The sequence below is a fragment of the Arthrobacter sp. NPDC058127 genome (assembly GCF_042884555.1).
GTDB lineage: Bacteria > Actinomycetota > Actinomycetes > Actinomycetales > Micrococcaceae > Arthrobacter.
Genome location: NZ_JBHVTT010000002.1, coordinates 112456 through 567960 on the forward strand (window position 1 = coordinate 112456; position 455505 = coordinate 567960).

The window sequence follows — 455505 nt, forward strand, 5'->3', positions numbered from 1 at the left end:
CCCTACTCGGATTGTGCGGTGCGCTCTTTGGTTGGCTCATCAGCGCCAACAGCTCAAGCGGAATCCTAAAGCTTGTGGGGATATTTGTTGTATTGCTTGGATACTTTATCCCGGACCTAATGCTGTACAGCAAAGGACAAGAGCGCCAAAAAGCCATGCAATTGGAACTCGCAAATACTATGGACCAAATGCTTATATCGGTCGAGGCGGGCCTCGGTTTTGAAGGAGCAATGGCTCGCGCGGGCGAAAATGGCAAAGGACCCTTGGCTGAGGAGTTGGTGCGGACGTTGCAGGACATGCAGGTTGGACGGAGCCGCCGCGAGTCCTATCTGGCACTCGCCGAACGTACCAACGTGCCGGAGCTCCGAAGCTTCGTGCAGGCCGTGATCCAAGCGGATACTTACGGCATTGCCATCAGCCGGGTCTTGAGGGTCCAAGCGAAGGTGATGCGGGTGAAGCGTCGCCAACGGGCCGAGGAGAAGGCCATGAAGCTTCCCGTGATGGTCCTCTTCCCGCTTCTGCTCTTTATCTTCCCAGTGCTGTTCATCGCCATCCTGGGGCCGGCTGTGATCAACGCTATAGCCACCTTCAGCGGAGGCTGAGCGCGATATCACATTCTCCGAATTGGGTGCACCGCATGAAAAGGGGTTAAATCAAGAAAGGCCTAAGATTTCCTTAAGATGGGCAAAAGTTCGGTTTTTCCGGAATTCAGAAAGTAGCATTGGGCTATGTTCAGTTCAGGTTCTAGCGAGGTCAACGAGGGTTCGGATCCGAGCCATCCGGGCTCGGATGACGATTCCGTTGGGCTGCCCATCGTCCCGCTTGCCGAACATCCCATACTGGACCTCGCGGAATTCCAACTCCTGGAAGACCAAGTAGACAATCCGCTGATCGCACGAACGTTTGCCGGCGACTTCGCAAAACTCTGGGCGAAGCGATACGAAATCCTGGCGTCCGCCGTCGAGCGTGGTGACGTGGCCGCGGCCCTGAACGCGGTCCTCAGCCTCAGGACCTCCTCCATCATGGTTGGCGGCGTCCGCCTTGCGGTACTTGCAGCGCAACTGGAGGAACGCATTCGAAAAAGTGAATTGCGTGAGGCCCGGCCCCTCCTCAAGGAAGTTGCGGAATGCGGGCACCTAACGGTCCAGGAACTAAAGGACAGCTACGTACTCAGGAACGATTAACGTGCCCGCCTAGTCCGGTCTTTTCGGTGTGAGTCGATACCCGACTCCTCGAACAGTCTCTAGAAAGCGCGGCGATTGTGGATCTTCACGGAGCTTTCGGCGGAGGTTCCCAATGTGGGTCTCAACAGCCCGTTCGTCGGCGTCGCTGATGTACGCATCGTCGTCGTAGTAGTCACCGCGCGCCGCCCGCACGAGGTCCGCGCGCGTCCGCACTTCGCCTTTGGCCCGAAGCAAGTCGTAGAGCAGATCGAACTCGCTCCGCGTCAAGGTCAGGACTGAACCTTGAAGCGTCACCATGCGTGATTTGTAGTTCAGGGCCAAGCCATTGTGCCGGACCACCGCTTGCTCGGCGCCGTCTGAACGGGCCCCGCCTGAACCCCCGGCCGAACCGGTGACGGCCAAACCGGCCCCGGCCAAACCGCCGTCGGGCCCGTAAGTACCGCCGTCGGGCCCGTCTGAACGGGCGGGACCCCCGTAAGCACCTTCCGTGCGTGGCCGCCTCATCATGGCTGTGACCCGGGCCCTCAATTCACGCGGCAAGAACGGTTTCTTGACGTAGTCGTCGGCGCCGGTCAGGAAAGCCGTCAAGGTGTCCGGCTCGTCGCGCCTGGCCGTCAGCATCAACACATATGCGTCGCTGAATTGCCGAATTCGCCGCAGGACCTCGTGGCCGTCCATATCCGGAAGCCCGACGTCGAGAGTTACTACGGAGGCGTGGTGATCCCGCACGACTTCGACGCCTTCGCGTCCCGTGGCGGCAGAATGCACCACGAATCCAGCTTCTTTGAGGATGGCGTCAACCAAATTCCGCACATCTTCGTCATCCTCAATGACAACAGCTACCCCAGGCTCGCTCATTGGACATCCTCGTGGGCACAGACCGCCGCACAGCCCAGCGCAATGCGGGAAGTTTCACCCAAATACTCACGATACAAGCATTGAAGGCATCTGGCATCTAATATGTGGATTAAGTGCCGCTCGGAACTTATAAGTCGCGCGGGACCGTCGTATTGTTGTTCCTTGGGGGGAATAGTGGACTCCGGGCGCTTCCTTCTGGAAACGCGTGGAGTAGTAATTGGTTCGCGAATCTCCAACGAAGGGTCTCGACTTGAGTGAGCAGCCATTTTTCCGTGCAGCCGCCCGTTTGTTCAGAAAACTCACACCTCGAGCCCGGTTGGCTGTCTGTGAATTACCACTGACGCTCATCATCGCGGGCCTGGCGATCGCGGCACCTACCGTTTGGCCGGGCCTGGTCCAAAATTGGTTGTTCGTCACTGGAGTCCTCCTCCATGGCATCCTGTTCGTGAGCTGCCTGCTGGTTCCTTGGGAGCGATTGGCGCCGAGCGCAGGCCTTGCCATTCCTATTTTGGATTTTGTTGCCCTCTGGTTCACGCGAAACGGCGCTTTCACCGCGATACCAGGCCTAATCACCTTGGCTATCTTTCCCGTGATCTGGTTGTCTGCCTCGGGCATGCTTTCCAAGGCAAGCCTGATCCTCAGCTTTGTGGGTCCTTTCTTCATCGCGTTGCCGCCCGTGGTTTCGCACTTGCCCCGTCCCACCGCGTCGGACATTTCGTCGGTGCTGCTTTTGCCTCTCATGATGTTCGCAATGGCAGTTTCCATTCGTTTGGCTGGCTCCAATGCCCGGCTGCAGCAGCGGCGGGTAAAACAGCGGGATCAGGTCCTGCGGCAATTGTTGGCCGCCAGCCGGGAGCGGGAGACGCTGCTCAAGACAATCCTTGACACGATCGACGTCGGAATTGTCGCCGTCGATTCGAAGGGCGAAACTCTCCTGATCAACAACCAACAAAAGGCATTCCTACGGATGGCTGAAGGCTCGCCGGGGCCCGGGGAACAAGACCGGCTGGTTTTCGGCCAGGACCGGCGGACGCCGCTTCCCCCGGAAAAAGGCCCTATTCGAAGGGCAGTTCAAGGGGAAACATTTTCCGACTATCTCCTTTGGTTCGGCGCGGGTACCGAACAACGGGCCATCTCCACCGCTGCGCGGGGCATGAAAAGCGACGTCGATGACGGGTTCGGCGGAGCGGTCATCGTCTTCAGGGACGTGACGGATGTTGTCGATGCCCTTGCGGCCAAGGATGAATTGGTTGCCAACGTTTCGCACGAATTCGGTTCGCCGCTGACATCGATCTTGGGCAACATCGATCTTGTGCTCCGCGGCGCCCAAGAACTCCAACCAGCAACGAGGATCGGATTGGAAGTCGCGGAACGCAACGCCGAGCGGCTCCGTGTCCTGGTCGAAGACCTCCTTTTGTCAGCCGTCGCCGTCGAGAGCGTGAATCCACGGCGCACTGATTTGGCTGGGCTGGTGGAAAACAGCTTGGTTTCTGCACGGGCGCAGGCCGACGCCGCTCATGTGGGCCTTGTCGCCGACGTCCCCGCACCCCTGTGGGCGAATGCGGATCCTTTGAGGCTGGGACAGGCCCTGGACAATCTGGTTTCCAATGCCATCAAGTATTCGCCCGACGGCGGACTGGTGACGATAAAGGCGGAGCGGAGCGACGGCTGGGTCCAGCTCGAAGTGAAGGACACGGGTATGGGCATGACCATGGACGAGTCGACCAGGATTTTCACCCGGTTCTTCCGGACAAACGCTGCCCGTCAGGCCGCGATTCCTGGCGTCGGCCTCGGGCTGTCCATCACCAAGTCCATCGTGGAACGCCACGGAGGCAGCATCTCCTGCAGCAGCGAGCCCGGCAGTGGAAGCACCTTCACTGTGGCGTTGCCGGCTGGTCCGCTCCGGGAGCATTCGCGGACGGACACACCGGCACTGTATTAGGCCCGGCACTGTATTGAGGCGGCACCTCGAGTCGGACGCTCGCTCACATATATAGCCAAATCCCAGGACGCTCGCTCAGATATCTGTGAGCGAGCGCCCGGTGAAGGCTGGCCGCTTACGCCGACGCCGACGCCGGGGCGAAGGCAGGTCGCGGTGCCAGTTGCTTCCGCGCCCAGCGGGCCAGCTTCTTGCCTTTGCCCTTCCACCAGTTGTCCTCGTCCTTGTCGTGGTGCCAGCGGAAGATGATCATCACCATCACGAAAACGCCCATGGCCACATCCGCCCAAGACAATTGGATTGCCTTAGCCAGCACGCTGATGCCCATTACGAGAATCGACGGCACCGCCAGGGTCCTGAAGATGGTGCTGGCGACATAGCGCCGATGCGATCGTGGCACGGACATGGCACGGACCATGTCGAAACACATGCATACCACCACCATTGCCTGGCCCAAGTCCATCAGGATCAGCGCGGGCAACGACCCCGCGAACATGGCAGCGGATTCCATCCCGGCGCTCAACGGACTGCCTCCGTCGCAGCGGAACGCGAAAATGACACAACAAGACTGCAGGAAACACACATACGGATAACCCCCAGAGAGACCAGGAACTGCGTTTGAGACCAACTGAGTTCCATTGAATCGGCTGGCTCTAGGGCCGGTCACGAGTAGTGGGTACTCTACTTTACGCGGCCGGCTACCTGCTCGGCGGTCCGCTACCCGGTCCGCTACCCGGTCCGGGAACCGGCCTCGCCGGTCCTCTAATCCCCGACGGCGGCAATCCCGTTGGGCTGTCGTCCCGCCTTTGCGTTGTGCTCACCCCGGACGCTCGCTCACCTTTGAGGCGCTTCCGGCGGACGCTAGCTCAGATCATGTGAGCGAGCGTGCGGCCGTATGGCCATGTATGTGAGCGAGCGTCCCTGTGGAGGTGCCGGGAACAGTGTCGTTTGTGCCCGACGGCGGCAGTCCCGTTGGGCTGTGGTCACGCCTTTGCGTTGTGCTCACCCCGGACGCTCGCTCACCTTTGGGGTGCTTCCGGCGGACGCTCGCTCAGATCATGTGAGCGAGCGTGCGGCCGTATGGCCATATATGTGAGCGAGCGTCGGGCCGTGCGGCCGTATATGTGAGCGAGCGTGCGGCCGCCTGGCCATATATGTGAGCGAGCGTCGCCGCCCGACGGCTGCCCGAGACCCAACCAACCCGAACGCTTGACGCATCTCGCGCCTTCCGCATATTCTGAACGAACGGTCGGTAAATATTTAGGAGCAACCATGGCATCGCAGAATCTGCAGTCTGTGCCCGCTGAGCTGTCCCCCGAAGAGCTTGAGCGGGAGCAGGCCGGTCAGGCGTACTTTGACCGCATCATTTCCGAGGACTCGCGCATCGAACCCCGTGACTGGATGCCGGAGGCCTACCGCAAGACCCTGCTCCGCCAGATCTCGCAGCACGCGCACTCGGAGATCATCGGCATGCAGCCGGAAGCCAACTGGATCACCAGGGCTCCGAGCCTCAAGCGCAAGGCCATCCTCATGGCCAAGGTGCAGGACGAGGCAGGCCACGGCTTGTACCTCTACTCAGCCGCGGAAACCCTCGGCCAGAGCAGGGACAAGATGACCAGCGACTTGATCGCCGGTAAGGCCCGCTATTCGTCCATCTTCAACTACCCCGCGATTTCCTGGGCGGACATGGGAGCGATCGGCTGGCTGGTGGACGGTGCCGCGATCTGCAACCAGGTTCCCCTGTGCCGCGCTTCCTACGGCCCCTACGGACGTGCAATGGTGCGCATCTGTAAGGAAGAGTCGTTCCACCAGCGCCAGGGTTTCGAGATCCTCCTTGAACTGTCCAATGGCACGCCCGCCCAGAAGGCGATGGCCCAGGACGCCGTCAACCGCTGGTACGCGCCGGCGCTGATGATGTTCGGCCCGCCCGACGACGATTCACCCAACTCCAAGCAGTCCATGGCCTGGAACATCAAGCGGTTCAGCAACGATGAGCTCCGCAGCCGCTTCGTCGGCATGATGGTGGAGCAGGTCAAGGTCCTGGGCCTCACGCTCCCGGACAAGGACATCCGTTTCAACGAAGAAACCAAGAAATGGGAGCACGGCCCCCTGGACTGGAACGAGTTCAAAGACGTTCTCGCCGGGAAGGGTCCCTGCAACGCGCAGCGGCTTGAGCGCCGCCGTGAAGCGCACGACGACGGCGCCTGGGTCCGCGAAGCGGCCGCCGAGTACGCCCGCAAGCAAGCAGAGAAGGAATACGCAGCATGACCACCCCAGCCACGCCAAAGGCGAACCAAGCCAACGAACCCCACGAGACCCCCTGGAGCCTCTGGGAAGTCTTCGTCCGCTCCAGCCGCGGCCTCTCCCACGTCCACGCCGGATCCTTGCACGCTCCTGACGCGGCGATGGCGCTGCGCAACGCCCGTGACCTGTACACCCGCCGCAACGAAGGGGTGTCCATCTGGGTGGTCCCGGCCGATGCTATTTCCTCAAGCGACCCGGATTCCAAGGGTTCCTTCTTCGAATCCCCGCAGGGCAAGGACTACCGCCACGCGACGTACTACACCAAGAGCGAAGGCGTGAAGCACCTGTGACCACGCCCGCAAACGAACAAAAGACAAACAACCCAGACTTCGCCATCGAGGGCCACGGCGATATCTCCGTCGGCGTCAAAGGTGCGGGTGCTTCCGGCGACGGTTCCGCAAGCGCCACTCGCATCACCCCCGGGAACGCCCTGCGCCCGGAGGACATCGCCCTCGAGGTCCGCAAGGGACAAGTCAAGCCCACAAACGACGTCGCGGAATACGCCCTGCGCATCGGCGACGACGGCCTGATCCTCGCCCAGCGCCTGGGCCACTGGATCTCCCGCGCCCCTGAGCTTGAAGAAGACGTCGCCCTGGGCAACATCGCGCTCGACCAGCTCGGCCACGCCCGTTCCTTCCTCACCTACGCGGGTGCGGCATGGGACAAGTCCGAGGACGACCTGGCGTACTTCCGCCGGGAGCACGAGTTCCGTTCCGCCCACCTGTTCGAGCAGCCGAACGGGGACTTCGCCGTCACCATCGCGAGGCAGTTCATCGTGAGCTACTACCAATTCGAGCTCTACAAACGGCTAACTGGCTCGAGCGACAAAACCATCGCGGCCATCGCGGCGAAGGCACTCAAAGAGGTCGACTACCACCGCGACCACAGCGCACAATGGGTCCTCAGGCTTGCGGGTGGTACGGAAGAGTCCCGCCGTCGTATCGTCCAGGCTTTCAAGCTCGTCTGGCCGTACGTGGAGGAACTCTTCGAAGACGACGAGCTCACGGCCCGCCTCGCTGAAAGCGGAGCAGGCGTGCAGCCCTCCAGCCTCCGCGCGGACTTTGACCAGCTCACGGGCGAAATCCTGAGCGAAGCCGGCCTCGACGCCGCTTCGGGAGGGGAGCTCAATCTCGAACGCATCCCGCAATCCTTGGGTGGCGGCCGTCAAGGCAAGCATTCCGAGCATTTGGGTTACCTGCTCGCCGAGATGCAGGTGCTTGCCCGCGAACATCCCGGTGCAAGCTGGTGACGGTGGACATGTTCGTTCAGGACACCAGCGCAAGAGCCAAGCAAACCGCCGAACAGAAGGCCTGGGGGATTGCGGCCACCGTCTGCGACCCCGAGATTCCCGTCCTCACCATTGAGGATCTGGGGATTCTCCGCAACGTCCAGCTGTTCGACGACGGCGGGCTGGTCCCCGCGGTCCAGGTCACCATTACGCCGACGTACTCGGGCTGCCCCGCGATGGACGCGATCCGCGACGACCTCAAGACCGCGTTCACGGAAGCCGGCTACCCAAGCGTCTACGTCGAACTGGTCCTAGCCCCGGCGTGGACCACGGACTGGATGACCGAGCACGGCAAGGCCAAGCTGCAGGAATACGGCATCGCACCGCCCAGCGGACGTGCCGCCGCCGGTGGACATGCCGGCAAAGTGCGCCTCAGCCTCGCAGTGAAATGCCCCCAGTGTTCTTCGCTGAACACCAAGGAACTCACCCGCTTTGGTTCCACGTCCTGCAAGGCGCTTTTCGTCTGCCAGGACTGCAAGGAACCGTTCGACTACTTCAAAGTCCTGTAAGGAATTCGACATGCCCGTTGTCCGCCAAACCGCAGCCGAACAAGCGCAGGCCACCGGCCGCCGTCGTGCGTCCTTCCATTCCCTCAGCGTTTCGGAAGTCCGCCGCCTGACTGAAGACGCCATCGAGGTCACGTTCGATGTTCCGGCAGAGCTCGCCGGCCACTACGACTACCTTCCCGGCCAGTACGTGGCCCTGCGGACCACGCTTCCTGATGAGAGCGGTGAGCCGCACGAGGTCCGCCGCAGCTACTCCATCTGCGCAGAGCCGCGCAGCTTCGCGGACGGCAGCAGCGAGATCCGCGTGGCCATCAAGAAGGACCTGGGCGGCATCTTCTCCACGTGGGCGAATGCGGAACTCAAGGCCGGCGACACCCTGGACGTCATGAGCCCCATGGGCGCGTTCATCTCCAAGCATGGCAAGGACGGCAAGACTGTCCAACAGAATGTCATGAACTCGATGAACAATCCGGAGAACATGGCAGGCGAGTTCGGCGACGCCGGTTCTTTCGTGGCCATCGCTGCCGGCTCGGGCATCACCCCCGTGATCGCTATCGCCCGCACCCTGCTGGCCGCCAACCCGGAGACGCGCTTCGACCTGATCTACGCCAACAAGGCCGCGATGGACGTCATGTTCCTTGAGGAATTGGCGGACTTGAAGGACAAGTACCCGTCGCGACTGGCGCTGCACCATGTGTTGTCGCGCGAGCAGCGTATCGCGCCGCTCATGACGGGACGTATCGACGCCGAGAAGCTCCAGCAGCTGCTGGGCACCGCCATCCACGCGCAGGACGTGGACGAATGGTTCCTGTGCGGTCCGTTCGAGCTGGTCCAGCTGTGCCGGGACACCCTCGCTGCCCGTGGCGTGGAGCCCGAGCACGTTCGCTTCGAGCTGTTCACCACGGGCCGCCCGGACCGCCCCGAGGGCAACGCCGGCCGGCCCGTTGTGGAGGACGAGTCGCAGGACACGTACAAGATCACCTTCAAGCTGGATGGATTGACCGGCGATGTCGCCAGCCCCACCCACGCTCGGGAATCCATCCTCAACGCGGCTTTGCGCGTCCGCCCGGACGTTCCGTTCGCGTGCGCCGGTGGCGTGTGCGGCACGTGCCGCGCCAAACTGGTCACCGGGACGGTCAGCATGGACGAGAACTACGCCCTGGAACAGGATGAACTGGACAAGGGCTACGTGCTTACGTGCCAAGCCCACCCCACCAGTGAATCCGTCACGGTCGATTTCGACGTCTAAGGAATAAACGAATGATCGAGCTCTCCATCGCCAACGGCATCGCCGAAATTGTCCTCAACGCCCCGGAAAAGCTGAACTCGCTTGACGAGGCAGCGCTCGCGGAACTGGATAGGGCGTACGACGACGCCGCTGCCGCCGCCTCGCGCGGCATGGTGCGGGCGCTGCTCCTTCGCGGAGAGGGCCGCGCCTTTTGCGCGGGACGCGACATTGCCGGCGTAACGCCCGAGAGCGACGATGCCAAGGCTTACCTCAGCGGACTCGTGGAACCGTTGTTGAAGAAGATGGCAGCCTTCCCCGCCCCGACGTTCGCGGCAGCGCACGGCGCGTGCCTCGGCGTCGGGCTAGGCCTGTTGCTGGCGACCGACGTGGTGTACGTGGCGGAGAACGCCAAGTTCGGTTCGCCGTTCGCCAAGCTGGGCGCCACCCTGGACTCGGGCGGGCACTGGTACTTCACGGAACGCCTGGGCACGCACCGGACCTTGGACCTCATTTACACCGCGGACCTGATCAGCGGTGCCGAGGCCGTGGCGCTGGGAATGTTCAGCCGGGTCATGCTTGACGATGATTTGCTGCCTGGCACCCGGGCCATCGTCGAGCGAGTGGCGGCGGGCGCGACCGGAGCTTTCCTTGCGAGCAAGCAGTTGGTGGCCGATATCCGGGATCAGCGCCTTGGCCTGTGGGCCTCCATGTCCGAGGAGAACAAGGAACAAGCGCGGCTGTGCAAGACCGAGGACTACGCCGAAGGCTTCCGGGCGTTCCAGGAAAAGCGGGCACCGGTCTTCAAGGGGTAGGGAGACTGGTTCGTGTACCTAAGGGGTGCACGATGCTCTCTGGGCAAGCCAACGGCGTGATGGCGTCGTGTTCGTCCCAGAGTTTCGTTCCGGAGGCGGTCATTGCCTGGACAGCCATGGCGCTGATGAGCTCTCCTGCGTGGCATTGGTCGTTTTCGGTGACGACATATGTGAAGACCAGCTCGGTCTCGGCTCCTGCTGGCATGGGGCCGATGCTCAAGATGGACGGGCCGGTCGCGTACTGCAAATCCTCCATGCCCGCGTTGGTGAAGGACCTCAGAACGAGCGTGACTTCGGACAGCTCTTCCCCTGATTCATTGATGATCCAGGCGGAATAGGACAAAGTTTCGTGCGAAGAAGCGGTGGCTTTATCTGCGTAGTGAACCAGACGAACCGCGGGTATCTGCCGCATCAGGTCCTCCGGTGCCACACAGCCAAGGCCACGCCGATAGCAGCGAGCAGTCCGCCCAGGCCCAGCCAGGAGAGCGGATTAAACCCGCCCGTGAACGCAAGGGGAGACCGACCGCCCGCGCCCGCGGTGGCGGTCCCGGTCGGCATCGGGGTGGCGGTCCCGGTCGCCGTCGGGGTGGCGGTCCCGGTTGCCGTCGGGGTGGGCGTGGCCGTCGGGGTCGGCGTCACCGTCGGCGTGGGCGTCGGTGTCGGCCCGGAATCCGCCACCGTGAGGGAAATGCCCATGCATCCTTCGCAGGCCGTCAGCTCGGCCCCCTGCGCCAGGCCGTCGACCGCCACCGAGACCCGGCCCGGAACAGGCGTCTCGCCAGCCGCCGACAAGGCGTCGGATTTGGAACTGGCAGTGTTGATCCGCGCCGAAACCGTCAGGGTCGCGCTCTTACCGGCGGGCAGATCCGTCTTCCACACTGTTGCCCCGCCAAATTGCTGGGTCGTACCGGTCGACGTCGTGATGCTTTCGATTGTCGCGTCGTCAACGAGGTCCGCGAGATCAACAGCCACATGCGCTCCCGGCACGTCGACGGGCCCGGCGGTCGCCGACACCGTCCACGCGACCGTGTCACCTGGAACCACTTTGCTCGCGTGCGCCGGCGTGGAGGCTACCGCGAGCGACCAGGTCCCCTTGGGCACGACGCCCGCGGCCGCGTCCTGTACCGCGGAGAGGTTCTTCATCCAAGAGAACGTGGTGGGCGTGATGGTGTCATCGCCCCAGACTTTTCCATCGCGGTCAACGGCGTATGCGAAGAACCCGCCCTTCTTGGACGTGCCCTCGGGCTGCCAGGTCGCATACTTGTATGCCGTGCTCTGCGGTGCCGTGGCGGGATCGTAGATGCCTTCGGCGTCACCCCAGCGCGTCCAATCCTGCTCCTCGGGGAAGGAGAAACCGGGCAGGAACTGGCAGGAGGCGATCTTGTCCGCGAACGTGTTCCAGGTGTCCTGCATCCCCCACGTGCCCCGGCCGTAGGCCTGCAGGAGCACGAAGGAGACATTCTCGTGCACGGCCTTGAACAGCGGGGTGTTGCCGCTCTGGTTGGTGTCGTAGATGAAGATCTTGTCGGTGCCGGATTTCGGGCCGATCAGTTTGCCGAGGGCGTTATACACGCCGATCGCGCGGGTGAGTTGGTCGCCCTGCGGATAGGACTCGACGTCGATGTCGATCCCGTCGAGGCCGTACGGGGTGACGTAGGTGTCAACGAGGTGCTGCGCATAGGTGCGGTAGGCGTCCTCCGTCAGCGGAATGTCGGCCTTGGCGAGCTGTTCGATCCACAGGGTGTAGACCACTTTCGTGCCCTGCGCATGCAGCGCGGGCACGTAGGTATCGCGCAGAGTTTTCCAGTAGTCGGTGTTGGCCGTGTCGCCGGCGTCGAAGACCATCGCGACGTCAATCTCCGGAGGGAGGTCGCTCATGCGCGTGACATTCGGGTGGGGCAAATTCGAATTGGCGTTGTGCGGCACGGTGACGTCGCGCCACGTCCGGTAGTAAGCCATCGTGAGTGGCTCGGCCTCGCAGTGCGTTGTGTTCCCCACTGATGCCTTGGGGGTCTCAGCGGCCACGGCAGACTGCGGGCCGAAGGCGGCGAGTCCGGCGAGTAGTAACCCTGCACCGAATGCTGTTGTTCGTCTCATTGCTCTCTCTTCTTTGAAGAGGCATCTTCAAAATCCCCGTGAAGATACCGGGATGGGTGCAACTATAGCGATTTAGTAAAACGGTAGCAGGTGGAGGCTGCCATGCACAGAAAAAATTTTGGGATGACCCTGTATCGCTACAGTTGAAGCATGAACAAAGCGAAGCGTGTGACCATCACGGACATCGCCCGGCTCGCCGGGGTGTCGCCCGGGGCGGTGTCGTTCGCATTGAACGGACGGCCGGGCGTCAGTGCGCAGACGCGACAGCGGATCCTCGACATCGCCGAGGAGAGCCAATGGCTTCCGAACTCGGCGGCCCGGGCGCTTGTCGGTTCGCACGCCGGGGTCATCGGCTTCGCCGTCAACCGCTCGGCAGGCACCCTCGGTGCCGAGGCGTTCTTCACCGACCTCATTGCCGGCGTCCAGTCGGCCCTTGCGGGGAAACGCATCGCGATGCAGATGGTGCTCGTCTCCTCGGTCGAGGAGGAAGTGGCCACCTACCGCCGCTGGCACAGCGCCAAGCAGGTCGATGGGGTCATCGTGATCGATCCTCGTGACGACGACCCGCGCCTCCCTGTCCTGCGCGATCTCGCCCTCCCCGCGGTCGTTCTGGGCAGCCACGCGTCCCCCGAGGGCCACCCGGCGACGATTTGGCTCGACGACAGTCAGGTGGCGCACTCTCTCTTCGACTATCTCGGCGCCCTCGGTCATCGCTCGATCGCCTACGTCGCAGGTCCTGCGGAGTTCCAACACACGCGCCTGCGCACCGAGGTGCTCGCCGGCCTCGGCGAGCGCGGGGTGCGCGGAGAGGTGATCGCCACCGACTTCTCGCCAGCCGCGGCATCCACTGCCATGCGCCGCCTCCTGAGCCGGCTGGAGCGGCCAACGGCCGTGGTCTTCGACAACGACGTGATGGCGATCGCCGGCCTGCGCGTCGCACAGGAGATGGGGGTGCCGGTGCCGAAGGATCTCTCGGTCGCCTCCTTCGACGACTCGGTTGTCGCGGGGCTCGTGCACCCCTCGATCACCTGCATCACCCGCGATACGTTCGGGCTCGGAGCGGAGGCGGCAAAGTTCCTGCTCGAGCAGATCGACGCCCCGGACGTGCTGGCTGACCGTATCGGCGCCATGCCGCAGCTCACCGTCCGAGAGAGCACCGCCGTCCCGCGTTGACGTCAATGCCTGCGACGGCAGGTGGGTAGCTGCTCAGACGACCGTGTTCCTGGAGGCGTAAGCGGTCCGGCTGACTGCGGGGCGGATGAGCTCGGTGATGCCGCGCGCGGCGAGAACCTCGGGCTTCGCGGCGTCGATCGACGTGACGATGGCCGGGTCAGCGCCTGTTGTGCAGGCGTCCACCCAGGCCTGGAAGATCGCTCCGCCCGGACTCATCGCGCCGCGGCTGACCGGCGTCGCGTTCTCGTCGACCTCGACGACGATGCCGAGGGTGCGTGCGGGGGCGGGCTGCCGCTTGCGAAGCTCCGGAATGAGTTCGGCGAAGCGGCGTCCGATCGGCTTCGCCGCGCCGTTTTGGTCGACCAGGCCGAGCGTGTACTCCAGCTCGGGGAAGTCCGCGAGGCCGCGGCTTACGTCGTGCGAGCACCACCAGGTAACACCCCAGAGGTTCTCGGTACGCGCCACGGAGCGCAGTGTCGCCTCCAGGAAGCCCGGGGCCTGCGCAGGAGTCAGGCAGTTCGATGGGGCGCCGACTTCTTGCAGCCAGATCGCACGGGTGGGGTCGGTGGCGAACCCGCGGGCGAGTTCGATCATGTACTCGGCGTGGCGGTCGGATGCCACGGAGCGGCCGCCATACTGCTGCGCCGTGCCGTTGAAGATCCATGAGTGCACGGTGGTCATATCGCCGAGGCGGGAGGCGAGGACGGGCGTGAAGCCGTGCCCGTCCATGTACCACGCGGCGTCGTACTCGCTGTGGACATGCTGCTGCGCGGGGGCGGAAGTGTGCGCGGCATCCAGGAGCGTCGTGATCCAGTTCGCGGCCTCGGCCTCGGTGACCGGCCAGGGGGATGGGTGGCTCGGGGCGGAGAACTGGTTGGTCTCATTGCCGAGGGTGAAGCCGAGGAAGTTGGCGGCATCGCCGAGCCGCTCGCCGAGACGGGTAACCAGCTCGGCCTGTCCGCTGAGCGCATCGGGGTGCGTGAACATGTTCTTGTCGTGCCAGGTGAACAGCCAGGAGGGGATGAAGTCGAAGCTCGACAGGTGCCCCTGGATGACGTCGACGCTGACATCCAGTCCGAATTCCGCCGCCGTGTCAACCACAGTGCGGACGTCGTCCACGGCCTTCTCGCGAATCAGCGTGCGGTTGGGCTGGAGCAGCGTCCACAGCGGGAAGATCCGCACATGGTCGAGGCCGATCGCTGCCAGCGAGGCGAAATCCCGGCGCACCTCGTCGAGATCCAGCGACATCCACGCGTGCATCCACTCTGATGACGGGGTGTAGTTAGCGCCGAAGCGCAGCGGGGCGACGGAGCGGGGCATCGCGGTCCTTTCCTCGGAATAAACGTCCGGCCGGTGTTGGCCGGCACTGGACTATTCGACGTTCTGTGTGGCAAGCTATGGCAACTATATCGCTTTAGTAGCAGGTTGTGACCGCGATACATTCCAAGGCGTAGCAGCCTGGACCCCTCGAAGGAGAACGTCCATGAAGATCCGCACGACTGTCGCCGCAGGCATCGCGGTGGCCACAGCACTCGCCCTCACCGCCTGCACCGGCGGAACCTCCTCGCCCGGCGCTTCCGGCGCTTCCGCCAGCGACGGAAAGATCAGCGGGAACATCTCGTTCCAGACCTGGTCGCTGAAAAACGACAAATTCACCCCCTACTTCGAGGGCGTCGTCAAGGCGTTCGAGAAGGAGCACCCGGGCGTCACGGTCAAGTGGATTGACCAGCCCGGCGATGGCTACGAGGACAAGATCCTGCAGCAGGCCGGGTCCGGTGAACTCCCGGACGTGGTCAACCTTCCGCCGGAGTACGCGTACTCCCTCGCTTCGGCTGGGCAACTCGTCGATTTGAAGAAGGACTCGAAGATCCTTGGCGACTACGTCGACGGCGGAGTCGGAGCGTACAAGTTCGACGGCATCGATGGCTCGTTCGGATTCCCTTGGTACCTGGGCACCGAGCTGAACTACTGGAACAAGGACCTGCTCGCCAAAGGCGGAGTGACCGCGCCGCCGAAGACGCATGCCGCGACCTTGGACGCCGCGGCCAAGCTCGCGGCAGCCGGCGTGCAGACGATCTCGGATGTGCCCAGCCCCAAGTCGCTGCAAATCATGGTGTCCGACCGGGGCGGGAAGCTCGACGTCTACAAGGACGGCAAGTTCGTCTTCAACACCCCCGAGGCTGCGGCGATCATCCAAAGCTACGCCGAGCTTTACAAGGCGGGGGCGATCACGCCCGAGGCGTTGCAGAACGCCGGAACCGCGAATGCCAACGTCAACAATTTCAACAAGGGCACCGTAGCCTGGACCACCTCGGGTCCGAACTACATCGACAAGGATGTCTCCGTGAATGCGCCGTCGATCCTGCCCAGCGTCGAGGCGACCAACGGCTTCGGCAACCCGCCGCTGTTCGTGCAGGGCATCAGCGTTTCGGCGAAGTCGAAGAACTCCGCCGCGGCGCTTGCCTTCGCCGAGTTCCTCACGAACACGAAGAACCAGATCGCGTTCGTCAAGCTCGCCCCTGGCTTCTTCCCGGGTACCAAGTCCGCCAACGCAGACCCCGCCGCTTTCACTGAGACGGCGAAGAACAAGATGCAGGGCGTCGCCACCGACCTGGCCGCTTCGCAAATGAACAAGGCCCGGATGGTGGGCGCCCCGAAGTTCACCGAGGCGATGGAGACGTATGCCAAACAGCAGATCGCCCTCGCGGTCAAGGGGGAAATCTCTGCCCAGGCTGCACTGGATAAGGCCGTCGAGTACGCGAAGCAGAACGTCGCCGGCTGAGCCGGCGACGACGAGACGAAGGGGGCGTTCGCCATGAGACTACAGCGCTGGTACACACCGTACCTGCTGGTGCTGCCTGGTGTGATCTGGATGGCCGTGTTCGCGCTCTGGCCATTCCTGAACACGATCGCACTCGCGTTCACTGATGCCCGCCCCCTTCGTCCCGCGGAGTTCGTCGGCTTCGCGAATTTCGACAAGATGCTCGAGGACGACCGCTTCGGCTACGCCCTGACAACCTCGCTGATCTATGTTGTCGTGTGCGTGCCGTTGCTGACGTTCCTCCCGCTGCTGCTCGCGCTGCTTGTGCACAACAAGGTCCCCGCGATCGGATTCTTCCGCACCACGTTCTACTTCCCGGTGATCGCTTCCGCCGTGGTCGTCGCGATCGTCTGGGAATTCCTCTTCTCAGGCAGTGGCACGATCAACTCCGCACTGAACTTCTTCGGCCTCATCGACCGCCCCGTCGAATTCCTCTCCGACCGCTGGTTGCTGATCGGATGTGCCATCGGGTTGACGGTGTGGAAGGGGCTCGGCTACTACATGGTCGTCTACCTGGCGGCCCTCGGGAACGTCGGCCGCGAGCTGCACGAGGCGGCGGCGATGGACGGCGCCGGCCGCTGGCGCCGATTCTGGTCGGTGACCGTTCCCGGAGTGCGCGGACCCATGATGCTCGTCTCGGTGCTCGTGTGCGTGGGGGCGACGCGCGTCTTCACCGAGCTCTACGTGCTTTCCAACGGTTCGGGGGGACCTGGCGGGCGGGCAATGAGCATGGTGATGCTCATCCAGTCGATGGGCAAGGGACTGAACGGTCAGATCGGCTACGCATCCGCGATCTCGCTGGTGCTGTTCCTGCTGACCCTTGTTCCGCTGCTGATCGTCGGGATCGCGAACAACGGTGACACCATCCGCGAAGCGTTGGCCAGCAGGCGCGCGGTCAGGGCAGCGAAGATCAAGCGCGAGGCGACGGTTCAGGAGGCCCGGAGATGACTGCGACGCAGACGAGTAGAACGGTGAAGCCACCGCGGGAGAATCCCTACCGTACCAGCGGTTCGGCGGACATCATGAAGCCATCGCTCGGCGGCCTGATCGGCAAGTACGCGCTGCTTCTCGGCGTGCTGGCGCTCATGGTGTTCCCCTTCCTCTGGCAGATGTCGACCTCGCTCAAGGGGGCGTCGGAGAACATCTACGACTTCCCGCCCTCGCTGATCCCGACGGCGCCCACCCTCGACAATTACGCCGAGGTGTTCCGCACGATTCCGGTGGTCGACTATGCCTGGCACTCCCTGCTCGTCGGCGTCGGTACAGTGATCACCAACGTCGTGTTCGCGACACTCGGCGGCTACGCGTTGGGCACGATGAAGTTCCGCTTCAAATGGGTCGTGTTGGCGATCTTCTTCTCCACGCTGCTGATCCCGGCCGAGGTCACCCTGACCAGCCAGTACCTCACGGTGAAGTCATTGGGGCTCGCGAACACGCTCTGGGGTGTCTTCCTCCCCGGGGCGATCGGGGCGATCAACGTGCTGCTGATGACGGCCGCGTGCCGCATGATCCCGGCAGATACGCTGGATGCGGCAACCATCGACGGCGCGAACACGATGCAGCGCCTGCGCCACATCGTCTGGCCGAACGTGCGGGGCATGGTCTCGGTGGTCGCGCTCTTCGCGTTCATCGGCGCGTGGGACGACTTCCTCTGGCCGCTCGTCGTGCTTTCAGATCCCGCGAACTACACGCTTACCGTCGGGATGCAATATCTCAGCTCCAACTTCGCCGCGAATCCACGCGTGATCGCCGCGGGAACGATGATCGCGCTCGTGCCGATCATCCTGCTCTTCGCGGTCTTGCAGAAGTGGTTCTTCAAGGGCGTCGAGGAGGGAAGCGTCAAGGGATGAGAACAGTCCATGCATGATGACACCTCGCTCACCATCGGACGCGTCAAGCGCGTCCTCGAGGAGCGCATCCTCCCGGCGATCCACTCTGCATCCGTGCCTCTGGCCGTCGAGATCCACGAGCTCGACGGCGAGCCGATCAGCCCCGCTGACGGGCTAGCGCTCGACTACGCGCCGTGGTGCGTCGGAGCGCCATGGGGTCCCGCCTGGGGCACCACCTGGTTCCGGCTCACCGGCCGCGTGCCGGCCGAATGGGCAGGGCGCACGGTCGAAGCCGTCGTCGACCTTGGGTTCGACGTCAACATGACGGGCTTCCAATGCGAGGGACTCGTGTATCGTGCCGACGGCACCCCGGTGAAGAGCATCAACCCGCGCAACCAGTGGGTGCCGGTCACCGAGGCGGCCGACGGCGACGAGCCGGTGGAGCTGTACCTCGAAGCGGCATCCAACCCCGTGCTGCTCGACTACCATCCCTTCCTCCCGACGCAGGAGGGCGACATCCTCACTTCGTCTGCGGAGCCGCTCTACCGCGCACGACGGATGGATCTCGCGGTTTTCGAGCAGGAGGTCTTCGAGCTCTCCCTCGACCTCGACGTGCTGTTCGAGCTGCAGGCCGAACTTCCGCACACCTCGCCGCGGCGCATGCGCATTCTGCAGGCCATGGATGATGCCCTCGATGCGCTCGACCTCCAGCGCATCGCCGCGACCGCTGCGGACGCCCGCGCGAAGCTCGCCGTCGTGCTCGCGGCTCCCGCCGAGGCGAGCGCCCATCGCATCTCGGCCATCGGCCATGCCCATATCGACTCCGCCTGGCTGTGGCCCGTGCGCGAGACGATCCGCAAGGTCGCCCGTACCTCGTCGTCGATGGTGGCGCTGCTGGAAGAGCAGCCGGAGTTCCAGTTCGGTATGTCCAGCGCGCAGCAGTACGCGTGGCTCAAGGAGCACCGCCCCGAGGTGTTCGAACGGGTGAAGGCCGCTGTGGCCGAGGGTCGCTTTCTGCCTCTCGGCGGCATGTGGGTCGAGTCCGACACGGTGATGCCGACGGGTGAGTCGCTGGTGCGGCAGTTCTCGCACGGTCAGCGGTTCTTCGAGCGGGAGTTCGGTTTCCGCTCGAAGGGCGTCTGGTTGCCCGATAGCTTCGGCTACTCGTCCGCGCTGCCGCAGCTCATGCGCCGCGCCGGCTTCGAGTGGTTCTTCACGCAGAAGATCTCCTGGAACCAGCAGAACGTCTTCCCGCACCACACGTTCCTGTGGGAGGGCATCGACGCCTCGCAGATGTTCACGCACTTTCCGTCGATGGACACTTACAACTCGCAGCTGAGCGGGACGGAGGTCGCCAAGGCGTCGCGCCAGTTCAAAGAGAACCGGGTCAGCTCCCGGTCGATCGCGCCCGTGGGCTGGGGCGACGGCGGGGGCGGCACCACCCGCGAGATGACGGGCCGCGCCCGACGCTTGCAGAACCTTGAGGGAAGCGCCCAAGTGGTCTGGGAACACCCCGACGTTTTCTTCGACGCCGCCAAGGCCGAGCTGCCGCACCCGGCCGTCTGGGTTGGCGAGCTGTACCTCGAGTTGCACCGCGGCACCCTCACCAGCCAGCACGGCACCAAGTCGCGTCACCGCCGCGCTGAGCACGCACTCGTCGAGGCCGAGCTGTGGGCGGCAACGGATGCAGTCCGTGCCGGGAACGCGTACCCGCAGGCTGAACTCGACGAGCTGTGGCAGCAGGTTCTGCTGCACGAGTTCCACGACATCCTTCCCGGTACGTCCATCGCCTGGGTGCACCGCGAGGCGGTCGCCGTCCTCGAAGACGTGATCGACAGGGCTCGGGCGATCTCGGATGCCGCGCGCCGCTCGCTCGCCGGCGACGGAGACCGTGAGCTCGTGTTCTCGCCGACGTCGGTCGCCGGTCCGCTGCCGCTCGGCGCCAGCTTGGCCGTCGCCCCGGATGACCGGGTCACGCTAGACGATTCAGGTGACGGCATCGTGCTGGAGAATGCGCTCGTGCGTGTGCGCATCTCCGATGAGGGACTCATCGTCTCTGCGGTCGACCTCGGGACCGGGCGCGACGCCGTCGCCGATGGTCGCGCGGCGAACTTGCTGCAGCTGCACCAGGACTTCCCGAACATGTGGGACGCCTGGGATATTGACCGCTATTACCGCAACAGCGTCACCGAGCTGCGCGATGTCACCAGAATCTGCTCCCGGCTGACCGAGGCAGGCGCCGAAGTGGTCATCGATCGCACGTTCTCCAAGTCGACCATCACCCAGACGATCACCCTGGCGCCCGGCTCGCGGACGCTGCATATCGTCAACGACATCGACTGGAACGAGACCGAGAAGCTGCTCAAGCTCGCGTTCCCGCTCGACGTGCAGGCGGCACACTCTGAGGCCGAGACCCAGTTCGGCTATCAGTCGCGCGTCACGCACACGAACACGAGCTGGGAGGCGGCGAAGTTCGAGACGTCGATGCACCGCTTCGTGCTGGTGCGCGAGGCCGACTTCGGCGTCGCCCTGGTGAACGACTCGATCTACGGCTACGACACCTCCCGCGAAGTGGCGGACGATTCCGTGACGACCACCGTGCGGCTCTCGCTGCTTCGGGCACCGCGCTTCCCTGACCCCGAGGCCGACCACGGACGGCACGTCATCACGATCGGCATGGTGATCGGTGCTGGTCCTGCCGAGGCCACCCGCGCGGGCATCGAGCTGAACGCTCCGGGTACCGTAGTCCGCGGCGGTCACGACGTCGCGCCACTGGTTTCGGTGCAGGGCGAAGGGATCGTCGTTTCCGGCGTGAAGCTCGCCGACGATGGCTCGGGCGACCTTATCGTGCGCGTCTACGAGTCGCTTGGTCGTCGCACGAACGGCGAGCTGTCGGTCGACTTCCCGCACCGCGAGGTGCGTGAGGTGAGCCTCATCGAGGACGCCCTTGACGAGGCGCGCCTCGGTGGCGAGCTGCGCCTGCGGCCATTCGAGGTGCGCACCCTGCGGGTCGTGCGGTGAGGGGGTAGCGCACGATTCAGCCAGGTGAGGATCGTCCCCAAGGGGTAGGGCATCCCCGCGAAGCTGGCGAGGACCATCTCGGCCCCGCCGGGGACACCCGCGGATCGAAGGGTTAATTGGGACAGCAACACCGTTTGTATAGTCTGGCCGGGTGGTGCAGCGACTCGGCGAGGACCCCGACGGTCGCTATCAACTCGTCCAGATGGGACTGCATACTGACCGTCCCGACGAGCTTCGTGACGTCGTCCATCACGTGTGGGCCGGACGCCCTCTTGTCATAGCGCAGCGATGCGATACTGGCGCTAGCGAACGCCTCGGCGAAAAGCCGGCCGCTGCTGTTGTTCCCGGGAAGCAGGGGCGAACACCAATTCCGGTCAGTCGGGCCGGACCACCGTACCCTTTCGCGATTCAGGCGGCCTGGAGTTCCGTGAGATGGGCGTATTTCAGCGCCTTGGCTTGGTGGCGTAGTTTGCGCCGATGGTGTCTGGAATGCGGTGGCGCCGTATTGGGTGGGTCGGTTCCTGGTGGATTGCTGCCGGGCAAGGGCGGGGCTGTTGATTGATAGTGGTGTCCTGTGGGGGTGCGGATGTCCAGGACATGCCGGATCCCGGGGCCGGTTCGTGCTGTCCAGCCGGGGAGTTCCTTGGTGTGGTTGCAGGCTTCGCACAGGCCTGCCCCGTTCGCCAGGCTGGTGGGTCCTCCGGCCTGCCACGCAACGACATGGTCAAAGTGCCTGATGGGCGCGTCGCAGTATGGTGTCCGGCAGGTGTCGTCACGAGCCTGGATGAAGCAGCGCAGCCCGGCGGGGAAGAGCCGTGCCCGGGAGTCGGCGGCAAGGAGCTGTCCCGTTCCGGGGGCGGTGTAGAGGCGCCGGAGCCAGAGCTTCAGCTCCTGGTCCTGGCCGGACCCGCCATCCTTGGTGTTGCCAGTGTTGCTGAGGAGTTCCCTCGCCCAGCCGGCGGGGACGATGCCGTAGCCGGGGAGCCTGGCGGGTTCGCTGTCGCCCTGGAAGAGGGTGCGGTCGGTCATGACGAGCTGGATGTCAACCCCGCTGATGCCACCGGCGGTGCCGGTGGTGCGTTCGACCAGCGCATCGGCCATGATCTGTCCCCGGGTGCGTGTGTCCCCTGTATTGCGGAGGGTGTCTGCGTGCCGGGTCAGGGCCGCGTGAACGGCCACGCCCTGGGCGACGGGAAGCAGTGCGGTCAGGTAGGTCATGGTGTCCGGTGCCGGGCGCAGGCTCACGTGCCGTTCGGTGGCGGCGTGGCTGGCGCGTTGCGTGACCGAGCGGGGGTCCCGACGGTAGGCCGCGGCCCGGGCGATGGAGATGATCGTCCGGTCTCCGGCGCCGTCGAAGGTTCCGGTGTCGGCGGCGAGTTCCTCATCCACCGCGCAGCGGTTCTCGGCGGACAGGCAGGCTGTTTCCTTGACCAAAAGGGTTGCGCGCCATTCGTTGAGCCGGCCGGTTTCCAGGGCGGCGAGGGTGTGCGGCATTTCGGCGACGAGCGCTTTGGCGAGGCCGTGGAGCCGGGATCCGCGGGCGGGGGATTCCCGCCGGGCCAAGGCAATCTGGGCTGCGACGCCGCGTCCCTGCTCCTCGGCCGGGACGCCCAGGTCTTTCTCGGCGCTGCGCTGGACGGCGTCGAACGCGACAGCGATCCTCGCCTGCGCGGCAGCGGCCGCGGACTTCAAGTCCTCAAGCCCACGCAACTGGTCGATCAGCAAGGCACAGTCCCGCAGTTTGCTGTCGGCCAGTGCCCCGCCGTCGACTGACCCGGAACCGCCGGAGGCTGGCCGAATCGATTTCACGGCAGCGATCAGATCCTCCACTGCCGGGGTTCTCCGAATGCCGTCCATAACCAAAGCATTTCAGGAGGGTCTGACAATTTAGGCCGAACGAACCCCTTCATGCAGAAAAGTAGGAAACTAGAAGAACATTTCGGCTGAGGGTTGGTTGCTAAGATGCAGCAATTGGCTTGAGTCATTTGGGGGAGACCATGCGCTTGTTGTTTTCTTTTCGTCATGTCTGGCGCAATCTGAGCGCCTTCATCCTTGTAGCGGCGCTCGTTGCAGTCGGGATCCCTGCCCAAGCGGCGACCACCGACACTGGCTCGATCACCGGCACCATTTCGGGTGCTCCTGGTGTTGACGTCAAACGTCTCTCGGTCTCGGCCATCGGTCTTGTCGACGGCTCCGAATGGGGCCACGCCTGGACCGCAGCAGATGGAACCTACACGATGGTCAACGTGCCGACGGGCACTTACAAGATCAGGGTCGGCGGTGGAAGAAGCGGGGGGTACGACACCTGGTATGGCGGGGCAGTGTCAGAGAATGCAAAGACGGTGACTGTGCCCTCTAACCAAGTTCTCACCGGAATCGATGTCGTCGTGCCCTTGGGAGCTACGGTTTCGGGAAGGGTGTCCGTTCCTGAAGGATTCTTGGTCAGCAAGGTCTTGGCAGAAGCCTTCTGGGGCTACACCCCGGCCACTCAGCTGTTTTCACACGCCGATGCCCAGGGGAACTACGAGATCAGGGGTTTGGCTCCCGGAACATACATCATAAACTTCCGTACGAATGAGGCCCTTGAACAAACCTCCTACCATTTGGGTGGAGGATCCACGGGTTTCACGCTGGTTAACATTGCCGGGTCGGAAAAGCTCACCGGGATCGATGTCACCATGCTCAAGTCATCCAGCATTTCCGGCAAGGTGACACTGCCGCCTGGCGTCAGCACCGACGGTCTCAAGGTTTCGGCACGGAGGGAAGACAACAACGTCGAAGGCAGGGGATCGATATCACCCGACGGGTCATTTCAGATTACGGGCCTGTACGAAGGGAAGTATCGGATCAGGTTCGAAGCCGGCACCACTGGGCTCGTTGACCAGTGGTACAGCGACGGGACCGGCACCGGTTCAGCCACGAGCATTGATGTGCCTCAGTCGACCGATGTCGGCGGGGTCAATCTGACGTTGGTCCAGACTCCGTCCTTTGGTGATGTTGCACCTGGCACTGCGTTCTTCGACGAAATTTCGTGGCTCGCTGCAAGAGGTGTCACGGGCGGATTTCCTGATGGTACCTTCCGCCCACTAGACGTGATCCATCGAGATGCCATGGCAGCGTTTATTTACCGGGCAGCCGGCAGGCCAGAGTTCACGCCACCAGCGGTGTCGCCATTCCGTGATCTAGCCACTTCGGACCCGTTCTATAAGGAGATCACCTGGCTGAAGTCGAAGGGAATCACCAACGGTTATCCGGACGGCACGTACCAGCCACTGGGTGCCATCAATCGGGATGCCATGGCCGCTTTTCTGTACCGCATGGCCGGCGGTGTCGGCTGCGCTTTTCCGCTGGCGGAGGCGCCGGCCGAAATCCCCGTTTTCACCGACAACCCCGTCGGCGGTTCATTCCACAACGAGATCCAGTGGATGGCCTCGTGCCGCATTTCAACCGGCTATGCCGACGGATCCTTCAAACCGAGCGAGCCTGTCCACCGGGATGCGATGGCGGCGTTCATCAAGAGGCTGAGTGTGCAACCAGGGTATCTGGGTCTAAATTGACGAGTCTTTCCGAGGGTTTCCGGGCGTTCCAGGAGAAGCGGGCACCGGTCTTCAGGGGGTAGGGAGGCGCTAGAATTCTGTACATGACAACCCTTCCAGTTGCAGAGGCTCGATCACACTTCTCGCGGATCGTGGAACAGGCATCGTCCACGCATGAACGATTCGAAATCACTCGAAACGGCGCACGTGCCGCGGTCCTCCTGGGCGCCGACGATTATGACGCCATGATCGAAACGGTGGCGGTATTGTCCGACGCGAAACTCGTCAGGGATATTGGAAAGGGGCTGAGAGAACTGGCTGGCGGACAAACCTTCAGCATCGACGAGGTCAAGGCGGACATGCGCACGACCAAGCACGGGGCATGAGCCCTCGTTATGAGGTCAGATTCTCCAAGTCGGCGAAACGGGCTCTAACCGATGACCTGCCGGAGAAGGTTGCAGCTGCTGCCTTTGAGTTCATCACCCGCGCCCTGAGTGAGAACCCTCAACGTGTGGGCGCTCAGTTGCAGGAGCCGCTATTCCCCTTGTATTCGGCCAGACGGGGAGAGTACCGCGTCATCTACCGGATCGTGGAGGACGTCGTCCTGATCGAGATCGTCTCGATCGCGCATCGCCGCGACGCCTACCGCTAAGACGGACTTGCGGCTTCGAGGCAGGCGGAATGGCAAGCACATCCGCCTCGTGGCTCGCCACGATCGGTGGGTTGCTTGGTGTGGTGGGCTGGCTGCCATTCTCGGCTTTGGCCGCCTTGGACGATCTCGCCAGCGCGATGGCCCAGGTACCGGGCGGAGGCTGTTCCCCGACGCACGGCCAGGGTGTAAGCGGACTGAGGTGTATCCGGGCTCCCTGCCCGGGAAGCCGTGGCCCATACTAAGCCGTGGCCCGTACTAAGCCGTGCAGCCGAACCTAAGTGATGTACGGGCCGAATTCCGCCTCAGGGTCGCGCCTTCTCCCTGGGAATAGGGCGCGTCTTGCTTCGTCAATGGCAATTGCCGGGATCAGGACGAGGCCCACTGTGATGGACAACATGGTCCATGCCGCGTCTTGCAGAACATCTTTCGGTGGCCGCTTTGGTTGCTCTGGCCGCCATGGGCCTCCATGCATCAGGGTGATCATGGTTTGAGGGTAGGGACCGGGACCGCGCAGCGCCTGAGTGGTAACTACTTGTCTAGTCCCGGGTCCGTACTCGTTTCAGCTCGCTGGCCGGGATGTGGGGGAGGCCTGTTGATTCCGCGCCCGGTGGATGCGGTACTCACGCCCGGTGATCCAGACGATGAAAATGTCGAAGGCTGTCAGGAGGACAAGGCCCCAGGAGAATACGACGGCGATCCGGTAACCCTGGTAAAGGATGAAGACCAGCAGGAACGCGATCATCCACGGGTAGGCCCAGAGCTTGTCCTTCAGGACGGCCCAGACCAGGAGGATTTTCACCAGGCCGTGTAGCAATAGGTAGATCGCGCCGAACAACGACGCCGATACCGAGAGGTTGGAGCTCAGGTGCACCAAGCTGTTCGCCAGGAAGTCGTGCGGGTCTTCGGCGAGCTCGTGCTGGGTGAGGAACCGGACCAGATCACCGATTTGCCGGGGCGTCACCAATAAGAGAAGGACGCCGCCGATCAGCTCGAGGACGCCGTCGAGGCCCTTCAGGAGGAGGCTCACGCGAAATGTCCGGTCGAGCAGGGTTGTTCCAGCCGGTTTCGTTTCCATGACACATCCCTTCGGTACCTCAAGATACATTCTTTCTTATGCCCCTCTCTTCTGATCCCGCAGGAGTTTTCGCAATTGAAACACGCGGCCTGAGCAAGCATTTTGGCAGGCATACCGCCGTCGATGGCCTGACCATGCGCGTGCCCGCGGGAGCCATCGCAGGTTTTATCGGTCCCAATGGGGCAGGCAAGACGACCACCATTCGCCTGCTCTTGGGGCTGGTGCGACCGGATGCGGGCAGCGCCACGGTTCTGGGCCACTCCCTCACTGAATTCGAGCGCTACCTGCCGCGCGTCGGAGCCCTGGTCGAAGCGCCGGCGTTCTATCCGGGCTTCTCCGGGCGGACCAATCTGGAGGTGCTCGCCCGCCTTGGAGGACATCCCGGTTCCCGCGTGAGCGAACTGTTGGAAGTTGGGGGACTCTCCAAGCGGGCGCGTGATCGGGTCGGGACGTATTCGCTGGGCATGAAGCAGCGCCTTGGGGTGGCGATGGCCCTGCTGCCCGATCCTGATCTGCTCATTCTCGACGAGCCAGCCAATGGCCTTGATCCCCTCGGCATCATCGAGATACGCGAGATGCTGCGCCGTTTGGCCGGCCAGGGGAAAACCATCCTGCTCATCCTGGTGGTCGAAGGCATCATCGCGGTGGTTTTGCCGCAGGTCACCCAGTGGTTCCCAGGCCGGGTGTTCAACACCATCGTGGGGACCACCGTGCCCCTGGTCGGCCCGACCCCTCCCCAAGGCTATCCGGCGGCACTGGGAGCAGCACTCCTGTGGATTGTCGGCTTCGTCGTGGTGAGCGCCGTCGTGTTCCCACGCCAGGACGTGAAAGCGTGACAGAAAGAGCGCGAGGTGAGTCCTCCGGCGTCGTCGGCAATGAGCGCCTGACCGCACTGATAGGGGCCGTGGTGCTGGTTCTGTCGGTGGCGGAGATCGCCACCGTTCCGACCCTGGGCAGCCTGATCGTGGCGCACTTCTTCGTCGGCGTGCTCCTGGCGGGCCCGGTCGTTGCCAAGACGGCCAGCACCGGCTGGCGGTTCATTCGCTACTACTCACGGGATCCCGCGTACCGCCGCAAGGGCCCTCCCCGGCTGCTGCTGCGCGTGATCGCTCCGGTGCTCGTCGTCTCGACGATCGCGCTAATCGGCAGCGGCATCGCCTTGGCCATCACCGGCCCTGCCCCCGAGATCCTGATCCGGGTCCACGTAGTCAGCTTCCTGGTCTGGCTTGCCACCCTCGCAGTGCACGTCTTCGCGTACGTGAGGCGGGTAGCCCGGTTAATTGCCGAGGACTGGCGCCGCCCCCTCCCGCGGACGCGAGAGAACGGGGCCGCACCGGAGCCTTCGGGACGCCGGATGCGGCTCGCGGTCAACATTGCGGCGCTCGTGCTGGCCGCGATCGCTGCGGTCCTGCTTCTGCCGACTGCAGCACCATGGGAGGGGTGGCGTGGTCAGGCCGTGACCGGACCCGGGGTCCTCGCCGTCGCAGTGTGTATCGGGACCGCGGTCGCGGTCATGCTCAAGCGCCGCTAGAGGAGGAAGCAAAGCCCCGCGTCGTCGGGATCATTGCGCGGATGGCCGATTACAATCTGCTTACGCTCTGGTGGCGCCGCGAGTCCAGCCACCACGCCAACGCCGGCGGGGACAGGAGAACTTCATGAATGATGGGCCCCACACAAGGTCTCAAGGCCCTCGCCATATGCGCCGCAAATCCCGGCGCAAATCCATCATCCTGTTCTCGGCCACGGCGGTTGCTGCCGCCGTGGCCGTGACCGTCGCCACCGCGGTCACCTATGTGGGCGCGACAGCGGTTGCGGTCAATAACAACGTCCACCGCTCGGACGTCCTCAAGGATCTGAAAACGCTTCCCGCGGCAGTGCCAAAGCTGAGCCAGGACACGAACATCCTGATCATGGGACTGGACACGAGGGTCGACGAGAAGGGCAAGCCTCTTCCTCCGGAGATGTATGACGCCTTGCACGCGGGGGATGAGAATATCGGCGGTTACAACTCCAATGTGCTGATGCTCATCCATATCCCCGCGAACGGTTCCAAGGCCGCGGGGATCTCCATTCCCCGGGATGATTACGTCCAGGTGGACGGCATACCTGGAAGCGGCCCGTTCAAGGCCAAAATCAAGGAGGCGTACGGCTACGGCTTCGCGGCTGAGAAGACCTCCTTAATCAACGCGGGAAAGCCCGACGACGACGCGACGTACCAGGCGGCCCGCGACGCCGGGCGCAAGGCCGAAATAGCCACCGTGACCAAGTTCCTGGGCAGCGTCCACATCGACCACTTCCTCGAAGTCACCATGGCCGCGTTCTACGAGACGGCCCAGGCCATCGCACCCATCACGGTCTGCGTCAACAAGGCCACCCAGGACACCTTCTCCGGGGCCGACTTCAAAGCGGGCATGCAGCAGATCAACGCCAAACAGGCCATGGCGTTCGTGCGGCAGCGCCGGGACACGTCCGATCCGACGTACCTCTTCTCAGACTTGGACCGCGAGCGCCGTCAGCAGGCCTTCATCGCTTCGGTCTCCCACCAGCTCAAGGACGCCGGGACCTTCACCGATATCGGGAAAATGCAGGGTGTCCTGGATGCGGTGAGCAAGAACATCGTGGTGGATTCGGAGTTGAACCTGATCCAGCTTGCCCAGCAGGCCACGTCCCTGACCGGGGGCAACATCTCCTTCTCCACCCTGCCGATCACCGGCTTCGGAACGTCCCCGGATGGCGCCTCCATCAACACCGTGGACATCAACCAAGTTCAGGCCACCGTCAAGGAACTTCTCACTCCGGTCCCGCCGGTTCCTGCAACGACGACGACGGCGACCGCGACGGCGGCGGCCACCTCGCCTGCGGCAGCCGCACCCCCAGCGGCACCCGCCCCAGGGGCTGCAGCACCAGCCACACCCTCAGCACCTGCAAGCAACGTCTACGCGGATTCCACCGGCGCCCTCCAAGGCGGCGCCATTCCCTGCGTCAAATAGCGGCTTTTCGTTCCGCCGGGTTGTAACGTTTTCGTTTTTGCTTGCGCTCCGGAGACCTCCCGTTCATACTAAATGAATCCCGTTCATTTTGTGATATCCGTCTCCTTCGAGCTCTTGCCAACGGAGGCATCCCCTTCATCACGCGCAGGAATCTGCTTCCCACGAAAGGCCCTATCGTGAGTCAAACTGCAAACCAAGATCCACCGGCCGGCGCTCCGGTCCCTGTGAAGTCACAGCCGGGCACTGCCACGCCCATGCCTGAGACCACGTCGACAGCTCCCCGCGCTGCGAGGGCAATGGAGAAGAGATCGATTGATTGGGTCCCGAACAACGAGCGGCACGGTAAGCTGCGCGGCGTCGGGGCGATCTGGTTTGTCGGAAACGTCAACCTGACGGCGATGGCGACCGGAACGGCCGCGCTTGCCGCGGGAGCCGGATTGATGTGGACGATCGTAGCAACCGTGCTTGGCTCTCTCTTCGGCACTTTTTTCATGGCTTTCCACAGTGCGCAGGGCCCCCAGCTCGGGCTTCCGCAACTGGTGCAATCGCGTCCTCAGTTCGGATACATCGGTGCAGCCATCACTGTCTTCATCGCCGCCTTGGTCAACTATGTCGCCTTCAACACGAGCGACGCGCTGCTGTCCGGCTCTGCGACGAATCTGCTCTTCGCGGTGCCGCCTCGAATCGGTTTTACGATCGCTGCCGTCCTCGCCGCCGTGCTGGCCCTCTTCGGCTACGACTGGATCCACAAGGTCAACAAGTGGCTGACCTTTCCGCTGCTCGGCCTCATGGGAATCCTCACCGTAGCGGCCCTGACCAATGGGGCGCTCCCGGCGGGAGCCTTCGACCTCGGGGAATTCAACGGCCCGGCCTTCTTGACCGTCTTCGTTATCATGGCCGGATTCCAACTCGGCTGGGCGCCCTACGTGTCTGATTACTCCCGCTACCTTCCCGCGTCGATCGGCGTCAAGGCGGCCTTCTGGTGGACCTACCTGCCGAGCGCGATCTCCGGGATCTGGGTATTTGTGCTCGGTGCGATCATGGCGGCTGCGTCGCCAGGCGCCGACCCGGTGACCGGGTTCCTTGCCGCCGCGGTGAACTTCGGCGGGCCCGTCTTTGGCTGGATCGTGATCGCGGCCCTGCTGGTCGGGGTGCTCTCGGTCATGGGCATCAACCAGTACGGCGGCAGCCTCACGATGATCTCGATCCTGGACTCGTTCCGGCCCGTCAAACCGACCCTGAAGCTCCGGGCCATCACGATTGGGCTGATGTTCGTGCTGGTGTTCGGCATCTCGCAAGTGGTCGGGATCGACAGTTTCAACGCCTTCTACGGCAATGTGTTGATCTTCATCGCGTATGTCTTCACGCCGTGGACCGCCATTAACCTGGTCGACTTCTTCTTCGTGCGCAAGGGCAAGTACGTCATCGGCGAAATCTTCAACCCCGACGGGATCTACGGTCGATGGGGCTGGCGCGGCACCACGGCATACCTCGTCGGCATCGCGGCCATGATCCCGTTCATGGTCACGGCCCCGTTCGTGGGCTCGATCGCCCAAGGGCTGGGAAGCGTCGACTACTCAATCTTCGTCGGACTCCCCGTTGCCGGGATCCTTTACCTCGTCCTCTGCCGTAGCCTCGACCTCGACAAGGAGCAGCGGATGGTGGACGCCGAAGGACTGCTCCTGCATGACAAGCACTGACTGCGGGTCCGCCCTGCACAGCGGCTCGGACACAATCCGACAGCGCACCCCGGACGCTTATGTGAGGCGGATTTGGCGATTTGCGTCGGTGTAGAGCAGGTAACGGAACTTGCCCGGGCCGCCTGCGTAGCAGACCTGCGGGCAGAATGCGCGCAGCCACATGAAGTCGCCGGCCTCGACCTTCACCCAGTCGTCGTTGAGCAGATAGACGCCGTTGCCTTCGAGGACGAACAACCCATGTTCCATGGCTGGCGTCCCGGCGAACGGGATGGAAGTGCCAGGCTCGAAGGTCACGATGTTCACGTGCATGTCATGCGCGAGGTCGTCGGGATCCACGAATCGAGTCGTGGCCCAGCTGCCGTTGGTACCTTGCATCTGGCTGGGCTCCACATCCTGATCGCGGGTCACAAAGGACGTGGCCGTATAGCCATCCGCCGGTTCGTAGGCTTTGCGGATCCAGTGGAAATTTGTGATGCCGTCCGAATCGTTCCTTAAGGACCAGGCGGCCCCGGCGGCGATATACGCGTAGCTGCCTTCCTCCAAGATATGCAGTTCTCCGTCGAGCGCCAGGGTAAGCCATCCCCTTGTCAGGAAGAGGACCCCCTCGACGGCGGCCTCCGGCTCGGGCTTCCGCGAACCGCCGCCGGGTCCCACCTCGACGATCAACTGGGAGAACCTTGTCGCGAAACCTTCGATGGGGCGTGCGATGATCCAGGACCGTGTGTTCTCCCAGCCGGGGAGATTGCTGGTGACTGTGTCTTTAAGGACGCCCTTAGGTATGACGGTATATGCGTCCTTGACCATGGCCCGGTCTTTTGGGAGCTGGGCTTGTGGAATGGCTACTTCGGGGTGAAATGAACCGGCCATCTAACCGCGGGTCCCTGCAGCCTGCACGGCAAGGTTCCCGGCAGTGATCGGGCCGCCTTCAGCTACGGTTTTCTCTCCGCTGAAAGCACGCAGCATGGCTTCGCGGTCGAACTGCCCCTCCCATTTGGCGACGACGAACGTCGCAACGCAGTTGCCGAGCAGGTTCACCACGACGCGCATGGAGTCCATGAGGCGGTCAGCTCCCAGCAGGAGTGCGACGCCGGCAACAGGGAAGATGCCCAAGGCGCCTGCGGTGGCGGAGAGTGCGAGAAAGGCCGAACCGGGGACGCCTGCCATGCCCTTTGAGGTGAGCATCAGGATGCCCAGGGCGGCCAGTTGCTGCCCGAGATCCAGGTGGTGGCCGAAGGCCTGTGCAAGGAACAATAGCGAGATCGACAAGTAGATGGCCGCACCGTCCAGATTGAAGGAGTAGCCGGTGGGGACCACCAGGCCGGCGGTAGAACGGGAGCAGCCGGCGTCCGTCAGCTTGGTCATGATCCGCGGCAGGACCGACTCAGTGGACGCGGTGCCCAGAGCCAGGAGGAACTCCTCGCGCGTGTATTTGATGAACTGCCACAGCGGGACCCGGACCAAGCCCCAGGCGATCAGGAACAGCAGGCCAATGAACACGATCGCCGCACCGTAGCAGGCCACGATGAGCAGGGCATAGGTGCCCAACGTGCTCAGTCCATACTGGCCAATGATGAACGCCATGGCACCGAAGGCGCCGATCGGTGCCAGGCGCATGACCCAGCCCATGATCTTGAAGAAGACCTCCAGGATGGTGTCCAGGACCTTCATGACAGGGGCACAGCGGTCCTTGCCGATCACCACAATTGCGGCGCCGAAGAAGACAGAGAAGCACAGGACCTGGAGGAGGTTGTTGCTGGCGAAGGCGCCGATCACGCTCGTCGGGATGATGCCCAGGATGAATTGTCCGGCGTCGCTGGGCGGAGCCGTGCCGGTCTTAGCCTTCAGGGCGTCCTGGCTCAGGGTGCTCGGATCGATGTTCAGCCCCGCACCGGGCTGGACGATGTTCGCGACCACGAGGCCGAAGGCCAGGGCAAACAACGTGGCCCCGGTGAAGTACAAGAGCGCCTTGACTCCCACTCGGCCCACGGCTTTGACATCGCCAACGGCCGCGATCCCTGTGACGATCACCAGGAAGATCAGCGGCGCGATGATCATCTTGATGAGCTGGATGAACCCGTCACCGAGCGGGCGTAGTCCTGCCCCGATCGACGGCCAGAGATATCCGATCAGGATCCCGGCGACGACGGCGACAAAGATCTGGAAGAACAGGGATTTGTACAGCGGTTTCTTGATGGCGACTGCCTGCGCAGCGTTGATGTCGAGTTTCATGGCGAAGCCAATCCTCATGCGGAACCAGAAGTCCGCGGCCGAAATTCAAGGGACCCTACCAACGTAGGGGAGCATTGTTTCCGGCCTGAAACGAATGTATTAAACTGTCGAAACTTTGAAACATCTGTTTCAATGTTGGCGCACTCGTGGTCTGAGGATGGTTTCTGGCCGTCCGAGAGTCGGATCTACCGAAGCTTTTCGACCTCTCCGAGCGAGTCGAAAAGGCCTGTGATTTCACTGATTCGTTTGGTCCCTGGTCTTCCGGTGGCCGCAAGTACCGCGTTGGCAAGGACACTCAGGAGGCTCATGGGCGCAGCATAACTGTCGAAGGCTCCAGTGCCTTCCACGGGACACTCGATCCACACCTTGGCGTCGCCGGCCATCCGGCGCCCGGTGGCGTCGCCAATCAGGATGGTGGCCGCACCTGTTCCGGCAGCAGCTTTGAGGACGTTTGAGAAGGCTTCTGGACGGCGGCGGAATCCCAGCAGCACCACAGCATCGGCGGGACCGAGCCCTGCGAGTTCCTCGCCCACGCTTTGGCCCGGCTGCGGAGCTAGCCCGACGCCGTCTCGGCATTGGAGGAGCTGTTGCCGCAAATGGAGCGCGAGGGGAAAGCTGTTTCGGAAGCCGATGAGCAATACCTTCCGGGCTCCCGCAAGCAGATTGGCCACTTCGCCCAGCCGTGTTTCGTCAATGGACTCGAACAGACGCTGAAGGTTCCGCTGTTCCAGTGCCGCGTGGGTCGGCAGACCGCCGTCGGAATCCTTGGTGGCGAGCGGCACACCGCTGGACCGCAGTGCTCTGGTGTGCTCCTTGACCTCATTGAAATCGGCAAAGCCGAGCCGGCGAAACAAGCGGCTCACGGTTGCCTTGGAGACTCCGCTCAGGCGCGCCAGTTCGGCCGCGTTGTAGACGGCGAGATCACCCAAGTGGTTCAGGATGGTATCTGCCGCGAGCTGTTCCTGCGGGCCAAGCGCCGGATAGTGCTGTTCGATTCGCTCATCGATCCTCATGAAACAACCGTCTCACGCCCCTGCGCTGTTCCCGCAGCCGCTTCTCTTCTTTGTCCGGTCTTTGCCGGGTTTATCTCTCCGATAGGCTCGACGAATGAGTGAAAACACCCCAAAGCTCGCAGGATATCTGGACAAGCAACAGCCCGGACTTTATCAGGCACTGTCCGCCTACGCGGGGCAGGTCACTGCGGAGGCGGACAGGACCGGGATCCCGCGCCGAACCCTGGAGCTGGTGAACTACCGGGCTTCGCAGATCAACGGCTGCGCCTTCTGCCTGGACCTGCATCATCGCCGCGCCATCGGCTATGGCGAGACCGAGCAGCGGCTTTCCCTCGTGTCGGTGCACGGCGAAGTGGGGCTCTTCGACGAGGCCGAACAGGTTGCGCTTGAGCTTTCCGAACAGATCACGCGAATGTGCACAGCTCGTCCCACGGCCGAGCTGTTTTCCCGCGCGCGGAAGGTCTACACCGAGGAACAGATCAGCGTTCTGTGCATGGCGTGCATCGGCATCAACGCTTTCAATCGCCTGTCCATCCTGAGCGAGCACCCGGTGCGCAAGGCGCGTAGCTCCATCTGACTTGTCGGGGCAGGCGACCCTCTTAGCCTCGTGGAGGCTCGGTGCTTGAATTCTTCCGCCTACTGTGCCACCACAGGTAAAGGCCCCAGCATCCGAGGCCCAGGAACAGAACTGATGCGACAGCCCGCCACCAGACAAAGGGTTGCGAAGACGCGAAAAGGATTGCATAGGCAAAGAACGAAGCGCTTATCCAAGGATTCGGAATCTTGTTGGCCACGCGGCCGCCTTTCGGATGCGGAGTGCTTGGAGGGGAGCAGGCTACCAGCCGCGACAAGTGGCGAGGGTGAGTCCGATGCCCGAGAGCGTGCCGACGAGAGACCAGCCAACCACGGCTCCACCTGGGGCAAATACGGTGACGATGTTCAGGCCCACACCCACCGCGCACGTCCAAGTGATGCTCGCAGTGCTTCCGCCGATGTTCAGGTTTGCGACCTGCTTGCCTCCGATGTAGACATGAAGGTACCCGGGACAAGTGCTCGGGTTGTTGTTGGTCCAATTGTGGGATACCCCCATGCTGATGCAGAAGGAGTAGTACTTTCCTGCCGGTTCTCGCAGTTCCGGTCTGGCGGCTCCTGCTGGCGACTGTGAGATAGATGGTGATGTGACCGGGGGTTCCGCGGCGCTGGCAGGGGCTAGCCCGGCGAACACCAAGCCTGCGCTGGCTGCCAGGATTAGTGCAATCTTTTTGATGTTTTTCATGGCGCGAAGGGCTTGCCGCGCTACTCGGTGGGTGGCGCCAAGCCAAACTTGAGAGCTGCGCACGATTTTCATTTGAGTCATCCTGTCTTTCCGATTTCCACTCACGGGTACGTAGGAACAGGGCTGCCCCAAGCATCAGTAGTCCGCCTATCCAGCCGACAACCGCGAAGCTCCCTCCGACTGCTGCGAAAGCGAAGCACGCAGGAGCCGCCAACAGCGGTAGCATGAAGATTTTGTTTGCTGCCATGAATTGACCCCTACTCTCACTCGGCGATTGACCAAGGCGCGCGAACACGACCCGCTGTGAGCCATCGATGCTTTGCCTGACGTAGCATCCAAATGTTCCGGAATATCTGCGACGAGGCGATGAGTTGCATGTTCCTCTTTGAATTAGGATCGGCGCCGGTCCTGTGCTGATCCTAAGCAGCCGTTTCACCTTTAGATACGGATTTCCGCAGAATTGAGTGCCAATCTGACTAAATTGAGTGCCAAACCTGAGCAAATTGAGTGGTGCGCAGCATGCTCACTGTGAGTAAGCATGCTGCGCCTGGGAGCATAGGTAAGCAGCTGGCAAGACGAGGAGCAGATCAGCATGGCGTGCATCGGCATCAACGCCTTAACCGCCTGTCCATCCTGAGCGAGCACCGGGTGCACAAGGCCCGTGCGTCGAGATGAAGCTGCGCAACTAGCCCCACCCCAGCTATCGGCTGAGCACTACCTCAAGTTCCTCAGGCAGCTCCATCGCCAGACCGCTGTCTGTCGCGACCGTGATTGGCTGCACATAGCTTCCGTTCCACCAGTAGATGTGCGGGCTGAGCGGGTGTGGCATTCTTTCATGTTGGGCTGCCGTCAACGTGGCCATGAATATAAGGTCCGCAATGCTCGTACCTTCGTTCACGACGTGCAGGTTCAGTGCCGTCGCCGCTGGGACGGTCATGAAGACTCCCAAGGGCCCGGCTTTGAATCCCAGCGCGTCAAGAAGTTCCTGGGGGTAGGCGAGCCAGGTTGCCTGGAAGTTGGACTCGGACATGATGGCGAACAGGGATCCGCCGTCCTCGGACGTGGCTTGCTCCGGGGTTCCGCAGCCTTCGATCATTAGGTTTTTTCGTGCAGCATCCCAGGCCTGTTCGTGCCCTATGCGATCGACGTGCTCGTCCCTCAGATAGGTGATGCTTTCTTCTCCGTCGAATGCCATCAACAGGGGCAGTCGCGCTACCCACTGGGTGTAATTGAAGTGCGCCTCCGCGTGTTCCTGGGTGATGGTCGCCGGGTCAATGATCTTTGCCCGCGTCCGTTCCAGAAGCTGCTCAGCTGGCAACTCGTCAATATCGACCCGCTCACCTTCTGCTACCAGTCGGGCGAAATACTCCGCGATGGCGTTCTTCCACTCCCGCTCAGGCGCTTCTGCCGCGATTCGGGCAACAGTCTCGAGCCCGTAGCCACGTGTACTGTCAACAACGAGGACGCGGTCGGAGAGTACGTTGACGGAGATGCCCAGTTTGACGAACGCGTCCTCACAGAGCTTGCGCATTTTTTCGCCCTGTTTCAGCGTCAATTGCGGAAATTCCCCGTCGCGCTCCTGATCCTTCTTAGCAAAAAATCCCATACGGCGCTCTCCTCACATCGTTCAAAACTTGGCGGCGTCCCCCATGCGTCGCCGGTGATGGGAAGACGCAAGAATTACCCTAGGCCATTAAGAACCCGGCTTTGGCGCCAAGTGTCGAACGTCCGTGATGGGTCCGGAGCGAGAGACTTCTTGACCCGAGAGCCAGAAATCTTGCCTCAGGGATTAGCGCTTTTCAAAATCCGTTCGTAGGATTTGCCTATGTCTATGGGGAGATTAGTTCGTAAAGCAGTTATTCCGGCCGCTGGATTGGGCACGCGCTTCTTGCCTGCCACCAAGGCGATGCCGAAGGAAATGTTGCCGGTAGTGGATCAACCGGCCATCCAATATGTGGTCGAGGAAGCCGTGAAGGCGGGCCTCAGCGACTTGCTCATGATCACAGGCCGCAACAAGCGCGCTCTTGAGAACCATTTCGACCGAGCACCTGATCTCGAACGCACGTTGGAGCTGAAGGGCGACGAAACCCGACTGGACGCAGTGAGGCATGCCTCCGAGCTTGGGCCAATCCACTACGTGCGGCAGGGCGAACCGAAGGGTTTGGGCCATGCCGTGCTGTGCGCCAAGCAGCACGTGGGTGACGAAGCGTTTGCCGTGCTTTTGGGGGACGACCTTATTGACGAGAACGATGAGCTCCTGTCAACCATGATCGACGTCCATGCGAAGACCGGCGGTTCGGTTATCGCCCTCATCGAAGTGGACCCGTCACAGATCAGCGCGTATGGCTGCGCTGACATTACGCCCATCGCGGGCGAGGACTACGTCCGGGTCAACAGCCTTGTGGAGAAGCCTTCTGTCGAGGAGGCGCCATCAAACTTGGCTGTCATTGGACGCTATGTACTGCACCCGGCCGTGTTCGATGTCCTTGAGGAGACCGGGCCCGGACGCGGTGGCGAGATCCAGTTGACCGACGCCCTCCAAACTCTCGCTGAGGGAGATGGTGAAGGCGCGGGCGTTTACGGGGTCGTCTTCCGAGGCCGTCGCTACGACACAGGGGACAAGCTCAGCTACTTGAAAGCCGTCATCACCTTAGCGTCCGAGCGGGCCGAATTCGGTGAAGACCTCAAGTCCTGGATGAAGGGATTCCTCGGCTAGGACGGCTGCATGACCCCGGCAAGTACGAATGCCTTGAGGCACCAGGCCGCAGGAACGCCTCGGTGCTCGGCTCGTGGCGTGTCGAGCACCGAGGCTTCCATTACCCGACTGGCAGCGCGAATGCGGCGGCACCGATAAGCGGAGCGTCCTCAGGAAGCTCGGCGACCTGCAGGTCCATTTGCGACAATTCCGGGCATGCGGCAATCAAGCCGGCCCGGAAAGGACGCTCAAGGATATCCCAGGAGCCGGAGATGGAGCCGCCGACGACAATGACATTGGCCTTGAAGGAGACAGCCCAGGGCGCCACCGCATCGCCAAGTGCCAGCATTGCGGCGTCAATCACCGAGGTCGCCTCGGCCTCGCCAAACCGGGCCAGCTGGGCGATCTCGCGGACGTCCAACTGCTTCCCAGTCAGCTGCCGATACCGCCCACGGATCGCTCGACGGGACACGGTTTCTTCCAAGGGTCGGCCGCGCCAAATGATCAGGTGCGCGCTCCCGTCAGGGGGCACCTCTGGGCCCTCGTTCACGGGCACTCCCTGATCTATGAACGCCGATCCGACCCCGGTGCCGAGCGTCAGGCAAAGGACCCGGTCATGACGGCGTCCGGCGCCAGCAGCACACTCTCCCATCCCAAAAGCATCGGCGTCGTTGAGAAACCGGACCGATGAGGGGCGAGGCAGGATCGACTCGCTGAGGGCAAAACCCAGATCGAAATCGTTCAGTCCGTCGAACTTGCCGACCTTTTCAAAGCGTCCGATGCCTCTTTCGTAGTTGAAGGGACCGGGAACGGCCACCCCCCATGGCAGGGATGCTGTCACTTTCAGCTTCGCGGCCGTGGCTGCCAAGACTGTCACCAACTCCTCGGCTGGGGCATGCGCATCAAGGTGTGACCTGTATTGTTCAACAACGAACGGAGCTTTTTGGCCGATTGCGATCAGAGCCGCGGTTACGTGTGTGCCGCCGATCTCCAGAACCGGGATTTGCTCGATGGGACGGGTCATAGGATGCGTCCATCGTGCGCCGCCCGGGCCAGTCCGCATGACGAGTCGGCCCGAGCGTACAGGGTTGCCTGTAGCGCGTGATAGAGATCCGGCTTACCGGACCACGTCTCGAATGCGGGCTTTCCAGACGAATCCAGCTCGTGCCACCAGCTTCCGGACTTGCGGTCTATGACGCTCAGGCTAATGTACGACCAAAACCTCCGGTACCACGCTTCATATGTTGGATCTGACGTGGCCCGGTAAAGGTATACGGCGGCTCCGACTGCTTCGGCCATGGCCCAGTGCATGGTGTTGATATTGACTGGGTTTCCTTCCAAATCGACCGTGTAGACGACGCCGCCCGTTTTGACGTTCCAGCCGTCGCGCGTTGCGGCAGCGAACAATTGGCGAGCAGCCTCCGGAGCCCATTTCAGCTTGGACCCAGGGAGCGCATTAAGCTGGAGGAGGAGCCTGGCCCATTCGAACCAGTGACCGACGAGGGAGCCATACGGGCGAAATGGATCGGCCCGCCCGTCGATGTTGTAGGCGGGATCCGCCACCCAGTTGTCATCGAAATGTTCAGGGATTCGCCATTTTGAGGTCTCACCGTTTCGCACGATGATGAGCGTGCTGATGCGTTCGGCGCGGCGCTGGAACTTGGAATCCCCGGTGGCTTCGAACGCCGCAATATAGGCCTCGGTCAGGTGCATGTTGGCGTTTTGGCCGCGGTAGCCCGGTTCCAGGAGGGTCCAGTCTGCCGTGAGGGCGTCCACCGCAGCACCCTCGTCTTCCCTCCAGAAATGCTTGTCCAGAACTGCATCGACGTGGCCAAGGAGGTCGGCCGCGCCGTCCAGGCCGGCTTGCGTGGCCCCTGCTGCTGCCAGCAGGACGAATGCGTGGGCGTAGGCGTTCTTGGTGGTGTCCAGTGGAGTGCCCGTTCTGGAAATGGAGTTGAACCACCCGCCGTTGTCGGTGTCTAGGAACGCCTCGGACAAAGCTTCCAGCCCGTGCCGGGCAATGGTGGCGGCGCCCGGTCGACCCATGAGATGTGCCAAGGCGAAGCAGTACACGAGACGCGCGGTGGCATAGAGTTCGCGGGGGCCGTCAAGCAAAGGCTTGCCTTCGCGATCCAGTGGGGCGTAGCCGATGTCGCCGGCCAGAGCGTGCCGCTCGTGGAATTGAAGGAGACGCTCCTGTTCCCTCTTCAGCCATCTGTGATGGGCATCGAGGTCCATCCAAACGGGACCTTGTACGTTCATTGTCATGGATTTGTCTTCCTCAGGCTCGTTGAAGCCGCATGAGGTTGCGGTCGTGCCGATGCGCGGTGGCGTTGGGAACTGTTGCAATTGATTCAGATGTTGTGCGCGTGTCACCCGACGGCCTTGAGGCTGGAAACAAAGAACCGTTGGCAGGCTATGAAGAGCACAACCGTCGGGAGCGAGGCCACAATTGCCGCGGCGAGGGTGACGGGTGGGCCGAGACTTGCGAATCCGCCGCTGACTTCCGCTAGTGCAGCCATCACCGGGCGGCGATCTGGGCTGGTGGTTAGCGTGATGCCAAAGAGCAGGTCGTTCCAGACCCACGTGAACTGGAAGATGAAAGCTGCCAAGAGGGAGGAACGGATGAGGGGGAAATGAATGCGCCAGAAGACCCTTGCCCAGCTCGCCCCGTCCAATTGAGCCGCTTCAGTTATTTCAGTGGGTAACGTACTGAGGTAGTTGCGGACGATGAAGAAGGCGAACGGCACACAGATCGCGGCGTAGATCAAGATCATGCCGAGGTTAGTGTCGTAGAGACCAACGGCGACGTAGGCCTTGAACAGCGGGGCAAGGAAGATCTGTAGAGGGAGGAGCGTCCCGAGATAGATCAGCCAGAACCAAAGTGTGGGTCGCTTTAAGGGCATGATGACGACCGCATATCCCGCCAGCGCGGCAGCTAGCACTGCGAGGGCGGCGGCCGACAGCGAGTACATCAGGCTGTTGATCAGGCCGTCACCGAATCCAGACTCGGTCCAGGCGGCGGACAGGTTCTGGAAGAAGCCGAGACCGGTGGGCATCCAGGCAGGATTGCCGGAATATTGCTTTGCCGGTGTCATCGAATTGACGACCATCAGGTAAATGGGCATCAGCCATAGCAGGGCCAGGGCCCAGACGAGGGCGCTCCTGAGAGCACGGACGATCATGGTCAGCCTTTCTTAAGTTGCCGTTGCAGGTACAACCAGGAGGAGGCCACAACGATGATTGCTAGGACGACCGCCACGGCGGCGCCTGCGCCGTAGTCGCTGAGGATGAATGTTTGGCGGTACATGGTCACGGCCAGTGTTTCTGAAACACTCCCCGGGCCGCCCTTTGTCAGGAGCCAGATGAGGTCGAAGACTCTGAGGCTGTTGGCAATGGACATTCCGATCACGACGATCATGACGGGGCGTAGTTGAGGGAAGACGATGTGCCAGAACAGTCTCGCTCCGGAGGCTCCGTCCAGCGACCCTGCTTCGAGAGTTTCCGCTGGAATGGCCTGAAGTCCGACTAGGAAGAGAATGACGCACACTCCGGTTGCTTGCCAGGTGTTGGCGACGATCATCACCAGCGTGTTGTTCGGCCATTCGAGCAGCCAGCCGGATGAGGGCGGAGTCAAGCCGAAGAAGCGGATGGCCTGGTTGAGGGCTCCGTCAGATCGGAGAATGAACCCCCAGATGACTGCCGTGGACGCCCCGGAGATCGCGTAGGGAAGGACGAACGCAAAACGGAGCCAGCGGCCGCCAGGTATGGAGTTTGTCAGGATGGCTACAAGAAGACCCACTCCCACTGGCAGGATCAGTGTTCCTATGGTCCACATGAACGTATTCGCCAAGGACCGTACGAACGAGGGGTCATTGATCAGGTCACCGTAGTTTTTCAGGCCTATGAAGCTCGCGGTGATCCCGTTGTCGCTTGTGAAGCTCTGATACACGGTTACAGCAAAGGGGACCAGCAACATGATCGCGACGAGTCCCAACGCTGGGAGCAGGAAGGGGACGGCCTGGGCCCGTGCGCGCGAATGGTTTGCCGCCCGGCGGCGGGAGATGGTCGCATCTCCCGCCGTGGACTTTGGAACTGTGGCGAGAGCCATCTAGTTTCCTGCTTTCCACTTGGCCCATTCGCTGTCCGCGAGGGACTGCAGCTTATCCAAAGTGGGCGCTATGTTGGATTGGCTCGGGTTGACCATGAAGCTTGCCAGGATCTGCACGCCGCCCTCGATGAGGGCAGGGGGGCTGGCTTCCCAGTAGCGGTTCAGCTCGGTCGGCTTGGTGTTGGCGACCTGGTCGGTCACAGACTTGAGGGTGGGATCATCGGTAATTACCTTCGGGTTCGCCGATGTGTCCTTGATCTTGTTGACCCACGGGGTCTGGACATCAGGATTGAGCCATTCATCAATGGTCTTAAGGGCTTGGTCTTTGTGCGGTGCTTTCGCTGCCACCGAGATCACTCCGGACTCCACGATGACGGACTGTTTGGCTCCGGGGTCAACCATCGGAAGGACGTAGGCCCCGTAATCCTGGGAGGTCATTCCGTTGCTTGTGAAGGTGCCGTTGCGCCATGTGCCCATCGGAACCTGTGCGACGGTACCCTTCTGGAAGAGCGAGGGCTCGCTGTCCCACGCGGTGTCAGCGGGGGTGAAGTATCCCTTGGCGGACATATCGCTCCAGATGGCCATGGCCTTCTGGGCGGTAGGGTCTGTGTACTTGGCATCACCCTTCATGAGTTTGGCGTAGAAGTCGGGGTCCAACTTTGAGAGAATTTCCTCGAACCAGATGAATGACGTCCAGCCCGCTTCCTGAGTCGAGAACAGCGGGGCTACTCCAGCCGCCTTGATCTTGTCGTTGTTCGACATGAATTCGGCCCACGTGGTTGGCGGTTTGATCCCGACCTTGTCGAAGACCTTCTTGTTGTAGAACATGACCCAGTAGCTCTTGTAGAGGGGCAAGCCGTAAACCTTGCCGTTGTAGGAGAAGCTATCCTTCGTCTCAGGAGAGACCCACCCCTTTTGGACGGCGTCGTTCCACTGGGTGGTCAGATCTTCAAGGCCGCCGGATCGGGCCAGGTCCTGGAGCCGGTAGCCGTTCCACCATTTGACCAGGTCGGTCGTGCTGTTCGTCTGCAGTGATGAGCGGATGACCTGCTGGTAGTTCTCAGTGGACGGAACGTTGCGCGGATCGATTGTGCTTCCGCCGACCTTGGAAAGGGCATCGCCTGCGATCTTGTAGGCCGCAACGAAATCCGATCGGTCGCCATTCAGTGTGATGGAGCCAGAACCGGCGTCCTTGGTGCTGGACGAGCCAGGGGTACAAGCCCCCAAAGCGAGGCTGAGGGTGACCGCAGCAGCGGTCACTCCTGCCCACTTGAGACTGATCCTCATAGGGTTCAAAACATCCTCCTTGATGTGGACAAGTGCCGGCGCTGATGGCCGGAAACTTGGGGGTTGTTAACGTTATCTAAACGCTTTTGGTAACGATACCATTATTGGTTTTGGGTGACTAGAGGTGAAACAAAGACGATTCGGCAAATCGGGCCTATTTTGAGGTCGGAACTGTCAGACTCTGACCCGCGGCAACAAAAAGCTCGGCATCCCCGGTAACCGAAGCCGGGGATTCCTGATCGGAGAGATATGCGGCCTGACCTTGCTGCAGGACGTGACCGTTCAGGACGGCTATTCCACGGGTGCAAACAGCGATTGCCGGCCCACGGAAGGAGACCGCCGAGTTGAGGGCAGGACCGTCGAATCTGGCCAGGGCATATTCAGTCACGGGCGGACGGAAGACCTCGATCCCGGCGGCGGCCGTTTCAGGTGTGAGCCTGAGCGAAACGGTTGGGACGAATGTTGCAGTGGCCAGGAGAGCATCCACGTCCACATGCTTCGGCGTCAGACCGGCACGGAGCACATTGTCGGAGGCAGCCATGAGTTCGACGCCGAAGCCTTTCAAATAGGCGTGCACTACCCTGGCGCCGACGAACAGTGCCTCGCCGCGGTTGAGCGAGATCCGGTTCATGAGGAACGCCACTGCAATTCCGGGATCGTTTGGATAGGCAACGGCCAGGTCGCGCACCGTTTGCCAATCTGACCCGGTTCGTTGCTGCGCCACTTCAACAAGTTCATCGATCGCGGACGCGGCTTGTCGATCGTTGCTTAAGAGCCATCGCACTGTCTCTCCGAGGTGCTCTCCGGAACTGACGCTTTCGAGCAAGGCCTGTAGGCCTTTGCCCCGTGAAGCCGCGGCCGCGAGTGATTCTGCCGATCGCTCTGCCGTGCGGAACCCCGCGACGACGTCGAAACGATCGCTTAACGCCACGATCATTTCGGGCTTGTGCATGCGGTCCTTGAAATTCCGCTCTGGCGCATGCAGGGCGATCGCGGCACGGTCTTCGCGGTCGAAGCCCTCCCTCGCTTGCTCCGAGGAGGGGTGGACCTGGAGCGAAAGCGGCGAATCTGCAGCCAGAAGCTTCAGCATGAAGGGCAAACGGCCTACTTGGTCGAGCGATTTCCAGGCGGTATCTGGTGTGTCGATCCGCGAGGGACCGCCCGGGTGGGTGCCAAGCCAAAGTTCGGCTTCGGGCTGATCAGTGGAGGGTCGGCCTTGTAGCCTGGCGATTGCTGACCGCGAGCCCCAGGCATAGGGGTGCGGGGTGTTCGAGATATCGAGATACATGATGCTCCAAGAGACGTAGGGTACTCGGAACCCTCAACGCGGTAGCGGAGCCCGGTCCCGGCTGTGGCCACTTGTTGGGGCTGTTGGCGCCACCGGTGAGGGAGGGAAACTTGGACTCGACCTTTGGGACCCGGCGGGTTGCGGTATTCACTCGCCAGTTTCGTTCCCGGCCGGCGGGTGTCGCCGGTGGTGCCCTACTTGCCGAAGCCGGGGCGCTCTGTTCCCCGGACGCTGGCTTTGAGGGTTCCGAGCTTTTGGCCTTCACCCTGACCGTGAGGTCGGATGATGTATTGGCCGACTCGGGCGGGAACGATGAAGGTCTCAGCGTAATGGACGATGAACGGTTCAAACGCGCCGGTCGGGCTCTCGACAATGGCTTCGGATCCCTCCACCAAATTGATCACATTGACGGTGCCCTGCGTGTCATGAAGGACCGGCTTTGTAAACCAGTGACGACGCGTTTCGATGAACTCAAACTCGTGCAGCCCGGTGCGCTCTTCGACCCATCCGTCGCCTTCTTCGATCACCTGGACCTGGTCAACTAAGTTCTCGGTGGTCCATTTCGTGCCGCGGTCCCACTGGATGTTCTTCTTGGCGTGTTCAAGGTGGATTGGCCGTGGAATGCCGTCCAGGCCCACGCGGTCCCAGTCCCACATCTTGAAGGTGAAGATGTACGGCGTTGCCGAGATCTCGAGCACCATGGAGTCGGCGCCGGAGCAGTGGACCGTACCTGCGGGGATCAAGAAGTGGTCGTGCTTTTTCGCCGGATACATGTTGACGTACTTCTCAGCGTCGAAGGACTCGGAACCCGTGGAGGCGGTTTCGAGCGCCGAAACCATCTCATCAGGATCGGTACTGTCCTTGACGCCCAGGTAGACAACCGCATCCTTGGCCGCATCCAGCAGGTAGTAGCTTTCGTCCTGAGTGTAGTTCATCCCGAACGTGTCTTTGATGTACTCGGTCAGCGGATGGACCTGCAGTGAGAGGTTCCCGCCTTGCATGGTGTCGAGGAAGTCGAAACGGATAGGGAATTCGGCGCCAAACCGAGCAAAAGTCAGTTCGCCGAGCAGTTCCCGCGGATGCCGGAAAACGAGGTCGATGGAGGGCAGCTCGAAGTGTTCGCCTTCGACCTCCAGCAAAAGGCTGTTCTCCTCGGGGACGCAGTCGAAGCACCATGCATAGTTCTCTTGGTCATCGTTCAGAGCGCAAACATCCTTCATCCATTGTCCGCCCCAGACGCCGGGGTCGAAAAACGGAACCACCCGGAACGGCTTGGCAGCGGTAATCGCAAGGCCTTCGCGGAATGTATCACCAGTGATTACTTTGGCTTCCGTTGTCGACGCGTTGGTGTCGATCACGAAATCGAGTTTCGAGAACAGACGCTGCTTGTGCCGGTCGGCGACACGCCATTCGATGAAGAAGCCCCGCTTGTACTTGCGCAGATTGTCTTCATCGAAGTTCGTGCTGCGCCAGTTTGGGAGGCCTTTGCGCTGCCTTTGCTGAATTTCCCAGCGGGCCAGGTCAGCCAAAGCCAGGACATCGGGGCTGGGTGCTGCCAGTGCTGCCCCCCACCCAACGATAACGGTCGGGCCCTGAGCTGCTATGCAGGCGATTTCCTTGAGCCGGTCCTCTCTATAGAAGCTCGCGAGGCGAAGGTGGCTCATGACACCGAAAACACGGTCGTCGGTCAAATTCTGGTCGATCATCGCGTCGATCTCAGCAGTCGGCCTTGCTGCCTCTTCTTCGACATCGATGACCGTGTAGCCTGCGAAGGCAATGCCCAATTCCTTGTGCAAGGTATGGATGTCTGTGCCGGGGTAGCAGTCGACGACGACTGTGGGAGCAGCTGAGCGGGATTCGGCTACTCGCCGGATCTCTGCCCAAGCCGCTTGACCGCTCCAGAGCCGATGCGAAGTTCCCATTCGTGTGGCTGGCCATTTGTCGTACTTAGACGCTGGCATTCAGGTCTCCGTTCTTCTTTCAAATATTGATAACGTTATCAATATTGTCGAAACCGACATGCCAGAGCATGTGGTCGCAATCGTTGGTCTTGGTGTACCGCGCTAGCCGAGAAGGCGAGTCGGGAGCTGAATGTGGCGCGCTTCGCTGTCGCCGTCCTCGTGTTCCAAACGGCGCAATAGTAGCTTCCCGGCCTGGCGCCCGAGCTCACGGGCGTCATGGTCAATGATCGTCAGATCAAAGGGCATCATGTCTGACAGTTCGAAGTTGTCGAATCCAACCACCCGCACGTTCTTCGAGGAAGTGGTTGCTGCGGCGCCGCGGAGGATACCGATTGTGCTGCGGTTGTTTGCGCTGAAAAAAGCGGTCGGTGCTTCCTTCATACGGAGCAGTTCCTCCATGGCTTGCTGCGCAGTTGTCGTGTTGTGCTGGCCGGACTTCACTAGATCCGTGGCGACTTCCAGTCCCGCCTCCCGGTGGGCCTTGACAAATCCTTCGAAACGGCGCTTTCCCGTGAAGAGAGATGTGTTGCCCACGAATGCGATGCGTTTGTGGCCTTCCGCAATGAGCTTCTTGGTTCCGATGTATGCGCCGTTGACGTCGTCGATGAGTACCGTATCCGCTTCGAAACCCTCAAGTTCGCGGGTTGCCAAGACCAGTGGTGTGGATCCGAGGAACTTTTCCATGAGGTGTTCGGTGGCTCCGCCAGAGGGAACAACGATAAGACCGTCGACTTGCCGGCCGACAAAATCCGCCGTCAACTGTCGTTCGCGTTGCTCATCTTCACCGCTGTTCCCGACAAGAAGCCGCAGGTTGTGCGCGGCTAAGGTCTCTTCGATCCCGAGCTGGACCTCCGCGTAGTAGGGGTTCGAGACGTTCGTTATGATGACGCCGATCAATCCGGTCCGCTGGCCTGGTCGGAGGCTCCGTGCGTTTTCGTTCTTGCGGTATCCAAGTGCCTCAATGGAGGCCAGGACGCTCTCCATCTTGGCGGGCCGAACGTTCTTCCCCCCACCCAGCACGCGTGAGACCGTCATGGTGCTGACCCCTGCATGTGCGGCGACATCGTGGAGCGTCGGAACGGCTGATGAGCGACCTTGGCGGTTCGCCTGGGCGTTCGCTGCCATGCGCCTCTACCTGCTCTTCCCCCGGAGACCTGCCGGACACTGATGTCTAGATTCCCCAATGGCCGTTGTTCGGCTCCTAGGGTCACTGAATACATTCACGATCATGGCACATCTTGGGATCGTTATCAAACGAACTTGTTAATCGTTATCAAAATTGCCCCGACGGGTACCGGTCTTTCAGTCCTCATCCGGCGGGGCTGGCAGGGCGTCCACCATGTTGTGCCTTTTGCCGCACACCTTTGAGGAATTCTGTGGCGAAGTTGCGATAGTACTCGGCGATAACGTGCGCGGCTCGCTGGAGCAACGTGCCAAGTTCGTCCATCCGTTCGTGCCGAGCCCACATGCTCGGCGACCAATCAGAACGCATCACCGCAGGTCTGAGGCCTGGTCGACCGCGATACCGCAACCCATGAGCCAAGACCTTAAGTCCTGGATGAAGGGATTCCTCGGCTAGGACTAGGAGTGCTGCATGCTTAGCCGCGCGTAGCGCAGAATCCTAAGGATGGCCGGAGCCAGCTCGTCTTCCATCCGCAGGTATGCTTCAGCACCCTGCTTGTAGGGGTCAGCGACGTCGTTGTCCGAGGATTCTGCCGGGAGGACGAGGTGACGCACTGAGGATGCCCGTGCCGGCAGTTCTCTCCATAGTTGGGTGTAATCAGACCCCGACGGCGGTGCGTCGCCTCGTTCTTCAAGGGCTGTCACCATCCGTGCGAACTCGCGGATGGTGAACGTCCGCTTGAGCAGTGAGGCATCCAGTTGAAGCACTTCGCCGCGGTGGTGGGACGCCATGGTGAGCACCAGATCCGCCTGCCTGAGGATTTTTTGGGTGAGCTGCCGGGCGGCAAAGTCATCAGGTGTGCCGCCGTACGTGCGGATGATGTCGGCAGACAGCGGTTGGATGGGACTTCCCACCATCGCGCGGGTGCCGGCGCTGCGCACTTCGAAGCCGCCGGGGAGGACTTGGTCCAGGCCTGCCTGAAGCAAGCGTTCGGCTACGGGGGAGCGGCAGATGTTGCCGGTGCAAACGGTCAGTATCCGGATGGGTTGGGGCGATTCCAAAGATGTAGCTCTTTCACTAGCTGGCAGGCGCGCGTGACACCTGTGATTTACAACTTAACACGGCAGACATCGGGGCTCATTCAAGGCCTGGCAGCGCTCAGCGGCAACCGTTTCGACACTGTCGCAAGCAACAGTCCGAGGCCGACTCCAAGGGTGTTCATGAGGATGTCCTGGGGGCTTGAAAAGCGCTGTGGCAGGAACAGTAACTGGCCGAGCTCCACCGTCCCTGATACTGCCGTACCGAGCGCCAGGAGCTGCCACCATCGCTTGCGCCGAAGCGTGAGCGCAAGAAGAAGCCCTGCAGGTGCAAAGAGGAGTACGTTGGACGAGGCCTCGACAAATCCGTAGTCGATCCATTCGGGTATGCCGTTTCGGTGGAGCAAATCCAAGAGGACTGAAAGGTCGCCTGCCGCCGGCTTGTCCACTGGGGTTGGCCAAAAAGCGATGAGGGCCAGTACTACGAAATAGCCCAGAAGAATCCAGCGGAGTAGTCCAATGCGGGCAGGTGATTTCTGGTAAGAGTCCGATTTCACGAGTGCCGCATCAGGGCGAAAGCCGCCACGCCGAAAGAAGTCACGGCCAGCAGGATCAGAAATATCGTCGGCCAGGCCCGCCGCGGGACGGCCGGAATTCGTGGAATCGCAGGCAACTCCACTCTGAAGCTCAGCCTCTTGCCGCGTCGCCAATGTCTCCCCATGTTCATAAATTACAGTACCCACAAACAGGGAGGGGTTGTTTCCGGATCACCGGAAACAACCCCTCCCTTTATTTTGCGTTTAGGCTGCGGCTACGGTTTCGTTCTTTGCGCGGCGGCGAACCACCACTACGGAGGCCGTGCCGGCTACGAGAGCGCCAGCGCCAACCAGACCCCAAAGGATCAGGCTGGAGTCAACGCCGGTGTTAGCCAATCCGGTACCGCCGGTGTTGGCCAAGCCGGTACCGCCGGTGTTTGCGAGTCCCGCACCGCTGACTCCTGCTGCCACCACAGTTGACGTGACGGTGTGTCCGGAGGTCGCGCCGACGGCGGTCAGCTGGTAGGTGCCTGCGGCGGTCAGCGTGACGTCGGTGGAGAAAGCGCCGGAGCTGTTTGCAACGGCGGTCACCGTGGTGGGTGCCAGGTGAAGGGCGCCGGGTACGGCCAGGGCGAGGCCGCCACTGGTGCCGGGTGCTGCTGCGCCCTGAGGAGCGGCAGTAAATGTGATTGTGATGGTGATGGTTTCGCCGGGCGTGAAGCCGCCTCCGGAGAATACGACGGTTCCGCCTACCGTTACAGTTGCGCTAGAAACCGTGCCCGGAACCGGTGCCGGGTAATCGACGGCCATTGCTGGAGCCGAGGCGGCAAGTGCGATGGTGCCCGCAAGCGCGAGCGCTGAAAGAGTTTTCTTCATTTTGTCCCCCTGAGACCTTGGTACGTACTTGAGACCTGATACGTAATTCATTGTGATGACGTGATTTCATCCACCACGAACACGTGAACTGAAATCTGAGACCCACCCAACAGAGAAGCTATCATCCTAAGGGTGCTTACAGCAAAGTAAATCCAAACCCGTTACAAAGGGTTAACACCCCGTCTATCTTGCGGCTCCACAGGTTTCCGATTGAGTCGGGAGTATTACGTTGTCCACGGATTGGACGGTAGGAGTCACCACCACTTCGGGCTGGCTGTGCTGGACGATTTTCCCGAAAGTGAATTCCACGGTGCTGCTCTGCCCAGGCGCCAGACGAACCGAGAGAGTGCCAACTGGCCGGTCGTCGTGGCGTTGCGCGCCGAATGGGACGTTTTTCCCATCCTGGGTTGCAGTTTCAACATTGGCCTGCGCTGGCCCGTAGGTGATCACATTCGTTTGAACCGAGCCGGCGGGGATGCCGTAGGCTCCTCCGGCGGTTACGTAATTCGGCAAGGAGGTCGCGGCATCAGTCGGTGCAGTGTTGGTGCTGGTGATCCGGACCTTGAAGGTTCCGTAACCATCGGCAGCCGTGCACTGCTGGATAAGCTGAACGGTTCGTTTCACGTAGTAATCCATTTTCGCGCCCGTGCCGTCGTTGAAGTAGGCGCCAAACTGCGCGGCCGGAACGCTGGGTCCGGAGATGGAGCCACTGAGCGCGTATTTGCCAAGGACGGTTTGTTCCCCGCTGTCCGCTGACCAGAGGAGCACTCGGCGCTCTTCTACGCCTTTTCCGATGCCTGCCAGGAGGCTTTTGGCTTCGCCTTTGCCGGAGGAAAAGGCACCGAAGATTTCCCTGGCGACCGCCGCAAAGTACACGTCTTGCATCTTCGGTTCCTGGATTTGGGCGTACACATCAGAGAGCAGGGTTTTCACGACGTTCTTGCCGGAGAGCTGGGTGGGTAGTTTCCCTGCGGTCATAGCCTGTATCTGTGGATCTTGAAGCGTAACGGGTCCCGTGGCGTCCAAGATGTAGCCCAAAGCTACGGGGTCGATCGAAATCGCTCCGTCCAGACGTTCACCCTTTTTTTGTTCCCACATCTGCAACGCAGTGGTGGCAGCGGTCGGGAAGTCAGGTGTGAAGTTGACGTCCTGCATGAAGGTGCCCATGCGGTCCGTGTAGATGCGTTGCTGCTCGGCATCAACGGGTACCGCAGGCTTGAACGCTCCAAGCTCAGTGGCGCTGCTCTCACCGGAGAGACTGACCTTGCCTTTGTCCGCGGTGAGTACGGCCAAGGCGCCGGGAATTCCTCCAGTGGCGCGAACTTCGGCGTTGTTCTGGATAAGCAGCAAATAGTGCCGCGGCTTATCGGAGCCCAACATGCCCGGGGCCAAGCCTGCTGCGTCGGACGCCGTGTCCAACTCGTCCACAATGGAGCTAAGTTGCTGCCTGGCTTGTGTTAGTGGTCCGGCAATTTGTGGCAACAGGCTGCTTGCGTCGATCCCGTTCAGCCGCTCGGCCGACGCGCGCACGGCGTGCGCGGCGGAAATGACGGAGGGCGCGGCCTTTCGAATCGGTTCAAGGTCGGTGCCGCTGCCGCTGGGCATCAGTTTGTCCCAGTTGAGAGAGTCATACACATTCACCAGGGGAGTGACGCCCAGCGTGGCCACGTCGTCAGCTGAGCGGGCTATCTCGGAAGTGGCGGAGAAATTCGCGCCGAGCCATGGGGTGGCCGAGGCTAGGGACCAGAGGGGATCGGAAGTGGCGTCCCGCGCGGCGGCAGTGTGGCGCCGCAGATCGTTCGCTGTTGAGGTTGCATCTGCCGGACGATTCTCAAGGAGGCTCTCCTTGAGCCTGGGTACCAATTGAGTTGATGCTTCCAGCTCGGATTTGATGGTTGAAGCCTTAGCGCCTAGCCATAGGACGGCTGCCCCAGCGACCACCAAAAGCACCGCGAGACTTATTCCGACTTTCATAAGGCGGCGGCGGCGCCTGGTTGGGACGGCTTTCCTTGTGTCCCTACGCAGCTCGTTTTCGTCCGGGATACTTTCGGATTGTTTAGTGTCGGTCACGCTTTATGGCCTTCCGAGTCCGCGATAGTGCCAACCGGCGGCACGCCATTTGGCGGAATCCAGAACGTTTCGTCCGTCGAGAATCCGGAGCCCGGCGACGCCGTTGCTCACTTCAAAGGGATCGAGTTCTTTGTATTGCTGCCATTCGGTGAGCAAGAGCAGTGTATCGGCTCCGGCGATAGCTTTGTCCAGATGCGGTTCGTATTGCAGCTCAGGGAAACGTTTGGCCGCGTTTTGCAGGGCTTTCGGGTCAGTGACCGTAACGACGGCACCTTGGAGCTGGAGTTGGGCGGCGATGCTAAGCGCCGGCGAGTCCCGAACGTCGTCGCTTTCGGGCTTGAAGGCGGCCCCGAGAACCGTGATGCGGTGTCCTAGGAGGCTTCCTCCGCAGAGTTCGCGCGTGAGCTCAACAACCCGGGTACGGCGGCGCATATTGATGGAATCCACTTCCCGGAGGAAGGTCAAGGCTTGATCGGCGCCAAGTTCGCCGGCTCTGGCCATGAAGGCCCGTATGTCCTTGGGGAGGCATCCTCCGCCAAACCCAATTCCGGCATTGAGGAATTTGCGGCCGATCCTGTCATCCATGCCAATGGCGTCTGCGAGACGCGTGACGTCTGCTCCGGACGCCTCACAGAGTTCTGCCATAGCGTTGATAAAGGAGATTTTGGTAGCCAGGAAGGAGTTTGCCGCAGTCTTAACCAGCTCGGCGGTCGGCTGGTCGGTGACCAATCGAGGTGTGCCAGCCGAGAGGGCATTAGCGTAGACCTCGTCCAAGACTGAGACCGCCACGTGATCCTCTGAACCATCTGCTACGCCGTACACCAAGCGGTCCGGGGACAAGGTGTCCTTGATGGCGTGGCCCTCGCGCAAAAATTCGGGGTTCCACACGAGGTGGGCGCTGGGTTCACTTTGGGCCAAAACATCAGCCAGACGGGCAGCTGTTCCGACCGGAACCGTGGACTTGCCCACCACAATGTCACCGGCACGGACGTGGGGGAGGAGCGCCTCTATTGCTGCATCCACAAAGCGGAGATCCGCGCCGTTTTCCCCCTTTTTCTGGGGAGTTCCAACGCAGATGAAGTGGACGCTGCTCCCCGCGGCGTTGGACATGTCGGTTGTGAATGACAAGCGTCCTGTTTCTTGGACCTCGTTTAGCAGTTCATCCAAACCGGGTTCGAAGAACGGGGCACGCGCGGCGGAGAGTTCACTGATTTTCCGCTCATCCACGTCGATTCCAACCACTTCGTGGCCAAGCTTGGCCATGCAAGCTGCATGTACGGCACCAAGGTAGCCGCAGCCGATCACTGAAATGCGCATTGTGTTGCCTTCCCCGAGAGGTCGTTTTCTACGTTAGGTAGTTAGTAGGCGCCATGGCTGCCGAAGACGGCCTGGGCAGTGCGGAGTAGGATGACCAGATCTCCGGCCAGTGACCAATTTTCCACATAGTAGAGGTCCAAACGGATGGAGTCCTGCCACGAAAGGTTGGACCTTCCACTCACCTGCCAGAGCCCCGTCACCCCTGGCTTGACCAGCAATCGACGGCGAACGTCATGTTCGTAAGCATCGACCTCTTTTGGCAGGGGAGGCCGTGGGCCCACCAGGCTCATGGAGCCGGAAAGGACATTGAACAGCTGAGGAAGTTCATCCAAGCTGTATCTGCGGAGGAAGCCACCAGTCCGGGTGATGCGTGGATCGTTTTTGATCTTGAAGAGTAGCCCGTTCCCTTCGTTTCGGTCGGCGAGTTCGGAGAGCCTCGCCTCTGCATCGACCACCATGGATCGAAACTTGAGCATTTTGAAGCGGTTGCCCTCGAAACCCACCCGTTCTTGCCGGAAAAGAATTGGGCCAGGGCTGTCGAGCTTCACGAGCAGGGCGAGGACCGCCAACAGGGGTGAGGACAGCACTATCAGCCCGGCTGAGACAGCGACGTCGAAGAGCCGTTTAGCGACGCGCTGGCCAGCCTCAAGTGTAGGTGTGGTCACGTGGATAAGAGGCAGTCCCGCCACTTGTCGGGTGTGGATGCGGGGCCCGGCGATGTCCGTGAGAGCGGGGGCCATGATGAGTCCGACGTTTCGATCGGCTAGTTCCCACCCTAGGTGACGCAGCGTTTGCGGGTGAAGCTGGACGCCAGCCGAAACCGCGATAGCATCTGCGTCGCATTGTCCGATTGCCGCAAGAATCGCGTCGGTATCCGGTATATGGCCGAGCACGGGCAGTCCAACGCTCGCAAGCTCAGCAGACGGGTCGTGAGACCCTGGGGTATAGAGGGCAACGGGCATGTAGCCCGCATGTTTTTCGCGCCTCAAGGTGGCCGCCAAGTGGGCGACTGCGCCTGGACCTCCCAAGAGCAATAGCCGGGACATGCGCCGTCCCTTTTGACGGTGGATGCTTAGGTGTTGGCGAAGAAGCCAGCGTGCTAGCAGCAGTCCAACAAGGCCAGCCGGCAGAGCGATTCCGACGTATCCGCGGGCTGTTTCTACACGGAAAACATACGAGAAGATCGCAACAAAACCGAACAACCAAAGAGACGCGGCCGCTACTCGCTTGTACTCGTCGGGGCCCGAGCCGAGAATTCGGCTTTGCCGAGTCCCCCAGGCTCCAAGCATGAGCCACCATGTGACGGCCAGGAGTATAGATAGCCAGACGTAGCTGGAATCTTGTCCGGAAACTGCAAAGCCAGAGTCCAACCCGAACCTGATGCTGTAGGCACCAGCCACGGCCCAAACGATGACGAAAGCGTCAACCACTCTTAGAGTGCGGGCTGTTCGCACCCGCCAATCAGAAACCGCCCCCACTAGCATCCCCAGTATCTAGTCGTTTTCAGTTTTCGGGAATCCCCGGGCTCAGGATACAGCCACCGAAGGGGGCAGCTCTAATGTTGCGAATTAGAGGCGCGATTGCTCTCGGCAATACGTGAAGATTCTTAACCTGTCCCACGACCGCAGGGTTCGAACTCGATCCGTCAAAAGCGGCCGGATGCGGCGTAGCGGCCAACACCACGGACCTGAACAAGAATGATAGAGGGCGCGAAACACTACCGGCTAGTTAGTTCCGGCCAACGGTTTCACATGCCCCATTCAGTTCCTGTCACGTCCTCCGGCAGGTTAGCATCGACCGTGGGACCGCGCTGCGGAATCCGAACGGACTCATCGCCGTTGGCGAGATTTACTTGCCTGAAACACAAAGTTTGAGACAACAGAGGTAGGGACCCTCCACCGTTGCGCCGGGCAACACGGATCCTGCAAAGCTGTGTGATGAATCGTCCCCGGCAGGTGAATCGGAATCAGCCGGAAACATCGATGTATCAGGACATAAAATGGGGTGTTTGTATGACCAAATCGGTAGCAATAATCGGCACTCGAGGCTATCCGAGTTACTACGGGGGCTTTGAGACGGCGGTGAGAAAACTGGCCCCGTTCCTTGCGGACTCCGGCTGGGATGTCAACGTATACGGCCGCGCAGGGGCGACAAACGAGAAGGATCCCACCAGGGACCATCGTGTTCGCACGACAGAAACATTTGGACTCGAGAGCAAGTCCTTAAGCACGCTTACGTTTGGCTTCAGTTCCGTTGTTCATGCGTTGTTCAAGAAACCGGACATAGCTCTGGTAATGAACGTGGCCAATGGATTCTGGCTTCCGCTTCTAAAAATGCGAGGCATACCCTCGGTTGTGAACGTAGATGGAATCGAGTGGGAAAGAGCCAAATGGGGGCGGCTCGCTAAGCTTGTGTTCAAGCTCGGTGCAAAATTTACGGCTCGCTTTGGCACGATTTTGGTCAGCGATTCGCTGGAGATTCAGCGTCGCTGGCGGGCTGAATTTGGGCGCGATAGTGTATTCATTCCGTATGGAGGCGAGCCTTATCATCACCTTGACGTCGTCGAGGGACTGACCTCCGGGGGATATGTACTGATCGTGGCCCGATTTGTTCCTGAAAATACTGTCTTGGAATTTTTTGAAGCTGCCGAACGAATCGCCCAAGACCATCCGGTGGTAATTGTCGGATCCTCTGGATACGGCGGGGACCTGGACAACGCAGCCGCCGCACTCAGCACTGGCAATCCAAACGTTACGTGGATGGGTCACGTCAGTGACGATCTGAAGCTTATGTCTTTATGGCAGCATTCAGGGGCCTACTTCCACGGGCACAGCGTAGGGGGAACAAATCCGGCGCTTGTGCAGGCAATGGCGTGCGGCGCTCCCGTTATAGCGCGCCGAACCCCATACAATGAAGAAGTTTTAGGTTCAGAAGAGTTCTTGGTACTTCCGGAGCCTTCCGCCATTGAGGAAGCAATTCGGGACCTCTTGGCAGATCCTGCAAAACGAACCAGAGCTGGGCTGGCCAACAGGGAGCGCGCTGAGAGGTACTACAATTGGCCCGACGTTTGCTCCGCCTATGAGCGGAGCTTGGTTGAAGGCCAAAACCCACGGGCGGCGTCCGCTGGGTTCAAGAGCCTGGAGGAATCAGCGGCGAACTCTCTGGTTGGCGTTCAGAAACCGTCAGCAGACTGATGTGCTGCAATGAAATCAAGAGTTGATAGAGAGCTGATGTCTCGGCTGGCCACGAGCAAGTACGACAGCATTCGAATTCGCCCTGAGTTGCGAGCCGCGCAAGTAAAAAGATCAAGTTTGATGACACCGGCCCTCACTCTCTACTTCGATGAGAAGTATGACTTGGGCGCGACTTCGCTCCGAGAGTCGTTCGTCAAGGTGAATTTTCTTACATGCGCAATGATTCTGGCGATTTCGAAAGCGACGATTCTGGAGGTTCCCGAACCGCTTTGGCTTCGATTTGCCGCAAAGAATCTCATCCTGATATTTGTTTGGAAGTTATTCGGGCTTTTCCGGAGGAATCGCAGAATCACCGTAACCTACGCAATAGAAAATAATGATCTCGCTGCTTTGACGTCCATTCGAGATCGACCCGTTTTTGTATTGCAGCGTCTGTTTCGATTACTGGCCGGAGCGGCTATTCGCGCTTCGATTGATCGAATAGTATTTGGCAGTTACGCATCGCAGGAGCTCTATTATTCTCTTAGGGGAGTTCGCTCCATTCCCAATAAACTTATAGAGGAACTGCCTGCAAAAGCGCTTTCGGGGCACGATGGCGGTTATTTGCGACGGGGCGCCAACGAAGCGATTTTCGTTGGCGAGCTGGATGACAGAAAGGGTATCAGGGACCTCATGGAGGCATGGCCTTCTGTGGAATCCGACCTGCCTGACGCGATTATCACTGTGGTTGGCCGTGGGGAGCTTGAAAGCATAGTTAGGCAGTGGTGTGAGGATCGTCCGACGAGCCGAGTGTATCTTGGGCTTGTTCCGCACGAAGATACCCTTTCCCATCTCGGCCGGGCATCGATTCTCATTGCCCCGTCGCGACGTGCAGGACGGTGGAGAGAACAAATCGGACTGCCGATTGTGGAAGCACTTTCCCTTGGGACCACAGTCGTTACCACGGACGAGACGGGGCTGGCGACCTGGCTGCTAGAGCACGGCCATGTCGTGATTCCCGAGCCGAGGCTTGGAGAAATTTTGCCTCGCGCGATCACAGCTGCGTTAAAGTCTCCGCTCGATCGACAAGCTGTTGTAGATGTTCTTCCATCCTTACCAGGACGAATTATGGCTGATTCTTGGCTCCATGCGGCCAAGACCCCTGGCTCCGCGGAGGTTAATTGAAATGACACTTTCTAATGTTGCAGCCGTCGTTGTTCATCATCGAAGCTATGACACCGTGGGGGAAACCACGGAACGCCTAATAGCTGAAGGCGTCGAACCCTCAAGGATAGTTGTGGTTGACAACAGTGAAGAGGACCATCAGAGGGAAAAGGTGAAATCCCTGTTGCCGGATGGCGTCCACGTAGTCTTTTGTTCGAATCACGGCTACGGAGCCGCGGTTAATTTTGGTGTCTCCTGGCACACCCGTAATACGGGCGCGACCGAGTATCTCTTGGTTTCGACCCACGAAGCCCGACCGGAGCCTGGCGCCGTTCGTAGGCTTGAAGCCGCGCTCGGTGGGGATGAACGAATCGCCGTCGTTGGTCCGGCTTTGGTCACGGGAGATGACTCTGAAATCGTTTGGTCGCTTGGTGGGACATTGTCCCGGGTTCTCGGCCTTCCACGTCACCTTGCCCACAAGGCATCAAGGACTCAATTGAGTGATGCCAAATCCGGTCCTGTTTCCTGGCTCGATGGCGCCTTCTTGATGTTCCGTAGGGACGTCATTGAGAAGCGCCCGATCGATGAAGAATACTTCTTGTATATGGAGGAAACAGATCACCAGTTGGCTCTCCGGCGAGAAGGCTGGCGGATTTTCATAGAGCCGACCGCAGTAGTCTGGCAGAGCTCAGGAGGCGTTCCGCCTTACTACCAGACAAGAAACATTCAGCTTTTTCATGCCAAGAACGGAACGTCGATTAGGCGTCAAATTTCTGCGCCATTCATAATCGCCAGATCGATTGCAAGAGACATCATCCGGCGTCGAGGGACTTCAGAATGGGGCCAACTGATTTCCGGCTGGAGAGCCGGGATCAAACTAGCAGAGGGTCGGTCCGCAGGCGAAGTGACGAGGGTTGTGATAGTGAATCCACTTGGAGGAGCTCTCGCTCACTACACGGATGCGCTCGCGAAAACACTGGAGGAAACCGGGGCAGCGGTGGAGACATTTTCCATCGAGGAACCATCAGTCTCGGGGCGCAGTCGCTTTCAGTGGTTGGTCGGATATTTGAGACTTTTGAATGCTGCGGCTCGGCGCCAAAACGCTGCACCCGGTTCAAAGATGCTGGTCACGTGGCCCGTTCTGGGCTTCCTCGATCTCCTGTTGGTTGGCGCAATTTGTGGTAAGGCTTCCGCGATTGTGTATCACGATCCAAAGCCGCTAGTTAGGGCTATTGGAACTGGCCGCGCGATTGCGACCGTAGTGCAAAAGGTTTCGAAGCTTCCCGAAATCATTGTCCACAGCCAAGCTGCCCATGAAAGTATGCTTGATTTCGGCTTTGCGAGCAGGTTGCAGGTGCTTGCTCATCCGATGATGCGCCCGGCAAATCGAAATTTCGGGGAGGATGCCGGCGTAGTAGGCCGCCGCAAGGTTCGCGTCTTGGGCCAGTACAAGCGTGACAGGGACCTGGATGTCTTGGGAGTTCTGGCCCGTCATCTTCATACAGAATTCGATCTTGAAATTGTCGGCCGAGGATGGCCATCTGTCGACGGCTGGGACGTGGACCCGCGCTTTGTATCTGAGTCAGAGCTGGATACCTTGATTGAAACCAGCGCCGCGATTGTCATTCCTTACAGACGGTTTTACCAAAGCGGAATCGCCATTCGGGCGCTGGAACGTGGTACCCCTGTTGTTGGCCGTTCGGAAACCAGCTTGTCGTCTTTGTATGGTGCGGATTCCGAGCTCCTGGTAAGAGACTCTTCAGACGGGAAAGATTTCGACGAAACTTCCTGGCCAACGGCCGTTCGGCACGCAGCGGGACAAGGGCAGTCGGAGGTGGAGAAGGCAGCCAACGAGCTGTTCTTTGCTACCGTTTCGGAGTGGAAAAGCTGGATATACCCAGTAGTGGATTCGGCGAGGGGTGTCTAGAACCATGGCAACCTATACGCTGCTTGCACTCGGTCCAGCTCACCCAGACACTGACCGCGAATGGCTTGAAAGTCCCCACATAGGTCGTATATTTCGACAGCATTCAACAGCGCCTATGGGCAAACGGCTCGGATCTCGGGTACTGGGAATCGGTCTGGACTCTCTCCTGCTTGCGATAAGGACACTTCGCCCAACCATGAGGGGGCCATACTTGGCCAACAACCCGTGGATCGGTGCGGCACTCCGACTCACTGGTCGACGCGATTTCGTGGTCACTGGTATTTACGCCGAGCCAGCGAGCCGAAGCTGGAGGGTATTGCGGCGATTGATAGGCAGTGCTCCGGTAATCACGCTGTCGCAATCAGAAGTTGGTCCGTGGAACGAAGCCGGTGGAACAGCAACTGCCATTCTCTATGGAAATACATTCCGATATCCACCGAAGCGGGCAGCTGAAGACAAACTTCAGATATTCGTGGGCGGATCGTCAGATCGGGATCCACAAACAATTCGCGCGCTGGAGGAGGAAGTCCTACAGAGTGAGGAACCAGTGGAACTAGTGTTAGCCACAGGAGAAGGCCCCAGTGAGACTATCTCGGGTGAAAGCGTTGTGAAAAGACCCGGGCCCTTAAGCCAGTCCGATTTCGGCGCGTTATTGAGCACTGCCTCCGTGACATTTCTGCCGTTGCGGGACGGAACAAGGGCTGCTGGGCACATGGTCATGGTTGGATCTCTTGAGAGCGGGATCCCCATTGCCGTAACTTCCAGTCGCGGGATGTCGGAATATGTATTTGGGCAGGCTGTCGTCGCGTGCGATCGAGATCAGCCAATCCTGCCTCAGTTGCGGTTACTGGCCCACAGTATGCTTGGGGAAGAGGAATCAATACGTGACTTTTGGCGTGAAACCTTTAGCTTGAACGCTTATATCGCACGAGTTGGGAGCATTTTGGAGTCTTTTTCGAACGCGATGGAGCGCTGATAGCCCGGGTTGATGCATAGTTGCTCGGATGTGCCTGGATTGGCCGATCATACAAGGGCCGCAGCCCAGATGACACCCAGCCTCACACCACTGCTCCGAGCATGTTGCCATTAGTTTGTCCCTGGGAGACATGAGAAGCGCGGTTGACCTCAGTTAGGTCATTTGGCTAGTGCGTGAGTGAACACGTCTCCGTGCCAGCGGAAGTGCGGGGTTGTTCGGGGCCTTCGTCATCGGGAGCCGACGATTCAGGGCGGGCCCCTGTCCAGTTCGCCCAGGCTGAACGCCGAAAGAATGCCGGCATCGGCCAGGTCGGCCAGGCCGTGGCGGTCCTGGAACTGCTTGACGATCGGGATGATGGTCGCTGCACTCGGCCTTGTTGCCTTCGAAGCAGCCGATCTCCAGCTATGGGTCGACGTGACCCGTGAACCAAGTCAGGTGGTGCGAAACCTTTAGCTTGAACACTTATATCGCGCGGGTTGGGAGCATTTTGGAGTCTCTTCCGAATGAGATGGAGCGCTGATAGTCGCGCTTTGATCCCACGGTTGCTCGCATGCGCATGGACTGTCGCTTATGCAAGAGTCGAAACCCAGATTACAGCCAGCCCTATCAACACGGATCCGAGCACGGTTGCCATTAGTTTGTCCTTAAGGGATATGAGGAGCAATGTTGACGTCGCAGCGTCAACACCCGCGTAGGCGCAGAGAAGAACCACTAGTTGGAACGCAGGCATGTGGACCGACCACAGAGCGAACGCGACGACAACCGGAACGGCAATAATAGTCACTCGAGATGCGCTCGGCTTGAGAAAGCGAAAGGACATACGCTGTGCCGCGCCAGCGGCTGCCGACGAAAGAGACCACAGCCCGAGACAAATCGCTGGAACTGTCAGGTCTGGAAGGAAGAGGGCAACTCCACCGATTCCGAATGCGGAAATTACAGTGAGCCCCGCAACAAGCACACGAAGAAACCTGCGTCCTGCTGACGGTGAGTTGATGTTCTGATGAACCAAGATCGGCATTACGGAGTTTACGAGCGTAGCGCTCGCTGACCCGACCACCTTGACTGCCAGGTTAAGGAGAGTGACCGCAGATGGCGGAAGCAAGACTGCCAGGGACTGCAGCACCACCAGACCAATGTATCCAATGCCGGCTTTGCCCAGGAACCAGTAAGGTGCGGTCGACTTTCCAGACTTTGATCGAGGCGCCCTTCTTAGAACTTCATCCCCGACGTGAAGCCTGCTCATCACGACGAGCAGCGTCCCATTTCCGAGAACCAGACCAATCAACATCAGCACGACTGCAGTAGTGGCGTCAGCTATCGGTAAAAGAAGGGTCATCATCGCGAGCCCATTGGCAGGCAAGGCAACACCTGATATCCAGCGAGGGTTCCCCTCAGCTTCGGCTGTTACGGCGCGAAACCAGACACGAGCCTGAAGGCCGGCGTTCAAGAACGATCCGATCGCAATCGGCAGGAGCGCAAAACCGGACCGTCCGCTTGCGTACAGCCAGGCGGCGCCCGCAATTATGAGCGAGCAGCACAGCAAGGGCGTTAGCCAACGTACCCTCTTCATGGCAGTTCGAGTGATCTTTTCCTCGTTGAGAAGGAGAGGATACATCATGCCTACGACGACAATCTGGATGGGCAGCATTCCCATGTTGAAGAGGTAGAAGTAGGCATCTGTCGCCTCGTTTGCCCCTACCCGCCACAACAGCAGTGCGAGTTGTGCTAAACCGATGGCCTGAGAACCGAGCGAAAGCGCCGGTCCCCGCGCAAAGGTCCTTAGGACTGATGAAACCTTCTGCTGACTCTGTAAGAGCTCGGTACCGACGTTCATTTCCCCCCCTACCGGCTCCGGAGTACACGCCCCAGTGCGGGCGGACTTCAGATGACTACTAGACAGTTCGAATGGGCTGTCTAATGACGTTCAGTCTTCGCCAACGGGAAGCTTTGTGCCTGGCGTTTGTCGTCCGCCATCACGGTGGCATCGAAATCCGCCTCCGGGACGGGTGCGCTTCCACGATCCGGACTGGACTGTGTCTTCCCGCGTTGGCGACTGCTCGAGGACCGTTCGGGCTTCGGTTTCTCGTCGTGACTGTAATATCCGTAGGCGTACGCATCGGGACCCTTGGAAGGCAATCTGTTTAGTACGACACCAAGAATGTTGGATCCAACCATTTCGAGGGCGCTAAGTGCTTTTTGCAGGTCGTTCTGGCGAAGTTTTTGTGACCCGACGACGACCACAACACCACCGACATGCTGGGACAGGACTGTTGCATCCGTGACCGGAAGCAATGGCGGAGCGTCGATAATGACATGATCGAATGCCTGCTCTAGGCGATGAATTAGCTGACGCATTTCTTGGGACCCAAGTAATTCGCTCGGGTTCGGAGGAATCTGACCTGATGACAGGACATACAGATCGTCGTCCCCCCAGGGCTGGAGCAGGTCGTTCACATCGGCGTCACCAACCAATGCTGTTGTCAAACCGGCGTTACGGTCTAGACCAAGGTATTCATTGACCATGGGGCGGCGAAGATCCGCGTCGACGAGACACACCAAGTGCCCCGCCTGTGAGAGAGCGATCGCGAGATTTGTCGCGGTCGTGCTTTTGCCCTCACCGGGAAGGGCCGACGTCATTAGGACAGTCTTTGCCTGGCCGGAGACGTTCGCGAACTGCAAGTTCGTCCTGAGCTGCCGGAAAGACTCGGCCCGTGGACCCTGCGGACCGGACTGCGTGAGCAGGGGCTTCTTCACGGCGTCCTGATCGAAGGTTATCCCCCCAAGAAGCGGTGCGCTTGTCACATGTCGGAGGTCAGCTTCGCCTCTAATCCGGTTGTCAAGAGCCTTCCTCAGGACGGCTGCCGCGACCCCTAAGACGAGCCCACCGACCAATCCGAGGAGCAGGTAAAGTCGTGTGTTTGGCGCCGATGGTGATTCCGGGGCGACGGCTGGTTTGATGATCGAGAGGCTGACCGGAGACGTACCGCCAGTTTTGGGCTTTTCAAGTGTGTCTACGGCCTTGATCAGACTGTTCGAGACTGCCTGGGCGATGGCTGCGGCTTGAACCGCCGAGCCGTCTTTTACGGAGATGTTAATCAGAACCGTGTTCACATCTGTGGAAGCGGTAACTTCGTTTGCCAATTCCTGAGATGACATTCCTAGACCCAAGGCATCGATTGCCGGCTGGAGAACTATCGGCGAGTCTACCGTTTTTACATACGATTGAACTCGCGCTTGGCTGAATGTGTTACCCTGCTGCAGCTCTTGAACTGTGCCTGAATTTTGAATCGCCACGAACAATTGGGTATCAGCGGTATATACCGGTTTGGATAAAGCCGAAAAAACTCCGCTTCCCAAAAGACCAACAAGCGTAACGGCGGCGATGACCATCCAGTCATGGCGAATAATGCGTAAATAGTCGCGTAGATCCAAACCGAGGTCTCCCCTGTGTCCTTGACTGGGACCTGCACGTAGCATCCCCCAGAACGGCAGTATTCGTGCGGTCCACGCCAGTGTACCGTCTGCGGCGGCTATTGACATTGTGTGAACATGTTTTGCGAGCTCATGCTTAGGGTTGCCGCCGCCTGGGTGACCTGTGCGTCGCTATGGTTGAGAGGGTGTTGATTTCGACAAATGCACCGAAGGCTCCTTGGTTGACGGAGCCGGTATCGGTGCTGCGCCAGTCTGCTCGCCACCGAAAGAATGCTTCTATGACTCACCAGACCCCAACAACGGTTGGTATTGGAGCCTACTACTCAGGCAGGTCGGTTCGTTCTGAGCAGGCACCTTCGGTGAAAGTCCAGAAAGATTCCTTACCGGATTAGACGAGTGGTCGATACTAATTGCCGGGGAGAGTTCGGCAACATCAAATGGAGGACGCTTTGCCCGGCTACGTGGACATCAACCCTCATCGGAAGACTACTCCGAACCCATTCAAGTACGGGGGGCTCCTCTTGTTGATGTGCCTCACCGCAGTGGTGGTTTACCTAGTGCTATCCAGGTAGCCCTCAGTGTCCTTTGAACACTATCTCTTGGGCTTGGCGACCATGCTGGGCGCGCTGGGCGTCGCCGGAGCGCTTTGTTTTCTTATACTCGCCCATCGGATCCGGGAAAAGGCCAAGGGGAGCCGTCCTAGTTGTTGCGCTCCTGCGGCGACTTGTGTCTGTTCCACGACGTAGGTGAATGCCGCGGCCCTCGCACGAAAATGTCCCAGCAGCCGCGTTAGCCACTCTGCTTCCTAGCGCGTATCCAGGTCCTCGAACACTAGGAACGTTTGCGTGTCCTGCACGCCGGGCATCGACTGCAGTCGATCGAAAATGACCCTGCGCAGGTGAATGTTGTCGGTGGCCCGCACCAGCAGGATGACGTCGAAATCGCCCCCGACCAGCGCAATGTGCTGCACCTCCGGAATGAGCCGAAGCTCTTCGCGGAGCTCGCGCCACGAGTGCTGCTGCACCTTGAGCGTGACGTAGGCCGATGACTTCAAGCCGGCCTTGATGGGGTTCACAAGCGCGGTGAACTTGGTCAGCACGCCTTCGCCCGTCAGCCGGGAAATTCTCGAGTACGCATGCGCCCGGCTGATGTGCACGTTCTCCGCCACCTGGGTCACCGACATCCGGCCGTCCCGAGTCAGCTCGGCAATGATGTCCCTGTCCACTTGGTCAAGAGGAACCTCTGCCTGATCCGCTTCCGCCTCGGCCATCGCATCTCCAATTCGTCTTCGGCGTGGGCCCGTTAGCCAGCTCACATTTGCAATTTGTCTTCCAGACTAGATGTTTCCTGCAAGCTTTTCCATGATTCTGCCCAGAGCTGGATACGAAACTTCTCCAAGGAACATACTGGTGACAAATAGTGGATACAGAAGGACGGACCAATGACGATCTCCGCAGACCATGAGGCCCAAGGTCTGGCTGACGCTCGGCCGGACGATACCCAAGCAAACGACCAAGCGTCCGAAGTGCGGCGCAAGTTCGGCATCAGCGTGGAAGACTACATGCTGCCTGCCCGCCATCAGATCCAGATGGTCGATCTTTCAGGCGTGCTCAAGCCCGAAGCCGAACAGGGCACGGAACCGGGCCACGAATATCCCATCCCCGGTGACGCCGAACTCATGGCAGCCTACGAACAACTCGTCGTCGGACGCCGCGTCAATGACCAGAACTCCGCCCTCGTCCGGCAGGGCCGCATGGCCGTCTACCCGTCCAGCCACGGACAGGAAGCGTGCCAGGTAGCGGCCGCCCTGTGCCTTCGCGAAGGCGACTGGCTGTTCCCCACTTACCGCGACGCCGTGGCGGTCATGTCCCGCGGAGTGGACCCGGTGGAGACCATGACCATCTTCCGCGGCGACTGGCACGGCGGCTACGACCCCACCAAACACAAGGTCGGCATCCAGTGCACACCACTCACAACGCAGCTGCTGCACGCCGTTGGAGTTGCCCATGCCGCCAAACTGCGCGGCGAGGACACCGTGGTGTTGGCAATGTGCGGCGACGGCGCCACCAGTGAGGGGGACTTCCACGAAGCCCTCAACTTCGCGGCCGTCTTCCATCTGCCCGTGATCTTCTTCGTGCAGAACAACAAGTACGCCATCTCGGTGCCCCTGAGCCACCAGTCCGTGGCGCCCTCACTGGCACACAAGGCCGTTGGCTATGGCATGGCCGGTGAACGCGTTGACGGCAACGACCTGGTCGCGCTCCTCGCCGTCCTCGACCGAGCCGTGAAACTCGCGCGCGAAGGCTCCGGCCCGCTCCTAATCGAGGCCCACACCTACCGCATGCAGGCCCACACCAACGCTGACGACGCCACCCGCTACCGGGAGGACAGCGAAGTGGCCGAATGGACCGCCAAGGATCCCATCAGCCGCATGACGGCGTATCTCACCGGCCGTGGACTGCTCGATAATGACGGTTCCGCCCGGATAGCTGCGAAGGCCGAATCCGTTGCCTCGCAGCTTCGCGAAGGCCTGGGGGAGGACGTCCCGGTGGACCCGCAGAATCTCTTCCGCTACGTCTTCTCCACGCCCACCCCGCAACTGAAGGAGCAGTCCGCCCTGCTCGCCGATGAACTCGCCCGTGAGGCATCCGGCCAGAAGGAGGCAGGCAAATGAGCCCCGCCGTCACCACATCCTCTGACGCCACCGAGCGCGCCGCAACAGGCGACGTCAGTTCTGCTACCGCAAGCGCTGCAGCCAGCGCGGCAGCAGTAGCCGAAGCCTCCGGTCCCCAGACCATCACCATGGCCAAAGCCCTCAACACCGCGATGGGGGACGCCATGGAGGCCGACGCTTCGGTTCTGGTGTTCGGTGAAGACGTTGGCCGTTTGGGTGGCGTCTTCCGGATCACCGACGGCCTGATGGCCACTTTCGGAGAACAGCGATGCTTCGACACCCCGCTGGCAGAGTCAGGCATCGTTGGCATGGCCGTGGGTATGGCGATGAACGGAATGCGTCCCGTGATTGAGATGCAGTTCGATGCCTTCGCTTACCCGGCCTTCGAACAGATCGTCAGCCATGTGGCCAAGATGCACAATCGCACCAAGGGCGCCGTGAAGCTGCCCATGGTCATCCGCGTGCCCTATGCAGGTGGCATCGGCGGCGTGGAGCACCACTGTGACTCGTCCGAGTCCTACTACGCCCACACCGCGGGTCTGAAGGTCTACACGCCCGCGACCGTGGCCGACGGCTACCGCATGCTCCGCGAGGCCATCGATTCCGACGATCCCGTCATGTTCATGGAACCGAAAAAGCTGTACTGGTCCAAAGACCAGGTGGACCTGGGCGCACTGCGGGGCGAACACGCCACGAACACCGCGAAGGGATCCAGCAGCGAGGGGCGCGCTGCCGTCGCGCGTCCCGGCACCGATGCGACGCTCATCGCCTACGGACCCTCGGTCCCGACCGCACTTGCCGCCGCGGCCGCAGCAGCTGAAGAGGGCCGCTCCCTTGAAGTGATCGATGTCCGCTCAATCGTGCCCTTCGATGACGAAACCGTGTGCGCGTCGGTGCGCAAGACCGGCCGCGCTGTGGTCATCGCCGAGGCTCACGGCTTCGCGTCCGTGTCCTCCGAAATTGTCGCCCGGGTGCAGGAGCGCTGCTTCCACTACCTGGCCGCGCCCATCCGCCGGGTCACCGGCTTCGATGTCCCATACCCGGCTCCGAAGCTGGAGCACTACTACTTGCCAAGCGTCGACCGCATCCTCGACGCCGTAGACGACCTTCAATGGGAGAACTGACCATGAGCGCAGACATGCAAGTGTTCCTGCTTCCGGACCTGGGCGAAGGCCTCACCGAGGCTGAACTCGTCAACTGGCTTGTGGCCGTGGGCGACGAGATTCGCGTGGACCAGCCGATCGCCGAGGTTGAGACCGCCAAGTCCATGGTGGAGGTGCCCTCGCCGTACGCAGGGATCGTCGCCGTGCTGCATGGCGAAGCCGGCCAGACGCTCGATGTCGGGAAGCCACTGATCTCGGTGGCTCCTGTTGGTGCTTCGGTCGCGGCTGAGCCTGCGGTTGCGGAAGAGGCCGGACCCGAGGAAGTTGTTTCCGAGGCACCCGTTGCGTCCGCAGCTGCCGAGGCTTACCGGATCGAAGAGAAAGCCGGATCCGGGAACGTCCTCATTGGCTACGGAACATCCGGAGGTGGTGAGGCTCGGCGCACTCGGCCGCGGAAGGCTCCGGCTTCCGCTGCACCCGTAGCGCCAGGGCCTGACTTTGCCGAACTTGCGTTGTCCCGTACGCGGATTCCGGGGAAGCTTTCTGCGGTGATTTCCCCATTGGTGCGGAAGATGGCCCGGGACCATGGGGTCTCTTTGGATGCTGTGCCTGGTTCGGGGGAGAGCGGGCTCATCCTGCGTCGCGACATTGAGGCCGCGATCGGAGGGGCTTCGCGCGAGACGACGCCCGTTGAGGCGCCCGCCGTTGTCCAGCCTTCCACCGGTGTCCAGGATGCCCGTACCGGCTTGTCAGTCACTTCGCGCACTCCGGTCCGTGGGATACGAAAGGCTGTAGCGGCGAACATGACCCGCAGCCGGTCCGAGATCCCTGAGGCAACCGTCTGGGTCGACGTTGACGCCACTGCGCTGCTTGAGATGCGAGCCGAACTCAAGAAGCGCGATCCGCACGGAGCTCCCGGACTACTCGCGTTCATCGCTCGTTTTGTCACCGCTGGGCTAAAAAAATTCCCCGAGCTGAACACCCGGTTTGTTACGGCGGAGGATTCGGCCGGCGGCGAAATGCAAGAGATTATCGCATTCGACGGCATCAACCTTGGCTTCGCCGCGCAGACGGACCGCGGACTCGTGGTTCCGTCCGTCCGCAACGCCCACCTGTTGAACGCCCGCGAACTCGATGCCGAAATCCGCCGGCTCACCACGGTCGCCCGTGAGGGCAAGGCAACACCGACGGAGTTGGGCAGTGGCACCTTCACTCTGAACAACTACGGTGTGTTCGGCGTGGACGGTTCCGCCGCGATCATCAACTATCCCGAGGTAGCGATGCTCGGCGTGGGCCGCATCATTGACAAGCCCTGGGTGGTGGACGGCCAGTTGGCTGTCCGCAAGGTCACCGAGCTGACGTTGGCGTTCGATCACCGGGTTTGCGATGGGGAAACGGCTGCGGGGTTCCTGAGGTACGTCGCGGACGCGATCGAGAACCCGGGGACGGTACTTGCGGATTTGTAGACGATGGCTATGTCGGTTTGCTACCCGAGCGATTGGAATGTTCACATTGGGCCTGCCCGCCTACTTGGCGAGCAGATGCGTGTCAAGGCAGTGGCGACGTAATCATTGTTCCTTGAATGTCGGGCCTGCGTTCAAGACCCAACATGAGCATGGACGGCCAAGGCTTCAGCGCGTTAATATGTGGCCCGACGACATATTGGTCACCTATCGATTCTTATCGACCCCTTATACTCATCTGCATCTGGGTCACCAACTTGGGGGTAAAAATGGCCGGCAATCAGCGTGATCGTTTTTATGGACTGGATGCGCTTCGTGGCGTCGCCATCCTTTTAGTCCTCTTGCGCCACTCGTGGCCAGAGACATTCGGGGGTGCCGGGATAGTTGGTGTTGTCGTGTTCTTCGCCCTGAGCGGGTATCTGATCACCCAGTTACTCATGCGGGATATCGATGAGTTTGGTCGCGTCAGGTATGGGCGCTTCTACCGGCACCGCGCATTCCGTCTGATCCCGGCCCTGGTGTTCATGCTCGCAGGGTTCGCTGTCATCGAGGGCGTGTGGAATATTCTCGGTGACCGCGTGGAGATTGTTCGCTCGGTGATCGTTGGAATGACGTACACCATGAACATTCCCGGGTTCGGGCACGGCAGTGACGCGCTGAGCCACTTATGGACACTGGCAACTGAGGAGCAGTTCTACCTCGTATGGCCTGCACTGCTTCTGCTTGGCATGAAGCGTTGGGGGCCCCGCAAAACAGTGGCGATTGCCACGGCTGGCGTCCTTGCACTTTGCGCCGCCACGATATGGGTGGCCCATGCGGAAGTCATCAAGGTCTACACCTTGCCAACGTCATGGGCCTCGGCGATGCTAATAGGCGCTTGGGCGCGCATAGAGCACGAGAAACTTTCACAATGGTTCTCGGCGATTAGCTATAGTCGGGTGCTGGCTGCCGTTTCCGCCACTGCCCTCGGTGCGCTTTGCTTCGTCCCAGAGCCGAAATCATGGCCTGTGACGTATCTTGTTGGTGGTCCGCTGATCGCATTGTGCACAGTGGTGCTGGTGTTCGCGTTTGCAGGGAAGAGCGGCCCGCCCCCACTGGCCGTGAAGCCTCTTGTTGGGCTGGGTGCTATCTCCTATGCGGCTTACCTTTGGAACTATCCGATCTCCAAGTGGGTCGAGAACGACTGGCTTGTAATCGTCTTGACGCTGGTTGCTGCGGTGGTTAGCTGGCTTCTTATTGAAAGGCCCGCCCAAAACTTTCGTAGGCATCTTGAGAAGCGTCTTGCCCGGAAGGAGTCAGTTCTTTTCTGAAGCCTCGTCGAGTTTCTTCCGAAGTTCATGGTTCGCTTGTGTGAGCAAGTTAACCTGAGTGTAAAGCTCGCTGATGAGAGCGAGGATTGCGTCCGGGTTCATTAGATCGCCCTCCAGTTGGTTCCGTTTGAGATGAACATTTTTCCTGTCCCGGCGGCCATAGCAAGAGTGGCAGAGCCGTCGATGTTGTTGGATGCCGTTGCAACGGTGACCACGCCAGTGCTGGCGTTCTTGACCCAGTAGGTACGCCCGGACATTGAGGGAGCCGACGGGCTCGGAAGCGTGACTTTGGATACGGCAGTGGTGCAGACCACTGAATCGCTGGCTGTGACGGTGGTATCGGCGGATACTTCGCGGAACTTTGTTTTGGTGCCGCCAGTGATGAACCAGTTTCCGGACTGATCAAGTGTCGCGTACTGGGCAATGCCTACTTTTGTGAAGGCGATGATGCCGTTTTCATTCGCGATGGCGAAGTTTGTCCCGTTCTGCGACATTTCAATACCCACGGTGCCGTTGGAGCGCTTGCCGGCATACACTCCATCGGCGACGCCGGCGCCGCTGATTCCGGGCGTGAGGCCGGCGAAGAACGCCGGTCCGTCGAACTGCGCGAGGCCTTTGAATCGGGCCGACCATTTGTTGACGCCGCCCGTTGGGGCTTCGAAGTAGGCCGCGTAGGCGTTGATGATTGCGCCGCCGACGTTGTCCACGGGGCCTCGGGCGTAGTGGCCGTAGGCATTCGTGACAGTCGCGCCTATGGCTGATGCCTCCACGTTGGCCACCGTTTCAAGGCCCATGAACGTTCCGAGAGTTGCGCCTGGAGTGTAGAGGTGCGCCTCAGAGGTCTGCGCGTAGACGGCAGTTACCCCTGCTAGGTCGCCGACTTGGTTGCCGGTCTTCATGAAAACGACTTCACCGAAAATCACCGTGGGGTCGGCGACACCGTAGCCGGCTTCGTTCGCGAACCCGCCCTTGAAGATGATGTTGTTGACGAAGCCGACCTTGTTGCCGCCGTAGGTGGTGTTATCCAGGGTCCTGCCGTCGATCACAACATTGAACTGTGTCGGCTGACGAGGGTCCGCGGCAAGGCCTGTGTTGTTACCGAACACGTTGAGGCCCTGAAACCACTTATTGCCCGTGACCTGCTGGACCGGGCGGCCACCGATGGTCTTGTCATTTGAACTGGCAGTGCGGGTCACCGTTATGGCGGAAAGGTCAGGAAGCTGCGAAGTGGGGATTTTTGCCGCGGCGTCCAAAGCTGCCACACCTGAAGGGGCACCAATTTCAGCCACGGGAACGTAAATATCCGCGGTGGCGGCCTGGGCGCTACTGGCACCAAGAGCCGCGACGGCGGAAGCGCCAGTGAACGCAGCCATCAGGGTCCCAAAGCTGAGCAGCCCACGCCGCTTCACTCCGGCATCCAAGGGGGACACCCGCTGATCTTTCTCGCCATTCTCGTTAGCCATGCCTAGAAGTTAATTCGTTGGAACGACCCAGAACACCGTGGACGTTACGTGCTTTTGGTTAACTAGTACTCGGGTGGTTCGCAAGACTACTCGTGGGGACAGAGTTCCCGGACCGGTGGGTGGTGGCTGGCAGGTCTTGAGTGCCCTTTATGATGGGGGCATGAAACGTTGGGGAACCCGCACACTTACGGTGAGCTTTTACATCTTTGCGGGAGCCGCGGTTCTGCTGGTGGGAGCGTGTGCCAGTATCGCTTACAACCCGATGCTCACTCTTGGTGTCATTGGTGCCGTACTCGCAACAATGGTCTTCTGGATGGTGCCAACAGACAGAATCGCCGGTTTTTCCGGTTCTGCAGCCGTCGTGATTCTTGTGCTGATCCCGGTACAAAACATTGCCGCCTACGGGAACCTGAAGTACATAACCCTTGGAGCCGTTGCGGCCCTGGTTGTTATTACTTGGGCGCGGCGGTTCAGATCACTGGCTGGCAGGCCCAAAGGACTTTGGTTATTCCTCGTATATTTTGGCCTATTGGCCGCAGCCACCCCCAGATCCATCGAGCCAAGTTCATTTTCGCTTCTGCTGGGAGTCGTGATTGCCGGGCTAGGGCCGGCACTCCTGTTCGCGATGATGAATCGCGCTGAACGCAAGGGCTCGATAAATTTCGTTGTGGCCCTAGCCGCGCTCGAAGCGGCGTACTCCCTTTTTGAATTGGCAACCCACCCGAGCCCCATATGGGGTTATGCGAGCGTCACGGCCTCGGGTGACCCTAGCATCATGTACAACCAGATCGTGAGCGGTCTGATCCGCTCGCAGGGAACGTTGGCACATCCCCTCCCGTTGGCGCTCCTGTTGCTAGTTGCACTTGCTCTGCTAGTCAGGGGCGCTGGCCCTAAAAATGGTTTACTGAAAGTTTGTACCGGAGTCCTGTTATTTGCTGGGTGCTTCGCTGCCGGTAGTAGGTCCGCCCTAGCGGTGGCGACAGTTTTGGTCTTCTTGGGAGTTGGGAAGCGTTTGTGGAAGGCTCTCGTTGTTGGCATTCCCCTGCTCACCATCGTGGTCCTCATAGCGATTTGCGCGGGATTCTTGGAGTCGGACGTCTATCGTCGTTTCATCGAATCTTCATCCCTCAGCCACCGCGGCGGGGCCGTCGACGCGGTCCCTGGCCTCCTGCACAATCAAGACCTTCTAGCAACGGTTTTTGGCAACGGATATTTTTCCGCATACCAGTTGTTCCGGGCCGGTTTGTTGCAGGTCGGCGACTTCTTCGCTGTTGACAACCAGTTCGTCATGACGTTAGCCGAGGGAGGCCTAATCACCCTTGCCGTATTGGTGACTCTCATCCTGCTTGCGCTCAAGAGGATCCATCGGTCCTACCGGCTTGGACTCTTGTCGGTCGTTGTCTTCTTCGTCAGCTTTGATGTTCTATCTTGGCCGTCTGGGATTGCGCTCTTCGGTGTGTTTTTGGGTTTGGCATTCTCAGCCCCCGCCGTTAGTTCGCCTGTGCTTGCTGCGGCTGAGACCTCCGATCTTGTGCCGGCTAAATTCGGCAGTCCCACTGAGGACGGCTCCGGATATCCGGCCGAGGTACCCGTTCGTACAACTTAGGGTAACAACCAGCGAGTACAGGCCAGAACCGCGCACATTGATGCCCGCATATGAGTCTTCTTCGATGATGGCGACGGAGGATACATAACCTGAGTTCCTCCAACGCTGAATGCCGCCCAGTGATTGCTCGGAAGTGATGGCGTAGCCATTCCCCCGTCAGTACCTGTGAGCCCGATCAGATCAAGATCCCAAGTGCCCGTATCGAGCAACATTCAATGGGAGAGGGGCCGGCGCTTGGCAGCCGAACTTTCTGAGTACCAAAGCAAAATCGCCACAAGACTCACGTGCGACAACCCAAACGGGCATGCATCCCTTCAAAAGCGTTCAGCACCGCCGTTGTGGACGAGCAGTTAATTCGCGGGCGCTGAGCTGCTTGGAAAACTCGATCGACATCGTCTATTGGCCCTGTTCCTTGTACTTGGCCTCGGTTTCGGCCTTCTGCGGACGCCACCATGCTTCGTTGTCGCGGTACCACTTGATGGTGTCTTCGATGCCGGCCTCGAAGTTGGAAAACTCCGGCTTCCAGTCCAGCTCGGTGCGCAGCTTCGTGGAGTCGATCGCGTAGCGCAGGTCATGGCCCGGGCGGTCCACGACGTGGTCGTAGGCGTCGTTGTCCTGGCCCATGTGCGAGAGGATCAGCTCCACGACGTCCTTGTTGTTCTTCTCGCCGTCCGCGCCGATCAGGTAGGTTTCCCCGATCCGCCCCTTGTCGATGATCGCCAGCACGGCGGAGGAGTGGTCGTTCGCGTGGATCCAGTCGCGGACGTTCTCGCCCTTGCCGTAGAGCTTCGGGCGGATCCCGTCGATCACGTTGGTGATCTGGCGCGGGATGAACTTTTCCACGTGCTGGTACGGGCCGTAGTTGTTCGAGCAGTTGCTGATCGTGGCCTGCAGCCCGAAGGAGCGCACCCACGCCCGGACCAGCAGGTCCGAACCGGCCTTCGTCGAAGAGTACGGGCTGGAGGGGTTGTAGGGGGTGTTCTCGGTGAACCGTTCCGGGTCATCGAGCTCCAGGTCGCCGTAGACCTCGTCCGTGGAGATGTGGTGGAAACGCTTGCCGTGCTTCCGGGCGGCCTCGATCAACGTGTACGTGCCGATGATGTTGGTGTCCAGGAACGGGCGCGGGTCATGCAGGGAGTTGTCATTATGCGACTCCGCGGCGTAATGGACCAAGACGTCGCTCGCCGCGACAAGGGGCTCGACAACGGACGGGTCCGCAATGTCCCCCTGCACGAAGGTGAGCCGCTCGCCCGGCAGGTGCGTGATCGACTCCACGTTCCCGGCATAGGTGAGCTTGTCCAGCACCGTGACATGGTGGTCCGTGTTGGCGATGACGTAGTGGACAAAGTTTGAACCGATGAAGCCGGCGCCGCCGGTGACAAGTATTTTCCCCATGACGCATAACCTTACTGGTTTGCACAAATGCATACGAACCGGAATGATGCGCAGTATGCGAGGAATCATCTTGGCTGGGGGAACTGGTTCGCGTCTGCATCCGATTACCCACGGCATTAGCAAACAACTTGTCCCTGTCTACGACAAACCGATGATCTATTACCCACTGTCGACTTTGATCTTGGCCGGCATTCGGGACATCCTGATTATTACGACACCCCATGATGCCGAGCAGTTCCAGCGTCTGCTTGGAGACGGATCCCAGTTCGGTGTCAATCTCAGCTACGTTCAGCAGCCCTCTCCGGATGGCTTGGCTCAGGCCTTCACCCTTGGTGCGGAACACATTGGAGATGACAACGTCGCCCTGGTTCTGGGAGACAACATCTTTTATGGCCCTGGCATGGGCGCGCAACTGCGCCGATATTCCGAAATCGAGGGCGGTGCGGTGTTCGGCTACTGGGTGAAGGATCCCAAAGCCTATGGGGTTGTGGAATTCGACCTCGACGGCCGCGCTATCACGCTTGAGGAAAAGCCGCAGCAGCCGAAGAGCAACTACGCCGTTCCTGGCCTCTACTTTTATGACAACGAAGTGGTAAACATTGCGCGGAACCTAAAACCTTCGGCGCGCGGAGAACTTGAAATCACCGACGTCAACCGAACATATCTCGATCGTGGCAAGCTCCAAGTCGAGGTTCTGCCGCGGGGGACTGCGTGGCTTGATACCGGAACGTTTGATGACCTCAGCGACGCGTCGAACTTCATCAGGACCGTGGAGCACCGCCAAGGATTGAAAGTAGGAGCTCCGGAAGAAGTCGCTTGGCGCCAGGGTTTCCTTAGCGATGACGAGCTGCGCCAGCGGGCAGAACCACTCGTTAAGAGCGGCTATGGTGCCTACCTCCTTGGTCTATTGGAATCAAGGCAGCCTGACCCCAATGTGGGAGCTCTCCTCTAGCTCCTTAGCTCCCTGCTATTTGACCTGCCGCCCGTCCCGGCACTTCAACAATCCGGGTGGATCGCAACCTTGACGAAGGCCGCGGTTTGATAGAGGTACTGGTAGGCCCAGGAATAGGTGGGGTCGGTTGAGGAGATCAGCGGCAAACCCATCCGGTCTGCGACCATATGCAGGTTTCCTGTGTAGCAGCGGCTGACAATCACCCGTGCCCGAGTCACATGGAACTGAGCGGTGAGGACGTCCGCGCTCTTCCAGCCGTATTGGGCCGACAGGTCCTTTAGTGCCCTTGCTTCGCCCTGTGTGGTGAACGGATCGGGGTTGAAGCAGATAATCCGGTACGGGCGCAGAGCGCCACAAATGGCCGCTTCGAATTTGCCGTATTTATCTATAGGGCTCGAAACCGCGAGGGTGGGTGCATACCCCTGCCGCATCAGCTTTTCAGCGTAGCTGATCCGGTTATCAGGGGGCCCGAGTACGAACAGCACGTCTGAACGTTTGGGCTGGTCAGCAGTGGGAGCGACGTACAAAAAGATCCCAGCAACGGCCCAGACCACCGCCACGGCTGCGATGGCGGCAGATAGCCGCAGTAGCAGCCGCTTTTTTCTAGCGGGCCGTGTCGCCTGAGTTTCGGGAGTGCGAGTAAGAGTGGTCATACCGTCCTCGAGCCAATGCGGGATATGGGCGGCAGCGCTGCACTGGATCCAAGACTACTATCCGCTGACGTGCCGTAGCCCCGGGGCTCACGCAAGAACAACCCGAAGGACCACGTTGTCGCCATCCTCGCTGAGTGTTACGTCCTTGGACAGTGCCTGAAGCGTCGTCATCCCGAGGCTGGGACGGATCCGGCCTCGGATCCGGCCGGGGGAGCTGATGGATATGTGGATGGCTCCGGTGTCCGCCGCAGCTTGTGACTGGCCCGGCTCGGGGGCCGACATTGTGACGCGGACATGGTTTCGTTCGCCGTGTCGGATGGCGTTGGTGAAGCCTTCTGAAAGTACCTCGATGACGGCCTCGGCCCTGGCGGGGGCCTCGTCGCATAGGGCCCACACTTCAGGGCCAATGTCGCATGCCAGCTTCAGGACGCGCCCCCAGGTACTCAGCAGGTCCTGGATGCTGGATGCCCCGCGCATCTCCTGCCCGGGCGACTCCTCCAGGATCTCACTCTGCGCAGTGGCCACGGCTCGCGTCAGGATGTCTCTCACACGCTGCGGGGCAAGATCCTCTTCTGGGCCGTTCCCTCCGGAGCCAGCCAAGGCGAGGGCGCTAGAGACCAGGCTTCCCTGAAGGCTGTTGTGCAGAACCCTGGCGACCCGTCGTCGGGTGTGGAGCAGCTTTTGGTGCGCGCGGTCGGCAAGCTTGAGTTGCTCGTTCAGTGAGCCTGCCAGCCTGACTTCATACCGCCGTCGTTGGCGTTCGGCAGCTCGAAGAACCGCCACAGTGAGCGCAGTCAGCGGATAGGCCCAGACGGCGGACCAGTAGAAGAACGGGGCATAGCCGAACGCGTCCTGCAGTAGGCATGTCACCGACGCGGAAACTGCGGCCGCGCCCGCGTAGCAGAGGGTCATGGCGGAAATTCGCCGCAAGGGACCGGTGATCCTCCGTACCGTCCGGGCAGCCACGGCGTTCCCGACGAGCAGGATGGCCCCGCCCACAACCCACTGAACCAGCAGGAAGAGTACGCCGTACTCCGTCAGCAGACGCACTGCAATGAGTGATGCGAACAGCAGCACAGGCAATGCGACCGGTGCGGCCTGAACCAAATGCGCCAGGCTCAGCGCGCGCTCCGCACGGGACGGCGGCCGCGGAGGGGCCGTCTCATGCGGCCAAGGTGTGTGGTCGTGAAAGAGTTGGTGGCTCATCGGGCGGACGACGTCGTCGGAGATTGTCCGCAGCAGGCGCGAGGCCTCGGACCTGTCGAGGGTTGTGGTCGTCCCGGCAGCGAGGGCCGCGTCAAGGCGCGTGGAGAGTTCGGTGACATAGTCGGAACGGATCGAGCGCAGCCGGTCTTCATCGAATCCGAGCTGTGCCTCGATCGCTGCCTGCGCGGCGCGGAGCCTGCGTTCAAGCACGGCGTGCCCGCGGATGGAGTCTGTCAGGATCGCGATCGCCGAGAGGAGGACCAACGCCATCCCGATGTTGATGAGGATGCGGGCCCAGAGGCCTTCACTGAGGTCTGCGATATTCAGGACCTGTGCGGACCAAGCCACCAGGAGGGGGCGGCAGGCGCCGATGAACGCGAAGGTGCCGAACGCCGTCGTGATTCTGCCTTTGAGGCTCGGGCATGCCGTGATCAAAGGGCGGAGGATCATCCCCAAAAGACCTAGCATGACGTGCGCAAGTAGCAGGATCCCAGCGCCGGCTCGTTCCCCAACCAGCATGACCGATCCGGCCGCGGCCAGCGTGTTAGATCCGGCGAACATGTTCATGACCGTCAGCGCCAAAGGCAGGGTCAGGAGCCACGACCAGAAGCTCAGGGCATTGTTACCGCCGATACCCCGGGCCCAGAGTGCAGGGGTGCGGCCGCTCATTTATCGCTATCGGGGTCCGGCCACCCGAACGTGCGCGCGTACAGCGTTGCCGCGGCAACCCGCGGATTGACGCTCGGGCTTCGGTTCAGGCCAAGGGCCTCGAACGTGCGGGAAACGGCCTTCTCCACGGAGCGCACGCTGCTTCCCCGTTGCTTGGCGATTTCAGCGTTAGACCAGCCCTCCGCGATCATGCGCAGGATATCCAGCTGTACGCGGGTCAACACGCCGATCTTCGTTGCGTTCGACGGCAAGGGGGGAGCGACGGTGACCGGAAGCTCCACCAGGGTCGAGTTCACTGCACTGATGAGGCCGTCCACGGAGTCAAGGGACGACTTATTGACGAAGGTAGATCCCGCCGGTAACTCGGAAAAGGAAGCCTCCGACGGATAGTTGGTCAGGAAAACGATGGCGCACCCCGGGGAGAGCGACTTCACGACATGCGCCAGTTCGACGCCGTTGGGCCGGGAACCCAAATCGATGTCGGTCACAAGAACATCAGGATCGACAGTGGCGAGCATGGATACGGCCTCGGGCGAGGACGCACACGCGTGCACTTCGAATTCCGCGCCCCTTAAGGCCTCTGCGACAAGCGCTCGCATGAATGGTTGATCTTCGACAACCAGCACCCGCCGAACCCACCTCGTGTCCCCCATGGTTGAAGGCTATCCGAGCACCCCCTTTGATCCATCAGCAGCGTCCGTTGGTTACGACTCAGGATGGATTACGACGGCGGCGCGCTGGCGGTGTGTTTCGCGACGCCGTCTGCCGGAGGTGACTGCCTCAGTGGCGCCTGCCTCAGTGGCGGAGGGCAATCGTGACGACGAGGATCGTGGCGGCAGCCAACACTGCTAATCCAACGTAGGAAAGTTTCCGCTGAAACCTTTTCCGACGCTCGCGTCGTTCGTCCCTCGCGAGATATCCCGTGCTGAAGTTCCCCATGTGGGGAGGATATCGTCGCTGGATCAGGATGCCTCCCGGGGTTCGGGTATTGCGACCGTTCGCTGCCGCTTACTCGTCCTTGCTTGGGTCGTTGAGAAGGTCTGGGATTTGGTTCCGGAGGATGTGTACGGCGATGCCGAGAGCTACGAGTGATGCGCCGAGTGGGGCAAGCCCGAGGCGTACGACTGAAACGATGAAGCCCGTCAGCCATAAGCCGACACCCCCGCTGCCCCCTCCTTGGAGAGAGAAAAGCAACGAAAGTAAGTTTGTGGCCAACGTTTCGAAGATAACTCCACCCGCGCAGACCACCACGCCAATAATGAGTAGCCGGTTTCTTACCTGGGCAAAAGTATGTGCTCTTAGCAATTGAAGCTCCTATTCAGATTTAGCCCCGACGGGCTTGAGGGAGCGCCCCACCCAGGGGTGAGACGCCCCCTCCGCGCCATAATTGCGCGTCGTCGATGGAGGGACTAGGAAGGCGGCTCCCGGTAAGCGTGCCCCAACGGGTGGCGATCGAGCTCGGCTGCGCGCGCACGTGCAGCCTTCTTCCTCCGGTGAAGAACTACTTCATTGATCACGTAGGAAACCAGGACCACCGATGGCAAGAGGATTCGAAGCCACAGGTCCCAATTGGTCATAAAAAGGGGCGCCAGAGAAGCCGTAAAGATCGGCGGGTGCGCGCAACTGTACCATTTCACGATTGCCTTCTCTCAGAGGCCACAGTCTCGGGCCGGCATATCCCGGAGCGGAGCGGACGGTCTAGAAAGATTGATGCCGTAGCACTTTGTGGCAACCAGGCTGGCATTTCTGAACGCGCCACTGATGGTAGCGATGACAGATGCAACTCCGGTAACGCCGCTCAACCCGCAAATCTGGCTCACGACGGTTGCTATCCATCCGCTCAGCTTGTTGAACTTACATCCTGTCCATACTCCGCCCACGAACACCGCGGCCGTGAGGCCGGCCAGTACCTGCAACTCGGCGCCGGTGATAGCGAGGACTGGCCACGGTACCCACTGAACGCTCGGATCGGCCGTTAGGGGAAATGCGTTCGAGGAATTGAAGTCGATGCGCTGAACCAAGGCGCCATCCTCAAACCTGAATGTCGTCGGCACCGGCTTCCCCGCGGCATCGAATGCCCATGGGGCGACAATGGCGCTTGTAACTCTTCCCTCGATGTCTCGAATGAGGACGGAACCGTCAGCTTCCACCTTCGCCGTGGATCCAGCCGAGAGAGCCAGCGGGAATCGGTAATCGCGAGGTGACTTATCCGATTCGACGGTGATGAGCGTCTGCGAGCCGTGTGGAGTGCTGTAGGTAGTCGTTGTCGCGCCGGACAGTGCAGTGGTCAAAAGTGGTGCGCCTTCGCCAATAAAGTGTCCGACCGGGACGCCCTTAAGCTGGGCTGGTCTCGTCTGTGACTTTTTGCCGGGAACGGTAATCCGTATCGCACCCGAGGGGGTTTGCGTTTGGACTGTCGCGGTTCCGGGGGCGTTCCCGTCCGTCACATACACGCCGTCGTACTTCTTGGCGATTCCATGCGGAGGACTGGCACTTCGCCCGGGCGGCAGCCCCTGATCCCAAGCGACAGGCTCGACTCCACGACTGGTACCGGCTCGGATCCGTTGATCTTCCCATTCCTGGGGTGCCGTGTTCCTTTGAGCAGTACCCGCCTGTGCCGGCGCGGCAATAAAGATGGTCGCAATCAAAGAAAGACATGCAGTAGCTGAGGCAAAAATATGTAGACGTCGCAATTGAAGCTCCTTTTCATATAGGTGCCCCCGCGACCCGCAGCTTCCATGAAATCTTACGACATTATCGACTTTGTTGGAAGGGATTTGCGAGCAAATTCGTCCTACTTGAGTTTTTAAATTTGCATTTTAAAAGGAGGATTAGCTTAGTCGGCTGTGGCACGTTTTCCAATTCCACCAGGGACCCTTTTCGCGTTCATATTCCGCTTCAACCGCCCGGGCGAGCTGGCGGCTTCATCACGATTGACCCCCACGGACATCCCCCGACTCCCCGTAAGGTCCGTACTTGCGTGCCCATCCGAAACAACCGATGAAAAGGGCCACGGCAAGGACCGGAACGAGGTACCAGCCGAGTTCGCTCCCCCGGAGCAAAAGCGCAACGTTGAATGTGATGATGGCGCTGAACACAGGGACCGGTGCGGCCATCGCCCCAGACTGAATCACGTCGCGTCGCCATTGACCGTATAGGGTCGCGGTCGCAAGAAACCCCGCCATGAGGCAACCGCCCAGAACGAGAAGGAGCGGAACGGGAGCGAACCCAATCACAATTACCGTCGCGCCGAGCAACGCACTCAAAGTCAACCAGTATCTAGATCGCGCGGTCATTAGTCTCTTGCCCACCATTTCAACATGAACAAAGACTATGACCGCAGATGGCCATTCGGTAGCCGTTCGGCCGAGATTGAGTATGTATTCGGCCGAAATTGAGTATGCATTTCATGCGAATTGAGTATGTGATCGAGATCGCGAAAACCCTACTGCAGCTTGAACAAATTGTGCGTCGCCGGCCCCTCCAGCAGCTTGCCCGCGGCCGTGTACCGCGAGCCGTGCAGGGGGCAGTCCCAGGACTTTTCGGCGTCGTTCCAGTGCAGGATCCCACCCAGGTGGGCGCATTCCGCGGACACCCTGCACACCACGCCGTCCACCGTGCAGATTGCCGCGGGCTTCCCGTGGAAAAGCCCGGTGACGCCCGTGCCCTCGGCGGGGCTGGTTTCCTCCGTGATGGCGGGCTTCTCCTTCAGGGCTGCCTTGTCCCGGAAATTCTGCTGCTGTGTCTCTATGTTGAGCGAAATCGTCGACGCTGCTCCGCGGGGACCCGTGACCCGGCGATGGATCGTGTGGGCCCACTCCAGCTTTTCGCCACGGATATCAGCGGTGATGTCCAGCGCCGCCGCAACACCATTTGTCATGCCCCACTTGTTGTAGCCGGTGCCGAAGAAGATCTTCCCGTGGCCCCGGGGGAACCTGCCAAAGAACGGCATGAGATTACCGGCCTGGTAGTCCTGGGCAGCCCACGTGTGCGTGACCTCGGCACCCGGGTAATGCTGTTGGGCCCAGCCGAGCAGCTCGTTCACATGGACCTGCGTCGACGGCGCCCGGCCACCCGCATGACCGAACCCGCCCACCAAAAGCAACCTCCCGCCGTCGGGCATTGGATAGTCCCTCAGTGAGCGGGTGGGCGGCTCGGCGGAAAGGTACATTCCCGGCGGCGGGTTCACGCCATCCGGCAGCCGCAGCGCGGCAGCGTACGAACGATTCGGCCGCAGCTTCGCGAAGTAGAGCCCCCGGTTCAGGATCGGTGTCCCGGTGGCGAGCACCACGTAGCGCGCGGTGACCTCGCCCTTCCTGGTGACCACCGTCAGGGGATCGCCGTTGCGGACGTTCATGACGCGGATGCCCTCCACGATGCTGCCGCCGGCGGCCCGAACATCCACAGCCAGCGCATCCAGGACGTCCATGGGGTTGAATTGGGCCTGTTTCGCAAGCCGCAAGGCGGCGTCGACGTCGAAAGGTAGCCCCGTCTCGAGGGTGGACTTGACGTTGAGTCCGGCAGCCCGGCAAACGTTGGCTTCGGCGACGAGGTGTTCCGCGCCGGTGGGCGTGGTGGCGAAGGTGTAGGCATCCCGGTACTGGAAAGGCACGCCGCGGCCCTCGAGGTATTCGAGCAACCACCTCTGGCCGGCCCTGTTCGCGTCAACATAGGCACGGACCACGTTCACCGAATACTGGTTCCGGAGCCTGGACAGCGTGGTGCCCTGGAGAAGGCTCAACTTGGCGGTGGTGTTACCGGTGTTGACCGCGCCGATATGGCGGGCCTCGAGGACCAGCACGTTGCTCCCGGTCCGCGCCAGCATGAGGGCCGTTGCCAGGCCAGTGAGTCCAGCGCCGACCACGACGGCGTCGTAACTGGTCCCGGGCGTGAATTCATCGGGGCTCGCAGCTGCGGAAGCATCGCGCGCGTCCAGCCACAGAGAAGTCATAGCGGTCTCACGTCCCTTCAGCCGGGCGTGGTCCACACCGGAATTAGCGCGGCGGCGGCCCGGTAGTGCCAGAGAAGCAGAAGGCCGCAAGAGAAGCAATAGGGGAGCGCGGAGCATATCCAAGGGGTCCCGAAATCGAGGAAGATGGGCCGCCCCAAAACGCCCTGCCCCCTTCTTGGGGGCGGGTCTGTCAGCTCCGGTTCAGCCAGGTACGCAGGTTCCTGCCGCGACCGCCAAGGGAGGCGAGATGCCGGGCGCGCCCGCCCCACTTTGCCCAATCGCTAGGCTGGACCGAGGGCCGCCCAAGGTGATACCCCTGTCCGACGGTCACTCCCAGGCCCGCGAGAGTGGCGAGTTCGTCCTTGGTTTCGATGCGTTGGGCGGTCAAAGCCGCCCCGATCTCCCGCGCGAACCGGACCTCCGCTTGGACCAGTTCCTGCCGAAGGGGATCCTGGTTGAGGCCTGCGGTCAGCTTCCGGTCCAGCTTGATCATCTCCGGCTTGAGCCGAAGAATATGGCCGGCACCGGCGAAGAATGAACCGGAGTCTTCGATGGACAGGCGTACGCCGGCACTGCGCAGCGGAGCCACCACGGCGTCGAGCGAATCGGCCTGGTGCCGGGGGAACTCTCCGGAGATTTCGAGGATCACCCGGGATGCCGCCACCGGAGTCTGATCGAAAAGCACAGGAAGCCGCGGATCCAGGCATACCTCGTGGGAAAGCTTCAATGCCACGAAAAGTTGCTGCGGCAGTTCCAGTGCGGCTTTGAGCCCAGACTCCAAGGCTGCGAATTCAAGATCCGTTCGGAGCCCCGTGTCCTCGGCTTCTGCGAACCAGTAATCGGCAGGGTCACCACTGTCCGTGACGAAGCGGGTCAAAGCCTCGGCGCCGACCACCGTGGACGTGGTGAGGTCGAAAACGGGCTGGAAGGCGGTCATCAACATCCCGTCCCTGAGGACCGCCTCAAGCCGGGGGCTGCTTGGGTGCTGGAACAAATCCACGTCCGGGTCGACTTGAGGTTCCGGCTCGCCTTGCGGGGCCGGCTGTTCCGACCTGAGCGAAGACAAGTGTTCCAGCAGCGCCTCTTCCGGACGCCCGGGGTGGGCAGCAATGTGCTGGCGAAGTTGCTCGCGCACAGCCTCCGTCGCCTGCGAAGAGTCAGACAAGACTTCCTCGATGATCTCCAGGACCTGGAGGCGCAGCCCACGCAACTGCTCGATGGGCGCCTCCACGTTCTCCGGGCCGGCCCGCATCCCGGCGTTGGTCAATGCAAGAAAAGACGGTTTCCGCGTCGACATGAAATCATTCCTTTGCCTTTAGCTCCGGCTGAGCCCGGACCTGCAAACTAAAGGGAATACTACAGCCGAACAAACCGGTCGTCCCGGATTGAAATGAAATCTTCATGGGGATGTAACGTGCTCCCGATCCTCCCAGCTCCCCGTGGGTAGAATCAAGGCCTGAACACTGCCGGAACGCATCTGAAGACGGAGAAACAATGTCAGCATGGCTCGAAGTCGGCCCTAACAACTATGTGTTGGAGACCGAAGGGTGCCTGCTCAACACGGGCCTCGTTGTAGGTACCGAACGAGCCATGGTGATCGACACCGGTTGCGGCCCCCGCCAAGGCCGGCAGATCCTCGCCGCAGTCCGCGAAAAGACCCAGCTGCCGCTGGTCGTCGTGAACACCCACGCCCACTACGACCACTACTTCGGCAACGCCGTTTTTGCCGACGACGGCGTCACCGAGTTTTGGGGGCACGTCAACTGTGCGGCCACAATCGACGACGACGGCGACCATCAGCGCCGCTTCGTCGCCGCCGCGGAACCGGAGATGGCCGCGGGCCAGGGTGACGCCGTCGAGATCGTCATTCCCAACGCGATCGTCAAGGACCAGCCCGTCCTGGTGGACCTCGGAGGCCTCACCGCCACGCTGTTCTACTTGGGCCGCGGCCACACCGACGGCGACCTCCTGGTAGGCACGCCCAGCACCCTCTACGCCGGTGACCTCGTGGAACAAGGTGCGCACCCCTCGTTCGAGGACGCCTACCCGGAGGACTGGGCCGACGCCCTCCGGCACATCTCGGCCCTGCGCCACCGTTACGAGTTCCTCATCCCCGGCCACGGGAAGCCCTGCAGCGACCAGTTCGTGAAGACGATGGCCGACACCATGTCCACAGCGGTAAGGCAAGCGAGGCAGTCGATCCGGGACACGCCGTCGGACGCTACCAAAGCGATCCCGGTGCTTCCCTACGGACCCGAGCAGTCACGCTGGTTCATCAAGCGGCTCCAGGAGACGCAAGCGCACCACTAAGGGGTGTGTTTGAAAGCATGGCGGGCCTCGCGGGCGGCGTAGTAGATGATCACGACGCCGGCCAGGGGATCCGCCCACCACCAGCCGAACAGGGCGTTAAAGGCGAGCCCGGCCAGCACCGCGCCGGCCAGGTAGGCGTCCACGAGGGTCACTTTTCCTTCCGCGCGGAGTACCGGATTGCCCAAGCGGTGCCCGGTGCGGATCTTGCCCCACGCCAAGGCGAGCATGACCACGAAAGTAAGGGACGTCCAGACGATGCCCGGAGCTGAGGTGGCGGGGCGGACGCCGGTGGCAAACACGACCGCCACCTGGATGAGCAGGTAGGCGCCTAGGACCGCGAAGGCCGTCCCTATCAACCGCATCGCGGGGGCTTCGCGCTCCTTGTGGGCGCCTTTGAGCTGCCACACCACCACGATCGACGCGAAGATCTCGATCAGGGAATCCAAGCCGAAACCGGCCAGTGCCGGGGAGCCGGCTTGAATGGCCGCGGCTGCCAGGACGCCGAGGCCCACCACGTTCCAGCCCAGGGTCGCGTATTCCAGCCGCAGCCCGCGGCGCAACAGCCTTCCAGAGACTGAGGTTGGGGTTTCAATGCTGGCCATGGGGTGTCCGTTTCCTTGAGTGCGCTAGCAGCAGTCTTCACCCTTCCACGCTTCGCGGCCTTCTTTGACGGCGACGGCGGCGATGATGAGGCCGATGACCGGGTCAAGCCACCACGCGCCGAAGACCGCATTGCCGGCCAGGCCGATCAGGACAGCGGCAGCCGTGGCGGCGCAGAGCAGGTTCTGGGTTCCTTCCCCGGCGGTGGCTCCGGAGTTCAGCCTCGCACCGAGGCGCTGCTTGGCGATACCGAGGACAGGCATGATCACCAAGCTTGCCGCGGTGAGCACGATGCCCAGGATGCTGTTCTCGGCCCGGTGTCCCGTGGCCAGGTCGATGACCGACTGGATTCCGATGTAGGGGGCGAGGAGCCAGAAACTGATCGCGACGGCCTTTTGTGCGCGGCCTTCGGCGGTCTCGGACAGGGTGCGGGATCCGGTGAACCGCCAGATGACGATGATGCTCGCCAGGCCCTCGACGGCGGAGCTGAGCGCCCAGCCGATCAGGGACACGGAGCCTGCGGTGCCGCCGGCAACAAGGCCGAGGGCTCCCTCCAGGACCATCCAGATGAGGCTGAACCAGGACAGCAACCGGACGGTGCGGGCGTCCTTGATCCAGGAAAGGGGCGGGGCAGTTGTCATCAGTGGGTTCCGGTTTCGTGGATGGCGTGTCCGGCGGGTTCGAGCTGGAAGGTGGAGTGTTCGACGTCGAAATGCCCGGTCAGGCAGTTCTGCAGCTGGTCAAGGATGAGCGGGGCGTGCCCGTCGTGGAAGCAGCTCTCATCGAGGACGACGTGCGCGGAGAGGGCCGGAAGGTCCGAGGTGACGGTCCAGACGTGCAGGTCGTGGACGTCGTGCACGTGCCCGGTTTCGAGGAGGTGTTCCCTGACCTGGTCCAGGTCAACACCTTCCGGCGCGCCTTCCAGGAGGATCCTCCCGGAGTCCCGCAGAAGCCCCCATGCGGCGTGCAGCATCAGGCCCACCACGATGAGGGAAGCGATCGCGTCCGCACGGGCAAAACCGGTGGTCAGGACGACGAGCCCGGCGATCGCCGTCGCAATGAATCCGTACAGGTCGGTCAGGATGTGCTGGAAGGACCCTTCCACGTTCAGGCTGGACCGGTTGGCTTTGGCCAGCACCCACACCGCAACCAGGTTCACGATGACCCCGAGGATCGCGACCACCAGTACAGGGCCGCCCTCGACCGGTGGCGGATCGATGAGGCGATGGATGGCCTCCACGGCCACGAGGGCGCTGATGACCAGCAAGGTGATTCCATTGGCGGCCGCGGACAGGATTTCCGCGCGCTTGAATCCGAACGTCCAGATTCCCCGCGCCGGGCGGGCCGCGAGGCTGATCGCCCACAGCGAGGCGGCGATCGCCCCGGCGTCGGTAAGCATATGCCCGGCGTCCGAAAGCAGCGCCAGCGAGCCGGAAACGACGGCGACAATCACCTCGACGATCATGAACCCGACAATCAGCGCCAACGCGATAACCAGATAGCGCCGGTCCGCGTTCGCTGCTATTGCGTGGCTGTGGGCATGGTGTTTGGCTGGGTTGCCGGCAGTGTCGTGGGGATGGTGGTGGGCTTCGTGGGGGCTCATTGGCCACCGTCCTTCTTGGCTGTGCGCTCGGGATGGACGGCGACGGTGTGTCCGGTGTGGGTCAAGCCCAAGTCCAGGAGCATCCGCACGTGCGCATCATCCAGCCGGTAATAGGCCATCCGGCCGCGCCTCGAAACGGAAACCACCCGGTGGGCGCGCAGCAGCCGCAACGCATGGCTGACAGCGCTCTCGGTCATCGCCGTCGTCGCTGCGAGGTCGCAGACGCACAGTTCCCCGCCTTCCAGCAACGATGTCAACAGCCGCAAACGCCCCGGATCGCCGAGAAGCGAGAACACATCCGCCAGCTCGGCAATGTCATGATCCGAGGGCAGGGCTGCCCGGACGAGTTCGACCTTGTCGGGGTCGACAAGTTTCACACCGCATTCATCGACGGCTTCACGAACAGCCACGGGACCTCCAACATCTGAACAACTATTCAGACGTCAGTATAAGCGGAAGGGACACGATACCCAGCCAGCGGCTGCCAGCTGGGAACTTCCTAACAGTTATCCCCCTTGTTGCCTGAGCGAAACAATCGCGGCGTACGCTGCCCATATGGGGAACAAAATGATGATTGGGCTGTCGGCTCGTGAGTCGAAGCGGGAAATTCGGAAGCAGCGCCTTCAGATGCTTGCGTACGTGGGGCTGGCGATCCTCGCTGTGGCGACCGTGGCCGTCGTCGTCATAGCGCTACGACGCTAGTGGGCTGGGCTGCGGCCAATACGAAAGTTTCGCCGATGGTGGACTCAATCTTCGCTATTTGGAGGTACTCAGAGGCCATCGGGGCTGATATTTTCCTGTGTACTCATTCGGTGCAAACCCAAAGAAAAGGATGAGAGCTGCACAATAATTGGGGGAAATATGAAGCTATATAGAACGATTTCATCCCTGACTACCGGAATCGCGGTCCTTGCTCTATTGCTCGAACAGCCAGGACCTGCATCGGCTTCGACAGCCGGACAAGGCTCCGACGCGTTCGCGGTTATCGCGGCTGCCTCGCCCAGCATAAAGTCACTGACACAAAACCGTAATGGTCCACATTCAGTCAAAATTCCTGCCAACTCCTCCGGTTTGGTCGAAGTGACCGGCCGAAGCGGGAAGTCTCTTTCGTTCGGACTTCCTTTTCCAGAGAGGGCAGCTGAGGCACGATCGATTGGGAAGGGCCTGGTTGCCTTTGACAACGGGAATGGTTCGACCACTGTTCCTGTCCCGCAGTCCGACGATTCACTTGCTGTCCACACGATCATTGAGTCCGCTGATGCACCTTCCCGGTACGCCTACGACATTGGGCTTCAGAGTGCGGGCAAGATGAAGGTCAACGAAGATGGAAGTGTTTCGATTATTGGCTCGGACGGCGCCTTTCTGGGTGGTTTCGCGAAACCTTGGGCCACCGATGCTGCCGGAGTATCAGTTCCCACTCGATACGAAGTACATGGCCGAAAGCTCATTCAGGTGGTGGCTCACTCAGACCCAAAGATTCAGTATCCGGTCGTGGCAGATCCCTGGCTCGGGATTGACTTGATCTCTGGCCTCCCTTGGATTACCTACACCCCAAGGGGTGGTGTTGTGAATCTCAATCCCACCCCTTGGGGAAGGCAGTTCAACGGCTTACCAACCCACAACGCGCACGTCGACGAGTTACGTACCAAGTTGAACAGGGTTGGCTGGAACCTGACCCCGACCATCCAAGAGCAATACCTGTGCCACGTCGTTGGAAACGTTTTCGAGGGCGGCACCTATAACCTCGAATCCTGGCGCCCGGTGATGTACTGGGGCGCCCAATTGAACCTAACCTATAGGTGCAATCCCTGATGGTCTTGAGGTTGGGAACGTGAATATGTCCAAAGCGATGAAACTACTCTTCATAGTCGCCGTAGTGCTAGGAGCTGTCGCCATCCTGGTTGTTGGTTACATCTGGATCGGTTCGGCGGTATTTGGCCTCAACACTTCACGGCTCGACCCCACGCAAGGGCCATCCTGGCCAATGGACGTGATTGTCTGGTCAATGGGCGGCGCGCTTTTTGCCCTGATGGGGGGAATCGTCCTGGCGGTGATCAGCGCGCATCGGACGCCCCATCCTCCGGACCGCCGGTAACTCCATCATGAACACTCACGCTGGTTCATCGACCTAGCGCGAACTGGCAGTACATGCCCTCTGGGGGCGATGTTGAGGGCATCAGCTGCCAGTTCGCGCTCGGGGAAGAGGATGGCAACCGCGAGTCTTGCTAAGCGGATCCCTTACGGTCGTGCACCGTTTTGCCGGTCCTGGTCCCGGTCCTGGCTCTTGTCGTCGGATTCCAGGAGGGCCGCGAGGGCGGCCAGTGCAGGGACGGCGTTTTCTATTGCATTCCGGTAGGCCTTCGGGAGCCGTTCGAGGGCTTGCCCGAGTCGCCTGTCGTTGGCGGCCTGCCATGCTGCCAATATTTCCGTGCCGCTCTGTGTCAGGCTCAGGTTCGCGGCCCTCCGGTCACCAGGCCGGGGGGTGCGCTCCACCAGGCCTGTGGTCACCATTTGCTGAACCAGGTTGCTGACCGTGTTGGTGGCAAGCCGTTGACGGTCAGCGAGGCCGCTGACGCCTATCCCGGGCTCCTCGGCGAGGCGTTGCATTACCTCTACTTGGGCCATGGGAAGGGACTCCCAAGGGAACTCCTGCCGCACGCTGGAGCGCAGGACCCGTCGCAGGCGCGCTATCACGCCGGTCAGCGACCAGGCATCGGCGCCCGTGTAGTCACGGACCGGGGGTTCGGTGGCGTTGACGGTTTTCATTGCATTTAGCCTAGCCCGATAGTCCCCTTATAGAATAGTTCTGTAACCGAACAACTTACTTCAAGCGCAGCCCCGTCCCGCCGTCGCCCGTACCTTCCAGACAGGAGTCCATGGCCTCCATGACTTCCAGCGATTCATTCCTTCCGTCGCCGACCGTGAGCGCCTTTCACGTGGGTCCCTTGACCATCCATTTCTACGCCCTGTGTATCCTGGCCGGGATCGCTGTGGCCGTCTGGCTCACTTCCCGACGTTGGACCGCCCGGGGCGGCCAGGACGGGCAGGTTCTGGACATTTGCCTCTGGGCGGTGCCCGCAGGAATCATCGGGGGGCGGATCTACCACGTCATCACCGACCCTGAGCTCTACTTCCTTCCAGGGAAGAATCCGTGGAATGCCTTTGCCATCTGGGATGGCGGCCTGGGGATCTGGGGCGCCGTGGCCTTGGGCGTAGCGGGGGCGTGGATCGGCTGCCGGAGAGCGAAGGTCTCCTTGCTTGCGTTCCTGGACGCCGTGGCGCCGGGGGTGGTTTTTGCCCAGGCCCTGGGCCGGTGGGGTAACTGGTTCAACAACGAGCTCTACGGGGATCCGACGACCCTTCCGTGGAAACTCCAGATCCATCAGATGGACCCTGCCACCGGGTCAGCGGTGACCGATCCCTCGGGTGCCCCGGTGGTCCTTGGCTATTTCCAGCCCACGTTCCTCTACGAATCGCTGTGGTGCGTCGTCGTCGGGCTTCTTCTTTTGTATGTGGACCGGCGCTTTACCCTCGGGGCGGGAAGCGTGTTCTCCCTGTACGTTGCCGGGTACACGGCGGGACGCTTCGCTTTTGAACTGATGCGCTCCGACTATGCCAACCTGATTCTGGGGCTCCGGGTGAACACCTGGGTTGCCGGCCTGATCTTCCTCGCGGGTGCCGTCGCGTTTGCCCTGCTGTTCCGGCGCAGACGCTCGATGGCCGTGCCGGGGGACTCCGCCCGCACTCCTCTGAACCGCTGACGACAGGCAGCTGAACTGCCGGGGCCGGCGGGCTCACCTGTTACTGAGCCGGTGCGGGCTACTCGTTTCCGCTACCTGGTGTCTTGGGGGCTTTTGTCTGTCACCACTCGAAGACTACTTGATGGAATCTTTAAGCAATCTTGAACCGAAGCTTGGGGAATCCTTGCGGCTTCCTGAAAAACCTGCCGGAAAGTAGTGGTCATCGGACAGCAAAGGTCCCGGTCTCACGGGCTTCAAGAAACGGAAATTTCATCATGGGTCTCAACCTGAAAACCACCACCGGTAAAGTCATTGCTTCCCTGGCCCTGGTCGGCACAGCTGCCGGCGTGGCGGGACTGGGAACCTACGGTGCCTTCACCTCCAGCACCTCGGCCAGCAACACCGTGGCCTCGGGCATCGTGAACATCGCCCTGGGCACCACAGGCACCGCAGCGAACCGGCTCAACGTCGCCGCGTCCGGCCTGGTCCCGGGCGACACCGTGCAGCGCGTGGCGACCCTGGCCAACGCCGCCGGGAACCAGAACCTCTCCGCGATCACCCTGACCACCGCGGCCGCCCCGTCCTCCCTGCTGGACACCAACACCACCATGGGCCTGCAGCTCACCGTCGATGACTGCTCCGTGCCCTGGACCGAGGCCGGCACCGCCCCCGCCTACACCTACACCTGCACCGGCACCACCACCACGGTCCTGGCCTCCCGTCCCGTGATCGGCGCGAACGTGGCCCTGGCCAACCTGACCTCGGTCACCGCCGGACACACCGACAACCTGCGCGTCACCCTGACCCTGCCCTCCACCGCGGACAACACCCTGCAGAACCAGAGCAGCACCATCGGCTTCACCTTCACCGGCACCCAGCGCACCGCCACCAACCAGTAACACCCCCGGCAACCCCGGCCGGTAACCCCAGCCCCGAGCCAGCCCTCCGCCGTCGAGCCCCCCCTTGAAAACGACGGCGGAGGGCCTCCCCCCAGAAACGGAGAGCCCAGCCATGACCGCAGCACCGGTCCGCCACCGGCGGGTCCCCCCGACCACGACGACGGCACCCGGCACCGATCGGCCTGGCACTGAAAACGCCGGCACCGAAGCCGCGGGTGAGGGCCGGGGTGCGGGGCCGGGGGTTGCCCGGGCCCTGGTCGGTGTCGTCACGACCGCGGTGATGGTGGCCGCGGTCGCGGCGTTCCTGTTCCTCGCCGTCGGGCCGCGCGTGCTGGGTTACCAGACGTCCACGATGCTCACCGGGTCGATGTCGCCGCTGATCAACCCCGGGGACGTCGTGGTCACCGTCCCCGTCGCGGTCCAGGAGCTGAAGGTCGGGGACATCATCACCTACCACATCCCGGTGGAGGACCAGCGGGTGGAAACCCACCGGATCATCGAGCTGGCAGTCAACAGCCAGGGCACCGCGACGGTCCGGACCAAGGGCGACGCGAACAACGGCCCCGACCCCTGGACCGCGGCCCTGGCCGGCGGGCAGGTGGACCGGCAGGTGTTCACCGTCCCGTACCTGGGCAACGCGATCCGCGCCCTGCGCGATCCCGTGGTCTTGAAGGTCCTGATGTACGGCGCCCCGGCCGCCCTGGTGCTCCTGCTCCTCGCCTCCATCTGGCGCAAAAACCCCGACGCCGGCACCGCCGCTGAAGACAACGCCGCCGGTACCGCCGGCGGCGTGGGCGACGCGGTTACCGGCGCCGCGGCTGGGCGGCCGTTGCCGGCTTTTGACCGCCGCCCCCTCAGGCGCCTGGCCCGGGAGATGAAGAGCAAGGAAGCGGCCCGGAAGTTCGCCGCCGCCTACGCCAGGCTGCTGCCCGCCCGGGTGGAGCGGATCAGCCACGCCCTGAGCACCGGCAACACCGAGCTCGCCATGGACGCGGTGCTCAGCCTGAAAACCAGCTCCTCGATGGTCGGGGCGCTCCGGATGGAACAACACTGCCTCCGCCTCGAACACGCCCTGGCCACGACCGACCACACCGCCGCGGCCCGGGCCGGGGACGCCGTCCGCGAGCACCAGGCCCAGCTGGAAAAAGCCCTGGGCGGTCACACCGCCCGGCGCGCCGCATGAAATCCTCCAAGAACCGGACCCGGTGCCCTGCCCTTACCGCCTGAAAACGGTGAGAATGGAACCGACCACCGGGCCTGACAGAAAGCCGCCGACCTTGCGAAGAAGCCGGAGCACCGCCGACACCGCCCGGACGCCCGCGCCCGGGCGCCTCGCCTCGGTCCTGGCAGCCGCCGCGGTCCTGGTCTTCGCCCCCGGCATCGCCCAAGCCGCGTTCAACACCACCGCCGGCGCCGCGCTCCCCGTCTCCTCCGCCACCCTGGCATCGACCGCCACCGTCAGCGCGTCCTGCCAGGGATCGAGCCTCACCATCACCGTCACCGACTGGGCCCTGACCGATCCCCGCTTCCAAGGCCAGTTCACCGTCACCACCGTCCTCGGGATCGTCGTCTTCACCGGCACCAGCAACCAAAGCGGCGGCGGAACCTACACCGCGAAAATCGTCCCCCACCTCGGAACCTGGAACTGGACCGTCCAAAACCAATACCCCGTCCCCGGCACCAGCAACACCTGGACCGGCACACCCAAGACCGGCCAATTCACCTGCACCTAAGAGCCCTGGGCTGCGGCAGTATGGCTCGCCCCGGTGTGAGCTGGCTTGGGCTAATCTTTGACTGAGCACGCATCGTGCTGCCGTGGGCGGCGGCGCAACTCAGGGGGATGGTTTGAAGGCTTACATTCGTATCGGCAGCTTCCATGTACGGACGATAGGATCGCTCTCTTTGCTGGCCGCGTCGGCAATGTTGCTGGCATCCTGTGCCTATTCGGAGCCCGCACCTTCCCCCAGTATTTCCCCGTCACCTCAAGCCGCGGTGGCTAGTGCATCCAGTTCCAGTGCGCCCTTGCCTGAGGCGGCCGGCAAGGTGAGTCTGAGTTCCTACAAGCTGCCGGCGAAGTACACGACGGTCGCCGGGGATACCTGGGCGTCTATTGCGAAAGCATTCGAGCTCAAGGAAGAAAGCCTCAAAGCATTTCAGGCGAAGGCCATAGACGCCGAGCCGGCACCAGGGACTGTCGTTGATCTGCGGGGAGTCGACTATCAGCGGCCGGGAGCCAGTGGCGAATACGAGAAGGACGCGTCGGGCCAACCGGATGTCTATATTGTGCAGGCCGGCGATAACCCCGGTGCCGTCGCAGCTCGTTTTGGGATACCAGTCAGGCAGTTGGTGACTGACAACAAGCTCCCTGGGATGTTTTCGATGTCCCCCGAGGACACTGCCTCCTTCAAGCCCGGGATGAAACTCAAGTTGCAAAACCCGACGTAGGAATTGCCCTTCGCCCAGGCTAAGGCTGCGCAGCTCACTCAACGTCAAGCGGTTAGTTACACTTTCGGGGCTGCCGGACATTAACGGGGTATGAGCTTGCAAACGCATTTGGGGGACGGCGTCTGCCGCTTCGTCCCAACCCCACCCCGAACAGGCAGCTGATGCCCTCACGAAGCGATTTTGAGGGCATCAGCTGCCAGTTCGCGCCTAATCTCAGGGAGCTGGCGTGGTGGGCGACGGGGTCAGGATCTGGGCTGGGGTCAATTTTGCCCACGGGGAGTCCGGGGCACCCTGGATTGCGGCTTCCGGGCTATCTCCTTGAGTCCACCACTTGGCCTCGAACGCGGAGCCTTCGAAGAGAATGCGGTCGCCCTTGTGATAGATCGTCTCCGGCGCCCACGCCGGGAAGGTTCCCGCGGGCACCGTCGCCTTGGGGCTTGGCCTGTCTCCGGGCAGCACCGGACCCACGAGTTTCCATGGGGTGGCGCCGCCCTGCAGAACCGGGTTGTCCGGGACGTCGGCGCGGGTCCACCATTTTGCCTCGTAGACGCTGCCGTGCCAGACCACCCTGTCCGCCGCGGTGTATGCGGCATAGGTGCTCCATATCGGATAAGGGCTGGTCGCCGGGTCATCGATGGTGGGCGTCGCACTGGTTGAGGCAGTGGCTGTAGGGGATGGAACCACAGCCGGAGTAGGCAACGCCACATCATTGGCAAGGGTGGCCGAGAACAGTTGGGAACCCTGGACCACCCCGCTGCAGCTGTCCGAGACCTTGCTCAAATCGGGGTAGTTGGGGCTGCACGTCCTGTCCCTGTTCATGGACCACATCGACAACCTGCCGAGGCCTTTGTCTTTGACGAAGCTGTTCATGGTGGCTGCGTCATCGAGGGTGAATATTTCGCCGGCGATATCGTTCTGGCCCACCATGACGGTCAGGCCAAGCTTGCGCCAGAGGGTTTCGCTGCCAAAGTCGGTTCCTGCGTTGCGGTAGAGGGCGGCGAGCTGTCCGTGGGCCGCATCCGCAGCTGATTCTGCGGCACGGGACATGCTCCAAGCTGCAGGCTTACTGGCACCGAAATCCATCGTCATGATGTTCACGCCCTCCAGTTCTACGCCGCCCGCGAGGGTGTGCGCCACGATGACCTGGCCTTGGCTCGTGAGGCCGTCCGGGTCGGCTGCAAGGGTCAGCCAGACGGCGAGGGGCTTGCCGCTGGCTTTGCGCTCCTTCTGAAGGGCGGCAATGGCCTGCGCCCGTCGGTCGGCTGCGGCTATGTCGCCCAAGGCGACGCCTTCGACGTCGAGATCTACCGTCGCGACGTCGTAGCGATCCACAATCTGCCGGTAGGCGTCTGTCAGGGCCTTCGTGTCTTTGCAGGAAACCGCGAGTTCGTTGTTGTTCATCCCGCCGAAGGAAACCGCTGTGGCCCCTCCAAGCTGACGGAGACGGGCGATCCTCCGGTCCAAGTCGAGGTCGGAAGCTGCCTGGTCCGGGCTATATGCCGCACCCCAGGACGGGGCGCAGCCCTGCTTCGGATCGGCGACGACGAAGGACAGCACCACGGCTTTCGCGCTGGGGACGGCTGGATCTTCGAACGCGAAGCGCGGCGTCGCCGTCACGTCCACATAGCCGGAAAACACCGAAGGCATGGATGCGGCGGCACTGACATCCTGGACGTTGCGGAGGCCGAGGTAGCCCGCCGTGACCGCCGCGACCACGATGACGCAAAGGATGCCCAAACGCAGGACGGACAGCCGCCGGCCGGGAAAGCGCTTCGACACAGAGATACCCCCAGAGCATTCGAATAGGACTTCGCGGATGTCCGGGAAAGAGCTCACTCCGGTGGTAGCTGCGCAGCTTGGCGTAGCATTTCCACGAGTCTTGTCCCAACTACGCGTCGTTCGCCTATCATAGGGGCGCACTGTAGTGCGGGCCGTCACATTACGCCTGCATTGTGCCGCGCGTCCGCTGGGGGCGCACGGACGGCGAATGGGGATTCATGTCGGATCAGATCGTGCTGCTACGCCCCGATGACCAAGGAACGGCTGACGGGCAGTCATCAAAAGCCCGAAAGCGTCAGTGGGGAGCAGAGAAACGCTCTGAACCGCTCTCGATCGTCCACCCGGCACCATCGCGGCGCAAAATCGTCCTCGGCCGGATCGGCGTCCTCACCACCGTGCTCGCCTGGCTCGGCTATGTGGTCACGACCGTCCTCAAACAGCTGGTGGACAACCCCGGCGCCGGATTCCGCTTCGGCGCCGAATCCCTCTCCTACTTGGTGGTGGTGTCCTTCCTGACGTTCTCGGCCCTGATGTACCTCACCGCCCGCCAAGGCGCCCTGACCCGCTTCCGGACCCACCGACGGGTTCCCCGAGGGGAGCTGGACCGGCACTTCTTCGACTACTCCGAGGGCATCACGGTGCTGATTCCTTCCTACGCGGAAGAACCGGAAGTAGTCCGCGGCACCATGTGGTCCGCGGTCCTGCAGGAATTCCCGGACCTGAGCGTCGTGCTGCTTCTCGATGATCCCCCCTTCCCGGAAGACCCCGACGTGCTCCGGCGCCTCGAAGCCACCCGCGCGCTCGCCGGCCAGATCACGGATACCCTCAAGGAACCAGCGGCCAGGGTCAACGCCGCCTACGCGAGGTACCGCCGTCGTCGTCGTGATCAAGAACCTGAACCGGGGGCCGGCACTAACGCCGGCACCGAAGTTGAGCGGCTGATCGCCGAATACCAATACGCTGCGGAATGGCTCGAAGCTATGGCCGAGACCGAGTCCGTCGAGGACCACGTGGATGAGTTCTTCGTGGACCTGGTCCTCATGGGCCTGGCCCGGGAACTACGCCTCGTGATCCTGGCCCTGACGGCCGCCAACGCACAGCGGACCTCGCCCGGCCCGGAACGCATCGCTGAGCTGTACGCGCGGCTGACCTGGATCTTCAACGCCCGGGTGTCCACGTTCGAGCGGAAGCGGTTCGCGAGCCTCTCCCACGAGGCCAACAAGGCAATGAACCTGAACGCCTACCTTTCGCTCATGGGCGGGACCTGGCACCCGGAACAGACAGCCGACGGCACCGTCTTGCGGCCCGCAGGGGTCGACGACGGCGATGTGCTGTCGGTCCCGGACACCACTTACGTCCTGACGCTGGACGCGGACTCGATGCTGCTGCGCGACTACTGCCTCCGCCTGGTTCATCTCCTCGAATCCCCGGGCAATGAGCAGGTAGCCGTCACCCAGACCCCGTACTCCTCCTTCCGCGGTGCCCCGACCCGGATCGAACGCATCGCCGGGGCCACCACGGACATCCAGCACATCCAGCACCAAGGGATGACCCAATACGGCGCGACGTTCTGGGTGGGGGCGAACGCCGTGATCCGCAAACGCGCCCTGGAAGACATCGTCGAGATCTCGACGGTGGGCGGCTTCGAGGTCAGAACGTACATCCAGGACCGCACTGTCATCGAAGACACCGAGTCCAGCGTGGACCTTGGCAAGCACGGCTGGACCCTGGCCAATTACCCGGAGCGGCTCAGCTACAGCGCCACCCCGCCGGACTTTGGATCGCTCGTGGTGCAGCGACGGCGATGGGCCAACGGCGGACTGCTGATCCTGCCCAAACTCTGGGAACAGATCCGCAACCGCACCCGCCAAGCACGGCCACTGCTCTTCCGTGAAATCCTGTTGCGGGTCAACTACATGGCCTCCATCACCTGGGCGAGCTTCGGGCTGCTGTTCCTCCTCGCGTACCCCTACGACAGCCGTCTCCTCAGCCCCTTGGTCTTCCTCGCGGCCCTGCCCTACTTCCTGGCGATGGGCAGCGACCTGCGGGACTGCGGGCACCGGTTCAGCGACATCTTCCGGATCTACGGCTTCAACCTTGTGCTCCTGCCGGTCAATCTTGCCGGTGTCCTGAAGTCCCTCCAGCAAGCGCTCACGGGAGACAAGATCCCGTTCGTCCGCACCCCGAAGGTCAAGGACCGCACGGCGGCCCCGGCCCTCTACGTCCTCGCTCCGTACTTGATCGTCGCGTTCTCCTTGTTGACCGTCTGGCGCAACTGGCAACTCGGAAACTGGGGCAATGCGGCATTCGCTGCCTTCAACGCCGTCATGGCCGCCGGAGCGATCCGGGCCTACATCGGACTGGCCAACTCCGGAGTGGACATGTACCTTGGCGTGCTGAACTGGCTGTACGTCGAGCCCAAAATGCCGAAAGCGCAGCCGCCGGCCATCATCCCCAAAACCCCGGAACAGGTCGACTGGGAGTCGCTGCTCTACCACGGTGACCGCCGCCTGAACCGCGACCTCCGCGGCAAGAACGACCGCCGGAAACGGGCCGGATCGGCGTGAGGCTACGCCGGCGTTGGACGTCGGTGTTTAGCGTCCAGAACCGTTCGCTGCCGCGACGTGCACTGTAACGCCCAATTCCTGGATGTTATCCCGGGTGTCCTGTGCCAGTTCATCGTCGGTGACAACGGCGTCGAGTTGCTCGATCGGCGCGACCCGGAACTTCGCAAAGGTTCCGAACTTGGTGCTGTCCGCCAGCAGGAAGCAGCGCGACGCTGACTCGAGCGCGGCCAGTTTCATTTCCACTTTGTCCATGGACGGCGTCGTGACGCCGCGGGACAGGCTCCATGCGCCCGTGCTCATGAAGAACAGATCGATGTTGATGTGCTTGATGGCGTCGGCCGCCATGCGGCCTGAGCTTGAGGCGCTGGAAGCATCCACCACGCCGCCGGTATGGATGGTCTCAACGTTCGGGTATGCGAATAGGGACGTGACCACGTAAAAATCGTTGGTGACCACGGTGATGTTCTTCCGGGCGCCCAGATAGGGGACTACGGACTGGCAGGTTGTACCGGCGTCGAGGAACAGGACCATGTCGTCTTCGACGAACTGGGACGCAAGCTCGGCGATTGCTTTTTTCCGCGGCAGCTCCAGCTGCGCTCGGGATTCCCTCTCCCGGGGAGGTTCCTGGCTGGTCCCCTCCGCCAAACGCACGCCTCCTTGGACCGACAACACATGCCCGGCATCTTCGAGGGCTGTAATGTCGCGCCGGATGGTCATGTGGGAGACGTTCATGGATTCCGTGAGGCTGCGGATGCTCAGCACCCCCTCGCGGCGAAGCAAGCGAAGAATCTCCTGATGGCGCTGCTCCGGGATCAGGGGAGGTGATGTTGACGAACTCAAAGTTGCTCCTTCGCGATGGACAACCCCATCTTAACAAGTTTTCACACAGTGTTCCGATTTGTGCTTGCCGGAGAGCCGGAAGACTTCGTTGTCGCCGCGGCCTTGCCTTAAACATCGACAGATGTGAATATTTACGAGTGTCTATGTCATTGCAGTTAACGCCCGTCCAAACGGTGGAGTGTTGTTCGCCGCTAGCCAGGGAACCGCTCTCGGAATCGGAAGCCGCGGGGATCGTGCCCCTGCTGAAGGCGCTGGGCGATCCGGTGCGGCTCCGGCTAATGTCGCTCGTTGCATCCCACGAGGGCGGCGAAGCCTGCGTATGCGATTTGAACGACGCCTTTGAGCTGTCACAGCCGACCATCAGCCACCACCTGAAGGTCCTGCACGAAGCGGGGCTGTTGGAGCGCGAAAAGCGCGGCGTGTGGGTCTACTACCGCGCACGCACCGATGCCTTGTCCGGCCTGGCGGCCTTGATCGGGGGACAGGGCCAGTGAGCGTGCTGACGCGGCGGTCCGTGGCGGAGTTCGCAGGCACCGCTTTCCTCGTGATGGCCGTGGTGGGGTCCGGCGTCATGGCCTCGCGACTGTCCCCGAACGACGTCGGACTGCAGCTCCTGCAGAACAGCGTCGCCACCGGCGCCGCTCTCGTGGCGTTGATCCTGGCGCTGCAGCCGGTCTCGGCATCCTTCAACCCAGTGGTCACTTTGGTGGAGCGCGCCCTGGGGATCCTGGATACGCCCACCGCCTTGGCGCTGATCGCTGCCCAGTTCGTCGGAGGCCTGGCAGGGACCGCGCTCGCCAACCTGATGTTCGGCCTCGACGCCGTGACACTCTCCACGCATGAACGCGCCGGGGGAGGGCTGTGGCTCGGCGAAGTCATCGCCACTATCGGGCTGCTCCTGGTCATCTTCGGCACCATCCGCTCCGGGCGGGCCGACCGCGTGGCGTTCGCCGTCGGCGGCTACATCACCGCCGCCTACTGGTTCACCAGCTCCACCAGCTTCGCAAACCCTGCCGTAACCGTGGCCCGGACCATCACAGACACCTTCGCCGGGATTGCCCCGGCCTCCGCCCCGGCGTTCATCCTCGCCCAGCTGCTGGGCGGCGCGGGCGGGTTCTTCCTGATCCGCGCGCTGTACCCAGCCATTGTGGCGTTGCCTGCGCCTTTACCCTTGGCTTTGCCGGCTTCTGCACCCGATCGAAAGGTCCTCTCATGAGCACTGAAACTGTCAAGAAACCCTCCGTTCTCTTCGTCTGTGTCCACAACGCCGGGCGTTCCCAGATGGCTGCCGCTTTCCTCACCGCCCTTGCTGATGGGCGGATTGAGGTCCGTTCCGCCGGGTCCCAGCCCGCTGACAAAGTCAACCCCGCCGCCGTCGAGGCCATGGCCGAGCTTGGCATCGACATGTCCGCCGAAATCCCAAAGATCCTCACCACCGAAGCCGTGAAGGAATCCGACGTCGTCATCACCATGGGCTGCGGCGACGAATGCCCGTACTTCCCCGGTAAACGCTACGAGGACTGGGTCCTCGAAGACCCGGCCGGCCAGGGCATCGAAGCCGTCCGTCCGATCCGGGACGAGATCAGGACCCGCATCGAGGGCCTGATCGAGTCCCTCACCCCTGCCGCAAAGTAGCGCAGCACCGTAGTAAGTCCATGGATGAAACAGAGGAGCCTGGATTCAATGAACGAGCTTCCCATTGCCGTGATCGGAGCCGGGCCCATCGGCCTGGCCGCAGCCGCGCACCTCTTGGAGCGTGGACTGGAACCGGTGATCTTCGAAGCGGGCCCGACCGCGGGCGCCGCGATCGAACACTGGCGGCACATCCGCCTGTTCTCACCTTGGCGTTTCAACCTCGACGCCGCGGCCGTGAGATTGTTGGAGGCGTCCGGCTGGGAGACGCCGCGCCTGACCGCACTGCCTTACGGCGGGGAACTCGTCGACAACTACCTGGCACCTTTGTCCGCCCTTCCTGCCATCCGCTCCCGGCTCCAGACCGGTGCGCGGGTTGGCGCGGTCACCCGCGTAGGGCTGGACAAGACGCACGTCTGTGAACGCGACTCCACACCATTCCTTGTGCGGGTTGAGCACGACGGCGGTGGGACCCGCCACTACCGGGTGTCAGGTGTGATCGATGCCTCCGGAACGTGGTCCACCCGCAACCCCTTGGGCACCTCAGGGCTGCCTGCCATCGGTGAACACGCTGCAGCTGCCTGGATCTCCTCACCTCTGCCGGACGTGACAGGTCGCGATCGCGAGTCCTTCGCCGGACGCCGTGTCCTGGTAGTCGGTGCCGGACACTCTGCCGCCAACACCCTCATAAACCTGACGGAGCTCACTAGGGACGAGCCCGGAACCCGAATCCTGTGGGCAGTCCGGGGCGCTTCCGCCGAAAAGGTCTATGGCGGCGAGGACGCCGATGGGCTACCTGCCCGCGGTCAGCTTGGCGGAAGGCTTCGGCGCCTTGTGGAGTCTGGAAAGATCGAATTGCACACCGGATTCGGCATCAGCTCGCTGAAATCCTTGGACTCCCACCTGACCGTCACCGCAGGCGACGGCCGCACGCTACAGGTTGACGTCGTCGTGCCCTGCACCGGCTTCCGCCCCGATCTGGACATGCTCCGCGAACTCCGACTCAACCTTGACCCCGCCGTCGAAGCACCTGTGGGGCTCGGCCCGCTGATCGATCCCGAATTCCATTCTTGTGGCACGGTGCCTCCGCACGGCGCGAGGCTTCTGGCGCACCCTGAGAAGGACTTCTACATCGTGGGCATGAAATCCTATGGCCGTGCCCCGACCTTCCTGCTGGCCACCGGTTACGAACAGGTCCGCTCCATCGCTGCCGCCCTCGCCGGAGACCAGGCAGCCGCTGACACCGTCCAGCTTGAACTGCCCGAAACAGGAGTCTGCTCCACCGATGCCGGCACCAGCTGCGACGTCCCCGCCACGAACACCAGGGCATCGTCCGAAGACGCCGGCTGCTGCGCCGCTCCCGAGCCGGTCCTCGTCGGGTTCCCCACCGGCCTGACCCACGGACGCTCCGGCGAACTCTGAGCACCCACCATGCGCTGCTGAGCGCATCCGAACAGCAGGAAGAATGACATTCATGACCGAAAACCGTAAGACCCCACATATCCTGTTCGTCTGCAGCAAGAACGGCGGCAAATCCCAACTCGCTGCGGCACTCATGCGAGACCTTGCCGGCGACGCCGTCGCTGTCTACTCGGCCGGCACAAATCCCGGAAGCTCTTTGAATCTAGAATCCGTGGAGTCCTTGAAGGAGCTCGGTATCGGGATCGCCGGCGAGCACCCCAAACCCATCACGGACGACGTGCTGGACGCCGCCGACGTCGTCGTTGTCTTGGGCACCGAAGCCAAACTCGAACGCCACGGCACGGCCCGCGTCCTGACGTGGGAAACCGACGAACCCTCCGCTCGTGGCATCGAAGGCATGGACCGCATGCGCCTGGTCCGCGACGACATCAATGCCCGCGTCCAAAAGCTCTACGCCGAACTCGTGGAAAACTAAGCCGTCGGCGTTTTGACTGTGACAGGTTGAGATGCCCCTGGTAGGGCGGTTATTTCTAGCCCCACTTCGCCCGGGTCGAGGGCCTCTCGATCCGTCCGGTGGCGGTCCGGCACGGGGGTAACCGGAGGAGGGTGAGGCATGGGCCATAGGCTCGGAGGCAAGCCTTCGCCTTATGCTGGCAGAATGGCACGTACCGCAAGAGAACGCATTGATGGCGATCCCGTTTCCTCGGGCGTTTACGGTGCCCTCCTCGATCAGATTTCTGCGCTTGACGGGTGTGAGTTGCAGGAGAACGCCTCGTCGTTCCATGTCGCTCACGGGCGCGCGTTTCTGGGGATCCATCCCCGCCGAGGCGGGATTCTGGTCAACATTGTTTTGGACAGGCAACTCGAATCTGATCGTGTGCACCGCGCCGAGCGGGTATCTGCTAACCGGTGGCATAACGAAGTCATCCTGAAGGACCCTTCAGAGATTGACGCCGAGATGCTGGCCTGGATCCGCGAAGGATATGCGCTCACCGCCTGAAACAGGATGAACGCAGGTTCGTTTCCGAGGGCATGAAGCTTTTAACGGGCCCTGCCGCACCGGACCAGATTTGACCGACCCGCCGGGGCCGGAAAACACTTGACACGATCAGCGCTTCTTCCGCCGCCGATTGCGGGACACTGGAGCCATGGATCCGGCCCGGGAAGAATGCCTCGCAGGATACCGACGGGCCCTTCGGGAGCTGAACAGTTGGCTGGCGAGCGCGACGCCGTCGGATCTGCAACGCAAGAGTAACGGTACCCGCTGGACCAATGAGGAACTGCTCTTCCACATGGTCTTCGGGTACATGATCGTCAGGTCCCTCTTGCCTTTGGTCCGCGTCATGAGTCGCCTGCCCCGATCCTGGGGCAGGGGATTCGCCGCCGGTTTGAACGCGGCTACCGGCCCGTTCGACGTCGTGAACTATTGGGGATCGGTTGCAGCCGCCATGGTCTACGACCGGCACCGGATGGGCCGGAAACTCGAAAAGACGATCGCGGCGCTGGCCCGCCGACTCGAACGCGAAACCCCGGACTCCCTGGCCAGGTCGATGCCCTTCCCGACCCGGTGGGACCCCTTCTTCACAGCTGACATGACCCTCGCGGACACCTACGCGTATGCCACGCAGCATTTCGACTTCCACGCGAAGCAGCTGAGCCTCCGGTCACTGGAGCCTTAACAAGTTTTCACAGACTGTTCCGATTTGTGAATATTTGGGGTAATCTCTTAATCAATGTTAACCAAATTTGAAGTACTAGAGACCATCGTCCGCACCGGCGCCTTGCTGATTGCCCGCCTGGACAGTGCCGACGAGGCCTACCGCGTATCTGAAGCTGCCATCGAGGGCGGCATCCGTGCAGTGGAGGTCCCGTTGACTGTTCCCGGCGCCCTGGGAGTCATCGAGCGGCTTGCCGACAAATACGGGGACCAAGGCATCGTGATCGGTGCCGGTACCGTGCTTGACGCAGAGGCTGCCTTTGCCAGCATCTCTGCGGGCGCGCGGTTGCTGGTCAGCCCGCAGTTCAATCCGAAGATGATCGCCGCAGGAAACCGCTACCAAGCCGTCACTGCCAGCGGAGCGTTCACCCCCACGGAGGTCGTCAACACCCTGGAAGCCGGGGCGGACATCATCAAGCTGTTCCCCGCTGAACTGGGCGGGCCTTCATACGTCAAGACCATCCTTGCGCCCCTGCCGCAGGCGCCCATCATGCCTTCCGGCGGAGTTACCCCCGCGAATGTCGGCGCCTGGTTCGACGCGGGTGTGACCGCCGTCGGCGTGGGAAGTTTTGTGACAAAGGCGGCCCAGAACGACGGCGACTACGGACTCGTTGCCCGCGCTGCACAGACCTTCCTCGCAGCGATCGACGAAGCCCGGCGCTAGCCGAAAACCCGGCGCAGCCGGAGTCCGGCACCGGCCGGCAAACAAATCCGGCAGTAGCCGGCGAAAGCACAACCCGACAAAGACCGTCGGTCAGAACACAAAGGAGTGAGCTGCATGAGCCAAGCATCAGCAGATATAGACACCACGGACACCAATCCCCTGAGGCGCGTCAGAATCAGGTGGTACCTGGTAGCCCTGCTGGTCATCGGCGGGATCGTGAATTACCTGGACCGAAACAACCTCAGCATCGCCAACACCACGATCGCCAAGGAATTCGGCCTCAACGCGCTTCAGATGGGGTTGCTGCTTTCGGCGTTCTCGTGGCCGTACGCTATTGCCAACCTGCCGGCCGGCTACCTTGTGGACAAATATGGTCCCAAGCGCATGTTCGCCTGGGCGGCCGGACTCTGGTCCATCATCTCGATGCTCTCAGCCCTCGCCAACTCCTTCGGCTTCCTGTACGCCGCCCGTGTGGCCTTGGGTATCTCCGAATCCCCATTCTTCACGTCGGGTCTGAAGGTTGCCGATCGCTGGTTCAACAAGACCGAGCGCGCCCTGCCTGTCTCGATCGTCAACACCGGCTCGCAGATTGCCAACGCCATTGCCCCACCGCTGCTGACCTTCCTGTTGCTGACCATGAGCTGGCGTGGCATGTTCGTCGTCATCGGCGCACTCGGCGTGATCGTCGCCCTCGTGTGGCTGCGCGTCTACCGTGACCCCACCCTCAAGGAACAGTTCCTCATCAAGGGTGCCGAGTTCGAAGAGCAGTCCAAGCCCAAGGAAAAGCAAGCCGGCTGGGGCGAACTGCTCAAGCAGAAGAACACCTGGTTCATGGTTCTGGGCGCGTTCGGCATCTTCTACACGGTGTGGGTCTACCTCACCTGGCTCCCGAGCTACCTGCAGACCGCCCGTGGCTTCAGCCTCAGCCAGAGTGGATGGCTCGCAGCCCTTCCGTTTCTCTGCGGCATCATCGGTGTGCTGACCGGCGGCGTGATCTCCAGCAGGGCCATCCGCCGCGGCATTCCTACCGTCACCGCCCGCAAGCTCCCGATCGTCGGAGGCGCGCTCCTCGCCGCCGCAGCCGTCCTGCCCGTTGCCTACGTTGACAACTCCGCACTGGCTATCGTCCTGCTCTCCGTCGGTTACTTCGCCGCCCAGGTGCCGATCGGTGTCCTCTGGACGCTGGCCGCGGACATCGCAGAACCCACGCAGGTTGCATCCCTGGGCGCCATCCAGAACTTCGGCGGCTTCCTCGGTGCGGCACTCGCCCCGATCGTCACAGGGTTCATCCTCACCCAGACCGCCGGCAACTACACCCTGGTCTTCCTGATCGGCGGAGTCCTGCTGGTGGTGGGCGCACTCTCCTACGGTTTCTTCGTCAAGGACCGCCGGGCCACAGTTACGGCCTAGCCTCGGCGCTGTGGCGGGGACGGCAGCAATGCCTACCCGCCACAGCCCTTTGTTGAAAGAATTTGATCCAGAGTTCAATGCAGAACAGACAGTTGAAGATAACCATGCCGCAGGTATTTTTCGTGATCGGGCCGGCGGGCTCCGGCAAGTCGAGCGTCAGCAAGCTCCTCGCCGAACACTACGGTGCCGCTTACATCGACAAAGACACCGCCACCAAGCGATTCACGGAGCTGCTGCTGACACTCAACGGCTCCGATCCGAACGAGCGCGACAATAATGAGTTCTACCAGCGGTCCATCCTGCCGCTGGAATACGCGTCCATTTTGGACCTCACCCGTGACAACCTGGGCATCGGCCGCTCCGTGGTGCTGGACGCGCCCTTTGGCAAGTTCTTCGCCGATCCGGACTACCTCATCAACGCCCGGCGGGAGCACCATTGGGCCGAGGCCGAGCTGATCGTGGTGCATGTTCGAACAAATGGGGAGGCCGTGAGGGCGCGCCTTGTAGCCCGTGGATATGAGCGCGACGAGTGGAAGCTAAATAACTGGGAACAATTCTGGACCGCGTCCCAGGCCAATGCCTGCGAGTGGAAAGGCGCCCGCCACGTCGACCTCGACAACAGCGGCGACGCGATCGACGTCGGGCTTCTCGACATTGCCTTCGGCGCCGGCGGGGTTCCGTCGTCTGGCCCGGCGGCTTGAGCGCAAGCCCAAAACTGCTGTCCAAACTGCGCGGCACGCCTGCTATGACGGGTTTGTGACGGTCTCCACCTAGAATTGCTGGTTGAAGCAATTCAAACGAGAGCCGCGGCGCACAACGCTGCGAATCCTAGGGGACAAGACCATGCCGGATTCTGTGGACAACGAAGCCAGCGCCGCTGCATCTAACGAAGGGCAGCCCGAACTTCGTCGACGCCGCGATCGCCGCCGCGAAGAGGGTGACCCCTGGACAGGAACCATGCCGATCATTACGCCGAACGATTCCGACGCGTCCGCATCCACTCCTGCCCCGCTCCAAAGCAGATCGTGGGCTGAAGCGGCAGCAGCCGCCGACGCGTCCGCCGGGACCGTAACCGACCCGGTCAGCGGCGACGCGAGCCCTGAGGAACCACGCCGCGAGATCCCGACGGCGGCAGCACCGGCGTCGGGCGCTGTCCCCCCGGCTGCCGCACGGGCCGGACGCGCCGCAGCCGCCAGCGCTCCGATTTCCGACTTCATTTCTTCGCCGGGTTCCTTCGTGCGGGAACAGAAGCCGCGTCCCATCGGTGGCTTCCGCGGCATGCTGTACAAGCTGAGCGGCGGCGCCTGGAACCTCGGCCCGAGCGCCAAGCAGCGCGAAGAGGACGAGTTGGCGCGGCGCATTTCCCGGCAGCTCCAAGGCAGCTACAACACGGCCATCCTGAGCCTCAAGGGCGGCATCGGCAAGACCTCCACCACGGTGGGCGTGGGCCTCACCTTGGCGGAATTCCGCGGCGACCCGCCCTGCGCCATCGACGCCAACCCGGATTCCGGCGACCTCGTGGAGCGCGCCCTGGGTGAGGGCATCTACCAGAAGGCCACGCCGCGCACCATCACGGACCTGCTCAAGAACGTCGAAAACGTCGATTCGCTCACAGCGCTGGCCCGGTACATGCACCATGCCGGCCGACTGCACCTCATCGCCGGCGAACAGGACCCGGAAGTTTCGGACTCACTGACCGCCGAGGAATACCTGCGCATCAGGGAGCTGATCTCGGGCTACTACTCCGTGGCGCTGACGGACTGCGGCACTGGCGTCACGCACAATGCGATGAGCGGCATCCTGCAATCGGCCGACAACCTCATCATCGCCGCCGGCTATGCCGTGAGCGGTGCCAAGCGTGCCCGCAGCACCCTGCAGTGGCTTGCGAGCCATGGCTACGAGGACCTGGCCCGCAACGCGATCGTGGTCATCACGGACAAGGACGAGGTGTCGTCCCGCGTGGACAAGGACGCCATCGAGGAGCACCTCTCCGGGATCTGCCGCCAGTTGATCGCCGTACCGCATGACAGGGGAGTGGCCGACGGCGACCTGGTTACCCTGGACGTCCTGCGCCCCGATACCCGCCGTGCATACAAAGAGATCGCGGCCGCGATCGTGGACGGGTACGTGTAGCGGCCCCCCTTTTCGGCCGCCCCGCCCAACTAGCTCGCATTTGTTGTCGTTTAGAAGGCTCAAAACGACATTAAGTGCTAGTCAGTTGGGTGGGGCTACTTAGTTATTGCTTAGGGTGACGCCGCCGACACTCTATTTACTACTTGGTTTTCGCGGGAGTCAGCGGGTTCTTACTCGACTACTACGTGGATTGCAAATTGTCGCTGCCGCCGGGATTTCCCTAGAGTTGCACCTGGACGTCATTCGCTTTTGCGGGGCGTCCTCGCCATGACCGGGAACTGGGCCCGGGCATGGTGCGCCAATCCCGTGCCTTCATGACACCCTGCTGCGCCCGTTTCTGAACCCGAGGCCAGCACCCAGGAGCCTCATTTGATTCCCAAAAAACTTGCCTTCTTGTTCGCTGCCGTGCTTCTTCTCGGACTGACGGGCGCCAGTGGCACTCGACCTTCCACCAACACAGCGCCCGACGCCGGCGCCTCACCAATCGCGAACGCCGCACCCGCCGCTGAGGTGGCCCCGCTCGCCGCGCCAACTCCAGCACTGCCCGCCGCACCGCAGCCGGCCGCCGCACCCGCCCCCGCCGTCGTCGTGCCCGCCGCGCCGCAGCCGGCCGCCGCACCCGCCCCCGCCGTCGTCGTGCCCGCCGCGCCGCAGCCTGCCGCCGCACCCGCGTCCGCCGTCGTCGTGCCCAAAGATGGCTCCGTGAAGGTGCTTGACACCACCGCGGCCATCACCGACCCCAACTGGTTCCGCCAGGCCTACGCCGAGGGCTTCCGTCTCTACGTCATGCACTCTACGGTTTGGGGCACGTGCACCCCGTGGCAACAGACCCAGGCCCAATTGAAGATGGCGCTCGACGCCGGCCTCAAGATCGCGGTCTACACACGTGACGCTTCGTGCTGGGAGAACGGGATCAAGGCCGCCGGCCCGTACTTGTCCCAACTGCAGTTTTTCGCCCTGGACATCGAACCCGGTGGATCCTTGGTCACGCGGGCCATGGTGGATGGCGTGCGGAGCCTGGGCGTGCGGCCCGTGATCTACAGTGGCAGCGGCATGTGGCCCGGACTGATGGGCAACAGCACCGCATTCTCGGACGTGCCCCTGTGGGATACCGACACGAGCAACCTCAACTACGCCGGCTGGACCGCGGACTACCTGGCACCGGCCCCTGTGCAGTACGGCGGCTGGAACACGGCTGGCACTATGCGCGTGGGGATCCAGCAGAAGTTCGAACACACCCTGAACGGCATCAACGTCGACCTGAACTCGTTCGACGCCGGCTTCCTGAAGTAGGCGCTGCGCTTCTTGCCCTGCGCTGCGCTGAATTCCTGACGCAACGGGAATTCCGGGGGCGTCAGGAATTCCGGGGGCGTCAGGCACGGGACGCGTCGGGATTGTTTCCTTGGAGTTGTCCACATGGGGGAATTCGGTGCTGTCGTGGGCCTCGATCCACGTGGCAGGTTCGTAGGCATGACCCAGTTGCCCCGCCTGATCCTCAGCCGAGATCACCTTTTTCACGGAACGACTCTCAAGGAACTCGCTCGGAGTGCCAAGGCGGGCGCCTTGCATCGCGTCCGCCAAGGAGTGTACGTTGACGGCGCTGCGTGGGACGCACTGAAACCGTGGGAACAATATCGTGTCCGGGTCAACGCTGCGGCCGAAACCTCCAGCTCACGAACCATTTTCGCCAGACACTCGGCGGCGTCTGTATGGGGTATCCCCACTATCGGACTGCATCATCCGGTGCAGGCCGTGACCCTCAGGAACGACGGCGGCCGCTCCCGGGCCGGAATATCCCGCCACTACGCGGACCCCGCCAGCCTCAAGGTGTATCGCCGAGAGGGACTTCTGGTGACTGACAGGGTGCGCACGGTGCTGGATCTGGCCGCTTTCACCCCGTTCGTCGAATCCATCGCTCCATTGGATCACGTCCTCAAATCCGACCGGAAAAGGGGGTTGCCCGCCATCACGAAAGAGGCACTTCTGGCGGGAGTGGATGGAATTTACACGGCGGCGGCCAACCGGAGAATCCAAGCGGCGATCGATTTCGCAGATCCCCTGTCCGGATCTGCGGGGGAATCCTACAGCCGCGCTTTGATGCATGTCGCCGGATTCGAGGCCCCGGTTCTTCAACGTGAATTCCGCGACGAAGCGGGCCTGGTGGGCTATTCGGACTTCTATTGGAAGGGCGTGCGGCTGGCCGGGGAGTTCGACGGCATCGATAAGTACCTGAAACCGGAATTCCTCAAGGGACGCACCCCCGCTCAAGCCGTCGTCGAGGAGAAGCTGCGCGAGGACCGGATCCGTGCCACGGGGTGCGGCGTCGTCCGTTGGATGTGGGCAGAACTCATGGCTCCCGGCGTGTTCGAACGGAAGCTGGCAGCGGCAGGGGTGCCCCGGCGTCGTCCGCGTGGATCCCGGTGAGGCGCGGCCTGCCTGGCGCTGCGCTGAATGCCTGGCGCTGCCGGAATTCCCTGTGCGACAGGTATTTGGCGCGTCGCAAAGGAGGTGGCGTCCTAGGATGAAAGGGATGACGACAACCAGCACCGTTCAACCCTTCAATCTCCGCAGCATCGCGTTGCCCGCTTTTGGGCCCGCCTTGCTGTTCTGTATCGGCGAAGGCGCGGTAATTCCGGTGGTGGCGCTGTCCGCCCGCGACCTTGGCGCTTCCGTGGCCGTGTCCGCGTTGGTGGTCACCCTGATCGGGCTGGGATCCTGGTTCTTCAACCTGCCCGCGTCACTCATCACCATCAAGTTCGGTGAACGATGGGCCATCGTAGCCGCAGGCGCCGCCGGAGCATTGGCCTTGTTGGCCGCCGGATTCGCGCCGCTCCTTGCGCACAACGGCATCTGGCTGCTCGCCGCGGCGATGACCGTCGTCGGGATGTGCACGAGCGTCTTCAACCTCGCGCGCCAGAAGTACCTCACGGAAGCCGTCCCGGTCATCTACCGGGCACGCGCGCTCTCGACGTTGGGCGGCGTCACCCGGATCGGCGTGTTCATCGGTCCGTTCGTCGGCGCGGCCGTGATGCAGTTCGCCGGCATCAGCGGCGCGTATTGGGTTGGCGTGGTGGGCATGGCTGCCGCCGCGGTGCTGTCCCTCACCATCCCGGATCTTGTGTTGCCGGACGACGTCGACGGCGGCCGCAAGGGCCCCGAGCCCACCCTCCGGGGCGTCGCGGTTTCCCACGCGGGCGTGTTCCTGACGGTCGGGACCGGGATCCTGCTGCTCAGCGCACTGCGGGCCTCCCGCCAGGTGGTCATTCCCTTGTGGGCGGACCACCTGGGAATGGACGCAACACATGCGTCGCTGATCTACGGCTTGTCCGGCGCGATCGACATGCTCGTGTTCTATCCGGCCGGCAAGCTCATGGACCGCAAGGGGCGCATGTGGGTCGCAGTGCCGTCCACCCTCATCATGGGCACGGCGTTGTTCCTGATACCGTCGTCCGCCGAGTTCGTGGGCCTGCTGCTGGCCTCGCTCCTGATCGGCTTCGGCAACGGCATCAGCTCGGGACTCATCATGACGCTCGGGGCCGACTTTTCCCCGGAGAAGGGCCGCGGGCAATTCCTCGGCTTGTGGAGGTTCATCTCCGACGCGGGTGCCACAGGCGGGCCCGTGCTGCTCTCGGCCCTGACTGCGGCCGTGTCGCTCGCGGCGGGCGTCTGGGCCACAGGCGTTCTGGGCGTGGCCGCGGCGGCGGTGTTCGCCGTCGTGCTCCCGAAACTCAAGCACCGCAGGAACTACTAGTCCCCACCGAAGGCGTTGGCCCAGCCCCCAGGCTTTGCAGGTCACCAGCGGCGGTGTGGGCCCAACTGGCTCGCAATAGATGTCGTTTTGAGGGCTCAGAACGACATTAACTGCGAGTCAGTTGGGTAGGCAGTTCCCAGACTCCGGTCAGGTGCCTCCGGTATGGTGGATTGGATGTTCTCAGTCATCTCGCCTCCGCATCGTGCCCCCACTGCGAATCCGACCTCTGGGAAACCCGACACGCACGGCGCCCAGCCGCTTGGTTCCGGGGCGGGGAATCGCCTGCCGAAGAGCGAAGCAAAGCAGTCCCGGCCGGATCTCGCGACACTCACCGCACTTCGTTTTGTTGCCGCGCTGTGGGTGGTGTTTTTCCATCTTCAAGCGATGCAGCACACCTTCCTCGCCCCCGTCTACGAGCTGTTCCGTCCCGTCATTGCCAACGGCGACCTTGGCGTGGACGTGTTCTTTGTGCTCAGCGGCTTCATCATCACCTACACCTACCTGGACCGGCTCGGCCCACGGTTCCGCTGGCGAGCCGCAGCGGACTTTGTCTGGGCCCGGTTCGCCCGGATGTGGCCTGCGTTCGCCCTGGTGGTGGGCGTCCTGGGCCTATGGTTCGTGTACGGGACCGCGCAGGAATCCGTGCGCGAGTGGTCACTCCAGACCCAGGCTCCGGACCTGTCGCCGTGGGGGCTGGCCAAGCAGCTCTTGATGATGCATCTCTGGTTCCAACCGGGTACCGACGGCGCCAGTTGGTTCGGCCCGGGCTGGACAGTCAGTGCCGAGTGGCTGGCCTACTTGGCGTTTCCGCTACTGGCCCTGGTCCTGTTCCGGCTGCGCGGGCTGCATCCGTTGGCGGCGCTGGCAGCTTCTGTCCTGGTCCTCCTGCCGACGGCCGTCTGGGGTCCGGACCTGCCAGTCGCCACGGACGGGCATCAGCCGTACGAATGGCTGTTGCGGATCGTATGCTGCTTCATTGCCGGCGCATTCGCTTGCATCGCCGCCCGGAACGTAGACCGCATGAAGTTCAACCTCGCACTGGCCGGTCCCGGCGCCCTGCTGACCGGAACCGCCGTCGTCATCTTCCTGGCCATGGCCGGAAAACCGGGCCCCGGACGCCTGGCTGTGCTTGCCTTCCCGCTGCTCATCGCCCTGCTTAGCCTGACCCGGGGACGGCTCCGCTCGGCGTTGTCCGCGCGGTGGCTGCAGTACGGCGGGCGGAGCTCTTACAGCCTGTACTTGGTCCACATGTTCTTCATCTACCTCTTCTACTGGCTCATCCGGGACTGGCCGCACGGTGCCGGACCGCTGGTGGAGAACCTGCTCGCGGCGACGTGTCTGCTCGGGATTGCCTTGGCCACCCACCTGCTGTTCAAGTACGTCGAGGAACCGGCCCGGCTCCGGCTGCGCGCACTCGTGCCGAGGGTGGCTGCCGCGAGGGTGTGACCGGATCTGGGCGACGCCCGCCCGTTTGCGCGGCGAGAGCCCGTTAGTCGAGGGGATTGAGGAACGCGGCCGTGTCCGCTGCCACCTGGTCCGGACACTCCCACAAGACCAGGTGCCCGACCCCCGGATAAACCTTCAACACGGCGCCTGGTATTCGAGCCGCCAGGGCCTCCTGGTGCCTTCGAGGCAGCACGGCGTCATGCGCGCCCCACAAGATCAGGGTGGGCGCGAGAATGGTTCCGGACTCGGTGGGCGGAGTTGCCGTGCGCAAACCATCGAGGATGCGCTTCCACGCATGGGCGGGCATCCTGACTCCGTCGCGTACCCGGTCCTCGATAAACCAGGCAGGAATTGCGTGCAGCAACGGGAACCAAGCCAAGGAATTCCTTACCCAGTCCTCGTCGATGGGGTCCTGGAGAGTTGCGACTTGGTCAGCGAAAGCAGGCCGACCCCGCAGGCTTAGGGGAGTGCCCAACAGCACGAGCGCCGCGACGCGATCGGGGTACCCGATGGCCAATTGCTGGGCCACGTAACCGCCGCTGGAGGAACCAAGGACGAACGCCCTGTGCACGCCGAGCGCATCCAGGATGGCTGCGGCGTCCTCGGCTTGTTCTATCAGCGAATACCCGTGCTCGGGCTTCTCGGCGTCGCCCTGCCCACGGAGGTCGGGCGCATAGACCCTGAAGTCCGTCAGCAGAGGTAAGAGGCGGTCAAAACTACGGCGGGATTCACCCCAAGCGTGCAATAGCAACAGCGGCTTCGCATCGGCGTCGCCGTGGAAAAGACACGGAATCCGGATGCCCGTGGTGAGCCTGAGATCCAGGACTTCGGGGCCCATAGCATCAGGGTACGCCGGAATCGTTGACACCTGGGAAGCATTGGCGTTCGATGATCGCAGGGGGAGCTGCCTCGGCGCGTGGAGGGACAGTTCATGCGCGTAATCCGGAATGCGAAAGCAATATCCATCGTGGCAGGCAGCGCCCTGGTGCTTGAGGGCTGTGCCGGGATGTGGCTGGCCGCCGCAGCGCCGCCTGGACCGGAGAACGGCAGGATTGTTCTGCTTTCCTTCTTGTATGCCGTCGGTGCCCTGATCTTGGGTGTCGTGATGCTGACCTGGCGCTACTGGTCCAAGCCGATGGTCCTGGTGCGGGCGCAGGTGGCCGACGCCTTTCCCTTGATCTTGCCCATCGCTGTGCTCGTGCCCGGGCTTCTTTCCGTGCCAGAGATCGCAGATCCCGCCCGTCCATACCTGTGGTTGGGTGGCCTGCTATTGGCGTCCACTGTCATTTCGATAGCGACTCCGGAGAACGCGACGCTCCGGGAGATTCCTCCGCTGCGCACGGGGCACTTCCTCGATTGGCTCAGATGGCAGAATTTCGGTGCCGGCTCGCTCGGGGCTTCGTTCTTGTTCACCGCGGCGTTCTTTTTCGATTCACACCAACATGGTGACTTCACACCGTTGATCATCGTGCTGGCACTCGCCCAAGCGACCGTGAGCGTTTGGCGCATCATCGAGCACCGGCAATTTTCCAAGATCGGGGTGCGCCTTTCCGGCCTGCAGATCAATTGGCTACGCGTCATCCATGTCAGCCGAGGACACGAGGCGGCTGTCAAGGAACTCCGCACGATGTACCCCAAAATCGGCCCGACGCTTGCCGACACCACCATCGAAAACCTCTATCGGGCGGACGCGCCCAGCGGGTCGAGCCTCTAGATCCCACCACCTTTGGCCGGCTCAGCAGTCCGGGATCCCCGAATATACGGGGATCCCGGACTGGAAAGCTGTTCAAAAGTGGTCGAAATGTTGAACCCGGGGCCGTGAGCCCCGGGTTCTCCTTACGTCAGACCCTCGGGAACTTGGCGTTGAGGCGGAACAGGAACGCAGCGGTCGCGTCGCGGTGTACGGGTTGAAGGGGCTGGAATATCGCTCCTCCCGGTACCGCCCAGCCGGTGGTGATGCCGTTGGCAGCGAGCCAGCTGATCTCCTTATAGAACGGGTAGCTGGCGGGAACGTCGAGGAACGTCACGGTCGGGGTTACCGCCGGGCTGCCGCTCAATCGGTAGAGGAACGCGGCCATCGCATCCCGGTTCACCGAATCCAGCGGGTGGAAGGATCTCGTGTTGTTCGGCCCTGGGTACCCGGTGGTGATGCCGGTGGAGGCCAGCCAGGTGATTTCCTTGTAGAACTGGTCCGTGGTGGGAACGTCAGTGAACGGGGACGCAGCAGGTGCGGTAAACGCCGGGCTGCCCTTGTACCGGTAGATGAACGCTGCCATCGCTTCCCGGCTGATCGACTGCAGCGGTTCAAACAGCGTGGTGCCGTTGGGCTGCGGGAACCCGGTAGTGATTCCGTTGGCGGCGAGCCAGGTGATCTCGTTGTAGAACGGATATGTTGGCGGGATGTCGGCGAACGAGGCGCCGTTGTCGTACATCTCGTAGTCGTCCGTGGTGATGGTGCCGTTGGTTTGGATGTTCAGGCCCCAACTGATGCCTGAAGCGCCGGCCGGCAGGGGTGGCGTAGTCCAGGTGATCTGGGTCCAGTTCGCCGCGGCGAGGACCAGGGGACTTGCGGTCCAGTATGCCCAGAACCCGTTACCGACACGGTAATAGACTTCGAATTGGGTCGCCGCGGTGGATTTGTACCAGGCTTTCAGCTGATACGTATGTCCTGGTGTTCCTGACGGCGAGCATCCGCCGAGGTCCAGGGCGGGCAGGAGTTTCGCGTCCCCGGACACCCAGCCTGTGACGGTGAGCTGTTCAGCGTTCGTACCGGTGTGCCCGGGTGTGACGATGGAGAAGGCCGGGGTGTTTGTGCCGTACCCGCCGGCTGCCCAGCACTGAGGGATGGTGTTGACCAGGGTTTCCAGGCTGGCGTTTTGGATCATGTTTACTCCGGGCCCTGGCGGCGGAGGTAGAGCGGGGCCCGCGACCGCAGGCTGCTGGGTGCCGCCGACCACCTGGTCCACGGTCTGCACAGCGACGGTACCGGCGGCCTTTTGCTGTGCCAGCCAAGTGGCGAACTGGGTGAACAGGGTCGGGGTGATGGTCAGCGTCGGGTCCGTGCCGACGGCGATGTGGTGGAAGGTCAGTTGGACCCACCCGCCGGTGGTTGTCTGGGCGTGGGTCACCTGGTTCTGCAGATTCGCCAGGGTCCACGTGCTGTCTACCTCATCCGGCGCCTTCGTGTCGTAGGCGTTGACCGGGGGAATGGTGTCGGCCGCGGGAAGCGTCGCCGATGCGGGGTCCTTGCTGGCGGCGTCGCCCAGGCCACGGGCACTGTTGTAGCCGCACCCTTTCACCAAGGCCTCGGTGGCCGGGTCTTCGGAAGCGAAGGGGTAGGCGAAACTCGTGACTTTGAAGCCCATGTTCATCAGGGCCACGCGGCCGTCGCAGATCTGCCGGCTCGACTCGGCGGGGATCAGGGACACAAGATCCGGGTGGGTCACGGTGTGTCCGCCGATCTCATTGCCGTCGGCGGCAATTTGCTGCAGGTTGGCGGTGGTCAAGTAGGTAGGCTGGTCGATCCACCCGGTGGTGATGAAAAACGTGCCAACCAAGCCCAGGCTCTTCATTGTGGCTTCAGCCGTCAACTGGTCCGCGTTACCGTCATCGAACGTCAGCGACACTACCGTGTTCGGGGCAGCATGAGCCGGAGCGGCGAATCCCACCCCGGCCAGCAGGCCGGCAATCATCAGCGCCGTGCTGCCGAAGGCGGTCCAGCGTTTGCGAAAGTGCTTACCGATCCGTATCCCGTTCGCATTGGGCCGTGCGCGGCCCTCGCGTGGCGATTCCGTCGCCCCTCGCTGCTCATTCGTGGTACTCATGGTCAACTCCTCCCCAGGCTAGGTAATGCACTAGCAGCCGGGTGATCCCTCGTTGGTGGGCCAAGAAGGTGCCGCTCGAAAGGGGAGTCCGATCTGGGTTTCCAGCGGTGACACTCGGTGCCGGCTTTTTATTCACACTCGCGTAATTGCGAGGCTACGACCCCAAGCGGCCGTTGAAACGAGTGGTCAGTACTTGTTCTTCCGACGCTTCCTTAGGTGCAGCTTCTGATGTGCCTAGGTAGCTTCCCGATCGTCCACTCGGAACGGTTCCCGGGCACTTCCGAGGGGTAGTCGCGCAAGCACCCCGCGTGTACAGTCGACTTCGCCAGCCCCTTCCGGTCAGGCGCGCCCGGCCGGCTCCGTGGAGGAAGGAGTGCCCGTGACGCTGCCTGCAGTCGACAAACGTAAACAGCCGGAACACGGGCACAGAAGCCCGGCCCGTGCTTTCACGTCGAAGTCTGCTGCCGGCCTCGCCATCGGCCTCGCGATCGTTGCTTTGTTCGCGGTCGTGCGGGTCCTGGCGCCGTCCACGCCGGAGACTCTTGGGCTTCCCAACGCCGCCCGAGACTTTGCCACGCTGTCCATCAGCGTCGTCGTCGAGTCCTTGCCCTTCGTTTTCCTAGGGATTGTCCTCTCGATCGCTGTCCAGGTCTGGCTGCCGGAGGGCATGCTGCTTCGTCGCCTGCCGCGGAGCCCGGTGCTGCGGAGGCTGGTCCTGTCGCTTCTGGGAATGTTGCTGCCGGTCTGCGAATGCGGGAATGTTCCACTGGCCCGGGGCCTGGTGGTCAAGGGCCTTACGGTTGCGGAATCGATGACTTTCCTGTTCGCGGCGCCCATCCTGAACCCCGTCACCATCGTCACCACGGCACAGGCTTTTGGCTGGAACAACGGCATCCTGGTGTCCCGTGTCCTGGGCGGCTTCTTCATCGCGAATCTGGTCGGCTGGATCTACAGCCGGCATCCGCGGCCCGGGGAGCTGCTGACCGCCCGGTTCCAGGAAACGTGCAACGTGGCAGACCACGACGGCGGTGCTGCCGGCAAGGTAAGGCGCAGCGTGCAGATGTTCTCGCAGGAGACGCGCGCCATGATGCCTGCCTTGTTTATTGGCGCAGGCATGGCGGGGCTGATCCAGGTTGCCGTATCCCGCGAAGTGCTGGTCGCCCTGGGCAGCAATCCCGTCTGGTCTGTCCTGGCATTGATGCTGCTGGCCTTCGTTGTCGCGATCTGCTCAAACGTGGATGCCTTCTTTATCCTGTCGTTCGGCGCGACCTTCATGCCGGGAGGCATCGTTGCCTTCCTCGTTTTCGGGCCCATGATCGACGTGAAAATGCTCGCCCTGATGCGCACCACGTTCACCGCGAAAACCCTCCTTCAGCTCAGCCTGCTGGTGGCGCTTTGCGCAGCGGTCCTCGGATTGGCGGTCAACTATGGTCATTAGGCGGCTCGTGGTCCGGTGGCAGGGCGTGGTCCTCAGCCTGATCGGCCTCATCGCGACGATCTGGCTGGGCCTGACAGGGCAGCTTGCCTTGTATATCCATCCACGGTATTTCGTGTTCACCGTCATCATGGCCGTGATCGCCGGCGTGCTTGCCCTTGCGGCCTTCGCCCTGGCCCCCACCGCCAAAGACGAGCACGGCCACGAGCGCGACGGCGACGCCCACGCCCGCAATGACGGGCACGGTTCGCGATGGGGCTGGCTGTGGCCGCTCGGAAGCGTGCTGACCATCGTCGCCGCCGTCGTCGCCTTGCTGATCCTGCCGCCGTCGACCCTTACCACCGCAACCGTCGCACAGCGGGACCTCAACGGCTCAGCGTCCGCCCTCACCCTGAAAGCGCCCGCGCTGCCCGGCAAGGGAGACTATTCCGCCTTCACGGTGAGGGACTGGGCATCGTTGCTTCGATCAGGCGCGGGGCAGGACTTTTTTGCCGACAAGACCGCCACGGTGACCGGGTTCATCAGTGCGGACAAGACTGATTCCAACGTCTTCTTCGTGACCCGTTTTGTGGTGACCTGCTGCGCTGTCGACGCCCAGCCGATTGGCGTTCCCGTCTATCACCCCGGCTGGCAAAACGAATTCAAAACCGACAGCTGGGTTACGCTCACCAGCAGCTTCCGCGCCAACCCCAACCCGGCCAGTCGCGAGGCAATCGTCCTGATACCGGACACCATCAACCCCACCGCACAGCCGGCGCAGCCCTATGTCTACTAAGCGCCGCCCCGTCTCGGCCAAACGGGCTGCAGCGATTGCCGCCGCGGCCGAGCTCCTGGCCGGACGGCGTTTCGCCCGCCGCCTCTACGGCACCATCGCGATCCTCGCCCTCCTTGCCGGCGGATTGACGGTAGCGAACCTTTCGAAGCTGCCGCACCCCAACTCCACCTCGGCCCTGGCCCGCTCCGCCACACCTGCGGCCTTCGGCCTGTACAGCCTGCAGAGGGACACCGGCAAAGACAACAAAGGGCTGAAGAAGCCGGACACCATCCTCGGCACGAGCCTGTCCGGCAACGATCAGGGCACGGTCATTGTCAGCGCCCCCCGCATCCAGGAGTATGCCGCCCTTCCGTCCGCGCTCGCCGTCGTCACCCTCAACGATGACAACACCAGCTCCCTCGAGATCGTCCCGCTCACCGGCGGCCCGCCAACGCTCGTTCCGTTGCCAAGCCTGGGGACAGTCGCAAACCTCCATGCGGCAGGATCCAAGCACCTCATAGGGTTCACCTTCACCGCTTCTTCGGGCACTGAGCAGTACTGGAAAGCACTCTTCGTGTACGACGTCGACAATCCGTCTTCGGCTCCGCGGGCCGTCCAGGGAATCAACGGTCCGGTCTCGGCCGCGGACTGGCGCTTTGTCCCGGGTGCGGCCACCTTGGTGGCGCAGACCGACGACCAGTCCATGTTCCTCATTGACGCGCTGGAAACGGGCAAAGTGTCGCCCCTGGGCGCGCATGCCGGGATCCTCGGATTCGTTCCTGGCACCAACGAACTCGCCGTCGCCGACGCAGGGCTGAAAAAGGGCATAGACCCGCCACGCTATTCGACCATCAACCTCACCACCGGGACATCCACGCCGCTCACGCTCGCGGGCGCTTTCGTTCCCGATGCCGTGAACGGGGTCACCACCACCGCGAGCCAGCCCATGGTCCTCGATGCCTCCGGCCAGTACGCGCAGGTAGTGAGAAAGTACGACGCCGGACAGGAAGCCTCCGTCGTCAACCTCACCGACAAGAACGGCTCGCGCCAGCTCTACCGGCCTGCCGACGCATGGTCGCGCATCCTGGACACCTGCATTTCCCCGGCCAGCGACTACCTCGCCGTCGAAACAGCGGCACCCCAATACACGGGCGACCAATACCCCGTCCGCCCCGAGCCGACCCCCATCCGGACCGACCTCGTCGATTTGAAATCAGGCACCGTCCTCAAAAGCGTTCCTGGATTTCTCCCCAGCTGGTGCGGTTGATTAGGAAACCACGGCGGCGGCCAGCGCTCGGCGCTAAGGCGACTGCCGCCGTCGGGCACTCAAGTCGAAAAGCCAGGTGGCAGCGACCGTCGCCAGGTAACCGGTGATGACAATCAGGGAGACACCGGCCCAGAAATAGTTGGTGGTGCTGCTTTCGTGACCGAAACCGGGCGCAATTTTGATCAGCGAATACACCGAAACCGCCGCAGCGGCCACGCCCGCCAGCGCCGACAACAAAAGCCACAAACGCGACGACGCCCAGTGCCCACCACGGCCGTCCTGGACGTTCCAGCGCTTCCCCGTGCGAAGCACCAACCAGCCGGCCGGCAGCATGACCGCTCCCACCACGAGGAACGCGGCGACGACGTCGGCGGGCCGGTGCCACTGGTTGATCAGCGTGGAAACCCCGGCCGCCACCGCGAAAGAGCCGCCGAGGAACCCCGCCAAAGGCCGCCAACGCGGAGACACCACCAGGAAGACCGCGGCAGCCGCAGACGCCGCCAGCGTGGTGTGTCCGGAGGGGAGCGAGTTCAGTTCGATGGTCTGGACGCCTCGGAACGGCCTGTTCGGAAACCAGTCCTTGAGGAGCTGGGTGGCCAGGTTTGCCGCGACACAAGCGGCCAGCGCGATCCCGGCGGACTTCCAGCGGCGGCGCATTATCGTGACGAAAAGAACGACGACGGCGGCGATCGCCACCGAGATGACCGGCAACCAATCGAGGAACTGGGTTGTTGCACGCTCGGTGGGACCGTTGATGGTCGCGGCTTCCACCAGGGCGGATTCGTCGATGTACTGTCCCGTTGTGGTGCGTACGAAAAAATAGTACGTGGCAACGAATGCGGCCATGCATGCCAGGGTTGCGAGCACAAAAAGGAAGCCCATCCCGGCGCCCGCCCGGCGCCCGGTGGCGGTCCCACGTGTGGCCGGCAGCCGGCCCGTCTTAGGAAAACTCATTGCTTTCAGGGTGTCATATCTGGCTGGGAGGATCACTTTTGCTCTGCGAGGAGTTCCTCATAGAGCGCCAAGTGTTCGGCAACCATCCTCTCGGCGCTGAAGTAGTTTTCCGCGGCGCGGCGGCACTCGCCGCGATCCAGCGAGGCGGCGGCAACGACCGCCTCGGCCAGCTCCGGGGGACTGGAACGGAGGTAGCCCGTGACGCCCTCGGAAACGATCTCCGGGGCGGATCCCCGGAATGTTGCCACCACCGGTGTTCCCGCGGCGAGGGACTCGATCATGGCCATCCCGAAAGGTTCATCCCACTGGAGCGGATTCAGCAGGGCCACCGACCCGCCCAGGAGGGCGAACTTGTCCGCAGCGTTCAGCTCGCCGAGGTATTCGACGTCGGGCCCAAGCAGCGGTGCGATGACCGCGCCGTAGTACTCATGCTCTTCCGCGCTGTACATCTTGGCGGCAATCCGCAGCGGTACCTGGGCCAGGCGGGCCGTCTCTATCGCCTCCGGCAGGCCCTTGCCGGGATGCATCCGGCCGAGGAAGCTGGCATAGCCGCCGTCGCCGGCTCCGAGCGGGACGGATTGCGTGTCTATCCCGTGGTGGATGACCCTCCGTATCTTGATTCCTGGGGCAGTGTCCGCTTGATGATGCGAGATGGCAATGATCGCTGTGTCTATGGCCATGGCGTGGTAGATGTCATGGTTTTCTTCTGAAAACGGAAGGTGCGCCGTTGCGACGATGGGCGTTCCTTTCGGCCGATGCCGGTACAGCGGCCCAGCCAGGGTGTTGTCGTGGATGAGGTCGACGTCTTTCATGGCCGCGAATGCGTACACACTGTGGCGGAGTTCGTCCGTCCCGTTCCCTATCCTCGAGCCGTCGGCAAGCGGCGGGCCGGGGACTTTGGCCACTGGACATGTGCTTCCGGACGCAGCCGCAAGAAGCACATCGTGGCCCGCGGCAACCAGGCCGCGAGCCAGGATATCGATGATCGACTCGGTGCCGCCGTATGCGGGCGGCGGGACCGGAAGCCAAGGCGGGGCAACGAGGCCGATGCGCACCTAGTGCCCCCGCTGCGGTCCGGCGGTGACGGGATGGACATCCAAGAGATCGGAAAGCGGCTTGCGGGCTTCGAGGTGAAGCGCGACATTCTCGGGCAGGTCCGTGACCCGTGTTTGTCCATTGGTTACCTCAACGGAGATCCGGGAGCCGGCCAGCGGGATGTTCCGCATTTTGATCTCGCCGAAGCCTTCAGGGACGACGGGTGCCAGCCAGAGGCCGCCGTGGGTGAGGCACGGATCGAAACGGAGAAGGACTCGGAGCAGATGCACCGGTGTGGCAGCGGCCCACGCTTGCGGCGAACATGACGAAGGGTATGGGACGGGCGTCCCATAGGTCTTCCTGTCCAGTCCGCAGAACAACTCCGGGAGCCGCCCACCGAACGCTTCGGCCGCATCGAGGAGGCCCGTGACAAGGCGTTGCGACTCCTCAATGAAGCCGTAGCGCATCAATCCGCCGGCAATGAGGGCATTGTCATGCGGCCACACCGAACCGTTGTGGTAGCTCGCCGGATTGTAGGCCGCCATGTCCGAAGCCAAGGTCCGGACGCCCCAGCCCGTGAACATGGTGTCCGACATGAGCCGCTCCGCGACCAACGGAGCCTTGTCGTCGTCGACGATTCCACTCCACAGGCAATGGCCCATATTGGACGCGCAGGCGTCTACCGGCTGCTTGTCGCGATCCAGGGCGATCGCGAAATAGCCGCGTTCGGGAAGCCAGAATTGCTCGTTGAATTTTCGCTTGAGTTCGGCCGCCCGCGTGCCCCACACCGCGGCCAGCTTCAGGTCGCCGTCCTCCTGGGCCATCAAGGCCCTGCTGAGATAGGCGGTGTACACATAGCCCTGGACTTCGCACAAAGCGATCGGCGGCTCTGCCAAGGTGCCGTCGGCGAAGTTGATGCCGTCCCCGGAATCCTTCCAGCCTTGATTGAGGAGACCATGGTCCGTGGCCCGCGAATACTCAACGAAGCCGTCGCCGTCGGCGTCTCCGTAGTCGCGGATCCAGTCCAGGGCCCGGTCCACCGCGGGCAGCAGGGACTCCGAGACCTCGGAATGGAATCCCCAACGGGTGAGTTCCCCGGCGAGGGTGACGAACAACGGCGTGGCGTCCACCGAGCCGTAGTAGGCACTGCCGCCGCCAAGCGCGAGGCCCGTGGTGGCACCGAGACGCACCTCGTGCAGGATCCGGCCCGGCTCCTCCTCGCTGAGCGGGTTGACGGCTCGGCCTTGATGGTCAGCCAGGGTTTTCAGCGTTCCGAGCGCCAGCGATGGGTCTAAAGGAAGAGTCATGAACGAGGTCAGGAGCGAGTCCCGGCCGAAGAGGGCCATGAACCAAGGTGATCCTGCAGCCACCACGGTCCGCCCGGGATGGTCAGGGTCGAAGATCCTGAGGGAGCCGAGATCCGCCCTGCTCTGGGCCAACGCTTTTTCGAAGGCCTTGTTGGAAAGTTCCGTTGTGGGAACCTTGCCGTGCCACTCCTGCAGCCTCTCTTCGGGGATATCGGCGGGGCGTTGGTTCCCCCAAACCTGGGCATCCGCCTCGGGACCAACCCCGTCGATGCGGGGGGTAGCTGTCACGCCTGTGGACCAATGGCCTTGGGGTTCCAAGGTGATTTCATAGCTGATGACATCTCCGTCAACCGCGCCATTCGGGGCGTCAACGGCGACCAGGACATGCCGCCCTTGCCGTTGCGACTCCAGGACCAACGAGCCGTTGCTATCCCGAGTCAAATGCACGCTCTCGTGGCGTGCCCGGCCCTCCTTGACCTCGAAAATGTCGGCAAAGTCCGTGCTGACCGTGAGGGAAACCGTGGCGTGGGTGGGCTTGTTGGAGAAATTCCTGACCGTGATATCTTCGCGGACTCCGCCGAACAAGCTCCGCCTGCGTTCAATCAACAGATGGCTGTCAGCCAAGCCGTCGGTGCGTGCCGCGCGGCCGACAAAATCAGCGCGGAACGGCTCCGGGATAGGAGAACCCAGGGCTTCGATGGGGTGGCCGTTCACCGCGAGCACCCAGTTCGAAACGAAACGCGTGTCGCGGAAGAACATCCCGTGCGGTCGCAGTTGGTCCATGTCGCCGTTGGCCGCAGAGACGCAAAACGATGTTCCTGCCAACAATGTCACGGCACCTGCGCCGGCCGAACCTGCGAGGTTCTCGGCATTCCAACCTGTCATTAATGGGCTCCAAAGCTAAGGGACGGGGGAATGGGGCAGCTTGCTTCAGCGTATTCGCCGCGTCTTCGGAAGTGAACCCTCCTGCAGATATGGGGGCTTTTCTCCCGACGCTCGCTCGGGTATGGCGGGTTTTGGGCGGACGCTCGCTCGGGTGTGGGGGGTTTTGGGTGGACGCTCGCTCGGGTGTGGGGGTGGGCCCAGGGGTTTGGGTGGACGCTCGCTCGGGTGTGGGGGGGTTTTGGGTGGACGCTCGCTCGGGTATGGGGGGGTTTTGGGTGGCTGCTCGCTCGGGTGTGGGGGGTTTTGGGTGGATGCTCGCTCGGGTGTGGGGGGTTTTGGGTGGACGCTCGCTCGGGTGTGGGGGTGGGCCCAGGGGTTTTGGGTGGATGCTCGCTCGGGTATGGCGGGTTTTGGGTGGACGCTCGCTCGGGTGTCGGGGTGGGCCCAGGGGTTTGGGGGCGATACGTGAGCGAGGGTTTGCCGTTTGGGGGCGATACGTGAGCGAGGGTTTGCCGTTTGGGCCACATACGTGAGCGAGCGTCGGACCAAAAGGCCATAAAGGTGAGCGGGCGTCGGGATAGGTGAGCGGGCGTCGGGGAGGGGTGAGGGGCGCGTAACACGAATGTGATGCTTGACACGTGTTAGGTGATGGATTTACGCTACCTAACACGTGTTAGGAAGGAATAGACATGCCAGGAAGCAATGGGAAGCTGCGGGAGATCTCACGCAGGACAGCCCTTGGTGCCTTGGGTGCGGGAATTGTCGGAGCAACAGTGGCGTCGTGGCCGCGGTTGACCGGCATGGACATCCCGGGCCGCGGCGACAACAGTCTCAGCATCGCCATCTTGGGAACCGCAGCGGACGCAGCCGCCCGCCAGCGGGTCATCGATGCGTTCGCGAAGGTGCACCCGGAAATCAAGGTGAAGGTCCAGGCCATCCAGGCCGCGGACTGGAAGGACTTCTTCACCAAGATCCTCACCATGGTGGCAGCTGGAACGCCACCGGATGTGGTCTACGTGGCCACCGAAGGTGCCCAGCTCTTCGCCGAGAAGCTGGCGCACCCCTTGGACGAGTACCTTCGCCGCGACGCCGCGGACATGAAGGAGTACTTCGCAGACGTCCACCCGAGCCTCGTGGAAGCGTTTATGTACAAGGGCAGCCTGTTCCAGCTTCCCATCGACTGGAACGCCGCCAACATGTACTACAACACCTCGGCATTGCAGCAAGCCGGACTTGAACGTCCTGCAGACAACTGGACCCAGGTGGACTTCCGGAACAACCTGGCAGCGATGCGGAAAGCGAGGCCGCAGGACTTCACCCCGTACTACTGGACCAACAGGCTCTTCGGCGGTGTGGTGCCCTGGCTCTATGCCAACGACACCAGCTTCCTCAAGGAATCCAAGTCCACGGGCGGCGAATGGCTCTGGGACAGCTTCTATGCCCAGGATCCTTCCCGCGGATTGCGTTCGGGCGGCTACCAGTGGCTTGAACCCAATGCCGACGACCCCCGGGTTTACGAATCCTTCGACTACCTCCGCGGCCTCGTCAAGGATGGTCTCGGTGTCCGTCCCGAGGAAGGCGGCGGAAATTCACTCGTCGGCCTGTTCGCCTCCAACAGGATCGGCATGACACCGGCCGGCGGATATTGGGTGGAAGGCCTCCACGAAGCCGGAATGAAGGAGGACGACTTCGACGTCCAGTTCTTCCCGCGCTGGCGCACCCAGCGGCACCAGTTCGGCACCGCCGGCTACGCCATCATGAAGACCGCCAAGGACAAGGATGCTGCCTGGGAGTGGCTCAAGTTCGCTTCCAGCCTGGAGGCAATGCGCCTGGTCTTCCCGACGCCGAACACCACCCCGGCGCGCCGCTCCATGGTCAACGAGCAGCTGTACGCAGGACGCGGGCCGAAACACTGGAAAGTCTTCTACGACACCCTCGACAAATTCCCCACCACAGGTCCCATCCCGGCACCACCCCAGCAGGCCGCCGTCGAGACCGCATTGATGAAAAACGTATCCCTGGCCGTCAGCGGTGACGAGAACCAGCTCAAGCAAGCCCTCGCCTCCATGCAGCGCGACCTTGAGATTGCCTTGAGGAGGCAGGCATGAGCACGGCAACAACGGGCATGTCCACCAAACGCCGAAACGGCGCGGGGTCCAAACGCCGGAACGGCGGCGGAACGGGGAGCGAATCATTCGGAAGGCAGCGTCAGCGCTGGCTGCCCTGGGCGTTCCTGGCTCCCACCATCCTTGGCATGGGGCTGTTCACACTCGTGCCGATCGTCGCTTCCGTGGTCCTCGCGTTCTTCCGCTGGGACATCATTTCGGCGCCAAGCTTCGTCGGGTTCGACAACTTCGCCGAAGTGGTCCAGGACCCCACCGTGCGTGTCTCGTTCCTGAACACGATCATGTTCGTAGTGGTCGCCGTGGCATTGCAGCTCGGCCTCGCCTTGGCGCTGGCCATCATGGTGCAGGAGAAGCTCCCGGCCTGGCTTCGCGTCTTCTTCCGCAGCGCCTTCTTCTTCCCGCTGATCCTGTCCGCCGCGTCGGTGTCCATCTTCATGCGTTACCTGTTCAACGAACAATTCGGCGTGGTCAACTGGCTTTTGTCCTTCGTCGGCATCCCCGCCGTCCCGTGGCTGACGACGCCGGCCGGTTCTGCCGCCGTCGTGATCCTCGTGTACGTATGGCAGAATTTCGGGTTCTCGTTCCTGCTGTTCATCGGCGGGCTGGCCTCCATCCCCACCGAAACCTACGAGGCCGCGTCGATCGACGGCGCCACGGGCTGGCGCAAACACCTCCACGTAACGCTGCCGCTCCTGAGCCCCACCACGCTAGTGGCGTCGGTCATGGCGATCATCAACGCCCTGCAAGTGTTCGACCAGCCCTACGTCCTCACCCGCGGCGGCCCCGGCGACTCGACGCGCACCGCGGTGATGGTGATCTTCGAGTCCGCGTTCCAGCGCCTCGAGTTCGGCCAGGCATCGGCGATCGGCGTCATCCTCACCCTGATCATCATGGCCATCACCGCCGCCCAGTTCCGGCTCAGCAAACGATTCGTCTTCTACCAGTGAGGCCCGCCATGACTACAACCTCAACCCAGCGCGCCGACGTCGATCGCTTGGCTCCCCAGCGGCCCGCGCCCCGCAAGAAGCGGAACTGGAGCATGGCGGGACGAATCGTGCTGCTCCTGATCGCGTCCGTCTTCATCCTCGGCCCGGTGCTGTGGACCCTGTCCACCTCGCTGCGGCCACCGGCGGAATCGTTCCAGCTACCGCCGTCGTTCCTTCCGCTCAACCCCGATTTCTCGTCGTATGACCAGGTCTTCAAGCAGCTCAACATCATGCTTCTGGTCCTCAACAGCGCCCTCGTGACGGGACTGATCGCCGTCGGGCAGATGTTCACGGCGGCGCTGGCCGGCTACGCGTTCGCGAACCTCAAGTTCCGGGGCCGCGGGGCGCTGTTCTCGATCGTGCTGGCCACCATGATGGTCCCGGCGCAGGTGACGATCGTTCCGGTCTTCATGCTGATCCGCGGTATCGGTTTGTCCGACACGCTCCTCGCGCTGATCCTTCCGGCGATCCCGACGGCGTTCGGCACCTTCCTGATGCGCCAGTACTTCCTGGGGCTGCCAAGTGATTTGGGCGAGGCCGCCGCGATCGACGGCGCCTCGCCGTGGCGCACGTTCCGTTCCGTGTATGCGCCGCTGGCGATGCCGGGCATGGCGATCGTCGGCATCCTGGCATTCAACTACCACTGGAACGAGTTCTTCCGCCCGCTCATCCTGACCATCTCCGAGCAGAACTTCACGCTCCCGCTGGGCCTGGTGTCGCTACAGGGCAACCTGGGCACGGGCAGCATCTCCGTGGTGTTGGCAGGCGTGATCCTCTCCATGATTCCCGCCCTGGTGGTGTTCATGTTCGGCCAGCGCGCCTTGCGTGACGGACTCACCGCCGGCACCGGCAAATAGCCTCTACTTCCTGAAAGGACTTCGATGACGGACCTCATATCCACCGCCCCTGCACTCGCCGCGGCGGCCACCCACCCGGACCCGGCTTTCCCACGCTTCCACCCCCGGCCGGCGCAAGGCTGGATCAACGACCCCAACGGCATCAGCTACATCAACGGCCGCTACCACGTGTTCTTCCAGTTCAACCCGGAATCGGCCCGGCACCACCGGATCCAGTGGGGCCACGTCAGCTCCCCGGACCTGGTCCACTGGGATGAGCACCCCGTCGCGCTGCGCCCGCAGGACGGCGGCCCGGACGAGTTCGGCTGCTGGACCGGTGTGGTGACCGACGACGGCGGTGTCCCCACCGCTGCGTATTCGGGCGTGCGGGGCGACGGCGGGCACTCGCAAGTGGTGATTTCCCGGGGCTCAGCGGACCTGGTGAGCTGGGAACAGGATGGCCACATCGCCGCTTCCATGCCGGACGACGGCTTGGTCACGGCCGTGCGGGACCCCTTCATCTTCCACTTCAACGGCAAGCGCTACGCCATGCAGGGCGCCGGGCTGGCCGATGGACATGCTGCTTTGCTGCTGTACACGGTGGAGGACATGTCCGACTGGAAGTACCAAGGCATTTGGCTCACCACCGAGAACCCCGTTGCCGCTACGCACACTCCGGCTGAGATCTGGGAGTGCCCGCAACTGGTTCAGGTTCCTTCCGACGGGGTGGGTCCCGACGGGGTTCCTTCCGACGGGGCCGACACCTGGGTCATGATGTTTTCCCTTTGGCTCTCCGGTGACGACCATGAGCACGCCAACGGAGTGGGCCACCTGATCGGCTCGCTTGTTGAGGACCCGTCGACCGGGCTGCCGGTGTTCGTCCCGCGTTCCGGGGGCAGGTCCGACCTTGGCCGGGACTTCTACGCCCCGCAGATCGTTCAGCTGGATACTGCGTCGTCGTCAGGGGCGCGGTCGACGTCTGTGGCGACGCCGTCGTCTGGTGCGACGCCGGAGCCGCGCGCCCTGTTGTGGGGATGGGCCAACGAAGGCCCGGGCCGTGATGGCCGGCGTGGCCGTTCGCAAGACGAGATCGACGCCGCAGGCTGGGCAGGCGTGTTAACCCACCCGCGCTTCCTCTCGGTTGAGGATGGTGCATTGGTGGTTGCTCCTGCGCCTGAGGTGGACGCGTACCGGGGTCCTGTCCTCGCGGCCGGGGCTTCCGGGGCCGTTGACTTGCCGCCGTTTGCCGAGGCAGTTGTGACGGCTGGGACTGTTGCTGGAGCCGGTGAGGTTCGGCTGGTCCTGGCCTCCGGCGCGGAACGGCAAGTTGTGTTTGCAGGGCCGTTGTCCGAGGGCGAGGAACTCCGCATCTTCGTGGATGCTTCCTTGGTGGAGGTGTATCGGACAGGTTCTGTCGCCACGACCCTCCGCGCCTACCCTGCGGCCGGGGAAGCATGGATCCTTGAGCTTCCCGAAGGTGCGGCCGCGGACGTCTGGGAACTGAAGCTGCCGGAATAGGCGGCAGGCCGCCGTCGTAGTTTCCCCACATTTGACCACTTTTGACCGGTGCTGCAGTCCGGGATCCCCGTATTTCCGCGGGTTCCCGGACGACGGCCCGGCCAAAAGTGGTCGGATCTAGAGAGTGGGTACAGGCCCGGTGGACTCACGGACCACCAAACGGCAGGGAACCATGGTTTCCAGATGGCCGCTGCCGTCCGATGTCGACCGCTTGGCCGGGTCCTCGATCTGCTCGAGCAACATGCTCATCGCGGCCGCGCCCATTTCCCGAAGCGGAAGCGCCATGGTGGTGAGCGCGGGGACCATGGTGGCCGCGATGCGGGACTCGTCGTCGTAACCCATGATCGAGAGGTCGCGCGGTACGGAAAGGCCCAGCCGCGCCGCAGCCAGGGCGACGCCGATGGCGAGTCGATCGTTGGCGCACACAATCGCCGTCGGCCGCTCGGTGGCGGAGAGCAGCCCCATAGCGCCATGGAAACCGTCGTTGATGTCCCAACCGGCCATGAATACGCGGTCTTCGCGGACGGGGATGGCGGCCTTGGCCATTGCCTCCCGATGCCCCACGATGCGCAGGGGCACAGCCGGGGAGGTGGCGGCGCCGGCGAGGAATGCGATATCGCGATGGCCCAGCTGTAAGAGGTGCTCGGTGGCTTCCCGGCCGCCGGAAACCTCGTCCGGGATCACGTGGTGCAGCCGTGGGGCGGGGCTGCTGTCGTAGCAATTGGCGAGCACGGAGGGGATCCGCAACATGCCCTGGGGCACGTCGAGCGGCTTCAAGCCGACCGTGACATACATCAGCCCGTCCACTTGCCGGTCCAACAGGGTCTCGACGGCGCTCTCGTCACGGGAGGCGTCGCGCTCGGTGTCCATCACCACGGTGACAAATCCGTGGGCGCGGGCGACGTCGTCGGCGCCACCGATGATGTTGCCGTCGAACGGGCTCACCACCACCTCGTCCGACACGATGCCGATCACGCGCGTTCGTTGGTTTCGCAGGCTCAGCGCGATGGGGTTGGGGGAGTAGTTGAGATCCGCTGCTGCCTGGCGGATACGGTCCTGGCTTTCCTTGGCCACGTTGCCGTCGCCACGGCCGTTGAGCACCAGCGACACCGCACTCCGCGAGACGCCCGCCCGTTTGGCGACGTCGAGTGCTGTGGCCTTGCGCTGCATGCGGGCTCCTCCGGCTGTGGTTCCGTTTCTTGCTGCATTCTACCTAACGCGTGTGAGGGCCGGTTCCGGTCCCCGTTCCCCAGCCTCCAGCCTCCAGCCCGACGCTCGCTCACCTATGGGGCCAAAAGCCCGGACCCTCGCTCACATCATGTGAGCGAGCGTCGCTGGAAAACACCCCAAAGGTGAGCGAGCGTCTGTGGGGGCCCTGTGTGTGTCAACCAAACGCTCGCTCAGATATACGCCCTTCGAGCCGAACGCTCGCTCAGATATACGCCCTTCGAGCCGAACGCAAAGAGGTATCGTTGGGCGTGCCGGGTAGAACCGGTGTTCTGATCTATGGGGGTGGGTCCGATTTTTTCTTCGCGCCGAATGGCTACGATCGTGCTGGCGGCGGCAATGGCGTTGAGTCTCAACGCCTGCGTGTTCGATCTGACTGCCGCCAGACCGTTGGCCCATGGAGGGACGCCCTCCGCCCCTGCGACCAAGCCATCCGCAATACCCACCGCAAGCAGTGGTATCCAAACGCGGGTCCGTTCGTCGCAGGAGCTGCAGGCGTTGCTCGGCAGCCTCCGTGCTCCCGACGGCGTGATGTCAACACCCATTGGTGAGGCAGCGATTCAGGACTTGCAGGATTCGATGGCAGTCGGGCCCGCCGACATGACCACCGATCCCGCTGGATGCCGGGACCTCCTGAAAGCAGGAGAACTGGTCGACTACAGAATCCCGACGGCGGCCGCGGTGCTGGGGCCCCAGGAGAACATGTCCGTCATCATGGCTTCGTCCGACGATTCCGGCTATTTCTGGCAGGGCATGTACAGCATCGGTCGGGCTCTTGGATATTGCCCCGAGGTGACTATCAGTTCGGGGAACCAACAGGTGCACTCGTCCCTGAAACGGTTGAGTATGGACCTTCACGGGTCGAAGTCGTTCACATACGTCACCAGCATCACGGGCTCCGGAGCGCCGATCCATGTGCTGCGCATGGTCACCATGAGCGGAAGCCTGTTCGTCACGGGGGTCCACCCGCTGCCGGACGCGCAGCCCACCGATGCTGTCATCCAGGAGCTCAGCAGCTATGTCAACGCGATCGTTGACCATGCCGGCGATCAATTGCCGGGGGCTCCCGGCGCAAAGCAGCCCACCGGGCCGGCCACGGCGCCAGCTGACCCGGCCACGCCGCCAGCTAACCCGACCCCGCCGCCGGGCACCCCGGCCTAACCGCGCCCCAAGCTACAGTGAAACCATGCCTCCATTCCCCGCCCTCGATGAGCTCCTTGCCACCGCGAAAGTGGTCAGCCTGCCGATGCGGGTCAAGTTCCGGGGCATCACCGAGCGCGAGACCCTCCTGTTCCGCGGACCGGCCGGGTGGGGCGAATTTTGTCCCTTCCCCGAGTACGGCGACGCCGAGGCTTCCCGCTGGCTCGCCGCCGCCGTCGAAGCCGCATGGCAGGGTTTTCCGCGGCAGCTAAGGGACACCATTCCCGTCAACGCGACCGTCCCCGCCGTGCCTGCCGCCCGGGTGCCCGAGGTCCTGGAACGCTTCGGCCGCGTGGACGCCGTCAAGGTCAAGGTCGCCGAGCGCGGTCAGGAACTGGCCGACGACGTCGCGCGCGTCGCCGCAGTCAGGGACGCCCTGCCGGATGCCGCGATCCGTGTGGATGCGAACGCGGGCTGGGACGTGCCGCAGGCGGTCGAGGCACTCGGGCGGCTCTCCGCCGTCGGGCTCGAATACGCCGAGCAGCCCGTGCCGCACATCGAGGGCCTCGCCGAAGTCCGCCGGCTGCTCGCGCAGCAGGGAACGCCCGTGCTCATCGCCGCCGACGAATCCGTGCGCAAGGAAGACGATCCCCTCAAGGTGGCCCGGGCGGGAGCGGCGGACCTGATCGTGGTCAAGGTGGCGCCGCTTGGGGGAGTGCGGCGTGCGCTGGACATTGTGGCGCAAGCCGGGCTTCCCGCCGTCGTGAGCTCGGCGCTGGACACCTCGGTGGGGATCCGCGCGGGGCTCGCGCTCGCGGCCGCGTTGCCGGAGCTGCCCTACGCGTGCGGGCTGGGGACGGTGCGGCTGTTCGCCTCGGACATCACGCGGAATCCGTTAGTGCCCGACGACGGCGCCATCCGCGTCCGCGATGCCGTCGCCGATGAGGGGCTGCTGGAGCGGTATGCGGCTCCCGCCGAGCGTCGCGATTGGTGGCTGGACCGGCTCCGCAGGGTGCACGCACTCCTTGATGCATAGATTGCTGGGAAAAGTCTGGGAATTCACCGGAACTTTACCGGAGCGTCCTCTCGGATTCCGTTAGCGCTGTAAGGGTGGGGAAATCACTCAATCCCCGGAGGTATTCCCATGTCTGAATCAACCAAGCGCAAGTTTGACTTGCTCCCCATGCTCGGCCATACGAAGGGCAAGCGCAGTCCCGTCACGTGCGCCCTGAAGTGCGACAACGCCTGCTCGGGCGAGGTGTGCAACACGAGCTCCAACGCCTACTTCCGCGACATCGCTTCCGCAGCAGTGTCCCGCCGCGCCGCCCTGGGCTTCGGCGCCGTGGGTGCGCTCGCCGTCGTACTGGGCGGCAGCCTGTCTGGCAACCTTCCCGAAGCCGGCGGTGTTGGCCTGTCCGAGGCCGCAAAGACGGGCTTCGACAAGGCCAAGCTCAAGTTCGCGCCGATCAAGCCGGTCGACTACACCGTTGATGCCTTCACGGTGCCGGATGGTTTCGCGTGGCAGCCGATCATCCGTTGGGGCGATCCGCTCTTTGCCGACTCGCCGGCCTTCGAGCTGAACAGCCAGACCGCCGCCGCGCAGGCCCGCCAGTTCGGCTACAACAACGACTACACGGACATCCTGCCCATCGCGGATTCCAAGGACCGCCGTGCCGTGCTCTTCACCAACCACGAGTACACCAACGAGAACATCATGTTCCCGGCGTCTTTGGCGGCTGCGGAGGCGCGCGCGATCGGGCGTGCCGCGCACGGGCTCACGGTTGTTGAACTCGAGCGCAAGAACAAGAACAAGCCGTGGAACTACGTCAAGGGTGCGCCGCTCAACCGCCGTTTCCTGACCGATACCACCTACGAGCTCACCGGCCCTGCCGCTGGCACGGACTTGGTCAAGACCATCGACGACCCCTCAGGCCGGAAGATCAAGGGCACCTTGGGAAACTGCTCGGGCGGGACCACCCCGTGGGGAACCATTCTCTCCGGCGAGGAAAACTTCAACGGCTACTTCGTGGCTCCCGGCACCTCGGCGGGCGACAAGCGCTACGGCCTCTCGAACAAGCCCACGGCCCGCAAATGGGAACTGGATGAGCCGCGTTTCAACACCAACAACGCCGGTTACGCCAACGAAACCAACCGCTTCGGCTGGATCGTGGAAGTCGATCCGTTCGACCCCTCCTCCACACCTAAGAAGCACTCCGCGATGGGCCGCTTCAAGCACGAGGGCGCCAACGTGATTGTTGCCGCCTCCGGCCGTGTGGTGGCCTATATGGGCGACGACGAGCGCTTCGACTACCTCTACAAGTTCGTCTCCAAGGGCAAGTACATGCCCGGCGACTCGGCCGCGGCCCGCCGGAACAACATGAACCTTCTCTCCGAAGGCGACCTCTACGTGGCCAAGTTCACGGGTGACTCACCGGCGTCGGAGATCACCGGCAACGGTGCGCTTCCCTCCGACGGCGCGTTCGACGGTTCCGGCGAGTGGCTTCCTTTGGTGGTCGACGGCGCCTCCGCAGTTCCGGGCATGTCCGTCCCCGAGGTCTTGGTCTACACCCGCATCGCCGCGGACAAGGTTGGCCCCACGAAGATGGACCGCTGCGAAGACGTCGAGCCGAACCTGGCAACCGGCAAGGTCTACGTGGTCTGCACCAACAACTCGGACCGCGGCAAGCCCGGCAAGGAAGGCGCCACCGAGGTCAACCCGCGCACCCTCAACCGGGACGGCCACATCGTGGAAATCACAGAAACCGGCGACCAGGCGTCCACGCGCTTCAATTGGACGCTCCTGATGGTTTGTGGAGACCCGGCCAAGAACTCCTCCACCTACTTCTCCGGCTTCCCGGCCGACAAGGTCTCGCCCATTTCCTGCCCAGACAACGTTGCCTTCGACTCCGCAGGCAACATGTGGATCGCCACGGATGGCGCGCCGTCGTCGATCGGGTATGCGGACGGCCTCTTCAAGGTCACGCTGGACGGCAGCGACCGCGGCAAGGTTGAGCAGTTCCTCGCCGTGCCGCGCGACGCCGAGACGTGCGGACCGATCGTGCACGACGACGAGCGGACAGTATTCGTTGCCGTGCAGCACCCGGGCGAGGAAGGGACGTTCGACGCCCCGCACTCCTTCTTCCCGGATTACGTGGGCGCCGGAGCCACCCCGGCCGCCGGCCAGGTCCGCGCCCCGCGACCGTCGATCGTGCAGGTGTTCCGCAAGGACGGCTAAGGCTGCTCCCTGCCTCACACTTTCCTCCCCTTTCCCGACGCTCCTTTCCCGACGCTCGCTCACGTATGTGGGTCTTTCGGTGAACGCTCGCTCACCTATGTCCCCATGGGTGAGCGAGCGTTTGGGATTTTGGCCCCATAGGTGAGCGAGCGTTTGGAGGGAGGCGCCGCTAATAGACTGGTGCGGTGACTTCGCAAGGCTCCCTGAGCTCCCTCGCCGCTGCCCGGATCGCTGTTAAGGCGCTGCTCGACGGCGGTGTGCGGCACGTGGTGGTCTCTCCCGGTTCGCGCTCGGCACCCATGGCGTACGCGCTGGCCGAGGCCGAAGCGGCCGGGAACGTCCGGCTCCTGGTCCGGATCGACGAACGCTCTGCCGGTTTCACGGCCCTCGGCTTGGCGTTGTCGACGGGCGCCCCGGCGGCTGTCCTGACCACCTCGGGCACCGCCGTCGGGAATCTTTTGCCTGCGGTCATGGAGGCCAACCACGCCGCCGTGCCGCTAGTGGTCCTTTCGGCTGATCGCCCTGCCGAACTACACGGGACCGGCGCCAACCAAACCACCATCCAACTGGACCTCTTCGGCGAACACGTTCGCTTCGCCGTCGATATTGCCGCGGGCAGCAACCCGAAGAGGGCCGTCGAGACTGCCATCTATGCGGCAACCGGCGCCCTCGAGGACACGCCTCCCGGGCCGGTGCAGCTCAACCTGGCGTTCCGCGAGCCGCTGGTTCCGGAGCCGGGCGAGGCGCTGCCCGCCACCAAGGGCCACGGAGTTTTCCACTTCGACTCCGGTCCCCAACCATTGAGCATGCCCCCCGCTTCTGCTGAACTGACGGAACGGCGCACGGTGGTTTTGGCAGGGCACGACGCCGGTCCGGTCGCCGAGGCGTTCGCCCGCGCCCACGGCCTTCCGCTGCTCGCCGAGCCCTCCTCCAACGCGCGCTTCGGTCCCAACGCCGTCGGGCCGTATCGCCTCATGCTGGACAACTTCGGGCCCGGGTCCGCACTGCCGATCGAGCGGGTGGTGGTCTTCGGACGGCCGACCCTTTCCAGGCCCGTCGCCGCCCTGCTGGCCCGCAACGACCTTCCCGCCGCCATGTACGAGCCCGTACCGGTGGCCTGGTACGAGCACGGCCGGCGTCGCGAGGAACGCTTCGAGTCTTTGACTGAACTGGCCGGTTTTGCGGGCCGTGGCTCGGATGAGTGGCTCGACGCCTGGCTGCTGGCCGGTGCCGCGGCCCAACACGCGCTCGACGGCGTCCTCGAGGCAGAACGCGCAGCCAACGGACCCGCAGTGGGAGCCGCCGTCTGGAAACATGCGCGAGGGCAGCTGGTCCTGGGCTCCTCCAACGGCATCCGCGACGTAGACCTCGCCGGACAGCCAGGGCCCGAGCCCCTCGTCACAGTATTCGCGAACCGCGGCCTCGCCGGCATTGACGGCACCATCTCCACGGCAACGGGAATCGCCCTCGGCGCTGGCCGCGAAACCACCCTCCTCCTGGGCGACGTCACCTTCCTGCACGACGCCGGCGGCCTGTTCCTCGGAGCCGGCGAACCCGGACCGGACTTGCGCATCGTGGTCCTCAACGACGCCGGCGGTGGCATCTTCGGCCTCCTTGAGCACGGCAAGGTGGAGGACGACGGCGGCTACGGCACCGCCGTCGAGCGCCTCTTCGGCACCCCGCACAGCGTGGACATTTCAGCGCTGGCCGCGGCATACGGCGTCGGGCACACTTTGGTGCGTACGACGGCGGAGCTCGCCACCGTGCTTGCCTCGCCTTTGAAGGGGCGCAGCATTGTCGAGGTACGCACGGACCGTTCCGACTTGCGTCCGCTGCACGCGCGCATCAAGGTTGCAGTGGCCGCGGCAGTGTCCCAGGTGCTGCTCGGGGCGTAGGTGTTGGCTGGCGACGCGCAAACTGGCCGGCGACGCGCAATCTGGCTGGCGACGCGCAAATGCCCTGACGCGGCTGGATTTCCAGCCGCGTCAGGGCATTTCCGCGTCGCAGGCAGCGCAGGAACTACAGCACCCGGCTGAGGAATTCCTTCGTGCGGGCGTGCTGCGGGTTGGCGATGATTTCGCGGGGGTCACCGGATTCCACAACCACACCTCCGTCCATGAAGGTCAGGCGGTCGCCGACTTCGCGGGCAAAGCCGATCTCGTGGGTCACCACGATCATGGTCATGCCGGACTTGGCCAGGTCCTTCATCACGTTGAGCACATCGCCTACGAGTTCGGGGTCAAGTGCGGAAGTCGGCTCGTCGAAGAGCATCAGCTCCGGTTCCATGGCCAGGGCCCGGGCGATCGCGACACGTTGCTGCTGGCCGCCGGAAAGCTGAGCCGGGTAGTGGTTGGCGCGGTCCGCCAGGCCCACCCGGTCCAACAATTCGAGGGCGGCCTTCTTGGCGTCGCCCTTGGATTTGCCCTTGACCTGAACGGGCGCTTCCATGACGTTGTACAGGGCGGTCTTGTGCGGGAACAGGTTGAAGCGTTGGAATACCATGCCGATTTCCCGGCGCTGCGCGGCGATTTCCTTGACCTTCAGGTCGTGGAGGCGGCCTTTGACTTCGCGGTAGCCGATCAGTTGGTCGCCCACGGAGATGCGGCCGGCGCTGATGGTTTCGAGAAGGTTCACGCAGCGGAGCATCGTTGACTTGCCCGAACCTGACGGGCCGATGACAACGGACACTTCGCCCTGGTTGACCGTCAGGTCGATGCCGCGAAGCACATGGTGGGGGCCGAAGTACTTGTGGAGGCCTTCGATCCGCACCAGCGGTTTCTGGGTGGTGATCGTCATTTTGCCTCATCCTCCGGGAAGTCCATCTTCAAGGACGGCTCTGCTTCGGCACTCGGTGCCACGGCTGCGGCAGCCTTGGCGGCTGCGGGGTTGATGACCGCCGGCGCGAGGTTGGTGTCCACGCCCTTGCCGTAGTACGCCTCGATGTAATGCTGGCCGACCATGAGAAGACTGGTAATGACCAGGTACCAGATGGCTGCGACGATCAGTAGCGGCACGGGAAGGTAGATCCGGTTGGCCAAGGCGTTGGTCGCGAAGGTCAGGTCCAAGGTGAACGGGACTGCCAAAACCAGGGAGGTGGTCTTCAGCATGCCGATGGTTTCATTGCCGGTGGGCGGGACGATGATGCGCATGGCCTGCGGCAGGATGATCCGCCACATGATCTTGCCCTTGCCCATGCCCAGGGCTTCGGCGGCTTCCGTCTGGCCCTTGTCCACGGACTTCAGGCCGGCGCGGAAGATCTCGGCCAAGTAGGCCGATTCGTTGAGACCCAGGCCTAGGATCGCCGCAACAAGAGCCGTAATGACTGTGCTCGTGTCCACGCTGAACAATTCCGGGCCGAATGGCACTCCGGCGCTGATCTTTGGATAGAGGACGGCGATCAGGCCCCAGAAGACCAACTGGGTGTAGACCGGGGTGCCGCGGAAGAACCACACCCAGACCCAGCTTGTGTAGCGAAGAACCGGGTTGTCCGACTGGCGCATCACGGCAAGCAGGATGGCCAGGACAATCGCAATGGCCATTGAAGCGACAGTCAGGAGCAACGTCCAGCCAACACCCTGGACCACCTTTACGTCCAGGATGTAGGTGCCCACAACGTCCCAACGGAAGTTGTGGTTCGTGATCACGCTCTGCACCATCAGCGCTAGTACGCCAACGATGACGATGGCGCTGATCCAGCGGCCGGGGTGCCTGACCGGCACCGCATCGTTCAGCACGGGCGCTGCGTGGCCTGGTTGATGATGATCCATCTGTGCACCTGATTTGTTATCGGTGGCGGGAATACTCAAGACTTGACCGCCGGGTTGACCTCGGACTTGGTGATGGCGCCTTCGGCGTTGCCCCAGCCGGTGAGGATCTTCTTGTAGGAACCGTCAGACATGAGCTTGGTCAGCGTCTTCTGGATGACATCGGCGAGGGCAGTGTCCGACTTGGCAACGGCGATGCCCTGGGGAGCGGCGTCGTAAACGTCGCCGAGCCTCTCAAGCTGGCCGTTGGTCTGGGTCAGGGCGTAACCGATGATGGGGGAGTCGGCTGCCATGGCGTCGATGCTGCCATTGACGAGCCGGGTGGTGACGTCGGTCTGGTTCTTCAGAGTCACGATGTTGATCGGCTGCTTGCCGTCAGCTGCGCACTTCTTGTTGCGGCCGGAGAGGTCCGGGTCTTCCTGGACGGTGCCGGTCTGCACGCCGATGGACTTGCCGCAGACGTCATCCAGGGAGAACTTCTTCGGGTTGCCCTTCTGCACGGCCCAAGCGGTACCGGCGTTGAAGTAGCTGACCATATTAACGGCGCCGAGACGCTCGGGGTTGATGGTGAACGACGAGATGCCCAGATCGTACTTGGGGCCGAGGGCGGGAAGGATGCCCGTGAATTCGGCGGTCTGCACCTGGACCTTCAGGCCAAGTGTTGCGCCGATCGCCTTGGCGATGTCGACGTCGTAACCGACCGGGGTCTGGCCGTCGGTTCCGAGGAATTCCGCAGGAGCGTACGTCGTGTCCGAGCCGACGGTCAGCGTGCCCTTGGACTTGATGGCCGCGGGGACCATTGCAGCGAGGGTGTCGTCCTTGGTGATGGTGCTGGGGTCAAAGCTTGCATTGGCACTGCCAGAAGGCGAGGCGGCACTCGACGGGCCCGCCTCTGAGGCGTTGGTGCAGGCAGTCAGTGCCAAGGCGCCGATTGCGATGATGGTTGCAGCCTTGAGCGTCGAACTGACCGGAAGCGAACGGAATTTCTGCATTTTCTTACCTTTTGTTGCAGTGGATGCGAAACTAATCGGTTCATAGTGTAGCGCCGAACATGAGATGTGCGTCACAGAAAACTAAGTTTTACTATTGGATAACCTACCAAGTAAAAAATCAAGACCCCCAACGTGGCTATTGTCTCGCACCCCAGACAGTTGGGAGGGTAGGTTTCGATCGGAATCTGTGGGTTTGGGGCTTAGTTGCTGATCCCCAGCGACTCGAGCATCGGCCGGAATTTTGCCCAGGTCTCGGCCAGTTCGGCGTCGGGAACGGAGCCTTCCACGATCCCGCAGCCCGCGTAGAGGCGCACCGTCGTAGGACTCTCGATGATCGCGCCGCGCAGTGCGATGCCCCACTCACCGTTCCCCGCGGCGTCGAGCCACCCGACCGGTCCGGCGTATGGCCCCCGATCCATGTGCTCAAGCTCCCGGATCAGTTCCCCGGCAACCAAAGTAGGTGTGCCACACACGGCGGCCGTGGGGTGGAGCGCGTTGATCAGGGCCAAACACGTAGGGACATGTCCCTCTATATCGGCGAGCTCGGCCTTCACATCCGATGCCAGGTGCCACACATTGGGCAGTTCGAGGATGAACGGTTCGCTGTGGGCGTTCATGGCCTCGGAGAAGGGCGCGAGCTGGGTGGTCAGCGATTGGATGGCGATCTCGTGCTCGTGCCGTTGTTTCTCCGAACCGGCCAGCACGCGTTCGGCGTATTCCAAGGGGGAGCCGTCCACGCCCTCGGCGTCGCGACGGTCCAGCGTCCCGGCCAGGACCCGCGCCTGTGCTGTGCGGCCCTCCACCTGGATGAGCATTTCCGGCGTCGCGCCCACCAAGCCGTCGACGCCGTAGGTCCAGCATTCGCGGTAACGGCTGGCCAGCTGCTGCAGCACTTTGGCGGCGTTGACGCCGTCGGGCAGCGTCGCTACGACGTCGCGCGCCAGGACCAGCTTCTCGAGCTTTCCGGTCCGGATTTCCGCGACGCCGTCGGCCACGGCCTGCTTCCACGCGGTTTCGCTCAGCGAGCCGCTCTCCAGCGTGACCTTCCCGTCCCCCAACTGGCTCGCAGTTGTTGTCGTTATGGGCCCTCTAAACGACAACAACTGCGAGTTAGTTGGGTGCCCGACGCCGGAGCCTCCTGCCGCCGTAAGCTCACCGGCCGCTGACTCGCGTTCCTCCGGCTCGGGGCTAAGCCAGCCCGCCAGGGCGGCAAGGGCGCCCGCCTCGGTGAGTTCGACGTCGTCGAGCGTCAACTGGGTGAGCCAGGACTGCCCATCCCGGATCCCGACAACGATTTCCGGAAGGATCAAGCGGGATTCAAAATCGGACGTCTTGGAGAAGGCAAAGGAGCCAAATGCAACAGGGCCGGTGCCGGGGATCTCCAAGGGATCCGTGACGTCGGCCTCGATGACGAGGTGGCGCCACCAAATGTCGGCCTCGAGAAAGCGATCGGGCCCGGAAGCGGTGAAGCGCGCGAGTTCGCCGAAGCCCACCAGTCCGTTCTCTCGGCGGGACCAGCACAGGACGTCGTCCCGGACCAGAAACGACGGCAGCCCCCCGGAGGATGAATCAACATCGAGGGGGACTGTCAAGGTGCGGAGCGTACTCGTCATGATGGAACAACATTACTCCCGCGGGCAACGGTAGCCGCGCTGGCCGGAACGGGAACCCGGAGCGCGAACCCGGGCCGGACCGGAGCGCCCCGAAAGTTCTTCCCAAATTTGTCTGAGACAATTGCAGGGTGAACCGAGCATCCTTGGAAAAGCGTCCGGACGAAGTTGCGACGATGTTTGACGATGTCGCCCCCAAATACGACGTCGTCAACGATGTCCTGTCTATGGGGCAGACCCGGCGTTGGCGCCGCGTCGTCGTGGATGCGATGGATGTTCGGGTAGGCCAAAAAGTCCTGGATCTGGCTGCCGGTACCGGCACGTCCAGCGAACCGTACGCAGACGCCGGAGTGGACGTCGTGGCCTGCGACTTCTCGCTGGGGATGCTGAAGGTCGGCAAACGCCGCCGCCCGGACATCAACTTCGTTGCCGGGGACGCCACCAAGCTGCCGTTCGCGGACAACTCCTTCGACGCGTGCACCATTTCCTTCGGCCTCCGCAATGTCAACGAACCACACAAGGCCCTCGCGGAGATGTTCCGCGTCACCAAGCCGGGCGGACGCCTGGTCATCGCAGAATTCTCGGCCCCCGTGGTCCCCCTCTGGCGGACCATGTACACCGAGTACCTCATGCGCGCACTGCCTGCCATCGCCACCAAGGTCTCCTCCAACCCGGACGCCTACGTGTACCTCGCCGAGTCCATCCGCGCCTGGCCGGACCAGGACCACCTGGCCGCGTGGCTGCAGGAAGCCGGCTGGACCGACGTCAACTACCGCAACCTGAGCGGCGGCATCGTGGCGGTGCACCGCGCACAGAAGCCCGGTGCCGAACATCGGGAAAGCGTTCCCGTGGCCAAGCTGCGTCGGCAGATCAAGCCGCGCCGCCAAGCCGGCGATCAGTCCCGCTAACCGGCCTATTAACAAGGACGCTGTGAACGTACTGATAGTCGGCGCAGGGCCAGCCGGGTCCACCGCCGCGTACTACCTTGCCCAGGCGGGCATTTCCGTGACGGTGCTGGAAAAGACCAGCTTCCCGCGTGAGAAGGTCTGTGGCGACGGCCTCACTCCCCGCGCGGTCCGCGAAATCCAGAAGCTCGGCCTCCCGCACGCCGAGGACGAGGGGTGGCGCCGCAACAGGGGGCTCAGGCTCATCGCCGGAGGCCGCACCATTGAATTGCCGTGGCCCGAGGTCGCCGATTTTCCCACGTACGGACTCATCCGTACCCGCCTCGGATTCGACGAGGAGCTGGCCCGGCACGCCCAGTCGGCGGGCGCCGTCGTGCTTGAACGCCACAGCGTCACCGAAGCACTGCGCGACGACGCCGGGCGCGTGATCGGCGCGCGCGCCGCTTTGCTCGACGACTCCGGACGGAAGACAGGCGAAACGCGCGACTTCCATGCCGACGTCGTGCTCGCCGCGGACGGCAACTCGACCCGCACCGCCGTTTCGCTCGGCATGCACAAGCGCGACGACCGCCCGCTCGGCGTCGCCGTCCGCACCTACTTCACCTCGCCCCGCCACGACGACGACTGGATGGAAGGCTGGCTGGAGCTCCATTCGCCGGCTTCCCACGCCTCGCAAGCTCGGCGCGGTACCCGCGCCGGCTCTCTTGGCAAGTCCGGCAAGCCGCTGCCCGGTTACGGATGGGTTTTCGGCGTCGGGGACGGCACGTCGAACGTGGGCCTCGGAATCCTGAACTCCTCCAAGGAATTCGGCAAGCTCGACTACAAGCAGGTCCTGCGCGAATGGACCGCCGGCATGCCGTCCGAGTGGGGCTTCACGCCCGAAAACCAGGTGGGGGAGATCCGCGGTGCTGCCCTGCCGATGGGCTTCAACCGCACCCCGCACTACGCGCCCGGCCTCATGCTCCTGGGCGACGCCGGCGGCATGGTTTCACCGTTCAACGGCGAGGGCATTTCCTATGCCATGGAGTCGGCCCGCTTTGCGGCCGAGTTCATTATCGACGCATCATCGCGTTCGCGTTCAGCCGGATGGACAGCCGACGACGGCGACGCTCACCTTTCGCGCTACGCGGACTACGTGCGGGACCAGTGGGGTTCGCACTTCACCCTCGGCCGGATGTTTGCCACGCTGATCGGCAAGCCCGCCGTCATGAAACTCGCGCTACGGACCGGCATGCCCATTCCGGTGCTCATGCGCTTTGTGGTGAGGATGCTCGCCAACCTCACGGATGCGTCCGCCAAGGGTTTCGAGGACCGCGTGATCCGCGTCCTCGAGATGATGGTCCCGGCCACATCCAACACCACGTCCCCCGCCGCTTCCACCCGTGCCGGCACCGAATCAACGCTTTCCACCGCGAAAAGTTAGGGTTAACCCGTGACTCACTCTGCCGAACACAGTTGGACGCACGCCGGGCACGGCCTGCCGGACACTGTCGAACCCGCTCCCACTACCACCGCGATCGCCACCGGCCTGCAGCTTCCCGCCGGTTTCGCAGCTATCGCCAAGGACGTGGAGCTGGGTCCTGCCATCACCACGAACCTTGCCCGTGTGGAAAAGAAGCTCCGCGAAGCAATTGCCAACTCGGACCCCCTGGCTGACGCAACGTCGCGTCACCTGGTGGAAGCCGGCGGCAAGCGCATCCGCCCGCTGCTGACCCTCCTGTGTGCCCACCTCGGTGACGCATCCCGTCCCGAAGTGGTCCAGGCCGCCGTCGTGGTTGAACTGACCCACCTCGCAACCCTCTATCACGACGACGTGATGGACTCCGCGCCCTACCGCCGCGGCGCCCCCACGGCCCACGAAGTCTGGGGCAACTCGGTGGCCATCCTCACCGGTGACCTGATCTTCGCCCGCGCCTCGATCCTGGTGTCCGAACTCGGTTCGCGTGCCCTGGGAATCCAGGCCCGCACCTTCGAACGCCTGTGCCTCGGCCAGCTGCACGAAACGGTGGGCCCGCGTGAAGGCGAGGACGCCGTGGAGCACTACCTGTCCGTCATCGCCGACAAGACCGGTTCCCTGGTTGCGGCCTCGGGCCAGCTCGGTGCCATCTTCGCCGGCGCCGACGAAGCCTTCGAAGATGTGCTCGTGGAGTATGGCGAGAAGGTGGGCGTGGCGTTCCAACTTGCCGACGACGTCATCGACGTCACTGGTGTCAAGGTCAAGTCCGGCAAGTCCCCGGGGACAGACCTCCGCGAAGGCGTTCCCACGCTGCCCGTCCTCCTGCTCCGCAGGGCCGCCGACAACGGTGACCAGTCCGCCGTCGAACTCTTGAAACTGGTGGACGGCGACCTGTCGTCCGATGAGGCGTTGGCCCTGGCAGTCGCCGGGCTGCGCGAGCATCCCGTCACCGCCGAATCCTGGGTCATTGCGCGTCAGTGGTCCGCGGAAGCCATCGAGGCCTTGAAGCCGTTGCCCGAAGGCGTGGTCAAGGAGTCGCTGACGAACTTCGCACACGCTGTGGTGGAGCGCGCCAGCTAGGTTTGGCGGCCCCGCAGACCCAACTGACTCGCAGTTGTTGTCGTTTTGACCCGTCATAACGACAACAACTGCGAGCTAGTTGGGTGGGGCGCGCGAAGGCCGGGCTTAAATGCAATGGCCCCGGTTCCTTGCAACGCTACGAGTCACGCGCTGCAACGAACCGGGACCATAATCTCCGTTCGCATCAGACCCACCGGAGGCATTTAGTGAATCCGGTTACAGCATATGACAACTTTGTCACGGGTGCAACTTTCCCGGTCAAAGGGTTTTCCGGAGTTTTCGGGGAATTCTGCGCGCCGTCCTGACCTTCTTTGAATTCAAAATGGCCCCGACACGCCTGAGAAGGGGTGTGTCCGGCAGTTTATGGACCCAAAGAAGGTCAGGAAGGGCCAGCAAAGTTGTCCACATAGGGGAACCCGGAGCTACTGTCGCCTGAGCGATGCTGCTGGAGTGGCCACATGGATATAGTGCAATTCCTCCAGAGGCGGGGCGGTGCGGCCCGGACTGCGCAACTGCTTCGAGCGGGCTTTCCCAAGTCGGCGTTGGCCCAAGGGCTCCGCAACGGAACGCTCAACCTGTTGCGCCGCGGGATCTACACGATTGAGGGCGCGGATCCAGGCATCGTTGCTGCGTTAGCGGCGAATGGCGTCTTGACCTGCGTTTCGGCTGTTCGTTTCTACAATTTGTGGCAGCTGCAGGAGCCAGGAGGCGTCCAAGGACTGGGGAGTTCCCGGAGACCCGAGGCCATCCATCTCAGCTGCGGTAGCGGCCTAGTCCGGGACGGTGTGGTGGACCATGCCCGATGTAGGCACCCGGGGCATCCGTACCTTCCTGTGGCCGGCCTAGCTGATGTCCTTATCCACGCCCTGAGATGCCGACCCGAACTGGAATCCTTGGTAATTGTCCAGTCCGCAGTTAGCCGCGGGTTGATCACCACAGACTTCCTTAAGACGAAACTGCAAGGCAACCGCAACGGAGCAGCGAGGGCTGCGCTGGATCTTGTGCTGCCCAGGGCTGATTCCTTGCTGGAAGTGCTCGCACACACGCACTTTGTCCGGGCGGGCCTCCGGGTCCGGATGCATGTGGAACTGGCGGGGGTGGGGGAGGTGGACTGCTTGATCAACGAGTGCCTTGTAGTGGAACTCGACGGCCATACGCATCTGGAGCCGCGGCAGGTCAAGAAGGACCGGTACCGGGACAACGCCAGTGTGAAGGGTGGGCTCTTGTCGTTGCACTACTTCTACAAGGACGTGGTCCACCGTCCTAAAGAGATGGTCAACGAGGTCTTGACCGTGTTGCGGCACCGGGAAGTCGGCCGCTTCGCCCCCGCAAGATACGCGCCCGGGTGGGTGCCGCCGTCGTAATCCAGCAGCAGACTCCACCAAAGCGCGCGCCGTCCTGACCCTCTTTGGCACGAAAAAAGCCGCGACACACCCTGATCCAGGCGTGTCGCGGCTCCTCGAAATTCAAAGAGGGTCAGGAAGGCGTGGCGCCCACTGAAAAACCCCCAAGCAAACCCTAGTCTTCGTCGCTGAAAGCCCAGTCGAACATGTCGAACACGAACTCGGAGAACGTGCCTTCTTCGGATTTCCATTGGCCGCGGGCGTTGTTGCGGCGCCACACGATGGGATCGGGGACGCCGAGGTCGCCTACGCGGAAGCCCCAGGTGAACTGCTCTTCCTCGTCCTCCAGGAACATGAGGAAACCTTCGTCGTCCACTTCGAGCTCTTCGGGGTCCCAGAAGTAGTGGTACGCCTCCATGAGGTCCTCGCAGCCACCGATCGCGAGGTAGAACTCCCGCAGGACCATGGGAATGGTGAACGAGTGGGCGGATAGGGCCTCGTCCAGCTCAGCGGCGGACAGCCCGTCTTCTTCCTGCCATTCGTCCTCGAGATACTTCGGTACAAGCGCGCGGAACTTCTCGAGGAACATGTCAGTCATGCTCCCATCCTAGCTAATCGCGGCCACGTGAATCGGCGCCCGAGGACACCCCGGCGCGGTGCCATCCCCGGACCGCGAGGGGCACCCGCCAACCGCGCCGCCAAGCCACCACCCGGAAGGCGAAAACCCAGGCGGCAATGACCCCGGCTGTAACCCCGTTGAAGGCGCCGATGTTCCAGAGCAAGGCCGTCAGGGCGGCCCCCGTGAGGGCCGGCAGGGCGTAGAGATCCCGTGCGTTGAAGAGGGTGGGAATTTCGTTGGCCGTGATGTCGCGGAGCAAGCCGCCACCCACAGCCGTGGTGACTCCCAACAAGATTGCAGCCACCGGATTCATCCCAGCGGCCAGTGCCTTGAGCGTCCCGGTGATGCAGAACAAGGCCAACCCGCCGGCGTCGAACAGTGTCAAGAGGGACGTGAAGCGCTGGATGCTCGAAAACAGGAAGTACACCAGCACCGCGGCCAACAAGGGTGGTAGCAGGTACACCGGGTTGGTGAACGCCGCGGGCGGGCCGGCGTTGATGACGATGTCTCGGATGACACCGCCGCCCAGGCCGACCAGCGAAGCCAAGAGGAGCGAGCCGATGATGTCGAACTGCTTCTTGGCCGCGAGCAAGGATCCGGACACGGCGAAAAAGAAGACGCCGGCCAGATCCAGCCATACCAGCGCAAGGTCAAAAGTGAACAAATGCAGCTCCATTCTTCGTTCACAGACGGGCGATCATGCTCGCCCAACGTTACGCTTGCACGCATGAACAGCCCCGTCTTGATCGCGTGCGCCCACGGAACCCGGAACGTCGAAGGGCAAGCCGCTATCCGCCAGGTCATGGCCGAAATCGAGGCTTTGCGCCCCGGCCTGACCGTCGTGGAGGCCTACGTCGACGTCCAGGAGCCCGAGTTGGGCGGCGTGGTGGCCGGCCTCCCGGAAGGCACGCCCGCCGTCGTCGTTCCCTTGCTGCTCAGCACCGGCTACCACGTCAAGGTGGACATCCCCAAGGCGATCAAGTCCCGTCCGGAGGTGTCCGCGGCGCCGCCGCTGGGGCCGGATCCGCGGCTCGCGGAGCTGCTCGCCGCACGGCTGCGCGACTCGGGCCTGGGCGACGACGACGGCGTCCTGCTCGCCGCCGCGGGCTCGTCGCTGCCGGACGGTTCCGTCGATTCGGAAGAGCAGGCGCGCCAGCTCGCCGAGCTGCTGCCCAACAAGGTGCGCGTCGCCTATGGCGCGAGTGCCGAGCCGAACGTGCCCGACGGCGTCGCGGCCCTACGCGCCGAACTCACCGACGACGGCGGCCGGGTGGTGGTGTCCTCGTATCTGCTGGCCACGGGCTACTTCCACGACCAATTGTCCAAGGCCGCAGCCGACATCGTGACGGCGCCGCTGCTGCCCTCTCCGGTCCTCGCGGAGATCGCCTTGGAACGCTACGACGCGGTGGTTGCTGCGCGCTCCTGAACTGTTCTTTTGGATGCATAGCCGAGCCGGTCCCACAAGGCCCGACGGCGGTTCGTGACGAAATGTTTCCCTAGGTGACTTTCCGTTTCCCGGACCTTTGTTACGCCTCTCTGGCCAGCCCTACAGTCGATGCATGACTGATACAGCTCTAGCCGGAGCGTCTGCGGACGAGGCTGCACCCAAGCGCCCGGCCCGCACCGCCCGTCCTGCCGCGAAACCCCACGGCCAGTGGAAGGTCGACGGCACCGCGCCGCTCAACGCCAACGAAACCTGGAAGCAGGAAGACAACGGGCTCAACGTCCGCGAGCGTATCGAGTCTGTCTACTCCAAGCACGGCTTCGACTCGATCGATGGCACGGACCTGCATGGCCGCTTCCGCTGGTGGGGCCTCTACACCCAGCGCAAGCCCGGGATCGACGGCGGCAAGACCGCCACGCTCGAGCCGCACGAGCTCGAGGACAAGTACTTCATGCTCCGCGTGAGGATCGACGGCGGTGCGCTCACCACCGAGCAGTTGCGCGTCATCGGCCAGATCTCCGTGGACTTCGCCCGTGGCAGCGCCGACCTGACCGACCGCCAGAACATCCAGCTGCACTGGATCCGCGTGGAGGACGTGCCGGAGATCTGGCGCCGCCTCGAATCCGTTGGCCTGTCCACCACCGAGGCCTGCGGCGACGTCCCGCGTGTCATCCTGGGCTCCCCGGTTGCCGGCATCGCCAAGGACGAGATCATCGATCCCACGCCGCTGATCCACGAACTCGCGGAACGCTTCATCGGCGACCCCGAGCTCGCCAACCTGCCGCGCAAATACAAGACCGCCATCACCGGCCACCCCTCGCAGGACGTGGTCCACGAGATCAACGACTTCGGCCTGGTCGGCATGGTCCACCCGGAACTCGGCGTCGGCTATGACCTCTGGGTGGGCGGCGCGCTTTCCACCAACCCCATGCTTGCCAAGCGGCTCGGCGCATTCGTGAAGCCCGAGGAAGCCGCCGAAGTGTGGCTCGGCGTCACCAGCATCTTCCGCGATTACGGTTACCGCCGGATGCGCACCAAGGCACGCCTGAAGTTCCTCATGGCCGATTGGGGCCCCGAGAAGTTCCGCCAGATCCTTGAAGACGAATACCTCGGCTTCAAGCTTTCCGACGGCCCCGCGGCACCCAAGCCCTCGACGCCGGGCGACCACGTAGGCATCCACGAGCAGAAGGACGGCAAGTTCTTCATCGGCGCCACGCCCTTGGCCGGTCGTCTCTCAGGCAGCCAGCTCGTGAAGCTCGCGGACACCCTCGAAGCCCGCGGCTCCTTCCGCCTGCGCACCACGCCGCACCAGAAGATCGTTGTGCTGGACGTCGCCAAGGAGCAGGTGGAACCGCTCGTCGCCGAACTGGACACCCTCGGCCTCTCCGCCCGCCCGTCCGTGTTCCGCCGCGGCACCATCGCCTGCACCGGCATCGAATTCTGCAAGCTCGCCATCGTGGAAACCAAGGTCACGGCAGCCACCGCGGTCGCCGAACTGGAACGCCGCCTGGCCGACCTCGCGGACAGCGGCCAGTTGCCCCAGGCGCTGTCCCTGCACATCAACGGCTGCCCCAACTCCTGCGCCCGCATCCAGACCGCGGACATCGGGCTCAAGGGCATGATGCTGCCAACGCCCGACGGCGACCCCACCCCGGGCTTCCAGGTTCACTTGGGCGGCGGGCTGGCTTCGTCCAACCGCGAAGAAGCAGGCCTCGGACGCACCGTGCGCGGCCTCAAGGTTTACGTCGAGGACCTGCCCGACTACGTAGAGCGGGTAGTCCGGAAGTTCGTGGCCGACCGTGCCGAAGGCCAGACCTTCGCCGAATGGGCACACTCCGCAGATGAAGGAGATCTCCAGTGACCACCAGCACCCAGCTCCGTTCCCACGACGAACTCAAAGCACTCGCCGAAGCCGGTGCCGCCGAGCTCGGTTGGAACGCGCCCGCCCGCGACGTTATCGCCTGGGTTACCCGCAACTTCGAACTGCCCGCCGTCGCCGTGGCCTGCTCCATGGCTGACGCCGTGCTGCCGGCCCTCGTGGCTGACCAGCTCCCCGGCGTCGACGTCCTCTTCCTGGAGACCGGCTACCACTTCCCGGAAACCTACGCCACACGCGACGAGGTCGCCGCGAACCTGCGCGTGAACATCGTGGACGTGCTCCCAGAGAACACTGTGGAGCAGCAGGACCGCCTTCTCGGCAAGGACTTGTTCGCCCGCGACGCCGCCCAATGCTGCGCGCTCCGCAAGGTCCAGCCGCTGCGCCGGACCCTGGCTGGCTACGAAGTATGGTTCACCGGTGTCCGCCGCGACGAGGCCCCCACCCGGACCAACACGCCGCTGATCACCTGGGACGAGGCCAACGGCCTGGTCAAGGTCAACCCGATGGCCGACTGGAGCTTTGACCAGTTGGTCCAGTACTCCGAAGACAACATCCTTCCCGTCAACCCCCTCCTGAGCCAGGGCTACCCGTCCATCGGATGCCAGCCCTGCACCCGCAAAGTGGCCCCGGGAGCGGACCCCCGCTCCGGCCGCTGGGCAGGAACCGACAAGACAGAATGCGGACTACACGTATGAGTACCCAAATCACCAACGAGGACCTGGAGTTGTCTGTGCTGGAAACCGACGCTGCTGAGACGCCGACTGCCGCCCAGGCTCTGCGGTCGGCCCGCCTCTCGTCTTTGGACACGTTGGAATCCGAGGCCATCCACATCATCCGCGAGGTTGTTGCCGAGTTCGAGAAGCCTGCGCTGCTGTTCTCCGGTGGCAAGGATTCCGTGGTCATGCTGCACCTGGCCACCAAGGCGTTTTGGCCTGGCAAGGTTCCGTTCCCCGTGCTGCACGTGGACACCGGCCACAACTTCCCCGAGGTCATTGACTTCCGTGACCGCACGGTGGAGCGCCTGGGTCTTAAGCTCGTGGTTGGCTCCGTTCAGGAGTTCATCGACCGCGGCGAGCTCGCCGAGCGTGCCGATGGCACCCGCAACCCGCTGCAGACCGTGCCGCTCCTGGATGCCATCCAGCGCAACAAGTTCGACGCCGTCTTCGGAGGCGGCCGTCGCGACGAGGACAAGGCCCGTGCCAAGGAGCGCATCCTGAGCCTGCGGGACGAATTCGGCCAGTGGGATCCCCGCAACCAGCGCCCCGAATTGTGGAACCTGTACAACGGCCGCCACACGGTGGGCCAGCACGTCCGTGCGTTCCCGATCAGCAACTGGACCGAGCTGGACGTGTGGCGCTACATCGAGCGCGAAGGCATTGAACTGCCCGGCTTGTACTACGCCCACGAGCGCGAGGTCTACGAACGCGACGGCATGTGGCGTGCGGTGGGCGAGGTTTCCATGCCGAAGCCCCACGAGGAAGTCGTCACCAAGCTCGTCCGCTACCGCACCGTGGGCGACATGTCCTGCACCGGCGCGGTCGTTTCCGACGCCCGCACGGTTGCCGACGTGGTTGTCGAAGTTGCCGCATCCACACTCACCGAACGTGGCGCCACCCGCGCAGATGACCGCATCTCCGAGGCAGCCATGGAAGACCGCAAGAAGGACGGCTACTTCTAATGAGCACCGAAACCGCACTCCTCGAGACTGGCCTGCGCGAATCCACGTTGTTCCGCTTTGCCACCGCTGGATCCGTCGACGACGGCAAGTCCACCCTGGTGGGCCGCCTGCTGCACGATTCCAAGGCGATCCTTGCCGACCAGCTCGACGCCGTCGCCCGCACCTCGGCGGACCGTGGCTTCGGCGGAGCAGGCGCCACCGGTAGCCAGGCGATCGACCTCGCCCTCCTGACCGACGGCCTTCGCGCCGAGCGGGAACAGGGCATCACCATCGATGTCGCCTACCGCTACTTCGCCACCGACCGCCGCAGCTTCATCCTCGCGGACTGCCCCGGCCACGTGCAGTACACCAAGAACACGGTGACGGGCGCGTCCACTGCGGATGCCGTCGTCGTACTCATTGACGCCCGCAAGGGAGTCCTGGAGCAGACCCGCCGGCACCTGTCCGTGCTGCAGCTGCTGCGCGTTGCGCACGTGATCGTCGCTGTGAACAAGATCGACCTTGTGGACTTCAGCGAGTCGGTCTTCCGCGAAATCGAGACGGACGTGCAGAAGGTCGCCCGCGAGCTTGGCTTGGGCAGCGATGGCATTGCCGACGTCGCGGTCATCCCGGTGTCAGCACTCGACGGCGACAACGTGGTGGACCGCTCGGACCGTACCCCGTGGTACAGCGGCCCGGCCCTGCTCGAGGTCCTGGAAACCCTTCCGGCCGCCGATGAGCTTGAGAGCCACCTGGAGAGCTTCCGCTTCCCGGTCCAGCTGGTCATCCGGCCGCAGGGCGCGCTGGCTCGCGACGCCGTCGCCGCAGGGCTCGACGTCGGGGCGTACCGCGACTACCGTGCCTACGCCGGCCAGATCACGGAAGGAACCGTGAAGCTCGGCGACAAGGTCACCGTCCTGAGCCCGGGCCACGAGCCACGGATCACCACCGTGACGGGGATCGACTTCGCCGGCAGCGAGTTGGCTGAGGCCACTGCTCCGCAATCCGTGGCGATCCGCCTGGCCGATGAAATCGACATCGCCCGCGGTGACACCATTGCCGCGGCAGGGACGGTGCGCGAAAGCTCTGCTGACCTGTACGCAGCGCTGTGCTGGCTCTCACCCAAGCCGTTGCGTGAAGGTGCCAAGGTGCTCGTGAAGCACGGGACCCGGACTGTGCAGGCTTTGGTGCGCAATGTGACGGGCAAGCTGGACCTGGCCACGTTCAACGTCGAGGCCGCCTCCAGCCTTGAGCTGAACGACATCGGCAACGCCCAGCTTCGACTGGCCGCGCCGCTGCCCTTGGAGAACTACCTGCACCACCGCCGCACGGGCGCGTTCCTGGTGATCGATCCCGTGGACGGCAACACCTTGGCCGCCGGTTTGGTGAAGGACCATCCGGGCGACCATGAGGACGAACGTTACGTCATCTGACCCTCCTGTGACTGGAACCGCAGCTTGTTTCCCAAACCCCCGCCTTCAAGGCCCGGGATGGGAAACAAGCTGCGGTTTTTTGCATTGGGACCAGCCGAATTGTGACGCCGCATGAACGTGCGTGACCCCGGGTTTCCGGATCATTGAACGGCAAATATGACAGTCCCTATGGTGAATCCATGACCTCATCGGATTGGTCCTTGGCTGCCCTTTCGGGGCGATGTCGCAGGGCCTGATACACGCCCTGCCCGTTCCGCAACACATCCCAAGGATTCCCAACATGTCAAACACCCCAGAACCCACGCCGCCCGGCTCGAACCCGGGAACCACGCGCATCGTCGCGGGCGAGAGCAGCAAGCCCAAGCGCCGCCGCACGCTCGAGATCGGCATCGCCGTCGGGCTCGTCCTGCTGATCGGTGCCGGCGCCGCCGTCGCATCGGTCGTCGCGAAGAACAACGAAACCCAGGCCGCGGCCTCGACGTCGCCTGCCGCGGAGCTGCGGCTCGGCTACTTCGGCAACGTCACCCACGCCCCGGCGCTGGTGGGCGTGAGCAAGGGCATCATCGCGGGCAAGCTGGGCGGCACCAAGCTGAGCACCCAGATCTTCAACGCCGGACCGGCCGCGGTCGAGGCCCTGAACGCCGGCGCGATCGACGCCGCGTACCTTGGCCCCAACCCGGCCATCAACTCCTTCGTCCAGAGCAAGGGAGCGTCCATCAGCATCATCGCCGGCGCTGCCTCGGGCGGTGCGCAGCTGGTGGTCAAGCCCGGCATCAACACCGCGGCGGACCTCAAGGGCAAGACCCTCGCCTCGCCGCAGCTCGGCGGCACCCAGGACGTGGCGCTGCGGGCCTGGCTGGGCAAGCAGGGCCTGAAGACCAACCCGAACGGCGGGGGCGACGTCGCGATCAACCCGACGGACAACGCCCAGACCCTCAAGCTCTTCCAGGACGGAAAGCTCGACGGCGCGTGGCTGCCCGAGCCCTGGGCCTCGCGCCTGGTGCTCCAGGCCGGAGGCAAGGTGCTCGTGGACGAGAAGGACCTGTGGGACAAGGGACAGTTCCCCACCACGATCCTGATCGTGAGCAAGAAGTTCGCCGCCGACCACCCGCAGACCGTGACCGCCCTGCTCCAGGGCCACGAAGCCTCCGTCAACTGGCTCAACACCGCCTCGGCCGCGGACAAGGCCGCCGCGATCAACGCCGCACTGAAGGCGACCGCGGGCAGCACCCTGCCGGCCGACGTGATCGACCGCTCCCTGAAGAACATCACCTTCACCGTGGACCCGCTCGCGGGAACCTACAAGAAGCTCCTCCAGGACGGCGTCGACGCGGGCATCACCAAACCGGCCGACATCAACGGCATCTTCGACCTCCGCGCCCTCAACAGCGTGACCGGGCAGAAGACCTCCGCAGCCGGTCTCGGGCAGGAATAGCCCGCCAAGTCCCAACTGGCTCGCAATAGTTGTCGTTTTGAAGCCTCATAACGACAACAACTGCGAGTTAGTTGGGCGCACATTCACCAACGAAGCAATAAACGAAGGACGGGACCATGCCAGTCGTACTGGAACACCTGGGTAAACGCTTCGGCGACGGCGCCCCGGTGCTGGACGACGTCAACGCCACCATCCAGCAAGGCGAGTTCGTCGCCCTGCTCGGTGCGTCCGGCTGCGGCAAATCCACGCTGCTGAACATCCTCGCGGGGCTGGACCAGCCGACGTCGGGCGCCCTGGAGGTGCCCAGCGACGGCGCCGCCTTCATGTTCCAGGATTCGGCGCTGTTCCCGTGGCTCACTGCCCGCGGCAACATCGAACTCGCGCTGAAGCTCGCGGACAAGTCCGGCAGCCAGAGCAAAGCGTCCCGTGCTGCCCGTGCGGGCGAGTTGTTGGACCTCGTCCACTTGGGTGGCGCGGGGGACAAGCGCCCGCACGAGCTCTCCGGCGGCATGCGGCAACGCGTTGCCCTGGCCCGCGCCTTGGCCCAGGACCGGCAGCTGTTGCTCATGGACGAACCGTTCGCTGCCCTCGACGCCATCACCCGCGACCTTCTGCACGACGAGCTCGAGCGGATCTGGAAGGAAACCGGCCGCACCATCGTGTTCGTGACGCACAACGTGCGCGAAGCAGTCAGGCTCGGCCAGCGGGTCCTGCTGCTGTCCTCCCGTCCGGGACGGGTCGTGGCCGAGTGGGACGTCACCGAGGAACACCGGACCGACGCCGGCCGTGCCGGGGAACTGACTGGAACCATTACCCGCCGCCTGCGCGAGGAGATCCGCCGCCATGCCAATTGAACAAGAGACCCGGCTTGCAGGGGAAAGCACCGAAGGGGAGACTGCCGAGCAAGCTCCACAGTCCCGCCACATCACCTCGCCGTCACTGAAGGGAAACCCGGACGAGCTCCGGGACCTCGAAGCCGGCCTGGATAAGTTGCAGTCGGATGCCCACCGCAAGGCGCGCATCGACTGGGCCCGGATCATCCTCCCGATTGCGGCACTCCTGGTCCTCATCCTCGCGTGGCAGTTCTATGTCTCCCTCGGTTTCAAGCGCCGCGACCAAGTTCCCGGACCGCTTGATGTCCTGAGCCAGTTTGGTGCCCTCTGGGCCGAAGGCAGAGCCCAGGAAGCCATCTGGACCTCACTTCAGCGAGGAGTGATCGGTTTCCTCATCAGCGTCGCCGTGGCCACCCCGGTGGGCCTGCTCCTCGCTCAGGTACAGCCGCTGCGCCGTGCCTTCGGACCGCTCATTTCCGGTCTCCAGGTTCTGCCGTCCGTGGCCTGGGTTCCCGCTGCGATCATCTGGTTCGGGCTCTCGGACGGCACCGTGTACTTCGTCGTCCTGATGGGTGCCATCCCGTCCATCATCAACGGCCTGATCTCCGGCGTGGACCAGATCCCGCCGCAATACCGGAGCGTAGGCAAGGTCCTCGGGGCCTCGCGACTACAGATGGCCCTGCAGATCGTCCTGCCGGCGGCCCTCCCCGGGTACCTCGGCGGGCTCAAGCAGGGCTGGGCTTTCTCCTGGCGTTCCCTCATGGCCGCCGAAATCATCGCGGTGGGCGGCACCATCGGCTTCGGACTCGGTTCGCTCCTGGACCAGGGCCGCACCTTGTCCGACATGGCCACTGTCATGTCCGCGATCCTCGCGATCCTGTTTGTCGGCATCCTGATCGAGCTCCTGGTCTTCGCCCCGATTGAGCGCCGCCTCCTGCTGCGCCGCGGCCTGCTGGCGGGGAGCACGCGCTAAGCGCACCCCAACCTAACGCAAGGGCCCGACGGCGACTCCCGCCGTCGGGCCCTTCTCCTTTCGTCAGATCACAGCCGGGCAGGCGCTACCGGGCGGCGTCGATGGCGGGACGTTCAGCCACCACCGGGAACGGGCCGGTGTAGCCGGAGCGCTCCAGCGCAGCGCGGTAGATGCCCTTGCGCGCCGCGAACCAGCCGCCCACCAAAGCAGGAACAAGCACCACCAGGGATGCAAGTACCCAGCGCCCGGTGTCTGAGAAGCCCATGGTGACCAAGACGAAGAGCAGGAATGCGAGCGTCAGGTACGAGGTGAAGGGTGCGCCGAAGAGCCTGAAGGTCGGCCGTTCGAGCTTTCCTTCCTTCGCCCATTTCTGCAGTTTCATCTGGCAAAGCACAATGGTGGCCCAACCGCCGATGATGCCAAGGGCGGACACTTCCAGCACGATTTCGAAAGCTTCGGACGGGAACGCCGCGTTAAGTCCGACTCCGAGCAGGGTGATGACCGCGGTGAGAAGGATCCCGCCATACGGAACGCCATGGCTGCTCATCTTGGCCGTGAAGCCCGGGGCAGAGCCGTTGACGGCCATTGAACGCAAGATGCGACCCGTCGAGTAGAGGCCCGCGTTGAGGCTCGATAGCGCGGCGGTAAGGACCACGAAGTTCATGATCGAAGCGGACGTCGCGCCGGCATCCGGAGATCCAATGTGTGAGAAGAACGTGACGAAAGGCGATTCTCCGGCCTTGTAGGCGGTGAAAGGCAGGAGGAGCGAAAGCAAGAGCACCGATCCCACGTAGAAGATGCCGATGCGGAAGACCACCGTGTTTACGGCCTTGGGCATGACCTCCTTGGGCTTCTCCGTCTCGCCCGCGGCCGTACCCACGAGTTCGATCGCGGCATAGGCGAACACCACGCCGCTCACGGCCAGCAAGGGGGCAACGGCGCCCATGGGGAACATCCCGCCGCTATCCGCCATGACGCTGAAGCCCGTGGGGCCGATGTCCGTGTGGCCTCCGAACACGAGGAAGCACACGCCGATGATGAGGAACAGGACCAGCGCCGAAACTTTGATCAGCGCGAACCAGAATTCCATTTCGCCGAAAAGCTTGACGGACACGAGGTTCAGCGACAGGACCACGACGAGCGCCACAAGGGCGATCGCCCATTGCGGCACGGATTGCAGCGGCGTCCAGTAGGGCGCCCAGAACTTGACGTAAAGCGCGACGGCGGTGACATCCACCACCGAGGTCATGGCCCAGTTGAGGAAATACAACCAGCCCGCGGCGAAGGCCATCTTTTCGCCGTAGAACTCGCGGGCATAGGAAATGAAGGATCCCGACGATGGCCGGTGAAGGACGAGCTCACCGAGCGCCCGGAGAATGAGGAAGGCGAAAAAGCCACAGACCGCATAAACGAGGATCAGCGCCGGACCTGATCCATGGAGGCGGCCACCGGCTCCCATGAATAGTCCGGTTCCGATTGCGCCCCCGATGGCGATCATCTGGATTTGCCGCGGCTTGAGGGTTTTGTGGTACCCCGCGTCTTCGTTGGAAAAATCCTGGGTCGCAAGTGCAAGGTCGCCCGTGCGTTCCCGTTCGTTTTCAAAGTCTTCGGCTGGATCGTGATCCGGCCGAGGTATTCCGTTGGACATTATGGTCCCCCCGATTGATGGCTAATGCCGGGTCCGTTTGTTTGAAATGGTGCTTGGTGCCCGGCGCCCAACCCACGCTAGGTGCGGTGAGTTTCCCCGTTATTTCACGGCGGTTAAGTTACAAACGGCCAGATGCAGCGCTGTCCCCGCCTGCCGCAAAGCCTGTCGGACAGCCGGGTGTCTGGCTGTCCGACAGGCTTTTCAAGGCCTGGAAATCATTGAGTTTGCGCGGATTATTGCCGGGCAATTCCTGCGAGGAATGCTTTGAATCGCGCTAAACCCTTGCTTCACTGCCCTTTTCAGCCTCCGTTAAGTTGCTTTCTGGACTATGAATGATGTTTCACGACACGAAATGTATCCGCAATAAACAACCGCTTGACTCGGTAGCACCTATTGAGAGGGTGAGGGGAATGTCAGACCTGTTTGAAGATTACGGCCCCGCGGTCGAGCGCACCGGCGCGTACGACGAGATGTTCGCACCGGGTATGTTGGCGCGCGGCTCGTACAGTCACATCGCCGAGTCGCTGGGCCAGTTGACCCTTGCCGATGTAAGTGCGCGTGCGGAGTCGATGGCGCGGACGTTCCTGGACCGGGGTGTGACCTTCGATTATGCGGGGGAGGAGCGTCCCTTTCCGTTGGATATCGTGCCGCGGGTGATTCCGGCTGATGAGTGGGATGTCCTGGAGCGGGGTGTGGCGCAGCGGGTGCGGGCGCTGGAGGCGTTCCTGGACGATGTCTACGGGCGGATGGCGGTGGTCGCTGACGGCGTGGTGCCGCGGGCATTGGTGACGACGAGCGCGCATTTCCACCGTGCCGTGCACGGTTTCGAACCGGCCGGTGGCGTGCGGGTGCACGTGTCCGGTATCGATGTGGTCCGTGATGCGGCGGGCACCTTCCGGGTGCTGGAGGACAACGTCCGTGTGCCTTCCGGGGTGTCCTACGTGCTGGAGAACCGGCGGGCGATGGCGAAGGGTTTGCCGGAGGCGTTCGGGCAGCAGCACATCCGTCCGGTCGAGGAATACCCGCGCCGTCTGCTCTCGGCGTTGCGGAAGACGGCGCCGTCGGGGGTCGATGATCCCACCGTGGTGGTGTTGACCCCCGGTGTGTTCAACAGCGCCTACTTCGAGCACACGCTGCTGGCCGGGTTGATGGGTGTTGAGCTGGTTGAGGGCAGGGACCTGATCTGCCGGGGGAACCGGGTGTACATGCGGACCACGGCCGGTGAACAGCGGGTGGACGTGATTTACAAGCGGATCGACGACGAATTCCTGGATCCGCTGCAGTTCCGCTCCGATTCCATGCTCGGTTGTCCGGGGCTGGTGAACGCGGCCCGGGCGGGCGGGGTGACGATCGCGAACGCGGTGGGAAACGGGGTGGCCGATGACAAGCTGGTCTATTCCTACGTGCCGGACCTGATCAGGTACTACCTGCATGAGGAGCCGGTGATCGCGAACGTGGAGACGTTCCGGCTGGAGGAGAAGGAGGCCCGGGAGCAGGTCCTGGACCGGCTCGGGGAGCTGGTGGTCAAGCCGGTGGACGGGTCCGGGGGCAAGGGCCTGGTGATCGGTCCTGATGCGTCGGCCGAGGAGTTGGAGGCGTTGCGGAAGCGGGTGTTGGCGGATCCGCGGGGCTGGATCGCGCAGCCGGTGCTGCAGCTTTCCACCGTGCCCACGCTTTCGGGGGAGAAGTTCGGGCCCCGGCACGTGGACTTGCGTCCGTTCGCGGTCAACGACGGCGACGACGTGTGGGTGCTGCCGGGCGGGCTGACCCGGGTGGCCTTGAAGGAGGGCTCGCTGATCGTGAATTCCTCCCAGGGCGGCGGGTCCAAGGACACCTGGGTGCTTTCGGACTCCCCGCGGCTGCCCGCCGTCGAGCTGCCGCGGTCCGCGATCACGGTCCGGGAACAGGTCTCGGTCTGGCCCGTCGAAAGCAACTGGCGGGACGGGGCTGACCAGTGAATGAAGGTACCACCACATCAATCCGTAGCCACAGGAGGTAGAAACATGCTCAGCCGTATCGCTGAATCGCTGTTCTGGATCGGCCGCTATGTGGAGCGGGCCGACGGAACGGCCAGAATCCTGGACGTCCACCTCGAACGCCTCAATGGCCTGGGCGAAGACGAGCAGAACCGCGTCTCGAGGAACCTTCTGGCCCTGATGGGCTCTGACCCCGGGACGGAGGCCGTGACGCTGGATCGGCTCCTCAAATGCCTGGCCCATGACAAGGCGAACCCCACGTCCATCGCGGGATCGCTCTCCGCGGCCCGGGAGAACGCGAGGCGCGCCAGGGAAACGGTGTCGTCAAGCCTCTGGGAAGGACTGAACACCACCCACAACGGACTCAAGAAACAACGCAAGGACCTGGTGGGAACATACCGCTTCTGCCATTGGGTGCTTGAACGCACCGCCATGGTCTCCGGCTCTGCCGACTCGACCGTCAGCCACGATGACAGTTGGCTCTTCATGGTGTTGGGGCGTTCCCTGGAACGCGCCGATATGACGGCGCGTATGCTCTCCACAAGGGACTTGCTCTCCGGCAGCCTCTCATGGGTGAACATGCTCCACTGCGCCGGGGCCTACGAATCATTCCTGCGGAACCGGGGTGGATCCTCGGGAGACCAGGACGCTGCCGAATTCCTTCTCCTGGACAGGCTTTTCCCCCGCTCCATCGTGTACGCGCTGCGGGACGCCGAAGAGTGCCTTTCCAAGCTGGACCCCTCCGCGCAACGGGTGGGTTTCATCGACGACGCCCGGCGGGTGGTGGGGCAGGCCCGCACCTTCCTGGAGTTCCATCGCACGGACAATCTCCTTGAGGAACTGCCCGAGCACATGGACCGCGTGCAGAGGGCGGTCAGTCAAGCCTCCGAGGCCGTCTCCCGCAAATACTTCAACCAGGCCTCTGAACTCGAATGGATAGGGGAAGTCTCATGACCCGGCTCAGCATCGTGCACACCACGGCATACAAATACAAGAAGAGCGTGACCCGGTCCTACAACGAAGCGAGGTTGACGCCGTTGAGCGATGCCCAGCAGGTGGTGCTGGAATCCAGGCTGAAAGTGTCGCCGTCGCAGGCCGCCGTCGGGAGCTATCGGGATTACTGGGGTTCCCGGGTGAGCACGTTCGACATGCAGCACCGGCATGGCGAGATGAAAGTGACTGCGGTGTCCACCGTCGAGGTGGACCGCGGCGCCGGGCCGCCGTCGTCGGGACTTGGCTGGGACGAGATCAGATCCAGCACCACCACCGACGCCTTCAGCGAGTGGCTTGCGCCTTCTCAGCTCACGGCGATCGGCAAGGAGATCCGCAAGGCGGTGGCTGGTGTGGCGGCGGGCTTGGAACCGGCGGAAGCGGCCCCCGCCGTCATGGAATGGATGCGGGCCAACATGGAGTATGTCAAGGGAGTCACTAGCGTCACCACCAATGCCGAGCAGGTCTGGCAACAGCGCAAGGGGGTTTGCCAAGACCTGGCCCACCTCGGCATTGCGGCTTTGCGCAGCCTGGGCATTCCGGCGCGGTACGTGTCGGGCTACATCCACCCGGTCCCCGATGCGGCTGTGGGGGAGACCGTTGCGGGACAGTCCCACGCGTGGCTCGAGTGGTGGGACGGCGAATGGCGCAGCTGGGACCCCACCAACCACAAACCGGCCGGCAACCTCCACGTGACTGTCGCTCGCGGCCGGGACTACCGTGACGTTGCGCCGGTTCGGGGGATTCTTTCCGGCGGCGGAGGATCGGTCTTGAGCGTGCAGGTCCAGATCACCAGGCTCACCTGAGCGGGGCGCCAGCTGTCGAACGGGCCCGACGGTGACTCCCGCCGTCGGGCGCTTCTTCTTTCGGCAGGCGCGCCTCACCGTGAAAGCGCCCAAGGAATTCCCCGGCCCGCCCCGTGGTTGACGCGGGCATGAAACGAATCGGCTTTCTTTCCTTCGGCCACTGGGGACCCGTCCAAGGCTCGCGCACTCCTTCGGCCGGCGACGCCTTGCTCCAAGGGATCGACCTTGCGGTTGCGGCGGAGGAACTCGGCATCAACGGGGCCTTCTTCCGCGTGCACCACTTTGCGCGCCAGCAAGCCTCGCCGTTCCCCTTGCTGGCGGCCATCGCGGCCCGGACCAGCCGGATCGAAATGGGCACGGGCGTGATCGACATGCGCTACGAAAACCCGCTCTACATGGCAGAAGAGGCAGCAGCGACCGACCTCATCAGCCAAGGCAGGCTCCAGTTGGGCGTTAGCCGTGGTTCACCCGAGCCGGCCCTGCACGGCTCGCGATACTTCGGCTACGCACCCGCCGAGGGCGAGGACGACGCCGCGATGGCCCGACGCCACACTGCCGTCTTCCGGCATGCCATCGCAGGCCATGGAGTGGCCGAAGCTGATCCCTCCTTCATGGGCGGCGGACGCGGCCTCCTGCCGATCCAGCCGTCGTCGCCTGGGCTGCCACGGCGCATCTGGTGGGGCGCAGGCACCCGCAAGACGGCCGTCTGGGCCGCGGAACAAGGCATGAACCTCATGAGCTCCACCCTCCTCACCGAGGACACAGGGGTTCCCTTCGACCAGCTCCAGGCCGAACAGATCAGCATGTTCCGGGAGGCTTGGGCGGCAGCCGGACACGGTTTCGAGCCCCGTGTTTCGGTCAGCCGCAGCATCATTCCCGTGGTGGACGACGAGGACGAACACTATTTCGGGCTCCGTGCGCAGGTGGAAAACCGGGACCAGGTGGGCATGCTCGACGGTGCCCTGTCACGTTTCGGCAAGAGTTACGTCGGCGCGCCCGATGACTTGGCCGAGGACCTCGCGCAGGACGCCGCGGTCCAGGCTGCGGACACCGTGCTGATTACCGTGCCCAACCAACTCGGGGTGGAATACAACGCCAAGCTGCTGGGCAACATCGCCAAATACGTCGCCCCGGCGATCGGCTGGGAGGCCCCCGCCGAGCAAGCGTAATGTGACGCCGGGTTACCTAGCGTGAACTGGTGTTTCCGGACCTTTGAAGCATGTTACGGCCCGGCCCTACAGTTTTTTCATGGCAATACAGGACATCTACCCCACAGCCCTGCGGCTGCTCGGCCGCCCGGTGCTGGTGGTGGGCGGCGGACCAGTGGCTGCCCGACGCGCCAAAGGACTGCTCGACGCCGGCGCCCGGGTGACCGTGGTGGCCCCCGTTGCCTCTGACGCGCTCCGCGAACTCGCCGCCTCCGGCCTGCTCACGTGGGAGCCGCGCACTTACCTTTCCTCCGACGTCGACGGCGTCTGGTTCGTCCAGACGGCCACTGGCGTTGCCGCTGTGGACGCCCAGGTAGCAGCCGACGCCGCGGCGCAGCGCATCTGGTGCGTCAACGCCTCGGACCACGAATCCTCGGCAGCCTGGACGCCCGCCGTCGCCGTAGTCGACGACGTGAAGATCGCCATCAACGCCGGGGGAGACCCACGCCGTGCCATGGCCTTGCGCGACGCAGTTGCCACCGCACTTGAGACGGGAGACCTCCCGCTGCGCCGTCGTCGTGCCTCCACCGGAAGCGTCGCCCTCGTGGGTGGCGGCCCTGGTGACTCCGGACTCATCACCGTCCGCGGCCGTCGCCTCCTGGGCCAGGCCGACGTCGTCGTCGCGGACCGCCTCGGACCGCGCGGCTTGCTGCAGGAACTCGCTCCGGACGTCCGCGTGATCGAGGTCGGAAAGACCCCCGGCCACCACCCCGTTCCGCAACTGGAGATCAACCGGATCCTCGTGGAGGAAGCCCTGGCCGGCCACCGTGTGGTCCGGCTCAAAGGCGGCGACCCCTACGTCCTGGGCCGCGGCGGCGAGGAAGCCGAATTCTGCCGGCAGAACGGCGTCGAGGTTGAAGTGGTTCCCGGTGTGACCTCGGCGATTTCCGTGCCGGCGGCAGCGGGCATTCCCGTGACGCACCGCGGACTCGCAAAGGGCTTCAGCGTGGTGACAGGCCACGAGGAACTGTCCGAAGTCCCGGCCCGGCCCGACCACACCGTGATCCTGCTCATGGGAGTTGCCAAACTTCGCGAATCCGCCGCTGCCCTCGCGGAATCCGGAATGCCCTTGGACACGCCAGTAGGTATCGTAGAGAACGGCTACATGCCCGAACAGCGCGTCACGATCGGCACTCTGGCGACGATTGCCGATCAAGCCGAGGCCGCCGGCGTCGCAAACCCCGCAGTCATTGTGATCGGCGATGTGGTGCGTGTCAGCCCGTTTGCCCCCGAACATTTCAAGACCGCTGACTACAGCACCCTGAGCCCCAACAAGCCCCGCGTCGTTACCCCCTAGCCCCTCACCCAACTAGCTCGCAGTTGTTGTCGTTATGAGCCCTCAAAACGACAACGAATGCGAGCTAGTTGGGAAGCACACTGAAAAGGAACACAGCCGTGTCATCTAGCACCACCGTAGGAACCGCCGCACGTCCGCTGCGCGTCGCCGTCGTCGGCTCCGGCCCGGCCGGCGTCTACGCAGCTGACATCCTGACCAAGAGCGAGGCCGTCAAGAGCGGCGAGCTGACGGTCAGCATCGACCTCTTCGACCGCTACCCGGCCCCCTACGGCCTGATCCGCTATGGCGTTGCCCCGGACCACCCCCGCATCAAGGGCATCGTGAACGCCCTGCACAAGGTCCTGGACCGCGGCGACATCCGCTTCTTCGGCAACGTCGACTACGGCACGGACATCTCCATCGAAGACCTGCGCACGCACTACGACGCCGTCATCTTCGCCACCGGCGCCATCAAGGACGCGGACCTGAACATCCCCGGCATCGAACTGGAGGGCTCCTTCGGCGGCGCCGACTTCGTCTCGTGGTACGACGGCCACCCCGACGTTTCCCGCGAGTGGCCGTTGGAAGCCACCTCCGTGGCGGTCCTCGGCAACGGCAATGTGGCACTGGACGTTGCCCGCGTCCTCTCCAAGCACGCCGACGACCTCCTGGTGACCGAAATCCCGGACAACGTCTACGCCGGCCTCAAGGCTTCCCCGGTTACCGATGTTCACGTCTTCGGCCGCCGCGGTCCGGCGCAGGTGAAGTTCACCCCGCTGGAACTCCGCGAGCTGTCCCACTCCAAGGACGTGGACATCATCCTCTACGCCGAGGACTTCGAGTTCGACGAAGAGTCGGACCGCCAGATCCAGACGAACAATCAGACCAAGACCATGGTGGGCACCCTCACTAACTGGATCGCCGAGCAGCCGGAGGACCTCTCCGAGCTCAAGGCCTCCCGCCGCCTGCACCTGCACTTCCTGCACAGCCCGGTGGAGATCGTCGACTCGGCAGAGAACCCGGGCAAGGTTGCCGCGATCAAGTTCGAGCGCACCGAACTGGACGGCACGGGCAACGCACGCGGTACCGGCGAGATCGTCGACTACCCTGTCCAGGCCGTATACCGCGCCATCGGCTACTTCGGCTCCGCCCTGCCGGATGTCGAGTTCGATCACCGGCGCGGGGTCGTCCAGAACGACGGCGGCCGCGTGCTGGACGCTTCCGGCGAGCACGTTCCGGGCTTGTACGCAACGGGTTGGATCAAGCGGGGCCCCATCGGCCTCATCGGCCACACCAAGGGTGACGCACTGGAGACGGTCACGTACCTCCTGGAAGACCGCGAAAACCTGCCGCTCGCCTCCGTTCCCGAGGCGGACGCCGTCGTCGAACTTCTGGACGCCCGCGGCGTGAAGTTCACCAGCTGGGAAGGCTGGCTGGCCCTGGACGCCCACGAGCTCGCTTTGGGTGCCGCCGCTTCCGACGCCGGCACCTCGCACGGCGTCGAGGTCCAGCGCGAACGCATCAAGGTTGTGCCGCGTGAGGACATGGTGGACATCTCGCGCGACGGCGTAGCCGCACAGGTCTAGTTCTACAACGCGGGGTCACTTAGCGCCCATCCGGAGCATCGGAATGGGCGCTAAGTGACCCCGCGTTGCGCGTTTTCGGGGCTAAACTCTCCGCATGGACGTCGTGGTCATTGAAACCACCCCGCTGGGGGACCGCAGCTACCTCGTTCATGACGGCACGGTGGCGCTCGTGATCGACCCCCAGCGTGACACCGACCGCGTCGAAACAGCAGCTCGTGCTGCGGAAGTGGCCATCACGCACGTCGCTGAGACCCACCTCCACAACGACTACCTCACGGGTGGCCTCATCCTCGCCCGTGACCACGGCGCCCGCTACTTGGTGAATGCCGCGGACAACGTGGCGTTTGAGCGTGAGCCGATTGTTCCGGGGCAGGCGTTCAAGGTAGGCCGGCTTTCAGTCAAACCGGTGGCCACTCCGGGCCATACGCACACGCACCTGGCCTATGTCGTTTCGGACCTCGACCCCGGGGCGGGCGTCCGGCAAGCGGTGTTCTCCGGTGGCAGCCTGCTCTACGGTTCGGTGGGCCGGACGGATTTGATTGGCCCGGACGATACTGCTGGACTGGCTCGTGACCAATACGCCTCGGTTCGGAGGCTCGTAGCTGAGTCAGCACCGGACGCGATCCTGTATCCCACCCATGGCTTCGGTTCGTTCTGCTCCATCGGTCCCGCGAGCAGGATCCCCGCATCGACGATCGGGGAGCAGGTCGCCACCAATCATGCGCTCACCGACCCGGACGAAGACCACTTTGTCAGGCACCTCCTGGCGAATATCACGGCCTACCCGAGCTACTACGCCCACATGAGTCCGCTCAACGCCCTGGGCCCGGGGCCCGCGTTGCTGGAAGTCCCGGAATCGGTGGAATCCGCTGAGCTGGAGCGCAGGCTCGAGGCCGGGGAATGGGTGGTGGACCTGCGCAACCGGGTCGCATTCGCTGCGAGCCACCTGCGCGGCAGTGTGGCCTTTGAATACGGGTCGGGATCGAGCTTCACGAGCTACCTTGGTTGGGTCCTGCCATGGAACCAGCCGCTGACCCTGCTCGGCGCCCATGACGACGTCGAAAAGGCCATTCGCGACCTCGCGAGGATCGGGATCGACTCCCCGGATACCGCCGTCGGCGAGGATCCCGGGGCTCTGGCACCAGGCGCATCCGTGGTGCAGTATCCGATCAGCGGCTGGGCGGGGCTGGTGCGGGACCGGGCCCCGGGTGAAACGGTCCTGGACGTACGCCGAACCGAAGAATTTGGCGCCTCCCATGTGTCCGGGGCAGTGAATGTTCCGCTTCACGAGCTTCTGCTCCGGCTGGACGAGTTGCCGATGGCGAGGATCTGGGTGCATTGCACTTCCGGCTACCGGGCCAGCGTCGCCGCAAGCCTGCTGCATCGTGCCGGCCGCAGCGTAGTGCTCATCGACGCACTCTTCCGCGAGGCGGCTAATGCCGGCGTCGAGCTGACAAGCTCCGCTCCGGCCTAAACCGCCCGGCCCACTGCAGACGCTCGCTCACCTATGGGGTGTTTCCGGCGGACGGTCGCTCACATGATGTGAGCGGGCGTCGGGGAAAGCCGGTCAGATGTGAGCGAGGGTCGGTCAAAACCGCGATAGATGTGAGCGAGCGTCGGGGGAAAGCCGGTCGGATGTGAGCGAGCGTCAGTTGTTGAGCCATTCCGCGGCGAAGTCCAGGTTGCGGTACACGCTCGCGACAGCGGCGGCCTCGTCGCGTGCCTCGATGGCGTCCGCGAGCTCGTCGTGGCCCTCGTGGGGGATGCCGTTGAAGCCGGCCTTGCGTTGTTGGCGCAGGAGATCGTCGTGGAAGACCCCGCCGAAAGACACATACAACTGGTGCAGCAACGGGTTGCCCGAAGCCAGGGCCACTCGCTCGTGGAAATCCCAGTCCGCTCGGGCCCAGGCGGGGTAGTCGGCCGCGAGCCAGGCGTCGTGGCGTACTTGGAGAAGGGCCCGCATGGCGGCGATGTCCTCGGCGGTGGCATGCTTCGTTGCCAGTCGGGCGGCTTGGGTGTCGAGCCCCACCCGGACCTCGACGACATGCTCCTGCGTATGTTCCTTGTACATTCGTTGGGCCGCGCCGGAGATCTCGCTCGTGGCCCGGACATAGGTGCCGTCACCGCGGCGAACCTCCAACATGCCGCTGTGCGCCAACGCTTTGATGGCTTCGCGGAGCGTCCCTCGCGAGACTCCGAGCGAGGCCATGAGTTCCGGCTCGGCCGGAATCTTCTCCTGCAGGGGCCACTCCCCGGACTGGATCATGCCGCGCAGCTGGCGGGTGACCTCATCGGCCAGGACGGGACGGTGCGAGGGGACCAGGCTCATGCCACGGGCCTTGGTCCGGCCTTGATCGGCGTCCGCTTGCTGGTCAACTGGTGGCAGGTGACCATGAGGGCCAGGGCAACCGCGGCAAGGAGCGCCAAGGGGAGCGTCCAAGCACCGGTGGCACTATGGAGCAGGCCCATGCCGAACGGACCCAACGCCGCAATCAAGTACCCCACGGACTGGGCGACGGTGGACATGGCGGTGGTCTCCGCCGTCGTACGCCCGCTGCGGCTGATGATCACCAGGACCAGGGGGAAGATGCCCAGCCCGAAACCGAACATCACGGCGGGAACCGCCGCTAGCGACGTCGGCAGCAACAGCATCGCCGGGATTGCCAGAAGGGTGGTTCCGCTTCCCAGGTACAGGGCGGGCCGCATCATGCCGGGCCGCGAGCCGATGACCAGGAGGATCATGCCCGCTGCCACCGAAACCAGCTGCATGAGCCCGAACTGAAGGCCGCTCTCTGAAGCGCTGAGTCCTTGGCTCGTCAGGATGTAGGCGAACCAGCTCATCACGGCATACGCAAGGAGGGCCTGCAACGTGAAGATGGAAGTGATGAGGAATCCCAGCCGGGTGCGCAGGAGGGGCCACATGGACACGCGCTCCTGGCTGGCCTTGCGTGAACGGCGATGGGTGTGGAGGACCATCGGGAGGAAGCCGAGAAGTGCTGCGACTCCGAGGATGCCCCACGCGGCCAGGCCCATCGACGGTGAGCCCAGTTGCTGGGCCAAGGGCACGCTGACTGCCGCAGCGAAGGTGGCACCGCCGGACATCGTGAAGGTGTAGAGGCCGGTCATCATGGATGTCTTGCTCGCATAGTGCTCCCGGATGTACGACGGCATGGCCACGTTGCACACCGCGAGGCCGGACATCGCCAGCACTGTTCCGGCGAGGAGGGCGCCGGTCGCGGGGACGCTCCGCACCAGGAGACCGGCGGCCAGCATGGCCAGCGCCACGAAGATCGACTTCTCGACGCCGATCCGGCGCGACAGCCACGAGGTGCCCAATCCTGCGACGGCGAAGCACAGCAAGGGGATGGACGGAAGAATCGACGCGACGAGCGCCCCGTAGCCGAGGAATGCCTGCAAATCGTGGAACAGTGCCGCCGCGCTGGTGATGCCGGCGCGCAGGTTCAGACCGATCAGGATGACGGCGATGATCCCGACGACGGCGACCACCCGGGATTTCGGCGCCACCGTACCGCCGGTGGTGGGCACAGTTGTTGCTTGCGTTGCTTGCGTTGCGTGGGGAGTCGGGTGAGTCGAGGCCATGCTTAAAGGTTAGACGTTTGACGTTTGCTGCGCGAACTTTTGTGGTGAATCTCTCCACGCTGCGCGGGGAGCCCAACTGACTCGCACTTAATGTCGTTTTCAGCCCCGAAAACGACAACAAATGCGAGCTAGTTGGGCCGGCGGCGAAGAATCCTCAGCGCGGGTTGCGCGCTCCCAGCCGTTGCACGGCGAGGGCAAGCCACAGCTGCACCCGGTCCGGCGTCTGGGCGGGGTCGTAGCCGGTGAGGTCGGTGATTTGGGCCAAGCGGTAGCGCACGGTGTTGCGGTGCAAGGTCAGGGCTTCGGCGACGGCGGCCACAGAACCGTTGTGGTTGAGGTAGCTTTCCAGGGTCGAAACGAGCTCGGAACCGTGGGTGGCGTCGAACTTGCGCAGGGGAGTGAGGGCCTCGCTGGCCATGTCGGCCAACGGCACATCCTCGCTTGCCAGCAACAGCGACGTCAGGCTGAGCCGCTCAGGTTCGTTGACCGGCAGGCCGTGCGCCACGGCGTCGCGCGCTTCGAAGTAGCTCCAGCGCACGCCGTTCGGCTTGGTGTACGCGCCGCCGATCCCGATCACCGCATGGATCCCCGCTTCCAAAAGGTGGTCGCTGAGGTCCTTGGCGAGCGCGCTCGCGGAACTGCCGTCGTCGGGCACTACCGTCACCAGGTCCTTCCCGACGACGGCGGTCACCCCGCCGTCGAGCGACTGCGGTAGCGATGTGCTGCTGAGTTGTTTGTGGTGGGCGGCAGAGACCACCAGAAGCACCACGTTCTTGCGCGTGCTGTTGATTCCGACGCCGGCCAGGCGGCGGGCGCCCTCCACGCTGTCCAGGGTTCCGTGGATGACATCGTCCAGCACCTGGCCCGCCAACGCCCGCTGGCTCTGGCGCTGCTTGACCATGTTGTTGAGTTCCACGCTGATCAGGTTCTGGGCGTAACTGACAATTCCGGTGTCGCCGAAGGGTTGCTTGATCCAGAGGGTGCACGCGTCGCGGCGGCCTGTCGGGATGGGGAAGGACGCCCATTCGTCAGCCGTCGGCGCGGGGCTGCCGGCCACACTGTTGTAGAGCTGGGCGCTGAACTGCGTGAGCGCGATGTCGGACCGGAGCATGCTGCCCAACTGTTTGAGCAATTCGCCAAGCCCGCCGCCGGTCAGCAGGGCCCGGGCCAGGATCTGGTGGCCGGCGATGAGGCGCTCCAGCTTGGAGTAGTGGTCTGCTGATTGGGAGTCGGCCACGAGTTTGCCGATGGCGATGAAGGGGGTCTCGTAGGGGACTTCCACGAGGGGAAGGCCCCAGCGGTTCGCCTCCGCGATGAGGGCCGGGGGCACGGACTCGTGGGTCAGTCCGGTGCCGAAGCCGATGCCAACGGCTCCCGCGCGCTGGACCTGGCGCACGAAGCGGCGTTGTTCAGCTGCCCCGTTGAGCCTGAGCCCGGTGGTCAGGATCAACTCGCCGCCATTGAGGAAGCGTTGGGGATCCTCCTGCTCGGTCACGGCCACCCAGCGGATATCTTCGTTCCAGGTGGTTTCCGCGAGGCCGGCTTTGCGGAGCCGAAGGGAGGGGACGGCGACGAGCGCGGCGAGTGACATTGCCATGCCAAAAAGGATATCCCCGCACTGGTCATTCGCACTAAGTCGGGGTGGTCGGGGTGTGCACCTGACTATTCCGCGTCGCGGGGTGCTGGCATAGGCTCGGAGCAGCTGCAACCAATGCCTAGACACCGAAAGAGGTTGTACACCGTGGTCCAAACCTTGCAGAACTTCATCAACGGCGAGTTCGTCACGCCGGCAGGCACCGAACTGCTCGACATCGTGAACCCCACCAACGGGGAGATTGTGGCCCATGCGCCCATCTCCACGGCGGCCGACGTCGATGATGCCATGAACGCGGCGAAGGAAGCCTTCAAGTCTTGGAAGCATGTCACGCCGGGCCAGCGCCAGCTCATGCTGCTCAAGCTCGCTGATGCCATCGAGGCCAACAGCGACGAGCTCGTTGAGGCGCAGCACCGCAACACCGGCCAGGTCCGCGCCCTCATCGCGTCCGAGGAAGTTGCCGCTGGCGCAGACCAGCTTCGCTTCTTCGCGGGCGCGGCGCGCATCATGGAAGGCAAGTCCGCCGGCGAGTACTTCGAGGGCCACACCTCGTACGTCCGCCGCGAACCGATCGGCGTCGTGGCCCAGGTTGCACCGTGGAACTACCCGTTCCTCATGGGCATCTGGAAGATCGGGCCCGCCCTCGCCGCAGGCAACACCGTTGTCCTTAAGCCCTCCGACACCACTCCGGAATCCACCTTGGTCCTGGCACGTCTTGCGGGGGAGATCTTCCCGGCCGGCGTCCTCAACGTGGTCCTCGGCAACGGGGCCACAGGCTCCATGATGGTCGAGCACAAGGTCCCGGGCCTCGTCTCGATCACCGGTTCCGTCCGTGCCGGCATCGCAGTGGCGAGCGGAGCGGCCAAGGGCCTCAAACGTGCCCACCTGGAGCTCGGCGGCAAGGCCCCGGCGATCGTCTTCAAGGATGCCGACATCAAGAAGAGCGCAGCGGCCATCGCCGAATTCGCCTTCTTCAACGCCGGCCAGGACTGCACGGCCATCACCCGCGTGCTGATCGAGGACTCCATCCACGACGACATGGTTGCCGCCATGGTGGAGCACACCAAGACGCTGCACACCGGTTCGCAGAACGACGACGAGAACTACTTCGGCCCGCTCAACAACGTGAACCACTTCAACGCCGTGAACTCGGTGGTCGAGCACCTGCCGGCCAACTGCAAGATCGAAACCGGCGGCCACCGTGCGGGTGACAAGGGCTTCTTCTTCGAGCCCACCATCATCACCGGCGCCAAGCAGACTGACGACGTCGTGCAGAAGGAAACCTTCGGCCCCGTCATCACCGTCCAGAAGTTCACCACCGAGGCCGAGGCACTCGAGCTGGCCAACGACGTCGAATACGCCCTGGCCTCCAGCGTCTGGACCACGGACCACGGCACCGCCATGCGGATGAGCCGCGACCTGGACTTCGGCGCGGTCTGGATCAACACCCACATCCTGCTGACCGCTGAAATGCCGCACGGCGGCTTCAAGCAGTCCGGTTACGGCAAGGACCTATCCATGTACGGCGTCGAGGACTACACGCGCATCAAGCACGTGATGAGTGCGCTGGACTCCTAATCCCCACCGGCACCCTAACCTCGCTCCGCTTCGGCCAGGGAACCCTGCCGGCGTGGCCCCTTAGCCGGCACACGGCACGCATTAGTTAGAAAGAAAGAACCATCATGACCGCAACAGCACATGAAATCACTTACCGCCTGGACCAGAAGCGCAGCATCAACGGCGCCTTCCCCGGTCCCAAGTCCCAGGCCCTGAACGAGCGCCGCGCGGCCGTCGTCGCCGCCGGTGTGTCCTCGGGCGTGCCGGTTTACGTTGAGGACGCCGACGGCGGCATCATCCGCGACGTCGACGGCAACTCCTTCATCGACCTCGGCTCCGGCATCGCCGTGACCAGCGTGGGCGCCTCGGATCCGGCCGTCGTCGCCGCTGTCCAGGACGCCGCAGCGCACTTCACCCACACGTGCTTCATGGTCACCCCGTACGAGGGCTACGTCGCCGTGGCCGAGCAGCTGAACCGCCTCACTCCGGGCGACCACGAGAAGCGCACCGTGCTTTTCAACTCCGGCGCCGAGGCAGTGGAGAACGCCGTCAAGGTGGCTCGCCTGGCAACCGGCCGTGACGCCGTCGTCGCTTTCGACCACGCCTACCACGGCCGCACCAACCTGACCATGGCACTCACCGCCAAGGCCATGCCGTACAAGACCAACTTCGGCCCGTTCGCGCCCGAGGTCTACCGCATGCCGATGAGCTACCCGTTCCGCGAGGAAAACCCGGAGATCACCGGTGCCGAGGCCGCCAAGCGCGCCATCACCATGATCGAGAAGCAGATCGGCGGCGACCAGGTTGCCGCGATCATCATCGAGCCGATCCAGGGCGAGGGCGGCTTCATTGTCCCGGCCGAAGGCTTCCTGCCGGCACTGTCCGCATGGGCCAAGGAAAAAGGCATCGTCTTCATTGCCGACGAGGTCCAGTCCGGTTTCTGCCGCACGGGTGAATGGTTCGCCGTCAACCACGAGGGTGTTGTCCCGGACATCATCACCATGGCCAAGGGCATCGCCGGCGGCCTCCCGCTGTCCGCGATCACCGGCCGCGCGGACCTGCTCGACGCCGTCCACCCGGGCGGCCTGGGCGGCACCTACGGTGGCAACCCGGTTGCTTGTGCCGCAGCCCTTGCTGCGATCGGCACCATGGAGCAGCACGACCTCAACGCCCGCGCCCGCCATATCGAGGAAGTCGCACTTGGCCGCTTGCGTGAGCTCGCGGCTGATCCTTCTGCAGGCGGGGTCATCGGCGACGTCCGTGGACGCGGTGCCATGCTCGCGATCGAACTGGTCCAGGCCGGCTCCAAGGAACCGAACGCGGAACTGACCAAGGCCGTTGCGGCCGCGTGCCTCCAGGAAGGCGTGATCATCCTGACCTGCGGTACCTACGGCAACGTGATCCGTCTGCTGCCGCCCCTGGTCATCAGCGACGAACTGCTCCTGGACGGCCTCGAGGTCCTGGCAGCGGCCATCAAGGCCAACGCTTAGCCACAACCTTCAGGTGGACATGCCCACCTCTACGCACCAAGGATGGACATAGTGCGACTATGTCCATCCTTGGCGTTTAACGGGGGGCATGTCCCCTCGTGGGAGGGGGGCGAAGGGGACGTTGTTTAGGCCGCGCTGAGCCGTGCGCTTTTCCTGATGACCGAGTTCTTGCGTGCCGTGCGCAGCATGTCGAGGGTCAGGAGCAGCAGCGCCAGCCACACGATGCCGAAGCCCACCCAGCGGTCCGGCGTCATGGCCTCGTGGAAGACGGCAAGGGCCACGATGAACTGGAGGACCGGCGCGAAATACTGCAGCAGGCCGATGGTGGTCATGGGCAGTCGGCGCGCGGAGGCACCGAAGAACAGGAGCGGCACGGCCGTGATGATGCCTGAAGCCGCCAGCAGCCAGAAGTGGCCCGGGCCGTTGCTTCCCAAAGTTCCGGCTCCCGTGAGGCCGAGGACAATCATGGTGGCGCCGGCGATCGGAGCGAGGACCACGGTCTCCACCGTGAGGCTCGTGATGGCGTTGACCTTCGGCCCGACGCGCTTCTTCACGAAACCGTAGAGTCCAAAGCTGAACGCCAGGACGAGGGCGATCCACGGCAGCTTGCCATAGGAGACCGTCAGGACCCCGACGGCGATGAAGCCGATCCCGACGGCGGCCCACTGGAGCGGGCGGAGCTTTTCCTTCAGGACGAACACCCCAAGGAGCACCGACACGAGCGGGTTGATGAAGTAGCCGAGCGAGGCTTCGACCGCGTGTCCGGTGGTAACGCCGAAAGTGTAGGTCAGCCAGTTGATGGCGATCAGCCCGGCAGCTATGGCGAGCGGGCCGAGGACCGCCCGGTCCCTGAAGGCGTTGCCGAGGAGCCGCCATGCCCGGGTGATGGTAATGAGCAGGGCGCAGAAAATGAGGGACCACACCACCCGGTTGGCAACGATTTCCACCGCTCCTGCGGGGTGCAGCACCAGGAAGTAGAGCGGAAGCAGCCCCCACAAGCCGTACGCTCCGATACCGAAGACGACGCCCGCCGTCGTCTCCTTCTTTGCTTTGGCAGCAGCGGCGGAGGCTGCAGTTGAAGCGGCGGTGGCGGACGGGGCGGGCGCGGTTTGCTCGGGCGTAGACACAAAGTCAAGAACATCACATATTGCGAGGGTATTCCTGACCGTACGGCCGGAAAGTTATTGTGAATTTCCTCGCCCAGTTGTGTCACCTCCCGCCACGTACTGACACTCCGGCCACAACTGAGAACTAGAATTGGAAACTGCGCGCCCCACCACGCGGGGCGGATTCCCGTCTCAGAAGGGTTCACGGTGTCCAACTCGGCCGAAACCACCTCAAAACGTCCATTGCGCGTCGCCATTGTCGGCGCAGGACCGGCCGGCGTGTACGCCGCGGATATCCTGACCAAATCGAACGAGGTCAAGGATGGCGACGTCGAGGTCAGCATCGACCTTTTCGAGGCATACCCCGCGCCGTACGGCCTGATCCGCTATGGCGTGGCCCCGGACCACCCCCGCATCAAGGGCATCGTCAACGCGCTTCACAAGGTCCTGGACCGCGGAGACATCCGCTTCCTCGGCAACGTGACGTATGGCCGCGACCTCACCCTGCACGACTTCCGCTCCTTCTACGACGCGGTGATCTTCTCCACGGGGGCCATCAAGGACGCGGACCTGAACATCCCGGGAATCGAACTCGAAGGCTCCTTCGGCGGCGCCGACTTCGTCTCCTGGTACGACGGCCACCCCGACGTGCCCCGCGAATGGCCGCTGGATGCCAAGGAAGTAGCAGTCATCGGCAACGGCAACGTCGCGCTGGACGTGGCCCGCATGCTCTCCAAGCACGCCGACGACCTTCTGGTGACCGAAATCCCGGACAACGTCTATGCCGCCCTCAAGGCCTCCCCGGTCACGGATGTGCACGTTTTCGGCCGCCGCGGTCCGGCGCAAATCAAGTTCACTCCGCTGGAACTGCGCGAGCTCTCGCACTCCAACGACGTGGACATTGTGCTGTACCCCGAAGATTTCGAGTTTGACGAAGCCTCAGACGAAGCCATCCGCAGCAACAACCAGATCAAGACCATGGTCAACACGCTGACCAACTGGCTCGTCGAGGAACACGCGGAAGCTGAGCAGCCCTCGTCCCGCCGCTTGCACCTGCACTTCCTGCACAGCCCGGTGGAGATCATTTCGGAAGACGGTTCCGGGAAAGTCTCCAGCATCAAGTTCGAGCGCATGAAACTGGACGGCACGGGCAACGTCAAGGGCACCGGCGAGTTCGTGGACTATCCGATCCAGGCCGTCTACCGCGCCATCGGCTACCACGGTTCGCCGCTGGACGAGCTTGAGTACGACGCCCGCCGCGGTGTCATCCCGAACGACGGCGGGCGGGTGCTGGACGCCGACGGCAAGCCGGTACCCGGCATCTACGCCACGGGCTGGATCAAGCGCGGACCCGTCGGCCTGATCGGGCACACCAAGGGTGACGCGCTGGAGACCATCGGCTGCCTCCTGGAGGACCGCCTTACCCTGCCCCCGGCCGAAAACCCGGACCCGCAGGCCATCATCAACCTCCTGGAAGAGCGGGGCATCGAGTACACCACCTGGGAAGGCTGGAACAAGCTCGATGCGCACGAACTAGCCCTCGGCGCCGAATGGACCGCCGAAAACCCGGAGGCCGGCGTCGTACGCGAACGCATCAAGGTGGTTCCGCGCGAGGACATGATTGAGGTCTCCCGCGGCTAGCGGCACGTGACGCCCGGTCCTAAAATGAGCCATGGACGAGGAGCTCCGCTGGGCTGACGCCGTCGGGCAGGCAGAACTGGTGCGGAGCGGCGCGATCTCGCCGAACGAACTGCTCGACGCCGGCCGCGACCGTATCCGGCAGATCGATCCGGTCCTGCATTGCATCGTCGCGCACTTGGAACCCGGGACAGAAGGCCCGGCTCCTGACGCACCGTTTCCCGGGGTTCCCTTCCTCGTGAAGGACCTGTCCCTCGAGATCGCCGGAGCGCCCTTCAACGAAGGCTCCCGCTGGTTGAAGGACAACGTCTCACACCAGGACCAGGAGCTTGCGCGCCGGTACCGCAAAGCCGGACTTGCGATCCTCGGGAAGACCAACACTCCGGAATTCGGGCTCAGCCCGCATTGCGAGCCGGCCTTGCATGGTGCCACCCGAAACCCTTGGGACCTGGCGCTTTCCACGAGCGGCTCCAGCGGCGGGTCCGCCGCCGCCGTCGCCTCCGGAATGGTCCCCATGGCGCACGGAAACGATCTTGGCGGATCCCTGCGCTACCCGGCTGCTTGGTGCGGGGTTTTCGGGTTCAAGCCGACCCGCGGACGGGTTCCCATGGGTCCAGAGTATGGCGACGTGGCCGGGGGCTTCGCCGTGGAACACGCGCTGACCCGGAGCGTGCGCGATTCGGCGGCACTCCTCGACGCGACGGCCGGTCAGTCGCTCGGCGATCCCTATTGGGCGCCGCCCCAGGCCCGGCCCTTCCTGCTTGAGGCCGGCACTGTCCCCGGAAAGCTCCGCATCGCCGCAACCGCGACGCCCAACTCGGGGCAACAAGTGCATCCGGACTACGTTCGGGTGTTCGAGGAAACCGTGGAATTGCTCGCCGGGCTGGGCCACAGTGTCACCGAAGCGCACCCCGAGGGCCTAGGCAGGGCCGGGCACCGGGCGGTCAGGGCTGTCTACGGTGGCGCAATCGCGTGGATAGAGGCGTACTGGACGCAGCGGACGGGCAGGCCGCCGGAAGCCGGCGAGATCGAGCCGTTCACCGCGGCCGACTTCGAGCGCTCGCGGGCTGTGACGGGTGGCCAGTACCTCCTCGGCATGGAGGAATTGCAGCGTTTCAGCCGCCGCCTGGCTGGATTCTTCGAGGAATTCGACGTCTGGATGACACCCACCGTCGGCTGGCCACCGTTGCCTCTCGGAACGCTGAATGGAACCGAGGAAGAACCGCTGCGGGGCGAGCGCGAAGCCGGCCGCTTCCTCATGTTCGACGGCGAGTATGCCAACATCTCGGGCAACCCCGCCATGTCGGTGCCACTCGGAGCCGACTCGGCCGGCCTACCGGTGGGCATGTCCTTCCTTGGCCGTTTCGGGGACGAGGCCACGCTCTTTCGCTTGGCTGGCCAGCTCGAGAAGGCCGCACCCTGGGCGGACCGCAAACCCGACGCCCTCGCGCGGGCGTTGGCGGCCCCGCACTGAAGCTGAAGCAAGACAGGAGAGAAGCAATGTTCATGGGCGTCTACCATTTCGACGGGGATTCCGCTCAACTGCTGGAAGGCCACAAGCGCATGGTTGGCCTCCTGCCACCCGGCGCGTTGAAGATCCATGTATGTCTTTCCACCGAGGGCGGCATCTCGGTCTACGACACTTGCCCGGATAGGGCAACATTCGATCGCTTCAGCAGCGGCCACAGTTTCGCGGAACTCGTCGCGGAAGTTGGACTGCCCGAACCCCGGATCGAAGCGTTGGGCGAGGTCGAGTCGTACGAATTCCATCCGGAGTGAGCGGGTACACAAAGCCTCGCGTCGCAACTAGACTGGCCCGTACTGTGCTGCGCCCGGTTTTGGGAGTTCGATGAAGAATCCGATCCATCCGGCAGCCTCGGTCAATGACCCCGCCGAGCTGCTGCAGCATCATGCCCGGGCCGGGCACGAGCAACTGGAATCGTGGCGTTTCGGGCTTCCCGAGGCCACGGAGCTTCCGGGTCTACGCAGCCTGATCAAGGAATCCTGGCAGCGATCCGTGCAGCTCAAGGCGAACCCGGACCAACCCGAGGCGCCGCTGGTCATAGACCTCGACGAGCTCGAGGAATACCGGCGCCAACACCCGCTGGCCACCATCATGCCCGTCATCCAGAAGCTCCTCATCCAGCCCAGCTATGAGAGCGGGCTTCTGGTCGCCGTGGGGGATGAGCTGGGCCGCTTGCTGTGGGTGGACGGAAACCCCGCGATGCGACGCCGCGCCGAAGGCATGATGTTCGTGGCAGGCGCGGACTGGTCCGAAGGCGCGGTCGGCACGAGCGCGCCCGGCACGGCGCTCGCCTTGGGCCGCGGCATCCAGATTTCCGGCGCCGAGCACTACAAACGCTCCGTCCACCCGTGGAGTTGCACCGCCGTGCCTTTCCATGACCCTGACTCCGGGGCCCTGCTCGGCGTCGTCGACATCACAGGCACGGAAGCCGCCGTCGCACCCCACACGCTTTCCCTCGTTGAAGCAACTGTGGCGGCTGCGCAGGCGCAATTGCGCGTGGAGAGGCTCCAGCTCGCGGCAACTAAGCACTCTGCGCCTGCCCGACGTCGGAACTCGCCCTCCGCGGTCGGCTCACGCCAGGGGACCGGACTGTATCGGAACAGCCTCCAGTTGCTCGGCCGGGACCAGGCCTTGTTGAGCATGGGAGGGCGCAGCATTCCGCTGTCCGCGAGGCACAGCGAGATCCTGGCCTTGCTGGGGACCCGTCCCGAGGGGCTCAGCGCCGAGGAACTCGCCCTGGCCCTGTATCCGGGGGACGGCTCAAGCGTGACATTGCGGGCCGAAATGGTGCGCCTGCGGAAGGTACTCCACGAGCTCGACCCAGCTGCGGTCCCGGAATCCCGCCCGTACCGGCTCCCGATCGACCTCGGCCAGGATGCGGCCCAGGTTCTCTCCTGCCTGCAGCGGGGAGCCCACCGCATCGCGCTGGAGATCTACAAAGGCGCCGTCCTTCCGCATTCGGAAGCGCCCGGCATTGTGGAGCTCCGCGAAAAGGTCTCGGCGCTCTTGCGCGAGGCGGTCCTCAACGACGGCAGTGCCGAGGCGCTGCTCAAGTATGCCGGGCTGCCTGAGGCGAAGAACGACGTCGACGTCCGGCTTGCCGCGCTCAGGCTCCTGCCGCCGCGTTCGCCCAAGCGGGCCGCCGTCGTCGCCGAGCTTGAACGCTTGGAAAGCGAACTGTCGGCCTGAGGTTGGCCTCTCGTGTGGCACTCGGGAAATACGGAGTTTCGGCCCGTATCGTAGAACCGAGCCAAACGAAAGAAGCTTCCTCCGTGTTGAACAAACGCCTCGCCGTTGCCCTGACCGTGTCCGGACTCCTTGCCGGAGTCACAGCCTGCGGGGCACCCGCACAGACAGCACCCGTATCGGCGACGCCTTCGACCTCGGCCACCACGGCTGCCGCCGCCGCGTGGGAACTCGATCCCGCGGCGGGCGCCCAGAGAATCAAGGCCGCGGGCCTGGATATCCTGACCGCCGAAGGCACAGCCGAGCACTATCACGCCCATCTGGATGTCTTGGTGGACGGCAAAGCCGTCACCGTCCCGGCCGAAATTGGCTTCAGTTTCGGGGCCGACGGGCAGCCCAACGGAATCTCGGCACTCCACACCCACGACACGTCCGGCGTCATCCACATCGAAGCGCCCACGGCCGGCCAGAAGTACACGCTCGGCCAGGTCCTCAGCGAATGGGGAGTTCTCGACGGCAAGGACGCCACGGGAGCACCGCATGGCGGAACCGGCGGCTGGACCGCCTACGTGAACGGCGCAAAGCAGAATGCGCCGGTGTCAGACGTGGTTCTCAAGGCCCACGACGAAGTCGTGCTCTCCTACGGTGCCGCGCCCTCGCCGGTTCCGAGCTCTTACGCTTTCCCTGCGGGTCTATAGCTTCCTGGGCACGGCAGGGGAGTCCTGCCCCGAAGTGATCTGAACCACATGGTTGCAACCTGCTTGCAACCTTCCCGCTCCTACGCTGATGGCACAGCAAAGCCACCATCATGCGCAGCAAAGGAGCTACAGATGACTGTTTATGCACAGCCGGGTGCCGAGGGTTCGAAGGTCACTTTCAAGGACCGCTACGAGAACTGGATCGGCGGAGAGTGGGTTGCCCCGGTCAAGGGGCAGTACTTCGAGAACATCACCCCGGTGACCGGGAAGGCCTTCTGCGAGGTTGCCCGGGGCACGGCCGAGGACATCGAGCTGGCCTTGGACGCTGCGCACAAGGTGGCACCGTCCTGGGGCAAGACTTCGGCCACCGAACGCGCCGCGATCTTGAACAAGATCGCCGACCGGATCGATGAGAACGTCGAGTTGCTGGCCGTCGCCGAGACCTGGGACAACGGCAAACCGGTCCGCGAAACCCTGAACGCGGACATCCCCCTCGCGGCGGACCACTTCCGCTACTTCGCCTCCGCGATCCGCGCCCAGGAAGGCCACCTGTCCCAGCTGGACGAGGACACCACCGCATACCACTTCCACGAGCCGCTGGGCGTGGTGGGCCAGATCATCCCGTGGAACTTCCCGATCCTCATGGCCGTGTGGAAGCTCGCGCCGGCACTGGCCGCGGGCAACGCCGTCGTGCTCAAGCCCGCCGAGCAGACCCCGTCCTCGATCCTGGTCCTGATGGAACTGATCTCCGATCTGCTGCCCGCCGGCGTCGTGAACGTCGTCAACGGTTTCGGTGTCGAGGCTGGCAAGCCGCTGGCGTCCAGCCCGCGGATCCGCAAGATCGCCTTCACCGGCGAGACCACCACGGGCCGGCTGATCAGCCAGTACGCGTCCCAGAACCTGATCCCCGTGACCCTGGAGCTGGGCGGCAAGAGCCCGAACATTTTCTTCGACGACGTCGCCGCGCAGAACGATGCGTTCTACGACAAGGCCCAGGAAGGCTTCACGCTCTTCGCCTTCAACCAGGGCGAAGTCTGCACCTGCCCCTCCCGCGCCCTGGTCCAGGAAGGCATCTACGACTCCTTCATCGCCGACGCCGTGGCCCGCACCAACAAGATCATCCAGGGCAACCCGCTGGACACCGACACCCAGATCGGCGCCCAGGCTTCCAACGACCAGCTCGAGAAGATCCTCTCCTACATCGACATCGGAAAGCAGGAAGGCGCCAAGGTCCTCACCGGCGGCGCCCGCGCCCAGCTCGACGGCGACCTCGCCGGGGGCTACTACGTCCAGCCGACCATCTTCGAAGGCCACAACCGGATGCGGATCTTCCAGGAAGAGATCTTCGGCCCCGTGGTGTCCGTGACGAAGTTCAGCGACTACGACGACGCCATCGGTATCGCCAACGACACCCTCTACGGACTCGGCGCCGGGGTCTGGTCCCGCAACGGCAACGTCGCCTACCGGGCAGGCCGGGAGATCCAGGCCGGCCGCGTCTGGGTCAACAACTACCACGCCTACCCCGCCGGCGCCGCATTCGGCGGCTACAAGTCCTCCGGCATCGGACGTGAGAACCACGCCATGATGCTCGACCACTACCAGCAGACCAAAAACCTCCTGGTCAGCTACAACGAAAACAAACTCGGCTTCTTCTAAGCCGCACTTGACCCGGCGGGGAGGGATCAGCACAGACCCCTCCCCGCCGACCCACCCTGGCCACCCCTCAGGAAGCAGCACCCCGCCTCAAACAACGCTTTAACGACGCAAGGATTTCGCCAATGACGACGACAATGCAAGCAGCCGTAGTAACAGAATTCGGAAAAGACCTTCAAATCCAGTCCCTTCCCCTTCCCACGCCTGGCCGAGGAGAAGCGCTGGTCAAGGTCATCACCAGCGGCGTCTGCCATACAGACCTGCACGCCGCCGAGGGGGACTGGCCGGTCAAGCCTTCCCCGCCGTTCGTGCCCGGCCACGAAGGCGTGGGTGAAGTGGTTGCCCTCGGCGAGGGCGTCACCGACCTGGCCGTCGGGGACCTGGTGGGCAACGCCTGGCTCTGGTCCGCTTGTGGCGATTGCCAGTTCTGCCGGACCGGTTGGGAGACGCTGTGCGAAGCCCAGAAGAACGCCGGCTACAGCGTGGACGGTTCGTTCGGGGAGTACATGCTGGTGGACAGCCGGTTCGCCGCGAGGATTCCGGCAGGTTCGGACCCCGTGGAGGTCGCCCCGGTGCTGTGCGCCGGAGTCACGGTCTACAAGGGATTGAAGATGACCGAGGCCAGGCCGGGCCAATGGGTCACCATTTCCGGCATCGGCGGCCTGGGTCACATCGCCGTCCAGTACGCGGTGGCCATGGGCCTGCGGGTTGCCGCAGTGGACATCGCCGACGACAAGCTCGCCCTCGCCAAGAAACACGGCGCCGAACTGACGGTCAACGCGCTGCACGAAGATCCGGCGGAAGTCATCCAGCGGGAAACCGGAGGCTGCCACGGCGTCTTGGTCACGGCGGTGCACCCCTCGGCTTTCGGGCAGGCGATCGGCATGGCCCGCCGTGGCGGGACCATCGTCTTCAACGGACTCCCGCCGGGAGATTTCCCTGCGCCGATCTTCGAGATTGTGCTCAAGGGCCTGACCGTCCGTGGTTCGATCGTGGGGACTCGCCAGGACCTGGAGGAAGCGCTGGACTTCTACGCGCAGGGCAAGATCCACCCGACCGTGTCCACGCGGGAGCTCTCCGAGGTCAACGCGGTCTTTGACGAAATGAAGCATGCCAAGATCGACGGCCGCGTGGTGCTGAGGTTCTAATGCCCCACAACAGGCTTGACGCCGCAGTGACGCTGCCCGGGGAAGACTTTTCCCGGGTGGCGCTCACCGCCGTTTCCATCGAACTCCTCCGGAAGTTGTGGGAGCAGCACGGTCCGCTCATGTTCCACCAGTCAGGCGGTTGCTGCGACGGTTCCTCCCCGATGTGCTACCCGGCCGGCGAATTCATTACCGGTGATTCGGACGTTCTGCTCGGGCTTTTCGACATCGGCGAGCCCGAACGGCCGCAGCCTTTGGAGTTCTGGATGTCCCGGGAGCAGTTCAATTACTGGTCCCACACCCATCTGACGGTGGATGTGGTGGACGGCCGCGGGAGTGGATTCTCGGTCGAATCGCCTGAGGGGAAACGCTTCCTTATCCGCTCGACCTTGATGGATTGGAACGTCCCCGCGCTCTGAAGATGGGCCATGCATGTGTCTCACGATTCGGGACAAATGTGGGGGTCCATTGGCTGGACACTACTCTTGATGAGTCTGTTTCTACCACCTCATCAAGATTGTGGACTCTTCTATGAACCTCTTCCGGACCAAATCGATCGAGCAGTCCATTGCGGACGCCGATGAGCCCGGACGCAAGCTCAAGCGTTCCCTCAGCACCTGGGATCTGATGATCATGGGCGTCGCCGTTGCCGTCGGTGCCGGGATCTTCTCTGTCGGCGCCAAGGCCGCTGCGAACTTCGCCGGGCCCGCCGTGACCATCTCCTTCGCCGTTGCAGCCGTCACGTGTGCCTTGGCAATCATGTGCTACGCCGAATTCGCTACCGCGATCCCGGTCGCTGGGTCCGCCTACGTCTTCACCTACGCCACCATGGGCGAAGTCCTCGCTTGGATCATTGGTTGGAACCTCATCCTTGAACTCTTTACCGCTGCTGCGGTGATCGCCAAGTACTGGGGAATCTACTTGAGCAAAGTGTTTGCGCTCATGGGTGTGGATATGCCGCCGGCCGTGAACATCGCCGGTGTGGATCTCTATTGGGGCGCTTTCCTGATTGTTGCCATCTTCACGGTGCTCCTGGTGCTCGGCACCAAGCTCTCTGCCCGCGTGGGCAACGTTTTCACGCTGATCAAGATCGCCGTGGTGCTGTTCGTGATTGTTGTCGGCTTCACCTACGTGAAATTCTCCAACTACACGCCCTTCGTCCCGGCATCGCAGCCTACCGGGGGCAACGACGGCGCGGATGTCATGAAGCAGTCCTTCTTCGGCTTCCTCACAGGTGCGGTTCCGGCCCAGTACGGAACGCTGGGCATCTTTGCCGGCGCAGCCTTGGTGTTCTTTGCCTTCATCGGCTTCGACGTGGTTGCCACCTCCGCGGAAGAGGTCAAGAACCCGCAGAAGACCTTGCCCCGGGGCATCTTCGGCGGCCTGGCGCTCGTGACGCTGCTGTACATCCTGGTCTCCCTCGCCCTGACCGGCATGGTCTCGTACACGCAACTGGCCGAAGCGAAGAACCCCACGCTGACTACGGCTTTCGAAGCGGTTGGAAACACCGACGCGGCCAAGGTCATTGCCTTTGGCTCGCTCATCGGTTTGACCACCGTCATCATGGTGCTGCTCATGGGCCTGGCCCGGGTGGTCCTTGCCATGAGTCGCGACGGACTGCTTCCGCGCGCGCTGTCCAAGACCAGTGCCAAGCGTTCGACGCCGGTCCGTCTCCAGATCATCTGTGGCGCTGCCGTGGCAATCGTTGCCGGACTGACCAACGTGGATCTTCTCGAAGAAATGATCAACATCGGTACCCTCTCGGCCTTCGTCATGGTGAGCCTGGGCATCCTGGTGCTGCGTAAGAAGCGCCCGGATCTCAAGCCGGCTTTCCGGGTTCCGTTCGGCAAGGTCCTTCCGGTGGTCTCGGCCGTCCTGTGCGTCTACCTGATGACAAACCTCGCCGTGGAGACCTGGGTCTTCTTCGCCATCTGGCTGGCAATCGGACTCGCCATCTACTTTGCCTACGGGCAGCGCCACTCCCGCTTGAACGAGAAGTTCGCTTCGGCAAAGGCCGCGGTGTCCGGGAACGCGGCTGTTTCCGACAAGAGCGACGACGAAGACAACCTCACTAGGGTCTAGCCAGCGACCGGGCTCATGCCCCCGGCTAGACTCACGGCCACGATTACGGCGACGCGTGCTCGTTGACCCACTCCACGAGCGGGCGCAGTACCTCCCAACGCTTGGCGATCTCTTCCTTGGCTGAGGGCTGGGACATCCATTCCGGTTCGCCCAAGGTCACTCCGGCAGACAACGATTTGTGCTTCAGGAGCTCGGCCCGTGGATGGTCTTTGTCGAAACCGCGCGGCACGGTCTTGAGCTTCTCGCCTTCCACCGCGAAGCCCGCGGCGGCGATGGCATCGACGATTTTCTGCAGTTCCTCCCCGCTGGCCGGCGAATCGGTGGCGGCGCGGAACCGGGCAATCTGCTCGGGGGTGCGCGAGTGGCATCCACCGCCGACTAACAAGCCGTCTGCACTGAGCTGGAGGTAGAAGCCCACACCCTCGTTATCCGCTGCAAAGGCTCCCTGTGCCGTCTTGTAGGGGGACTTGTCTTGGGAGAACCGGATGTCGCGGTTGGGACGGAAAACCTTGCCCGGCCCGAATCGCGGCTCAAGCTCTTCCAGCAACAGCGTCAATGGCTCCTTCACGGCGGAGTCGTAGATGTCTTTATGCGCCAACCACCATTCGCGGTTGTTGTTCTCTTCAAGTTCGGCATAGAAGGCGATGGCCTCTGCGGGGATCCCGGTAAATGTGCTCATGCAAGGATCCTATGGATGACAATGCCGGGCTAGCCAGAGCCATTGTCGGCTATGTGGAAAACCCGCCGCGGAACCTCGCCGCTGGGTCGGTACCTTGTTTCGCATTCCACGAGATATAAGCTCAGGAATCGCAAACAAGTCCAGGCATTCATGCGCATTAAACAGCAACCCCGCCGCGGAGAATCCGCAGCGGGGTTGCTTCGTTGGTGGACGTTGTTACAGCTTGTTGGCTGCTTCCGCAGCCGACTCGCCTTCGCCCGCGCCGAGGTTGGCGCGCAGCTTGGCACCGAGTTCAGCGTCGACGTTGGTCCAGTACTGGATGGCGCGTTCCTTGATGTCGGCGCTCTTGACGCCACCCACGGCGCCGGTGATGGTGTCCAGCAGACGGGCCTTGGCGCCGTCGTCGTAAACCTCGCGGTACAGCGCGCCGGCCTGGACGAAGTCGCCGTCCTCGGCGTGCAGGGAGTGTGCGGAAAGCGTCAGCTCGCCGTCGTTCTCCCAGCCGCCGGCCGGGTTCTGCGGCTCAACAGCAGCCGGGCCACCCACGGAGTTCGGTGCATAGACCGGAACCGAAGGAGCGTTGAACAGGAAGCGTCCCGCGCCGTCCTGGCTGTAGTTGTTGACCTGGTTCTTCGGCTGGTTCACCGGGATCTGGGCGTGGTTGGTGCCCACGCGGTAGCGGTGCGCGTCAGCGTAGGAGAAGATGCGGGCCTGCAGCATCTTGTCCGGGGAGGCGGCGATACCCGGAACGAAGTTCGACGGCGCGAAGGTGGCCTGCTCGATCTGCGCGAAGTAGTTCTCCGGGTTCTTGTTGAGCTCCATGGTGCCCACGTGGATCAGCGGGTAGTCCGCGTGCGGCCACACCTTGGTGAGGTCGAACGGGTTGAAGCGGTAGGTCTTGGCGTCCTCGTAAGGCATGACCTGGACGTGCAGTTCCCAAGACGGGAAGTTGCCGGCGGCAATGTTCTCCTGGAGATCGCGGATGTAGAAGTCCGCGTCCGAGCCGGCCAACTCGGCGGCTTCGTCGCCGGTGATCGACTTGACGCCCTGGTTGGACTTGAAGTGGTACTTGACCCAGAAGCGCTCGCCCTCGGCGTTGATCCACTGGTAGGTGTGCGAGCCGTAGCCTTGCATTTCGCGCCAGGAAGCCGGCAGGCCACGGTCGCCCATGAGCCAAGTGACCTGGTGTGCGGACTCGGGGGAGAGGGTCCAGAAATCCCACTGCATGTCGGCGTCACGCAGGTGGGTGCCCGGGAGGCGCTTCTGGGAGTGGATGAAGTCCGGGAACTTGATGCCGTCGCGGATGAAGAACACCGGGGTGTTGTTTCCCACGAGGTCGTAGTTGCCCTCGGAGGTGTAGAACTTGACGGCGAAGCCGCGGGGGTCGCGCCAGGTGTCCGGGGAGCCGTTCTCGCCCGCAACGGAGGAGAAACGGATGAGCATGTCCGTCTCGACGCCGGGCTGGAGGAAAGCTGCCTTGGTGTACTTGGAAACGTCCGAGGACGTCTTGAAGGTACCGAAAGCGCCGCCGCCCTTGGCGTGGACAACGCGCTCCGGGACGCGCTCGCGGTTGAACTGTGCGAGCTTTTCCACCAAGTAGTGGTCGGTCAGGATGATGGCACCGTCGGCGCCAACGGACTTGGAATGCGCGTCCGAGGTGACGGGGGCGCCCGACTGGGTGGTCGAGATGTTCGCGGTCATCGTTCTCCTATTTCGTGGGTTACTTGCGTTTGAGTAGGAAGCTGTTGTTTGGCCTGGCAGTCCTGGCAGATGCCTTGGTACAGGACGTCTGCGATCTGGATGGTCATGGGTTTGGAATGCTCATCCCAGTGCGGGGTGAGGCAAGGGGCATGGCCTACGGCGCAGTCGACATCCTCCACCCGGCCGCAACTGATGCACACGGCGTGGTGGTGGTTGTCGCCGACCCGCGTCTCGTACAGCGCGGGAGAGTGGGGCGGTTCGAACCGCCGCAGCATCTGTAGGTCCGTGAGGTCGCTCAGCACCACATAAACAGACTGCGCTGTCAGTTCGGGAAGATCCTTGCGTGCGGCAGCCAGGATGCCTTCGGCCGGGGAATGCGGATTGTGCTGAACGGCCGCGAGGACCGCAAGACGCTGCTTGGTCACGCGGCGTCCGTGGGAATGCAGGGCGGAAGCCCACGCTTCCTGGTCTGCCGTGTGATCTGCCATACGCCCATTGAAGCACTTATTATGAGTACTTCACAATAAGGTGAGGCTAACTTCGGATGAACCCGCCGACGGCGGCCTGGGACTCGCGCGCGCGACGGCGGCCACCGCAGCAGCGGACGCCGGCGGCCCGGCGGCCTGGGACTCGGGCGCGACGGCGGCGGCCGCAGCAGCGGACGAGCGCTCACGCGGCGCTACGGGAGGGCGGGCGCGTGGGTGGGTAGGGTTGGACGGTGGCAAAACTCCTGGCTGATATGACCCCGCTTCGCGAAAGCCCCGCATTCCGCCGCCTGTGGCTCGGGTCTTCGGTGTCGATGGTCGGATCCCAGCTGACCCTGGTTGCCGTGAGCCTCGAGGTCTACAGCATCACCCAACAGAGCCTCTATGTGGGCCTGCTCAGCATCTTTGCCCTAGTTCCGCTGGTGATCGCGGGCTTGTTTGGCGGCGCCCTTTCGGATGCCTATGACCGGCGGAAAGTCGCTATTGTTGCGTCCCTCGTTTTGTGGGGCTGTAGCGTGGCCTTGGCACTCCAAGCGTGGTTCCAGCTGAACAATGTCTGGATCCTGTTCGTCCTCGTCGCGATCCAGAGCGGCGCGCAGGGCATCAACGGGCCGGCACGCAGCGCCATTATTCCCTTGCTGGTCCGGAAGGAACTGCTGCCCGCAGCCAACGCGTTGAGCATGCTGAACATGGGCATTTCGATGACGGCCGGCCCCTTGCTGGCCGGTGTGTTGGTTGCTTCGAGCGGTTTCGGCTGGACCTACACGATCGATGCCCTGAGCTTCGCCTTCGCACTGTGGAGCCTGTTCAAGCTACCGGCCCTTCCCGCGGCCGAGAACGCGTCGGCACCTGGCCTGCGCTCCGTCGTCGAGGGCTTCCGTTTCCTGGGCACCCGGCCCAACCTCCGCATGACGTTCATCATCGACCTCATCGCGATGATCTGCGCCCAGCCGCGCGCCCTCATGCCCGCGATCGGAGCCACGATGATCGGAGGTGGCGACACCACCGTGGGTGTGTTGCTCGCTTCTGTAGCTGTCGGTGCCTTCCTGGCGGGACTATTCTCCGGGCCTCTGGGGAGGGTGCGGCGCCAAGGCAGCGCGGTGGTATGGTCCGTGGCCGGATGGGGTTTCTCGATCGCAGCTTTCGGCCTGGTGGTGGTCCTGGCCGGGGACAGCGGGCGCGACGGCGTGACGCCTTGGATCATCCCGGCGGCCATGTGTTGTGCCTTTGCCGGGATCTCGGACTCAATCAGCGCGGTCTTCCGGACCACCATCCTGCAATCGGCCACCCCGGACCACATGCGGGGACGGTTGCAAGGCGTGTTCATCGTGGTGGTTGCGGGCGGTCCACGAGTGGGGGACATGCTCGCCGGTGGCGTCACCAAGGTTCTCAGCGAAGGCTGGGTGCTGCTCCTTGGCGGCGTGCTGTGCGCGGTACTGGCGTGGCTCGTGGCGCGCGGGCAACGTGGATTCCTCCAGTACGATTCGCTCCACCCGGTGCCCTAGCCCAGACCCAGCCCCACGCCCAACTAACTGACAGTTGTTGTCGTTATAGCGGCTCAGAACGACATTAAATGCGAGTCAGTTGGGTGGGCAGAGCAGGAACGTCCGGGCCGCCGTCGGCGTTAATCGGAACAGAACCAGCATGCAATGCAAGACAAAAGCCGTACTGCAAGAAAGTAGTGAAGTGCATAATCATCACAATGGCCTGAAGACCGCAGCGCTCTTCGGTGTGCTCTGGGCGGTGCTGCTGGGGCTTGGAGCAGTGATCGGTGTGGGCACCCGCAGCGCGTCGCCCATCTGGATCATGGCAGTGATCGGCGTCGCGACAACGGCTTATGGGTATTGGAACAGCGACAAGATCGCCATCCGTTCCATGGCCGCGTACCCGGTTTCGGAAGCGGAGGCTCCGCAGCTGTACCAGATCGTCCGGGAACTCTCCGTGCGGGCGAACCAACCCATGCCGCGGATCTACGTTTCGCCGACCATGACACCCAATGCCTTCGCCACGGGACGCAACCCGAAGAATGCCGCCGTGTGCTGCACCGCGGGCATCCTGAACTTGCTCGACGCCCGCGAGCTCCGCGGCGTGCTCGGGCATGAACTCATGCACGTCTACAACCGCGACATCCTCACCTCGTCCATTGCGGCCGCCGTCGCCGGCGTCATTACTTCGGTGGGCCAGATGCTGCTCTTCTTCGGTGGCGGGGACCGGCGGAACGCCAATCCGATTGCCATGATCGCCATGGCGCTCCTGGCGCCGTTTGCCGCCTCGCTAATCCAGCTCGCCATTTCCCGGACCAGGGAGTACGACGCCGACCACGACGGCGCGGAGCTCACCGGCGATCCGCTGGCGCTCGCCTCGGCCCTCCGCAGGATCGAGGCCGACGTGAAGCAGGTGCCACTGCCACAGGATCAGCGCCTCGTGAACACTTCGCACCTCATGATCGCCAACCCGTTCCGCGGCGGTGCCATGACCAAGCTGTTCGCCACCCACCCGCCCATGCGCGAGCGCATCGAGCGGCTCGAGCGGATGGCCGGACGGCCGCTTTCCTAGCCAGCGGTCCCGTAGGTCACCCTACCGGCCGCGTCCGACGACGGGCGGCTTCATGCGAACAAGCCCTCACCAATGAAGCCGCCCGCCTTAGTGCCCGGAGGCACCGCGAACAAGCCAGAGCGCTTCGACGGGAGCTAATCGCCCGCCCAGCGCCGCAGGGTGCTGTTTACCAGCCCCACCAGCGCCGCCGTCCACCAGCAGCCTTGGGAAATGCACAAGGCCACGAGCAGCCGCGCACGCAGTCGGCCCGCCACGGACTTGAAATGCGTTCCAAGCGGGAGCGCATGGAGCCGGCGCATTACCGGAGCCAAGGCGATCCCATTCAGCATGAGCAGCAAAACACACAGCAGCTTGACCTGGGTGACGTGGCCGGTGATGTCCGGCCTGATCATGGCGCCGGAGACAAGCAACACGGCCAATCCACCCCAGATCAGCGGCTGGGCGGCGGCCGCGAGGCGTCGGGTGTCGTGGATGTCCCGCTTGCCGACGAGCCACAGGAAGCCCACCCAATCGACAACCAGGATGGCGCCGAAGGACAGCACCAGCGCAATGATGTGGCATGCCAGGCCGACACGGTGAAGGTCCGGACCGCAGTCCACCAAGGCCCCAGCCGACACCGATCCCGCCCAAGCAGCAGTGCAGGCGCCTCCTAGGACGACGGTCTTCCTGCGGCCCGGATGCGGGGAAGATTTGGGGGACGGCATCATGCCGTCCCCCTCTGCAATGCTGGCCGTGTCTTCTGTCTTGCTGATGCCGTCGCCGGATTCGACGACGGCACTGCTCATGCGAACAAGCCCTCGCCGATGAAGCCGCCCGGCTTGATGCCCGGAGGCACTGCGAACAGGCCGGAGCCCGTGTGCTTGAGGTATTCCAAAGCCAGCTTGTCGCTCTTTGCCATGGCCATCTGCATCGGCACATAGTGCGTCCGCGGGTCCTTGACGAAAGCTATGAAGAACAGCCCGGCGTCGAGGTGGCCGAGTCCGTCCGAACCATCCGTGTAGTTGTACCCTCGGCGGAGCATCTTCACGCCGTTGTTCTGGTCCGCGTGGGCGAGGCGGACGTGGGAATCCAGGGCGATCAACGGCTCGCCGTCGCGCCCCTTGATTGAAAAGTCCGGCGCCGTGAATTCCTCTCCTCCGGACAAGGGCGCTCCCGACCCTTTGGTGCGACCGATCAGCCCTTCCTGTTCCCGCAGTGACGTCCGGTCCCAGATCTCGATGTGCATTCGGATCCGTCGGGAGACAAGGTAGCTGCCGCCGGCCATCCACGCTTCACCCTGGCGGGTTCCAGCGGTGGCCCAGACGTGCTCGTTGAGGAGTGCCGCGTCTTCCGACTTCAGGTTGGCAGTGCCGTCCTTGAAACCGAAGAGGTTGCGCGCGGTCGTCTGTGCCCGGGACGTGGAGGAGGTGCGGCCGAAGCCCAGCTGGGACCAGCGGACACGCACTTTCCCAAAGCCGATGCGTGCGAGATTCCGGATCGCATGGACGGCTACCTGGGGATCGTCGGCGCACGCCTGGACCACAAGGTCGCCGCCCGTACGCGCAGCCTCAAGGGCGTCGCCGGGGAAATGCGGCAGGTCAATCAGTGCGTCAGGCCTGCGGCCCTCCAAGCCGAAGCGGGGCTTGCCGTCCTTTTCGAAGAGGCCCGGGCCAAAGCCGAACGTCAAGGTCAGCTTGCCCGCCGCGAGATCCAGCGCCTCGCCGGTGTCTTCCGGGGGCGCGTCGTAGGATCCGTCGACGGCGCCGGTCGCGCCCGTTGTACGGCCGGCGGTCATTGCTTCGGCCGCGGCAGTCCAGTCCTTCAGGAGCTGGATCACCGCGGCACGGTCCTCAACCGTCACGTCGAAGGCGGCCATGTGGAGGCGGTCCTGGGCGGGAGTGATGATGCCGGCTTGGCGTTCGCCGTAGAAGGGAACCACATCGCCTGCAGGGGTGGCCGCCTGAGCTGCCACCGCATCATGGCTAAGGTATCCGGCGGCAAGGCCTGCCACGGCACCGGCGCCGCCTATGCCGGCGAGGGAGAACAGTCCACGACGGGACATGCCCCGCTTGCCGCCCTTGGGGGATTCGGCGGCGGACGCGGCGCCGGCCATCCCGCCGTCGGGCGCCAGGGTGCCAGGCGCGTTTGCCGCCCCGACGGCGGCAGCCTGGGTGCCGCCGTCGGGCGCCTCAGCGGGCTCGTGGTTGAAGGGGCAGCCGCTCACAGGACTACTGCCGAGGTGAGCTTGGACAGCGGCTCGCCCAAGGCGTCGACCAGTGCGGCGAGCTGCTGGACCTCGGCGGGGCTGAGTTCGTTGTAGTACGCGAAACCGTCGCCCTTGGCGTGCTTCTTGAGCTCGGCCTGCAGGGCAGCGAACTTCCCGTCGAGGCTCGTGGCCAGGGCGGGGTCCTTCTGCGCGAGCGCGGGCTTGAGGTTCTCGAATGCGATCCGGGCGCCGTCGACATTGGCCTGGAAGTCCCAGAGGTCCGTGTGGGACCAGATTTCTTCTTCGCCGGTGACCTTACCGCGCGCAACTTCGTCCAGGAGCTCCTTGGCGCCGTTGCCGAGCTTGTCCGCGGAGAGCTCAACGGTGCGGGTGCGTTTGCCGAGTTCCTCGGTATCGCCAACGAGCTGTGTGGCAATCTTGGCTCGTTCAGCGGCCGTCAGCGCCGTGTATCCGGCGGGTGGGAAGAGGTCCTTCTCCGTGCGATGCCAGCCGGTCCATTCCTGGCCGGGCTCAAGGTCGGCTTCGCGGGCGTCGAGCTTGGGGTCGAGGTCGCCGAAGGATTCCGCGACCGGTTCGATCCGCTCCCAGTGCATGCGCGTTGCCGAGTAGAGTTCGCGGGCCTTTGTTGTGTCGCCCGCCGCGTAGGCGTCAGCGAAGGCCTTGGTGCCGGTCACGAGTTGTTCGGTCTGGTCCTTGACGTACGCCGTGTACTGCTGGACGCCGGTGTCCGCAAGCTTCTGGAAATCGGCGTCGACGCCGGTCTTGTTTCCGGAATCCGTGACCTCAAAGGCGGCACGGATACCGTCGCCCTGCATGCCGGGCTTGCACGCGGTGGTGTACTTGCCTGCGGGAGCCGTGACCACCAGGTTGCGGGTCAGGCCCGGACCGATGTTCTCCACTTCGCCGACGATCCGCAAGCCGTCCTCGGCGAGGAGGTAGAACTCGGTGATTTCAGTGCCATCGTTCTTGACCGCGAAGCTCAGGTTGCCGCTGGGGACGCTTCCGGTGGAAAGCTTGCACTCGGTTTTGGTGCTGGTGACCTGGATAGGTCCGGCGGAGGCGCTGGAGCCGGGCGTCTTTGCATTGTCCGTGCATCCGGTGAGTACCAGCGGAACGGCTGCGGCAGCGGCGACGAGGGCAAAGGACTTCCGGTGGCGGGAGTCCTTTTTGGGCAGGGTCTTTTTGGGCAGGGCAATTTTGGGCAGGGGAGTGCCAGGCATTGGAGTTTCCTTCTGTTGGGGGTGCGGGAAGCGTTAGGCGGCGTTGGCGGCCTGGGAAGCGGCGGCGTTTTCTGCGGCGGCGTTGCCGGGAGATTTCGCCGGTGCGGAACCGTTGGCGCGAATGTAGAAGTAGAGCACCGGTATCACGTACAGCAGCCAGGCCCCGGCTTCGAGCCAGGTGGTGGCCGGGGACAGGTTGAGGGTGCCCTTCAGCAGGGTGCCGTACCAGGACGACGGCGGGATTGCTGCGGAGACGTCGAACGCGAGGGTGTGGAGCCCGGGCAGGATCCCGGCTTCCTGGAGGTCATGGATGCCATAGGCCAGCACGCCGCCCGCGATCACGATGAGGCCGACTCCCGTCCAGGTGAAGAACCGCGAGAGATTGACCTTGAGGACTCCGCGGTGCAGTAAGTATCCGAGTCCGGCAGCGACGGCCAGCCCGAGCAGCGCACCGAGCAGCGGCTGCGACGATTCCCCGGCGGCCTGGGCAGCAGCCCAAAGGAACAGCGCCGTCTCAAGCCCTTCGCGGCCCACCGCGAGTGCAGCCACGACCACGAGGCCCCACGCGGCGCCGTCGGCCATCTTGTCCACTTGGGACTTCAACTCGCCGCCGAGGCTGCGGGCAGTGCGCGCCATCCAGAAGACCATCCAGGTGACGAGTGCGACGGCGACAATGGACAATCCGCCCCCGATCGCCTCCTGCGCAGCGAAAGTCAGTCCCTGCGGACCGAAGGTGAGCAGTGCCCCGAAGGCGATGGAAACGGCCACAGCGATGCCGACGCCGGCCCAAAGCCTGGGGAGCAGCGAGCGGCGTCCGGTTTTGACCAGGTAGGCCATGAGCAGGACCACAACGAGGGTGGCTTCAAGGCCTTCGCGCAGGCCGATCAGGAAGTTCGCGGTCATCTGGAATCTTTCGTTAGGGGAGCCACACTTAGGCTCGCCTAAGGAAGTACAGTACCCGTTTGATCCGATTACGCAAACAGAACGTGTCGTAATTGCCGGAGGTTACGCGGGCGTGCCTGTCACGCGCTGCAGTCTTTGACCTCCGTGGATCGGTGCACCCGCGGAATCCCGGGGACTTCGCCAGGCTTCGACCCCAAAAAGTTGCGTGGCGTGGCGCGCCTGTCTCCATTAACGACGACGGCGCGTTGCCCGCTCAGGGGGCAACGCGCCGTCGTCGTACTTCTGGATGGCGGCCGGGGCCGCAGCGAACTCCTAGCTGCGGAAGTTCACGAACTGGAGGTCGGCCTCTTCGAACTTCTTCAGGATGTTCATGGTTTCCTGCAGGTCATCTCGGGACTTCGAGGTTACGCGGAGTTCGTCGCCCTGGATCTGGGACTTGACGGACTTCGGGGCTTCGTCTCGGATGATCTTGTTGATCTTCTTCGCGATGTCCTGTGCAATGCCCTCCTTGATGGAGCACTCCAGGCGGAATTCCTTGCCGGAGGGGTAAGGCTCGCCCTGGTCGAGGGACTTCAGGGAGATACCGCGCTTGATGAGTTTGGACTGGAATACGTCCAGGACAGCGAGGATGCGGTCCTCGGAGTTGGCCTTCATGAGGATCTTCTCGCCGCTGAAGTCGATCTCCGCGCCGACGCCCTTGAAGTCGTATCGCTGGGCGATTTCCTTCTGGGACTGGTGGAGCGCGTTGGCGACTTCCTGCTTGTCTACCTTGCTGACGACGTCGAATGTGGATTCGCCTGCCATGACTCTCCTTGTAATCGTTGGGGGTGGCCCGGAAACGGGCGGTTTTGTCTGCCAACCAGCCTAGTACGGAAGCGCCCGGCGTGTGCTGAACGTTCACAGTTCGCTCACAGCACACGCATGGCCGGAACTGAGACTGCCCCGACAGAGTTGTATCAGTTTGAAGAGCCCGTCCTGAAAGGGAGCACCATGAGCAACCAGGCCGTCCGATACGTCACCAAGTCAGCCGCTGCCGCCGCCGGTTCAATCGGAGTCGCTGCCGCCACCGCCGCAAGCGCGGTTGCAGCCGCAGCGCTCGCGGCTTCCGTGGTCCTGAGCCCGGTCCCGGATGCGGCGTCGCGGATGGACGGCGTTCACGCGGACTTGCTGCGGGCCGTGCAGCTCAACCAGATCACCCTTGAACAGGCGGCGAGTTTCGAGGCCAAACTGGCCGGCCGGATACTTGGCGATGCTTGAGATTTCCGCTGATTTTGTAGCTCTGAGGGCTCGATTCGATTCTTCGGCGGAAGTTCTGTAAGGTTGTCTTGCTCGCGCTTACCGGATCGGAAACGAAACGATGAACGGGAGTGACTTCTTTTGAAGTTCGGCAGATTACCCGAGCGGCCAAAGGGGGCTGACTGTAAATCAGCTGGCAACGCCTACGGGGGTTCGAATCCCTCATCTGCCACATCCCCGGATTTCCGGGAAATTTAGACCCGCCGGGATCTCTTCGGAGGTTCCGGTGGGTCTTTTTTATTGCCCGGTGATCACAGTTGTGAGCACACTCTTGCGCGCTGGTAGCAAAGATGCCGCTCCTTCGACTGCGTTGCGGGCCGCGTCACCCACCAGGTGCGCGTAGAGATCCCGGGTGATCTGGCTGTTTGAGTGGCCCATGGACTTGGACACGATGGCCAGGTCCTGGCCGCTGGCGAGCATCAGGGACGCGTGCAGGTGCCGCAGGTCGTGAAGCCTCATCTTTGGCAGTCCGGCCTTGGTCACCATCGTTTCGAACAGCTTGGACACGTAGCCTGGGCGGAACTCGCGCCCATCCTCGTACGTGAACACCCGGCCGCTCTCCGTGTACGCGTCACCCCATGTCTGGCGTTCGTGCTGTTGCTGGAACTGCCAAGCGATCAGCGCTGCCACGGCACGGTCTGAGAGGGCCACGACGCGGTCTTGCCCGGCGTCGGTCTTGATGGTGCCCTCCAGGACGACCTTGCCGACCTGGACGAGCTGCACCCGGACGACCAGCTTCCGGCCGGGAAGGTCCACATCCTGCCAGCGGAGCCCGCACAGCTCGCCGCGGCGCATGCCTGCCAGGATGGCCACCTCGAACAGCGCGGCGAGGCGATTCCCGACCTTGCCGTTGGGACGGCCGTGGCTATCCACGTTCTCGTAGCCCGCGATGAAGTCAAGGAACTTTCCAGCGTCGCCGGGCTCCCACACCTTGACCTTGCTCTTTTCGACCTTGGGCAGGCGAGCGCCGGCGGCCACGTTCTCGGCAATCAGCCCGTCCTGCACGGCATCTGTCAGGGCGCTGGAGAGGGTCGCGTGAATGCGCTTGATCGTCACGGCGCCGCGGCCCGAGTCTTGCAGTCCCTTGATCAGGCCGGCCACGTGCGCCCGTCGCAGATCCCGCAGGAGTAGCTTGGTCCCGAAGGCCGGGACGATGTCCTTGGCCACGTAGCTCTTGTACATGCGCAGCGTGGACGGCTTGAGCTGCTCGTGCCGCTCCTGGGCCTCAAGCCATTCGGTGACATACGCGGCGGCCGTCGTCTTCTTGAAGTCGTAGACCTGCCCGCGGAGCTGCTTCTCTGCCTCCCGCATGGCCTCCTCAGCGTCCCCGGAGGAGGAGTAGCTGTAATCAGTCAGGTAGCGGCGTTTGCCGCTGACGGGGTCGAAGCCGGCCGAGAGGCGGAAACCCCAGGTGCCGTGCCGGTAGTTCTTGAGCTTGGGGCAGTTGGCCCCGTATTGCTTGCCGTTCTCGTCGCGGCAACCACACCGCCTAGTTACCTTTGCCATCGGTCCACCTCTCAAATCTTGCTGAGTGTTTCGGTAATGCGTTTGTCCATGTCCTCCAGCGGCAGCCTGACGCTGTTCTCCAGCTGACGCTGGGCGATTCCGACTGCCGCGTAGGCGTCCCGCACCTCGTCCATGAGTTGGAGTAGGAGTCCGGCAAATTCGCCCTCCATCGAGCCTGACATGAGGGCGCGTGGTTCGAGCTTGAGGCTTCCAACTTGGATGTCATCGGCCTCCAGCGGGGGAACCAGGAGCATCGCGGGCGTCTTCTCCAGGACGTGCGCGATAGCCACCAGGTCGTTGGCCGTCATTGCCCTGTCACCGTTCTCCATGGCGGAAACGGTCTGACGCTTCCATGGCTTTTCCAGGACCTCTTCCATCCGAGCGCCGAATGTAGGGACATCCATCCCTAGTTCCAAGCGTCGCGCCCTTGCGTTGTGGCCCACGATCCTCGACATATCCCAGCTCATAGCACTCCCTCATTGGCTTCTCGTCAAGAATTATCTTGCCACACAAGAAAGCACTTGCAAAGACCGTAGGGCATGTGTAATGTCGATTGTGCAAGGAAAAACTTGCTAGGTAACTAAATGCTAGACAGGAGGCAGATGTGGAAGCTCAGTACTCGAAAGAGGTTCAGGCGATCCTCGCCAAGCCGACAGCATCCGTCGATGAGTTCAGGCTCGTCATGGGGTGCGGCCGCAGCCAGGCATACCAGTTTGTCCGCGAAGGCGGGATCAAGACATTGCGAATCGGCAGCCGGATCTTCATCCCTACGAGCGCGATCCGCTCAATGCTCGACGGCACCGCGCCACAGGACGCCGCCTAGCCCAGCCAGGCAAGGCGGTCACCGCCCCATTTCAGGGCAAAGAAAAGGGAGCCAGCACCACCTGGCTCCCAAAAAATCCAACCACCGTCAGGAAGTAAAGATCATGACCACGATAGCACTCCACCGCAATGGTGAAGTCCGAGTGAAGCTGAACGATTCAGACAGCGTTGAGCCGAAGGCGGCAAAGGATCCGTTCGCCGGCATCCCACGGCACGTGTGGCAGTCCCTGTTCGTCCTCGTCTCGTCGATCCGCCCGGAGTGGGCGATTGGCGAAATCGCAGAAGCGGTATTCCGGTACCGGCGGGCCCTCCCGTTCCCGGAACTTTCAGCCGCTGCCATTCGGGCCGCACAGGATTCCGGCACCAAGAACACTTCCGCGCTGGAGCTCGCCATGCTGGACGCCGCTGACAAGTGGCTTGAGGCGGCTGATAAGTGATCACTGAATCCGACCTCGCCGCCGCCTGGGAATCCGGCTACTGGCACGGAACCAGCCACGAAGGGCCCTTGAACGATGCCGCCGTGGCCGCCAAGAACCCTTATCGATCCAAGGGTGTCACTCCGGCGAAATCCTGCAAGGTTGCCCTCAAGCAAGCTGCTGACACCGATAGAGAAGACGGGGCTGGAGAGGCTGAAACCAACGCATGACGATCACCACCGCAGAGTTCGGAGAGGAGACCTAGATGGGATACAAGCTCGCAGGGCAAGTACAGCAGCAGTGGTCGCACCTTGACCATGGACCCTACCGGCTCCTCATCGGCATCGCCCTGGCACTCCCAGAGGACTCTACGCGGTGCTGGTTCGGCCGCGATCGATTCGCCCAGCTCCTTGGTAAGACGCCGGTCACTGAAGCCGAGAAGGAGAACGCGTACAAGAGCGTTCAGCGCACCATCAAGGCACTCATCACCGCGGAAGCCCTGAGGCTGGTGTCAGCGGCGAAGCCGGGAAAGTCTGCCGTTTACCAACTGCTGTTCGGGGCAAATGGGGGACACTCAGCGTCCACCCTTACCGAAGGAATGGGGGACGTTCAGTGTCCACCATTGGAACGCGAATGGGGGACACTCAGCGTCCCGAATGGGGGACGTTCAGCGACCCCAATGGTGGACGTTCAGGGTCCTGAATGGGGGACACCAGACGTCCACCCGAAGAAGAAGGAAGAAGAAGTACAAGAAGAAGTTAAGAAACCCCGGGCATCCAAAGCAGCTCTCGAGAAGCAGATGACCGAGGACTTCGAGGCCTGGTACGCGATCTACCCGAAGCACGAAGGCAAGAAGCCTGCCAGGACCGCATACGCCAAGGCCCGAAAAAACGGGGCAACACTCGAGGAACTCATCTCCGGGGCACAACGCTTCGCCGCAAAACGCAAAGGGCAGGATCCGGGATTCACGGCAATGCCGGCCACTTGGCTCAATCAAGAGCGCTGGACAGACGAGGCTGGCTCTTCCACCGTCCAGGACGGCCCATGGAGCAAGACATATCACTCGCAATCTAACATCCCGCCGCAGTATGCATGGGCGAACCGACCCGACCATGGCGACCGGGCGCTGGCCAAAGGCGCGGCGATGATCGCCGCCCTGGAAGCGAAAGAACAACAACCCCGAGAAATTCAGGAGCGAACAGCATGACCGCCGAATCGGACCAGCAAGAGAACCCGAACTACGACATCCACAGCATCAGCTTCATCGACAACCCAAAAGGGGTTGGACTGCCCAACGAGTTCCTCGGCATGGGCATGCTCCTGATCACCCAGCAAGGATCCGACCAGCGCGGCACGGTGCTTGTTGATCACGACTACGCCGTCACAGCCCTGACCGCCCGCAAAGAGCTGGAGGGAATGATCTCGCTGGCAGCCACGGCGGCCCGGTGGCTGCGCCTCGGCTGGCCCGAAGACTGGGGTCCTGACCTGCCCTCCACTTGGGCGCCCCTCTACCTGGAAGGCATCCAAGCATGAGCAAGTACGTACGCCCCAGCGAATGCGACCGCTGCGTGACCGTCGAGAAACTCACCAGCGACTCCGGGCTCAGCTGGAGCATCGAAACAGCCCACGAACCCACCTGCCCCAACAACCTCCGGAAAGGCCAGCGCCCATGAACGCGTATGGTACGCAATCACATCGCGCACAGGCGCACATTGGGCCAGAAGGTTCAGACACCAATGCACACGGTGTGCATTCAGCCCGCGCCACACACATTGGGCCAACATACCAAACGCGTCCGGACGGTCCGGATGCTGTACGGGTGAACGCGCATGTTGGGCCAACGGTTGATGGTGAACGAAACGGTTCCGATGCTTCCCGCGCACATGCGCACGTTGGGCTTGCCAATGACTCGAACGGTTCGGAAACCGTTCGCACACCTGTGCTGAACGGCAACACGGACACACGCGGTCTGGTTGGCAGTGAGGAACGGGAACGTCTGGCGGCGGGGTTCGGGGCGAAGCTGCGGGAGATGCGGAAGGCGTCCGGGCTTTCCCAGGCGCGTCTGGGGGAGCTTGCCGGGATCGGGGTAACCCATCTGAGCCGATTGGAGCAGGGCCGCCGGCGCCCGTCTGTAGACGCCATCAAGGCCTTGGCCCGGATCATCTGCGGGAAGGTCAGCCCGGAGGCTGCAGAGCAGAAGCTGGCCGCCTTGGCAGGGGATTCCCTACGTGAGGGAGCGGCACGCAGGAAGCGGCAGCGGGACAACAAGCACCGGCGTGCAGCTGCGGCCGCGTTGAGCAAGACAACGAGGCAGCTCAGAAAGCACATTGCCGACCAGGAGCGCCTTGGCCTTCCCGTGCCCGAGTCGATGCGCAGGCTTGTGGACTCAGGCATGGCCGAGCGTCTGGAGGACTTCAAGGACGAGCCCGGGATCAAGGGCGTCAGGGCGCGGGACGCCCGTAGACCCAGGTTTGACCGGCCGCGGAGCCGCAGCCTCAAGGACCTTCAGGCATGGCTGGATTCCCACGAGTCCGAACGGTCCGAGGACGATGATGACGATGAGCTTTGACCGGTCAAACACCAAGGCGTGCGCGGGCCCGTTGGGGCATGAAACCCACTCGTCCGAACCCTTCGGAAAGGGCAGGTGAGCTGATTGGGGAACAGTTCACCTGCCGGTAGGCCGCCTGAATGCAAGGAACTTTCGCCGCGTGATCACAGGGTGAGCACCGCATGCCAGCCCGCGAACAGCGTCCCGCAGCCGGCCTCCCTGGATGCCCTGTTGCGGGGTCCGATCGCACAGGGTGTGCTGCGCTCTCTGATGCGGGACGTGGAAAGGCAAATGCGCGAGCAGGGCGCGAGCGTTCCGGTCTGGGCACTGCCCGTCTACAAGGCGCTACAGGAGGCGTCAGGGGCGGATCTCGACCGCACCGTCGTCGCGTCCGTTATCGGACCTCGTCTTGCCAAAGTGGAATCAACCAATTGGGTTGGTGTCATGGATGCGGCGACCCGGACCGGACGAAGCGAACGGCAGGTACGTCGGCTTGCATCGTCCGGCCGGGTCATCGCGAAGCGCATAGGACACCGGAGCTGGTTGGTTGACATCGACTCATTGGAAAACGTCCTAAGGAATCAGGCAGCATGACCAGCACCACAGACACCGACCCTGACCGGATCATCGCCGACGCGGAGCAGGAAGCGAAAGAGGCAGAGAACCTCGTCCACACGCTTGAGGAGAAGGTCCGCTCAGGTGACGATTCGGTGACGTTCGAGGAAGTTGAGAAGGCCCGCGGCCTGCTGAGCTTTGTACGTCTCCGCAAGGAGGCAGCCAAGCGGAAGGCGGCCGCCGCCACAGAAGCCGCCCGACTAGCCGCCTGTGCGGCACTGAATGCTGAGATCACCGCGCTGATCAAGGGCGACGGGCAGCGCTTCAGCGACCAGCTCAAGGCCGCTGTGGAAGCGTTCCGGGTGTTCCGTGACAGCGTGGACGAACGCAATGAGAAGGTCCGTGAGTTCCGGAAGCGCGCCGAGAATCTTGGTATCCCGGAGCACAAGCACGCGGGCCCTGTCCCGGCTACACATGGCGGCGTACGGCTCGCAACCGGCGGCAGCCCTGGGCTGTTGGCCGGTGTCGTTGTCGGCCGCTCACGGGTGGAAAGCCTGGACGCAGACGTCTTCATGAACCGGGCGCTTGACCTACTCGTGCGGGAAGGAAAGCTGAAGCTCATGGACTTCATCGGCGCCGGTGAAGACCTCTTCGGGGATATGGCCGCCATCGACGCGGAAGCCCCGGAGTCATCGGCCAAGCACTTCTACCGCGGCCCGAACGGCGGCGTGTTCCGCAAGGATGAGCCGTTCACCGACGAGGAAATCCAGCTCCACAACCTTCGGGTGATCACCAAGGCCGAGGCGGATGCAGAATGAGCGGCCCGCAGAAGACTTTGGCAGATCTGCAAGCAATGACAGCGGAGCAGATCGTGGAAGCCCACAATGCAGGCCTTCTGGGCGACCTACTGCGGGGCGGCACCCCTGAGGCAGTCGCGGCCCGGAAAGAGCAAGAGCGTGCCCGCCAGGCCGAGGCCATCAGCAATGCCGAAGCTGCCCGGATTGACGGCGCCAACGAACCAGGCGCCCGCAAACTACAACAGGAAAGTCTGAGGCCATGGGAAGCGCCGGTTTTGAGGCAATGATCGACGCCGTCGTGGACCGGGTTGAGGAAGCAGTCCCTGCCGCGGCGTTCAAGGCCATGGAGCACGTCCGGGAGGTTGCCGTAAGCCGTGCCCCGATAGAGACCGGGAACCTGCGCGGCAGCGCCTCTACCGAAATCACACCCGAGGGTGCCAAGGTCACATTTCCCGGCCCGTACGCCCGGTATCAAGAATTCGAGCTCGGCCTGCGGCATGAGCAGGGCCAGGCCCTGTACCTGACATCCACGGTCATCTCGGAAGAAGAGAAGGTTCTGGAGATCGTTGACGAAGAGTTGCGGAAGGCCATGGAATGACGGACACAACGACCACCGGCTCTATTGACGCGAAGCTTGGCATCGACCTTAGTGCGTTCAAGCGGGGCGCGGACGAGGTCAAAGCCGACGCCAGGGAGCTCGGAGCCCTCGACCCGACGATCAAGGTAGACGCGAACGTCGCAAGCGCCGTAGCGAAACTCGATTCGGTCTCCCTCGCGGAGCGGAACCTCGACAACGCCTACCAACGCTCGGCCATCTCCCAGGAGAAACTCGACGCGGTCACAAAGAAGTACGGCGAGGACTCCGTCCAGGCCGCCAGTGCACGCCTCACCCATAAGCGGGCCATGGACGCGGAGTACGACTCCGAAGCGAAACTGTCCGCTGCCCGCGCCAAGGCTATTACCGAGCAGGACAAAGAAACCGAGTCCACCAACCGGGCCATCAAGGCGGACAAGCAGCGCGTCTCTGGCCTGCAAGTCCTGATTGCACTTGCACCCGCCCTGCTCGGGCCGGTGACCGCGATCTCCTCCGCGGCTGTCGGTCTCGGCGTGGCCTTCGGCGGCATGGCCCTGGGCGGTATCGCCGCGATCGCCGGAATCAAGCACGAAATGCAGGACGGCACCGACGTCGGTAACGCATACTCGGCCGGCCTGGGTGCCATCAAAGGCAACCTCGCGGAGCTCGGGACGTCATCGGCGAACGGCATGCTCGGGGCGTTCAACGACGTGGTCGCGGAGACCAACATCCGGATGCCGTTCCTGAACCAGTTCCTCGCCGAAGGGTCCGCGGAGCTCGGGCACATGGGCGGCACCGCCCTAAGGGGTGTGCTGGATGGTCTCCAGCAGATGAACCCGCTGATCCAGTTCGGCGCCGTCCAGCTTGAGAAGTTCGTGACCTGGTTGTTTTCCTTCAACGGGACCAACGGGTTCACGGAGTTCATCCAGTACGCCATGGACAACCTGCCCGGGACCATGACCCTCATCGAGAATCTTGTCACTCTGGCCGGGCACATCCTCGCCGCCTATGCCCCGCTCGGGCCGGTGGTCCTCGGCTTCCTCAACGGGCTTACCGGGCTGCTGAACGACCTGCCGTTACCGGTCCTGGCCGGGCTGGTAACCACGGCAACCACGATCGCTCCGGCCTTCAACCTCGCCAAGACTGCCGTGAACACCTTCGGCGATACAGCCATCCTCTCGGCGCTGAAAGTGGACATGCTCGGGGTGTCCGTGAATCTTGCCGTACCGGTGGTCGGCATCCTCACCGCGATCCTCGCCGGCGCAGCCATGGCCATGGCCACCAGCGCCGCAGGAACCGCGAACGCCTCGGCTGCTGTCCAGGACTACACACAGGCACTCAAGGACGACAACGAGGAACTTGGCAAGCACGTCAGGCTCCAGGCCGCCAAGGCACTCTCCGACGCCGGGGCGTACGACGCTGCCCGGACCCTAGGCGTGTCCCAGACGGTCCTGACAGATGCTCTCATGGGTGTTGCCGGAGCGCAGGACATCGTCAACGACGCCGTCAAGAAGGGCAAGGCATTCCAGGAGGACAACACTCAGAACGTGATCTCCTCGACCAGCCACGCCATGGTGCAGTCCGAAGCCCAGAGGAACACGGCCAAGGCCATCGACGTCGTTACCGGGGCGTTGAACAGCCAGTCAGGGGCCATATCGAAGTCCAAACAGGACAACCTCGACCAAGCCGCCGCAATGAACACAACGACGGGGGCGCTGACAGCCCAGCAGATCGCCCTGCAAGGCCAAGCATCCATCTATGGCGAGTCCGTGCCGGTGTACCAGGCAGCGGTCAAGTCACAGCAGGACCTGGCGGACAAGGCAGCCCAGACCACCGCGAACATGGTTCAGCAGAATGATGCAGCCGGGCTGCTGAAAATGACCCTCGACGGACTCAACGGCAAAGCGATCTCCGCCGCACAGGCACAGAACGCTTTCGACTCCCAGCTCGCCAACATGGGCACCCACGTGGACAAGACCGGCAAGACCATCAAGTTCACCACGGCCAACATCGGCGACATGTCAGCAGCCTCGGTAGCGCTCCGGGGACAGCTCAACTCACAGGTGTCCGGACTCATGGCCGTGGTAGAGGCCAACGGCGGTCTGAACGATTCCACGGGCCAGGCCAAGGCCGAGATGGAAAAGATGCGGACGCAGATCATCGACAACGCCGTGGCCCATGGTGTCGACAAAGATGCGGTCACCGCCTACGTGGACAAGCTTCTGACGATCCCGGCGTCGGTGCCACCTACGAAACTCGAGATCGACAAGGCCAAGGCCGAGGCGGACATTGCGACGTTCCAAGCCCACGTGGACGCGGTCCACGGGAAAACCATTGACCTGATCACCCGCGAGTCCACCCAGAAAACGGCGGACACGATGGGAACCCGCACCAACCCGGTGACCGGCGAGCAGGAGACCTACGTTTCCACACCGGGCGGGGCGGAAGCGCCCGGTAACGGTGGCGTCGGGACTGCTACGGGTGGTTCGATGTGGATTGCCCGCGCAAGCGGCGGCCCAGTCAATTACCTCGCAGCAGGCGGTCACCCGGGCCAGCCCCAGGGTACGGATACCGTTCCGGCGTGGCTCACCCCGGAAGAGTTCGTGTTCAAGAGGGCATCGGCTCAGTCCATCGGGCTCCCGGCACTGAATTACATGAACCAGACGGGCCAGCTCCCACCTGGCGGTGGACAGCAAGGGCCGATGACGATGACCGGGACACTCGTCATGGACTCGGGAGAAATCCTCGGCACGTTCCGCGGTATCGCACGGCAGGAAGCTTCCAGCGCGATAGGGGCGGCGAACCGGGACGCTTCACGGCGCCCAAGCCGCTGATTGTGCTCACGCTGTGATCACCTGCCGAAAGTGCCCAGTAATAGCAAGGAATCCGGGCCTGTGAGTTGATACGGAATCAGCTCGCAGACAGCCCAGCCCAACACACACACCGAGAGTAGGAGAACCCAATGGGAATCTTGGACGTACCAGGCGTCACCCTGTATCACTTTGATGGCGTCATGGCAGGCAAAATCGCCGACCACACCAGTGCTACGGCAGCGCTACTAAATTCCACCTTTGTGAAGACTTTGGGGCCGTCCAACGGCACCGATGACTCCACCTGGATCAATACCACGCTTGCCGCCGGGGGAGCATTCCGCGGCCTGCCCGGCCAGACGTACATGGCAAAGATAGTGCTCCCCTCAAACACCTCGCTGGACCTGACCGGTTGCCGTGTCATCCACCCGAGCGGGGCCACCAGCGGGAATCTCATCACCAATGCCGCGAAGACCCCGGTTGCGACCGCTAGCGATGCGGCGATCACTAGCGGCGCGTTCACGGTCACGACCGCCCTTTCTTCACAGGCGGTTGCGGGGCAGACCGTTGTTATCGCGGGTGCGCTCGGAAACGGTCCTCTGGTGGCCAACGTGGTCTCAGTCGCCGGGTCAGTCATCACGCTGACGCTGGCAGCCAAGGCCACCGTCAGCGCCGCAGCAATCAGCCTCTTCACCCGCGACAAGAGCATCAAGGTCAAGGGCGGTGACTGGGACAGGCAGGCCGTGGCCGGTTCCGGCGTCGAGCTGCACGGCCTCATGTTCCGGCACGTCGATGACCTCACTGTGGACATCGATTCCTACCGCTCGACGGCAGGCAAATACGGTCTCAACATCGGGGACGTCACCAACGCCAAATTGGGAATCGGCTACGTCGATTCGGCCTCGGACGGCATCCACGTCAATGGGCCTGCCTCGAACATCGAGATCACCCGGATTGCCGGGTCCTCAGGCGATGATTCCGTGGCGCTCACCGGCAACGACTACGCGGCCTACGCAGACGTGGCAGGCGACATAACCGACGTGCGTGTCCGCTCCTTCAACACCTCTTCCAAGACGGCGAACCTCTTCAAAGTCCTGGCCGGTTCGGGCTGCACGGTGGACAAGATCAAGGCAGGCTCCATCAGCGGCGCACCCACAATCAACGCGGTGTGGATAGGCGACGACTCGGGACAAGCAGCAACCACGGGCGGAACCTACGGGTCTGTGGAAATCGGCCTGATCGATGCTGTCATATCGAATACCAACAATAACCAGCTACGCCTCATCTCCCCGAACGCCTCCACCATCAGGGCCAGTGTCCGCTTCTCCGCCGCGGGTGGCTACGCGGTCGGGACGTCCGGCTCCACCACCGCGACTATCGGTTCACTGGTCATCAATGCCGACATAGCGGGTGCCGGCGGGGTGTTTTTCGCCAACTCGTCCACCACCACCATCAAGTCACTGGTCATCGACGGATATGTGAGCCTCACGGGCGCTGGACAGGCGGTGCGCTCCGAGCTGGGCACCATCGTGGACCTGGACATGCGGGGCAAGTTCGAAGGAGCGTCAACGTCATTCGGGGTGCGGCAGGTTTCGACCTCGGCCCGGACCATCACAAACCTTCGCCTGTCCGGATCCTTCTCGGGATTTGACTCGGTGTACCGCAGTTCGCCCAACGCCCAAGGCGCAGCAGTCACCCTCTCCGGGAAAGTCACCTCCACTAACAGGGCGTGCGCCTTCTACAACGGAAGCAACACCGTCGTCCTGGCAGGATGCACGCTGGACTCCCTGGCCCTGGAAGCGTTCTACGTCTCCAGCGGCTCGGTCTCCGTTTCCGGGTCGCTGGGCCTGCTGCTGACACCGTACTCAGGTGGGCTGTTCGGGCGTGCCGCATCCGAATCCATCAAAGCCAATGGTGCGTCCATCCCGGCCGACTTCGCTAAGCTCACACCCTCTGATCAGGACGAAGCGAACAACACAAACGCTGCTGTTGGCTGCGGAGTTGGAAAGGCGATCTACTCGACTGCGGCGGGTCACTGGAAAAACCTCTACAGCGGGGCACTGTCCTAACCGTGGGGCTCCCTTCGCCGGCTGCCCCCAGTTTGTTTGCGGGAATCTTGGGAGGTAGTCTGAAGCCTCATTCATTCGCTTGAATGGCATGGCCTTGTAGCTCAGGGGATAGAGCGGCCCTTTGCCTAAGGGTTGGTCGCGGGTTCGATTCCCGCCAAGGATTAGACGAGGGACGCTGTGTGGCACGAGCCCGGCGTCCCTCTTTCTTTGAATCATCCCCCGGTAGTATCAGTCAATGCAGATTCAGTGGGGTGACATCGCTACTTGGACAGCGTCGATAGCTGCCCTGGTCTTTGGGATACTCGGATTTTGGCGTGCCGGGAAGGCGAACAAAACAGCGGCAGACGCTCTCGTGGCGGCCAAACGCCAGGCAGCCAGCGCCGAGAAAGCCAACCAGACTGCCGATGAGGCTCTGGCAGTTGCTCGCCGAGCCACGAAGGCCGCAGAGGAATCGGCAGCCGAAGCGAAACGCACAGCCGATCTTGCCGAGCTCAGCAATGCGCGTTCGGTGGAACGAAATGATGTTGTCTGGACCGTGTATGACGGCCAAGGTGGCGGGCCGTGGAAAGCGACCAATTCCGGCGCCGACGTTGCGTACAGCGTAATTGTGATGCTGCGCGGAGATGGCGTTCGAGAGGACACTAAACCTGTTGACCTTCCGCATGGCGGGGCTGTGGAGATTGATCTCGGGACGCGATGGGTCGAAGCGGAAGCGGCTGCGGCGGAAAAATGGGAACGGAACCTCGCGGCCGGATTCTTGGGCTCGCCCGGGGCTACCTTGAATCTCACATACCGGATCCTGTGGAAAACCCAGACCGGCGCGGAACACGTCTGGACGACGGAGATGGCCTTGCAAAAAGCGCAGGCCGCCGTGAATCGGAAGTAGTTTGGTAGTGCTCCACGAGCCCGCCCAGGGAGTCTGAGATGGTCTTGGCGGCTTCCTACTCGCCCCGCAGACCACGGCCGGGGGCTGCTTTCGTGCCTACCGGATCCCGCTACGAGGCTTCGGTGGAGGCATCTTCCGTGGGCGCATCTACCGTAGGTGCATCTACCGGGGCTTTGGCTACGAGATAGTCGACGCCGGCCGCGAGACTGTAGAGGCCGATGACCAGCATGACGGCGCCGAGGACAAGCAAGATCCCACCCAAGACCAGCAGGGCCATGCCAGGGTACTTAGGGTCTGCGTATTTGACGACCACTTCAGTTGCGTTCATGACGGCCCCGATTGGGGTCATGGTTCCGCCTGCGATGACCGCGAGCGTTCCAAAGGCGACGTATACGGCTGACGGGCTCGGTTTTTCACTCATGACCGGCTACCCCCAATATTGGTTTCATGAGCATGATCATAGGGGCAGGAGCGCCTATTTAATAGCTGGAGCGTGCAATTCATTTTCGGCAAGACCAACTTGAGGTAACTCGAAATGGGAACTTGCGGAAACTAGCCCCAAGAACCCGCGGAAACTTGAACCAATAACTGGGGCTGGCTGCATTCCGTTGTAGCTTCGGGAGCATGGCAATTCTCACGGGGCGCCCAGACGCAAAGATAAAGCACGTGGCCGAGTTTCTGAATCTCCACCCGGAGACAGTTCGCCTCCTCGCCAGGCAAGGCGCATTCCCGAACGCATACAAGACCGGTAAGGGCGGGCGCACTTCCCCGACGCGGATCCCATGGTCTGACGTGGAGGACTTCAGGAAGAAGGCGGCGCCAGCGTCCATGTGAGGCGGAAACCGGAGGCAAGCCGGTGAGACGGTGCAGGCGGGACGGCCGGCGATTATGTAGTCTTCAACCATGGCTGAACTGGACTACGCATTCCTGGCTGAATTTGCCAAGGTGGAAAACAACCAACTCACGGTGGTCGGTGCTAGCTACACGCATGTTCTGGCGCAAACACTTCCGGTCAATCACCTGCTTTACGTGGCCGGAAGGGTGCGCATTGCAGAGTCGGAACCGGCACCCACACTGTCGATCAAGTTCCGCTCGCCAGCTGAAGGCCTGGAAATAGGCGTGGACTCAACATTGTCGACCCAGCCAGCTCGCCCTTATGACGGCAAGATCGGCCTGACATTTGCCGTAGGTCTCGGCGTTCCTCTGATGGCTGAGGGGCTGTATGAAGTGGTAATCGAGTTGGATGGCGTTCAGGTCAGACGGCTTGCCTTCGACCTAGCGTCGGGCAGCGAAGGCTCGTGAAGCTCAACTTCTCATCCCACGCTCGTAACCAGATGCGGCGGCGTGGGATTACTGAAGAAGACGTGCGCGCCGCTCTTGAGCATTGGAATACTTCAGTGCCGGGTAAATCGGCGCCAGTTTGTTATATCGGTACCGTGCCAGACGGTCGTACCTTGCAGGTATGTTTGTCAGATACTGTGGGAAGCCAAGCTACAATCGACGTAGTGACAGCCTACTGGAAATCGTAGATGGCCTGAAAGGAGTCGAGATCATGAACGACTACAGCATCCGCGTGGAAGTGGACTACAAGGCAGACGCGGCGTACATCGCTTTGCTGGACGCTCCGGTTAAGGAAACCGTTGAGATAGCTGAGCACGTGCTTGTGGATCTAGATGAGTTCCGCGTGGTTATCGGGATTGAAGTTCTGAGACTGACGGCAAAAATTCCGTTTGACGAACTGAACAAGACCTACCATGTTCGCTCGGAACTTGTTGAGAGGCTCCGCAAGATTCAACCGAGCATCAGTGGGTTCTTGTCGGTAACCGTAGGAACGGACAGCAGTATCCGTTCTTCGGCTCGTGAGCTAACTCCTGCATAGGGCAGCGTTTCGATCACTGAGGTGATCACCCTGTGAGCACGCACCCCCACGCACTAGCGGATATGACCCACCACACCGGTAAGCCCGGAGGTGGGAAAATTGCCTAGATTCCGCACCAAAAGCAACCGGCGATGCCAGCCGATCACAGCGGTGAAATCACTGTAAATCAGCTGGCAACGCCTACGGGGGTTCGAATCCCTCATCTGCCACAAAATTAAATCCCCGGAACCATATGGTTCCGGGGATTTTTTGTATGTCCGTGTCTTCTTGGGTGGGCCGTTCGACGCGGAAAATCGCCTGCGAGGCGCTCGTGGATTCTCGACGCCTGGATTCGGGTGTCGACAGGGATTTCGGGTGTCCCGCGGAATTTTCCGTGTCGCTGGCCTCTCGGAGGCGCACGACGGCGCGTGCTCACCGGCGGCGCCACGCCAGGCCCGGCTTAGCTCGCGCTGCCCGGCTCCAGCCAGTATCCGTCCTGGTGGTGCACGAGTTGCCGGCCCAGGCCTCCGGACAACTGGATCCAGAGCGTGCTGCGATCGTCCGTCATGCCGTCCAAGGTGCCTACGATCCTGTTGCCGCGGGTGTCCTGCAACACCAGCTCCTGGTGGAGCGGAAGTTCCGGCCACACATCTGCGTGTGCCCTGATGGTTTGGGTGGTGCTCACGGGATCTCCTTGGTGCTTCCTGCAATTTGTTTTCAGACATTCTTCCCGCGGCATGTGAACCGGCGGTAAACGACATGCCATGTAGCGACACACAAAACGAAGCTGTCCCAGGATGTTACTGCGGAGTAACATGGCGGTTATGCATTTGCTTCTCCGAACCCTCTTGCTCTTGTTCACCTCGTCCAGGCGGAGCCGGCTCAACGTTTGGGGCACGTCCTCCTTGCCCATGCGTGTACTGCCCACGGACATCGACATTGCAATGCATGTCAACAACGGCATGTATTTCTCGCTGATGGACCTTGGGCGCTTCGACCTCATGGTGCGCGCGGGGATCTGGCAAAAGATGCGCAGACGCCGCTGGAGCCCCGTGGCCGCCGGCGAGACGATCGCGTTCCGGAAGTCGTTGCAGCTCTGGCAGCAGTACACCATCGAGTCTAGGATCATCGGGCTCGATTCCAAAGCGATCTACTTTGAACAACGAATGGTGGTGGACGGCGAGATCTACGCCCGCGCGCACATTGCCACCCGGCTTGTCGCCAACGGCCGGCCGGTGAGCCAGGAGGAAATCCTGGCCGAGTTCGGCGAGCCGCCCGCAGACCTCGAGCTTCCGGAATGGATCCACGAGTGGCGTGAGAACAACGCCCTCCCCGGCGCCCGGAAGGCCGCCCCTCACCTCTGGCACTAGCCGAAGGTGCCGGTCGGGCCCAAGCCAGCCGGCCGCCGTCGTGCTTTATTCCCGGTTTGCCGGGTAGCGAACAAGGGCGACTTAGGCGGCGCCGTCGCGTACCGTGGAAGCATGGCTACAGTTGACATCACCGGCGAGCAGTTCGCATCGACCATCGAGGGCAATGACATTGTCCTCGTGGACTTCTGGGCTGCGTGGTGCGGCCCTTGCAGGCAGTTTGCCCCCACATACCAAGCCGCTTCCGAGAAGCATGACGATGTCTTCTTCGCCAAGGTGGACACCGAGGCCGAGCAGCAGCTCGCCGCCGAAGCCGGCATCTCCTCGATCCCCACGCTCATGGCCTTCCGCGAAAAGGTCCTCGTGTTCTCCCAGCCGGGCGCACTGAACGGACCCCAGCTCGAGCAGGTCATCGAGGCCGTCAAGGGGCTCGACATGGACGAGGTTCACGCGCACATCGCAAAGCAGCGCGCCGAAAACTCCTAGCAAACGCCATCGGCTGTTGCCCACTTTCCAGTGGGCAACAGCCGATGCTAGTTAGAGGCGCTCGAGCTTCACCGGCTCCGCCAGCAGCGCACTGAGGGATTCGTTGAGGTCCTGAACGGCGATGCCCTTGGAATGGATGTCGAGGTGTTCCTCCGAGGCCCACTGTTCAGTCAGGACCAGCTTGTCCTCGTTGGCTTCGGTGAGCTCGTAGCGGATGCAGCCGGGTTCGTTCACTACTTCGTCGATCGCGATTTCCAACGCGAGTTTCACGCGGAAGAATTCGCCGTCGTTGGGAATGAACGTGGCCTGCAGGTCAATGGGTGCACTCATGGGATTCACATTACCGGCTGGCCCGGCAAGCCCCTGAAATATTTTGTAGGACTTCCAAGCAAAAGTCTTCTCTTGGACCGGCGGAGTTGGTAGCGTGCGTTCATGCTTTCCTACACAGCCGGGGACACTGACGTCCCGCTGCTTGAAGAGACCATCGGCGCCAACTTTGAACGCGTCGCGGCGCGGTTTCCGTTGCGGGACGCGCTCATCGAAGCCGCCGTGGTGCCCGGCGATGAGGCCCGGCGCTGGAGCTACGAAAAACTGAACGACGACGTCGATCGCCTCGCGCGTGCGCTCCTCGCCGTGGGCGTCGCCAAGGGTGACAGGGTGGGCATCTGGAGCCCGAACTGCGCCGAGTGGACCATCCTGCAATACGCGACGGCTAAGGTGGGGGCGATCCTGGTCAACGTTAACCCGGCGTATCGCAGCCACGAACTCCAATTCGTGGTCCGCCAGAACGGCATGCGGATGCTGGTGGCGGCGCCATCGGATAAGAACAGCGACTATGTGGCCATTGCCCGGGAGGCCTTGGCCGGCTGCCCGGAGCTTCGGGAGCTCGTGTTCCTTCCCGATCTGGGACTGGACATGCTCAACGCAGGCGAGCCGCAAACTGACGCCGAGCTGACGTTCGCCGAGCTGCTCAAGCGGGCGGACGACGTCGCGCCCTCAGCGCTCAAGGCGCGCATGGCGGAACTGGACCCGCACGATCCCATCAATCTGCAATACACTTCCGGCACCACGGGATTCCCCAAGGGCGCCACGTTGACCCACCACAACATCCTCAACAACGGCAACCAGATCGGCAGGCTGTTGGGGTACACGGAACGCGACCGTGTGGTCTTGCCGGTGCCGTTCTACCACTGTTTCGGCATGGTGATCGGGAACCTGAACGCGTTGAGCTTCGGTGCTGCCACGATCATTCCGGGCCGCGGATTCACCCCGGCCGCCGCCCTGGAAGCGGTTCAGGATTTTGGCGGAACCTCGCTGTACGGAGTACCCACTATGTTCATCGCCGAGTTGGCTTTGCCCGATTTCGCGTCCTATGACCTCTCCACGCTGCGTACCGGCGTCATGGCCGGCTCACTGTGCCCCATCGAGGTCATGGAGCGTGTCATCGGGGAGATGAACATGCGGGACGTGGCCATTTGCTACGGAATGACCGAGACTTCGCCCGTGTCCACCATGACCCTCGCGGCGGACACCATTGAGCAGAGGACCACGACTGTAGGGCGCACGATGCCCCGGCTCGAGTCCAAGATCGTGGATCCGGGCACCGGCGAAACCCTGGAACGCGGAGGAATCGGCGAGCTGTGCACGCGCGGCTACGCCGTGATGGACGGGTATTGGGGCCAGCCGGAGAAGACAGCCGAGGCAATCGACGACGACGGCTGGATGCACACGGGGGACCTCGCCCGGATGGACCCCGACGGCTTTATCGTGATCGAAGGCCGCATGAAGGACATGGTCATCCGCGGAGGAGAGAACATCTATCCCCGCGAAATCGAGGAGTTCCTGTACCGGCATCCCGCGATCCAGGATGTCCAGGTCATCGGGGTGCCTGACGCCAAGTACGGCGAGGAACTGATGGCCTGCATCATCCTCAAACCGGGAGCAGCGTTGGACTTGGACGGAGTGCAGGAGTTCTGCCGCGGGAAATTGGCCCACTACAAGATCCCCCGCTACGTGGACATCCGGGAGAGCTTCCCCATGACAGTCTCCGGCAAAGTGCGCAAGATCGACATGCGCGAAGAAGCGATCGCCCGCCTCGGACTCTAATTCCAACGCGGGGTCACTTACGGCCCATGTTGCTGCCCGACATGGGCCGTAAGTGACCCCGCGTTGGCTTGCTTGGAAGTCAGCCTGTGGATAACTCCTTGCCGGGGTCAAATTGCGGACAAACTGGATCCCATGGTCCGCATCAATCCGCTGCCGAAGGAAATCAGTAGCCGTCCTTTCACCGTCTATGAATCCCGTGTGCTTGGCGTCGCTCCGAAGCGGCTCCGGGCCAGGGACGTGTCCGACGGCGGCCGGCTGATCTATTTGCCCGCGGGTCGTGAGTTTGCGTTTGCCGAACGGGCGCGGGTCCTTGCCGCGGCAACACCGGGTGCCTGGGTCTCCCACGAGAGCGCCGCGGTATTGACCCGGCTCGGCCTTCCTCCGTGGCTGGGCGGCGAAGAGACGGTCCACCTCAGCAAGCCCCATGAGCTTCCCCGGGTCCGCCGGACCGGAGTGACGGGGCACCGAGTCCGTGTCCTCCAGGGCGAAGTCACGGAGATAGACGGTATCCCGGTGTCCTCCCCGTCCCGGACGTGGCTTGACCTGGCGCATCAGTTGCCGCTGCGGTACGTGATTGCCATGGGCGACCAGTTGATCCGCATGCCCCGGCCGGGCCTTGAAGGAAGGACGGAGCCCTACGCGAACAAGGAAGGGCTGCGCCTCCTGATCCGCCAGCATCCGAATATGAAGGGCGTGGAGAAGGCCCGGCTTGCCCTCGAAGACATGAGGGTCGGAGCAGACTCGTTTCCGGAGACATTCCTGCGGCTCGCAATGTTGGATGCGCGATTGCCTGAACCGGAATTGCAGCTCCGCTTCGATCCGGACGATCCGTGGTCGCCGTCCGCGGACCTGGGGTACCGGCGGTTCCGGATCGCCGTGCAGTACGACGGCGCACCGCATCTCACGCGGGAACAGCAGACACGGGACAACCGGAGGGACGAAGCTTTCACGAGCGCCGGCTGGTCCTACTTCAAGGCCAACGCCCATGACCTGGCCGAAGGGTTCGCCGGCCTTATTGTCCGGATCAAGCGGGCGAAACTCCCAACGCGGGGTCACTTACGGCCCATGTCGGGCAGCAACATGGGCCGTAAGTGACCCCGCGTTGGTGGCGTTAGTGCCCTCGGTGGTCCTGGATGGTCATCCGCGGACCGAATGTCGGTTTGCGGAAGCCGCTGAGCCCCAGCATCCGGACTACCCGCTGCCGGTGCCCACTCCACGGTTCCAGGAGAGCGATCATTCCGGCGTCGTCCGTTTTCCTGCCGGTGAGCGCATAGCCGACGTACGAGGCCAAATGGTAGTCGCCCACCGCGATCGAATCCGGGCAGCCATGAGTCCGCTGGACCACCTCGGCGGCCGTCCAGACACCAATGCCCGGGATGGTCTGCATCTTGGCCCCGGCTTCCGCTGCGCTGAGCGATGCGAGCCGTTCAAGCGCGACGGCGGATCGCAGCGCCCGCATGACGGTCGCCGAACGCTGGGGACCCACGCCGGCCTTGTGCCATTCCCATGAAGGAACGGCCAACCATTGGGAGGCGGTTGGCGGGACGAGGAGGCCCGACGGCAGGCCCGACGTCGAAAGGCGGCCCGCGCTTGGCGCTGCGGTCCCGTAACGGTACATCAGGTAGCGGTAGCCCCGACGGGCCTCGATAGTGGTGACCTTTTGCTCAAGAATCGTGGGCACGAGGGAGTCCACCACACGGCCGGTGGTAGGCAAACGGACGGCGAGGTTCCGGCGTCGGGCTTCCCTGACCATGCGCGGAAGGGTGGCGTGAAAGGCAGCCTCGTCGAAGCCGGACCAGTCGTCCCCGCTCCCCAACAGCGCAGGCACGGAGGCGATGGCGGAGCCGGCACCGACGCCCCAAGCCTGGGTATCGACGTGCCTGTCCTGGCCGTTTCCCGCGGCGGTGAGTCGCAATGTGACCGGGCCATCCGGCGTCGTGAAGGCCATCCACACGCCGTCCTGCCGCGCCGCGAAGGAGGGGTCGCCATTGCCGCGCATGAGGATCCCCAGGGTCTGGAGAAGGTCGAAGGGGCCGCCGGCGTGCCATCGCACGGACGCGTCGGCCGCAGCCGCTGCTGCTGGCGGGACATCGACGATGGTCATTCATTCATGGTCGCACGCTCACCTGACAACACTCGAAAAGAGCCGCGTTCAAGCCCTTACGCCGCGAAACCCACCCGACTAGACTCCACGTGTGGCGCGGGGCGTCTGCGCCTTCCATGACAATCTCAGGAGAACCAATGGCCGGTGTAGTGCATTTTGAAATCCCCGCGGACGACAAGGAGCGGGCCAACACTTTCTACCAGGGTGCCTTCGGCTGGATGCTCAACCCCATGCAGGAGATGGACTACACGATCGCAATCACCACGCCTTCGGACCCGCAGACGGGTATGCCGAGCGCGCCCGGGGCCATCAATGGTGCATTGTTCCCGCGCACAGAGGAGCTGAAGACGCCCATCATCACGGTGGATGTCGAAGACATCGAGGCTTCGCTTGGCCAAATCGAGAGTGCGGGCGGTTCAGTGGTCAAAGGCAAGGATGCTGTTCCGGGCATGGGATACTACGCCTATTTCAAGGACACCGAAGGCAACATCCTGGGCCTCTGGCAGACCGACTCTTCGGCGGCAGGCACTGCACCGGCTGAGTGAGTGGGTTGCCCGGGCCGGCCCTTTACGCGGGGCCGGCCCTTTCCCCGAAACTACTCCCCGAAGCGCCCGCGGGCCTCCGCTGGAATCAGCGGCTTCTCAGCGCGGACCTTGAGTTCCTGCACCGCCCACGTGTTGCCGTCCGGATCGCTGAAGCCGAAGAACGTGCCGCCGTCGCGCTCGTCGAAGACGGTGATTTCGCTGGCCTCGACGCCGCGGCCCAGCAATTCCTCGCGTGCGGCGCGCGCATCCGCGACCACAAGTTGAAGGCCCCGCATGGAACCCGGCGCCATCTCATTCTGCGCCGGCAGGTCTCCGACGACGATCGAACATCCGGAGCCCGGAGGGGTCAGCTGCGCCACATGCATGTGCTCGTTGGTGGTGTTGTGGTCAAGGTTGAAGCCCACCTTGTCGCGGTAGAACTCGATGGCACGGTCAATGTCACTCACAGGGAGCACAACCACTTCGAGGGTCCAATCCATGGTGCATGTCCTTTCCTTGGAGGGTGTCACGGCTAGCTTGCCCCGCGAGGCCATCCTTTGGCTAGAAGCGAAGCAGATGCGGCCCGCCACCGGTCTGAGCGTCCGCTGCACCGGAGCAGTCCCGACCAAGCGGTAACTTGGTACCTATGAAGTACGCCCAGTCCGTCCTGGACCTCATTGGCAATACACCGCTCATCAAGCTCAACCACGTGACCGGGGACATCAAAGCCACCATTCTGGTGAAGCTCGAATATGTGAATCCCGGCGGCTCCATCAAGGACCGCATCGCGGTGAAGATGATCGAGGAAGCAGAACGGGACGGGAAGCTCAAGCCGGGCGGAACCATAGTGGAACCCACCTCGGGCAACACGGGCGTAGGACTCGCCCTCGTGGCCCAGCAAAAGGGCTACAAGTGCATCTTCGTTGTCCCGGACAAAGTGGGCGAGGACAAGCGTGCCGTACTCCAGGCGTATGGCGCCGAAGTTGTGGTGACTCCCACCTCCGTGGCCCCGGACAGCCCGCAAAGCTACTACAGCGTCTCCGACCGGCTCGTGTCCGAGATCCCGGGAGCCTTCAAGCCGGACCAGTTCTCCAATCCCGCAGCCCCCGGCAGCCATTACGAAACCACCGGGCCCGAAATATGGCGCGACACCGACGGGAAAATCACCCATGTCGTGATCGGCGCCGGTACGGGCGGCACCATCACCGGCACGGGCAGGTACCTCAAGGATGTGTCCGCCAACCGGTCAGAGTCCGACGGCGGCCGCGTCAAGGTCATCGGCGCGGACCCGGCAGGCTCGGTCTACTCTGGCGGCACGGGGCGGCCCTACTTCGTGGAGGGCGTTGGCGAGGACATGTGGCCGGCCAACTACGACAAGACCGTGCCGGACGACGTCATTGCCGTCAGCGACGCAGACTCCTTCGAGATGACCCGGCGCCTGGCCCGCGAGGAAGGCCTCCTGGTGGGTGGCTCCTCCGGCATGGCAGTGGTTGCCGCGTTGCAAGTGGCCAAAGACCTTGGCGAGGAAGCCGTCGTCGTCGTAATCCTGCCGGACTCCGGCCGCGGGTACCTGGCGAAGATCTTCAACGACAAGTGGATGCGCTCCTACGGCTTCCTCTCAGGTGGCGAGGAAGCCTCCGTGGGCGAGGTATTGAAGTCCAAGACCGGTGAGATGCCGGACCTCGTCCACATCCATCCCAACGAGACCGTGCGCGATGTCATCAACATCATGAACGAATTCGGGGTCTCGCACATCCCGGTCCTGTCGCAGGAACCGCCCGTGGTCATGGGCGAGGTCCTTGGCGCAGTCGACGAGCGCACGCTGACCACCAAGCTGTTCCGTGGCGAGGCCAAATTGACCGACAAGATCTCCGAGCACATGGGGGAGCGCCTGCCGGTGATCGGATCCCTGGAGACCATCTCCGCCGCACGAGAGCTGCTGTCCGACGTCGACACCGTCATGGTGACGTTCGTCGGAGCCCCCGTGGGCATCCTCACCCGCCACGACCTTCTCGCCTACCTGAGCAACTGACACTAGGAGTTCATATGTCTGCAAACGAAGCAGGATTCAACACGCGCGCTGTCCACGCCGGCCAGGCCTTCGAACCGCGCACCGGCGCCGTGGTTCCGCCGCTGCACTTCAGCTCGACGTATGCCCAGGACGGCATAGGCGGTTTGCGCGACGGTTACGAATATGGACGCGGCGGAAACCCCACCCGCGATGCGCTGCAGGAGCAGCTCGCCGCGCTCGAGGGCGGAACCCACGCCTACAGCTTCAGCTCGGGGCTTGCCGCGGAGGACTCCCTGATCCGCGCCGTTGCCCGCCCCGGCGACCATATCGTCCTCGGGAACGACGCCTACGGCGGAACGTACCGGCTCATCAACCGCGTGCTCGGCGAGTGGGGCATCGGCAACACACCAGTGGACATGTCCAACCTTGACGCCGTTGCCGCAGCCGTCGGGGCGAACAAGACCCGCATCGTCTGGGTGGAGACTCCGTCCAACCCGATGATGAAGATCACCGATATCGAGGCGCTCGCCAAAGTAGCGCACGACGCCGGTGCCCTCCTCGTGGTCGACAACACCTTTGCGTCTCCCTACTTGCAGACCCCGCTCGCCCTGGGTGCCGACGTCGTGGTCCACTCGACCACCAAGTACATCGGTGGCCACTCGGATGTGGTGGGCGGCGCGATCGTGGTCAAGGACGCCGAACTGGCAGAGAAGATCGGCTTCGTGCAGTTCGCTGTCGGCGCCGTGTCCGGACCCATGGATGCGTTCCTGACCACGCGTGGCCTCAAGACGCTCGGCGTGCGCATGGACCGCCACAGCGAGAACGCCCAGGCCGTGGCCGAGTGGCTGCTGGAGCGTCCCGAAGTTGAAGCCGTGCTGTATCCGGGACTGCCTTCCCACCCGGGCCACGAACTCGCGGCCAAGCAAATGAAGAAGTTCGGCGGCATGATTTCCGTGCAGTTCAAGGGCGGCGAAGCTGCGGCCCGCAAAGTCGCCGAATCCACCCAAGTCTTCACGCTGGCCGAGTCCCTGGGCGGCATCGAGTCCCTCATGAACTACCCCTCGGAGATGACGCACGCTTCGGTCAAGGGCACCGAGCTGGCCGTGCCGGTCAACCTGATCCGGCTTTCCTGCGGCATCGAGGACGTCGAGGACTTGATCGCGGACCTCGAGCAGGCGATCGGCAACATCACCGACTGAAAGCCCATCCATTCCTGACCTTCTTTGGTGAACGGATCGGCCGGGACACGCCATCACAGCGGCGTGTCCCGGCCGATCCTCGTTCAAACATGGTCAGGAGTGGAGTTTCCCTAGCCGGAGATGCCCACCTGGCCATCTTCTTCGCGCCCAGTGAGGCGGCGACGGAAGGAGGGATCGTCCGGCGAGGTGATTTCGACGTCGTACCAGCCCTGGAGGGTCTGCCACCCGATCTTCTTCTTCTGGCCCGGCTTCAAGACCTGCTGGTCCGCATCCCCGACATACTGCAGCGCTGCGATGTTCAGCTGAACGGTCTTGCTTCCGTTGTTGCGCAATTCGATTTCCACGGCCTTCTGGCCGCGCGGGCCGTTGACGGTGACGTCGACGCCGGCCGCGGCACCCGCCGTCGTGCCCTTCAGCTCATACTGGTAGCGGTTGGGGCCGGTGACGATCAGGTCGAAAGAGCCTCCGGCAAGTGGCAATTGCAGGCCGACAGGGCCTTTCACGTCAACGTGCCGCGGTTCGGTGACCTCGCCCGCGTAGCCGTAAACGGTGAAGTGGGCAGACTGCGTGCCGTTGTTGTCCAGCGACAGTGTGAGGCCGCTGGCCGTCACCGCAGCGGATGTTCGTGGCCGGTAGGGGAGCGGGCGGGCCGGGCGGCTTCCGGATTCCTGGATGGGTGCCACCTGCACGGCCGGCGGGTTCGGCCGCCAGCGGGAAATCTTGGCGGGAACCGGACCCGGGTGGTCCAAGACCGGCGGCGTGCCCGCGGCGTCGAAATTGAAGACGCCGGTCAAGTCACCGCACACCTGGCGGCGCCACGGCGAAATGTTCGGTTCCTGGACTCCGGTCCAGCGTTCCAGGAAGCGGATCACGGAAGTGTGGTCGAAGACCTCGGAGCTGACGTAGCCGCCGATGGTCCACGGTGAGACGACGGTCATGGGGACGCGGGGGCCGAGGCCAACGGGCAGGGCCGTGGTCCAGTCCGTGGATTCGCCGGATTCCGGGCGCGGCTGCACGGGCGGGGGAACGTGGTCGAAGTAGCCGTCGTTCTCGTCGAAATTCAGGAAGATGGCGGTGCTTGCCCAGAGGTCCGGGTTGCTGGCAACAGTGTCCAGGAGCCGGTAGACGAAGTTGGCGCTTCCCACGGGCGTGGAGGAACTGGGGTGCTCGGAATCGGCGGCGGAGGGCACGAGCCAGCTGACCTGCGGCAGGGAACCGGCGCTGATGTCCGCACTGAGGCGCTGCAAGAGGGTGTCCGGGCGGCCGCGGCGCATGCCCTTGTCGAAGAGGGCCTTCTCGGCGTCGCTCAGGAGCCGCCGGGCTTGTTCCAACTGGGCGAGGAGGCGGTCCTGTTCGGCGGGCGTCTTTCCCGCGAGTTTGTCGTAGAACTCCTCCGTGGTGCGTAGGTTTCCGTCCACGGACGCGAGCATTTTGTGGCCGATCGCCTTGAATGTCTGGAAGTATTCGACCGCGTTGTCCGTGAAGTTGTCCCAGTCCTGGTAGATCTGCCACGAAACGCCGGCCTGTTCCAGGCGTTCCGGGTAAGTGGTCCAGTTGTAGCCGCCATGGTCGTAGCTGTAGGCGGCGTTCGTCACAGCACGCTTGGTGCTGCCGGGTTCGGTCCCGGTGGTGCCGCTCCAGAGGTAGTTGCGGTTGGGGTTGGTGGAGCCGTTCACGGAGCAGTGGTACGCATCGCAGATCGTGAAGGTGTCAGCGAGCTCGTACTGCAAGGGGATGTCCGAGCGCTCGTAGAACGTCATGGTGGAGGCGCTTTTGGCCGGAACCCACTTGTCGCACCAGCCGTGGTTCCACGCGGCGGTCGTACCCGAGAAAGAGTGATCCAGCGCGTTCAGGTACTGGATATCCGAATCCGGCCGCCCTGCGAGCTCCGCAGCTTTGCGAAGCGAGAATGGCAAGACGCTTTCGCCGGTGGCGCGGGGCTGTTCGAACATTGAACGGCCGTTGGGCAGCCGGGTGATGGACTTGTCTGCGTAGCCGCGTACGCCGCGCAGCGAACCGAAGTAGTGGTCGAAGGAGCGGTTCTCCTGCATGAGCACAATGACGTGCTTGATGGACTGGAGGCTTCCAGGTGCCGCCGGTTTGGCCATGGCTGCCTGGACCGAAGGCGGCAGGAGCGAACCCGTGGCTGCGAGGGCTGTGGCTGCGGCGGCGGTGCCGAGGAAGCCTCGTCGGGAGATTCCAGGGTTGGAATGGTTCTTCGTTTGCGGGGTGTCCGTTGACATCGAAGAGGGTGCCTTTCATAAGCGGGGTTGACCCTGCGAATCTAGGCTCCCTGGATAAACCCTCGGTAAAATTCCAAGACACCATCCGGCCACCGTGCGGTCTCTTGATGGCCACGGACAGAGGCCACTGGCGATAAAGCCTAGCTTTCTTTAGAAAAGCCAGATAATCTCGAACCATGCCTTTACGATCCGATTGGTCCGAGCGGACGTGCAGCCTTGCGCGCGGCCTCGATATCCTCGGAGACCCCTGGGGAAGCCTGGTGCTACGGGAGGTCTTCTTCGGCAACGGCCGCTTCGATGCCATCAAGACCCGTCTCCAGATCGCAGACAACGTCCTCAGCAAGCGATTGACTTGGCTCGTTGAGGCGGGCCTCCTCGCCCAACGGCCCTACCTGGACGGCGCCCGAACGCGCCAAGAGTACGTCCTTACCCCCAAGGGCGAAGATGCTTTGCCTGTCTTGAACGCCATCATCATCTGGTCCGAAAAGCATCTCGACGCGCCGACGGACAATGCCCACATGCGCGTGATCCACAACGGTTGTGGACTGCCGACGGCGTCTGCGGATACTTGCTCCCATTGCGGGTCCCGCCTGACGGCAGCCAACACCAGCTGGCATAGCCTCACGCGATCGGAACACCCGTTGGCCTTGGCCACAGCTCCCGCCACACGCGACCTCCCGAACGAATCGGAGCCCTCCGCATGACCGCACCCAATCCCACCGAACTTTCCGCCGGCAAACCAGCCGGTAAGGCTCCGCGGAAGCGGCGCCTCCACCCCGCCTGGATGGTGGCCGCCGTCGCGTTCCTGGCACTTGTGGGCGCAGCCGGATTCCGTGCAGCCCCCGGCGTCCTCATGGTGCCGCTACAGCAGGAATTCGGTTGGTCAACCACCGTGCTGTCGCTCGCCGTCAGCATCAACCTGGTGTTGTTCGGCCTCACGGCGCCCTTCGCTGCCGCGCTCATGGAACGCTTCGGCATCCGCACTGTGACCTCGATCGCCCTCTGCCTGATCGGCCTCGGCTCCGCCTTGACGGTGTTCGTGAACCAGTCCTGGCAAATCCTGTTGACCTGGGGTGTGCTGATCGGACTCGGTACCGGCTCCATGGCCCTGGTTTTCGCAGCCACCATCGCCAACACGTGGTTCTCCAAGAACCGCGGACTGGTGATCGGCATCCTGACAGCGGGCAGCGCCGCCGGGCAGCTCGTGTTCCTGCCCTTCATCGCGGTGCTCGCGCAGAGCCCGGGCTGGCGCGGCGCCTCGCTGCTGATCGCAGCCGGTGCGCTTGCCGTAGTGCCGCTCGTGCTGCGCTGGCTCAAGAACTCACCGGCCGACGTCGGGGTCCAACCTTACGGTGCCGAAGAGGAGCAGCCGACGACGGCGGGAGCCGCCCCGGTTGCGGAATCCGCCAACGCTGAAGGTGCCAAGACGCCCAACGCAGCCGTGCGGGCACTGCAGGTCCTCAAGCGCGCCAGCAAAGTGCGCACCTTCTGGGCCCTGGTTGCCGGTTTCGCCATCTGCGGTGCCACCACCAACGGCTTGATCGGCACCCACTTCATTCCCTCGGCGCACGACCACGGCATGCCGGAAACCACGGCGGCGGGCTTGCTGGCCGTCGTCGGGATCTTCGACATCGTGGGCACCATCGCTTCCGGTTGGTTGACGGACCGCTTCAATCCCAAGGTGCTCCTGGCCGTGTATTACCAGTTCCGTGGGGTCGGGCTGCTGGTGCTGCCCGTGCTTTTGGGCTCCACCGTGCAACCCAGCATGATCCTGTTCGTGGTGGTGTACGGCCTGGACTGGGTAGCCACTGTGCCCCCGACGGCGGCCATCTGCCGCAAGGTGTTCGGGGCGGACGGTTCGGTGGTTTTCGGCTGGGTCTTCGCTGCGCACCAGCTCGGAGCCGCGGCCGCCGCGTTGCTGGCGGGTTACATCCGCGACGCCACGGGCCACTACACCTATGCATGGATCGGGGCCGCCGCGATGTGCACAGTGGCCGCCGTCATCAGCGCGACCATCCGCAAAGATGCGGGGAAGAAGGAACCCGTCCCGGTCGGAGCCTGACCCCGCGCCCAGGAAGCTATCGGAAAGCCGGGATGCCCGTGATGTGCTGGCCCAGGATCAGGGTGTGTACCTCGTCCGTCCCTTCATAGGTGCGCACGGATTCCAGGTTGTTGGCATGGCGCAAGGGCGGGTAGTCCAGCGTGATGCCGTTGCCACCCAGAATGGTACGGGCGTCGCGGGCGATCTCGATTGCCTCCCGCACATTGTTGAGCTTGCCCAGCGAGATCTGTTCCGGGCGCAGTTTGCCTGCATCCTTGAGCCGTCCAAGATGCAGCGCGAGCAGGGTTCCCTTCTCAATCTCCAGGAGCATGTTCACGAGCTTCTCCTGGGTCAGCTGGTAGCCGGCCAAGGGTTTGCCGAATTGCATGCGGCTTCCGGCATATTCGCGCGCCGCCTCGTAGGAGTCTCGGGCGGCGCCCATGGCACCCCAGACAATCCCGTAGCGTGCCTCGTTGAGGCAAGAGAACGGGCCGCGGAGGCCCAGTGCGCCCGGGAGGAGGGCCTCCGGACCCAGCCGGACGGCGTCGAACACTAGATTGCACTGGATCGAGGCACGCATGGAGAGCTTCGCGTCGATGGGAGTCACGGTGACTCCCGGGGTGCCAGCCGGAACCAGGAAGCCCCGGATGCCGTCGTCTGTGTTTGCCCACACCACCATGACGTCGGCGATCGAGGCCATCCCGATCCAACGCTTCGAACCGTTCAGGACCCAGCCTTCGCCGTCACGGCGGGCAAAGCTGGCCATCGACGACGGGTCCGAACCCGCCGTCGGCTCCGTCAAGGCAAAGCAGCCGACCAGTTCGCCGGCAGCCATGCGCGGGAGCCATTGTTCCTTCTGCTCTTCGCTGCCCCACTTGTGGATCGCCGTCATGGCCAGGGAACCTTGGACGGACACGAAGGTGCGGATGCCGGAATCGCCGGCCTCGAGTTCCATCGCGGCGAGGCCGTATTCGACGGCGGTGCGGCCCGGGCAGCCGTAGCCCTCCAGATGCATGCCAAGGACGCCGAGTTCGCCGAGTTCCGCCGGTAGTTCCCGCGGGAACACTGCGTCCTCGTACCAGCGGGCGATGTTCGGCCGGATCCGCTGGTCCGTAAAATCGCGTACCTTCTCGCGAAGCTCCAGTTCCTCGGAGCTCAAGAGGGAATCGAGGGCTAGGACATCGGAGGTATTCGTCGTTGAATGGCTCATGCCAGCATCCTAAGGCCGGACATGTTGCCCGCAGCGGCCTGAAGGAACAAGCGACGCAGGTAGCGGCACCTGCTCCGTGCCAGAATTGAGCCATGGCCGCGGCGGACGTGAACGCAATAGGACTGCCGCTACCGGCAGTCAAGGGGATTGGACGACGCCGAATTCTGGCGGGCCTGGTCCTGGCACTGCTGCTGCCCGTCGCCATCGAAGTCCTGGTATCGGTGCTGCAGTACCGGAACTTCGCCATGATCATGCTCTTCCAGTTGGCCGTCTCGGCAGCGGTTGCCGCAATCGGGGGTTTGTGGCCGGCTGTGGTGTCGGCCGTCCTGGGCAGCATGCTCTTGAACTACTTTTCGGCCGATCCGGTGGGCTCCCTGTCCATCGCGGATCCCGCCACGCTTTTCACCCTGGTCATCTTCCTCGCTGTGGCGTGCGGCGTGGCGCTCGCCGTCGGTTTGGCGACCCGACGGGCCCAGGAAGCCGCGCATTCCGGCGCCGAGGCAAAAGCCCTCAGCGAATTGGCCCTCCGTATCCTGAGCTCGGACGGCAGCCTCGAGTCTTTCCTGGACAAGATCCGTGTCAACCTCGGGATGGACGCAGTGACGCTGCTCTCCACGTTTGACTCTCCCGACGCCCCCGTCCCCGGCTGGCAGGTCCTTGCAAGCTCCGGGATTCAACCGCCGGTGACCCATGCGGCCGCCGACCATGCCGCCGTCGTCGATCGCAACTACACCCTCCTGCTCCGCGGCGGGCCCCTTTCCGAACAGCATCGCCGCATGCTCGCCGCGTTCGGTGCCTTCGTGGTGGCAGTGCGGGAGCGGCAGCAGTTGGTCAAGAGCAGGCGGGACAACGCGCGGTTGGCGGAAGGCAACAAAATGCGGACCTCCATCCTGCGCGCCGTCTCCCATGATCTCCGCACTCCTCTGGCGGGCATCAAGCTTGCCGTCAGCAGCCTGCGCCAGGAAGACGTGACCTTCGCCCCCGAAGACGAGCGCGAACTATTGGCCACCATCGAGGACTACGCGGACCGCTTGGATCACTTGGTGGATAACTTGCTGGACATGTCGCGTATCACCGCGGATGCCGTGAACCCGCTGTTGCGCGGACTGGGCTGGCACCAGATCCTGCCGGAGGCTTTGCGCGGCGTGCCGGAGGAGCGCATCCGCAACGAGCTGCCGGCCAACCTCCCGTATATAGAGGCCGACGCCGGGATGCTGGAACGCGTCGTCGCGAACCTCGTGGAGAACGCAGTGAAATACGCGCCCGATTCCGATGTTGTGCTCGTGGCGCGGACCGGTGCGGGTATCACGGTGGAAGGTCGGCCGGCGAGCGAACTGCGGGTGATGGACCATGGTTCGGGGATCGCACCCGCGGCCGTACTGGAGCTTTTCCAGCCTTTCCAACGACTCGATGATTCTCCATCCAGCCGGGACGGGCGCAGTGGAATCGGCCTGGGACTCGCTGTCGCCAAGGGATTCACCGAAGCCATGGGCGGTACGCTCATGGCTGAGGCGACGCCGGGAGGCGGGCTGACCATGGTGGTCACACTCCCTCTGTGGACAGGAGGGCGGCCATGAGCCTCGTGCTGATCGTGGAGGACGAAGCCCAGATCGCCCGGGCAATGCAGATCAACCTCCATGCCCACGGCTACCGCGCTATCAGCGTCGGCAACGGCGCAGACGCCCTCAAGGCGGCGGCCCAGCAGCCCGTGGACATCGTGGTGCTCGATCTCGGACTGCCGGACATGGATGGCGTGGATGTGATCAAGGGAATCCGCGGCTGGAGCAGCATGCCGATTATCGTGTTGTCCGCCCGGCACGGTTCGGAAGACAAAGTAGAGGCCCTCGACGCCGGAGCGGACGACTACGTGACCAAGCCTTTCGGCTTGGACGAACTCCTGGCCAGGCTCCGTGCAGCCTCGCGGCGGGCAGCGCCCCGGCATGAAGCGCCGACGCTCCAGACCGCCGACTTCCTGGTTGACTTGGCCGGAAAGAAGATCACCAAAGAAGGCGCGGAAGTGCGGCTGACGCCCACGGAATGGAACATCCTGGAATTGCTGGTGCGCAACGCCGGACGGCTGGTCAGCCAGCAGCAGATCCTCACCCAGGTCTGGGGACAGGCCTACGCCAAGGAGACCCAGTACCTGCGTGTCTATATTGCCCAGCTCCGGCGCAAGCTCGAACGCGACCCCGCACAGCCGCGCCACCTTCACACCGAGGCCGGCATGGGATATCGCTTCGATCCGTAGCTGCGTACGTAGACTGTAGTCATGGATACCGCATCGTTGCTTGCTGTTTGCCGGGTACACGAGCTCCTGCCCGATCCCGAAGGGTCGGTAGGAGTGACGGCCATTGACAAGCGCCCCGTTGACGGGCCGGTGAAGGTCCACAAGCTCGGAATCCACGGAGACATCCAGGCTAGCCGGATCCACCACGGCGGCGAGGACCAAGCGCTCTACGCGTACTCCCAGGCCGATGCCGATTTCTGGGCGAATGAACTCCAGCGGGACATGCCCGCCGGGATCTTCGGGGAGAACCTCCGCGTTGCCGGCATCGAGACCAGCGGCGCCGTGATCGGAGAACGGTGGAAGATCGGCCTGGACGTCGAAGTCGAAGTCACATCCCCGCGCGTGCCGTGCGCAACGTTCCAGCGCCGGATGAATGAACCACAGTGGGTCAAGCGCTTCACGGAAGCAGGGCGGGTCGGCACCTACCTGCGCGTGGTGAAGACCGGCTCCATTTCGGCCGGTGACTACATCCACAAACTGTTTGTGCCGAAACACGGCATTACGGTGGGGCAGTGGTTCAGCAACCCCAACCTCGATGACATGCAATTGCTGCTCGACGCCGAGGCGGACGGAGAAGTTCTCCTGCAGTCCGACTACCACGACACCTTCGAAAAGCTCATGCGCCGCAACGGGGTGGACGCCTGAAGGCCGCCTTCGAACGGCCGTCCTGGTGGCGGTCTTGAGGGCGCTCAGGGCGCGTTTGTGCGCAAGCTCACCGCCGCCGTCGACAGTAATGTCGCGAGGGGACTAATCTGTGCCCTACAATTGAAATATCCCCCACTCCGGAAATCCCTTTTTCCTGCCCAATTCTTGAGGCAGGACTGGTCAGTGTTGGGGCCCGCAAATGTGTGTGGGCAGTTTCATAGGGAGAGCCGGGCGAAGAAAACGCTGTACAGACTGCTGAGATAGCAGCCAAGAGATGCAGCGGGAAGTCCTGCCATGGGATTGCGACAGCGCCGGACTTCTTGCGAGCACCAGAGCCTCCTGGTTCTTCTGCCCGCAACGTGTACTGCGGCCAAGCCCAACCGGGCCGCGCCGACTGGCCCCCTATGGATGAGGAAACTTTCCCCTATGCCCGAAAACCTGAACGACCCTTTCGCCGCCGAGTCTGCCGAAGCAGCAGAGACCGCCGTCGAGGTCGCCGAAACCGCACCCGCCGCTGAGTTCATCGAGGCTGCGGCGCCCGCCGAGGTTCCTGCCTCTGTTGAGGCACCCGCTGAGACTTCCGTTGAGGCCCCGGCCCCGGCTGCGGCTCAGGCCGAATCACCCGTCGAAGACGAGGAAGAGGGCATCCGCTTCGTCGACCTCGGAATCGACCCCCGCGTCCTTGCGGCCCTGCAGGACGTCGGCTACGAGAAGCCGTCTCCCATCCAGGCAGCAACCATTCCGCTGTTGCTCGAAGGCCGCGACGTCGTAGGCCTGGCCCAGACCGGTACCGGTAAGACTGCAGCATTCGCAGTACCGGCACTGTCCCGCCTGGCCGAACTCCACGACCTCAACGGCCCGTCCCGCAAGACCCAGGCCCTGGTTCTTGCTCCGACCCGCGAGCTTGCACTCCAGGTTGCCGAGGCCTTCACCTCGTACGCCAAGCACATCGATGACTTCACGGTCCTCCCCGTTTACGGTGGCTCCGCCTACGGCCCGCAGCTTGCTGGCCTGCGCCGCGGTGCACAGGTTGTTGTCGGTACCCCGGGCCGCGTCATCGACCACATCTCCAAGGGATCCCTGGACCTGTCCGAGCTGCAGTACCTCGTCCTGGACGAAGCCGACGAGATGCTCCGCATGGGCTTCGCCGAGGACGTTGAGCAGATTTTCCAGCAGACCCCGGAAGACCGCCAGGTTGCGCTGTTCTCTGCCACGATGCCGGGCCAGATCCGCCGCATGTCCAAGCAGTACCTCAACAACCCTGCCGAGATCTCGGTCAAGTCCAAGACCACCACCGGCGCCAACACCCGCCAGCGGTACCTGCAGGTCATGGGCCCGCACAAGCTCGACGCGCTGACCCGCATCCTCGAGGTGGAAGAGTTCGACGGCGTTATCGCCTTCGTGCGCACCAAGATGGCAACCGAGGACCTCGCTGACAAGCTGAAGTCCCGCGGCTTCCAGGCTGCCGCCATCAACGGTGACATTCCGCAGCAGCAGCGCGAACGGACTGTCGACGCGCTGAAGGAAGGCCGCATCGACATCCTGGTCGCCACCGACGTCGCGGCCCGTGGCCTTGACGTTGAGCGCATCAGCCACGTGGTCAACTACGACATCCCGCACGACACCGAGTCCTACGTCCACCGCATCGGCCGTACCGGCCGTGCAGGCCGCAGCGGCGACGCCATCCTCTTCATGACGCCGCGGGAGAAGTACCTGCTGCGTTCGATCGAGAAGGCCACCCGCCAGCCGGTTGAGCAGATGCACCTGCCCACCGCCGAGACGGTCAACACCTTGCGCTTGGGCAAGTTCGCGGACAAGATCACGGAGACCCTCGAGTCCGAGGATGTTGCAGCGTTCCGTGACTTGATCTCCTCCTACGAAGAAGAGCACAACGTTCCGGCTTCGGAGATCGCAGCTGCACTGGCAGTCATGGCACAGGGCGGCCAGCCGCTCCTGGTCAAGGAACTGCCGGCCGCACCGGAATTCCAGAAGCGCGAGCGCTCCAAGGACGGCTTCGGTTCCCGTGGCCCGACCCGCGCCCTGACCGAGGGCAACGCCACCTACCGGATCGCCGTCGGACGCCGTCAGCGCGTCATGCCGGGTTCGATCGTTGGCGCCATTGCCAACGAAGGCGGCATCTCCTCGGCACAGATCGGCGGCATCGACATCCGCTCGGACCACTCCCTGGTGGAGCTCCCGGCGGACCTGAGCCCCGAGCAACTGCGTGCCCTTTCCCGCACCCGGATCGGCGGCGAGCTGATTCACCTTGAGCTGGACAACGGTCGCAAGCCGGCCTCTGACCGCGGCGGCGAGCGTGGCGGTTACTCCGGTGGCAGCCGCGGCGGGGATCGCGGTGGCTACTCCGGTGGAGACCGTGGCGGAAACTTCAAGGGCAACGGTGGCTTCAAAAAGGAGTTCCGTAAGACGGAAGGCGACCGTGGCGGTTACTCCGGTGGCGAGCGTTCTTCCGCTGACCGCGGCGGCCGTTCCTACAGCGAGCGCAGCAGTGCCGGTACCGGGACGGGCAGCTACGGCGACCGCGGCGCTCGCAAGCCGCGCACTGGCGGCGACGCAGGCAACCGCGATTTCAACCGCAAGGGCAAGTGGTAAACAGGACTAGTTCCTGGGATTCTCGTCAGAGGCCGGCTTTCGAGCCGGCCTCTGGCTGTTTAACGGTGACCCGGGTCTAACGCCGGCCCACCTTCGGAGCACGCTCGGCTGTACCGTTTTCCCCATGTTTGCCGGCCCGGAGGTTCAAGAATGACCGACCCGCCGTGTCGTAAACGCTTTCCCAGACCAAACATGGGGAGGACGATGCAGGCACGGCTGTGGAAAGCTAGGTTCATGGGATTCCTCGATGGGTTGAAGAAGAACCTCGGCTTCGACAAGGCCGGGCAGAAGGCGGCTGAACGGGCTTCGGAGACCCCGCAGGAGGCCGTTGAAGCGTCAACGGGGGAGACGGTCCAAAGGTCCGGGCCGGAGCCTTCAGCGGAAGCGGGAGCTCTCGCAGCGTCTGGCCCCGCAGCGTCTGGCCCCGTAGCCTCCGACGCCGGTGCTGCCGCCGCCAGCGCAGGGCAGGTCACCGAAGTCGTCGTGGAGGCAGACGATACCCTGAGCGGCATCGCCATGCAGTTCGGCGTGGACTTGGATGCCCTGATCGCCGTGAACACAGATACCGTACCCAACCCGGACCACATCTACCCGGGCCAAGTACTCCGTCTGCCCTAGTTTCAGCCCCTTTTTGGATCAAGGATCGGGTGCGGGTGCAAATTGTGTCGGCGCGGTTTTTCCCTGTCCCGCAGCCGATTTGTTGCCTGAGAAATCGTCCGGTAGAGTATTTACTCGTTGCCCCCCTAGCTCAGTGGTAGAGCGCGTTCTTGGTAAGAACGAGGTCACCGGATCGATTCCGGTGGGGGGCTCTGAATGAGGGCCTGTGTCAAGGCGGTTTTTGACCGGCTTGACGCAGGTTTTTCTCATTCGTGGCGGTGTAGCTCAGTTGGTTAGAGCGCACGACTCATAATCGTGAGGTCGGGAGATCGAGCCTCCCCACCGCTACCAAGAAAATCCCCGCTACGGCGGGGATTTTTTCGTTTCCGGGAATGGCCGCGGCGATCCGGATGCCGATCGAAGAAGCCGCCCTTCCGCCGGCAAGCCAAGTCTTCCCCTGGTCCTGATCGCCACCCGCAAGCCTGCTGTGCACTTTCCGTAAAGATTTCGTAAAGATCCTCCCGAAAAGCTGAGAGCGCCCGCGAGCTGCCGATAGTTTTTAGAGGCGCCGCCACTTGGGTGTCCCCCAATCCTCGGGTGGCGGCGCTTCTCGGAGTCTTAAGCGAATCTTGATCTTTTCTTGGTGTTTCCTTGAGGTTCACCCTGTATCGGGACCGTTTCGTCTGCGGGCTATCTCCAGTTACGATCAGGTGGTTGTCCGGACCGAAAGGCATCCCTGCTCGTGGATTTTGGCCGCTATCTCTTTGACCTTGTGGTCTTCGTTGGCATCACCGTTGTGCTGATGTGTTCATTCCACCTGCTCGTGCTGTGGCACAAGAAGCGGAAGTACACGAAGTTGTTGCGCCCCGAGCTGTCACAACCGAGCCGCGATGCCGGTGCGCCTGTCCAGAAGGGCCAGGTCCGGGACGCGTTTGCGATCAACCGGTGACTGTCACCGGCGTCCAAAGGCCATGACCATGGCTACTATCGCGGCGACGACCAGCACCGTCGCAACCCAGATCCATTGTTGTCCGTCCAAGTTCGCCCCGTTCTCAGGTCTTGATCCAGTCTCCCAAAGTCGAGGTTATTGGGCGAGGCCTGGTGGGGAGCCCGGTGGCCTCCCGTCCTGACCTTCTTTGAAAAGCGATGCCGTGCAACACGCCGGCGACACGCCGCGGGGGAGGCCTCCTCGGATTCAAAGAGGGTCGGGATGGACGTGCCCACAAGCCTCGCCGCCGGGACCGGCCTTAGTTCAGTGCGATCACCAGCATCTGGTTGGTGCCCGGGATGCACGTCTGCAGTATCGCCCGTGGAAAGCCGCCGAAGACCGCTGCGACGTTGTTGGTGGTCCCGCCTTGGGGCACCTGGCCGCGTGCTGTCACGGTGTACGTGCCGTAACCGGGGATGCTTACCGTCTCGCCGACGCCGATGCCCGAGAACCGTGCCCATCCACCGCAGAAATCATGTTCGGTAATGAACAGCGAGTAGGCGTCCGTGGGGGTGAAGTGGATCGGGCCGATGCAACTGTCCACAGCGGCCTGGCCGCCTGAACCCGCAACGTAGATTGTCCGCACCGCCGAAGCCGGGGCGGGAGCAGGCGCAGGAGCCGGGGCTGGTGCGGGAGCCGGGGGGTCTGCCGGGGCTGCGGGTGCGGCAACAGGCGGTCCTGTCAGCTTCAGCACCTGGCCGGGCACGATGACGGAATATGCGCTGAGCCCGTTGGCTGCCAGCATTGCGTTGACGTCGACGCCGAACCTGGCGGCTATCGATCCAACAGTGTCGCCGCTGACCACCGTGTAGGCGTTGGTGTCAGGCGCAGGAGCCGGAGCGGGTGGAGCTGCGACTGCGGCCGGCGCCGCAGCGGGCGCTGGCGGGACGACGGCGGCCGGTGGCTGTGCCTGTGCTGGCGCATGCGTGGCTGACGGGGCGGGACTTTCAACCGGCGTCGGACTGGCAGCGGCCGGCGAAGGTGCGGAGATCCCGGCTCCCGAGCCGACGCGCGGGGCGATTGCGGTGCTCGTCCCTGCCGGCGCGAGCACTTGTGCGTAGTTGTGCATCGTCACCGCCGAAACGGCGACCATGGCCACAATTGCCCAGGTGGCTATTGATGCCTTGTACCTGGTGAGTGTCCTTCCCCCCGCGGAGATCAGGGCGAAGACGCTGCCTCCACCGATCCCGCTGTGCCTGTACTCCTGCTGATACATGTCAGATCCCCGTAATTCATCGTTCTGGGACCGGTCGGTTGGCTGGTCCTGGAAGTGATACGCAGGCGCAGGGGATGGCGCGTGTTGAGACCCTTTTGCTTAAATGCGCAGCACTGAGGAAGGCCTCAATTCCGCCCATTTCGGATAAAATCCTTCACCGGGTTGAAACCCGGCTATTTGGATAAATCCATCAATGAGATTTATGAACGAGGCATTCCTTTTCCTGCTGCAGGTGATTTGAGTGTAGAAATATGGAAATCACTCCACACGAGTGGGTGCCACTTGCTTTTGTTTCCAGCCGTCCGCCAAACACTCGCACGTCTCCTTCGCTGGCGGGAGGGTGCCCGCAGAACCGGGACCGCCAGCCCGCGGGCGGGAACATGATTGTCCATAAACTAAGCCTGCTTAGTAATTACAAGTCATATTTATCCGAAGAATTGCCGAATTCGCCAACGCGTTCCGGAAATGCTGAGGGATTACTTTTCGAAATGTATCCACCGTCGTGGGGAGGGCTTGACCACTGCGACAGAATGGGTCCATGAGTCGAATCGCAATCATCGGCGGCCACGGCAAGGTGGCCTTGCAACTGTCCCGCATTCTGAGCAACGAGGGCCACGCGGTCACTTCGTTCATCCGCAATCCGGAACACGCGCCCGACGTCACAGTGACGGGCGCGGCCCCAGTAGTACTCGACGTCGAGAATTCGACGACGGCGGAGATCGCCTCTGCGCTCGACGGCCACAACGCTGTGGTGTGGTCCGCCGGCGCAGGCGGAGGCAATCCGCAACGTACGTATGCCGTGGACAGGGACGCTGCCATCCGCTCGATGGATGCAGCGGCGCAAACGGGCGTTGCCCGCTATGTGATGGTGTCCTACTTCGGTGCCGGACCCAGCCACGGCGTTCCCGAAGGCAACAGCTTCTACGCCTACGCGGAAGCCAAAGCCGCGGCGGACGAGTACCTGCGTGCAACCGATCTCGACTGGACGATTCTCGGCCCGGGCGCACTGACCAGCAATCCGGGGTCTGCGCTCATTGAGGTAAGCCCCGCGGACCCGGGTACCGGGACGGAAACTTCGCGGGCCAATGTTGCCTTGGTGGCTGCCGCCGTCCTGGAACTGCCCGAGACTATCCGCCGCACCATCGAGTTCAGGGACGGGTCGGTGCCTGTGGTGGAGGCCCTCACGGCGTCATAGCTGCATCAAACCGGGCCGGGGCCGCGCCCGGCCGGGATATGTTGGTAGGGCTAGTCCCGGCGGTATATGCCCGGGACGCTGCCGCTACTAGTCCCCACCGCCACCCTCGCCTCGCGAGCTCGGCCAGGGAACCCTGGCGGCGTGGGCCCACGGGAGTATGGGGAATTCGGGAACATGGACCAGTTGGCACTCATTGTTGGATTGCTGCTTGCAACGGTCTTGGCCGTGGGTTTGGGGGATCGCTTGCGGCTCCCGTACCCGGTGCTGATGCTGTTGCTGGCTGCGGCGATGACCTTCATCCCGGGGTTCCCGGACTTTGAGCTCGCGCCTGAACTGATCCTGCCGATCTTCCTCCCGCCGTTGCTCTTTGCGACCGCCCAGAAGAGTTCCTGGGCGGTGTTCCGGGTCCGGTGGCGGACGCTTGTGCTCATGGCTGTAGCGCTCGTTGTGGTCTCAACGGCGGCCGTTGCCGGAGCCGCGTGGCTCATGATTCCAGGAATCGGCATTCCGGCGGCAATTGCACTGGGTGCCATGGTGGCTCCGCCGGACCCCGTGGCGGTTGAATCCGTCGCGGGCCGCGTCCACATGCCCCGCAGGCTCATCACTGTGCTGCAGAGCGAAGGCTTGTTCAACGATGCCGCCGCGATCGTGATCTTCCAGGCCGCGGTGGCGGCCACGGTCGCCGGCACCAAGCTGGGCGCAGGCGTCGTGCTCCAATTCGTCATCGGCGCGGCCCTCGCCGTCATTGTCGGCATCGCGATGGGCTGGTTGACAAGGCTGATCACCAAGCTCGTCACCTCCATGGTGGCCCGAAGTGCCGTGACCCTGGTGATTCCCTTCGCTGCATACATCCTGGCCGAAGAACTGCACGCTTCGGGGGTGATCGCCGTCGTCGTCACCGCGCTTGAGACACAGCGGCACGCGCGGTCCCAGGACGCCGCCGAGCGCGTGACCCGCACGGCCTTCTGGGACGTGGTGGAACTCCTCGCCACGGGCCTGGCGTTCGGGTTGGTGGGGCTGGAGATCCGGCATGTGATCCGGGACGAAGGTGCAGCCATTTTTGGCATGATCGGCACGGCGGCGGTGGTCTGCGTGCTGGTATTTGTTGTCCGCTTCGCTTGGCTCGGGCTTTTGGCGATCTCGGCCCGCAAGCGGAAGAACCTGCTGCAGCCGACCTCTCCCAAGGAAGTCCTGATCCTGACCTGGTGCGGCATGCGCGGCCTCGCGACTCTCGCACTCGCCTTGGCCCTTCCGCTTACTATTGCGGACGGCAGCGACTTCCCTGCCCGGCACGAGATCCTGGTCACCGCCTGCGCCGTACTGCTCGCCACCCTGGTGCTGCCGGGGCTGACCCTTCCCTGGCTCATGCGCGTGCTCAAGGCATCCGAAGACGGCTCGCACGAAAAGGACGCTGCGCGGCTCTTGGCCAAGCGTGCCCAGACCGCCGCTATCTCCGCGCTCAAGGAACACGATCTGATGAAGGAGTTGCCGGCGGACAAGGTGGCCCTCGTCAAGGAAAAGATGACCCGCCTGCATGCCGAGCTGCTTGACGGGACCTTGAAGAACGAGTCGGACGCCGAAAAGCGCCAGCGCGGCCGGGAGTTGGCGATCGCGGTCCAGACCATCGCCCTCGACGCCGCCCGCCAGGAAGTGGTCGCTGCGCGGAGCGAGCCTGGCACTGATCCTGAGGTCGCCGACCGGGTCCTGCGCCAGTTGGACCTCCGCACGATGGCGATGCCGGAATAGCCGCCGGCACCGGTAGGAACCGGCCGGACGAGACACCGAAGGCCTAGGCGCGCCGCAACACCAGATCCAAGGAGTTCTTCTCCACGTGGTCCAGTGCGTGGCGCACCGCGCCGATGCCCACAATCGCATCGCCCAGCGGTGACGCTGCCAGCCGCGGGGGAGTGGCGGTGTAGGCAGCCAGCTTCCGCGCGGTCGGCTCAAGGAGGGCCGACGCCGAATCTGCCACCGCCCCGCCGATCACCACAAGCTCCGGGTTGAGCAGGATGGCCAACGTGGAGACCACCCGGGCCAGCCGGTCCGAAAGCCGGTCCAGGATACCCAGCGCCACCTTGTCACCCTGGGCAGCAGCGGCGAAGACGTGTTGCGCGGAGACCTCGCGGCCCGGCGCCGCCGCCGTGCGCAGCGTCGTTTTCGACTCTCCCGCCAGGGCCTCCGCTGCCCACAACCTGGCGAGCGCGGCGAGGCCGTCGGGAGAGCCCACACCTTCCACCATGTCCAGGTAGGCCATTTCGCCCGCGCCCCCGGCAGCGCCGTGCAGCAGCCTGCCGGATTCCACCAGGCCCGCACCGAAACGCTCACCGGCCAGGAGTACGGCTAGGTCCTGGACGCCGCCGCCGGCGCCGCGCCAACATTCGCCCAACGCCGCCAAGTTGGCATCGTTCTCCAGCATTACCGCCCATCCGTGCAGATCGTGCAGGGCCTTCTTCAGCCCGACGTCGAACAGGCTCCAAAACGGCTGGCTGACGAGGATGTTTCCGTCGCGGCCCACCGGGGCGGCAAGCCCGGTCGTCACCGCAAGGACTTTGTCCGGTACCACTCCGGCAGCATCGAGGGCGAGCAGCGCGGTTTGGCTGATAACACGGATCCGTTCCTCCGCTTCGATCTCCCTGCCGCGGAATGGCTCGCTGGCCCGTCCAATGGTTGAACCGCGCAGATCGGCCACCACCACGGTGGTCTTGAGGACGCCGACGTCGATCCCCAAGACGCAGCCGGCGCTTTCGTCGAGCTCGAAGCGCCGGGCGGGACGGCCCTTCTGGTACGTGCCGAAGTCGCGCTGGTTTTCCAGTTCGCGGATCCAGCCCCGGGCCATGAGGTCTTCGCACACCGAAATGGTGGTGGCACGGGTCAGTCCAGTGGCTTCCATCAGCTCCGAGACGGTCACTGCGTCGGAGGAACGGATGACTGCGAGCACGCTGGCCGCATTGACCCGGCGCAGCATCTGTGGAGTGGCAGTCGCGATTTCGGGCATCCCTGTTGACCTCCTGTAGGTATGCGTCACATAATACTTGAGGTACTAAATTTAGATTCTAAATAAAAGTCCCATCCATCGAAGCGTCGACACAGAACAGGATTCCCTTTGTCCTCCACCGCCACCATGGCAACTCACACCGACTCCGAGCGCATGGCCGATCCCAACTGGTGGCGCCAAGCGGCTGTCTACCAGATCTACCCGCGCAGCTTCTCCGATGCGAACGGCGACGGACTGGGCGACATCAAGGGCATTACCGCCAAGGTTCCGTACTTGAAGTCCCTCGGCATTGACGCCGTCTGGTTGAGCCCGTTCTACCCCTCGGCCCTTGCTGACGGTGGCTACGACGTCGATGACTACCGCAACGTGGACCCCAAACTGGGCACCCTTGCAGACTTCGATGAGATGGCGGCTGCCCTGCACGCTGCAGGCATCAAGTTGATCGCGGACATTGTCCCGAACCACTCCTCGGACCGGCACGAATGGTTCAAGGAGGCGCTGGCTTCCCCGAAGGGCTCGGCTGCCCGTGAACGCTACATCTTCCGCGACGGCCTGGGCGAGAACGGCGAACTGCCCCCGGCCGACTGGGACTCGATCTTCGGTGGCCCGGCCTGGGAGCGGATCACCGAACCGGACGGCACCCCCGGGCAGTGGTACATGCACATCTTCACCAAGGAGCAGCCGGACTTCAACTGGGACAACCCCGAGGTCCGCGAAGACTTCCTGAAGACCCTGCGCTTCTGGTCCGATCGCGGCGTGGACGGCTTCCGCATCGACGTCGCCCATGCCCTCACGAAGGACCTGCCGGAGGTTCTGCCCTCCAAGACCGAGTTGCCCAAGGAAGGCGAAAACGCTTTGGGCGCGCACCCGTTCTGGGACCGCGACGAGGTGCACGAGATCTACGCCGAGTGGCGCAAGGTCTTCAACGAGTACAACCCGCCCCGGACGGCCGTCGCCGAAGCCTGGGTCCACGCGGACCGCCGCGCCCGCTACGCCAGCCCCGAAGGACTGGGCCAGGCCTTCAACTTCGACCTCCTCCAGGCCGATTTCGACGCCGGGCAGTTCCGCACGATCATCACCAAGAACCTCGGCGAGGCTGCGGCCTCCGGTGCTTCGTCCACGTGGGTCTTCTCCAACCACGACGTCGTTCGGCACGCCACCCGCTACGGCTTGCCCGCGGGCGGCGGCCGGGACGGCTTGGGCCAGGACGGCAAGCAATGGCTGCTCGACGGCGGTTCGGCCGCCGACGTCGACGCCGAGCTCGGCTTGGGCCGTGCCCGCGCCGCGTCGCTGCTGATGTTCGCCCTGCCCGGTTCTGCATACCTGTACCAAGGCGAAGAACTTGGCCTGCAGGAAGTCGGCGACATCGTGGACGGCCAGCGCCAGGACCCGGCGTTCTTCCGCAACCCGGGAGTCGACGTCGGCCGTGACGGTTGCCGTGTCCCGCTGCCGTGGACCAGCGAAGGTTCGTCGTTCGGCTTCGGCGATGGACATGCCCACTTGCCGCAGCCTGAATGGTTCGCGGGCTACGCAGTGGAGGCACAGGACAACGTTCCCGGTTCCACTCTGGAGCTGTACCGCAAGGCCCTGGAACTGCGCTCGGAACTGCGGGCGGCCGAGGATCTTGAGTGGATCCCCTCCAGCAACGAGTCGGTGCTGCACTTCGCGCGGCCCAACGGCTGGCAATCGGTGACGAACTTCGGCACCGAGCCGGTGGCACTTCCGGAAGGCACCGTCGTCGTGAGCAGCGCACCGCTCGACGGCGGCAAGCTCCCGGCGAACACGACGGCCTGGATCGTCTAGGCCCCTCCCCCTGCCCTACCCCTGACCCAACTGGTCCCCACCGCCTCCCTCGCCTCGCAAGTCCCCACCGGCTCCCAGCCTTCGCAAGCTCAGGCAGGGACCCTCGCCGGTGGGGGCCCACGGCCAGGGAACCCTGGCGGCGTGGGCCCACGCAGTTAATGTCGTTTTGAAGGCCGTAAACGACAACAACTGCGGGCCAGTTTCATGTGAAAGAGTTGGAAAATGACAGCAAAGAGTGAAACAGCCGCGGGCCGGCTCATCTATGGATGCATGGGCCTCGGAGGCCCGTGGGAGGGCAGCGAATACGGGGCTGTGGAGATCGAACAGGCCGCGGCTGCGATCGAGGCCGCCATGGGTATCGGCGTTACCTTGTTCGACCACGCCGACATCTACCGCAACGGCAAGTCCGAGGCTGTGTTCGGCGAAGTCCTCGCCGGGACGCCAGAGCTGCGGGAAAAGATCCAGCTCCAGACCAAGTGCGGAATCCGGCTCGGCCAGCCCGGAGTCGACGGACACTACGACCTCAGCAAGGACGCCATCCTGGACCGGGTCAATGGAAGCCTGGAACGGCTGAAGACCGACTACGTCGACGTGCTGCTGCTCCACCGCCCCGACCCCCTGATGGAACCCGCCGAGGTGGCGACCGCCGTCGGGCAGCTCATGGCGGAAGGCAAGGTGCGGCAATTGGGCGTGTCCAACATGTCCGGCGCGCAGATCGCCTTCCTGCAGGACCAGCTGGAGGTGCCGATCGTGGCCAACCAGCTGGAGATGAGCCTGCACCGCCGGGCTTGGCTTGAGAGCACTGTGCTGGTCAACCATGACGATGCCCTCGGCTACAGCTTCCCGCACGGCACCTTGGAACACTGCGTCAGCCAGGGGATTGAGTTGCAGGCCTACGGCTCCCTCGCGCAGGGCCGGTACACGGGCTCGACGCCGGATGCACCCACTGCCGCGGACACTGCGACTGCCGCTCTGGTCGCACAGCTCGCGGAAGCAAAAGGTGTCACTCCCGAGGCCGTGTTGTTGGGGTGGCTCATGAAGCATCCCGCGCGTATTTCCCCGGTGCTCGGCAGTTCCAACCCCGCGCGGATCGCTGCCTGCGCGGATGCGGCCGCCATTGCCGCAGCCATGACGCGGGCCGAGTGGTATGGCCTGTGGGTGGCTGCGCGGGGCAGCAAGCTCCCCTAAGGCGCGTTAAGCCCAACTGACTCGCAGTTGTTGTCGTTTTGAGGGCTCAGAACGACATTAACTGCGAGTCAGTTGGGCTAAGGCAGCTACAGCAACACATGCGTGCTACTACAGCGGCGCGACAACTGAATAGGTGCTTGAATCACCCTGGATCGATTGGCTCGGCTTGCCGTCCACGCCCACCGGGATGTCGCCGGCGATAGTTACTCGGTTGAGCTTGCGCGGCTGGCCGTCGTAGTTGTCCGGGGCGTAGTGCTGGGTGATGCGGTTGTCGAAGAGCACCAACTGGTTCGGCTCCCAGTTCACGCGCACCACGTTTTCCGGTCGGGTGACATAGGCCTGCAGCAAACGGATGATGTCCTTCGACTCGGTGTTGGACAGCCCCACGATCCGAAGGCGCTGCGCGAAGCCCCCAATGAACAATCCGCGCTCGCCGGTCAGGGGATGGACACGCACCACGGGGTGGGCGGTTTCGAACTTGATGCGGGTGAATTCCTTGCGCCGCTCGTCGGCGTTCTCATGTTCCAGGTTCTTCGGCACCGAGTAGTCGTAGTCGTTGGTGTGGATCGCCCAGAGCGTGTCCGCGAAGTTCCGGAGCTCGTCCGGCAAGTCTGCGTACGCTCCCGCCGAAGAAGCAATCAGGGTTTCGCCTCCATAGGACGGCAGATCGATGCTGCGCAGGGTGGAAGCCTGCGGCGGGTTGACCACGAACGTGACGTCGGTGTGCCAATTGTTGGCGGAACCGTTCTCGCTGTCCACGGGCAGGACGTTCTCTTCGCCCTCCACGGAGGCCACGGTCGGGTGCGCAGTGGTGAGCGGGCCGAAATGGCTGGCGAATTTCACCTGGGCCTCGTCGCTGAGAATGTTGGCCTCCCTGAAAACGAGGGCCTTGTGTTCGTTGAGCGCGGCCCGGATCTGCCCCACGGTTTCCGCGGAGAGATCGCCGCTGAGGTCGAAGCCGCGGATTTCGGCGCCGATCCTGGATCCGAGCTTGGCGAATTCGAGTTTGGTTTCGGTAATGATGGACATTTTTGTTCCTTTTCTGTTGTGACTTACTGGATGGATGGATTGACGGTCAGGACCCGGACCCGACGGCGGTCCGCCAGCGGGAGAAATGCCGCTCCAAGGCGACGAGGAGGAAATTCACGGCCAAGCCCAGAAGGGACACCGTGAGGATGCCGGCGTACATGTCCGGGATGAGGAAACTGCTCTGGGCATTCACGATCAAATAACCGAGCCCCGCCTTCGCACCCACCATCTCCGCGGCGATCAACACCAGGATGGACGCTGTGCCGGCCATGCGGATTCCCGTGAAGATGGTGGGCACCGCGGAAGGCAGGATCACTTTGCGGAACAGCGAAAGGCTCGAGAGGCCGAGCGACTTCGCGGCCCGGATGAGCAGCGGGTCCACCGTCTTCACACCGGCGATCGTGTTGAGCAGGACCGGAAAGAACGCCGCGTAGGCCACGATGCTGATCTTGGACTCCTCTCCGATCCCGAGCAGCAGCGTGAAGACAGGCAGCAGGGCAAGCGCGGCTGTGTTGCGGAACAGTTCCAGGAGCGGGTTCAGCACCGAATTGAGCCGTTGGTACCACGCGATTAGCAATCCGAGGGTTACGCCAGCTACGAGGGCCGCGCCGAATCCCGACACCGAACGGGTGAGGCTCGCGGCCAAATTTGCCTGGATGGTGCCGGATTCGAACAGCTTCCCCCACGCTGCCAGGACCACGTGCAAAGGCGGCAGGAATACCCGGGTTGAGGGGCTGGCCAGATAGGTCGGCCCGAGTTCCCAAAGAGCCAGGAAGGCGATGATCCCTGCGGCCTTCCACAGGCCGGAACCGGCGCGGGCGGCTGCTGTCCGCACGAAGGCGAGTGTCGCCGTCGTGCTCCGACGCCCCGTCTCGACGGGACTGGAGTGCCCGACGGCGGGAGCTGGCTTGGGCGCGGCGCTCGCCGCGGTCTGTTGCGCGAGTGTTGTGGTCATCAGGCTGCGCTCCTTTCGAGAGTTGCCCCCGGGACTTCATCCGGGGCGGTGCCGTCCGGCAGGATCTTGCGGTGCCCGGCGTCCTGGGCCAGGCGGACTTCGTCGTGCAGCAAGGTCCAGACCTTGTGCCGTTGTTCGACGAAGGCGGGGTGCGAACGGATGTCGTCCTCGCCGTCGCGGTCCGGGATGTCCACGTCCACGATTTCCTTGAGGCGACCCGGGCGCGCGCTCAAGACGGCGACGCGCTGCCCCAGGTACACGGCCTCGTCGATCCCGTGCGTGATGAACACGATCGTCTTGCCCGTCGCCCGCCAGATCCGCAGGAGTTCGTCCTGGAGTTGTTCACGCGTCTGGGCGTCCAATGCGGCGAAGGGTTCGTCCATGAGGAGCACATCGGGCTCGTAGGCGAGGCTCCGGGCAATGGCCACTCGCTGTTTCATGCCGCCCGAAAGCTCATGCGGGAAACGGTCCTCGAAGCCAGCCAAGCCCACCAGTTTGAGGTATTCGCTTGCCTTGGCGGCGCGTTCGCGGCGGTTGAGCTTGCGCCCGTCGGTGCCCCTGCCTTCGAGCCCGATCGACACGTTGGCCGATGCCGTGCGCCAGGGGAAGAGCGCGTACTGCTGGAAAACCACGGCACGGTCCTTTCCAGGTCCCGTCACTGGCTGGCCGTCCACCAATACCTCGCCGGAGGTGGGCGTGGACAGGCCAGCCAGGAGGTCCAGCAAGGTGGTCTTGCCGGAACCGCTGGGCCCCACCAAGGTGAGGAACTCGCCGTCGCGCACGTCGAGGTTCAAGGAGTCAAGGGCGGTCAGTGTGGTGGGCTCTTTCGGGCCTGGCTGGGATGCCTGGAAGCGCCTGGCGCCCTTGGAGGCCTTGCCGGGGCGGACGGTGAATTGCTTGGTGACATTGCGGAGGCTGATTTTGGCGGTCATCACTATCCCTTCGCGGTGCTTGGGGTTGGGGTGCTTGATGCGAGATCGTTGAATTTGTTCGTGTAGTACTTCGACGGTGTGAGATCGCTCTTGACGATCCCCGAGTTCTTCAGCCACGCGGACCAGCGGGTGAAGTCCTCGTCCTTGATCACGCCGTTGTCGGGGACGCCGGGGCTCTTCCAGTACTGCAGGTTCGCGGTGCTCTCATTGCGTCCGCGGGCGTCGATGATCTTCTTGAAGCGGGCGATCACCTGGTCGCGCGGCGTCTCGGTCTCCCACTTGATGGCCTTGGCCACGCCGGTAGCGAAGATCCGGGCCGTGTTGGGGTTCTTTTCGATAAAGTCATTGCGGAGCACGTATTGTCCACCGGCAAAGGTGCCGAAGAGTTCATAGTCGTTGAAGAGCGAGCGCAGTCCACCGGTCGCAACGGCATGGTCCTGCAGGACCCCGCCCAGGCTTCCGACATCCACCTGGCCCCGGCGCACGGCTTCTTCGGTGTCGTTGGGCGCGAGCACTACCAGCTGTACTTGCTTGATTTCGTCCTGGCTGAGGCCGTTCTTGCTGAGGTACGTGTTGATGACGGCTTCGGAATGGGCCCCCAGGGTGTTGACTGCGATCTTCTTGCCGATGAGGTCTCTCGCGGTTTTGATGGGGCTGTCCGCCTTGACGTAGAAGCCGTTGAAAGTCTTGGCGTCTTCGCCGTAGTAATTCACGACGGCGGTCACCGGAGCCCCTGCCTCAATCAGCTTCACGACTGCCCCGGCGAACGCACCGCCGAAGTCGGTCTGGTTGGTGGCCGCCGACTGGATGTCCTGGGGGCCGCTGGTGGTGTTGCCTACCCAGTTGAGTTTGATGTCACCCAGGTAACCGAGGTCCGCCGCCAGTTCCGGGAGGCCGACGTTGTTGGCCGAGCCTTGGTAGCGGAGTTCCTTGACCTCCGGTTGACCGGCTGGCTGGTCTCCCGCTTGGGCATTGCCGCCGCAGCCGGTCACCGTCAGCGCAAGTACGACGGCGGCCGCGACGCCTAGCAGGGGCTGGTGCAGTTTCATGGGAGCTACTTTCTGGGGGTGTGGAATTCGTTGGTCCGGCTCTGTTCCGGGGTAGACCGAACTGCCGTGGGAACGATGTAAGCGCATGTCCACTGGTCAGGGGAAGCCCGGCAGTAACCCCCGGAAATGCCGGGAAACCGGGGGAAATCCGGCGAAATCCCAGCGCAACTCCGGGCAATGCAAGGACACAATTCGCTCCGTGTCGCAGGGTTTCGCCCGGCGTCGCTGGGTTGAGTTGGGTTGCGCTCTGGGCTCCCCAAAGCGCGCGAAACCCAACTGACTCGCAGTTGTTGTCGTTTTGACGGCTCATAACGGCAACTACTGCGAGTTAGTTGCTGTGGGGTCCCTGTCACAATCGTTTTGTTCGTATTGATGCTCACACCGGCGCCGGATTCTTAGCGTTCCTGGCGGCTGGGCGGATACGGTAGATACATGACGTCTAGCACCGCCGCCGAGTCGATTCGGTCCACCCGCAGAATTCCCGCAGACATTGCCCGCTCCTGGCTCCTCGTGAACGCCATGAAGACGGAACTTTTCGACCAGTCGGCCTCATCGCGCGCGGACGCCATCATCCTTGACATCGAAGACGCCGTGGACCCGTCCCAGAAGGACATCGCCCGCGACAACGTCATCAACTGGCTGACCGCTGGTGGCCAGGCCTGGGTCCGCATCAACGATGCAACAAGCCCGTTCTGGGCCGATGACCTCGCCGGTCTTCGTGGCACGCAGGGCCTGTTGGGCGTCATGCTGGCCAAGACTGAGTCCGCTGACCAGGTCACCGAATCGTTCCACCGCATGGACGGCAAGACCCCGGTGGTCGCACTCGTGGAGTCGGCCCTCGGCATCGAGGAAGCCAACCACATTGCCCGCGCCCAGGGCGCCTTCCGCCTGGCCTTCGGCTCGGGCGACTTCCGCCGGGACACCGGCATGGCCGCTACCCCTGAAGCGATGGCCTACCCGCGTGCCAAGCTTGTCGTCGCCAGCCGCGTGGGCAACCTGCCGGGCCCCATCGACGGCCCAACCGTCGGCACCAACCACCCGATCCTGCGCGAGCAGACCGGCATCACGGTGACCATGGGAATGACAGGCAAGCTCTGCCTGGCCATTGACCAGACCACAGTCATCAACGAGGTCATCAGCCCCACGCCGTCCGACGTCGCCTGGGCCACCGACTTCATGAACGACTTCGAAGCCAACGGCAGGGTCATCCGCGACGGCTCCGATCTCCCGCGCCTCGGCCGCGCCGAAAAGATCATGAAGCTCGCGGTGGCCTTCGGGGTCCAGCCCTCCCTCTAAGGGCACCCACCGACGCTCGCTCACATATGTCCGGCTTTTTCAGGACGCTCGCTCACATATGTCCGGCTTTCTCCGATACCCTCCTGCAGATGATCTGAGCGAGCGTCGGCCTGCAACCGTTGATAGGTGAGCGAGCGTTGGCCCGCAACCGTTGATAGGTGAGCGAGCGTTGGTGGATTGGCCGTGATAGGTGAGCGAGGGTCCGTTGGAGGCCGGTCCTGAACCGACGCTCGCTCACTTTTGTCGGGTTTCCGGCCCTGCAGGACTCGCCGTTCTGACAAGTGTCCTAAACTTGGGTGGTGCTGAACGAATTCTGGGCCACGGCCTCTATCCCCTACAAGACGCTGGTTTTCAGCGCGATGGGGCTTATCGCCGTCGGGATCATCCTGACGATCATCGGCAACACCTCCCATAACCAGGGCCTAGCGGTGACGTCCTTGTTCGTGATCGGGCTCGGTCTGGTCCTGCATGTCGTGGGCATGGTGGTCCGCGGACAGCAGGTCCGCAAGGGCTTGAAGAAGTAGCCTGCAGGAGCATGGCGATGACCAAGCATGCAGTGGTGATCGCCGGTGGAGGTCCCACAGGGCTGATGTTGGCGGGCGAGCTGGCGTTGGCGGGCGTCGACGTCGCGATTGTCGAACGGCGCGCAAACCAGGATCTCGCCGGTTCACGCGCGGGCGGTTTGCACTCACGCACGATCGAGGTCCTGGATCAGCGCGGAATCGCTGACAGGTTCCTGTCCGAGGGGCAGGTGGCCCAGGTCGCCGGGTTCGGCGGCGTCCGTTTCGACATCAGCGACTTTCCCACCCGGCACAACTACGGGCTTGGTCTGTGGCAGAACCACATCGAGCGCATCCTGGCCGGCTGGGTCGCCGAGCTGGCCGTGCCCATCTATTACGGACGCGAGGTGACCGGTTTCGCGCAGGACGAGACCGGCGTCGACGTCGAGCTGTCCGACGGTGAGGCGATGCGCGCGGAGTACCTCGTCGGGTGCGACGGCGGCCGCAGCCTGATCCGTAAAGCAGCCGGCATCGGGTTCCCCGGGTGGGATCCGACCATCAGCGCCTTGATCGCCCAGGTCGAAATGTCCGAGCAGCCGCCATTGGGCGTCCACCCCAATGCCTTTGGCATCCATTCCTTCGGCAAGCTGGAATACAAGATCATCGACGGCAAGGTGGTTTACGCGGATGGCGGGCCAGTGGGGGTCATGGTGACCGAAGAGCACGTCGGACCCGCGACCGAACCCACCCTCCAAGACCTGAGCGCGGCGCTCATCGCCGTATGCGGGACGGATTACGGGATCCACAGTCCCATCTGGATCTCCAGGTTCACCGATATGACCCGGCAGGCCGCAAGCTACCGGGACGGACGGATCCTGCTCGCCGGCGACGCCGCACATGTGCATGCCCCCGACGGCGGACAGGGCCTCAACACCGGTGTGCAGGATGCCGTGAACCTGGGATGGAAGCTAGCCCAGGTGGTCAAGGGGACATCGCCGGAAAGCCTCCTCGACAGCTACCACGCCGAGCGCCACCCGGTGGCTGCCCGCGTGCTGCGAAACACGATGGCGAGTGTCGCGCTTCGCCGCCCGGACGAACGCACGAAGGCCGTGGGCGAGGTCATGGCCGAGCTCCTCGGCATGGAGGAACCGCGCAAGACCTTCGCCGCGATGCAATCCGGCCTCGATGTACATTACGACGCCGGCGAGGGGCACCCGCTGCTCGGACGCCGCATGCCCGATCTCGACCTCGTCACTCCGGACGGCCCGTTGCGCGTCTTCAGCTTGCTGCACGATGCCCGGCCGGTGCTCCTCAACCTCGGCGAACCCGGCAGCATCGATATCACACCGTGGGCGGACCGCGTTCAATTGATCGAAGCGACATACCTTGGTGCCTGGAAGCTTCCGGCACTCGGCGAGGTCACGCCTCCGGCCGCCGTGTTGATCCGGCCCGACGGATACGTGGCCTGGGTGGGAGAACGGACCCAAGCGGGCCTTGTCGATGCGCTCAACACATGGTTCGGACCGCCTGCCGCGCGGTAGCTGTCCGGCTCTTCTTACCGGCTCCCGGGCCGATAGGGTTGGACCATGACTATTAACCCGGACTTGCAGGGCCGCAGCTACCCTGCCGCAGAGGTGTACGACGTCGGCCGCGAAAAGATCCGGGAGTTCGCCCGGGCCGTGAAGGCCACCCATCCCGCCCACTTCGACGTCGAAGCCGCCAAGGCCCTTGGCCACAGCGACCTCGTCGCCCCGCCGACCTTCGCAATCATCGTCGCCCAGCGGGCCGATGCCCAGCTGATCGAGGACCCCGATTCAGGGATTGACTTCAGCCGCGTGGTGCACGCCGACCAGCGCTTCACCCACCACCGCCCGATCATTGCCGGGGATCAGTTGCGGGCCGAACTGCACGTCGACGGCGTCCGCGCCATGGGCGGCGGGGCCATGATCACGACGCGTTCGGAAATCACAACGGTGGACGGCGAACGGGTCTCCACCACCACCTCGTCCATCCTGGTCCGCGGAGAGGGACAGTAACCATGAGCTTGAAACTTGAAGAACTCACCGTCGGGCAGGAAATCGGCACCCGCAGCATCGAGGTCACGCGCCAGGACCTGGTCAAGTACGCCGGCGCGTCCGGCGACTTCAACCCGATCCACTGGAACGAATCCTTCGCCACCGGCGTCGAACTTCCCGGAGTCATCGCCCACGGTATGTTCACCATGGGCTCCGCCGTGCAACTGGTGAGCGACTGGGTCGGCGACCCCGCCGCCGTCGTCGACTACCAGACGCGCTTTACCAAACCGGTGCTGGTCGCCGATACCACCGGTAGCAGCGAGCCTGGTGCCGTGATCGAGGTCGCCGGAGTGGTGGGAGCGCTCGACGCCGAAGCCGGCACCGCGCGCATCGACCTGACCGTCACCTTCGCCGGCCAGAAGGTCCTCATGAAGTCCCAGGCCGTTGTGAAGCTCGCTTGAGCCGGCTGCAACAATCTGCACCTCGCGCCACCGCGGCGGAATTGTCGCGGTGGCGTACTGCTGTGGTGACCGCGTACGGCGCCAGTGGCCTGGCCTTCTCGTCGTGGGTGTCCCGCTTGCCGGCGATCCGCGATGGCCTGAACCTGACGCCCGGCACGGTAGGCCTCCTGCTGATGTGCATGACGGTGGCATCGTTCCTCTCCGTGTCCGCATCCGGGGTGATCGTGATCCGGCTCGGATCACGACTGACCACGCGGATCGGCGGCGCCATGGTGGGCCTCGGCCTGGCGGTCGCCGGTTTTGGCACGTCCGTGCTGGCAAACCCGGTGGTCGTGGCCCTTGGACTCATGGTGATCGGCCTCGGCACGGCCAGCTGGAACACGGCGTCCAATGTAGAGGGAGCGTCACTGGAACGCGCCCTTGAACGGCACATCATGCCCCGCCTCCACGGATCCTTCAGCCTCGGCACCGTTGCGGGCGCAGGGCTTGGCGCTTGGGCCGCTGCCGCCGGACTGCCGGTCTTCTGGCATCTGGCAGCGGCCGGCCTGGTGGTCGCCATCTCGGTGGTGACAGCGGCCGCCTGGTTCCGTGCGGATATCACCCGCCATTCCGCTGCAGGAGGTACCGCAAAGGCCTTCAAGCCCGAAAAGCCGGACACCTTCGAAGATCCTTCAACCGGCCCCTTGCCCGTCATCCAGCCCGGCCAGCAGGGACCGGCCGAACCCTTGGACAGCAAGCGCATGGTGGCCCGCGCGTGGCGCGAACGCCGGACCCTCCTGCTTGGATTGCTCGTCCTGGGGCTCGCCCTGGCTGAGGGCGCGGCGGGTGACTGGGTGGCCTTGGCGTTGGCCGATGGCCACGGTCAATCCGACGCTGCCGGAGCCATCGGTTATGGAATCTTCGTGACCTTCATGACTGTGGGCCGCTTTGCCGGGACCGTGGTCCTGGATCGCTTCGGGCGGGTGCCCGTGATGCGTTGGTGCTCGGCCACGGCTGTGGTGGGGTTGGCACTCTTTGTCTTCGCTCCGGTGCCGTGGCTCGCCTTCGCGGCCCTGGCCATCTGGGGCCTGGGTGCCTCTTTGGGGTTCCCGGTTGGAATGTCCGCTGCCGCGGACGATCCAGCACACGCAGCGGCCCGAGTATCGGTCGTCTCCACGATCGGCTATGGGGCTTTCCTTTGTGGTCCGCCGCTCTTGGGGTTGCTGGCTGAGCACTTCGGCATCCTGCACTCCTTGCTCGCCGTCCTGGTCCTGCTCGTCGCGAGCTTCTTCCTGGCGCCCGTCTCGCGGAAGCGCGCGCCTGAATCCGCGCATCCCTGAACCCGCGCACCTGAATCCGCGAATCCCTGAGTCGGCCATGGCAGGCAATCCCCGCTAGGCTTGTTCGGTGACCCAGACGATGCTTTCCGAACTGACCACGGCCGCCGTTGGCGGCCCTGCCGGCACCTTTGTGGAGGCCCGCACTGAAGGGGAAATCATCGACGCCGTCCGCTCGGCTGACGCCGCGGGCGAGAAACTGCTCATCATCGGCGGGGGATCCAACCTGCTGATCTCCGACGCCGGATACCCGGGCATCGTGCTCAAAATCGCTTCGCAAGGCTTCACCGTCAACTCGGAAGATAGTTGCGGAGGCGTTTCCGTGGTGGTCCAGTCCGGGCACAACTGGGACGCCCTCGTGGAGCACTCCGTGCTGCACGCGTGGTCCGGACTGGAAGCCCTTTCAGGGATCCCCGGAGCCACGGGCGCCACTCCTGTGCAGAATGTGGGCGCCTACGGTGCCGACGTGTCCCAGACCATCGCCGCGGTCCGTACTTGGGACCGGGAACGCAACGCCGTGCAGACCTTCACCAACTCCGAGCTCAAGTTCGGCTACCGGGACTCCCTCCTCAAACAGACCACCACCGAAGGCTCGCCCCGTTACGTGGTGCTGACGGTTGAATTCCAGCTGCCGCTCGGACGCATGAGCGCACCCATCCGGTACGCGGAGCTTGCGCGGTCCCTCGGGGTTGAGGCCGGGAAGCGCGCGTACTCCAACGACGTCCGGCGTGAAGTCCTGCGGCTGCGCGCTTCCAAGGGGATGGTCTTGGATGCTTCGGACAGGGACACGTATTCCACGGGTTCCTTCTTCACCAACCCGATTGTCCCGGCCGCAGCGGCTGCATCGCTGCCCGAGGGAGCGCCGCAGTACCCGGCTGGAAACGATGGCCTCGTCAAGCTGTCGGCCGCCTGGCTGATCGACCAGGCCGGCTTCGGAAAGGGCTTCGGACTCGACCCCTCCAGCGTCTCAGGCGGTCGCGCCTCGCTGTCCACCAAACACACCCTGGCCATCACCAACAGGGGAGGAGCCAGCGCGGAGGACCTGGTGGCGATCGCGCGCGAGGTGCGCCGCGGCGTCGTCGAGCGCTTTGGCATTGAACTGCATCCCGAGCCGCTATTGATCGGGTTGGCCCTGTAGGGGCCCGCGAGGAACCCGCCTAGGAACCCGCGCGGAATGCGCTTCAGCGCTTTCCGGTCGGGAGCACCTTGTTGAGCAAAAGGAACGTTAGCCCGCAGCTGGCGGCCCCCAGAAGGAAGATCTGGCTGAAGGCTATGCTTTGCGGCGACGGACCGCCAGGCGAAATCCAGCCGGCTGCCGCGAAGCCTGCCACGCCAAGTAGCATGACGATGGCGGCGAGCAGGAAGCTGCGGACTTGATCGCTCGCGCTTGTCTGGAACCCGGATTCGGGATCGTCAACGTGCCGATCGGACGGTGGCTGGCTCGCGGCGGCAAGGCCCAGGAGGAGGGCTGCGGCGCCAGTGGCGGCAAGTCCCACCTCTTGGACAGTCTGCATCGACGGGGACAATCGCACCCCCGCACCAACAGCTATTGCCAAACCGCAGACAAGCCCGACGGCGGCGGCGCACCAACCAGCGGCCGCTAACCGCCGGCTGAGCGGCCGCAGCAGCGGACCTAACTCACCGAACAGCATTCCCCTAGCGTAGGAGGGCCCGCTGGAAGGCCCCTGTGAGCGGCATGGGAGTTCCTTCTGGGTGCTAATGAGGACCGAAGCTGTCCGCCGTGCGTCCTATGATGGGGCCATGGCAGCTTCGGCGAAGATCCGCGTCACTCCCAAAGTCATGGGCAGGCTGCGCCTCGCCAGCCAAGGATTGCTCGGGGGATTCAGCAGCCCGGAGGAATGCGTCTCCAGGATGGGCGCGATGCAGGCTCAAGATCTCGCCTCGGCGTTCTGGGCGGTGGGGCAGCGGGTTCCCGGTTCCGGCCTCTCGCAAGTGTTGGAAGCGCTGGAGAACGGCACAGTGGTCCGGTCCTGGCCCATGCGGGGCACGCTCCACCTGGTTCCACCGCAGGACTTGCGCTGGATCCTGGGCATCACCACGGAGCGATCCATGCGTTCGGTTGCAACACGGCACCGGGAGCTCGGCATCGAAGCGGCAGACGTCGCCACGTGCCGGGACCTTGCCCTTGAACGCGTCGCCGGCAGCCCAGGCGCCACACGCGAGGAACTTTTCAAGATCTTCGAATCCGCGGGCCAAGTGACCGCGGCCCAGCGCGGGATCCATTTGCTCTGGATTCTGTGCCAGAACGCTTGGCTGGTCCAAGGACCTCCGGCGGGCACGGCAGGCAAAGCCCTTGGACAGCAACTGTTCGTGGCCTTCGACGAGTGGATTCCGGAATCCAAGGTATTGGGCAGGGAAGAAGGGATTGCCGAATTCCTGCTCAGGTATATGCGCAGCCACGGACCGGCCACGCTCGACGACTTCGCGTGGTGGACCCAGATCCCCAAAGCCGAGGTCCGGGCAGCCCACGAGGCTGTTCGCAGCCAACTCGTTGAGCTCGTCTTCCGGGGAACGTCCTATTGGCTGTCACCCGAGACGGCGGCACTGCTCGACGACGGCGTTCCCGGCTCGCGGACCGTCCTCGCCTTGCCGGGATTCGATGAATTCCTGCTCGGGTATACGGACCGCAACCTTGTCCTGCCACCTGAGCATTTCCAGAAGGTCGTTCCAGGCGGCAACGGCGTCTTCAAGCGGATGATTGTGTCTGGCGGCGAAGTAGTAGGCACCTGGTCCCGCAGCGGCACCGGCCGGACCGCCGTCGTCGTGCCCGAACCGTTCGGCCCGGAAAGCCTGACTCCGGCGGCCAAGCGCTCCTTCGAGCTCCAGGCGGCGAAGTACGTGCGGTTCATGGAGCGCTGAGCGCACCCAACTAGCTCGCAGTTGTTGTCGTTATGAGCGCCCAAAACGACAACAACTGCGAGTCAGTTGATGCCAGCAGGAGTCCTAGAGGGTGCCGGTAGCGATCTTCAGCATGCGGCGCAGCGGCTCGGCTGCGCCCCAGAGGAGCTGGTCGCCCACGGTGAAGGCGCTGATGTACTCAGGGCCCATCTCAAGCTTGCGGATACGGCCCACGGGGATCTCCAAGGTGCCGGAGGCAGCCACCGGGGTGAGATCCGCCATGGACGCTTCCTTGGTGTTGGGCACAACCTTGGCCCACTCGTTGTCAGCGTCCAGGAGCTTCTCGATTTCGGCGACCGACAAGTCCTCACGCAGCTTGAGGGTCAGTGCCTGGGAGTGCGAGCGCATGGCGCCGATACGGACGCAGAGGCCGTCCATGACCACATGGTCCTTGCCCGGCTTCCCGTTGCCCGTGCCGAGGATCTTGTTGGTTTCCACCCCGGCCTTCCATTCTTCCTTGGATTGGCCGTTGCCGAGGTCGGCGTCGATCCACGGGATCAGCGAGCCGGCCAGCGGCACGCCGAACTGGGTGGCGTCGACGCCGGAGCGCTGGGTTGCCAGGACCTTGCGGTCGATTTCCAGGATCGCTGAAGCGGGATCGTCCAGTTCGCTGCTGACTTCGTTGTTGAGGGTGCCGAACTGGTTGAGCAGTTCGCGCATGTGGCGGGCACCGCCACCCGACGCCGCCTGGTAGGTCATGGAGGTACCCCACTCGACCAGGTTGTTCTTGAAGAGGCCGCCGAGTCCCATGAGCATGCAGGAGACGGTGCAGTTGCCGCCGATGTAGTCCTTCACGCCGCCGGACAGGCCTGCGTCGATGACGTCGCGGTTGATGGGGTCCAGCACGATGATGGAGTCGTCGTTCATGCGCAGCGTGGACGCGGCGTCGATCCAGAGCCCGTCCCAGCCACGGCTGCGAAGCTCGCCGTGGACCTGCTTCGTGTAGTCGCCGCCCTGGGCCGTGACAATAATCGGCAGCTTGGCAAGAGTCTCAATATCGAACGCGTTCTCGAGCTTGCCTGCGCCGTCGGCAAATGACGGCGCGGCACCTCCCGCGTTCGAGGTGGAGAAAAATACCGGGTTGATGTTGGCGAAGTCGCCCTCTTCCTGCATGCGCTGCATCAGGACGGAGCCGACCATGCCACGCCAACCGACCAGTCCAACGGACGGATTAGCTGCTGTAGTCATTGAACCAGTCTAGACTTTCGCGGCTCCCGGCCGCTGTCGGTTACGTCACGAGGAAATCCACGACGGCGGTTCCCGGACCCAACTGACTGGCAGTTGTTGTCGTTTTGAGGCTCCAAAACGACAACAACTGCGAGTCAGTCGGGCAAGTTGCCGCTTACTTGCCGGCGTCGGGCTCTTCCAGCAGCGCTGCTTTGCGGGCGCGCAGGGCGTAGAAGGCGCCGAAAGCGAAGACCTGGGTCACCACTACGAGGACGATGATCCCGAGGATCTTGTTGCCGCCCAGGATCATGGTGAGCCCAACGATCGCGGACAGGAGCGCGAAGAGCGGCAACAACATGTAGCCGAGCACGAACAGGGTCTCAGGTTTCTTCAGCATTCTCAGTCTTCCGTCCGGCGCCACGTGGCGATCCGGTAGTTGGTGCCGTTCTTGGAGGTCAGCCAGCCTTCAGCGGGCTTCGTCGCCTCAAGTTTCCAGGCTTCGCCGAACTCCGGCGCGAAAGTGTCGCCGTCGGTGTCGGAATCGATGACCGTGACGACGGCGACATTCGCGATATCGATGGACTGCCGGTAAATTTCGCCCCCGCCAATGATCCAGACGTTCCGGCCGCCCGGTGCGAACTGCGACTCAAGGAGCGCGGCATCAAGCGAGGAGACGACGACGGCGCCACGTGCTTCGGGCGAGTCCGCCCAGCCGTGTTGCCGGGTCACCACGATATTGGTGCGACCGGGAAGGGGGCGGTACTTTGCGGGAAATGACTCCCAGGTTTTCCGGCCCATGATGACCGGATGTCCTGTTGTCAGTTGGCTGAAGTGCTTCAAATCTTCGGGGACGTGCCAGGGCATGGTCCCGCCCTTGCCGATCACTCCGCTGCCGGTCTGTGCCCACACCAAGCCGATTCCGGTGGGCGTTTCCGCGCTCTCCCCGGAGGAAGGCGACTCCGCGGCAGGGGTTTCTTGAGTGCTCATACCGCCACGGGCGCCTTGATCGAGGGGTGGTGGCGGTAGCCGACTACTTCGAAGTCCTCGAAGGTGTAGTCGAAGATCGAGTCCGGCTTGCGGGCGAATCGCAGCTGCGGGTACTCGTAAGGCTCCCGGGAGAGCTGCTCGGTGACCTGCTCCACGTGGTTGTCGTAAACGTGGACGTCCCCGCCGGTCCAGACGAAATCTCCAGGCTCAAGGCCCAGCTGCTGGGCCACCATGCAGGTCAGCAAAGCATAGGAAGCGATGTTGAAAGGAACGCCCAGGAACATGTCGGCCGAACGCTGGTACAACTGGCAGGACAACTTGCCGTCGGCAACGTAGAACTGGAAGAACGCGTGGCACGGCGGCAAAGCCATGTCCTTGATCTCGGACACGTTCCATGCCGAGACGATGTGCCGGCGGGAATCCGGGTTGTCCGCCAAGCCCTTCATGAGCTCGGCGATCTGGTCAATGTGCCCGCCATCGGGGGTCGGCCAGCTGCGCCACTGCACGCCGTAAACCGGGCCGAGTTCGCCGTCGGCGTCTGCCCATTCGTCCCAGATGGTTACACCCTGCTCTTGGAGCCATTTCACGTTCGACTCACCGCGGAGGAACCACAAAAGCTCCAGGGCGAGCGACTTGAAGTGCACCCGCTTGGTGGTGATGAGCGGGAAACCCTGGCTCAGATCGAAGCGCAGCTGGCGGCCGAAAACGCTCCGCGTTCCGGTGCCCGTGCGGTCCGACTTGTGCGTGCCGTTGGCCATGACGTCGCGCAGGAGGTCTTCATATGGGGTTGGGATGCTCACGCACCCAGCTTACTGGAGTCAGTCGTCGAAGGGCTTGATCTGTTCCACGGCCACTACGCGCTGGCCGTTTCCACGGGCTACGTGGCACACGATCATCTCGCCAGGGGCCAGGTACGGATCCTGGGCAGGCAGCATCTCGTGAAGCTCCGGGCCCATACGTTCTCCGAGTTTCTTCAAGATGGTGGGAAGTGCCGGCCTGTGGGTGCACAGCGCGACCGCGCGCTGCTTGTCGAACAAGCCCTCGACGACGGCGGACGTCCGCTTCGGGCTTCGCTGGTGGTTGTGCTCAGTCAGGGCCTCCACGAGTTTCACCTTGGCTCCGGCTGACTTGGCGTAGGGCGCGATGGTGGATACGCACCTTGCCCAGGGACTGCTCACGATCCGGAGGGGCTTCCACACGCCCAGAAGCCGTTCCACGGCCAGCGCCTGCCGCAGGCCCGTCACGGCCAGCGGCCGGCTGCCTTCGGCCTTGGTCCAGGAGGACCGTGGCTTTGCCTTGGCATGGCGCACCAGAATCAGCGGCCACGTCTCCAGTTCACCGTTCAGGTGCGCCTTCGCCAGTGCCTGGAGGGGGCTCACATCCGTGGGGTTGCTCAGGAAACGTGCCGCTTTGTCCGGCGCGGCCCACATGTAGGCGTCCACTTCCTTGCCGTCCGGCTTGATGATGGAGCCGTTGACCTGCGCAGCCCAGTAGTGCACCACCTTGAGTCCCGCGGCCACATGGTAGTGCGTCGGAGGAAGGGGGATCCCGAGGGCGGCCGTGAGGCCGATTTCTTCGCTGATCTCGCGGACGGCGCATTCCGGGATGGTTTCCCCGGCGTCGAGCTTGCCCTTGGGCCAGGACCAATCGTCATACTTGGGCCGATGGATCAGCAGGACCTCAAGGGCGCCCTTGGTGACGCGCCAAGGAATAGCGCCGGCCGCCGTGACGGCGATCGGCTCTCCGGGATGGTCCGTCTGGTCTGCAACAGGTGTATCGCTCTTCAACTTTTTGCTGCCTACCGCCGGGCAACTGCACGTTGGCGGGACCGGGAGGCGAGCAGCCAGGACTGGATGTCCAGAAGCGGCGAGCCGTCCTCGGCCTGGTGGAACCTGGTCCAGTGGCCTTCGTTGTCGAGGTGCCAGCTGGCAGTGCCGGGGTCCATGTAACGCCTCAGCAGGTCCATGACCTCGGCGGTGTCTTCGCGGCTGGAGAGCTGCACCAAGGCCTCGACCCGGCGGTCGAGGTTGCGATGCATCATGTCCGCGGAGCCGATGTAGACCACGGGATCGTTGGCATTGGCGAAGGCAAACACACGCGAGTGCTCCAGGAAGCGGCCGAGGACGGAGCGGACCGTGATGTTCTCGCTCAGTCCAGGAACTCCCGGACGCAGCGAGCAGATGCCACGGACGATGACGTCAACCTTTACCCCGGCCTGCGACGCCCGGTAGAGGGCGTCGATGGTGGCCTCGTCAACCATGGAGTTGACCTTGATCTGGACCTTGGCGGCGATTCCCGCGCGGGCGTTGCGGATCTCGGTCTCGATCCTGTCGATCAGGCCGGACCGCACCGAACGCGGCGCCACGAGGAGCCGCTTGAAGGTCGACTTGGGGGCATATCCGGAGAGCTGGTTGAAGAGCTTGGACAGGTCCTCGCCCACCTGCTCATTGGAGGTCAACAGCCCAAGGTCTTCGTAGTAGCGGGCCGTCCGCGGGTGGTAGTTGCCCGTGCCGATATGGCAGTACCTGCGGAGGCCATCCACTTCCTGGCGGACAACCAGGGACAACTTGCAGTGCGTCTTGAGTCCCACGATGCCGTACACGACGTGCACGCCGGCCTGCTCCAGTTTGCGGGCCCACGAGATGTTGGCCTGCTCGTCAAAGCGGGCCTTGATCTCCACGAGGGCCAGGACCTGCTTGCCGGCCTCGGCGGCGTCGATCAGCGCGTCCACGATGGGGGAATCGCCGGAGGTGCGGTACAGGGTCTGCTTGATGGCCTGGACCTTGGGGTCGGCGGCCGCCTGCTCCAGGAAGGCCTGGACCGACGTCGAGAAGGAGTCGTACGGGTGGTGCAGCAGGATGTCGCGGCGGCGCATTGCCGCGAAGACGTTGGCGGCTTTGGACGTCTCGGATTCGTTCAGGTACCGCGAGGTGTGGGGAACGTGCTTCGGGTAATGGAGGTCCGCGCGGTCAATTCCGCCGATGACGGACAAGCCCCGGAGGTCCAGGGGCGCCGGAACGGAGTAGACCTCGGATTCCTCGACGCCGAGTTCCCGCACCAGGAGCGCACGGATGTTCGGGTTGATGTCCGTGGTGACCTCAAGCCGGACGGGCGGGCCGAAGCGGCGGCGCAGCAGTTCTTTTTCAAGCGCCTGCAGGAGGTTCTCGGCGTCGTCCTCTTCGACTTCCACGTCCTCGTTGCGGGTGACGCGGAAGGTGTGGTGCTCCATGACTTCCATACCGGGGAACAGCTTGTCCAGATGCACCGCGATGACCTCTTCGAGCGCGATGAATCGCGCCACGCGGCCCGGGACCGCACCGGCACGCGGGCCGTCGATCGAGACGAGCCGCGGCAGCTGGTCCGGAACCTTGACGCGGGCGAACAGTTCCTTGTCGCTCACGGGGTTGCGGACGATGACGGCCAGGTTGAGGGAAAGCCCGGAGATGTAGGGGAAGGGGTGGGCGGGATCGACGGCGAGGGGAGTGAGGATCGGGAAGACCTTCTCGCCGAACATGATGCTCAAGCGGTGCTGGGCCTCGTCGTCGAGTTCGTCCCAGCGCATGAGGTGGATGTGCTCATAGGCCAGAGCAGGGCGGATCTGCTCGGCGAACACACGCGCGTGGCGTTCCTGCAGCTTGCGGGCGGCATCGCCGATCTGCTCCAGGACTTCGATGGGGCTCAGTCCGGCGGGGGAGGGCACCGCGAGACCGGTGGCGATGCGGCGCTTCAAACCGGCGACCCGCACCATGAAGAATTCATCCAGGTTCGAGGCGAAGATGGAGAGGAAATTGACCCGCTCCAGCAGGAAGAGGTCCGGATCCTCCGCGAGCTCAAGAACGCGGGAGTTGAACGCGAGCCAGCTCAGCTCGCGGTCCAGGAAACGGTCCGGGGTGATGTCCCCTTCCGGCTCAAGGGAGGGCGCAAATTCAGGAATGTCGATGCGGTCCTGTGTTGCCCGCGCAGCCGGGACTTCGGAAGAGCCGAAGCGGGGAGGCAAGGTTGCGCCCTTGACCTCGGTTTTGGTGGTTCCGACCGGGTCCGGGTTCATCGGGCTCTCCTTCGTTCAGCGCGGGGTTTGATTCAACCCTACAAGGATTCCACGTGCCGGAATCCTAGATGTCCTAGCCTTTCAGATGCGCCTTGGTTCCGGGTTACTTCCGGGTTAACGGCGCATACATGACATCGACGTCCCAGCGTACGAAGCCCAGCTTCTGGTAAAGGGCGACGGCCGCGGTGTTGTCGGCGTCCACATACAACATCACGGAGTGCAGCTCGTGGCTCTGGAGATACCTGATTCCGGCGACAGTGAGCGCCTTGCCAAGCCCCAGCCCCTGGGCTGCGGGGGTGACGCCGACGACGTAGACCTCTCCGATGGCCGGATGGGGTCCTTGCCGGGGGTGCACCTTGGTCCAATGGAAACCGAGCAGTTCCCCGGCCGGGTTCACCGCGAGCAGGAAACCTGCGGGATCGAACCAATCCTCTGCCATCCGGGCTTCCAGGTCGGCCCTGGTCAGGGACCCTTGCTCGGGATGATGGGCAAACGCTGCCCTGTTGGCAGCCAGCCAGGCGGACTCATCCTGGCCCGGTACGAAGGCGCGCAGTGAGACTCCCTCCGGCAGGCCGGCGTCGGGCAGTTCCACTGTGGAAGACATCAGCCGCATCTTCCACAGCTCACGCACCGGGCCGTAGCCGTAGCGGGCCGCAAGCTCCGCGGCGGCCTCGTGATTCCCATGGGACCAAGCGTTGAGCCCCTCGAGCCCGCGGCTGTCCCGAAGCGAGTCCAACAGCCTGCCTGCGACTCCCTGGTTTCGGTAGCTGGGGTGCACGGCCATTTCCAGGACCCCGGTTCCGTCGTCCGCTTCAACCACGACGGCGATTCCCGCCAGATCCTGCCCGCTTGCGGGATCGGATTGCTCGTCCGGGGCATACAGGGCCAGTGCGAGCACCGAGTGGTCGCCTGCATCGGCTCCGCGCAGCATGACCAGGGTTTGTTCGGACAGCGGGGGATTGCCATCCGACTCCTCGGCAGCTGCGGCGAGCGTTTTGATGTCTCTCAACAACTCGTTGTCCGAGGCGCCTTTGACGACGAGGACGGGCCAGTTCTCCGGGTGCGCAAGGCTCATGCTGCAAGGCTATACGTCCCGGGCCGGTTTGGCGGGATGGATTTTGCAGGCCCTCCCTTGGCCGTGTATGGTCTATATCTCGTCCGGCTTTGCGAAGCGGGATACGAGGGGGATCCACCAGTGGGGTGGCCTCGATACGTTCGACCCGTATGTCCTCCACTCAAGCAAGGGAAGGCCCGGACTCAGTGAGTCCGGGCCTTCCCTTGTATTCGAAGCGGGTCAGAAGCCTAGGCCTCCGTGAGCTCATCTTCCGGCAAGCGGACCAACGTCAGCCGGTAGCCGACATTGCGGACTGTGCTGATGAGGTTCTCGTGGTCCACGCCCAGCTTGGCACGCAGGCGCCGGACGTGGACGTCCACGGTGCGGGTGCCGCCGTAGTAGTCGTAGCCCCATACTTCGGTGAGAAGCTGTTGACGCGTGAACACCCTGCCCGGGTGCTGGGCCAGGTACTTCAGGAGTTCGAACTCTTTGAAGGTCAGGTTGAGCGGCTGCCCGTTCACGCGGGCCGTATAGCTTGCTTCGTCGATCACGACGCCGGCCGCCCGGATTTCGGTGTTGGTTTCCTCTTCGCCGGGAATCGCGCGGGCCACGGCCAGGCGGATCCGGGCTTCGACTTCGGCCGGTCCCGCCGAGTCGAGGACGATGTCATCCACGGACCACGCGGAAGACACGGCAGCCATGCCGCCTTCCGTGAGGATCAGGATGAGGGGGGCGCTCAAGCCCGTGGCTTTGAGCAGTTGGGTCAGGGAGCGGGCTCCCACCAGGTCCTTGCGGGCATCAAGGAAGACGACGTCGGTGGGGTCGGTCTCGAGCAAGGCCGTTGGCTCTGCCGGAAGGATGTGGACCCGGTGGTTCAATAGCTCCAAGGCGGGCAGGATGTCTACCGACGAGCCGGTGCTGTTCGTCAGGAGCAGGATGTGCGACATAGTTCCTCCAATGGGCGGTCCGCGCATCATCGGGCGTCTGAACCGGGTTTCCACCGGCCGGTAGCTGCTTATGGGGCGTGGTTCCGTTGTAACGGAAGCGTTGCAACAAGAAGCGCTGTTGACAACCGAGTATACCCAAAGGCCCCTGCAACGTCAGGGATTCGTGTCACCTTCAACCCCTGTTTGCGACATATTTGTGCCGAATAAGGCAGGATTGGCAGGAGGTTAGCCGCAACTTGGAACGAAACGGGGCCCCGCTGGAACGCCGTGGGGTCGAGGGCGGGTTAGGGACACAGTGAGGTCAGGGGCGCAGTGAAGTCTTGGAGCATCGGGGTGGTCGGCCTCGTGGCGCTCGCGGTTTTCGTCGCCAGCTCTTACGGCCCCACGGAAGGGTCGGTCGCCGTCGGAATTCTGGCGTCGGCCGCTGTTGGCGTCGGCTGGCCCCATTTTCTGGCGGTCCCCGCGAAGAAGACCCTCGCCACGGTGATCGGGCTGAGCGGTGCGGGTTCGGCCTTCGCCGCCGGATTCGTCCCCGCTCCCGGATTTCTCGACGCAACTCCCGCCTTCATCGCCGCCGGTGTGATTGCCGTGTTCGTCGTGCAGTTGATCCGCGGAACCGGTCAGGCCCAACGGCTCGAATCCACCCTAGGCAGCTGCGCCGGCGTCTTGCTGAGTTGCCTTGGCGCGGGCTGGATTGCAGGCGCGAGGTTCAACGGCATCAAGGAAATGGTGTTGGTTGCAGCCCTCAGCGCCGCAGTCGCCCTCCTCGCCGGCCTGTTGCGCTGGCCGGACCGGGTCGTGGCGCCTTTGGGCATCGTGGCTGCGGGTTTGGTGGCTCCTCTGGCAGGCCTCGTGTTTTCCGATATCGCGATCGTGCCCGCCATCGTGGTGGGAGTTGTCATTGGTTCGGTCCTGGTCAGTTTCCGTCGGATGGTGACGCTTCGGCTCGGCCGCTTGAATTTCCCGGCTGTCCTTGGGATGGGCGTCGCGCCCGTCTGGGCGGTTGGGGCCTTGTGCTACTTCATCGACAAACTACTCATCTACTAACAGTTAGGATGGCATCATGTCCGTACTTGCATTTGAAATCTTCTTCCTTGTCCTCCTCGGCTTGGCCAGCCTCTCGATGGCGTGGTTCGCTGGTTTTGTCGTTTACCGTCTCTTCAAGGGCCAGAAGTAGAGCTCCCATCGCTTTTGATCAACCTGTACCTTCCGGTCCACTGAGGTAATTGCTGTGCCCATCGAAATCCCTTCCGACCTGACACCCGAATTGGTACCCCTTTCCTGGCTCATTGGTGAGTGGGAAGGCCGGGGACGGCTTGGCAGCGGTGAAGAAGACTCGGATCACTTCATCCAGCATGTCTCCTTTACGCACCATGGCCTGCCCTACCTGGAGTACCGGGCGGAAAGCTGGCTCAGCGACGAGGACGGCACCAAATTGCGGCCCCTCACCGTGGAAACAGGTTTCTGGGCGCTGGAGCGGAAAATGCTCGACGCCGACGGCGGCCCCGGCTTGATTCCCGCGGAGATTGTCCCGGTACTGAAGACGGCCGACGACGTCGAGGCCCACCGCAACGCGGACGGCGGGTTCGACATCGCCGTGACGATCGCCCATCCCGGTGGCATCAGCGAGCTGTACTACGGCCAAATCAAGGGCCCGCAGATCCAGATGAGCACCGATATGGTGATGCGCGGCGGTCACTCCAAGGAATACACTGCGGCCACACGCATCTTCGGCCTCGTGGATGGCAATCTGTTGTGGCGCTGGGATGTGTCCACTCCGGGAAAGTCGCTTGAGGCCCACGCTTCGGCTTTCCTGAACAAACTCTCCTAGGAGGGCTTGTTCCGTAGCTTCAAGGTCTCACCGAAGAGGTCTCACTGAACGTCCCGTTTCGCAGTTAGAACCAAAGGGGAGCAGCAAGTGAACGAAGCAGCAAAACCTGCCAGCTATGACGATCTCACGGCCGTCTTTTTCAACGGGACGCTCAAGCCATCGCCGCAAGTGAGCAATACCGACGGACTGATTTCCATCAGCCGGCGCATCATGGAAAAGCAGGGCGTCAGCACCCGTGTGATCCGCACTGTGGACCACGACATTGCCGCCGGAGTGTATCCGGACATGCGCGAACACGGCTGGGCCACGGATGAATGGCCGGAGTTGTATCCGGCTGTCCTGGAGGCCGACATCGTGGTGGTGGCCGGTCCTATCTGGCTTGGCGATAATTCCTCCCAGACCAAGAAGCTCATCGAGCGCCTCTACGCCCATTCGGGCCAGCTCAACAGCAAAGGCCAGTGGGCCTACTATCCAAAAGTCGGCGGCTGCCTGATCACCGGCAACGAGGACGGCATCAAGCACTGCGCCATGAACGTGCTTTACAGCCTCCAACACGTCGGCTTCACCATTCCGCCCCAGGCCGATGCCGGATGGATCGGTCCTGTCGGCCCCGGACCCAGCTACCTTGACGAAGGATCCGGTGGCCCTGAGAGCGACTTCACCAACCGGAACACCACCTTCATGACCTGGAACCTGCTCCACTACGCCCGGATGCTCAAGGACGTGGGCGGCATTCCTGCTTACGGCAACCTTCCGGATGAATGGAAAGCCGGCACGCGCTTCGATTTTGAAAACCCGGAATACCGCTGAGCCCCAAGGACTTCTACTACATATGACTTACAAGAGCCCCCTATTGTCGCGCCCCGGAGCTGTAGAAGGCGGCGGCGAGGACTCCGGCGTCGCGGCCCACTACGGCGAGCCCCTGCGGGAGCAGCGCGCACTCGCCGCCGGTACCGCCGTCGTCGACCTTTCCTATCGGGGCGTTGTCACGGTTACTGGACCGGACCGCCTCAGCTGGCTCAACACCCTTTCCTCGCAGCAACTGACCAACCTGCAGCCGCGCGTCTCAAGCGAACTGTTGCTCCTCACCATCCAAGGCCGCATCGAGTTCGACGCCCGCGTAGTGGACGACGGCGAGACCACCTGGCTGTTGGTCGAAGCCGCCGAGGCTGCCCCGCTGGCCGAGTGGCTCAACAAAATGCGGTTCATGCTGCGCGTCGAGGTGGCCGATGTGTCGGCCGATTGGGCCGTCGTCGGCGCAACCAAGGCCGTTGACGCGTGGTCGGACCGGCTTGTCTGGGAGGACCCGTGGCCGCACATCGGCGTCGGTGGCTATTCATACAGCGTGGTGGAGGAAAACTCCCACCCCGGCCTTGAGAGGCCCTGGTTCGAGTACCTCGTTCCGGCAGACGAGCTTGAAGCGGCAGTTGAGGGCATGGCCCTCGCCGGCTCGTTGGCCGCGGAGGCGCTCCGCATTGCTGCTTGGCGTCCCCGGCTCGGCGCGGAGACGGACGAGAAGACCATCCCGCACGAGCTCGATCTCCTGCGGACCTCGGTCCACTTGTCCAAGGGCTGCTACAAGGGCCAGGAGACCATCGCCCGTGTCCACAACCTCGGACACCCGCCCCGGCGTCTCGTTTTCCTGCAATTGGATGGCTCGCAGCACACCCTTCCAGCGCCGGGCAGCGTTGTATTTGCCGGAGAGCGCAAGGTGGGTACGCTGACATCTGTGGCCCAGCACTTCGAAATGGGGGCAGTAGGACTGGCTCTTATCAAGCGGTCTGTGGACCCGCACGAAGTGTTGACCGTGCTGGACGGTGAGGAGCCTTATCCGGCCGCCCAGGAAGTAATCGTTGCGCCCGATGCCGGACAAGTGGTGGGGCGTCAGACCGGATTCCTGAAGGGACCCCATCGATGAGCGAAACGACGGGCGCTGAGGCCCAGGCGACGGGTGCCGATGACGAGGCCATTGCCTTGGCGCACACCTTGTTCGATGCCGCCAGGGAAGGCAACTCGGAGCTCCTGCGGAGCTACCTCAACGCCGGTGCGCCGGCTGGAATGCGCACTGCCGCAGGCGACTCTCTCCTGATGCTGGCCGCTTACCACGGCCACGCGGAAACCGTCCAGCTTCTGCTGTACCACGGTGCCGATGCGAACGGGGCAAACGACCGTGGCCAGACTCCGCTGGCCGGCGCGGTTTTCAAGGGTTACACGGAGGTGGCCCGGGTTCTGATTGACGCCGGCGCCGATCCCGACGCCGGTGCGCCCACAGCGCGCGAGGCCGCCCGGATGTTTGCCCGCACCGAAATTCTCGAACTGCTCGGATAGGCCAAGGCGAGGGCCGTCGGGCTGTGCCCGTGCCTGGCGGCGCGGCCGCGGTGGTTGCCTTGCGGTCAAATATTCCATGTGGAATAGTTGTTGTGGAATAGTTCGCACGGAGGATGGGGAAATGGCACGAGCCGCACTGACTCCACTTGGTGTCGCCGCATTGGCCCTCCTCGTGGAGGCGCCGATGCATCCATACGAGATGTACCAGCTCCTGATGGCCCGTCACGAGGACCGCTTGGTCAAGGTCCGGCCGGGCACGCTCTACCACGCCGTGGGTCGCCTCGAAGAGGCGGGTTTGGTCGAGGCAACAGGGATTGACCGGGCGGGCAACCGGCCCGAGCGCACCACCTATCGAATCACCGGAACCGGCCGCGAGGCACTGACCGAGCGCCTCCAGAACATGCTGGCGGAACCCGTGAACGAATACCCGAGCTTCCCCCATGCGATCGCCGAGGCACACAACCTGCCGTCCGGCGTCGTACTCGAACTCCTGGACCGTCGCGTAGTGAACCTGGAAAACCAGCTCGACTTCCTGGTCCGGGGCGAAGAAGCTGTCGCCGCAAAAGGCGTAGAGCCCAAGTTCTGGATCGACGTCAAGTACCAACAATCCATGCTGCGGACGGAAATCGACTGGATACGCAGCTTCCAAAATGATCTCCGCAGCGGGCAGTTGCCATGGTAGCCGCCCTTCCAACGCACCAATGTGCAAGAAATTCGACACAGTCAAAGGAAACCCATGGAAAACGTAGCTAAACCGTGGCCCGCACTGTGGTCCCTCGTGGTCGGGTTCTTCATGATCCTGATCGACACCACCATTGTTTCCGTGGCGAACCCACGGATCATGGAGGGCCTGCATACCGATATCAACGCCGTCATCTGGGTGACCAGCGCCTACCTCCTCGCCTACGCCGTGCCGTTGCTGATCACCGGAAGGCTCGGCGACCGCTTCGGGCCCAAGAACCTCTACCTGATCGGCCTCGTGGTCTTCACCCTGGCTTCGCTGTGGTGCGGCCTCTCGGGCGACATCGGCATGCTGATCGCGGCCCGGGTGGTCCAGGGCATCGGCGCGGCCATGATGACCCCCCAAACCATGGCCGTCATCACCCGGATCTTCCCGCCGGACCGCCGCGGCGCGGCCATGGGCCTCTGGGGCGCCACGGCCGGCATGGCCATCCTCGTCGGCCCGATCCTCGGCGGCGTGTTGGTTGACGGCCTCGGCTGGCAGTGGATCTTCTTCGTCAACGTTCCCATCGGCGTCGTTGCCTTCGTCCTCGTGACCCGGCTGGTACCGAAGCTGACCACGCACAGCCACAAGTTCGACGTCGTGGGTGTGCTCCTGTCCGCAGCCGGCATGTTCCTGCTGGTGTTCGGCATCCAGGAAGGCCAAAGCTACAAATGGGGCACCGTCACCGGGCCCATTACGGTCTGGGGACTGATCATCACGGGGCTCGCTGTCCTGGCCGCGTTCGTCCTCTGGCAGTGGCTGCTGGAGCGCCGCGGCGGTGAGCCTTTGCTGCCGTTGGGCCTGTTCAAGGACCGCAACTTCTCCTTGGGCAACACCACCATTATGGCGGTGGGCTTCACCATCACTGCCTTCCCGCTGCCCACCATCTTCTACTACCAGGTAGTCCGTGGGCTGACACCAACACAGTCCGCGTTGCTCATGATCCCCATGGCCGTGATCTCCGGCGCGCTGGCACCTTTCGTTGGCAAGCTGATCGACCGCATCAACCCGCGCTGGTTCGCAGCCTTCGGGCTCCTGTGCCTGTCCGGCGCCCTGTTCTGGACCGGGACGCTCCTGAAGCCGGACACTCCCATCTGGATGTTCCTGCTGCCCAGCGCCCTCCAGGGTGTGGCCAACGGCTTCATCTGGGGCCCGGTCTCCAACGCCACTACCCGCAACCTCCCGCCGCGCTCGGCGGGCGCCGGTTCCGGTGTCTTCAACACGACGCGCCAGATCGGTGCCGTGCTGGGATCGGCCGCGATTGCTGCGCTGATCCAGTCCCGGCTCGCGGCGGATCTGCCCGCGGCTCCGCCAGGTGCCGCCCCGGCGGGAGAAGGTGGATTCACCGGAAAGCTGCCGGAATTCCTGCATGACGGCTTCTCGACGGCGATGAGCCAGTCGGTCCTGCTGCCGGCCTTTGCGATTCTGCTGGGCGCAGTAGCAGCGTTGTTGTTTGCCAAGCCCAAGGCCGTCCAAGGCTGGGGTTCCCCGGCTGCCGCCGGGGCTAAGCCTCAAACTGTTTCGCAAGACGGCTAACCCGCGCGAACTGGCAGACGATGCCCTCAAAATGCGGTTTTGGGGGCATCGTCCGCCAACTCGCGGTTAGCGCAGGAGCACGGAAGTCTGGATACCGCCGTCGACGAATCCGAGCCGTCGGGCCAAGGCCAGGGAGCCCCGGTTGTCCAGCGCAGTTCGCCACTGCAGCGTCAGGCCTGAGGCGAGTGCTTCGTGGGCGGCGATCGAGGCAGCCAGGGTTCCGAGCCCTTGCCGGCGCAATTCCGGCGGCACCAGGACGCCCATGTCTGCGAGGATCCCCTGCCACTCCGCATAGGCGCCGCAGGCCACCGGTTTGCGGTCCGGTTCGTTGCCGTCCATCACGGTGAAGTGGTGGTCCATCCTTGAGAGGTGGACTTCATTGACGTCATCCGGCGGGCATCTGCCCTCCAACTCGATCGCTTCCGGATGGCCGTGCGAGACAGTGACTTCGCCGCCCGGCTGGAACAGGGGAAGGTCGTCGGCGAACAGCAGCGCCGACGTCCCGAGTCCATGGCCGCCGTGTTCGCGGCTGATCCGCAACAGTGCGGAATGCTCGCTCAGTTGATCGTCCGAGAGCTCGACGGCGGCAGCCACCGCCCACGCCGGAGCCACCAATGCGGAGCGGCCAAAGAGCCTCACGAAGGTGATGGATTCAGCGTCTTCGTCTTCCCTGACCAAGCGCTCCCCGGTGCGGGCAGCAGGTGAGCCGGAGACGAAACTGAAGGCCTCGTCGTCGAACCCTAAATGCCGGGCCCAGGCCAGCAGCACGATTTCCGCCGATCCCGCATCAAGTTCCATGACATCGAGTCTATGCAGTCCCCGGAAAAGGAAGGAGCAGGCAAGGCACCTTGTGGTACCCGCCTGCTCCTTGAAGATCCGGCTCAGCCGAAGAGGACTGCGGCTTCGTCGTAGCGGTTCTGCGGGACGGTCTTGAGCTTGCCCAGGGCAGCTTCGAAGCCCACGTGCTCGATGTCCGTGCCCTTGAGGGCCACCATGGTTCCCCAGCGGCCTTCCACGACCGAGTCGATGGCTGCCATGCCCAAACGGGTGGCCAGGACGCGGTCGAAAGCGGAGGGGACGCCGCCGCGCTGGATGTGGCCGAGGATCGTGGCGCGGGTCTCGATGCCGGTGCGGGCTTCGATTTCAGGGGCGAGCTGGTCCGCGATACCGCCCAGGCGGGGCCGGCCGAAGGTATCCAGGCCGCGTTCGGAGTGCGGTGCTTCCATGTGGTCGGGAACAAAACCCTCGGCGACGACAATCAGCGGTGCACGGCCACGATCGTGGGCCTCCTGGACCCACTCGGTGATCTGCTCGATGCTGACTTTCTGCTCGGGGATCAGGATGGCGTGCGCGCCGGCAGCCATGCCTGCGTGCAGGGCGATCCAGCCCACGTGGCGGCCCATGACCTCGGCGATCATGCAGCGGTGGTGGGATTCTCCGGTGGTGCGCAGCCGGTCGATGGCCTCGGTGGCGATCTGGACGGCGGTATCGAAGCCGAAGGTGTAGTCGGTGGCGTCGAGGTCGTTGTCCACGGTCTTGGGGACACCGACGATCTTCAAACCGGCGTCGGTGAGGCGCTTCGCGGCGGCCAGTGTGCCTTCGCCGCCGATGGCGATGATGGCGTCGATGCCGAGGCGGTCCATGTGGGCTTTGATGACATCCGGGCCGCCGCCGTTCTCGAACGGGTTCGTGCGGGATGTGCCGAGGATGGTTCCACCCTGCTTGGCGATACCGCGGACCATGGTGCGGGGAATGTCGATGACGTCGCCCTCCACGACGCCTCGCCAACCGTCCCGGAAACCGACGAATTCCTGGCCGTGGATGGCAATTCCCTTGAGGACGGCGCCACGGATGACGGCGTTCAGTCCGGGGCAGTCGCCACCGCTGGTAAGGATTCCAATTTTCATGAGGGGCTCAAATCCTGGCTAGGAGGTATACGTGCAGAGCGCCACGCTGAGCTCACAACGATTGTAGGGGGCAATGTGGGGTGGGACACAAACCATGACCGCCACCGGGGATGAGACTTTTGAAACAACCTGGAAATCGGACGGGCGACCTCGGCTTAAAAGACCGGATTTTAGAAGCCCGGCTTAACAAGCCCAGCGCCCCGCCTCGGTGGCGGAGCGCTAGTGAACTTGCCGGCCCGTAAACCCGGGCCGGGCTGTGCTATTTCTTGCCTTGCGAACGCTGGGTGAGGAAGGATTCCAGCGCAATGGTGCCGCTTTGGTTGGGAAGCAGCAGCCATGCCACCACGTATATCACCACGGCGGGTCCGGGCAGCAGGCAGAAGAGCAGATAGCCGACCCGGACGTAGGCCACGTCGACATTCAGTTTGGCGGCAATGCCACCGCAAACCCCACCGATCCAACGCTGCGGACCGCGCTTCAGGCCGATGCCCCGTACGATGCTGAAGAACTTGTTCATGGCTAGAGCCTTCCCTGTTGTGGCTGCTTTGTCACGTGCTGGCTTCTACCGGTGCTAGGAATCGGCGGCTCCGGACCCGGAGTCCGGGCCGGACCCGTTGGCCTTTCGGGAGCGGGCGGATACCAGGCCTCCGATCACGAGTGCCGCACCGGCCCCGATCATGAGCCCGATCAGCACGTAGTTGCCGTTGAGGGCCACGAGGCCGAGCTTGGAAATGATGATCAAAGCTGCGAGTGCCAAGACAATCAGCCCCCAGACCACCGTGCCCACCCTGGCCCGGGCGGTTTGAGCCGGGGGTTCAGGTGCCGAGACCGGGCCAGTTTCAAATGCCCGCGTGGGTTCGTGCGTGCTCATGTCAGTTTCCTTCCTGGACGGTGACGTTGCTGAAGGTGCCGTTGAGTTTGACGACCAGTTTGGCACCGGGCTTGTCCGTGTTGAAGCTGTCCCGCGTACCACCGTTGCTTTGGGTGACGGCGCTACCGTCCTGCTTGAGGTTCGCGAAGGTCATGTCTGCTTGGACCTCCACCGGCACGGTCGCGGGGATGACGAGTTTGATGTTGCTTGCGGTGACGTCCATCGGAACGACGACGTCGGAGCTCAGCGGTGCGCTCAGGTTCAGCTTGGTCAGGTCAACGGTCCCGTTGGCCCCGGTGATGTCGAAGCCTTTGCGCGCATCGTCGATGCTCACGGGGTTCCATTGGGCATTCTGTAGACGGAAGTGGTCCGCGTTGGGCGCGATATTGAAGATGCCCCCGATCACCAGCGTCGCGACGGCCAGGAAGCCGAGCAGTCCCGACGTGCGGCCGCGAAGCCCTGCAACAAGGATGCCGAGGCCGAGGACTCCGGCGCCCGTGGCCCAGACCACCGCGTTGGCGGCGTCACCCAAGTGGATGACGTTGCCGGCGTCGAGCAGCTTGAGTGTTCCGCCGGCCAGCAGGGCTGCCCCCGCTGAGACCGCTACGATGGCGGCGCCCGGTCCCTGCCGCTTCGGCCGCTCGGGGCGGTTGGGTACGCCAGCCGGTGGGTAGGGCCCTGCGGGATTGACGGGGCCCGAAGGGATCCCGGGCCCGCCGGTTCCGTAAGTCCCGGGCCCGCCGGTTCCGTAATTGCCGGCGCTGTAAGGACCTGAGCCGTAAGTCCCGGCGCTATAAGGACCTGCCCCGTAAGGGCCTGCGCTGTAAGAGCCGGCCGGGTAGCCTGCCGAGGCGTGGGTGTCCGCGCCGCCAGAGGAGCCTGGAGCGGCCGCATAGTTGTGTGTGCCCATTGTCTGCCTTCCGTTGCGGGCTTTGCTGCGCTGGACCAGGAAGTAGACCAGGTAAGTGATGCCGCCTACCCAGAACAGCGTCCACAGGAGTCCAGGAACCCCATTCCAGCCCCATCCCCAGAAACCGCGACCGAGGCTTGGCAATCCGATGATGGTTGTGATGAGGGCTCCGGTCATGCCTGCGGACCAGCGGCCCGCCCCGGCCTCCTGTGCGTGGATGCGGCCATCGGGTTCGGGCAGGAGCGCCCAGGCGATGCCGTAGAGCAGGATGCCGATGCCGGCGAAGAGGGTGAGGATGATGAAGATGCCGCGGACGATCAAGGGATCGATGCCGAAGCGGTGTGCGATGCCGCTGGCCACGCCGCCCATCCACCGGTCCCGGCCACGGCTTATGCCTTGGCTTCGGATCCAGTTGAAGAAGTTCTGCGGGGAAGCGGGCACGGCGTAGTTCGGTGCCGCGCCGCCGGTGTTGCCGGCGTTCGGCTGGGCCGGTTCTTCGGGCACGCCCGTCGCGGCCGCCTGGCTGGATTCTGCAGGTTGTCCGGGCTCCGCAGCTTGTCCGGGGTCCTCTGGATTCATGCTGTTCGCGTTCATACTTCGATCTTGCCGTCCGGCGACGTCTCCCTCTATTGGGGGATACCCTGAACGTTCCCTGAGTGGCCCCCTGAGATGCCCTGCTTCGAGCGCCGAAGACCCTGATACGTGTTTGGATGGATTCATGACAACCGCCATGCAACGCCCGCCGCTGGTCCGGAGCAGCGACCGGATGATTGCCGGCGTGTGCAGCGGCCTCGCGGACCACCTTGGCTGGCCTGTGAAATACATCCGGCTGGGTATGGTCCTTGCCTCGTTCGCCGGCGGAGCGGGGCTGGCCTTCTATGCCTGGCTGTGGGTCATGGTGCCTACCGCCGACGAAAACGCCCGCCGCAATAGCCGCCGGCCGGCGTCGCCCATTGCTCCCGCGGTGAGCATGCCTCCTTCGGTGAGCATGCCTCCCGACACAACAGCGCCCGACGCCGGAGCGCAGCCGCTGCCGCTGTCCACCCCGGCTCCCGTCTTCGCCCCCTGGTTCAGGATGCGACGCATCCAATATGGGAAAGAGATCCTCCTGGGAGCCGGCCTCCTCCTGGTGGCCGCCATCCTCATCGCCCGGCAGTTCGGCGTCGAGGTTCCCCTCGGCACGCTGATCCCGGCGGCGGCCATACTCGGCGGCGCGGCGATCGCGTGGATGCAGCTGGACGAGACGCGCCGCGCCGGGCTGGTGGACAAGACCAAGGCCGACCAGGCCGGCGGCTGGGTTCGCCTCGCTGCAGGCCTGGCCCTCGTGGTTGCCGGGGTGTTGGTCATGGTGTCCGGTTCCGGTTCGTGGGAGCAGACCTGGCTCGCGCTGCTGGCTTCCATCGCAGTGCTGGGCGGCGTCGCCCTCGTGCTGCTGCCGTGGGGCTTGAAGTTCTGGAAGGACCTTGAAACGGAGCGGGCAGCGCGGGTTCGCGAGACAGAACGGGCCGAGATCGCCGCGCACTTGCACGATTCGGTACTGCAGACGCTTGCCTTGATCCAACGCCGGGCCGGTTCCGAGCAGGACGTGGTCCGCCTCGCCCGTGCCCAGGAGCGTGAACTGCGCACGTGGCTGTACCGGGACGCCGCGAAGGACGCAGGACTCCTGGCGGAACGGATTGCCGCCGCCGCAGCCGAAGTGGAGGACGCCCACGGACACGCCGTCGACGTCGTCAGCGTGGGCGACGCCGCCATGACGGACAGGCACGAAGCCCTTGTCTTGGCGGCCCGGGAAGCCATGCACAATGCTGCGCGGCACGGCGGCGGAGCCGTGTCCGTCTATCTCGAGAGCTCGGACACGGGCAGCGAGGTTTTCGTTAGGGACCGCGGACCCGGCTTCGACCCGGATGCCGTCCCGGAAGACCGCCTGGGAGTCAAGGAATCGATCATCGGACGGATGAAACGCCACGGCGGGACGGCGGTCATCAACAGCAGTTCCGGGGGCACGGAAGTCCGCCTGAAACTGCCCGTCGAGAACGCAGACAAAGCAGAAAACCGAAACGGAGATGCCAAAGCATGAGCGCCCTATCAGAGCAAGTAGCGCGAACGGTTCGTGTGGTGATCGTGGACGACCATGCCATTTTCCGGTCCGGGCTGAAGGCCGACCTCGATTCCAGGATCGACGTCGTGGGCGAAGCCGGAACAGTGGAACAAGCCATCGCCGTGATTGCCCAGGTTCAGCCGGAAGTGGTGCTGCTCGACGTGCATTTGCCCGGAGGACTTGGCGGTGGCGGTCGGGAGGTCATCAGCGCGTCCTCCGCGTTGCGCGGGAGCACGAGCTTCCTGGCCTTGAGCGTCTCGGATGCCGCCGAGGACGTCGTGGCCGTCATTCGGGCCGGTGCCCGTGGCTATGTCACCAAGACCATTTCCGGCCCCGAGATCTCCGATGCCGTGATCCGCGTGGCCGACGGTGACGCCGTCTTCTCGCCGAGACTGGCCGGTTTTGTCCTCGACGCGTTTGGAACCTCCCCGGCCGAGATCGCCGACGACGAACTGGACCGGCTTTCCGCGAGGGAACTGGAAGTCATGCGCCTCATCGCCCGCGGCTACAGCTACAAGGAGGTGGCCAAGGAGCTGTTCATTTCCATCAAGACCGTGGAAACCCATGTCTCGGCGGTGCTCCGCAAACTCCAGCTCTCCAGCCGCCACGAACTGACCAAGTGGGCCGCCGAGCGCCGCCTCCTCTGACGCCCGCTCACCTCTGGCGCCTTAAACCCAAACGCTCGCTCACCTCTATCGCCTTAAACCCAAACGCTCGCTCACCTCTATCCCGAGGTGAGCGAGCGTTCGTGCGGGCGAAGGGCTACTTGGCCTGGCCGAGGAATTCCTGGAGGCGTCGAACGCCTTCGGCAAGGTCGTCGTCGCCCAAGGCGTAGGAGAGGCGCACGAAACCGGAGGGGCCGAAGGCCTCGCCCGGAACAATTGCGACCTCAACCTCGTCGAGGATCAGCGAGGCCAGCTCAGCGGACGTTGACGGACGGACAGGACCGTTCGACGTCGGGAATTCCTTGCCCAGCAGACCGCGGACGTCGGCGTACACGTAGAAGGCGCCGGTCGGCGTCGGGCATTCCACACCCTCGATCGCGTTCAGTCCGGCGACAATCGCCTTGCGGCGGCGGTCGAAAGCGACTTTCATTTCGTCGACGGCGGTCAGCGGACCGGACACGGCAGCCAGGGCTGCGATCTGCATGATGTTGGAAACGTTCGACGTCGCGTGCGACTGGAGGTTGGTGGCGGCCTTGATGACGTCAGCCGGGCCGATCATCCATCCAACACGCCATCCGGTCATGGCATAGGTCTTGGCGACACCGTTGAGGATGACCACCTTGTCGCCGAGTTCGGGGGCGGCAGTGGCGATCGAGGTGAAGGGCACGCCGTCGTAGGTCAGGTGCTCATAGATTTCGTCGGTGACAACCCAGAGGCCCTTTGCCGCAGCCCATTTTCCGATCTCAGCCACCTGTTCGGCGCTGTAGACGGCTCCGGTCGGGTTGGACGGCGAAACGAAAAGCAGGATCTTCGTCTTGTCGGTGACCGCGGCTTCGAGCTGCTCCACGGTGACCAGGTAACCCTGCTCGGGGCCGGCGAAGACCTCAACGGGAACGCCTCCGGCCAAGCGGATTGCCTCCGGGTAGGTGGTCCAGAACGGCGTGGGGATGATTACTTCGTCGCCCGGATCAACAAGGGTCGCGAAGGTGTTGTAGACGGCCTGCTTGCCGCCATTGGTAACCATCACCTGGGAAGCGTCTACTTTGTAGCCCGAGTCGCGGAACGTCTTGTCCGCGATGGCCTGCTTCAGCTCCGGCAGGCCGGCGGCAGGGGAGTAGCGGTGGTACTTCGGCTGGGAGGCGGCCTCGACGGCGGCCTTGACGATGTAGTCGGGGGTCGGGAAGTCGGGCTCCCCGGCGCCAAAGCCGATCACGGGGCGACCGGCTGCCTTGAGCGCCTTGGCCTTGGCGTCAACGGCAAGGGTGGCGGATTCGGCGATGGCGGAAATTCGCTGTGAAATGCGGGCGGCAGGTATTCCGGCAGACATTAAAGCACCGTTCTTCGCGGGCAGCTCATGAGCTGGATGGTGGGATTCGACGGAATCTACCTTATGCTGTTCTGCGGAGCTATCGGGCTAACCTCGGGAAAGTGACAGTGCAGGCTGATCAAACGAGCGCTGATCACATGAGCGAGAAGGCCTGAACGCTCCGGAAATGGCCCGGTTCGACTATCGCGACGTTGTTGCGTAGACTGGTTCACCGGTGTTGAAAAACATCACAATGGTTCGCGCCCCAGATTGGCTCGGAATCTCGTGTTCTTCGGGATTTCTTGGCATTGATGGAGTGTGGCTAAAATATGGATTCGTTCCATAGGGTAGTGGCGCAATTGGTAGCGCAGCGGTCTCCAAAACCGCAGGTTGCAGGTTCGAGTCCTGTCTGCCCTGCGCAAGCTGTTCCGGGGTTTCCTCGGAACAAGCGCAGCAACCATGGCTCTGATCAGAGTCGGGTCAACGACGTTTGCATAGATGAGTGAGGAACAGGTGACCGAAACAGCTGCGAGCAGCTCGAAGGGCCGCCCTGCCAAGAAGTCCGATTCCGGTCTCTTCGCTCGAATCGCACTTTTTGTCCGCCAGGTAATTGGTGAGCTCAAGAAGGTCGTTGCCCCCACCCGCAAGGAACTGGTCAACTACACAGTTGTGGTGCTGGTGTTCGTGGCCATCATGATGCTTGTCGTCACCATCCTGGACCTGGCTTTCGGTACGGGAATCAAATGGGTTTTCGGCACTACTGGCACCACGAACCACTAAGCGGATCGCTCCGCAAACCGCGCGGAATCCCCGGAAAATCAAGGGATTTCGTAGGGTTTGCGGAATTGAGCCATTTAAATAGGCATGTTAGGCAATGAGGAAGCAGGAGACCAAGTGTCTGAGCAGGAGCTCGAGGTAACTGAGACTGAGCTGGATGGGCCCGCTGAAAGCACGGCCCACGCCACGGCTGACGCTGTGGAAGGATCCGAGGTCGATTCTGCTGCGCCCGAAACTGCCGACGTCGACGACGCCGACCAGGATGAGTCCGACGACGACGAGTCTGCCGACCAGGATGAGTCCGGCGCCGACGCCTTGGCCGCCGCTGCAGCCGTAGCGCCCGCCGACCCCGCTGAGGAGTTCAAGGCCAAGCTTCGCCGGCAGGAGGGTGACTGGTACGTCATCCACTCCTACGCCGGTTACGAAAACCGCGTCAAGGCCAACCTTGAGACCCGCATCCAGACCCTGGACATGGAAGATTACATCTTCGAGATCCAGGTGCCCATGGAGGAAGTCGTTGAGATCAAGAACGCCCAGCGCAAGATCATCAACCGCGTACGCATCCCGGGTTACGTCCTCGTCCGTATGGACCTGACCGACGCATCCTGGGGCGCCGTCCGCCACACTCCGGGTGTCACTGGCTTCGTGGGCAACGCACACAACCCGGTCCCGCTTCGCCTTGACGAGGTCTTCTCCATGCTGGCTCCAGTCTTCGAAGAGCAGCAGGCCGAAAAGGGCAAGCCGGTCAACAAGCAGCACCAGACGCCCGTCGACATCGACTTCGAGGTCGGAGAGTCCGTCATCGTCAAGGAAGGTCCGTTCGAGACCCTTCCCGCCACGATCTCCGAGATCAAGATGGATTCCCAGACGCTTGTGGTGCTGGTGTCGATCTTCGAACGCGAAACCCCGGTTACGCTCGCATTCAACCAGGTCACCAAGATCTAGTTGATCCAAGAATTTCGCCCCGCGGTTGCCCGCTTAGCAGCCACGGAGCGGTCGGTCGCCTTGCCATGGCGGCCACAAACCTGAGGCACGCTCCTGTGTCCTAGGAAGTTATTGAGAGAAGGACCTACATTGGCTCCCAAGAAGAAGGTCACCGGCCTCATCAAGCTGCAGATCCAGGCAGGTGCCGCCAACCCGGCCCCGCCGATCGGTCCTGCGCTTGGCCAGCACGGTGTCAACATCATGGAATTCTGCAAGGCGTACAACGCTGCAACGGAAGCCCAGCGCGGAAACGTTATCCCGGTTGAAATCACGGTCTACGAAGACCGCTCTTTCACCTTCATCACCAAGACCCCGCCGGCTGCAGAGCTCATCAAGAAGGCTGCAGGCGTTGCAAAGGGTTCGGCCACGCCGCACACCGTCAAGGTTGCCAAGCTGACCCAGGCACAGGTTAACGAGATCGCCACCACCAAGATGGAAGACCTCAACGCCACCAGCCTTGAGGGCGCTGCCAAGATCATCGCCGGCACCGCACGCTCCATGGGTATCACCGTCGAGGGTTAATTCCCCTCACCGCTTCATGGCGTCTGTTTTGGGAAACTGACGACGCCGGGTAGCACCGCCGGAAAACCGGCACCATTGAAATATTGAAAATGTTGGAGATCCACGCCGGATGTCCGACTGTGGCAGGGCCCAGCGCGGTCCGCAGACCACAACTGCACAAGGAGAATAAGCAGCATGGCAAAGCGCAGCAAAGCATATGAGGCAGCCGCAGCCAAGATCGAGGCGGACAAGTTCTACGCCCCGTTCGAGGCCATCAAGCTCGCCAAGGACACCAACCCGTCCAAGTTCGACGCCACCGTTGAGGTTGCTTTCCGTTTGGGCGTTGACCCGCGTAAGGCCGACCAGATGGTCCGCGGCACCGTGAACCTGCCGCACGGCACGGGTAAGACTGCCCGCGTTCTGGTTTTCGCAACGGGCGACAAGGCTGAAGCAGCAATCGCTGCAGGCGCCGACTTCGTTGGTTCCGATGACCTGATCGAAAAGATCGCAGCCGGCTGGACCGACTTCGACGCCGCAGTGGCAACCCCTGACCTCATGGGCAAGGTTGGCCGTCTCGGTAAGGTCCTCGGCCCGCGTAACCTCATGCCGAACCCGAAGACCGGTACCGTGACCGCTGACGTCACCAAGGCTGTCAACGACATCAAGGGCGGCAAGATCGACTTCCGCGTCGACAAGCACTCGAACCTGCACTTCATCATCGGCAAGGTTTCCTTCGACGAGCTGAAGCTGGCCGAGAACTACGCAGCCGCTCTGGAAGAGGTTCTTCGCCTGAAGCCGTCCGCTTCCAAGGGCCGCTACATCCAGAAGGCTACGGTCGCCACCACGTTCGGTCCGGGCATCTCCGTTGACCCGAACGTCACCAAGGTTCTCACCGAGGCGTAAGCCACCGGGAGCATCGACTCTGAAAGGACCGTCCGGCATTCGCCGGGCGGTCCTTTCGTTGTATGCAAACGGGCACCTATCGCGGCTGGCGAGCGCTGATTAGGCTGAGGGCATGACAGGCCAGGTTCCGGATTTCAGCATCCACGAGCTCCATCTGCCGGAGTCCATGGATGGGCCGGACGGCAAGGATTTCCGGGAGCTCTCATCCGTGATGGACGCCATGGTGCTGGAAACCTGGGGAAACCTGGAGCGGGCGTCCTCGGCGCAGACCCGGCTCGCCGGATGGCGCGATACTCCATACGAGGTATCGAGGAACTTCTTTGCCCGGGTTGACGGAAGCATCGTCGGCCACGCTTCCTGCAGCGTTCCGCTCAAGGACAATGTCCATACCGCGTGGATCCACGTAGATGTGCTGGAGGGGTGCCGCCGGCATGGAATCGGAACCGCATTGCTCCGCACCGTAGAAGGGATCGCGGCGGCCCAGGGGAGGCGCGTCCTGCAGGCGCACACCGAACACCCGATCGGCTTCGCACGAGCACGAGCACGAGCACGAGCAGGCGCGGAGGGAGTACCCGGGGGAGTACCCGACGATGGTCCGGGAGCAGCCTTCTGCCTCAAGCATGGATACACCTTGGAACAGGCCAGCAGATTCAGCACGCTGGACATGGACCATAACGCGGAATGGGCACGACTCGAGCTTGCGGCGCATTCCAAAGCAGACCCCGAATACGGGGTCCTTGCCTGGACGAACCGTTGCCCCGGAGAATACGTGGACCACATGGCCGGGCTGATGGGCCGGATGAGCACGGATACCCCGGCGGGAGGCCTGGAGATCGAGGCGGAGGCCTGGGATGCAGCCCGCGTCAGGCAACTCGAGGACACCACGCTAGCCGAAGGCCAGACTGCCCTTGTGGCCGCCGCGCAACATCGGCGGACGGGGGAGCTCGTTGCGTACACCGTGATCTACCTTGATCCCGCGAAGGCTGGGGTGGCCGAGCAGGACGACACTTTGGTGGCAAAGCCGCATCGGGGCCATGGACTGGGGATGCTCGTTAAACTGGCCAATCTGCGCAGGCTGCAGACGGAATATCCGGCCGTCGGGCGCGTCATGACTTTTAACGCCGAGGAAAACGAACATATGCTGTCCATCAACGTACAGCTCGGCTTCAAACCGGCGGGATACGACGGCGAATGGCAAAAGAGGATCAAATGACGAGCACGGTGGAGATCGGCCAACTCTGGATCCCGGATTCCCTTGACGCCGACGACGCAAAGGATTTCCTGGCCGCCGTCGAAGTCAGCCGCAGGGTCCGCATGCAGATCTGGGGCACGGACGATCTGGCCTACACCCCGCTGGAGAAACTGCTCGAACTCGGCGATCCTTACGAACGCCAGGTTATTCTCGTGGCCCGCGTTGATGGCCGCATTGTCGGTACCGTAGACATCGCGCTTCCCCTTGCCGACAACATGGACCTGGCCGAGTTCACCCTGGACATCCTCCCTGAATTCCAGCGCAGGGGCGTCGGCCGGCAACTTCTGGAAGCTGCCGAACACTTCGCCAGAAGCGAGGGCCGGACGATGATCATGGTGGACACCAACCACCCTGCGGAGTCGCTTCGCGGTGGTGCTGAAGGGCAGCTCGTACCTGGAAGCGGACTGGGCTTCGTTCCCTTGGCCAGCCGCGAGGTCGACTTTGCCCGTCGTACCGGCTACACCCTCCAGCACATCGAACAGTTCAGTTCCTGCGCGCTCCCGCTGGATTCAAAGCTCGTCGCTGAGCTTGAAGCCGAAGCGGAAGACGCGAACGCCGGCCGCTACCGTCTCCACCACTGGACCGACCGTTGCCCCCAACAATGGCTCGAAGCTGTGGCCGCACTGGAGAACGCGGCCGGGGAAGTGGTGTCCGAGGGCAATGAGGCCGCAGAAGCCGAACAGCAGCAACTAGTGTTCGACGCCGGTGTGTTGCGTCAGGCGGAAGACGCCGCCGTTGCGCAGGGACGCCGAACGGTGGTCACCGCCGTCGAGCATGTCGCCAGCGGGCGGATCGTCGGACTCACCACGATCGGCGTCCTGGCGCAACGTCAGGATGTCGTCTTCCAGGACGACACGATCGTCCTGCAGGAGCACCGCGGAAACAAGCTCGGGCTCCTCATCAAGGTGGCCAATATGCAGCGCCTCAGCGAACAGTTCCCCGACGCCCGGGTGATCTACACCTGGAATGCCCCCGAAAACCGGTACCTGCTGACGGTGAACAAGCAATTGGGATTCACCACGGCCGGGGTCACGGGGTTGTGGCAGAAGGAACTGCCGAACATGGGGCCGAGGGTTACCTCCTCCGAGTAGGCTGCGCGATTTGGCGATGCACTTGCCCGTCCCGTAAGCTTGAACTACCAAAGACCGTCGGTTGATGGGAATCCACTCCTCCGGGCACAGCTCAACTCTGTAGCTACGCGCGGAAGAACCAAGTGGTTTCCTAGACGAAGGACCCTGACAAAGGGCGGCCGGCGCAGGTGAACGAAGCAAATCTCCATGATCATTGGATCGTGTTGAGCCAAGCCCCGTGCATCTGCGCGGGGCGTTTTTTAGTTGCAGCTCTTTTGAGCGGGGACCCGGAAAACCGGCTTTATTCCCCGGAAGGAGGGTTATGGCAACGCCTAGCAAGATCTCTGCAGTAGCTGAGATCACCAACGATTTCAAGGAATCGAACGCCGCTGTCCTGACCGAATACCGCGGGCTCTCTGTTGCACAGCTCAAGCAGCTGCGCGTTTCTCTCGGCCTGGACACCAAGTTCTCGGTCGTCAAGAACACCCTGACCGCCATTGCAGCCAAGGAAGCTGGTGTCGAAGCATTCGACGGTCAGCTCGCCGGCCCCACTGCAATTGCATTCATCAAGGGTGACGCGGTTGCTGCCGCCAAGAGCCTGACGGACTTTGCCAAGGTCAACAAGCAGCTGATCATCAAGACCGGCTACTTCGAAGGCAAGGCACTGAACGCAGCAGAGGTTGCCGCACTGGCAGCCCTCGAGTCCCGTGAGCTGCAGCTCGCCAAGGTTGCAGGCGTCCTCAAGGCACCTGCTGCCGCTGCTGCACGCATCATTGACGCTCTGCGCCTCAAGCTTGAAGAAGAGGGCGGCGCTGTAGCACCGGCCGCTGAAGAAGCACCGGCTGCCGAAGAGGCTCCCGCCGAGGCTGCTGCAGAAGAGGCTGCCGCTCCGGCTGAAGCCGCTGAAGCAGCAACCGAAGAGAACTAAGTTCTCCCCATTCAAACTGCGGTGCAGTAACGGACAACGTCCGTAGCGGCACCACCTATAGGAAGGACGCCAAACATGGCGAAGCTCAGCAACGAAGAGCTCATTGAAGCTTTCAAGGAACTGACCATCATCGAGCTCTCCGAGTTCGTCAAGCTCTTCGAAGAGACCTTCGAAGTTACTGCTGCTGCTGTTGCAGTTGCAGGCCCGGCTGGTGCCGGCGCTGGCGAAGAAGTTGAAGAGAAGACCGAATTCGATGTCGTCCTCGAAGCTGCCGGTGACAAGAAGATCGCAGTGATCAAGGAAGTTCGCGCCATCACCTCCCTCGGCCTCAAGGAAGCCAAGGACCTGGTTGACGGTGCACCGAAGGCTGTTCTCGAAGGCGCCACCAAGGAAGCCGCCGAGAAGGCCAAGGAGCAGCTCGAAGCTGCCGGCGCCACGGTTACTGTCAAGTAACTCGCCTTTTCGGGAAGCCCCGTCCGGATTCGTCCGGGCGGGGCTTCCTGCATTTAAAAGGAACGCGGGGTCACTTACGGCCCATCCAGCAGCACCCAATGGGCCGTAAGTGACCCCGCGTTGCTTAGAGGGGGTCGCTGATGTCGGCCACGATCGCGCCCAAGGCCTCAGTGAGGGAATCCGCTTTCACGAAGGCGCTGAATCCGTGTTCGCCCGCTCCCATGGAGATCCTGCATCCGGCGATGCTGGCATCCGCATAGACCGGCCAGGGCTTCGAACTTCCCAGCGGCGTGATGGTGCCGCGCTCATAGCCGGTTGCCTCGAAAGCGATGTCGGCCGAGGGCATCGACAGCTTGTTGACGCCCAGGAGGGCGCGCAGCTTGGGCCAGGAGATCTGCCGGTCACCCGGAACCAGCGCAAACAGGAACGAGCCGTCCCGGTGCTTGACCACAAGGGACTTCACGATGTCCGCCGGTGTGATCCCCATGATGCGGGCCGCTTCCTCAAGGCTGCCTGCCGCCGCCCGCTCTACGAGTTGGACGTCGAGTCCGCGGGCGGCCGCGTCGGCCAGGAATCGCTCAGTGCCCCGCATTCATGCTCCATTTCCGTTCATGGCCACTTCCGCCGCCGAAATCGCCGAGTATCTAGTCGCGGTAGAGCAGCAGTGCTTCACCTTGGCCGCCGCCACCACAGAGGGCGACGGCCGCTTTACCCTTCCCACGGCGTTTCAGCTCGTGGGCCGCGTGGAGGGCAAGGCGCGCTCCTGAGGCACCGATCGGGTGTCCAATCGCAATTGCTCCGCCGTGGACATTGCACTTCTCCAAGGGATAGTCCAGGTCCTTCAAGGACTGCACCGCAACCGAACCGAAGGCTTCGTTGATCTCGATGAAGTCCAGATCGGCGGTGGTCCACCCGGCGCGGTCCAGGGCGTGCCGTATCGCGTTCGAGGGCTGCGAATGCAGGCTGTTGTCGGGTCCCGCTACCTGGCCGGGCTTGCCGACGACGGCAAGGTAGTCAAGGCCGTTCGCCTCGGCGAAGCGGCGGCTCGTGAGCACGAGTGCGGAGGCGCCGTCGGACAGGGGAGAGGAGTTGCCAGCGGTGATGGTTCCATCGGTGGCAAAGGCGCCCTTCAAGGGGGCCAGGGTCTCGAGCGTGGTCTGGGGGCGGACGCCTTCGTCGCTTGTCAGCACCAGGGGTTCTCCCTTGCGCTGCTTGACGCTGATGGGTGTGATCTCGCCGTCGAACACTCCTTGCTCCGCGGCCGCGGCCGCACGCTGGTGCGAAGCGGCGGCCACTTCATCCTGGGACCGGCGGTCGATGCCGAGCGAGAGGTTCTTGATCTCGGTGGACAGGCCCATTGACTGGCCATCAAAGGCATCGGTGAGGCCGTCGTGGGCCGCGACGTCGAGGGCCTGGATCGCCCCGTAGCTCCACCCTTGCCGGGAACCGGGGAGCAAGTGCGGAGCGCGGCTCATCGATTCCTGGCCACCGGCGACCACGACGGCGGCGTCGCCGCTGCGGATCATTCGCGCGGCATCGATCACGGCAGTCAGCCCGGAGAGGCAGACTTTGTTGATGGTGACGGCCGGGATGTTCCAGCCGATGCCGGCGGCGATGGCGCTTTGCCGGGCCGGATTCTGGCCGGCGCCCGCCTGCAGGACCTGTCCCATGATCACTGCGTCCACTTTGTCCGCGGTGAGTCCGCTCGCCGAAATGGCGCCTGCAATGGCGTGAGCACCGAGCTCGACGGCGGTGAGCCCGGCCAGTTGCCCGTTCAACCGTCCCTGTGGGGTACGGCTGGCGGAAAGGATGACAACGTCGTTGTTGTTGTCCGTTGTGTCTGAGGGGGTGCTCATTTTCTCTCTTCCGATCAAGGGTGGTGAGCCTAGGCTACCGTGGCGCCCATCACCTCTCCATTCAACAATGGAGCCCGGATCAACATTCCGCCCACGCCATCAAGGGGCCGGCCCGCATAGGTGCCTGCAGCAACGGTGCTTGCATTCAGGCGAGATGTGGGGTAGACAGGTGGGTTGATTTGCCGTATTGTGGATATTTGCGTCTTCCCTGTTAACCTTCAGCCTTCATATAGCGGTGGGCTTTACCTCTCAGCTGCGTCATAGACGTGCCGTTTAGAACGAGCATGGTCTTGGTCAGCCGGGGTCCCGGGTCATATAGCGGAACCGGAAAGGTACACTGCGGATTCAATCTGCAGGGTGCAAGCGGGGGAGATCTGAAAACGCCTGAAGGTCTGTGGAAGGATCCCTCTTGGTCGCCTCGAGCACCTCTAATAACGAAACCGCTAATACGGCAAGCACCGATGGTGCAACTCGCCGGCTCTCATTCGCAAAGATTCACGAACCGCTGGACGTTCCGAATCTGCTCGCACTGCAGACAGACAGCTTTGACTGGCTGGTCGGAAACGAACGCTGGCAGGCGCGGGTAGCGAAGGCTGTCGAGGAAGGCGACCTGAGCGTCGCCACCACCTCCGGACTTGCCGACATCTTCGAAGAGATCTCCCCCATCGAGGACTTCCAGGGCACTATGTCCCTGAGCTTCTCCGAGCCGGAGTTCGCTGATCCGAAGTACACCATGGCCGAATGCAAAGACCGTGACGCCACTTACTCGGCACCGCTGTATGTCAAGGCCGAGTTCATGAACAACAACACGGGTGAAATCAAGCAGCAGACCGTGTTCATGGGCGATTTCCCTCTCATGACCGAGAAGGGAACGTTCGTTGTCAACGGCACCGAGCGTGTCGTCGTCTCCCAGCTGGTCCGTTCGCCGGGCGCGTACTTTGAGCGCACCGCTGACAAGACCAGCGACAAGGACATCTTCACTGCGAAGATCATCCCGTCCCGCGGTGCGTGGTTCGAACTCGAAATCGACAAGCGCGACCAGGTCGGCGTACGCCTTGACCGCAAGCGCAAGCAGTCGGTCACCGTTCTGCTGAAGGCCCTTGGTTGGACCGAAGGCCAGATCCTCGAAGAGTTCGGCCAGTACGACTCCATGCGCGCAACGCTGGAGAAGGACGCCACTGAAACCCGCGAAGACGCCTTGCTGGACATCTACCGCAAGCTGCGTCCGGGCGAGCCGCCCACTGTCGAGGCTGCCCAGTCCCTGCTGGACAACCTGTACTTCAACGCCAAGCGCTACGATCTGGCCAAGGTTGGCCGTTACAAGATCAACCGCAAGCTCGGCATCGACCGCTCCCTTGGCGACAAGGAAGCTTCGGTCCTGCACGTTGAAGACATCGTGGCCATGATCAAGTTCCTCGTCGCGCTTCACGCCGGCGAGAAGACCCTCATGGGCAAGCGCGATGGCGAAGACCACGAGCTCCGAGTCGAGATCGATGACATCGACCACTTCGGCAACCGTCGCATCCGCGCCGTCGGCGAACTGATCGAAAACCAGGTCCGCACCGGCCTGTCCCGTATGGAACGCGTTGTTCGCGAACGCATGACCACGCAGGACGTCGAAGCCATCACGCCGCAGACCCTGATCAACATCCGCCCTGTTGTGGCAGCCATCAAGGAGTTCTTCGGAACGTCCCAGCTGTCCCAGTTCATGGACCAGAACAACCCGCTCTCGGGTCTGACCCACAAGCGCCGCCTGTCGGCTCTTGGCCCGGGTGGTCTGTCCCGTGACCGCGCAGGCATGGAAGTCCGAGACGTTCACCCGTCCCACTACGGACGTATGTGCCCCATCGAAACTCCTGAAGGCCCGAACATCGGCCTGATCGGTTCGCTGGCTTCCTACGGCCGCATCAACCCGTTCGGTTTCATCGAGACTCCGTACCGCCTGGTGTCCGAGGGCGTCGTTTCCGATGAGGTCCAGTACCTCACCGCGGACGACGAAGCCGAAGTCCTGATTGCACAGGCCAACGCACCGCTGGATGCCGACAAGAAGTTCGCGGAAGAAACCGTGCTTGTCCGTGCCCGTGGTGGTGGAGGCGAGCCCGTTCTGGTTCCGGCCGGCGAAGTTCAGTTCATGGACGTCTCCCCGCGCCAGATGGTGTCCGTAGCTACCGCTCTGATTCCGTTCCTTGAGCATGACGATGCAAACCGCGCACTCATGGGTGCCAACATGCAGCGCCAGGCTGTGCCGCTGGTCCGTTCCGAGGCTCCGTTCGTGGGTACCGGCATGGAGCGCGCTGCCGCCGTCGACGCCGGTGACGTTGTCATCGCGAAGAAGGCCGGTGTCGTCAACGAAGTTTCCGCTGACCTCGTCACCATGCTCAACGACGACGGCACGGAAACCAGCTACCGCATCAACAAGTTCGCCCGTTCAAACCAGGGCAACTGCTACAACCACCGTGTCCTGGTCAACGAAGGCCAGCGCCTCGAAGTCGGCGGCATCATCGCTGACGGCCCGGCAACGGACCAAGGTGAACTGGCCCTCGGTAAGAACCTCCTCGTGGCATTCATGTCCTGGGAAGGCCACAACTTCGAGGACGCCATCATCCTGTCGCAGCGCATCGTCGCTGAGGACGTCCTTTCCTCCATCCACATCGAGGAGCACGAGATCGATGCCCGCGACACCAAGCTTGGTGCCGAGGAAATCACCCGTGACATCCCCAACGTGTCCGAGGAAGTCCTCGCAGGACTGGACGAGCGCGGCATCATCCACATCGGTGCCGAGGTTGAAGCCGGCGACATCCTGGTCGGAAAGGTCACCCCGAAGGGTGAAACCGAACTGACTCCGGAAGAGCGCCTCCTCCGTGCGATCTTCGGCGAGAAGTCCCGCGAAGTGCGTGACACCTCCCTGAAGGTTCCCCACGGCGAGTCCGGCACGGTCATCGGCGTGCGTGTCTTCGACCGCGACAACGACGACGAGCTGCCCCCGGGCGTCAACCAGCTGGTCCGCGTCTACGTTGCCGCCAAGCGCAAGATCACCGACGGCGACAAGCTCGCCGGCCGCCACGGTAACAAGGGCGTCATCTCCAAGATCCTCCCGATCGAAGACATGCCGTTCCTTGCTGACGGTACCCCTGTGGACATCGTCCTGAACCCCCTGGGTGTTCCGGGTCGTATGAACGTCGGCCAGGTGCTCGAAACGCACCTTGGTTGGGTTGCCAAGACCGGTTGGAAGATCGAAGGCGAGCCGGAGTGGGTCAAGAACCTCCCGAACCTGCCTCGTGAAACCGGCCAGACGACCGTTGCCACCCCGGTGTTCGACGGTGCACGCGAAGAGGAAATCACAGGTCTGCTGGATTCCACCAACGTGACCCGCGACGGCGACCGCCTGATCGACTCCTCCGGCAAGACCCGTCTGTTCGACGGCCGCTCCGGCGAGCCGTTCCCGGACCCGATCTCCGTGGGCTACATGTACATCCTGAAGCTCCACCACCTGGTGGACGACAAGATCCACGCACGCTCCACCGGCCCGTACTCCATGATCACGCAGCAGCCGCTGGGTGGTAAGGCACAGTTCGGTGGCCAGCGCTTCGGTGAAATGGAAGTGTGGGCGCTCGAAGCATACGGCGCTGCCTACACCCTCCAGGAACTGCTGACGATCAAGTCGGACGACATCCACGGCCGCGTGAAGGTCTACGAAGCCATCGTCAAGGGCGAGAACATCCCCGAGCCTGGCGTTCCGGAATCCTTCAAGGTCTTGATCAAGGAAATGCAGTCGCTGTGCCTGAACGTGGAAGTTCTTTCCACGGATGGTACGACGATCGAAATGCGTGACTCTGATGACGCAGTCTTTACGGCTGCGGAAGAACTGGGCATTGATCTGTCTCGCGCAGAGCCCAGCTCCGTAGAAGAGGTCTAAACAGCCGCTCTGGCTGGCGGTGCAGACCGCCAGCCAAGGCTGCTGCCTCTTTCCGTAAACCCAAGACTTCAGAATTTAGAGAACAAGAGAGAACAGGGACCATATGTCCAGCGAATCCTCCTTCGGCCTCATGCAGATCGGCCTCGCCACCGCGGAAGACATCCGCGGCTGGTCTTACGGTGAGGTCAAGAAGCCGGAAACCATCAACTACCGCACGCTCAAGCCCGAGAAGGACGGCCTCTTCTGCGAGAAGATCTTCGGCCCGTCCCGGGACTGGGAATGCTACTGCGGCAAGTACAAGCGCGTGCGCTTCAAGGGCATCATCTGCGAGCGGTGTGGCGTTGAAGTCACCCGCGCCAAGGTGCGCCGCGAGCGCATGGGCCACATTGAGCTGGCCGCTCCCGTCACGCACATCTGGTACTTCAAGGGTGTTCCCTCCCGTTTGGGCTACCTCCTTGACCTGGCACCGAAGGACCTCGAAAAGGTCATCTACTTCGCTGCCTACATGATCACGAGCGTCGACACCGAGAGCCGTCACGCGGAACTGCCGAACCTCCAGGTGGAGCACGACCTCGAGAAGAAGCAGCTCGTCGACAACCGCGACAGCGACATCGCCACGATTGCCCGCGACCTTGAGGACGAGCTTGCCCGCCTCGAAGGTGAAGGCGCCAAGGCTGCCGACAAGAAGAAGGCCCGCGACTCCGCGGACCGTCAGATGGCCAACGTCCGCAAGCGCGCGGATGCTGAGATCGAGCGCCTCGAGCAGGTCTGGGACCGTTTCAAGAACCTCAAGGTCGCCGACCTCGAAGGTGACGAAGGCCTGTACCGCGAACTGCGCGACCGCTACGGCATGTACTTCGAAGGCTCCATGGGTGCCGAAGCCATCAAGAAGCGTCTTGAGAACTTCGACATGCAGGCAGAGTCGGAGTCCCTGCGCGACACCATCCAGAACGGCAAGGGCCAGCGCAAGACGCGTGCCCTCAAGCGCCTGAAGGTTGTCAACGCATTCCTGACCACCAACAACAGCCCGCTCGGCATGGTGCTGGACGCCGTCCCGGTGATCCCGCCGGAACTGCGCCCGATGGTCCAGCTGGACGGTGGCCGCTTCGCGACCTCCGACCTCAACGACCTCTACCGCCGTGTGATCAACCGCAACAACCGACTCAAGCGACTGCTTGACCTCGGTGCGCCGGAGATCATCGTCAACAACGAGAAGCGCATGCTTCAGGAAGCTGTTGACAGCCTCTTCGACAACGGCCGCCGCGGCCGTCCCGTCACGGGTCCGGGCAACCGTCCGCTGAAGTCCCTGAGCGACATGCTCAAGGGCAAGCAGGGCCGTTTCCGCCAGAACCTGCTCGGCAAGCGCGTCGACTACTCCGGCCGTTCGGTCATCGTCGTCGGCCCGCAGCTGAAGCTGCACCAGTGTGGTCTGCCCAAGCAGATGGCCCTGGAGCTCTTCAAGCCGTTCGTGATGAAGCGACTGGTTGACCTCAACCACGCGCAAAACATCAAGTCGGCAAAGCGCATGGTCGAGCGTTACCGTCCGCAGGTCTGGGACGTGCTGGAAGAGATCATCACCGAACACCCGGTGTTGCTCAACCGTGCACCTACCCTGCACCGCCTCGGCATCCAGGCATTTGAACCGCAGCTTGTTGAAGGCAAGGCCATCCAGCTTCACCCGCTGGTTTGTGGCGCTTTCAACGCCGACTTCGACGGCGACCAGATGGCAGTCCACCTGCCGCTGAGCCCCGAAGCGCAGGCTGAAGCCCGCATCCTGATGCTGTCCTCCAACAACATCTTGAAGCCGTCCGATGGCCGTCCGGTGACCCTGCCTTCGCAGGACATGATCATCGGTCTGTACCACCTGACCACCAAGCGCGTTGGTTCCGCAGGCGAAGGCCGCATCTTCTCCTCGGTTTCGGAAGCCATCATGGCCTACGATGCCCGCGAGCTGCACCTGAACTCCCAGGTCAAGATCCGCCTTGAGGGCTTTGTTCCTTACGCCGGCTGGGAAGCTCCGGAAGGTTGGGAGCCGGGTCAGACCGCACTGGTCCAGACCTCCCTCGGCCAGGTTCTCTTCAACGAGACCCTGCCGGAGGACTACCCGTGGGTTGAGGCTGTTGCCGACAAGGGCGAGCTTTCCCGGATCGTCAACGACCTCGCAGAGCGCTACCCGAAGGTGGTCACGGCTGCAACGCTGGACAACCTGAAGGACGCCGGTTTCTACTGGGCGACCCGCTCGGGCGTCACCGTGGCAATCTCCGACATCGAGGTGCCCACCTCCAAGCCGGCCATCTTGGCCGGTTACGAGACCATGGCTGCCAAGATCCAGGGCCAGTACGACAAGGGCCTGATCGACGACGACGAGCGTCGCCAGGAACTGATCGAGATCTGGAACAAGGCCACCAACGAAATCGCCCAGGCGATGCGTGACAGCCTGTCCCCGATGAACACCATCAACCGCATGGTGTCCTCCGGTGCACGTGGTAACTGGATGCAGGTCCGCCAGATCGCGGGTATCCGTGGTCTTGTGGCCAACCCGAAGGGTGAGATCATCCCGCGTCCGATCAAGTCCTCGTACCGCGAGGGCCTGTCGGTGCTGGAATACTTCATCGCCACGCACGGTGCCCGTAAGGGTCTGGCCGACACCGCACTGCGTACCGCCAACTCGGGTTACCTGACCCGTCGTCTGGTGGACGTTTCGCAGGACGTCATCGTCCGTGAAGAGGACTGTGGCACCGAGCGTGGTCTCATGACCGCAATCGCCGTGCCGGACTCCAACGGTGAGCTGGTCCTTGACGAGAACGTCGAGAACAGCGCCTACGCACGTACCCTCGCCGTCGACGTCGTCGACTCCAAGGGTGCCGTGCTGGCAGCTGCCGGCACCGACTGCGGCGACGTCGTCATTGCCGAGCTGCTCGCGGCCGGCATCACCGAGGTCAAGGTCCGTTCCGTGCTCACGTGTGAGTCCAAGGTCGGCACCTGTGCGCTCTGCTACGGCCGTTCGCTGGCCACCGGCAAGACCGTGGACATCGGAGAGGCCGTCGGCATCATCGCCGCACAGTCCATCGGTGAACCCGGTACCCAGCTGACCATGCGTACGTTCCACACCGGTGGTGCTGTTTCCGCCAGCGGTGGCGACGACATCACCCAGGGTCTGCCCCGTATCCAGGAGCTCTTCGAAGCCCGTACTCCGAAGGGTGTTGCACCGATTGCTGAAGCAGCCGGCCGCATCGCCATCGAAGAGTCCGAGCGCCAGATGCGCCTCATCATCACCCCGGACGATGGTTCCGAGGAGATCGCCTACCCGGTGCTGCGCCGTTCCCGCCTCCTCATCGAGGATGGCGAGCACGTCAGCGTCGGCCAGAAGCTGATCAACGGTCCTGTGGACCCGAAGCAGGTTCTGCGCATCATGGGTCCGCGTGCCGCCCAGAAGTTCCTGGTGGACGAGGTCCAGGGCGTTTACCGCAGCCAGGGCATCGGCATCCACGACAAGCACGTGGAAGTCATCGTCCGTCAGATGCTGCGCCGTGTGACCGTCATCGAATCCGGCGACTCCGATCTGCTTCCGGGCGAGCTCGCTGAGCGCAGCCGCTTCGAAGACGAGAACCGTCGCGTGGTGTCCGAAGGCCGTACCCCGGCTTCCGGCCGTCCGGAACTGATGGGTATCACCAAGGCATCTCTGGCAACCGAGTCCTGGCTGTCGGCCGCTTCCTTCCAGGAGACCACCCGCGTTCTGACGCAGGCGGCCATGGAAGGCAAGAGCGACCCGCTGCTCGGCCTCAAGGAGAACGTCATCATCGGTAAGCTCATCCCGGCCGGTACGGGCCTGCCCCGTTACACCGAGGTCACCGTGGAGCCGACTGAAGAAGCAAAGGCAAGCCTGTTCACGGGCCCCAGCGCCTTCACCGACTTCTCGTATGACGCCCTGGGCGGCGACGGAGCTCCCGAGTTCCACGCCATCCCGCTGGATGACTACGATCTCGGCAACGACTTCCGCTAACGGGCACGGCGGGCCCTTTCGTGTCGCGTTCCGCGCCACGTAGGGAACCTGCCGCCCTGCCCTTAGTCTTCTAGTCAAGGTAAGGACCCCGTACTCACTGAGTGCGGGGTCCTTCCCGTTAGGGCCCGACGACGGCGGCCGGCACCCGCCATCGTGGTTCACCCCTCTACACCCGATTAATGCCTCAGATCAAGCCATGCTAGAATTTTGGTAATTGTTCTGTGTGGCAGTGGATGAAGGCCGCCGCAGCATCATTTCGGTTTTGTTCTCATGATGTTGGGTGGAGCCTGTTTCCGGGTTGCGGGCTACGTGCGCAACGAATGCCGCACTTTTGCACGCCCACCGGGTCTTCGGACCAGGGCCGCATGGACAACGCCAAAGCTCTCACGCAAACACAGGTCAACATCTGGGCGCGGAGCAGAGATCAACCAACGGAGAACACGAAAGTGCCTACGATTAACCAGCTGGTCCGCAAGGGCCGCACGCCGAAGGTCTCCAAGACCAAGGCTCCCGCGCTTAAGGGCAGCCCGATGCGCCGCGGTGTTTGCACCCGCGTTTACACGACCACCCCGAAGAAGCCGAACTCGGCTCTCCGTAAGGTTGCGCGTGTGCGCCTCAACGGTGGCGTTGAAGTTACCGCCTACATCCCCGGTGTTGGCCACAACCTCCAGGAGCACTCCATCGTGCTGGTCCGTGGTGGTCGTGTGAAGGACCTCCCGGGTGTCCGTTACAAGATCGTCCGTGGTGCCCTCGATACCCAGGGTGTCAAGAACCGCAAGCAGGCCCGCAGCCGCTACGGCGCAAAGATGGAGAAGAAGTAATATGCCTCGCAAGGGTCCGGCCCCGAAGCGGCCGCTAGTTTCCGATCCCGTTTACGGTTCCCCGTTGGTCACCCAGCTGATCAACAAGGTTCTGATCGACGGCAAGAAGTCCACCGCAGAGCGCATCGTTTACGGCGCCCTCGAAGGTGCACGCGCCAAGTCCGGTGGCGACCCCGTTGCCGCCCTCAAGAAGGCCATGGACAACGTCAAGCCTTCCCTCGAGGTCCGCTCCCGCCGTGTCGGTGGCGCAACCTACCAGGTTCCCGTTGAGGTCAAGCCGGGCCGCTCCACCGCCCTCGCTCTCCGCTGGCTGGTTGGCTACTCCAAGGCCCGCCGCGAGAAGACGATGACCGAGCGCCTCCAGAACGAAATCCTGGATGCGTCCAACGGTCTCGGTGCCGCTGTGAAGCGTCGCGAAGACACCCACAAGATGGCCGAGTCGAACAAGGCCTTCGCACACTACCGCTGGTAAATCTTCCCGTACGCCGCCGGCTCCCTGAGCCGGCGGCGAACGTGTAGTCCATCCGAAAGGGAGACACCGTGGCACAGGACGTGCTTACCGACCTTAGCAAGGTCCGCAACATCGGCATCATGGCCCACATCGATGCCGGCAAGACCACTACCACCGAGCGCATCCTGTTCTACACGGGTGTGAACCACAAGATCGGCGAAACGCACGACGGCGCTTCGACGACCGACTGGATGGAACAGGAAAAGGAACGCGGCATCACCATCACGTCTGCCGCCGTGACCTGCTTCTGGGACAAGAACCAGATCAACATCATTGACACCCCGGGCCACGTGGACTTCACGGTTGAGGTCGAGCGCTCGCTGCGCGTCCTCGACGGCGCCGTTGCTGTCTTCGATGGCAAGGAAGGCGTCGAGCCGCAGTCCGAGACTGTTTGGCGCCAGGCGGACAAGTACAACGTGCCGCGTATCTGCTTCGTCAACAAGATGGACAAGCTCGGCGCTGACTTCTACTTCACCGTAGACACCATCATCAGCCGCCTCGGCGCCAAGCCGCTGGTTCTCCAGCTGCCGATCGGTGCAGAGAACGACTTCATCGGCGTCGTGGATCTCCTTGAGATGCGCGCCCTGGTGTGGCCGGGCGATGCCAAGGGTGACGTCACCATGGGTGCCAAGTACGAGGTCCAGGAGATCCCCGCCGATCTCCAGGCCAAGGCTGAGGAATACCGTGCACAGCTCGTTGAGACTGTTGCCGAGGCTTCCGAGGAACTCATGGAGAAGTACCTCGACGGTGAAGAACTCACTGTCGAGGAGCTCAAGGCCGGCATCCGCAAGATGACCATCAACTCTGAGCTCTACCCGGTTCTCTGTGGTTCTGCCTTCAAGAACCGCGGCGTACAGCCGATGCTCGATGCTGTTGTTGACTTCCTGCCGAACCCGCTCGACGTCCCGCCCATGGTCGGTCACGACCCGCGCGACGAAGAGAAGGAGCTCACCCGCAAGCCTTCCGCCGACGAGCCGTTCTCGGCCCTGGCGTTCAAGATTGCGGCGCACCCGTTCTTCGGCCAGCTCACCTTCATCCGCGTGTACTCCGGTCACGTGGAAGCAGGCGCACAGGTGGTCAACTCCACCAAGGGCAAGAAGGAGCGCATCGGCAAGCTGTTCCAGATGCACGCCAACAAGGAAATGCCTGTTGAAGGCGCTACCGCTGGCCACATCTACGCAGCGATCGGTCTGAAGGACACCACCACGGGCGACACCCTGTGTGATGCGAACAACCAGATCGTCCTCGAGTCCATGAGCTTCCCGGAGCCTGTGATCTCGGTTGCCATCGAGCCGAACACCAAGGGTGACCAGGAGAAGCTCTCCACGGCCATCCAGAAGCTCTCCGCTGAGGACCCGACCTTCCAGGTCTCCCTCAACGAGGACACCGGTCAGACCATCATCGCCGGCATGGGCGAGCTCCACCTGGACATCCTGGTGGACCGCATGCGCCGCGAATTCAAGGTCGAGGCAAACGTCGGCAAGCCGCAGGTTGCTTACCGCGAAACCATCAAGCGCGCTGTAGAGCGTCACGACTACACGCACAAGAAGCAGACCGGTGGTTCGGGTCAGTTCGCAAAGATCCAGATCGCCATCGAGCCGATGGACACCGCCGACGGCGAGCTGTACGCGTTCGAGAACAAGGTCACCGGTGGCCGCGTGCCCCGCGAGTACATCCCGTCCGTTGACGCGGGCATCCAGGATGCACTCAACGACGGCGTTCTGGCCGGCTACCCGGTTGTCGGCATCAAGGCCACGCTGATTGACGGCGCGTACCACGATGTTGACTCCTCGGAAATGGCGTTCAAGATCGCCGGCCGTATGGCTTTCAAGGAAGCCGCACGCAAGGCGAACCCGGTTCTGCTCGAACCGCTGATGGATGTTGAGGTCCGCACCCCTGAGGAATACATGGGTGAAGTAATCGGTGACCTGAACTCCCGCCGTGGCCAGATGCAGTCCATGGAAGATGCCGCCGGCGTCAAGGTGATCCGTGCGCATGTTCCGCTGTCCGGCATGTTCGGCTACATCGGTGACCTGCGTTCGAAGACCCAGGGCCGTGCTGTGTACTCCATGACGTTCAACAGCTACGCCGAGGTCCCGAAGGCAGTTGCCGACGAGATCATCCAGAAGACCCGCGGCGAGTAATCACCGACGGATAAACCAGGATGCTGGCCCGTTCCGGGAAAGCATTCAGTGCAGGCGCCGGGCTGTAGCCCAGGCCGCAGTCCGGCCCCTGCGCGAACAGACTCCAGGTACTAGCATTGGTCCCTGAATCTGCAATTTCACCAAATCCAAAGCCCCCAAGTAGACTTGCTGGAGTTTCTGCCGCGAAAAGCGCGGCCGAGGAGCAACTCACTTGAAATCGTTCTAGGAGGAACCTGTGGCAAAGGCAAAGTTCGAGCGGACTAAGCCGCACGTCAACATCGGCACCATTGGTCACGTTGACCACGGTAAGACGACGCTGACTGCCGCCATTTCCAAGGTGCTGTACGACAAGTACCCCACTCTCAACGAGCAGCGCGACTTCGCGTCGATTGACTCTGCTCCGGAAGAGCGCCAGCGCGGTATTACCATCAACATCTCCCACGTTGAATACCAGACCGAGAAGCGCCACTACGCACACGTAGACGCTCCGGGTCACGCTGACTACATCAAGAACATGATCACCGGTGCTGCCCAGATGGACGGTGCGATCCTCGTGGTTGCCGCCACTGACGGCCCGATGGCTCAGACCCGCGAGCACGTTCTGCTCGCCCGCCAGGTTGGCGTTCCCTACCTGCTGGTCGCGCTGAACAAGTCCGACATGGTCGACGACGAAGAGCTTCTCGACCTCGTTGAAATGGAAGTTCGCGAGCTGCTCAGCGCTCAGGGCTTCGATGGCGACGACGCTCCCGTTGTTCGCGTTTCCGGCCTCAAGGCACTCGAAGGCGACCCGGTTTGGGTCAAGTCCGTCGAGGACCTCATGGAAGCTGTCGACAACTCGGTTCCGGACCCCGTTCGTGACCGCGACAAGCCGTTCCTGATGCCGATCGAAGACGTCTTCACGATCACCGGTCGTGGAACCGTTGTTACGGGTCGCGCCGAGCGCGGTACCCTCGCGATCAACTCTGAGGTTGAAATCGTTGGTATCCGTCCGGTCCAGAAGACCACCGTTACCGGTATCGAGATGTTCCACAAGCAGCTCGACGAAGCATGGGCCGGCGAGAACTGTGGCCTCCTGCTCCGCGGTCTGAAGCGCGACGACGTCGAGCGTGGCCAGGTTGTCGTCAAGCCGGGTTCCATCACCCCGCACACCGACTTCGAGGCAAACGTCTACATCCTTTCCAAGGACGAAGGCGGACGTCACAACCCGTTCTACTCGAACTACCGCCCGCAGTTCTACTTCCGTACCACGGACGTAACCGGCGTTATCACCCTGCCGGAAGGCACGGAAATGGTTATGCCTGGCGACAACACTGAGATGACCGTCGAGCTCATCCAGCCCATCGCTATGGAAGAGGGCCTCGGCTTCGCAATCCGTGAAGGTGGCCGCACCGTTGGTTCGGGACGTGTTACCAAGATCATCAAGTAGTTTCTACTTGTAGAGTCGGTGGAGGACCGGCTGCCTGGCGTCCGGTAGCAAACCAAAGAAGAACCCCGTCACTATCGTGGCGGGGTTCTTCTTTGCTATCGTTTATCTATCGAATGGATTAATGGCGGATGGTGGATCCGTGACTTTGCGAAGCCGAAGCCCGTGCGGCTTCGTCGCCCCATGGGATAGGAGAGCAGCAATGTCTGGCTTCTTTGGCACCATCCTCGTATTGGCTATCGTCTTGGTCGCCGCTTTAGTGTCCTACTCCGCGGGGAAATCGAAAGGACGGTGGCTTGCCGAAGGGGATGCACAACGGTTGGTTGACGATTCCGTTGGGCAGTATCGCTCAGGCTATCTAGCCGGCCACTTGGCAGGGTGGCGAGACGCCGAGGCCCGGCACCTATCTGCTCCTGCGGAGGAACGGGCCTCCCGCCCGCCTGGCCCGGAGGGCCCGCAAACGTTCCCGCCTATTCCCGTGCAGGGCGCCCCGGAGCAAATCGCGCCGAACCAAATCGCACCAGTCCAAGCCACACCAGCCCAGCCCGCCCCGGTTGGGCCCGTGCCAGTTGAACCGTGGCCGCTCCCGATTCATTCGCAACCAGCGCAGGTGCAACCAGCCCGGATCTCGTCAGAGGCCCTTCGCGACGAACGAACGGCCCGGAAACAGAAGCGGGATCGGCAGAACATCAACATCACGCTGTACGTGGCAAGCCTTCTGCTGGTCGCCGCCTCAGCGCTGTTCATCGGCACCAGCCTCCCGACCGTTCTCCGCTTTGCCGGTGCATGGACCATCACCGCGGCCTTTTATGCCGCGGGCTTCATCCTCCATGCGAGGGCTCCCAGGCTACGGCCCGCAGCGATCGCCTTCGCGGGAACGGGCCTTGCGTTGATCCCCGTGACGGGGCTGGCGATGTACAACTTCGCCTTGAACAACGGCCCGGCCGCCTGGCTGGTCACGTCCGTCGTCGGGACGGTGGCCTATGTAGTCGCCGCAGTTCGACTCGACAACAGGGTTCTCGCCTTCCTGTCCTTGAGCTTTGTGGTCTCCTCGGCGTGGTCCGGTGTGTCCATGCTGGGCGGCGCCCTTGTCTGGTATTTCGCTTCCCTGATCGGCTTCGCCGTGTTCCTGACCCTGATAGCCACGCGCAAACCGCACTGGCTTCCGCCGGTCTATATCCGGCCCTTGATGTCCCTCCACCCCTATGTGGTGCCGTTCGTTGCACTTGCCGCCAGTTTCGTGCCCCAACATCTGGGGAAGGACGAGTACGCCATCATCATGATGGTGTGCGGCGTGTATTTCGCCGTCATGGCGGCCCTTCCCCAGGGCGTGTTCCGGCTCCAACAGTTCTATGCGGCGAGGCTCTCATTCACCGTGGCCTTCCTCGTGTTCCTTTCGGACGCCGGGCTTGGGTTGCCGGAGGTACTGTTGGCCGCCGTCGTTCTTCTTGCTCTGCAGTCGCTGTGGCCGGCATTCGACAGCAGCCGGTTCGCCCGTTGGTTCCCGGGTCCGTGCACATCCCAGGCGATCCGGCGCTGCCGGATTGATGCCGTGGTGTGCTTTGGCCTTCAACTGGCGGCTGCCTCCATGGCGGCCTTCGCCATCCTGGTCCGGCATTCCGGGACGCCCGTGGGCCTCCCGTTGTTCGCGAGCCTCCTGTGCGGTTTGGTCCTGGCGTGGAAGCTGGGAGGCCACGCCGAGTGGCTCCCCGTGGGCGCCCTTGTGGTGGCGGCGCCGTTTGCCGATGAACTCGGCGGTTGGCCGACGGCGGCATTGTTGGCTATCGCCGGCGCGTTCTGGCTGCTGCGGGCCAGCAGGCCAATGGAGGGCAAACGCAGGGTCTTTGTCCTCGCGGGGCGCATTGCGCTCACTCTCAGCATCCCGGCAGCGACAGCAGCTGTAGCGCCGGAGAATCCCGACCGCGCTGCCGCCGTCGTCATGGCGTTCCTTGCCGCCGTGACGTTCCAGTTGCTGTTGGAAGCCGCGCTGATCCGCTTGGGTGTCGGGACCTTCGCGCCGACCGCCTGCCTCGCAGCCTTTGCCGGGGCCGGCATGGCCGTGATGCCTTTGCTTATTTTGCTCGAGCAAGCCCCGGACCAACCCCTGACAACGTCGGCCATCAGAATTCATGTCCTTGCTGCCGCGCTGGTTGGCTGGACGCTGTTCCCGAATGCGGCGAGAGTCACCCTGCGCGGAAGGGTGGTTGAATTCCTCGCCCCGGCGGCCCTAGCCTGGGCGGGAGTGCTGTCCTTCGGAGCCCTGTCCGTGGCGTCGGGAAATGCTGTGTTGCTCGTTGGCATGCTGTATTTCACGGTTCAGGCGCTCCGTCTTCCCCGCACCCTGCACCGCCGCAGCTATTGGTGGGCGGTCCGTGCCCTCGTCACCCTTCTCGCAGGCACAGGCTATCTGCAGTTGCTCCGGGACGGAGGTGGCCTGGAGTTGGCGGGGGAGAGGCTTCAGCTTGCAACTGCGGTCTTCATCGCCTTGACCCTCCAGGTCATTCCGCCCCTCGTGGAGGCGGTCCGCGGTCCTGACCGAGGCCTCGCGACACTCGACGCCGCCGTGGTGCTGCCCTTCACGGCCGGCGCCGTCGCCGTCGTGAGCATTTCCGGGCGCTACGTCGACGGCTCCGTGGCCGGAAGCTGGCAAGCGGCCGCGGTCTCACTCATCATGGCGGCCTCGGCGGTGGCGGCCGGGTTCATGCTTCGCACGGAGGGCGCCTCCTCAGTCTTCGTGCCGGCGACATTGGCGCTCTTGCTGCTGCTTCGCGGTGGGCACATTCACGAGGTCGAGGCGTTGCTTGCCATCTTCGCCGGGTTCAGCGCCGTCATGGTGGCTGCGGCACCCGGGCGGACGGCGAAGGGCATCTACTTCATTGCCGCCAGGATTCTCACGGCCGCCCTCGCCGCAGTCTTCGCGCACGACGTGTCGGCCTCCGTCACCGTTGTGTCGCTGACTTTCGCGGGCGTCCTGGTGCTGCAGCACATCGCCCGCTGGCTCCTGCGGAACCGCTTGCAGCAGATTCCCTTCCAACAGGCGGCAGTCTGGGTGACGCTCGGAGCGCAAGCCGTGCTGCCGGCGATGTACCTTTTGGCTCAGCAGGAAGCCCACGACGGCGGCCGCTGGGTCCTGCTGCTCGAGCTGGCAGCGTTGTTGGTCTCCGCCGTCGTGGCGAGCCGGATCTTCACCGCCCGGGGCGCCGGGTATTTCACCATTCCGGCGTCGGTTGCCGCGGTGGTGGCAGCCGGACCCGAGGTGTCATTCCCTGCCGGGACGTGGCTCGCGGAACCCCTGTTCGGTCAGTTCGCGGTGATCCTGGTGCTGCTCGCGATGTCGCTACTGGTGACTGTTGTGAGGCTGCTGGTCCAGCCGGGAAGCGGCGTCCCCGAGCATTGGTTCTGGCTGGCGGCGGCGCTGTCTTTCGCGGGTGCCGGAGGCGCGCTGTCGGTTGACGTTCCGCACACCGCCACGGGAATGGCGGGACTGGTACTGGCGCTAGTGTGCTTCGTGGCCTCCCACGTCGAGGGAATGCCGGGCTTCTACCCGCTTGCCTCCGCCGCAAGCCTCGTCGGTGCTACTGTCCTGGTCGCTACGGCCCTGGATGAGGCTCCCCTTCTGGGGCAGGCCGGGGCTCAATGGGAGGATTTCCTCCCGTGGCTCCTGGGCTGCGCAGGATCGGCCGCTGTGCTCTACGCTGCCCGTTGGTCCCGGATCCCGGGAGTGGGGTCGCAGCCTGTGCGCAAGTTGTCGCTCGCGGCAGCGGCAGGAGGGGGATTTGCGCTGGCCGCAGCTGCAGGCCTACTGCACGATGACACCGCTCTGGCAGGAACTTGCCTGCTCGGCGCCGCCGTGGCCGTGGCCTACCTCGAAGTACCCCGGGCCATCAGATTCACTGTCGCGGAGCTGGGTGCGGTGCTGGTGCTTGCCGCCGCCCAACGGGCGGTCCTTTTCGTCCATGGAGCCAGGCCCGAGCTCTTTTGGGTGGTGCAGTGGTTCGCGGTCCTCGGTGCCGTTTTGGCAGGGGTGCGCTATTACGTAGGGGACAATCTGGAGGGGCGTATCAGATTGGGGATCGCCTCAGGCTTGTTGTCCTTCGGAGGCCTCCTCTCGGTAGTGCCAGGAAGCCTCTTCCCGGGCACTGAGCCACAGCAACTATGGGTCCTCGTCGGATATGCCGTGTTACTGCTTGCCGGACTTGTCCTCGCCGAGCGCATGTTCGTGTGGTGGGGTGCCGCGGGCGTTGCCCTCAGCGTGATGTGGGCCCTTCGTTCCTATGCCTTCGCGATGCTCGCCGTGATCGCCTTGGCATTGATTGTCCTTGCGGTCTGGCGCCTCAACCGGACCGCGCCCTGATACCGTTGCCTCAAGGGAGGAATGCGAAATGGGAACGCTGATTTTTCTGGTCTTGGTGGTTGTTGTGGTAGCCGGGGTCTTTTGGGGAAGGAAATACTTCCGCCGCGAGATCGAGCGCGCCAAGCGAATCAATCGGGCGAACAGGAAAGATTGATTTAGCACGATCGGTCCACAAACAGGACTTCGAATCAGCTCCTGCGCGCCTTGCTCAAGGACTGGTACCAGTAATACGAGTCCTTGGGGGTTCTCTCGAGGGTGTCGAAGTCCACGTGCACCAGGCCGAAACGCTGCGAATAGCCCGCGGCCCATTCGAAGTTGTCCAGCAGCGTCCAGACGTAGTAGCCCAGAAGTTCGACGTCGTGGGCAATCCCGCCAGGGGCCGTGGCCCTCAAGGCCTGGCCAAGGTGCGAAGCAAGGTAGCTGATGCGGTCGGCGTCGTGCACTGGACCCCGCGTGTGGTCCGGTTCCGGGAAGCTCGCGCCGCTCTCTGTGATGAAGAGGGGAGGCAGCGCTGCTCCGTAGCGGTCCTTTAACTCCCGGAGCAGGATTCCGAGGTGTTCGGGGGCCACAGGCCAGCCAAATCCTGTCGTTTCGTATTCGGGGAAGGCCGCAAGGTGGAACGGAAGCTTGGCCATCATGTCCGGGGTGTTCCAGTGCGCGGTTCCGTCGGCGTGGCCCGAGGCTACTTTGACGGGGTAGTAGTAGTTCAGGCCGTAGAAATCCAAGGGCTGGTGGATGGTCTTGAGATCTTCGTCCCGGACTTTGCCCAGGGCGCGGAACCAAGGCCTCACCTGTAGCGGCGGCTTCGGGTACTGCCCCAGGAGGATGGGATCGGCATACACCCGGTTGAAGATGAGGTCGAAGGCCTTGGCCATGAGGCCGTCTGCCAGCCGCTTGCTTGCGGGCCGGACTGGAGAATGCACGTTGGCTACGCCGACAGTTCCTGCTACTCCGGCAGCGCGCAGGGCCTGGACGGCCAGGCCGTGCCCCAACAACTGGTGGTGGGCAGCCGGCAGGGCATCGAAAAGCAGGCGCCTGCCGGGAGCGTGGACGCCGAGCGCGTACCCTTGCAACGCGACCGAAACTGGTTCGTTCAGGGTGACCCATTGCGCCACGCGGTCACCGAAGCGCTGTGCGGCCGCGGCCGAGTATTCGGCGAACCGTTCCGCCGTCGCCCGATTAAGCCAGCCGCCGTCGTGCTCCAACGGCAGGGGAGTATCCCAATGGAACAAGGTCACCATGGGGGACACGCCGGCCTTCAGGAGCTTGTCGATCAGGCGGTCGTAGAAATCCAGTCCCTGTTGGTTGATCGGTCCCTTGCCGCCGGGTTGGATCCGTGGCCAGGAGAGAGAGAACCGATAGGAGTCCACGCCCAGGTCCTGCATGAGGGCAATGTCCTCGTCCGTCCGGTTGTAGTGGTCGCAGGCGACTGCAGGGGAGTGCCCGTCGACGATCGCGCCTGGTTTCTCGGCAAATGCATCCCAGCTCGACGGTCCGCGACCGTCCGCTGTGAGCGAGCCCTCGATCTGAAAGGCCGCAGCAGCGACGCCCAAGGTGAAGTCCGGCCGGATGCGGCCTGCAAGATCCCCCACCGCGGCATCTTGGACAGTCATGACCCCATCATCCCGAGCGCAGGAGCTGATGGCAATGGTCCGACGAGGCCCGATTGGCTTATGCCGGGGAATTCCGGCATACTAGGTGAGTTGTTCAAGCGCTTCTTCGCGTCCCGATCCGGATAATGCCGGGTGTCAGGGTCCAAGCTGAAGCCCAAACATAACCCAGATCCCCAAAGGAATTCGGACGATTTTGCGCGGAAAGCGCGACACGCCCGACCGCGGGGGTCGGTTACACCGGCAAGTTGAGGAACCCGGATCCCTCCGGATTCAGCTTGTGCGGCGGGTGGTAGTACTACTTCAAATGCTTCGGCAGCCACATGCAACACGTAAGTGAACAGGGCAGCCTTTATTCGAGGGCAGCACAGACTGAAAGAGAGTCAGGCGACATGGCGGGACAAAAAATCCGCATCCGGCTGAAGTCATATGACCACGAGGTCATTGATGTTTCAGCGCGGAAGATCGTTGAGACGGTCACGCGCGCAGGCGCAACGGTAGTGGGCCCCGTGCCGCTGCCGACGGAGAAGAACGTGTACTGCGTTATCCGCTCTCCCCACAAGTACAAGGACAGCCGTGAGCACTTTGAAATGCGTACTCACAAGCGTCTGATCGACATCATCGACCCCACGCCGAAGGCTGTTGACTCGCTTATGCGTCTCGACCTGCCGGCCGACGTGAACATCGAAATCAAGCTGTAGGGAGGTGCTGAGAAAACTATGACCGCAACCCGTAATGTAAAGGGCCTGCTGGGCACGAAGCTCGGCATGACCCAGGTCTGGGACGAGAACAACAAGCTCATCCCGGTAACTGTCGTCCAGGCTGACTCCAACGTCATCACCCAGCTGCGCAATGCAGAGACTGATGGCTATGTCGCCGTTCAGATCGGCTACGGCCAGATCGATCCCCGCAAGGTCACCAAGCCGCTGGCTGGTCACTTTGAAAAGGCTGGCGTAACTCCTCGCCGCCACGTCGTCGAACTGCGCACTGCAGACGCCGCGTCTTACGAACTGGGCCAGGAGCTTTCTGTTGAGCTCTTCGAAGCCGGTCAGAAGATCGACGTCGTCGGCACCAGCAAGGGTAAGGGCTTCGCCGGTGTTATGAAGCGTCACGGCTTCCACGGTGTTGGAGCCTCCCACGGTGCGCACAAGAACCACCGCAAGCCCGGTTCAATCGGTGGCGCATCCACCCCGAGCCGCGTCTTCAAGGGTCTGAAAATGGCCGGTCGCATGGGCGCAGAACGTCACACCACGCTGAACCTCACGGTTCACGCTGTTGACGCCGAGAAGTCGCTGCTCCTTATCAAGGGTGCCGTCCCCGGTGCCCGCGGCCAGGTCGTCCTCGTACGCACCGCCGTGAAGGGAGCCTAGTTAGATGACTAGCACTGTCAAGGTAGACCTGCCTGCAGAGATCTTCGACGTCCAGACCAACGTGCCGCTGCTGCACCAGGTCGTCGTCGCACAGCTCGCTGCTGCTCGCCAGGGTACCCACAAGACCAAGACCCGCGCCGAAGTTTCCGGTGCAGGCCGCAAGCCGTTCAAGCAGAAGGGCACCGGCCGCGCCCGTCAGGGTTCCATCCGTGCTCCTCACATGACCGGTGGTGGCATCGTCCACGGCCCGACGCCGCGTGACTACAGCCAGCGGACCCCCAAGAAGATGAAGGCTGCCGCACTGCGTGGCGCCCTGTCCGACCGCGCCCGTAACGGCCGCATCCACGTCGTTGCTGAACTGGTCGCCGGCACCAAGCCGTCCTCCAAGGCAGCACTCGCCGCGTTGCGTGCAGTCTCCGAGCGTCGGAACCTGCTCGTTGTTATCGAGCGCGCCAACGATGTTGCCGCACTGTCCGTGCGCAACCTCGCAGATGTTCACGTTCTGTACGCAGACCAGCTGAACACCTACGACGTGCTGGTTTCCGACGACGTTGTCTTCACCAAGGCTGCGTTCGAGGCTTTCATCGCTGACAAGGCAAAGAACGAGGAGGATGCCAAGTGAGTGCAGCCACCATCAAAGACCCGCGCGACGTCGTCATTGCACCCGTCGTTTCGGAAAAGAGCTACGGCCTGATCGACGAGGGCAAGTACACCTTCCTGGTGGACCCCCGCTCGAACAAGACCGAGATCAAGCTGGCCGTGGAGAAGATTTTCTCCGTCAAGGTCGAATCGATCAACACCATCAACCGTGCCGGTAAGCGCAAGCGGACCAAATTCGGCTGGGGACAGCGCAAGAGCACCAAGCGTGCAATTGTCACCCTCAAAGAAGGCACAATCGACATCTTCGGCGGTCCGCTCGCGTAGCGGAGACCACTTTAACGAGGAAATGAATTATGGGAATCCGTAAATACAAGCCGACTACCCCGGGCCGTCGCGGCTCGAGCGTAGCCGACTTCTCCGAAATCACGCGATCGACTCCGGAAAAGTCGTTGCTGCGTCCGCTGCACAAGACTGGCGGCCGTAACAACACCGGTAAGATCACTACCCGTCACAAGGGTGGTGGCCACAAGCGCCAGTACCGTCTGATCGACTTCCGTCGTCACGACAAGGACGGCGTCAACGCCCGCGTTGCCGAAATCGAGTACGATCCGAACCGCACGGCTCGCATCGCCCTCCTGCACTACGTTGATGGCACCAAGCGTTACATCATCGCCCCGAACAAGCTGTCCCAGGGTGACTTCGTCGAGGCTGGCCCCGACGCTGACATCAAGCCGGGCAACAACTTGCCGCTGCGCAACATCCCCGTTGGTACCACCATCCACGCAGTTGAACTGCGTCCGGGTGGCGGCGCCAAGATGGCCCGTTCCGCAGGTGCTTCGGTTCAGCTCGTCGCCAAGGAAGGCCGTTTCGCCCAGCTGCGTCTGCCCTCCGGTGAAATCCGCAACGTTGACGTGCGCTGCCGCGCAACCGTCGGCGAGGTCGGCAACGCCGAGCAGTCGAACATCAACTGGGGTAAGGCCGGCCGTATGCGCTGGAAGGGCGTTCGCCCGACCGTCCGTGGTGTCGCCATGAACCCGGTCGATCACCCGCACGGTGGTGGTGAAGGTAAGACTTCCGGTGGACGTCACCCGGTCAACCCGAACGGTAAGCGTGAAGGCCGCACCCGCCGCCCCAACAAAGAGAGCGACAAGCTTATTGTTCGTCGCCGCCGTACTGGCAAGAACAAGCGATAGGAGCCTGGACACATGCCACGCAGCCTGAAAAAAGGTCCTTTCGTAGACCAGCACCTCTTTGTGAAGGTCGCCAGGGAAAACGAAAAGGGCACCAAGAACGTCATCAAGACCTGGTCCCGCCGTTCGATGATCGTCCCGGACATGCTGGGTCACACGATTGCCGTTCACGACGGACGCAAGCACATTCCGGTGTTTGTCACTGAGTCGATGGTCGGGCACAAGCTCGGCGAATTCGCTCCCACGCGGACATTCCGCGGCCATGTCAAGGACGACCGTAAGGGCAAGCGCCGCTAAGGCGCTCGCTCTACGGCTAAGACGAGAGAAGGAAAGCAATGGAAGCCAAGGCTATTGCGCGTCACATCCGCGTAACGCCTATGAAGGCCCGGCGCGTCGTCAACCTTGTTCGTGGTAAGCAAGCGAATGAGGCTCTGGCAATTCTGAAGTTCGCCGAACAGGCAGCTTCGGAGCCGGTATTCAAGGTAGTTCAGTCGGCAATGGCAAACGCACGGGTCCTCGCGGACCGCGACGGCGTTGCCTTTGACGAAGGAGACCTCTACATCAGCGAAGCGTTTGTTGATGAAGGCCCGACCATGAAGCGGTTCCAGCCGCGTGCTCAGGGTCGCGCATTTCAGATCAAGAAGCGCACGAGCCACATCACCGTGGTAGTCGCTACCCCGGAGAAAGAGGAGGCTCGCTAAGTGGGACAGAAAGTAAACCCGCACGGGTTCCGACTCGGCATCACCACCGATCACGTATCGCACTGGTTTGCTGACAGCACCAAGGCTGGCCAGCGGTACAAGGACTTCGTTCGCGAAGACATCCGCATCCGCCAGCTCATGTCCACGGGCATGGAGCGCGCTGGTATCGCCAAGGTCGAAATCGAGCGCACCCGTGACCGTGTCCGCGTGGACATCCACACGGCTCGCCCGGGCATCGTCATCGGCCGCCGCGGCGCAGAAGCGGACCGCATTCGCGGCGAGCTCGAAAAGCTCACCGGCAAGCAGGTCCAGCTGAACATCCTCGAGGTCAAGAACCCCGAGATGGAAGCACAGCTTGTTGCCCAGGGCGTTGCTGAGCAGCTGACTTCCCGCGTGGCTTTCCGCCGTGCGATGAAGAAGGCCATGCAGTCCGCACAGCGTGCGGGTGCCAAGGGTATCCGTATTGCTTGCTCCGGTCGACTGGGTGGCGCAGAAATGTCCCGCTCCGAGTTCTACCGCGAAGGCCGTGTGCCCCTGCACACCCTGCGTGCGAACATCGACTACGGCTTCTACGAAGCCAAGACCACCTTCGGCCGCATCGGCGTGAAGGTCTGGATCTACAAGGGCGACGTCACCGCGAAGGAACTGGCTCAGCAGGCAGCTTCCGCTCCGTCCCGCGGCCGCGGTCCCAGCGACCGCCCGGGCCGCCCGGGTGGCGCCGACCGTGGTGACCGCCGTCGTCGTACCGACCGTCCGGCAGCTGACGCAGCACCTGTTGCTGCAGAGGCTCCGGCAGCTGAAGCTGCTGCTCCCGCAGCAGAAGGAGGACAGGCTTAAATGCTTATCCCACGTCGAGTCAAGCACCGTAAGCAGCACCACCCGGGTCGTTCCGGCGCTGCAACGGGCGGCACCAAGGTCACTTTCGGTGAGTACGGTATCCAGGCGTTGAGCCCGGCCTACGTCACGAACCGTCAGATTGAGTCTGCCCGTATCGCGATGACCCGCCACATCAAGCGTGGCGGTAAGGTCTGGATCAACATTTACCCGGACCGTCCGCTGACGAAGAAGCCGGCCGAAACCCGCATGGGTTCCGGTAAGGGTTCTCCGGAATGGTGGGTCGCAAACGTCAAGCCGGGCCGCGTTCTCTTCGAGCTCGCCGGTGTCAATGAAGAGGTAGCTCGCGAGGCACTGCGCCTGGCAATCCACAAGCTGCCGTTGAAGGCACGCATTGTGCGTCGCGAAGGTGGTGAATAGAAATGGCAGTAGGGTCGAAGGATCTCGCACCCGCACAGCTGGACGGTTTCGACAACGAGCGTCTCGTTGAAGAACTCCGCAAGTCCAAGGAAGAGCTGTTCAACCTGCGTTTCCAGTCCGCCACCGGACAGCTGGAGAACCACGGTCGTCTGCGCGCGGTAAAGAAGGACATCGCACGCATCTACACCGTTCTCCGTGAGCGCGAGCTGGGCATTCGTGCCGAGGTTGCCGCACCGGTTGTGGAAGCCAAGGAAGAAAAGAAGTCCAAGAAGGCAGAAGCCAAGGCTGAGAAGGCCGAAGCCGAGGCTGGAGAGGACGCCAAGTGAGCGAACAGAAGGAAACTGTGACGGAAGCAGCAGCCAGCGCTGAACAGCGCGGTTACCGTAAGACGCGTCGCGGCTACGTTGTCTCTGACAAGATGGAAAAGACCATCGTTGTTCAGGTTGAAGACCGCGTGAAGCACGCTCTGTACGGCAAGGTCATTCGCCGCACCTCGAAGATCAAGGCTCACGACGAGCAGAACACCGCCGGCATCGGCGACCTCGTTCTGATCTCTGAGACCCGCCCGCTGTCCGCTACAAAGCGGTGGCGCCTGGTCGAGATCCTCGAAAAGGCTAAGTAATCCCGCGCCGGGCTTTGTCCGGCAGCGATATGGATTGGTGGAAAGGCCCGTATTCCGTTAGGAATGCGGGCCTTTCCGCGTTTCGGTCCGGAGCACAAAACGTGCTAGGATATTGAGTTTGTATGGCGCCAGTTGTGCGTCAACAACCACCTCGTAAACAATCGTGCCGCGGCATACTGCCCCGCGCAGTTATTTCCGCAAGGGAAGCTGATGCTGGCGGCACGGGAGTTTAGGCCTGCTCTGGCAAAATCCAGGCAGGTCAAGAGACACCCCGATCAACCGTTCCGCAAGGCTCATTCCGTATGCTCCATTTCGGTCTGAGAACCGGCGCGACGCAAGGAGTAAAAATTGATTCAGCAGGAGTCGCGACTGAAGGTCGCCGACAACACGGGTGCTAAGGAAATCCTTACCATTCGCGTTCTCGGTGGATCCGGCCGTCGCTACGCAGGCATTGGCGACGTCATTGTCGCAACCGTCAAGGACGCTATCCCGGGCGGCAACGTAAAGAAGGGTGACGTCGTCAAGGCTGTCATCGTTCGTACCAAGAAGGAACGCCGCCGTGCGGATGGTTCCTACATCAAGTTTGACGAGAACGCAGCTGTGATTCTGAAGAACGACGGCGACCCCCGCGGTACCCGTATCTTCGGCCCGGTTGGTCGTGAACTCCGTGACAAGAAGTTCATGAAGATCGTTTCGCTGGCTCCGGAGGTGCTGTAACCCATGGGTGCAAAGATCAAGAAGGGTGACCTGGTTCAGGTCATCACCGGCGCCAAGCAGGAACGTGGCGGCGACCGTGGCAAGCAGGGCAAGGTTCTTCGCGTGTTCACCGAGACCAACCGCGTCCTGGTAGAAGGCATCAACCGAGTCACCAAGCACACCAAGGTCGGTCAGTCGCAGCGCGGCACCAAGACCGGTGGCATCGAGGTCGTTGAGGCCCCGATCCACGTCTCCAACGTTGCTCTTGTTGACCCCTCGACCAAGAAGCCGACCCGCGTTGGTTTCCGTCTCGAGACCGTTGAGAAGGACGGCGTCTCCAAGACCGTCCGTGTCCGCGTGTCCAAGGCATCCGGGAAGGACATCTAATGACTGAGACTCTCGAGACTCCAGCGAAGATCGTTCCGCGTCTGAAGACGAAGTACGCCGATTCCATCAAGCAGACCCTGGTTGAGGAATTCAAGTACGAGAACGTGAACCAGGTTCCCCGCCTGGTGAAGGTTGTTGTGAACATGGGTGTTGGAGATGCCGCCAAGGACTCCAAGCTGATCGACGGCGCTGTCCGCGACCTCACCCTGATCACCGGCCAGAAGCCGCAGGTAACCAAGGCCCGCAAGTCCATCGCCCAGTTCAAGCTGCGCGAAGGCATGCCCATCGGTGCACACGCAACTCTGCGTGGGGACCGTATGTGGGAATTCGTGGACCGCCTCGTAACCCTCGCCCTGCCCCGTATCCGCGACTTCCGCGGCCTCAACGGCAAGCAGTTCGACGGCAACGGCAACTACACCTTCGGTCTGACCGAGCAGGTTATGTTCCACGAAATCGACCAGGACTCCATCGACCGCGTTCGCGGTATGGACATCACGGTTGTCACCACTGCAAAGACCGATGACGAAGGCCGTGCGCTGCTCAAGGCACTTGGCTTCCCGTTCAAATCCGAAGACTAATAACTACGTAGTAGGTCCGGCCGCGGCTGCTTTGTAGCCAACGCGGAAACCATTACGAGGAAGGGCAAGAGCCCAAAATGACTATGACAGATCCTGTCGCAGACATGCTTACGCGTCTGCGCAACGCCAACTCGGCATACCACGACACCGTGAGCATGCCGTACAGCAAGCTCAAGGCACGCGTTGCCGACATCCTGAAGGCAGAAGGCTACATTGCTGCCTGGAAGGAAGAGGAAGCCGAAGTCGGCAAGAAGCTGACCATCGACCTCAAGTTCGGTCCGAACCGCGAGCGTTCGATCGCTGGTGTCCGCCGCATTTCCAAGCCTGGCCTCCGCGTTTACGCGAAGTCCACCAACCTGCCTCACGTGCTGGGTGGCCTGGGTATCGCAATCCTGTCCACCTCTTCCGGCCTCCTGACTGACAAGCAGGCCGGCAAGAAGGGCGTGGGCGGCGAAGTCCTCGCGTACGTCTGGTAACGGGAAAGGAAGAGAATAATGTCACGTATTGGACGTCTCCCCATCACCGTTCCTGCCGGCGTTGAAGTTAAGGTTGATGGCTCTGTCATCAACGTCAAGGGCACCAAAGGCGAGCTGAGCCACACCGTAGCCAGCCCGATCGAGGTCACCCTGGACGAAAGCACCTTGACTGTCACCCGCCCGAACGACGAGCGCGCTTCGCGTTCCCTGCACGGCCTGACCCGCACCCTGATCGCCAACATGATCGAGGGCGTCACCAAGGGCTACGAAAAGAAGCTTGAAATCGTTGGTACCGGTTACCGCGTTCAGGCCAAGGGTTCTGACCTTGAGTTCGCTCTCGGCTTCAGCCACCCGGTCAATGTCTCCGCTCCCGAAGGCATCACCTTCACGGTGGAGGGGCCGACCAAGCTCTCCGTCGCTGGTATCTCCAAGCAGCAGGTCGGCGAGGTTGCTGCCAACATTCGCAAGCTGCGCAAGCCCGACCCCTACAAGGGCAAGGGTGTCCGTTACGCCGGCGAAGTTATCCGCCGCAAGGTCGGAAAGGCTGGTAAGTAAACCATGGCCATCGCAATTAACAAGAAGCGTACGAACAAGAGCAAGTCTGCTGCACGCAGCCGTCGCCAGCTTCGTATCCGCAAGCGCATCACCGGCACGGCTGCTCGTCCTCGTCTGGTCGTCAACCGCTCCGCACGCCACATCTTCGTCCAGGTTGTCGATGACAGCAAGGGTGTAACCGTGGCTTACGCTTCCACTTTGGAAGCCGACCTTCGTGCATTCGACGGCGACAAGACTGCCAAGGCCAAGCGCGTCGGCGAGCTCGTTGCCGGACGTGCCAAGGCTGCAGGCATCGAAGCTGTTGTCTTCGACCGCGGTGGTAACAAGTACCACGGCCGCATCGCCGCCGTCGCTGACGGCGCACGTGAAGGTGGGCTGGCACTGTGACCGTTGAGAATAACGAAAAGGACATTCAGGTGACTGAAGCTGCAGCTGCTGAGGCAACTGAGACTGCTGCTGCCACCGACGACCGCCGCGGCGGCCGTCGTGGCGAGCGTGGTGACCGTGGCCAGGGCCGCGGCGACCGTGGTGGCCGTGGTGGCCGCGACGGCGGTCGCGAGGCCGAGAAGAGCCAGTTCGTAGAGCGCGTTGTAACCATCAACCGTGTTGCCAAGGTCGTCAAGGGTGGTCGTCGCTTCAGCTTCACCGCACTCGTCGTCGTCGGTGACGGCAACGGCCTGGTTGGCGTCGGCTACGGCAAGGCGAAGGAAGTTCCGGCAGCTATCGCAAAGGGCGTTGAAGAAGCCAAGAAGTCCTTCTTCCGCGTTCCCCGCGTTGGCAACACCATCCCGCACCGCGTGCAGGGTGAGGCCGCAGCAGGCGTTGTCATGCTGCGTCCGGCTTCCCCGGGTACCGGTGTTATCGCCGGTGGTCCGGTCCGCGCGGTACTGGAATGCGTCGGTATCCACGACGTTCTCTCCAAGTCGCTCGGTTCCTCGAACGCCATCAACATCGTTCACGCGACTGTTGACGCCCTGAAGCGACTGGAAGAGCCCGCTTCCGTGGCAGCCCGCCGTGGCTTGCCGCTGGACGAGGTTGCTCCTGCTGCTCTGGTGCGCGCACTCCAGAACCAGAAGGCAGGTGTTTAGTCATGGCTAAGAACCTGACTCCCTCCGACGCTCAGTTGGAGATCACCCAGATCAAGGGCGTCATCGGCGCCAAGCAGAACCAGCGTGAAACCCTGCGGTCCCTCGGCCTCAAGCGCATCGGACACACTGTTGTCCGTACCGCTGACGCCGTGACTGTTGGAATGCTCAACACGGTTCCGCACCTCGTGAATGTAGAGGAGGCGAAGTAATGGCTGAGAACAAAACCGCCGATAAGGCAGAGAACGTGGCTGCCGACAAGCAGAACGCCCTGAAGGTCCACCACCTGCGTCCTGCCCCCGGTGCCAAGACTGCCAAGACCCGTGTTGGTCGTGGTGAAGGCTCCAAGGGTAAGACCGCCGGTCGCGGTACCAAGGGTACGAAGGCCCGCTACCAGGTCAAGGCTGGCTTTGCCGGCGGCCAGCTGCCGCTGCACATGCGCCTGCCGAAGCTTCGCGGCTTCAAGAACCCGTTCCGGGTTGAGTTCCAGGTTGTAAACCTGGACAAGCTCAACGAGCTGTTCCCGGAAGGTGGCGCTGTCACCGTCGAGTCCCTGGTTGAGAAGGGCGCCGTTCGCAAGAACCAGCCCGTCAAGGTGCTGGGCACCGGCGACATCACCGTCAAGGTTGACGTCACCGCCCACGCTTTCTCCTCCAGCGCAGCTGAGAAGATCGCAGCAGCAGGCGGAACCACCACTGCCCTCTAAAGGGCTCTGGGGCTATCGCCCGCTGTGAAAGGACTCCCGGTGTGGAGGGCTTCGGCCCCTCGCACCGGGAGTTTTTTCACATGGCGCGCACCCCTCGATTGTTCGCATGGCGCATCAAACCGTTAGACTCGGGTGTTGGGTTTCAATGACCCCTTTCGACACCCTTGGACTTTTAACTCAGGAGGACGCTTGCTAAGCGCATTCGGCCGGGCATTTCGGACGCCTGATCTGCGACGCAAGTTGTTGTTCACGCTGGGAATCATCACAATCTTCCGCTTGGGAGCTTTTATCCCCTCGCCTGGTGTGAGCTACCAAAATGTTCAGCAATGTTTGTCAAGCAATCAGGACCAGGGCGGCCTCTACCAGCTCGTCAACCTGTTCAGCGGTGGTGCACTGCTGCAGGTTTCGATCTTTGCCCTGGGGATCATGCCGTACATCACGGCCAGCATCATCGTGCAGCTGCTCCGCGTGGTCATTCCGCGGTTCCAGCAGCTCTATGACGAAGGTGCCTCTGGCCAGTCGAAGCTGACGCAATACACGCGTTATCTGACCATTGCGTTGGGCCTTCTGAACGCCACTACTTTGGTGTCCCTGGCGCGCTCCGGGCAACTGCTGCCCAACTGCCAGCTGCCGATCATCCCCGACACGAGCATCATCGCCACGATTCTTGTAGTCATCACTTTGACGGCCGGTACGGGCCTCATCATGTGGATGGGCGAACTGGTTACCGAGAAGGGCGTGGGCAACGGCATGTCGCTGCTCATCTTCACTTCCATCGCTGCCGGCTTCCCAACCTCGCTTGGTGCCATCTGGAACTCCAAGGGACCGGGCACCTTCTTCACGGTCTTGGCGATCGGCCTCGTGACCGTCGCACTCGTGGTCTTCGTCGAGCAGTCCCAGCGGCGCATTCCGGTCCAGTACGCCAAGCGTATGATCGGCCGGCGCACCGTGGGCGGCACCAGCACCTACATCCCCATCAAGGTGAACATGGCCGGCGTCGTGCCCGTCATCTTCGCATCCTCCATGCTCTACCTGCCGGGGCTGATTGCGCAGTTCAACCAGCCGAAGGCCGGAGAGTCCATCGCCCCGTGGGTTGAGTGGATCAACAACAACCTCACCAAGGGCGACCACCCCATCTACATGGCGCTGTACTTCGTCATGATTGTGTTCTTCACCTACTTCTACGTCGCGATCACCTTCAACCCTGAAGAGGTCTCGGACAACATGAAGAAGTACGGCGGGTTCATTCCGGGCATCCGGGCGGGCAAACCGACCGCGGATTACCTGCAGTACGTGCTTTCCAGGATCACCCTCCCCGGCGCCTTCTACTTGGGCTTCGTGGCGTTGATTCCGCTGGTCGCACTCGTCCTGATCAGCGCCAACCAGAACTTCCCGTTCGGTGGCACATCAATTCTGATCATGGTGGGTGTGGGCCTGGAAACCGTCAAGCAGATTGATGCGCAGCTACAACAACGTCACTACGAAGGGCTTTTGCGATGACGAGAATGCTGATCATTGGACCTCCGGGTTCTGGCAAGGGAACCCAGGCTGAGCGGATTTCCGAGCGCTTGGGCGTAGTCGCCATTTCCACGGGCGACATCTTCCGTGCGAACGTCAAGGGCGAAACCCCGCTGGGTATTGAAGCCAAGAAGTACATGGATGCCGGCGATTTCGTTCCGGACAGCGTCACGAACAAGATGGTCCGTGACCGCCTGAGCGAGAACGACGTCGAGAACGGCTTCCTGCTCGACGGGTACCCGCGCACCACGGCCCAGGTGGAATACCTGGACCAGATCCTCGCCGACACGGAAGAGAAGCTCGACGTCGTGCTTCAGCTGACGGCCGACGACGAGGAACTTGTTTCGCGCTTGCTGGGCCGTGCCAAGGAGACCGGACGCTCGGACGACAACGAAGGTGTTATCCGCCACCGCCTGGACCTCTACCACGAGCAGACCGAGGCCGTTGTGGCCAAGTATGCCGAACGCGGCATCCTCACCCAAGTCGATGGCATTGGCGGCATCGACGAGGTCACGGATCGTGTGTTGCTGGCCATCGAGGCGGCCAAGGCGGTCTAGTCAGCTGCATGACTGTTGAAAGGGTGTGTCCCGCGCCGGAGCGAACTGCTCCCAGGCGGGACACACCCTTTTCTGTTCCCCTTCTGCCGGACCGAGACCAGTGACGCTTCCGTGTCGTTCCCGGCTCCGGTTTCGGGCATGGCCGCTGATGCGGGAAAATAAGAGATCAAAGGGTGATCTGGTTCCGCAGCCCACCATAAGCAGTACACGACAAGAGGAGACCATGGCGTTCGGCCAGCCCCGCATCGAATACAAGACCAATGAGCAAATGCGCAAGATGCACGAGGCCGGCTTGGTCCTCAGCAGAGCGCTCGACGCGGCCGTTGAGGCAGCGAAACCGGGGGTGACCACGCGTGAGATCGACGCCGTGTTCGCGGCGGTCCTCATCGACGCTGGGGCAAAGTCGAATTTCCTCGGGTACCACGGCTTCCCGGCCACCATCTGCACTTCCGTCAACGAGGAAGTAGTCCACGGCATCCCCGGCGACCGCGTCCTCCAGGACGGGGACATCATTTCGATCGATGGCGGAGCGATCGTTGATGGTTGGCATTCCGACTCCGCGCGCACCGTGATAGTCGGTGCGGCCGATCCTGAAGACCAGCGGCTCTCGGATGTCACCCAGGCCGCTATGTGGCGTGGAATTGCTGCCTTGGCCAAGGGAAAGTTCGTGGGCGACATCGGCAACGCCGTGGATGACTACGTCTCCTCCGTCCCGGGAAAGCCGCTGGGCATCCTGGAAGACTACGTAGGCCACGGCATCGGTTCCGAGATGCACATGGCCCCTGACGTGTTGAACTATCGCACCACGCACCGCGGCCCGAAGATCAGGCCGGGGCTGTGCCTTGCGATCGAGCCCATGCTCGTCCGTGGCAACATCGAAACAGCAACCCTCGACGACGACTGGACCGTGGTGACCACCGACGGGAAGCGTTCGTGCCAGTGGGAGCACTCGGTCGCCGTCCACGAAAAGGGCATCTGGGTGCTTTCCGCGCCCGACGGCGGTGCGGAGCACCTGGTGCCGCTCGGCGTCGTACCCGTTCCGATTCCCTGACCCCCAAACTGGGAGCCGATACAGAAAATCCCTGGCGACACCGGAATTCCGTTGTCGCCAGGGATTTTTCGTTTCGGGAGCTTTAGCTAGCTTTGAGCTTGGGCTTCACGTCCTTGGTGTAGATGCCATCGAGGGTTGCCTTGAGGTCCGTCATGGTGGCCTTCACGTCGCCCTGCTGCGTGAGGATCTTCGCGGCAGCCTTGGCCATTTCCTGGTCGGCACCGGGCAGGAATACGCGGGCGTTGTCCTGCACCTTGGTGACGGCGAGCTGGTCCATGGCCGTCTTGATCTGCGGAGTCTTGGCGAGGACTGCCGTCATGTCGGCGGAGACGCGCGTGGGCATGTAGCCGGTCGCGGCGGAGAATGCCGCGGTGTTCTCCGGTTCGGTCATGAATTTCAGGAAAGTGGCAGCCGCGAGCTGGACTTCCTTGCTGACACCGCTGGGAATCCCGAGTCCCGCGCCGCCGGTGGGGCAGACGTTGGTCTCGGCCTTGGGGCCGCCCGGAAGGAAGCCGACGCCGACGTTGAACTTGGCGGACTTCAGCACGCCCAACAGGTCTCCCGTGGAGGAGATCGTGGTGGACGTGATGCCTGCGGAGAAGTCGTCCGCAGCGTTCTTGGAGGAGACGCCGGCCCACTTGTCCTTGTAGATGGAGTCCTGGGCCCACTGCAGGGCCGTAACGGACTCGGTGGAATCGCAGTTGAAGGTCCAGCCGTTGGACCAGCTGCCGCCCCAGCCCCACAGGTTGTTCTGCAAGGTCCAGCCGGCGTATCCGGCAAGGGCAGGGTAGATGTAGGCGTACTTCGCGCCCGAGCTGGCCTGGAGCTTGGGGGCCCACTCGGCGAACTCCTGCCAGGTCTTGGGAGCCCGGTCCGGAAGGCCAGCGGCCTTGAAGTGGTCCTTGTTGTAATAGAACAGCGGGGTGGAACGGCCGTAGGGGAGTGCCCACTGCTTGTTGGCGTATTGGTAGTCCGCTACGAGGGACTTCTGGAAGTCGTCGATTTTGACGTCCAACTGCTTGATGAGTCCGTCCAACGGAATGATGTTGCCGTTGGTGTAATAGCGGAACCACCAGACGTCGGAGAGCACTACGAGGCCGGGGAGGGCAGACTTCGCTGCCTGCGAGGTCTGGAACTTCTGCGCGATTTCCTCGTAGTTGGCGCCTGCCGTTACGAGGTTCACCTTGATGTCCGGGAACTTCGCCTGGAACTTGTCGATGATGGATTGCTCGACGGCCTGGGACTGCCCGGGGTGGCTGGTCCAAAAGTCGAACGAGCCGGCCGGCTTGACGCCCGTGAAGTCGATGTCCGAAGGGCTGGTGCTCGCTGCACTGCCGCTCGTCGACGGACCGCCGCATGCTGCCAGGGCGGCTGCGCCGACTCCGAGTCCGGCGAGCCCCAGGAAGTTTCTGCGATCAAGATTCATTGCCATGGTTGGTCCTCTCAAGGATGCAAAGGTGGTGATGGGGGTTGTGTGGAAGTGCTGTGTTATTAGCCGGTGACGCTGCCCTGGGTGAGCCCGGCAACTATGTAGCGTTGCAACGCTGCGAAGACCAGGAGGATGGGGATGATCACCAGGACGGCTCCAGCCATCAAGATCCCCCAGCCTGCGCCGTTGCCTTCAGAGTTCTGAAGCAAGGTCAGGCCGACCGGGAGGGTCATGGTTTCCGGCCGGTCCGTGATGATCAGCGGCCAGATGTAGTCGTTCCATTCGCTGACGACAGTGACGAGGGCAACGGTGGCGATCGAGGGGAGTGATACGGGGACGACCACTTGCCACAGCCTGCGCCAATGGCCCGCGCCGTCGATTTCCGCGGCCTCGAGGATGGACCCCGGAAGGGTCTTGAAATGCTGGCGAAGGAGGAAGGTTCCAAAGGCCGTGCCGAGTCCCGGAAGGATGATTCCCCACAGGGTGTTCTTCCCGCCGATTCCCGCAATCAGGATGTAGTTGGGGAGGATCGACACCTGCGGCGGCACCATCAGGGCCACGAGGATCACGACGAAGATGATGTTCTTGAACGGGAAACGGACGAAAACCAGGGCGTACGCCGTCAGGATCGCCAGGATCACCTTGACCGTGGAACCGACCGTGGTGACGATCAGGCTGTTCAGGAAGAACTGTGCGAACGGCACTGTGGTCATGGCCGTGTGGTAGTTCTCCAGGTTCAGGCCCTGCGGAAGGATCTTGAGGTCCGTGGTGACGATCTCGCCGGGCTGTTTGAAGGAACTCAGCAGCATCCACAACAGCGGCAGGACCACCACGAGGGTGGCCACGATCAGCGGGATGTAGCCGCCTGCCAGTGTCTGGACAAGGTTCGAGCGGGAGAGCGGCTTGTCGCGCCGCGCCGGGAGCTCCGGACCGGCGTCGGGAGCTTTCAGGGTCCCGACGCCGCTTGCGGAGTTGGGGCTGACGGGGGAGAGCGTGCTCACGAGTAGTGCACCTTCCGTTCGACGAACCGCAACTGGAGCACGGTGATGATGAGCAGGATGGCGAAGAGCACTACCGAGATGGCGGCGGAGTATCCGGCGCGGTTGTAGGCTCCGAAGGCCTGCAGATAGGCCTCGTAGATCAGCGTGCTGGTGCCGTTGCCCAGCGGCGTCATGATGCGGATCAGGTCGAACGCTTGAAGCGAGCTGATCATCGTGGTGATCAGCAGGAAGAACGTGGTGGGCGAAAGCAGGGGAACGGAGATGCTCATGAAGCGGCGGAAGCCGTTGGCGCCATCCAGGGAAGCCGCCTCCATGACGTCCTTCGGGAGCGACTGGAGCCCGGCGAGGTAGACGACCGCGCAGTAGCCCAGGTTCTTCCAGACGTAAACGATGATGACCATCACGAGGGAGAGTTGTGGATCGTTGATCCACTGGGGGCTTTGCTGGCCGATGCCCCGGAGCAGCCATGACAGCACGCCGTATCCGGGGTCGAAGATGAACAGCCACACGAGGCCGACGCCTACGCCGCTGAGGACGTAGGGGGCGAAGACAGCAGAGCGCGCAAATGTGGTGCCCCGGACCTTCGCGTTCAGGGCCAGGGCCACCAAGAGGCCCAGCACCATGGAACCGCCGACAGTGACGACAGTGAAGATAAGGGTGGTGCCGAGTACTTGGGGGGCGTCGGAACTGGTGAAGAAGGTGACGTAGTTGTCGAGGCCCACAACGGTGGCCGAGGTGGAGCCCAAGGTCCAGTCAAGGGTTGAGTAATACATGTTGTTGATCAGGGGCAGATACGTGAATACCGCGATCAGCGCCAGGTTCGGCAAAGCCAGTGCCAGGAACACAAAGAAGTCGCGTCGGGTTCGGCCGGACCAACGTCCCCGGCGCTGAAGGGCCGGGAGAGCCTGCGCGGGGGCCGCAGGGCTGCCAGTCAGTTGTCTTGTCATGGGAGGTCTCTAACGGTTCGCAGATATCGGGGCGCGCCGGACCCGAACTGTTGGGTCAAGGGGGGGCGGCTAGTTTTACCTCACCACACGGAAACACCTGTCAAGTCAAAAAACGGACCGTTCGCGGGATTGTTGGACAAGCCTTCTGCGTTCGTTTACTCGATGTTTCGTGGCGGATAGGGCCGTGTTTACATTCGAGGCACGACTACCGTTTGTGCGGAATCCGCATGCTGTGCTCGTTCAGCGCAGGGGAAAGCTGGGTGGAAGGAGTTCGTGGATGGGGCGCTGGGCGTAATCCGAGGCGGTCAGGGACGCAATGTAGTGGTCCAGGAAATCCTGGGCGCGTTCCCGGTAGTCGCTCGTATCCACGGTGACGATTTCTCCCTTGTCAACGATGGTCCGTCCGGCCACCGCCACCCGCGTGATGTCCCGTCCGTCCGTGTTCATGATCAGGGTGCGGATGGGGTCGGCGTGCGGGCCGATGTGACTGCGAGTCAGGTCCAGGATGAAATAGTCGGCCTGCGCCCCCGGCGCCAGGCGTCCCAGGTCGGAACGGTCGAGCGATTCGGCCGGGTCCAGGGTGGCCGAGCGAAACAAGTCCGCGGCCTGGGCGCTTGTACGGTCCCCCGTGAGGGTCTTGGTCATTCCCATCGCCAGGTCCATGGCCCGGATCATGTTGGGCGGGGCAGAGTCGGTGCCCAGTACGATCCGCACTCCGCGCTCTCGGTAGGAGTCATAGTTGTCGAGCATCCCGCCGTAGTGGGCCATGGGGATGGGACAGAGCAGGACCGACGTTCCGGACCCGGCGAGCAACGCCAGGTCGTCCCCCGTGCCGGCGGCCGCAGGCATGTGAGGGTGTCCGGGGATGGTCCACGCGTGGGGAATGTAGGTGCGTTCCGCGAGGAAACCGAGATCGGCCAAATAGGGGAGTGGGCGCCGTCCCGTGCGGGCGATCACGGTCTCGACTTCGAAGAGCCCCTGGGCGGCGTGCAGGCGCACCGGAACCTTGAGCTCATCGGCGGCTTGCCGGGTGAGGCGGAGCGTCTGTTCGGTCTGCGTTTCGATCCGGGCGGGTAGCAGGGCCGTCCTGATCAGCCCTTGGGCCCGCCCTTCGTAATCCTGGGCGAAGCGGACAGCTTGATCCAGGCCATCGAGGCCGCGCCGTTCGTCTTCGTGGAGCATCACCCGCTTGCCGTCCGTATAGGGGACCGCGGTGCGGTAGCTCGGCCCCAGGTAGGCCCGGAGGCCGAGGGCCTCCACGGCGGCAGCGGTGTCGGCAAGGTCCTCGTAGTCCTCGCACCATTCGTGATAGCTCTCGGACGCAATGGGCATGAGCGTGGTGATGCCGTTGCGGACCAATTGCGATAGGGCAAACTCACGTCGGAACCGTGCCTGCTCGCGGGTGAACACGGCTCCGTGGTTCCGTAGGTAGGACTCGGACCAGACGAGGCCCAGGCGCCGATCGGGATCCGGCCACGAATCGAAGAGAGCGTGGTCGATATCGGCCAGGGCGTTCAAGTCGATGAATCCGGGGGAGACGATTGCCTGTCCGGCGTCGACGTCGATGTCCACGACTCCGGGGTAGTCCCGGCCCACGAAGACAATGGTTCCGTCTTCGTGGACCAGTTCTGCGTCGGGCAGGATGCAGTGGTCGCCGTCGGCATAGCCAATGATGAAGGCGGCTTTGATGCGCGTGATCACGGCTCTCCTTGAGGGTGTTGTCGCGTTCGGAGATCCTAGGTGCCGGTGGAGCCCACGGCCTTGCCCTCCAAATCCGAAGCCTGGTTGTCCAGGATCGCTCCAGCCACCAGCATGGCGTCCTGTGTGGAGCGGTCGCGGATGGCGTCAAAAAGCTCGTCATGGCTATCGTGCTCGGCGTGGGCAGCACGGTTCAGGCCCTCGGGCGATGTCCACGAACCGTCGATGCTCTCCGCGAGGGAACCATAGATGCCGGCCAGGAGCTGGTTGTGCGCGGCGCCCACCACGGCCCGGTGGAAGTCGATGTCTGCCAGCCGGAATCCGTCTTCGTCGTGGGCTTCCGCGGCGGCGCGGCGTCGATCGAGCGCGTCCTGGAGCTTGTCGAGGTCCTCCTGGTCCCGGCGCTGCGCCGCGAGGGCGGCCGCAGGAATGTCAAGGCTGCGGCGGACTTCGATGGCCTCGAGCCTGTCCGCTCCCTGGAGGCCTTTGCGCAAGGCGACTTCTTGCTCGTCCACGGCGGCGACGAAGGTTCCGTCACCTTGACGCGTCACCAGAAGGCCTGCGTGTACCAAGGCGCGGAGGGCTTCCCGGAGGGGTGCCCGGCTGAGGCCCAAGGCCTTTCCAAGCTCCGGCTCGGGGGGAATGCGGTCTCCGAGGCCCCATTCGCCCTCCCGGATCCGCAGGCGGATGTCATCGATCGCATCGTCGACGACGCTGCGCCGGCCATTCACCGTCATGGTGCCCTCCTTGCTAGGCATGCTGTTCGCCGATCCACTTCCGTCAACGAAGCGTCTCACATGGTGTTCGAAAAATCTACTCTTTCGTAAGACGTCTTACGAGTGTATCTTGGCCAACATGACCCAGATCACACACCTGCTACCTGATTCACGGGCCCTCGGCGCCGGCGAACTGCCGGAGACGCGGCTGGGAGTCCAGTTCACCCGCTACCCGGGCCATGAAGACCGGCCACAGGTCGAATCGCTGCGGGCCGCCTTGGATGATGGCTTCACCCTCGTGGTGCTCAACAGCATCGCGGCGGAACTTTCCGGTGAAGCTCCTGACGAACTGAACGAGGTGGCGGAGGAAGCCCGGCGCGGAGACGTCGAGCTCCAGCTTGGCCTGGGCTGCGCGGGACCGTTCGATGATCCCGCCAGGATTCGGGCCGGGCTGAACAGGACCCTGGCCCGCGGCCTGGAACTCGGCGTCACTGAGTTCTTTGTTTACACACGATCAGTTCGCGAAGGGGCCGTGGAACAAGGCAGGTTCCTCGACCACCCTGCCCAGCTCCGGCTTATCCGCGCGAACCTGGAGGCACTCGCACCCGCGGCGCGTGACGCCAAGGTCCGCATCAACGTCAAGACGCACGAAGACTTGGCTTCACCGGAAGTGCAGTCGCTTGTCCAGGCATTGGATCCTGCAGTCTTCGGAATCGGATTCGATGTAGCCAACCTGGTGGTTCGGGGAGAAGACCCTGTCGAGGCAGCCCGGGTGCTTGGACCTCAGGTCATGATGACCCATTTGGAGGACGCGGTCCTGTTCCCCTTGCCGCACGGCTACCGGCGTCGCTTGCGGGCAATCGGCGAGGGGGTCTTCGATTGGGAAGCGATCCTTGGCCACCTGTTCCGTGCCGGGGTACGCGACTTCACCCTGGAACAGCATCGGGGAAAGTTCGACGCTCCGGTTTTCGACCGTTCGTGGTTCACCCACGAACCCCACCTCGACGCCGCGGGGCTGGGCCAGTTGGCCCGGCTCGGTGTTGCGACGCACGACGGCGTGGCGCGCGGGCATATCCCGGCGCTCGCCGATTGGGACGACGAACCCGCCCCTGCCGAGCGCCGTCGCCAACTGCTCCACAGTGCCGCCACCGTGCGGACGATCCTCACATCGATCGGTGCCGGCGTGAAAAAGCCGGCCACGATCCTTTCCGGAGAGGAAGGACTCTCATGACAGCCATTGCCGCCCCACAGATCGTTGTCCCGGCCAGAAGGAGACCCTTCAGGAGCTTCCTTCGGCGGGACAGGGCGTTGACCTTGACCTTGTCGTTCTTGGCCGCCCTCATTGTGGCCACCCTGATTGGCCCCTTGGTCTGGCGCGTCCAGCCCGATGCCATCAACCTCGGCGCCGTCCTTCAGGCTCCCAGCCTGGGACATCCCATGGGCACGGACGACACAGGCCGTGACGTGTTGGCCCGCGTCCTGGCCGGTGGCCGGACATCGATCCTGGCGGGCCTGACCATTGCGTTGATCGGCGCGGTCGCCGGGTGTATTGCGGCCCTTTTGGCGGGATCCATGCGCGGCTGGGTGGACACACTCTTCACGTGGCTGACCAACTCCATCCTCTGCTTCCCGGCCATTCTTCTGGCAATGGCGATCGCGATGGCACTGCAGCCGGGCGTGGCGGCGGTGGTCATCGGGCTTTCGCTACACTCGTTCCCCTGGTACATGCGGACCCTTCGCGGCGAGGTGATGCGCTTGTACGGCCAGGATTTCGTTCGCTCCACCGTCGCACTCGGAGCACACCCCGCCCGCGTGCTGTTCCGCCACGTTTTCCCGCACCTGGTCCCGATCATGATCCTGCAGATGGCCGCCGTCTTCGGCGCGGCGGTGCTCTCCCTGGCTGCCCTCGGCTACCTGGGCCTCGGTGCGCAACCCCCGACGGCCGAATGGGGAGAAATGATCACCGACGGCCAGCAATTCTTCCTGACCGGTCAATGGTGGATCGCGGGTTTCCCCGGCCTGGGCCTGCTCCTTGCCGTCAGCCTGACCACCATGATCGCCGACAGGGCCCGGGAAGTCCTGGACCCACGCGGTGAATTTATCCAGGCGAAATGAGGTTTCCCGATGATTAACACCATTTTCAAACGGCTCGGAGTAGCACTGGCCACGGTCTTCGGGGCTTCGATCTTCGCCTTCATCCTCCTTCGCAAGGTTCCCGGCGACCCGGCCCGGGCCATTGCCGGCGATGCGGCCACCGACGACGCCATCGCCGCGCTGCGCAAGTCGATGGGACTGGATGACAACCTGTTCGTCCAGTACGGCAACTACATGGGCTCGCTCCTCCGCGGCGACTTCGGTTTCTCGTACAGCACCGGCAACAGCGTGGGCAGCCTCCTTGCCCAACGGCTGCCGGCGACGATCGAACTGGGGCTGCTGTCGGTCATCATTGCCATTGTGGCGGCGGTCCTCGCCGCGAGCATCTCGGTCTACTCACGACGCCGCTGGCCGGACCGGCTTCTTCGAATCGCTTCCTCCCTTGCCATGGGATCGCCACCCTTCTGGATCGCCCTTCTTGCCTTGCTGGTTCTCTCGATCCAGCTCGGGATATTCCCGGGTCCCGAGGGCCGACTGTCACCAGGGACCCTCCGTCCGCCGAACGTCACCGGCATGTTTACCGTGGACGCCCTGCTTGCGGGACAGTGGGGAACTTTCGTCAATGCGGGCTGGCACCTGATTCTGCCCGCGATAATTATCGCCCTGGGTCCGTTCGCCTTCCTCAGCCGGCTGTACCGGAACCAGCTCCGCGGCACGCTCCGCGAAACCTTCGTCACCGTCGCCCAGAGCCACGGCCTGCGCAGGTTCCCGGTCTACTCGCGCCACGTGGCTCCGCACGGCCTGTTGGCACTGTTGCCGGCTGCTTCGCTGTTGTTCGCCGATCTCCTGGCGGGAAGCCTGCTGGTCGAGAAAGTGTTCGGGTGGCCGGGCATCGGTTCCATGACCGCAGACGCCATCATCCAGAAGGACTTTGCCGTGGTCCAGGCAGTGCTCCTGCTGGCCGCCATCCTCTACGTGGTGGTCAGCCTTGCCGCGGACCTCATCATGACCGCGGCAGATCCCCGCACCCGAGTAGGAGCCCGCTAATGTCGCACACCAACGCACTTCCTTTTCCTTCCCGGAGCATGGCCCGCGACGTGATCACGGACCAGGCGCCCGTACTGAGCGTCAACGGACTAACCACCAACTTCGATACAGCCTCGGGAACCGTCCACGCGGTGCGGGACGTATCGTTCGACCTCTACAAGCGGCAGAGATTGGCGATCGTCGGTGAATCGGGCTCCGGGAAATCCGCCCTCGCCATGTCCCTCGTGGGGCTCGTTCCGCCACCGGGACGCATTGTCGGCGGCAGCGTCAAGCTCAACGGGACAGAGCTCGTGGGCCTTGACGACGCCGGGATCTCCAAGATCCGGGGCCGCGACATCGGCTTGGTGTTCCAAGACCCGATGGCTGCCCTCGATCCCCTCAAGACCATCGGAACCCAGTTCGTGGAAACCATCCGGGTGCACCAGGACGTGTCCGCCAAGGTGGCCCGGCGGATGGCCTGCGAACTCCTCGCCGAAGTGGGCGTCAACGATCCCGAACGGAGGATCGCCGACTACCCACACCAGTACTCCGGGGGCATGAGGCAGCGCGTGCTCATTGCCATGGCCATCGCGAACGACCCCGCCGTGGTCATCGCCGACGAACCCACCACGGCCCTGGACGTCACCACGCAGGCGCAAGTCCTCGACCTCCTGGCCAAGATCTGCGACGAACGCGGCAATGCGCTGGTGATGATCACCCACAACCTGGGGATCGTGGAAGAACTCTGCGACAGCGTCAACGTCATGTATGCGGGACGGTTCGTCGAATCCAGCAGCACCCGGTCCCTTTTCGGCTCGCCGGCGCACCCCTACTCGAAGGCGCTCCTCGACTGTGTCATCGACCCCGCCACTGCCAAGCGTGGAGCGTTGCCGGCCATCCCCGGCTCGCCCCCGGACCTTTCCGTGAATGAGCCCGGATGTCCTTTTGTGTCCCGATGCCCGATCGGCCGGGACGAACTACGGTGCGCAACTGAACGGCCCGAGGCGCGCGCCTTGGCGGGCGGCGCCGTCGTCCGCTGCCATTTCGCAAGCGACACTCCAGGAGATGCAGCATGAGCAACGCAGCCACAGCCCCGCTCTTGCGGGTGGAGAACCTCAATAAGTCCTACGGCAGGGGTGTCGGTTCCCGGAACCGGACACAGATCCTGCGGGATGTCTCCTTCGAACTGCGCCGCGGACAAACACTGGGGCTCGTGGGGGAATCGGGCAGCGGCAAGTCCACCACGGCTGCGTGCGTCATGGGCCTGACCGCAGTAGACAGCGGACTGATCGAGTTCGACGGCGTCGACCTCACGTCCCTGTCGAAGCCGGAGATGCGGCGGATGCGCAAGCGCATCCAGATGGTGTTCCAGGACCCCAACGGATCCCTCGATCCCCGCTTCACAGTTGCCGACCTCGTGGAAGAGCCGTTGGTCATCCACGGCGTCTCGGACCCGGCGGAGCGCTCGCGCCGGGTCGAGGAAGTGCTTGACCGCGTGGGGATCACCCTCAAGCAGGCGCAACGCTATCCGTTCGCGTTCTCCGGCGGTCAACGCCAGCGGATCGCGATTGCCAGGGCACTGGTCCTCAATCCGGACCTCGTGGTCTTGGACGAACCCGTGAGCGCGCTGGACGTCTCCATCCAGGCCCAGGTCCTCAACCTCCTGAGCGACCTCCAGGATGAGCTCGGGTTGACCTATTTGTTCATCGTCCATGACCTGGCGGTGGCGCGGCTCATGAGCCATCACATCGCCGTCATGAATTCGGGACAGATCGTCGAGGCCGGAACTTCAGCGGACGTCTTCGACAACACCACCCATCCCTATACCCGTGCGTTGCTTGACGCGGTGCCGGGCGCTCGCCGTCGGGCAAATGCGCTTGCGGCGGCCGGGACGGCCGCAGCCATGGAAGGAAAGTGAAATGAGGACCCTGCCCTCCCTGCGCACCCTGACGAAGAGGACGACGGCGTTCCTCGCCGCGGCGGGCCTGCTCGCCCTGGCGGGCTGTGCCAGTCCGGCTGCTTCGTCGGCCCCGAGCAGCCGGCCCTTCACCGTAAACTGGGCCACGACGCTGACCAACATTGATCCGGCTTTCGTCTGCGCGGGCAATGAGAACAGCTTTGCTAGCAACTTTTACGCCCGGCTGGTCAAGCTCGACGAGGATCAACAGCCCGACGGCACGCTCGTGGCCAATACTGATCCTGCCCGCGTCAAAGGGGACTTGGCCACATCCTGGACGGTTTCCCCCGACGGGAAGGCCTACACGTTCTCCTTGCATCCGGGAGCCAAATTCGCGAACGGCAACCCTTTGGACGCCGAGGCCGTCCGGTACTCGATCATGCGGAACCTCACCATCGGAGGGTGCGGATCCCTTGGCCTGCAGATCGGCCTGACGGACCCGCCCCTGATTAGCAGCGTCGTCGTGGTGGACCCAGAGACTGTCCGGCTCCAGCTATCACGCGCATACCCCGCGATCCTGGTGACGTTGGCGCAGAGCCGCGGGTCGATCTATGACCCGAAAGTCATCAAGGAACATGGCGAGGACAAGAAAGGCGTGCCGAATCAATGGTTGTCCGCGCACACAGCCAGCAGTAGCGGCCCCTACGTTCTGGACGAGTACGTGGCCAACAACTACGCGGTCCTCAAGCGCAATCCGAACTACTACGGCCAAGCCGCCAAGGAACCGGTGGTCCGCGTCAACTTCATCACCTCGATCCCGACCCTGATGCTGCAGGCCCGCCGTGGAGAGGCGGATGTGACCCTGGGGCTGCCACCCTACGTGGTTCACGAACTAAGCCAGAACGACTGCTGCACGGTCACCGCGGCCCCGGCATTTGCTCCGGTCACGGTGTCATTCGACAACTCCTCCGGCGTCACGTCGAATCCAAAATTGCGGGAGGCGCTGACGTACGCGGTGCCGTACGAACAAATCAAGGCCAGCGTGGCATACGGCTACGCGGACAGCTACTACGGTCCCTTCGTTCCAGGAACACCCGGCTTCGACGCGCAACGCTCGGCCGCGCGCCCGCTCGACAAGGACAGGGCACGGGCCTTGGTCAAGGAGTCGGGTCTGGTGAACCCCCAGATCGACCTCATGATCAACCCGACATCGCCAGGGGTCTCCACGCTTGCGACGATCCTGAAAGCCTCGTGGGAAGACATAGGGGTCACGGTCAACATCGATTCGCAGACGCCCACGGCCTTCGCCACGAAGTTCAACACGGGCAAATACCAGTCTGCGCTGCTTTTCGAGAGCGCCGGTGCGGTGGCTGCCTACGAACTCCGCAAGAAGATGACCTGTGGCAGCAGCTTCAACAACCAGCACATCTGCATTCCAGGCACGCCGGATCTCATGAAGAAGCTCGACAACGCCCCGGATCTCCAGGCGCAGCAGCCGTACATCAATGCCCTGGTGGACGCGTGGCGGGCCAGTTCGCCCACCATCATCCTCTACCGTGCGCAGTTCACGGCGGTGCTGGCCCACTCGGTAAAGGCCTTTGACTACGCCTCGTCAACCACTTTCTACAACTGGGGACGCTAGGGGCGACCTCTCTGGGTACCGCTCGGGGCTCCGGAGAGCACCCGCGGCGGACAAGACAAACACGAAGAACTAGCTAAGGACGCGAAAATGCGAATTGGTGTCGATGGAAGCAAAATCCCCCACGAAGCGGACGACTCGGCGATCCGTATCCTTGAGCGGGCGCACGGCATGGGGATGGAAGGGGTGTATTTCCGTAGCGTCATGGACGTCTCCCCAACCCTGGACCGCGGCTTGCTCGCAGAAGTCCGGGACTGTGCGGACTCACTCAACCTGTACCTCCAGATGGGTCTGGCCAAGGTCAACCCGTACGCGACGGCCGAAGCGCCCCAGGTCCGCAGGCTCGGCGACGGCGACTACACGCGCGGCATGATCAAGATGATCGAGGCCGCCCACGAAGCCGCCGGAGTGACCGACTTGTGGGTGGCGTGTGCCAACTACCAGCGCGGCATGCCGGGCTACTACGTTTTCGACCGCTTTCGGACCGACGCACCGTGGGCAGACCAGCTCGTGGCGATCGAGAAGTTCCTGCGGCTGCTTGCGCCGGTGGCCCGGGATCACGGCGTACACATGAACATCGAGACCCACGAAGAGATCACGAGCTACGAAATCGTCCGCTTGGTGGAAGCCGTGGGGCCGGACGTCCTCGGGGTTACCTTCGACACGGCCAACGTGGTGGTGCGCGGGGAAGACCCTGTGGCCGCTGCGCGTCGCGTGGCACCGTACACCCGGGCCACGCACTTGCGGGACTTTGTCCTGGGCGAACAAGACGGCGTGTTCGGGCGGGTCTTCGCACCGATCGGCCAGGGCTCGATCGATTGGGATGCGGTTCTCGGCATCCTGCGCGCCGAAAACCCGGACCTGCCGCTCTCCATCGAGAACGCAGGTCCCACCCTGCACTTGCCGATCGGCCTCGACGATCCTGAATGGATTGCCATGCACCCTGACCTGGACCCCGAAGAGGTGGCCAGCATCCGGAACATGGCTGCGGACTACGCGGAACGCGCGGAACGGGGCGACGCGCCGCGGCTCGGCGACTTGCGCGCCGCCCCGTACGACGGCGCGCACTTTATCGACGTCTCGGCGAAAGCCTTGAGGGACGCGCTGTCCCGGATCGGAGCAGCGGTGTAGGCACGACTGCACCGTCCACACCCAACTGGCTCGCAGTTGTTGTCGTTTAGACGGCTGATAACGACAACAACTGCGAGCTACTTGGGTGGGGAGGAGCAGAATAGGCCCATGACTTCCAAGATCACTGATGTGCCAGGAATCCGGGTGGGACATGTCCAGCGGATCGGCGGTGGCTGGCTGAGCGGGGTGACCGTTGTCCTTCCGCCGCCGGGGACGGTGGGATCGGTGGATGTGCGTGGCGGCGGCCCCGGCACGCACGAGACGGACGCCCTCGACCCCACCACGCTGGTGCCCACGGTCGACGCCGTTGTGCTCACCGGCGGTAGCGCCTTCGGTTTGGTCACGGCCCACGGCGCCCAGCGATGGTGCGAAGAACAAGGGCGCGGTTTCGCCGTGACCGGGGGAGTAGTACCGATCGTCCCGGCCGCCGCGATCTTCGACCTGGGTCGCGGCGGTGACTTCGCAGCCCGCCCCGACGAAGCCATGGGTTACGAAGCCGCCGGTGCGGCTGCGGCGTCAAGCGAGCACGCCGACGTCGTGCGCGGAAACGTCGGTGCCGGTACCGGTGCCGTGATTGGGCGCGGCGCGTTCAAAGGGGGAGTGGGCACCTCGTCCATCACCCTGGACAGCGGCGTGGTGGTGGGTGCGCTCGCAGTGGTCAACGCTCTGGGAATGCCTTTCGGCACATCGTCCCGTCGGACGGAATCCGGCAGCTCCGAACCGGCGGGGCCTCCGGCGCTGAACACCACGCTCGTCGTCGTCGCCACCAACGCGGTCCTCGACCCGGCCGAATGCAAGCGCACCGCGAGTGCCGCACACGCCGGCCTCGCCCGGGCGCTGAGTCCTTCCCATACCCTCGCCGACGGCGACACCGTGTTCGCGCTGGCGACCGGCGCCGTCGGGCTTGACCGCAGTTCGGAACAAGCAAGGCAGGTGTCGCTCATCACCCTGCAAAGCGCAGCGGCAGACGCCGTCCGCCTGGCTGTCCTCGACGGTGTCGCGGCCGCGGAATCCATCACGACGGCGGCAAGCACCTTCCCTGCCTACGGCGCGGTTTAGCGGGATCCAAGGGGGTTCCGCGGCCAGGGGAAGGGTGACACCGTGCCGGTGTCTGCGCTAGCATGGGCGGATTTAACTTTCGCGCCGTCTTGGCGTAGAGTTGTCTGTTGGTTGTCTGCACAGCCACGCCCATTTAACAGGTCGCGAGTCCTGCTTCGTGGAGTGGCAGGAGCCGGACGGCCAAACAAACAAAAAACGTCCGCAGATTTTCCGGTGCCTAACCGGAGGGCTGCGGCAAACAACAGTTAGCGGAGGATATGGCCAAGAAGGACGGGGTCATTGAGATCGAGGGCGTTGTGACTGAGGCGCTGCCCAATGCGATGTTTCGCGTTGAGCTCACCAACAAGCACATCGTTCTTGCACACATCTCGGGGAAGATGCGACAGCACTACATCAGGATTCTCCCTGAGGACCGCGTAGTGGTGGAGCTGAGCCCTTACGACCTCACACGTGGTCGCATCGTCTACCGCTACAAGTAATTGCTGGGCGGCAGCCTCGGGAAACCCGGGTATAGCCGTTTCAGCCGACCAACTGCAACACGCAAAGGAACGCCATGAAGGTCAAGCCGAGCGTTAAGCAGATCTGCGACAAGTGCAAAGTGATCCGCCGTAATGGCCGGGTCATGGTGATCTGCGAGAACCCGCGCCACAAGCAGCGCCAGGGCTAATTCCCCGCAAGGGAACTAGCGCCCGCGAGGGCAACCTGGGTTGCTAACCCACGCAAGTAAATAAAGGCAGCACAAGCTGAATTGGGACGTATGGAGCCCGGACAGCTAACCCCCGGTCGGAGGCTGGGGCCGCACTGAAAGTGCGGGTGTACTGCCTACGACCTCCGGTTTATTCAAGGAGTACTGCCACTATGGCTCGTCTCGCTGGCGTAGACATTCCCCGCGAAAAGCGGTTGGAAATTGCGCTTACTTACATCTACGGCGTGGGCAAGACCCGTGCACACGAAACCCTGGCTGCCACCGGCATCAGCGCTGACGTTCGCGTCAAGGACCTGACTGACGCCGAGCTGGTCCAGCTGCGTGACTACATTGAAGGCAACTACAAGGTTGAGGGTGACCTTCGCCGCGAAGTAGCAGCAGATATCCGCCGCAAGGTTGAAATCGGCAGCTACGAAGGCCTGCGTCACCGCAAGGGCCTGCCCGTACGCGGTCAGCGTACGAAGACCAACGCTCGTACCCGCAAGGGCCCGAAGCGTACCGTCGCCGGCAAGAAGAAGGCCGGCCGCTAGAAATAGCGCCGACTTTCCCCCGATAACTTTCTGTAGGAGAAATAATGCCCCCGAAGACTCGTGGCGCGGTTCGCAAGCCGCGTAAGAAGGACAAGAAGAATATCGCGCTTGGCCAAGCGCACATCAAGAGCACCTTTAACAACACCATCGTGTCCATCACGGACCCGAACGGTGCTGTAATCTCCTGGGCTTCCGCCGGTGAGGTTGGATTCAAGGGCTCCCGCAAGTCCACCCCGTTCGCCGCCCAGATGGCTGCTGAGGCCGCTGCAAAGCGTGCCCAGGAGCACGGTCTGCGCAAGGTTGACGTGTTCGTCAAGGGACCGGGATCCGGACGCGAGACCGCAATCCGTTCGCTGCAGGCCGCTGGCCTCGAGGTTGGCTCCATCCAGGACGTCACCCCCAGCGCCCACAACGGTTGCCGCCCGCCGAAGCGCCGCCGCGTCTAATTGGATTCTTGGCCTTTGCCGGCCGGGTTCGCCACGGAACAGTCTGACTGTTCCGTGGCGCCCCGGCCGGCAAAGCCGGAACCAAGCCGATTTCCACCACCTGTGTTGCGTCATATAGCGGATGCTCGCCGAAAGGAAACCTAAGTGCTTATTGCACAGCGCCCCACTCTGTCTGAAGAAGTAGTCTCCGAGAACCGCTCGCGTTTCATCATTGAACCGCTGGAACCGGGCTTCGGTTACACCCTCGGAAACTCCCTCCGCCGTACCCTGCTCTCCTCCATCCCCGGTGCCGCTGTAACCAGCATCCGGATCGATGGCGTGCTGCACGAGTTCACCACGGTTCCGGGTGTCAAGGAAGATGTCACTGAGATCATCCTGAACATCAAGAACCTCTCCGTGTCCTCCGAGCACGATGAGCCGGTTGTTGCATACCTGCGCAAGCAGGGCCCCGGAGTCGTCACCGCCGCGGACATCGCTCCGCCGGCCGGCGTCGAATTCCACAACCCGGATCTGCACATTGCCACGCTGAACTCGAAGGGCAAGTTCGAACTCGAACTGACCATCGAACGCGGCCGCGGCTACGTTTCGGCAGCTCAGAACAAGTCCGGCGACTCCGAGATCGGCCGTATCCCGGTCGACTCGATCTACTCGCCGGTCTTGAAGGTTACCTTCCGCGTGGAAGCTACCCGTGTTGAGCAGCGCACTGACTTCGACAAGCTGATTGTCGACGTCGAGACCAAGCAGGCTATCGCCCCGCGCGACGCTGTTGCTTCGGCAGGCACCACGCTGGTGGAACTGTTCGGTCTTGCACGTGAGCTGAACACCGCAGCTGAAGGTATCGAGATTGGCCCGTCGCCGACGGATGCTGCCCTGGCAGCTGACATGGCACTGCCGATCGAGGATCTGGACCTCACCGTCCGTTCCTACAACTGCCTCAAGCGTGAGGGCATCCACACCGTGGGTGAACTCGTTGCCCGCTCCGAGGCTGACCTGATGGACATCCGTAACTTCGGTGCGAAGTCCATCGACGAGGTCAAGGCAAAGCTGGTTGAACTGGGTCTGTCCCTCAAGGATTCCCCTCCCGGTTTCGATCTTGCAGCCCGCGCCGCAGCCATCGAAGAGGACGACGCCGCGTTCAGCGACGACGAGCTCTAACAAGCAGATCTTGGCCACCGAGTCCACGTTCGGACCCGGACGGCCTTCATTACAGGAGAAATTACTATGCCTACCCCCACTAAGGGTCCGCGCCTCGGAGGCGGTCCGGCTCACGAGCGCCTGATGCTCGCGAACCTGGCAGCATCGCTGTTCGAGCACAAGCGCATCACCACCACGGTCACCAAGGCCAAGCGCCTGAAGCCGTACGCAGAGCGCCTCGTGACCTTCGCCAAGCGCGGCGACCTGTCCTCCCGCCGTCGCGTGCTCGGCCTGATCAGCGACAAGGGCATCGTCCACGAGCTGTTCACCGACATCGCCGGCGCCGTTGCCAACCGCGATGGTGGCTACACCCGTATCACCAAGATCGGCAACCGCAAGGGCGACAACGCTCCCATGGCTGTCATCGAGCTGGTTCTTGAGCCGGTTTCCCCGAAGCAGGCTGTAGTTGCCGAGGCAACTGCTGCTGCCAAGAAGGACGCTGAGAAGGCTGCTCCGGTTGCCGAAGAAGCCGCTCCGGTTGCCGAGGAAGAGGTCGTTGAGGCTGAAGCCGCAGAGACCGAAGCCGAGGCTCCTGAAGCTGAAGCTGCTGAAACCGAAGAGGCTCCGGCCGCTGAGGAAAAGAAGTAATTCACTGAATTCTTCACAGTAGACTTAAGTCTATGAACGAACGAAAACCCGCTGCCCCCGTTTTGGGGGGCGGCGGGTTTTTGCGTGTCCGGATGGATCTTTCGTACGACGGCGGCCCTTTCAACGGGTGGGCGCTCCAGCCCGGTCTTCGCACAGTGCAAGGATCGCTGGAAGAGGGGTTGGCGCTGATCGTCCGGCGCCCTGTCCGGGTCACCGTGGCGGGGCGGACAGACGCCGGCGTCCACGCGCGCGGACAAGTGGCGCACATTGATCTCACCGAGGCCGAGTGGGGTGGACTGCCGAGGGGCCACGAAATCGACCCCGCCGCCGCGCTGCTCCGGAGGCTTCGCGGAGCCTTGAGCCGGGTCCTGCATGGTGAGACCGGCGCCATCGAGGTGCACGACGTCGGACTGGCGGCTGACGGTTTCGACGCTCGCTTCTCAGCGTTGTGGCGCCGCTACAGTTACCGGATTGCCGATGGCCCCGAACGCTGGGACCCCGTCTTGCGCAGGCTCACCCTTTGGCACAAGGCGGAGTTGGACGAGGACGCGATGAATTCCGGGGCGGCGTCGCTCCTTGGGCTTCAGGACTTTCGCGCCTATTGCAAGCCTAGGGAAGGTGCCACGACTATCCGCGAGCTGCAGCGGTTTGAATTCGTGCGTGGCAGTGATGGTGTATTGGTCGCCAACGTCCAGGCCGACGCATTCTGCCACAACATGGTGCGGGCCTTGGTGGGGTCCGCATTGCGTGTGGGGGAGGGCCTGGAAAGTCCGGAGTGGCTGCACGAGCGCCTGCTTGCGGGGGTCAGGGACGCGAAGTCCGTGTTGGCTGCGCCGCACCCCTTGGTGCTTGAGGAAGTGGCCTATCCCTCTGACGACCAACTGTTTGCGCGGGCTGAGCTGACCCGGGCCCGGCGGGAGTAGGTTCGGGGCCGTCCAAACGTTCCACCCTTGGAACGTTTGGACGGCCCCCTCCCGGCTCTGGGTACCGTGGAGGGGGCCTGCGAAGACCACCCGCGGTTCTGGGTTCGCGGGTGGCCGGTCGGTAGCGCCCCAGATGCGCCGGTCCTAGGTGGTCAGAACGCACCCACGAAGTTGTTCATGACGTTGATGACTGCCGGGCCCATGATCACAGTGAAGAGCACAGGGAGTATGCACAACATGAGGGGAAACAGCACCTTGATCGGAAGCTTCATTGCCTTCTCTTCAGCCCGCTGACGACGCTTGACGCGCATTTGCGAGGCCTGTGTCCGAAGGACGTTGGCTATGGCGATTCCGTAGGTGTCAGCCTGAACGACTGCCCGCACAAAGCTTCGCAATTCTGGAACGTCCGCACGGCTGGCGAGAGCCAAGTATGCTTCTTTGCGGCTGCGCCCAGCCTGCATGTCCTGCAGGGTGCGCAGGAATTCCGAGGCCAAGGGGCCGGATCCATTCTGACCCGCCCTTGACATCGCCGCCTCGAATCCAAGACCTGCCTCCACCGAAATCAGCATCTGGTCCAGGGTGTTCGGAAGTTCCAATTGAATGGCTTCCTGGCGCTTCGCCCCACGGCTGTGGATCATGACATCCGGCACCAGATAGCACAACGCAATAACGAATAGGTACAGCAGGAGGCCTGGTCCGCTCGGTGCGCGGAGGAAGAAGTAAAGGCCCAGAAGCCCGGCAACGAGGGCGAGTGCCGGTTTGGCAATGAGGAGCCGCTCCAACGGCATTCCCGCCGGACGACCGGCCCGGGCGAGGAGCGTGTCCAGCCAACCGACGTATCCCTTGGGCGTGAAACGAACGCCAAGTTCCTTGAAAGGGATCCGCTGGGCCTCAGACCCTGCTTGTTGAAGCCTTCCAGAACTTCTTCTCAAATTCGCTCGGACTGTCGCCAATCCGGCGCGGTCGATGGAAATGAAGGACCAGGCCATTCCGGCGATGGGTACGACAATCAGTGCTACGAAAAGCCATGCAATAGGACTCATAGCGACCCCTTAGAACTTGATCTTGACGACGCGGCTGAGCCAGAAGGCCCCAAGCCCCAGCAAGATGACGGCTGTAACGATCATGATCCACCCGAGAAGGTTGGAGTACAGCAGCCCGATGTATTTAGGATTTGTCAGGCTGAGGTATAAAAACATTCCGACTGGCAAGGCAATGAGGATATATGCGGAGAGGCGTCCTTCGGCGCTTAGGGCGCGAACCTGGCCTTTGACCTGTGCCCGCTCACGAATGGTTTCTCCGACGTGGTCCAGGACGTCTGCCAAGTCGCCACCTACCTCCCGGTGGATCTCGATGGCCTGGGCCGTCCAGACGAAGTCTTCGCTGTCGAGGCGATCGGCAGCATCGCTCATTGAATCCTTTAAATCGCGGCCGAGCCGTGTTTCCGCGACTATCCGGGCAAACTCGTCGCGGGTAGGAGATTCGGCCTCCTGGGCCACGGCATCTATTGAACGGAGCAGGCTATGCCCCGCTCGCATGCCGCCCGAGAGCATTTGAATGGTGTCACCGAGTTGGAGCTCAAATTTCGCCCTACGGCGGGCCGTCAGCACACTCACGATGAGCTTTGCAACGAAAGGCGCGGCGATCAGCAAAAGCAAGCCGAAAACGAAGCCGCTGATGATGAAGCCGACTATTCCGGCAACGAAGGCCGAGCAAGTAATCAGCAAAATATAGTCTGCGGGCTTAATTTTGATACCCGCCTTTTCCAAGGTCGCGCGGGTTCCTGATGAGCGGGTTTTCCCCACGGCGTTGTCAACGAAGGTGACCGCAGATGCCGTCACCTTTGTAAGCGCCGAAGTTTGGACCGTCCCACCGGGACGACGCCTGGACAGCGCTATGTCCGAATTCCGCGATCCGAGGAACACGAACACCACGACGCACAATGCCAAGAACGCGAAGACAACGCCGAGCGCGAGAAATACGGGGTCGGTGGGATTCACCTTAGTCCACCCCCCATGTGCAAGGAGCCAAAAACGGCGGGCGAAATCTGTATTCCCAGATCGGCAAAGTGGTCAACGAAACGTGGCCGTACCCCGGTGGGTACGGGCCGTCCGAGGAAACGGCCATTCGCGTCGACTCCCGCTGAGTAATCGAAAGTGAAAGCGTCCTGCAGAGTCACAATGTCGCCTTCCATACCTTGGACCTCGGTGACGTGGGTGACGCGCCTGGTGCCGTCGCGAAGGCGGGAGATGTGCACAATCAGGTTGACCGCAGACGCGATCTGTTCCCGGATGGCCCTTAGTGGCAGATCCATGCCGGCCATCAGTACCAGAGTCTCCAAGCGTGCTACCGCGTCCCGCGGAGAGTTTGCGTGCACAGTGGAGATTGAACCGTCGTGGCCCGTGTTCATGGCCTGGAGCATGTCCAAGGATTCGCCACCGCGCACCTCCCCGACAACAATCCGGTCGGGCCTCATGCGCAGGGAGTTCCGCACGAGGTCACGAATGGAAATTTCACCTTTTCCTTCGATGTTTCGTGGCCGGCTCTCCAAACGGACAACATGCTCTTGTTGTAGTTGAAGCTCCACAGCATCCTCAATGGTGACAATGCGTTCGTCTGCGGGGAGGAACGACGAGAGAACATTGAGCAGAGTTGTCTTTCCCGTACCGGTACCGCCCGAGACGATGATGTTCAAACGGGCTTGGACACAGGCATGCAACAATTCCGCCATCTCAGGGCTCAGGGTGCCCAGCCCAATGAGATTTTGGACAGTGAGAGGGACCCGAGCAAATTTACGAATGGTCAGCGACGACCCATTCACCGCCAGGGGTGGAATGATTGCGTTCACACGTGAGCCGTCGGCAAGGCGTGCGTCAACCAAAGGCGAAGATTCGTCGATTCGACGACCCACCTTTGACACGATCCGTTCGATGATTTTACGAAGATGCTCTTCAGACGTGAAGCGGGCACCCGTCAGGTAGAGCTTTCCAGCACTCTCCACGTAAACACGATCGGCACTGTTCACCATGATCTCAGTGATGTCCTGATCATCAAGAAAGCGCTGCAGGGGTCCCAGTCCCAGGACGTCGTCGGCGATTTCCTGGACAAGCCTTTGACGCTCTGCCGAACTCAGGGGAATTTCGTCCTCATCAATGACCGCGCGGAGTTCGTCCTTGACGAACTGATGAAGCTCGGCTTCATCCATGTTCGTGTCCGAGATCCGTGCACCCATGCGCTCGTAGAGCGCTTCGCTGGTGCGTTCCTTGATTGCCGAGAGTGCTTGGCTGGTTTCCGCGGAACCGGGTAGGGAATCAGTCTGGAAGGGAAGCTGGTCAGGGCCGCTACTTCTCGGAGCGGACCAAGGATCGTCCACAGGACTTGCTGCTGTGGCGGCTGGTTCGATTCCCCGTGCTGAGTCGAGGCGCTTGGAGAGGTTCATTGGACTACCGCCCTTCGGTGCAATTGCTTGTGAGGTCGGGCCTCCCAGTCCGGCTTGAACCGGTCGACCAACTTTCGGAGGCCTTTCGCCGCGGCATCCTTGGAACCGTCTTGCAGCAGCGGAATGCCTTTGTTCGTTGAAAACGGCAGTGCCCTGGAACGAGGTAGGGTGACGTCGACCGGACAGCCGATTGTCGCTTCAACGTCGGCCAGCGAGAGCCCACTCCGCCTGTCAGCGAAGTTCAACACCACATGGCGATGCCGCGGTAGCAGCCCAATCTCGTCCAGGACGTCCAAACCGGTCCGCAAACCCTTGATGCTGGGAATGTCCATTCCGCACACCCAGACAACGTCGGTAGCGCGCTCGAGAGTTGCCAGCACGTGCTCGCCAAGTCCCGGGGCCGTGTCCACCACGACGTATTGGAATTCGTTCGCAAGTTGTTCAAGGAGATGTCCAACCTGGTCGGCCGAGATGTGTTCGATCTGGGTTGGATTGTGAGGCGCGCAGAGTGCGTAAATTCCCGCCGGGTGGACAGAGAGGTATGACTTCAAGACCATGCTGTCCTGAACGGCCGCTCCGGTCACGGCGTCCGCGATAGTCTTTTGCGGCTCGAGGAGAAGGCCGGACGCGACGTCGCCAAATTGCAGATCCAGATCGGCCACCACCACACCCATTCCGGCGAGCTTGCCAAGACCCACGGCAAGGTTGGTGGAAATCGTCGTTTTTCCGACTCCACCCTTGGGCGACATCACAGCGATAATCCGCCCGCCAGGCCGTTCTCCTTCGACTGTCGCGCCCAATCCACGTCGGCGGCCAGCGGCTGCCAGGCTCGCACGCTCAAGTAGAATACGGATCGTATCCACTCCCGAGTCCGGGGGAAGCAAGTCCCTGATTCCCGCCCGCATGGCCGGCAACGCGGTTTGCGCGTGGTCATCGGCGGCCAGGACAACACTAATCTCCGGATACTGCAGATCGAAGAGGCTCGCCAATCTGAAAGCGTCGTCAAGCGCCAGTCCCGGCCCGAGGACCAACACTTCCAACAACTCGCCGGACAGGACCCGCAATACGTCGTCAGGGCTTGGTGGAAGATAGTCGGCCGCGATGGACTGAACTTCACCGTGCATGCCGTCAGTCGCTTGCCGGACCCGGCGTTCAAAGTCCGCGTTCGGTGTGATAACTAGGAAGCGACTCATTGGAGGACCTCTGCCCGCTTGATCGTGACATTGGGGCTCACGCTCGCGGTAGACGGTTCCTTGGTCAACCAGATGTCGCCATACTTGGCCCCGAAAGCGATCTTCGTGGCGTCAACGTCATTCCGGGCGAGGGTCACAATGAAGGCACCGTCCGGCACTTGGGTATTGGCTTGTTCTTGGCCGGACTGAGTCTGACTGCTGGTGGACTTCGACTGCGATGCTGCCCGTTGAACACTGGTCACAAGTACCTTGTGGAAGACCATTTGCGCACTACCGCCAGCGCTGCCCTGTGCTGCGGAATCGTCGAGCAGGACCACGACACCAACGGTGTCGCCGGCCGCGATTCGCCCACCGACTACCCGCTGGGCATCCAGATGGACGGAAATCTCCTGGAGACCTGCCGGGACTGGCACGGAACCAGGGGCCGCCAGACTCGTCGGATCGACGAGTCGGGCCCCAAGAAGAGCCTCTCCTGGAAGCAAGTCGACACCCGACACTTTTCCGTCGAGCCCATCAAGGCTCTTGAGTGCCCCATTGGGTACTGAAGCCGCCGGTAGCGACGCGAGCTTGACAGCCGACTTGACCGTCTGCAGATCGGAACCTGCGGGAATTTTGCTTTGAACTACTAGGACGTCCACGGGCTGGAGGTCTTTTTGGGCCCGTGCTTCCGATCCTTGTACATACGTAACCAGCAGCAACGTGCCGGCGATTGCCAGGACGATTGCGACTATGCCTCCCAGTAGGCGAGTTTTCAATTTATTTTCCCCTTAGTTTGACTATGGAGTTGTGCTCCCAGATTGGGTTGTTATTTGCTGAGGTGGACATTGAGGGTTCCGAGGTCTACCCCGGTTCCTCCGCCTCCACCAGCGGTGCCAATTGATTGGTATTTGATGAACTGTCCGATGATGCAGCGATCGTTTCCACCAGAACAGGCCAAATTGGGGTTTCCGAGCGCGGCGTTTGTGTTGTGATAGACGTAGGGGCTGCCATTACTGCCAAATTTCCAGCCCACGATGGTGAACGTGGCGTATCCGATAATGTGGAACGACCCCGTATTGCCACTCCCGGTTGCTGTGTCGAAGACCGGAAATAGCACTTTCACTGTGCCGCCGCCGTTGAGGGTGTCGACCCAGCCCTGAAGTACCGTCTGGCAAGCGCTTGGAAAATTGTTACCGGGGTCCGAACCGATGCTGGTGCTGCCGGCCTGTGTGGTGGAGTAGCACGGCGAGCTTTGGGTCAACCATCCCCAACCTCCGGGAATGGTATGGCCCGAGGCGTTGGTGCAGGTGATTCCGGGTTTCCAGGAAATCTTCTGAAGGTCGCCCGTCGGCGCGGAACCGCTCAAATCCCAGCAGTTGTCTGAGAATGCAAGCGGGAAAGCCCCTCCGTTGCTCGGCGGACCCCACGTGGCCTGGGCCGAAGCTTCGATGTCGGTAGTTTGAATGCCGAGCACCCGTGCGAACACCAGGGAGAAATGATTGTTTCCCGAGGTATCGCGCGACTGGGTGGTGATGTCCACCGTTGAAGCTCCCAGATTGACGGTTGCGTTGGGCACATTGGTGACGCCGTCCAAAGCGTTGTTCCCAGCCAACGCGGTGGCGGCGGCCGCCGGTCCAACGCAGTCCGAGGAACTCGGATCTTTGGCGCAAGCTTGAGCGATGGCAATTGCGGCGGCGTCCGCGCCGTTTTGAAGTTGGGCATGTTCCGAATACATGGAACCGACGTCGATGGCGAAGGCTGCCATGCCAAGAAGCACAACCATAAGGAGAGCGGTGAGTGGGGCTACCACGCCACGCTCAGGATCGTCTCGCCTTAGCCGCCACATCGCATAACCCCTTTGCCTTGCAGGCTAAGTTGCGACGGCATCCCGGGAACCAAACCGGGGAACCCCGTCATCCACGGAGTGCTGTAAGCCACTGTGACGACCACATTGCACGGATTTGAGCCGACAGACTGGACACTGATGTTCGACTCAGACAAAGGAACGGATGGGGCTGCGGCAACTCCCGCGTCTTGGGCGGCCGTCACGCTGTAGCCGGTATCCGTTTGGTGGATGGAGGCGTAGCGGGCAGCCTCCCGGGCAGCTTCGGTCAAGGAGACCTGGATGTTGAAGCCGCGTCCAAATTCGAAGATGCCAAGCACCAGCACTAGGAAAATCGGAAGTATCAAGGCAAATTCGACTGCGACGGCGCCAGCCTCGGATTCTGACTTCTTTCCGGAGTGCATAGCCGGCGCCTTTAGAGGTTATCGACGACGGTTTGGAATCCGGCTTGAACTTCCGGTCCAAGGAGCGCCACGGTTGCGATGATAGCTGCCGCAATCAATGCGACGAGGAGGCCATATTCGACTGCGGTTGCTCCAGTTTCAGAAACCCGGAGCCTTTGGAAAAACTTGTTCATTGCGTTTCCCCTTATAAAAGGTCCGGGCCGGCCTCGCCTTGAGGATTTCCTCGGCGTGACCGGCCCGGGTCGGAGATCGTCGGGTGTGTTCAGAGCGCCGTGTTGATTTTGGTAAAAGCGGTGTTGATCTGACCGCCAAGCGCGGCGACTACGGTAACGATCACGGCGGCGATCAGAGCGACAAGCATGCCGTATTCAACGGCTGTTGCGCCCTTCTCGGAGGACAGGATGCGATCCTTCACGCCGGCGACGAAAGCAATGACAGAAACCATGAGAGATGACATTGGAAAACCTTTCCCAGATAAGTGAATTTGTTTACGAATCCCTGCCGCTTGCATATCCCTTTTGGCGGTTCGGATTTCGATAGGACAAGAATTGCTCTTGGGAGGGTTAACAAACAATGCGTAGTGGTACTCGTCTTTTCTGGCACTGGTGGCATGGACTACTCGAAGAGGCCCCGCGTGGTACTCGGTTTTTCTGCCTAAGTACCACCTAGCTACTGACACGTATGGGACTCTTGGGAACTGAGGGGACCTGGGAGACCCGCCGTGGGCTCACCCGATGAGAAGTACCACTCCAATTGCTGCGGCAAACATTGCCGGTCCGTGGGCCACTTCAGCTGGCTTGATTCCGCGCTTCAGCAGCAACAGCAGCACCGTCATCACCCCGCCCACCACGAAGCCCAGTAGTCCCCCGTAAAACAGTTGGCTCCAGCCCAAGTAGCCCAAGTACATTCCGAGTGGTGCCGAGAGCTTCACATCGCCCATTCCGAGACCGCCCGGAGAAATTAATCCAAGAATCAAGTACGCAAGGAACAAAATGACGGCGCTGGCAATCGCGCGCAACAGTCCAGACCAGTCGAGAGTCAGTACGGCGGACATAGTTAACAGGCCAAAACCGGCAGCAAGCAGTGACAGGACCAGCGGGTTTGGAAGCAAATGGTGCGCGACATCCACGCGCGACAGCTGCCCTGCCATCACCGCTAGGAGCAGGTAGGCGGCGAGCGTCGGGGAGAATCCGAATCGGAGCGTCAGGAGGGCAAACAGCACGGCAGTGGCCACCGCCGTCGTGATTCGGATGGCGCGCGAGGGGAGTCCGCCAAGGCTGGGCAGGAATCGGGCTATCAGAAGCTCTGCCAGGGGGCTCGTGAGCAGGCCCAGGAGGCCGAAGGAGGCCACGAGCAAGGGCTGGGCGGCGGTTGCTGTCATGGCATCTCCTAGGAGCTTAGAAGCGGTCTCAGTTGTTCACGTTGGTTGACAGCCTATTTTGACCCTGAAGCTCCTTGCCGCTATTGTTGATAGTCGTTGTGCGTGTCCTTTCTCGATGACACATGCCCGCTTGGGGATCCAGTTGCAGGATCGTTAACTCGACAGGCATATCGGGACCTCGGGATGACTGGTACATAGAGCCCTCACCTCTGCTCCGGTAACGCATACCTAGTAGGCACACGTTTCAAGCGTGCCGCCTAAAACATGAACGCCAGAACAAGAACGAGGCAAAACCGTGCGTACGTACACCCCGAAGCCCGGCGATATCAACCGCCAGTGGCACGTCATTGACGCCACCGATGTTGTCCTTGGTCGTCTTGCCAGCCAGACCGCAACACTGCTGCGCGGAAAGCACAAGCCGACCTTTGCGTCCCACATGGACATGGGCGACTTCGTCATCATCATCAACGCTGAAAAGGTTGCCCTGACCGGTGCCAAGCTGGAGCAGAAGCGCGCATACCGCCACTCCGGCTACCCGGGCGGCCTGACCTCCGTCAACTACGCGGAGCTGCTGGAATCCAACCCGGTCCGCGCTGTTGAGAAGGCCATCAAGGGCATGCTCCCGAAGAACTCCCTCGCTGCACAGCAGTTGGGCAAGCTCAAGGTCTACCGTGGCGCTGAGCACCCCCACGCTGCACAGCAGCCTAAGACTTTCGAAATCACCCAGGTCGCCCAGTAGTCCTGGCCACCAAACAACTTTTAATACAAGGAGAATCGTGGCTCAGAACGAAGAACTGACCGCCGAAGCCGTCGAGGCCGAGGAAACCCTCACCAGCTACACCTCTGAAAGCTCGGCTGCTGAAGCCGCGCCGAAGAAGGAGCGCCCGGCACTGACCGTTGCCGGTGCTGCTGTTGGCCGCCGCAAGGAAGCCGTTGCGCGCGTTCGCGTTGTACCCGGCTCCGGCAAGTGGACCATCAACGGCCGTGAGCTGTCGAACTACTTCCCGAACAAGCTGCACCAGCAGGACGTCAACGAGCCCTTCAAGATCCTTGACCTTGAAGGCGCATACGACGTCATTGCCCGCATCCACGGCGGTGGCCCCTCCGGCCAGGCCGGTGCACTGCGCCTCGGTGTTGCTCGCTCGCTGAACGAGATCGACGTCGAGAACAACCGCGCCACCCTGAAGAAGGCCGGCTTCCTGACTCGTGACGCACGCGTCATCGAGCGTAAGAAGGCCGGTCTCAAGAAGGCACGCAAGGCTCAGCAGTACTCCAAGCGCTAAAAATGCGCCTACCCGTGGTGTTGCCGCTGGCGCGACATCACCACGGGGCCCTCGGCGCTTTTTAGCGCTCGGAACCACGAGCGCTAAAAATGCGCCTACACAAGCGCCAAAGCCGCTTGTACGAAAGCCCGTTCCGCCGTTTGGCGGGGCGGGCTTTCGTCGTACTTTGCACTATTGGGTGAGGCGGTAGAAAGACGCCCCGTCGATCATCTCAGGCCGGAAGTTGTTTTCGACCCATTGAACGATGCGCGCAGATTCCCCTCGCCCGTCGGCAGTCAAAGGCGGAACGTTCTGGATCACAAACGATCCGACTTCGCCGCTGCGAACCATGCTCTGGAATTGCTCCAGCGTCGGGAAGGGATCTGTACCGTCGAATCCACCCACCGCCAGGATCGCCCTGGAACTGTCCAGCTGATAGTTGGCGGCCGTCTCCGAGCCGACAACGGCGGCCGCCCACCGCACTGACACAGGACTCGCCTTGATCCTTCCCAGGACTCCTGGAGATGGCACGTCGCCGAACATGACTGCGCTGAAGGACAACGGCGTCTTTGCCGGCAGCTGAGTTCGACCCGGACTGTCGGTTCGTACGCCCAGGATGCTAGGCCCGGCGACCACTCCTGCCCCAACGTGCGGGCTAAGTACCGTGTTTACAGACCAGATTGTCGGTCCCAAGAGAATTGAAGCCCCCATCAGCAGCACCGCGGCCGTTCGAAATTTCTTCTTTACGGGTGGGAGCAATGCGATTGCGATTGCCAACCCACCCACGACCAGCAAAACCAAGGGTAACCACGAGAAATCCAGCACCGACCGCGAGGCGGAGACGTACCCCAGAATCAGGGAGAGAGCCAGAACAACGCCGGAAAAGATACGGAACAACCCGTTTGTCATGCGGCGCATAAGGTAGGTTGCTGCAAATCCTCCTAGGCAGCTCAGCGATGGCACGGTTGAGATCGCGTAATAGGGATGCACTATGCCTGACATCATGGCCAGGACCGTGGCCGAACAAACAAACCACGTTGCGCTCAGGATCAAAAAGGAGCGCTGTTGCGACCTGCCCTGTCGACGAATAACGAACCAGAGGGTGATGCCGAGTCCTGCAATGGCGAGTGGGAGAAACCACCCGAATTGACCGGAGAACTGTGGTTGCAGGAAGCGGGTTATTCCGGGGTCAAGTTTCACGTCCAGCGTTGCCGTTGCACCGGACATCGTGCGGCTGGCATCTTCACCAGTCAGCCGATCCAGTCCGTTGTATCCCAGCGTTAACTCCCAGATGCTGTTGGATCGGGAACCGCCTACGAAAGGCCTCTGGGCAGGATCAGCCATCTGGGCGATCATGAACCACCAGCCAGATGCCACGGCTGCGGCGAGCAACCCCGCCCCTAGGTGGAGCAGCCTGACAATTACGGAAAACCGTGCGAACACAAGGTACGCCAGTGCGATCGCCGGCAGGATGAGGGCAACCTGAAGCTGCTTCGTGAGGAACCCTGCGCCTACCAGGGCTCCCGCGACGAGCAGCCAGCGAAGCTTCCCCTGGTCGATTGCCTCGAGTGTCGCGTAGGCGGCTCCGATCATGAGCAGGGTCAGCAGGGCGTCCGGGTTGTTGTACCGAAACATCACGGTGGCCACGGGTGTAACCGCGAAGAAGAGCCCCGCAAGCAGACCAGTAGCGGGGTCGGTTCGTTTCGCTACCGTCCGATAGAGCAAATAGACGCTGAGTACTCCCATCAGGGCCTGTGGCAGAAGGATGCTCCATGAGTTGAGCCCAAAGATACGGACGGAGAGGGACATGATCCACAGTGACAGTGGGGGCTTGTCCACCGTTATTGCATTGTTCGGGTCCGAGGAGCCGTAGAAGAATGCCGTCCAATCTTCCGAACCGGCCATTGCGGCAGCCGAGTAGTAGGAGTTGGCCCAACCGTTTCGGTCGAGTCCCCACATGTAGAGGATTGACGTTGCGACCAAGAGGCCCAGAAGTGCTGGACGGACCCACTGCGCGTTTGCGGGATTCCCGCGAAGCCAATTCAGAATGACCTGGGAGCGGCCTTGGATGACCCCGCTGAGGGCTGTCGGTCCAGGAAGCCGGCTGGTTTGGTTGCTCACATTGCCAGCTGCTTGATGGGCGCCGCACCACGCCGCGCCTCCGTCCGCCGTACCCGGAAAACCCAGATCCGGAGCAGAACGAAGCGCACCAGGGTGGCGAAGATGTTTGCGCAGGTCAGGACGAACAGCTCAGCACTGGGCGATGCGTCCGGGTGGATGGCATGTAGTAGAAGCAGGGAAGAAGAAGTGATTCCCCAGGCGGCCAGGAAGACCACAAGGCCTTGAAACTGTTGTGTGAACTGCCGCTCGGGTCCGTGGATCCTGAAGGTGAAGCGACGGTTGGCAGCCGTGTTCGCGATCGCCGTGATCAATAGGGCCAGAAAGTTTCCCTGCTGTGGGCCGAACGGACCCTGGAATAGAAGATACAGCAAAGCAAAAGCGAGAGTGGAGAACGCTCCGACGATTCCGAAACGCACCACTTGGCCGAAGAAACTGGGACGCGTTGGCGCGGCGATAGGTCCTCGCCCCAGCTCCGCATATATCGCTTGCAAAGGGATATTTCCCTTCATCATGGAACCGGCGACGCGCACCAGGCCCCTGATATCGTCGACGGCCGTTTGGCGGATATCCACCCGGCTGTCAGGATCGTCGATCCAGTCGACTGGAATCTCGTGGATACGAAGCCCTGCCCGCTCCGCCAAGATCAACAGCTCGGTATCGAAGAACCAGCAATTGTCCTTCACGTAGGGAAGCAGCCGATGTGCGACTTCCGCCCTGACAGCCTTAAAGCCACACTGGGCATCGGAAAACTGTACCTGCATGGTCCGTTTGAGAATCAGGTTGTAGCTCCGCGAGATGAATTCCCGTTTGGGACCCCTGACTACCCTGGAAGTCCGGCCAAGCCGCGTGCCGATGCTGACATCCGAGTGTCCGGAAAGCAGGGGAGCGATAAGCGGCGGCAACGCCGCCAAATCGGTCGAGAGGTCTACGTCTACATATGCCAGAACTTTGGCTTCCGACGATGTCCACGCGTCGCGGAGCGCGAATCCCCGCCCTTTTGTCTCAAGGCGCCGATAACTGACATTGGGAACCTCATCGGCGAGCTTCCGCGCAATTAAACCGGTCGCGTCCGTGCTCGCGTTGTCGGCAATCGTGATTTTCCAGCTGTACAACAATTCCCGCGAAAGGTAGTCGGCAAGCCGGTAAATGCTTCTTTCGAGTATGGCGGACTCGTTGAAAACGGGGACAATTATTTCGAGCGCCAAGCCCCCAGAGCTAGGTGTCATGCGGTAATCGTAGAGACTTGTTAAGGTGCATTACTAGAGTGGAGCGGAAAACGCAAGTCAAGTAGTTCCACTCTTGCGCTCGCGCGGCTGAAGGAGTAGTGGCAGGGCCGCCGGCACTCCTTCGCTCGGCCCCTGCAGCCGTCGTCTAGACTGGGACGCGATGGCTAGATTATTTGGAACAGATGGCGTGCGTGGTCTCGCCAATGGATTGCTCACCGCGGAGCTTGCTCTTCAGTTGGCCCAAGCTGCCGCAGTGGTCCTCGGCCACGAGCGTGCAGCTGACGGAAAACGGCCTCGTGCCGTGGTCGCCCGGGATCCCCGCGCGAGCGGCGAGTTTATCGCTGCAGCTGTGGAAGCCGGACTTTCGAGCTCCGGCATTGACGTGTACGACGCCGGAGTGCTGCCGACGCCGGCAGCGGCCTATCTCATTGCGGACCTCGATGCCGATTTCGGCGTCATGATCTCGGCCTCGCACAACCCTGCACCGGACAACGGCATCAAGTTCTTTGCCCGCGGGGGCCAGAAGCTCCCGGACGAGGTTGAAGACGCAATCGAGGCCCAACTCGGCAAGGAACCTTCACGCCCTGTGGCTGGCGACGTCGGCCGCATCCAACGCTTCTCGGACGCCGAAGACCGTTACATCGTCCACCTTCTCGGCACCCTGCCGCATCGCCTCGAAGGTCTCAAAGTTGTGCTGGACTGCGCCCATGGTGCGGCCAGTGGCTGTTCCCCGCAGGTCTTCGCGAGCGCCGGCGCCGAAGTTGTGGTGATCGGTGCGGAACCCGACGGCCTGAACATCAACGACGGCGTCGGTTCCACCCACCTTGGCCAGCTCAAGGAAGCCGTCGTCAAGCACGGTGCGGACTTCGGCATCGCGCACGACGGCGACGCCGACCGCTGCCTGGCTGTGGACCACGAAGGCAACGAAGTTGACGGCGACCAGATCATGGCGATTCTGGCCCTCGCGCTGAAGAAGTCCGGAAAACTGAAGGACGACGTCCTGGTAGCCACCGTGATGAGCAACCTTGGACTCAAGATCGCCTTGCGTGAAGCCGGAATCACCCTCCGTGAGACCGCGGTGGGGGACCGGTATGTCCTGGAGGCCATGCGCGCCGGCGGCTTCAGCCTTGGTGGAGAGCAGTCGGGCCACGTGATCTTCTCCGATTACGCCACCACTGGCGACGGCGTCCTGACCGGTCTGCAGATCGCCGCCCAGGTAGCCGGCACCGGACGGACCCTCCAGGACCTTGCCCGCGCCATGACCAAGCTGCCGCAACTCATGATCAACGTGAAGGGTGTGGACAAATCACGCGCCGCAACGGACGAAGGCGTAGCCGCTGCGGTGGCTGCCGCCGAGCTCGAACTTGGTGATACCGGCCGCGTGCTCCTGCGGCCATCGGGCACCGAAGCGTTGGTACGCGTGATGGTGGAGGCCGCGGACATGGAAACCGCTACCCGCATATGCACCGAACTCGCCGGCGTCGTCGAAAACCGCCTCGCCATTCCACGCGAACTGGCTCTCTAAGACCGGAAGCAGCAAACAACTGTGGCCCGTCTCCGTGAGGAGGCGGGCCACAGTTGTCTCAAATGCTTACCTTTGAACAGTGCTTACCGTTGAAGCACGCTTACCTTTGAACCAGGCTGTCCCGGATCTCGGTGAGGAGCGTGACCGCGGGGTCGGCAGCCGGCTCATCTTCCGTGATGCCCAACTTGGCGTTGCGGCGCTCGATGAGGTGGTTCATCGGAGCCACCACGACGAAATAGATGGCGGCTGCTACCAGGACGAAGTTAACGATCGCGGTCAGCAAAACCCCGAACTGTAGGTCATTTCCGTTGATGGTCACTTTCGCAAAGCTGTCAAAGTTGGGGGATCCAACCAAGGCAGCGATCAGCGGCATGAGGACGTTCTTGACGAGTGCATCAACAACTGCACCGAAGGCGGCACCCATGACGACGGCTACGGCAAGGTCTACGACGTTGCCCTTCAGAATGAAATTCCTAAATCCACTCAACATGGCACCAAGCTAGTGCATGCTTGTGAATTCAAAGTGAGCAGCCGTTCAATTCCGCGGGGTGTCGGGAACTTCCCCGGTTAAACAACCGCTAAAGGTAGCCTGGCGCCGCTTCGAGTCCAAAGTATTCCTCGAGGGTGGCGATGCCCCGGTTGGCCATATCCGTTGCGGCCTCAACCCCGATAAACCGCAAATGCCACGGCTCGTAGTAATAGCCGGTGATCTCATGGAGCATCCACGGATATCTGACTACAAATCCGTACTTGTGCGCGTTGGCCTTGGCCCAAACAGCGGACGGCTGATCAGTGAAGCAGGGCTCGAAGCTGCACGCCCCGCCGCCGTCGCCGATGTCGAACGCCCAGCCAGTCTGGTGTTCCGAGAAGCCGGGACGTGCGGAGGCCGTGTCCGCCGAGGCTTGGCCACGTGTGTTTACGTAACCGTTGTACGTGGCGGTTTGGGTCTGGAAAGAACGGTAACCGGATGCCAGAGTCATGGTGGCGCCGGCCGAGGCGGCTGCCGCGAAGAGCTTTTCGGCTGCTCCGGCGGTTGTGCTGTTGAGAAGGGACGCCTCCCCGCTGACTGCGAGTTGCAGGCGGGGCTGTACCAAGTCGGCGGGGACAAACTGCAAGGGGGCGAGCGGCCGGTGCTTGTTCACGATGACCCACTGGCTCGTGGGGTCGCTCAGTGAAAACTGCCGGGACAGGACCCCTGACGGCGGAGCTTTCGACGGCGGGGCGCCCGACGGCGGCGGCTGGCTCCCGGCTGTGGCGGGAACCGGCGTCGTGGTCGCCACGGTCGGCGTCGGCGTTGCCGTTTGGGGACCTGAGGGGGACGGTGCGGCCGTGGGCGAGGCGACCGGGGTATCCGGGGTGCAGCCCGCCAAAGCCGCCATTCCCACGCCTGCCGCAAGTAAGGTCGTGAAGGACCTTCGGCTGGGGCGGCAGTGGTAGCACATCCGTGCTAGACCTTTCGGAGCAGCATGCGGCGGATCGAATGGTCGGCATCCTTGGTGAGGACAAGTTGCGCCCGGCCGCGGGTAGGAAGGACGTTTTCCTCAAGGTTGGGCTCATTGATGCGCTTCCAAATGCCGCGCGCAGTGGCCTCCGCCTCGGCGTCGGAGAGCGTCGCGTAACGGTGGAAGTAGGATTCGGGCTGGGCGAAGGCGGTGCTTCGAAGCTTGCGGAAACGGTCCACGTACCAGTCTTCGATGTACGACGTCTTGGCGTCGACGTAGATGGAAAAATCAAAGAAGTCGCTCAGGGCCAAGCCTTGGCGGCCGTCCTGGCGCGGACGGGCGGGCGCCAACACGTTGAGGCCCTCAACGATGAGGACGTCAGGCCGTCGGACCACCACTTCCTTGTCCGGGACGATGTCGTAGGTGACGTGCGAATACCAAGGAGCGCGGACCTCTTCGGCGCCGCCCTTGATCGCACTCACGAAACGAAGCAAAGCCCGGCGGTCGTAGGACTCCGGAAAACCCTTGCGTTCAAGCAAATGCCGGCGCTTCAACTCAGCGAGGGGATACAAGAACCCGTCGGTGGTGATGAGTTCGACGTTCGGAGTGCCGGGCCAACGGCGGAGCATTTCGCGCAACACACGGGCAATAGTGGACTTGCCGACCGCCACCGAACCTGCCACCCCGATCACGAAGGGAGTGCGCTGGGTCTGCTCGCCAAGGAAGGTGGTTGTGGCGGCATGAAGCTGTTGTGATGCCTGGACATAGAGATGCAACAAGCGGGAGAGCGGAAGGTAGACCTCTCGGATTTCCTTCATGTCCAGGGGGTCACCGAGGCCGCGAAGGCGAACGATGTCCTCTTCGTTGAGCGGCTGCTCCATCTGTGCAGCCAGCCGGGACCACGTCTGCCTGTCCAGTTCCACGAACGGAGAGGAGCTGTCGCCGTTCGCTTCATTGCGTTGCAAAGTCACTATAGAGATTCTGCCCCTCCGTTGGCTGATCCGGAAATACAGCATGAACGGCGGGAAGAATTCGTGTGAGCATGCTCTCCGGAAAATGTCCGCGATCCGGCATTTCCCGCGGCCTGGCCTGCTTGCGCGGCCGGATATCCTACGTCCATTTCGCGGGGCAACCGCTACTCTTGTAGGCATGTGTGGAATCGTAGGTTACGTTGGCAATTCATCCCGCCGGGCAGAAGCCGGGCACTCGGCTCTCGACGTCGTGCTTGAAGGACTCCGGCGGCTTGAATACCGCGGCTATGATTCAGCCGGAGTCGCAGTGGTGGCTAATGGAACCATCACAGCCCGGAAGAAGTCCGGAAAACTGAGCAATCTGTTGAACGAGCTCGAAGGCAATCCGCTCCCGGACTCGCTGACCGGCATCGGCCACACCCGCTGGGCAACCCACGGCGGACCCACCGACCAGAACGCCCATCCGCATCTGGCCGATGGTGGACGCTTGGCCATGATCCACAACGGAATCATCGAAAACTTCGCAGAGCTCAAGCAGGAGCTCATCGCCAAGGGTGTCACTTTCGAGTCGGAGACGGACACCGAGGTTGCAGCAGCACTTCTGGGCGATATTTTCCGCAACCAGCTCAATGGGGACTCTTCCAACGGCAAGCTCACCAAAGCGATGCAGCTCGCCTGCCAGCGGCTCGAAGGCGCTTTCACGCTTCTCGCAGTGCACGCCGAGCGGCCGGACGTCGTTGTGGCCGCCCGTCGCAACTCCCCCCTTGTTGTAGGACTGGGGGAAGGCGAGAACTTCCTTGGCTCGGACGTTTCCGGTTTCATCGATCACACTCGCCGCGCCGTGGAGCTTGGCCAGGACCAGATCGTCACCATCACAGCCGAAACCGTCGAGATCACGGACTTCTTCGGCGCCCCCGCCCAGGGCAAGGAATACCACGTCGACTGGGACCCGGCTTCTGCGGAAAAGGGCGGCTTCAGCTCCTTCATGGAGAAGGAAATCCACGACCAGCCCGACGCTGTCACCCAGACCCTCCTCGGACGCTCGGACATCAACGGCCAGCTGACCTTGAGCGAGCTCCGGATCGACCCCGAGCTGCTGAAGCAGGTCAACAAGATCATCGTCCTGGCTTGTGGCACGGCCGCCTACGCCGGGATGGTCGCCAAGTACGCCATCGAGAACTGGTGCCGCATCCCCACCGAGGTGGAACTCGCGCATGAATTCCGCTACCGCGACCCGATCGTTGACGCAAACACCCTGGTGGTGTCCATCAGCCAGTCCGGCGAGACGATGGATACCCTGATGGCCGTTCGTTACGCCCGCGAACAGGGCGCCAAGACGATCTCCATTTGCAACACCAACGGTTCCACTATCCCGCGCGAATCCGACGCGGTTCTCTACACCCACGCCGGTCCGGAGATCGCCGTCGCGTCGACCAAGGCGTTCCTGGCCCAGATCACGGCTGCCTATCTTCTTGGTCTTTACCTCGCCCAGCTGCGCGGAAACATCTTCACCGGCCAGATCAAGGACGTCTTGGCGGACCTTGGCAAGATCCCCGCCCACATCCAGAAGATCCTCGACAACGCAGGTCCCCTCCGCGAGCTCGCCCGCAGCATGAAGGACGAGAAGTCGGTGCTGTTCCTGGGCCGCCACGTGGGCTTCCCTGTGGCACTTGAAGGCGCATTGAAGCTCAAGGAAATCGCGTACATCCACGCTGAGGGGTTCGCGGCCGGCGAGCTCAAGCACGGTCCGATTGCCCTGATCGACGAAGGACAGCCGGTCTTTGTGGTGGTTCCCTCGCCGCGTGGCCGCGATTCCCTCCACGCGAAGGTTGTCAGCAATATCCAGGAAATCCGTGCCCGCGGTGCGCGCACCCTGGTGATCGCCGAAGAAGGCGACGAAGCCGTGCGGGCTTACGCCGAGCACGTTTTCTACGTGCCCCAGACGCCTCCGCTCTTGATGCCGCTCCTCACCACTGTTCCGCTGCAGATTTTTGCGGCGGAGCTGGCCAAGGCGAAGGGGTACGACGTGGACCAGCCGCGTAACCTCGCCAAGAGTGTGACCGTAGAATAGCCGCATGATTGTTGGCATAGGCGTAGACGTCGTAGACATTGAGCGCTTCGGGCGCCAACTTGAGAGGACCCCGGGCCTCCGAGACCGCTTGTTCGTTCCCGCGGAACGCGAGCTCAACACGCGGTCCTTGGCGGCGCGTTTCGCGGCCAAGGAAGCTGTGGCAAAGGTCTTGGGAGCGCCGGCGGGCATGAACTGGCAGGACTGCTGGATCGGCCTGGACCAGTACGGTCCCACCATCAAGGTGAAGGGCACCGTGCTGGCAGTGGCCGAGTCCAAAGGCGTGAAGCACTGGCACGTGTCCATGAGCCACGACGGCGGAATCGCCACTGCCATGGTCATCGCCGAAGCCTAGCAGCGCAAGCAACCATGATCAGCGCCTTCACCGGAACACAGATCAGGGCAGCGGAACAACCGCTTCTTGATGCCGGCGGGGGCGCTGTCCTCATGCAGCGCGCAGCGCACGGACTAGCGCACGCCGTCGTCCGTGAACTCCGATCGGAAGGCCGCAGCCTTTACGGCTCGAGCGTTACGGTGCTGGCAGGCAAGGGGAACAACGGCGGGGACGGTCTCTACGCCGCGGCAATGCTCGCGAAGCGTGGCATGCGCACGACGGCGGTGCTCACCGCCGGTTCCGCCCATCCTGACGCCCTCGCGGCCTTCGAGTCCGCCGGCGGACGTGTCCATGTTTTAGGCGGGGACAACGCCGAAGAACTAGCTGTGCTGGTTGCAGGCGACGATGTGGTCATTGACGCCATCCTCGGTACGGGTGCGCGGGGTGGCCTTGGCGGTTCCGCCGCGGAATTGATTGCTGCCTTGCAGGACCTGAAGCCCGATTTGGTCGTAGCCTGCGATACCCCGAGCGGAGTCGACGCCGACACCGGCGAGGTCCACTGGCCCGTCTTGACGGCGCGGCTGACCGTGGCCTTCGGGGGCGTCAAAGCCGGACTGATGGCCGATCCGGGTGAGGGCTGTGCCGGCAGGGTGATCCTGGTACCTATCGGCATCGAGGAATATCTTCCGGCACCTGCCCTCCGCCGTTTCTCTGCCCGTGACCTGGCTGCCGTTCTGCCGGACCCGGGGCGGCGGGCCCACAAGTACACCCGGGGAGTCCTGGGCATAGTGGCAGGTTCCGAGCGTTACACCGGGGCCGCGGCGCTCTGTGTCGAAGCCGCCTCCAGGGCCGGCGCGGGAATGGTGCGGTACCTCGGCCCGGAAGTCGTGGCGCGACAGGTCCTGACGCGGACCCCCGAGGCTATCTGGGAGCCAGCCGAGCCCGGCCGGGTCCAGGCGTGGTTGCTCGGTCCTGGCCTGGACGGGGCCGAACAACTCCATCGAGCCCGCGACGTACTGGCCGCGGCGTCCGACGCCGGCCAGCCCGCCGTCGTCGACGCCGGAGCCCTGGAGCTCCTGCCGGAACGCTGTCCGCCCAACTGGATCCTGACCCCGCACGCGGGGGAGCTGGCGGCCCTTCTTGGCCGAGGCGAAGTGCGTGTGACACGGGAGGACGTCGAATCGCGGACCGTGCACTTCGCCCTGCTCGCGGCCGAGCACACCGGTGCGGTCGTCCTGCTCAAAGGTGCCACAACGGTGGTTGCTTCCCCTTCCGGGGCGGTCTTCAGCCAGTCGGATGGATGCCCGTGGATGTCAACGGCAGGCAGCGGGGACGTCCTTGGCGGGATAATCGGTGCTCTGGCTGCAGCGTACGCGGAGTCCGGGCTGGACGACGACGGCCCATTCGCTGCACTGGGAATCGCCCCTGGAGAGCGCTGGGCTGCGGTAGCCGCGGTCGGCGCAAGCATCCACGGATTGGCCGGCAGCGAAGCCTCGGCGGGCGGCCCATTGACCGCTTCCGATATCGCCGGGGCGGTTCCCGGCGTCTTCCGATTTCTTAGGGAATATCGCGCCGGATGATCCCGGATGATCCCGGATGTTCCGTGAATGTCACATAGTCTGGCTAGGCTGGCAGGAAGTTATCCGGCACGTGAAGGAGAACACATGGACGTTTGGCCAGGAGCCGCTTACCCGTTGGGAGCCACTTTCGATGGCACGGGAACCAACTTCGCGCTGTTCAGCGAGAAGGCCGAAAAGGTGGAGTTGTGTCTCTTTGACGACGGGGAAGAAATTTCCTACACCGTCAGCGAAGTGGACGGGTATGTATGGCATTGCTACCTTCCCCACGTCCAGCCCGGACAGAAGTATGGCTACCGCGTGCACGGTCTCTATGACCCTGCCTCCGGGCAGCGCTTCAACCCGAACAAGCTTCTCCTGGATCCTTACGCGAAGGCCATCCACCGGCAGATCGACTGGGATCCGGCGCTTTTCTCTTACAACATGGGGGATCCGGACTCCCGCAATGACAAGGACTCCGCACCCCACATGATGATGGGCGTGGTCATCAATCCGTTCTTCGACTGGGCAGGGGACCAGTTGTTGCGGATCCCGTACCACCGGTCCGTGATCTACGAGGCCCACGTCAAGGGCCTGACCCAGCTCCACCCTGAGGTTCCGGAAGAGCAGCGCGGCACGTATGCCGGAGTGGCCCACCCGGCCGTGATTTCCCATCTGCAGAAGCTCGGGGTGACGGCTATCGAGCTCATGCCGGTGCACCAGTTCACGAACGACGGCATCCTGCAGGACAGGGGGCTGAACAACTACTGGGGCTACAACACCATCGGGTTCTTCGCCCCGCACAACAGCTACAGCTCCAAAGGCGATACCGGCCAGCAGGTCCAGGACTTCAAGGCCATGGTCAGGGCGTTGCACACGGCAGGCATCGAGGTCATCCTCGACGTCGTGTACAACCACACAGCCGAGGGCAACCACTTGGGCCCCACATTGTCCTTCAAGGGGATCGACAACGCCGCGTATTACCGTCTGATGGACGGTGACGAGAAGCACTACATGGACTACACGGGTACCGGGAACTCGCTGAATGTGCGCAGCCCTCACTCGTTGCAACTGCTCATGGATTCCCTGCGCTACTGGGTCACCGAAATGCACGTGGACGGTTTCCGCTTCGACCTCGCCTCCACGCTGGCCCGTGAGTTCTATGACGTGGACAAGTTGTCGACCTTCTTCGAACTCATCCAGCAGGATCCTGTAGTCTCCCAGGTCAAGCTGATCGCCGAGCCGTGGGACGTCGGTCCCGGTGGCTACCAAGTGGGCAACTTCCCGCCGCAGTGGACGGAATGGAACGGCCAGTACCGGGACACGGTCCGTGACTTCTGGCGTGGCGAGCCCTCCACCCTGGGCGAGTTCGCCTCGCGGTTGACCGGATCGGCGGACCTTTACGAGCACTCCGGCCGCCGCCCGGTAGCCTCCATCAACTTCGTCACGGCCCACGACGGCTTCACCTTGGCCGACCTGGTGTCCTACAACGAGAAACACAACGAGGCGAACGGCGAAGGCAACAACGACGGCGAATCCCACAACCGTTCCTGGAACTGCGGCGTGGAGGGCCCCACCGAGGACCCGAAGGTCCTGGGCCTTCGTGCCCGCCAACAGCGGAACTTCATCGCCTCGATGCTCCTGTCCCAGGGTGTTCCGATGCTCCTGCACGGTGACGAGCTCGGCCGCACCCAGCGGGGCAACAACAATGGCTACTGTCAGGACTCCGAGCTGACGTGGATCAACTGGGAGAGCGTGGACCAGCCGCTCGTGGAGTTCACGGCCGCGGTCAGCGCATTGCGCGCCAAGCATCCCACCTTCCGGCGCAGCCGCTTCTTCGACGGACGCCCGGTACTGCGAGGCGAAGGCGAGAGGCTTCCGGACATCGTCTGGCTCGATGTCGACGGAACCACCATGACGCCGTCGGATTGGGACAGCGGCTTCGGCCGCTCCGTCGGCGTGTTCCTCAACGGTGACGGCATCCGCGGCCGGGACAACCAGGGCCGGCGGATCACGGACGTCAACTTCCTGCTCTACTTCAACGCCCACGACGACGAAGTCGGTTTCAAGGTGCCCTCGGACGAATACGCACCTGCGTGGGACATCATCATCGACACCGCCGGCGGCGGAGCGGACACTCAACCTGTGCCGGCGGAATCCGTCCTGGGCGTTGGGGCCAAATCGCTCGTGGTATTGCGGGCACACAGCATCCCGGACACGGATCCGGACCATTCCGTAGCGGCGTCCCTCGCCGCCTTGTCGCAGACAACCACCACCGAAACGGCTTCCTTGACTGCGCCGGCCACACCGGCACCGTCCACACGGAAGCTCCAGGTTGTACCGGAAACCGCACCCGAACCGAAAAAGCACCACGCTCAGGAGCCGAAGGCTGCCCCCGAAACCAAGCCTGCCGCTGCGCCGAAGAAGCCCAGAAAGCCACGCGCCCACAAGAACGGGGGATCATGAGGACACCCGTCTCCACGTACAGGCTCCAGATCAGGCCTTCGTTCACGCTCCAGGACGCGGCGGCCCTCACGGGTTATCTACGCGAGCTCGGAGTGGATTGGGTGTACCTGTCGCCTATCCTGACGGCGGAGGAGGGCTCGGACCACGGTTACGACGTCACCGACCCCTCCACCGTTGATGCTTCGCGCGGCGGAGCCGAAGGGCTCGCGGCGCTCTCCAAGGCGGCACGGGAAGCCGGCCTCGGGGTCCTGGTGGATATCGTCCCGAACCACATGGGCGTTGCGTCGCCTCCGCAAAATGCCTGGTGGTGGTCCCTCCTCAAAGAGGGCAGGACCTCCCGCTATGCGGAAGCGTTCGACGTCGACTGGGACTTCGGTGGCGGAAGGCTCCGGATCCCGGTCCTCGGCAGCGACGACGACGTCGACAAGCTGGAAGTGGTCGACGGCGAATTGCGCTACTTTGACCACCGCTTCCCGCTGGCCGAAGGCAGCTACGTCGCCGGTGACGACGCCAGGGACGTCCATGCGCGCCAGAACTACGAATTGCTCGGCTGGCGCCGGGCTGACGACGAACTGAATTACCGCCGCTTCTTCGCGGTCAATACACTGGCCGGGATCCGTGTCGAAATCCCGTGGGTCTTCGCGGAAGCCCACGCGGAGGTCGCCCGGTGGTTCCGAGACGGGCTTGTGGACGGGCTGAGGATCGATCACCCGGACGGGCTCGCGGACCCTGCCGGGTACCTTGAGCGCCTCAAGGAAACCACGGCCGGTTCCTATCTGCTCGTCGAGAAGATCCTCGAGCCAGGGGAGGAACTTCCGGAGAACTTCGACTGTGAGGGGACCACAGGCTACGACGCGCTCGCCGACGTCGATCGCCTTTTCGTGGATCCCGACGCCGAAGCGCAGCTTGACGCCTTGGATGCCAGGCTCCGGGGCACCGTGGGGCCCGCCGATTACCAGGCCATGATCCACGGCACCAAGCGGCGCATTACGGACGGCATCCTGCATTCGGAAATCCTGCGGCTCGCGAGGCTCGTCCCCGAGTCTCAGGAACTGCCCCGCCACAAGGCGGCCGACGCCCTGGCTGAGACCATTGCCTCGTTTCACGTCTACCGAAGCTATCTCCCCTACGGCAAAGACACCTTGGTTGACGCCGTTGAACGGGCCGCCCGGACCAGGCCGGAACTGGACCAGGTCCTCAAGGAGCTGCTTCCGCTGCTGCTCGACGCCAGCAGTGAACTCGGCCGCCGCTTCCAGCAGACCTCCGGCATGGTCATGGCCAAGGGCGTGGAAGACACCGCGTTCTTCCGTTACACGCGCCTTGGCACGCTGACTGAAGTGGGAGCGGATCCCACCGAATTCGCCTTGTCCACGGCTGGATTCCACGAGCGCATGGTACGCCGCCAGGCACTGCTGCCGCTGTCCATGACCACACTGACCACGCACGACACCAAGCGCAGCGAAGACACCCGGGCCAGGATCTCCGCTATCTCCGAGGCCGTCCCCGAATGGGAAGCATTCGTGGATCGCATGCAGGAACTGGCTCCGATTCCCGACGGGCCACTCGCAGCCCTCGTATGGCAAGCGATCGCCGGTGCTTGGCCGGCCAGCCGTGAACGCCTCCAGGGGTACGTCCTCAAAGCGGCACGCGAAGCGGGCAACTCCACGAGCTGGACGGAGCCGAACGAGGCGTTCGAAGCAAAGCTCGCCTCCGCCGTCGACGCCGTCTTCGACGTGCCGGAGGTGACGGCCGCCCTCGAAGAGTTCGTTGCCCTTGTGGACCCTTATGGAACGTCCAACTCACTGTCGGCAAAGATTGTCCAGCTGACCATGCCGGGCGTACCGGACGTCTACCAAGGCACCGAGTTTTGGGATCGTTCACTCACCGACCCCGACAACCGGCGCGCGGTCGACTTCGAACGGAGGAGGGCCGCCCTTGCAGCCCTCGACGCCGGTGTCCGGACTGAAGCGCGGGACGAGCTCGCCAAGCTGCTGCTGACATCCCGGGCATTGCGTTTGCGCCGGGACCGGCCGGAGCTCTTCGGTGGTTACAATCCCGTCAATGCCGAGGGTCCCGCAACTGAACATCTGATCGCCTTCGACCGTGGAACCCCTGCCGCCGGGGGCGGAGCCATCACTTTGGCCACTCGGCTCCCGCGGAAGCTTGAGCGAAACGGCGGGTGGCAGGACACCTCCATTCGTCTTGGGAGCGCGGCCCAGGATGAGCTCACCGGCAACAGCTACCCACCGGGCGAGGTTCACGTCGCAAGGCTTCTGCAGCGATATCCGGTGGCCTTGCTCGTACCCATTAGCTAGCCAGAGCAAGCAACGACGGCGGGCCAACGAAGCCCGGACGAGACGATTGAGGGGGAGCGATGGCCGAGAAGACCAGCGCCGGGAAACGGTTCGACGTGTGGGCCCCGTTTGCAGAGTCTGTCACCCTGCTCGCGGCGGGTCAGCACCACGAAATGCGGTCGCAGGACGGCGGCGCCGCCGGCTGGTGGACGGCTGACGTACCACGGCTGGCCGGCACCGACTACGGATATCTGGTGAACGGCGAGGGGCCTTTTCCCGATCCGAGGTCGCAGCGCCAGCCGGACGGGGTCCATGCCCTTTCCCGCACCTTCAACGCCTCGTCGTATGCCTGGAACGATTCGGACTGGGAAGGGCGCGGGCTCGGCGGCGCAGTCATCTATGAGCTTCACCTCGGGACCTTCACACCGGAAGGCACACTGGACGCGGCCGTGGGAAAGCTGGATTACCTCGTTGAACTGGGAATCGACTTCGTGGAGCTCCTGCCGGTCAATGCGTTCAACGGCCCCCACAACTGGGGCTACGACGGCGTGCTGTGGTTCGCCGTCCACGAGGCCTACGGCGGACCGGAGGCTTATCAGCGATTCGTGGATGCCGCGCATTCTGCCGGACTCGGTGTGATCCAGGATGTGGTCTACAACCATCTGGGACCCAGCGGGAACTACCTGCCGAAATTCGGCCCCTACCTGAAGTCCGGCGAAGGAAACACGTGGGGCGACTCAGTGAACCTGGATGGCCCCGGTTCCGATGAAGTCCGTCAATTCATCCTGGACAACGCAGCTATGTGGTTGAGCGACTTCCACGTGGACGGGCTGCGCCTCGACGCCGTGCACGCCCTTCGCGATGAGCGTGCCGTCCATATCCTTGAAGACCTGGCAAGCCTTGCAGATGGCATCGAAGCCGAATCAGGCGTCCCCAAGACGTTGATTGCGGAATCGGACCTGAACAATCCGCGCCTGATCTACCGTCGGGACACCAACGGCTATGGCCTGGAAGGGCAGTGGAGTGACGACTTCCACCACGCCGTGCACGTGAACCTCACCGGCGAAACAGCCGGCTACTATTCGGACTTCGACTCCTTGGGCGCATTGGCAAAGGTGCTTGAGCACGGTTTCTTCCACGACGGGAGCTACTCAAGCTTTCGTGGCAGGCATCATGGCCGCCCCATTCGCCCGGGGCTGGTTCATCCTGCCGCTTTGGTGGTCTGCAACCAAAACCACGATCAAATCGGCAACCGCGCCGCCGGTGACCGGCTGAGTGCGAGCCTGTCTTACGGCAGGTTGGCGCTGGCCGCGGTGCTGACCATGACGTCGCCGTTCACTCCGATGCTCTTCATGGGCGAAGAATTCGGCGCGTCCACTCCTTGGCAGTTCTTCACATCGCATCCCGAGGAATGGTTGGCCGAGGCCACCGCAAAGGGCAGGCTCAAGGAATTCGAACGGATGGGCTGGGACCCGGCATTGGTGCCCAACCCCCAGGACCCGGAGACGTTTGAACGCTCCAAGCTCAATTGGGAGGAAGCGCACGACGGCGATCACGCCCGATTGCTGGAACTTTACCGGGCGCTGGCGAACCTCAGGCGCTCGACGCCGGAGCTTGCGGGCGGCGGATTCACTGACACCCACGTCGACTTCAGCGAAGAGGACAAATGGCTGGTTCTTAGCCGGGGCGCTGTGATGGTTGCCTGCAACTTTGGTGACCTGACGCTGACGCTGACGAAGGCCATGGATGGCGAAGTCTTGCTCGCCACGGCCTCCGCGGCCGCCGTCGGGAATGGAAAGCTGACCCTCCCGGGGGAGAGCGCCGCCGTCGTGCGCCTTAAGTGACTGTTCCCTTTACAGTGACCTCGACCACATGACGGACATCGGCCTTTGAGCCTCGAAGGCGGTGGCAGGATGGTAGGTATGACTTATTCGGCTGCGGAGAACCGCCATGAAACCATGCCCTACCGCCGCGTCGGACGCAGCGGCCTCAAACTTCCCGCGATCTCGCTGGGACTGTGGCACAACTTCGGCGACGACAAGCGTTTCGAGGAACAGCGGGCCATCCTGCGCCGGGCTTTCGATCTTGGGGTCAACCACTTCGACCTCGCCAACAACTATGGTCCGCCGGACGGTTCCGCTGAAACGAACTTCGGCCGCCACCTGAAGGACGATTTCAGGCCGTACCGCGACGAACTCGTCATTTCCACCAAGGCCGGCTACTACATGTGGCCCGGTCCCTATGGAGAGTGGGGCTCCCGCAAGTACCTACTCTCCAGCCTTGACCAGTCGCTCCAGCGCATGGGACTTGACTACGTAGACATCTTCTACAGCCACCGCCCCGACCCCGAAACCCCGCTGGAAGAAACCATGGGCGCCCTGGACTATGCCGTCCGTTCCGGCAAAGCGCTCTACGCAGGAATCTCGTCCTACACCCCTGATCAGACCCTCGAGGCGGCCCGGATCCTCAAGGAGATGGGCACGCCGCTGCTCATCCACCAGCCCAGCTATTCCATGCTCAACCGCTGGACCGAGAACGGTTCGCCCAACCTCTACGAAACGCTTGACCAGGTTGGAGCAGGATCCATCGCTTTCTCCCCGCTGGCACAGGGAATGCTCACCAACCGGTACCTGAATGGAATCCCCGCGGATTCGCGCGCGGCCAAGGAGCGGTTCTTGTCCGAATCAGCGCTGACCGAGGAAAAGCTGAGCCGGGTGCGTGGTTTGAACGCCATTGCCGAAGGACGCGGCCAGACCCTCGCCCAGATGGCTATCGCCTGGATCCTGCGCGATCAGCCCAAGGGTTCGCCTGTAACCTCGGCCTTGGTGGGCGCGTCAAGCGTCGCGCAGCTGGAGGACACCGTGTCCGCGATCAACAACCTCGGCTTCACGTCAGAGGAACTGACAGCGATTGACGAGTTCGCCGTCGAATCCGACATCAATTTGTGGGGGCAGAAGTAGATTCGGAAACTTAACACAGGTGCGGGGCCGGCCGGGAACAAAGCCGGCCCCGTTCGGGTTGGTTACAATGCAAAGAGCGCCGAATGGCGCTGTGCCTTTAAGACGCCGTCGTACATTCAGGTACCGACGCGCTAGGCACCTGAGGTTAGTTCTCAAAGGAGTTCCGTGTCTTCACATCCGATTCGTGTCGCCATTGTCGGCGTAGGTAACTGCGCCGCTTCGCTGGTCCAAGGTGTCCACTACTATCGCGATGCCGACCCCCAGGCCACGATTCCGGGTCTGATGCATGTTGAGTTCGGCAAGTACCACGTCAACGACGTCCAGTTCGTCGCTGCGTTCGACGTCGACAGCAAGAAGGTCGGCCTCGACCTCGCTGACGCCATCGGCGCCAGCGAGAACAACACCATCAAAATCGCCGATGTCCCTTCCACTGGCGTGACCGTGCAGCGCGGCCACACCCTGGACGGCCTGGGCAAGTACTACCGCGAAACCATCATCGAGGCTTCGGAAGAGGCAGTGGACATCGTCGCCGCACTGCGCGAAGCCAAGGCCGACGTCATGGTCTGCTACCTGCCCGTTGGTTCCGAGGAAGCCGCGCACTTCTACGCCCAGTGCGCGATCGACGCCGGTGTCGCCTTCGTCAACGCCCTGCCGGTCTTCATCGCGGGTACCAAGGAATGGGCCGACAAGTTCACCGCCGCTGGTGTGCCGATCGTCGGCGATGACATCAAGAGCCAGATCGGAGCCACCATCACGCACCGCGTCATGGCCAAGCTCTTCGAAGACCGCGGCGTCACGCTGGACCGCACGTACCAGCTGAACGTCGGTGGCAACATGGACTTCAAGAACATGCTTGAGCGCGACCGCCTGGAATCCAAGAAGATCTCCAAGACCCAGGCCGTGACCTCCAACGTCGAGGCCGTCCTGCACGCCGACGACGTCCACATTGGCCCCTCCGACTACGTCGCCTGGCTCGATGACCGCAAGTGGGCGTTCGTTCGCCTCGAAGGCCGCAACTTCGGCGATGCCCCGGTTTCGCTCGAGTACAAGCTCGAGGTCTGGGACTCCCCGAACTCTGCCGGCGTGATCATCGACGCCATCCGCGCCGCCAAGATCGGCCTGGACCGCGGCATCGGAGGCCCGCTGCTTTCGGCTTCCAGCTACTTCATGAAGTCCCCGCCGGAGCAGTTCAACGACGACATCGCCCGCGAAAAGGTCGAAGCCTTCATTCGCGGCGACGTGGAGCGCTAACCCGGCGCCTTCCTGCCATCCCGCCCTCCTTCTCTCTCCCGACGCTCGCTCACTTGCGTCGGGTTTTCGACGGACGCTCGCTCGCTTATATGTGAGCGGGCGTCTGTGGTTTAACCCTCGCTCACTTTTGGGGCGTGTTGGGCGGACGCTCGCTCACCTATACGGCGCTTGCAAAGCCGGATGCGACGGCGGGATCGACCCACGCTGATCGCAGTGCCTTCTTGATCTCCTTGGTTGCCAGTTCGAAACCATCTGCCAAATCGTCCTTGCGGAACACGAGGACGGTCCAGCCGGCTGCCTCGAAGGCTTTGTTCCGGCGTCGATCACTGAGTGTCTGGGCCTCAGCGAGGTGATGGCCGCCGTCGTACTGAATGGCGAGCCGCCTTTGGCGGAAGCCCAAATCCGCCGACGGCGAGAACGGATCGTCACTTCGCAACTTGAGTTGAAGTTCGGGTTCTGGGATTCCGGCGTCCAGCATGGCCAAGCGAAGAAGCGACTCTGGCGCGGAATCCGCGCCCACGCGCATCAGTTCGAGCGCCTGCCTGGCACGCACGACGCCTTGTAAATTTGGATGTCGCTCTACTAGGGCACGCAGTTCTTCGAGGGTCGCAAACGGGGTGTCCCGTCCTTCCAGCGCCTGGCGGGGCACGCGGATCAGCTCGTCGCCCATACAGACGAGGTCGTTCAAAGGCAGGAGCCGGGCCATGTCCAGCCAAGTGCGGGGGCGCGTGCTGATCCGTATTCCATCAACGGATTCAACCTCGTCGGCGGCCGCCATCACCCTGTGCCCGATCACGCCTTTGCGGCGGGCTCCAGGCAACGATCGCGGCTTGCTGAGGTGCAGCTCCGTCGAATCGGCAAGCCAAGGCGGAAGGCAGGAACATCGAAGTCGCGCTGCCGTTACATGCGAGATCCAGGCGCCGGGCGTGGCTGCCGACAGCGCACGCGCTGCGGACTCAAGGTCGAAGTCCCAGCCGATCGGACGGTAGAGGCTACGGCTGACGCGTTCGACGTCGGCGCGAAGCAGGCGACCGCGCGGGACACCCTGGGCTTGGGCCTGGGCGAGCGTGAACGGTCCAGAAAGCAGTTCAATGGGAAGGACAGACTCGTTTCTCATACCCGCATTGTTACGCAAACAGGCGGGTGCCCGCAGAAGTTATCCACAGGCTCGGGATTCGGCAGTAGGTCTTGTAGTCCTCGGGGGTGATAGGTGAGCGAGGGTTTCCCGAAAGTGCCACATACGTGAGCGAGGGTTTCCCGAAAGTGCCACATACGTGAGCGAGGGTCAGAAGAGGCCCACCGGGTTGCCATGCTCATCGACGTCCATTCGCATCGCGGCGGGTTCCTTAGGTAAACCCGGCATCGTCATGACAGCACCCGTCAGAGCGACAATGAAGCCCGCCCCGGTCTTGGGAATCAGCTCGCGGACGTGGACCGTGAAACCCTTGGGGGCGCCCAACTGGGACGCGTCGTCGGTGAATGAATACTGCGTCTTTGCCATGCAAACGGGCATTCCGCTCCAGCCGTTTCTCCGGATGTCCGCGAGGCGCCTGAGCGCTGGGACCGAAAACTCCACACCGTCGGCACCATAGATTTCCTGCACGATCGTGCGGATCTTGTCTTCAATGGACAGGCCAAGGGGGTACAAGTGCCGGAAGTCCGACGGCGTTGCTGCCGCCACCGCCGCGGCGACCTTCGCCGCGAGCTCGTCACCGCCGTCGCCCCCTCCACCTCGGCCCCAGACGTCCGCCACTGCCGCCTGCACTCCCTCCTGGGCGCACCAAGCCAGCAACCATTCGAGCTCTTCGCTTGTGTCCGTCGCGAATTTATTGATTGCAACAACCGGTGTGACGCCAAACTTCTCCACATTGTGGACGTGCCGTTTTAAGTTCTCGACCCCAGCGGCGAGTGCCTCGACGTTGGGCTCCTTGAGCAGCTCCTTCGGGACGCCGCCCTGCATCTTCAGCGCCCTGATAGTCGCGACCACGACGACGGCGGACGGCGCCACGTCCGCGATTCGCGACTTGATGTCCATGTACTTTTCGGCACCGAGGTCGGCGCCGAATCCCGCTTCCGTGACAACAATGTCGGCGAGTTGTTGGGCCGTTCGTGTGGCGATGAGCGAGTTGCAGCCATGTGCGATATTGGCGAACGGGCCGCCGTGCACCAGGGCCGGCGTTCCTGCGATGGTCTGCACGAGATTCGGTTTGATGGCGTCCTTCAACAGCATGGTCAGGGCACCCTGGACGCCGAGATCGGCCACGGTGACCGGCTGACGGTCATAGCTGTATCCGAAAGTGATGCGGCCGAGGCGCTCGCGGAGGTCATCCAAGTCCGTCGCGAGGCAGAAGACGGCCATGATTTCGGACGCCACGGTTATGTCGAATCCGTCCTGTCGCGGCACTCCTTGAGCGGGCCCGCCCAAGCCGATGATGATCTCGCGCAGCGAGCGGTCGTTCATATCGAGAACCCGTTTGAAGGTCATGCGGCGTGGATCAATGTTGAGCTCGTTGCCTTGGAATATGTGGTTGTCCACGAGGGCCATCAGGGCATTATTTGCCGAGGTGATCGCGTGGAAGTCGCCGGTGAAATGCAGGTTGATCTGGTCCATGGGGAGAACCTGGGAATAGCCGCCCCCGGTCGCGCCTCCCTTCATGCCCAAGATCGGTCCAAGGGACGGTTCGCGTAGCGCGATCATCACGCGGTGACCGGCCCGCGCCAAGGAATCGGCGAGGCCTACCGTGGTTGTGGACTTCCCCTCACCTGCGGGCGTTGGGGACATAGCCGAGACGAGGACTACCTTGCCCGCGCGTTTGGCATCCGGGAGACGGAGCTTGGCGGGATCGATTTTCGCCTTGAACCGGCCGTACAGTTCCAACGCATCGACGTTGATCCCGGCACGCTCCGCGATCTCCTCGATGGGACGCATCGCCGCATTCTGGGCAATTTCAAGGTCGCTCAAGATCTTGTTTTCAGACATCCTTGTCCTCAAATCCGTGCGGAACACTGTGCGCGACAATCTATCAGGCGTGCCCCCATAGGTGAGCGAGCGTCGCCGGGAGGGGGCACATAGGTGAGCGAGCGTTTGGGGGATTGCCTTCATTGGTGAGCGAGCGTCGTCGGGATTGCCTTCATTGGTGAGCGAGCGTTTGGGGGATTGCCTTCATTGGTGAGCGAGCGTCGTCGGGAGGGGGCACATTGGTGAGCGAGCGTCGTCGGGAGGGGGCACATAGGTGAGCGAGCGTCGCCGGGAGGGGGCACATTGGTGAGCGGGGGTCTAGCTTGGGCGGACGAGGACAGCGCCGATGGCAGCGTGGTAGCTCTCGAGCGTGATGGCTGCCGTCCTCTGCCAGCCGAAGGACTCCGCGTGCACGGCGGCGGCACGACCCATATCTTCGCGGGTGCGGGGATCGTCGTACAGGGCTTCGATGACGTCGGCCCAGCGGGAGGGATCGTGGCCGTTAACCAAAATACCCGTCCGACCGTCGGCAAGAGCGCGGGACAGTCCACCCACGTTGGTGGCCACCACCGGAGTGCCGCAAGCCTGCGCCTCGAGGGCAACAAGCCCGAACGATTCGCTGAAGGATGGCATCAGCACGACGTCGGCTGACCGGAACCAGCCCGCCAGCTTGGGCGCCTTGACCGGCGCACGGTGCGTTACGACGTCGTCGAGCCCTGCGGCCGTAATGAAGGACTGTAGATTGAAGTCCTTGGCGCCGCTTAAGGCGCCAAGGATGGTCAGCTCGAGGTCGATGTCGGGCCGCCTCTTGCGGAGGATGCCGGCAGCCTCGATGAAGACCTGCGGGCCCTTGAGCCGTTGGATGCGTCCGGCGAAGAGCAAGTGGAAACTGCCCGGCCGCACACCAAGTTCGGCGCGGGACCGGGCCCGGAACGCTGGAGTGAACACGGTGAGGTCAACGCCGGGGGGTGCGATGTCGATATGGTCGAAATCGGCGTTGTAGTGCGATACGAGCTCCTGGGCTTCGGCGGGCGTATTGGCCACGAGGCGTGTGGCCCCATCCACGATCCGTTGTTCGCCGTCTTCACGCAGGCGCGGTTCAGGCCGCTCGCCGGATTCGAGCACCAGGTTCTTGACCTTCGCCATCGTGTGCATCGTGTGGATCAGCGGCACGTTCCACAATGCGGAGAGTTCCAGGCCGGCCACGCCGGAAACCCAGTAGTGCGAATGGATGGCGTCGTAACGGCCGTGCGGTTGCCGTTGCCGGATCCTCTCGATTTCGGCAACCATGGCATGGAGGAGCTCGGGAAGTTCCTCCTTGGGCAGTTTCCGGGGCGGGCCTGCCAGGACGTTATGGACGCAGACGCCGGGACCGGGATGTTCGACGGCGGGCTGCCCGGCGGACGTCGAACGCGTGAAGATCTCTACCTCCACGCCAAGATCCGCCAAGGCCATGGCCAGCGCCCGGACGTACACATTCATGCCGCCGGCATCGCCCGAACCCGGCTGCTCCATGGGGGAAGTGTGGAGTGACAGGAAGGCCACGCGACGGATCAACGACACCTCTACCTCCTGTATCCAACGCAATTCAACAAGCCCCGCAAAGCGACAAATCCTCTGCGTCCCAGCGAAAACACTACTCCTGACCCCCCTGGCATTGCAGCCGGACCAAGAGGGCCCTCTGCGCATGGCGGGCTGATACCGTAACGGACGTGAGCCACTCAAACAGCGAAGCAGGAACGCCGACGGCCGTTAAGTACGAGATCCGGCCCGCCGAGGAAAGCGACTGGCCCGGGATCTGGGCCGTCCTGGAACCCGTGATCCGGGCAGGGGAGACATTCACCTGGGACCGCGACACCACCGAAGAAACGGCACGGGGCAAATGGTTCAAGGAGGCGCCCGGCCTGACCTTCGTGGCAGTGCGCGACGGCGAAGTGCTGGGTACCGGTGAACTGCACGCAAACCAGGGCGGCGGCGGAAGCCATGTGGCCAACGCCGGCTACATGGTCCATGCCGACCACGGCGGGCAGGGAATCGCTCGAGCGCTGTGTGCCTATTCCTTGGTTGCCGCCCGGGATTCCGGGTTCAAGGCCATGCAGTTCAATGCGGTCGTCGAGAGCAACGTCCGCGCGGTGGGCCTGTGGCAGTCCATGGGCTTCCGCATCATGGCGACGATCCCCGAGGCCTTCCAACATCCGACCCTTGGCTACGTGGGGCTGCACGTCATGTACCAGGAGCTCTAAGAGCTTTGCACAATCGTGGCTGCGGCGTAGTCTGCCGTGCATGGACGCAACGCCCAGGACTGGATTCGATCCCCTCGCTGCCATCCGCGGGGCTGAGCAGGAAGACGGGGTCGATTCAGGGTGCGATCTTCTGCTGACAGGCACAGTGTTCCAGGACATCATCTTTACCGGACTGGACCGAAGCCCTGAACCAGGGACCGAAGTGTGGAGCCAAGGCATGGGGACCTGCCCTGGCGGCGTGGCAAACCAAGCCATCGCGGCCGCCCGGCTTGGGCTGCGGACCAGCCTTGCGGCGGCCTTCGGGGATGACGGATACGGGGACTTCAACTGGCGCATCCTGGAAAGCCAGGAGCATGTTGACCTTTCCCTGTCCAGGCGGTTCGAGGGCTGGCATTCCCCGGTCACCGTCTCCTTGTGCGTCGATCAGGACCGTTCCATGGTCACCCACGGCCACCCCTCGCCCATGAGCGCGTCCGAACTGATTGGCGATCCGCCCAAGGCGCTCGCCGCCGTCGCGGATCTCGCCGAGGAGCCGGAGCCATGGATGTTGGCGGCGCGGAAAGCCGGCGTCAAACTCTTCGGCGACGCAGGATGGGATCCGACCGGGGCGTGGTCGTCGAAGCGGCTGGACCAGCTCAGCAATTTCTACGCCTTCATGCCGAACCAACGGGAGGCGATGGCCTTTACCGGCAAGGACAACCCATGGTCTGCCCTCTACACGCTCGCCGACCGCGTTCCGGTGGCTGTAGTGACGTTGGGTGCGCAGGGAGCCATGGCCGTGGATTCCGAATCCGGTGAGGAGGAATGGGTGCCGTCCCTTCCCGTGACGGCGTACGACCCCACGGGAGCGGGCGACTGCTTTGGTGCGGCGTTTGTTGTGGGCTGCCTGGCCGGGTGGCCTTTGGGAGACCGGCTCCGTTTTGCCAATCTTTGTGCCTCGCTGGCGGTGCAGGAAGTGGGTGGCTCGCTGGCTGCGCCTGGTTGGGGAGACATCGCCGATTGGTGGCAACGAGCCAACGCCCGCAGGGAGCGGCAGTCCAGCCAGTGGCTCAAACGGTTCGCCTTCCTCGAGGACATTGTGGAGGACGTCCCGCCCGGGGCCCAACGTCGTGCAACAGCCACGATCGCCCACAACTCCGACGCCTGAGCGGCGCTCACTCGCCGGACAAGCCGCTCACCCTGCTGGACAACCCCTACACCCCCAGTCAACCCGCACGCCGCCGCGGCACTAGAATCGTGAGGGTGACTTACGAAGCAGCTGCCAGTTTCGAGCCCTCGACGAAATCGGGTTCGGCAACGGTCCTCGAACGATCAGCCGTCATTGACCTGGACGCCGTCCGGCACAACGTACGCCAGTTCGTGGCCATCGCCTCGCCTGCAAACGTCATGGCCGTGGTCAAGGCCGACGCCTATGGGCACGGCGCAGTGCAGGTGGCGCGGGCAGCCCTTGAAGCCGGCGCCCGATGGCTCGGTGTTGCCCATATTTCGGAGGCTTTGGCGCTACGCGCTGCCGGAATCGATGCCCCCATGCTGGCTTGGTTGCACACCACCCAAAGCAACTTCCAAGCGGCGGTCGCCGCCGGCGTCGACGTCGGGATATCCGGCTGGGAGCTGGACGCGGTGGTCGCCGCGGCGCGCGAACAGGAGCGGCCGGCCCGTATCCATCTCAAGGTTGACACCGGCCTGGGCCGCAACGGCTCCACCATTGCCCAATGGGACAAAGTGGTGGGCCAGGCCATGGAATACCAGGACGAGGGCCTCCTGCGCGTTGTGGGTATCTTTTCGCACTTGGCCGTGGCCGATGAACCCCACCGTCCCGAGACCGACGAGCAGTTGGCGGCCTTCCGGGAAGCGATTGCCGTGGCCGAGGACGCCGGAGTGGACACCGAAGTCCGGCATCTCGCCAACACTCCCGCCACGCTTTCGCGCCCGGATGCCCACTTCGACCTCGTCCGCGTGGGGCTCGGCCTCTACGGATTGTCCCCTTTCGAAGGACAAAGCTCTGCGGAACTTGGTCTCCGCCCCGCCATGACGGTGCGCACCCTCGTTTCCAATTGCAAGCGCGTGCCCGAAGGCCAAGGGGTGTCCTACGGACTCAACTACCGGACTTCCAGCGAGAGTGCCTTGGGCCTGATCCCGCTCGGTTATGCCGACGGCGTGCCGCGGGTCGCCACCGGCGGACCGGTGCGGGTCAGCGGGGTCAACTACCCCGTTGTGGGCCGGATCGCCATGGACCAGATGGTCATCGACCTTGGGAATGCGGTGACGGACGAAGCCGGTTGGCTGGGTGCCGAAGCCGTCATGTTTGGTGACGGAGCCGACGGCGGCCCGACGGCGGACGACTGGGCTGCCGCCGCGGGAACCAACAACTATGAGATTGTCACCCGCATCAGCCCGCGCGTGCCGCGCATCTACGTCAATGAGACTCCGGCGGCGGATGCGCGGTGAGCGGGGCTTCGATTGATAGGACCCCGTTGAGTGCGGCATTGTGGGAACGGACCGTCAAGGTCGCGACGGCGGAGCAGACGCACGCGTTGGGCTCGGCGCTCGCCGGGGTCCTTGAGCCGGGCGACCTGCTCGTCCTGACAGGCGAACTCGGTGCCGGCAAGACCACCTTCACGCAGGGACTCGGCGAAGGACTGGGCGTCCGTGCCGGCGTCATCTCGCCCACGTTCGTCCTGGTGCGGATTCACCCCAACCTGCCCGACGGGCCACGCCCCGGCGGCCCGGATTTGGTCCACGTTGATGCTTACCGGCTGGCGTCCGCCGCGGAAATCGACGACATCGACCTCGAAAACACCATGGACAACTCAGTGACGGTTGTCGAATGGGGGCGCGAGCGCGTGGAACACCTTTCGGATAGTCGCTTGGACATCGAGATGCACCGGACGGTGGGCGGCGCGGATTCGACGGTCGCCAGTGCGGCCACGACCCAGGATGCTGTGCTGGACTTCGACCCGGAGGACGACGACGAACCGCGCACTATCGTTTTCCGCGGCTTTGGCCCTCGGTGGAGCGCCGTGCCGGAATTACTGGAGGAGAACGCCTGATGCTGATTTTGGCCATTGATACTTCGGCCGTGGCGAGTGCGGCCCTCATCTCGGACGATGCCCTGGAAGGCGTGGTGGAGTCCTTCGCCACGGAGGACACCCGCAGCCATGCCGAGGTGCTGGCGCCCGGCATTGAGAAACTCCTGGCCGACGCCGGCGTCAGCGGCGCCGACATCGACCTCATCGTCACGGGCGTTGGCCCAGGACCATTCACCGGGCTTCGTTCAGGGATTGCAACGGCCCGCACTTTGGCATTTGCGTGGAACAAGCCGCTTTTCGGTCTGATGAGCCTGGACGCGATCGCTTTGGAAGTGGCCGAATCAACGGAGGCGCAGGCAGAGTTCCTCGTGGCCACGGATGCCCGTCGCAAGGAGGTCTACTGGGCGCGCTACACGCTCAACGATAGCCAGCTCCCGGAGCTCGTGGACGGTCCGCACGTCGGTTTCGCATCGGAGTTGCCCGATCTCCCGGTCTTCGGTGCCGGCGGAGGCATCTATGCGGACGTGGTCAACGCGAACGAGGAATTCAGCAGCACCCAGCCCGACGCCGCCTCGTTGGGCCAGTTCGCCATGGCCCTCTTGGCAGCAGGCGCGGAGCTGCCGGATTCCACACCCTTGTATTTGCGGGAATCCGACGCGCAAGTGCCGGGCCCGAGGAAGCGTGCCCTGTGAACCCCTCGTACCAGTTCAAACTCGACGGCGTGACCTTGCGCGACATGACCGCTGACGACGTCACCGCCGTCGAGGTCCTCGAACGTCGGCTCTTCCCGGTGGATGCGTGGCCGATGCAGATGTTTTTCGATGAACTTGCCCAGGTTGATACCCGCCGCTACGTGGTTGCCGAATCCGACGGCCAGATTGTGGCCTACGCGGGGCTCATGTGCATCGAGCCGATCGCCGACGTCCAGACGATCGCCGTCGTGCCCGAATTCGAAGGCAGGGGAATTGGCTCCGCCATCCTCACGGAACTGATCGAAGAGGCCCGACGGCGCGGCGCGGTGGAAGTGCTCCTGGAGGTCCGTGCCGACAATCCGCGCGCGCAGGCCTTGTATGTGCGGTTCGGCTTCGAGCAGATCCATGTGCGTCGGCGGTACTACCGCGACGGTACGGATGCCCTCATCATGAGGCTGACATTGACTGAAGGAATTCCGGCATGAACCGCTCCCACACCGTCCAGCCGCTCGTGCTGGGGATCGAGTCCTCCTGCGACGAAACCGGCGTAGGGATTGTCCGTGGCACCACTTTGCTGACCAACACGGTGTCTTCCTCGATGGACGAGCACGTCCGCTTCGGCGGCGTCATTCCGGAGATCGCTTCGCGTGCGCACCTGGACGCTTTTGTTCCCACGCTGCAGGAGGCCTTGCACGAGGCAGGGGTCACGCTGGACGATATCGACGCCATCGCCGTGACCTCCGGACCTGGCTTGGCGGGCGCGCTCATGGTGGGTGTTTGCGCGGCCAAGGCGCTTTCTGTTGCCACGGGCAAACCGCTCTATGCGATCAACCACTTAGTGGCGCATGTCGGCGTCGCGCTCCTTGACGGGGGTGCCGGCGGCACGGGGGGACCCGGTTCGGCCGGCCGGCTGCCGGAAAATCTCGGCGCGTTGCTGGTCTCCGGCGGGCATACGGAAATCCTGCGCATCCGCAGCATCACCGACGACGTCGAGATGCTCGGCTCCACGATCGACGACGCCGCGGGCGAGGCCTACGACAAAGTGGCGAGGCTCCTGGGCCTTGGCTACCCGGGCGGACCGGCCATCGACAAACTCGCCAAGGAAGGCAACGCCAAGGCCATCCGCTTCCCGCGCGGCCTGACGCAACCCAAGTACATGGGAACCACGGAGGAGCCGGGACCCCATCGCTACGACTGGTCCTTCAGCGGGCTCAAGACCGCCGTCGCGCGCTGCGTTGAACAGTTCGAAGCGCGCGGTGAGGACGTTCCCGTTGCCGATATCGCCGCTGCATTCCAGGAAGCGGTAGTGGACGTGATCACGTCCAAGGCTGTCCTGGCGTGCAAGGAGAACGGGATCACGGACCTCCTGCTGGGCGGCGGCGTTGCAGCCAACTCCCGGCTCCGTGAGCTGACAGGGCAACGCTGCAGCTCTGCCGGGATCACCTTGCATGTGCCGCCGCTGCCACTGTGCACCGACAACGGCGCCATGGTTGCTGCCTTGGGCTCGCAGCTCATCATGGCGGGAATCGATCCTAGCGGCGTCGCGTTCGCTCCGGATTCTTCCCTACCGGTGACCACGGTATCGGTGTAGGCGCCGGAGTCCGGCTGCATGCTGGACAGCAGGGCTAAGCGGTCGGAGGCTAGGCGGTCGGAACGGACCGCATTTGCTCAACGAGATCCTGGACAACCGCGTGGAGATCGCCGTCGTGCTGCGCGGCGACGCGGCGCTGGCGCTGGTAGCCTGCTCCGCGGGCGATGATCTTTTCGACGTCGGCCAGTTCCTTGGAGCAACCCAGCTTCTCAGCGACAGGCGCCAAGCGCAGCAGCGTTTCCTTCAGGTGCTCAGTGACGAGCTGCTCATTTCCTTCGGCGTCGAGGATGATGATCGCTTCCATGCCGTAACGGGCGGCGCGCCACTTGTTTTCCTGGATGTGCCACGGCGGCATGGTGGGAATGCTGCCGCCGTTGTCCAGGATCGTGGAAAACTCGTCCACCAGGCATTGGGTCAAGGCCGCAACAGCGCCGACTTCCTCGAGGGTGGCCAGGCCGTCGCAAATGCGCATCTCGATGGTGCCCAGATTCGGCACCGGACGGATATCCCAGCGGATCTCAGACAGGGTATCGATGACTCCGGTAGTGAACATGTCCTGGACGTAGGACTCGTATTCGGCCCAGCTGGGGAACTGGAAAGGCAATCCTGCCGTGGGCAGTTGCTGGAACATGAGGGCGCGTTGTGACGCATAGCCAGTGTCTTCGCCGCCCCAGAACGGGCTCGAAGCGGACAATGCCTGGAAATGCGGGAAGTAGTTGACCAAGCCATCGAGGATGGGGAGCGCCTTGTCCCTTCGGTCCAGGCCGACATGGACGTGCACCCCGTAGATGACCATTTGCCGTCCCCACCATTGGGTGCGGTCGATCAATTTGGCATAGCGTTCTTTGTCCGAGACCGGCTGAAGCTGAGGCGGGCTGAAAGGATGGCTTCCGGCGCAGAAAAGCTCCACGCCCATGGGGTCGGTGACTTCCCTGACGGCCCGCAGGGACCGGGCCAGGTCTTCCTTGGCTTCCTTGACGGTGTTGCACACGCCCGTGACAAGTTCCACGGTGTTCAAGAGCAGTTCCCGTTTGATGTGCGGATGCTCGTCGTCTTCGTTCAAGTCCGGATGCCGCGATGCCACGCCCCGCAGGACCTCATTCGCAACGGAGACCAATTCGCCGGTGCGTGCGTTGACGAGCGCGAGCTCCCATTCCACCCCCAGGGTCGACTGCCTGGATGAAGCGAAATCAATCTGCACGTGGGTCCCCTCGGTATTTGCCAAAAACGCCCTGAGCAATGCCCGCCGTGGGGCCGTCAGCGGTTGGCTCAAGTCTAATGCAGGGGCGGTACGGTACCGCATGATGGGAACCGCAAGGTAAAACAGGAAACCAGCTGTTGCTAATGAGAATGATTTGCATCTATGATAGTTGACATGCATCTTTCTGTTGTCAGCTCACTGGACAGCCAATGCCGCGAAGCAGCCACCGCCAGGCTTGGGCGGACCCACCGCGATTCGGTGGTGGTCCTTCACGACCTCCTGGACGGTTCCGTCGTTTTGCGGAGGGTTTTCCGCGACGGCGAACTGGTGGAGCGGGCACAAACCGTCTTGGAGCACGGTTGCCTCAGCTGCACGGTCCGCCTTGATGTTGTCCCGACGGCGGAACGCCTCGCGTCCTCCGGCCATGACCACATCGTCCTGGGCCTGCCACCGGGTGTCTCCGTGGAGATGGCGGTGGCCGAACTCAAACGGGGCCTTGAGCGGCCTGCCGTCATCGACAACGCCGTGTTGGCGATCGATCCCTCCGGCCTGGAAGACCATATCTGGGACAAACACACGCTGTATGAATCCGGCTTCACGGCCATGCCCGAAGATGACCGCACCAGCGGAGAATTTCTCATTGGGGAATTGAGCCACGCGGATACTGTCATGGTGCACGCCGGTCTGGGGGCAGAGCTCACCGGCTTGCGCCCGGACTCAAGCGAGGCCTGGACCCACGGCGTGGAACTTCTTGGGCAGCTTGCGCCGCACGCAGCCATTTCCGCGGGCGACGACGACTTCCGGCCCGGCTGCTACGACGGCGCCGAGGCTCTCGCGAGACTCCGTCGTGGTTCCGTGAGGGTGCCGCTCGAGGAGGAGTCGGGGAGTTTCCGGACAGTGCTCCACAAAGTGGAGCGTCCGCTTCATCCGGGGCGCTTCCAGGAGGCGCTACCCAAGTTGGCCGAGGGATGCCACTGGATGCGGGGCCGCTTGTGGATTGCTTCGGCGGCCAAGGTTCGGATCGCGGTGCAGGGAATCGGGCCGCGTGTTTGGCTCGAGAGCACTGGCGAGTGGCTTGCGGACGCCGGCGCCGGCCCTGTCCTCGACGGCAAAGGGCTGCAGCACGGAAAGGCACTCCACGACGTCGACGCCGTTCTCGACTGGCACCCCCGCTTTGGTGACCGCGGCACTGTGCTGGCCGTGACCGGACGAGGGGAGGACCTCGACGCCGCGGAAATCCGGGCCCTGCTGGACAGTTGTGCACTAAGCGAAGCGGAGCTGCGGCACGGCTTCGCCGGACTCGAGGACCCTTTTGAACTCGAATCCACCCTTTAGCCGAGCTCCAGCCTCGGTGGAACAAAGCCCGAATCAAACAAGTCAAAACCCGAGAAGGAGAACCCCATGAAAGTCAGGAACTCGTTGCGTGCCCTCAAGAAGATCCCCGGCGCTCAAGTGATCCGCCGGCGCGGCCGCACCTTTGTCATCAACAAGCTGAATCCGCGCTTCAAGGCGCGCCAAGGCTAGCTCCCCGTCTAGGCTGGGCAGAGAACCCGCTACGCGAAGGAAGCCCCGTTATGCCGATCCTCAATAAAGACATGACGCTCTGTATTTCTCTCTCTGCCCGGCCAAGCAATAACGGAACGCGTTTCCACAACTTCCTGTACGAAGCGCTCGGCCTGAATTGGATCTACAAGGCCTTCGCTCCCACCGACCTCCCGAACGCGATCGCCGGCGTGCGCGGCCTGGGCATCCGCGGCTGTGCCGTCTCGATGCCTTACAAGGAAGACGTCATCGCCCTCGTCGACCGGATGGATGCTTCGGCCGCCGCTATCGACTCGGTCAACACGATCGTGAACGACGCCGGCGTGCTGACGGCCTACAACACGGACTACACCGCGATCGCCCAGCTGATCGAGCGCAACGCGATCGACCCGGCGTCGTCCGTGCTGCTCCGCGGGTCCGGCGGTATGGCCAAGGCCACCGCGGCGGCCTTCCGCGACGCCGGATTCTCCCGCGTTACTGTGGTTGCCCGGAACGAAAAGCTCGGGCAGTCCCTCGCAGGACTCTACGGCTTCGGCTGGCAGGCCGAACTGGGGGAGTCGACGGCGGAGGTCCTCGTCAACGTCACACCGATCGGCATGGCCGGCGGACCCGAGTCCGGCTCGCTGTCCTTCCCCGAAGCGGCGGTGGCGGCCGCGCAGGTAGTGTTCGACGTCGTCGCCCTCCCCTCCGAAACGCCGCTCATCAAGGCCGGCCGTGCGGCAGGAAAGACCGTGATCAGCGGCGCCGAGGTAGCCACCATCCAGGCGCTCGAACAGTTCGTGCTCTACACGGGCATCACGCCCACGCCGGAGCAGGTGGCCGCTGCCGAGGAGTTCACCCGCGCCCAATAGGGCACCACGGCCCAGAGACCAGCTCAGGCAGCCGCTACCGGCTCCACCACAACAGCCACCTTTTCCTCGCCGATCCTGGTGAGGACCAGGGTGGCTGTTTTGTTGCCGCGGCCTTTTGCCGAGCCCTTTCCAGCCGGCAGCAACTGTTTGCGCAGTTCCTCAGGGGTGACGGAGGTGCCGCGCTTCTTGATGTCCAGGACCCCGACGCCGTTGGCCTTCACCCACGCTTTGAGGGCCTTGATGTTCAACGGCATGACTTCCAGGACTTTGTAGGCGCGGGCGAACGGTGTCTCAACCAGTTCCGGAGCGCAGATATAGGCGATGTGTTGGTCCACCAAGTGGCCGCCGAGCCGGAGTGCGACATCGGCCACCAGGCCCGCACGGATCACCGCCCCGTCCGGTTCGTACAGGTATCCCTCCACGGGCCCGACGTCGGGCACCGGGCCGCCGTCGAAATCTTCGCCGCTGGTGATCTCGGCTGCGCCCTGGGGCCCGAGCACCAAGGCCGCGCGGCGGATGCCCGGACGGGCGACGTCGTTGAACCACAGCGTTACTTCCGTGACGTCCCCTCCCACCGAAACCCACTGTGCCTCGCAGTCGGCCGGAACCGATTCGTGCGGCATTCCCGGGCCCATCTTGACCCCGACGGACTTGCCGGTAGCGGCAAGCGATTCAACGAAGGACAACGGCGGCGAGAACGCCTCCGGATCCCAGATCCGTTTGGTACCCGACGACGACGTCGTGCGGCGCGCCGGATCGAGCCACACGCCGTCGACCCCGTCGAGGGACACGGACGTGGCGTCAGAGTGCACCACCGACGCATGCGGGAAAGGCATGAGGTTGATGGTGGCGCACGCTGCGGTAGTCTCATCCAGTTCCACGGCGGTGACCTTGATGTCCATGGAGGCCATCGCCATGGAGTCGGCTCCAAGCCCGCAGCCGAGGTCCGCTACGTGCTGCGTGCCCGCCTTGGCGAATCGCTCGGCGTGCCTGGCTGCCACATTGAGCCGGGTGGCCTGTTCCAGGCCCGCCTGGGTGAAGAGCATCTGCCGGGCGAATTCTCCGAACTTGGCCTCGGCCCGCGTGCGGAGCCTGGACTGGGTGAGGACGGCCGCCACGAGTGCGGGGGAGTGGCCATCTTTGCGCAGGCGCGCATTGAGGGCGAACGCTTCGCCGTCACGGTATGGTCCCAAGGATGCCAGCAGTTCCCAACCCTCCGTTGTCAGCAAGGGGGCAATCTGGTCCGGGGGTGTGTCAGCCATGGGAACTAGCCTAGTGCTCGCCCGTCATACAGTGCGGAGGGGGAGCCGGGAGCACCCGGGCGGATAGGGTTGATGCCATGGAAGACAACCCAGTACGCCAGCCTGACGACGCCAATGGTTCTCCCTTTGCCCCCGATAAACGCCCGTTCGCCGGAAATCTCTCCAAGTATGCCCGCCCCGCGCTCATCGTGGGTGCCTTGATCGCCATTGTCTGCATCGCGCTGTTGATCATTATTTTCTTCCTCGACTCCTTCAACGCTGCCACCTACTCGATGACCGGAAAGAGCGTCCAGGACGCCACGGATGAGGCCCGGGAGATCCGCGACACCTACACCGGTGCGCGCATCGGAGCGATCGTCGGGCTGGTGGTGTTCGGCGTCGTCGCGCTCGCCAGCGGCGTAGTGCTCTACCTGAACCGCGGAAACGCGCCGAAGGAAGAGTACGACGACGGTGAGGACGTTGACTTCGACGACCTCGCCGGGCAATGAGCTACTTGAGCCGGAAGCGGCTCTTGGGACGTTCACCCGTGACGGAATTCTGGCACTCGCCTTGACCGAGTGCTAATGCTTACATAGAGTCTTGATTAGCACTCTCCCTAGGCGGGTGCTAATCATGCCGCCAGGCACTTACCGGCACCGCGACGACGGTAAGCACGCCACGGCACCCCTGGTTTGATAGTCCATGTACTACCTCACGTAAAGGAGAGATCCGAGTGTCGGTCTCCATTAAGCCTCTCGAGGATCGCATTGTTGTCCGCCCGCTCGAAGCAGAGCAGACCACGGCTTCCGGCCTGGTCATCCCGGACACTGCACAGGAAAAGCCGCAGGAAGGCGAAGTTGTTGCAGTTGGCCCCGGCCGCTTCGATGACAACGGCAACCGCGTCCCCGTCGACGTAACCGTCGGCGACGTCGTCATCTACTCCAAGTACGGCGGAACTGAAGTCAAGACCGGCGGCAACGAATACCTCGTTCTGTCCGCCCGCGACGTTCTGGCGATCGTCGTTAAGTAATTCCCTGGATCCCGCATCGCAGATCGAGTCGGACTTCTTCCGGTCGAATCAGCGGTGCGGGTTTTCCGTCTTGAAAGGACACAACCATGGCAAAGCAGCTTGCGTTTAACGACGCTGCCCGTCGCTCGCTCGAAGCAGGCATTGACAAGCTCGCCAACACCGTCAAGGTCACCCTTGGCCCGCGTGGCCGCAACGTCGTTCTGGACAAGAAGTGGGGCGCTCCCACCATCACCAACGACGGCGTGACGATCGCCCGCGAAGTCGAACTCGACGACCCGTATGAGAACCTTGGCGCGCAGCTGGCCAAGGAAGTCGCCACCAAGACCAATGACGTCGCTGGCGACGGCACCACCACGGCCACCGTGCTGGCACAGGCACTCGTCAAGGAAGGCCTGCGCAACGTTGCCGCCGGAGCCGCCCCTGGCGAAATCAAGCGCGGTATCGAGGTTTCCGTCCAGGCCGTGGCTGCCCGCCTCCTGGAGAACGCCCGCGAAGTAGAAGGCACCCAGGTTGCCAGCGTTGCCGCGATCTCCGCCCAGAGCGATGAGGTTGGCGAGCTTCTCGCCGAGGCGTTCGGCAAGGTCGGCAAGGATGGCGTCATCACCATCGAAGAGTCCTCCACCACGCAGACCGAACTGGTCCTCACCGAGGGCATGCAGTTCGACAAGGGCTACCTGTCCCCGTACTTCGTCACTGACGCGGAACGCCAGGAAGCCGTTCTGGAAGACGCGCTCATCCTGATCAACCAGGGCAAGATCTCCTCGCTGCAGGAATTCCTGCCGCTCCTTGAGAAGGCCCTGCAGGCTGCCAAGCCGCTCTTCATCATCGCTGAGGACATCGACGGCGAGGCACTGTCCACGCTGATCGTGAACCGTATCCGTGGCACCCTGAACGTCGTTGCCGTCAAGGCCCCGGGCTTCGGCGACCGCCGCAAGGCCATGCTGCAGGACATTGCCACACTGACCGGCGCACAGGTTGTCTCCCCGGAGCTCGGCCTGTCCCTGGACCAGGTTGGCCTCGAGGTCCTCGGCAGTGCCCGCCGGATCACCGTCACCAAGGACAACACCACCATCGTTGACGGCGCTGGCACGCCCGAGGACGTCGCAGCACGCGTCGCCCAGATCCGCGCCGAGCTGACCCGCACCGACTCCGACTGGGACCGGGAAAAGCTGCAGGAAAGGCTGGCAAAGCTGGCCGGCGGCATCGGCGTCATCAAGGTCGGCGCAGCCACCGAAGTCGAGCTCAAGGAAAAGAAGCACCGCATCGAGGACGCAGTGTCCTCCACGCGTGCGGCCCTTGAGGAAGGCATCGTCTCCGGCGGTGGATCCGCCCTCATCCACGCGCTCAAGGCACTGGACGAGGACGCCGCAGTCAAGGCCCTGGAAGGTGACGCGGCTGCCGCCGTCGGCATCGTCCGCCGCGCCCTGACCCAGCCTCTTCGCTGGATCGCCCAGAACGCCGGCTTCGACGGCTACGTCGTCGTCGCCAAGGTTGCCGAGCTGGAAGACAACCACGGATTCAACGCGAAGTCCGGCGTGTACGAGGACCTGATCGCCGCTGGCGTGATCGACCCCGTCAAGGTCACCCGCTCCGCGCTCCAGAACGCCGCGTCCATCGCAGCCCTGGTTCTCACCACCGAGACCCTGGTTGTCGAGAAGCCGGCCGAGGAAGACGAGCACGCAGGCCACAGCCACTAGTCCCCACCGCCTCCCTAGCCTTGCTTCGCTTCGGCCAGGGAACCCGGGCGGCGTGGGCCCAGACCGCCTCCCTAGCCTTGCTTCGCTTCGGCCAGGGAACCCGGGCGGCGTGGGCCCAGACCGCCTCCCTAGCCTCGCTTCGCTTCGGCCAGGGAACCCGGGCGGCGTGGGCCCAGCTGCGTGAAAGAAGGCCCGGTCCCCCTCAGGGGGCCGGGCCTCTTGCATGTACGCCCCTGACCACTTTCGCTCCCGAATACGAGCCCACAGTTGGCACTCGGCATTCGTCCTGTGAACGTCCAGCCGGGCATGACCTAATTGAGTGATGGATGCTTCTCGGATGGATTTCCGATTCGCATTGAACATTACGAATCAGTAAGATTTATGGTTCGATCTAGGTCATTGAGGGGCATTGTGGTGTCAACTGCGCAAGCGACGGCTACAACCAAGGAGCAGCGTCGTTCCAGTGACACAGGGCGAAAGTCGAAGTTTCGGCCCGAAATTCAAGGCCTTCGCTCCCTTGCAGTGCTCATGGTGGTTACGTACCACGTGTGGTTCGGCAGGGTTTCCGGCGGTGTAGATGTCTTCCTTCTGGTCTCCGCCTTCTTGATGACATTGCAGTTCACAAACCGTTATGCGCACCACCGGCCCATGGATCTGCTGAGGCACTGGCTTCACCTGTTCCGGCGGCTGCTTCCGGCCACTGTCGTGGTTCTCCTGGGTACCTTGGCTGCCATCTTCTTGGTACTCCCCAAGACCCGTTGGGCAGCTTTGGTTGACCAGGTCTGGGCGTCCCTTTTCTACGTCCAGAACTGGCTGCTCCAACGGGAGGCCGTCAACTACTACGCCGCCGACCGCAGCCAGGCGAGTCCGCTGCAGCATTTCTGGTCCCTTTCGATTCAAGGCCAGGTCTTCATCCTTTGGCCGGTCATTTTCGCGCTCGTCGCCTTGGTCTGCAGAAAGTATGGCCTTCGTTACAGGGTTGCCCTGACCTATGTGTTCGGGCTGATCTTCCTGGTGTCGCTCACCTACTCGATCATTGCCACGGCGTCGAACCAAACGACTGCCTACTTTGATACCTTCGCCAGGCTGTGGGAGTTCGCCCTCGGAACGCTGGCCGCCCTTGTATTGCCGGTGCTGAAGATTTCGAAGACCGTGCGCGTGGTGATGGGGTGGGCCGGCGTTGTCGCCATGCTGAGCTGCGGGATTGTGCTTCAGGTCCAGACGGCGTTCCCGGGCTTCGTGGCCCTCTGGCCCACCTTGGCAGCGGCCTGCGTTATTGCCGCAGGCCAGACCGGTAGCCGTTTCGGAGTGGACCGGATCCTGAGCTCCAGGCCTCTTGTCCGTCTGGGCGACAACTCCTACGCGCTGTACCTGTGGCATTGGCCGTTGCTGGTCATCTCCCTCATCTGGACTGGAAAAGACCACGCCGGCTGGCTCTCCGGGACAGTCATCATTGCAACCGCCCTGGTTTTGGCCTTCCTGACTACCAAATTCGTCGAGAAGCCGTTCAGGGAATGGAAGTGGCCGGAAGTAAACCGCCGACGTGCCGCCGTCGCGATCGTCGCCTGCCTCACGATCGCGATAGTGCCGTTGCTCGGTTTCAATGTGCAGCAGGCAGTGACCGCCAAAATCGCCATGGACCAAGCACAAAAGGACAACCCTGGAGCTGCTGCGTTGGTGCCGGGCTACGTCAACGAAGTGGGTGCGAACGCGGTTCTGCTTCCCACCGCGGAAAAGCTGGCCCAGGACTGGATGCACTTGCCCAGCCAATGCACAGGAGACCTGAAGCCCGCCTCGAAGATCCTTCAAGGGGCGTGCGGCCAGAACAATCAGTCCGCTGATGCTGCCCGCACCATCCTGGTTCTGGGTGACTCGCATGCGGAGCAGTGGATGGCTGCGGTGGCCCCCATGGCGGATCAGGAGCAATGGCGCCTGTATCACTTGTTGCTCGGCGCTTGTCCTTTCACCGTGGATACATCCGGCCTGGACGCGCAATGCAAGACCTTCGATGACGCAGTTGTCCAGCAAATCGATGAGCATCCGCCGAGTGCTGTGTTCCTCGTGGGGACGGCGGCATCGCCCTCGTCGCCCGATGAACAGCTGACGGTTGGCTTTGAAGACACGGTGAAGATGCTCACAGGGAAGGGCATCAACGTCATCGCCGTGCGTGACAACCCGAGATTCGACTTCAATATGGCTGATTGCGTCGCGGTCAAAGGACAACACAGCCCCGATTGCAACCCCGGCGAGGCCCAGCTGCTTGCGGCCCAAAACCCGCTCGCGTCCCTTCAAGGCAAGTATCCAGGCTTGTCCATATTGGACATGACCGATCTGATTTGCAACGGCGGCGAATGCCCTGGGGTTGTGGGGAACACCTTCGTCTATTTGGACAACAACCACCTCTCGAAGACTTATGTTGAGAGCATGGCGCCCATGTTCAAGGAAAGGTGGCTGGCCGCCACCGGGTGGAGCTGACTGGGCCGGCTAGGCGGTCGGCCAGCTCGACGACGGAAGGCCCCGGGTGCCGTTGCTCACATTGCCCTCGCGGAATATGGGGATCGGCGGCGAGGTTCTACTATTTATTCAGAACCTTTGTGCACAGGCCAGTCCCGTAATGACGGGCTGGTCATCAGCTGCAACCCCTACCAGAGCAACCCCCAAGAACCAAGGTAAGAGGCGCACTCATGACCCAGCCCGAACACGATCCCTTTGGCTTTGTTGGCCTGACCTATGACGACGTCCTGCTGCTGCCGGGCCACACCAACGTCATTCCGTCCGAAGCTGACACCTCCTCCCGGATCTCCAAGCGAATTTCGGTCCAGACGCCGCTGCTGTCTGCCGCCATGGACACCGTCACCGAGTCCCGCATGGCCATCGCCATGGCCCGCCAGGGCGGTCTTGGCGTCATTCACCGCAACTTGTCCATCGAAGACCAGGCCGACCACGTCGACCGCGTCAAGCGCTCCGAGTCCGGGATGATCACCAACCCGCTGACCATCCACCCTGAAGCCACCATTCAGGAACTGGACGAACTGTGTTCGCGCTACCGGGTTTCGGGCCTTCCTGTCATCGACCCCGATGGCCGGTTGCTGGGCATTGTCACCAACCGCGACACCCGCTTCGTGCCGGAGTCCGACTTCCCGCTGCGGCTGGTCAGCGACGTCATGACCAAGATGCCGCTCATCACGGGGCACGTCGGCATCAGCCGCGAAGAGGCCTCGCACAAGCTGGCCACCAACAAGATCGAGAAGCTGCCCCTCGTTGACGAGCAGGGACGCCTCAAGGGCCTGATCACCACCAAGGACTTCACCAAGGCCGAGCAGTACCCGCTCGCGACGAAGGACGAGGAAGGCCGTCTTCGCGTCGGCGCCGCCATCGGGTTCTTCGGCGATGGCTGGGAACGGGCCATGACGCTGATCGACGCAGGTGTCGACGCACTGTTCGTGGACACCGCAAACGGCCACTCGCAGGGCGTCCTGGACATGATCACGCGCCTGAAGTCCGATCCTGTTGCTGCGCACGTTGACATCATCGGTGGCCAGGCCGCCACCCGTGAAGGTGCCCAAGCACTGATCGACGCCGGTGCCGATGGCATCAAGGTGGGCGTGGGCCCGGGCTCCATTTGCACCACACGCGTCGTTGCCGGCGTGGGCGTCCCCCAGATCACGGCCATCTACGAGTCCTCGAAGGCGGCTATCCCTGCCGGTGTTCCGCTGATCGCCGACGGCGGCCTGCAGTACTCGGGCGATATCGGCAAGGCCCTCGTCGCCGGCGCCGACACCGTCATGCTCGGCTCATTGCTGGCTGGCTGCGACGAGTCGCCGGGTGAGCTGATCTTCGTGAACGGCAAGCAGTTCAAGAGCTACCGGGGGATGGGTTCCCTCGGTGCCATGCAGTCCCGTGGCAAGAACACGTCCTACTCGAAGGACCGGTACTTCCAGGCGGATGTTTCCGGCGATGACAAGCTCATCCCGGAGGGCATCGAAGGCCGCGTCGCGTATCGCGGGCCGCTCTCCTCGGTGGCTTACCAGCTGGTCGGCGGCCTGCGCCAGACCATGTTCTACACGGGTGCTCCGACCATCGCCGAGCTCAAAGCACGCGGCAAGTTTGTGCGCATCACAGCGGCCGGGCTGAAGGAGTCCCATCCGCACGACATCCAGATGACCGTCGAAGCTCCGAACTACGGTTCCCGCTAGGCGTAATTCCTGTCATAGGCAGTTTCAGGCGAGCCCGCCACCTTCATCATGAAGGTGGCGGGCTCGCCTATTTCCGCGGCAAGCCCGCGGTCACGCTGTACGTCACCCTGCCGGTACATCGCGCCGCACTGGGATAACCTAGAGCAGTGACTTATGAGATTGAGATTGGCCGTGGCAAGCGTGGGCGTCGAGCCTACTCCCTGGATGACATCGCGATCGTCCCCAACCGCCGGACGCGCGACCCCAAGGACGTTTCCGTCTCATGGCAGATTGATGCCTACAAGTTCGAGATGCCAGTGATCGCCGCACCCATGGACTCTGCCATGTCGCCCGAAACGGCCATCGCCCTTGGCCGGCTGGGCGGTCTGGGCGTGCTGGACCTTGAGGGCTTGTGGACGCGGTACGAGGACCCCCAGTCCGTGCTGGACGAGATCTCTGCCCTTGCGGATGAAACGGCCAGCCCAGCGGTCACACGGCGCATGCAGGAGCTCTACAAGGCCCCCATCCAGCCCGAACTGATCACCACCAGGCTCGCGGAAATCCGTGCCTCCGGCGTGACGGTGGCCGGTTCGCTGACGCCGCAGCGCACCCAGGAGCACTACAAGACCGTGGTAGCTGCCGGCGTCGACATTTTTGTCATCCGGGGCACCACGGTTTCGGCCGAACACGTCTCCAAGAACCACGAGCCGCTGAACCTCAAGCAGTTCATCTACGAACTCGACGTTCCGGTGATCGTCGGCGGAGCCGCCGGCTACACCCCGGCCTTGCACCTCATGCGTACCGGCGCGGCCGGTGTCCTGGTGGGCTTCGGCGGCGGCGCAACCACCACCACGCGCCGTGCACTCGGCATCCATTCGCCCATGGCTTCCGCCATTTCCGACGTCGCTGCTGCCCGGCGCGATTACATGGATGAGTCCGGTGGGCGCTACGTGCACGTGATCGCCGACGGCGGAATGGGTACTTCGGGTGACATCGTCAAAGCCATCGCCATGGGCGCCGACGCCGTCATGCTCGGCAGCGCTTTGGCCCGCGCGGAAGAAGCCCCGGGCAAGGGCTGGCACTGGGGCCAGGAAGCCCACCACCTTGAGCTGCCCCGCGGCGACAGGGTCAACGTCGGCACTGTCGGTCCCCTCGAAGAAGTACTTTTCGGCCCTGGCCACCACACCAACGGCACGTCCAACCTGATCGGCGCGCTTCGCCGCTCCATGGCGACCACCGGCTATTCGGACCTGAAGGAGTTCCAGCGGGTCGACGTCGTCGTCTCGCCTTACTCGGGCCAGTAGCTCCCGCCCGGACCGCTTTAGCGGTCGCCCGTAAACCCTGCCCAAGCCGCTGGACAAGAAGTAGTGTGGGGAACTACGGGCTTTGTGCGATGGGAGGCGTCCAATGAGCAGTGTTGCAGATGGTTCGCAAAGGGATGATGCATCAAGCGGTGCATTGAGTCCGGAGGCGCGTGCCAGATCCATCGAAGTCCTCAAGGGAACCACCGAGCCTGGCAAGGAACTCGACATCCTTATTGTCGGGGGAGGCGTGGTCGGGGCAGGCGCGGCTTTGGACGCGGTGACCCGCGGCTTGTCCGTGGGCATCGTCGAGGCCCGGGACTGGGCTTCGGGTACCTCGTCAAGGTCCTCGAAGCTGATTCACGGCGGGTTGCGTTACTTGGAAATGCTGGACTTCGCGCTGGTCCAGGAAGCTCTCCAGGAACGCGGACTGCTGATCCAACAGATCGCACCACACCTTGTCCGTCCGGTCCCGTTCCTGTACCCGCTCACCCGACGTTTTTGGGAGCGGCCCTACGTTGGTGCCGGCATCTTCCTCTACGACACGCTTGGCCTGACCTCCGGCCACAGCCGCGGTGTCCCCATGCACAAGCACCTCTTCCGGCGCGGAACACTGAGGGCCGCACCCAGCCTCAAGAGCGATGCCTTTGTCGGCTCCATCCGCTACTACGATGCACAGGTTGACGACGCCAGGCTGGTGGTCAACGTCGTCCGCACAGCGGCACATTACGGAGCGCATGCCGTGAACAGGATGCGCGTGGTGTCGTTCGTGCGCGAGGGCGAACGCGTAGTGGGCGCGAAGGTGGAAAACCAGGAAGACGGCAGCATCATCGAAGTCCGCGCCAAGCAAGTGGTCAATGCCACGGGAGTCTGGACAGACGAGACCCAGGCCATGGTGACGGATCGCGGCCAGCTCAAGGTCCGTGCATCCAAAGGCATACACCTTGTGGTGCCGCGCGACCGCTTCCAGTCCACGGTCGGGTTGATCCTGAGGACCGAAAAATCCGTGCTGTTCGTCATCCCCTGGGGGCGGCACTGGATCATCGGCACAACGGACACCGACTGGAAGCTGGACAAAGCGCATCCTGCCGCGTCCACGAAGGACATCGACTATGTTCTTGAACACGTCAACCGTGTCTTGAAACGACCTTTGACCCGCGAGGATGTCGAGGGCGTGTACGCGGGCCTCCGTCCGCTGCTGGCGGGGGAGAGCGACTCCACGGCCAAGCTTTCACGCGAACACGTGGTGGCGCACCCCGTTCCAGGCTTGGTGGTGGTCGCGGGTGGAAAGTTCACCACGTACCGGGTCATGGCGAAGGACGCGGTGGACGAAGCAACCAGGGCCATGGACGAGCGCGTGCCCTCGAGCTGCACCGATACCATCCCGCTCCTGGGCGCCGAGGGATTCAAAGCTGCATGGAACCGGCGGGCAAGAACCGCCGATGAGGCCGGGGTCCACGTGGCCAGGGTGGAGCACTTGCTGAACCGCTACGGATCCATGACCCCGGAAGTCCTGGCCATCATCAAGGACAACCCGGCCATGGCCGAGCCACTGCCTGGCGCCGACGACTATTTGGCGGCAGAGGTCGTCTATGCGGCGACCCACGAGGGTGCACGGCATGTCCATGATGTCCTGACCCGACGCACCCGCATCTCGATCGAGTCATGGGACAGAGGTGTTTCCGCTGTCCCCGTTGTCGCTAAGCTGATGGGAGAAATTCTTGGCTGGAGCGACGCGCAGCGGGAAAGCGAAATCAAGCACTACCTGGCCCGGGTGGAAGCTGAACGGCTCAGCCAACAGCAGCCCGACGACGAATCGGCCGATGCTGCGCGCATGGGCGTCGATGACATCGTTCCCCTCCGCTGAGCGGCCTGGGTTGGCTGGGCACACTGGAGGGAAAACGACTTGGCGGAACCACTGGACCCGTATGATGCCGAACTGACGACGCCGGAGACCGTCATCCTCGAGATGGAAGCGGTCGACAAAACTGATGCCGCGGGGCAGCTCGCGGAAAGGCTCTACGCCGCCGGGCGCATTACGGACCTTGAGGGCTTCCTCGAAGTCGTCAACTCCCGCGAACACCAACTTGCCACCGGGCTACCGGGCGGCATTGGCCTCCCGCATGCCCGCAGCGAGTTTGTTTCCCGGGTTTCCATCGCTGTTGGTGTCACGAAGTTCGGACACTCATTGGACTTCGGCGCCAGCGACGGACCGGCCACGCTGGTCCTGCTCATCGCTACGCCCGCCAGTTCATTCTCGGACCACTTGGAAGTTCTCGCGACCTTGGCCCGCTCGCTGTCCAAGGAATCGTTCAGGGAATCCCTCCGGCGCGCCCACGACCCGGAAGTCATCGCCGAACTGATCAACTCCAGCCTGGTGTTCTTCGACCACTAAAGATTGGGGCAGGCCCTTTCGTGTCGCGTTCCGCGCCACGTAGGGACCCTGCTGCCCCACTCTAGGAAGGGGCAGGCCCTTTCGTGTCGCGTTCCGCGCCACGTAGGGACCCTGCTGCCCCACTCTAGGAAGGGGCAGGCCCTGCTGCCCCACTCTGGGGGGAAGGGACCCCTCGTTTAGCTGTTCTACAGCTTGACGAAGTACGGTTAAGGGGTGTTGAAAACCGCTCTGAAGCCCCGCTGGATCGCAGGACTTGTCTTCGCGCTCCTGCTCTCCGGGGTGTTTGTGCTGCTCAGCCAGTGGCAGTTCGGCAGATCCACCCAGAGCGACGTCCCAGTTGACGACCCCGCGGTGGAGCAGGTCAAGCCGCTTACCGCGGAATTGCAGCCTGGAACGTTCTTCCCGGGTTCCGCGTCGGACCAAATGGTCAGCGCCAAGGGAAGCTACGACCCCACCAAACAGGTCCTTGTGGAGGGCCGGCTGCTGGCGGGGCAAAAAGGGTACTGGGTAGTGAACGCGTTTGCGGTCGACGGCGCCCCCGTCCTGCACGGCGCCGGCGCATCTGCGAAGACCTGGATCCCTGTGGCCCGCGGCTGGGTCGCCGATCCCGCCCAAGCCGGGCCCCCGCCGTCGGGCACTATTGACTTGACCGGACGGCTTCTGCCGTCCGAGGCACCGGTGCCAAACGTCGACGCCGGAGCGGGCCGCGCGTCTGCGGTTTCGGTCGCGGAACTCATCAACACGTGGGAAGTCTCGAGCTATCCCGGCTTCGTCGCCGCGACGTCGGAAGTATCGGCGGGCAAGACCCTCGCACTTCCGGCGCAGCTGAAGCCCTTGAACATCCCGGCCCAACCCCCCAACCAACAGATCAACTGGCTCAACCTTTTCTACTCCGTGGAATGGGTGGTCTTTGCAGGATTCGCCCTCTACATCTGGTGGCGCATGGTGGCCGATGACTACCGGCGCACCCTCGAAGAAGAAGAAGAGGAAGAGCCCGACGACGAATTCCCGTCAGACGATTTGCCAGCAATTACCAAGCCAGAACAGGTAAAGCCATGATTGAGCCCAAACCGGCCATCCAGCCCGAACAGTCCGGAGAATCCGCCGCCAAGCCAACCGCGGCCAAGAAGCGCCGCTTCGGCGGAACCACGGCCCAGATCCGCTCGGCCCTGAAGTTCTACAAAGTCATGGCCTACCTCACCGGCACCATGCTGCTGCTCCTGTGCGCCGAACTCGTTGCACGCTATGTGTTCGGCGTGTATCTCTTCGCCGGCGGTACCAACGCAATCACCGGTCAGCCCTTCGGTTTCGGATTCGCAGACGCCGAGTCCAAGGCGGTCCTTGGCGGAGTCAACGTCTCCGTCGCCGTCCTGATCGTCCACGGCTGGATGTACGTGCTGTACCTGATCTCGGACTTCCGCTTGTGGTCGCTCATGCGTTGGCCGTTCATGAAGCTCATCCTGCTCGCCTTGGGTGGCGTTGTCCCTCTCATGTCCTTCATTGTGGAGAAGAAATTCCACGCGGACGTAGAGATGGAACTCGCTGCGAATCCGCAGGCATCCAAGCGCTACTGACGGGCCCGCCCCTGCGGACATTGTGAGATCGCTAACGTCGGGACGGTTTGTGGGCTGATTCCCGGCTTCACGACCGGCTTCAAGATGCACCGGGGCATCCCGGCAAAGTAGGCTGTTACGGTGACTACTCCCACCGCACCCTTCAGTTCTGAAGCTCAGACTTCCCAGAAGCCGGTGCTGGTTGTTGACTACGGTGCCCAGTACGCGCAGCTGATTGCCCGCCGCGTCCGTGAAGCGAATGTGTACTCGGAAATTGTTCCGCACACTTTCACCACCGAGCAGCTTCTGGCCAAGAACCCGGCAGCGATCATCCTCTCCGGCGGACCTTCAAGCGTTTATGCCGAGGGTGCCCCGAGGGTTGGCGCGGACCTCTTCGAAGCCGGCGTGCCGGTCTTCGGTATTTGCTACGGCTTCCAGGCCATGGCCAACGCTCTCGGCGGCAAGGTCGCGCAGACCGGTTTGCGGGAGTACGGCGCCACCGAGGCCACCACTGTCGGTGAAGCCCGCTCCATCCTTGCGGGCGTTCCGGACTCCCAGAACACCTGGATGAGCCACGGAGACTCCGTTCATGAGGCTCCTGAAGGCTTCGAAGTCCTGGCGACCACCGCGGGCGCACCGGTAGCTGCTTTCGCCAACGAAGAGAAGCATCTCTACGGTGTGCAGTGGCACCCGGAGGTAAAGCACTCCGTCCACGGCCAGCAGGTCCTGGAGAACTTCCTGTTCAACGGAGCCGGCCTGAAGCCGAACTGGACTACCGGCAACATCCTCGAAGAGCAAGTGGACCGGATCCGCCGGCAGATCGGCGACTCCAAGGTCATCTGCGGCCTCTCCGGCGGCGTCGACTCGGCCGTAGCCGCAGCCCTCGTGCAGCGCGCCGTGGGCGATCAGCTGACCTGTGTATTCGTGGACCATGGCTTGCTGCGCGAAGGCGAAGCCGAACAGGTCGAGCGTGACTTCGTTGCCGCAACCGGCGTCAAACTTTACGTCGCAAACGAGCAGGAGCGATTCCTGTCCGCACTGGCCGGGGTCAGCGATCCCGAGACCAAGCGCAAGATCATCGGCCGCGAATTCATTCGTGCATTTGAGGAAGCAGAACGGGCCATCATCGCCCAGGCTGCGTCCGAAGGCGAGAGCATCAAATTCCTCGTGCAGGGCACCCTGTACCCGGACGTCGTCGAATCCGGCGGCGGCGAAGGTGCCGCGAACATCAAGAGCCACCACAACGTGGGCGGCCTGCCCGAGGACTTGCAGTTCGAACTCGTTGAACCGCTCCGCGCCCTGTTCAAGGACGAAGTTCGTGCCGTGGGCGCGCAGCTCGGCTTGCCGCAGGAAATCGTCGGACGCCAGCCATTCCCCGGACCCGGCCTGGGTATCCGCATTGTCGGCGACGTGAACAAGGAACGGCTCGACCTGCTTCGCAAGGCGGACGCCATCGCGCGGGCCGAACTCACTGCGGCCGGACTCGACAACGACGTCTGGCAGATGCCCGTGGTACTGCTGGCCGACGTCCGCAGCGTTGGCGTGCAGGGCGACGGCCGCACCTACGGACACCCCATCGTGCTGCGTCCCGTTTCCTCCGAGGACGCCATGACTGCCGACTGGTCGAGGCTCCCTTACGACCTCCTCGCCAGGATCTCCAACAGGATCACCAACGAGGTTGACGGGGTCAACCGCGTGGTACTTGATGTCACCAGCAAACCGCCGGGAACCATCGAGTGGGAATAGCATTCTGAGTGACCGGTCTCTGCTCCAGAGGCCGGTCACTTTGTATTTCCCCTGAAATCAGGGGTAATTTGCCTTTCGACCAGTGTTGCGGTGCGGACTGCCGGTTGATTCCCGCTACCCTCGAAAGTATGCCGATTTGGTCCAAGTCGTCTCGAGCTAGAACAGAAAAGAAGGCAGCGGTGTCAGTAGGTCAAAGCCACGAAGAGAGCTCCGTAGAGCTCCGGAAATGGCTGTCCGGGCTCAAGCCCGTGACTGGCGCGGACACCATGCTGCGCTTCGTCAAGACTCCGGAAGGGTCGATAGACCTTAGCAACGGCCATCCCTCAGGCCTGGCACAGCTCCTCGCCGGCCGTCGAACCCGGCTTTCCACCCTGATCCGGGACCGCCAGCAGTATCTCGTTGCCGCGCGTGCCGCCAGGAACCTTCGCTCGAAGATTTTCGAATTGGGAAACGACCGGGGGATCGACGCCGGTTATTTGTCCTGCGGCACGGTCGTGTGGACGTCTGCGGTCGGAGGAAAACCCCAACGCGTCTCCGCTCCGGTCATGTTGGCCGCCATCTCGCTTACCGCCCGGCCGGGCGAAGATGACTACGAGCTGCAACTCACCGAGCAAGCGGGCATCAACCCGGCGTTGGTCCGGCATTTGAAGTCCGTCCATGGAATTGTCTTTGACGTCAACGCAGTTAGCCGTATGGCATACAACACTGCGCGCCTCGACCCCCTGCCTGTCCTCGACCGTCTTGCCACACTTGTGCAACCGATCCCCGGTGCCGAGGTAACCCCGAATCTCCTCATCACGACGTTGGCGGATCTGTCCGGGAACCTGGAAGACCCTTGGATCAACGAGAACAGCAGCGTCGTCGCCTCGCTGTTTGAAGCCGCCAACGGCGGGGACGTGGAACCCGAGCCCATCAAGTCCGGGCGGTTCCCGAACCTCGACGAGCGCGACCCCGCCGAAGAATCGCTGCTCCTGGATGCGGATTCGGATCAGCAGTACGTCGTGGATGCCGTCCGGGCGGGCGATTCGCTGGTGGTCAGCAGCCCGCCAGGCAGCGGTCAGACCCAGACGGCCATCAACGCCATCGGCGCCCTCGTCAACGAGGGCAAATCGGTACTTGTCGTGGGCGACAGGCGAGCGAGCCTCAACGGCCTTGCGGCTCATTTTGAAGCCCTGGGCCTTGAATCGATGCTGTTCAGGCCGGGCAACGGTGCCACGCCCCAGCAGCTCAAGAGTCAGCTGGTCAGCGCGATCATCCGCAACGAAAAGTCGCTGGAACCGCAACTTGCGAATCTCCACAAGACCCTGACCGAGCACCGCCATGCCCTCATGGACCATGTCGCGTCTTTGCACAACGTACGCCAGCGCTGGGGATGCTCGCCCTATCAGGCAATGCAGTCGCTCGCAGAGCTGACCTCCATCCAGCCTGCCCCCGCCACGACGGTGCGCTTGAAGCGCAGCGTGCTGGACAATATCAAAGACCGGGGTGAGCTCGCTGAAAGACTGCGGCGCGCTGCCGAGCTTGGCAGCTTCAGCCGGGAGTCGACGTCGAGCCCCTGGTACGGAGCACGCCTGGTCACTCGCAAGGAGACCGAGGAAGCCCAGCAGCTGGCCAGTAGTGCCGCGGAACAACTTCCCCGGTTGCGGGAAACGATGAACCAGGTCGCGGAGCACTCCGAAATCCGGCTTGGGGCGAACTTCGCCGAATGGGGCGCCCAGCTTGAGCTCCTGATGGCGGTACGGGAGAGCCTGGACAAGTTCACCCCGGATATTTTCGACCGGCCAGTCCACGACCTGATTTCGGCTACCGCCACCTCCGCTTGGCGACGTGAGCGGGGGGTCGAGATGCCCTCGATGCAACGCTCCCGCTTGCGTCGCGTGGCAAAGGAGTATGTCCGGCCCGGTGTCCACATTGCGGACCTTCACAGCTCCTTGGCGCTCGTTCAGGAACAGCGGGCACTGTGGGCAGAGTACGCGACCACCCAACGCCATCCTGCGGTGCCATCCGGACTCGCGGACTTGGGCGCCAGTTACCGCGAACTGGACCGGGATCTCAGCCGTCTGGGCGATTGCCTCAAGCACACGGCCGGCGGCGGTGACCTCCACGCGACCCGCTACGAAGATCTCGTGGAGCGTCTTGAGCGCCTCGTCGCCGACACCGGGACATTGGAAACGCTCCCGGAGCGCACGCTTCTGGTTGAGAACATGCGCGAGCATGGACTCGGCGAGCTTCTCGCGGACTTGGCGGAACGCGAAGTCCCTGCCGAATCCGTTGCCGCGGAACTGGACCTTGCCTGGTGGCAGTCCGCCCTGGAAGCGATGATCAGCGGCGACGACTACCTCGCGATGTCCGACGGTGATTCCCTTCGCCGCCTCGAAGCCGAGTACCGCCTGGCGGACCACGCGCACATCGCCAGCGGAGCCGCCCGGCTGCGGTGGAGACTCGCCGAAATGTGGCGGGCCGGAATCGCTGAACATCCCCGTCAATCGGAACTCCTGCGGAACCTGATCAAGGACGGCCGCGTTACCCTCTCGGCGCTCAGCGCCCAGGCGCCTGCCCTTGTGGCCCGGCTGGTTCCCGTGTGGTCCATCAGTCCGTACCTGCTGACCAGCCTCCTGCCTGCAGAGCAGAAATTCGATGCCGTGGTGATTCTTGATGCCGAGAGCACCTCCTTGCAGGCCGTGCTGCCGGCCATCGCCCGAGCCCACCAAGTGGTTGCCTTTGGTGACGCTAAGATCGCCAATGCCCGCACCTTCAGCGTTGCCGTGGAGCCTCCCATGGCGGGTGTCGCGAGCCAAGACACAGTTGACAGTGCATTTAGTGCTTTGGCCCGGGTCTTGCCCACGTGGCAGTTGAACTGGGTGTATCGCGCAGTTGATGAAGACCTCGTGCTGCAGCTGAGCAAGAACTACTACGACGGCGGCCTGCGTCGACTGCCGGACGGCCAATCTGTCACCGGGCTGGACCGCTCGGTAGTGGTTGAGTACATCCCGGATGGTACCGGCCTGCCAGGAGCCGATCACGAAGGTGTTGAATCGGTCGCGGCCGAAGTGAACCGCGTGGTCGATCTGGTGTTTGAACACGCCAGTCTCCGGCCAAGGACCTCGCTCGCCGTAGTTACCGCAAGCCTGCGGCATGCCGCAAGGATCGGCGAAGCCATACGGCTCCAGCTTCCCAACTATCCGCTGTTGTCGGGTTTCTTCAACGCCGGCGCTGAGTCCTTCCGCGTGGTGGACTTGGAGCGCGCACAAGGACTGGTCCGAGACCACATCATCTTCTCCCTGGGCTTCGGACGCACTCCGCATGGCCGGGCGTTGCACAGTTTCGGGCCGCTGTCCGTCGAAGGCGGACGAAACAAATTTGCCTTGGCAATGACCCGCTCCCGGAGATCGTTGCACGTCCTGAGCTGCTTCCGTCCGGAGGACCTCGACCTGGACAGGTTGGCTCACGGCGCGGTTGATTTCCATGAACTCCTCGACCGTGAACTGTCGGGGAACTCGGATCTGGGAACGCCGGCCACAAGAGCCGCGGCCAGCGAGCAAGCGCTCGGTGAGGATCCGCTGGTGGCGGATCTGGGCGAGCGACTCCGTGCCCGGGGGGCCCGGGTGTGGCATCACTATGACGGAGCCTTGGACATCGCCGCGGCGGCCGATCCCGTGCACACCATAGGCCGTGACGCCACCGAATTGCCCACTCCGGTGGCGATTGAATCGGATGGCACGGAACGATACCGCCGCATGAGCGTCAGGGAGCGCAGTAGGCTCCGGCCCCAGCTCCTGGAGCGCCTCGGCTGGCGCTACATGTCCCTGTGGACCATCGAAGTATTCACGGATCCCTCGTCCTGCGCTGACCGCATCGGGTCCTATCTTGGACTCGAGAAGCCCGTAGCGCCCTCGTATGGTGCCGTCCAGGATGGATTCCTGGACGTCGATGTTGAACAATTGGAACTGGACAGTCCCGCGGAGACGGCCGCGGCCAAGCACGGCCGTACCTAAGACACCGGCTCGGGACCGGCCATCCCCTAAGGAAGCGCAATGGCGGAAAGCAAAAGCACCCAATCCAAGCCCCCTGCGGACACCAGTGCCGATGCGGAAGACGCCGACACCGAGTTGGACGAGCAGGAGAAAACAGCATTGAAGCCCGCACCGGAGCCGAAGCCGGCAGGAGAAGGCATTCTGCCCAAGAGGGCCTCGGAAGATGATCCACGCCGTTGGGGTGATGAACCCGGCTACGACCACGACGCCTGGCTCAAGGAGCAAAGGCCGCCCCACTGGGGCTGAATGTTCCATCATGGTCGCGACCATCCGGCGGTGGTCTCGAATCACCGGTTGTCAGAGGGATTGACGAGGACAAAGAACAGTTTCCCGCGCGTGGAAGCTCCGGCCAGGATTTCGGCCTGATGGGGATTGGCAGCGACAACCACCAGGCCGTCCGCGTCGTTCGTGCCCAACCATTGGCTGGCTTTGCCTCCCTGCGCGGACGTCCACAATACCGGGACCGCGGCTGCCAAGAGCTCGGATTTCTTGCCCGGGTCCTCAAGTCCGCCTTCCGCAGTGAGCACAACGTTGACCAACTGGCCGGGCGAGACCAGCTGAATTGATGCGGGATCGGCCATGCGTAGTGGAACGGCCGCTGTCGCAGGTGCGGTGCCCGTCAGCAGGCCCGGTCCCAGAAGCTGGGCGTCTGTGGGGATCTGCCCCTTCTGCAGGGGCGACGCAAGCTGTCTCCCGCCGTATCCAGTGCTGGAGGTGAGTGCCCCGGCTGGAACTCCATCAGGAAGGACTTCCAGGGGTTTAAGGTCGGAATCCGTCAAACTCAAACCGGCGGGAAGATCCCGCGCGGCGGCCAGGACCGTGGCCCGCTGTTCCGAAGCCGGCGTAAGTTGATGGACAGCGATCCCGACCGCCACGCACAGCAGGAGTGCCACCACGAGGCGGCGGTTGCGGCTCAGCCAGCTACCGAAGCTGCGGTGCCCGGCTTGTCCCGCGGGAGCACCCAGATGCCCGCCAGCCCTGTAAGGAACAGCCTGTAGGCGTCGGGTGCGCGCCGTGTTAATGCGTGCTGTCCCATTCGGCGCGAGGAATCTACTGCGCGGAATCGATGAAGGCCCGGCAGGAGTGGGGCCTTGGGCTGCGTTCGGGGTCGCTGGCATACTGCCACGCTAACCGGGCACGCAGGCCCGTGGCAGGGCTCTATTGAGCTATGTGGAAACGTTGAGCTATGTGGAAAAACCGGGAGTAGCTGGAAACCGCAATCAGCTCGCGGCAGCCGCCGGAACAGACGCTGGCGCCGGGGATGCAGCTGGTGCGGCGGGAGCGGCCGAAACGGTGCTTCCCTTGGAGTCCCGGGAATCGGTGCGGTAGAAGCCCGATCCCTTGAAGACGACGCCCACGCTGTTGAACTTCTTGCGCAACGATCCTTGGCATTCAGGGCAGTCGGACAGGGAACTGTCCGTGAAAGCCTGAACGATGTCAAAGGCATGTCCGCAGTCTTTGCAGGCATAGGCATATGTGGGCACTGGTGATCCTCCTCCGGGACGAACTACAGGTCCTGTGCTGCCAAGCCGGATTGTTCCGTCCATTAGCAGTCCCAGGGCCTGAGTGCCAATTCTATCATCCGGCATCCAGGCCGGTACCACAGATGTGGCGGAGTAGACAGGCCGGCAAAGCCTCGTCATGCTGCCGGAACCAGCCGGACTATCCGGTGGGGGGTAAGCGCCTCCGCCACGGGCTTATCGAACGGTTCGGCCGGGATCGTCCCGGCCGGCAGCACCTCACGGTCATATACGACGGCAACAGTCGGCGGACGCTGCCCGTCGGCGTCGAGCTTGTCGAGGAGGCGGTCGTAGTATCCGCCCCCTTGGCCGATGCGGTTTCCGCTTTCATCGACAGCGGTGGCCGGGAGGAAGATTCCACTCGCATCCTTGATGATGTCACTGTCGAATCGTTCGCCCACCGGCTCGTCAATCGGTGCGTACTTTGAGCGGACAAAAACCGCCTCCGGTGTCCAATAGACCCAGCTCAGACGCCGTTCCGGTTCACAGACGGGAAGAAGGACCTTGTGCCCGGCCGCATGCAGAGCCGCAAGCAAGGGCATTGTGGGCGGCTCGGCGGCTACTCCGACATAGGCCGCAAAAGTCGCCGGCTTCCCGTGGGCAACGGTATCCGCCCATGAGAGGCCACCGCGGGCAATCCCCGTTCCAGCGTCGGCGCGCTCTTGCCCGGTCAAGGCGAGCCGCCGGTTCCGGTTGTCCCGGCGGATGTCGTCTTTCAAAGTCACTTTTGCTCCAGTTCTCGTTGCTGAGCGGCTCAGGGGGGGGAAGGCCCGGCGGGATCCCTTCCCTCCGGCACCTTCCTTTTTGCCCATTGTCCAGTTCCTTCCGTTAGATTAGTCCGGTGACTTCCAATAACTGCGCCGTCCGCAAGGCCGTTATCCCCGTTGCCGGACTCGGCACCAGGTTTCTGCCTGCCACAAAGGCCATGCCCAAAGAGATGCTTCCGGTAGTCGACAAGCCGGCCATCCAATATGTTGTCGAAGAAGCCGTGAGCGTCGGGCTCAATGACGTCCTCATGATCACAGGCCGCAACAAACGCGCGCTGGAGGACCACTTCGACCGGGTACCGGCTTTGGAAGCGACCCTGGAGGCCAAGGGAGACACCACCAAGCTGGACTCGGTGCAGGCTACCAGCAACCTCGGCGACATTCACTACGTCCGTCAGGGCGACCCCAAGGGGCTGGGACACGCAGTGTTGCGTGCAAAGCAGCACGTCGGGTACGAACCTTTCGCCGTTCTTCTCGGTGACGACCTCATCGACGCCCGGGACACGCTCCTTAGCGACATGATCGAAGTCCAGCACAAAACCGGTGGTTCCGTTGTAGCCCTCATCGAAGTCGAGCCTTCCCAGATCAGCGCCTATGGCTGTGCGGACATCGAGGATATCGGCGAGGACGGCTACGTCCGCATCAAGCAACTTGTGGAAAAGCCTGCTGTCGATGAAGCTCCGTCCAACTTGGCCGTGATTGGCCGATACGTGCTTCACCCCTCGGTTTTCGACGTCCTCGAGAAAACCGAACCGGGCCGTGGGGGAGAGATCCAACTGACAGATGCGCTTCAGGTTCTCGCTGCGGGCGAAGGCGAAGGCAGCGGTGTTTACGGAGTCGTTTTCCGCGGCCGTCGGTACGACACCGGGGACAAGCTCAGCTATCTCAAGGCCTGCGTCCAGCTTGCCTGCGACAGCGAAGACCTCGGTCCCGGCCTGCGTGAGTGGCTGCCGGGCTTTGCCGCCGGCCTCAGCAAGTAGGTCCTTGTGTGGGGGTCGGCCATCTGGCCGGTGACGCTCGAATGCGGCGACCTCGTCTTGCGTCCCATCCAATACCGGGACAAGAAGGAATGGACCGAGGTCCGCTCACGCAATAGTGATTGGCTTGCGCCCTGGGAAGCCTCCAACCCGGCCCCGGGTGGCCGCCTACCGAACTATCGGCAGATGGTGGCGTCCCTTAACGCGCAGGCTCGGCAAGCGAGTGCCCTTCCGTTCGTGATCACGGAACGTATTCCCGGGTTCCATGAGCCTAGGATCGTAGGCCAGTTGACGGTCTCCTCGATTATGTGGGGATCGGCCATGACGGCCACGCTCGGCTACTGGGTCGACCAGGCCCGGGCCGGTCGCGGAATAGCGCCCACAGCGGTTGCCATGGCGACCGACCATTGCTTTGAAGCCCTTGGCTTGCACCGGATGGAAATCAACATCAGGCCCGAGAACGGGCCGAGCCTACGGGTTGTCGAGAAGCTGGGATTCCGCGACGAAGGCCGCCGTGAGCGTTTCCTTCACATCAATGGACAATGGGCTGACCATCGAAGCTTTGCGTTGACCTCGGAGGAGGTCCCTGGGGGCTTGCTGGCTGCTTGGCTTAGACGCGGAGTCAACTAGTCCGCTTGGGTGAATGAGGGTCATAAATCCATTGATTTGCCGACTCTCCGACGACACACCGTTGGCAATGCGGTGGCCCCTGCGTATTTGCTTCTACGGTTTTGATTGTGGACTTCCCTCTCAGCAGCTCGGTGATATTGGTCATTGCTGTCGCGCTGTGGATTGTTTGGGTTGCGCCATACATACTGCGGAATCGTCGCCAGCACGTCCAGGTGGCGGGTGACATACCAGCAGATGTGATCGACGAAGACGCTCATGAACTGCAAGCCGGGGTGGTTCTGTCAATCACCCCTCGGCAGGAGAAAGCAATGGAAACCATGCAGAGCACCCCTACCGCATTGCCCGAGGTCTCGGCCGACGCCGGCGAACGGCGTGATGCTGCATCGGATGCGGGGGCCTTCAAAATCAGATACGGGCGCTGCGCTCTTGCCCTCGCCGGTCTTCTCATGCTGCTCACGGCGGCCGTTTCCGGCGTGTTGCGCATCCTGGGCCTCGTTTCGGCCTGGGTGCCACTGGTATCCATCGTCGGCGTGGTCGGGACCGTCTTCCTGCTTCGCCGGCTGGCCATCAGGGATCGCAGGGCGAGGATGAACAGGGCCTTCCGCAATGCAATGGGTCCCACAGTTGAGAGTCCCCGCGTAAGTCTTCCAGCATCGGACCGCCCGGCCACCAAGATTTTCGACGCCGAAGCCCACGCACGTGAGTCGACGCGCCTGACCGCCGTCGAACTTCGTCAGGCTGCCCTCAACGTTGCCGTCGCCGCCGGCGACAACACGGTCCGGTTTACGGCGGAATCCAAGGAATCCGAATGGCAGCCCGTGGACGTGCCCAAACCAACATACGTCGACGCCGCCAAGGCGCCTCGACCGGCACCGGAACCCCTCGACTTGCCTGAGGCTCCCAAGCCCCTCGGCAAGCCCGCCTTGAAGCCGGCCAGCGCGCCGGCCGCGGTCGTGGCGGTCCAGGCGCAGCACGGCAAGCCTCAGAGCGCCCTCAGCAACCTCGACGACGTTCTGCAGCGCCGCCGGGCATAGCCTCCCTTGACTACCGTCTGCGTGGCAGGTGGCACGGGACAAGTGGGCCGTGAAGTCGTCCGTTTGGCGCTCGACGCCGGACTTGACGTGACGGTGCTGAGCCGCCGCCCGCCGTCGGGCACGTCACGAGCCCATCACGACGGCGCCCGCTACTTTCAGGCTGATGTCACCACAGGCGCTGGGCTCGCGGAAGCCCTCCGCGGGGCCGACGTCGTGATCGATTGCCTGGAAGGGCAGTTCGGGAAGGCCCGCAAGAATTACGCCGACGGCGGCGCACGCCTGCTTGCCGCAGCCTCCGGTGCCGGCGTTCGCAAGGCGGTTCTCCTCTCGATCATCAACTGCGACAGGAGCGCGGCGGCCTTTTATATCTCCAAAGCAGCCAAAGAGCGGGTCTACGCGACGTCGGAGCTTGAGACGGTTGTTGTGCGGGCCACCCAGTTCCACAGCCTGGTGGCGGCGGTTTTCCAAGCCGGGGCCAAAGTCCGCCTGATCCCTGTCTTCAAGGGCGCGCGCTTTCAAACTATTTCGCCGTCAGACGTGGCGTTTCGAGTTAGTTGCCGAAGGCATGGGGGAGCCTTCAACGGAGCGACACCGGACACGGACCATCGGCGGTCCGGACATCCGAACCATGCGTGAACTCGCTGAGATCTGGCGAAAAACTACTACGGGACATGCCGGTCGGATCGTGGAGGTGCCGTTGCCGGGTGCGATGGGCGAATATCTTCGGAAAGGCCTGAATTTGGTCCCAAGCCAGCGTACGGGGATAGACACGTTCGAGTCTTGGTTGGCAAAGCGCGAAGATAGTTTGTAGCCTAGGGACACTGGCAACGCACAGTTGACCAGGGGCTATAGCTCAGTTGGTAGAGCGCTTCGTTCGCATCGAAGAGGTCAGGAGTTCGAATCTCCTTAGCTCCACAGTGAAGGCCTTCCGACCTGCGGAAACGTTGGGTGGGAGGGCCTTTCTTGGGGTTATAGGCCAAAGCGTGTGTAAATCCCGGGTGTGTCATGAACGTCCTGGCCAGCCTGCGCGGCGCCACAGGCCTTCCTCGGCGCTGAGCCCGGTGCTGTAGAGCTCTGGGCCGGGGTGCTGCTGCGTGGGGGTAGTGGCTTTGGTCTTGGGCGGTCGGTGGTGGCGGGTTTCCATGGGTTTGGCCGGCGGCAGGGGCTGTTCGCTGTGCAGGTAGAGGTACCACTCGATGGCACGTTTCTGGTGTTCCTGGCTCATGCCCCGGTGTGCCCGCAGCAGGAGCCGGAGCTGGGCGTTCGTGCCGCCTTCGATCCTGTTGGTCGTCGAGGCGATGTCCAGTCCGGCGTATTCGCCTTCGAGGTAGGTAAGGAGCGTGCCCGCCTGGCCGAGGCGTTCCAGGAGCCGGTAGGCCTTGCGGAGCCTGTCGTGCGTGTACCACCAGGACTGGCTCGGCCGCACCCATCCCGGGACCATCGCAGTCGTGGTCCGGTAGGTGCGGGCTTGACGATGCCCCGTGCTATTGGTGCCAGTCATGGAGCGCTGCCAGCCAGGCCGCCGCTTCCGCCGGGGCGTGGATCCTGGTCAGGGCCCGTCCCAGCCGAAGCAATGCTTTGCCCGCCTCGGTCCTGGGCCGACCGGTCAGGTAGGTGCGGACGTTGCGCTGGACATGGACCAGGCAGCGTTGCACCGCTGTTTCGGACCAGCACTCCGACAGGGCCGCCGCGATCCCGGAACCATCGTCGGTGATCACGACCCGCGGGGCCGGAAAGCGCCCAAGCAACGCCGCCCAACGGCGATCAGGCAGCACCACGAACCGACGTAGATCCCATCGACCTGGATCTGGTCATGGACCTCCCCGGTCACCGGGATCCGCGGGGCAACGTTCCAGCACCAGGCCGGGCGGCGCCGGAATGGCCGGGCGGCGCCGAACGAGGTCAGCGATGACTGATTGGAGGTGCCTGTCAGCCAGCCAAGGAACGCCTCGAGTTCGGAGCGTCTGCTGACGTCCTGGCGTTCACCGGAGCGGCTGGCCCCGCAGCCTAGGCACCGGTAGCGCTGCTTAACCGCGGCCGTTTTTCCGTTCCGTACCAGCGCCCGACCGCAGACCAGACATTCCAGAGATATGCAAGCACCCCAGCCACCCTAAGCTTCCGAAGCTTAGCTATCCCGAAATTCGCCCGCCAACACTGGGAAGCAAGCCCCTCCCATACACACGTTTTGTCCTATAACCCGGGTTATGTGGCGACCTCTCGACGCGCAAATTACCCGGGGATGCGCTAGATCCCTGTCGACACCTGAATACGGGTGTCGACGTGGATTTGGCGTGTCGCCCAGCTTTTGCTGTAGCGCTCGGCCCTGGGCTTGGTCATGTCCGTCCCGGGATCACCTCCGCTGGGATGTCGGATTCTGCTCAATCATTCGAATGGACAAATCCCGGGCCCGCGGAATCACGGGACCGGTAACTTCGGCGAAGAGAATGATCCAGCAGAATCCGACGGGTGTCCATGGATCGTCGACCTGGATCTGGTCATGGACCTCCCCGGTCACCGGGATCCGCGGGGCACGTTCCCGCACCAGGCAATGCGGCGGCGGAATGACTGGGCGGTGCCGAACGAGGTGAGCGAAGACCCCAGGCTTTGATGAAAACATGCCGCAGGCGACAGTAATCGTTGAAGGTTTGACTGTTGCGGGCGGAGGGGAAGTTTCTCCAGTTGCTATGCGGAAGCGCAAACTGCGTAATCGAGCGAGGGCCGCTTTCCAAGCCGAACACTCTCGCGGAATGCGAAGCCCGCTGAGCTCTCCCTATGAGTTCCAGTGATAATGGCCATTCTTGTCCGGGCCCTTGCCTCCGCAGGTGTAGATATTGCCTGCGGCGGAAATTCCTTGCATTCCAACGTCGGCGTTTGGGCAGAAAGCACCAGGGATCACCCCTTGCACCAAGTTTGTGGCTGGAGCAGGAGCTGGAGCCGGCGGCGCTGCTGGGGCGGCGGGTACTGCGGCCGGCGGCGCTACTGGGGCTGGGGGTGCTGCCGGAACGATGGGTGCCGCAGGTGCTGCGGGTACGACTGCGGCTGTAGTTGGCTCGGTAGAGATGATCTGGGTCGGAGACGGCGCGGGTGTCGGAGTGGGCGTCACGCTGGGCGACACGGCTGGGCTCGTGGTGGGAATATCTGAAGCCGACGGGCTCGGACTTGCCGAAATTGAAGCTGGAGCAGTGGAGGGCTGGCTTGAGATTGAAGGCTGCACATGCGAAGCCGGCGCAATCGGGGTGGCGGCGACGGCGCCGCCCATGGCGACGAAACCGATAACCAGGCATCCCGCAAATGCCGCGAGGCCCATCTTGCGGCCCGGGAGATGGGCCCAGGACCGCCGTCCGGTGACCATAGTGTACAAGGCCGTGACGAGGAGGAAAACGAAAAGGAGCAGAACCCATACAGCGGGGGCGCCTGTTGTAAAGGTCAAAATAACCATCAGCAGTGTAGCGGCCAAGCCCACTTGGGTGGAGCGGCCAAGAGATCGGATGGTTTTCAAATTATCCCCCAAATTATGTGAGAGCCAGGCATAGGCCGCTCGCGATTGATAAGTCCACTTATTAGTACAGGACAAAAGTGGCATTTGGAATGCATGAAACGAAATTGCCCCGTCATGTCTCTCGACGGCCCGCCCTCCATGAAGTCGTGAGCCCACGCAGATTGAGCACGATCGTTGGGGCGGCAATTCTCCTGGCAGGTGATCAGGCATTGGCCCGATCTGGCGCCCGGAGGCCGTGTGCCGTGGAAGGATCCGCGCTCCGCGTCAGCTCACCCGCTCAGCCAGGGACACGATGATTCCCTCTGGACCGCGCACGTACGCCATACGCCAGGCTCCCTCATACTGGCCGATGCCACCGACCAGTCCGTATCCCTCCGCAGCCAGCCGGTCGACGTGCGCCTGAAGATCATCGACTTCGAAGGACAAACTGCGCAGTCCGAGTTCGTTGGCCATCGCGGCGGGCGATCCCGGCACCGGATCTGGCCGGACGAAGCTGGATAGCTCCACCCCTGTTCCTCCGTCAGGCGTCCGCAACATGACGATCTCCGTACGGGAATCAGGGATCGCTATGACAGTGTCGATGAAGTCGCCCTCCACGAATGTCCGGCCCTCGATCTCAAGCCCGAGTCCAACGAAGAACGCCGTCACGTGGTCGAGGTCCTGAACGGTGACACCGACGTGGTCGAACCGCATGATGCGCGACATAAAAAAGCCCCCAGGTGTTCGTTGCACGGCCCAGGACGGAGCCTACCGCGGACTTTACGGCGGATTCATCACGGGAGAAAGACTCCTGGGCGTACTGAGGGTCGTGCATATGGTGCTGCACCTGAGTGCCGTTCGCAGACGGCCTTAGGAACCGGTCATCTTCTGCCCATGTCAGACTGAACCCATGTGTCCCCGTTCCGTGAAGCCATCTACCCCGTCCGACAGTCGAGAAGGCGGGAGCCCGACGCCGACGAGCAGCGCCGGCCGCCATCTCGCCCTGAGACTCGACGATGCCTGGCTCAGGTTCCAGACGCGTCTCGCGATCCGGCGCGGCCGCGTGGAGACCGTCATCCCTTATACCGGTTACGGCACCACTTCCTGGGTCCGGGTGTTGGCGCGCGTTGTCCGTAGCGATCTTCGGGACACCGGGAGCGGTGCTCAGGAATGTGCGCTCAAACCGTTGCAGGATGGCATGCGCGGCTGGCGCAACTTCACGAGTGCGCCCGTGGCACACGCCGCCGTGCGCGTGACCATCGCAGGCACCGTCCATGACGTCGAAGCCGACCGTGGAGGTGTGGTTGACGCGCGTCTCCCGGTAGCCCTCGACGCCGGCTGGCATACAATCTCCGTACAATCCGGGCGATCCAGGATCGTGGAGGCCCCAGTGCAGATCGTCGGAGACGACACAGACTTCGGTGTCGTCTCCGACATCGACGACACCGTGATGGTCACGGCGCTGCCCCGCCCGTTCCTTGCCGCCTGGAACACCTTCGTGCTCGACGAACACGCGAGGACCCCGACGCCGGGCATGGCTGTGCTGTACGAGCGGATCGTGAGGACGGCGCCGTCGGCGCCCGTGGTGTACTTGTCGACCGGAGCGTGGAACGTCGCTCCGACGCTGTCGCGCTTCCTGTCCCGCAATTTGTATCCCGCCGGTCCCAAGCTCCTGACCGACTGGGGTCCCACCCCCGACCGTTGGTTCCGCAGCGGCCAGGAGCACAAGAGGACCTCTCTGGAACGTCTCGCAGCGGAGTTCCCCGGCGTCAAGTGGCTGCTGGTTGGCGACGACGGACAGCACGACGAGGCGATCTACGCCGAGTTCGCCCAATGCCATCCGCAGAACGTCAGGGCCATCGCGATCCGTCAGCTCTCGGTGGGCGAAGCGGTGCTCGCAGGCGGGCGGTCGAAGTCCGCAGCTCAGCCCACCCCTGGGATCCCTTGGATCTACTCTCCGGACGGTGCGGGGATGTCGGCCCAGCTCGAGCAGTTGGGCATCATCCGGCGCAGCGTCCGGTCCGCTGGCGTGCCGGAAACCTCGTAGGGCTGCGGCCGACCGACGTCGGGAACCGCCCCGGCAGTACTCAATAGCATCTCCGGGCCTCCTGTATTTTTGCGCCGACAAGCGCCCTATGTTGCCCGCTAGTGGTGTGTCTCCAAAATAGCGTTGTGGTGTCCTGTTAAGCTTGGGATATGACGAATCCGGCTCCGGCATTGGTGGTTTCTGATGGTCAACGTGCGGCATTGGAGGTTCTTTCGAAATCGCAGACGGCGTCCCATCGCGAGGTTCAACGGGCGCAGGTCTTGTTGATGGCCGCCGAGGGGTTGGCCAATGAGTCGATTGCCAAGGTCGCCGGGACGAGCCCGGGGACGGTGAGGTCATGGCGGGCCCGGTTCGAGGAAGAGGGCCTGGCCCACCTGGGCGAGGTGCGTTCCGGCCGGGGCCGCAAGCCGGTGATTCCGCAGTCCAAGATCGATGAGATCGTTGATCTGACGCGTAATTCCAGGCCCGCAGGGCAGGCGCACTGGTCGGTTCGGACCATGGCAGCGAGGGTCGGGGTGTCCCCGGCGCAGGTGCAGCGGATCTGGGCAGCCAGGGGCTTGAAGCCGCATCGGGTGGATACCTTCAAGCTCTCCAACGATCCGCGTTTTGAGGAAAAACTCATTGATGTCGTCGGTCTGTATCTGAACCCGCCGGAGAAGGCGATCGTGCTGTGCATGGATGAGAAATCCTCGATCCAGGCCCTGGACCGCACGCAGCCGTCCCTGCCGATGACAAAGGGCCGGGCGGAAACGATGACGCATGACTACAAGCGCAACGGCACGACCACCTTGTTCGCGGCCCTGGACGTGGCGACCGGAAAAGTGATCGGCTCGTGCCTGCCCAAGCACCGCCACGAAGAATTCCTGGTGTTCCTGAAGACCATCAACAAGGAAGTCCCGCAGGGCCTGGATGTCCACCTGATTCTGGACAATTACGCCACGCACAAGCACCCGGACGTGAAGGCGTGGCTGGCGAGGAACCCCCGGTTCCAGCTGCATTTCACCCCGACCTCGTCCTCTTGGCTGAACCTCGTCGAGCGCTGGTTCCGCGAACTGACGGACAAGGCCTTGCGCCGCGGAGCGTTCCATTCCGTGCCGGATCTGATCAGCAAGATCGAAAGGTATCTCGCAGCTCACAACACCGAACCCAAACCACTGGTCTGGACCGCGACCGCAGACTCCATCCTCAAGAAAGTAGCCCGCGGCCGCGTCGCCCTCGAAACCATCAAACAAAACTGAGACACACCACTAGTAGCAGGTCGTACCATCAGAACAGGGCACTCTGGCGTAGCGGGGGAGCTTGCCCAATCTCACGACAAATAGACCACTAGGCCAAGGGGTCTTTCACCATAATCTGGAGGTTGACGTGACAACTGCAATCATTGGAATCGGTAACATCGGGTCCAGTGTCGCCCGCCATCTTGTTCAGGGCGGCGAGCCTGTCGTCTTGGCGGCCCGCGATGAATCCCATGCTGAATCGTTGGCCGCCGAGCTCGGCGCGTTGGCGAGTTCGGCGAGCGTCGTCGATGCCGTGTCACAGGCTGATGCTGTCCTGATGGCCGTCTGGCTCGACACTGAGAAGGAACTCATCTCCCAATTGTCAGAGGCGCTGGTCGGCAAAGTGGTAATCGACCCGACCAACCCGATCGGACCTGATGGCCACGGCGGCTATACCACTACGCTGCCGGAGGGCCAATCAGCAGCCTCGATCGTGGCAGATCTGCTCCCTGCGGGTGCTCACTTCGTGAAGGCCTTCGGCACGCTGGGCGCCGACGCCCTAGCCTCGGCAGCCAACCGGCCATCCGAGCGGGCAGTTCTGTTTTACTCAACCGACGACGACGCGGCGGCCGAAACGGTGGAGAGGCTCATTCGTATCGCTGGTTTCGATCCGGTCAAAGCCGGAGGAATCGAGGCTGCCGGCAGGCTAGAGCTCATGCGAGGGGACCTTCACCAGAATGGCGGGCTTGGTGGAAGGCTTCTGAATGCCGACGAGGCGCGTGCCGCGCTCTAGCGCCGATCGCGGCAGCTGACGCCGTGAAGGCCCTCCGAGCTGCGGAAACGCAGGATTGGAGGGCCTTCGTCTTGCCGGTCCTAACTAGACGAAAACGGATAGCAGCAGCGTGAATCCGAATCCGACGAGGGAAATTATGGTTTCCATGACTGACCAGGTCTTGATCGTTTGCCCCACTGTCAGTCCGAAGTATTCTTTGACCAGCCAGAAGCCCGCGTCGTTCACATGGGAGAAGAATAGCGATCCGGCACCAATGGCGAGCACAACCAGGGCTAGCTGAGCCGGCGACAAACCGGTTGCCAGGGGTGCGATAATTCCGGCGGCCGTGACCGTAGCAACAGTCGCCGAGCCGGTGGCGAGGCGAATCAGTACTGCGATGATCCAGCCCAGTACCAGGGCCGACAGGCTGGCAGCTACCGCGATCTTGGCGATCGCGGTTCCGGTACCGCCGTCGACGAGTACTTGTTTGAAGCCGCCGCCCGCGCCGACGATCAGCATCACCCCGACAATCGGCAACAGGCTCTCGCCGATCTTCTTCGTCAGGATGGAGGCGGAGAAACCGACCCGTGTACCGAAGGTCACCATTGCCAGAAGCACCGCCACGAGCAGCGCAAAGACCGGATCGCCGATGAAGTCCAGCAAGGGCCGGAGCGGTGCGCTCTTGTCCATCCAAATGTCTGCCCCGGCTTTGATCAGCATGAGCACCAACGGCGACAGCAGGGTCACCAGGGTCCAGCCAAAGGACGGGCTGCGAGTCGCTTGCGGATCTTGGGCCTTGCCTACGGGTGCGTCGCCGCGCGAACTTGCGGCTTTTGCGCCGGGGCCTTGCGACCTGGCCGGCTCGGCGCTATCGCCGGCTCCAACGGTAACGGCGAGGCCAGCACCTGCGGCTCCGATCGGCACGATCCGTGCGGCGAGACGGCCAAAGAGGGGACCTGCGATGATGACGGTCGGAATGGCTATGAGCAGTCCAAACGCGAGGGTCACACCCACATTGGCGTGCAGGATGCCGATCGCGGCCAACGGGCCCGGGTGTGGCGGGATGAACCCGTGGAGCACCGACAAGCCGGCCAAAGCCGGAATGCCAAGACGCATTGCCGGGCCCTTGGAACGGTGCACGGCCAGCATCACAACGGGTATGAGTAGCACGAGCCCGATCTCGAAAAACATGGGGATGCCGATAATGCCGGCGATGAGCGCCATCTTCCAAGGCAGCGTTGCAGGCCGGCCATGGAGAAGCGTGTCCACGATCTTGTCTGCGCCGCCGGAATCAGCCAACAGCTTGCCCAGCATGGCTCCCAACGCGATGAGCACACCGACGTAGCCCAGCACGCCGCCGACCCCGTTTTCGTAGGAGGTGGTCACCTTGTCCAAGGCGATACCCGAGGCGATGCCGACGAAGAGGGCGCCGATGCTCAACGCCAGGAAAGCATGCATCTTTGCCCAGACGATCAGCAAGACGACGATCGCGATGCCGACGGCGGCCACCACAAGTACTTGGGTATCGTGGGCGGTCCATGGCTGATGCATCGCGTCCGTGGTGGCGTCTGTGGCTACCCCGGCGAGGGGCCTGCTGAGGATGGAGATTCCGTTCATGGTTCTCGTCCTGTTCCGCTCGGCCGCAGGCCGAACTTGTCCATGATTTGTTGGGCAATCACTCCTGGAGCCGGACCAACGTCGATCCGGATTCCGGGCTCACCCGGGGACAGTTCCTCAAGGTCCGCGAACTGACTCCCCAACATACTGGCGGGCATGAAATGGCCGTGGCGTTCGGCCAGCCGTGCGCTGATAGTCTCGGGCGTCCCGGACAGAAAAACGAAGACGACGCCTGAACCTCGGCGATTAATAATGTTTCGATAAGACCGTTTGAGCGCCGAACAAGTGATGACGCCGTTTTCCCCATGATCCAGCCTCTGGTCGACCCACTCGGCAACCTTCTCCAGCCAGGGATATCTGTCCTCATCCGTGAGCGGATGTCCAGCTGCCATCTTGTCGATGTTTGTTTGGGGATGCAAGGCATCGCCTTCTTCGAAGGGCCAGCCAAGCCGCCCTGCAAGGAGGGCGGCAACCGTGGACTTTCCGGAGCCGGAAACGCCCATGACAACCAGCACAACCGGTTTGGCCAGAGTGGGTGTCGCCAGGTCAAGAGGGTCCATGGAGCCCATCTTGGCAGCACGTTGGCCCCTGTGCCATAGCGGATCGCAGCGGATCTCTTGGCGGCCAGGCCCCGGGAGCGCCGGCCTGACGACGGCTCATTCGCGGCGCTGTTCGATCTCGGACAGGAGCGGCAATTCCCGAACGGCAGCGGAGGCGGCAATCCAACAGGCTGAAATCACGACGCCGGAACTCGCCACGGCGAGTACGGCACCGGTCGGAAGGAACAGGGCTAGAACACCGGCCACAGCTGCGCCTATCGGGTCGATACCCCACGTGAGGACCCTGCTGGCGGAAGAGAATCTTCCGAGGGCTTCGTGGGGAATAAGAAGCTGTTTGAGTGTTTCGGTTCCGGTGATGTTGACCATCACGCAAGACGCCCAGAAACCGAGCGAAAGTCCGAGGAGAAGTACGTTCGCGACGATGTGTCCAGGCGTGAGTAAGAGCATGCCGAGGCCTGCGAGAGCTGGGAGCATGAAAGTTGCCATGAGTGCCTGAACCGGCCGAAATCCATCCCATACCCGCGGCGCGATCAGCATGGAGAGTAGGCCGATGATTCCTCCGGGTGCTCCGGCGATTCCGATCTCGGCCGGTGTCATTGATCCACTCCGCAGTGCATGCGTGACATAGACCGACTGGATCGCCGTGGTGAATAGGTTGAAATGGGCAATCGACAAGGTGACTGGCCACATCACGCGATCCCGGACGAGAATTGCGAATCCTGAACCCAGCGACAAGAAACAATTCCTGAAAGTGAATGTTTCCGACGCCTGCCGATCTTCCCGGATCTGGCCAATCGCCAGCGCTGACACTAGATACGTGACCGCATCCGAAATAAAGAGGGCCACAGGTGAGAGTAGCTGCGGGAGTATTCCGGCCGTCGCTCCAGCACCAATGTCGCCAGCGGATCTGATTCCCGCGACCCAGGTGTTCGCCGTCGTCAGCTTGGAACGATGGGCGACACTCGGGAGGAGAGCTGCAAAGGCGCTGTCGTAGAGCCCGGTCAGTCCAGACACAAGGAAGGCCGCAATCACGAGGGCGAGCAGTGACAGGTTTCCCGTGAGGAACAGAACGGCCATCGCGCTGAGGACCAGTGCTCGAAGTCCCGACATCAGGGACATGAACCGCGTCCTGCACACCTTGTCGGTCCAGGGTCCCAAAAGCCCGAGACAGAACACGGTTCCCAATCCTGCTGCCGTGTTTATCCACGCAACGTCCGATGCGGATGAGTCAAGGAGTTGGAGCGCCCCGATGGGAATCGCGAACAGGGTGAGCTGGCTTCCGAAGAACGATACCGCTTCGCTCCACCACAGCGTGCTGAAGTCGCGATTCCAGAGCCTCGCGGAGCTGCGAGCTATTTGATCAGTCATGAGGGTCCCCGTCCGTGTTTGAGAGGATACGGACGTCGCCCCTGCAAAACAAACCAGTCGACCCGATTTCTAGTTCGCGGGGCGCGCCATGATTGTTGCCAATATTTGGCAATCGGTTGTCAAGCTGTGTCAATCTGGCTAGACTCGAGGCGAACGCATGCCCGCGAACTACGATTTGGCGCCATTTGCCGCCGTGCGGGCGAACGGATCCAAAGGAGATTTCCGTGACTGAAACCAATGCCGTGTGGAGCCTGTCCGGTTTCGGCGACGAAGTAGATCCCGATCCCGTGGTCCAGGCAGCCGTCCTGCTGGCCCTCGGTGCCAGCCATATCGAAGTGCGCAGCGCGTGGGGCACTAATGTCTCCGAACTCGAGCCGGAAACGGTCGAGCGCCTCAAAGCCATCTTGGACGAGAAGGGCCTGAAGGTTTCCGCGGTCGCGAGTCCGATCGGCAAGGTCGACGTCAGTATTCCCGTGGAACATGAGCTCGCGCGGTTGCGCCAGATTGTTTCTGTGGCCAAGGGGCTCGACACCAAATACATCCGCATCTTCTCCTTCTACCGAGCCGAAGGGCAGAGCCCGGAAGATATCCGCGACTCAGTCATGGAGCGCATGACCGCACTTACGAACGAGGCGGCCGCGTCCGGCGTCGTCCTCCTGCACGAAAACGAAAAGGGCATCTACGGCGACACGCCCGAGCGCGTCCTCGACATCATGGAGACTGTCGATTCACCCGCGCTGCGCGTTGCGTGGGACACCGCCAACTTTGTCCAGGTGGGCGTCAAGCCGTACACGGAGGGCTACGCCGTGCTGCGCCCCTACCTGGAGTATTTCCAAGTCAAGGATGCTGTCAGCGGGACGGGTGAAGTGGTGCCCGCAGGGGAAGGCGACGGGGAGTTGGACGCCACCATCGCCGCGCTCAAGGCCGATGGCTTTGCCGGTTTCGCATCGCTGGAACCGCACCTTGCAAGCACCCACGAGCTGGGCGGATTCTCCGGACCCGTCGCCTTCGGCGCTGCAGCGCGGGCCTTTGCGGCACTCGCAGCCAAGAACGGTGTTGCCCTCGCCTGAGGGCCTGTAGGTTCAAAGGAAAACATCTTTCGAGGGAGAAGAATGCCTACAGCAGCAGTCATCGGTTGCGGCGATGTATCGAGCGTGCACTTCGGTGCAATCGCCAAAATGGACGACGTTGAACTCGTGGCGGTCTGCGACACCGACGCCGGTCGTCTCCAGGCGGCAACGGCCGCCTACGGCGTGCCGGGTTACGCGGACTACCTGGAGATGCTCGAATCGGTGAGGCCCGACGTCGTGCATATCTGCACTCCGCACCACCTGCATGCCTCGCTGGCTGCGGACTGTCTTGGGCGCGGCGTCAGCGTGATCGTCGAGAAGCCCCTCGCCCACACCCTTGAAGAGGGGCGGCGGCTGGTCGAGGCGGCTGAACGGAGCACCGCGAAGATCGCTGTATGTTTCCAGAACCGCTACAACGCGACGTCGCAGGCCATGCGGAGGTTGCTCGACGACGGCGGGCTGGGCCAGGTTCTCGGCGCCTCGGCAACCGTGATGTGGCACCGGACGGCCGAGTACTACCGTGACAGGCCGTGGCGCGGCACCTGGGCCGAAGGAGGCGGCGGCCTCATGATGAACCAGGCCATCCACACGGTGGACCTGCTCCAGTGGCTCGTAGGTGACGTGACCAAGGTGGAGGGTCACGCCTCCACGCGCTCGCTGGGCGGCGTGATCGAGGTGGAGGATACGGCGGAATTCATCGCCGGGCACGCCAATGGTGCCACCAGCGTCTTCTACGCCACCCTGGCGAACGCCACCAACGCACCGGTGACGCTGGATATCGTGACCGAAAAGGCCACGCTAAGCCTCCGGGGCGACCTCATTGTCAGCTACACCGACGGCACTGTGGAAACCATCGCGGAACGGGCCGTGGAATCGGGTGGGCGCGCGTATTGGGGCGTATCCCACGAACTCCTGATCAAGGACTTCTATGCCAAGCTCGGGGATCCTGCTCCCTTCTGGATCAGCCCCGCGGAAGCCGAAAAATCACTCAGGATCGTCAAAGACATCTACGCCCAAAGCTACCCGGAAATTTCCGGGCAAGTGGGCTAACCACGCGGCCCTTGGGGCCCGGAACTAACGGAGGACAAAGTGGCCAAAATTGGCGTGCAGGCAATGATGCTGAAGGGCGGTTTTGCCGAAGCCGGGGCGTTTGAAACGCTCCGCAAGGTCAGCGCCATCGGGTACAACGCCGTCGAGATTTCCCAGATCCCGATGACACCGGAAAACGTTGACGAACTGGACCGCTCCCGGAGCGAACTGGGCATGGACATCGCGGCGCTTTCGGTCGCCATGGAGACGCCCAAAGGCATGCCGGGGGACTCCCTCAGGGACCACTTCGACAAGATCGTTGACGACGCAAAGCGACTTGACACCCACCTCCTGCGGATCGGCATGATGCCGTTCCCCGCCATGAAATCGATCGACGCCGCGGTGGACTTCGCGAAGCAAGCCAACGAATACGCTGAACGCCTCCGTGAACACGGCATCGGACTGTATTACCACAACCACCACATCGAGTTCGCGAAGTTCGACGGCAAATACATGCTGGATATCATTGCCGAAAACTCCCCGGCCATGGGCATGGAAATCGACGTGCACTGGGTGCAGCGCGGCGGATTCGACCCCGTCCGGACCCTCGCCAAATACGCCGGACGCACGGCCATGGTGCACCTGAAGGACTACCGGATCGGACAGTTGCCCGAAGAATCCTTCGGGCTCCTGGAATCGGGGGACATCGCGGGTTTCATGGCCGAGTTCAAGAACGTGGTCCAGTTCGCCGAAGTAGGGGAAGGCAACCTGGACTTCCCGTCCATCATTCCCGCAGCCCAGGCCGCCGGCGCGGAGTACTTGCTCGTGGAGCAGGACGAGCTCTATGGCCGCACGGTGTGGGAAGCGCTGCAGACTTCCTACGACAACCTGGTGGCCATGGGCCATGCAGACCTCTTCTAATCCCACAAAGACGGAGATCCACTCATGAGCAATAAAGTACGCCTTGGCATCATCGGCCTGGGCCAGCAGGGCGGCACGTACGCCAAGTTCATCATTGACGGATTGGTTCCGAACATGGTGATCGGCGCCATCTGCGACACCGATCCTGCAAAGAAGGAACTGGCGGCGACCCAGTATCCTGATGCGCCTTTCTATGACGACTACATCGCCATGCTTGAAAGCGGCGACGTCGACGCGATCGTCACGTGCGTGCCCCACTACCTGCACCCGGAAATGGGCATCGAATCGCTCAAGCGCAACATCCACGCCCTCGTGGAGAAGCCCGCCGGTGTCTACACCAAGCAGGTCAAGGAGCTCAATGAGTTCGCGGCCTCCAAGCCTGAGCTTTCCTTCGGCATCATGTTCAACCAGCGCAACAACCCTCTCTACAAGAAGCTCAAGGAGATCGTAGACAACGGCGAGATCGGCAGCATCCGCCGCACCAATTGGATCATCACCAACTGGTGGCGTCCGCAGGGCTATTACAACTCCAGCGAATGGCGCGCGACGTGGGGCGGCGAAGGCGGCGGCGTACTGGTCAACCAGGCACCCCACCAGCTCGATCTGTGGCAGTGGATCTGCGGCGTGCCGAAGTCCGTCTACTCCAAGGTGGCGTACGGATTCCGGCGGGACATCGCCGTGGAAGACGAGGTCACCGCCGTCGTGGACTACGGCAACGGTGCAACCGGTGTCTTTGTCACGGCGACGCACGACCTTGTGGGCACGGACCGCTTCGAGATCCTGGGCGACCAGGGCAAGATCGTGGTGGAAAACAGCAAGACCGCGACAGTCACCCGCCTCGTCAAGCCCGAGCGCGAACTCAGCGACGGCATGGACATGGACGATGTCCGCAAGCTCTTCATGGGCGAATTGAAAGCCGAGGACTACTACACCACCGAGGTGATCGAGTTCGAGTCGGCCTGGGGTGGCCAGCACGCAGGAGTTTTGGAGAACTTCGCGGCCAACATCCTGGACGGCACTCCGTTGTTGGCTCCCGGATCGGACGGCATCAAAGGCGTCCGCCTGGCCAACGCCATCCACCTGTCAAGCTGGACCGGCAGGGAAGTCCCCCTGGACTTCGACGAGGAGGAGTACATGCGCGAGCTCAATAAGCGCATCAGCGAAGAAGGCAAGTTCGCCGAACGCTCCTAGTCGGCAGGGCACTCAAGCAGGGCGCTTAAGCAGGGCGCTTAAGCAGGGCGGTCGCCGGCCGAATGGTTGGCAACCGTCCTGCTTTTTGTTGCCATACCAGATTACGATGGAGCCGTGACTGAAGCGACGAATTCCGGAGCAGCAACTTTCCCCGCCAAGCGTGGACGCGGGGAGAGATCCTCGCCCACCATTTACGACATCGCGAAGCTGGCGGGAGTCAACCCATCTACGGTTTCGCGCGCGCTGAGCAAACCGGGCAGGGTCAGTGCCAAGACCCAGAAGATCATCGAGGATGCCGCCGAGCAGCTGAACTACCAGGTGAACCCCTTCGCCCGGGCACTTCCCACCGGCCGTACCCAGACGATTGGACTGATCGTCGCGGATATCACCAACCCGACCTTCTTCGACATCATCCGCGGTGCGGAAACCACGGGGTCCGCCCGGGACTACACCCTGGTGCTGGCCGAGTCCGCAGAGTCCCCTGAAACCGAACTCATTGCGGCCCGCAGGATGTTGAGCACGGTGGATGGCCTCATTCTGGCGAGCCCCCGCATGGACGACGAAAAGATCCGGGTCTTGGCTGCGGACAAACCGGTGGTCGTGATCAATCGCGAAATAGAGGGAGTGCCGTGCGTGGTCCCGGACGTCAACAAGGGGATCAGCCAGGCCGTGCGGAGCCTTGCGGCCAACGGCCACCAGCAGCTTGCTTACGTTGCGGGGCCGCCGCAGTCCTGGATGTCGCGCCGCCGCTGGGAAGGCGTCCAAGCCGCCTGCGACTGGTACAAATTGGAGGCGCTCCGCTTGGAATCGTCCAAGCCGACCGTCGACGGCGGCCGCCAAATAGCGCGCGACGTCCTGGCGAGCGGTGCGACGGCGGTGATCACCTACAACGATCTCCTCGCCATAGGCCTCATGCAGGAGCTGCAGGCCGCCGGCGTGCACGTTCCGGACCAGATCAGCATCGTGGGCTTCGACGACATCTTCGGGGCAGACTTCACGACGCCGGCGCTCACCACTGTGAGGTCGCCGTTAGGGGAGTGCGGTTCCCGCGCCGCCAGCCTGCTGCTGGACATGTTGCTCGGCAATGATGGGCCCGAGGGAGCCGTCCGCGTGGACACGGAGCTCGTGGTGCGCGGCTCCAGCGGACGGCTGATCGCCTAGTTTCAAGCGACTATCCAATGCAGATGCAACGAGATGGCAATAGTTGGCAACCGGTTGACAGACTGCTCCTTCCGGCTGAAAATTGAGCTATGTCACAGTCGATCGCAGCCAATCCTGACCGGCTCCTGCCCGCGGATCCGGGGACGCGCAGCATTGCGCGCTCCCTTCTGGAGCGCGTCCAGGACCTGCCCATCATCTCTCCGCACGGCCACGTTGACGCCGCCGTCATCGAGCAGAACACCCCGTTCCCCGATCCGGCCGCGCTCCTGGTCAGCCCGGACCACTACGTCACCAGGCTGATCCACGCCAGCGGAGTCCCCATGGACAAGCTGCTCTCGGGAGGTGCCAACGCGTCCGAATCGCGGGAGATCTGGCGGACATTCGTCCAGGCGTGGCCCCTCTTCGAAGGCACGGCGTCCGGGTACTGGCTGCGCACGCAGTTCGACAGCGTGTTCAAGCTCGGCGCGGACCTTGGCGAGATGTCCGCAGATGCCAGCTATGACGCCATTGCCGCCAAGCTCGTGGAGCCCGATTTCCGTCCCCGCCAGCTCTTCAAGGACTTCAACATCGAGGTCCTGGCCACCACGGACGATCCCCTGGACAGTCTCGCCAGCCACAAGGCGATCGCCGAGGACCCCTCCTTCAACGGCCGCGTGCTGCCGACCTTCCGTCCGGATGCCTACCTGAACATCGCGCACCCGGCATGGAGTGCCAACGTCGAGCGGCTTGTCGATTCCGCCGCCGACGGCGCTAGCGGCTACACCGGCTACATCAAAGCCCTGGAAAACCGCCGTCGTTATTTCGTGGACCACGGCGCGGTCTCCGCGGACCACGGCGTCCTCACCCCGGCAACGCTCAAGCTTGAGCGGAGCGAAGCCGAGCGGATCTTCGAGCTTGCGCGCGCAGGCAAGGCCACGGCCGAGGACCGCAATACCTTCGAAGCCCACATGATGTACCAGATGGCAAGGATGTCCGTCGAAGACGGCCTGGTCATGACCATCCACCCGGGTTCCTTCCGCAACCACCACCAGCCCACCTTCGACGCCTACGGCGCGGACACCGGCCACGACATACCATTCGCCACCAACTACACCGAAGCCATCCGCCCCCTGCTCCAGGACTTCGGCACGGCAAAGGACTTCCACTTGGTGCTGTTCACCTTGGACGAGACCGTGTTCTCGCGCGAACTGGCTCCGCTGGCAGGGTTCTACCCCTCCGTGTACCTCGGCGCTCCGTGGTGGTTCCTCGATGCACCGGACGCCATGCTCCGCTTCCGCTCCGCTGTCACCGAGACCACCGGCTTCTCGCGGTCCTCGGGCTTCATCGACGACACCCGCGCGTTCTGCTCCATCCCGGCCCGGCACGACGCCTCCCGCCGGATCGAAGCATCCTTCCTCGCCCGCCTCGTCGCCGAGCATCGGGTCAGCGAAGACCGCGCCCACGAAATCATCGTCGACGTCGTCGACTCCTCGCCCCGGAGGGTCTTCAAGCTGTGAGCAACGAACCCGGGCAAAGCGCGGATCTTCCCCGCTTGAGCCGTGCCATCAGGCCCATCGACAGAGCCCCGGTGCGCATTGTGCACATGGGACTGGGGGCCTTCCACCGCTCCCATCAGGCGTGGTACACCCAGCATGCAGGTGACGCATCGGAATGGGGCATCGCCTCCTTCACGGGCCGCCGCCCGGATGCCGCAGAGGTCCTGGCCGCCCAGGACGGCTTGTACACCGTGGTGGAGCGTTCGGACGCCGGTGATTCCTTCGAAGTCATCGGCAGCATTGTCGAGGCTGTCGATGGTGCCGACGTCGAGCGTTTTGTCGAGCTTGTCGCCGCGCCGCTGACGTCGCTCATCACGCTTACCATCACCGAAGCCGCCTACCGGCTTGGGGCCGACGGCAAGCTGGACAGCCAAGCGCCCGACGTCGTCGCGGACCTCGCCGTGCTCGCTGACCGTTCTGCTTCCGGCAAGCCGACGACGCCGCTGGGCCGCCTGGTGGTGGGCCTCGCCGCGCGCCGCGACGCCGACGCCGGCCCACTCGCCGTCGTCTGCTGCGACAATCTCTCCAACAACGGGACCGTCGCCAGAAGCGCCGTGATGGGGATGGCCAAGGCGTTCGACGCCGGGCTCGCCGCCTGGATCGACGCCAACGTCAGATTTGTCAGTACTTCCGTTGACCGCATCACCCCGCGCACCACGGACGCCGACATCGACGCCGTCGCTTCCGCCTGCGGATACCGCGACGAATCACCCGTGGTCGCCGAGCCCTTCCGCAACTGGGTCCTCAGCGGGGACTTCCCCGCCGGACGCCCGCACTGGGAAGACGCTGGTGCCCTCTTCGTGGACGAGATCGAGCCGTACGAGAACCGCAAACTGTGGCTCCTCAACGGCGCCCACTCGCTCCTGGCCTATGCCGGCCAGTTGCGCGGCCACAAGACCGTGGCCGAAGCCCTCGCTGACGATTTCTGCCGTCGGGCCGTCGAGGACTTCTGGGACGAGGCCGCCTCCAGTCTGCACGGTGGGGACTTGCGCATCCCTGAGTATCGCGCGGCCCTCCTGGAACGCTTCGGGAATTCCCGGATCGCCCACCACCTGGCCCAGATAGCCATGGATGGCAGCACCAAGCTGCGCATGCGAGCACTGCCTGTGCTCCGCGCCGAGCGCGCCGCAGGCCGCAGCGGTCGAGCGGCTGCGCGGATGATCGCGGCCTGGTCTGCCTACACTGCCACGGCAACCAGCCTCCAGGACCCGCAGGCGGCGGAAATCGCCGCCGCGAACCTCCTTACGGGCCGTGCACGGCTCGAGGCCCTGCTCCGCCTCGTGGATCCGGACTTGGTTTCCGACGCGGCGATCGTGGACCTCGTTGAGGGCTTGGCCGAGTCCTTCGCGGCTGCCGGCAACCTCAGCTAATCCGCCAGGTACTTTCGACGGCGCCCGTTGCCTTCCACGTGAAGGCGACGGGCGCCGTCGTCGGTCCGGATATGTGAGCGAGCGTTGGCCGGACAAACGCCATATGTGAGCGGGCGTTTGGAAGGACCGACGCTCGCTCAGATATGTGGCACTTTCCCCGAACGCTCGCTCAGGTATTGGGCACTTTCCCCGAACGCTCGCTCACTTCTTCTGAGCGATCGTTGAAACTTCCCTGATGTTGGAAAGTTCTATGGAAACATTTGGCAACCGCTTGCCGATTGGTTGCCATGGTGATTAGAATTACATCAAGCTTCAACTATTTCAGGCCTGGTTCGGCCGAAGCCTTTCGATCATCGCAAGCCGGAACGTGGGGTACCGGCAAGGGTAAAGGAGCCCGCAATGAATAAGCTCAGCAAACTCAGCATCCTAGGCTATGGGGCTGGCGACGCCGCCAACAACCTTGCCTTCACTACTGCCACCATGTTCCTGCTCGTCTACTACACCGACGTCGCGGGCATATCCGCTGCGGCCGCCGGGACCCTGTTGCTTACGGTCAGGATCTTCGACGCTTTCGCCGACGTCTTCGCCGGACGATTGGTTGATCGCGCATACAGCAAGCGCTTCGGAAAATTCCGGCCATTCATCATGTTCGGCTCCATCCCGTTGCTGCTCCTGAGCGTCGCAGCCTTCTCCATTCCGCAGATCGGCGAAACGGGGATGTTGCTCTACGCCTACCTGACCTACGCGGCCCTGGGCCTGGCCTACTCGCTGGTGAACATCCCATACGGTTCGCTGGCCGGCGCGATGACCCAAGAGCCGGGGGAGCGGGCCAAGCTGGGCTCCGCCCGCATGGTTGGCGCACTTTTGGTCAGTTCCGCGTTGGGCATCTTCGTAGCTCCACTGATCAAGCCAGGCGCCAACCTGCAGTCCATTTTCACTATCATCACCCTGGTCTTCGTCGTGATCGGCGCAGCGCTGTACTTCTTCACGTTCCTGACCGCCAAGGAGCGGGTCCACCGTGCAGTACCCAAGGTTTCCTTCAAGCAGAGCATGGCGACGCTCAAGACAAACCGTCCCCTGCTCATGCTGTGCCTTAGCTCCTTCCTCTTCCTGACCGGCTATATGGCGCTGTCTTCGGTGCAGCTGTACTACTTGCGCGACGTCCTCGGCCGGCTGGATCTCTACGCGGTCCTCTCCATCGTCCAACTGGTGGTGACGTTTGCCCTTGCTCCGCTCATGCCAAGGCTGGTCCGAAACTTCGGCAAGAAGACCATCTACGTGGCTGCCGGTTTCCTCGCCATCATCGGTGGCGCAATCGTCTTCTTCGCTCCGGCCACCATGGTCTGGGTTGGATTCTCGGGTCTGCTCTTGAGCATGCTTGGCGTCATGGCCGTCAACATCGTGGTGTGGGCCTTGGAAGCAGACACCGTGGAATACGGCGAATGGAAAACCGGTGTCCGGACTGAAGGCATCACCTATGCCTTGTTCTCCTTCACCCGCAAGACCGGCCAAGCCGTCGGCGGAGCTCTTGCTGCCTACGCGCTCGCGGCAGGGGGCTACAAGTCCGGAACTACGCACAGTGCCGAATCGCTGCAGGCCATCCAGTTTGCCGCAGGTGCACTGCCCGCCATCATGACCGTCCTCGCAATCGTCGTCATGGCCAAGTACAAGCTGACCGACGCGTTCCATGCCCAGATCCTGGGCGAGATCAAGGCCCGTCGCGCCTTGGAAGGCTCCGGCGCGGGGCCATTTAGCGCGGAGGGCGCCGCCGCGACCCTCGCAGCGGTTTCCGACTCGGAAACCGCCGCGGAAACTGCTGGACCGGGAAAAATCTCCACGAAATAGCATTGCAACCGGTTGCCAATATTTGTCATCCATCCTAAGATCGTCTTTACCCGCCCTGTGGTGCACGTCGCATCCGGGCCAGGCCAGCCCTCGATCAGCAACCCTGAAAGGACCAGCTGTGAAAATCATTGCCGCTGAAGTCTTCGTGACCAGCCCCACCCGGAACTTCGTGACCCTGCGGATCACCACCGAGGACGGCGTGACCGGCATCGGCGACGCGACCCTGAACGGCCGTGAACTCGCCGTGGCCGCATACCTGAAGGAACACGTCGCGCAGCTTCTGATCGGCAAGGACCCGCACCGCATCGAGGACACCTGGCAGTTCCTTTACCGCTCCTCGTACTGGCGCCGCGGCCCGGTCACCATGGCCGCCATCGCCGCCGTCGACATGGCCTTGTGGGACATCAAGGGCAAGGTGGCCGGACTGCCGGTCTACCAGCTCCTGGGCGGCGCCTCCCGCAACGGGCTGCGCGCGTACGGCCACGCCTCGGGCGCGGACATCCCGTCCTTGTTCGACTCGGTCCGGGAGCACCTGGAACTGGGTTACAAGTCGATCCGCATCCAGACCGCCATCCCGGGCATCAAGGCCGTCTACGGCGTGGCCGCCCAGGCGCAGGCCTCGGGTGAGCGCTACGACTACGAGCCCGCCGGCCGCGGTGCGTTCCCGCAGGAAGAGGACTGGGACACCCGCGCCTACCTGCGCCATCTGCCAACCGTGTTCGAAGCGGTGCGCAACGAATTCGGCCCGGAAATCCCGCTGCTGCACGACGGCCACCACCGCATGACCCCCATCCAGGCAGCCAAGCTCGGCAAGGCCCTGGAACCGTACGACCTGTTCTGGCTCGAGGATTGCACTCCGGCCGAAAACCAGGAGGGGCTGCGACTGGTCCGCCAGCACACCACCACGCCGCTGGCGATCGGTGAAATCTTCAACACGGTCTATGACTTCCAGACGCTCATCAAGGAGCAGCTGATCGACTATGTCCGGGCCGCGTCCACGCACTTCGGCGGGATCTCGCCGCTGAAGAAGGTCATGGACTTCGCCGCCCAGTACCAGATCAAGTCCGGCTTCCACGGCCCGACCGACATTTCCCCTGTCGGTTTCGCCGCGCAGCTGCACGTGGGCCTGGCCATCCACAACTACGGCATCCAGGAGTACATGCAGCACTCGGACAAGACCAATACGGTCTTCGAGCAGTCCATGACCTTCACCGACGGCTACCTGCACCCGGGCGACAAGCCGGGCCTCGGCGTCGAATTCAACGAGGAAGCCGCCAACTCCTTCCCGTACCAGCAGGCCTATCTGCCGTACAACCGCCTCGTGGACGGCACCGTCCATGACTGGTAGGAACGTGGCCGCGGCCGGCGACCTCAGCGGAGCTGCAGAACAGCCGCGGCGCATTGTGGTGATGGGCGTCTCCGGTTGCGGCAAGACCACCATCGGAGACCTCGTGGCCCGGGCGCTGGGAGTTCCGTTCCTCGACGGCGATTCGCTCCACCCCATCGAAAACGTCGCCAAAATGGCCGCGGGCACGCCCCTGACTGATGAGGACCGCTGGCCTTGGCTGGCGACGGTCGGCACCGAACTCGCCAACGCCGGCGACGGCGGGCTGGTTCTCGCCTGTTCCGCCCTCCGGCGCAGCTACCGGGATGCCATCCGTGAGAAAGCCCCGGACACCATCTTCCTGCACCTGCACGGCAGCAAAGAGGTGCTCAGGGAACGGACAGAAGGGCGTTCCGGCCACTTCATGCCGCCGGCCCTCCTTGATTCGCAGCTCGCCACCCTGGAACCGCTCGACGCCGACGAGGCCGGGTTCGTCGTGGACATCGCCGTCCCGGTCAGCGAGGTGGTCGCGGAAGCGCTGGCCGGGATTGCCGCCGTCGCAGGCTCCAAAGCTCCGGCGGCCGACAGCGCCGGTACCGCGGGCACCCCGGCGCGGCAGTTCGACGTCGACCTCCAGTCGGCGCCGTTCAACCTCGACGACGAGGCTGTTGCGTGGGTGGATTCCACCATCCGCGGCATGAGCCTCGAGGAAAAAATCGGGCAGCTCTTCATCAACCACAACAACGATTACTCCCCGGAGTACCTCGACGGTGTGCTGGAGAACTATCACGTCGGCGGGATGCGGTACAGGCCGGGTCCGTCCGCCGCTGTCCAGCAACACATCCGTTATGCCCAGTCCAGGACGCGCATCCCGCTTCTGGTGGCCTCCAACCCGGAAATGGGCGGAGCGGGAAGCTGCGACGACGGAACTTTCGTGTCGACGCACCTACAGGCCGGTTCCCACCCTGACAAGTCCATCGCCAGGAAAATGGGCCAGGTGGCCGGTGTGGAAACCGCGGCTTTGGGCTGCAACTGGGCCTTCGCGCCGATCGTGGACATCCACTACAACTGGCGCAACACAGTCATCTCCACCCGGGCGTTCGGCAACACACCGGAAATCGTGGTGGAGCGCGCCAAGGAGTATTTCGACGGCATCAGCGAATCGCCCACTGCCTGCGCTATCAAGCATTTCCCGGGCGACGGCGTGGACGAACGCGACCAGCACGTGGTCACTTCGTACAACACGCTCGGGTACGCGGAATGGAATTCCAGCTACGGGCACGTGTACCGGGAAATGATCGGCCATGGGGTTCAGTCGATCATGGTCGGACACATCGGGGCGCCTGAGCTCACGCGGCATTTCCGTCCCGGGACGCAAGACAAAGACATCCTGCCCGCCACCCTCGCTCCGGAGCTTCTCCAGGACTTGCTCCGTGGCGAGCTCGGCTTCAACGGGCTGATCCTCACTGACGCATCGCAAATGGTCGGCCTCACTCAGGCCAAGAAACGCAAGGATCTCGTTCCAGCCACCATCGCCGCTGGCTGCGACATGTTCCTGTTCTTCCGCAACCCGGCGGAGGACTTCCAGTACATGATGGACGGCTACAAGTCCGGCGTGATCACCGATCAGCGCCTGCACGACGCGCTGCGCCGGATTCTGGGGTTGAAGGCCAGCCTGGGGCTGCATAAGAAACTCCCGGAAGAACTGACGCCGTCGCCGGGAGCGCTGCGGCTGATCGGCAGCGAGGCGCACCTCGCCGTCGCTGCCGAAATCGCCGACAAGACCGTCACCTTGATCAAGGACACTGCCGGCAACCTGCCCATCACACCGGAAACGTATAAGCGTATTCGCCTGTACGGCATCTCCGGCGGTTCCGATTTCACCCGGGCGGATCCGTTGGCCTATCTGGATACGGTCAAAGAAGAACTTGAAACCGCCGGTTTCGAGGTCCACCTCTTCAAGACGGCGGAGCAACGCGAAGCTGCGGGGGAGGCGGGCGTGAACTTCATGAGCGTCATCTCCGACGAAGCCACCGGCGATTATGCGGAAAAGTACGATGCCGCGTTCGTCTTTGCCAATGTCAAGGGCTTTGCCCAGGAGGCTGCGATCCGCATCAAGTGGTCCAGTCCCATGGCGGCGGAAATCCCTTGGTACGTCACGGAAGTACCCACGGTGTTCGTCTCGCTGAACCAGCCAAACCACTTGATCGATGTGCCGATGGTCAAGACGGCCATCAACGCCCACGCAGGGACCCGCGAGGCCATTCGGGCAACCATCCAGAAAATCCAGGGCAAGTCCGACCTCCAAGGGACGTTCAACGAGAATGTGTTCTGCGACTCGTTCGACACCCGGCTCTAGGTTCTTTTTCCTTGAATTCTAGGGGTTAGGAAGGACTCCTTGCTGACTGATTAGCGTCAGTCCGCAGGGAGTCCGGTCGGCACAGGCACCGAGGCATCCACCGGGGCACGTTGACGTCCGTGACCGGCCTGATGCGCAAGGTCGGCGTGTTCATCACCTGCTGGAACGACCGTTCCCACCCCTTGACGTGGACCAAATGGTGCTTCACAAAGACTCTCACACGTACGTCACGGCGCGGCCGAAGTCGCCAGAGGTACCTTCTGCGAACTAGATTCCCCTTGGGGTGAAGGTTTCTTTCTCAACATGGCGGGGCGCTCCACCAAGTAATACGTCAAGGCAGACAGTGGCAAAACGATTCCGAGGACAAGGATGGTGTTGAAGGGAAGTGCCAGCACGGTTCCTCCAACTGTTAGTTTGTGTGTCATGAGCCAAAAAATGACCGGGAGATGCCACAGGTAGATGCTGTAACTGATAGTCCCTGTGAACCTAATCGGACGCCATTCAAACAATAGCGCGAGTCTATTTGCCCCTCCGTCTCGTGATGATGGGAGGACAACGGCAAGAAGGACAAGAGCCGAGGCGACGCCAGCCATATTCGACAAGTAGGGCATTGTGCCTGACATACCGGCCCATATGGCAGCTACAGCTGCGGCAAGGAGGACCACCTTTACCCAAGCCGCAACACGCTGAACACCACGCTCATCCAGGGCGACAACAACCAGTGCCGCCGCGATTCCATAGCCAAACAGGTCAGCTTGTCCCAGGAAACTCCTCAGTAAAACTGCAGTACCAGTCTGCCCAAAGGCAAAATCAACGCGTTGGGTGTAGTCAAGGTGATCGGCCGCCGCATGGCCCCAGGAAGTCACTCCCAATCCGATAACGACCAGGGCAACCGGGGCAATCGCTAGAGCCACTGCCTTGCTGGTTCCCAGCCGCACGAGCCGGGCCGAAAGTAGCGCCATCAACGGCACCGCTACGTAAAAAGTGATCTCGGCCGTCAACGACCAAGCGACGGGAAGGCCGCTCATGACGAACTGTGGAATAAACATATGTACTAGCAACGCATTGGCAAGGAACTTTATGGGCTCGGTCAGGCGTCCGATATTGTCCGGGCCAAACCCGTGTGTGCTGCCTTTGATGTAGACAGACCCCATAACGAGGGCGGTCGCTCCCAATATGACAAGGTAAGCGGGGTAGATCCGCAGTAACCTGTTGGCTGCATAACGCCGAATTGAAGGGAGCTCTTTGCCTCGCATGATCGACGTGACGAACGGCCTGAACAGCAGGAACCCTGACAGGACAAAGAAGAGTGGAAGCCCTTGGCCGAGAAGAGGCAGAAAAACCTGGCCGACTGGTCCCAAATGAACTTCGTCCGAGGCCATGAGGCCGACGTGATATGCCAGCACTGATAGAGCCGCTGCCGCGCGCAGTCCTTCGATGCCGGCTAGCCGGCGTCCCCAGGAGGGGAGAGGCTCGACGATTTTTTTCACGGTGGCTCCTTCAGGAGGGACGATCGATGTTGATGAAGCAGTGAACACGACGCGTCAAGGCCGCAGGTCGTTGCAATGGACCTGCACCTTCCATGCCCCCGGCGCCGTTCCGATTGGATATTCGGTCATCCCAGGATCAGCGATACAAGCGACTCTGGCAGTTGCAACGCCGGTTGCCCAGAGCGGTCCCTCCTGACGGAATGCCGATGACGGAAAGAAATACAAGCACTGCAGAACAAGGAAGGCGGCTAAAACACCCGTGGTGGCCTTTGGAGAAGTATTTTCCCATAAGACTGCCAACAATGGAACCAGGGCAAGTAGGAACATCGATGGGACAGTGCTATATCTCCCCAAAAGGAAGGCGCCCCATTGGGTCACACCAAACTCTGAGTAATCAAACGTGTCCGAAAAGTTGAATACTGCCGCTGCAGTCCACACACCCACCGAAGCCGCTACGAACGAAAGTGCTGCCACGCGAATACGCATGGAGCCCTTCAACAGAAGATACAAAAAAGCAAGAAAAAATGGTAATGCGGCCAAGACTACAGGCAACACTCCGAAGTTCAGGATATTGCGGGAAATTTGTCTTGATGTGCCGAAGATTACTGCCGAACTGCTGTTGAGGAACCATCCTTCGGCTACCGAAGCAACGTTGACTGGCGCGAAAGGAGCAGAACGCGGATAGGACAGGGTGGTAATGATCTGGCATGTGATGCCCACCAGCAAGCCGAGTCGAGCCGGTAAAAGTGCCTTGTCCTTGAACCGGTAGAGGAAGAGCGGAACGAACATCACCGTCAGAATCTCGGTGAGAGATGCCAACGCTGCCACGACGAAAAGTAGGACACCCTCATATTTCGATTGCGTGGGCTTGATAAGCAGCCAGGGTACCAACCACAGCAGATACCAATGAATGTTGGCAAAGTTACCCTGAGTCTCCAGCGCGCCGGGAGCAACAAAAATAGTGATCGATGCCCACGCCAGTCGGATCAGAACATTTGTGGTGAGGGCCCTCGAACAATGAAACACCATCAGGGCGATGAGGGTAATCAGGAGACAACTCAACGAGGAAACGGCTATGGCAAAGTCGTCGATTGAAAAGAACCTGACCACAAACTTCGTCATAGCCCGCGGAACTACATGCAGATAGCCCTGGTACGGAGCAAACACATCCAGCAATCCACGGCGGCTCAGCGCGTCTTGGAGAAAGACTGCGCCGTCCTCCGCCCAGATGGTCCCTTGAGCTGTAGGGCTGAGGCGACCGAATGCGACCAGGGTGCCTGCGAGCACCGCCCCGAATGTAGAAGGAATTATCCACCCGATTTTCATCGGAACTACATTGATTTTCATCGGAACTACATTTCTGTCGCTGCTTTTCATAGTCCCTCTTCGACCACCGACGCGGAGCGCACGTGGAGTATCTATTGGTAGCAGTCCTGATTAGGGGCCCTGCAGTGCCTGCACCGCATGCATATTACCTCACCCAGATAGTGCCTACGAAAATACGCCGCCCGTCATGGGCTGCGCTCGAACTGGGCCTGCATCGGCTAGACGGCGGGTATTTCGCGTACGTTCAACGAGAACCTGTTCTGCGATTCGTTCCACATCCGGCTTTAGCCTGGTTCGTCCTGCGGCGGCTAATTCCCAGCGGCACGGGGAGTGGCCGTCGCATGCCCGGTGCTCCGCATGGGGGATTGGAGTTCGAATCTCCCGGCCTCCATATTGTCGATGCCTCGCAGTAGTATTCGGGCATGCCTGACCAGCCCGAATATCCCGCGCCGTTGAATTCAGTCGGCGCCCCGCCCCCACGGCAAACGGAACCGCTGTCAACCGTTTCAAGGGTGCCTGTTATCGCCAAGCTCGTTTGGCCGAAGTACCTTCAATATGTTCCGGCCATGGTCACGCGGACGTCGGAGGGCAAGGTCTTGGTGCAGTGGTGGCCGAACCCCTTCGGATCGGCTACCAGATTGACCTGGCTAAAGGATACGGACGTGAGGGCCGAGCTGCGCTATGAACGTTGAGCGCTGAGAGCGTTGAGTCAGGCGGCCGGGTTCGCGACGTCCACCAACTTGGTGTTGTCGTCCACGAGTTCCACGGGCCTCATCATCCATGCCGACGCCAAGCCATACGCCTCGCCCAGCACGGCGTCCAACAGGGCCTGGCCCCTGGTTTCCTTGGGGTCGATCCAATCGTCGATCATGTCTGGAGAAATCGGAACCGGGATCCGGTCATGCAAGTTGTGCAGTCTCTCGTGAACGCCTTCCGGAGGGGAATCCATGGTCAGGATCGAGCAGGACAAACGCCAGGCGCCGGGCGCGGACTTGTCCTCGATGCTCTCGTCGCGCCATGGCGCAAACAATCCGGCGAAGGTAATCAACTCATCCTGAGGTTCGACGATGTAGCGCTGCTTGGGATCCTTCCGGCCAGGCCCCGATTTCTTCCACTCGTAGTACGCAGAAGCGGGGACAACCGCCCGCCACTTCGGCAGGGAAGCCCTGAATACCGGGGTTGACCCAGCCGTTTCCGAGCGTGCATTCCAAGTCGGTACCTTCGAATCGAAGGACTTGGAGAATGTCGGAACCAAGCCCCAGCGCCCGGCCGCGAGCTCGCGTCCGACCGAATCGTCCCCGGCCCGTCCCCGCAGAAAGACCACGGGGTCTGTCGGGTTGATCTGGAGCGTTGGCGAGGGGTAGTCGGTATCACCGCGCAGCACGGCACCGAGCTTCCTCGAGAGATAGTCTGCTTCGAAACCGACACTGAACCGACCGCACATATCGACATTCTCGCGTAGCGCTTGGGACAACGCCAGCTGTAGAAGCCCATACTGGAGCAATACGGAAGCCGCACCCTGACAACACGGACATTGGAGGGCCCCATGAGCAACCCGCGTGGCGAGGACACGCCGCTGGCCAAGGCGAGCCCCGCCCGCTTGGCCGGTCCGGTGCTGGCCGGGGTGCTCCCGCACCAGCCTGTCACGGTGGTCGAGAAGGCCGCCGAAGTAGCGCTCAGCGCCGGATTGGAACTGGTCCTGGCTTTCGCTGATGTCACGAGCTTCCCTGCCGCCGGGGACCGGGATGGGCATCTGGCGGCCCAACCGATCGATCCCGACGGAATCGACGACGACGCCGCGGCCATCTCGGAGTCGCTCCAATCCCGCATCGCGGATCAACTCGACGGAACGGGCGTGCGGTGGACCTTCGTGACGCTCGCCGGCGAGCCTGCCCGGTCACTGGGCCGTTATGCGGCGAGTATCAATGCATCCATGATCGTCGTGGGAACCAAGGAACACGGCCTCGGCCCGAAGTTTGAAGGACTGGTCACCGGATCGGTAGCCTTGCACCTGGCGCATCGCCAGAACTGCCCCGTGCTCATGGTTCCCTTGGGCCGTCACGACCCAAGCAGGGATCAATGAAGGAAAGCAGCACCGCCCCGCCAGGAGCCAAAGCCCAGACGGCACCACCGGACCGGCACCCGCACCGCCCGCTCCATCTGCACGGGCGGTTCGTTCTGCTTGTCGCGGCGGGCGGAATCCTGGGGGCTTTGAGCCGCTACGGGTTCGGCATGGCCCTTCCGGCGCCAAACGCGTGGCCGCTGCCCACCTTGCTTATCAATCTGTCCGGTGCGCTCGCGCTTGGCTGGCTCCTCGAAGCGCTCGCCCGGAGCGGGCCCGACGCCGGTCTCCGCCGGATTGCCCGCTTGGGCATCGGAAGTGGTTTCCTTGGGGCCTACACCACGTACAGCACCTTGGCCCTGGACTCGGTGCATCTCTTCGGAGCAGGACGCGGGATGGACGCCATCTGGTATCTGGTAGCCAGCCTGTTAGGCGGTGTCGCGGCCACAACCCTCGGTATTTGGCTTGGGGCGCTCCAGCACAAGTCCGCCCGAGAGAGGCAGAAGGCCCGGCCATGACCCTCCTTCTGATAGCGCTCGCGGGTGGCGCAGGGGCGGCCGCCCGGTTCGTGGTGGATGGGGTGGTCCGTTCCTGGGCCCGGACTGCTCTGCCGCTCGGCACGATCTTCATCAACCTCTCCGGGTCGCTGCTCATGGGGATCCTGGCAGGGCTCGTGATGTCACATCAGGCTCCCGAATCACTTCAGCTGATTCTCGGCACCGGATTCCTCGGCGGATACACGACCTTCAGTACGGCAAGTTTGGAGACCGTCCGGCTTGTCCAGGCCGGCCGCACCGGCCTGGCCCTCCTCAACGGAGTAGGCACTATGGCGGCATGCGTCGGAGCCGCGGCAGCCGGCGTCGGGCTCGTTTTTTTGCTCTGAAGCTCCTGCCCGCACCAAGTGCCAAAGGTAGGATCGGGCGCATGGCAAAGAAGACATTCAACGAGCTCCTGTCCGCCCAGGTTGGAAACGAGTTTGCTGCGTCCCAACAGTACATCGCGGTGGCGGTCTACTTTGATGGCCAGGATCTACCGCAGCTGGCGGCACACTTCTACCGCCAGGCACTGGAAGAGCGCAACCACGCCATGATGATGGTCCAGTACATGTTGGACCGTAACCAGCCGGTCCAGATTCCGGGAGTTCCGGCCGTCCGCAACGACTTTGCCAACGTGCAGGAGCCGATTGCCTTGGCGTTGGCCCAGGAAAAGGAAGTCACCCGCAACATCGAGGAGCTCTTCCGGGCAGCGAGGGATCAGAATGATCCCCTCGGCGAGCAATTCATGTTGTGGTTCCTGAAGGAGCAGGTCGAAGAAGTTGCCTCGATGACTACTTTGTTGAATATCGCAGAGCGCGCGGACAACCTCTTCGACATCGAGAACTATGTCGCCCGGGAGCAAGTCGGCGACGGCGGCAACGACATCGGTGCGCCGCCCACCGCCGGAGGGGCGATCTAGGGCGTCCTTCGTCTTCTGACTGAAGTCACCGCCCCCGATCGCCTACCGGACACCCCCCTGTGGCGTGCTACTGCCGATAGCGGCCTGAATCTTCCGAACGATTGACCCAAGAAGGCCCGACGCGAGAAGTCCGGAACCGAGCGGGCCCGCGGAGTCCTCACCCACCGGCGGCAGCTGCCGAAGCGCCGCCCTCACTTCAGCACTCATGTTCGCGAGTTGCCAGGAGATCTCGTCGGAGATGGCCGTGGGCTGATCCGGAGTGGCCAGCCCGGCCGCTTTCGCGGCGTCGAGTTCACCGTGAGCAAACGCCCGAGCGCGGGCGATGGCATCACGTGGTCGGCCGTCTGTGGGGGCCTCCGTCTCGAAGAAGACCAGGACTCGCTCAGCACAGTCCGCCGCCCATGCCGCGACGATGCGGCGATCGGCCTCGCTCAGTGACTGAGGGGAAGACATGCCAAAATTTTCACACACCGCCCCACGTGCTCCGGATCTTTCATGAGCCGCATCTCCGACGTAGCCGGTAGGGGCCGACGTAGCCAGGCTAAGGCAGCGGGTTGTTCGCGCCCCAGTTGTCCTTCGAGCCGCGGATCCTGGATAGCACGCGATACTTCCAGAACGCGATACCAGCGAAAATGACGGCTGCAACGGTCCCACCGACGATGCCAATCACTTGTTTCGGAGTATCGACGGGGTACATCCCCGACAGCGTCATCGCGATGCGACCGAGGATATCGACGAGCAACAGAAGTACCGCGGCAAGCACGGTGCGCCGAGTGAACCACAACAGGAGTGTTCCTCCAGCGACGTAGCACAAGCCGAGGCCAACCCCCATGATCGTGGTGAGCGCGTCTGCTGCTGTGACCAACCCCACGAAGTCATGCGCGAAGCCCGTGACGACCTCGGCAAAGCCGAAGATGATCATCAGCACGGCAACGACGAAGACGAGCGTCTGCTTCCGTACGGTCGTTCTCAGGTTCAAACCTGCCATATCTCTACCTCGCGTAGACCATTACTGAAGCGTAGGGCCGTTTGCCAAGGCCGTGCCTTCAGCTGCCCCCGGCCTCCACTTCTTCAAAAGGCACCGAGGACTCCACCCGGCCCAGGAGCGACAGCCGGCTCGCGATTCCGGCCAGGTCAACGGGCTGGGCGCTTCTTTGCTGGGAGCCAGTCCGGTGCGCCGGATCCTGGGCAAGATCCCAGTCCAGGGGGCCGTGGCCCACCAGGAACAGCGTGATGTCCTGGTCGTAGAGGACATCCACCACATTGCTGAACCGTTGCCAGGCCGGTGCAGAACCGGCGGTCGACCCGATCGTCGGCGACGGCACGCCGTCGATCACCCAGGTTCCGTAGTCCTCCGCCAAAGCCAAGTAGTCCGCCGTCGACATGAGGCGGCCGCACAATTCCGCGAAACTGACCCAGAGCATGTCGTCGGCCGCCTTGACGGTGAGTCGTTGCGTCGTGGGCGTGAGGATCCGCTCTTGTGCCTTCGATGGCGGGAACAAACCGAAGGCTCCGAGTTGCGCAGGCGTTCCGGGCGTAATGATCTTGCCCCTGCTGAATGCCTTCAGTCCACTGGAGCCGCTGGGTGTCGCAGCGGAACCGGGAACCTGCGAACGCCGGAAATCTGTGTCTCCGTCGATCTCCATGATGTCCATCATCTCCTTGATCACCCCGATGGTCGGCACGAAGTGATCGTGCCACAGAGGGTTCGGCAACAATTTATCCGGTGGATAGTTCGACGTCACCTCGATGCAGTTGGCGGAAGAAATCATGGAAATGGATGCGCCTTTTACGCCCCGGCAACTGGCGGTAAAAGCTGTCCATGAGCCAGCTTTTGCCGCGCCCCACCGGACCGTGAAGGTAGACGCTGCGCGGGGTCCGCCATCGTAGGAGTCCCGGGCGGCGGAGTCCCTCGCGCCCGACAGTGAGGGCCTCGCCGAGCTGGCAGAGCCGGGCAGCGGCCGCGGCCTGGGCCGGCTCCAGGACGAAACCTGAAGCGTCGGCGTCGGCGATGATCTCCGCCATGAGAGCTGACGCATCGAGGCGTCGCCCGGCAGAGGCAGGGAACACTAGAGCCAGTTCTTCCGCTTGAAGATGACATACATGACAAAGCCCGCGGCAACCATCATGCCGAGCGCCATGGGATAGCCGAACGTCCAATGGAGCTCGGGCATGATGTCGAAGTTCATGCCGTAGAGCCCGGTAACGAATGCCGGTGCAAAGAAGATCGCGGCCCACGAGGAGATCTTCTTGGTTTGTTCGTTTTGTGCCGCACTCGCCTCGTTTTGCCGGTTCGCGGTCAGGGTCCCGTCGAGGGTCAGGGCGTTTTGAAGCAGGTCCCGGAAACCATTGGCGCGGGATATGACTTGTTCGACGTGGTCCTCCACATCGCGGAGTTTGCGCTGCAGTTCGATGTCGACACCGTATTTCTCGAACCCGCGCTTCAGGGAGGCCATCATGTCCGGGAGGGGGTTGATTGCGCGCTGGAACTGGATGACCTCGCGGGCAAGTTCATAGATGCGCCGCGAAACCAGGGGATCCCCGCCGAAGAGCTGGTCCTCGATCTCGTCGATGTCGTTTTCCAGCCCCGAGATCACGGGGCCGTAGTCGTCCACCACTCGGTCCAACAATGCGTAAAGGACGGCTTCGGGACCATGGCGCAGAAGCTCCGGTTGTTGTTCCAGATCGCGACGGACCCTGGCCACCCCGGGTGTTTCAGCGTGCCGGACCGTGACCACGAAGTTCCTCCCCGTGAAGATATGCAGTTCACCGAACTCCACGGTCTCCGTAGCGTCCACGTATCGCGCAGGCCGCAGGACGGTGAAGAGGTTGTTGTCGTACCGCTCCAGCTTGGGCCGCTGGTGGGCATTGACGGCGTCCTCTACGGCGAGCAAGTGGAGGCCGAACTCGGCGGCCACTGCCGCCATTTCCGTCTCGTCCGGCCGGTACAGTCCAATCCACACCATCCCGCCGTGGGCGGCCAGTGTTTCGACGCTTTGCTCAAGGCTTTCCGGAGTCGCGGTCCGGATACCGTTCACATAGACGGCATTGTCAATGATGGTCACGAGGTTATTCTCCTCCCTTACGGCAAAGCCCCGATGATTGACCCGGCGACAGTCATGGCCACGATGTCATGGCCGGAGTCGATGAGGGTCACGGCAGACGGTCTGCCCGCGAAGCCGTTGTGGATCACGTGGGCGCCAACGCGGAAGACGACCGCAATGACCAGCGCAAAAAATCCGCCGGCCAGGCTTCCATGCACACCGAGCCTGCCGATAAGGACGGCCAACAGGATGCTCGTGAGTGCTGCGGCCACCATCATGGGGATCCAGATTCCTGGGCCGCCGTCGATCTTCTTGAGGTCTTCCTCGGTCTTGCCGATGGCCTGCATCCACCGTCTGCCGAGGACCGCCGGCATGTACCAGACAAATCCGATGACCATGCTGGAAACGAACGCCAGGAGTATGGCCAGCCAATTGAGGTGCTGAAGAGAAGAGAGCCAATCCATTCTGGAATCCTAGTCGGCTTCCCTGAGTGGCGAATCGGTGGAAACCTGCGCTTTGACCCGTTTCGTGGCGCCGGCCGCCCCGGCCGCGTCCACGAGCCTGCCGATGAGCGGCTCTGTCCGGTAGGGGATATGGGTGTGCAGGGCAAGGACCGTTTCTGTGCGGATGACGCCTTTGGTTCTGAGGATGGAGCGAAGCGCGGTTTGCAGGTTGTGCGTGTCGGTGGCCACCACCCGGCATAGGAGATCGCCCCTCCCGGAGATTTCATGCACCTCAAGGACCTGGGGGATGCGGCGCAAGGCTCCGATCACGCCGTCGAGTTCCCGGTGGGTGACCTCCAACGTCACGAAGCCGACGACGTCGTACCCCACCTTTTCGAGGTCGACCTCGCGGCCGCCGTCGTTCAGTACGCCCGAGCGGACCAGACGCCGCATCCTCGATTGGGCGGTGTTGCGTGCGATCCCCAAGGACTCGCTGAGTTCGCCGACCTGAACCCTGGGATCACGGATCAACTCGAGCAGGATCTTCAGGTCCGTCGGATCGAGGGTGTTCAAATCATCACTCCAGCTCATTTTTGGTCATCCTTGGACGTCAATTTTGACTGTCCTGATCAATTCTTCCACGGAGATCTGATCTATATGGCAGATCTACGACATCCTGTTGCCATCAATATCTTGGGCCGTACAGTCCCGGCCCACAAGGCCAGGTTTCGCGACGGCCGCTGAGGCGAAGGCACGGAAATGACTGTCTTTAGCGAACTGCGCATGCGACCGGCCACCGCCGGGCGCTGGGGCTGGGATGCTTCCACCACGGCACGGCTGGTCCTGGCCGGCGCCGTCACGTTCACACTGCTTGTCGGTGCCAACTTGGCGAGCCCGCTGTATCCGTTGCTTCAGGCGGAGCTGGGAATTACGTCACTGGGCGTGGCGATTGCCTTTGCGAGCTACGTCCTGGCGCTGGTGGCCGTGTTGATGCTCGCCGGCCACTGGTCGGACCATATCGGCCGGCGTGCGGCGCTGGTGCTGGCTGTCCTAGTGGGCTTCGTGGGCGGGCTGGTTTTCGCCAACGCTGACAGCCTCTTGATGCTCTCTGCCGGCCGCATGCTCCAAGGCGTTGCCGTAGGCCTCGCAACCGGAGCGAGCTCGGCGGCTTTGCGCGAATTGCTTCCGTCCCGGCCTGAGTGGGCTTCCCGCTTCACGTTGCTGTCTTCCTCCGGAGGGGTGGCCGCGGGTCCCGCAATCGGCGGATTGCTTTCGCTGCTCCCGGGTGCCACCTCGACGCCGTTCTTCATCCACGCGGCCGTCCTGCTCCTATTGCTTGTCCCGCTTTGGCTTCTCAAGGCACGCCCGGCGATTCGGCCTGCCGAAGGCCCGCGTCCCTACACCGTGCTCGCCCCGCGACGGCCCTCCGTGTCGCGGGAAGCCAGGGGAGCGTTTTGGCTGGCCTCAAGCGTGGGATTCCTCAGTTTTGCTGTGTTCGGATTCTGCCTTTCGCTCGCGCCCGGCTACTTCGCCGTCGTCGTGCACGCAGATTCGCGCCCCATGACCGGACTGCTCGCCGGACTGACGCTCGGTGCGTCCGCGCTCAGCCAATTGCTGACAGTCCGCGGACGGTTCGCCGTGCCCATGGGACTGGCGGTCCTGGGAGTTTCCATTGTCCTGGTCGGCGCGGCGGCATCCCTGTCCAGTCCGGTGCTGCTGGTGGCAGCGAGCCTGTCCGCGGGGGTGGGGCAGGGGATCGCCTTCCGGCTGGTGTTCAACGATGTTGCAAGCAAGGTGGAAGCGTCCCGGCATGCCCAGATCATCAGCACCGTCTACGTGATCACCTACCTTGGCAGTGCTGTGCCGGTCATCGGGCTGGGCCTGGCCGCCTCGGTCATTGGGCTGGGCGCCGCTGCCAGCTATTTCACTGTGGTGTGCGGGCTTGCGGCGACGGTCTTGGCTGCCTTGTCCCTTCGTAGGGTGCTCCGGAACGGCTGACGGGCGGTTGATCCGCCAAGTCCAAGTTCGCAAAGATTGATTTGCAAAGAAATGCTTGCAAAGGTTTCTTTGCAAGAGTAGCGTTTCCGGCATGGACAAGGTTCAAGAGCAGGAATTCCCCGTCCGCAAGGTCGATACGGCATCCCTGAAAGCGCTCGCGCACCCCCTGCGCGTTCAAATCCTCGAGATGCTGTCCCGTTATGGGCCACAGACCGCCTGCAGCCTGGCCGAACTCCTCGATGAATCCAGTGGTGCTACCAGCTACCACTTGCGGCAACTCGCCAAGTTCGACTTCGTCCACGAAGTCCAAGGCAAGGGGACTGCGCGGGAGCGGTGGTGGGAGCGGCCCAAGGGCGCTATCCAGATCACTTCGCCCGAGTTGGCACATTCGCCGGCAACGCAGGAGGCATCGCGGCTGGTCACCCGTGAGTTCGAACGCAGCAGGCAGGCCGTGCTCGCCGACTTCATGGCGCACGGCATGGACTCCCTGAGCGAAGACTGGCTCGACGCTGCCATCGTCAACACTGCCAACGCCCGGATGTCGGCCGAGCAGCTCGGACGCTACGCCCACGCCATGGAAGCCTTCGCCCGCAATCTTCTGGAGGAAATCAGGAGCGAACCCGAGGCGGACGATGCCCGCCCTGTGCAGATCCATTTCAACGCATTCCCGATCCTGGGCGTCCCGGCGTGGGCCGGAGACAAGAAATCCCGCGACGCGAAGTCGCACGCAGCAGCCACCGAAGGGAAAGAGTCATGAGCACTGCCACCGCATCATGCGGCACCTACCGCCGGCCCTCCATGCTGGAATCGGCAGCAGCCGGAGTCGGAGCCGGCCTGGTTTCCTGGGCCGAGCGCAGGCGCTACATTCCTCCGGTCGACCTGGCCGCGCAGCGAGCGGCGTCCAGGCGGCGGCAGGAACTCGGTGATCTTCGCCGGGACGCCATGGGGGCTTCTCACTCGGGCCTCGAGCCAGGTCACTGAGCTGGGTCTAACCCGACCGCTATTCCGGCAGTGGCCCGTGATTGCCTTGGATGTGGGCAAAGACCAAAGTGGTCTCGGTGTGGCCCACCACTGGGTCGGTGGCGAGGTTGTCCAGGACCCAGTCGCGAAGGTCGTCGGTGTTGGCAACTGCGATATGCAGCAGATAGTCCACGGAGCCCGAAGTGTGGAAGGTGGAGATCACTGCAGGGAGGGCGGGAACCCGGGCCGTGAAGCGGTCAATCTGGTCGCGGTCATGGGCGCGTAGGCGCACGGCGATCAAGGCCTGGACCGATCGGCCGATTGCCGGGAGGCTGAGGACAGCCTCGAAGCCCTCGATAATGCCGCGTTCGGAAAGCGACCGCGTGCGCATGAGCGCCGTCGACGGAGCGATTCCGACCAGTTCGGCCAGTTGCTTGTTGGAGATCCGGGCGTCGTCAACCAAAGCCGCGAGGATGCGTTCGTCGATCGCATCCAAGGGCTCGCTGATGCCGACGGGCCGAACGTTCTTCGGGGTGGTGCTCACGGATCCTCCTGAAAGTGCTGTCTATTCATCATAGATGCCATTTTCCGCTCAATCCATTCATTTGCACTGTCAATCTCCGAATTATTGCCAGATACTAACCGAATTCAACGGTGAATAATTCAAGGAGAGCAGTGACAGCCATCGATACACTCGCAGTCCACGCGGGCCGGACAGGACTCACGGAACAGGGCCTGCACGCAGTCCCGATCGACCTATCAACCACGGCGCCTTTGCCTTCTGTCCACGACGGCGGCCTCGCTTACGAGCAGATGGCTACGGGCGGCGTGCCCCTCGAGGGCCAGAGCACGGTGTACCAGCGTCTTTGGAATCCTACGGTAGCCAGGTTCGAAGACGGCGTAGCGGCGCTCGAAGGTGCAGCGCAATCTGTCGGTTTTGCCTCGGGCATGGCTGCCTTCAGCGCAGTGCTGCTGGCCGCCCAATCGGAAGGCAAGACGCACGTGGTTGCGGTGCGGCCTCTCTACGGCGGCACGGACCACGTCCTGGCCAGCGGCCTGCTTGGCAACCAGGTCACCTTCGTCAAGGCCGACGGTGTGCAGGATGCCCTTCGTCCGGACACGGGACTGGTGGTGGTGGAAACGCCCGCGAACCCGAGCCTGGATCTGGTGGACCTTAACCGACTGGTGGCCGACGCCGGAGATGTTCCGGTTCTCGTGGACAACACTTTTGCCACCCCGATCCTCCAGCAACCGCTCAGGCACGGCGTCGCGATGGTGCTTCACAGCGCCACGAAATTCCTGGGCGGCCACGGCGACGCCATGGGTGGCGTGGTGGCAACAAGTCCAGAGTGGGCCACTCGCCTGCGCCGGGTTCGTGCCGTGACCGGCGGCATCCTGACTCCGTGGCCCGCCTACCTGTTGCACCGGGGCCTGTCGACCCTTCCCATTCGGGTGCGGGCCCAGCAGGATCACGCCCACAAGATCGCTGCAGCGCTCGCCGGCCACGAGCTCGTCGCCAAGGTGTACTACCCGGGGCTTCCCGAGTGCGATCCGCTGCACTTGGTGGGTACGCAGATGAGCGGTCCGGGTTCGTTGATCTCTTTCGACCTTGAATCGGCCGAGCATGCGGAGCGCATTCCGGGCTCCGTCCGCCTCATTACGCACGCAGTGTCGCTGGGTGGTACCGACACGCTGATCCAACACCCCGCCGGGTTGACCCACCGCCCTGTGGCTCCGGAGGCCAAGCCCCAGGCGCGCATGCTTAGGCTTTCCATCGGCCTGGAAGATCCCGCCGACATCATCGACGACCTGGTCCAGGCCATCGAGTCCACCCGTTAGCCCTATTCCGGACCTTGAGTCTTGGTTACCTAAGGCAATCGGCTGGTTACCGTAGGTCGTTCGACATACCATGAAGTTGCTGGGGTTGTCAATTTCCAAAGGTGAATCGGATGACTCAAGGAGGCACTCGGAATGAGTGAAGTCAGTCCACTACGGAATGCAGTCCGCAAAGGAAGCGGCCTCAAGCAACTGGGTGGTACTTGGGGTGAGCTCCTTGCCGAGTTCCTCGGCACATTTGTGCTGATCGCTTTCGGCGACGGGGTTGTGGCCATGGCGGTTGCCGCCTTGCCCGGCTCGGGACGGGCCGCGACGTCGACCACGATCTTCATGGCCGCCGGCGACTGGCTGTTGATCACGTGGGGATGGGCCATAGCGGTAATGATGGCAATCTACGTCGGCGGTGGGGTCAGCGGGGCGCACATCAATCCGGCGGTGACGGTGGCTTTCGCGGTCCGGCGGAAGTTCCCGTGGAAAAAGGTAGGCCCGTACATCCTTGCCCAGATTGTTGGGGCTTTCGCCGGAGCCGCGCTGGTGTACCTGCTTTATCACGATGCCATCGACGCCTATAACAAGGCTGTAGGCACCGGGCGCGCGGATCCAAAGGGGCTGGCGACCTACTCCATTTTCGCGACCTTCCCGGCACCGTATTTCAACGGTAATCCCGTGGGTCCATTGGTCGACCAAATTGTTGGCACGGCTTTCCTCGTCTTGTTCGTCGTGGCCATCATCGACATGCGCAACACGGCCGTGCAGTCGAACCTGGGCCCGTTCATGATCGGGCTGGCCGTGGCGGCGATCGGCATGTCCGTGGGCGCGAACGCCGGATACGCCATCAACCCTGCCCGTGACTTCGGACCACGGCTGTTTGCGTGGCTCGCCGGATGGGGGCAGACGGCTCTGCCGGGCACCGTTGACGGAGCGTTCAGCGGGTATTTCTGGATCCCGATTGTCGGCCCCCTCGTCGGTGGAGTGATCGGTGTGCTGATCTACGACTGGTTCATCGGGGACGTGCTCCATGCGCGCACCCTGTTGGCGGAACCCACGCTTCCGGGACGGGCGGGCGCAGACATCGCTCCGGCGTCCGAACCTAAACGGGCAGCCTAGAGGTAATTCAATCCGGGGGTCCATCTGCCGTGCCGTGCGGCGCGTACGTGGTCACGCGGAGGAGACGACGACGGCGACTTGGCGCGCCGGGGATCGGTGCACGACGGCGGTGATCACCGCCGTCGTGCACCCCAGCGCGATGACCGTCCAAGCGAGTGCAGTCCAACCGAAAGCCTGGAAGGCGAGTCCTCCGGCCCAGCCGATAACGCTGGAACCCAGGTAGTAGGAGAGGTTGTACAACGAGGCTGCTTGTGCGCGGCCGCTCGTTGCGATGGTCCCGGTCCAGCCTGCTCCGATGCTGTGCGCGGCGAAGAAGCCGCCGGTGAAGACCACCAAGCCCGCCAGAACCGCGGCGATGTTGTCCCACAGAGTGAGTCCAAGGCCGGCCGTCATGGTCGCTATCCCGGCGAGCATGACCGTCCGCCGGCCGAAGCGCATGGACAATCCGGCTCCCCATCGGGAGCTCACGGTTCCGGACAAATAGGCGAGGAAAATCAGGCTGACTACGGTGGCGGGCAGTCCGAAGGGCGCGGCGTGGAGACGGAATCCGAGGTAGTTGTAGACGGCTACGAATCCACCCATCAACAGGAACGCTTGAATATAGAGGGCCAGCAGCCGTGGATTGGAAGAGTGGCCTGCCAGCGTCTTCATTGCCCCGCGGAAACCTCCGGCCGAACGCGGGGTGAAGCGGCGCGGTTTCGGGACCAGTACCAGAAACAGTGCGGCCGACGCTGTCGCAAGGATGGAGACTGCGAAGGCGGCGGCTCGCCAGCCCCACAATTCGCCGACGGGGCCCGCGAGCAAGCGGCCGGCAAGACCGCCGAGGGTGGTGCCGGCCACGTAGCTTCCAGCGGCCAGCGCGGCGTGCACCTTGTTGACTTCTTCATTCAAGTACGCGATCGCGATCGCCGGGATACCGCCGAGGGCCATGCCCTCCAGCGCCCTCAAAGCGAGGACAAGCGGAAAAGTGGGAGCCAGGGGGACGAGCAGGCCCAGGACGGTGGCCGCCGCGATTCCGATGGCCATGGCACGCACGCGGCCGATCTTGTCGGCAACGAAGGACCAGGGCAGCACCGTTGCCGCGAGGCCTACCGTGGCCAAGGAAATAGTGAGCGCCGCCTCTGCCGCGGTGATGTGCAGCTCGTTCGCCATGAGTGGCAGGACGGCCTGGGTGGAGTACAGCTGCGCGAACGTGGCCACGCCGGCGAGGGCCAACCCGGCGAGGATCCTCCGGTAGGCGGTGGAGCCCTTCAGATGGCCTTCCCAATCGGACTCTGCGGGACTCTTGGATACTGCGCTTTTACTCACTTCTCCACAGTATGGCGAGCGGAAGTGATGATTCCAATGCATGATTCACTTACGATTGATAGCGAGTATGGATGGTTTTGAAAATTGTCGATCCGAGGTGGACAAGCGTGGACATCGAACACAAGCACTTGGTCCAACTACTGCCGTTGCTCCCACTGCTAGCTGAGCTTGGCCGGACAGAACATGTCACCGAGACGGCCGAACTGCTCGGAGTACCCCAATCGACGGTGAGCCGGGCGCTCGCCCGGGCAAGCGCCGTCGTCGGGACCGAACTCCTTATCCGTGAGGGCCGCGGTGTCCGCCTGACCCCTGCAGCGAAGACGCTGCTTCCCTATATCGAAGCGGCGCTCGCGGAGTTCCAAGCGGGGCTGGACGTGGTCCGCCACGAATCCGATGTTGTCCGCGGTCGAATTGCGGTGACCTTCCAGCACACTTTCGGCGAGGCCACGTTGCCACTGCTCATGAGCGCATTCCGGAGCCGGCACCCCTTCACGGCCTTCGAGCTCAGCCAAGGAGCGCGTGCCGCCTGCCTTGAATCACTCATTGCCGGTGACGCCGACTTCGCCTTGACGGCTCCCGTGGCGGCTCCGGGCAGGAACCTCGGCTCGGCGGCGCTGTACCGCGAGCCTTTGCGGCTGGTGGTGCATCACCGCCATCCGGTGGCCCGGCGGGCCAGCGTGGGGCTCACCGAGCTCAAGCATGAGCCGTTCGTTTCCATGGGACCTGGTTTCGGCCTGCGCTCGCTGACCGACGCGATCTTCCGGGATGCGGGCTTTCGCCCTAGGGTGGCTTTCGAGAGCCAGGACTCGCATACCATCCGCGGGCTCGTGTCCGCCGGATTGGGCTACAGCATCCTGCCGCCGGGAGGACTGGGGCCGGGACCACAAGGGGTCCTGGATTCCACGGACCTCGGGTGGGTGGAAGTGCCGCTCGACTCGGAGCTCGCATACCGGGAGATAGGGATTGCCTGGCGCGAACGGCGCAAGGAACCGGACCCCGTCAGGCTTTTCCGGGAACTGGTGCTTTCCGAAGGGCCGGGGCTGCTCGCAGGGCTTGTCAAGGCTCGGTCCGGAAGCGAAGCGCGAGCCGGAACCCAATAGGACCACCCGTTGCGCCCGCGCTAGGCTTTTGGACGTGGAGACTGCAGAAAACAAGACCCCCCGGCCCGACGCAACGGTCATCGGGCTCGACATCGGCGGCACGAAGACCCGCGGTGTCCGGTTCGAAGACGGCAAACCGGTCCGAGACGAAAGCACGGGCAGCTCCAACGTCCAGAACGTCAGCAGGGAGACAGCGGCCAGGAATCTCGCCGAGCTCTTCGCCATGATCGGTGGCGGCGACGTGGACCGCGTCCTTGCCGGGGCAGGCGGAATCGACACCGACGCCGATGCCCGCGCCCTCGCCGAACTGATCGAACCCCATGTTCCGGGTGCACAAGTCACGGTGGTCCACGATTCCCGCTTGCTACTGGCGGCAGGCGGGGCCAGCACGGGAGTGGCTGTCATCGCCGGGACTGGATCCGCGGCCTGGGGAAAGAACGCCGAGGGGGAGGAAGCCCGTGCCGGCGGCTGGGGCTTTCTCCTGGGCGATGAGGGCAGCGGTTACTGGTTGGGCCGGGAAGCAGTGCGTCACAGCCTGCGCCGCATGAACAAAGGGCTCGAACCCGATGGCCTCACAGTGGCCCTCTTGGAATCCTGCGGAGTGGACGACCCAAATAAACTCATCGCACTGTTCCATTCGGAGGACACCGACCGGCGGTACTGGGCCCAGCGCGCGAACGCCGTGGTCGCGACCGCGCGCGAAGGGCTCGAGATCAGCCGCCAACTGCTGGACCAGGCAGGACGGGATCTCGCGGAGCTGGCGGCGCAGGCCGTTCGCCAGCTTGGCTTGCCCGGACCGGTGATTCTGGGCGGCGGGCTCGGCATGAACGTGGAGCCCTTGCAATCCGCTTTCCGGGCGGGACTTGCCGCGCACGGAATCACCGATGTGCGGGTCCTGGACCAGGAACCGGTTTTCGGTGTGCTGCGGATTGTCGCGGAACAGGCCTAAAAGCGACGCGCATACGGCTGGCGGATACGGAGAAAGACTGGCGACGCGCGAATTCCGGGGTCGCCAAACCTTTTGGGCGTCGCCAAACCTTAGTCAGTAGCCCTGTTCCGTGACCTCGGCTTGAGCTGGACACCCGGCATGGGCGGTGCGGGGATGCGCCCGGCTTCAGCTCCGGCGTCGGGCCCGTGGCCATGGATCCAACCGAATCGCGCGGTGCGGGCGTCCTCGTCGCTCAGGAGCGCCTGGGCTTCCCAGTCTTCGCGGGCCTGCTCCACTTCCTCGTGCGTCCGGCCCACGAAGTTCCACCACATCAGGATGTCCTCTTCGAAGGGTTCGCCGCCCAGGAGCATGAAGCGGGTTCCAGGAGATGCGTCGAGGCGGAGCGATTCCCGGCCCATGCCGAGGAAGGCCAAGGGGCCGGGGTCGACTTCTTGGCCGTCGATCACCGCGGAACCGTCCAGGACCAGAACCGCATGCTCGAAATCGGGATTCAGCGGCAGCTCGACGGCGCCCGAGGCTGAGACTTCGACCCCGACAATCGGGCTGTACATGACCGCGGGGGAGCGCTGCCCGGCGAATTCGCCCACGAGAACCGTAGCCCTGAAACCGTCCGCCACGACCACCGGCAGCTCGATGATCTGCTCGAACGACGGCGCCTGGTGCCTTACGGCGTCGGGCAAAGCAACCCACAACTGCAGGCCCCGGGACAGCGGCAGGAGGGCGCCGCCGTCGGGCGCGTCAGGGTGAAGTCCTGCCGGCAGGACGCCGAACTCGGAATGCGAAATGCCTCGGCCCGCCGTCATGATGTTCAACTGCCCGGGACGGACCACGACGTCGCTGCCGACGCTGTCGCGGTGCCGCACCTCGCCCTCGAGGGGCCATGTGACCGTCTGCAGTCCCATGTGCGGATGGGGAAGGACGCTCATCGCGATGCGGTCCGGGCCGAAGCTGTCCAGGAAGCACCAGGCGCCTACGGTCGGCATGCCGCGCTGGGGGAGCGTGCGGGAGACATTCATGGCCCGGACGCCGCCCAGGGGAACCTCGCGGGCCGGCCAGAGCTGCACAAAGGGTCCTTGCCCGGGATGTCCGGCTGGGCAGACTTCCTGCGACGGGGCCGTTTCCAAGTTGGTCACAATACAACTCCATGTGCTGAACAGTGTTCCTCCCAGCTTAGGCCTAGGCTGGCTCCATGAGCATCCAGTTCGACACCCGCCCGGCCGCGTACGGAGTGGTCATCCGCGACGGAGCGATCCTTCTCGCCTATTGGAAGCAAGACGGCAAGGAAGGCTGGACCCTCCCTGGAGGAGGCCTTGATTTGGGGGAGCATCCCGTGGACGGTTGCCGCCGCGAGATCCAGGAGGAAACAGGGTACGACGCCGATATCGGAGCGATGCTGGGCATCGACGTCGGCCACTGGCCGGGTGAGGAGCGGCTCGACGGATCAGACCGTGATTTCCAGGCAATCCGTCTGGTCTACGAGGCAAGCATCACGGGCGGCGAATTGACCCATGAGATAGACGGCAGCACGACCCACGCCGCCTGGGTGCCGCTGGGCAAGGTTTCCGGACTGAACCGGGTGTCCCTGGTCGATATCGGCCTCCGCCTGCACAGTGAGCGGCCCCTCAACGGAAAACTGCCGACGCCCTGAGCATTGCCGATTCATTACGGTCTTCGCGCCTGCGCTGACATCGTCGGTGGTGCTGGTTAGGCTGTAGAACATCAGTTCGCTGTTGATTGAGTTCCATCGTTGATATTTGCGGCCCGAAAAGTTAGGTAAGCCCCGGAATGGCTGAAGCCATGATTGAGTTCCAGAGCGTCACCAAGCAGTATCAGGGCGGACAACCCGCTGTTGATGGATTGAGCATGTCTATCGACAAGGGTGCCATCACCGTATTCGTCGGCCCCTCGGGCTGCGGAAAGACCACGTCCCTGCGGATGATCAACCGCATGGTAGAGCCCACCTCGGGCACCATCACTGTGGCCGGCAAGGATGTTTCGAACGAACCGGCCGCACAGTTGCGCCGCTCCATGGGTTACGTCATGCAGTCTTCGGGACTCATGCCGCACCGTTCCGTGCTGGACAACATTGCCACCGTTCCGCGGCTCAACGGCGTTTCCAGGGCGGCGGCCCGCAAACGGGCGGAAGAGCTGCTCGACGTCGTCGGGCTGGCTTCGGTGCTCGGCAAGCGGTACCCGTCCCAGTTGTCCGGCGGCCAGCAGCAGCGAGTCGGGGTGGCCCGCGCGCTCGCAGCGGACCCGCCCGTATTGCTCATGGACGAGCCCTTCAGCGCGGTGGACCCCGTGGTCCGCGACGAACTCCAGCAGGAACTCCTCCGGCTCCAGCGCGAACTGGCCAAGACCATCGTCTTCGTCACCCACGACATCGATGAGGCCACCGTGCTCGGTGACAAAGTGGCCGTCTTCGCCGTCGGGGGCAAATTGGCGCAATACGCGGCCCCGGAAGAGATCCTCCGGGCCCCCGCCAATGACTTCGTAGCATCCTTCGTAGGCCGTGACAGGGGGTTCCGCCACCTATCCTTCAACCCCGCCGATGCTGTTGCGGTGCATCCGGTCAAGACGGTCGAGGCCCCGCAAGTGGCCGCAGGGACCAACGAATGGGCCTTGGTGCTCGACGGCGACTCCCGGCCCATGGGATGGGCCTCGCCGCGCGACGGCGCCGGACTGATTCCCGGAGGCTCCTTGTTCCGGCGCGGGGATACGCTCCGCCGGGCGCTGGATGCCGCGTTGTCCTCACCTTCGGGCCTTGGCGTAGTAGTCGACGACGACGGCAGGCTCGCGGGCGTCCTCAAAGCCGATGAAGTGCTGGCGCTCATTGAGCAGACCCGGCACAACCGGGAGGACGCCCCCTGATGGAATGGTTCCTGGCGAACAGCGGCATGGTCTTCGAGCGGGCCGGCGAGCACCTGATCCTGGCTTTGATTCCCATGGTTTTGGGTCTGCTCATTGCGGTTCCCTTGGGGCAACTGGCCCGGCGGAACCGTACCCTCAGGACCGTCGTCACCACGGGAAGTTCCCTGCTGTACACCATTCCTTCCCTGGCGCTTTTCATTATCCTGCCGCCGATCCTGGGAACCCGGATCCTGGATCCGCTCAACGTGGTGGTTGCCCTCACCCTCTATGCCGTTGCCTTGCTGGTGCGGGCCGCAATGGACGCGTTCGATTCCGTGGACGACGACCTCCGCATGGCGGCAGTGTCCATGGGATTCAAGCCGACCGCACGGTTCCTGCAGATCGACCTTCCGCTTTCCTTGCCAGTGCTCTTCGCTGGCCTGCGCGTGGTGTCCGTCAGCAATATCTCCCTCGTGAGCGTCGCCGCGCTGCTGGGGGTCGGGAACTTGGGAATGCTGTTCACCGACGGCCTGCAGCGAGCGTTCGTCACTGAGGTGGTCATCGGCATCATCGCGATTCTCCTGCTGGCCCTCATCATGGACACGTTCTTGGTCCTGCTCGAGAAGCTGCTGACGCCCTGGACGCGTGCCGGTGCGGCAACCGCCAAGCAAGACGCCAAAGCAGCGCAGTTCATCGCGGATGCCGAGATCCACGCGGAGGCGGCCCGATGAGCAACATCTTCGTGGATACGCTCGCTTGGCTCACGGATCCGGTTCACTGGTCGGGAAGCGGCGGAATCGCCACGCGGCTCCTGGAACACTTGCAGTATTCCGGGCTGGTCCTGGTGATTGCCGCGGCCATCTCCGTGCCGCTGGGTCTCTTCATAGGCCACACGGGACATGGGCGCGTCGTTGCCGTGGCATTCGCCGGCGCCTTGCGGGCCCTGCCCACCCTCGGCCTACTTGTCCTCTTTGCCCTGTTGGCGGGAAGCGGACTCATGCCTCCCGTCTGGGCCCTGGTCATCTTGACGGTGCCGCCCCTCCTGGCCGGGACCTACGCGGGGATTTCCAGCGTGGATCCAACAGTGGTTGACGGGGCCCGGGCCATGGGCATGACAGAACTCCAGATCTTGTTCCGCGTGGAGCTGCCCAACGGACTCCAGGTCATGTTCGGTGGCATCCGCACGGCGGTCCTCCAGGTCATCGCAACGGTTTCCGTGGTGGCGTACCTTCCGTTGG

The 455505-nt window shown here is 63.1% G+C and carries 430 protein-coding genes, 6 tRNA genes and 1 pseudogene (2 of these 437 cut by a window edge); 284 read left to right on the plus strand and 153 right to left on the minus strand.

What is annotated here, in order from left to right; all coding sequences use genetic code 11:
- Positions 1-602 carry the 3' portion of a type II secretion system F family protein gene (locus ACFVTG_RS03870; protein ID WP_284754527.1) on the plus strand. 283 nt of this gene lie to the left of the window's left edge, so only the last 602 of its 885 coding nucleotides appear in the window; the start codon falls outside the window, past its left edge; the stop codon is at positions 600-602.
- A 126-nt stretch (positions 603-728) separates the two neighbouring features.
- On the plus strand, positions 729-1184 hold the full coding sequence (locus tag ACFVTG_RS03875; RefSeq protein WP_284754529.1) for an Hpt domain-containing protein: 456 nt from the start codon (positions 729-731) through the stop codon (positions 1182-1184).
- A gap of 9 nt (positions 1185-1193) precedes the next feature.
- On the opposite strand, the gene ACFVTG_RS03880 is transcribed toward ACFVTG_RS03875, so the two are convergent.
- Positions 1194-2042 (minus strand): response regulator transcription factor, encoded by an 849-nt coding sequence (locus ACFVTG_RS03880; protein ID WP_390278141.1) that lies wholly within the window; start codon positions 2040-2042, stop codon positions 1194-1196.
- Positions 2043-2292: 250 nt separating this feature from the next.
- On the opposite strand from ACFVTG_RS03880, the gene ACFVTG_RS03885 reads away from it, so the two are divergent.
- Positions 2293-3984, plus strand: coding sequence for a HAMP domain-containing sensor histidine kinase (locus ACFVTG_RS03885; protein WP_284754531.1), 1692 nt, complete (start codon positions 2293-2295; stop codon positions 3982-3984).
- A gap of 115 nt (positions 3985-4099) precedes the next feature.
- Here ACFVTG_RS03885 and ACFVTG_RS03890 read toward each other — a convergent pair whose 3' ends face one another.
- A complete protein-coding gene (locus tag ACFVTG_RS03890) occupies positions 4100-4492 on the minus strand; it encodes a hypothetical protein (protein WP_284754533.1) in 393 nt (130 codons plus the stop codon).
- Positions 4493-5253: 761 nt separating this feature from the next.
- Here ACFVTG_RS03890 and paaA point away from each other — a divergent pair.
- From paaA to ACFVTG_RS03920, 6 genes are read left to right on the plus strand one after another with little or no spacing between them, the layout of a single operon-like run.
- A complete protein-coding gene (gene paaA, locus ACFVTG_RS03895; RefSeq protein WP_284755490.1) occupies positions 5254-6249 on the plus strand; it encodes a 1,2-phenylacetyl-CoA epoxidase subunit PaaA in 996 nt (331 codons plus the stop codon).
- Positions 6246-6575, plus strand: coding sequence for a 1,2-phenylacetyl-CoA epoxidase subunit PaaB (gene paaB / locus ACFVTG_RS03900; RefSeq protein WP_284755492.1), 330 nt, complete (start codon positions 6246-6248; stop codon positions 6573-6575). Before paaA ends, paaB begins: the two co-directional genes overlap by 4 nt.
- Positions 6572-7534 carry a 1,2-phenylacetyl-CoA epoxidase subunit PaaC gene (paaC, locus tag ACFVTG_RS03905; RefSeq protein ID WP_284755493.1) on the plus strand — a complete coding sequence of 321 codons (963 nt, stop codon included), beginning with the start codon at positions 6572-6574 and terminating at the stop codon, positions 7532-7534. The genes paaB and paaC overlap by 4 nt, the downstream gene beginning before the upstream one ends.
- 8 nt (positions 7535-7542) lie before the next feature.
- Entirely contained in the window at positions 7543-8082 is a 540-nt protein-coding gene (gene paaD / locus ACFVTG_RS03910) for a 1,2-phenylacetyl-CoA epoxidase subunit PaaD (RefSeq protein ID WP_284755507.1), read from the plus strand.
- A gap of 10 nt (positions 8083-8092) precedes the next feature.
- On the plus strand, positions 8093-9328 hold the full coding sequence (gene paaE, locus ACFVTG_RS03915; RefSeq protein WP_390278146.1) for a 1,2-phenylacetyl-CoA epoxidase subunit PaaE: 1236 nt from the start codon (positions 8093-8095) through the stop codon (positions 9326-9328).
- A gap of 11 nt (positions 9329-9339) precedes the next feature.
- Positions 9340-10119, plus strand: coding sequence for an enoyl-CoA hydratase/isomerase family protein (locus ACFVTG_RS03920; RefSeq protein WP_390278149.1), 780 nt, complete (start codon positions 9340-9342; stop codon positions 10117-10119).
- On the opposite strand, the gene ACFVTG_RS03925 is transcribed toward ACFVTG_RS03920, so the two are convergent.
- Complete coding sequence (locus tag ACFVTG_RS03925; RefSeq protein ID WP_390278152.1) at positions 10109-10531, minus strand: hypothetical protein; 423 nt, start codon at positions 10529-10531, stop codon at positions 10109-10111. The two genes, ACFVTG_RS03920 and ACFVTG_RS03925, sit on opposite strands and share 11 nt — an antisense overlap.
- Entirely contained in the window at positions 10531-12216 is a 1686-nt protein-coding gene (locus ACFVTG_RS03930) for a hypothetical protein (protein WP_390278155.1), read from the minus strand. The genes ACFVTG_RS03925 and ACFVTG_RS03930 overlap by 1 nt, the downstream gene beginning before the upstream one ends.
- A gap of 150 nt (positions 12217-12366) precedes the next feature.
- Here ACFVTG_RS03930 and ACFVTG_RS03935 point away from each other — a divergent pair, with 150 nt between their 5' ends.
- Positions 12367-13389: a LacI family DNA-binding transcriptional regulator gene (locus tag ACFVTG_RS03935; RefSeq protein ID WP_284755499.1), complete on the plus strand. Its 1023-nt coding sequence runs from the start codon at positions 12367-12369 to the stop codon at positions 13387-13389.
- 33 nt (positions 13390-13422) lie between these two features.
- Here ACFVTG_RS03935 and ACFVTG_RS03940 read toward each other — a convergent pair whose 3' ends face one another.
- Positions 13423-14709, minus strand: a complete 1287-nt coding sequence (locus ACFVTG_RS03940; protein WP_390278159.1) for a glycosyl hydrolase — start codon at positions 14707-14709, stop codon at positions 13423-13425.
- A gap of 163 nt (positions 14710-14872) precedes the next feature.
- On the opposite strand from ACFVTG_RS03940, the gene ACFVTG_RS03945 reads away from it, so the two are divergent.
- The 4 genes from ACFVTG_RS03945 to ACFVTG_RS03960 are packed head-to-tail and all read left to right on the plus strand — an operon-like array spanning position 14873 to position 21060.
- Positions 14873-16171 carry an extracellular solute-binding protein gene (locus ACFVTG_RS03945; RefSeq protein ID WP_390278162.1) on the plus strand — a complete coding sequence of 433 codons (1299 nt, stop codon included), beginning with the start codon at positions 14873-14875 and terminating at the stop codon, positions 16169-16171.
- Between the two features lie 33 nt (positions 16172-16204).
- Positions 16205-17158, plus strand: a complete 954-nt coding sequence (locus tag ACFVTG_RS03950; RefSeq protein WP_390278165.1) for a carbohydrate ABC transporter permease — start codon at positions 16205-16207, stop codon at positions 17156-17158.
- Entirely contained in the window at positions 17155-18060 is a 906-nt protein-coding gene (locus tag ACFVTG_RS03955; protein ID WP_390278168.1) for a carbohydrate ABC transporter permease, read from the plus strand. Before ACFVTG_RS03950 ends, ACFVTG_RS03955 begins: the two co-directional genes overlap by 4 nt.
- 9 nt (positions 18061-18069) lie before the next feature.
- Positions 18070-21060 carry an alpha-mannosidase gene (locus ACFVTG_RS03960; protein WP_390278171.1) on the plus strand — a complete coding sequence of 997 codons (2991 nt, stop codon included), beginning with the start codon at positions 18070-18072 and terminating at the stop codon, positions 21058-21060.
- Between the two features lie 408 nt (positions 21061-21468).
- On the opposite strand, the gene ACFVTG_RS03965 is transcribed toward ACFVTG_RS03960, so the two are convergent.
- On the minus strand, positions 21469-22917 hold the full coding sequence (locus tag ACFVTG_RS03965; protein WP_390278174.1) for an HNH endonuclease: 1449 nt from the start codon (positions 22915-22917) through the stop codon (positions 21469-21471).
- Positions 22918-23057: 140 nt separating this feature from the next.
- Between ACFVTG_RS03965 and ACFVTG_RS03970 the strand changes: the two genes are divergently transcribed.
- The 4 genes from ACFVTG_RS03970 to ACFVTG_RS03985 all read left to right on the plus strand — a co-directional run bounded on the left by ACFVTG_RS03970 (position 23058) and on the right by ACFVTG_RS03985 (position 25490).
- Complete coding sequence (locus ACFVTG_RS03970; protein WP_390278177.1) at positions 23058-24617, plus strand: S-layer homology domain-containing protein; 1560 nt, start codon at positions 23058-23060, stop codon at positions 24615-24617.
- Positions 24618-24700: 83 nt separating this feature from the next.
- Positions 24701-24982, plus strand: a complete 282-nt coding sequence (locus ACFVTG_RS03975) for a type II toxin-antitoxin system Phd/YefM family antitoxin (protein WP_284756156.1) — start codon at positions 24701-24703, stop codon at positions 24980-24982.
- On the plus strand, positions 24979-25248 hold the full coding sequence (locus ACFVTG_RS03980) for a type II toxin-antitoxin system RelE/ParE family toxin (RefSeq protein ID WP_390278180.1): 270 nt from the start codon (positions 24979-24981) through the stop codon (positions 25246-25248). Before ACFVTG_RS03975 ends, ACFVTG_RS03980 begins: the two co-directional genes overlap by 4 nt.
- 29 nt (positions 25249-25277) lie before the next feature.
- Complete coding sequence (locus tag ACFVTG_RS03985; protein WP_390278183.1) at positions 25278-25490, plus strand: hypothetical protein; 213 nt, start codon at positions 25278-25280, stop codon at positions 25488-25490.
- A 317-nt stretch (positions 25491-25807) separates the two neighbouring features.
- On the opposite strand, the gene ACFVTG_RS03990 is transcribed toward ACFVTG_RS03985, so the two are convergent.
- Positions 25808-26323 (minus strand): DUF2127 domain-containing protein, encoded by a 516-nt coding sequence (locus ACFVTG_RS03990; protein WP_390278186.1) that lies wholly within the window; start codon positions 26321-26323, stop codon positions 25808-25810.
- Positions 26324-26361: 38 nt separating this feature from the next.
- Between ACFVTG_RS03990 and ACFVTG_RS03995 the strand changes: the two genes are divergently transcribed.
- The 4 genes from ACFVTG_RS03995 (at position 26362) to ACFVTG_RS04010 (ending at position 31013) form a co-directional block, all read left to right on the plus strand.
- Positions 26362-27159 carry an ATP-binding cassette domain-containing protein gene (locus tag ACFVTG_RS03995; RefSeq protein WP_390278189.1) on the plus strand — a complete coding sequence of 266 codons (798 nt, stop codon included), beginning with the start codon at positions 26362-26364 and terminating at the stop codon, positions 27157-27159.
- Positions 27156-27854, plus strand: coding sequence for a hypothetical protein (locus ACFVTG_RS04000; protein ID WP_390278192.1), 699 nt, complete (start codon positions 27156-27158; stop codon positions 27852-27854). Before ACFVTG_RS03995 ends, ACFVTG_RS04000 begins: the two co-directional genes overlap by 4 nt.
- 166 nt (positions 27855-28020) lie before the next feature.
- Entirely contained in the window at positions 28021-29313 is a 1293-nt protein-coding gene (locus tag ACFVTG_RS04005) for an LCP family protein (RefSeq protein ID WP_390278195.1), read from the plus strand.
- Between the two features lie 176 nt (positions 29314-29489).
- Complete coding sequence (locus ACFVTG_RS04010) at positions 29490-31013, plus strand: purine-cytosine permease family protein (protein WP_390278198.1); 1524 nt, start codon at positions 29490-29492, stop codon at positions 31011-31013.
- Positions 31014-31070: 57 nt separating this feature from the next.
- Here the strand turns inward: ACFVTG_RS04010 and ACFVTG_RS04015 are convergent, their stop codons facing one another.
- The 3 genes from ACFVTG_RS04015 to ACFVTG_RS04025 form a co-directional block, all read right to left on the minus strand.
- Positions 31071-31880, minus strand: a complete 810-nt coding sequence (locus ACFVTG_RS04015; RefSeq protein WP_390278201.1) for a bifunctional allantoicase/(S)-ureidoglycine aminohydrolase — start codon at positions 31878-31880, stop codon at positions 31071-31073.
- Positions 31881-33242 (minus strand): cation:dicarboxylate symporter family transporter, encoded by a 1362-nt coding sequence (locus ACFVTG_RS04020; RefSeq protein WP_390278204.1) that lies wholly within the window; start codon positions 33240-33242, stop codon positions 31881-31883. It lies immediately after the preceding gene.
- A 185-nt stretch (positions 33243-33427) separates the two neighbouring features.
- Positions 33428-34255: a MurR/RpiR family transcriptional regulator gene (locus ACFVTG_RS04025; protein ID WP_390278207.1), complete on the minus strand. Its 828-nt coding sequence runs from the start codon at positions 34253-34255 to the stop codon at positions 33428-33430.
- A gap of 94 nt (positions 34256-34349) precedes the next feature.
- Here ACFVTG_RS04025 and ACFVTG_RS04030 point away from each other — a divergent pair, with 94 nt between their 5' ends.
- Positions 34350-34832: a carboxymuconolactone decarboxylase family protein gene (locus ACFVTG_RS04030; RefSeq protein WP_390278210.1), complete on the plus strand. Its 483-nt coding sequence runs from the start codon at positions 34350-34352 to the stop codon at positions 34830-34832.
- Between the two features lie 258 nt (positions 34833-35090).
- Here the strand turns inward: ACFVTG_RS04030 and ACFVTG_RS04035 are convergent, their stop codons facing one another.
- The gene (locus ACFVTG_RS04035) at positions 35091-35531 is read right to left on the minus strand and encodes a hypothetical protein (RefSeq protein ID WP_390278213.1); all 441 of its coding nucleotides are present in this window, start codon (positions 35529-35531) and stop codon (positions 35091-35093) included.
- A gap of 700 nt (positions 35532-36231) precedes the next feature.
- Entirely contained in the window at positions 36232-37137 is a 906-nt protein-coding gene (locus tag ACFVTG_RS04040) for a hypothetical protein (protein WP_390278215.1), read from the minus strand.
- Between the two features lie 219 nt (positions 37138-37356).
- Between ACFVTG_RS04040 and galU (ACFVTG_RS04045) the strand changes: the two genes are divergently transcribed.
- Positions 37357-38247, plus strand: a complete 891-nt coding sequence (gene galU / locus ACFVTG_RS04045; protein ID WP_284756183.1) for a UTP--glucose-1-phosphate uridylyltransferase GalU — start codon at positions 37357-37359, stop codon at positions 38245-38247.
- A 100-nt stretch (positions 38248-38347) separates the two neighbouring features.
- On the opposite strand, the gene ACFVTG_RS04050 is transcribed toward galU (ACFVTG_RS04045), so the two are convergent.
- The 14 genes from ACFVTG_RS04050 to ACFVTG_RS04115 all read right to left on the minus strand — a co-directional run bounded on the left by ACFVTG_RS04050 (position 38348) and on the right by ACFVTG_RS04115 (position 55310).
- On the minus strand, positions 38348-39250 hold the full coding sequence (locus tag ACFVTG_RS04050) for an ROK family protein (RefSeq protein WP_390278218.1): 903 nt from the start codon (positions 39248-39250) through the stop codon (positions 38348-38350).
- A complete protein-coding gene (locus ACFVTG_RS04055) occupies positions 39247-40494 on the minus strand; it encodes an AGE family epimerase/isomerase (RefSeq protein WP_390278221.1) in 1248 nt (415 codons plus the stop codon). The genes ACFVTG_RS04050 and ACFVTG_RS04055 overlap by 4 nt, the downstream gene beginning before the upstream one ends.
- Positions 40495-40598: 104 nt before the next feature.
- Complete coding sequence (locus tag ACFVTG_RS04060) at positions 40599-41411, minus strand: carbohydrate ABC transporter permease (protein ID WP_390278223.1); 813 nt, start codon at positions 41409-41411, stop codon at positions 40599-40601.
- 2 nt (positions 41412-41413) lie between these two features.
- Positions 41414-42337, minus strand: coding sequence for a carbohydrate ABC transporter permease (locus ACFVTG_RS04065; protein WP_390278226.1), 924 nt, complete (start codon positions 42335-42337; stop codon positions 41414-41416).
- On the minus strand, positions 42338-43624 hold the full coding sequence (locus ACFVTG_RS04070) for an ABC transporter substrate-binding protein (RefSeq protein ID WP_390278229.1): 1287 nt from the start codon (positions 43622-43624) through the stop codon (positions 42338-42340).
- A 154-nt stretch (positions 43625-43778) separates the two neighbouring features.
- Complete coding sequence (manA, locus tag ACFVTG_RS04075) at positions 43779-44912, minus strand: mannose-6-phosphate isomerase, class I (protein ID WP_390278232.1); 1134 nt, start codon at positions 44910-44912, stop codon at positions 43779-43781.
- A 194-nt stretch (positions 44913-45106) separates the two neighbouring features.
- Complete coding sequence (locus tag ACFVTG_RS04080; RefSeq protein ID WP_390278235.1) at positions 45107-46873, minus strand: class I mannose-6-phosphate isomerase; 1767 nt, start codon at positions 46871-46873, stop codon at positions 45107-45109.
- Between the two features lie 102 nt (positions 46874-46975).
- Positions 46976-47998, minus strand: a complete 1023-nt coding sequence (locus ACFVTG_RS04085; protein ID WP_390278238.1) for a LacI family DNA-binding transcriptional regulator — start codon at positions 47996-47998, stop codon at positions 46976-46978.
- Between the two features lie 456 nt (positions 47999-48454).
- On the minus strand, positions 48455-49057 hold the full coding sequence (locus ACFVTG_RS04090; RefSeq protein ID WP_390278241.1) for a low molecular weight phosphatase family protein: 603 nt from the start codon (positions 49055-49057) through the stop codon (positions 48455-48457).
- Between the two features lie 80 nt (positions 49058-49137).
- Entirely contained in the window at positions 49138-49590 is a 453-nt protein-coding gene (locus ACFVTG_RS04095; RefSeq protein ID WP_390278244.1) for a VanZ family protein, read from the minus strand.
- A gap of 243 nt (positions 49591-49833) precedes the next feature.
- Entirely contained in the window at positions 49834-50445 is a 612-nt protein-coding gene (locus ACFVTG_RS04100; protein ID WP_390278247.1) for an LPXTG cell wall anchor domain-containing protein, read from the minus strand.
- Positions 50446-50628: 183 nt separating this feature from the next.
- Entirely contained in the window at positions 50629-52419 is a 1791-nt protein-coding gene (locus ACFVTG_RS04105) for a DUF4012 domain-containing protein (protein WP_390278250.1), read from the minus strand.
- A 99-nt stretch (positions 52420-52518) separates the two neighbouring features.
- On the minus strand, positions 52519-53832 hold the full coding sequence (locus ACFVTG_RS04110; RefSeq protein ID WP_390278253.1) for a UDP-glucose dehydrogenase family protein: 1314 nt from the start codon (positions 53830-53832) through the stop codon (positions 52519-52521).
- A gap of 41 nt (positions 53833-53873) precedes the next feature.
- Positions 53874-55310 carry a sugar transferase gene (locus ACFVTG_RS04115; protein ID WP_390278256.1) on the minus strand — a complete coding sequence of 479 codons (1437 nt, stop codon included), beginning with the start codon at positions 55308-55310 and terminating at the stop codon, positions 53874-53876.
- 534 nt (positions 55311-55844) lie between these two features.
- Here ACFVTG_RS04115 and ACFVTG_RS04120 point away from each other — a divergent pair.
- The 3 genes from ACFVTG_RS04120 to ACFVTG_RS04130 are packed head-to-tail and all read left to right on the plus strand — an operon-like array spanning position 55845 to position 60096.
- Complete coding sequence (locus tag ACFVTG_RS04120) at positions 55845-57026, plus strand: glycosyltransferase (protein WP_390278259.1); 1182 nt, start codon at positions 55845-55847, stop codon at positions 57024-57026.
- A 9-nt stretch (positions 57027-57035) separates the two neighbouring features.
- Positions 57036-58190, plus strand: coding sequence for a glycosyltransferase family 4 protein (locus ACFVTG_RS04125; RefSeq protein ID WP_390278262.1), 1155 nt, complete (start codon positions 57036-57038; stop codon positions 58188-58190).
- 1 nt (position 58191) lies between these two features.
- Entirely contained in the window at positions 58192-60096 is a 1905-nt protein-coding gene (locus ACFVTG_RS04130; protein ID WP_390278265.1) for a glycosyltransferase family 2 protein, read from the plus strand.
- A gap of 1544 nt (positions 60097-61640) precedes the next feature.
- Here ACFVTG_RS04130 and ACFVTG_RS04135 read toward each other — a convergent pair.
- From ACFVTG_RS04135 to ACFVTG_RS04145, 3 genes are all read right to left on the minus strand, one after another.
- A complete protein-coding gene (locus ACFVTG_RS04135) occupies positions 61641-62906 on the minus strand; it encodes a hypothetical protein (RefSeq protein WP_390278268.1) in 1266 nt (421 codons plus the stop codon).
- An 80-nt stretch (positions 62907-62986) separates the two neighbouring features.
- Positions 62987-64504, minus strand: coding sequence for a polysaccharide biosynthesis tyrosine autokinase (locus ACFVTG_RS04140; RefSeq protein ID WP_390278941.1), 1518 nt, complete (start codon positions 64502-64504; stop codon positions 62987-62989).
- An 805-nt stretch (positions 64505-65309) separates the two neighbouring features.
- On the minus strand, positions 65310-65774 hold the full coding sequence (locus ACFVTG_RS04145; RefSeq protein WP_390278271.1) for an Lrp/AsnC family transcriptional regulator: 465 nt from the start codon (positions 65772-65774) through the stop codon (positions 65310-65312).
- 171 nt (positions 65775-65945) lie between these two features.
- Here ACFVTG_RS04145 and ACFVTG_RS04150 point away from each other — a divergent pair, with 171 nt between their 5' ends.
- The 4 genes from ACFVTG_RS04150 to ACFVTG_RS04165 all read left to right on the plus strand — a co-directional run bounded on the left by ACFVTG_RS04150 (position 65946) and on the right by ACFVTG_RS04165 (position 71054).
- Entirely contained in the window at positions 65946-67178 is a 1233-nt protein-coding gene (locus tag ACFVTG_RS04150; protein ID WP_390278274.1) for a thiamine pyrophosphate-dependent dehydrogenase E1 component subunit alpha, read from the plus strand.
- Entirely contained in the window at positions 67175-68302 is a 1128-nt protein-coding gene (locus ACFVTG_RS04155; protein ID WP_390278277.1) for an alpha-ketoacid dehydrogenase subunit beta, read from the plus strand. Before ACFVTG_RS04150 ends, ACFVTG_RS04155 begins: the two co-directional genes overlap by 4 nt.
- A gap of 2 nt (positions 68303-68304) precedes the next feature.
- Positions 68305-69747 carry a dihydrolipoamide acetyltransferase family protein gene (locus ACFVTG_RS04160; RefSeq protein ID WP_390278280.1) on the plus strand — a complete coding sequence of 481 codons (1443 nt, stop codon included), beginning with the start codon at positions 68305-68307 and terminating at the stop codon, positions 69745-69747.
- A 266-nt stretch (positions 69748-70013) separates the two neighbouring features.
- The gene (locus ACFVTG_RS04165; protein WP_390278283.1) at positions 70014-71054 is read left to right on the plus strand and encodes an acyltransferase family protein; all 1041 of its coding nucleotides are present in this window, start codon (positions 70014-70016) and stop codon (positions 71052-71054) included.
- 101 nt (positions 71055-71155) lie between these two features.
- Here ACFVTG_RS04165 and ACFVTG_RS04170 read toward each other — a convergent pair whose 3' ends face one another.
- Positions 71156-72517, minus strand: coding sequence for a hypothetical protein (locus ACFVTG_RS04170; RefSeq protein ID WP_390278286.1), 1362 nt, complete (start codon positions 72515-72517; stop codon positions 71156-71158).
- A 160-nt stretch (positions 72518-72677) separates the two neighbouring features.
- Here ACFVTG_RS04170 and ACFVTG_RS04175 point away from each other — a divergent pair, with 160 nt between their 5' ends.
- Positions 72678-74123: a hypothetical protein gene (locus ACFVTG_RS04175; RefSeq protein WP_390278289.1), complete on the plus strand. Its 1446-nt coding sequence runs from the start codon at positions 72678-72680 to the stop codon at positions 74121-74123.
- Between the two features lie 396 nt (positions 74124-74519).
- On the opposite strand, the gene rfbB is transcribed toward ACFVTG_RS04175, so the two are convergent.
- Positions 74520-75518, minus strand: a complete 999-nt coding sequence (gene rfbB / locus ACFVTG_RS04180; protein ID WP_390278292.1) for a dTDP-glucose 4,6-dehydratase — start codon at positions 75516-75518, stop codon at positions 74520-74522.
- 55 nt (positions 75519-75573) lie between these two features.
- Here rfbB and rfbA point away from each other — a divergent pair, with 55 nt between their 5' ends.
- Positions 75574-76470 (plus strand): glucose-1-phosphate thymidylyltransferase RfbA, encoded by an 897-nt coding sequence (rfbA, locus tag ACFVTG_RS04185; RefSeq protein ID WP_390278295.1) that lies wholly within the window; start codon positions 75574-75576, stop codon positions 76468-76470.
- 44 nt (positions 76471-76514) lie between these two features.
- On the opposite strand, the gene ACFVTG_RS04190 is transcribed toward rfbA, so the two are convergent.
- The 8 genes from ACFVTG_RS04190 to ACFVTG_RS04225 all read right to left on the minus strand — a co-directional run bounded on the left by ACFVTG_RS04190 (position 76515) and on the right by ACFVTG_RS04225 (position 85246).
- On the minus strand, positions 76515-77123 hold the full coding sequence (locus ACFVTG_RS04190) for an ElyC/SanA/YdcF family protein (protein ID WP_390278298.1): 609 nt from the start codon (positions 77121-77123) through the stop codon (positions 76515-76517).
- 87 nt (positions 77124-77210) lie between these two features.
- Positions 77211-78998, minus strand: coding sequence for a hypothetical protein (locus ACFVTG_RS04195; RefSeq protein ID WP_390278301.1), 1788 nt, complete (start codon positions 78996-78998; stop codon positions 77211-77213).
- The gene (locus ACFVTG_RS04200) at positions 78995-79651 is read right to left on the minus strand and encodes a response regulator transcription factor (protein WP_390278304.1); all 657 of its coding nucleotides are present in this window, start codon (positions 79649-79651) and stop codon (positions 78995-78997) included. The genes ACFVTG_RS04195 and ACFVTG_RS04200 overlap by 4 nt, the downstream gene beginning before the upstream one ends.
- A gap of 142 nt (positions 79652-79793) precedes the next feature.
- On the minus strand, positions 79794-79937 hold the full coding sequence (locus ACFVTG_RS04205; protein ID WP_390278307.1) for a hypothetical protein: 144 nt from the start codon (positions 79935-79937) through the stop codon (positions 79794-79796).
- 710 nt (positions 79938-80647) lie between these two features.
- Entirely contained in the window at positions 80648-81289 is a 642-nt protein-coding gene (locus tag ACFVTG_RS04210) for a hypothetical protein (protein WP_390278310.1), read from the minus strand.
- Between the two features lie 636 nt (positions 81290-81925).
- The gene (locus tag ACFVTG_RS04215; protein ID WP_390278313.1) at positions 81926-82114 is read right to left on the minus strand and encodes a hypothetical protein; all 189 of its coding nucleotides are present in this window, start codon (positions 82112-82114) and stop codon (positions 81926-81928) included.
- 329 nt (positions 82115-82443) lie between these two features.
- A complete protein-coding gene (locus ACFVTG_RS04220; protein ID WP_390278316.1) occupies positions 82444-83949 on the minus strand; it encodes an FAD-dependent oxidoreductase in 1506 nt (501 codons plus the stop codon).
- 190 nt (positions 83950-84139) lie between these two features.
- Positions 84140-85246, minus strand: coding sequence for an EAL domain-containing protein (locus ACFVTG_RS04225; protein WP_390278319.1), 1107 nt, complete (start codon positions 85244-85246; stop codon positions 84140-84142).
- A gap of 197 nt (positions 85247-85443) precedes the next feature.
- On the opposite strand from ACFVTG_RS04225, the gene ACFVTG_RS04230 reads away from it, so the two are divergent.
- The gene (locus ACFVTG_RS04230; RefSeq protein ID WP_284755472.1) at positions 85444-86259 is read left to right on the plus strand and encodes an MBL fold metallo-hydrolase; all 816 of its coding nucleotides are present in this window, start codon (positions 85444-85446) and stop codon (positions 86257-86259) included.
- Here ACFVTG_RS04230 and ACFVTG_RS04235 read toward each other — a convergent pair.
- From ACFVTG_RS04235 to ACFVTG_RS04250, 4 genes are read right to left on the minus strand one after another with little or no spacing between them, the layout of a single operon-like run.
- Positions 86256-86861: a cation transporter gene (locus ACFVTG_RS04235; protein ID WP_390278323.1), complete on the minus strand. Its 606-nt coding sequence runs from the start codon at positions 86859-86861 to the stop codon at positions 86256-86258. The genes ACFVTG_RS04230 and ACFVTG_RS04235 overlap by 4 nt on opposite strands.
- A 24-nt stretch (positions 86862-86885) precedes the next feature.
- On the minus strand, positions 86886-87500 hold the full coding sequence (locus ACFVTG_RS04240; RefSeq protein ID WP_390278326.1) for a cation transporter: 615 nt from the start codon (positions 87498-87500) through the stop codon (positions 86886-86888).
- Positions 87500-88462, minus strand: coding sequence for a cation diffusion facilitator family transporter (locus tag ACFVTG_RS04245; protein WP_390278329.1), 963 nt, complete (start codon positions 88460-88462; stop codon positions 87500-87502). Before ACFVTG_RS04245 ends, ACFVTG_RS04240 begins: the two co-directional genes overlap by 1 nt.
- Positions 88459-88872, minus strand: coding sequence for an ArsR/SmtB family transcription factor (locus tag ACFVTG_RS04250; protein ID WP_390278332.1), 414 nt, complete (start codon positions 88870-88872; stop codon positions 88459-88461). Before ACFVTG_RS04250 ends, ACFVTG_RS04245 begins: the two co-directional genes overlap by 4 nt.
- Positions 88873-89029: 157 nt before the next feature.
- Here ACFVTG_RS04250 and ACFVTG_RS04255 point away from each other — a divergent pair, with 157 nt between their 5' ends.
- From ACFVTG_RS04255 to ACFVTG_RS04265, 3 genes are all read left to right on the plus strand, one after another.
- Positions 89030-89164, plus strand: coding sequence for a hypothetical protein (locus ACFVTG_RS04255; protein ID WP_390278335.1), 135 nt, complete (start codon positions 89030-89032; stop codon positions 89162-89164).
- A 159-nt stretch (positions 89165-89323) separates the two neighbouring features.
- Positions 89324-90274, plus strand: coding sequence for a DUF2599 domain-containing protein (locus tag ACFVTG_RS04260; RefSeq protein ID WP_390278338.1), 951 nt, complete (start codon positions 89324-89326; stop codon positions 90272-90274).
- Between the two features lie 19 nt (positions 90275-90293).
- Positions 90294-90557: a hypothetical protein gene (locus ACFVTG_RS04265; protein ID WP_390278341.1), complete on the plus strand. Its 264-nt coding sequence runs from the start codon at positions 90294-90296 to the stop codon at positions 90555-90557.
- A 143-nt stretch (positions 90558-90700) separates the two neighbouring features.
- On the opposite strand, the gene ACFVTG_RS04270 is transcribed toward ACFVTG_RS04265, so the two are convergent.
- The gene (locus ACFVTG_RS04270; protein WP_390278344.1) at positions 90701-91228 is read right to left on the minus strand and encodes a MarR family winged helix-turn-helix transcriptional regulator; all 528 of its coding nucleotides are present in this window, start codon (positions 91226-91228) and stop codon (positions 90701-90703) included.
- A 110-nt stretch (positions 91229-91338) separates the two neighbouring features.
- Here ACFVTG_RS04270 and lgt point away from each other — a divergent pair, with 110 nt between their 5' ends.
- The 5 genes from lgt to ACFVTG_RS04295 all read left to right on the plus strand — a co-directional run bounded on the left by lgt (position 91339) and on the right by ACFVTG_RS04295 (position 95546).
- A complete protein-coding gene (gene lgt / locus ACFVTG_RS04275; protein WP_390278347.1) occupies positions 91339-92223 on the plus strand; it encodes a prolipoprotein diacylglyceryl transferase in 885 nt (294 codons plus the stop codon).
- Positions 92224-92477: 254 nt separating this feature from the next.
- Entirely contained in the window at positions 92478-93101 is a 624-nt protein-coding gene (locus ACFVTG_RS04280) for a TasA family protein (protein ID WP_390278350.1), read from the plus strand.
- A gap of 112 nt (positions 93102-93213) precedes the next feature.
- Complete coding sequence (locus ACFVTG_RS04285) at positions 93214-94284, plus strand: signal peptidase I (RefSeq protein WP_390278353.1); 1071 nt, start codon at positions 93214-93216, stop codon at positions 94282-94284.
- Positions 94285-94378: 94 nt separating this feature from the next.
- Positions 94379-94834, plus strand: a complete 456-nt coding sequence (locus ACFVTG_RS04290) for a hypothetical protein (protein ID WP_390278356.1) — start codon at positions 94379-94381, stop codon at positions 94832-94834.
- An 82-nt stretch (positions 94835-94916) separates the two neighbouring features.
- On the plus strand, positions 94917-95546 hold the full coding sequence (locus ACFVTG_RS04295; RefSeq protein ID WP_390278359.1) for a LysM peptidoglycan-binding domain-containing protein: 630 nt from the start codon (positions 94917-94919) through the stop codon (positions 95544-95546).
- 213 nt (positions 95547-95759) lie between these two features.
- Here the strand turns inward: ACFVTG_RS04295 and ACFVTG_RS04300 are convergent, their stop codons facing one another.
- Complete coding sequence (locus ACFVTG_RS04300) at positions 95760-97325, minus strand: chitinase (protein WP_390278361.1); 1566 nt, start codon at positions 97323-97325, stop codon at positions 95760-95762.
- A 218-nt stretch (positions 97326-97543) separates the two neighbouring features.
- Here ACFVTG_RS04300 and ACFVTG_RS04305 point away from each other — a divergent pair, with 218 nt between their 5' ends.
- The gene (locus tag ACFVTG_RS04305; protein WP_390278364.1) at positions 97544-99892 is read left to right on the plus strand and encodes a glycosyltransferase family 2 protein; all 2349 of its coding nucleotides are present in this window, start codon (positions 97544-97546) and stop codon (positions 99890-99892) included.
- A gap of 27 nt (positions 99893-99919) precedes the next feature.
- Here the strand turns inward: ACFVTG_RS04305 and ACFVTG_RS04310 are convergent, their stop codons facing one another.
- The gene (locus ACFVTG_RS04310; RefSeq protein WP_284755297.1) at positions 99920-100732 is read right to left on the minus strand and encodes a DeoR/GlpR family DNA-binding transcription regulator; all 813 of its coding nucleotides are present in this window, start codon (positions 100730-100732) and stop codon (positions 99920-99922) included.
- Positions 100733-100875: 143 nt separating this feature from the next.
- Here ACFVTG_RS04310 and ACFVTG_RS04315 point away from each other — a divergent pair, with 143 nt between their 5' ends.
- The 15 genes from ACFVTG_RS04315 to ACFVTG_RS04385 all read left to right on the plus strand — a co-directional run bounded on the left by ACFVTG_RS04315 (position 100876) and on the right by ACFVTG_RS04385 (position 114907).
- Positions 100876-101226: an ArsR/SmtB family transcription factor gene (locus tag ACFVTG_RS04315; RefSeq protein WP_390278943.1), complete on the plus strand. Its 351-nt coding sequence runs from the start codon at positions 100876-100878 to the stop codon at positions 101224-101226.
- Complete coding sequence (locus ACFVTG_RS04320) at positions 101223-101948, plus strand: aquaporin (protein WP_390278367.1); 726 nt, start codon at positions 101223-101225, stop codon at positions 101946-101948. Before ACFVTG_RS04315 ends, ACFVTG_RS04320 begins: the two co-directional genes overlap by 4 nt.
- Complete coding sequence (locus ACFVTG_RS04325; RefSeq protein ID WP_284755300.1) at positions 101945-102367, plus strand: arsenate reductase ArsC; 423 nt, start codon at positions 101945-101947, stop codon at positions 102365-102367. Before ACFVTG_RS04320 ends, ACFVTG_RS04325 begins: the two co-directional genes overlap by 4 nt.
- Before the next feature lie 48 nt (positions 102368-102415).
- Positions 102416-103786, plus strand: a complete 1371-nt coding sequence (locus ACFVTG_RS04330; protein ID WP_390278370.1) for an NAD(P)-binding domain-containing protein — start codon at positions 102416-102418, stop codon at positions 103784-103786.
- Between the two features lie 43 nt (positions 103787-103829).
- A complete protein-coding gene (locus ACFVTG_RS04335) occupies positions 103830-104261 on the plus strand; it encodes a low molecular weight phosphatase family protein (RefSeq protein ID WP_390278373.1) in 432 nt (143 codons plus the stop codon).
- A gap of 183 nt (positions 104262-104444) precedes the next feature.
- A complete protein-coding gene (locus ACFVTG_RS04340) occupies positions 104445-104786 on the plus strand; it encodes a DUF5655 domain-containing protein (RefSeq protein WP_390278376.1) in 342 nt (113 codons plus the stop codon).
- Between the two features lie 148 nt (positions 104787-104934).
- Positions 104935-105465, plus strand: a complete 531-nt coding sequence (locus ACFVTG_RS04345) for a DinB family protein (protein WP_390278379.1) — start codon at positions 104935-104937, stop codon at positions 105463-105465.
- A gap of 54 nt (positions 105466-105519) precedes the next feature.
- Entirely contained in the window at positions 105520-106167 is a 648-nt protein-coding gene (locus tag ACFVTG_RS04350; RefSeq protein ID WP_390278382.1) for a bifunctional 4-hydroxy-2-oxoglutarate aldolase/2-dehydro-3-deoxy-phosphogluconate aldolase, read from the plus strand.
- A gap of 114 nt (positions 106168-106281) precedes the next feature.
- A complete protein-coding gene (locus ACFVTG_RS04355) occupies positions 106282-107577 on the plus strand; it encodes an MFS transporter (protein WP_390278385.1) in 1296 nt (431 codons plus the stop codon).
- A gap of 104 nt (positions 107578-107681) precedes the next feature.
- Positions 107682-108278, plus strand: coding sequence for an AAA family ATPase (locus ACFVTG_RS04360; protein ID WP_284755309.1), 597 nt, complete (start codon positions 107682-107684; stop codon positions 108276-108278).
- Between the two features lie 142 nt (positions 108279-108420).
- Positions 108421-109710, plus strand: a complete 1290-nt coding sequence (locus tag ACFVTG_RS04365) for a MinD/ParA family protein (RefSeq protein ID WP_390278388.1) — start codon at positions 108421-108423, stop codon at positions 109708-109710.
- A gap of 369 nt (positions 109711-110079) precedes the next feature.
- The gene (locus tag ACFVTG_RS04370; protein ID WP_390278391.1) at positions 110080-111003 is read left to right on the plus strand and encodes a hypothetical protein; all 924 of its coding nucleotides are present in this window, start codon (positions 110080-110082) and stop codon (positions 111001-111003) included.
- A 177-nt stretch (positions 111004-111180) separates the two neighbouring features.
- A complete protein-coding gene (locus ACFVTG_RS04375) occupies positions 111181-112134 on the plus strand; it encodes a hypothetical protein (RefSeq protein WP_390278394.1) in 954 nt (317 codons plus the stop codon).
- A 106-nt stretch (positions 112135-112240) separates the two neighbouring features.
- Entirely contained in the window at positions 112241-113461 is a 1221-nt protein-coding gene (locus ACFVTG_RS04380; protein ID WP_390278397.1) for an MFS transporter, read from the plus strand.
- Positions 113462-113635: 174 nt separating this feature from the next.
- On the plus strand, positions 113636-114907 hold the full coding sequence (locus ACFVTG_RS04385; protein ID WP_390278400.1) for an acyltransferase family protein: 1272 nt from the start codon (positions 113636-113638) through the stop codon (positions 114905-114907).
- A 43-nt stretch (positions 114908-114950) separates the two neighbouring features.
- On the opposite strand, the gene ACFVTG_RS04390 is transcribed toward ACFVTG_RS04385, so the two are convergent.
- On the minus strand, positions 114951-115745 hold the full coding sequence (locus ACFVTG_RS04390) for an alpha/beta fold hydrolase (protein ID WP_390278403.1): 795 nt from the start codon (positions 115743-115745) through the stop codon (positions 114951-114953).
- A 93-nt stretch (positions 115746-115838) separates the two neighbouring features.
- On the opposite strand from ACFVTG_RS04390, the gene ACFVTG_RS04395 reads away from it, so the two are divergent.
- Positions 115839-116621 carry a hypothetical protein gene (locus ACFVTG_RS04395; protein WP_390278406.1) on the plus strand — a complete coding sequence of 261 codons (783 nt, stop codon included), beginning with the start codon at positions 115839-115841 and terminating at the stop codon, positions 116619-116621.
- Between the two features lie 127 nt (positions 116622-116748).
- Here the strand turns inward: ACFVTG_RS04395 and ACFVTG_RS04400 are convergent, their stop codons facing one another.
- Positions 116749-118731: an S-layer homology domain-containing protein gene (locus tag ACFVTG_RS04400; protein WP_284755320.1), complete on the minus strand. Its 1983-nt coding sequence runs from the start codon at positions 118729-118731 to the stop codon at positions 116749-116751.
- A gap of 385 nt (positions 118732-119116) precedes the next feature.
- Between ACFVTG_RS04400 and ACFVTG_RS04405 the strand changes: the two genes are divergently transcribed.
- Genes ACFVTG_RS04405 through ACFVTG_RS04415 form a run of 3 tightly spaced genes read left to right on the plus strand, consistent with a single transcriptional unit; the run spans position 119117 to position 122187 of the window.
- Positions 119117-120169, plus strand: a complete 1053-nt coding sequence (locus tag ACFVTG_RS04405) for a permease (protein ID WP_390278945.1) — start codon at positions 119117-119119, stop codon at positions 120167-120169.
- Entirely contained in the window at positions 120159-120941 is a 783-nt protein-coding gene (locus ACFVTG_RS04410) for a TIGR03943 family putative permease subunit (protein ID WP_390278409.1), read from the plus strand. Before ACFVTG_RS04405 ends, ACFVTG_RS04410 begins: the two co-directional genes overlap by 11 nt.
- Entirely contained in the window at positions 120931-122187 is a 1257-nt protein-coding gene (locus ACFVTG_RS04415; protein WP_390278412.1) for a hypothetical protein, read from the plus strand. The genes ACFVTG_RS04410 and ACFVTG_RS04415 overlap by 11 nt, the downstream gene beginning before the upstream one ends.
- Before the next feature lie 33 nt (positions 122188-122220).
- Here ACFVTG_RS04415 and ACFVTG_RS04420 read toward each other — a convergent pair whose 3' ends face one another.
- The 3 genes from ACFVTG_RS04420 to ACFVTG_RS04430 are packed head-to-tail and all read right to left on the minus strand — an operon-like array spanning position 122221 to position 126368.
- Positions 122221-123141, minus strand: coding sequence for a phosphatase PAP2 family protein (locus ACFVTG_RS04420; RefSeq protein WP_390278415.1), 921 nt, complete (start codon positions 123139-123141; stop codon positions 122221-122223).
- A 32-nt stretch (positions 123142-123173) separates the two neighbouring features.
- Positions 123174-124196 carry a glycosyltransferase gene (locus ACFVTG_RS04425; RefSeq protein WP_390278418.1) on the minus strand — a complete coding sequence of 341 codons (1023 nt, stop codon included), beginning with the start codon at positions 124194-124196 and terminating at the stop codon, positions 123174-123176.
- Entirely contained in the window at positions 124197-126368 is a 2172-nt protein-coding gene (locus tag ACFVTG_RS04430) for a glycogen debranching N-terminal domain-containing protein (protein WP_390278421.1), read from the minus strand.
- 689 nt (positions 126369-127057) lie between these two features.
- On the opposite strand from ACFVTG_RS04430, the gene ACFVTG_RS04435 reads away from it, so the two are divergent.
- The 4 genes from ACFVTG_RS04435 to ACFVTG_RS04450 all read left to right on the plus strand — a co-directional run bounded on the left by ACFVTG_RS04435 (position 127058) and on the right by ACFVTG_RS04450 (position 131834).
- A complete protein-coding gene (locus ACFVTG_RS04435; RefSeq protein ID WP_284755333.1) occupies positions 127058-128476 on the plus strand; it encodes an extracellular solute-binding protein in 1419 nt (472 codons plus the stop codon).
- Positions 128473-129441, plus strand: a complete 969-nt coding sequence (locus tag ACFVTG_RS04440) for a sugar ABC transporter permease (protein WP_284755334.1) — start codon at positions 128473-128475, stop codon at positions 129439-129441. Before ACFVTG_RS04435 ends, ACFVTG_RS04440 begins: the two co-directional genes overlap by 4 nt.
- A gap of 92 nt (positions 129442-129533) precedes the next feature.
- Positions 129534-130337 carry a carbohydrate ABC transporter permease gene (locus tag ACFVTG_RS04445; RefSeq protein WP_236818659.1) on the plus strand — a complete coding sequence of 268 codons (804 nt, stop codon included), beginning with the start codon at positions 129534-129536 and terminating at the stop codon, positions 130335-130337.
- 24 nt (positions 130338-130361) lie between these two features.
- A complete protein-coding gene (locus ACFVTG_RS04450; protein WP_390278425.1) occupies positions 130362-131834 on the plus strand; it encodes a glycoside hydrolase family 32 protein in 1473 nt (490 codons plus the stop codon).
- Positions 131835-131951: 117 nt separating this feature from the next.
- Here ACFVTG_RS04450 and ACFVTG_RS04455 read toward each other — a convergent pair whose 3' ends face one another.
- Positions 131952-133004: a LacI family DNA-binding transcriptional regulator gene (locus tag ACFVTG_RS04455; protein ID WP_390278428.1), complete on the minus strand. Its 1053-nt coding sequence runs from the start codon at positions 133002-133004 to the stop codon at positions 131952-131954.
- 369 nt (positions 133005-133373) lie between these two features.
- Between ACFVTG_RS04455 and ACFVTG_RS04460 the strand changes: the two genes are divergently transcribed.
- From ACFVTG_RS04460 to menD, 4 genes are all read left to right on the plus strand, one after another.
- A complete protein-coding gene (locus ACFVTG_RS04460; RefSeq protein WP_390278431.1) occupies positions 133374-134222 on the plus strand; it encodes a hypothetical protein in 849 nt (282 codons plus the stop codon).
- Positions 134223-134247: 25 nt separating this feature from the next.
- A complete protein-coding gene (locus ACFVTG_RS04465) occupies positions 134248-135237 on the plus strand; it encodes an o-succinylbenzoate synthase (protein WP_390278434.1) in 990 nt (329 codons plus the stop codon).
- Positions 135238-135345: 108 nt separating this feature from the next.
- Positions 135346-137436, plus strand: a complete 2091-nt coding sequence (locus ACFVTG_RS04470) for a PhoX family protein (protein ID WP_390278436.1) — start codon at positions 135346-135348, stop codon at positions 137434-137436.
- Positions 137437-137621: 185 nt separating this feature from the next.
- Positions 137622-139331 (plus strand): 2-succinyl-5-enolpyruvyl-6-hydroxy-3-cyclohexene-1-carboxylic-acid synthase, encoded by a 1710-nt coding sequence (menD, locus tag ACFVTG_RS04475; protein ID WP_390278439.1) that lies wholly within the window; start codon positions 137622-137624, stop codon positions 139329-139331.
- A gap of 124 nt (positions 139332-139455) precedes the next feature.
- Here menD and ACFVTG_RS04480 read toward each other — a convergent pair whose 3' ends face one another.
- The 4 genes from ACFVTG_RS04480 to ACFVTG_RS04495 all read right to left on the minus strand — a co-directional run bounded on the left by ACFVTG_RS04480 (position 139456) and on the right by ACFVTG_RS04495 (position 143805).
- Positions 139456-140232, minus strand: a complete 777-nt coding sequence (locus ACFVTG_RS04480) for an amino acid ABC transporter ATP-binding protein (RefSeq protein ID WP_390278442.1) — start codon at positions 140230-140232, stop codon at positions 139456-139458.
- On the minus strand, positions 140229-141203 hold the full coding sequence (locus ACFVTG_RS04485) for an amino acid ABC transporter permease (protein ID WP_284755347.1): 975 nt from the start codon (positions 141201-141203) through the stop codon (positions 140229-140231). The genes ACFVTG_RS04480 and ACFVTG_RS04485 overlap by 4 nt, the downstream gene beginning before the upstream one ends.
- Before the next feature lie 35 nt (positions 141204-141238).
- Positions 141239-142192, minus strand: a complete 954-nt coding sequence (locus ACFVTG_RS04490) for an ABC transporter substrate-binding protein (RefSeq protein ID WP_284755349.1) — start codon at positions 142190-142192, stop codon at positions 141239-141241.
- 200 nt (positions 142193-142392) lie between these two features.
- On the minus strand, positions 142393-143805 hold the full coding sequence (locus ACFVTG_RS04495) for an isochorismate synthase MenF (protein WP_390278446.1): 1413 nt from the start codon (positions 143803-143805) through the stop codon (positions 142393-142395).
- A gap of 128 nt (positions 143806-143933) precedes the next feature.
- On the opposite strand from ACFVTG_RS04495, the gene ACFVTG_RS04500 reads away from it, so the two are divergent.
- From ACFVTG_RS04500 to ACFVTG_RS04515, 4 genes are all read left to right on the plus strand, one after another.
- Positions 143934-144710 carry a demethylmenaquinone methyltransferase gene (locus tag ACFVTG_RS04500; RefSeq protein ID WP_084784263.1) on the plus strand — a complete coding sequence of 259 codons (777 nt, stop codon included), beginning with the start codon at positions 143934-143936 and terminating at the stop codon, positions 144708-144710.
- Positions 144711-144732: 22 nt separating this feature from the next.
- Positions 144733-146130 carry a geranylgeranyl reductase family protein gene (locus tag ACFVTG_RS04505; RefSeq protein ID WP_390278451.1) on the plus strand — a complete coding sequence of 466 codons (1398 nt, stop codon included), beginning with the start codon at positions 144733-144735 and terminating at the stop codon, positions 146128-146130.
- 9 nt (positions 146131-146139) lie between these two features.
- Positions 146140-147243: a polyprenyl synthetase family protein gene (locus ACFVTG_RS04510; protein ID WP_284755354.1), complete on the plus strand. Its 1104-nt coding sequence runs from the start codon at positions 146140-146142 to the stop codon at positions 147241-147243.
- 458 nt (positions 147244-147701) lie between these two features.
- On the plus strand, positions 147702-148607 hold the full coding sequence (locus ACFVTG_RS04515; protein ID WP_284755355.1) for a hypothetical protein: 906 nt from the start codon (positions 147702-147704) through the stop codon (positions 148605-148607).
- A gap of 154 nt (positions 148608-148761) precedes the next feature.
- Here the strand turns inward: ACFVTG_RS04515 and ACFVTG_RS04520 are convergent, their stop codons facing one another.
- Both ACFVTG_RS04520 and ACFVTG_RS04525 read right to left on the minus strand, forming a co-directional pair.
- Entirely contained in the window at positions 148762-149184 is a 423-nt protein-coding gene (locus ACFVTG_RS04520; RefSeq protein ID WP_284755357.1) for a hypothetical protein, read from the minus strand.
- Positions 149185-149197: 13 nt separating this feature from the next.
- Positions 149198-149869 (minus strand): trimeric intracellular cation channel family protein, encoded by a 672-nt coding sequence (locus ACFVTG_RS04525; RefSeq protein WP_284755359.1) that lies wholly within the window; start codon positions 149867-149869, stop codon positions 149198-149200.
- 63 nt (positions 149870-149932) lie between these two features.
- Between ACFVTG_RS04525 and ACFVTG_RS04530 the strand changes: the two genes are divergently transcribed.
- From ACFVTG_RS04530 to ACFVTG_RS04565, 8 genes are all read left to right on the plus strand, one after another.
- A complete protein-coding gene (locus tag ACFVTG_RS04530; RefSeq protein ID WP_390278456.1) occupies positions 149933-150631 on the plus strand; it encodes a sirohydrochlorin chelatase in 699 nt (232 codons plus the stop codon).
- A 133-nt stretch (positions 150632-150764) separates the two neighbouring features.
- Positions 150765-152510 carry a nitrite/sulfite reductase gene (locus tag ACFVTG_RS04535; protein ID WP_284755363.1) on the plus strand — a complete coding sequence of 582 codons (1746 nt, stop codon included), beginning with the start codon at positions 150765-150767 and terminating at the stop codon, positions 152508-152510.
- Positions 152507-153223: a phosphoadenylyl-sulfate reductase gene (locus ACFVTG_RS04540; RefSeq protein ID WP_390278460.1), complete on the plus strand. Its 717-nt coding sequence runs from the start codon at positions 152507-152509 to the stop codon at positions 153221-153223. Before ACFVTG_RS04535 ends, ACFVTG_RS04540 begins: the two co-directional genes overlap by 4 nt.
- Complete coding sequence (gene cysD / locus ACFVTG_RS04545) at positions 153220-154206, plus strand: sulfate adenylyltransferase subunit CysD (protein ID WP_253190841.1); 987 nt, start codon at positions 153220-153222, stop codon at positions 154204-154206. The genes ACFVTG_RS04540 and cysD overlap by 4 nt, the downstream gene beginning before the upstream one ends.
- Positions 154206-155618, plus strand: a complete 1413-nt coding sequence (locus ACFVTG_RS04550) for a sulfate adenylyltransferase subunit 1 (protein ID WP_390278463.1) — start codon at positions 154206-154208, stop codon at positions 155616-155618. Before cysD ends, ACFVTG_RS04550 begins: the two co-directional genes overlap by 1 nt.
- Positions 155619-155898: 280 nt before the next feature.
- A complete protein-coding gene (locus ACFVTG_RS04555; protein ID WP_390278466.1) occupies positions 155899-157053 on the plus strand; it encodes an ABC transporter substrate-binding protein in 1155 nt (384 codons plus the stop codon).
- A 116-nt stretch (positions 157054-157169) separates the two neighbouring features.
- The gene (locus ACFVTG_RS04560; RefSeq protein ID WP_284755378.1) at positions 157170-157907 is read left to right on the plus strand and encodes an ABC transporter ATP-binding protein; all 738 of its coding nucleotides are present in this window, start codon (positions 157170-157172) and stop codon (positions 157905-157907) included.
- The gene (locus tag ACFVTG_RS04565; RefSeq protein ID WP_390278469.1) at positions 157897-158859 is read left to right on the plus strand and encodes an ABC transporter permease; all 963 of its coding nucleotides are present in this window, start codon (positions 157897-157899) and stop codon (positions 158857-158859) included. Before ACFVTG_RS04560 ends, ACFVTG_RS04565 begins: the two co-directional genes overlap by 11 nt.
- A gap of 85 nt (positions 158860-158944) precedes the next feature.
- Here the strand turns inward: ACFVTG_RS04565 and ACFVTG_RS04570 are convergent, their stop codons facing one another.
- A complete protein-coding gene (locus ACFVTG_RS04570; RefSeq protein WP_390278472.1) occupies positions 158945-160507 on the minus strand; it encodes an amino acid permease in 1563 nt (520 codons plus the stop codon).
- Between the two features lie 410 nt (positions 160508-160917).
- Between ACFVTG_RS04570 and ACFVTG_RS04575 the strand changes: the two genes are divergently transcribed.
- The 7 genes from ACFVTG_RS04575 to ACFVTG_RS04605 all read left to right on the plus strand — a co-directional run bounded on the left by ACFVTG_RS04575 (position 160918) and on the right by ACFVTG_RS04605 (position 169823).
- Positions 160918-162465, plus strand: coding sequence for a circularly permuted type 2 ATP-grasp protein (locus ACFVTG_RS04575; RefSeq protein ID WP_390278475.1), 1548 nt, complete (start codon positions 160918-160920; stop codon positions 162463-162465).
- A gap of 45 nt (positions 162466-162510) precedes the next feature.
- Positions 162511-163437 carry an alpha-E domain-containing protein gene (locus ACFVTG_RS04580; RefSeq protein WP_284753277.1) on the plus strand — a complete coding sequence of 309 codons (927 nt, stop codon included), beginning with the start codon at positions 162511-162513 and terminating at the stop codon, positions 163435-163437.
- Complete coding sequence (locus tag ACFVTG_RS04585) at positions 163434-164279, plus strand: transglutaminase N-terminal domain-containing protein (protein ID WP_390278478.1); 846 nt, start codon at positions 163434-163436, stop codon at positions 164277-164279. The genes ACFVTG_RS04580 and ACFVTG_RS04585 overlap by 4 nt, the downstream gene beginning before the upstream one ends.
- Before the next feature lie 128 nt (positions 164280-164407).
- Positions 164408-165448, plus strand: a complete 1041-nt coding sequence (locus ACFVTG_RS04590; protein ID WP_284753280.1) for an LLM class flavin-dependent oxidoreductase — start codon at positions 164408-164410, stop codon at positions 165446-165448.
- A gap of 79 nt (positions 165449-165527) precedes the next feature.
- On the plus strand, positions 165528-166784 hold the full coding sequence (gene cobA / locus ACFVTG_RS04595; protein ID WP_390278481.1) for a uroporphyrinogen-III C-methyltransferase: 1257 nt from the start codon (positions 165528-165530) through the stop codon (positions 166782-166784).
- A gap of 98 nt (positions 166785-166882) precedes the next feature.
- Positions 166883-168349: an FAD-dependent oxidoreductase gene (locus ACFVTG_RS04600; protein ID WP_390278484.1), complete on the plus strand. Its 1467-nt coding sequence runs from the start codon at positions 166883-166885 to the stop codon at positions 168347-168349.
- Between the two features lie 94 nt (positions 168350-168443).
- Positions 168444-169823 (plus strand): rhodanese-like domain-containing protein, encoded by a 1380-nt coding sequence (locus ACFVTG_RS04605; protein ID WP_390278486.1) that lies wholly within the window; start codon positions 168444-168446, stop codon positions 169821-169823.
- 174 nt (positions 169824-169997) lie between these two features.
- Here the strand turns inward: ACFVTG_RS04605 and ACFVTG_RS04610 are convergent, their stop codons facing one another.
- The 3 genes from ACFVTG_RS04610 to ACFVTG_RS04620 form a co-directional block, all read right to left on the minus strand.
- Positions 169998-170678 (minus strand): FadR/GntR family transcriptional regulator, encoded by a 681-nt coding sequence (locus ACFVTG_RS04610; protein ID WP_284753287.1) that lies wholly within the window; start codon positions 170676-170678, stop codon positions 169998-170000.
- Positions 170675-171949 (minus strand): MFS transporter, encoded by a 1275-nt coding sequence (locus tag ACFVTG_RS04615; protein WP_390278490.1) that lies wholly within the window; start codon positions 171947-171949, stop codon positions 170675-170677. Before ACFVTG_RS04615 ends, ACFVTG_RS04610 begins: the two co-directional genes overlap by 4 nt.
- Positions 171950-172103: 154 nt before the next feature.
- On the minus strand, positions 172104-173546 hold the full coding sequence (locus tag ACFVTG_RS04620) for a PucR family transcriptional regulator (RefSeq protein WP_390278493.1): 1443 nt from the start codon (positions 173544-173546) through the stop codon (positions 172104-172106).
- A gap of 144 nt (positions 173547-173690) precedes the next feature.
- Here ACFVTG_RS04620 and ACFVTG_RS04625 point away from each other — a divergent pair, with 144 nt between their 5' ends.
- Positions 173691-175121, plus strand: coding sequence for a gamma-aminobutyraldehyde dehydrogenase (locus ACFVTG_RS04625; protein ID WP_390278496.1), 1431 nt, complete (start codon positions 173691-173693; stop codon positions 175119-175121).
- Positions 175122-175225: 104 nt separating this feature from the next.
- Positions 175226-176590, plus strand: a complete 1365-nt coding sequence (gene gabT / locus ACFVTG_RS04630; protein WP_306959036.1) for a 4-aminobutyrate--2-oxoglutarate transaminase — start codon at positions 175226-175228, stop codon at positions 176588-176590.
- Positions 176591-176715: 125 nt separating this feature from the next.
- Here gabT and rarD read toward each other — a convergent pair whose 3' ends face one another.
- A complete protein-coding gene (rarD, locus tag ACFVTG_RS04635) occupies positions 176716-177717 on the minus strand; it encodes an EamA family transporter RarD (protein ID WP_284753294.1) in 1002 nt (333 codons plus the stop codon).
- 186 nt (positions 177718-177903) lie between these two features.
- On the opposite strand from rarD, the gene ACFVTG_RS04640 reads away from it, so the two are divergent.
- From ACFVTG_RS04640 to ACFVTG_RS04680, 9 genes are all read left to right on the plus strand, one after another.
- The gene (locus tag ACFVTG_RS04640; RefSeq protein WP_284753295.1) at positions 177904-179337 is read left to right on the plus strand and encodes an FAD-dependent oxidoreductase; all 1434 of its coding nucleotides are present in this window, start codon (positions 177904-177906) and stop codon (positions 179335-179337) included.
- 31 nt (positions 179338-179368) lie between these two features.
- Positions 179369-180808: an amidase gene (locus ACFVTG_RS04645; protein ID WP_390278500.1), complete on the plus strand. Its 1440-nt coding sequence runs from the start codon at positions 179369-179371 to the stop codon at positions 180806-180808.
- A gap of 32 nt (positions 180809-180840) precedes the next feature.
- Entirely contained in the window at positions 180841-181113 is a 273-nt protein-coding gene (locus ACFVTG_RS04650; protein ID WP_390278502.1) for a hypothetical protein, read from the plus strand.
- Positions 181114-181183: 70 nt separating this feature from the next.
- Positions 181184-182548, plus strand: a complete 1365-nt coding sequence (locus ACFVTG_RS04655; protein WP_390278505.1) for a GAF domain-containing protein — start codon at positions 181184-181186, stop codon at positions 182546-182548.
- Positions 182549-182631: 83 nt separating this feature from the next.
- Positions 182632-183243 (plus strand): hypothetical protein, encoded by a 612-nt coding sequence (locus tag ACFVTG_RS04660; RefSeq protein WP_390278508.1) that lies wholly within the window; start codon positions 182632-182634, stop codon positions 183241-183243.
- Positions 183244-183375: 132 nt separating this feature from the next.
- Positions 183376-184899, plus strand: a complete 1524-nt coding sequence (locus ACFVTG_RS04665; protein WP_284753301.1) for an aldehyde dehydrogenase family protein — start codon at positions 183376-183378, stop codon at positions 184897-184899.
- 122 nt (positions 184900-185021) lie between these two features.
- Complete coding sequence (gene adhP, locus ACFVTG_RS04670; RefSeq protein WP_390278512.1) at positions 185022-186044, plus strand: alcohol dehydrogenase AdhP; 1023 nt, start codon at positions 185022-185024, stop codon at positions 186042-186044.
- Positions 186044-186460 carry a DUF779 domain-containing protein gene (locus tag ACFVTG_RS04675; protein ID WP_390278515.1) on the plus strand — a complete coding sequence of 139 codons (417 nt, stop codon included), beginning with the start codon at positions 186044-186046 and terminating at the stop codon, positions 186458-186460. Before adhP ends, ACFVTG_RS04675 begins: the two co-directional genes overlap by 1 nt.
- A 112-nt stretch (positions 186461-186572) precedes the next feature.
- Positions 186573-188123, plus strand: a complete 1551-nt coding sequence (locus ACFVTG_RS04680; protein WP_284753307.1) for an amino acid permease — start codon at positions 186573-186575, stop codon at positions 188121-188123.
- A 43-nt stretch (positions 188124-188166) separates the two neighbouring features.
- Here ACFVTG_RS04680 and ACFVTG_RS04685 read toward each other — a convergent pair whose 3' ends face one another.
- The 3 genes from ACFVTG_RS04685 to ACFVTG_RS04695 form a co-directional block, all read right to left on the minus strand.
- Positions 188167-188802: a DUF2461 domain-containing protein gene (locus tag ACFVTG_RS04685; protein WP_284753310.1), complete on the minus strand. Its 636-nt coding sequence runs from the start codon at positions 188800-188802 to the stop codon at positions 188167-188169.
- 216 nt (positions 188803-189018) lie between these two features.
- Entirely contained in the window at positions 189019-190503 is a 1485-nt protein-coding gene (locus ACFVTG_RS04690; protein ID WP_390278519.1) for a catalase, read from the minus strand.
- Positions 190500-190991 (minus strand): Fur family transcriptional regulator, encoded by a 492-nt coding sequence (locus ACFVTG_RS04695; protein ID WP_184738401.1) that lies wholly within the window; start codon positions 190989-190991, stop codon positions 190500-190502. Before ACFVTG_RS04695 ends, ACFVTG_RS04690 begins: the two co-directional genes overlap by 4 nt.
- A gap of 40 nt (positions 190992-191031) precedes the next feature.
- On the opposite strand from ACFVTG_RS04695, the gene ACFVTG_RS04700 reads away from it, so the two are divergent.
- The 3 genes from ACFVTG_RS04700 (at position 191032) to htpX (ending at position 193544) form a co-directional block, all read left to right on the plus strand.
- Positions 191032-191241: a hypothetical protein gene (locus tag ACFVTG_RS04700; protein WP_390278522.1), complete on the plus strand. Its 210-nt coding sequence runs from the start codon at positions 191032-191034 to the stop codon at positions 191239-191241.
- Positions 191222-192493, plus strand: a complete 1272-nt coding sequence (locus ACFVTG_RS04705) for an MFS transporter (protein ID WP_390278525.1) — start codon at positions 191222-191224, stop codon at positions 192491-192493. The genes ACFVTG_RS04700 and ACFVTG_RS04705 overlap by 20 nt, the downstream gene beginning before the upstream one ends.
- Before the next feature lie 181 nt (positions 192494-192674).
- Complete coding sequence (htpX, locus tag ACFVTG_RS04710; RefSeq protein WP_390278528.1) at positions 192675-193544, plus strand: zinc metalloprotease HtpX; 870 nt, start codon at positions 192675-192677, stop codon at positions 193542-193544.
- Positions 193545-193678: 134 nt separating this feature from the next.
- Here the strand turns inward: htpX and ACFVTG_RS04715 are convergent, their stop codons facing one another.
- The 5 genes from ACFVTG_RS04715 to ACFVTG_RS04735 form a co-directional block, all read right to left on the minus strand.
- A complete protein-coding gene (locus ACFVTG_RS04715) occupies positions 193679-194329 on the minus strand; it encodes a hypothetical protein (RefSeq protein ID WP_390278531.1) in 651 nt (216 codons plus the stop codon).
- Positions 194326-195747 carry an iron uptake transporter deferrochelatase/peroxidase subunit gene (gene efeB / locus ACFVTG_RS04720; RefSeq protein WP_390278534.1) on the minus strand — a complete coding sequence of 474 codons (1422 nt, stop codon included), beginning with the start codon at positions 195745-195747 and terminating at the stop codon, positions 194326-194328. Before efeB ends, ACFVTG_RS04715 begins: the two co-directional genes overlap by 4 nt.
- Positions 195744-196970: an iron uptake system protein EfeO gene (efeO, locus tag ACFVTG_RS04725; protein ID WP_390278537.1), complete on the minus strand. Its 1227-nt coding sequence runs from the start codon at positions 196968-196970 to the stop codon at positions 195744-195746. Before efeO ends, efeB begins: the two co-directional genes overlap by 4 nt.
- Before the next feature lie 33 nt (positions 196971-197003).
- Entirely contained in the window at positions 197004-197873 is an 870-nt protein-coding gene (gene efeU / locus ACFVTG_RS04730) for an iron uptake transporter permease EfeU (RefSeq protein WP_390278540.1), read from the minus strand.
- 312 nt (positions 197874-198185) lie between these two features.
- On the minus strand, positions 198186-198677 hold the full coding sequence (locus ACFVTG_RS04735) for a YajQ family cyclic di-GMP-binding protein (RefSeq protein WP_059387254.1): 492 nt from the start codon (positions 198675-198677) through the stop codon (positions 198186-198188).
- Positions 198678-198863: 186 nt separating this feature from the next.
- Between ACFVTG_RS04735 and ACFVTG_RS04740 the strand changes: the two genes are divergently transcribed.
- Complete coding sequence (locus ACFVTG_RS04740; protein ID WP_284753323.1) at positions 198864-199130, plus strand: hypothetical protein; 267 nt, start codon at positions 198864-198866, stop codon at positions 199128-199130.
- Between the two features lie 129 nt (positions 199131-199259).
- A tRNA-Tyr gene (locus ACFVTG_RS04745) sits at positions 199260-199341 on the plus strand.
- Between the two features lie 65 nt (positions 199342-199406).
- Here ACFVTG_RS04745 and xerC read toward each other — a convergent pair.
- The 3 genes and pseudogenes from xerC to ACFVTG_RS04760 all read right to left on the minus strand — a co-directional run.
- Positions 199407-200675 carry a tyrosine recombinase XerC gene (xerC, locus tag ACFVTG_RS04750; protein WP_390278544.1) on the minus strand — a complete coding sequence of 423 codons (1269 nt, stop codon included), beginning with the start codon at positions 200673-200675 and terminating at the stop codon, positions 199407-199409.
- Between the two features lie 11 nt (positions 200676-200686).
- Positions 200687-201079 (minus strand): hypothetical protein, encoded by a 393-nt coding sequence (locus ACFVTG_RS04755; RefSeq protein ID WP_390278547.1) that lies wholly within the window; start codon positions 201077-201079, stop codon positions 200687-200689.
- Between the two features lie 93 nt (positions 201080-201172).
- Positions 201173-201232, minus strand: a pseudogene (locus ACFVTG_RS04760) (CRISPR-associated DxTHG motif protein); the annotation flags it as partial.
- A 47-nt stretch (positions 201233-201279) separates the two neighbouring features.
- Between ACFVTG_RS04760 and ACFVTG_RS04765 the strand changes: the two are divergent.
- The 15 genes from ACFVTG_RS04765 (at position 201280) to ACFVTG_RS04835 (ending at position 212152) form a co-directional block, all read left to right on the plus strand.
- On the plus strand, positions 201280-201498 hold the full coding sequence (locus tag ACFVTG_RS04765; protein ID WP_390278550.1) for a hypothetical protein: 219 nt from the start codon (positions 201280-201282) through the stop codon (positions 201496-201498).
- Between the two features lie 103 nt (positions 201499-201601).
- Positions 201602-201934, plus strand: a complete 333-nt coding sequence (locus ACFVTG_RS04770; protein ID WP_390278553.1) for a hypothetical protein — start codon at positions 201602-201604, stop codon at positions 201932-201934.
- Positions 201931-202143 (plus strand): hypothetical protein, encoded by a 213-nt coding sequence (locus ACFVTG_RS04775; protein WP_390278556.1) that lies wholly within the window; start codon positions 201931-201933, stop codon positions 202141-202143. Before ACFVTG_RS04770 ends, ACFVTG_RS04775 begins: the two co-directional genes overlap by 4 nt.
- Before the next feature lie 35 nt (positions 202144-202178).
- The gene (locus tag ACFVTG_RS04780; protein WP_390278558.1) at positions 202179-203120 is read left to right on the plus strand and encodes a hypothetical protein; all 942 of its coding nucleotides are present in this window, start codon (positions 202179-202181) and stop codon (positions 203118-203120) included.
- Positions 203117-203446, plus strand: a complete 330-nt coding sequence (locus ACFVTG_RS04785) for a hypothetical protein (RefSeq protein ID WP_390278561.1) — start codon at positions 203117-203119, stop codon at positions 203444-203446. The genes ACFVTG_RS04780 and ACFVTG_RS04785 overlap by 4 nt, the downstream gene beginning before the upstream one ends.
- The gene (locus tag ACFVTG_RS04790) at positions 203443-203586 is read left to right on the plus strand and encodes a hypothetical protein (protein WP_390278564.1); all 144 of its coding nucleotides are present in this window, start codon (positions 203443-203445) and stop codon (positions 203584-203586) included. Before ACFVTG_RS04785 ends, ACFVTG_RS04790 begins: the two co-directional genes overlap by 4 nt.
- 146 nt (positions 203587-203732) lie before the next feature.
- On the plus strand, positions 203733-204482 hold the full coding sequence (locus tag ACFVTG_RS04795; RefSeq protein WP_390278567.1) for a helix-turn-helix domain-containing protein: 750 nt from the start codon (positions 203733-203735) through the stop codon (positions 204480-204482).
- A 150-nt stretch (positions 204483-204632) separates the two neighbouring features.
- Positions 204633-205055 carry a hypothetical protein gene (locus ACFVTG_RS04800; protein WP_390278570.1) on the plus strand — a complete coding sequence of 141 codons (423 nt, stop codon included), beginning with the start codon at positions 204633-204635 and terminating at the stop codon, positions 205053-205055.
- Positions 205052-205834: a hypothetical protein gene (locus tag ACFVTG_RS04805; protein WP_390278572.1), complete on the plus strand. Its 783-nt coding sequence runs from the start codon at positions 205052-205054 to the stop codon at positions 205832-205834. Before ACFVTG_RS04800 ends, ACFVTG_RS04805 begins: the two co-directional genes overlap by 4 nt.
- Positions 205831-206100 (plus strand): hypothetical protein, encoded by a 270-nt coding sequence (locus ACFVTG_RS04810; protein ID WP_390278575.1) that lies wholly within the window; start codon positions 205831-205833, stop codon positions 206098-206100. Before ACFVTG_RS04805 ends, ACFVTG_RS04810 begins: the two co-directional genes overlap by 4 nt.
- Positions 206073-206411 carry a hypothetical protein gene (locus ACFVTG_RS04815; protein ID WP_390278577.1) on the plus strand — a complete coding sequence of 113 codons (339 nt, stop codon included), beginning with the start codon at positions 206073-206075 and terminating at the stop codon, positions 206409-206411. The genes ACFVTG_RS04810 and ACFVTG_RS04815 overlap by 28 nt, the downstream gene beginning before the upstream one ends.
- On the plus strand, positions 206408-209221 hold the full coding sequence (locus tag ACFVTG_RS04820) for a hypothetical protein (RefSeq protein WP_390278578.1): 2814 nt from the start codon (positions 206408-206410) through the stop codon (positions 209219-209221). Before ACFVTG_RS04815 ends, ACFVTG_RS04820 begins: the two co-directional genes overlap by 4 nt.
- A gap of 128 nt (positions 209222-209349) precedes the next feature.
- Complete coding sequence (locus tag ACFVTG_RS04825; RefSeq protein ID WP_390278580.1) at positions 209350-211266, plus strand: hypothetical protein; 1917 nt, start codon at positions 209350-209352, stop codon at positions 211264-211266.
- A gap of 90 nt (positions 211267-211356) precedes the next feature.
- Positions 211357-211430 (plus strand) — tRNA-Gly (locus ACFVTG_RS04830).
- A gap of 71 nt (positions 211431-211501) precedes the next feature.
- Entirely contained in the window at positions 211502-212152 is a 651-nt protein-coding gene (locus tag ACFVTG_RS04835; protein ID WP_390278582.1) for a hypothetical protein, read from the plus strand.
- A gap of 109 nt (positions 212153-212261) precedes the next feature.
- Here ACFVTG_RS04835 and ACFVTG_RS04840 read toward each other — a convergent pair whose 3' ends face one another.
- Positions 212262-212573, minus strand: a complete 312-nt coding sequence (locus ACFVTG_RS04840) for a hypothetical protein (RefSeq protein WP_390278584.1) — start codon at positions 212571-212573, stop codon at positions 212262-212264.
- A 203-nt stretch (positions 212574-212776) separates the two neighbouring features.
- Between ACFVTG_RS04840 and ACFVTG_RS04845 the strand changes: the two genes are divergently transcribed.
- From ACFVTG_RS04845 to ACFVTG_RS04860, 4 genes are all read left to right on the plus strand, one after another.
- Positions 212777-212986: a helix-turn-helix domain-containing protein gene (locus ACFVTG_RS04845; RefSeq protein ID WP_390278586.1), complete on the plus strand. Its 210-nt coding sequence runs from the start codon at positions 212777-212779 to the stop codon at positions 212984-212986.
- 69 nt (positions 212987-213055) lie between these two features.
- Positions 213056-213454 (plus strand): DUF6941 family protein, encoded by a 399-nt coding sequence (locus ACFVTG_RS04850; RefSeq protein WP_390278588.1) that lies wholly within the window; start codon positions 213056-213058, stop codon positions 213452-213454.
- Positions 213451-213681, plus strand: a complete 231-nt coding sequence (locus ACFVTG_RS04855; protein ID WP_390278590.1) for a DUF4258 domain-containing protein — start codon at positions 213451-213453, stop codon at positions 213679-213681. Before ACFVTG_RS04850 ends, ACFVTG_RS04855 begins: the two co-directional genes overlap by 4 nt.
- Before the next feature lie 23 nt (positions 213682-213704).
- A complete protein-coding gene (locus tag ACFVTG_RS04860) occupies positions 213705-214031 on the plus strand; it encodes a DUF2283 domain-containing protein (RefSeq protein ID WP_390278591.1) in 327 nt (108 codons plus the stop codon).
- A gap of 439 nt (positions 214032-214470) precedes the next feature.
- Here the strand turns inward: ACFVTG_RS04860 and ACFVTG_RS04865 are convergent, their stop codons facing one another.
- A complete protein-coding gene (locus ACFVTG_RS04865; protein ID WP_390278592.1) occupies positions 214471-214695 on the minus strand; it encodes a hypothetical protein in 225 nt (74 codons plus the stop codon).
- Between the two features lie 139 nt (positions 214696-214834).
- Here ACFVTG_RS04865 and ACFVTG_RS04870 point away from each other — a divergent pair, with 139 nt between their 5' ends.
- Together ACFVTG_RS04870 and ACFVTG_RS04875 are read left to right on the plus strand one after the other, a co-directional pair.
- The gene (locus ACFVTG_RS04870; RefSeq protein WP_390278593.1) at positions 214835-215380 is read left to right on the plus strand and encodes an acyl-CoA thioesterase; all 546 of its coding nucleotides are present in this window, start codon (positions 214835-214837) and stop codon (positions 215378-215380) included.
- A 111-nt stretch (positions 215381-215491) separates the two neighbouring features.
- Positions 215492-215863 (plus strand): co-chaperone YbbN, encoded by a 372-nt coding sequence (locus tag ACFVTG_RS04875; protein WP_059387274.1) that lies wholly within the window; start codon positions 215492-215494, stop codon positions 215861-215863.
- A 51-nt stretch (positions 215864-215914) separates the two neighbouring features.
- Here ACFVTG_RS04875 and ACFVTG_RS04880 read toward each other — a convergent pair whose 3' ends face one another.
- Positions 215915-216193, minus strand: coding sequence for a putative quinol monooxygenase (locus tag ACFVTG_RS04880; protein WP_284753335.1), 279 nt, complete (start codon positions 216191-216193; stop codon positions 215915-215917).
- Between the two features lie 102 nt (positions 216194-216295).
- Here ACFVTG_RS04880 and ACFVTG_RS04885 point away from each other — a divergent pair, with 102 nt between their 5' ends.
- Together ACFVTG_RS04885 and ACFVTG_RS04890 are read left to right on the plus strand one after the other, a co-directional pair.
- On the plus strand, positions 216296-217969 hold the full coding sequence (locus tag ACFVTG_RS04885) for an AMP-binding protein (protein WP_390278596.1): 1674 nt from the start codon (positions 216296-216298) through the stop codon (positions 217967-217969).
- A gap of 132 nt (positions 217970-218101) precedes the next feature.
- On the plus strand, positions 218102-219064 hold the full coding sequence (locus tag ACFVTG_RS04890) for a hypothetical protein (RefSeq protein WP_390278598.1): 963 nt from the start codon (positions 218102-218104) through the stop codon (positions 219062-219064).
- Positions 219065-219080: 16 nt separating this feature from the next.
- Here the strand turns inward: ACFVTG_RS04890 and ACFVTG_RS04895 are convergent, their stop codons facing one another.
- Positions 219081-220073 carry a DNA-3-methyladenine glycosylase family protein gene (locus ACFVTG_RS04895; protein WP_390278600.1) on the minus strand — a complete coding sequence of 331 codons (993 nt, stop codon included), beginning with the start codon at positions 220071-220073 and terminating at the stop codon, positions 219081-219083.
- A gap of 137 nt (positions 220074-220210) precedes the next feature.
- Between ACFVTG_RS04895 and ACFVTG_RS04900 the strand changes: the two genes are divergently transcribed.
- The gene (locus tag ACFVTG_RS04900; RefSeq protein WP_284753340.1) at positions 220211-220618 is read left to right on the plus strand and encodes a VOC family protein; all 408 of its coding nucleotides are present in this window, start codon (positions 220211-220213) and stop codon (positions 220616-220618) included.
- 50 nt (positions 220619-220668) lie between these two features.
- Here ACFVTG_RS04900 and ACFVTG_RS04905 read toward each other — a convergent pair whose 3' ends face one another.
- Complete coding sequence (locus tag ACFVTG_RS04905) at positions 220669-221097, minus strand: VOC family protein (protein WP_366176323.1); 429 nt, start codon at positions 221095-221097, stop codon at positions 220669-220671.
- A gap of 146 nt (positions 221098-221243) precedes the next feature.
- On the opposite strand from ACFVTG_RS04905, the gene ACFVTG_RS04910 reads away from it, so the two are divergent.
- Together ACFVTG_RS04910 and ACFVTG_RS04915 are read left to right on the plus strand one after the other, a co-directional pair.
- On the plus strand, positions 221244-222629 hold the full coding sequence (locus tag ACFVTG_RS04910) for a cystathionine beta-synthase (RefSeq protein ID WP_284753342.1): 1386 nt from the start codon (positions 221244-221246) through the stop codon (positions 222627-222629).
- Between the two features lie 14 nt (positions 222630-222643).
- The gene (locus ACFVTG_RS04915; RefSeq protein ID WP_390278603.1) at positions 222644-223807 is read left to right on the plus strand and encodes a cystathionine gamma-synthase; all 1164 of its coding nucleotides are present in this window, start codon (positions 222644-222646) and stop codon (positions 223805-223807) included.
- Between the two features lie 110 nt (positions 223808-223917).
- Here the strand turns inward: ACFVTG_RS04915 and ACFVTG_RS04920 are convergent, their stop codons facing one another.
- Positions 223918-226050 carry a phosphocholine-specific phospholipase C gene (locus ACFVTG_RS04920; RefSeq protein ID WP_390278605.1) on the minus strand — a complete coding sequence of 711 codons (2133 nt, stop codon included), beginning with the start codon at positions 226048-226050 and terminating at the stop codon, positions 223918-223920.
- A gap of 176 nt (positions 226051-226226) precedes the next feature.
- On the opposite strand from ACFVTG_RS04920, the gene ACFVTG_RS04925 reads away from it, so the two are divergent.
- Together ACFVTG_RS04925 and ACFVTG_RS04930 are read left to right on the plus strand one after the other, a co-directional pair.
- On the plus strand, positions 226227-226754 hold the full coding sequence (locus ACFVTG_RS04925; RefSeq protein ID WP_390278607.1) for a winged helix-turn-helix transcriptional regulator: 528 nt from the start codon (positions 226227-226229) through the stop codon (positions 226752-226754).
- Entirely contained in the window at positions 226751-228112 is a 1362-nt protein-coding gene (locus tag ACFVTG_RS04930) for an MFS transporter (protein WP_284753348.1), read from the plus strand. The genes ACFVTG_RS04925 and ACFVTG_RS04930 overlap by 4 nt, the downstream gene beginning before the upstream one ends.
- A 16-nt stretch (positions 228113-228128) precedes the next feature.
- On the opposite strand, the gene ACFVTG_RS04935 is transcribed toward ACFVTG_RS04930, so the two are convergent.
- On the minus strand, positions 228129-229301 hold the full coding sequence (locus ACFVTG_RS04935; protein ID WP_390278611.1) for an acyl-CoA dehydrogenase family protein: 1173 nt from the start codon (positions 229299-229301) through the stop codon (positions 228129-228131).
- Positions 229302-229393: 92 nt separating this feature from the next.
- Here ACFVTG_RS04935 and ACFVTG_RS04940 point away from each other — a divergent pair, with 92 nt between their 5' ends.
- The 8 genes from ACFVTG_RS04940 (at position 229394) to ACFVTG_RS04975 (ending at position 236389) form a co-directional block, all read left to right on the plus strand.
- Positions 229394-230878: an ATP-binding protein gene (locus ACFVTG_RS04940; protein WP_284753350.1), complete on the plus strand. Its 1485-nt coding sequence runs from the start codon at positions 229394-229396 to the stop codon at positions 230876-230878.
- Positions 230875-231549 carry a response regulator gene (locus ACFVTG_RS04945; RefSeq protein ID WP_390278613.1) on the plus strand — a complete coding sequence of 225 codons (675 nt, stop codon included), beginning with the start codon at positions 230875-230877 and terminating at the stop codon, positions 231547-231549. The genes ACFVTG_RS04940 and ACFVTG_RS04945 overlap by 4 nt, the downstream gene beginning before the upstream one ends.
- Positions 231550-231570: 21 nt before the next feature.
- The gene (locus ACFVTG_RS04950) at positions 231571-232233 is read left to right on the plus strand and encodes an MOSC domain-containing protein (protein ID WP_284753351.1); all 663 of its coding nucleotides are present in this window, start codon (positions 231571-231573) and stop codon (positions 232231-232233) included.
- A gap of 426 nt (positions 232234-232659) precedes the next feature.
- Positions 232660-234843 carry a DEAD/DEAH box helicase gene (locus tag ACFVTG_RS04955; RefSeq protein WP_284753352.1) on the plus strand — a complete coding sequence of 728 codons (2184 nt, stop codon included), beginning with the start codon at positions 232660-232662 and terminating at the stop codon, positions 234841-234843.
- A 234-nt stretch (positions 234844-235077) separates the two neighbouring features.
- On the plus strand, positions 235078-235461 hold the full coding sequence (locus ACFVTG_RS04960) for a LysM peptidoglycan-binding domain-containing protein (RefSeq protein WP_390278616.1): 384 nt from the start codon (positions 235078-235080) through the stop codon (positions 235459-235461).
- Positions 235462-235580: 119 nt separating this feature from the next.
- Positions 235581-235652, plus strand: a tRNA-Thr gene (locus tag ACFVTG_RS04965).
- Between the two features lie 62 nt (positions 235653-235714).
- Positions 235715-235791: transfer RNA gene (locus ACFVTG_RS04970), tRNA-Met, on the plus strand.
- A 391-nt stretch (positions 235792-236182) separates the two neighbouring features.
- Positions 236183-236389, plus strand: coding sequence for a hypothetical protein (locus ACFVTG_RS04975; RefSeq protein ID WP_390278618.1), 207 nt, complete (start codon positions 236183-236185; stop codon positions 236387-236389).
- A gap of 298 nt (positions 236390-236687) precedes the next feature.
- Here ACFVTG_RS04975 and ACFVTG_RS04980 read toward each other — a convergent pair whose 3' ends face one another.
- Positions 236688-237644 carry a LysM peptidoglycan-binding domain-containing protein gene (locus ACFVTG_RS04980; RefSeq protein WP_390278621.1) on the minus strand — a complete coding sequence of 319 codons (957 nt, stop codon included), beginning with the start codon at positions 237642-237644 and terminating at the stop codon, positions 236688-236690.
- Positions 237645-238182: 538 nt separating this feature from the next.
- On the opposite strand from ACFVTG_RS04980, the gene ACFVTG_RS04985 reads away from it, so the two are divergent.
- Complete coding sequence (locus ACFVTG_RS04985; protein WP_284753356.1) at positions 238183-238839, plus strand: NAD(P)H-binding protein; 657 nt, start codon at positions 238183-238185, stop codon at positions 238837-238839.
- 174 nt (positions 238840-239013) lie between these two features.
- Positions 239014-240585: a Na+/H+ antiporter gene (locus ACFVTG_RS04990; protein ID WP_390278624.1), complete on the plus strand. Its 1572-nt coding sequence runs from the start codon at positions 239014-239016 to the stop codon at positions 240583-240585.
- Between the two features lie 43 nt (positions 240586-240628).
- Here ACFVTG_RS04990 and ACFVTG_RS04995 read toward each other — a convergent pair whose 3' ends face one another.
- Positions 240629-241834, minus strand: a complete 1206-nt coding sequence (locus tag ACFVTG_RS04995) for an ROK family transcriptional regulator (RefSeq protein ID WP_390278626.1) — start codon at positions 241832-241834, stop codon at positions 240629-240631.
- A 108-nt stretch (positions 241835-241942) separates the two neighbouring features.
- Here ACFVTG_RS04995 and ACFVTG_RS05000 point away from each other — a divergent pair, with 108 nt between their 5' ends.
- Together ACFVTG_RS05000 and ACFVTG_RS05005 are read left to right on the plus strand one after the other, a co-directional pair.
- The gene (locus ACFVTG_RS05000) at positions 241943-243637 is read left to right on the plus strand and encodes a glycoside hydrolase family 13 protein (protein WP_390278628.1); all 1695 of its coding nucleotides are present in this window, start codon (positions 241943-241945) and stop codon (positions 243635-243637) included.
- A gap of 222 nt (positions 243638-243859) precedes the next feature.
- A complete protein-coding gene (locus tag ACFVTG_RS05005) occupies positions 243860-244825 on the plus strand; it encodes an aldo/keto reductase family oxidoreductase (protein ID WP_390278630.1) in 966 nt (321 codons plus the stop codon).
- Positions 244826-244933: 108 nt separating this feature from the next.
- Here the strand turns inward: ACFVTG_RS05005 and ACFVTG_RS05010 are convergent, their stop codons facing one another.
- Genes ACFVTG_RS05010 through ACFVTG_RS05025 form a run of 4 tightly spaced genes read right to left on the minus strand, consistent with a single transcriptional unit; the run spans position 244934 to position 248790 of the window.
- Positions 244934-245854 carry a TauD/TfdA family dioxygenase gene (locus ACFVTG_RS05010; protein ID WP_284755029.1) on the minus strand — a complete coding sequence of 307 codons (921 nt, stop codon included), beginning with the start codon at positions 245852-245854 and terminating at the stop codon, positions 244934-244936.
- 46 nt (positions 245855-245900) lie between these two features.
- Positions 245901-246809 carry an ABC transporter permease gene (locus tag ACFVTG_RS05015; protein WP_390278632.1) on the minus strand — a complete coding sequence of 303 codons (909 nt, stop codon included), beginning with the start codon at positions 246807-246809 and terminating at the stop codon, positions 245901-245903.
- Positions 246809-247741 carry an ABC transporter ATP-binding protein gene (locus ACFVTG_RS05020; protein WP_390278635.1) on the minus strand — a complete coding sequence of 311 codons (933 nt, stop codon included), beginning with the start codon at positions 247739-247741 and terminating at the stop codon, positions 246809-246811. Before ACFVTG_RS05020 ends, ACFVTG_RS05015 begins: the two co-directional genes overlap by 1 nt.
- A 2-nt stretch (positions 247742-247743) precedes the next feature.
- Complete coding sequence (locus ACFVTG_RS05025) at positions 247744-248790, minus strand: ABC transporter substrate-binding protein (protein WP_390278637.1); 1047 nt, start codon at positions 248788-248790, stop codon at positions 247744-247746.
- A gap of 432 nt (positions 248791-249222) precedes the next feature.
- Between ACFVTG_RS05025 and ACFVTG_RS05030 the strand changes: the two genes are divergently transcribed.
- From ACFVTG_RS05030 to ACFVTG_RS05060, 7 genes are all read left to right on the plus strand, one after another.
- A complete protein-coding gene (locus tag ACFVTG_RS05030; protein ID WP_284755033.1) occupies positions 249223-250086 on the plus strand; it encodes a CoA ester lyase in 864 nt (287 codons plus the stop codon).
- Positions 250087-250385: 299 nt separating this feature from the next.
- Positions 250386-250610 carry a DUF3188 domain-containing protein gene (locus tag ACFVTG_RS05035; protein ID WP_390278639.1) on the plus strand — a complete coding sequence of 75 codons (225 nt, stop codon included), beginning with the start codon at positions 250386-250388 and terminating at the stop codon, positions 250608-250610.
- Positions 250611-250627: 17 nt separating this feature from the next.
- On the plus strand, positions 250628-252127 hold the full coding sequence (locus ACFVTG_RS05040) for an FAD-dependent monooxygenase (RefSeq protein ID WP_390278641.1): 1500 nt from the start codon (positions 250628-250630) through the stop codon (positions 252125-252127).
- 45 nt (positions 252128-252172) lie between these two features.
- Positions 252173-252622 carry a MaoC family dehydratase N-terminal domain-containing protein gene (locus ACFVTG_RS05045; protein WP_059387332.1) on the plus strand — a complete coding sequence of 150 codons (450 nt, stop codon included), beginning with the start codon at positions 252173-252175 and terminating at the stop codon, positions 252620-252622.
- Positions 252623-252624: 2 nt separating this feature from the next.
- Entirely contained in the window at positions 252625-253062 is a 438-nt protein-coding gene (locus ACFVTG_RS05050) for a MaoC family dehydratase (RefSeq protein ID WP_390278643.1), read from the plus strand.
- A 65-nt stretch (positions 253063-253127) separates the two neighbouring features.
- Complete coding sequence (locus ACFVTG_RS05055) at positions 253128-254381, plus strand: MFS transporter (protein WP_390278645.1); 1254 nt, start codon at positions 253128-253130, stop codon at positions 254379-254381.
- 67 nt (positions 254382-254448) lie between these two features.
- Positions 254449-255516, plus strand: coding sequence for a UDP-N-acetylmuramate dehydrogenase (locus ACFVTG_RS05060; RefSeq protein WP_390278647.1), 1068 nt, complete (start codon positions 254449-254451; stop codon positions 255514-255516).
- Between the two features lie 43 nt (positions 255517-255559).
- Here ACFVTG_RS05060 and ACFVTG_RS05065 read toward each other — a convergent pair whose 3' ends face one another.
- Entirely contained in the window at positions 255560-255892 is a 333-nt protein-coding gene (locus tag ACFVTG_RS05065; RefSeq protein ID WP_390278649.1) for a hypothetical protein, read from the minus strand.
- A gap of 247 nt (positions 255893-256139) precedes the next feature.
- On the opposite strand from ACFVTG_RS05065, the gene ACFVTG_RS05070 reads away from it, so the two are divergent.
- Positions 256140-257258 (plus strand): winged helix DNA-binding domain-containing protein, encoded by a 1119-nt coding sequence (locus ACFVTG_RS05070; protein ID WP_390278651.1) that lies wholly within the window; start codon positions 256140-256142, stop codon positions 257256-257258.
- A gap of 84 nt (positions 257259-257342) precedes the next feature.
- Here ACFVTG_RS05070 and asd read toward each other — a convergent pair whose 3' ends face one another.
- The 8 genes from asd to ACFVTG_RS05110 form a co-directional block, all read right to left on the minus strand.
- On the minus strand, positions 257343-258485 hold the full coding sequence (gene asd / locus ACFVTG_RS05075) for an aspartate-semialdehyde dehydrogenase (RefSeq protein WP_284755049.1): 1143 nt from the start codon (positions 258483-258485) through the stop codon (positions 257343-257345).
- A 154-nt stretch (positions 258486-258639) separates the two neighbouring features.
- Positions 258640-258861, minus strand: coding sequence for an NF038396 family protein (locus ACFVTG_RS05080; protein WP_284755050.1), 222 nt, complete (start codon positions 258859-258861; stop codon positions 258640-258642).
- Positions 258862-258863: 2 nt separating this feature from the next.
- Positions 258864-259451, minus strand: coding sequence for a dihydrofolate reductase (locus ACFVTG_RS05085; protein WP_390278653.1), 588 nt, complete (start codon positions 259449-259451; stop codon positions 258864-258866).
- A complete protein-coding gene (locus ACFVTG_RS05090) occupies positions 259448-260251 on the minus strand; it encodes a thymidylate synthase (RefSeq protein WP_284755052.1) in 804 nt (267 codons plus the stop codon). Before ACFVTG_RS05090 ends, ACFVTG_RS05085 begins: the two co-directional genes overlap by 4 nt.
- Positions 260252-260269: 18 nt before the next feature.
- Positions 260270-261238 carry an NUDIX hydrolase gene (locus tag ACFVTG_RS05095; protein WP_284755053.1) on the minus strand — a complete coding sequence of 323 codons (969 nt, stop codon included), beginning with the start codon at positions 261236-261238 and terminating at the stop codon, positions 260270-260272.
- An 11-nt stretch (positions 261239-261249) separates the two neighbouring features.
- Complete coding sequence (locus tag ACFVTG_RS05100) at positions 261250-263499, minus strand: RNA degradosome polyphosphate kinase (protein WP_284755054.1); 2250 nt, start codon at positions 263497-263499, stop codon at positions 261250-261252.
- A gap of 103 nt (positions 263500-263602) precedes the next feature.
- Positions 263603-264574 (minus strand): mycothiol synthase, encoded by a 972-nt coding sequence (mshD, locus tag ACFVTG_RS05105; protein ID WP_390278656.1) that lies wholly within the window; start codon positions 264572-264574, stop codon positions 263603-263605.
- A 227-nt stretch (positions 264575-264801) separates the two neighbouring features.
- The gene (locus ACFVTG_RS05110; protein ID WP_059387339.1) at positions 264802-265500 is read right to left on the minus strand and encodes a response regulator transcription factor; all 699 of its coding nucleotides are present in this window, start codon (positions 265498-265500) and stop codon (positions 264802-264804) included.
- A 312-nt stretch (positions 265501-265812) separates the two neighbouring features.
- Here ACFVTG_RS05110 and ACFVTG_RS05115 point away from each other — a divergent pair, with 312 nt between their 5' ends.
- The 7 genes from ACFVTG_RS05115 (at position 265813) to ACFVTG_RS05145 (ending at position 271919) form a co-directional block, all read left to right on the plus strand.
- Positions 265813-266547, plus strand: a complete 735-nt coding sequence (locus ACFVTG_RS05115) for a permease (protein ID WP_284755057.1) — start codon at positions 265813-265815, stop codon at positions 266545-266547.
- Positions 266548-266731: 184 nt separating this feature from the next.
- Entirely contained in the window at positions 266732-267331 is a 600-nt protein-coding gene (locus tag ACFVTG_RS05120) for an FABP family protein (protein WP_390278659.1), read from the plus strand.
- An 87-nt stretch (positions 267332-267418) separates the two neighbouring features.
- Positions 267419-268141, plus strand: coding sequence for a flavodoxin family protein (locus ACFVTG_RS05125; protein ID WP_390278661.1), 723 nt, complete (start codon positions 267419-267421; stop codon positions 268139-268141).
- Between the two features lie 22 nt (positions 268142-268163).
- A complete protein-coding gene (locus ACFVTG_RS05130) occupies positions 268164-269249 on the plus strand; it encodes a folate-binding protein (RefSeq protein ID WP_284755061.1) in 1086 nt (361 codons plus the stop codon).
- Positions 269246-269659 (plus strand): ankyrin repeat domain-containing protein, encoded by a 414-nt coding sequence (locus ACFVTG_RS05135; protein WP_390278664.1) that lies wholly within the window; start codon positions 269246-269248, stop codon positions 269657-269659. Before ACFVTG_RS05130 ends, ACFVTG_RS05135 begins: the two co-directional genes overlap by 4 nt.
- A gap of 121 nt (positions 269660-269780) precedes the next feature.
- Positions 269781-270341, plus strand: coding sequence for a PadR family transcriptional regulator (locus ACFVTG_RS05140; protein ID WP_284755065.1), 561 nt, complete (start codon positions 269781-269783; stop codon positions 270339-270341).
- 54 nt (positions 270342-270395) lie between these two features.
- Entirely contained in the window at positions 270396-271919 is a 1524-nt protein-coding gene (locus tag ACFVTG_RS05145) for a DHA2 family efflux MFS transporter permease subunit (RefSeq protein ID WP_390278666.1), read from the plus strand.
- A gap of 66 nt (positions 271920-271985) precedes the next feature.
- On the opposite strand, the gene ACFVTG_RS05150 is transcribed toward ACFVTG_RS05145, so the two are convergent.
- The 5 genes from ACFVTG_RS05150 to ACFVTG_RS05170 all read right to left on the minus strand — a co-directional run bounded on the left by ACFVTG_RS05150 (position 271986) and on the right by ACFVTG_RS05170 (position 276201).
- The gene (locus tag ACFVTG_RS05150) at positions 271986-272717 is read right to left on the minus strand and encodes a GNAT family N-acetyltransferase (protein ID WP_390278668.1); all 732 of its coding nucleotides are present in this window, start codon (positions 272715-272717) and stop codon (positions 271986-271988) included.
- 83 nt (positions 272718-272800) lie between these two features.
- Positions 272801-273826, minus strand: coding sequence for an ATP-dependent 6-phosphofructokinase (locus tag ACFVTG_RS05155; RefSeq protein WP_234749032.1), 1026 nt, complete (start codon positions 273824-273826; stop codon positions 272801-272803).
- 259 nt (positions 273827-274085) lie between these two features.
- On the minus strand, positions 274086-274343 hold the full coding sequence (locus ACFVTG_RS05160) for a PspC domain-containing protein (protein WP_284755070.1): 258 nt from the start codon (positions 274341-274343) through the stop codon (positions 274086-274088).
- Between the two features lie 54 nt (positions 274344-274397).
- Positions 274398-274697, minus strand: coding sequence for a hypothetical protein (locus ACFVTG_RS05165; protein ID WP_284755071.1), 300 nt, complete (start codon positions 274695-274697; stop codon positions 274398-274400).
- A gap of 1 nt (position 274698) precedes the next feature.
- Positions 274699-276201: a PspC domain-containing protein gene (locus tag ACFVTG_RS05170; protein ID WP_390278671.1), complete on the minus strand. Its 1503-nt coding sequence runs from the start codon at positions 276199-276201 to the stop codon at positions 274699-274701.
- Positions 276202-276325: 124 nt separating this feature from the next.
- Between ACFVTG_RS05170 and ACFVTG_RS05175 the strand changes: the two genes are divergently transcribed.
- Positions 276326-277684 carry an ATP-binding protein gene (locus tag ACFVTG_RS05175; protein ID WP_284755075.1) on the plus strand — a complete coding sequence of 453 codons (1359 nt, stop codon included), beginning with the start codon at positions 276326-276328 and terminating at the stop codon, positions 277682-277684.
- Positions 277681-278352: a response regulator transcription factor gene (locus ACFVTG_RS05180; RefSeq protein ID WP_284755076.1), complete on the plus strand. Its 672-nt coding sequence runs from the start codon at positions 277681-277683 to the stop codon at positions 278350-278352. The genes ACFVTG_RS05175 and ACFVTG_RS05180 overlap by 4 nt, the downstream gene beginning before the upstream one ends.
- A gap of 115 nt (positions 278353-278467) precedes the next feature.
- Here the strand turns inward: ACFVTG_RS05180 and ACFVTG_RS05185 are convergent, their stop codons facing one another.
- Positions 278468-279697 (minus strand): pyridoxal phosphate-dependent aminotransferase, encoded by a 1230-nt coding sequence (locus tag ACFVTG_RS05185; protein WP_390278673.1) that lies wholly within the window; start codon positions 279695-279697, stop codon positions 278468-278470.
- A gap of 323 nt (positions 279698-280020) precedes the next feature.
- On the opposite strand from ACFVTG_RS05185, the gene ACFVTG_RS05190 reads away from it, so the two are divergent.
- From ACFVTG_RS05190 to rplL, 9 genes are all read left to right on the plus strand, one after another.
- Positions 280021-280093 (plus strand) — tRNA-Trp (locus tag ACFVTG_RS05190).
- Positions 280094-280174: 81 nt separating this feature from the next.
- Positions 280175-280456 carry a preprotein translocase subunit SecE gene (secE, locus tag ACFVTG_RS05195; protein WP_390278675.1) on the plus strand — a complete coding sequence of 94 codons (282 nt, stop codon included), beginning with the start codon at positions 280175-280177 and terminating at the stop codon, positions 280454-280456.
- A gap of 114 nt (positions 280457-280570) precedes the next feature.
- A complete protein-coding gene (nusG, locus tag ACFVTG_RS05200; RefSeq protein WP_284755081.1) occupies positions 280571-281398 on the plus strand; it encodes a transcription termination/antitermination protein NusG in 828 nt (275 codons plus the stop codon).
- A 129-nt stretch (positions 281399-281527) separates the two neighbouring features.
- On the plus strand, positions 281528-281959 hold the full coding sequence (gene rplK / locus ACFVTG_RS05205; protein WP_018773647.1) for a 50S ribosomal protein L11: 432 nt from the start codon (positions 281528-281530) through the stop codon (positions 281957-281959).
- Between the two features lie 174 nt (positions 281960-282133).
- Entirely contained in the window at positions 282134-282841 is a 708-nt protein-coding gene (gene rplA / locus ACFVTG_RS05210; protein WP_028265118.1) for a 50S ribosomal protein L1, read from the plus strand.
- 112 nt (positions 282842-282953) lie between these two features.
- Positions 282954-284054 (plus strand): GNAT family N-acetyltransferase, encoded by a 1101-nt coding sequence (locus ACFVTG_RS05215; protein WP_390278678.1) that lies wholly within the window; start codon positions 282954-282956, stop codon positions 284052-284054.
- Positions 284033-285184: a GNAT family N-acetyltransferase gene (locus ACFVTG_RS05220; protein WP_390278680.1), complete on the plus strand. Its 1152-nt coding sequence runs from the start codon at positions 284033-284035 to the stop codon at positions 285182-285184. The genes ACFVTG_RS05215 and ACFVTG_RS05220 overlap by 22 nt, the downstream gene beginning before the upstream one ends.
- A 301-nt stretch (positions 285185-285485) precedes the next feature.
- Positions 285486-286091: a 50S ribosomal protein L10 gene (gene rplJ, locus ACFVTG_RS05225; protein ID WP_284755094.1), complete on the plus strand. Its 606-nt coding sequence runs from the start codon at positions 285486-285488 to the stop codon at positions 286089-286091.
- A 75-nt stretch (positions 286092-286166) separates the two neighbouring features.
- Positions 286167-286544, plus strand: a complete 378-nt coding sequence (gene rplL / locus ACFVTG_RS05230; protein ID WP_284755095.1) for a 50S ribosomal protein L7/L12 — start codon at positions 286167-286169, stop codon at positions 286542-286544.
- Between the two features lie 124 nt (positions 286545-286668).
- Here the strand turns inward: rplL and ACFVTG_RS05235 are convergent, their stop codons facing one another.
- Both ACFVTG_RS05235 and ACFVTG_RS05240 read right to left on the minus strand, forming a co-directional pair.
- Positions 286669-287136, minus strand: coding sequence for an aminoacyl-tRNA deacylase (locus tag ACFVTG_RS05235; RefSeq protein ID WP_390278682.1), 468 nt, complete (start codon positions 287134-287136; stop codon positions 286669-286671).
- Between the two features lie 52 nt (positions 287137-287188).
- Positions 287189-288400 (minus strand): acetyl-CoA C-acetyltransferase, encoded by a 1212-nt coding sequence (locus ACFVTG_RS05240; protein ID WP_284755097.1) that lies wholly within the window; start codon positions 288398-288400, stop codon positions 287189-287191.
- Positions 288401-288809: 409 nt separating this feature from the next.
- Here ACFVTG_RS05240 and rpoB point away from each other — a divergent pair, with 409 nt between their 5' ends.
- From rpoB to ACFVTG_RS05280, 8 genes are all read left to right on the plus strand, one after another.
- Positions 288810-292316 (plus strand): DNA-directed RNA polymerase subunit beta, encoded by a 3507-nt coding sequence (rpoB, locus tag ACFVTG_RS05245; RefSeq protein ID WP_284755098.1) that lies wholly within the window; start codon positions 288810-288812, stop codon positions 292314-292316.
- Positions 292317-292419: 103 nt separating this feature from the next.
- A complete protein-coding gene (locus ACFVTG_RS05250) occupies positions 292420-296319 on the plus strand; it encodes a DNA-directed RNA polymerase subunit beta' (RefSeq protein ID WP_284755100.1) in 3900 nt (1299 codons plus the stop codon).
- Positions 296320-296765: 446 nt separating this feature from the next.
- On the plus strand, positions 296766-297140 hold the full coding sequence (gene rpsL / locus ACFVTG_RS05255; protein WP_009358312.1) for a 30S ribosomal protein S12: 375 nt from the start codon (positions 296766-296768) through the stop codon (positions 297138-297140).
- Between the two features lies 1 nt (position 297141).
- Positions 297142-297612, plus strand: a complete 471-nt coding sequence (gene rpsG, locus ACFVTG_RS05260) for a 30S ribosomal protein S7 (protein WP_059387355.1) — start codon at positions 297142-297144, stop codon at positions 297610-297612.
- A 68-nt stretch (positions 297613-297680) separates the two neighbouring features.
- Positions 297681-299795 (plus strand): elongation factor G, encoded by a 2115-nt coding sequence (gene fusA / locus ACFVTG_RS05265; RefSeq protein WP_284755113.1) that lies wholly within the window; start codon positions 297681-297683, stop codon positions 299793-299795.
- A 235-nt stretch (positions 299796-300030) separates the two neighbouring features.
- The gene (gene tuf / locus ACFVTG_RS05270) at positions 300031-301221 is read left to right on the plus strand and encodes an elongation factor Tu (RefSeq protein ID WP_059387357.1); all 1191 of its coding nucleotides are present in this window, start codon (positions 300031-300033) and stop codon (positions 301219-301221) included.
- 607 nt (positions 301222-301828) lie between these two features.
- Complete coding sequence (locus ACFVTG_RS05275) at positions 301829-305572, plus strand: hypothetical protein (protein ID WP_390278686.1); 3744 nt, start codon at positions 301829-301831, stop codon at positions 305570-305572.
- 28 nt (positions 305573-305600) lie between these two features.
- Positions 305601-305726, plus strand: coding sequence for a hypothetical protein (locus ACFVTG_RS05280; RefSeq protein WP_284755115.1), 126 nt, complete (start codon positions 305601-305603; stop codon positions 305724-305726).
- A 34-nt stretch (positions 305727-305760) separates the two neighbouring features.
- Here ACFVTG_RS05280 and ACFVTG_RS05285 read toward each other — a convergent pair whose 3' ends face one another.
- Positions 305761-307185, minus strand: a complete 1425-nt coding sequence (locus ACFVTG_RS05285; protein ID WP_390278688.1) for a GH1 family beta-glucosidase — start codon at positions 307183-307185, stop codon at positions 305761-305763.
- Between the two features lie 389 nt (positions 307186-307574).
- Between ACFVTG_RS05285 and rpsJ the strand changes: the two genes are divergently transcribed.
- The 23 genes from rpsJ (at position 307575) to map (ending at position 320528) form a co-directional block, all read left to right on the plus strand.
- Complete coding sequence (rpsJ, locus tag ACFVTG_RS05290) at positions 307575-307883, plus strand: 30S ribosomal protein S10 (protein WP_003803825.1); 309 nt, start codon at positions 307575-307577, stop codon at positions 307881-307883.
- A gap of 18 nt (positions 307884-307901) precedes the next feature.
- Complete coding sequence (rplC, locus tag ACFVTG_RS05295; protein WP_059387360.1) at positions 307902-308552, plus strand: 50S ribosomal protein L3; 651 nt, start codon at positions 307902-307904, stop codon at positions 308550-308552.
- 4 nt (positions 308553-308556) lie between these two features.
- Complete coding sequence (rplD, locus tag ACFVTG_RS05300) at positions 308557-309174, plus strand: 50S ribosomal protein L4 (RefSeq protein ID WP_284755136.1); 618 nt, start codon at positions 308557-308559, stop codon at positions 309172-309174.
- Entirely contained in the window at positions 309171-309476 is a 306-nt protein-coding gene (gene rplW, locus ACFVTG_RS05305) for a 50S ribosomal protein L23 (RefSeq protein ID WP_059387362.1), read from the plus strand. Before rplD ends, rplW begins: the two co-directional genes overlap by 4 nt.
- Before the next feature lie 29 nt (positions 309477-309505).
- Positions 309506-310345 (plus strand): 50S ribosomal protein L2, encoded by an 840-nt coding sequence (gene rplB, locus ACFVTG_RS05310; protein ID WP_028265104.1) that lies wholly within the window; start codon positions 309506-309508, stop codon positions 310343-310345.
- A 12-nt stretch (positions 310346-310357) separates the two neighbouring features.
- Positions 310358-310639 carry a 30S ribosomal protein S19 gene (gene rpsS, locus ACFVTG_RS05315; RefSeq protein WP_018773666.1) on the plus strand — a complete coding sequence of 94 codons (282 nt, stop codon included), beginning with the start codon at positions 310358-310360 and terminating at the stop codon, positions 310637-310639.
- A gap of 38 nt (positions 310640-310677) precedes the next feature.
- Complete coding sequence (gene rplV, locus ACFVTG_RS05320; RefSeq protein ID WP_028265103.1) at positions 310678-311043, plus strand: 50S ribosomal protein L22; 366 nt, start codon at positions 310678-310680, stop codon at positions 311041-311043.
- On the plus strand, positions 311044-311880 hold the full coding sequence (gene rpsC / locus ACFVTG_RS05325) for a 30S ribosomal protein S3 (RefSeq protein ID WP_284755143.1): 837 nt from the start codon (positions 311044-311046) through the stop codon (positions 311878-311880).
- Positions 311881-312297 carry a 50S ribosomal protein L16 gene (gene rplP / locus ACFVTG_RS05330; RefSeq protein WP_028265101.1) on the plus strand — a complete coding sequence of 139 codons (417 nt, stop codon included), beginning with the start codon at positions 311881-311883 and terminating at the stop codon, positions 312295-312297. It abuts the gene before it with no gap.
- Positions 312298-312299: 2 nt separating this feature from the next.
- The gene (gene rpmC / locus ACFVTG_RS05335) at positions 312300-312623 is read left to right on the plus strand and encodes a 50S ribosomal protein L29 (RefSeq protein ID WP_059387364.1); all 324 of its coding nucleotides are present in this window, start codon (positions 312300-312302) and stop codon (positions 312621-312623) included.
- Positions 312620-312919, plus strand: coding sequence for a 30S ribosomal protein S17 (gene rpsQ / locus ACFVTG_RS05340; RefSeq protein WP_059387365.1), 300 nt, complete (start codon positions 312620-312622; stop codon positions 312917-312919). The genes rpmC and rpsQ overlap by 4 nt, the downstream gene beginning before the upstream one ends.
- Positions 312920-313267: 348 nt before the next feature.
- Entirely contained in the window at positions 313268-313636 is a 369-nt protein-coding gene (rplN, locus tag ACFVTG_RS05345) for a 50S ribosomal protein L14 (RefSeq protein WP_003803789.1), read from the plus strand.
- Between the two features lie 3 nt (positions 313637-313639).
- Positions 313640-314002 (plus strand): 50S ribosomal protein L24, encoded by a 363-nt coding sequence (gene rplX, locus ACFVTG_RS05350; protein ID WP_390278693.1) that lies wholly within the window; start codon positions 313640-313642, stop codon positions 314000-314002.
- The gene (rplE, locus tag ACFVTG_RS05355) at positions 314002-314580 is read left to right on the plus strand and encodes a 50S ribosomal protein L5 (protein WP_059387367.1); all 579 of its coding nucleotides are present in this window, start codon (positions 314002-314004) and stop codon (positions 314578-314580) included. Before rplX ends, rplE begins: the two co-directional genes overlap by 1 nt.
- Positions 314581-314657: 77 nt before the next feature.
- On the plus strand, positions 314658-315056 hold the full coding sequence (gene rpsH, locus ACFVTG_RS05360; protein ID WP_028265096.1) for a 30S ribosomal protein S8: 399 nt from the start codon (positions 314658-314660) through the stop codon (positions 315054-315056).
- 18 nt (positions 315057-315074) lie between these two features.
- Positions 315075-315611 carry a 50S ribosomal protein L6 gene (rplF, locus tag ACFVTG_RS05365; RefSeq protein ID WP_059387368.1) on the plus strand — a complete coding sequence of 179 codons (537 nt, stop codon included), beginning with the start codon at positions 315075-315077 and terminating at the stop codon, positions 315609-315611.
- A gap of 3 nt (positions 315612-315614) precedes the next feature.
- Complete coding sequence (gene rplR / locus ACFVTG_RS05370; protein WP_236812276.1) at positions 315615-315998, plus strand: 50S ribosomal protein L18; 384 nt, start codon at positions 315615-315617, stop codon at positions 315996-315998.
- A 29-nt stretch (positions 315999-316027) separates the two neighbouring features.
- Complete coding sequence (gene rpsE / locus ACFVTG_RS05375; RefSeq protein WP_171983517.1) at positions 316028-316699, plus strand: 30S ribosomal protein S5; 672 nt, start codon at positions 316028-316030, stop codon at positions 316697-316699.
- 2 nt (positions 316700-316701) lie between these two features.
- Positions 316702-316908: a 50S ribosomal protein L30 gene (gene rpmD, locus ACFVTG_RS05380; protein WP_059387371.1), complete on the plus strand. Its 207-nt coding sequence runs from the start codon at positions 316702-316704 to the stop codon at positions 316906-316908.
- Positions 316908-317402, plus strand: coding sequence for a 50S ribosomal protein L15 (gene rplO, locus ACFVTG_RS05385; protein ID WP_284755150.1), 495 nt, complete (start codon positions 316908-316910; stop codon positions 317400-317402). Before rpmD ends, rplO begins: the two co-directional genes overlap by 1 nt.
- Positions 317403-317591: 189 nt before the next feature.
- Positions 317592-318902, plus strand: coding sequence for a preprotein translocase subunit SecY (secY, locus tag ACFVTG_RS05390; protein ID WP_059387373.1), 1311 nt, complete (start codon positions 317592-317594; stop codon positions 318900-318902).
- A 5-nt stretch (positions 318903-318907) separates the two neighbouring features.
- On the plus strand, positions 318908-319477 hold the full coding sequence (locus tag ACFVTG_RS05395) for an adenylate kinase (RefSeq protein ID WP_284755208.1): 570 nt from the start codon (positions 318908-318910) through the stop codon (positions 319475-319477).
- A 223-nt stretch (positions 319478-319700) separates the two neighbouring features.
- Positions 319701-320528 carry a type I methionyl aminopeptidase gene (gene map / locus ACFVTG_RS05400; protein ID WP_390278698.1) on the plus strand — a complete coding sequence of 276 codons (828 nt, stop codon included), beginning with the start codon at positions 319701-319703 and terminating at the stop codon, positions 320526-320528.
- An 82-nt stretch (positions 320529-320610) separates the two neighbouring features.
- Here map and ACFVTG_RS05405 read toward each other — a convergent pair whose 3' ends face one another.
- From ACFVTG_RS05405 to ACFVTG_RS05425, 5 genes are all read right to left on the minus strand, one after another.
- Positions 320611-321960: an ABC transporter substrate-binding protein gene (locus ACFVTG_RS05405; RefSeq protein ID WP_390278701.1), complete on the minus strand. Its 1350-nt coding sequence runs from the start codon at positions 321958-321960 to the stop codon at positions 320611-320613.
- A gap of 59 nt (positions 321961-322019) precedes the next feature.
- Positions 322020-322907: a carbohydrate ABC transporter permease gene (locus ACFVTG_RS05410; protein ID WP_284755209.1), complete on the minus strand. Its 888-nt coding sequence runs from the start codon at positions 322905-322907 to the stop codon at positions 322020-322022.
- A 47-nt stretch (positions 322908-322954) separates the two neighbouring features.
- Positions 322955-323905: a carbohydrate ABC transporter permease gene (locus ACFVTG_RS05415; protein ID WP_390278703.1), complete on the minus strand. Its 951-nt coding sequence runs from the start codon at positions 323903-323905 to the stop codon at positions 322955-322957.
- Between the two features lie 240 nt (positions 323906-324145).
- Complete coding sequence (locus tag ACFVTG_RS05420; RefSeq protein WP_390278705.1) at positions 324146-325606, minus strand: chlorohydrolase family protein; 1461 nt, start codon at positions 325604-325606, stop codon at positions 324146-324148.
- 35 nt (positions 325607-325641) lie between these two features.
- Entirely contained in the window at positions 325642-326340 is a 699-nt protein-coding gene (locus tag ACFVTG_RS05425) for an FCD domain-containing protein (RefSeq protein WP_284755158.1), read from the minus strand.
- A 118-nt stretch (positions 326341-326458) separates the two neighbouring features.
- Between ACFVTG_RS05425 and ACFVTG_RS05430 the strand changes: the two genes are divergently transcribed.
- The 15 genes from ACFVTG_RS05430 (at position 326459) to ACFVTG_RS05500 (ending at position 339552) form a co-directional block, all read left to right on the plus strand.
- The gene (locus tag ACFVTG_RS05430; RefSeq protein ID WP_390278709.1) at positions 326459-327550 is read left to right on the plus strand and encodes a sugar phosphate isomerase/epimerase family protein; all 1092 of its coding nucleotides are present in this window, start codon (positions 326459-326461) and stop codon (positions 327548-327550) included.
- Positions 327547-328434 carry an ABC transporter permease gene (locus ACFVTG_RS05435; protein ID WP_390278711.1) on the plus strand — a complete coding sequence of 296 codons (888 nt, stop codon included), beginning with the start codon at positions 327547-327549 and terminating at the stop codon, positions 328432-328434. Before ACFVTG_RS05430 ends, ACFVTG_RS05435 begins: the two co-directional genes overlap by 4 nt.
- Positions 328435-328443: 9 nt before the next feature.
- Entirely contained in the window at positions 328444-329460 is a 1017-nt protein-coding gene (locus ACFVTG_RS05440) for an ABC transporter permease (protein ID WP_390278713.1), read from the plus strand.
- Positions 329460-330515, plus strand: coding sequence for an ABC transporter ATP-binding protein (locus ACFVTG_RS05445; protein WP_390278715.1), 1056 nt, complete (start codon positions 329460-329462; stop codon positions 330513-330515). Before ACFVTG_RS05440 ends, ACFVTG_RS05445 begins: the two co-directional genes overlap by 1 nt.
- On the plus strand, positions 330512-331357 hold the full coding sequence (locus ACFVTG_RS05450; protein ID WP_390278718.1) for an ATP-binding cassette domain-containing protein: 846 nt from the start codon (positions 330512-330514) through the stop codon (positions 331355-331357). The genes ACFVTG_RS05445 and ACFVTG_RS05450 overlap by 4 nt, the downstream gene beginning before the upstream one ends.
- 1 nt (position 331358) lies before the next feature.
- Positions 331359-332978, plus strand: a complete 1620-nt coding sequence (locus ACFVTG_RS05455; protein WP_390278720.1) for an ABC transporter substrate-binding protein — start codon at positions 331359-331361, stop codon at positions 332976-332978.
- An 87-nt stretch (positions 332979-333065) separates the two neighbouring features.
- Positions 333066-334106 (plus strand): sugar phosphate isomerase/epimerase family protein, encoded by a 1041-nt coding sequence (locus ACFVTG_RS05460; protein ID WP_390278722.1) that lies wholly within the window; start codon positions 333066-333068, stop codon positions 334104-334106.
- A 108-nt stretch (positions 334107-334214) separates the two neighbouring features.
- A complete protein-coding gene (locus ACFVTG_RS05465; RefSeq protein WP_284755167.1) occupies positions 334215-335165 on the plus strand; it encodes a P1 family peptidase in 951 nt (316 codons plus the stop codon).
- Positions 335166-335422: 257 nt separating this feature from the next.
- The gene (infA, locus tag ACFVTG_RS05470) at positions 335423-335644 is read left to right on the plus strand and encodes a translation initiation factor IF-1 (protein WP_009358723.1); all 222 of its coding nucleotides are present in this window, start codon (positions 335423-335425) and stop codon (positions 335642-335644) included.
- Between the two features lie 74 nt (positions 335645-335718).
- Entirely contained in the window at positions 335719-335832 is a 114-nt protein-coding gene (rpmJ, locus tag ACFVTG_RS05475) for a 50S ribosomal protein L36 (RefSeq protein WP_011775570.1), read from the plus strand.
- Between the two features lie 191 nt (positions 335833-336023).
- Positions 336024-336401, plus strand: coding sequence for a 30S ribosomal protein S13 (gene rpsM / locus ACFVTG_RS05480; RefSeq protein ID WP_011775569.1), 378 nt, complete (start codon positions 336024-336026; stop codon positions 336399-336401).
- 44 nt (positions 336402-336445) lie between these two features.
- The gene (rpsK, locus tag ACFVTG_RS05485) at positions 336446-336847 is read left to right on the plus strand and encodes a 30S ribosomal protein S11 (protein WP_028265083.1); all 402 of its coding nucleotides are present in this window, start codon (positions 336446-336448) and stop codon (positions 336845-336847) included.
- Positions 336848-336991: 144 nt separating this feature from the next.
- A complete protein-coding gene (locus tag ACFVTG_RS05490; RefSeq protein ID WP_011692778.1) occupies positions 336992-338002 on the plus strand; it encodes a DNA-directed RNA polymerase subunit alpha in 1011 nt (336 codons plus the stop codon).
- Positions 338003-338068: 66 nt separating this feature from the next.
- Complete coding sequence (gene rplQ, locus ACFVTG_RS05495; RefSeq protein ID WP_390278728.1) at positions 338069-338629, plus strand: 50S ribosomal protein L17; 561 nt, start codon at positions 338069-338071, stop codon at positions 338627-338629.
- Between the two features lie 32 nt (positions 338630-338661).
- Positions 338662-339552: a tRNA pseudouridine synthase A gene (locus ACFVTG_RS05500; protein ID WP_390278731.1), complete on the plus strand. Its 891-nt coding sequence runs from the start codon at positions 338662-338664 to the stop codon at positions 339550-339552.
- A 152-nt stretch (positions 339553-339704) separates the two neighbouring features.
- On the opposite strand, the gene ACFVTG_RS05505 is transcribed toward ACFVTG_RS05500, so the two are convergent.
- The 10 genes from ACFVTG_RS05505 to ACFVTG_RS05550 form a co-directional block, all read right to left on the minus strand.
- Positions 339705-340595 carry a type II secretion system F family protein gene (locus ACFVTG_RS05505; RefSeq protein WP_390278734.1) on the minus strand — a complete coding sequence of 297 codons (891 nt, stop codon included), beginning with the start codon at positions 340593-340595 and terminating at the stop codon, positions 339705-339707.
- A gap of 9 nt (positions 340596-340604) precedes the next feature.
- A complete protein-coding gene (locus tag ACFVTG_RS05510; RefSeq protein WP_390278736.1) occupies positions 340605-341552 on the minus strand; it encodes a type II secretion system F family protein in 948 nt (315 codons plus the stop codon).
- Positions 341549-342991: a CpaF family protein gene (locus ACFVTG_RS05515; RefSeq protein ID WP_390278739.1), complete on the minus strand. Its 1443-nt coding sequence runs from the start codon at positions 342989-342991 to the stop codon at positions 341549-341551. The genes ACFVTG_RS05510 and ACFVTG_RS05515 overlap by 4 nt, the downstream gene beginning before the upstream one ends.
- Complete coding sequence (locus ACFVTG_RS05520) at positions 342988-344184, minus strand: CpaE family protein (protein ID WP_390278742.1); 1197 nt, start codon at positions 344182-344184, stop codon at positions 342988-342990. Before ACFVTG_RS05520 ends, ACFVTG_RS05515 begins: the two co-directional genes overlap by 4 nt.
- A complete protein-coding gene (gene cpaB, locus ACFVTG_RS05525; RefSeq protein ID WP_390278745.1) occupies positions 344181-344939 on the minus strand; it encodes a Flp pilus assembly protein CpaB in 759 nt (252 codons plus the stop codon). Before cpaB ends, ACFVTG_RS05520 begins: the two co-directional genes overlap by 4 nt.
- A 50-nt stretch (positions 344940-344989) precedes the next feature.
- Entirely contained in the window at positions 344990-345928 is a 939-nt protein-coding gene (locus tag ACFVTG_RS05530) for a pilus assembly protein TadG-related protein (protein WP_390278948.1), read from the minus strand.
- Positions 345929-345996: 68 nt separating this feature from the next.
- Positions 345997-346410, minus strand: a complete 414-nt coding sequence (locus tag ACFVTG_RS05535; RefSeq protein ID WP_390278748.1) for a TadE/TadG family type IV pilus assembly protein — start codon at positions 346408-346410, stop codon at positions 345997-345999.
- An 11-nt stretch (positions 346411-346421) separates the two neighbouring features.
- Entirely contained in the window at positions 346422-346583 is a 162-nt protein-coding gene (locus ACFVTG_RS05540; protein ID WP_268020766.1) for a Flp family type IVb pilin, read from the minus strand.
- A gap of 89 nt (positions 346584-346672) precedes the next feature.
- Entirely contained in the window at positions 346673-346867 is a 195-nt protein-coding gene (locus tag ACFVTG_RS05545; protein ID WP_284980801.1) for a Flp family type IVb pilin, read from the minus strand.
- Positions 346868-347137: 270 nt separating this feature from the next.
- Positions 347138-347791, minus strand: a complete 654-nt coding sequence (locus ACFVTG_RS05550; RefSeq protein ID WP_390278752.1) for a prepilin peptidase — start codon at positions 347789-347791, stop codon at positions 347138-347140.
- A 295-nt stretch (positions 347792-348086) separates the two neighbouring features.
- Here ACFVTG_RS05550 and rplM point away from each other — a divergent pair, with 295 nt between their 5' ends.
- Positions 348087-348530, plus strand: a complete 444-nt coding sequence (gene rplM / locus ACFVTG_RS05555) for a 50S ribosomal protein L13 (protein WP_024817563.1) — start codon at positions 348087-348089, stop codon at positions 348528-348530.
- A gap of 37 nt (positions 348531-348567) precedes the next feature.
- The gene (gene rpsI / locus ACFVTG_RS05560) at positions 348568-349074 is read left to right on the plus strand and encodes a 30S ribosomal protein S9 (RefSeq protein WP_284755190.1); all 507 of its coding nucleotides are present in this window, start codon (positions 348568-348570) and stop codon (positions 349072-349074) included.
- A gap of 171 nt (positions 349075-349245) precedes the next feature.
- Here the strand turns inward: rpsI and ACFVTG_RS05565 are convergent, their stop codons facing one another.
- On the minus strand, positions 349246-351174 hold the full coding sequence (locus ACFVTG_RS05565; protein ID WP_390278756.1) for an ArnT family glycosyltransferase: 1929 nt from the start codon (positions 351172-351174) through the stop codon (positions 349246-349248).
- On the minus strand, positions 351171-352400 hold the full coding sequence (locus ACFVTG_RS05570; protein ID WP_390278759.1) for a glycosyltransferase: 1230 nt from the start codon (positions 352398-352400) through the stop codon (positions 351171-351173). Before ACFVTG_RS05570 ends, ACFVTG_RS05565 begins: the two co-directional genes overlap by 4 nt.
- 160 nt (positions 352401-352560) lie before the next feature.
- On the opposite strand from ACFVTG_RS05570, the gene glmM reads away from it, so the two are divergent.
- The gene (gene glmM / locus ACFVTG_RS05575) at positions 352561-353925 is read left to right on the plus strand and encodes a phosphoglucosamine mutase (RefSeq protein WP_390278762.1); all 1365 of its coding nucleotides are present in this window, start codon (positions 352561-352563) and stop codon (positions 353923-353925) included.
- 100 nt (positions 353926-354025) lie between these two features.
- Here glmM and mscL read toward each other — a convergent pair whose 3' ends face one another.
- From mscL to coaA, 3 genes are all read right to left on the minus strand, one after another.
- Positions 354026-354415 carry a large conductance mechanosensitive channel protein MscL gene (gene mscL, locus ACFVTG_RS05580; protein WP_284755194.1) on the minus strand — a complete coding sequence of 130 codons (390 nt, stop codon included), beginning with the start codon at positions 354413-354415 and terminating at the stop codon, positions 354026-354028.
- An 88-nt stretch (positions 354416-354503) separates the two neighbouring features.
- The gene (locus tag ACFVTG_RS05585; RefSeq protein ID WP_390278765.1) at positions 354504-355367 is read right to left on the minus strand and encodes a D-alanyl-D-alanine carboxypeptidase family protein; all 864 of its coding nucleotides are present in this window, start codon (positions 355365-355367) and stop codon (positions 354504-354506) included.
- Between the two features lie 5 nt (positions 355368-355372).
- Positions 355373-356383: a type I pantothenate kinase gene (gene coaA, locus ACFVTG_RS05590; RefSeq protein WP_284755196.1), complete on the minus strand. Its 1011-nt coding sequence runs from the start codon at positions 356381-356383 to the stop codon at positions 355373-355375.
- Positions 356384-356516: 133 nt separating this feature from the next.
- Here coaA and glmS point away from each other — a divergent pair, with 133 nt between their 5' ends.
- From glmS to ACFVTG_RS05630, 8 genes are all read left to right on the plus strand, one after another.
- Positions 356517-358409 carry a glutamine--fructose-6-phosphate transaminase (isomerizing) gene (glmS, locus tag ACFVTG_RS05595; protein ID WP_390278768.1) on the plus strand — a complete coding sequence of 631 codons (1893 nt, stop codon included), beginning with the start codon at positions 356517-356519 and terminating at the stop codon, positions 358407-358409.
- 4 nt (positions 358410-358413) lie between these two features.
- The gene (locus ACFVTG_RS05600) at positions 358414-358761 is read left to right on the plus strand and encodes a holo-ACP synthase (RefSeq protein WP_284755198.1); all 348 of its coding nucleotides are present in this window, start codon (positions 358414-358416) and stop codon (positions 358759-358761) included.
- 14 nt (positions 358762-358775) lie between these two features.
- Positions 358776-360320 (plus strand): NAD(P)H-hydrate dehydratase, encoded by a 1545-nt coding sequence (locus ACFVTG_RS05605; RefSeq protein WP_390278772.1) that lies wholly within the window; start codon positions 358776-358778, stop codon positions 360318-360320.
- Positions 360321-360404: 84 nt separating this feature from the next.
- Complete coding sequence (gene glgX / locus ACFVTG_RS05610; protein WP_390278775.1) at positions 360405-362762, plus strand: glycogen debranching protein GlgX; 2358 nt, start codon at positions 360405-360407, stop codon at positions 362760-362762.
- Positions 362759-365077, plus strand: coding sequence for a malto-oligosyltrehalose synthase (gene treY, locus ACFVTG_RS05615; RefSeq protein WP_390278779.1), 2319 nt, complete (start codon positions 362759-362761; stop codon positions 365075-365077). Before glgX ends, treY begins: the two co-directional genes overlap by 4 nt.
- A 59-nt stretch (positions 365078-365136) precedes the next feature.
- The gene (gene treZ / locus ACFVTG_RS05620) at positions 365137-366900 is read left to right on the plus strand and encodes a malto-oligosyltrehalose trehalohydrolase (RefSeq protein WP_390278782.1); all 1764 of its coding nucleotides are present in this window, start codon (positions 365137-365139) and stop codon (positions 366898-366900) included.
- A gap of 78 nt (positions 366901-366978) precedes the next feature.
- Entirely contained in the window at positions 366979-368016 is a 1038-nt protein-coding gene (gene mgrA / locus ACFVTG_RS05625) for an L-glyceraldehyde 3-phosphate reductase (protein ID WP_390278785.1), read from the plus strand.
- A 165-nt stretch (positions 368017-368181) separates the two neighbouring features.
- A complete protein-coding gene (locus tag ACFVTG_RS05630; protein WP_284755206.1) occupies positions 368182-369267 on the plus strand; it encodes an inositol-3-phosphate synthase in 1086 nt (361 codons plus the stop codon).
- Positions 369268-369424: 157 nt separating this feature from the next.
- Here ACFVTG_RS05630 and ACFVTG_RS05635 read toward each other — a convergent pair whose 3' ends face one another.
- The 3 genes from ACFVTG_RS05635 to mshA form a co-directional block, all read right to left on the minus strand.
- A complete protein-coding gene (locus ACFVTG_RS05635; protein ID WP_390278788.1) occupies positions 369425-370384 on the minus strand; it encodes a DUF559 domain-containing protein in 960 nt (319 codons plus the stop codon).
- Positions 370385-370552: 168 nt separating this feature from the next.
- A complete protein-coding gene (locus tag ACFVTG_RS05640) occupies positions 370553-372247 on the minus strand; it encodes a formate--tetrahydrofolate ligase (protein WP_390278791.1) in 1695 nt (564 codons plus the stop codon).
- A gap of 297 nt (positions 372248-372544) precedes the next feature.
- Positions 372545-373789, minus strand: coding sequence for a D-inositol-3-phosphate glycosyltransferase (gene mshA / locus ACFVTG_RS05645; RefSeq protein WP_390278794.1), 1245 nt, complete (start codon positions 373787-373789; stop codon positions 372545-372547).
- 149 nt (positions 373790-373938) lie between these two features.
- Here mshA and ACFVTG_RS05650 point away from each other — a divergent pair, with 149 nt between their 5' ends.
- From ACFVTG_RS05650 to tsaD, 7 genes are all read left to right on the plus strand, one after another.
- Positions 373939-374469, plus strand: coding sequence for a GNAT family N-acetyltransferase (locus ACFVTG_RS05650; RefSeq protein WP_390278797.1), 531 nt, complete (start codon positions 373939-373941; stop codon positions 374467-374469).
- Between the two features lie 40 nt (positions 374470-374509).
- Positions 374510-375616, plus strand: coding sequence for a carbohydrate kinase family protein (locus tag ACFVTG_RS05655; protein ID WP_390278799.1), 1107 nt, complete (start codon positions 374510-374512; stop codon positions 375614-375616).
- A gap of 95 nt (positions 375617-375711) precedes the next feature.
- Complete coding sequence (alr, locus tag ACFVTG_RS05660; protein WP_284756268.1) at positions 375712-376917, plus strand: alanine racemase; 1206 nt, start codon at positions 375712-375714, stop codon at positions 376915-376917.
- A 26-nt stretch (positions 376918-376943) separates the two neighbouring features.
- On the plus strand, positions 376944-377519 hold the full coding sequence (gene tsaE / locus ACFVTG_RS05665; RefSeq protein ID WP_284756266.1) for a tRNA (adenosine(37)-N6)-threonylcarbamoyltransferase complex ATPase subunit type 1 TsaE: 576 nt from the start codon (positions 376944-376946) through the stop codon (positions 377517-377519).
- The gene (gene tsaB / locus ACFVTG_RS05670) at positions 377519-378190 is read left to right on the plus strand and encodes a tRNA (adenosine(37)-N6)-threonylcarbamoyltransferase complex dimerization subunit type 1 TsaB (protein WP_284756265.1); all 672 of its coding nucleotides are present in this window, start codon (positions 377519-377521) and stop codon (positions 378188-378190) included. Before tsaE ends, tsaB begins: the two co-directional genes overlap by 1 nt.
- Positions 378191-378234: 44 nt before the next feature.
- Positions 378235-378675 carry a ribosomal protein S18-alanine N-acetyltransferase gene (gene rimI, locus ACFVTG_RS05675; protein ID WP_390278950.1) on the plus strand — a complete coding sequence of 147 codons (441 nt, stop codon included), beginning with the start codon at positions 378235-378237 and terminating at the stop codon, positions 378673-378675.
- Positions 378672-379781: a tRNA (adenosine(37)-N6)-threonylcarbamoyltransferase complex transferase subunit TsaD gene (gene tsaD / locus ACFVTG_RS05680; protein ID WP_390278801.1), complete on the plus strand. Its 1110-nt coding sequence runs from the start codon at positions 378672-378674 to the stop codon at positions 379779-379781. Before rimI ends, tsaD begins: the two co-directional genes overlap by 4 nt.
- Before the next feature lie 49 nt (positions 379782-379830).
- Here tsaD and ACFVTG_RS05685 read toward each other — a convergent pair whose 3' ends face one another.
- Positions 379831-380982: a glutamate--cysteine ligase gene (locus ACFVTG_RS05685; RefSeq protein WP_390278803.1), complete on the minus strand. Its 1152-nt coding sequence runs from the start codon at positions 380980-380982 to the stop codon at positions 379831-379833.
- Between the two features lie 174 nt (positions 380983-381156).
- On the opposite strand from ACFVTG_RS05685, the gene ACFVTG_RS05690 reads away from it, so the two are divergent.
- From ACFVTG_RS05690 to ACFVTG_RS05700, 3 genes are all read left to right on the plus strand, one after another.
- Complete coding sequence (locus tag ACFVTG_RS05690) at positions 381157-382317, plus strand: GTP-binding protein (RefSeq protein WP_390278806.1); 1161 nt, start codon at positions 381157-381159, stop codon at positions 382315-382317.
- Between the two features lie 66 nt (positions 382318-382383).
- Complete coding sequence (gene ykgO / locus ACFVTG_RS05695; protein WP_284756257.1) at positions 382384-382506, plus strand: type B 50S ribosomal protein L36; 123 nt, start codon at positions 382384-382386, stop codon at positions 382504-382506.
- 50 nt (positions 382507-382556) lie between these two features.
- On the plus strand, positions 382557-383375 hold the full coding sequence (locus tag ACFVTG_RS05700) for a shikimate 5-dehydrogenase (protein ID WP_390278809.1): 819 nt from the start codon (positions 382557-382559) through the stop codon (positions 383373-383375).
- A 23-nt stretch (positions 383376-383398) separates the two neighbouring features.
- Here the strand turns inward: ACFVTG_RS05700 and ACFVTG_RS05705 are convergent, their stop codons facing one another.
- Complete coding sequence (locus ACFVTG_RS05705; RefSeq protein ID WP_284756255.1) at positions 383399-384637, minus strand: class I SAM-dependent methyltransferase; 1239 nt, start codon at positions 384635-384637, stop codon at positions 383399-383401.
- Positions 384638-384714: 77 nt separating this feature from the next.
- On the opposite strand from ACFVTG_RS05705, the gene ACFVTG_RS05710 reads away from it, so the two are divergent.
- From ACFVTG_RS05710 to ACFVTG_RS05770, 13 genes are all read left to right on the plus strand, one after another.
- The gene (locus ACFVTG_RS05710) at positions 384715-385125 is read left to right on the plus strand and encodes a hypothetical protein (RefSeq protein WP_284756253.1); all 411 of its coding nucleotides are present in this window, start codon (positions 384715-384717) and stop codon (positions 385123-385125) included.
- Between the two features lie 224 nt (positions 385126-385349).
- Positions 385350-385646: a co-chaperone GroES gene (groES, locus tag ACFVTG_RS05715; RefSeq protein ID WP_028265041.1), complete on the plus strand. Its 297-nt coding sequence runs from the start codon at positions 385350-385352 to the stop codon at positions 385644-385646.
- A gap of 86 nt (positions 385647-385732) precedes the next feature.
- The gene (gene groL, locus ACFVTG_RS05720; protein ID WP_284756252.1) at positions 385733-387343 is read left to right on the plus strand and encodes a chaperonin GroEL; all 1611 of its coding nucleotides are present in this window, start codon (positions 385733-385735) and stop codon (positions 387341-387343) included.
- A 381-nt stretch (positions 387344-387724) separates the two neighbouring features.
- Complete coding sequence (locus tag ACFVTG_RS05725; RefSeq protein ID WP_284756251.1) at positions 387725-389818, plus strand: acyltransferase family protein; 2094 nt, start codon at positions 387725-387727, stop codon at positions 389816-389818.
- A 209-nt stretch (positions 389819-390027) separates the two neighbouring features.
- Positions 390028-391539 carry an IMP dehydrogenase gene (gene guaB / locus ACFVTG_RS05730; RefSeq protein WP_390278814.1) on the plus strand — a complete coding sequence of 504 codons (1512 nt, stop codon included), beginning with the start codon at positions 390028-390030 and terminating at the stop codon, positions 391537-391539.
- Positions 391540-391685: 146 nt separating this feature from the next.
- The gene (locus ACFVTG_RS05735) at positions 391686-392822 is read left to right on the plus strand and encodes a GuaB3 family IMP dehydrogenase-related protein (RefSeq protein WP_284756250.1); all 1137 of its coding nucleotides are present in this window, start codon (positions 391686-391688) and stop codon (positions 392820-392822) included.
- 103 nt (positions 392823-392925) lie between these two features.
- Positions 392926-394686: a glycerol-3-phosphate dehydrogenase/oxidase gene (locus ACFVTG_RS05740; RefSeq protein WP_284756248.1), complete on the plus strand. Its 1761-nt coding sequence runs from the start codon at positions 392926-392928 to the stop codon at positions 394684-394686.
- A 39-nt stretch (positions 394687-394725) separates the two neighbouring features.
- A complete protein-coding gene (locus tag ACFVTG_RS05745; RefSeq protein ID WP_236812181.1) occupies positions 394726-395214 on the plus strand; it encodes a PTS sugar transporter subunit IIA in 489 nt (162 codons plus the stop codon).
- A gap of 213 nt (positions 395215-395427) precedes the next feature.
- Positions 395428-396273, plus strand: coding sequence for an SURF1 family protein (locus ACFVTG_RS05750; protein ID WP_390278817.1), 846 nt, complete (start codon positions 395428-395430; stop codon positions 396271-396273).
- Positions 396270-396788 carry a DUF3817 domain-containing protein gene (locus ACFVTG_RS05755; protein WP_390278819.1) on the plus strand — a complete coding sequence of 173 codons (519 nt, stop codon included), beginning with the start codon at positions 396270-396272 and terminating at the stop codon, positions 396786-396788. The genes ACFVTG_RS05750 and ACFVTG_RS05755 overlap by 4 nt, the downstream gene beginning before the upstream one ends.
- Positions 396789-396908: 120 nt before the next feature.
- Positions 396909-398513: a glutamine-hydrolyzing GMP synthase gene (gene guaA / locus ACFVTG_RS05760; RefSeq protein WP_284751700.1), complete on the plus strand. Its 1605-nt coding sequence runs from the start codon at positions 396909-396911 to the stop codon at positions 398511-398513.
- A 179-nt stretch (positions 398514-398692) separates the two neighbouring features.
- Positions 398693-402508, plus strand: a complete 3816-nt coding sequence (locus ACFVTG_RS05765) for an AAA family ATPase (RefSeq protein ID WP_390278822.1) — start codon at positions 398693-398695, stop codon at positions 402506-402508.
- A gap of 39 nt (positions 402509-402547) precedes the next feature.
- On the plus strand, positions 402548-402793 hold the full coding sequence (locus ACFVTG_RS05770; RefSeq protein WP_390278824.1) for a hypothetical protein: 246 nt from the start codon (positions 402548-402550) through the stop codon (positions 402791-402793).
- Positions 402794-402834: 41 nt separating this feature from the next.
- Here the strand turns inward: ACFVTG_RS05770 and ACFVTG_RS05775 are convergent, their stop codons facing one another.
- The 3 genes from ACFVTG_RS05775 to ACFVTG_RS05785 all read right to left on the minus strand — a co-directional run bounded on the left by ACFVTG_RS05775 (position 402835) and on the right by ACFVTG_RS05785 (position 404792).
- On the minus strand, positions 402835-403665 hold the full coding sequence (locus ACFVTG_RS05775) for a Flp pilus assembly protein CpaB (protein WP_390278827.1): 831 nt from the start codon (positions 403663-403665) through the stop codon (positions 402835-402837).
- 102 nt (positions 403666-403767) lie between these two features.
- A complete protein-coding gene (locus ACFVTG_RS05780) occupies positions 403768-404031 on the minus strand; it encodes an FmdB family zinc ribbon protein (RefSeq protein WP_059387425.1) in 264 nt (87 codons plus the stop codon).
- 155 nt (positions 404032-404186) lie between these two features.
- The gene (locus tag ACFVTG_RS05785; protein WP_390278830.1) at positions 404187-404792 is read right to left on the minus strand and encodes a 5-formyltetrahydrofolate cyclo-ligase; all 606 of its coding nucleotides are present in this window, start codon (positions 404790-404792) and stop codon (positions 404187-404189) included.
- Between the two features lie 116 nt (positions 404793-404908).
- Here ACFVTG_RS05785 and galU (ACFVTG_RS05790) point away from each other — a divergent pair, with 116 nt between their 5' ends.
- The 5 genes from galU (ACFVTG_RS05790) (at position 404909) to ACFVTG_RS05810 (ending at position 408390) form a co-directional block, all read left to right on the plus strand.
- Positions 404909-405814 carry a UTP--glucose-1-phosphate uridylyltransferase GalU gene (gene galU, locus ACFVTG_RS05790; RefSeq protein WP_284751698.1) on the plus strand — a complete coding sequence of 302 codons (906 nt, stop codon included), beginning with the start codon at positions 404909-404911 and terminating at the stop codon, positions 405812-405814.
- Positions 405815-405820: 6 nt separating this feature from the next.
- The gene (locus tag ACFVTG_RS05795; protein WP_390278832.1) at positions 405821-406441 is read left to right on the plus strand and encodes a GNAT family N-acetyltransferase; all 621 of its coding nucleotides are present in this window, start codon (positions 405821-405823) and stop codon (positions 406439-406441) included.
- Positions 406442-406749: 308 nt separating this feature from the next.
- Complete coding sequence (locus tag ACFVTG_RS05800; protein WP_390278834.1) at positions 406750-407475, plus strand: hypothetical protein; 726 nt, start codon at positions 406750-406752, stop codon at positions 407473-407475.
- 6 nt (positions 407476-407481) lie between these two features.
- Positions 407482-408111, plus strand: coding sequence for an SDR family oxidoreductase (locus tag ACFVTG_RS05805; RefSeq protein WP_390278836.1), 630 nt, complete (start codon positions 407482-407484; stop codon positions 408109-408111).
- Between the two features lie 206 nt (positions 408112-408317).
- A tRNA-Ala gene (locus ACFVTG_RS05810) sits at positions 408318-408390 on the plus strand.
- Between the two features lie 88 nt (positions 408391-408478).
- Here the strand turns inward: ACFVTG_RS05810 and ACFVTG_RS05815 are convergent.
- From ACFVTG_RS05815 to ACFVTG_RS05830, 4 genes are all read right to left on the minus strand, one after another.
- Positions 408479-408976 (minus strand): hypothetical protein, encoded by a 498-nt coding sequence (locus tag ACFVTG_RS05815; protein WP_390278838.1) that lies wholly within the window; start codon positions 408974-408976, stop codon positions 408479-408481.
- On the minus strand, positions 408960-409253 hold the full coding sequence (locus tag ACFVTG_RS05820; RefSeq protein WP_390278840.1) for a transposase: 294 nt from the start codon (positions 409251-409253) through the stop codon (positions 408960-408962). The genes ACFVTG_RS05815 and ACFVTG_RS05820 overlap by 17 nt, the downstream gene beginning before the upstream one ends.
- Before the next feature lie 572 nt (positions 409254-409825).
- Positions 409826-410017 (minus strand): hypothetical protein, encoded by a 192-nt coding sequence (locus tag ACFVTG_RS05825; protein ID WP_390278842.1) that lies wholly within the window; start codon positions 410015-410017, stop codon positions 409826-409828.
- 1221 nt (positions 410018-411238) lie between these two features.
- The gene (locus ACFVTG_RS05830) at positions 411239-411679 is read right to left on the minus strand and encodes a VOC family protein (protein WP_390278844.1); all 441 of its coding nucleotides are present in this window, start codon (positions 411677-411679) and stop codon (positions 411239-411241) included.
- 184 nt (positions 411680-411863) lie between these two features.
- On the opposite strand from ACFVTG_RS05830, the gene ACFVTG_RS05835 reads away from it, so the two are divergent.
- The 3 genes from ACFVTG_RS05835 (at position 411864) to ACFVTG_RS05845 (ending at position 415010) form a co-directional block, all read left to right on the plus strand.
- On the plus strand, positions 411864-413000 hold the full coding sequence (locus ACFVTG_RS05835; RefSeq protein WP_390278846.1) for an App1 family protein: 1137 nt from the start codon (positions 411864-411866) through the stop codon (positions 412998-413000).
- 149 nt (positions 413001-413149) lie between these two features.
- On the plus strand, positions 413150-414238 hold the full coding sequence (locus ACFVTG_RS05840) for an IS630 family transposase (protein WP_390278849.1): 1089 nt from the start codon (positions 413150-413152) through the stop codon (positions 414236-414238).
- Positions 414239-414365: 127 nt separating this feature from the next.
- Positions 414366-415010 carry an NADPH-dependent F420 reductase gene (locus ACFVTG_RS05845; protein WP_390278851.1) on the plus strand — a complete coding sequence of 215 codons (645 nt, stop codon included), beginning with the start codon at positions 414366-414368 and terminating at the stop codon, positions 415008-415010.
- 84 nt (positions 415011-415094) lie between these two features.
- Here ACFVTG_RS05845 and ACFVTG_RS05850 read toward each other — a convergent pair whose 3' ends face one another.
- The 3 genes from ACFVTG_RS05850 to ACFVTG_RS05860 all read right to left on the minus strand — a co-directional run bounded on the left by ACFVTG_RS05850 (position 415095) and on the right by ACFVTG_RS05860 (position 418534).
- Positions 415095-416540 (minus strand): SLC13 family permease, encoded by a 1446-nt coding sequence (locus ACFVTG_RS05850; protein ID WP_284751712.1) that lies wholly within the window; start codon positions 416538-416540, stop codon positions 415095-415097.
- Positions 416541-416602: 62 nt separating this feature from the next.
- Positions 416603-417166, minus strand: coding sequence for a gluconokinase (locus ACFVTG_RS05855; RefSeq protein ID WP_390278853.1), 564 nt, complete (start codon positions 417164-417166; stop codon positions 416603-416605).
- A 96-nt stretch (positions 417167-417262) separates the two neighbouring features.
- Entirely contained in the window at positions 417263-418534 is a 1272-nt protein-coding gene (locus ACFVTG_RS05860; RefSeq protein ID WP_390278855.1) for an MFS transporter, read from the minus strand.
- 224 nt (positions 418535-418758) lie between these two features.
- Between ACFVTG_RS05860 and ACFVTG_RS05865 the strand changes: the two genes are divergently transcribed.
- The 10 genes from ACFVTG_RS05865 (at position 418759) to ACFVTG_RS05910 (ending at position 432339) form a co-directional block, all read left to right on the plus strand.
- The gene (locus tag ACFVTG_RS05865; RefSeq protein WP_390278857.1) at positions 418759-419604 is read left to right on the plus strand and encodes a sugar phosphate isomerase/epimerase family protein; all 846 of its coding nucleotides are present in this window, start codon (positions 418759-418761) and stop codon (positions 419602-419604) included.
- A 42-nt stretch (positions 419605-419646) separates the two neighbouring features.
- On the plus strand, positions 419647-420654 hold the full coding sequence (locus tag ACFVTG_RS05870; RefSeq protein ID WP_390278859.1) for a Gfo/Idh/MocA family protein: 1008 nt from the start codon (positions 419647-419649) through the stop codon (positions 420652-420654).
- A gap of 39 nt (positions 420655-420693) precedes the next feature.
- The gene (locus tag ACFVTG_RS05875) at positions 420694-421554 is read left to right on the plus strand and encodes a sugar phosphate isomerase/epimerase family protein (RefSeq protein WP_390278861.1); all 861 of its coding nucleotides are present in this window, start codon (positions 420694-420696) and stop codon (positions 421552-421554) included.
- Between the two features lie 24 nt (positions 421555-421578).
- A complete protein-coding gene (locus tag ACFVTG_RS05880) occupies positions 421579-422745 on the plus strand; it encodes a Gfo/Idh/MocA family protein (RefSeq protein ID WP_390278863.1) in 1167 nt (388 codons plus the stop codon).
- A gap of 114 nt (positions 422746-422859) precedes the next feature.
- Entirely contained in the window at positions 422860-423906 is a 1047-nt protein-coding gene (locus ACFVTG_RS05885; protein WP_390278865.1) for a LacI family DNA-binding transcriptional regulator, read from the plus strand.
- Between the two features lie 89 nt (positions 423907-423995).
- Positions 423996-425402: a glucuronate isomerase gene (gene uxaC / locus ACFVTG_RS05890; RefSeq protein ID WP_284751685.1), complete on the plus strand. Its 1407-nt coding sequence runs from the start codon at positions 423996-423998 to the stop codon at positions 425400-425402.
- 86 nt (positions 425403-425488) lie between these two features.
- Positions 425489-426811, plus strand: a complete 1323-nt coding sequence (locus ACFVTG_RS05895; protein WP_390278952.1) for a mannitol dehydrogenase family protein — start codon at positions 425489-425491, stop codon at positions 426809-426811.
- Positions 426812-427210: 399 nt separating this feature from the next.
- Positions 427211-428656: a glucuronide transporter gene (gene uidB, locus ACFVTG_RS05900; RefSeq protein ID WP_390278867.1), complete on the plus strand. Its 1446-nt coding sequence runs from the start codon at positions 427211-427213 to the stop codon at positions 428654-428656.
- A 118-nt stretch (positions 428657-428774) separates the two neighbouring features.
- Complete coding sequence (manD, locus tag ACFVTG_RS05905; RefSeq protein ID WP_059387443.1) at positions 428775-430004, plus strand: D-mannonate dehydratase ManD; 1230 nt, start codon at positions 428775-428777, stop codon at positions 430002-430004.
- On the plus strand, positions 429994-432339 hold the full coding sequence (locus ACFVTG_RS05910; RefSeq protein ID WP_390278869.1) for a gluconokinase, GntK/IdnK-type: 2346 nt from the start codon (positions 429994-429996) through the stop codon (positions 432337-432339). The genes manD and ACFVTG_RS05910 overlap by 11 nt, the downstream gene beginning before the upstream one ends.
- Positions 432340-432566: 227 nt before the next feature.
- Here the strand turns inward: ACFVTG_RS05910 and ACFVTG_RS05915 are convergent, their stop codons facing one another.
- The 3 genes from ACFVTG_RS05915 to ACFVTG_RS05925 all read right to left on the minus strand — a co-directional run bounded on the left by ACFVTG_RS05915 (position 432567) and on the right by ACFVTG_RS05925 (position 436599).
- The gene (locus ACFVTG_RS05915) at positions 432567-433829 is read right to left on the minus strand and encodes an acyltransferase (protein ID WP_284751682.1); all 1263 of its coding nucleotides are present in this window, start codon (positions 433827-433829) and stop codon (positions 432567-432569) included.
- A gap of 54 nt (positions 433830-433883) precedes the next feature.
- Positions 433884-435206: a hypothetical protein gene (locus ACFVTG_RS05920; RefSeq protein ID WP_390278871.1), complete on the minus strand. Its 1323-nt coding sequence runs from the start codon at positions 435204-435206 to the stop codon at positions 433884-433886.
- 658 nt (positions 435207-435864) lie between these two features.
- Positions 435865-436599 carry an SOS response-associated peptidase gene (locus ACFVTG_RS05925; protein ID WP_284751680.1) on the minus strand — a complete coding sequence of 245 codons (735 nt, stop codon included), beginning with the start codon at positions 436597-436599 and terminating at the stop codon, positions 435865-435867.
- 102 nt (positions 436600-436701) lie between these two features.
- Between ACFVTG_RS05925 and ACFVTG_RS05930 the strand changes: the two genes are divergently transcribed.
- From ACFVTG_RS05930 to ACFVTG_RS05945, 4 genes are read left to right on the plus strand one after another with little or no spacing between them, the layout of a single operon-like run.
- Entirely contained in the window at positions 436702-437238 is a 537-nt protein-coding gene (locus tag ACFVTG_RS05930; protein ID WP_284751679.1) for a universal stress protein, read from the plus strand.
- On the plus strand, positions 437235-437735 hold the full coding sequence (locus ACFVTG_RS05935; protein ID WP_390278874.1) for a fluoride efflux transporter FluC: 501 nt from the start codon (positions 437235-437237) through the stop codon (positions 437733-437735). Before ACFVTG_RS05930 ends, ACFVTG_RS05935 begins: the two co-directional genes overlap by 4 nt.
- A complete protein-coding gene (gene crcB / locus ACFVTG_RS05940) occupies positions 437732-438100 on the plus strand; it encodes a fluoride efflux transporter CrcB (RefSeq protein WP_284751677.1) in 369 nt (122 codons plus the stop codon). Before ACFVTG_RS05935 ends, crcB begins: the two co-directional genes overlap by 4 nt.
- A 41-nt stretch (positions 438101-438141) precedes the next feature.
- Positions 438142-438672 carry a ferritin gene (locus ACFVTG_RS05945; RefSeq protein ID WP_284751676.1) on the plus strand — a complete coding sequence of 177 codons (531 nt, stop codon included), beginning with the start codon at positions 438142-438144 and terminating at the stop codon, positions 438670-438672.
- Between the two features lie 42 nt (positions 438673-438714).
- Here ACFVTG_RS05945 and ACFVTG_RS05950 read toward each other — a convergent pair whose 3' ends face one another.
- The 7 genes from ACFVTG_RS05950 to ACFVTG_RS05980 form a co-directional block, all read right to left on the minus strand.
- Positions 438715-439125 carry a putative immunity protein gene (locus ACFVTG_RS05950; RefSeq protein ID WP_390278877.1) on the minus strand — a complete coding sequence of 137 codons (411 nt, stop codon included), beginning with the start codon at positions 439123-439125 and terminating at the stop codon, positions 438715-438717.
- A gap of 88 nt (positions 439126-439213) precedes the next feature.
- Positions 439214-439660, minus strand: a complete 447-nt coding sequence (locus ACFVTG_RS05955; RefSeq protein WP_390278879.1) for a hypothetical protein — start codon at positions 439658-439660, stop codon at positions 439214-439216.
- Between the two features lie 58 nt (positions 439661-439718).
- Positions 439719-440357 (minus strand): AFG1/ZapE family ATPase, encoded by a 639-nt coding sequence (gene zapE, locus ACFVTG_RS05960; RefSeq protein ID WP_284751673.1) that lies wholly within the window; start codon positions 440355-440357, stop codon positions 439719-439721.
- A 34-nt stretch (positions 440358-440391) separates the two neighbouring features.
- The gene (zapE, locus tag ACFVTG_RS05965; RefSeq protein WP_390278881.1) at positions 440392-440742 is read right to left on the minus strand and encodes an AFG1/ZapE family ATPase; all 351 of its coding nucleotides are present in this window, start codon (positions 440740-440742) and stop codon (positions 440392-440394) included.
- Positions 440742-441737, minus strand: coding sequence for a magnesium/cobalt transporter CorA (gene corA / locus ACFVTG_RS05970; protein WP_284751671.1), 996 nt, complete (start codon positions 441735-441737; stop codon positions 440742-440744). The genes zapE (ACFVTG_RS05965) and corA overlap by 1 nt, the downstream gene beginning before the upstream one ends.
- 17 nt (positions 441738-441754) lie before the next feature.
- Complete coding sequence (locus ACFVTG_RS05975) at positions 441755-442180, minus strand: DUF1761 domain-containing protein (RefSeq protein WP_284751670.1); 426 nt, start codon at positions 442178-442180, stop codon at positions 441755-441757.
- A 9-nt stretch (positions 442181-442189) separates the two neighbouring features.
- A complete protein-coding gene (locus ACFVTG_RS05980; RefSeq protein WP_390278883.1) occupies positions 442190-442750 on the minus strand; it encodes an Lrp/AsnC family transcriptional regulator in 561 nt (186 codons plus the stop codon).
- A gap of 168 nt (positions 442751-442918) precedes the next feature.
- Between ACFVTG_RS05980 and ACFVTG_RS05985 the strand changes: the two genes are divergently transcribed.
- From ACFVTG_RS05985 to ACFVTG_RS05995, 3 genes are all read left to right on the plus strand, one after another.
- Positions 442919-444157 carry an MFS transporter gene (locus ACFVTG_RS05985; RefSeq protein ID WP_390278885.1) on the plus strand — a complete coding sequence of 413 codons (1239 nt, stop codon included), beginning with the start codon at positions 442919-442921 and terminating at the stop codon, positions 444155-444157.
- Positions 444158-444248: 91 nt separating this feature from the next.
- Positions 444249-444914, plus strand: a complete 666-nt coding sequence (locus ACFVTG_RS05990) for an ArsR/SmtB family transcription factor (RefSeq protein ID WP_390278887.1) — start codon at positions 444249-444251, stop codon at positions 444912-444914.
- The gene (locus ACFVTG_RS05995; RefSeq protein WP_390278889.1) at positions 444911-445138 is read left to right on the plus strand and encodes a 2-nitropropane dioxygenase; all 228 of its coding nucleotides are present in this window, start codon (positions 444911-444913) and stop codon (positions 445136-445138) included. The genes ACFVTG_RS05990 and ACFVTG_RS05995 overlap by 4 nt, the downstream gene beginning before the upstream one ends.
- Positions 445139-445157: 19 nt before the next feature.
- Here the strand turns inward: ACFVTG_RS05995 and ACFVTG_RS06000 are convergent, their stop codons facing one another.
- Entirely contained in the window at positions 445158-445661 is a 504-nt protein-coding gene (locus tag ACFVTG_RS06000) for an Lrp/AsnC family transcriptional regulator (RefSeq protein WP_078108298.1), read from the minus strand.
- Positions 445662-445792: 131 nt separating this feature from the next.
- On the opposite strand from ACFVTG_RS06000, the gene ACFVTG_RS06005 reads away from it, so the two are divergent.
- The gene (locus ACFVTG_RS06005; protein WP_390278891.1) at positions 445793-446956 is read left to right on the plus strand and encodes a trans-sulfuration enzyme family protein; all 1164 of its coding nucleotides are present in this window, start codon (positions 445793-445795) and stop codon (positions 446954-446956) included.
- A 132-nt stretch (positions 446957-447088) separates the two neighbouring features.
- Positions 447089-448060: an MIP/aquaporin family protein gene (locus tag ACFVTG_RS06010; protein WP_390278893.1), complete on the plus strand. Its 972-nt coding sequence runs from the start codon at positions 447089-447091 to the stop codon at positions 448058-448060.
- Positions 448061-448111: 51 nt separating this feature from the next.
- Here ACFVTG_RS06010 and ACFVTG_RS06015 read toward each other — a convergent pair whose 3' ends face one another.
- The gene (locus ACFVTG_RS06015) at positions 448112-449368 is read right to left on the minus strand and encodes an MFS transporter (RefSeq protein ID WP_390278895.1); all 1257 of its coding nucleotides are present in this window, start codon (positions 449366-449368) and stop codon (positions 448112-448114) included.
- A gap of 107 nt (positions 449369-449475) precedes the next feature.
- On the opposite strand from ACFVTG_RS06015, the gene ACFVTG_RS06020 reads away from it, so the two are divergent.
- Positions 449476-450468 carry a LysR substrate-binding domain-containing protein gene (locus ACFVTG_RS06020; protein ID WP_390278897.1) on the plus strand — a complete coding sequence of 331 codons (993 nt, stop codon included), beginning with the start codon at positions 449476-449478 and terminating at the stop codon, positions 450466-450468.
- Between the two features lie 34 nt (positions 450469-450502).
- Positions 450503-451417 (plus strand): N-acetylglucosamine kinase, encoded by a 915-nt coding sequence (locus tag ACFVTG_RS06025; RefSeq protein ID WP_284751661.1) that lies wholly within the window; start codon positions 450503-450505, stop codon positions 451415-451417.
- A gap of 89 nt (positions 451418-451506) precedes the next feature.
- On the opposite strand, the gene ACFVTG_RS06030 is transcribed toward ACFVTG_RS06025, so the two are convergent.
- Positions 451507-452550, minus strand: a complete 1044-nt coding sequence (locus ACFVTG_RS06030) for a pirin family protein (protein ID WP_390278899.1) — start codon at positions 452548-452550, stop codon at positions 451507-451509.
- Positions 452551-452606: 56 nt separating this feature from the next.
- Here ACFVTG_RS06030 and ACFVTG_RS06035 point away from each other — a divergent pair, with 56 nt between their 5' ends.
- The 4 genes from ACFVTG_RS06035 to ACFVTG_RS06050 all read left to right on the plus strand — a co-directional run.
- On the plus strand, positions 452607-453065 hold the full coding sequence (locus ACFVTG_RS06035) for an NUDIX hydrolase (protein WP_284751659.1): 459 nt from the start codon (positions 452607-452609) through the stop codon (positions 453063-453065).
- A 137-nt stretch (positions 453066-453202) separates the two neighbouring features.
- Positions 453203-454288: an ABC transporter ATP-binding protein gene (locus ACFVTG_RS06040; RefSeq protein ID WP_390278902.1), complete on the plus strand. Its 1086-nt coding sequence runs from the start codon at positions 453203-453205 to the stop codon at positions 454286-454288.
- Complete coding sequence (locus ACFVTG_RS06045) at positions 454288-454998, plus strand: ABC transporter permease (RefSeq protein WP_284751657.1); 711 nt, start codon at positions 454288-454290, stop codon at positions 454996-454998. The genes ACFVTG_RS06040 and ACFVTG_RS06045 overlap by 1 nt, the downstream gene beginning before the upstream one ends.
- Positions 454995-455505: the 5' portion of an ABC transporter permease gene (locus ACFVTG_RS06050; RefSeq protein ID WP_284751656.1), read on the plus strand. It continues 236 nt past the right edge of the window; 511 of the gene's 747 nt are visible here — the first part of the coding sequence; it begins with the start codon at positions 454995-454997; its stop codon lies off the right edge, out of view. Before ACFVTG_RS06045 ends, ACFVTG_RS06050 begins: the two co-directional genes overlap by 4 nt.

What these genes read in the sequence shown, in the direction of transcription:
- ACFVTG_RS04825 (WP_390278580.1), top strand. Translation starts at nt 209,350, where the DNA reads ATGGGAATCTTGGACGTACCAGGCGTCACCCTGTATCACTTTGATGGC.
- ACFVTG_RS05020 (WP_390278635.1), bottom strand. Translation starts at nt 247,741, where the DNA reads ATGACCGCCAAAATCAGCCTCCGCAATGTCACCAAGCAATTCACCGTC.
- ACFVTG_RS03935 (WP_284755499.1), top strand. Translation starts at nt 12,367, where the DNA reads ATGAACAAAGCGAAGCGTGTGACCATCACGGACATCGCCCGGCTCGCC.
- ACFVTG_RS04755 (WP_390278547.1), bottom strand. Translation starts at nt 201,079, where the DNA reads ATGGATGTCCCTACATTCGGCGCTCGGATGGAAGAGGTCCTGGAAAAG.
- ACFVTG_RS04325 (WP_284755300.1), top strand. Translation starts at nt 101,945, where the DNA reads ATGAGCACTGAAACTGTCAAGAAACCCTCCGTTCTCTTCGTCTGTGTC.
- ACFVTG_RS04925 (WP_390278607.1), top strand. Translation starts at nt 226,227, where the DNA reads ATGCCTTTACGATCCGATTGGTCCGAGCGGACGTGCAGCCTTGCGCGC.
- ACFVTG_RS03940 (WP_390278159.1), bottom strand. Translation starts at nt 14,709, where the DNA reads ATGCCCCGCTCCGTCGCCCCGCTGCGCTTCGGCGCTAACTACACCCCG.
- ACFVTG_RS05015 (WP_390278632.1), bottom strand. Translation starts at nt 246,809, where the DNA reads ATGACCACAACACTCGCGCAACAGACCGCGGCGAGCGCCGCGCCCAAG.
- ACFVTG_RS04905 (WP_366176323.1), bottom strand. Translation starts at nt 221,097, where the DNA reads ATGGATTGGACCCTCGAAGTGGTTGTGCTCCCTGTGAGTGACATTGAC.
- ACFVTG_RS04555 (WP_390278466.1), top strand. Translation starts at nt 155,899, where the DNA reads ATGTCAAACACCCCAGAACCCACGCCGCCCGGCTCGAACCCGGGAACC.
- ACFVTG_RS04935 (WP_390278611.1), bottom strand. Translation starts at nt 229,301, where the DNA reads ATGAGCCATTCAACGACGAATACCTCCGATGTCCTAGCCCTCGATTCC.
- ACFVTG_RS04305 (WP_390278364.1), top strand. Translation starts at nt 97,544, where the DNA reads ATGTCGGATCAGATCGTGCTGCTACGCCCCGATGACCAAGGAACGGCT.
- ACFVTG_RS04850 (WP_390278588.1), top strand. Translation starts at nt 213,056, where the DNA reads ATGGCTGAACTGGACTACGCATTCCTGGCTGAATTTGCCAAGGTGGAA.
- ACFVTG_RS04395 (WP_390278406.1), top strand. Translation starts at nt 115,839, where the DNA reads ATGCGCGTAATCCGGAATGCGAAAGCAATATCCATCGTGGCAGGCAGC.
- asd (WP_284755049.1), bottom strand. Translation starts at nt 258,485, where the DNA reads ATGACTACAGCAGCTAATCCGTCCGTTGGACTGGTCGGTTGGCGTGGC.
- ACFVTG_RS05655 (WP_390278799.1), top strand. Translation starts at nt 374,510, where the DNA reads ATGGACGCAACGCCCAGGACTGGATTCGATCCCCTCGCTGCCATCCGC.
- rplV (WP_028265103.1), top strand. Translation starts at nt 310,678, where the DNA reads ATGGAAGCCAAGGCTATTGCGCGTCACATCCGCGTAACGCCTATGAAG.
- ACFVTG_RS05240 (WP_284755097.1), bottom strand. Translation starts at nt 288,400, where the DNA reads ATGAGCACCCCCTCAGACACAACGGACAACAACAACGACGTTGTCATC.
- ACFVTG_RS04485 (WP_284755347.1), bottom strand. Translation starts at nt 141,203, where the DNA reads ATGGATCATCATCAACCAGGCCACGCAGCGCCCGTGCTGAACGATGCG.
- ACFVTG_RS03970 (WP_390278177.1), top strand. Translation starts at nt 23,058, where the DNA reads ATGCGCTTGTTGTTTTCTTTTCGTCATGTCTGGCGCAATCTGAGCGCC.
- rplJ (WP_284755094.1), top strand. Translation starts at nt 285,486, where the DNA reads ATGGCAACGCCTAGCAAGATCTCTGCAGTAGCTGAGATCACCAACGAT.
- ACFVTG_RS05010 (WP_284755029.1), bottom strand. Translation starts at nt 245,854, where the DNA reads ATGTCCATCATTACCGAAACCAAACTCGAATTCGCCAAGCTCGGATCC.
- ACFVTG_RS04590 (WP_284753280.1), top strand. Translation starts at nt 164,408, where the DNA reads ATGAAACGAATCGGCTTTCTTTCCTTCGGCCACTGGGGACCCGTCCAA.
- ACFVTG_RS04430 (WP_390278421.1), bottom strand. Translation starts at nt 126,368, where the DNA reads ATGACAGGTTGGAATGCCGAGAACCTCGCAGGTTCGGCCGGCGCAGGT.
- rfbB (WP_390278292.1), bottom strand. Translation starts at nt 75,518, where the DNA reads ATGGGGAAAATACTTGTCACCGGCGGCGCCGGCTTCATCGGTTCAAAC.
- ACFVTG_RS03975 (WP_284756156.1), top strand. Translation starts at nt 24,701, where the DNA reads ATGACAACCCTTCCAGTTGCAGAGGCTCGATCACACTTCTCGCGGATC.
- ACFVTG_RS05175 (WP_284755075.1), top strand. Translation starts at nt 276,326, where the DNA reads ATGACAACCGCCATGCAACGCCCGCCGCTGGTCCGGAGCAGCGACCGG.
- ACFVTG_RS04940 (WP_284753350.1), top strand. Translation starts at nt 229,394, where the DNA reads ATGGCCGCGGCGGACGTGAACGCAATAGGACTGCCGCTACCGGCAGTC.
- ACFVTG_RS04945 (WP_390278613.1), top strand. Translation starts at nt 230,875, where the DNA reads ATGAGCCTCGTGCTGATCGTGGAGGACGAAGCCCAGATCGCCCGGGCA.
- ACFVTG_RS04465 (WP_390278434.1), top strand. Translation starts at nt 134,248, where the DNA reads ATGCCTCCATTCCCCGCCCTCGATGAGCTCCTTGCCACCGCGAAAGTG.
- ACFVTG_RS05215 (WP_390278678.1), top strand. Translation starts at nt 282,954, where the DNA reads ATGACAGGCCAGGTTCCGGATTTCAGCATCCACGAGCTCCATCTGCCG.
- ACFVTG_RS04950 (WP_284753351.1), top strand. Translation starts at nt 231,571, where the DNA reads ATGGATACCGCATCGTTGCTTGCTGTTTGCCGGGTACACGAGCTCCTG.
- ACFVTG_RS04565 (WP_390278469.1), top strand. Translation starts at nt 157,897, where the DNA reads ATGCCAATTGAACAAGAGACCCGGCTTGCAGGGGAAAGCACCGAAGGG.
- efeU (WP_390278540.1), bottom strand. Translation starts at nt 197,873, where the DNA reads ATGACCGCGAACTTCCTGATCGGCCTGCGCGAAGGCCTTGAAGCCACC.
- ACFVTG_RS04885 (WP_390278596.1), top strand. Translation starts at nt 216,296, where the DNA reads ATGCTTTCCTACACAGCCGGGGACACTGACGTCCCGCTGCTTGAAGAG.
- ACFVTG_RS04375 (WP_390278394.1), top strand. Translation starts at nt 111,181, where the DNA reads ATGACCCAGTTGCCCCGCCTGATCCTCAGCCGAGATCACCTTTTTCAC.
- ACFVTG_RS05235 (WP_390278682.1), bottom strand. Translation starts at nt 287,136, where the DNA reads ATGCGGGGCACTGAGCGATTCCTGGCCGACGCGGCCGCCCGCGGACTC.
- ACFVTG_RS04655 (WP_390278505.1), top strand. Translation starts at nt 181,184, where the DNA reads ATGAAGAATCCGATCCATCCGGCAGCCTCGGTCAATGACCCCGCCGAG.
- ACFVTG_RS03950 (WP_390278165.1), top strand. Translation starts at nt 16,205, where the DNA reads ATGAGACTACAGCGCTGGTACACACCGTACCTGCTGGTGCTGCCTGGT.
- ACFVTG_RS04570 (WP_390278472.1), bottom strand. Translation starts at nt 160,507, where the DNA reads ATGTCCAACGGAATACCTCGGCCGGATCACGATCCAGCCGAAGACTTT.
- adhP (WP_390278512.1), top strand. Translation starts at nt 185,022, where the DNA reads ATGACGACGACAATGCAAGCAGCCGTAGTAACAGAATTCGGAAAAGAC.
- ACFVTG_RS05135 (WP_390278664.1), top strand. Translation starts at nt 269,246, where the DNA reads ATGAGCGAAACGACGGGCGCTGAGGCCCAGGCGACGGGTGCCGATGAC.
- ACFVTG_RS04480 (WP_390278442.1), bottom strand. Translation starts at nt 140,232, where the DNA reads ATGACGATCACCACCCAGAAACCGCTGGTGCGGATCGAAGGCCTCCAC.
- ACFVTG_RS05860 (WP_390278855.1), bottom strand. Translation starts at nt 418,534, where the DNA reads ATGACTGATCAAATAGCTCGCAGCTCCGCGAGGCTCTGGAATCGCGAC.
- ACFVTG_RS04355 (WP_390278385.1), top strand. Translation starts at nt 106,282, where the DNA reads ATGAGCCAAGCATCAGCAGATATAGACACCACGGACACCAATCCCCTG.
- ACFVTG_RS04205 (WP_390278307.1), bottom strand. Translation starts at nt 79,937, where the DNA reads ATGGGGAACTTCAGCACGGGATATCTCGCGAGGGACGAACGACGCGAG.
- ACFVTG_RS05170 (WP_390278671.1), bottom strand. Translation starts at nt 276,201, where the DNA reads ATGAACGCGAACAGCATGAATCCAGAGGACCCCGGACAAGCTGCGGAG.
- ACFVTG_RS04120 (WP_390278259.1), top strand. Translation starts at nt 55,845, where the DNA reads ATGACCAAATCGGTAGCAATAATCGGCACTCGAGGCTATCCGAGTTAC.
- ACFVTG_RS05100 (WP_284755054.1), bottom strand. Translation starts at nt 263,499, where the DNA reads ATGAACCCGGACCCGGTCGGAACCACCAAAACCGAGGTCAAGGGCGCA.
- ACFVTG_RS03925 (WP_390278152.1), bottom strand. Translation starts at nt 10,531, where the DNA reads ATGCGGCAGATACCCGCGGTTCGTCTGGTTCACTACGCAGATAAAGCC.
- ACFVTG_RS04520 (WP_284755357.1), bottom strand. Translation starts at nt 149,184, where the DNA reads ATGACTGACATGTTCCTCGAGAAGTTCCGCGCGCTTGTACCGAAGTAT.
- ACFVTG_RS04550 (WP_390278463.1), top strand. Translation starts at nt 154,206, where the DNA reads ATGAGCACCGAAACCGCACTCCTCGAGACTGGCCTGCGCGAATCCACG.
- cysD (WP_253190841.1), top strand. Translation starts at nt 153,220, where the DNA reads ATGAGTACCCAAATCACCAACGAGGACCTGGAGTTGTCTGTGCTGGAA.
- coaA (WP_284755196.1), bottom strand. Translation starts at nt 356,383, where the DNA reads ATGCTGTATTTCCGGATCAGCCAACGGAGGGGCAGAATCTCTATAGTG.
- ACFVTG_RS05640 (WP_390278791.1), bottom strand. Translation starts at nt 372,247, where the DNA reads ATGTCTGAAAACAAGATCTTGAGCGACCTTGAAATTGCCCAGAATGCG.
- ACFVTG_RS03875 (WP_284754529.1), top strand. Translation starts at nt 729, where the DNA reads ATGTTCAGTTCAGGTTCTAGCGAGGTCAACGAGGGTTCGGATCCGAGC.
- ACFVTG_RS04285 (WP_390278353.1), top strand. Translation starts at nt 93,214, where the DNA reads ATGACCGCAGCACCGGTCCGCCACCGGCGGGTCCCCCCGACCACGACG.
- groL (WP_284756252.1), top strand. Translation starts at nt 385,733, where the DNA reads ATGGCAAAGCAGCTTGCGTTTAACGACGCTGCCCGTCGCTCGCTCGAA.
- ACFVTG_RS06040 (WP_390278902.1), top strand. Translation starts at nt 453,203, where the DNA reads ATGGCTGAAGCCATGATTGAGTTCCAGAGCGTCACCAAGCAGTATCAG.
- ACFVTG_RS04230 (WP_284755472.1), top strand. Translation starts at nt 85,444, where the DNA reads ATGTCAGCATGGCTCGAAGTCGGCCCTAACAACTATGTGTTGGAGACC.
- ACFVTG_RS04330 (WP_390278370.1), top strand. Translation starts at nt 102,416, where the DNA reads ATGAACGAGCTTCCCATTGCCGTGATCGGAGCCGGGCCCATCGGCCTG.
- ACFVTG_RS04740 (WP_284753323.1), top strand. Translation starts at nt 198,864, where the DNA reads ATGAGCAACCAGGCCGTCCGATACGTCACCAAGTCAGCCGCTGCCGCC.
- ACFVTG_RS05030 (WP_284755033.1), top strand. Translation starts at nt 249,223, where the DNA reads ATGACGTCTAGCACCGCCGCCGAGTCGATTCGGTCCACCCGCAGAATT.
- ACFVTG_RS05025 (WP_390278637.1), bottom strand. Translation starts at nt 248,790, where the DNA reads ATGAAACTGCACCAGCCCCTGCTAGGCGTCGCGGCCGCCGTCGTACTT.
- ACFVTG_RS04195 (WP_390278301.1), bottom strand. Translation starts at nt 78,998, where the DNA reads ATGAGCGGCCGCACCCCTGCACTCTGGGCCCGGGGTATCGGCGGTAAC.
- ACFVTG_RS06035 (WP_284751659.1), top strand. Translation starts at nt 452,607, where the DNA reads ATGAGCATCCAGTTCGACACCCGCCCGGCCGCGTACGGAGTGGTCATC.
- ACFVTG_RS04615 (WP_390278490.1), bottom strand. Translation starts at nt 171,949, where the DNA reads ATGGCCTCGACTCACCCGACTCCCCACGCAACGCAAGCAACGCAAGCA.
- ACFVTG_RS04810 (WP_390278575.1), top strand. Translation starts at nt 205,831, where the DNA reads ATGAGCGGCCCGCAGAAGACTTTGGCAGATCTGCAAGCAATGACAGCG.
- ACFVTG_RS05425 (WP_284755158.1), bottom strand. Translation starts at nt 326,340, where the DNA reads ATGACGGTGAATGGCCGGCGCAGCGTCGTCGACGATGCGATCGATGAC.
- ACFVTG_RS03990 (WP_390278186.1), bottom strand. Translation starts at nt 26,323, where the DNA reads ATGGAAACGAAACCGGCTGGAACAACCCTGCTCGACCGGACATTTCGC.
- ACFVTG_RS05830 (WP_390278844.1), bottom strand. Translation starts at nt 411,679, where the DNA reads ATGTCGCGCATCATGCGGTTCGACCACGTCGGTGTCACCGTTCAGGAC.
- rpsG (WP_059387355.1), top strand. Translation starts at nt 297,142, where the DNA reads ATGCCTCGCAAGGGTCCGGCCCCGAAGCGGCCGCTAGTTTCCGATCCC.
- ACFVTG_RS04030 (WP_390278210.1), top strand. Translation starts at nt 34,350, where the DNA reads ATGAGTGAAAACACCCCAAAGCTCGCAGGATATCTGGACAAGCAACAG.
- ACFVTG_RS04920 (WP_390278605.1), bottom strand. Translation starts at nt 226,050, where the DNA reads ATGTCAACGGACACCCCGCAAACGAAGAACCATTCCAACCCTGGAATC.
- ACFVTG_RS05145 (WP_390278666.1), top strand. Translation starts at nt 270,396, where the DNA reads ATGGAAAACGTAGCTAAACCGTGGCCCGCACTGTGGTCCCTCGTGGTC.
- ACFVTG_RS05160 (WP_284755070.1), bottom strand. Translation starts at nt 274,343, where the DNA reads ATGAACAAGTTCTTCAGCATCGTACGGGGCATCGGCCTGAAGCGCGGT.
- mscL (WP_284755194.1), bottom strand. Translation starts at nt 354,415, where the DNA reads ATGTTGAGTGGATTTAGGAATTTCATTCTGAAGGGCAACGTCGTAGAC.
- rplB (WP_028265104.1), top strand. Translation starts at nt 309,506, where the DNA reads ATGGGAATCCGTAAATACAAGCCGACTACCCCGGGCCGTCGCGGCTCG.
- ACFVTG_RS04445 (WP_236818659.1), top strand. Translation starts at nt 129,534, where the DNA reads ATGGCGGGACGAATCGTGCTGCTCCTGATCGCGTCCGTCTTCATCCTC.
- ACFVTG_RS04345 (WP_390278379.1), top strand. Translation starts at nt 104,935, where the DNA reads ATGGATCCGGCCCGGGAAGAATGCCTCGCAGGATACCGACGGGCCCTT.
- ACFVTG_RS04880 (WP_284753335.1), bottom strand. Translation starts at nt 216,193, where the DNA reads ATGAGTGCACCCATTGACCTGCAGGCCACGTTCATTCCCAACGACGGC.
- secE (WP_390278675.1), top strand. Translation starts at nt 280,175, where the DNA reads ATGAGTGAGGAACAGGTGACCGAAACAGCTGCGAGCAGCTCGAAGGGC.
- ACFVTG_RS04470 (WP_390278436.1), top strand. Translation starts at nt 135,346, where the DNA reads ATGTCTGAATCAACCAAGCGCAAGTTTGACTTGCTCCCCATGCTCGGC.
- ACFVTG_RS04260 (WP_390278338.1), top strand. Translation starts at nt 89,324, where the DNA reads ATGAAGCTATATAGAACGATTTCATCCCTGACTACCGGAATCGCGGTC.
- rplP (WP_028265101.1), top strand. Translation starts at nt 311,881, where the DNA reads ATGCTTATCCCACGTCGAGTCAAGCACCGTAAGCAGCACCACCCGGGT.
- ACFVTG_RS05450 (WP_390278718.1), top strand. Translation starts at nt 330,512, where the DNA reads ATGAGCAACGCAGCCACAGCCCCGCTCTTGCGGGTGGAGAACCTCAAT.
- ACFVTG_RS04535 (WP_284755363.1), top strand. Translation starts at nt 150,765, where the DNA reads ATGACTGATACAGCTCTAGCCGGAGCGTCTGCGGACGAGGCTGCACCC.
- ACFVTG_RS05700 (WP_390278809.1), top strand. Translation starts at nt 382,557, where the DNA reads ATGCCGATCCTCAATAAAGACATGACGCTCTGTATTTCTCTCTCTGCC.
- ACFVTG_RS04280 (WP_390278350.1), top strand. Translation starts at nt 92,478, where the DNA reads ATGGGTCTCAACCTGAAAACCACCACCGGTAAAGTCATTGCTTCCCTG.
- ACFVTG_RS06045 (WP_284751657.1), top strand. Translation starts at nt 454,288, where the DNA reads ATGGAATGGTTCCTGGCGAACAGCGGCATGGTCTTCGAGCGGGCCGGC.
- ACFVTG_RS05840 (WP_390278849.1), top strand. Translation starts at nt 413,150, where the DNA reads ATGACGAATCCGGCTCCGGCATTGGTGGTTTCTGATGGTCAACGTGCG.
- cobA (WP_390278481.1), top strand. Translation starts at nt 165,528, where the DNA reads ATGGCAATACAGGACATCTACCCCACAGCCCTGCGGCTGCTCGGCCGC.
- ACFVTG_RS05515 (WP_390278739.1), bottom strand. Translation starts at nt 342,991, where the DNA reads ATGAACCTCTCCAAGCGCCTCGACTCAGCACGGGGAATCGAACCAGCC.
- ACFVTG_RS05110 (WP_059387339.1), bottom strand. Translation starts at nt 265,500, where the DNA reads ATGTCGCACATCCTGCTCCTGACGAACAGCACCGGCTCGTCGGTAGAC.
- ACFVTG_RS05070 (WP_390278651.1), top strand. Translation starts at nt 256,140, where the DNA reads ATGGCAGCTTCGGCGAAGATCCGCGTCACTCCCAAAGTCATGGGCAGG.
- ACFVTG_RS05895 (WP_390278952.1), top strand. Translation starts at nt 425,489, where the DNA reads ATGGGACTGGGGGCCTTCCACCGCTCCCATCAGGCGTGGTACACCCAG.
- ACFVTG_RS05990 (WP_390278887.1), top strand. Translation starts at nt 444,249, where the DNA reads ATGGACAAGGTTCAAGAGCAGGAATTCCCCGTCCGCAAGGTCGATACG.
- ACFVTG_RS03985 (WP_390278183.1), top strand. Translation starts at nt 25,278, where the DNA reads ATGGCAAGCACATCCGCCTCGTGGCTCGCCACGATCGGTGGGTTGCTT.
- ACFVTG_RS04125 (WP_390278262.1), top strand. Translation starts at nt 57,036, where the DNA reads ATGAAATCAAGAGTTGATAGAGAGCTGATGTCTCGGCTGGCCACGAGC.
- ACFVTG_RS04135 (WP_390278268.1), bottom strand. Translation starts at nt 62,906, where the DNA reads ATGAACGTCGGTACCGAGCTCTTACAGAGTCAGCAGAAGGTTTCATCA.
- ACFVTG_RS04220 (WP_390278316.1), bottom strand. Translation starts at nt 83,949, where the DNA reads ATGACTTCTCTGTGGCTGGACGCGCGCGATGCTTCCGCAGCTGCGAGC.
- glmS (WP_390278768.1), top strand. Translation starts at nt 356,517, where the DNA reads ATGTGTGGAATCGTAGGTTACGTTGGCAATTCATCCCGCCGGGCAGAA.
- ACFVTG_RS04495 (WP_390278446.1), bottom strand. Translation starts at nt 143,805, where the DNA reads ATGACGAGTACGCTCCGCACCTTGACAGTCCCCCTCGATGTTGATTCA.
- ACFVTG_RS05935 (WP_390278874.1), top strand. Translation starts at nt 437,235, where the DNA reads ATGAAGGAAAGCAGCACCGCCCCGCCAGGAGCCAAAGCCCAGACGGCA.
- ACFVTG_RS05430 (WP_390278709.1), top strand. Translation starts at nt 326,459, where the DNA reads ATGACCCAGATCACACACCTGCTACCTGATTCACGGGCCCTCGGCGCC.
- tsaB (WP_284756265.1), top strand. Translation starts at nt 377,519, where the DNA reads ATGCTGATTTTGGCCATTGATACTTCGGCCGTGGCGAGTGCGGCCCTC.
- ACFVTG_RS03890 (WP_284754533.1), bottom strand. Translation starts at nt 4,492, where the DNA reads ATGGAATCCGCTGCCATGTTCGCGGGGTCGTTGCCCGCGCTGATCCTG.
- ACFVTG_RS04225 (WP_390278319.1), bottom strand. Translation starts at nt 85,246, where the DNA reads ATGTCGACGCGGAAACCGTCTTTTCTTGCATTGACCAACGCCGGGATG.
- ACFVTG_RS05945 (WP_284751676.1), top strand. Translation starts at nt 438,142, where the DNA reads ATGGCAAAGAAGACATTCAACGAGCTCCTGTCCGCCCAGGTTGGAAAC.
- ACFVTG_RS05770 (WP_390278824.1), top strand. Translation starts at nt 402,548, where the DNA reads ATGGCGGAAAGCAAAAGCACCCAATCCAAGCCCCCTGCGGACACCAGT.
- treZ (WP_390278782.1), top strand. Translation starts at nt 365,137, where the DNA reads ATGGCCGAGAAGACCAGCGCCGGGAAACGGTTCGACGTGTGGGCCCCG.
- ACFVTG_RS05815 (WP_390278838.1), bottom strand. Translation starts at nt 408,976, where the DNA reads ATGACTGGCACCAATAGCACGGGGCATCGTCAAGCCCGCACCTACCGG.
- ACFVTG_RS04735 (WP_059387254.1), bottom strand. Translation starts at nt 198,677, where the DNA reads ATGGCAGGCGAATCCACATTCGACGTCGTCAGCAAGGTAGACAAGCAG.
- ACFVTG_RS06010 (WP_390278893.1), top strand. Translation starts at nt 447,089, where the DNA reads ATGAGTGAAGTCAGTCCACTACGGAATGCAGTCCGCAAAGGAAGCGGC.
- paaA (WP_284755490.1), top strand. Translation starts at nt 5,254, where the DNA reads ATGGCATCGCAGAATCTGCAGTCTGTGCCCGCTGAGCTGTCCCCCGAA.
- ACFVTG_RS04665 (WP_284753301.1), top strand. Translation starts at nt 183,376, where the DNA reads ATGACTGTTTATGCACAGCCGGGTGCCGAGGGTTCGAAGGTCACTTTC.
- rplF (WP_059387368.1), top strand. Translation starts at nt 315,075, where the DNA reads ATGTCACGTATTGGACGTCTCCCCATCACCGTTCCTGCCGGCGTTGAA.
- ACFVTG_RS04070 (WP_390278229.1), bottom strand. Translation starts at nt 43,624, where the DNA reads ATGAGGATCAGTCTCAAGTGGGCAGGAGTGACCGCTGCTGCGGTCACC.
- ykgO (WP_284756257.1), top strand. Translation starts at nt 382,384, where the DNA reads ATGAAAGTCAGGAACTCGTTGCGTGCCCTCAAGAAGATCCCCGGCGCT.
- ACFVTG_RS04215 (WP_390278313.1), bottom strand. Translation starts at nt 82,114, where the DNA reads ATGGCCGCACCGGTCCCTGTGTTCAGCGCCATCATCACATTCAACGTT.
- ACFVTG_RS05955 (WP_390278879.1), bottom strand. Translation starts at nt 439,660, where the DNA reads ATGGCAGGTTTGAACCTGAGAACGACCGTACGGAAGCAGACGCTCGTC.
- ACFVTG_RS05800 (WP_390278834.1), top strand. Translation starts at nt 406,750, where the DNA reads ATGGAAACCATGCAGAGCACCCCTACCGCATTGCCCGAGGTCTCGGCC.
- ACFVTG_RS04805 (WP_390278572.1), top strand. Translation starts at nt 205,052, where the DNA reads ATGACCAGCACCACAGACACCGACCCTGACCGGATCATCGCCGACGCG.
- ACFVTG_RS04190 (WP_390278298.1), bottom strand. Translation starts at nt 77,123, where the DNA reads ATGACCACTCTTACTCGCACTCCCGAAACTCAGGCGACACGGCCCGCT.
- rplR (WP_236812276.1), top strand. Translation starts at nt 315,615, where the DNA reads ATGGCCATCGCAATTAACAAGAAGCGTACGAACAAGAGCAAGTCTGCT.
- ACFVTG_RS04020 (WP_390278204.1), bottom strand. Translation starts at nt 33,242, where the DNA reads ATGAAACTCGACATCAACGCTGCGCAGGCAGTCGCCATCAAGAAACCG.
- ACFVTG_RS04985 (WP_284753356.1), top strand. Translation starts at nt 238,183, where the DNA reads ATGAGTCGAATCGCAATCATCGGCGGCCACGGCAAGGTGGCCTTGCAA.
- ACFVTG_RS04560 (WP_284755378.1), top strand. Translation starts at nt 157,170, where the DNA reads ATGCCAGTCGTACTGGAACACCTGGGTAAACGCTTCGGCGACGGCGCC.
- ACFVTG_RS03960 (WP_390278171.1), top strand. Translation starts at nt 18,070, where the DNA reads ATGCATGATGACACCTCGCTCACCATCGGACGCGTCAAGCGCGTCCTC.
- ACFVTG_RS04450 (WP_390278425.1), top strand. Translation starts at nt 130,362, where the DNA reads ATGACGGACCTCATATCCACCGCCCCTGCACTCGCCGCGGCGGCCACC.
- ACFVTG_RS04390 (WP_390278403.1), bottom strand. Translation starts at nt 115,745, where the DNA reads ATGGGCCCCGAAGTCCTGGATCTCAGGCTCACCACGGGCATCCGGATT.
- ACFVTG_RS05185 (WP_390278673.1), bottom strand. Translation starts at nt 279,697, where the DNA reads ATGTCTGCCGGAATACCTGCCGCCCGCATTTCACAGCGAATTTCCGCC.
- ACFVTG_RS04995 (WP_390278626.1), bottom strand. Translation starts at nt 241,834, where the DNA reads ATGCCCGAAATCGCGACTGCCACTCCACAGATGCTGCGCCGGGTCAAT.
- ACFVTG_RS04780 (WP_390278558.1), top strand. Translation starts at nt 202,179, where the DNA reads ATGGGATACAAGCTCGCAGGGCAAGTACAGCAGCAGTGGTCGCACCTT.
- ACFVTG_RS04610 (WP_284753287.1), bottom strand. Translation starts at nt 170,678, where the DNA reads ATGAGCCTGGTCCCCTCGCACCGTCCCGTCCTGGCCGATGAGGTCACC.
- ACFVTG_RS05880 (WP_390278863.1), top strand. Translation starts at nt 421,579, where the DNA reads ATGAGCAATAAAGTACGCCTTGGCATCATCGGCCTGGGCCAGCAGGGC.
- ACFVTG_RS04675 (WP_390278515.1), top strand. Translation starts at nt 186,044, where the DNA reads ATGCCCCACAACAGGCTTGACGCCGCAGTGACGCTGCCCGGGGAAGAC.
- ACFVTG_RS04645 (WP_390278500.1), top strand. Translation starts at nt 179,369, where the DNA reads ATGGACGAGGAGCTCCGCTGGGCTGACGCCGTCGGGCAGGCAGAACTG.
- ACFVTG_RS04005 (WP_390278195.1), top strand. Translation starts at nt 28,021, where the DNA reads ATGCGCCGCAAATCCCGGCGCAAATCCATCATCCTGTTCTCGGCCACG.
- ACFVTG_RS05545 (WP_284980801.1), bottom strand. Translation starts at nt 346,867, where the DNA reads ATGTCATCTCTCATGGTTTCTGTCATTGCTTTCGTCGCCGGCGTGAAG.
- ACFVTG_RS05050 (WP_390278643.1), top strand. Translation starts at nt 252,625, where the DNA reads ATGAGCTTGAAACTTGAAGAACTCACCGTCGGGCAGGAAATCGGCACC.
- ACFVTG_RS05415 (WP_390278703.1), bottom strand. Translation starts at nt 323,905, where the DNA reads ATGACAAGACAACTGACTGGCAGCCCTGCGGCCCCCGCGCAGGCTCTC.
- ACFVTG_RS04955 (WP_284753352.1), top strand. Translation starts at nt 232,660, where the DNA reads ATGCCCGAAAACCTGAACGACCCTTTCGCCGCCGAGTCTGCCGAAGCA.
- rplE (WP_059387367.1), top strand. Translation starts at nt 314,002, where the DNA reads ATGACTGAGACTCTCGAGACTCCAGCGAAGATCGTTCCGCGTCTGAAG.
- mgrA (WP_390278785.1), top strand. Translation starts at nt 366,979, where the DNA reads ATGACTTATTCGGCTGCGGAGAACCGCCATGAAACCATGCCCTACCGC.
- ACFVTG_RS04100 (WP_390278247.1), bottom strand. Translation starts at nt 50,445, where the DNA reads ATGAAGAAAACTCTTTCAGCGCTCGCGCTTGCGGGCACCATCGCACTT.
- ACFVTG_RS04065 (WP_390278226.1), bottom strand. Translation starts at nt 42,337, where the DNA reads ATGGCTCTCGCCACAGTTCCAAAGTCCACGGCGGGAGATGCGACCATC.
- ACFVTG_RS05850 (WP_284751712.1), bottom strand. Translation starts at nt 416,540, where the DNA reads ATGCATCAGCCATGGACCGCCCACGATACCCAAGTACTTGTGGTGGCC.
- ACFVTG_RS04980 (WP_390278621.1), bottom strand. Translation starts at nt 237,644, where the DNA reads ATGTATCAGCAGGAGTACAGGCACAGCGGGATCGGTGGAGGCAGCGTC.
- ACFVTG_RS04235 (WP_390278323.1), bottom strand. Translation starts at nt 86,861, where the DNA reads ATGGCCAGCATTGAAACCCCAACCTCAGTCTCTGGAAGGCTGTTGCGC.
- ACFVTG_RS04035 (WP_390278213.1), bottom strand. Translation starts at nt 35,531, where the DNA reads ATGAAAAACATCAAAAAGATTGCACTAATCCTGGCAGCCAGCGCAGGC.
- efeO (WP_390278537.1), bottom strand. Translation starts at nt 196,970, where the DNA reads ATGCCTGGCACTCCCCTGCCCAAAATTGCCCTGCCCAAAAAGACCCTG.
- ACFVTG_RS04915 (WP_390278603.1), top strand. Translation starts at nt 222,644, where the DNA reads ATGTCTGCAAACGAAGCAGGATTCAACACGCGCGCTGTCCACGCCGGC.
- ACFVTG_RS04585 (WP_390278478.1), top strand. Translation starts at nt 163,434, where the DNA reads ATGACCCGGCTCAGCATCGTGCACACCACGGCATACAAATACAAGAAG.
- ACFVTG_RS04815 (WP_390278577.1), top strand. Translation starts at nt 206,073, where the DNA reads ATGGGAAGCGCCGGTTTTGAGGCAATGATCGACGCCGTCGTGGACCGG.
- ACFVTG_RS05165 (WP_284755071.1), bottom strand. Translation starts at nt 274,697, where the DNA reads ATGAGCACGCACGAACCCACGCGGGCATTTGAAACTGGCCCGGTCTCG.
- lgt (WP_390278347.1), top strand. Translation starts at nt 91,339, where the DNA reads ATGGCCTCCATGACTTCCAGCGATTCATTCCTTCCGTCGCCGACCGTG.
- guaB (WP_390278814.1), top strand. Translation starts at nt 390,028, where the DNA reads ATGACCCAGCCCGAACACGATCCCTTTGGCTTTGTTGGCCTGACCTAT.
- rpsM (WP_011775569.1), top strand. Translation starts at nt 336,024, where the DNA reads ATGGCTCGTCTCGCTGGCGTAGACATTCCCCGCGAAAAGCGGTTGGAA.
- ACFVTG_RS05085 (WP_390278653.1), bottom strand. Translation starts at nt 259,451, where the DNA reads ATGAGCACTCAAGAAACCCCTGCCGCGGAGTCGCCTTCCTCCGGGGAG.
- ACFVTG_RS05045 (WP_059387332.1), top strand. Translation starts at nt 252,173, where the DNA reads ATGACTATTAACCCGGACTTGCAGGGCCGCAGCTACCCTGCCGCAGAG.
- ACFVTG_RS05440 (WP_390278713.1), top strand. Translation starts at nt 328,444, where the DNA reads ATGATTAACACCATTTTCAAACGGCTCGGAGTAGCACTGGCCACGGTC.
- ACFVTG_RS03965 (WP_390278174.1), bottom strand. Translation starts at nt 22,917, where the DNA reads ATGGACGGCATTCGGAGAACCCCGGCAGTGGAGGATCTGATCGCTGCC.
- map (WP_390278698.1), top strand. Translation starts at nt 319,701, where the DNA reads ATGGCGTTCGGCCAGCCCCGCATCGAATACAAGACCAATGAGCAAATG.
- ACFVTG_RS04385 (WP_390278400.1), top strand. Translation starts at nt 113,636, where the DNA reads ATGTTCTCAGTCATCTCGCCTCCGCATCGTGCCCCCACTGCGAATCCG.
- ACFVTG_RS04440 (WP_284755334.1), top strand. Translation starts at nt 128,473, where the DNA reads ATGAGCACGGCAACAACGGGCATGTCCACCAAACGCCGAAACGGCGCG.
- ACFVTG_RS05465 (WP_284755167.1), top strand. Translation starts at nt 334,215, where the DNA reads ATGACTTCCAAGATCACTGATGTGCCAGGAATCCGGGTGGGACATGTC.
- ACFVTG_RS05445 (WP_390278715.1), top strand. Translation starts at nt 329,460, where the DNA reads ATGTCGCACACCAACGCACTTCCTTTTCCTTCCCGGAGCATGGCCCGC.
- ACFVTG_RS04040 (WP_390278215.1), bottom strand. Translation starts at nt 37,137, where the DNA reads ATGGGATTTTTTGCTAAGAAGGATCAGGAGCGCGACGGGGAATTTCCG.
- ACFVTG_RS04170 (WP_390278286.1), bottom strand. Translation starts at nt 72,517, where the DNA reads ATGGCTAACGAGAATGGCGAGAAAGATCAGCGGGTGTCCCCCTTGGAT.
- ACFVTG_RS04270 (WP_390278344.1), bottom strand. Translation starts at nt 91,228, where the DNA reads ATGAAAACCGTCAACGCCACCGAACCCCCGGTCCGTGACTACACGGGC.
- ACFVTG_RS04690 (WP_390278519.1), bottom strand. Translation starts at nt 190,503, where the DNA reads ATGACCGCGAACATCTCGACCACCCAGTCGGGCGCCCCCGTCACCTCG.
- glgX (WP_390278775.1), top strand. Translation starts at nt 360,405, where the DNA reads ATGGACGTTTGGCCAGGAGCCGCTTACCCGTTGGGAGCCACTTTCGAT.
- rpmJ (WP_011775570.1), top strand. Translation starts at nt 335,719, where the DNA reads ATGAAGGTCAAGCCGAGCGTTAAGCAGATCTGCGACAAGTGCAAAGTG.
- ACFVTG_RS05405 (WP_390278701.1), bottom strand. Translation starts at nt 321,960, where the DNA reads ATGGCAATGAATCTTGATCGCAGAAACTTCCTGGGGCTCGCCGGACTC.
- ACFVTG_RS04685 (WP_284753310.1), bottom strand. Translation starts at nt 188,802, where the DNA reads ATGAGCACATTTACCGGGATCCCCGCAGAGGCCATCGCCTTCTATGCC.
- ACFVTG_RS04785 (WP_390278561.1), top strand. Translation starts at nt 203,117, where the DNA reads ATGACCGCCGAATCGGACCAGCAAGAGAACCCGAACTACGACATCCAC.
- ACFVTG_RS05585 (WP_390278765.1), bottom strand. Translation starts at nt 355,367, where the DNA reads ATGTGCTACCACTGCCGCCCCAGCCGAAGGTCCTTCACGACCTTACTT.
- ACFVTG_RS03945 (WP_390278162.1), top strand. Translation starts at nt 14,873, where the DNA reads ATGAAGATCCGCACGACTGTCGCCGCAGGCATCGCGGTGGCCACAGCA.
- ACFVTG_RS05080 (WP_284755050.1), bottom strand. Translation starts at nt 258,861, where the DNA reads ATGCTGAAGAAACCTGAGACCCTGTTCGTGCTCGGCTACATGTTGTTG.
- rplX (WP_390278693.1), top strand. Translation starts at nt 313,640, where the DNA reads ATGGGTGCAAAGATCAAGAAGGGTGACCTGGTTCAGGTCATCACCGGC.
- ACFVTG_RS05775 (WP_390278827.1), bottom strand. Translation starts at nt 403,665, where the DNA reads ATGCCAGCGACCCCGAACGCAGCCCAAGGCCCCACTCCTGCCGGGCCT.
- rplA (WP_028265118.1), top strand. Translation starts at nt 282,134, where the DNA reads ATGGCAAAGCGCAGCAAAGCATATGAGGCAGCCGCAGCCAAGATCGAG.
- ACFVTG_RS05065 (WP_390278649.1), bottom strand. Translation starts at nt 255,892, where the DNA reads ATGCAGACTGTCCAAGAGGTGGGACTTGCCGCCACTGGCGCCGCAGCC.
- rfbA (WP_390278295.1), top strand. Translation starts at nt 75,574, where the DNA reads ATGCGAGGAATCATCTTGGCTGGGGGAACTGGTTCGCGTCTGCATCCG.
- ACFVTG_RS04110 (WP_390278253.1), bottom strand. Translation starts at nt 53,832, where the DNA reads ATGCGCATTTCAGTGATCGGCTGCGGCTACCTTGGTGCCGTACATGCA.
- ACFVTG_RS05925 (WP_284751680.1), bottom strand. Translation starts at nt 436,599, where the DNA reads ATGTGCGGTCGGTTCAGTGTCGGTTTCGAAGCAGACTATCTCTCGAGG.
- ACFVTG_RS04200 (WP_390278304.1), bottom strand. Translation starts at nt 79,651, where the DNA reads ATGGGGGACACGAGGTGGGTTCGGCGGGTGCTGGTTGTCGAAGATCAA.
- ACFVTG_RS04605 (WP_390278486.1), top strand. Translation starts at nt 168,444, where the DNA reads ATGGACGTCGTGGTCATTGAAACCACCCCGCTGGGGGACCGCAGCTAC.
- ACFVTG_RS05280 (WP_284755115.1), top strand. Translation starts at nt 305,601, where the DNA reads ATGGGAACGCTGATTTTTCTGGTCTTGGTGGTTGTTGTGGTAGCCGGG.
- ACFVTG_RS05975 (WP_284751670.1), bottom strand. Translation starts at nt 442,180, where the DNA reads ATGGATTGGCTCTCTTCTCTTCAGCACCTCAATTGGCTGGCCATACTC.
- ACFVTG_RS05690 (WP_390278806.1), top strand. Translation starts at nt 381,157, where the DNA reads ATGCATCTTTCTGTTGTCAGCTCACTGGACAGCCAATGCCGCGAAGCA.
- ACFVTG_RS05505 (WP_390278734.1), bottom strand. Translation starts at nt 340,595, where the DNA reads ATGAGTCCTATTGCATGGCTTTTCGTAGCACTGATTGTCGTACCCATC.
- ACFVTG_RS05705 (WP_284756255.1), bottom strand. Translation starts at nt 384,637, where the DNA reads ATGGCTGACACACCCCCGGACCAGATTGCCCCCTTGCTGACAACGGAG.
- ACFVTG_RS05150 (WP_390278668.1), bottom strand. Translation starts at nt 272,717, where the DNA reads ATGGAACTTGATGCGGGATCGGCGGAAATCGTGCTGCTGGCCTGGGCC.
- ACFVTG_RS05180 (WP_284755076.1), top strand. Translation starts at nt 277,681, where the DNA reads ATGAGCGCCCTATCAGAGCAAGTAGCGCGAACGGTTCGTGTGGTGATC.
- ACFVTG_RS04105 (WP_390278250.1), bottom strand. Translation starts at nt 52,419, where the DNA reads ATGAAAGTCGGAATAAGTCTCGCGGTGCTTTTGGTGGTCGCTGGGGCA.
- ACFVTG_RS04460 (WP_390278431.1), top strand. Translation starts at nt 133,374, where the DNA reads ATGGCTACGATCGTGCTGGCGGCGGCAATGGCGTTGAGTCTCAACGCC.
- ACFVTG_RS04130 (WP_390278265.1), top strand. Translation starts at nt 58,192, where the DNA reads ATGACACTTTCTAATGTTGCAGCCGTCGTTGTTCATCATCGAAGCTAT.
- paaD (WP_284755507.1), top strand. Translation starts at nt 7,543, where the DNA reads ATGTTCGTTCAGGACACCAGCGCAAGAGCCAAGCAAACCGCCGAACAG.
- ACFVTG_RS05285 (WP_390278688.1), bottom strand. Translation starts at nt 307,185, where the DNA reads ATGACTGTCCAAGATGCCGCGGTGGGGGATCTTGCAGGCCGCATCCGG.
- ACFVTG_RS05040 (WP_390278641.1), top strand. Translation starts at nt 250,628, where the DNA reads ATGACCAAGCATGCAGTGGTGATCGCCGGTGGAGGTCCCACAGGGCTG.
- ACFVTG_RS04715 (WP_390278531.1), bottom strand. Translation starts at nt 194,329, where the DNA reads ATGAGCAGTGCCGTCGTCGAATCCGGCGACGGCATCAGCAAGACAGAA.
- gabT (WP_306959036.1), top strand. Translation starts at nt 175,226, where the DNA reads ATGACCGCAACAGCACATGAAATCACTTACCGCCTGGACCAGAAGCGC.
- ACFVTG_RS05500 (WP_390278731.1), top strand. Translation starts at nt 338,662, where the DNA reads ATGAACGAACGAAAACCCGCTGCCCCCGTTTTGGGGGGCGGCGGGTTT.
- ACFVTG_RS04695 (WP_184738401.1), bottom strand. Translation starts at nt 190,991, where the DNA reads ATGGCAGATCACACGGCAGACCAGGAAGCGTGGGCTTCCGCCCTGCAT.
- ACFVTG_RS05395 (WP_284755208.1), top strand. Translation starts at nt 318,908, where the DNA reads ATGCTGATCATTGGACCTCCGGGTTCTGGCAAGGGAACCCAGGCTGAG.
- ACFVTG_RS05535 (WP_390278748.1), bottom strand. Translation starts at nt 346,410, where the DNA reads ATGCACTCCGGAAAGAAGTCAGAATCCGAGGCTGGCGCCGTCGCAGTC.
- ACFVTG_RS04350 (WP_390278382.1), top strand. Translation starts at nt 105,520, where the DNA reads ATGTTAACCAAATTTGAAGTACTAGAGACCATCGTCCGCACCGGCGCC.
- ACFVTG_RS05870 (WP_390278859.1), top strand. Translation starts at nt 419,647, where the DNA reads ATGCCTACAGCAGCAGTCATCGGTTGCGGCGATGTATCGAGCGTGCAC.
- ACFVTG_RS04085 (WP_390278238.1), bottom strand. Translation starts at nt 47,998, where the DNA reads ATGGCAGCGAACGCCCAGGCGAACCGCCAAGGTCGCTCATCAGCCGTT.
- ACFVTG_RS04820 (WP_390278578.1), top strand. Translation starts at nt 206,408, where the DNA reads ATGACGGACACAACGACCACCGGCTCTATTGACGCGAAGCTTGGCATC.
- ACFVTG_RS05980 (WP_390278883.1), bottom strand. Translation starts at nt 442,750, where the DNA reads ATGAGCTGGAGTGATGATTTGAACACCCTCGATCCGACGGACCTGAAG.
- ACFVTG_RS04990 (WP_390278624.1), top strand. Translation starts at nt 239,014, where the DNA reads ATGGACCAGTTGGCACTCATTGTTGGATTGCTGCTTGCAACGGTCTTG.
- ACFVTG_RS05250 (WP_284755100.1), top strand. Translation starts at nt 292,420, where the DNA reads ATGTCCAGCGAATCCTCCTTCGGCCTCATGCAGATCGGCCTCGCCACC.
- ACFVTG_RS04165 (WP_390278283.1), top strand. Translation starts at nt 70,014, where the DNA reads ATGGCCGGCAATCAGCGTGATCGTTTTTATGGACTGGATGCGCTTCGT.
- ACFVTG_RS05155 (WP_234749032.1), bottom strand. Translation starts at nt 273,826, where the DNA reads ATGAAAATTGGAATCCTTACCAGCGGTGGCGACTGCCCCGGACTGAAC.
- ACFVTG_RS04835 (WP_390278582.1), top strand. Translation starts at nt 211,502, where the DNA reads ATGCAGATTCAGTGGGGTGACATCGCTACTTGGACAGCGTCGATAGCT.
- ACFVTG_RS05920 (WP_390278871.1), bottom strand. Translation starts at nt 435,206, where the DNA reads ATGAAAAGCAGCGACAGAAATGTAGTTCCGATGAAAATCAATGTAGTT.
- paaB (WP_284755492.1), top strand. Translation starts at nt 6,246, where the DNA reads ATGACCACCCCAGCCACGCCAAAGGCGAACCAAGCCAACGAACCCCAC.
- ACFVTG_RS05540 (WP_268020766.1), bottom strand. Translation starts at nt 346,583, where the DNA reads ATGAACAAGTTTTTCCAAAGGCTCCGGGTTTCTGAAACTGGAGCAACC.
- ACFVTG_RS04840 (WP_390278584.1), bottom strand. Translation starts at nt 212,573, where the DNA reads ATGAGTGAAAAACCGAGCCCGTCAGCCGTATACGTCGCCTTTGGAACG.
- ACFVTG_RS04680 (WP_284753307.1), top strand. Translation starts at nt 186,573, where the DNA reads ATGAACCTCTTCCGGACCAAATCGATCGAGCAGTCCATTGCGGACGCC.
- ACFVTG_RS04490 (WP_284755349.1), bottom strand. Translation starts at nt 142,192, where the DNA reads ATGCAGAAATTCCGTTCGCTTCCGGTCAGTTCGACGCTCAAGGCTGCA.
- ACFVTG_RS05635 (WP_390278788.1), bottom strand. Translation starts at nt 370,384, where the DNA reads ATGAGAAACGAGTCTGTCCTTCCCATTGAACTGCTTTCTGGACCGTTC.
- ACFVTG_RS05550 (WP_390278752.1), bottom strand. Translation starts at nt 347,791, where the DNA reads ATGACAGCAACCGCCGCCCAGCCCTTGCTCGTGGCCTCCTTCGGCCTC.
- ACFVTG_RS04960 (WP_390278616.1), top strand. Translation starts at nt 235,078, where the DNA reads ATGGGATTCCTCGATGGGTTGAAGAAGAACCTCGGCTTCGACAAGGCC.
- ACFVTG_RS04245 (WP_390278329.1), bottom strand. Translation starts at nt 88,462, where the DNA reads ATGAGCCCCCACGAAGCCCACCACCATCCCCACGACACTGCCGGCAAC.
- ACFVTG_RS05520 (WP_390278742.1), bottom strand. Translation starts at nt 344,184, where the DNA reads ATGAGTCGCTTCCTAGTTATCACACCGAACGCGGACTTTGAACGCCGG.
- paaE (WP_390278146.1), top strand. Translation starts at nt 8,093, where the DNA reads ATGCCCGTTGTCCGCCAAACCGCAGCCGAACAAGCGCAGGCCACCGGC.
- ACFVTG_RS05005 (WP_390278630.1), top strand. Translation starts at nt 243,860, where the DNA reads ATGACAGCAAAGAGTGAAACAGCCGCGGGCCGGCTCATCTATGGATGC.
- rimI (WP_390278950.1), top strand. Translation starts at nt 378,235, where the DNA reads ATGACCGCTGACGACGTCACCGCCGTCGAGGTCCTCGAACGTCGGCTC.
- ACFVTG_RS05855 (WP_390278853.1), bottom strand. Translation starts at nt 417,166, where the DNA reads ATGGACCCTCTTGACCTGGCGACACCCACTCTGGCCAAACCGGTTGTG.
- rplL (WP_284755095.1), top strand. Translation starts at nt 286,167, where the DNA reads ATGGCGAAGCTCAGCAACGAAGAGCTCATTGAAGCTTTCAAGGAACTG.
- galU (WP_284756183.1), top strand. Translation starts at nt 37,357, where the DNA reads ATGTCTATGGGGAGATTAGTTCGTAAAGCAGTTATTCCGGCCGCTGGA.
- ACFVTG_RS04240 (WP_390278326.1), bottom strand. Translation starts at nt 87,500, where the DNA reads ATGACAACTGCCCCGCCCCTTTCCTGGATCAAGGACGCCCGCACCGTC.
- ACFVTG_RS04455 (WP_390278428.1), bottom strand. Translation starts at nt 133,004, where the DNA reads ATGCAGCGCAAGGCCACAGCACTCGACGTCGCCAAACGGGCGGGCGTC.
- ACFVTG_RS04410 (WP_390278409.1), top strand. Translation starts at nt 120,159, where the DNA reads ATGGTCATTAGGCGGCTCGTGGTCCGGTGGCAGGGCGTGGTCCTCAGC.
- ACFVTG_RS04860 (WP_390278591.1), top strand. Translation starts at nt 213,705, where the DNA reads ATGAACGACTACAGCATCCGCGTGGAAGTGGACTACAAGGCAGACGCG.
- ACFVTG_RS05220 (WP_390278680.1), top strand. Translation starts at nt 284,033, where the DNA reads ATGGCAAAAGAGGATCAAATGACGAGCACGGTGGAGATCGGCCAACTC.
- rpsH (WP_028265096.1), top strand. Translation starts at nt 314,658, where the DNA reads ATGACTATGACAGATCCTGTCGCAGACATGCTTACGCGTCTGCGCAAC.
- ACFVTG_RS04315 (WP_390278943.1), top strand. Translation starts at nt 100,876, where the DNA reads ATGTCATTGCAGTTAACGCCCGTCCAAACGGTGGAGTGTTGTTCGCCG.
- xerC (WP_390278544.1), bottom strand. Translation starts at nt 200,675, where the DNA reads ATGGCAAAGGTAACTAGGCGGTGTGGTTGCCGCGACGAGAACGGCAAG.
- ACFVTG_RS04360 (WP_284755309.1), top strand. Translation starts at nt 107,682, where the DNA reads ATGCCGCAGGTATTTTTCGTGATCGGGCCGGCGGGCTCCGGCAAGTCG.
- ACFVTG_RS04255 (WP_390278335.1), top strand. Translation starts at nt 89,030, where the DNA reads ATGATGATTGGGCTGTCGGCTCGTGAGTCGAAGCGGGAAATTCGGAAG.
- ACFVTG_RS04650 (WP_390278502.1), top strand. Translation starts at nt 180,841, where the DNA reads ATGGGCGTCTACCATTTCGACGGGGATTCCGCTCAACTGCTGGAAGGC.
- ACFVTG_RS04055 (WP_390278221.1), bottom strand. Translation starts at nt 40,494, where the DNA reads ATGACAATGAACGTACAAGGTCCCGTTTGGATGGACCTCGATGCCCAT.
- ACFVTG_RS04790 (WP_390278564.1), top strand. Translation starts at nt 203,443, where the DNA reads ATGAGCAAGTACGTACGCCCCAGCGAATGCGACCGCTGCGTGACCGTC.
- ACFVTG_RS04895 (WP_390278600.1), bottom strand. Translation starts at nt 220,073, where the DNA reads ATGACCATCGTCGATGTCCCGCCAGCAGCAGCGGCTGCGGCCGACGCG.
- ACFVTG_RS04620 (WP_390278493.1), bottom strand. Translation starts at nt 173,546, where the DNA reads ATGGCAATGTCACTCGCCGCGCTCGTCGCCGTCCCCTCCCTTCGGCTC.
- glmM (WP_390278762.1), top strand. Translation starts at nt 352,561, where the DNA reads ATGGCTAGATTATTTGGAACAGATGGCGTGCGTGGTCTCGCCAATGGA.
- ACFVTG_RS05140 (WP_284755065.1), top strand. Translation starts at nt 269,781, where the DNA reads ATGGCACGAGCCGCACTGACTCCACTTGGTGTCGCCGCATTGGCCCTC.
- ACFVTG_RS05755 (WP_390278819.1), top strand. Translation starts at nt 396,270, where the DNA reads ATGATTGAGCCCAAACCGGCCATCCAGCCCGAACAGTCCGGAGAATCC.
- uxaC (WP_284751685.1), top strand. Translation starts at nt 423,996, where the DNA reads ATGTCACAGTCGATCGCAGCCAATCCTGACCGGCTCCTGCCCGCGGAT.
- manA (WP_390278232.1), bottom strand. Translation starts at nt 44,912, where the DNA reads ATGTATCTCGATATCTCGAACACCCCGCACCCCTATGCCTGGGGCTCG.
- ACFVTG_RS04530 (WP_390278456.1), top strand. Translation starts at nt 149,933, where the DNA reads ATGAACAGCCCCGTCTTGATCGCGTGCGCCCACGGAACCCGGAACGTC.
- rpsK (WP_028265083.1), top strand. Translation starts at nt 336,446, where the DNA reads ATGCCCCCGAAGACTCGTGGCGCGGTTCGCAAGCCGCGTAAGAAGGAC.
- ACFVTG_RS04050 (WP_390278218.1), bottom strand. Translation starts at nt 39,250, where the DNA reads ATGACCCGTCCCATCGAGCAAATCCCGGTTCTGGAGATCGGCGGCACA.
- ACFVTG_RS05985 (WP_390278885.1), top strand. Translation starts at nt 442,919, where the DNA reads ATGACTGTCTTTAGCGAACTGCGCATGCGACCGGCCACCGCCGGGCGC.
- ACFVTG_RS03955 (WP_390278168.1), top strand. Translation starts at nt 17,155, where the DNA reads ATGACTGCGACGCAGACGAGTAGAACGGTGAAGCCACCGCGGGAGAAT.
- uidB (WP_390278867.1), top strand. Translation starts at nt 427,211, where the DNA reads ATGAATAAGCTCAGCAAACTCAGCATCCTAGGCTATGGGGCTGGCGAC.
- ACFVTG_RS04080 (WP_390278235.1), bottom strand. Translation starts at nt 46,873, where the DNA reads ATGCCAGCGTCTAAGTACGACAAATGGCCAGCCACACGAATGGGAACT.
- ACFVTG_RS05910 (WP_390278869.1), top strand. Translation starts at nt 429,994, where the DNA reads ATGACTGGTAGGAACGTGGCCGCGGCCGGCGACCTCAGCGGAGCTGCA.
- ACFVTG_RS05455 (WP_390278720.1), top strand. Translation starts at nt 331,359, where the DNA reads ATGAGGACCCTGCCCTCCCTGCGCACCCTGACGAAGAGGACGACGGCG.
- ACFVTG_RS04910 (WP_284753342.1), top strand. Translation starts at nt 221,244, where the DNA reads ATGAAGTACGCCCAGTCCGTCCTGGACCTCATTGGCAATACACCGCTC.
- ACFVTG_RS05725 (WP_284756251.1), top strand. Translation starts at nt 387,725, where the DNA reads ATGGTTCGATCTAGGTCATTGAGGGGCATTGTGGTGTCAACTGCGCAA.
- ACFVTG_RS05460 (WP_390278722.1), top strand. Translation starts at nt 333,066, where the DNA reads ATGCGAATTGGTGTCGATGGAAGCAAAATCCCCCACGAAGCGGACGAC.
- rplD (WP_284755136.1), top strand. Translation starts at nt 308,557, where the DNA reads ATGACTAGCACTGTCAAGGTAGACCTGCCTGCAGAGATCTTCGACGTC.
- ACFVTG_RS05835 (WP_390278846.1), top strand. Translation starts at nt 411,864, where the DNA reads ATGTGTCCCCGTTCCGTGAAGCCATCTACCCCGTCCGACAGTCGAGAA.
- mshD (WP_390278656.1), bottom strand. Translation starts at nt 264,574, where the DNA reads ATGAGCCTTGCGCACCCGGAGAACTGGCCCGTCCTCGTCGTCAAAGGC.
- ACFVTG_RS04875 (WP_059387274.1), top strand. Translation starts at nt 215,492, where the DNA reads ATGGCTACAGTTGACATCACCGGCGAGCAGTTCGCATCGACCATCGAG.
- ACFVTG_RS04015 (WP_390278201.1), bottom strand. Translation starts at nt 31,880, where the DNA reads ATGGCCGGTTCATTTCACCCCGAAGTAGCCATTCCACAAGCCCAGCTC.
- rpsS (WP_018773666.1), top strand. Translation starts at nt 310,358, where the DNA reads ATGCCACGCAGCCTGAAAAAAGGTCCTTTCGTAGACCAGCACCTCTTT.
- ACFVTG_RS04150 (WP_390278274.1), top strand. Translation starts at nt 65,946, where the DNA reads ATGACGATCTCCGCAGACCATGAGGCCCAAGGTCTGGCTGACGCTCGG.
- ACFVTG_RS03930 (WP_390278155.1), bottom strand. Translation starts at nt 12,216, where the DNA reads ATGAGACGAACAACAGCATTCGGTGCAGGGTTACTACTCGCCGGACTC.
- rplO (WP_284755150.1), top strand. Translation starts at nt 316,908, where the DNA reads ATGGCTGAGAACAAAACCGCCGATAAGGCAGAGAACGTGGCTGCCGAC.
- ACFVTG_RS03995 (WP_390278189.1), top strand. Translation starts at nt 26,362, where the DNA reads ATGCCCCTCTCTTCTGATCCCGCAGGAGTTTTCGCAATTGAAACACGC.
- ACFVTG_RS05130 (WP_284755061.1), top strand. Translation starts at nt 268,164, where the DNA reads ATGACTTACAAGAGCCCCCTATTGTCGCGCCCCGGAGCTGTAGAAGGC.
- crcB (WP_284751677.1), top strand. Translation starts at nt 437,732, where the DNA reads ATGACCCTCCTTCTGATAGCGCTCGCGGGTGGCGCAGGGGCGGCCGCC.
- ACFVTG_RS03880 (WP_390278141.1), bottom strand. Translation starts at nt 2,042, where the DNA reads ATGAGCGAGCCTGGGGTAGCTGTTGTCATTGAGGATGACGAAGATGTG.
- ACFVTG_RS04515 (WP_284755355.1), top strand. Translation starts at nt 147,702, where the DNA reads ATGGATATAGTGCAATTCCTCCAGAGGCGGGGCGGTGCGGCCCGGACT.
- ACFVTG_RS04365 (WP_390278388.1), top strand. Translation starts at nt 108,421, where the DNA reads ATGCCGGATTCTGTGGACAACGAAGCCAGCGCCGCTGCATCTAACGAA.
- ACFVTG_RS05950 (WP_390278877.1), bottom strand. Translation starts at nt 439,125, where the DNA reads ATGTCTTCCCCTCAGTCACTGAGCGAGGCCGATCGCCGCATCGTCGCG.
- ACFVTG_RS04175 (WP_390278289.1), top strand. Translation starts at nt 72,678, where the DNA reads ATGAAACGTTGGGGAACCCGCACACTTACGGTGAGCTTTTACATCTTT.
- ACFVTG_RS05530 (WP_390278948.1), bottom strand. Translation starts at nt 345,928, where the DNA reads ATGGCAGCCTTCGCCATCGACGTCGGTTCCATGTATTCGGAACATGCC.
- rplQ (WP_390278728.1), top strand. Translation starts at nt 338,069, where the DNA reads ATGCCTACCCCCACTAAGGGTCCGCGCCTCGGAGGCGGTCCGGCTCAC.
- ACFVTG_RS03980 (WP_390278180.1), top strand. Translation starts at nt 24,979, where the DNA reads ATGAGCCCTCGTTATGAGGTCAGATTCTCCAAGTCGGCGAAACGGGCT.
- ACFVTG_RS04900 (WP_284753340.1), top strand. Translation starts at nt 220,211, where the DNA reads ATGGCCGGTGTAGTGCATTTTGAAATCCCCGCGGACGACAAGGAGCGG.
- rpmD (WP_059387371.1), top strand. Translation starts at nt 316,702, where the DNA reads ATGGCTAAGAACCTGACTCCCTCCGACGCTCAGTTGGAGATCACCCAG.
- ACFVTG_RS04420 (WP_390278415.1), bottom strand. Translation starts at nt 123,141, where the DNA reads ATGAGTTTTCCTAAGACGGGCCGGCTGCCGGCCACACGTGGGACCGCC.
- ACFVTG_RS04155 (WP_390278277.1), top strand. Translation starts at nt 67,175, where the DNA reads ATGAGCCCCGCCGTCACCACATCCTCTGACGCCACCGAGCGCGCCGCA.
- ACFVTG_RS05930 (WP_284751679.1), top strand. Translation starts at nt 436,702, where the DNA reads ATGAGCAACCCGCGTGGCGAGGACACGCCGCTGGCCAAGGCGAGCCCC.
- ACFVTG_RS04335 (WP_390278373.1), top strand. Translation starts at nt 103,830, where the DNA reads ATGACATTCATGACCGAAAACCGTAAGACCCCACATATCCTGTTCGTC.
- ACFVTG_RS04340 (WP_390278376.1), top strand. Translation starts at nt 104,445, where the DNA reads ATGGCACGTACCGCAAGAGAACGCATTGATGGCGATCCCGTTTCCTCG.
- ACFVTG_RS04060 (WP_390278223.1), bottom strand. Translation starts at nt 41,411, where the DNA reads ATGATCGTCCGTGCTCTCAGGAGCGCCCTCGTCTGGGCCCTGGCCCTG.
- infA (WP_009358723.1), top strand. Translation starts at nt 335,423, where the DNA reads ATGGCCAAGAAGGACGGGGTCATTGAGATCGAGGGCGTTGTGACTGAG.
- ACFVTG_RS04580 (WP_284753277.1), top strand. Translation starts at nt 162,511, where the DNA reads ATGCTCAGCCGTATCGCTGAATCGCTGTTCTGGATCGGCCGCTATGTG.
- ACFVTG_RS04380 (WP_390278397.1), top strand. Translation starts at nt 112,241, where the DNA reads ATGACGACAACCAGCACCGTTCAACCCTTCAATCTCCGCAGCATCGCG.
- treY (WP_390278779.1), top strand. Translation starts at nt 362,759, where the DNA reads ATGAGGACACCCGTCTCCACGTACAGGCTCCAGATCAGGCCTTCGTTC.
- ACFVTG_RS04870 (WP_390278593.1), top strand. Translation starts at nt 214,835, where the DNA reads ATGCATTTGCTTCTCCGAACCCTCTTGCTCTTGTTCACCTCGTCCAGG.
- ACFVTG_RS05435 (WP_390278711.1), top strand. Translation starts at nt 327,547, where the DNA reads ATGACAGCCATTGCCGCCCCACAGATCGTTGTCCCGGCCAGAAGGAGA.
- ACFVTG_RS04435 (WP_284755333.1), top strand. Translation starts at nt 127,058, where the DNA reads ATGCCAGGAAGCAATGGGAAGCTGCGGGAGATCTCACGCAGGACAGCC.
- ACFVTG_RS04575 (WP_390278475.1), top strand. Translation starts at nt 160,918, where the DNA reads ATGTCAGACCTGTTTGAAGATTACGGCCCCGCGGTCGAGCGCACCGGC.
- ACFVTG_RS04930 (WP_284753348.1), top strand. Translation starts at nt 226,751, where the DNA reads ATGACCGCACCCAATCCCACCGAACTTTCCGCCGGCAAACCAGCCGGT.
- rpmC (WP_059387364.1), top strand. Translation starts at nt 312,300, where the DNA reads ATGGCAGTAGGGTCGAAGGATCTCGCACCCGCACAGCTGGACGGTTTC.
- ACFVTG_RS05605 (WP_390278772.1), top strand. Translation starts at nt 358,776, where the DNA reads ATGATCAGCGCCTTCACCGGAACACAGATCAGGGCAGCGGAACAACCG.
- ACFVTG_RS04025 (WP_390278207.1), bottom strand. Translation starts at nt 34,255, where the DNA reads ATGAGGATCGATGAGCGAATCGAACAGCACTATCCGGCGCTTGGCCCG.
- ACFVTG_RS04160 (WP_390278280.1), top strand. Translation starts at nt 68,305, where the DNA reads ATGAGCGCAGACATGCAAGTGTTCCTGCTTCCGGACCTGGGCGAAGGC.
- ACFVTG_RS05995 (WP_390278889.1), top strand. Translation starts at nt 444,911, where the DNA reads ATGAGCACTGCCACCGCATCATGCGGCACCTACCGCCGGCCCTCCATG.
- ACFVTG_RS03920 (WP_390278149.1), top strand. Translation starts at nt 9,340, where the DNA reads ATGATCGAGCTCTCCATCGCCAACGGCATCGCCGAAATTGTCCTCAAC.
- ACFVTG_RS04770 (WP_390278553.1), top strand. Translation starts at nt 201,602, where the DNA reads ATGACCACGATAGCACTCCACCGCAATGGTGAAGTCCGAGTGAAGCTG.
- rplC (WP_059387360.1), top strand. Translation starts at nt 307,902, where the DNA reads ATGACCGCAACCCGTAATGTAAAGGGCCTGCTGGGCACGAAGCTCGGC.
- tsaD (WP_390278801.1), top strand. Translation starts at nt 378,672, where the DNA reads ATGAACCGCTCCCACACCGTCCAGCCGCTCGTGCTGGGGATCGAGTCC.
- ACFVTG_RS04890 (WP_390278598.1), top strand. Translation starts at nt 218,102, where the DNA reads ATGGTCCGCATCAATCCGCTGCCGAAGGAAATCAGTAGCCGTCCTTTC.
- ACFVTG_RS04400 (WP_284755320.1), bottom strand. Translation starts at nt 118,731, where the DNA reads ATGAGTACCACGAATGAGCAGCGAGGGGCGACGGAATCGCCACGCGAG.
- ACFVTG_RS05740 (WP_284756248.1), top strand. Translation starts at nt 392,926, where the DNA reads ATGAGCAGTGTTGCAGATGGTTCGCAAAGGGATGATGCATCAAGCGGT.
- ACFVTG_RS05570 (WP_390278759.1), bottom strand. Translation starts at nt 352,400, where the DNA reads ATGACACCTAGCTCTGGGGGCTTGGCGCTCGAAATAATTGTCCCCGTT.
- ACFVTG_RS05710 (WP_284756253.1), top strand. Translation starts at nt 384,715, where the DNA reads ATGGAAGACAACCCAGTACGCCAGCCTGACGACGCCAATGGTTCTCCC.
- ACFVTG_RS04145 (WP_390278271.1), bottom strand. Translation starts at nt 65,774, where the DNA reads ATGGCCGAGGCGGAAGCGGATCAGGCAGAGGTTCCTCTTGACCAAGTG.
- ACFVTG_RS05600 (WP_284755198.1), top strand. Translation starts at nt 358,414, where the DNA reads ATGATTGTTGGCATAGGCGTAGACGTCGTAGACATTGAGCGCTTCGGG.
- ACFVTG_RS04845 (WP_390278586.1), top strand. Translation starts at nt 212,777, where the DNA reads ATGGCAATTCTCACGGGGCGCCCAGACGCAAAGATAAAGCACGTGGCC.
- ACFVTG_RS04415 (WP_390278412.1), top strand. Translation starts at nt 120,931, where the DNA reads ATGTCTACTAAGCGCCGCCCCGTCTCGGCCAAACGGGCTGCAGCGATT.
- rpsJ (WP_003803825.1), top strand. Translation starts at nt 307,575, where the DNA reads ATGGCGGGACAAAAAATCCGCATCCGGCTGAAGTCATATGACCACGAG.